Source organism: Streptomyces sp. NBC_00322 (assembly GCF_036147535.1).
Lineage (GTDB): Bacteria > Actinomycetota > Actinomycetes > Streptomycetales > Streptomycetaceae > Streptomyces.
This window is the reverse complement of the sequence record NZ_CP108019.1, coordinates 1,211,104-1,671,103: the sequence shown is the minus strand read 5'-3', so window position 1 is coordinate 1,671,103 and position 460,000 is coordinate 1,211,104. Positions and strand designations below refer to the sequence as shown.

Sequence of the window (460,000 nt, the reverse complement as noted above, 5' to 3'; positions counted from 1 at the left end):
CGGCCGCAGCCTGCTCTACGCACCCGCCCTCGCCCACTGGAGCGACGAGTTCCAGCAAGCCGTCGAGGAGGCCGACTGCATCATCATCGACGGCACCTTCTGGGACGACGACGAGCCAATACGCACCTCAGTCTCGGCCAGGACCGCGACCGGAATGGGCCATCTGCCCATCGCCGGGCCGAACGGCACCGCCCGCCGCCTCAGCGGGCTGCGCGCCCGCTGCCTCTACACGCACCTCAACAACACCAACCCCCTCGCGGACCCGGACGCCCCGCAGCACGCGCTGCTCGGCGACTGGGGACTCGAGGTCGCCGCCGACCGAATGGTGATCGAGCTGTGAGCACAGTCGCTCCGCCCGCAACGGGCGCCGGTGAGCTGTGGAGCCCCGAGGAGTTCACGGCGCGGCTGCGCGCCGTACCCGCCGAGCGCTACCACGACCGCCACCCCTTCAATGTACGCATGCACGAAGGCGCCCTGCGCCCGGACGAGTTGCGCCGCTGGATCCTCAACCGCTTCCACTACCAGCGCCACATCCCCGTCAAGGACGCACTGATCCTCGCCAAGTTCGACGACTCCTCGCTGCGCCGCTCCTGGCTGCGCCGGATCCAGGACCACGACGGACTGGTGGAGGGCGAGGGCGGCATCGAGCGCTGGCTGCGGCTCGGCGAAGCCGCCGGGATCGACCGCGAGCGGCTCCGGTCGGGCGCGGAAGTACTCCCGGGCGTACGGCTCGCGGTCGACGGATACGTCAACTTCTGCCGGCTGCGCTCCCCGCTCGAAGCCGTCGCCGCCTCCCTCACCGAACTCGCCGCGCCGACCATCATGCGCACCCGCATCGACGCCTTCGAACGCCACTACCGCTGGATCGAGGCCGACGGACTCGTCTACTTCCAGAGCCGCATCGGACAGGGCGGCCGCGACAGCGAAGAAGCCCTCGCGCTCGTCCTCGCCTGGGCGGCGACCCGGCAGGAGCAGGAGGCGGCTGTGGCCGCCCTCCGCTTCAAGTGCGATGTGCTCTGGTCGCTGCTCGACGCCGTGGACGGCGCGGGGGAGCGGCCATGAGCGATACCTGGCCAAGCGACACCTGGAAACCCGTGCTCTCACGGTCGGTGGTGTTCCGGCACGACCGGGTGCGCGGCGCCGATCTGCTCGTACTGCCCGAGCGGGTGGTCGTGCTCCAGGGCAACGCCGGATCCATCCTGCGGCTCTGCGACGGCGTGCGTGACGTCGGCGCGATCGTGGCCGAGCTCGCCGAACAGCATCCGGGTGCGCCCGTAGCCGCGGAAGTCCCCGAGTTTCTGGGGCGGTTGCGCAAGGAGGGCTGGCTCAAGTGACATCCGTCGACCCGCCGTGGGCGCTCCTCGCCGAGCTCAGTCACGGCTGTCCGCTGCACTGCGCCTATTGCTCCAACCCCGTCGAACTGGTCGGTCGGTCAGATGAGTTGACCACTGCTCAGTGGGCCGAGGTGTTCCGGCAAGCCGCCGACCTGGGCGTCGTACAGTGCCATCTCTCCGGCGGAGAGCCGCTGCTGCGCCGGGATCTGCCCGAGATCGTGGCCGCGGCAGACGGCGCCGGAATCCATACGCAGCTGGTCACCAGCGGGGTCGGCCTGCACGAGAAGCGACTGGCCGCGCTGACGGGCGCCGGGCTGCGCAGCGTCCAGCTCTCCGTCCAGCACGCCGACCGGGCCGCCTCCGAACTCATCGCCGGAGCCCGCTCCTTCGCGGCCAAGGAGCGAGCCGCCCGGCTCGTACGCGAGGCTGATCTGCCCCTCGGCCTCAATGTCGTACTCCATCGCGGGAATCTCGACGCGCTCGACGACCTCGTCGAACTCGCCCTGGCCTGGGGCGCGGAGCGGATCGAACTCGCCAACGCCCAGTTCTACGGCTGGGCCCTGCGCAACCGGGACGCCCTGCTGCCCGGCCGTGAGCAGATCGCCGCCGCGCGCTCCGCGATCGAACGATGGCGGGCCCGGCTGGCGGGCCGGCTGGACCTCGTCTGGGTCGTTCCCGACTACGTCGACGGCATCGCCAAGCCCTGCATGGGCGGCTGGGGTGCTCTCTCGCTCACCGTGGCACCCGACGGCACGGTCCACCCCTGCCCGGCGGCCGCGTCCCTGCCCGGCCTGGACGCCCCCAACGTCAAGGACCACTCCCTGGAGTGGATCTGGCGCGACTCGAAAGCCTTCAACCTCTACCGCGGCGAGGAGTGGATGCAGGACCCGTGCCGCAGTTGCGAGCTGCGCACCAAGGACTTCGGCGGCTGCCGCTGCCAGGCGTACGCCCTGACCGGCGACGCCACCCGCACCGATCCGGCCTGCCGTCTCTCGCCGGACCACCCCTTCGTACGCGATCTCGTCGACCGCCCGCGCCTCCCCGTGCCGGTGGCCGCACCCGCGTACGCCTATCGCAAGGAAGGACCATGAAGCGATCAACTCCCCTGCTGCTGGCGGCCGCTCTCGCGGGCAGCACCCTGTCCGCCGTGCCCGCGAGCGCGGACCCCGCAGTCCAGGCCGCGGCCGTTCGGTACGAGGCCGAGAGCGCCCTCATCCACCAGGGCGCCGTGGAGAGCAACCACGCCGGATTCACCGGAACCGGATTCGTCAACTACGACAACGCGGCCGGCAGTCATGTCGAGTTCACCGTCGACTCCGCCGAGACCACCAGCGCCACTCTGGCCCTGAGATTCGCCAACGGCACGACGGCGAACCGCCCGCTCGACATCACCGTCAACGGCCAACTGGTCGCCGACGACCTGGTCTTCGGCTCCACCGGCAGCTGGACCGGCTGGCAGACCAAGAACGTCACCGCCGAGCTGAAGGCGGGGACCAATACCGTACGGGCCACCTCCGCCGGTGCGGTCGGCGGCCCCAATCTCGACTCGCTCACCATCGGCGAAGACTCCTCCACCGCCGACTGGTCGGTCGCCATGGTCGAGTCCACGATGGCCCGCTACTCCCCGAGCGACATCGGCGGCTGGTCCTATCCCGTGGGGCTGTATCTCTACGGCCAGTACCTCGTCTATCAGCGCACCCACGATGCCCGCTATATCGGCTACATCAAGAGCTATGTCGACCGCTTCGTCGACAACGGCGGAAACATCGGGCAGAGCTTCAACAATCTCGACAGCATGCAGGCAGGACGGCTGCTGAACATCCTCCACCACGAGACGGGCCAGGCGCGCTACCAGAAAGCCGCCAAGAAGATCCGGGACCGGCTCACCACCTATCCCCGTACCTCCGACGGTGGATTCTGGCATTCGACATCGGATTCCCGGCGCAGCCAGCTGTGGGCCGACGGCGTCTACATGGTGAACCCCTTCCTCGTCGAGTACGGAACGGAATTCAACGACTCGGCGTACACAAGTAATGAGGCCACCAAGCAACTCGCCGTCTACGGCAGCCACTTGCAGGTGGGAGGCGGACTGCTCAAGCACGCCTGGGACGAGTCGCGCGAAGCGAGCTGGTCCGATCCGGAAACCGGACTGGCGCCCGAGCACTGGTGCCGCGCCATCGGCTGGTACTCGATGGCGATCGTCAACGTCCTGGACGCCGTCCCCGTCGGCCATCCCCGCCGGGCCCAGCTGCTGACCGTGCTGCGAAAGCTCGCCGCGGGCATCGAGAAATACCAGGACCCGGCCACCGGCCGCTGGTTCCAGGTCGTCGACAAGGGCTCGCACGGCGACAACTGGACCGAGACCTCCTGCTCCAGCATGTTCACCTTCGCCCTTTCCCGCTCAGTACAGCAGGGATATGTCGACGCGCACTACGCACAGGTGGCACAGCACGGATATCAGGGCGTGCTGGAAAAGATCTCGACCGGCGGCGACGGCCGCACCAATCTCACCGACATCTCCATCGGGACGAACGTCGGGAACTACAGCTACTACATCAACCGCGACCGGAAGACCAATGACTTCCACGGTCTCGGTGCCTTTCTCATCATGAACGAACAACTCAGGGCCAGGTGACAACAAATGACCCCCACCAGAAGGACCGTTCTGGGCGCCGCGCTGGGCGGTGCCGTCGCCGCGGGCATGCCCGCCGTCCCCGCGAGCGCCGCGTCCTGGCAGCTGCGCTGGTCGCCGTCCGCGAGCAGCGACAAGCTCAAGGCCTTCGAGACGATCGAGGACGACCGGGCGCACTCTCACCCGGCCGGCGCGCCGCACATCTTCGCCGAGGGCGACAACTTCCGGTTCACCATGCACACCGTGGACCGGGACACCATGAAGGACCGACAGCGCCACGAGGTCACCGGGTGCCGCAACGGCAGCTCCTACCTCCAGTGGAAGTCCGGCCAGACCTGGCGGGTCACGTACTCGATGTACATCCCCAGCACGCTGAAGGCGACCACCAGCTTCACCCACATCATGCAGATGAAGCAGCCGGGCACCGGCTCGTCACCGATCGTCGTGCAGTCGCTGCGCCGCGTCAACGGCGTACAGACCATCGAGCTCAAGGTCATCGAGGGCGACGTCCTCGTCGGCCGTACGAACCTGGAGCCGCTGCACAACAAGTGGACCGACGTCGACTTCCAGATCAAGATCGGCAACGGTACGTCGGGCTCCGTCCGCTGGATCCTCAAGAGCGGCGGCACCACGGTGATCGACAAGTCGAAGTCGGGCGTCGACACCTTCCTCGCGGACCGGGTGCGCCCCAAGTGGGGCATCTACCGCTCCCTGGGCGACAGTTCGGGCTCGCTGCAGAACTGCCACCTGCTCCTCACCAATATGCGCGGCTACCAGCTCGTCTGAGGAGGACGACCATGAAGACCTTTCGGAGAACCGCCGCCACCGCCTTACTGGGCTTCGCGCTCGCGCTGGGCATCGCCCAGCCGCCGGCGGGGGCCGGCCCCGATACGCCGCGGACCGCGGCCGCGACGGCACCCGCACCCGCCGCGGCCGAGTTCAACGTCCGTGACTACGGAGCGGCCGGCAACGGCTCCACCAATGACACCGCGGCCATCAACAAGGCCATCACCGCCGCCAACACGGCGGGCGGCGGAATCGTGCGCTTCCCCTCGGGGACGTACGAGTCCAAGAACACGATCAGGATGAAGAGCAATGTCACCCTGCAGCTCGACGCGGGATCGACGATCAGCGGCAACGGCGCGGACACCTATGACCCGCCCGAGCCGAACCAGTGGGACGACTACCAGGACTACGGCCACAGTCACTTCCACAACGCCATGATCTACGGCGACAACCTCAGCAATATCGGCTTCACCGGCTCCGGCGTCATCGACGGCGACGGGGCGCTCATCACCGGAAACCCCAAGTCCGGCGAGGCCGACAAGATCATCTCGCTGACCCGCTGCAAGAACCTCACGCTCAGCGGCATCACCCTGCGCGAGGGCGGCCACTTCGCCGCGCTCCTCAACAACTGCGACAACGTCGTCTCCGACCGTCTCACCATCGACACGGCGATGGACCGTGACGGCTGGAACATCATCTCCACCACCAACGTCAAGATCACAGGCGCCCATCTGGAGGCGAACGACGACGCGCTCGCCTTCAAGAGCGACTACGCGCTCGGCGCCAAGCTCAACAACGGGCATGTCACCGTCACCGACTCCTATCTCTCCGCCGGCTGCTGCAACGCGCTGATGTTCGGCTCCGAGACCTGCGGCGACTTCACCGACTACCGCTTCGAGCGGATCACCATCAAGGGCTCGGACAAGTCCGGCCTCGGTCTGGTCTCCATGGACGGCGCCAAGATCTCCGACGTCCACTACAAGGACATCACCATGACCGACGTCCGTTCGCCGATCATGCAGAAGGTCGGTACGAGGAAACGGTGCGGGAACAACCCCGGTGTCGGCTCCATCAGCAACATCACCTACACCAACATCAAGGCGAACGGCACGACCCCGTCCTTCTCGCCGACGCTGTGGGGCGAGTCCGGGAGCGGCCGCATCCACGACATCACCTTCACAGACGTCGACATCACCGTGCCCGGCGGCAACGGCACCATGTCCACCAACCCGCCGAGCAACGACCCAAAGGACTACAACCCCAAGGCGATCGGCACCCGCCCCGCCTACGGCTGGTACATCCGCAACGCCGACAACGTCCGCTTCACCGACAGCGAGGTGCGCTTCGCGGCCAACGACGGCAGGCCCGCCGTCATCGCCAACAACAGCACCGGCATCCGCTTCGACCGCTTCACCGCGCAGCGCGGCAGCAACAGCCCGTCCGACCTGCTCTTCCAGACGGTCAACGGCTACTGCGTCGCCGGCGGCGCCAACACGAACGGGGGCGCGCTGCGGATCAGCCAGACCGGCTCCAGCCAGAACTGCGGCGGCGGCGGACCCTCGCCCAACCGGTACGAGGCCGAGAACGCCACGTACTCCACCGGCTCGACCGTCGACTCCGACCACACCGGCTACTCCGGCACGGGCTTCCTCAACACCCCCAACACCGTGGGCGCGTACGTGGAGTGGACGGTGAACGCCACCGAGGCAGGCAGCGCCGACCTCGTCATCGCCTACGCCAACGGCACCACCACATCCCGCCCGCTGGACATCACCGTCAACGGCGTCACTGTCGCCGCCGCCTCCCCCTTCGCCGGTACCGGCGCCTGGACCAGCTGGCGCACGGTCACCGTGCCCGTCGCCCTCAAGGCCGGAGCCAACACCGTCCGCGCCACCGCCACCACCGCGAACGGCGCACCCAACCTCGACTATCTTGACGGCCCGGCATGACCAGACGCCTCTTGGCGCGGCTGGTGCTGGTGGGCGCGCTGCTCCTCGGCGTGCTCACCCTGCAGAGCCCCGCACGCGCCGATCTGGAACACCCGCGCCAGGACTTCCTGCGCTCCTCGGTCGGCGGTCTCTTCCTGCACTGGGGGCAGCGCACCGCCCCTTCGCACACCAGCTGCAGCCAGTGGGAGTCCGATGTCACGGGCGGCGGCTGGACGCCCGACTACTGGGTCCAGGAAGCGCAGAAGCTGCACACCCAGTACCTCGTACTCGCCACCTTCCACAGCCGCCTCGGCTACGCCCGTCCCTGGCCGTCCAAGATCCCCGGAAGCTGCAGCACGAAGCGCGACTTCCTCGGTGAGCTGATCACCGCCGCCAAGGCCAAGGGCCTCAAGACGATCCTGTACATGACCGACGACCCCCAGTGGCACGACGAGGGCGGCCACGAGTGGCTCGACTCGGCGGCGTACTCGAAGTACAAGGGCCGCACGGTCGATCTCACCGGCCGCGACGGCTTCGGCGAGTTCAGTTACGACAACTTCTTCGAGGTCATGGACCGCTATCCGGACCTCGGCGGCTTCTGGATCGACAACGACAACGCGTACTGGGAGAGCCACAACCTCTACGCGCAGGTGTACCAGAAGCGCCCCAACTACACGATCAGCAACAACAACGAAGACACGCCGATCATGGACATGATCAGCAATGAACAGAAGACGGGGATGAGCCCGTCGTACGACTACCCGCAGGCCGTCTACACGGCGGCGCCCCGGCTGGTCGAGGCCGACTTCAAGCTCCCCTCCACCGGATCGTGGTGGTACACCGGCTCCGATCCGGCCGTCGACCGCAAGCTCACCCTCGGTCGGCTCATCACCAACGTCGGCTCCTCGGTGAAGGCGCTGATGGCCGAGACGGCGATGGTGGGCGGCAGACTCCCGGGTAACCAGGTCGCGTTCAACAACTTCGCCAAGGGCTATCTCGACGCCATCGCCGAGTCGGTGCACGGCACCGAGGGCGGCGGCTACCTGCACGGTGGCCTCGCACCCGGGTTCTGGAACGACGGCTCCCACGGCGTCACCACCGTCAGCAGGACCGACCCGGACAAGCACTACATCCATGTGCTGACCCCGCCCTCCACCTCCACCCTGCGGCTGCGGGACAACGGCTACCGGGTGACGGGCGTGACCAACCTCCGCACCGGCGCGCCCATTGCGTACAGCCAGAGCGGCGGCACGCTCAGCCTCACCGGACTCGGCGGCTGGGACCCGTACGACACCGTCTTCAACGTCACCACGGCCGGACGCGAAGGCATCGTCCCCGCCTCCTCGTACACGATGAGCGCCAGTGCGTCGGCGGGCGGACACGGGGCCGCGGCCGCCGCCGACGGCGACTACCGCACCTACTGGGACAGCAACAAGACCACGCCCGTCTCGCTCCGCTTCGACCTCGGATCCGCGAAGCGGGTGCAGTACATCGGCGTCAACCAGCGGGAGGACTCGGTCAGTTACGCCCGCTCCGGTACCGAGCAGTCCGCCCGGATCAGGGACTACCGGGTGTACGTCAGCAACGACGGCACCACCTGGGGAAGCCCGGTCAAGACCGGCACCCTGCCCAGCCGCCGAGGCGTCGCCTTCATCGACATCCCCGCGACCACCACCCGTCATGTCCGTCTCGAAGTGGTCAACACCCATGCGGAATCGAGCGATTCGACCCGCTACAAGCGGCTGCGGATCGACGAGGCCTGGATCGGCACCGCCTACGCGGCGGGCGGCGGCACCACTCCGACGCCCAACCGGTACGAGGCCGAGAACGGGGCTTACTCGACGGGCTCGACCGTCGACTCCGACCACACCGGCTTCACGGGCACCGGCTTCGTCAACACGCCGAACGCGGTGGGCGCGTATGTGGAGTGGACGGTGCAGTCGGCCACCGCCCGCAGCGCCTCGATCGCGATCCGGTACGCCAACGGCACCACGACCGGCCGCCCGCTGGATGTCTCCGTCAACGGCACGGTCGTCTCCGCGGGCCGGGCGTTCGACGGCACCGGCTCCTGGACCACCTGGGCCGACTCGATCCTGACCGTCCCGCTCACCGCCGGGGCCAACACCGTACGCGTCACCGCCACCAGCGCGAACGGCGCACCCAACCTCGACCACCTCGATGTGGAGGCGTCATGCTGCGTTTGATGGGGGGACGCCCCCCAAACCCCCCGCCCCTGAGAGCCTTGCTGGTGGGGGCGCTCGCGATACCCCTTGCCGCCGCCGGACTGACCGCGGCCCCGCCACCGGCCGCCGCGTCCGACAACGGTCTGTCAGTCCGGCCCGCGATGGGCTGGTCCAGCTGGAGTTTCGTACGCCGCCAACCAACCGAGGCCAAGCTGAAGGACCAGGCGGACGCCCTGGTCAGCAGCGGTCTCAAGGACCACGGCTACATCTACGTCAACCTCGACGACTTCTACCAGAAGTGCGACGCCAACGGCTTCACGGTCGACCAGTACGGGCGCTGGGCCGTCGACTCGGCGAAATTCCCCTCGGGCATCAAGGCGCTCGCCGACTACATCCACTCCAGGGGGCTGAAGTTCGGCTTCTACGTCACACCCGGCATCGCGAAGAACGCCGTCACCAGGAACACGCCGATCGAAGGGACCTCGTACCACGCGAAGGACATCGCCGACACGTCCAAGCTGGAGAAGAACTACAACTGCAAAAACATGTACTACATCGACTACAGCAAGCCCGGCTCCCAGGAGTTCGTGAACTCCTGGGCCCGCCAGTTCGCTTCCTGGGGAGTCGACTACCTCAAGATCGACGGCGTCGGCAGCCACGACATTCCCGACGTGCGGGCCTGGGACAAGGCTCTGCGCGCATCGGGCCGCCCCATCAACTACGCACTCTCCAACAACCTCGCCATCGCCGACGCCCCGACCTGGCGACAGCTCGCCAACAGCTGGCGCACGCAGGGGGATGTCGAGTGCTACTGCGGCCCCGGACCCAACGGCAGCGGCTTCCCGCTCACCGACTGGAACCACATCACCTCCCGGTTCAACTCGGCGGCGAACTGGCAGCAGTACGCCGGACCCGGCGGCTGGAACGACCTCGACTCACTAGAGATCGGCAACGGCGACCAGGTCGGCCTCAACGCCGACCAGCGACGCTCGCACATGACGCTGTGGGCGATGGCCGCCTCCCCGCTGCTGCTCGGCACCGACCTCACCGCACTGAACGCCACCGACAAGGCGATGCTCACCAACGACAGGCTGATCGCGGTCAACCAGGACGGTGTCGCCGCCAGACGAGTCGTCAACTCCGGTCCCCAACAGGTCTGGAGCAAGCGCGAGGCGAGCGGCGCCTACATCGTCGCCCTCTTCAACACCGGCACCACCGGCAACCAGAGCGTCGGTGTGAACTGGTCCCAGGTCGGCTTCTCCGGCGCCGCTGCCGTCACCGATCTCTGGTCCGGTCAGAGCGGCGGCCTGGTCAACGGCTCGTACAGCGTCACCCTGCGACCGGGGGAGACCCGGCTGATCCGGGCCACCCCGCAGTCGGGCACCACCGCCGGTACGAGGCCGAGTACGCCTCCTACAGCGCGGGCTCGACCGTCGACACCGACCACGGCGGCTTCAGCGGCACGGGCTTCGTCAACACGGCCAATGCCGCGGGCGCGTACGTCGAGTGGACGGTCGAATCGGCGACCGCCCGGGATGCCGCACTGACCATCCGCTACGCCAACGGCACCACGGCGGGCCGGCCGATGGACATCTCCGTCAACGGCGCCGTCGTCGCCGCGGGCCGGGCCTTCGACGGCACCGGCGCATGGACCACCTGGGCCGATTCCACCCTCAGCGTCCCGCTCAAGGCGGGTTCGAACACCGTACGCGTCACCGCCACCACGGCGAACGGCGCACCCAACATCGACTACCTCGACAGGGGATAACAGACGTGCGACCCCCCACCACACGGCTCCGAAACTCCGCGATCGGCGCCGCAGTCACCGGACTGCTGGGCTCACTGGCGCTGGCGGCCTTCCCGGCCGCCGCCGGCGCGGCACCCGACACCGCCCCGAAAGCATCGGGCGCGATGGCCGCGGCACCCTACGAATACCTCGGCTGGGGCAGCCCCCAGAAGCCGACCGACGTCATGGCGGCGACCGGCGTGAAGTGGTTCACGCTCGCCTTCATCCTCTCCGACGGCGGCTGCAACCCGAAGTGGGACGGCAGCCGCGCCCTCAAGGGCGGCTCCGACGAGTCGGCCATCAAGTCCATCCGCGCGGCGGGCGGCGACATCGTCGTCTCCGTCGGCGGCTGGAGCGGCGCGAAGCTCGGCGAGAAGTGCTCCAGCGCCACCGCGCTCGCCGGGGCGTACCAGAAGGTGATCGACGCCTACAAGCTCAAGGCCTTCGACATCGACATCGAGGCGAGCGAATTCGGCAACGCCACCGTGCGCCAGCGGGTCGTCGACGCGCTGAAGATCGTCGAGCAGAAGAACCCCGGGATCGTCACCTACCTCACCATGGGCACGACCCCCAGCGGCCCGGACGCCACCGGCAAGGATCTGATCAAGCGCGGCGCCAGGTCGGGTCTGGCCGCGGACGCCTGGGTGATCATGCCCTTCGACTTCGGCGGCCACAGCGGCAGCATGGGCCAGGCCTCGGTCAGCGCCCTCGAAGGCCTCAAGAGCGCGGTCAAGAGCGCGTACGGATACAGCGATTCCGTCGCCTACCAGCACATCGGAGTCTCGTCGATGAACGGCAAGACCGACGTGGCCGGGGAGACCGTCACGCTGAACGACTTCAGGACGATCCTCGCCTACGCGCAGCAGCACCACATCGCGCGCTACGCCTTCTGGTCCGTCAACCGCGACCGCAGCTGCGGCTCGGGCGGCGACGCGGACGCCTGCAGCGGTGTCTCGCAGTCCCCCTATGCCTACACCAAGATCGTGGCCCAGTACGGGGGCTGACACCCCGTCGGCGGACAACCCCCCACCCCCCCCACGGAGGAACACATGCGACGCAGGAACCTATTGAGCACGGCGGCTGTGGCGGGCGCGGCGGCGCTCGTCGCCGGACTCGTCCAGTCGGCGAACGCCGGCGAGCCGCCGGCCGCCGGCGTGAAGGGCACGCCGACCGGCATCACCACCATCTCGACCGGCTGGACGATTCCCTGGGGCACGTCCTGGATGCCCGACGGCTCCACCGCCCTGGTCACCGAGCGCAACTCGTTCAAGGTCTTCAAGTTGACACCGTCCGGCGCGAAGACCCAGGTCGGCTCGGTCCCCAACTCCCAGACCACGGGCGGCGAAGGCGGCCTGATGGGCGTCGCCGTCGACCCGCAGTGGGCGTCGAACCACTACGTGTACTTCATGCACACCTCGTCCGACGGCAACCGCGTCGCCCGCATGACGTACGACGGAAAGACCCTCAGCGGCTACAAGGCGCTGCTCCAGGGGATCAAGAAGGCGAAGTACCACAACGGCGGGCGGCTGGCCTTCGGCGCCGACGGCTATCTGTACGCCTCCACGGGCGATGCCCAGACCGGCTCCGACGCCCAGGACAAGAACTCACTCAACGGCAAGATCCTGCGTATGACGAAGGACGGCAAACCGGCACCGGGCAACCCGTTCGGCAACTACGTCTTCAGCATGGGCCACCGCAATCCCCAGGGCATCGCCTTCGACGCCCAGGGCCGCCTGTGGGAGGCCGAGCTCGGCCAGAGCTCCAAGGACGAGCTCAACCTCATCAAGGCGGGCAAGAACTACGGCTGGCCGACGTGTGAAGGCAACTGTTCCGTCTCCGGGATGACCAACCCGAAGGAGACCTGGGGCGTCGCCGAGGCCTCGCCGAGCGGCATCGCGATCGTCGACGGCGCGGTCTATATGGCGGCGCTGAGGGGCGAACGGCTCTGGCAGATCCCGATCAGCGCCGACAACGAGAACGTGGGCGCGGCGAAGGCGTTCTACGTCGGCACGTACGGGAGGCTGCGCGCCGTCACCAAGGTGCCCGGCTCGAACCAGCTGTGGCTCTCGACGACGAACGCGGACGGGAACGGGGGTGAGCCGGCCGGATCCGACAAGATCTTCCGCGTGACGATCAGCTAGGCCCTGTCCGACCGCTGCCCGGCGCGGAACTCCTGCCCCGCGCCGGGCAGTTCACATCAGTGGTAGAGCGCGTCCACCTCGACCGAGTAAGCCGCCTCGATCGCCTTCCGCTTGAGCTTCAGGGAGGGGGTGAGCAGACCGTGCTCCTCGCTGAAGGGATGCGCCAGGATCCGGAACGTACGGATCGACTCGGCCTTGGACACCAGGGTGTTGGCGGCCACCACGGCGCGGCGGATCTCCATCTCCAGATCCGGGTCACGCACCAGCTCGGCCGGCGGAAGTGGTGCCTTGTTCTGCATGGCGAGCCAGTGGTCGACGGCCTCCTGGTCCACGGTGACCAGCGCCGCGATGTACGGACGGTCGTTGCCGACGACGATGCACTGCGCCACCAGCGGATGGTTGCGCACCCGCTCCTCCAGCCCCACGGGCGAGACACTCTTGCCGCCCGAGGTCACCAGGATCTCCTTCTTGCGCCCGGTGATGGTCAGATAGCCGTCTTCGTCGAGCGCCCCGAGATCGCCCGTGGCCAGCCAGCCGTCGTGCAGTACGGCGTCGGTGGACTTCGGGTCGCCGAGATATCCGTCGAAGATGTGCGCTCCGTGCAGCCACACCTCGCCGTCCTCGGCGATGTGCACCGTGGTGCCGGGGATCGGCTGGCCGACCGTGCCGTAGCGCGTGCGCTCCGGCGGGTTCGCGGTTGCGGCCGCGGTCGACTCGGTGAGTCCGTATCCCTCGAAGACGGTCACGCCCGCGCCCTCGAAGAAGAGCCCGAGCCGCCGGTCCATACCCGAGCCGCCGGACATCGCGTGCCGTACGCGGCCGCCCATCGCGTCGCGGACCTTTCCGTACACGACCTTCTCGAAGAACTGGTGCTGCACGCGCAGCCCCGCCGACGGTCCCGGACCGAGCCCGAACGCCCGGTTCTCCGTGGCTTCCGCGTATCTCACAGCGACCTCGACGGCCTTGTCGAACGGGCCCGACTTCCCCTCGGCCTCCGCCCTGCGGCGCGCGGCGTTGAAGACCTTCTCGAAGATGTACGGCACAGCCAGGATGAACGTCGGCCGGAACGCCGCCAGATCCGGCAGCAGCGCGCTGGCCTGCAGCACGGGCTGATGGCCGAGCTTGACCCGGCCGCGCACCGCCGCGATCTCGACCATCCGCCCGAAGACATGGGCGAGCGGCAGAAACAGCAGGGTCGAGGCCTCGTCGCCGGGTTTGGAGTGGAAGACCGGCTCCCAGCGTTCGATCAGGGTGTCGGTCTCGAACATGAAGTTGGCGTGGGTGATCACGCAGCCCTTGGGGCGGCCGGTGGTGCCGGAGGTGTAGATCACGGTGGCGATCGAGTCGGGAGTCACCGCACGCCGGTGGCGGTGCACCACCTCGTCGTCGATGTGCGCGCCCGCCTCCAGCAGCTCGGCGACCGCCCCGGCGTCCAGCTGCCACAGCCGTTTCAGCTGAGGCAGCCGGTCGATGACCGAGCCGATGGTCATGGCGTGGTCCTCCTGCTCGACCATGCAGGCCGACACCCCGGCGTCGTGCAGCATCCAGAAGACCTGCTCGGCGGAGGAGGTGGGGTAGACGGGCACCGACTGGGCGCCGACGGTCCACAGCGCGAAGTCGAAGAGCGTCCACTCGTAGCGCGTACGGCACATGATCGCGACGCGGTCCCCGAACCGCACACCGTGCGCGAGCAGCCCCTTGGCCAGGGCCAGCACCTCGTCGCGGAACTGCGCGGAGCTCATGTCCTGCCAGTTGCCGGCCGCGTCCTTGCGGCCGAGGGCGACCCGCTCGGGATCGTCCTCGGCATGGTCGAAGACCGCGTCCGCAAGTCCGCCTACCTGAGGCGCCGCGGCCATGGGTGGGACAGTGAACTCGCGCAATGGCCTGCTCCTTGTGGCGCTCCCCGCACAGCGCCGTGACGCTACCCCACGCCGCCGCCGGGCGGGAGAGGCTTCACGAACTGTGGACGAATGGCATCACCACAGGTCAGGCGCAGATGTCCGGCAACATGGTGCAGGCTCGGGTGTGGTTCTGACCCCTCGGTAAGTACGCCGGGCCGGAATCTCCACCGAATCTGTACGGTGCGATCACCGTCGCTCTACGGGTACGGGGCCTTGGTCCGTACCTGCGCCGTCGATGCGGTCAGCGGGCGGTGGCGATCGTACCGAAAACCGCTGTGCCGAAGTCGTCCGCCGCGACACCGCCTCCTCGTGAGGGCGCTGTCACCCACCGCGGTGCAGCCGGTCCCCGCCCGCGAGGATCGACGCCGCCAGAGCGTCCGCCGCACCCCGCGCCTCGCGGTCCGCTCCCGCACGGCGGCCGTGCAGCAGGACGAAGTCCACATCGCCGAGCTCCGGCAGACCCGCACGGGCCGGAACGGGGACGAGTCCCGGCGGAATCAGCCCGCGGGTGTGGGCCATCACGCCGAGCCCGGCCCGCGCCGCCGCGATCAGACCGCTCAGGCTCGTACTCGTACAGGCGATGTGCCAGGCGCGGCCGTCGGCCTCCAGGACCTCCAGGGCGCGGGCGCGCGTGATCCCCGGCGGCGGAAAGACGATCAGCGGGACCGGGTGGTCCGGGTCCAGCCGGAGCTGCGGGGCGCCGATCCAGGTCAGGGTGTCCTGCCAGACCAGCTCGCCATGCGTGTCACCCGCCCGCCGCTTGGCCAGCACCAGATCGAGCCGGCCCGCCTCCAGCCGCTCGTGCAGGGTGCCCGACAGCTCGACCGTGAGCTCCAGATCGACCTCCGGATGATCGCGCCGGAACGCCTGAAGGATCTCCGGGAGCCTCGTCAGTACGAAGTCCTCGGAGACCCCGAAACGCAGCCGCCCGCGCAGCCGCGTCCCCGCGAAGAACGCGGACGCGCGCTCGTGCGCCTGCAGGATCGTCCGGGCGAAACCGAGCATCGCCTCGCCGTCCTCGGTCAGCTCCACGCTGTGCGTGTCCCGCGTGAACAACGGGCGCCCGGTCGCCTCCTCCAGCCGACGCACATGCTGGCTCACCGTCGACTGACGCAGACCGAGCCGACGGGCGGCCTGGGTGAAGCTCAGGGTCTGGGCGACCGCGAGGAAGGTACGCAGCTGAGCCGGGTCGTACATCCTTCGAGGCTATCGGGTCATCGCGATCCGTGATGACAGTCAGAGCGGTATGCGGGATTCCCGATCGCCCCCATCGGGAGCAGCATGGAGACGGCACATCCTGAACCGAGAGCAAGTGGAGCACATGAGCCGCCGCACGTTGCATTTGCCGTCCTGGCTGCCGATCGATCCGTACATCCTGGCGCTGCTCGGGACGGTCGGCCTCGCGGCACTGCTCCCGGCGTCGGGAGCGGCGGCGGACATCGCGGGCGGAGCCTCGACCGGGGCGGTCGCCCTGCTCTTCTTCCTGTACGGCGCGCGACTGTCCACGCGCGAGGCCCTCGACGGGCTGCGGCACTGGCGGCTCCACCTGACCGTCCTGGGCGCGACATTCCTCGCCTTCCCGCTCCTCGGCCTCGCCGCCCGAAGCCTCGAACCGTTGGTGCTCACCCCGCAGCTCTACAGCGGCCTGCTCTTCCTCTGTCTCGTCCCGTCGACGATCCAGTCTTCGATCGCCTTCACCTCCATCGCCCGCGGCAACGTCCCCGCGGCGATCTGCGCGGGCTCCTTCTCCAGCCTCGCGGGCATCGTCATGACCCCGCTCCTCGCGGCTCTGCTGCTCGGCGGCACCGGGGGCGGCTTCTCCGCGAACTCCCTGATGAAGATCGTCCTGCAACTGCTTGTGCCGTTCCTGGCAGGGCAGTTGCTCAGGCGATGGATCGGTGGCTTCCTGCTCCGCCACAAGAAGGCGCTCGGCTATGTCGACCGGGGCTCGATCCTGCTCGTCGTCTACACGGCCTTCAGCGAAGGCATGGTCGCGGGCGTCTGGCACCAGGTCACGCCCCTGCGCCTCGGCGCGCTGCTCCTCGTCGAGGCGCTGCTGCTCGCGGCGATGCTCGCGCTGACCTGGTACGGCGCGAAGCGGCTCGGCTTCGGCCGGGAGGACCGGATCGCGATCCAGTTCGCGGGCTCGAAGAAGAGCCTGGCGGCGGGGCTGCCGATGGCGAGTGTGCTGTTCGGGGCGCAGGCGAGCGTGGCGGTGCTGCCGTTGATGCTTTTCCATCAGATGCAGCTGATGGTGTGCGCGGTGATCGCGAAGCGGCGGGCACGGGACGCGGTGACCGCGGTGCCGTTCCCCCACCCCGCCCCTTCCCGCCCCCGAAAGGATGGCCGTCTCGCTGAACAGCGAACGTGGAGGAGCGTCTGAAGCCTTGAGCGGTCTGAGGGGCATCACGACGCGTGGGTCCACGGGAGCCGAGGCCAGGCTTGATGGTGGAGCTCTGGCCACTCGATAGGGGGATAAATGGTTCATGCATTCACATGTGGGCTATGTCCTGTTGTGCACGCATATGGCAACCTCGGGAAGGTTCTCTGTGACAAGCACTCGCGCAGCACAACAGCGCCACGGCGCGGTCATCCAGCCGCGCTCACGCGCGGACATCCACTTCGGCGACTGGCGCGCCCATGGCCTGGAGGCGGGCAAGTTCTTCCCCGAAACTCAGTCGGGCCTTCGCGACCCGTACGCCCCCGACGACACGACGAGTGCGACGCCGCCTCCGGACGGGAAGATCGCAAGCGCCGGCCAGGAATTCGCCGCCGAGCTCGACGAAGCCCGCACCGACTGGCAGAAGACACCCGTCAAGGCCGGCCAGGAACTGGAGGTCGCCTGGACGTACCACGCCCGGCACCCGACGCGCCGCTGGAACTACTTCATCACTCGCAACGGCTGGGACCCCAACCAGCCGCTGACCCGCGCGCAGTTCGACCCGGAGCCCTTCCACCAGGTGCAGAACGCCTGCCAGCCGTTCTGGTCCTGCGGCGATGAACTCATGCCGTCCGACCCCACGACGCACAACCTCCCACTGCCCCGGCGCAGCGGCTACCACGTCATCCTCGCCGTGTGGGAGGTCGCCGACACCGGCAACGCCTTCTACCAGGTGATCGACACCGACTTCAGCTGACACAGCGTCCTCCCACTCGGCCCGCGCGACGCACCAAGACCGTACCCAGAGGTCGCGCACGCGCGGGCCGAGTCCCGGCGGATTCCGTCCGTTCCCCCCCGAAGTGCCGGCTGCGCGGCGCGGGGTGACCAAGCGGCCACCCGGCAAGGGGGCCGCGGAGCGCGTGGATGTCGGGACGTAGAGCGTGATGTGTGGCGCACGTACCCCCGCACCCCGCGGCAGACCAGAGACGCGCCGTAAATCATGCAGTCCCGGCTCTGCCCCGGAGCGGACCCCAGGCGCCCACCCCGCGGCATCGGGTAACCCCGCGCCCCGTACCCGATCCGCACCGGGTAACCCCGCGCCCCACCCCTCGCCCCGCGACTGGCAAGATCGCCAGGTGACGACGTACGCGACTCGCCCCAACGGCCTCCACCGCCCCCGCCCCTGCACCCTCGTCGTATGCCGCGGGTGCTGCTGCGGCGACCCCCGCAAGAACCCCGGCACCGACCACGAGGGCCAGTTGGCCCGGCTGCGCGAGGCCGCCACGACCTCCGGTGGGCGACTGGCCGTCCGTACGAGCGACTGCCTCGGCCCCTGCGGACAGGCGAACGTGATCGTGGTCCAGCCCTCCACCGAGGCCCGCCGCCGGGGAGCCCGCGCGGCCTGGATCGGCTGGGCGCTCGACGACGACGCGACGGACGACGTGCTGGAGTGGGTCGCCGCCGGCGGTCCCGGCGTGGCCGAACCCCCGGCCACCCTCGCGCTCCAGATGATCCCGCCGCCCTCCGACGCCCGTCGCCGGGCCCGCTGACCCACCGTCACACGCGGGCTCCGCCGCCTCGTTCACCCAGTCTTCGTCCAGACGTCCCCGCTCCGGCCCCGCCGTGCCCGACCCCTTCGCCTAGCGTGCTCACCGTTCACCCCGACGAACGCACCCCGACGAACGCACCGCGGAGACGTCCATGTGCAGTCCCCTCCACCAGCCGTCGCACGTTCCTGCGTGCCACCGGACTCACGGGCGCGGCCACCGCGGCCGCGGCAGCGGGACTCGCCACCGCCACGCCCGCCGCGGCGCTTCCCCGGCAGAAGTCCGCTGACAACGTTGCCAGTTGGCGTCCCGACCCGGACAGCCACGGTCGGCCTGCCCTGGCTGCTGGGCGCCTACGAGTACGGCGGCACCCTCGACCAGCTGATGCACGGCTGGCTCGGCGACATCAGGATCGTCGAACGCGCCCTGCCCGTACGCGACTTCATGAACGCCTGACCTTCCGCACCCTTCCGCAGGCCAAGGAGAAACACCATGCCGAGACCCATCCAGCCCCTGCCGCGCTGGGCGGACCCCGAGATTCCCGCCGACTCCCTCGACCCGCAGGGGCTCTCGCGACGCGGACTGCTGCGCAGCGCGGGCCTGTTCGGGGCCGCCTTCGCCGGCGGCGCCCTGCTCGCGCCGACCGCGGCCGAGGCCCACACCCCGTCGCTGGGCGACCCCGCGCTCTCGTATCTCGTCGGTGACCACCATGTGCACTCGGTCTACAGCCATGACGCGAAGTACACCTTCTCCCAGCTCGCGGGTGCGGCATCCCGCTACGGCCTGGACTGGATGGTCCTCACCGAGCACAGCAACATAGGCCACCACAAGGCGGGCGGCGCCCTCGCCGAGCACGAGGAGATCCTCAAGGCCCGTGCCGAGAACAAGCGCATGCTGCTCTTCCAGGGCCTGGAGTGGTACATCCCCGGCGCCGAGCACGCCACCGTCTTCACCCCGCCCGGCCGCCACTAGGTCGAGCTGCTCACCCGCTTCGAGCAGGCCTACGACGGCAAGCTCCTCGGCTACACCGCCGGCAGCCCCAGCCACCCGGACACCCCGCGCAACGAGGCCCACGCCGTCAAGGCCCTCCAGTGGCTCGACCAGCAGCGCCGCTGCGGCTACGTCGACGACGTCCTCGTCCTCGCCAACCACCCGCTGCGGCTGGGCATCGACTCCCCGCACGAGATGCGCGCCTGGCGCGACGCCGCCCCCGGCATCATGATCGGCATGGAGGGCGCGCCCGGCGCCCAGGCCGCCGCATCGCCCGGCCGCAACGCCCCGAACAGTATCCGCGGCGACTACGAGAACTCTCCCTCCGAGAACTCCTTCGCCGGTTACCCGCGTGAGGCCTACCGGACCTTCGGCGGTTTCGACTGGGCGACCGCGACCGTCGGCGGTCTGTGGGACGCCATGCTTGCCGAGGGCCGGCTCTTCTCGGTCACGTCCAACTCCGACGTACACCGGGTCACCTTCGACACCTGGCGCAACGGGGACTGGCTGCCGGGCCAGAACTTCGACAACATCGGCCGCCTCCCGGACCCGGTCGACACCACCGAGCCGCAGCCCGGCAGCGACTTCTGGCCGGGCCAGTTCAGCCGTACGCACGTGGGCGTGACCCGCTACGGCTACCGCCACGTGATGGCCGGGCTGCGGGCCGGCCGGGTCTGGGTCGACCACGGCCAGTTGCTCGACGGCATCGACGTACGGGTGAACAGGGAGCACGGCATCGGCCGTGGCGTGACTCTGGGCGGCCGGCTGCGCGTACGCCGCGGCGAGAAGATCGTCCTCAATGTCACCGTCACCACCGCCACCCGCCCCAACCACCACGGCGACGTGCCTCGGCTCGCCCACCTCGATGTGATCCGCGGCGCGGTGTGCGGCCCGGCCGCCGACCGCGACGAGTGGCGCGCACCCGACACCAAGGTCGTGCACACGGCCGATGTCGAGGGCCGTACGGGCAGGTACACGCTGCGTATCCCGCTCGGGAAGGCCGAGGAGTCCTTCTACGTGCGGCTGCGCGGCAGCGACGGCAGGCGCAACGGCCCCGGCTTCCTGGGCGCGGGGATCGACCCGCACGGGCCGATACCGCACGAGCCGGGCAACGGCGACGCGTGGGCGGACACCTGGTGCTACACCAACCCGGTCTTCGTGGACGTCGTCCGCTGACGAAGAGCACACGCAGGGAACCGGCCGGCGCAGGGGGCGCTCCCCGCCGGCCGGGTCCTTGTCCCGTGCGGCGGGGGCGCTTCAGACCGCGCTGTCCAGGGCGATGCGCTCGTCGCCCGCGTACACGTTCATATTGGCGCCGCGCAGAAAGCCGACCAGGGTCAGACCCGTTTCGGCGGCCAGGTCGACGGCGAGCGAGGACGGCGCGGAGACCGCGGCCAGCACCGGGATCCCGGCCATGACCGCCTTCTGCGCCAGCTCGAACGACGCGCGCCCCGAGACCAGAAGGATCACCCGGGACAGTGGCAGCCGGCCGTCCTGCAGGGCCCGGCCGACGAGCTTGTCGACGGCGTTGTGGCGGCCGACGTCCTCCCGTATGTCGAGCAGCTCGCCCTCCTCGGAGAAGAGCGCCGCCGCGTGCAGACCTCCGGTCCGGTCGAAGACCCGCTGTGCCGCCCGCAGCCGGTCGGGGAGGGCGGCGAGCAGAGAGGGCTCGACGCGGACCGGGGGTGTGTCCGCGATCGGGAAGCGGGCGGTGGTGCGTACGGCGTCGAGGCTGGCCTTGCCGCACAGCCCGCAGGAGGAGGTGGTGTAGACGTTGCGTTCAAGGGTGATGTCGGGCACGGGCACACCCGGTGCGAGCCGCACGTCCACCACGTTGTAGGTGTTGGTGCCTCCCCCAGCTACCGCTGGGGGTGCCCCCACCGTGGCCCCGGCGCAGTACACGATCGACTGCAGCTCGTCCGCGGATCCGAGCACACCCTCGCTGACCAGGAAGCCCGCCGCGAGCGCGAAGTCGTCGCCGGGGGTGCGCATGGTGATCGCGAGCGGTTTGCCGTTGAGCCGGATCTCCAGGGGCTCCTCGGCCACGAGGGTGTCCGGGCGGGACGAGACGGCGCCGTCCCTGATGCGGATGGTGCGGCGGCGCTCGGTGACCCGTCCCATGGCGATCAATTCCGATTCTGTACGGTCGTGCGGCGAGGTGACCTGGACGATCTCATTCTCCTGCATGTACAGGGTCTGCTGAGGTCGTGGCTTCGGCGCCCGCTGCGACGGAGCGCGGTCCCGACATATGCGCCGATGGCGCCGGCGCCGACAACTGAGACTTTCACGGGCGCTCCGTTCGGTTGAACGACCGAGCGAGGGCGGAAGTGAGGTAGGTTGAGTCGACAGAATATTGTGTACAGTATGCCTTTCGTGCCAGTCAAGCGACTCAGCACCCTTCGGGAAGCTCCAAATTCCGGCCCCCGAATCCTGTGGGATCACATGCCGTCGTACCGGGTGGTAGCCGCCAAGACTGGGTAATTCCACTGTCCGCACCCAGGGGGACCGCTCATGACCGGCTCACGCATCGTCGCGCTCGGCCACTACCAGCCCGCAAAGGTGCTCACCAACGCCGACCTGGCGGAGATGGTCGACACCAGCGACGAGTGGATCCGCAGCCGCGTCGGGATCGAGACCCGGCATGTGGCGGGACCCGATGAGCCGGTCGACGAGCTGGCCGCGCACGCCGCCGCGAAGGCGCTCGCCTCCGCCGGTCTCACGCCGGCCGACATCGATCTCGTACTGGTCGCCACCTCCACCGCGATCGACCGCTCGCCCAACACGGCCGCCCGCGTCGCGGCCCGTCTCGGCATGGGCTCGCCCGCCGTCATGGACCTCAATGTCGTCTGCGCCGGCTTCACGCACGCGCTCGCCACGGCCGACCACGCCGTACGGGCCGGAGCCGCCGCCCGCGCGCTGGTCATCGGCGCCGACAAGATGGCGGACATCGTCGACTGGAGCGACCGCTCCACCTGCGTGCTCGTCGGCGACGGTGCGGGCGCGGCCGTCATCGAGGCGAGCACGGAAGCGGAGATCGGCCCGGTGCTGTGGGGCTCGGTCCCCGAGATGGGCCATGCCGTACGGATCGAGGGCACGCCGCCCCGCTTCGCGCAGGAGGGCCAGTCCGTCTACCGCTGGGCCACCACTCAGCTCCCGCCCATCGCCCGCAAGGTCTGCGAGCGGGCGGGCGTCACCCCCGAGGAACTTGCCGCGGTCGTCCTCCACCAGGCGAACCTGCGGATCATCGAGCCCGTCGCCCACAAGATCGGTGCGGTCAACGCCGTCATCGCCCGCGATGTGGTGGAGTCCGGCAACACCTCGGCCGCCTCGATCCCCATGGCGTTCTCCAAACTCGTCGAGCGCGGCGAGATCCGGTCGGGCGACCCGGTGCTGCTCTTCGGCTTCGGCGGCAACCTCTCGTACGCGGGTCAGGTCATCCGCTGCCCCTGAGCACGGCACACTGAACGGCATGGTGGCGAAACGAAGCGCGGGCCTGCTGCTGTACCGCAGGCGGAGTCCGGACATCGAGGTGCTCCTCGGCCATATGGGAGGGCCGTTCTGGGAGGGGCGGGACGCCGCGGCCTGGTCCGTGCCGAAGGGGGAGTACACCCCGGAGGAGGAGCCGATGGCTGCCGCCCGGCGGGAGTTCGAGGAGGAACTGGGCCTGGCGCCGCCCGAGGGCGACTGGCAGCCACTCGGTGATGCCCGCCAGACCAGCGGGAAGATCGTCACCGCATGGGCGCTGGAGGGCGACCTCGACACCGACCTCGTGGTGCCGGGGACCTTCACCATGGAGTGGCCGCGCGGCTCGGGCCGTATGCAGGAGTTCCCCGAGATCGACCGGGCTCAGTGGTTCGGCCTGGACGAGGCCAGGGAGAAGCTGGTGACGGGGCAGCGGGTCTTCGTCGACCGGCTGGCGGAGCTGCTCGAATCCGGCCGGACGTGACGCGGATCGCGGCACGGGGATTGCGCTCGGTAGACTGTAGACGATAGCCAATTGCCGCTCGACGTCGATGGCCATGAGGGGGACCGCGATGTTGTCCGCAGGACTGCCACAGGGAACCGTGCCCAAGCTGGAACGGCCCGGTCCGCTGCGTGAGCGGGTCTACGAGGCACTGCTCGAACTGATCACGACCCGCGCACTGCGTCCCGGCCAGCACCTGGTCGAGAGCGAACTCGCAGGCCAGCTGGGCGTATCGAGGCAGCCCGTGCGCGAGGCGCTGCAGCGGCTCAACACCGAGGGCTGGGTCGATCTCCGCCCGGCACAGGGCGCGTTCGTCCACGAGCCGACGGAAGAGGAGGCGGACCAGCTGCTCTCGGTCCGTACGCTCCTCGCGGCGGAGGCGGCCCGGCTGGCCGCCGCGAACTCCGGCTCGGCGGGAATCGCGGCGCTCGAAGACCTCTGCACACAGGGCGAACAGGCCGTCGCGGCCGAAGACGTCGACCTCGCGGTGGACACCAACGCACGCTTCTACGCCACGGTGATGGACCTCGCAGGCAACAGCGTCCTCGCCGAACTGGCGGCACAGGTCGACCGGCGGGTCCGCTGGTACTGCACACCGGTGGCGCGCCAGCGCGGCAGTCAGTCCTGGATCGAGCACCGTGACCTGATCGCGGCGATCTCGGACGGGGACGAGGCCCGGGCGACGGAGGTCATGCGCGCGCACACGGAACACGCGCGCAGGACGCACCACCAACGCGAGGAGTAGCAACCGGGGTTCGGCCCCCGGGCCCCGCGCCTCAAACGCCGGCGGAACTTCAGCCCGTCCGGCGTTTGAGGACACGTGCGAAGCGCGTACGGGGGTCTGGGGGCTTGCCCCCAGTTCGGGGTGGGGGTACCTCCCACGGCCGCCAGGCCGTAGGGGGAGGGCGGGTAGGGGCTGTATCGATGTGCGGCTCCGCCGCGTGGGCCCGCCGCAGGCGCCCCTACCCGCACCGCCGAACCACCGCAGCCCCTACCGAAACGCCCCCGCGTTCGCCTCCGCCCACGCCCGGAACGACCTCGGCTCCCGCCCCGTCGCCTCCCGCACCGTCCCCACCACCCGCGACTCGTCCAGCGTCCCCGCCGAGTAGAAGCTGAAGAACGCGTTGACGTACCGCTCCGGCATCCTCGCGCTCATCTCCGCCCGCGCCTCCTTGTCCGACTGCCCCTCGAAGCGCAGCTCACGGCCGAGCACCTCGCCCAGAATCCGCACCCGGTCCGCCGGAACCAGGGATTCGGGCCCGGACAGCGCGTACACGCGGCCCTCGTGGTCGCCGGTCCCCAGTGCCGCCGCCGCGACCGCCGCGATGTCGTACGGGTCGATGTTCGCGATCCGTACGTCCGCCCACGGTGCGCGCACCACATCCCCCGCTCGCAACTGGGGTGCCCACTCAAGCGTGTTGGTCATGAAGGCGCCCGGCCGCAGGAGGGTCCAGGGCAGCCCGGACTCCCGTACCGCAGTCTCGGACTCAACCATGTAGCGGGAGATGGCATTGCCGAGGTCGCTGCTTCCGGCGGAGCTGCCCGACAGCAGCACCACGCGTTCGGCCCCGGCCGCCCGGATCTCGGCGAGTGTGGTGGGCATGTCCGCGTAGCCCGGCATCAGGAAGACCGCTCGTACTCCGGCGAGGGAGGGGAGCAGCGACTTCGGGTCGTTGAGATCGCCCGCCGCGGCCTCCGCGCCGGGCGGGAGCTTCGAGGGGTCGCCGCCGCGGCTGAGGCCGCGCACCGGCTCGCCCGCCTCGGCCAGCTGCCGGACCAGCGCCGATCCCACGTTCCCCGTGGCACCTGTCACCAGGATCATGCGATTCCCCTCTCGAAGACCTCCGATGGTGGCCTCAGTCTCCATCGACGGTCAGATCTTTGTCCCGACTGTGGTGAAAGTTGTACCGGAACTCCGCGCAAGTTCTTCCCAGTTGGGGAAAGCGCTGCTACGTTCCCCTCGAAAGAAGGACGGAAACGGCCGAAAAGGCGGGGAGGGGCACGTGAGACGCATGACCGCTCGACCCGCGAACGCGCACCAGGCGCGACTGCTCCGGCTGTTGCGCGACGGCGGGCCCAACTCCCGTGCCCAGCTGGGCGACCAGGTGGATCTGTCCCGTTCCAAGCTCGCCGTCGAGGTCGACCGGCTGCTCGAGACCGGGCTCGTCGTCGCCGACGGCCTCGCCGCCTCCCGCGGCGGGCGTCGCTCCCACAACATCCGGCTCGCCCCCGCGCTGCGATTCCTCGGTGTCGACATCGGCGCCACCTCCATCGACCTGGCCGTCACCAACGCCGAGCTCGAAGTGCTCGGCCACCTCAATCACCCCATGGATGTCCGCGAGGGCCCGGTCGCCGTCTTCGAGCAGGTGCTGTCGATGGCGGCGAAGCTCCGGGCCTCTGGACTCGCCGAGGGCTTCGACGGGGCGGGCATCGGCGTCCCCGGTCCGGTCCGTTTCCCCGAAGGCGTGCCGGTCGCTCCGCCGATCATGCCCGGCTGGGACGGCTTCCCCGTCCGCGAGGCGCTCAGCCAGGACCTCGGCTGCCCGGTCATGGTCGACAACGATGTGAACCTGATGGCGATGGGGGAGCAGCACGCGGGCGTCGCACGCTCCGTGGGCGACTTCCTCTGCATCAAGATCGGCACGGGCATCGGCTGCGGCATCGTCGTCGGCGGCGAGGTCTACCGCGGTACGACGGGCAGCGCCGGCGACATCGGTCATATCCAGGTCGAACCGGACGGCCGTGCCTGCGCCTGCGGGAACAAGGGCTGCCTGGAGGCCCACTTCAGCGGTGCCGCGCTCGCCCGCGACGCCGAGGACGCGGCCCGCACCGGCCGGTCGGAGGAGCTCGCCGCCAGACTGGAGACGGCTGGCCGGCTCACGGCGATCGATGTCGCGGCAGCCGCGGCCGCGGGCGACGCCACCTCGCTCGAACTCATCCGCGAGGGCGGCAACCGCGTCGGCCAGGTCATCGCCGGACTGGTCAGTTTCTTCAACCCGGGGCTCGTGGTGATCGGCGGCGGGGTGACCGGCCTCGGCCACACGCTGCTGGCGAGCGTACGCACCCAGGTCTACCGCCAGTCCCTGCCGCTGGCGACCGGCAATCTGCCCATCGTGCTGGGCGAGTTGGGCCCGACCGCCGGAGTCATCGGTGCGGCCCGGCTCATCAGCGACCACCTGTTCTCGCCGGCCTGATCCAAAAGGCCGGTACGTACGACCCGCACGTGCACCTGGAACCGCCCTGCCCGCTCACCGGCCGCACCCGCCGAGGGGATTGTCATGGCACCAGAACCGCCCCTGCTCACCATGTCCGGCATCACCAAGTCGTTCCCCGGCGTCCGCGCGCTCGACGGAGTGGACCTGGAGGTCCAGGCCGGCGAGGTCCACTGCCTCCTCGGCCAGAACGGCGCCGGTAAATCCACCCTCATCAAGGTGCTCGCCGGAGCCCATCAGCCCGACGGCGGAGAGATCACCTGGCGCGGCGAGGCGGTCTCCCTCAAGTCGCCCATCGCCGCCATGCGGCTCGGTATCGCCACCATCTACCAGGAGCTCGATCTCGTCGAAGGGCTCTCCGTCGCTGAGAACCTCTTCCTCGGACACGAGCCGACCTCCGCCGGTTTTGTCGTACGAGGCAAAGAGGCCAGGTCCGCAACTTCCGTCATTCTGAGACGACTTGGACACCCCGAGATCGACCCGGGCCGTCAGGTCGGCGAGCTCTCGGCCGCCCAGCAGCAGATCGTCTCGATGGCCCGGGCCCTCTCCCACGACGTACGCCTCATCGTGATGGACGAGCCGTCCGCCGCCCTCGACCCCGACGAGGTCGACAACCTCTTCCGTATCGTCGGCGATCTGACCGCCGACGGGGTCGCCGTCGTCCACATCTCCCACCGCCTCGAAGAGATCCGACGCATCGGCGACCGGGTGACCGTCCTCAAGGACGGCCGGGCCGTCGCCGTCGGACTGCCCGCACGGGACACCCCCACCCGCGACATCGTTGCCAAGATGACCGGCCGGAACGTCGAATACGCCTTCCCCGACCGCCCCCACGCCGCACACGCCGCAGACCGGCAGCCGGTCCTCAAGGTCGAAGGACTCGCCAGGAAAGGCGAGTTCGCGCCCGTCGACCTCGAACTGCGCCCCGGCGAGATCGTCGGGCTCGCCGGACTCGTGGGCTCCGGACGCTCCGAGATCCTGGAGACGATCTACGGCGCCCGCAAACCCAGCGCCGGACGCGTCCTCGTCGACGGCAGCCCGCTGCGCCCCGGCAGCGTACGCGCCGCCGTACGCGCCGGAATCGGCCTCGCCCCCGAGGAGCGCAAGGCGCAGGGCCTGCTGATGCTGGAGTCCGTCACCCGCAATGTCTCCCTCTCCTCCCTCTCCCGCTTCTCCCGCGGCGGCTGGCTCGACCGCCGCGCAGAGCGGGCAGCGGCACAGCAGGCGACCAGGGAGCTCTCCCTGCGCCCCGACAACCCCGACGCCCGGATCCGCACCCTCTCCGGCGGCAACCAGCAAAAGGCCGTGCTCGCCCGCTGGCTGCTGCGCGGCTGCCGGGTGCTGCTGCTCGACGAGCCCACCCGAGGCGTCGACGTCGGCGCGCGCGCCGAACTGTATGCCGTGATCCGCCGACTGGCCGAGGAAGGGCTCGCCGTACTTCTCGTATCCAGCGAGATCCCGGAGGTCCTGGGTCTGGCCGACCGGGTGGTAGTGCTTCGCGAGGGCCGGGTCGTCCATACCGGGCCCTCACGAGGCCTTGACGAGTACCGCGTACTCGACCTTGTGGTGACTCCTCCCTCTCGTGAATGAGAGGGCTTCTCACTCGGCCAAAGGGGCGGCCTCATGACGGCCAAGCCCTGACCGCTGCCGCAAAGCAGGCGTACAACCTACCAGCACATGACGGGAGTTATTCGTGCTGAGCAAACTGCACCCGAGTGGACAAGACGCCAAGCCGTCCGTCAGCGCAAGGGACTTGCCGACCAGAGGTCCCTGGCGTTCGCTGCTGGGCCGCGTAGACGTGCGCAACGTTTCCCTCGCCGGCGTCCTCGCCGTCCTGATCGCCGTCGGCGGCATCACCAAGCCCGACGAATTCCTCGCCACCAGCAATCTTCAGCTCGTCCTCACCCAGGCGTCGATCATCGGCGTCGTCACCGTCGGCATGACCTTTGTGATCACCAGCGGTGGCATCGATCTGTCGGTCGGCGCGATCGTGGCACTCGCGTCCGTGTGGGCGACGACGGTGGCGACGCAGGAGTACGGCTTCGCCGGCATCCTCTTCACCGCCGTGATCGTCGGCCTGGGCTGCGGCCTGGTGAACGGTCTGCTCATCGCGTACGGCGGGATGGTGCCGTTCATCGCGACCCTCGCGATGCTCGCCTCGGCGCGCGGGCTGGCCCTGCAGATCACTGACGGCAAGACGCAGATGGTCACCGTCAACTCCGTGCTGGACCTCGGTATCAAGGACGCGTACATCCTCGGTATCCCGCCGCTCGTGCTCGTCTTCGCGGCCGTCACGGTGGTCGGCTGGCTGTTGCTGAACCGCACCACCTTCGGGCGGCGGACCGTCGCCGTCGGCGGCAACGCGGAGGCCGCCCGCCTCGCCGGTATCGACGTACGCCGCCAGCGGCTCTACCTCTATCTGCTCTCCGGACTGTGCTGCGGCATAGCCGCGTTCATGCTGATCGTCCTGGCCGGTTCGGGACAGAACACCAACGGCAATCTCTACGAACTCGACGCCATCGCCGCGGCGATCATCGGCGGCACGCTGCTCAGCGGCGGCCGGGGCACCATCGTGGGCTCGGTGCTCGGCGTCCTCGTCTTCACCACGATCACCAACATCTTCGCCCTCAACAATCTGGAGAGCGCCGTCCAGCAGATCGCGAAGGGCGCGATCATCGTCGCCGCCGTCCTGGTGCAGCACCGCACCCTGCGCGGCGCCGAACACTGAACCTGGTCACCCCACATCCCTCATCTGTCGCACCGCCCAGCCGAAGGGTTGATCCGTCATGCCAGAAATCCCAGCCACCAGCCGCAGAGGACTGCTCTTCGGCACGGCCGCCGTCTCCGCCGGCGCGCTGCTGACGGCCTGCACCAGCAATGAGCCCAAGAAGTCGGAGGCGGCCACCAACAACGTGCCCGCGGCCGACGACAAGCCGGGCAAGGCCGTCACCATCGGCTTCGCCGGACCGCAGGCCGACCACGGCTGGCTCAACGCGATCAACGAGAACGCCAAGTCGCGTGCCAAGAGGTACTCCGAAGTGACGCTGGAAATCACCGAGGGCTCCAACGACACCGCCGCCCAGATCGGCCAGGTCCAGACGCTGATCAACAAGAAGGTCGACGTCCTCGTCATCCTCCCGGCCGACGGCAAGGCCCTCACCCAGGTCGGCCTGCAGGCGATGAAGGGGGGCATCCCCGTCATCAACCTGGACCGGATCTTTGCTTCCCCGCAGGCGTATCGCTGCTGGATCGGCGGCGACAACTACGGCATGGGCCTCAACGCCGGCAACTACATCGGCGAGCAGCTCAAGGACAAGCCGAACGCCAAGGTCATCGAGCTGGCCGGACTCGACAATCTGGAGCTCACCAAGCAGCGCACCCAGGGCTTCGACGACGCCTTGAAGAACTACCCCAACATCAAGAAGGTGGCCCGCCAGGCGGCCGACTTCACCGTCGAGTCCGGCCAGGCGAAGATGGCACAACTCCTACAGGCCCAGAGCCAGTTCGACGCACTGTGGAATCACGACGACGACCAGGGCGTGGGCGCACTGCGCGCCATCGCGCAGGCGGGCCGCAAGGACTTCCTCATGGTCGGCGGCGCCGGAGCCAAGTCCGCGATGGACGCCATCAAGGCCGACAACAGCGTCCTGAAGGCCACCGTCCTCTATCCGCCGACCATGGCCGCGTCTGCCATCGACCTCGCCCGCGCGCTCGGCCAGGCCAAAGGTGTCAGTGGAATGTCGGAACTGGAGATCCCCGCCTCGATCACCCTGTACTCCGCCGTCGTGACCAAGGAGAACGTCGAGGAGTACCTGCCCACGGGGTTCAGCTGACCGGCCTGCCCGCCCCCACCGAGCAACCGACGAGGAGGAACCCGTATGGAACAGAGGGACAGTGAAGCCGCTGCGACACCGGTCGGTCCGCCGGCCGCCGGTCCGCCGGCACTCGGCGTCGGCATGGTCGGTTACGCGTTCATGGGCGCCGCCCACTCACAGGGGTGGCGCACCGCCGGACGCGTCTTCGACCTGCCGCTGCGGCCGGTCCTCGCCGCGATCGGCGGCCGTGACGCGGCGGCCGTGCGGGCCGCCGCCGACAGACACGGCTGGGCGGCGGCGGAGACCGACTGGCGCGACCTCGTGACCCGCGACGATGTGCAGCTGGTCGACATCTGCACGCCGGGGGACAGCCATGCGGAGATCGCCGTCGCGGCGCTGGAGGCGGGCAAGCACGTCCTGTGCGAGAAGCCGCTGGCTAATTCGGTCGCCGAGGCCGAGGCGATGGTCGCGGCGGCCGAAGCGGCCAGGGAGCGGGGTCAGTTGGCGATGGTCGGCTTCAACTACCGGCGGGTGCCCGCGATCGCGTACGCCCGCCGGCTGATCGCCGACGGCAGGCTCGGCGCCCTGCGGCATGTGCGCTTCACCTATCTCCAGGACTGGCTGGTCGACCCGGAGTTCCCCCTCACCTGGCGGCTCAGGCGCGAGCACGCGGGCTCGGGCGCGCTCGGCGATCTGGGCGCGCACATCGTGGACCTCGCGCAGTATCTGGCGGGGGAGCCGCTGGTGGGTGTCTCGGCGCTCGCGGAGACCTTCGTACGGGAACGCCCGCTGCTCACGGGGGCGGCAGCCGGTCTTTCCGCGTCGGCCGGTCTTTCCGGGGCGGCCGGGGCCGAACGCGGGCCGGTCACCGTGGATGACGCGGCGGTGTTCACCGGGCGTCTCGCTTCGGGGGCCCTCGCCTCCTTCGAGGCCACGCGGATGGCGTCGGGACGCAAGAACGCCCTGCGGCTGGAGATCAACGGCGAGCTCGGCTCGCTCGCCTTCGACCTGGAGCGGCTGAACGAGCTGTTCTTCCACGACCACACCGAGCCCGCCGCGTCATCCGGCTTCAAGCGCATCCTGGTCACCGAGCCGGAGCATCCGTATCTGGCGGCGTGGTGGCCGCCCGGCCACGCGCTCGGCTACGAGCACACCTTCGCCCACCAGGCCCGCGATCTGGTCGAGGCGATCGCGGCGGGCACCGACCCGGCGCCGTCGTTCGCGGACGGGCTGCAGGTGCAGCGGGTGCTCGCGGCGGTGGAGGAGAGTGCCGAGAAGAACGCCGTCTACACCCCCGTACCGACATCCGTGCAGACACAGGCCTAGGAGGTCCGCATGCCCCGCCCGTTCACGCTCTTCACCGGCCAGTGGGCCGATCTGCCGCTGGAGGAGGTCTGCCGGCTCGCCCGCGACTTCGGCTACGACGGCCTCGAACTCGCCTGCTGGGGCGACCACTTCGAGGTCGACAAGGCGCTCGCCGACCCCTCGTATCTCGACGGGCGCCACGCGCTTCTGGAGAAGTACGGCCTCGCCTGCTGTGCGATCTCCAACCACCTGGTCGGTCAGGCGGTCTGCGACAGCATCATCGACGAGCGCCACCAGGCCATCCTGCCGGCCCGTATCTGGGGCGACGGCGAGGCCGAAGGCGTACGGCGGCGGGCGGCGGCCGAGATCAAGGACACCGCACGTGCCGCGGCCGCGTTCGGGGTGCGTACCGTCATCGGTTTCACCGGCTCCTCGATCTGGCATCTGGTGGCGATGTTCCCGCCGGTGCCCGAGCGGATGATCGAGCGAGGGTACGAGGACTTCGCCGAGCGCTGGAACCCGATCCTGGACGTCTTCGACGCGGAGGGCGTCCGTTTCGCGCACGAGGTGCACCCCAGCGAGATCGCGTACGACTACTGGACCACCCAGCGGGCTCTGGAGGCCGTCGGCAACCGGCCCGCCTTCGGGCTCAACTTCGATCCGAGCCACTTCGTCTGGCAGGATCTGGACCCGGTGGGATTTCTGTATGACTTCCGGGACCGGATCTACCACGTCGACTGCAAGGAGGCGCGCAAGCGTCTCGACGGCCGCAACGGCAGGCTCGGCTCCCATCTGCCGTGGGGAGACCCGCGGCGCGGCTGGGACTTCGTCTCGGCCGGGCACGGTGACGTCCCCTGGGAGGACGTCTTCCGGATGCTCCGCTCGATCGGATACGACGGTCCGATCTCGGTGGAGTGGGAAGACGCCGGAATGGACCGCCTGGCGGGTGCTCCACAAGCGCTTGCTGACCTCAAGCGCTTCGATTTCGACCCGCCCACCGCGTCCTTCGATGCGGCATTCGGAGGCAACGACTAACGCTGCAAGGCACATTGCCGCAGCTCCACGCCCGGCGGCGGATCCGCCGCCGGGCCGGTCCCGGCTGCTCGGGTTCGTCTTTGTCCTTCAGTAGGAAGAAGTTGAACTTCCCTACTGCACAAGGGCTTTCCGTCCCGGACGAACCCGACTACCGTCCATGAGGTGTACAGGACAAAGGTGGTCCCGGTGTGACGGCGCACTCCGGTTCCACGGACAGGCCCGCCCCGCGACCGAGGGCAGGGCACAGCCAGCCCGTTCGACCGGCTATCCCGGAGGACATTCGTGCACAGGAAAAGGCACAGAGCCCGCAAGGCACTCGCACTCCTCACCGGCGGCCTTCTCGCCGCCGGCTCGCTCGCCCTCACCGCGCCGCAGGCCGCACCCGCCGCCGACGCCGCCCCGGCCGCCGAGGAATTCCAGCAGGTCACCCTCGCCAAGGGCGGTGAGGAGACCGGCGAACCCATGTCGCTGGCGGTCCTGCCCGACCGCAGCGTGCTGCACACCTCACGCAACGGCGAGCTGAGGATGACCGACAGCGCGGGCAACACCCGCGTCGTCGGCACCGTCCCCGTCTACTCGCACGACGAGGAAGGCCTCCAAGGCATCGGTCTCGACCCCAAGTTCGGCGAGAACCGCTTCGTCTACCTCTACTACGCGCCCCCGCTGAGCACCCCCGCGGGCGATGCCCCCAATGAGGGCACCGCCGAGGACTTCGCGAAGTTCGACGGCGTCAACCGGCTCTCGCGCTTCGTCCTCAAGGCGGACGGAACCCTCGACAACGCCAGCGAGAAGAAGATCATCGACATTCCCGCGACCCGTGGCATCTGCTGCCATGTCGGCGGCGACATCGACTTCGACGCGCAGGGCAACCTCTATCTGTCGACCGGCGACGACTCCAACCCCTTCGCCTCCGACGGATTCACCCCGATCGACGAACGCCCGGGACGCAACCCCGCATACGACGCTCGCCGCACCTCGGGAAACACCAACGATCTGCGCGGCAAGATCCTGCGGATCAAGGTCAACGACGACGCGAGCTACTCCATCCCCGACGGCAACCTCTTCGCGCCCGGCACGGCCAAGACCCGGCCCGAGATCTACGCCATGGGCTTCCGCAACCCCTTCCGGTTCAGCGTCGACAAGAAGACCGGCATCGTCTACGTCGGCGACTACGGCCCCGACGCGGGCGCGGCCGACCCCAAGCGCGGCCCCGGTGGCCAGGTCGAGTTCGCCCGGATCACCAAGCCCGGCAACTTCGGCTGGCCCTTCTGCACCGGCAAGAACGACCCGTACGTCGACTACGACTTCGCGACCAAGACATCCGGAGCCACCTTCGACTGCGCGGCCCCCAAGAACGAGTCGCCGTACAACACCGGCCTGGTCGACCTGCCGCCCGCGCAGCCGGCCTGGATCCCCTACGACGGCGGTTCCGTCCCGGAGTTCGACACCGGCTCCGAGTCCCCGATGGGCGGGCAGGTCTACCGCTACGACGCGGCATCCCCGTCCCCGGTCAAGTTCCCCGAGGCGTACGACGGAGACTTCTTCGCCGGTGAGTTCGGCCGCCGCTGGATCAAGCGGATCGAGCAGGGCGAGGACGGCGCGGTCCAGTCCATCAACCCGGTCCCGTGGACCGGCACCCAGATCATGGACATGGCCTTCGGTCCCGATGGTGCGCTGTACGTACTCGACTACGGCACCGCCTGGTTCGGCGGCGACGAGAACTCCGGCCTCTACCGCATCGAGAACGCGACCGGCGGACGCTCCCCGGTCGCCGAGGCGGCCGCCACCAAGACCTCCGGCCAGGCACCGCTGCGGGTCGGCTTCTCCTCGGCCGGCACCTCGGACGCCGACGGCGACGCGCTCACCTACGCCTGGGACTTCGGCGACGGCGGCACCTCCACCGAGGCCAACCCCACGTACACGTACAAGAAGAACGGCACCTACACCGCGACCGTCACCGCCAAGGACCCCAGCGGCCGCACCGGCTCCGCAAGCGTCCATGTCGTGGTCGGCAACACCGCACCCAAGGTGACCCTGCAACTCCCCGTCGAAGGCCAGCTGTTCAGCTTCGGCGACGAGATCCCCTTCAAGGTCGCGGTCACCGACCCCGAGGACGGGACCATCGACTGCGCCAAGGTCAAGGTGACGTACGTCCTCGGCCATGACAGCCACGGCCACCCCGTCACCTCGGCCCACGGCTGCACCGGCACCATCAAGACCTCCGCCGACGGCGGACATGACCCCAACGCCAATATCTTCGGGGTCTTCGACGCCGAGTACACCGACGGCGGTGGCGGCGGCCAGGCCGCGCTCACCAGCCACGACCAGGCGCAGCTCCAGCCCCGCCACCGGCAGGCCGAGCACTTCACCACCTCCTCGGGCATCAAGCTCTACGACAAGGCCACTGCCCACGGCGGCAAGACGGTCGGCGACATCGACAACGGCGACTGGATCGCCTTCAAGCCGTACAACCTGACCGGCTCCACCAAGCTCACCGCCCGGATCTCCTCGGGCGGAGCGGGCGGCTTCCTGGAGGTGCGCACCGGGTCGGCGAGCGGTCCGCTTCTCGGTTCCGTATCCGTGCCGGTCACCGGCAGCTGGGAGACCTTCCAGGACGTCGACGTTCCGCTGCGGGCCGTACCGAGGAGGACCACCGAACTGTTCCTGGTGTTCAAGGGCGGACAGGGAGCGCTGTACGACGTGGACGACTTCGAGCTCTCCAACACGCCCGTCGACCGGACCGCCAAACGTGTCCTGGTCTTCTCCAAGACCGCCGGCTTCCGTCACGATTCCATCCCGACGGGCATCGCGGCCCTCAGGGACCTCGGCGCGAGCAGCAACATCACGGTCGACGCCACCGACGAGGCGGCCCAGTTCACCACCAGCAACCTCGCCCGCTACGACGCCGTGGTGTTCCTGTCCACCACGGGGGATGTCCTGGGCGCCGACCAGCAGAAGGCGTTCGAGAACTATGTCGCCGCAGGCGGCGGCTACATGGGCGTGGACGCCGCGGCCGACACCGAGTACGACTGGGCCTTCTACGGCGGGCTCGTCGGCGCGTACTTCCAGTCGCACCCGCAGATCCAGCCCGCGACCGTGCGGGTCGAGGACCACACCCATCCCTCGACCAGCCATCTCGACGACGCCTGGGAGCGCACCGACGAGTGGTACAACTACCGCACCAACCCCCGTGCACAGGCACGGATCCTCGCCACCCTCGACGAAACCACCTACCAGGGCGGCACCATGAAGGGCGACCACCCGATCGCCTGGTGCCAGACCTACGAGGGCGGCCGTGCCTTCTACACCGGAGGCGGCCACACCAAGGAGTCGTACGCCGAACCGGCCTTCCGACAGCACCTGCTCGGCGGACTGCGCTACGCCGCGGGGCAGGTCACGGCCGACTGCAGGCCGAAGACCGGACATCGGCCGATCTTCAACGGCAGGACCCTGGACGGCTGGAAGCAGGCGGGGCCCGGAAAGTTCAATGTCGTCGACGGTGAACTGCGCACCGAGGGCGGCATGGGCATGCTCTGGTACCAGGCCAAGGAGCTGAAGTCCTACTCGCTCAAGCTCGACTGGAAGCTGGACGGCGACGACAATTCCGGAGTCTTCGTGGGCTTCCCGGCCTCCGACGACCCCTGGTCGGCAGTGAACAACGGCTACGAGGTGCAGATCGACGCGACAGATGCACCCGACCGCACGACAGGCGCCGTCTACGGCTTCAAGTCGGCCGACCTCGCGGCCCGCGACCGTGTCCTGCGGCCGCCCGGCCAGTGGAACAGCTACGAGATCCGCGTGCAGGGGGAGCGGCTGCAGGTCTTCCTCAACGGCGTGAAGATCAACGACTTCACCAACACCGACCCGGCGCGCAGCCTCAAGGACGGCTATATCGGCCTCCAGAATCATGGCGCCGACGATCAGGTGTCCTTCCGCGGCATCCAACTCAGGGAGCTGCCCTCATAGGCGTCCCCCGAGACGACGGCGGGCGGGGAGGCGCCGTACCCCCCGCCCGCCGTCCCCACCACACCGAGAGGCAGGGAGGCAGCCCGTGACGAACGGGAATGACCGCAAGACACGCAGCGGAGTCTGGTTCGTGGGAGCGCGTGGTTCCGTGGCCACCACGGCCGTCGCGGGGTGCGCGGCGATCGCCGCCGGACTGCATCCTCCGAACGGCATGGTCACGGAAACCGGGCCGTTCGCCGGATCGGGGCTGCCTCCCCTGTCGTCGCTGGTCTTCGGCGGCCACGACATCGCGCACTGTCCCCTGCCCAAGCGGGCCGAGGCGCTTGCGGCCGGGGGAGTGCTGCCGTACGGGCTTGCCGCTGCCGTACGAGGTGAACTGGCCGCCGCGGACGCGGAGATACGTCCCGGTGGGCCGCAGTGCGGCGACGCGCGGACCGACGAGGAACTGATCGCCGGCTTCGCCTCGGACATGGGCGACTTCCGGGACCGGCACAGGCTCGCCCGCGTTGTCGTCGTCAACGTCTCCTCCACCGAGCCGGTGCCCGAGCCTGGCGCCGTACGTCAGCCGCCCAGCTCGCTCTACGCGGCCGCGGCCCTGCGGGCAGGGTGCCCGTTCGTCAACTTCACCCCCTCCACCGGGCTGCGCACCGCGGCCCTCACCCACGCCGCCGCGGCACGTGGACTTCCCCACGCGGGCCGTGACGGCAAGACGGGCCAGACGCTGCTCCGTTCCGTGCTCGCCCCGATGTTCGTGCAGCGCGCCCTGACGGTACGGGCGTGGTCGGGCACCAACCTGCTGGGCGGCGGGGACGGAGCGGCGCTGGCCGACCCGGGCGCGGCGGCCGCGAAGAACGCGGGCAAGGAGCGGGTGCTCAACGACACCCTCGGCATCGTTCCCGAGGGCGAGGTCCATATCGACGACGTCCCGGCGCTCGGTGAGTGGAAGACGGCCTGGGATCACATCGCGTTCGAGGGTTTCCTCGGCTCGCGGATGATCCTCCAGACGATCTGGCAGGGCTGCGACTCCGCGCTCGCGGCCCCCTTGGTTCTGGATCTGGCGCGGCTGGTGGCGCGGGCGCATGAGGTGGGCCTGGCGGGCCCACTGCCTGAGCTGGGCTTCTACTTCAAGGATCCGGACGGCGGTCCGGCGGCGCTGGGGGACCAGTTCGAGGCGCTGCTTTCCTTTGCCGATCGGCTGCGGGAGGCGCGATGACCTGGCGGGCCTGGGCGGAACTGCTGCGGGTGTCGGCGCTGTTCACGGTGCCGGGGGACGCGCTGGCGGGAGCGGCGGCGGTGGGCGTGCGACCGAATGGCCGGACTCTGCTGGCCGTCGGCAGCTCGCTGTGTCTGTACGAGGCGGGGATGGCGCTGAACGACTGGGCAGACCGGGAGGTGGACGCGGTGGAGCGCCCGCATCGGCCGATTCCGTCGGGGCGCCTCAGCGCCGGGGCTGCGCTGGGGGCGGCGGGTGCGCTGACGGGCGCGGGCCTGGTGCTGGCTTCCCGCGCGGGCCGCCCGGCGCTGGCGGTGGCGTCGGCGTTGTCGGCGACGGTCTGGTCGTACGACCTCTACTTCAAACGGACGGCGGGCGGCCCGGCGGCGATGGCGGCGGCGCGGGGGTTGGATCTGGTGCTGGGCGCGGTGGCAACAGGCGGTACGCCGGGGGACCGGCGCTCGGTGCTTGCCTCCGCTGCCGTGCTGGGCGCCCACACATATGCGGTGACATCGGTGTCACGTCATGAGGCGCAGGGCGGATCAACTGCGGTGCCGCTTGCGGCGCTAGCGGCAACCGTCGGGCTGGGCGCCCTCGTGACGAGAGGCGCGCGGGGTGGCGGGGTTGGCGCCGTACCGGAGGTACCGGACCCCGCGCCGCGAAGCGTGCGGGGGCGGGGGCGGGGGCTGCCCCCTCTGTCCCTCCCGCCCCGGGGGTCTGGGGGCTCGCCCCCCACGCGGCGGAGCCGCACATCGACACAGCCCGGAAGGGGCGGGGCAGGGGAGAGGACCCACCCGTCACCGCGACCGCCCGCACCCCCGGTCCCGCTCACCCCGGCCCGCCTCGCCACCACCGCGCTCGCCGCCGCCTACATCCGTACCGCCGCCAAGCCCCTCCTCCACGCCGCCCTCAACCCCTCCCCGCCCCTCACCCAACGGGCCGTCGGCGGTGGCATCCGAGCCATGATCCCGCTCCAGGCGACGCTCGCCGCCCGCACCGGCGCCGGTGCCTCGGCCCTCGCGGTGATGGGACTGGTCCCGCTCGCCCGCAAGCTCGCACGGAAGGTCAGCGTCACATGAGCCCCGCCGCCCCCATCCACCTCGGCTACGGAACCAACGGCCTCACCGATCTCCGCCTCGGCGACGCCCTCGCCCTCCTCGCGGACCTCGGCTACGACGGCGTCGGTCTCACCCTCGACCACATGCACCTGGACCCGCTCGCCCCGAACCTGGCCGCCCGCACCAGCCAAGTGGCCGGCAAATTAGGCCAGTTAGGACTGGGTGTCACCGTCGAGACCGGCGCCCGCTACGTCCTCGACCCCCGCCGCAAACACGGCCCCTCCCTCCTCGACCCGGACCCCGACGGCCGCGCGGCCCGCGCCGCGCTGCTCACCACCGCCGTGCAGGTCGCCGCCGACCTCGGCGCCCACGCCGTGCACTGCTTCAGCGGCATCACCCCCGCGGACACCACGCCCGACACGGCCTGGAAGCGGCTCGAAGAGTCGCTGACTCCCGTCCTGGAGGCGGCCGCCGACGCCGGCGTCCCCCTCGCCGTCGAGCCCGAACCCGGACACCTCCTGGCCACCCTCGCCGACTTCCACCACCTCCGCCGGATCCTCGGCGACCCCGAACTCCTCGGTCTCACCCTCGACATCGGCCACTGCCAGTGCCTGGAACCGGCCCCGCCCGCCGACTGCGTACGCGACGCCGCCCCCTGGCTGCGCCATGTCCAGATCGAGGACATGCGCCGCGGCGTCCATGAACACCTCCCCTTCGGGGACGGGGAGATCGACTTCCCGCCCGTACTCGAAGCCCTCGCCGCCACCGGCTACCAGGGCCTCACCGTCGTCGAACTGCCCCGCCACTCCCACGCGGGACCCGAACTCGCCCGCGCCTCGATCGAATTCCTCCGCTCGCAGGCCCCACTGAAGGGAGCACCGACGTCGTGACGCCGACCCACAAGGAACTCGACGACCAGCTCCCCGACGACGCCCGCGCCTGGCTCGACGAAGCACTTGCCGAGGCCGCCGAGGCCGCCCGCCCCGCCGCCGAGACGCCTCCGCGCGAGCCGTCCCCGGGCGAGATGCCTCCGGCCGAGCCGCCCCCGTACGCCGTACCCCTCTGGGAGCTCCGCTTCGCCTCAGCCGGCCGGGCCTGTGGCCAGCACTACGCCGACTCCGTACGCACCCTGCTCCTCGTCGAGGCCCGCGCCGGCAGCGCCACGCTCACCCGCCTCTACCAGCAGGGCACCGCCGCCGAACGTCGTGCCGTGCTCCTCGCCCTGCACCACCTCCTCGAAGGGCCCGTCGCTCTGCCGCTCGTCGAGGACGCGTTGCGTACCAACGACACGCGGCTGGTCGCCGCCGCCGTGGGGCCGTACGCCGCCGAGCACCTCGACCCGCACGCCTGGCGGCACGCCGTCCTCAAGTGCCTGTTCACCGGTGTGCCCGTCGATGCCGTCGCCGACTTGGACAGCCGGGCCGCCGGCGACGACGAGCTGGCCAGGATGCTCGCCGACTACGCCGCCGAGCGCACCGCCGCCGGCCGCGCCGTGCCCCCCGACCTCAATCGCGTGCTGACCCTGACCGGCGAGCCGTCCGAGGAGTTCTGATGCGTATCTTCGACCCCCATATCCATATGACCTCCCGTACCACCGACGACTATCAGGCGATGTACGACGCGGGTGTGCGGGCGGTGGTCGAACCGTCCTTCTGGCTGGGCCAGCCCCGCACCTCGCCCGCCAGCTTCTTCGACTACTTCGACGCCCTGCTCGGCTGGGAGCCCTTCCGCGCATCCCAGTACGGCATCGCCCACCACTGCACGCTCGCCCTCAACCCCAAGGAAGCGAACGACCCCCGCTGCACCCCCGTCCTCGATGCCCTGCCCCGCTATCTCGTCAAGGACTCCGTCGTCGCCGTCGGCGAGATCGGCTACGACTCCATGACCCCCGCCGAGGACACCGCGCTGGCCGCCCAGCTCCAGCTCGCCGCCGACCACGGCCTGCCCGCCCTCGTCCACACCCCGCACCGCGACAAGCTCGTGGGCCTCCACCGCACGGTCGACGTCATCCGCGAATCCGCGCTGCCCACGGACCGCGTGCTGCTCGACCACCTCAATGAGACGACCGTAAAGCACGCCACTGACAGTGGCTGCTGGCTGGGCTTCTCCATCTACCCCGACACCAAGATGGACGAGGACCGGATGGTCGCGATCCTCAAGGCGTACGGAACCGAGAAGGTGCTGGTCAACTCGGCCGCCGACTGGGGCAAGAGCGACCCGCTCAAGACCCGCAAGGTCGGCGACGCGATGCTCGCCGCAGGCTTCACCGAGGACGACGTGGATCAGGTCCTGTGGCGCAACCCCGTCGCCTTCTACGGCCTCAGCGGCCGCCTCCAGCTCGACATCCCCGAACCGGATTCCCTCCACGAGGGCAACTCCATCCTCCGCGGCGGGGAATGAGGAGGCCGACGCATGCGCTTCCGTCACCCCGACGGCCCCACCGTCCACCTCTCTTACTGCACCAACGTCCACCCCGCGGAGACCCTCGACGGGGTCATCGCCCAACTGCGCGACCACTGCGAGCCGGTACGCAAACGCCTTGGCCGCGATCGCCTCGGGATCGGTTTGTGGCTCGCCAAGGATGCGGCCCACGCCCTGGTCAGCGATCCGGCGGCGCTGCGGGGACTGCGCGCCGAGCTCGACCGCCGCGGCCTGGAGGTCGTCACCCTCAACGGCTTTCCCTATGAAGGGTTCGGCGCCGAGGAGGTCAAGTACCGGGTCTACAAGCCGGACTGGGCCGATGCCGAACGGCTCGCCCACACCAGCGACCTGGCCCGCCTCCTCGCCTCCCTCCTTCCCGACGATGTCACCGAGGGCAGCATCTCCACCCTGCCGCTGGCCTGGCGTACCCGCTTCGGCGACACGGCGGCCGAAGCCGCGCACACCGCATTGGTCACCCTCGCCGAGCGCCTGGACGCTCTGGAGGAGCTGACCGGAAAGTCGATACGCATCGGACTGGAGCCGGAGCCCGGCTGCATCGTCGAGACCACCGGGGACGCGATACGTCCCCTGGCCGCGATCGCGTCCCGCCGCATCGGCATCTGCATCGACACCTGCCATCTCGCAACCTCCTTCGAAGATCCACAGACTGCCCTGGCCGCACTCACCGCGGCGGGCATCACCATCCCCAAGGCGCAGCTGTCCGCCGCACTCCATGCCGAAGAACCCCACCTCCCCGAAGTACGGGCGGCGTTGGCCGCCTTCGCCGAGCCGCGTTTCCTGCATCAGACCCGCACCCGCACCGCCGCAGGCCTGCGCGGCACGGACGACCTGGACGAAGCCCTCGCGGGCCGGACGCTGCCCGAGGCCGCCCCCTGGCGCGCCCACTTCCATGTCCCCCTGCATGCCCGGCCCGCTCCTCCGCTCACCTCCACCCTCCCGGTGCTCCGGGACACACTGACCCGACTGGTCGGCGGCCCGGTCCCGCTGACCCGCCACCTCGAGGTCGAGACCTACACCTGGCAGGCGCTTCCGCCCGAGCTGCGCCCGCGTAACCGCACCCAGCTCGCCGACGGCATCGCCGCCGAACTCGCCCTTGCCCGTGACCTGTTGACCGACCTCGGACTCAAGGAGCTGCCGTGACCGACGCCGAACATCCCGCGCCCACCCCCCTTCTGGTCCTGGACGTCGTCGGTCTCACCCCCCAGCTGCTGACCCACATGCCCCACCTCCAAGCCCTCGCACACAAGGGATCGAGCGCCCCCCTCTCCACCGTGCTGCCCGCCGTCACCTGCGCCGCCCAGTCCACCTTCCTCACCGGCGCACTGCCGGCCGAACACGGCATCGTCGGCAACGGCTGGTACTTCCGCGAGCTCGGCGAGGTGCTGCTGTGGCGCCAGCACAACGGCCTGGTCGGCGGCGACAAGCTCTGGGACGCCGCACGCCGCACCCACCCCGGCTACACCGTCGCCAACATCTGCTGGTGGTACGCCATGGGCGCCGACACCGACATCACCGTCACCCCCCGCCCCGTCTACTACGCCGACGGCCGCAAAGAACCCGACTGCTACACCCGGCCCCCGGCCCTCCACGACGAACTCACCGACACACTCGGCACCTTCCCCCTCTTCCACTTCTGGGGACCGGGCGCCGACCTGGTCTCCAGCCAGTGGATCATCGACGCCACCCGGCACATCATGCGCACCCGCCACCCCGACCTGACCCTGTGCTATCTCCCCCACCTCGACTACGACCTGCAGCGCTTCGGACCGAACGACCCCCGCTCCCACCAGGCCGCCACCGACCTCGATGCCGCCCTCGCCCCGCTCCTCGCCGACGCCAGGCAGGAGGGCCGCACAGTGGTCGCGCTGTCCGAGTACGGCATCACCCCCGTCAGCCGCCCCGTCGACATCAACCGCGCCCTGCGCCTCGCGGGCCTGCTCGAGGTCCACACCCAGGACGGCATGGAATACCTCGACCCGATGACCTCCCGCGCCTTCGCCGTGGCCGATCACCAGCTCGCCCACATCTACGTCCGCCGCCCCGAAGACCTCGACGCCACCCGCCAAGCCCTCGCGGACCTGCCCGGCATCGAGCAACTTCTCGACGACGAGGGCAAGAAGACCCACGGCCTGGACCATCCCCGCTCCGGCGAACTCGTCGCCGTCGCCGAGCCGGATGCGTGGTTCACGTACTACTACTGGCTCGACGACGCTCTGGCACCCGACTTCGCACAGCTCGTCGAGATCCACCGCAAACCCGGCTACGACCCGGCCGAGCTGTTCATGGACCCGCTCGACCCCTACGTACGCGTCAAGGCGGCGAAGGCGATCGCCCGCAAGAAGCTCGGCATGCGCTACCGCCTCGCGGTTGTGCCCCTGGACCCCTCACCTATTCGCGGCAGCCATGGCCGCCTCCCCACGAGCGACGAGGAAGGTCCGCTCATTGTGTGCTCCACCCCCCGCGCTGTGACCGGCCGCGTGAAAGCGACCGAAGTGAAGTCCCTGCTGCTTCACCTCGCTGGATTCCACTGAAGCAGACGCCACTGACAACCAGGCTCGGACATCGAGGAGTTATCCACATGAGCCGCTCCACCACGAACAGCGACCCCGAACTCGCCCACAGGCTGAGCAGACGCGGCATGCTCGGCGTTGCCGCCGGTGCGACCGCCGCAGCCCTCATCGGCGCCGCCGCGGGCCCGGCCGCCGCTGCCCCGACGACGACAACCGCCGCCCCCGGCCGAGGCCGCCCCGTTCTTCCCCCCGGCCGCCTCGGCACCCAGCTCTACTCACTCCGCGACAAGGTCTCCACGCTCGGCTTCGCACCGGTCTTTGCCGAGCTGGAGCGCTACGGCTACGACGAGATCGAGTTCGCCGGGTACACCCAGGGCTCTGCGGGCCCCATCACGCTCGCCCAGTTGAAGCAACTCGCCCGTGACCACGGCCTGAACCCCATCGGCAGCCACGTCGGCTACTACTCAAGCGACCCGAACGCCTACACCTTCGCGCAGAACCTGACCAAGGTCCTCGACGACGCCCAGGCCCTCGGCCTCAAGCACATAGGCACCGCCTCGGGCCCCTTCCGCTACGGCGCCACCGTCGACGCCTGGAAGCGGGCCGCCGAGGAGTTCAACACCTACGGAGCCGCGGCCCGCGCCCGCGGCATGAAGTTCTACCAGCACAACCACGCGGAGGAGTTCTCCTTCGCCGCCGACCAGCCGAACGTCCGCCTCTACGACGTTCTGCTCGCCGAGACCGACCCCGAGCTGGTCCATCTGGAGATGGACATCTACTGGGCCTATGTGGGCCAGTTCCGCTTCAGCAAGCGCGTCGACGGCACGCCCGCGCCCTTCGACCCCCTGCGCTATGTGCTGAAGCAGCCCCACCGCTACCCGCTCTTCCATGTCAAGGACGGCGTCCACGACGAGGCCGCCCGCGACGGCTACCGGATGGTGGACGTCGGCGACGGCGACATCGACTACAAGCGCTTCATCTCCTCGGTGAACAAGACCCAGGGCGGCTACCGCGGGCACCACTGGCAGACCGAACACGACAACCCCGTCGAGTCGTTCGCGTTCGCCCGTAAGTCCAGCGAGCACCTCCACTCGCTCTGTGAGAAGGACTGCTAGAGCGCCGAGCACCAGGGACCGTGGCCGGACTTCGAACAGCCGCCAGTCCCCCTCCGGCATGACGGGAAGCTTCCGGCGTGCTGTGCTTGGTCTGCGGAAGCCGAGACCTCGCCGTCCGTCTCAGGTGGGTGTGAAATGTACGTCTTGATGTACGAGTACGACGTCGATGCGACTCGGCGTTCGGAATTTGAGCGAGTTTACGGCTCTGCCGGCGACTGGGCGGATTTGTTCAGAAAATCGCCCGGTTACGTGGGGACTGATCTGTTTCGTCGCGTCGATGAGACCGGGGATCGATATCTCGTTGTCGACCGGTGGAGCAGTGAGCAGGCCTTTCTCGCCTTCAAGGCGTCATTCGGTGAACAGTACGAGCGCTTCAGCAATCAGGTACGTGGGTTGTATCGCGCTGAGGTGCGGCTGGGGGCTCTCGAGACAGGGCATTCCTGAGGAGGCACCCTTGTCTCGCCGGCGGGCCCCTGCCGTCAGGTGTCCGGAAGGCTCGTGCCGATACGGGCGATGAGCAGGGCGATGTCGTCGTCGGCGGCGGCCGGGGCGAGATGGGTGATCAGCGAGTCGCACAGGTGGTCCAGTGGCTGTCCGGGCTGGTCGAGGAGGCGGGTCAGTTCGTCCAGCCGCTCGTCGATGTCGCGTTTGCGGGCTTCGACCAGGCCGTCGGTGTAGAGAACCAGGAGGCTTCCGGGCTGCGCGGTGATCTCGGTAGTGGTGAACTCTGTGCCGCCGACCCCCAAAGGGGCGCCGGGTGGGACGTCCAGCAGGCGGACGGTGCCGTCGGGCTCTACGAGGGCCGGTGGCGGGTGTCCGGCCCGGGTGATGCTGAAGTGCCCGGTGGCCGGGTCGCAGACGGCATACAGGAACGTGGCGAGCATCGGCTCGGAGAGGTCGGCCAGGACGGATTCCAGCTGCCGCAACACGTCGATGGGGGAAAGATCAAGGCGACCCAGGGCTCGTACGGTGGAAGACAGTCGTCCCATCACCGCAGCGGCGGCGATGCCATGGCCCATCACGTCCCCGATCAGCAGTGCGGCCTTGCCGTCGGGGAGGGGCAGGACGTCGTACCAGTCGCCACCGACCTCGTTGACGTCGCTGGCAGGCAGGTAGCGGTGGGCCACCTCGATGCCGGGCGGCGAGGTGATGTGCTGCGGCAGCATGCTGCGCTGGAGGACCACTGCGGTCTCGTGCTCGCGGTGGTAGAGGCGCGCGTTGTCGACGTTGATCGCCGCCAGGGCGCACAGCTCGTCGGCGAGCGTGATGTCGTCGGGCAGGAAGGGGCCAATGGGGCGGCTGCGGTAGAACGTCGCCACGCCCAGCACCACGCCCCGTGCGACGAGCGGCGCCATCATGAAGGAGTGCACGCCGATCCGGAGCAGCTGTGCGGGCTTGGCGGAGTGGCGGGCTGCGGGGGCGATGGCCCGTTCGTCGAAATGGGCTATCAGAAACGGTTGCCGGCCGGCGAGCGCCTGCGTGTAGGGGGCGGTCGCGGGGAAGGTCAGAGTTCTCCCGAGCGGAGCGAGTATGTCGGCGACCTGTGAGCCGGTCAGCGGTGCCTTGCCCAGGCGCCTCAGGGCGACGCCGCCTGTCAGCCCCATGCCGAGCTCGTCGCTGCCGGCGAGGGAGTCCAGGACATCGACGGTGACGGCGTCCGCGAGGCGGGGGACGGCGAGCTCGGCAAGTTCCTGCGCGGTGCGCTCCAGCTCCAGGCTGGTGCCGATGCGGAGGCTGGCCTCATTGAGCAGGGCGAGCCTGCGGCGGCTCGCTTCGGCTTCTGCGTGATCCCGCTGCTGTTCGGTGATGTCGAGGATCGAGGCGATCACACCGACGGGCTGGCCGGCCGGGTCTTCCACGCGGACGTACGAGCAGGACCACACGCGGTCATGGTGCGGGTCGGCCGGAGTACGGCCGGTGCGGCGCCGGTCCAGAACCGGCTCACCCGTGTCCAGGACCTGGCGCATCGGTTCCTCCATCTCGCCCGCGCCCACCGCCGGGAGCACCTCCATCAGGCGCCGCCCCACGTGAGCGGACTCCGGAAGACCGTTCATGGCCTCAAGCGCTGAATTCACCTGAAGGAAGCGCAACTGCGTGTCGAAGACGGCGATACCGACCGGCGAGCGGGCAAACAGCCCCTCCCACACCGCCGACGACCCACGGATGCGGCGCACCCCATGCGCATCGGCGGCGAAGACCAGCACCGTGGAGGCGCCGCGCTGCCGGCCGGGCACCGGGCACGCCCAGATCTCCAGTTCCAGCGGGTGCCCGTCACGGTGCCAGGCCGTCACCGTGCCCATCACACCCCGGCCGGTGGCCGCGGTCTCCCACAACGAGCGCCCCAGACTACGGTCGGCCCCCGGGTGGAGGAGGTCCGCGATGTGCCGTCCCACCACCTGCGGCGGCTCGTAGCCGAGCAGCTCCTGCGCGGCACGGTTCCAGCGCACGATCGTCCCGTCGGCACCGGTGGCCAACAATGCCACCGGCAGCTCCCCCAGCCACCCCCCGGCGTCCCGGGCGGCCCCGCTGATCAGCTCCTCGATCGGCATCTGCTCGTTCATCACCGGCACCCGCACGGCCCTTGCCCAAACCCGTCCCCTCCATAGGAGCACACGATCATGTACCGGGCACCATATGGGGGGCCCACGTATGTGACGCGGTGATCTTCCAGGCCCACGCCGCGCAGCGCGGCACACGGGTCATCGGCCCCAACTGGCCGGGTCTGATCTGCCCCGGCCAGTCCAACGCCGGCATCATCCCCGCCGACACCACCGCGAAGGCCGCATCGGACTCGTCCTCAGGTCCGGCACGCTCACCTGTCAACTCATGCACGAGCTGCGGAACATAGGTTTCTCGTCCACCGTCGGCATCGGCGGCGACCCGGTCGTCGGCACCACGCACATCGACGGTCTCGCCGCCGTCGAACAGGATCACGACACCGAACTCATCGTGCTCATCGGGGAGATCGGAGCTGACGCCGACGAGTGTGCAGCGGCGTACGCCAAGAAGGAGGCCCTCAAGGCGGCAGGAGAACGCGTCGGAGCGACCCCCACCGAGACCTCGCGACTGGTCATCGACCGCCTCGCGCAGTCCCGCTGACGTCCTACTGACAGGGCCACGCGGTCGCGTTGACGTCCCGCTGACGTCGTGACGCGGCCGCGTTGACGCAGTCCCGCACTCCGTGGTCCCGTTGGCGTCACCGCCCAATGACGCCGAGTGCGTGCCACACACTCATGGCCCACCGTCCGGCCCCTCCCGCCCCCTTTCGAGCGGAGACCACCTTCATGGCACCCACCCTCACCGCAGCATCCACCCTCATCCTCAAGCCCGGAACGGCCTGGTCCGACGCCTGGCAGCGCGCTCTCGCCGTCGCCCCCGAGGCCTTCCGGGACGAGCGCGTGCTCAACCTCTGGTCCGCGCAGTGGCAGGCCGACGGCAGCGCCCTGTCCGCCACCAGCCCCGTCGACGGCAGCCCCATCGCGGGCCCGCCGCGCCTGGACGCCGAGACCGCCCAGCAGGCGGTACGCGCCTCGCTCGACCAGCACCGCGCCTGGCGGCACGTCCCCCTCGAAGAGCGCCGGGCCCGCGTCGGTGCCGCGCTCGACGCACTCACCGAACACCGCGAGCTGCTGGCCCTGTTGCTGGTCTGGGAGATCGGCAAGCCGTGGCGCCTCGCCCAGGCCGACGTCGACCGTGCCATCGACGGAGTGCGCTGGTACGTCGACGGCATCGAGCCGATGCTTCAGGGCCGCACCCCGCTGCCCGGCCCGGTCTCCAACATCGCCAGCTGGAACTACCCGATGTCCGTGCTGGTCCACGCCATGCTGGTGCAGGCACTGGCGGGCAACGCGGTCATCGCCAAGACCCCGACCGACGGCGGCGTCGCCTGCCTCACCCTGGCCTCCGCGCTCGCCGCCCGCGAGGGCATCCCGATCACCCTGGTCAGCGGCAGCGGCGGCCAGCTCTCCGAAGCGCTGGTCCGCTCCCCGGAGATCGGCTGCGTCTCCTTCGTCGGCGGCCGCGACACCGGGGCCCGTATCGCCACCGCGGTCGCCGACCTCGGCAAGCGGCACATCCTGGAGCAGGAGGGCCTGAACACCTGGGGCCTGTGGAACTTCAGCGACTGGGACTCACTCACCGCCGTCATCCCCAAGCTCTTCGACTACGGCAAGCAGCGGTGCACCGCATACCCGCGATTCGTCGTCCAGCGCGAGCTGTTCGCCGACTTCCTGGCGGCCTACCTGCCCGCCGTACGCTCCATTCGTACAGGACACCCCCTGGCCGTAGAGAAAGCCACCGACCCGCTGCCGAACCTCGACTTCGGCCCGCTGATCAACGCGGCGAAGGCCAAGGAACTGGGCGACCAGGTCGCCGAGGCGGTCGACCGCGGGGCTGTGCCGCTGCACCGGGGCACGCTGTCCGAGGGCCCTTTCCTGTCCGGCCAGGACACCTCGGCGTACCTACCGCCGGTGACGCTCCTGGGCCCGCCGCCGTCCTCACCCCTGCACCACGCGGAGCCGTTCGGCCCGGTCGACACGATCGTCCTGGTCGACACGGAGGCCGAACTGCTCGCGGCGATGAACGCCTCCAACGGCGCGCTCGTGGCGACCCTGTCGACGGACGACCCGGAGACGTACGAGCGCCTGGCGCCGCAGATCCGGGCCTTCAAGGTCGGCCAGGGCAAGCCCCGCTCGCGCGGCGACCGCGACGAACTCTTCGGCGGCTTCGGGGCGTCGTGGCGCGGTGCCTTCGTCGGCGGCGAACTGCTCGTGCGGGCCGTGACCGACGGCCCGGCGGGGGAGCGGCTGCCGGGCAACTTCCCCGACTACCACTTGATGCCGTAGTGCCGTGATGCCTCAGCCGATCCCCTGGCGGTCGGGCAGGAGCGCGAACTCCCGCTCGGCCACCTGGGGCACGGCCCGCTCGACTGCCTCAACCAGCAGCGCACGATGCCGGATCAACGGCTCCCTCCGCTCCTCGGGCACGATCAGCTGCAGGTCGTCGATTCCGGCCAGCAACCGCCGGCTGACCTGCGGATTGCCCGCGGCATGCAGCCGTACCTCGACGAGAGCGAGATCCACGAGATCCCTCCACCCGGGCAGGTCCTGCACCAGCCGCACCTCGCCCTTGCTGTCCCGGTGGTGCACCGCCCCCAGGGGTTTCCTCGCCACCACCGTCAGGAACTGCACGATCCGGTCCAGACACTGCACCGCGGTCGTCGGATCGTTCACGGCGGCGGACAGGGCCCGCAGCGCGATGTCCGACAACTGCCGCAGCCCGAACCCGAGATCCTGATGAGAGGTCCGCTCGACCCCCACGGACACGGTGTAACCCAACGCCCGCCGCGAGAGCTCCGCCGTCCCGTGCACGGCCAGCATCGGCGTTCCCGGCACGACGAAGTCCCCGATCCGAGGGATCAGCCGCAGCACGACCCCCTGCCGCCTCGCGATCCGTACGAGCCGCGCGACATTCACATCCCGCAGTACCCCGGCCCGCCCGCTGTACGGAACCCACGCACTCTCCGCCGCGAGCGGCGCCGGTTCCCGCTCCCCGCCCGGCTGTCTCACCACCGCGTGCATGGCCTCCCGGGCGATGTGGTCGACGACGGGACCGACCTGCATCAGCCGCAGCATCGACGTCACAAAGGCGATGAAGAGCAGCAGGCTCAGCCCGACCATCATCATGGTCAGCACCGACTGCACGAACGGCACCGAGGTGACCTTGTGCGGATCCGCCTGGCTCTCGAACGACGCCAGCACCAGGAGCGAGAGCACGAAGGTCGCCAGGAACACCGTGAACGTGGCCTTGGTGATCCGGCTCCGTACGAAGATCCGCACCACGCGGGGGGTGAGCTGCCCGCTCGCCATCTGGACAGCCACCAGCGAGATGCTGAAGACGACACCGATGAAGGTCATCATCGCCGAGCTGATCGTGGCGACGATGGTCTTGGCATCGTCGGCGAATGCGATGAGGTTCTCGACGGCCTCGTACTCCTGCTGGTCCTGCAGAGAGGAGACAATCCATGTGTCCAGCTCCGCGGCCGCCCCCCACAGCACGACGACGAGGACCAGCCCGGCGGTCGGCGCGAACCAGAAGGTGTCCCGCAGATGCTCGCGCAGGGGCGATAGGACGTGGGGTCGTGGATAGCTGCGATCACTCACGCAGCCGACGGTAGCGTCACGGTGCGAAGGTGTACCGATACACGCTGTACGGCTGCGCGGCGTGGGCACGAGCTTGTGGCCGGCAAGCTCTGAGTGGACCGGTCAGCAGCATTTGACCAGCCGTTGCCGGTGCCCCCTGCGGACCGCAGGGGGCACCGGCAACGGGGAGGGCGTCCGAGCGATCGCCCGGCGTGTGCGCGCCGGCGCAGCGCCCGCTCATGCGGAGAGCCGTGCCCGCGTGGCACACCGGCGCACGCCGATGCGCCGCGGACTCGGTCTTTCGCTGGACGGTTCAGCCGTCTTCGGCGTCGGCCGCACGCATAAGCGATTGGACCGTGCCGTCCTCAGTGAATCGGAATCGGAGTGTCCATTCGCAAAACCAGCGGGTCAGTTCGTCGGGGTGCTCGCTCATCGAGTTGAGCAGTTCCTCGCACAGATCCATCCTTCCCTTCTGGCCCTTCTGGCGGTTTTGGGCAGTGAACGTCAGGAGGTAGACCAGGGCCCTGGCCACGGGGAAGAAACGCTGGTCGTGCTTGGTGAGCTCGCCCGTCGCGAGCTCCCTGAGTATGGGAGTGATGCCGTCGCGCACGGTCTTGAGGTTGCTTCGGTCAAGTACACCGAAGCTGGCTCCGAAGCAGTCACCGATGGCGAAGAGCACGGCGTGCATCTCGGTGATCTGCGCGCCGGTGGGGTCGGCCATCAGTTTTTGATGCGCGTCCTTGCACGCTTCGATCAGGGTCTTCGCCACCGCGTGGTCCCGGCGCTGGAGATAGCCGATCGCGAACAGGGCGCGGACCCGGAGCCAGGATTCGTTCTTCTCGTGCTTCAGTACGTGGGCGAGACCCGCGATGACCGCCTCGGTCCAGCCGCCGACCAGGAGCGTGTCCGTGGCCTGCCGGCGCTGCACGCCGGCGTTCTGTAGCAGCATGTGCATGAACAAGACTTTGGTCGGCTGCAGGATGCGGGCGGGAATCTCTCTGGCGTCCAGGGAGTCCGCCGCATCCTGCACCACCTGGAACCAGGGATCTTTCTGCAGGTCGGGCTCCGGCCACGTGTTGCAGACCGGGGTCTTCTCGTCGAGGACGTACTCCAGGGTGGCTGCCACCCAGCGGATCCCCGCTGCGGCGTCCGGTCGGGCGTCGGGAAGCCGGAACTGGGCGACGAGATCACGGAGTTCGGCCTCGACCTCCCGGACACGCTCTCTTTGCACCTCGTCCTCGAGGTGCTCGGGGTTGTTCGTCAAGGTGCGCTGCCACAGCCCCAGCGCCGCGGTGCCGCGTTCTCTCAGCGTGGCCGAGTCGTCCTGCGCCCGCTCGAGCAGGAGCGTGTGGACCCAGTCGCCGTCCGGGCCGTCAGGGTGCGACCACAGGCCGGGGATGGCGATGGCGAGTTCGAGGTCCAGCGAGCGTCCCGGATAGATGCTCGTCTGCCGCAGCTCTTCGGCACGGTGCAGGAGGGTGGTGATCCACCCTTTGAGGTGGGTGTGGGAGGCGGGGTTCTCCGCGCACAGGTGGACCAGCTTGGTGAGCGCCCGCCAGAGTCGAAAGCCCAGGGGTAAGTCCCGCAGCAGGTCGCCGATCAGGACGCCCAGGTCGCGGTCCCAGGCGCACTTGGTCAGGCTCCCGAGGAGGACCAGGGCGTCGATGTTGCGGGAGGTCGGAGGAGCGCCGCCGATCAGCGCCAGGCGTCGGACGAGGGGCTGGATCTTGGTGTGCTTGTACTTTTCCCGCAGTTGCGTCGGCGCGCGGCGGCCCACCTGGCAGATCGGCAGGAATAAGGACAGCAGGGCGGAGGCGTGAACCAGCACCGCGAACTCGGTGTCCGCGGTGTCCTGCAGCATCTCCCAGGTCCAGTTGGCCGGGAGGTGCGCGACCAGGCTGTCCTCCTTGGTCAGACCGCGCAGCCGGATACCGAGCGAGTTCAGTCCGCCCAGTGACTCGGCGTCGAGAGGCGCCTGCCCCACGATGGAACTGTCGAGGCTGCGCAGCCACTCGCCTTCGCGGGTGCCCCGCTCACCCGTCGGCTTACTGCGCGCACCGAGGTCGCGGATGCTCCGGGACAGTTTCGCGGAGGCGCTGTCGGCCCCGAGAGCCACCTCTGTCTGGGATATCCCATACACATCGTCCAGCCGGGCCAACTGGGCAGCCAGCGCGTACCGGATCAGCTGACCGGCGTCGTCGATGTCAGTGATGACCGGGCGTATTCGGTCTTCGCCTGGCACGGCTGTATTTTGCGGGTCTTTTCGGCTTTGTCCCGGGGTCATGGGGTGAAGTAAACAGCGCCGTTGCCGGTCGGCAACGGCGCTTTGGCGAAGTGTGCCCATCCCGTTACGCAATGACATCGACACCGTCTTGACCTGCGCGAACGCATTTCAAAGACGCTTCTACGGCGCTTGTTTGAGGCCGCCGGCGAGTCGATCCTGGACAAGCAAGAGGCCCCAGGACCCGTCAGGGTCCGGGGGCCGATCTCGAAGAAGGGGGCCCGGGGGGATCTGCAGTCACCCCGGTCCCCGGCATAGCAGCCCAAGGAGCGATTATGCCGGACATCTCCACTCCCGAAGGTAGCCCACGACGCCGGTGGGCGCTAGGCATCCCCGGGATCCGCAGCAGCGGTTCCAACGACCGTCTTCAGTTCACCGGCGGTCAGCCGGAGTGGTTCACCACGGGCTTCGGTCTGGGCTACATCGGCGTCGCGCACGCCGTCCAGGCCAAGTGCGGCCTCAACGGCACGCTCGTCAGCCTCGCCCTGTACTCGGTGTGCGTGGTGTTCGCCGGGATCACCGGCCGCTTCGTACGCCGTCTGACGGACCGGCTGCTCCAGCGCGGAGCGAAGGCCGACCGCATCCCCCGGATCTTCGGTGCGGTCATCGTGCTGGGCGGCATGTGCGTGGGCGCACTGCCGGGAACCACCGCCGTGCCCGCGGCAGCTCCGCACTGGACCGCTCAGCTGCTGCCGGTCGCCACCGGGGCGCTGCTGGTCGTACTGGCCATCGTCGGCGAAGCACTCGTCTGCTGGTTCCCCGCCGACCAGCCGGCGCCGACCGTTCCCACAGCGCCCGTGCCCGCCCGGCGGACGCGTTGGTTCAGGCTGCGCCCCGACGCGGCCTGAACCATCCACCCGGCCCCGCGCGTTCGGCAGCGAACGCGTGGGGCCCGAGCCCTTCCCCTCCAAGGAGAACCGGATGACCACAGTGCCCCTCCTCCCCGGAACCCTCGAGCAGCACCCCGACGGCACCTACCTGTGCCTCAAGTGCGACCAGTGCCGCGAGTGGCACTGCGCTCCGGTCGCCGCCGACATGAAGCCGGGGATGGTGACCCACCTCATCGCCCGGTGCACCACAGCCGGCAGCCGGTACCGCGCAACCGGCTACAACGTGAAGATCACCCGCAAGCGCACCCGGCGATCCCGCAGCTGCGCACGCGGTCGCTTCTGGTGGAGCCTGCGGCCCACCCGCACACCGCACACCGCGAAGTACGCCGCAACCACGCCATAAGCGGCCCGCCACACGCACCGCGGGGCCCGGCCGACGAAGCCGGGCCCTTTCGTCTGTCCGGCAGCAGTTGGCTCCCAAGAGAGAGCGACCATGCGCAGCGTCACGCCGAGACCTGGGGCCCGCCGGACGCCGACGGAGGCACGGGAGCCGCAACGCGCGGCCGCGGTGCCGGGGCCTGTTGAGCGGCGGTCCGAGTCGCGGTCGGTGCACAGTCCTCCGCCCTACCGCCAGGACGCCATCCTGCGGGGACCCACGCCATCTGAACATCGAGTTCGACGGCCTTCGCGCCTGGGTTCTGTCTGAGCCGATCGACGGGAGCATGATGAAGGCATGAGCGACCGCGACGACTTCCTGGCGTGGGTCGGGACCTCCCTGTACGAGGCGGAGCTGGCGCTGCACAACGGCAACGCCGCACCCCGGCGGGGGCTCTGGTCGCGCAACGAGCCCGTCAGCGTCCTGGGGGCGTGGCGCAACGCCAATGGCCAGCGGGAGCTCGAAAAGCTCTTTGCGGCCCTAGGGAAGAGCTTCTCCGACTGCACGTCATTCGTACGAACTACAGGCGTACGACATTGTGGGCGACATGGCTTATACGGCCGGCCTCGAGCACATCTCCGCCTGCGTTGACGGACAGCCGCGCAGGTACACGTTGCGGGCCACCCAGGTGTACCGCCGTGAGGACGGCGAGTGGAGGGTGGCCCATCGCCATGGTGACACCGTGACCGAGTGAATAGGACTGCGCACCCTGGAGCGACCCCTGGTCGCTACGGTCCTGAGCATGGGCTGACTCTCACGGAGAGTGTTCAAGTCGATGCCGATCGTGCAGACGATGTGGTGGAGCGTGCCACAAGCGCTCGGCCAGCCCCTCCACACCCCACTGACCACGGGATATACAGGTGAGGGGCACTTCAAACCCCTGGTATTGTTGTCCATGCCGCCGCGGGAGACCGCGGTCACCTTGTCCGGGTGGCGGAATGGCAGACGCGCTAGCTTGAGGTGCTAGTGCCCTTTATCGGGCGTGGGGGTTCAAGTCCCCCCTCGGACACCAGCACCAGCTACTTGTGAGCGCCGGTCGGGATCAGTCCCGACCGGCGCTTTTGCGTTGTGCGTGGCGACGGCGCCGTGGGGCGCACCGTCCAGTGCGGCGCACAACGACGATTGCCCGTCAGCCGGGGCTGACGGGCAATCGAGCGGACGGTGAGGCCGCCGGCCGGCAGGGAGCGGTCCCGCCGGCCGGGGCGTATCAGCGTCAGAAAGCCGCGACGGCCTTCGGGTCCGGGCCGTGCGCGTTCTCGTGCCGCTTGCCCTCGGTCGCCAGGAAGACGATCAGGATGATGAAGCCCACCAGCGGGATCAGCGCGATGAGGATCCACCAGCCCGACCGGTCCGTGTCGTGCAGTCGGCGGATCGTGACGCCGAGGGCCGGAAGGAGCACGCCGACCGCGTAGATCAGCTGGAGGAAGCTCGTGCCGAGCACCTTGTCGAGGACCGCCAGCACGGCGCTGATGATGATGTTGAAAAGAGCGAACATCCAGTATTCCTGCCGACGCGCACGCCCGCTGAATACCGCATACTTCTTGAGTACGTCGACGTACCAGTTCACTGTGTCCCCCCAAAGGACCGCGATGGGGCCTGTCCTCTTGGAGCAAGCCGGTGCGCAGAAAGTAGTGGCTTGAAGTGAGCGGGTCAAACCGTTACCTGTGACGCATGATCAGCAGCGTGAGCGGCGGCTCCTGCGGTGCCGGTGAGCCAACCCTCAGCGCATGTACAGCGCCTCGATGTCCGCCGCGTACGCCCCCGTGATCGCCCGTCTCTTGAGCTTCAGCGTCGGCGTCATCAGGCCGTCGTCCTGACTGAACTCGTTCGGCAGGATCCGGAACGCCCGGATGGACTCCGCCCTCGAGACCCGGGTGTTCGCCCGCGAGATCGCCCGCTGGATCTGGGCCCGGAGCTCCTCGTCGTCCGTCATCGCCGAGACGCCCGCCGGCTGCTTGCCCTTGAGGCTCTGCCAGTGCGCCAGCGCCTCCGGGTCCACCGTGATCAGAGCCGCGACGTAAGGCTGGTCGTCGCCCACGACCAGGCACTGCGAGATCAGCGGGTGGTGGCGCAGCTGTTCCTCCAAGGGGAGTGGGGCCACGCACTTGCCGCCGCTGGTGATGATGATGTCCTTCTTGCGGCCCGTGATGACGAGGTAGCCCCCGTCGTCGAGATGGCCCATGTCGCCGGTGGCGAACCAGCCGTCGCGCAGGACCGCCTCGGTGGCCTTGGGGTTGTTGAGGTATCCGGCGAAGACCGTGTCGCCGCGGACCCATACCTCGCCGTCCTCCGCGATGTGGACCGATGCGCCGGGGATCGGGCGGCCCACCGTGCCGAAGCGGACCGCTCCCGGGGGCTGGGCAGTGATCCCGCCCGAGGTTTCGGTGAGGCCGTAGCCGTCGTAGACCGTGATGCCCGTGCCCGCGAAGAAGAGCCCCAGTTCCCTGCGGAGCGTGGAGCCGCCGGAGACCGCGTTGCGGACCTGGCCGCCCAGTATGGCGCGCAGTTTGCTGTACATCAGGCGGTCGTACACGGAGTGCAGGACCTTCAGCGACGGGCTCGGGCCGTGGCCCGAGCCGATGGCGTGGCGTTCCGCGGCTTCGGCGTAGCGCACCGCGACGGCGGCGGCCTTGTCGAAGAGGCTGACGTGGCCCGCGTCCTCGGCGGCGCGGCGGGCCTTGTGGAAGATCTTCTCGAAGATGTAGGGGACGGCGAACAGGAACGTGGGCCGGAAAGTGGTCAGAGCCGGGAGCAGCGTCTCGGGTGTCAGATCGGGCTGGTGGCCGAGACGGATGCCGCCGCGCAGACAGCAGACGACGACCATCAGCCCGTAAATGTGCGCGACGGGAAGGAAGTTGAGGATCGACGGCTGTACGCCCGGCTCGGCGATGATCCCGCCCCAGCCTCCCAGCAGGATGTCGCACTCCGCGGCCAGATTGGCGTGCGTGATGAGGCAGCCCTTGGGGGTGGCGGTGGTGCCGGAGGTGTAGCTGATCGCGGCGACCTGGTCGGACATCACGGCGGCGCGGTGACGGTGGATCAATTCGTCGTCCACGTCGATGCCCTGGTCGATCAGGGACTCGACACAGCCCAGGTCCATCTGCCAGATCGCGAACAGCGGCGTCTCGGTGTCAGTGGCCGCCGCCACGGTCATCGCATGGTTCTCATGCTCGACCACGATGGCCCGGACCTGGGCGTCGTACAGGATCCAGCGCACCTGCTCGATGGACGACGTGGGGTAGACGGGAACGATCTCGACGCCGACGGACCACAGGGCGTAGGCCAGAACCGTCCACTCGTACCGGGTACGGGACATGAGCGCGACCCGGTCGCCGAAGCGGATGCCGTTGGCCAGGAGTCCTTTGGCCACGGCCATCACGTCGTCGCGGAACTGCTGCGCGCTAACCGGTTCCCAGGCTTCAGGCAGGATGCCGGTCAGTCGGGAGAGCTGCACCAGGGAGGGGTCGCGCTCGGCGGTCTCGTACACCGAGTCGGCGAGGCCGCCTGACCGAAGCGGTTCGGTACGGAGGGGAGGACCGTTTCCTCGCATATCACCCCTTCCTTCCCCGTGTTGGGGCGCCGCGCTACGCAACATAGGGAGCGAAAGGTACATGCAGGGAGCAGTTGCTGCCTAGCTTTCGGACACATCGGAATCAGGCGGCACCACGTGCCGCGCCAATGGAGCTGTGTTGTGTGCAGGGACTCACGGGGAACCGCGGCTGCCGGCAGGGCTGACGTGGCGCAAGCGCCGAAGCCGGCGTCAGCCAGGGCAGCGCCCAACTCGCCCCACCACGCTCCTGGAGCGGATGTCGCAGGTTCGAATCCTGCCGGGGAACCAGCGAAAAGGCCCCGGACCGATCTTGGTCCGGGGCCTTGACATCCGCGTCTGGGGGAGTACCGACGACCGCGCATCAGACCGCGCGGACCGAGGAGATGATGGAGGTCGGTCTTGTGCGCTGCTCTCGCGTACGGGTACAGCCAGTGCGGAGACCAGCTGCGCTCCGCACTGACTACGGCGCGAAGACCTGCTCCAGGCGGTGGATGGCGCCGTCCTTGCCGGTCTCGTACCTGAACACCAGGCCGGAGTCGGGGTGCGCATTGATCCAGTCGATCAGCTCCTGCACGCCGATCCGCTGGTTCTCACTGCTGTCGGTGATGGGGTTGGTGGCGGTGACATAGGCGGCCTGGTCGAGAGCCCAGCGGCTGTGCTCGCCTGTCACTACGAAGGGCGCGCCGTCAGTGTCCTTCCCCGGGCATCCCCAGGCCCCGTGCTCAATGACCAGGTTCACCTTCCCGGTGCTGCCGTCGAGTTCCTCGACTCGGTAGACCGCGATCTCGTCGGGGTCGACCTTGTCCGGGCTCGGCGGCTCGCCGGCGCAGTCGGCGGCGGGCGCGCTGGTCGCGGCTGATCCGGTGTGCTTGGCGCCGGGCTTGCCGGCGGGCGTGCCGCTGCCGCCCGCACCGGGCGACGAGGGGGCCGTGGTGCCCACGCCGGGCGTCGCGTCGGGCTTCCCGGCAGTCGTGCTTGGCGACGGAGTGGCCTTGGCTCCCGCGCTCGGCGTCGCGGCCGCCCCGGCGGCAGACGCGTCCTCCTTGCACCCGGTGAGCACAGCGGTCAGCGCGACGGCCGCGAGCGCGAGGGCAACGGGTCTGAGGCGGTTGGCATTCATCTGGACGTCCCCCTGTTCACGGGCGGCCCAATCGGCCGCTCCCCGAAGCGGGACCGTAGCAACGGCCTCGTCGCACCGCAGCACTGGAAGTCCTGGTGTCACAGAGCCGGGACAAGGCCGTCACGGGGCACGGACGGTGTGACCTGATGACTGCCCGGCCCCCGGCCCCCGGGCGCCCCGCCCCATCAGTGGTCCGAGCCCTTGCTCCGACGATGAGAGACCTGATCCCGTGCCGTGTGCCAACGTGACCGTGTCTGCTCGACCAGGCTGTCCCACTGCTGGCGGACCTCATGGTCGGAAGGGCGCCCGCCCTGGCGGATCCGGCTGAGCTCGTCTCGCACTTCTCGTCCTAGTGCAGCGGATGCGACAAGGACGAGCATGGCCGCGAAGAGGGCCGAGATCATCGCGAAGACGGCACCGAACACCCCGTAGCGTGAGACGGACGCGTTGAAGAGGCGCGGCAGGTAGACGGTTGCGCCCACGGAGTAGACCGCCGTCAGAATGGCTGCGGTGACGCCGAAGGGGATCAGGTCGAGCCAGGTGATCCGCTTCGCTGACAGGATCCAGCCGCTCCAGACAAGGAACACGGCGGTTACCGATGCCTCGCCGACCGCGGTCACCAGACCCAGCGCGCTCCCGTCATGAAATGTGGTGAGCCACCCGGTGACCACTGCGTAGCCACCAAGAGTGAGGATCCACCACAGGCCGTTTCGTGTGTTGCGCACGCTGAGGGGCTTGAGTTCCCATGTCTGTTCGAAGAGCCGCTGCGAGGCTCGTGCGAAGCTCAACGCCGAGATCGTCAGAAACACCACCCCGAAGATGCCCACGCTCGTGCTGGTGCTCTCGGCAGGGGAGAAGAGGGAGTTGACTGCCTCGGCGCCCGCCCCCGTGAGGCTGTAGCGCTTGATGATCCGCTCCGCGGAGTCGTAGTGGACGAAGTCGTCCAGGACGGCGCTGGCGAGGATGGTGAGCGGAACCAGAGCGGTGAGAGCGCTGGACGCCAGGGCCATCGAGCGGTCGAAACCAACGATCTTCTGAAACCGGTTGATGACTCGCAACGCGAAGGCGGGACGCAGCCAGAACGTCAGTGTTCTGACGAGACGCTCGCGATTGATCCTCGCCGTCCTGCCCTCCGTGAAGATCGGAACCTGTGTGGCGGCGCGAGCCTAACGGACGGTCATGGGGTCGATGACGGGCGACACGAATGTTTCGCTCAAAGGGCTGTGCGCGAGGCTCGACCTGGGTCGGTTGACAATTCCTGCTGACGTCGAGGGGAGCAATGTGAACGGCGCCGAGGCCGGGTCGAGGACGGCGCAGCCCAGGCTCCTCTTCACCTTCTCGACTCGTACGCACACTCCCCGTACGAGCTCACCCGCTGGACGGTATGAGTAACCCAACGTGAGCATGGGCTCGTTGTACACGCATAACGAGTGCGACAAGCGCGACAAGGGGGTCGCCACCCATGGCGAACAGCAGTGCACCCGAACAGTCCGACAGCCTCAAGGCGTTCGGAGCCGTCCTCAAGGTCTTCCGTGAGCGGGCCTCGCTCACACAGGAGCAGCTCGCGCCGCTGGTCTGCTACTCGCATGCCTGCGTGGCCTCGATCGAGCAGGGGCGCCGCATGCCGCCCGGCGACTTCGTCGAGCGGGCTGAGGAGGCGCTGGACTCGTTCGGCGTGCTGCGGGCAGTGGCCCAACATGTGTCGCGGCGGCCCGGCCTGGCTGCGTGGTTCCGGCTGTGGGCCCAGTTGGAGTCCGCGGCCGTCAGCCTCTGCACGTACGAATGCCGGGTGATGCCCGGCCTGTTGCAGACCGAGGCGTACGCACGAGCCGTGATGCTGAACGTTCCGCCGCCGCCCACCGAGGCGGAGGTCGAGGAGCGGATCGCCGCGCGGATGGAGCGACAGCAGCTGCTGACCCGTCAGCCACCCATCGCGTTCAGCTTCATCATCGAGGAGTCGGTGCTGCTGCGGCACACGGGCGGCGAGAGCGTCACACGGGAACTCCTCGACCACCTCATCGCCTGCGCCGAGTTGTGGAACGTCGAGCTGCAGATCATGCCGCTGCGACAGCCTCATCATGCCGGTACGGACGGCTCGATGCAGCTCCTCGAGACACCGGACAACAAGTGGCTGGGCTACTCGGAGGGGCAGAAGACGGGTCAGCTGAACTCCGACCCGAAAGCGGTCAGCGTAATGCAGATGCGCTATGCCAAGATGCGCTCACAGGCCCTGTCCCCGGCGGACTCGGCGGACCTGTTGACGCGGATGCGAGGAGCGCTATGAGCACCAACGACGAGCTCAACTGGTTCAAGAGCAGCTACAGCGGTTCTGAGGGCGACAGCTGCGTGGAGGTTGCGTGCCGGCCTGACGTCGTCCACGTCCGTGACTCCAAGGAGAAGGACGGGCCGCGGTTCGCGGTGTCTCAGGCTGCGTGGGTCGCATTCATCGAGTTCGCGGGAGTCTGAAGCGCCTGCGGGCGGTTGGAGGCGGGGGACAGTTCGGGCGACCGGCGGACTTCCGTAGCCGCCTCCCCGTCCCGCACCCGCCACAGCCACCTGATGTCCCGTCCGAACGACCACATCAGCAGCGCCAGCGCGGCGAAGACCGCTCCGAAAGCAGGCAGGACCGGCAGGATCCCCGCGCCCACCACCAGCAGCACGATCCCCTGCAGCGCGGCCACCGTCTTGCGGGCCGTGCTCGGCGGCAGGGCTCCGTTCAGCCACGGCAGCACCCGCGCCGCCGCGACGAACGCGTAGCGCATGGTGCCGATCAGCAGCACCCAGGGGCCCAGGGACGTGGCGACGTAGATGCTGAGCACCAGGATGAGGAACGCGTCGACCTCCATGTCGAAGCGTGCCCCCAGCGGGGACGACGTGCCGGTGTGGCGGGCGACCTTGCCGTCGACCGCGTCGAGGATCAAGGCGACCGTGGTGAGGGCGACCAGGACCGTGACCGGGGGCGGGCTTTCGAAGGAGTCCGCGACCAGCGCGGTCACGCCGCCGACGAGCGTCGCCCGGGCCAGGGTCACGCGATTGGCCGGTCCGAAGGACTCGAGCCAGGAGCGGCGCAGGGCGCGGGTGAGGGCGGCCCAGGTGGCGACCCCGAAGGCCAGGCCCGTCAGCCAGCCCGCCGGCCCCAGGCCGATGGCCGTGCCGAGCAGACCCAGCAGGGCGAGCTGTGCGCCCGCTCCCACGGCCGTCTCGTGCCGCAGCGGCCTCATGTCGTACGCGTTGTTCAAGGCCACCGTGCGCACCCTCCGGGTGAGTGACAGAGTCGATCATTCCCGCGTACCGTGGCCGCGGCTTCAGTGATCAGTACGTTAATCACCGCGCGATCGTTCAGGAGGATGCCGATGCAGCGCGCCGCCCGTGCCTTCTGGCTCCGCTCTCCCGGCCACGGCGAGATCCGGGAGGTCGCCCTGCCGGACCCCGCCGACGGCGAGGTGCTGGTGCGCACGCTCTTTTCCGGGGTGAGCCGCGGCACGGAGACCCTTGTCTTCCGCGGCGGCGTACCGGAGAGCCAGTACGGCGTGATGCGGGCGCCGTTCCAGGAAGGCGACTTCCCCGGGCCCGTCAAATACGGCTATCTCAACGTGGGTCTTGTGGAGGAGGGGCCGCGGGAGCTGGTGGGCCGTACGGTCTTCAGCCTCTATCCGCACCAGACGCGGTTCGTGGTCCCCGCGAGTGCTGTCACTCCAGTGCCGGACAGCGTCCCCGCCGCCCGGGCGGTACTGGCCGGGACGGTGGAGACCGCGGTGAACGCCGCGTGGGACGCGGCACCGATGCTCGGCGACCGCATTGCCGTCGTGGGCGCGGGCATGATCGGCGCCAGTGTCGCCGCCGTACTCGCCCGGTTCCCCGCCGTCCGCGTCCAGCTCGTCGACGCCAATCCCGCGCGGGCGGACATCGCCAGGGCGCTCGGCGTCGACTTCGCGCTCCCCGAGGAGGCCGCCGGCGACTGCGATCTCGTCGTCCACGCCAGCGCCACCGAGGACGGACTGGCGCGCTCACTGGAACTCCTCGCCCCGGAGGGCACGGTCCTCGAACTGAGCTGGTACGGCGACCGGCGCATCAGCCTGCCGCTGGGGGAGGCCTTCCACTCCCGCCGCCTCGTCGTGCGCAGCAGCCAGGTGGGCACGGTGTCCCCGGCCAGGGGTTCGCGCCGGACCTTCGCCGACCGGCTCGCGCTCGCGCTCGACCTGCTCGCCGATCCCGCCTTCGATGCGCTGATCACTGCGGAGTGTGCTTTCGACGAGTTGCCGGATGTGCTGCCGGGGCTTGCCTCCGGCGATCTTCCGGGGTTGTGTCTGCGCGTACGGTACGACCGCTGAACAGCGCGGACCGATCGGCCGTACTACAGGTCAGATGTGCCACCGCACCTGGAGGGTCGTCCTTTGTTCAGCATCACCGTCCGTGATCACATCATGATCGCTCACAGCTTCAGCGGCGAGGTCTTCGGACCCGCGCAGCGCCTGCACGGAGCTACGTTTCTCGTGGACGCCACCTTCCGCCGCCCCGAACTGGACGCCGACAACATCGTCGTCGACATCGGCCTGGCCACCCAGGAACTCGGCACCGTCGTCGGCGCGCTGAACTACCGCAATCTCGACGACGACCCCGACTTCGCCGGCATCAACACCAGTACGGAATTCCTGGCCAAGGTCATCGCGGACCGCCTTGCCGACCGGGTGCAGGCGGGGGCTCTGGGCGAAGGCGCCCGCGGCCTGGCCGGGATCACGGTCACCCTGCATGAGTCGCATGTCGCCTGGGCGAGTTACGAGCGATCGCTATGAGCCGCTCGGTGCACATCGTCATGCCCGGCGGGGTCGACGATCCGGCCGCGCCCAGTGGCGGCAACATCTACGACCGCCGCCTGTGCCGGGACCTGCCCGGCATCGGCTGGCATGTCCACGAGCACACCGTCGCGGGCGCCTGGCCCCAGGCCGGAGCGGACGCCCGCGCCGAGCTGGCCCGCATCCTGGCGAGGGCTGCGGACGGCGACGTCGTCCTCCTCGACGGACTCGTCGCCTGCGCCGTTCCCGACATCGTCGTCCCCGAGACCGGACGGTTGCGTATCGCGGTACTGGTGCACCTGCCGCTGGGCGACGAGACAGGGCTCGCACCGTCGCGGGTGACAGAGCTCGACGCTCTGGAGCGCAGGACCCTGCGCTCCGTGCCCGCGGTCGTGGCGACCAGCGAATGGGCGGCCCGCAGGCTTGTGGCCCACCACGGGCTCGACCCCGGCCGGGTCCATGTCGCCGCCCCCGGCGCCGACATCGAGCCCCCGGCCTCCGGCACCGACGGCGCCTCGCGGCTGATCTGCGTCGCCTCGGTGACCCCGCGCAAGGGGCAGCTCCGGCTGGTGGAGGCCCTGGCCGACGTCGCGGACCTGCCCTGGACGCTCGTGTGCGCCGGGGGCCTCGGCCAGGACCCCGCATACGTCGCCCAACTGCGCGCACTGATCGAAAAGTCCGGCCTCGACGGCCGGGTGCACCTCGTCGGGCCGCAGCGCGGCGCGGAGCTCGACGCGACCTACGCCGATGCCGACCTCCTGGTGCTCACCTCGTACGCGGAGACGTACGGCATGGCCGTGACCGAGGCGCTCGCCCGCGGCATTCCCGTACTGGCAACGGCCGTCGGCGGACTCCCGGAGGCTGTCGGGCACGCGCCCGACGGCACTGTGCCGGGCCTGCTCGTACGGTCGGAAGACGCCGGGGCGCTCGCGACGGCGCTGCGCCGCTGGTTCGGCGACTCCGCCCTGCGCGGGCGGCTGAAGGCGGCCGCGGGTGCCCGGCGCGCCGCGCTGGACGGTTGGGAGACCACGGCCCGCAATCTGGCGGGCGCTCTGGAACACGTCCGACTCGATCCCCGGAGGGCCGCGTGAATACGACCGACGCACCCCGTTACGCCCCCGAGTGGCTCGAGCTGCGGGAGGGCGCCGACGCCGCCGCCCGCGCGACCGAACTCCTCGATCCGCTGCGAGAGTGGCTGGCAGGCCACAAGGCAGGCGCTCTGGTGATCCGCGATCTCGGCTGCGGCACCGGCTCCATGGGGCGCTGGCTCGCACCCAGGCTCCCCGGCCCGCAGCACTGGATCCTGCACGACCACGACCCCGAACTCCTCCGCCTGGCGGCCGCTCACACTCCCCGTACGGCAGCCGACGGCAGCGGCGTCACGGTCACCACGGAACGGGGCGACATCGCCCACCTGACGGCTGACCTCCTGGCCAGTGCCTCGCTGGTGACGGCCTCCGCCCTGCTGGACGTACTCACCCGGGACGAGGTGGAGGCGCTCGCCCGGGCCTGCGCCGGGGCTCGTTGCCCGGCGCTCCTGGCGCTGTCCGTGGTGGGGCGGGTCGAGCTGACACCGGCCGAGCCGCTGGACGACCAGATCGCCGAAGCCTTCAACGAACACCAGCAACGCGACGGTCTGCTGGGGCCCGACGCACTCACCTTCGCCGCCGAAGCGTTCGTACGGCAGGGCGCGACGGTACGGATGCACGCCAGCCCCTGGCAGCTCGGCGCCGACGACGCGCTGCTGACGGCGCAGTGGCTGCGCGGCTGGGTCGGCGCCGCCTGCGAGCAGCGCCCCTCCCTGGCCCCCCGCGCCCAGGCGTATCTGCGCCGCCGCCTGGCGGCGTGCGCGGCGGGCGAGTTGACGGTGGTGGTGCAGCACAGCGATCTGCTGGCACTGCCCAGCGCGACGGGTGGCAATTCATGAGCGGGCGGACGAGAGCCCGCATCGGCACGCTCGCCGGAGCGGGCATCCTCGCGGTGCTGGTGTGGCGTCTTGGCACCGGCGCCTTCCTGGACGGGCTGCGCAGGATCGACGGACCGACCCTTCTGGCCGCCCTCGGGCTGGGCCTGCTCACCACCGTGTTCAGCGCCTGGCGCTGGCGCCTGGTGGCCCGCGGCCTGGACATCCGGCTGCCGCTGGGCAGGGCCGTCGCGGACTACTACCGGGCCCTGTTCCTGAACGCGGCGCTGCCCGGCGGCGTACTCGGCGATGTGCACCGCGCGGTACGGCACGGGCAGAACACCGGTGACATCGGCCGGGGCGTCCGCGCGGTCGTCCTCGAACGGACCGCGGGGCAGGTGGTCCTGATCGCCGTCGGCGGGGTGGTGCTGCTCGCCCAGCCGTCCCCGGCGCTGACGGCGGCCCGCCACCTCGCCACCGTGCCGGTTTTCGCCGCGGCCGTCGCCGTCGCGGGCGCACTGATGATCACGGTCGCCGTCCGGCTGCGCGGGAAGCCCGGCACCTCGCGATGGCACCGGGCGACCCGCACCGCGCTGGCCGAAGCACGCGTCGGACTGCTTGCCCGCGCCAGCTGGCCGGGAGTGGTGATCTCGTCCGTCGCGGTGCTGGCGGGGCATCTGGGAATGTTCCTGCTCGCCGCCCGGGCAGCGGGGTCAACGGCTCCGTTCGCCCAGCTGGCTCCCCTGATGGTGCTCGCCCTGCTCGCGATGGCGCTGCCGCTGAACGTAGGCGGCTGGGGGCCGAGGGAAGGCGTCACCGCCTGGGCGTTCGGCGCCGCCGGACTGGGCGCCGCCCAGGGCCTGACCGTAGCCGTCGTCTACGGAGTCCTCACCTTCGCCGCAAGCCTGCCCGGTATCGGCGTGCTCCTCGGCCCCTGGCTCGCACGTCTACGTCGCCCGCAGGTCGAGCTCGAAGAGCGTGTCCTCGCCGAGGAAGGCGCGTCGCACCGGTGGGCGAAGCGCGTCGCGCATCACCGGCCGGCCGGCGAAGCGCAGCCCGGGGACGCCGTCACCGATCAGGACCGGCGCCACGGTGACGTACAGCCGGTCAAGCGCCTGCTCGTGAAGGAAGCGCGACACGGTGACGCCGCCGCCCTCGATCAGCACCCGGCCAAGGCCGCGCCGCGCGAGCGAGTCCAGCAGGCGCCCCGGGGCGAACGCGTCCTGGTCCGGCAGGGTCAGAACCTCGACACCGTCGGGGACGGACTTGTCGCGGCCACTGTCGGCGCCCACCACCCACAGAGTGGGGGCTGACCCATCGGTGAACACCTGGCGCCCCAGCGGCACCCGGCCGCGCGGATCGAGGACGACGCGCACCGGGTTGGCCCCGGCGCAGGCACGCACGGTCAGCTGAGGATCGTCCGCGACGGCCGTGCCCGCACCGACGACCACCGCGTCGGCCAGCGCTCGCAGGTGGTGCAGATGGCTGCGGTCCTCCTCGCCGGTGACATAGTCGGCATCGCCCGTACGGGTCGCGATGAAACCGTCCAGGCTCTGCCCGAGCTGCGCGAACGCCACGCGCGGACCGGCCAGGCACAGCGGCAGATAGCGCTCCGCGAGCCACTCGGCCTCGGGCGAGGCGTCCTGCGTCCAGCGCCCGCCGCTCTTCGGGTCCAGGACCAGTCCCGCGGCCTCCGCGTCCGCCTCGGACCGTACGGCTCGCAACCGCATCCACGCCTCCGCCGCATCCAGCACACCACCGAGGTCGCTCATCGCGTCCCCCGCCCGGAGAGCAGCGAGACGTACTCACCGAAGGATTCGACAAGGGAGGCCAGCAGTTCCTTTCCCTTATCGGCGGATGCCATTGACGGACGGCCGATGACTCCGGAGTCCGTGTATGCCTCCATACCGAGAGTGAGGAGATGCTTACGGTCGTCGGCCAGGAAATCGGATGTCTCAAAGCCGGGGCGGACGAGTTCGGGATGGGCGTGCAACAGGATGGATGTCTCCACTTCCCCCGCGTGCATATCGCTGTGCGACGGGGTCTGCACACCGGCTCTGGCCCGGGCGGCGTCCCAGTCCGCCGTGCCCGGGAAAAGCGCCATGCGGATACCGTTGCTCTCGGATTCCTGAACCACATTGCGCAGAACGTAATTTCCGCCGTGCCCGTTGAGCAGAATCAGGGCGCCGATACCGGACCGGCTCAGCGAGTCGGCGATGTCCCGTACCACCGCGTTGAGGGTCGTCGCGGAAATGCTGACCGTGCCCGGCCAGGCGGCATGCTCGTGGGAGCAGGAGACGGTCAGCGGAGGAAGGTGGAGTACCGGATGAGCTGCGGCGACCTCGCAGGCGATGGTGCAGGCGACGACCGTGTCCGTCACCAATGGAAGATACGCACCGTGCTGCTCGAAGCTACCGATGGGAAGGATGGCGACATCGGCCCCCTCGGCCCTCACATCCTCCGTGGAGTGCAACGGCAACAGTCCCGCTGCCTGCCGTGGCGTTTCCGAACCGCTCATGTCTTTCCGGCCTTTCGTCGTTCGCTCTGCGCGCCGATGGTCGAACGTGATGAATCGGGCGCCCAGTTGTGCCCTTCGTCATTTTCCCTCACACCACCCGCAGTCTGCCAGATAGGATCGGGCGCATGACAGAAAGTGATGGCGCGTTCCGCGGAAGTGTTCGTCCATCAGGTGTCGAACGAGTGGTGGATGTGCAACTGTCCACCGTGCACGGCGATTTCGTCGCGATCGGCTACCTGGACCGCAATAGCGGCGAGGAACAAATGGTGCTGGTATTCGGCGATGTCCAGCGAGAAGGAGCACTTACCCGCGTGCATTCGGAGTGTCTGACCGGAGATGTCTTCGGCTCCAAACACTGCGAGTGCGGCGACCAACTGTCCGCCGCGCTGGGCGCCATCGTGCAGGAAGGGCACGGCATTCTCGTGTACCTCCAGGGCCATGAGGGGCGCGGAATCGGCCTGCTGGCCAAGCTCCGGGCGATGAAGCTCCAGGCGGAGGGCCTCGACACGGTCGAGGCGAATATCGCCCTCGGACTCCCGGTCGACGCCCGCGACTACCAGGTGGCGGCGGACATCCTGCACGATCTCGGCGTCCAGTCGGTGCGGCTGCTGTCGAACAACCCGCTCAAGCGCGAGGCGCTGCTGCGGCACGGCATCAAGATCGCCGATCTGGTACCCCTGCTGATACCGCCGCGCGCCGAGAACAGGTCCTATCTGTGGACCAAGCGGGATCGCCTGGATCACTACCTGCCGCACCTGGACGGCGTGGCCGACTAGTCTCGAGGCCGTGTGGTCAGCCGCCGACCGTGGTTGGCAAGGTGGCGTGAAACTGCCGATTGCACCGCGACCGGCGGCGGCCGGGCCGCGCAGGAGATCGCTGTATCGCGCGCCATGCGGTACGGGTCTTCCGGGCGCCCGGGCCCGAACAGGCTGAACGTAAGGCTGTGACGGCAGCGCAAGGTGTCCGGGTGGTCGGGGCCCATGGCGCGCTCCCGCGCGTCGAGCGCACTGTGGTGCACATCTGATGTGCCTCGAAGTGGCGGCCCAACTGGCCCAGCGCGTAGGCCATTTCCCGGCGTGCTGCGAGGTGTGCCGGGGTGATCGGCACCTGCTGATGCTCGCGCAAGGCGTCGGCAGGCCGCCCGGTGTGGGGGGCAAGACCCCGCCTTCTCCCGGCGCCGGAGCCTTCTCTGGAAGGCTCCGGCTCGTTTCGTCCACCTCACACTGCGTGCCCACGGGACTGCGAGATGTGTGATTTGCGTCCTTGACATACGCGCAATTCCACCGTCGTCGGGCACCCATACCTTCTGGCCATGGAAAACAACCTCGGGCGTAGAGGCTTCCTCCGCCTCTCTGGAACAGCCGCCCTTACCGCCTCGCTCGGCAGCGCGCTCACCGCGTGTGGATCGGCCGACAAGAAGTCCTCATCAGCCAAGCCCGGCCGTACCGTGCGACTTGGATTCATCGCGTTGACCGACTGCGCGCCCCTGGTGATGGCGGAGGAACTCGGGTACTTCGCCGAGCGTGACCTCAATGTTGAATTGATCAAGCAGGCATCTTGGCCCGCCACCCGGGACAACCTGCTCAACGGGCAGATCGATGCCGCACATGCCCTCTTCAGCCTCCCTCTGTCTGTTGCAACGAAGATCGCGGGCAAGGGTTCCACCGACCTCAAGATCGCCATGGTGCTGAACAACAACGGCCAGGCCATCACCCTCAAGAAGGACTTCGCCGATGCCGGCTACGCGGACCTGAAGGCCGCCAAGGCACTCCTTGAGAAGAAGTCCCCGACCCTGGCCATGACCTTCCCCGGTGGTACGCACGACACCTGGCTGCGCTACTGGCTCAAGGCGACCAAGGCCGATTCCTCGAAGGTCAAGATCGTTCCGATCCCGCCGCCGCAGATGGTCGCCAACATGAAGGTCGGCAACATGGACGGCTACTGCGTCGGTGAGCCCTGGAACGCCGTCGCCGTCAAGCAGGACATCGGCTTCACCCACATCACGACCCAGGACATCTGGCAGCACCACCCGGAGAAGGCCCTGGTCGCGGGCGCCAAGTTCGCCGCGGAGAAGAAGGACGTCCTGGCCGATGTGATGGGGGCCGTCCTCAAGGCGTGCAAGTGGCTCGACGACTTGGACAACCGGGCCAAGGCGGCGACGACGATCGGCGCCCCGCAGTACGTGAAGGCACCGGCCAAGGAGATCGAGGGCCGACTGCTCGGCAGCTACGAGCTGGGGGCGGACCTGGGCAACAAGAAGTTCAGCGGCGACCAGATGATGTTCTTCCGCGACGGACAGACCTGCGCGCCCCGGCGCGGGCACGCGATCTGGTTCATGAGCCAGTACCAGCGCTTCGGGCTCCTCAAGGAGGCGCCTCCGTACACCAAGATCGCTGACGAGATCATCCTGCGCGACCTCTACGAGGAGGTCGCCGCCAAGGAGGGCATCGACGTCCCGGCAGACGATATGAGCCCGTTCCACGTGAAGCTCGACGGCACGATGTTCGACCCCAAGAAGCCGCAGGAGGAGGCGAAGCGGCCATGACGAGCTCGCTGACGCATACGGACCGGGCAGAACCGGCTGAGACGGATGCCCAGCCCGAGCCTCCCGGCCCCCCCGCCGCCTCCCGATCGCCCATCGGCGGCGGTTGGGTGAGTCGGCTTGCCGAGCTGGGCCGCGGCATCGGATGGGCCGTGCTCGGTACCGCAATCGTGGTGCTGCTGTGGCAGCTGGCCGCATCCCGGTCCACCGACGTCCCGGCCCCGCTCGACGGGGCACGGACGCTGGTCGATCTGCTGGGGGATCCGTTCTACGACAACGGCCCGAACGACAAGGGGGTAGGTCTTCAGCTGGCCACCTCGCTGCAGCGGGTGTTCACCGGCTTCGCTCTGGCCGCCGTGGTCGGGGTGCTGGCAGGGCTCCTCCTCGGTGCGAGCCGCCGGGCCTGGCTGGCATTCAACCCGGTGGTGCAGGTGCTGCGTCCCGTGTCGCCGCTGGCCTGGTTTCCGATCTGGCTGGCCGTGTTCAAGGACGCCTCCCAGGCCTCGATATTCGTGATCTTCATTACCGCGCTCTGGCCCACGCTCATCAACACCGCGGCCGGTGCGGCGGAGATCCCTCACGATCACCGCAATGTCGCGCGGGTCTTCCGCTTCGGTCGCATCGCCTACCTGAGGCATGTACTTGTGCCGAACGCCCTGCCGTCGATCATCACCGGTCTGCGGCTGTCGATGGGCATCGCCTGGATGGTCATCGTGGCGGTCGAGATGCTCTCCGGCAATTCCGGGATCGGGTTCTTCGTGTGGGACTCGTACAACGCCGGCAACCTCAGCTCGGTCGTCGCCGCGATCGTCCTCATCGGTCTTGTCGGTCTGATCCTTGACGCGATCCTGGTACGGCTCTCGCGCAAGGTGGCCATCGAGGAGGTTAAGTCGTGACCGTCGAGATCCGCGGGGTGCACAAGTCGTTCCGCCGAAGGGGATCAGCCGCTCAGCATGTTCTACGAGGGGTCGATCTGACAGTCGAGGAGGGGGAATTCGTCTCCTTCATCGGCCACTCGGGCTGCGGCAAGTCGACGCTGCTCAATCTGGTCGGCGGACTTGACCGCCCCAACGCGGGGGAGATCGTCGTGGACGGTCAGGCCGTCACAGGGCCGGGTCCGGAACGGGCGATGGTCTTCCAGAACTACTCACTGCTGCCCAGGCTGAGCCTTCTCGCGAATGTGCGCGAGGCCGTCCGCGCGGCACGGCCGGACTGGTCGCGGACAAAGGCCGACGACATGGTCGAGCGGTATCTGACCGCCGTCGGGCTGTGGGAGCACCGCGACAAGCGCCCGGGCCAGGTGTCGGGCGGCATGGCTCAGCGCGCCGCGGTCGCCAGGGCCTTCGCCGTGGGACCCCGTACTCTGCTGCTGGACGAGCCGTTCGGTGCACTGGACGCGCTCACCCGCTCGCGATTGCAACAACAACTCGTCGAGCTGTGGGGCAACGAGTCGGAGACCGAGAAGGTGCTCATGGTCACGCACGGGCTCGATGAGGCCATTCTGCTCGCCGACCGGATCGTGGTCATGTCCAACCCGCCGCAGCCGTCGGTGCGCACGATCATCCCGGTGCCGATCCCGCGTCCTCGGGACCGCGCGACGATCACCAACCACCCGGCATACGCCGGTACCCAGGAGCAGTTGGCCGACCTGCTGCTCGCCGACAGCACGGCGGCCGCATAGCTCCGGCCGGTCCCAGGGCCGGTGCAGGTCTGCCGAGTCATCTTGGGGGTGAGGTGGCCGCGGGTGGTGGTCTCAGCCTGGTTCGCCTCCAAGCGGGTTGAGACCACCGCCCGCGGCCACCTCACCGAAGAACTCGGCATCGGGCACCGTCGCCGCTCCAGCCCGGTCCCGAACTGCTGTTGAATCACGTCATCTGGCGCCGTACGAGTTCGTGAAGGTGCCCGCCCGCATGGGCGAGCAGATCGGCCGGCCGGCCCTGCTCCACGATCCGGCCGTCCGACATCACGATCACGCGGTCGGCGTCCATCACGGTCGAGAGCCGGTGGGCGATCACGACGCGGCTCGCGCTCAGGCGGCGGGTGGACTCGATCACGATGCGCTGGGCCTCGTTGTCCAGCGCACTCGTGGCCTCGTCGAAGAAGAGGATGCGGGGGCGGCGGATGAGGGCCTGGGCGATCATCAGGCGCTGGCGCTGGCCGCCCGATATCGCGCCGCCGCCCGCGATCATCGTGTGCAGGCCCATCGGCATGCGCTTGATGTCCTCGGCCAGGCCTGCCATCTCGGCCGCCTCCCAGGCCTCTTCCTGGGTGAAGGCCTCGGTGCCGCAGATGCAGTCCAGGATCGATCCGGTCAGCGGCTGTGCGTTCTGCAGGACGACTCCGCACTGGCGGCGTACGGCGGCCTGGTCAAGGGCCGCCAGGTCCTGGCCGTCGTACAGGACACTGCCGGAGGTCGGCCGGTCGAAGCCGATGAGGAGCCGCAGCAGCGTCGACTTCCCGCAGCCGCTGGGGCCGACGATTGCCACGAACTCGCCCGGCCGCACCTGGAGGGACACGTCGTCGAGGACGAGCGGGCCGTCGTCGGCGTAGCGGAAGCTGAGCTTTCTGGTCTCGATCCCGCCGGACAGGGCGCCGGGCTGGGCGCTGGCCCCGCGGACCTCGGGGGCTTCGTCGAAGACCGGCCTGATCTGCTCGAACATGGGCAGTGCGGCGGCGGCCGACACGAGCACCCCCGACAGCTGGGTGACCGAGGTCAGCAGCATGGTCACGGAGGTGTTGAAGGTGAGGAACTCACCCGCCGACATGCTCCCGCGCGCAGGACCGGCCAGCAGCATGAACATGGTGAGCGAACAGAGCGGCAGATAGACCGCGTCGAGGACTGTCGTCAGGTTCTTGATCCGCCCCGCCCGCTGCTGGAGTTCCCGGGAGCGGGCGAACTCCCGCGCCCACGCGGCGTACGCGAAGCTCTCCGCCGCCGCGACCCTCAGCTTGGGCAGTCCGCGCAGGGTCTGGAAGGCCTGGTTGTTGAGTTTGTTGCCGAGCTCGACCAGCTCCCGCTGCCGGCGCAGCTGCCACAGTCCCATCCCGAGGAACACGGCTCCGATGACGACCAGCATGGCGATGGCCGTGAGTGCCAGCGGCACGCTGTAGCAGAGCAGCAGTACGAGATTCATCCCGCCGACCGTGCCGGCCTGCAGGGCCACCGGGCCGATGCCGGACAGCAGCCGCCGGACGGCGCTGACGCCCATCGCCGCGCTGGCCAGCTCGCCGATGGAGCGCTCAGTGAAGAACCGGGTCGGCAGCCGCAACAGCCGGTCCCACACGGCCGGTTGGAGCGCGCTCTCCATACGGCCCTCCATCCGCAGGACCGTGAGGTTCTGCAGCAGCATGAACGCGGCCGACACGATGCCGGCGATCATCACGGCCAGGGCGACCTGGACGATGAGGCTCTTCTCTGCGGTCGGTACGTACACGCCGAGCACCTGGCCGGTCGCGATCGGCACCAGCGCGCCGAGGGCGACGGTCACCAGTCCGCCGATCGCCAGATTGCGTACGTCCGATGCGGCACCGCGCAGACTGAAGCGAAGGAGGCGCCAGGGGGTCATGGGCCGTTCCGGCAACGGGCGGTAGAACATCACGGCGCGCGGCTCGAGTTCCTCCGCCCGGTTCTCGCCGATCCGGATGCGCAGGCCGGAGGCCGGGTTCACCGCCTCGTAGCGGCCGCGGCGCCACAGCAGGGCGACCGGCGCGCCGGACTTGGCCCAATGGCCCACCAGGGGACCGGTGTTCGTACGCGACCAGCGTCCCTCCAGCCGGACCGCGCGGGTACGGATCCGGGAGCCGGTCGCGATCCGCTCGACGGGACTGATGCGGTCGCCTGCCGGGCCGCTCTTCGGCGGCTCGGTGAGCGTGATCCCCGCGGCCTCCGCGACGCGTCGGCAGACGGCGAAGGTGGCGTCGTCGTCGGCTCCGTCCGCTCCGGCGGATGCGCGCCCGGCCCGCTCGGGCCTGCCGATGGAAGCCAGCAGTGCCTGGTCGGCCCGGGCCCGGACGGCCTCGCCCGCCTTGATGCCCGCGGCCGTACGGTCCTCGTGGGCGCGCTCAAGGGTCTCGATCCAGCGGTCCACCGCGGACAGCAGCCGGTACTGCTGGTTGACCATCTGCTGCCACAGCGCGGCGTCCACGAGCAGATCGCCCGCGGCCTCCGCGCTGTACATCGCGCCGTACTGGACACTGCCGGACGGGACCGGCATCCACAGGATGTCGTCGTCGGCCATGGCCTCGTCGGTGGCCCGGCCCTCCAGCGGAGCCTGGAACAGGACGCCGAGGCCACGTCCGGTGCCGAGGGCGAAGGCGTGCTCCAGCGGGGTCGGCGCCTCGTACCCCGTCTCGTAGCCGGTCCCGTGCCCCGTCGGATACTGGGAGCCGTACGCCGGGTACTCGCCGCTGTACTCCGGCCGGTACAGCTCCCGCAGCGGGATGCGGCGCAGCAGACAGTCCTGCGAGGGCCTGCCGAGCAGGGTGTGCCGGGGGCCCTCGACCGGGCCCAGCAGCAGGGTGCCCGCTTCCACGCGGCCGAGGAAGTGCCAGTGCCCCTGCTGGGCGGCGTCGACCGCGAAGAGATCCAGGGTTCCGCCGACGACGAGCCACAGCACGTGCGGCCCCTCCAGCGGCAGACTGCGCAGGCCGGTGCAGTCCACGGGCGCGCCCAGGCCGCCCAGGGCATGGGTCACCGCGTCGCTCTCGCCCGGTCCCACGACCGCGGCCGGGTGAACGGATGCCACGTCAGTGCTCCTTGACCAGCTGGGCGTACGCGCCCCCGGCGGCGACGAGGTCCTCGTGCCGGCCGCGTTCGACGACCGAGCCGTGGTCGAGCACGACGATCTCGTCGCTGTCGCGCACCGTGCTCAGCCGGTGGGCGATGACGACGCAGGCACACCCGCGGCGCCGCAGATTGTCGATGATGACCCGTTCGGTCTCGGCGTCCAGGGCGCTCGTCACCTCGTCGAGCACCAGAATGCTGGGCCGCCGCACCAGTGCCCGGGCGATCTCGAGCCGCTGGCGCTGACCGCCGGAGAAGTTGCGGCCGTCCTGCTCGACCCGGCTGTGGATGCCGTCGGGACGCCGTGCGATCACGTCGTAGAGTGCCGCGTCCTTCAGGGCGGTGACGACGGCGTCGTCCGGTATCGAGGGGTCCCACAGCGCCACGTTGTCCCGGACGGTGCCCTCGAAGAGGAAGACGTCCTGGTCGACGAAGGAGACCGATGCGGCAAGCGAGCTGCGGGAAATGTCCTCAAGTCGCTGCCCGTCGATGCGGATCGTCCCCTCCCACGGGCTGTACAGACCGGAGATCAACCGCGAGACGGTGGACTTGCCGCTGCCCGACCCACCGACGAGCGCGACCTGCCGGCCGGGTCCGACCGTCAGGGAGAAGTCGCTGAGCAGTGGCTTGTCGAGCGGGCTGTAGCCGAAGGTGATGTTCTCCAGGGACACATGGCCCTTGAGCCTGCGCGTACTCGCGTCGGTCTCCCGGCGCGAGTAGAGCGAGTCCACGGGGAAGCTCTCGACGTCCTTGAGGCGGGCCACATCGGCGGCGAAGTCCTGGATTCTGCCCGCGACGCCGTTGAGGCGTGTGATGGGCGCGGTGAAGCGGGTCACCAGCGCCTGGAAGGCGACGAGCAGACCGATCGAGATATGGCCCTCCACGGCCCGCAGACCGCCGATCCACAGGATCAGGGCGCTGTTGAGCGTAGCGAGGGTCGGTGCGACGACGGCCAGGACCGCGCTCGGCACGCCGAGCCGCTGCTGTTCCTCCAGTGTGGTCGCGTGCTGGCCCGCCCAGCGGCGGAAGTATCCGTTCTCGCCGCCGGTGGCCTTCATGGTCTCGATCAGCTGGAGACCGGTGTACGAGGTGTTGGTCAGCCTGGCGCTGTCGGCGCGCAGCTTCTGGGTGTGGGTGGCCCGCAGCCTGATCACGATGCGCATCGCGACCACATTGAGCAGGGCGATCCCTATCCCGATGACGGTGAGTTGAGGGTCGTACGTCCACAGCAGGAGGGCGTAAAGGATCACGACGACGCCGTCCACGCCCGCGGCGGCGAGGTCCCGGGCGAGTGTTTCGGCGACGGCGTCGTTGGACTGGAGGCGCTGGACCAGATCGGCCGGGCTGCGCTGCGCGAAGAAGGTGACCGGCAGCCGCAGCAGATGCCGCAGGAACCGGGCGCTGCTGAGCGTGGACGCGATGATGCGGCCGCGCAGCAGGTTCGCCTGTTGCAGTCCGGTCAGCACCGCGGTCAGCGCCACCATCGCCGCCATCGACGCGAACAGCGGTCCGAGCAGCGAGGTCTGATTGCCGATCAGGAACATGTCGATGTACGTACGGCTCAGCGCGGGCACCGCCGCGCCCACCGCGACCAGCAGCAGGCTCGCGAGCAGCGCCGCGAGCAGGGTGCCTGTCGTGCCGCGCAGCCTCGCGGGCATCGCGCGCATGATCCCGGGCTTGCGGCCGCCGCGGCGGAAGCTGCCGGAAGGCTCGAAGATCAGGGCGACGCCGGTGAAGCTGGTGTCGAAGTCCTCCGTCGCCACGAAGCGGCGGCCCTTGTCCGGGTCGTTGATGTGCACGCCCCGGCGGCCGAACCGCCTGCCCATGCCGTCGTAGACGACATAGTGGTTGAACTCCCAGAACAGGATCGCGGGCACCCGCATCTCGGCGAGTGCCGCGGGCTCCATCTGCATGCCCGTGGCCTGCAGTCCGTAACTGCGCCCGGCCTTCAGGATGTTGCTGGCACGCGAACCGTCGCGCGAGACGCCGCACGCGATTCGCAGCTCCTCCAGCGGTACGTGCCGTCCGTAGTGCGCGAGCACCATGGCGAGCGAGGCGGCGCCGCACTCCAGAGCCTCCATCTGAAGCACGGTCGGAGTGCGAACGGTCTTCTGCTTCGCGGGCTTCCTGGGCTTGGGAGCTCCCCGGCGAGCGCCGCCACGTCGTGGAGCGGGCGCGCTCTCCGGACGGTGCCGGCCGCGGCCCGCCGGCGGCAGTTGCTGCTGCGTGGTCATGGGAGCAGCCAATCGATCGGATGCTGCTGGGCCAGGCGGATGGAACCGGTGGCCAGGGTCATGGAGTCGACGGCGTACGCAGGGCCCTGCGAAGTGGACCAGGAGTAGCCGGACTTGGTGCCCGACGACGTATCGAGCTTCACCAGGACCGCGACGGGCTGGCCCGCCTTGGAGAACTGCTCGCCCAGCTGGCTGCTGCCGAGGAATCCGGTGATCCGCTGCCGGGTCTGGGCCGTCCGGCCGACCGTCTTCACCCGGCCGCGCAGCACTCCGTACTGCTGTGTGGGCACCGACTGGACCGTGAGATCCACCGTCGCACCCACGCGCACGGTGGACGCGCTCTCGGCAGGGACATACAGAACCGCCATCAAGGGGTCGTCGGCCTTCTCGACGCGCTCTACCGCCGCCATGTCCGCTCCGGTGGTGACCACCGAGCCGATCGTGGCGACCAGCGCTGTCAGCCGGCCCGCTGCGATCGTACGGACGACGGTGCTGCCCTGGGCCGTACGGACCTTCACCAGGGGAGCGTTGGCGGGAACCCTTGCGCCCTCCTCGGCCAGCACCTCGGTGACCTGGCCCGAGACGGGGCTCTGCAGAACATAGCTGCCCTGGGCGTGCGTGAGGATTCCGGGCGCGCCGAGCGTCGAGGTCACGGTGCCGGTCACGGCCCACACGGCCGCGGCGATCATGACGACGACCGTGACGGCGAGGACGAGCAGGCCGCGCGGCCGGGCGAAACGCACCGGCAGATCGATTTCCTCGGGCGACTGGAGTTTGGAAAGGGCCTGTTGGCGGAACTGCACGGACACTCCTCGGGGGGCGGCGACCGAATGCCCCGGACCCGTGGGGGATCCGGGGCACATGGCCCGGCCGGTCGACAGGGAGGGGAAGCCGACTGGCCGTAGTCACCGCAACTGCCTGTGCCGCCCAGCGACACAGAACCGGCTCAGAGACCGGCGGCCAGGCCCGTGACGCCGGAGGTGTTCAGGCCGGTGACGCCCTCGGCGGTGCCGACCAGGGAACCGACGGTGCCGGACGCGGCGTCGACGATGCCGGAGACCGGGACGAGCGAGTCGGCGGTGCCGAGGACGGCGCCCGCGGCCTGGCCCACCAGGCCGCCGGACACGTTGTCCAGGTCGGCGTCGGAGATTACCTGGGTCTCAACCTGGGGGGTGGAGTTCATGATGAGCTTCCCTTCGCATGGCTAACTCGAATTTCTGCGACCGGGTCTTTCGACTCTCCCGCAGTGCGAAGGATCAAAGCACGCAGGCGTGTTGCGCAGCTAATCGGACAGCGGCGGATCAGAGTGCTTCCGGTCCGCTGAATTACGCCGCGTGCACGGGCGTCCATGGGTTGGTGTCATCTTCTTCACGTATTCGCCGCGCCTCAATTCCGATGCCCGGGTGCCCTCTTGGCCGATGGGAGGACATTCCGCACCAAACGACGGACCGGCAGGTCAGCGCCGGGATGGGTGCCGGAGACTGTGTGGCGCCTGGGTATTCGGTGTGCAGATTCGCCGAAGAACGCTTGCTCGTGTCAGGTGGTGCATGCGCCGCAGGCGTCCATGTGTAGGGAGTGTTTCCGTGGGGTGTTCAGAGGGTGTTCAGTGCTGCAATCGGCACGGTATTACGGTGGAAATGGTCCGGCCCCCCGGAAGAAGCCGAGATAGTCGCATAACGGAAGTGCGCCCGACGCGAGCGGAATGGTCGATTCCGGCGCATACCTCGGCGTTTGGCGGCACTCGACCGGGCTTGGGCCATTGACAGTCTGACGATGCGTCAGGAACGGTGGTGGGTATGGCGATGATGCGTGCGCGTCTGATCGGTCTGCTCGTCCTCATGACCGCGTCCCTGACCACCGGGGGCGCCACGTCCGCCGCCGCGACCCCGCCCGGCTCGCTCTGGTTCGACGAGCAGGCCGCCGCCGCGTTCACGGTGGACCACGGCCGCTTCACCGACGGACTCGGCCGCGAGGTGGTGCTGCGCGGATACAACGTGTCCGGCGAGACCAAGCTGGAGGAGAACGGCGGACTGCCCTTCGCGTCCGTCGCCGACGCCGAGAAGTCCGCGATCGCGCTGCGCACGCTCGGCGGCGCCAACAGCGTCCGCTTCCTGCTCTCCTGGGCCCACGCCGAACCCGTCCGCGGCCAGGCGGACAGCGCCTATCTCGCCGCCGCCACCGAGCAGATGCGCGCCTTCCTCGCTGCGGGCATCCGCGTCTACCCCGACTTCCACCAGGACCTCTACTCCCGGTATCTGTTCAACCCGGGCAGCTGGTACTCCGGCGACGGAGCCCCCAAGTGGGCGGTCGAGGCCGGCGGCTATCCACGGGAGTCCTGCGGGATCTGCCTCTTCTGGGGCCAGAACATCACCCAGAACGAGGCTGTGAAGCGCGCGGCGTACGACTTCTGGCACAACCGCGGCGGCGTCCAGGACGCCTTCCTGGCGACCGCCCGGACCACCATGGCCTACCTCGCCGACCACCTCACCGACGCGGAGTTCGCGGCGGTCGCGGGCTTCGACCCGTACAACGAACCGCACGCGGGCTCGTACGAGACCGGCCAGACCAGCCGCGCGTGGGAGCGCGACCTGCTCTGGCCCTTCTACGAGAAGTTCCGCGCCCGCATGGACGCCGCCGGATGGCAGTCCAAGCCCGTCTTCGTGGAACCGAACCTCTTCTGGAACTCCAACCTCTCCTTCCAGAAGCAGGAGGGCGGCCTTCTCGACGCGGGCACCATCGGCCCGCGCTATGTCTTCAACACCCACTTCTACGACCAGAAGGCCATCTCCGGCGTCTTCATGTGGGGCAAGGCCGCCGACGGGCAGTACGCGCGCGACTTCGGTGCCGTCCGCGACCGCGCGGCGGGTGCCGGAACGGCGACGGTCGTCAGTGAGTTCGGCCATCCCCTGACCGGCACGGTCTCCGACAAGGCCCCGACCGTCTACAAGGCGATGTACCAGGCCCTGGACTCCCGGCTGCCCGGCGCCACCTGGTGGTCCCGACCAGGGGACTCGGGCCCTGTCCTGTCCGGTACGCAATGGCAGTGGGACATCTACAACGGCCGCCACCACGAGCTGATGAACGGCAACCCCGACAAGGTCCGCACCACCGGCGACGCCTGGAACGACGAGGACCTCTCCGCCGTACGCCTCGACGACTCCGGGACGCCGGTCCTGCGGCAGGACGCCAGACTGCTGGACCGCCTCTACCCCAGCGCCACGGCGGGCCGCGCCCTCGCCTTCACCTACGAGGACCGCTCACGGGACGGATCGGCCACCCTCACCTGGAATCCCGTACCGAAGTCGCTCCCGCACGTCTCCGAGCTCGTCGGCTCCGGGCAGTACGGCCTCCTGCTGTGGCGCTCGGACGGCGGCTCCGCCCCCACCGAACTCCACCTCCCGGCCTCCTTCGAGACCTCCCGGACCACCGTCGTCTCCGACCTCGGCACGGTCAGCGGCCTGCCGCCGTACGGGGCGGATGTGCCGATCGCGGTGGCCCCGGAACCGGGCGGGACGGGCAGCCGCCGCCTGCTGCTCACGGCCGGGAGGGCTGACGCTCCGCACTACGCGCTCGTCACCAACGGGGCGACGGCGCCGTCGTCGGAGCTGCTGAGTGCGGCGCGGGCGGAACTGGCGGGGTGGGCGGCGGGGGACGAGTGAGGCCCCGCCCCGCTCGCCAGTTGCTGCCCTCGGGCCCGACGACATCACGCACAAGTTCCCCGGAGAATACGACGACCACATCCGGAGATGGTGGAGGGCCTGAAGGGTAGTCGCCGTAGTCGGGCTACCGGCCTTCCTCCTTCGCCTTGCGGCTGCGGTAGGTGCGCATGGCGACCTGGGCTCCGCATCGATTCGGGCTGCAGTAGGCCGCGGAGGAGTTGCGTGTCCGGTCGTAGAACCCGAGGTGGCACGGCGGGTTCCGGCATGCCTTGAGTCGCATCCAGGAGCCGCGCAGGGCTACATCGGATGCGGCGGCGAGCATCTTTGCGAGCGCGCCCGGTACGCCGCTCTGGGTGGGCGCGAGGTGTACGCCGGAGGCGGTGATGACAGGAGCCAGGGGATACAGCTCCGCACTGCGGCGCAGATACTCCTCGGCTCCGGCTCGGCCCGCCTCGTCCTGCTCGCCCGTATGGGCGAGCAGGACGAGGACCAAGGCGTCCCTCAGCTCACGGGCGGCGGCGGCATCGGCATCCGTGACCAACGATGGGGAGTCGATCAGGTCCTCCTTCCGCAACCACCGAGAAAAGGCGGCACCGTCGAGGAGTTCCTCACGACTGCCGTCGATCGCACGGGTGTTGACGAAGGTGAGTACGACCTCCGCCGCCGCCGAAGGGCTGAGCGTCGTCCGGCTTGCATCCATGGCCATGAAGACCACAGTACCCGAGGCGAGTGAGGCGTCATTGCTTACAGGCATAGACATAGGGGTGCTGGTTCACTTGCGAGTTAGGAGCTAAGTGCTTATGGTCCTAACCATGACGAACGACAGTGACACCTCGAACACTGCCCGCACCTGGTTCATCACCGGCTCCTCTCAGGGCCTCGGTCGCGCACTGGCGATCACCGCCCTCGACCGCGGCGACCGCGTCGCGGCCACTGCCCGCCGCACGGAGTCGCTCGCCGACCTCGTCGACCGCTACCCCGGCCAGGCCATCGCGCTCGAACTGGACGTCCGAGACGAAAGCGCGGCCCACCGCGCCGTCGAGCAGACCCTCGCCGCCTTCGGTCGCATCGACGTGGTCGCCAATATCGCGGGATACGGACTGTTCGGCGCCGTCGAGGAGGCGACCGACGCACAGGCCAGGGCCATCTTCGACACCAACGTCTTCGGCCCGCTGAATGTGCTGCGCGCGACGCTGCCCGTCCTGCGAGGGCAGCGATCGGGCCACATCCTCCAGGGATCCTCGCTCTACGGGCAGTTGGCGCACCCAGGCGTCGGCCTGCTGGCCGCCGGCAAGTACGCGCTCGAAGGGCTCTCCGACGCCCTGGCTGCCGAGCTCGCCCCCCTGGACATCAAGCTCACCCTGATCGAGCCGGGCTACATGGGGACCGGTTTCCTGTCCCACCTGGTCTTCGCCGAACCCGCCCCCGACTACGACCGGACCGTGCGCGCCGTCCAGAGCTCGCTCGGTGAACTGTCCCCTGAAGCGTTCCTCGATCCCGCCCGAGTCGCCGCGGCCGTCGTCACCGCCGTCGACGCCAAGCAGCCGCCGCTGCGTCTCGCCCTGGGACGCGCGGCGGAGGACGACATTCGCGGCGCCCTCGCCGCACGCGTACGCGAACTGGACGACTGGACCGGTGTCACCCGGGGCGTGGACGCCGCTCTCCAAGAGTCCTGACCAATCGGGCCTGGCTGCGGCCGGGTTGCGGATCCCGGCGGATCGGCTCGACACCAAGGGCGACCGGGATGGCCCGACCGCTACAGCACCCTCGTCCCGCCCGTGTGAGAGACCAGTTCGGCCACCGCGCGTGCGAGCGCCGCGAGGCCGGGGCCGGCGGGGCCGCCGGGCTCCGTCATGTAGAGGTCCCTGCGGATCTCGATCATCAGCGCGCTGACGCGAGGGTCCTTGCCGTAGTACTTCAGAGGCACATACGTACCGGCGAAGGGCGTGTTGACCGCCGTGCCGCCCAACCCGGCGAACGCCTTCTCCGCCAGGGCGACGAGCTCCGGCGGAGTGTGGAAGTCGTCGGCGCCGAGGCAGATCGGCGGCCGCGGGCCCTCGCCGTGCAACTCGTAGGGCAGCGGCTCGGTCGGATAGGAGTGGATGTCGATGACGACGGCGCGTCCGGTGGCCGCCAGCCGCTCGCCGACCGCCGCGGTCATCGCCTTCGCGTACGGACGGAAGTAGCGGTCGATCAGCGGCTGCGGGTTCACATCCGGTGAGCGCAGCCGCTCGCCGTGCGTGGCGTGGGTGTAGACCGCGCCCATGCCGACGGCCAGCATCTCCTCCCGTTCGTCGGGAAACCGCTCAGGATCGATCACCAGTCGCGAAAGACCGTTGACGAAACGCCAGGGGGCGACGGGAGCGGCCTCTGCCGCGGCGGCGGCGATCTCCGCGGTGTGGGCGTCGGTGATGTGGTCGAGCTCCAGCTCCAGCGCCGCGTCGTCCAGCTCGATGCCGCTGCGGACCGGCGCGGGGATGGCCCGTGCGGAATGCGGGACATGCAGAAGGACCGGGGAGTGGTCGGCGCCGGGAAGAAGCCGGAAGGGTGGGGGCTCGTGGGACATCGCTGTCCTTCCTGCCGGGCGAGCGGAGATCGACGAGCATTCTACGAAGCCGGAGCCGGCCGGGCCTGCGAATCTCACCTCCGGGAACAGCGCGACTGCCCCGGGTCGACCCACGCGCCCATCACCCGCATCGAACTGCACGGCGCCAGCGCGACGGACGGCAGCGCCGCAGCCTCCTCCCGAGTCCCGCGTCGTCTACACCGACAACGACCCGATCGTGCTCACCCACGCGGAGGCGCTGCTGCGCAGCACCCCCGAGGGCGTGACCGACTACATCCAGGCCGATGTGCGCGAGCCCGGGCGCATACTTGAACAGGCGAGAAGTGCAGCAGCGCCAGTAGCCCGGCATCGTCCAGCTGACGCGGTGGCACCCCGAGCCGGGAGTGGACGAGGTCACCGAGGGGAACGAGGCGGCTTCGCTCTACGCGGGAGTGGCGCGCAAGGCGTAGCCGTGGCAGCAGCGGTCGTCGGCGGCGTATAGCGGCGGCGTATACCGGCCAAGGGACCGGCCGGGATCCCGGGGTACCCAAATTCTGCTTATGATTCAGGTGTGTTCGATTCCCGGCACATCAGAACTTTCCATGAAGTGGTCAGAGCCGGTTCGTACTCGGCGGCCGCCCGCACCCTGGGCTATACGCAACCGGCGATCACCCAGCAGATGAAGTCTCTCGAACGGGACGTCGGCACACCGCTGTTCATCCGGGTCGGCCGCAGTATGCGCCTCACCGAAGCGGGCGAGGCCCTGTCGCGGCACGCCACGGTCATCCTCGACAACATGTCCGCGGCCCAGCAGCAGATGAGCGCCCTGACCCGGCTGCGCGCGGGAAGGGTCCGCGTCTGCGCGTTCCCCAGCGCCAATGCCACGCTCATCCCCGAGGCGATGGCCCGCCTCGCCGCCGCCCACCCCGGTGTGCGCGTCGACCTGCTGGAGAGCGAACCGCCGGAGTCGCTCCATCGCCTGGTGCGCGGGGAATGCGACATCACACTCGCCTTCACCTATCCCGGCCTGCATGAAGACGTGCCGGACGAGCTGGTGGAGATCCCGCTTCTGGAGGACCAGTTGACGGTGCTGCTGCCGGCCGGGCATCCACTGGCGCGGCGCAGAGCCGTGCAGCTGGCCGATCTGGCGCAGGAGCGGTGGATAGCCGGGTGCCTGCGCTGCCGCGCCAATCTCCTTCACGAATGCGGCGAGCAGGGGTTCGCGCCGGACATCGCGTTCACGACCGACGACAATCTCGTCGTGCAGAGCCTGGTCGCGGAGGGACTCGGTGTCGCGATGATCCCGGCGCTCGTACTGAACTTCCTCTGCCACCGCAAAGTCACCGGACGGCCGCTGCAACCCGCTTCCCGGCGGCAGATCTCGGCGTATGTGCTGAAAGAGCATCTGCGGATACCGGCGACGGCGCTGGTACTCGACGAGCTGAAGACGGTCGCGGCGAACAAGATCGGCTGCTGAGGCAGCGGCGACCCATCCATAAGCGGAGCTTGGGAAGCAGCCAAGAAACCGTCGTTGGACGTGATGGGTCGGGCGGCTCGACGCTGCCCGTATGACCATCTCGACCGGAACGACCGCCTTCACGGCCGCCCGCACGACCGACCGCCTCGACGTGCTGATCGCCGACGTGCGCGAGGCCGTCGGGAGAGGCCTGCCGCCGGACCTGACGGCGTATCTGGTCGGTGAGCGCCTCGCACCGCATCTCGGCGCGGACGATCTGCTCACCTCCGAGCAGTGCGAGAGCGACCCCGCCCGCTATCGCCAGCATCTGCTGCACGCCGAGCATGACGGAAGCTTCTCGATCGTCGCGCTGGTCTGGCTGCCGGGCCAGGGCACGTCCGTGCACGACCATGTGTCGTGGTGCACCACCGGTGTGCACGAGGGTGAGGAGTACGAGCGGCGCTACCGCCTCCTCCCGTCCCAGGCCACCGGGGCGGCCGCGCGCCTCGTCGCCACCGGCGATGTCGTCAACGGGCAGGGCGAGGTCTGCGGATTCGCGCCGCCCGGCGACATCCACCGGGTCTGGAACGCGGGACCCGGCCGGGCGATCTCCCTTCATGTGTACGGGGCGGACATCTCGCGTCTGGGCACCAGCGTCCGGCGGGTCTACGAGCTGCCGGCCGACCGCTGATGGCGCTGCTGAGGGAACGGGCGGCCAAGGCACCCCCTTCCGCGGTCGCGCCCCGCACCCTGCCCGGACTCGCGCTCGCCGCGTCCGCCGTCGCCGTCGCCTGGTCCGTCCACCAACTCCTGCCGGACGTACCGATGCTGACCGCCGCGGTGGTGCTGGGGATCGTGGCGGCGCATCTGCCGGGCGCACGCGTCCTGGTCCGGGGAGCGGCCCGCCCGGGACTCACCTACGCAGCGAAGCGCCTGATGCGCGTCGGCATCGTGCTGCTCGGGCTGAAGCTGAGCCTGGACGACGTGCTCGGCCTCGGCTGGGCGACGGTCACCATGGTGCTCGGCGTCGTCGCCGCGACCTTCCTGGGCACCTGGTGGCTGGGCCGCAGGATGGGGCTCCCGGGCGATCAGCCGCTGCTGATCGCCGCCGGATACTCCATCTGCGGGGCGTCGGCGATCGGCGCGGTGAGCGAGGCGACGGACAGCGACGAACGCGACGCCGCGACCTCCGTGGCGCTGGTGACCCTGTGCGGAACCCTCGCCATCGCCGTACTGCCGCTGCTGCAGCAGCCGTTGGGGCTGAGCGACGCGGAGTTCGGGCGCTGGGTCGGCGCGAGCGTCCACGACGTGGGGCAGGTCGTGGCCACCGCGCAGACCGCGGGCCCCGACGCGCTCGCTGAGGCGGTCCTGGTCAAGCTGATGCGGGTGGCGCTGCTCGCACCGCTCGTCGCGGCGGTGGCGTTGTCCGTTCGACACAGACGGCGCGGCGCTGTGACGGGGAGGAAGCGGCTGCCGCTCGTCCCGCTCTTCGTGGTCGGCTTCCTGGCGATGGTGGCCCTGCGCAGTACGGGCCTGCTGCCGACGTCGGCCATCGACGCGGCGCAGCACGCGCAGGAACTCCTGCTCGCCGCCGCGCTGTTCGGTCTCGGCAGCGCGGTCGACCTGCCGTCCCTCACGCGCACGGGCGCAAGGGTCGCGGCGCTGGGGCTGAGCGCGTGGGTAGTCGTGGCGGGGGTCTCGTACGCGGGGGTGCTGCTGGTCATGGGCTGAAGTCCGCGCGAGTGCCAGGCACTGTCCGATGGGTCGCGTGACCAGCGGCCGACGTCCAGCGGGCGTACATCTTCCACGGCACCGTGACCGTCGCTGCCATTCGCCTCCGGCTCCGCTCATGACCTGTCGGACGGTGCCGGCCGAGCGGGTCCGACATATGCGGGCACGGGGTGTGGCAATGAGTCAGCGACGTGCCGGGGCGAAGGGGATTCCCGAAGCCATGCCGCGGCGGCCGACCATGAGGGACTCGCCGAGGAAGCTCACGCCGATGGAGAGCTGGAGCGGGCGTGCGTTCTCGTGCATGCCCATCTTCACCGCCAGGACACTGAAGCCGGCCGTGACCGCCAGGGTGCCGATCACGGCGAGGAAGGTGCGGCCGGTGTACCGCTGCCACAGCACGCCCCCCTTGTCGACGAGTTGAATGGTGGCGCCGCGGAGTGCGCCGAGTGCCGCGCCGACGGCGGCGCCCGTGATGACCCAGGTGAGGTCGTTGCCGGTCAGATCCGTCATCTTGACGAGGGACAGGACGCCGATCCCGGTCAGGATCGCCGGGGCCGCGAAGAGGTCCCTTGCATTGACCGGTTCACCGATCATCCGTTTGATCACGACCGCGATCACAACCACCGTGATGATCGCGGCGAGTAGCCAGGGGTTCACGCAGATACCACCCATCTTTATGGCACGATTGAGCTAAAAAGATGTTAGCCCAGTCGTGCTATAACAGCAATGTGCCAAAGATCGTCGATCCCGTGGCCCGCCGCAGGGCGGTGGCGCAAGCCGTCCTGTCCGTCGTCGCCCGGCAGGGGCTGGAGCATGCGTCGCTGCGCAACGTCGCCGATGAAGCCGGACTCGCCATCGGATCGGTCCGCCACTACTTCGCCGACCACGACGAGTTGATGACCTTCACGATGAGGGAGCTGAGCCAGCGCATCGGCGACCGCATCCGCACCCACGCCGAGCGGCTCCTGGCTCCCGACGGCCGCACCGACCGCCGGGCCGCCACGGAAGAGCTGCTGGCCGAGTTCCTCCCCCTGGACGAGGCCCGCAGCCAGGAAGCCGCACTCTGGCTCGCCTTCGCCGCCGCAGCACAAACCCGCCCCGAACTACGGCCCTGCGCAGCCGAGATGCAGGCCGACCTGCACACCCTGATCTCGCGCGTGCTGCACGAAGCCCACTGCGCCGGCGGGCTGCCGGCCGGCATGGACATCGAACTGGAAAGCACGCGACTGGCCGCCCTCCTCGACGGACTCACTCTCCAGGCGACGCTGCTGCCGGACCGCTATCCGCCGAAGCTGCTCCGGCAGGTACTGCGGCGGCACCTGGATGCCCTCAAAGCCGACAGCTGACCTCCGGCCAACGCGTTCAGCGCGCACGCCTCGGGGACATCAAGGGCTGCACGCCGGCGCGCCAGCCCTTCACTCTCCTCGCTGAGGCGGGCAGCACGGCCTCAGCGCGCTCGGCGTCGACCATATGTGTCCGAGCTGCTTGGCATGAGGGTCAAGCCCCGGTCGGCCGGTCGCCACTCGCGCGACGGTCTGACCCACCGGACAGGGCCTAGGCGAGCAGCGTGGGCGCCGCCTTCTCCAGTACGGCCGAGACCCGCTCCCAGGTCTCCATGTCCCGTTCCACCGGCGGGAGTTCGACAGCATCGCCGCCGCTCTGCCAACTGCTCGCCAGCGCGACGGGGTCCTCGCCCGTCGCGGCTCCCGCCGCGAGGGCCGCCGCGCCGCGGGCGACAAGCTCGCCGCTCTGAGGGATCAGCAGCGGGCGGCCGGAGAGGCGGCGCACGGTCTCCACCCAGTGGCGTCCCTTGGCTCCGCCGCCCACCAGGCGCAGCGGGCGGGCCGCCACCTCCTCGTCGGCCGGGTCGAGGCCGCAGGCGCGGAGGACTTCGTCCAGCGCGCGCAGCACCGTCACCACCGCGCCCTCGTAAGCCGCGCCGAGGAGCTGCTGGCGGGTGGTGGTGTGGCGAAGGCCGGTGAGCAGACCGGAAGCCGCGGGCAGATCGGGGGTGCGCTCCCCGTCGAGGTAGGGCAGCAGCACGACCTCGCCGCCCGCCTCGGCGGCGTCACGGCCCAGGCCCAGCAGGGTCGCGATCTTGTCGACGGCGAGCGTGCAGTTCAGGGTGCAGGCCAGCGGGAGATACGTACCGTCGGCGGCGGCGAACCCGGCGAGCGCCGGGGAGGCGGGCCGGGTGCGGCTGGCCGCGAAGACGGTGCCCGAGGTGCCGAGGCTGAGGGCCGGGTGGTCGAGGAGCCCCGCGCCCCCGAGCCCGAGGCCGACCGCGGCGGCCATGTTGTCGCCGGTGCCCGCGGCGACGGCGATGCCCGCGGGCAGGCCGAGGTCGGCTGAAGCGGTGTCGGTCAGCGAGCCGATGCGTACGGCTCCGGTCGCGGCGACCGGAGGTAGCAAGTCGCGGTCCAGGCCGATGAGTTGAAGGATCTCCGGATCGTACGAGCCGGTGGCGGTGGAGTACCAGCAGGTGCCCGAGGCGTCACCGGGGTCGGTGGCCGCGGTACCCGCAAGCCGTTCGGTGAGGAAGTCGTGGGGGAGGCGTACGGCGGCGGCCGCCTTGGCAGCCCGTGGTTCGTTCTCCCGCAGCCACTGCCACTTGGCGGCCGTCATGGAGGCGACCGGCACCGATCCGGTACGGGCGGTCCAGGCATCGGGCCCGCCGAGCGCCTCGGTGAGGGCGGCCGCCTGCGGGGCCGAACGGGTGTCGTTCCACAGCAGCGCGGGACGGACCGGACGTCCGGGCCGGTCGAGGACCACGAGGCCGTGCTGCTGGCCCGCGACCGCGATACCGGTGACGGCGGACGCGGGCAGGCCCGACTCCTTGAGCCCGGCGGAAACGGCCTCGCGCAGCGCGTACCACCACCCCTCGGGGTCGCTCTCGCGGGCGCCGCCCTCGCCGCCGACCTGGTGCGGGGCCCGGCCGACGGCGAGCGTGCGGCCGGTTGCCACGTCGATGAACGCGGCCTTGGCGGACTGGGTCGAGCTGTCCACGCCGATGACCACCTGCTGCGCGGGCATGGTCCCCACCTCTCCCTCCCGGCCTATTTGGCCGTTCGCCGAACAAATTACGTCAAGCGGTCCTGCGCGAACAGGTGTTGGGGGCTACTGCGATCGGGAGGGGGTATGCATTATTAGTAAGGTCAGCAAACAAACCAGGGTTCGAAGGCGGTCATGGCCATGGCGCAAGGCTTCACTCCCACCCCCGACGACAAGTTCAGCTTCGGCCTCTGGACGGTCGGCTGGCAGGGCAGAGACCCGTTCGGGGACGCGACCCGCCCGCCACTGGACCCCGTCGAGTCCGTACAGCGGCTCGCCTCACTCGGCGCCTACGGCGTCACCTTCCACGACAACGACCTGATCCCCTTCGGCGCGTCCGAGTCCGAGCGAGAGTCGCACGTCAAACGCTTCAGACAGGCGCTGGACGCCACCGGCCTGGTCGTGCCCATGGCCACCACCAACCTCTTCACCCACCCCGTGTTCAAGGACGGCGGCTTCACAGCCAACGACCGCGACGTACGCCGGTACGCGCTGCGCAAGACCATCCGCACCATCGACCTGGCCGCCGAGCTCGGGGCCCGCACCTATGTCGCCTGGGGCGGCCGCGAAGGCGCGGAGTCGGGCGCCGCGAAGGATGTGCGCACCGCGCTGGACCGGATGAAGGAAGCCTTCGACCTGCTGGGGGAGTACGTCACCGAGCAGGGCTACGAGCTGCGCTTCGCCATCGAGCCCAAGCCGAACGAGCCGCGCGGCGACATCCTGCTGCCGACCGTCGGCCATGCGCTGGCCTTCATCGAACAGCTGGAGCGGCCCGAGCTGTACGGAGTCAACCCCGAGGTCGGCCACGAGCAGATGGCCGGGCTGAACTTCACGCATTCCGTCGCCCAGGCGCTGTGGGCGGGCAAGCTCTTCCACATCGACCTCAACGGGCAGAACGGCATCAAGTACGACCAGGACCTGCGCTTCGGCGCGGGCGATCTGCGGTCCGCCTTCTGGCTGGTCGACCTGCTGGAGACCGGCGGCTACGAGGGCCCGAGGCACTTCGACTTCAAGCCGCCGAGGACGGAGGACGCGGATGGGGTGTGGGCGTCGGCGGCGGGCTGTATGCGCAACTATCTGATTCTGCGGGAACGGGCTGCGGCGTTCCGCGCGGACCCCGCGGTCCGGGAGGCGCTACGGGCGGCGCGTCTCGACGAACTCTGCCGCTTCACGGCTGAGGACGGGCTGTCCGGGCTGCTGGCGGACCGGTCCGCGTTCGAGGAGTTCGACGTGGAGGCGGCGGCGGAGCGGGGGATGGCGTTCGAGGAGCTGGACCAGCTGGCGCTGGACCACTTGCTGGGGGTGCGGGTGTAGGCCGCCTTCGGCGCTTTCCCCTACCCGCCCTCCCCCTACGGCCTGGCGGCCGTGGGAGGTACCCCCATCCCGAATCGGGGCTCCGCCCCGAACCCCTTATGCGACCTTCGGCCGCATGTCCTCAAACGCCGGACGGGCTGACCATGCGGCCCGTACCACAGCCTCGCCGATCAGCCCGCCGCCCGCGCCGCGTACCGCACCGGGTCCCCCAGCACCTCCCGTACCACCAGCGCCGCCGCCCCCCGCGCCGCGTCCGCCGCCGGGGACGCGGCACGCAGGCGGCCCGCGGTCTCGGGCCACAGACGAGAGACCACCCGGGCCGACAGCTCGCCGTCGGCCGGCGGCGCCAGCCACGGCAGCAGTGGCGGATAGATCCCGCCGAGCACCACCGCGTCCGGGTCGAAGAGGTTCACCGCGCCGGACAGCACCCGGCCCAGCATCAGCCCGGCCCGTCCGAGGGCCGACACCGCGCGCTCGTCGCCCGCGCGAGCCCGGCGTTCCAGCTCGGCCACGCCCCGTGCGCCGCTGTGCTCGTCGAGGCCCGCGGCCCGCAGCAGCGCCGACTGGCCGGCGTACTGCTCCAGGCAGCCGCGCGAGCCGCAACGGCATTCGGGGCCGTCCGGGGACACCACGACATGGCCGATCTCACCGGCGAAACCGTGCGCGCCGCGCAGCAGTTCACCGTTCAGGACCAGCGCGCCGCCGACCCCGATCTCGCCCGTCAGATACAGGAAGCTGCGTACGTCGCCGAGGCCCCCGAACCACAGCTCCGCCAGGGCCGCCACATTGGCCTCGTTCTCGGACCGCACCGGCAGGACGGGCTGAGCGGGACGCAGCGCGGCAAGCGCCTCGGCGAAAGGGCCCTCGGCCGCGACGCGTGTCCAGCCGAGGTTGGGCGCGTACCGGACGGTTCCGGCCGAGACGAGGCCCGGCAGCGCCAACTGGGCTCCGACGGGGTGCAGTTCCTGCTCGGCCGCGGACACCAACGCCCGGGCGGCGATCACGGCCGCCCGGTCCAGCACCCGCTCGGGCGGCGCGCCGCTGTTGTCGATGTGCTCGACCAGCCGCACCCGGTCGGTGCCCGCCAGGTCGACCACGCACACCGCGACATAGTCGACGTTGATCTCGACCCCGATGCCCGCGACTCCGGTACGGGCCACCTTCAGCACCGTGCCCGGACGGCCCGCCTGACCGCTGAAGGTCTTGCCCGACTCCGTCAGGAACCCGCTGTCCAGCAGCTGCTCGACCAGGGAGGAGATGGCCGCGCGGGTCAGCCCCACACGCGCCGAGACCCCGGCCCGGGTCACCTCGCCCGCGTCGCGGACCGCCCGCAGCACCAGGCTGAGGTTGTGCCGTCGTACCGTTTCCCGGTCGGCCTTGGGCTCCAGCGGTGGATGGTTCCCGGGGCCGTTCCCACTCACGCGCCCGCCGGATCGGTCTCGAGCTCTGCCACCGGGCGCAGTGCGCTCACGGAGCGCAGCAGCGGGTCACGCGGGCTGCGGCTGAATCCCGGTCGGCAGGCGAACGTGACGGTGGGCGCGGCGCCCGGTATGCAGAAGTCCAGGCCTTCCACGCATCAGCCCTGCGGCTTTCGGTATCCCAGCGACGCCTCGATACGGCCCTCGATGACATCCAGACCGGGCAGGGGACCGTGGGCGGGCGAACTCGTGAGCAGTGAACGGCACTTGGAGCTCAGCAGCAGACCGAAGCTCTCCGCCTCGTTCTCCTCGGCGACGTCGAAGTGCGTACGGGCCGCGACCTTCAGGACGGTGTCCTGCAGGTCGGCTCCGTCGTTCAGCAGTCGTGCCGCGACGGCCGCGCCTTCGACGTGGTGGCTGCAGTGACCGGCCTGCATGTGCCACAACTCGTGGCCGAGGATGACCAGTTGATGGTCGGGGGCGGTGCGCTCCTCGATGACGATGAGGTCCTGGTCCGCCATGTCGAGCCAGAGCCCGCTCGCGGTTCCCGGGGGGAAAGAGGCCATGCGGAACTGGACCGGCCGGCCGCGTCGGCTGCTCATCCTGGCGCACAGGGTGGCGTAGAGGTCCGTCGGTTCCGCGGGGACGGGCAGGTCGATTCCGGCGATCAGTTCGCCGCACAACCGCCGCATCTCTTTGCCTTTGTTCACCGTTCTCCCGTCGGTGCAGGGTTCACTTCAGGACTCCGTCGGCTTGACGCTCTCCAGGAGCATGTCGAGCCATTCGGTGACCTTGTCGCGGTGCTTGTCGGTGGGGAGCTGGGCCGCGCGCCAGGCGATGCCCCGTACCCCATGGTCCTGCAGCAGACGCTCCAGTGGGTCGCTGTCGCCGGCGTAGTCGTGCAGCAGCGTCTGCTCGGTGCGCTGCAGGGCGCCGTCGAGCGCGTCGGCGTCCTCGGCGGTGAGGAATCCGGCGTGGACCTTGAAGAAGCGCTGGATGGCGTCGCAGTGCTCCATGGTCGGTCTGCGGTCGCCGTTGATGAGAGCCCCCGCCTGCTGCCGCGACATGCCCGCGCCGTCGGCGATCTCCTGCTGGGTGTAGCGGCGGCCGTTGGGCTTGAGCCGTGTCCTACGCAGCAGATCGAAGCGCTGCAGAAAGCGCGCCTGGAGATCGGGTTCGCCGGCGGGCCGGCCGTCGAGGAGGTCCCCGACCACATCGGCGGGGACGCCGGAGGCCTCGGAGAGCTGATGTACGTCGAAGACCTCGCTGTAAGGCACACCGAGCTTGCCCGCGAGTTCGGCCAGACGGGAAATCGACGCCGTCAGGGGGCCTGCGATTGTTGGGCCCGGAACCAAGAAGCCGTCTGTCACCAGTAGGTCTCCTAGATCACGCGAGGTCACTCCGCACACAGGGGACTGCCGGGAGAGTAACTGTTCCAGGGAAGTGTAACCATGCCTTGCCACAGCTGTGGCGCGATCTGAGCGCTCAGCGGCGGTCAATGCCACGATAGTTGACATGACTGTGTGCGGGTAGCAGGATCGCCACGCGGTGATGATGATCCAAATGGCCCTGCCGCACCGGGACTTCGAGAGGGTGGCGTTCTCGATGACATATGAGGCAGGCGTGGAACGACCCGCCCATGGGCGGCGAGGCCACTCCGGCACGGCCCGCGGCGCGGTCCGGGCGAGGCGGGTCACCGATGTCATCAGACGGCGCCGGGAAGAGCTCGGGCTGAGCGTGGAGGATGTGGCCGCCCGGCTCGAGATCAGCACCGGCGCGTACGGAAACTGGGAGCGCACCCCCGCCCAGGACTGGACCGACGACAGGCTCTGTGCCCTGGTCAAGGCCCTGGAGATGAGCGACCAGCAGGGCGGCTGGCTCTTCCGTCTCGCCGTCGACCGGGATCCGCCTGCCACGGGCAACAGGCCTGCGGCAGCGTCCCTGTCCGCGCCTCCGCTGGGACCCGCACGCCCCTCGGGTCCGGCCTTCCCGTCCGGGCCCATGCGCCCGTTCGCGCCCGTGACCGCACCCGTGCTGCCCACCCTGCCCGCGGCGCCGGGAGAGCCGGACCCTGGTGAGGCGCCGGACCCCGAAACCCGGGCCTACCTGCACGACTACGCCGCGATGATGGACGCCGTGCCGATGCCTTCGGTGCTGCTCGACCGGCGCTGGGACGTGGCACACGCCAACCACTCCTTCGCGGCACTGTTCCACGGCATCGCGCCGCACCCCACAGCCATGCCCGGCGACAACTTCCTCAGGTTCGTACTGTTCCACCCCGACGCCGGTGCGGTGCTCGGCGACCGTGAGACGAGCTGGTGCCTTCCCTTACTGGCGCAGCTCGACGCGGCCCTGGAGTGTTACCCGGAGGACCGAGTTCTTCAGGCCATTCGTGGCGACATCGCGGGCGACCCGATCATGGACGCCGCCTACCGCTTCGGCCTGCCGCACTGGATGCTTGTCATGGGAGCGGCGGCCGTGCATCACGACGGAGCCGTACGGCCGCTGTATCACCCCGATCCCCGGTGGGGGCGGACCGAGTGCCGGATCGTCGACGAGACCCCGGGGACCCTGCAGGACCGGGGATTCACCCGGCTGACGCTGGTCATGCGCGAGGGACGGTCCGCCGTCTCGCCCGACGTGCGGCGCGGCAAGTCGCACCTGCGAGCGGTCTCCAGCGGCTGAAGCCCTGGCGTCGCCTGCGCGCACCGGAAAGGGGTACGTGCTGGGCGACACGACCCGCCGCACGGCCGCCATCAGCTCATCGCCATCCTCTCCGAGGTCGGGAAAGATCACCGGATCTTCCATCATCGCAACCGTCCGGGCGGCGGACCTGACCTGGGATCAATTTCGTGGCCGAACCGCTGACCGAAGGTGTCGGCGTGACTAGCATGAAACCTGAATTCGCTTGCGCGACAGGGGGAACGCCTGTGCCTGAGATCGATGCGCTGCTCGACCGGCAGCGGCTGCTGGCCAGGGTCCTGAGCCGCGGCGCCGACGCCGACGCCGACCCCGTTCGATCCACCGACACCAGCCTGGCGGACGCGGACGCGGGCGCGGACCGGGACATGCCCGCGGTGCGGCGCGAGGAGTTGGGGATCGCGCTGCGGGAGGCGCTCAGGGACTCCCCAGGCTTTGCCGATGAGCTCTCGGCGCTGCTGCCGGAGCGTCCCGCCGTCCAGGCCGACGGCGAGCGCGGCGTCGCCGTCGCCGGAAACAACTCCGGGATCATTTCCACCGGCGACGGTGCGAAGAACACCCTGCACCAGTGAGCGGCAGGCCCGGTCTGCAGAAGCCGGACCCCGCCGAGCACAAGCCTGACCAGTCGGGCGGCGACCGGTCGGTGAAGGTGGACGGTGACAACCACGGCATCGTGAGCACCGGCGACAACGCGAACAACGTGCTCATCCTTCCCGCAGCGCGCCCCGCCGAGAACTCGCTGGCCGGGAAGGCCAATCTGCTCGCGGACAGGGTCAGCGACGTCTTGAAGCGTGAGGAGGAGCAGCAGCGGTTGTGGGATCCGGCCCCGCTGCCTGTGCGCTGTCGACCGGCACCTTCGATGTTGACCGGCCGCCGGAACAGCATCCTCGACGTCTCGGCCGAGGCGGCGGCCCCTCTCCCGCTGGACCTGACCGGTCCGCTGGAAAAGATCGCGGCTGTCTACGAGGGGACAAAGCCCGGCAGACTGATGGTGCTGGGCCGGGCGGGCTCGGGGAAGACCATCCTGGTTCGGCGTTTCGCAAGGGCCAGGCTGGAAGCTCGCACTCCAACCGGCGAAGCACCGGTACCGGTGATCTTCAGTCTGGGATCGTGGAATCCCACCACCACTCCGCTGCGGGACTGGCTGATCGACCGGCTGGAGCGGGACCACCCCTTTCTGGCCGGGGCCGGCCCCGACGGATCGACGTGGGCCGCCGCGCTGGTCGGTGCCGACCGTGTGCTGGCGATCCTGGACGGGTTCGACGAGATCGCCGACGGCCTGCACGAGGCCGCGCTGCTGGACCTCAGGGCCACCACCGTGCCGCTGCTGATGACGAGTCGCCGCGCCGAACTCGAAGCCGCCGTGGGAACAACCGCGCTCTTCGCCGGTATCGAACTGACCGACCTCACCCTCGACGACTCCGTCAACTACCTGCTGCACGCCACCAATACGCCCGCCCCGGACACGACGGACACCACCACCCCGACCGGGTGGGAGTACGTCCTGAACAAGCTGCGCCGTCACCCCGACAAACCGGCCTGCGCCAATCTGGCCGCTGTGCTGACCACCCCCCTGATGGTCACACTCGCCCACACTGTCTACAAATCCGGCCGCGATCCGGTGAAGCTGCTGGAAATCGAGGAGTTCAGCACCCGAGGAGCCCTTGAAGACCATCTCCTGGACAACTTCGTCCCCACCGCCTACGACCGCTTTCTCAGCACACGCCCCGCCGCGAAACGCCGGCCCTGGCGCGCCGAACGCGCCCGCCACTGGCTTGGCTACCTCGCCACACACCTGAAGAAACTCGACACACACGACATCGAATGGTGGCGACTGGGAACCGCCATGAGCCTCTCTTCGCGCATGCTCGTCTCAGGGGTCACGAGCGGGCTCGTGTCAGGGACCATGCTCGGACTCGTCTTCGGGCTCACGACCGAGCCCAGAGTGGCATCCGTCAGCGTGCTTCTGAACGTGCTGGGGATCGGGCTGACCTTCGGGCTCATGCACGGATTCGGGTCAAAGCTCAAGGTCGGCGGCGCATTTGAACCGTCGCGCATGCACATACAGATCCGCGGCGGGGCGAAGAGAGTGAAGGAGAGTTTCCTCCCCAGAATTCGGGGCGGACTCGCGGGCGGGCTGGTCTTCGGGGTCGTGTTCGGGCTCGGAATGGCGGTCTATGCGGGTCTCCTGGATTTCCCCTGGACCGTGATCGCCTTGGAGTTCGGGAAGTGGCTCGTGTCCGGGCTCGCGCTCGGACTCTCGGTCGGGCTCATACTCGCGCTCGTGGCCGGGCTTGAGGCAGTCATCGAGACGAAATCCTCGGTCAGCCCGTCGGACCTGTTGCACACGAACCGCACGACGGTGCTCGCCCAAGTGCTCGCGGTCGGGCTGGCGCTCGGGCTCGGGTTCGGGATCGTCGTCGCGCTCGTGAACGGGTTCGCACTCGGGGTCACGAGCGGGCTCGCGAGCGGGCTCGTAGTCGGGCTCGGGCTCGGCACGTTGACCGCTTGGGGCCGGTGGGTGGTCCTGGTCCGTGTCTGGCTACCCCTGACAGGGCGGCTCCCGTGGGCGGTGAACGCCTTCCTGGACGACGCCTACCAGCGAGGCGTGCTGCGCCAGGTCGGCGCGGTCTACCAGTTCCGCCACGCGCGGCTGAGGGATCGCCTGGCCGAGGTCTACGAGCAGCACGAACAGTAAGGATCAAGCTCAGCGCATCGACGCCACGGCCCACTCCGACACGACGGCCACCGCGACCCCGACCCCCAGCACCGCCGTGGCCACCCGCGTACGCCCCTGGCGGCTGAGCACCAGCGCGCTGCCCGAGAGGATCAGCGCGATGCCGTAGAAGCCCATGGTCAGCACCGAGTGGGTGCTGCCGAGCCGCAGCACGAGCGTGACACCCACGGCGATCATGATGATCGCGGAGAGAGCTATGCGTACATGACGTGCCTGACGTGGTGTGAGCCCCTGCCGCTCCGGGCTCGAATTGGCTTCTGACATGCATCGAAGCCTATGCGGTCCCGGGGGCGTTCGGGCTGCCGGGGCTGATCTCCCGTGCGCCGCTGCGTCGGCTCAGGCGCTGCGCGCCCCGCCCACACCGGCGGTCCACAGGGGAGCGGTTCCGGTGAGCTGGCAGGCCATCAGATAGAGCGGGATCGGCGGAGTGTAGGGGCTGGTGTCGTCGGGTCGGCGGATCAGCCGGGGATTCACCGCAGGTACGTACGCCCCGCGGGCGTAGTGCGACGGCAGCGGCCAGGTCAGCTCCAGGTCCGAGCCGGCCGGCACGATCCACCACCACCAGTCGGTGTCGGCGAAGACGCAGCCGTAGCGCGGCAGTCCGCCCAGTAGTCGGAAGCCGTGGCGCGCGGGAAAGCCCACGGCGTCACAGCCCAGATGGGCCGAGAGCGTGGGCGGAAGGTCGAGCCGGGTCAACGGGGTCTCGGTGCGGACGGTGCCGCGGCGGGCGCTCCGGGAGAAGCTCCGGAAGAAGAGGAGCGTCGCCAGGCTTTTCAGCATGGCCTCTGCGGATCGTGCGGAATGCCGGACTCGTGGGGAGTGCGGGCGTGCGGAATGCCGCTCTCCCCGGACGTGCGGGCGTGCGGCAGTTCCGCCCAGACGAGACGGCCGGGGCCGTGCTGCGAGTCGTACGCCCCCCAGGCGCTGCTGACGGCCTCGACCAGCAGAAGGCCGCGCCCGCGTTCCTCTTCGAGGGTGTGGCACACGTGCGGGCCATCGGGGGACGACCCCTGGTCCTGCACGGTGATACGCAGGCGCTCGGCGCCGTTGAGAAGTTCGCAGGCCACCAGATGGCCGTCGGTGTGCACGACCGCGTTGGTCACCAGTTCGGACACGACGAGCATCGCCGTGTCGTGAACGTCTCCGCCTATGCCCCAGAAGTGCAGCCGCTCGCGCGCGAGTCTTCGCGCTCTCGCGACGAATTCGACGCGCGCCGGAAGCTCGAAGCTGTATCGGTGGTGGTCGGCCCCCGAGCACTGGTCCAGGAGCGGGGCGGTGAGCGCGTCACGGTTCACCCGACCACTCTCCCGCCGCAATGGTCAGCTTGGCAAGGCCCACTTTGAAAAATTCAGAGTGGGCATATTCATCCTTGCGGGAGCGTGGCACACTGCACGCAACAGCACGTGGGGAGGTCTCGAAGTGAGTGAACCGCGGTCCGCCCCCACGGTGGGCCAGGTCGTTCTCGGCAAGCGCTTGCAGGATCTGCGGGAGCGGGCCGGACTCAGGCGCGAGGAAGCGGCAAAGGTCCTTCGCGTGGCCGCAGGCACCATCCGCCGGATGGAAACCGCCGAGGTCGCGCTGAAGATCCCTTATGTCCAGCTGCTGCTGAACGCCTACGGGATCACTGACGACGAGGCCCGGGGTTTCATCGAGCTCGCCGAGGAGGCCAATAAGCCCGGCTGGTGGCAGCGCTTTCACGACGTTCTGCCCGGCTGGTTCAGCATGTACGTGAGTCTGGAGGGTGCCGCCGCCCTCATCCGGACCTACGAGCCGCACTACGTGCCGGGTCTGCTGCAGACGGAGGACTACGCCCGGGCGATCATGCTCGGCGGAGCCGTCGGGCAGACCGACCCGGCCGACATCGAGCGCCATGTGGCGCTGCGGATGGAACGCCAGGCTCTGCTCACCCGACCCGACGCACCCAAGTTCTGGGTGATCATGGACGAGACGGTCTTCCGCCGGCCCGTCGGTGGCCCCGGCGTCATGCGAGCACAGATCGACAAGCTGCTCGAATGGGCCCGGCTGCCTCATGTCACCCTGCAGATCGCGGAGTTCGCGACCGGACATCACCCCGGCACCTACGGGCCGTTCGTCCTCTTCCGGTTCGCTGTCCCCGAGCTCCCGGACATGGTCTACAGCGAGTACCTCACCGGCGCCGTCTACCTGGACGCGCGCCCCGAGGTCGCCTCGCATCTGGAGGTTCTGGACCGCATGGCGGCTCAGGCCGCGACTGCGCAACGCACGAAGGAGATTCTCAGGGGTCTCCGCAAGGAGTTGTAATGAATCACCACATATACAACGGGATGCCGGCGGCCGAACTGGGCGAAGAGGGCTGGCACAAGCCGTGGAGCGGCGGCAACGGCGGCAACTGCTTCGAGACGATGAAGCTGGCCGACGGCCGGGTCGCGGTGCGTCAGTCCGCCGACCCGGACGGCCCCGCCCTCATCTACACCTCCAACGAAATGGAGGCGTTCATCCAGGGTGCCAAGTCCGGGAAGGCGGACTTCCTGCTCACCTGACGGCTCGGCCGCCGGCGCGGGTGTCGGCTCAGCCCTTCGCGGCCCCCGGCGGGAGCAGCGTCGCGAGGAACGCCTTCGGCGGCGAGACATTGCCTGCCGCGTCGATGGTGCGGTACTCGATCGTGTGGGTCCCGTAGTCGGGTGTGGCGTCGTCCCACGGCACCGCGCGCGTACGGCCGAGCTTGCCGTAGACGAGATTGTCGATGACCGTGCCGCCCGGGGTGAAGCGGTACGGCGCGTCCGCGTCCGTCGGCCAGCCGTAGTAGGTCTGCCAGCCGTCGCCGTCGACCCGGAACTGCGAGACCACCGAGCCCTCCTGGTCGTCGCCGGCTGTCAGCTTCATCGTGAACGGGCCGTCGTAGACGTACTCCACGGGCTCGCCCGGCCGGTGCACGGTGCGCAGCGGCTTGGAGAGTGTGTACGCCCCCGCCGCGGGTGCCGCATCGACCGTCCAGGTCAGCGTGGTCTTCGTACCCGCGATACGAGCCGTGAGGCTGTGGGTGCCGGGGCGCAGTCGCAGCGCACCCAGATCGAGATCGCGGTCGTTGCCCGGATTGGCCACCGTCCGCCCGTCGAGCGTCCAGCGCACGGAGTGGGTCCGGTCGGCGGGGTGCGTGGTGTCCGCGTACACGACCGAGGCCGAACCCACCGGGGCCGCGGTGCCGGTGTGCCCGGTGAAGGCGGCCGCGACCGGCTCCCGCGGGGTCGTGACCTCCGTGTCCACCCTCCAGGAGACCGTGCGGGTCAGCGCGGCGGACGCGCGGATCGCGGGGTCCCGTACGAACGGCGTCGGGTCGTTGACGGTGGCCGTCAAGGAGTGGATGCCGGACGGGAGTTGGAGCCTGCGCAGATCCACCGTCCGGGCCTCGCCGACCGCACGCAGCGCACGCCCGTCCAGCCGCCATACGACATCGAGCTCACCGCCCACCGGATGCAGGGTGTCCAGCCACACCGTCCGGTCGTCGCCGATCGGGGCGCTGTTCGGGGTGTGGTCCTGGACGAGACTGACCTTGGCGGAGATCTTCTGGGTCATCACCTCGCGCCCGACCTGGTCGAAGGCGTACCCGAGGGTCTTCATGATTGAGTGCTTGCTGGGCCGCCAGACGCCCTTGGTGCTGTACATCCCGCCCTCGAACCGGCCGATGACCCCGCCCGATTCGCTCTTCTCGCCCAGCCAGCGCCACCACTTGGCCCGCTGCTGCTTCATCTGCTCCTCGGTGAGCAGGGTGTGGTGGGCGGACGACGGTTCACCGCCTTCGTACGCCGCTCCGGGGACGCCTCGCGCGTAGTAGTCGTACTCGTCCTGGAGATTGCCCAGCGAGTGGCCGATCTCGTGCGGGGTGATCAGCGAGGAGAGCGCGTTGCCGCCGGAGGCGGTGGCGAAGGTGCCGCCCGCGCCGCCGTAGGTCTCGCTGTTGGCGAGCGCCACGATCTGCCGGTTGGCGCTCGCCGACCCCGGGACGAGATCGGCGAGGGCGGACGCCGATGAGTTGTCGACGGTCAGCAGGCGCTGCACGCTGTCGGGGTTGCAGCCGCCCCAGAAGCCCATGCCGAGCGCGGTGTTGCGGCGCGGCGCGTCCAGACCCGGGTCGCAGTCCACGCCGGACTCGGCCGAAGGGACCTCCACGGCCCAGACGTTGACGTAGGAGCGGTACGAGGCGAAGGGCTCGGTGGACCAGAGCACATTGAGGTGCTTGTCGACGTCGGCGCGGAACTTGGGGAGCTCGGCGGCGGTGTAGCCGTCGCCGAGAACGATGATGTTGAAGCGCTTGTCCGCGGGGCCGGTGGTCTGTATGGGCACCACCACCGTGGCGGCTTCGGTGACGGGGCTGTCGGCCGCCGCCGATGGCGTGGCGGCCAGCAGTCCGCCGGCGAGCAGCGCGCCCGCGGTGGCGAGTGCGGCCGCTCTTCGTAAACGTGTACCGGGTGAGGTCATGGGGCCGGAGCGTAGGGCGGTGCCCAACGGGCCGTAAAGACACCAGAGTTGGCCACTGGGCTCATGCCGAACTCCCTTGACCCCGTAGAGCAGGGCGTGGTGGTCTGGTGCTCCGTGGATCTCGGGAAGGAGGTCCACGACGCCGTGCCCCGCTGACCACGGGGCACACGTCAAAGGGGGAAATCTCGTGCGTCTCAACGCAACTCGTACCATCGCAGCACTGGCAACCGCCGTCGCCACATCGGCTCTGGTGATCCCAGCGGCGAGTCCTGCGACCGCCGCGACCTCTTCGCCCGCTGCGACCTCTTCGTCCGCCGAGGTCGTCGCGGACAGCATCGACGCCACGTGCAGGAGTCACAGCCGCACGTACATCGTTCGCACGTACTACCGGGGTCCGGGTAAGTACACACTGCGCTGCGGTACCTCGACGTGGGGCTGGAAGCACATCAAGGCGCGTCATGGCTGGAACAGCACGATGGACAGGAAGATCAGCGCCGCCATCTGGTCCGGGCGTCCCAACGGTCGCGGCGGCTACTCCACCTACACCAACACGTGCCCCAGCATTGAAAAGTTCCGCACCATCATCGGCACCCCGGCCGGTACCAACGATCTCCTCACCGCGTACAAGGTCACCACTCGCGCCGCTGCCAAGTGTTAGCGGCGATGTGCGGGAGCCTGTTCCCCACTGGGTGAGGCGAAAGGGCGGGTGGTGTGCATGCCGGCACAGACTCCGGCTGAGCGTGCTCTGGCGCGCTCATACACCACAGGTGACGGGCAGATCACCTTCCACATCTCCGATCTGTCGGTCGATCATCACGCGGACCGCAGTGTGACGTTGACGTACTGGCTCACCGCGGTGGGCCGAGGTCACCAGGACGAGCGTTGGGTGTTCACGCTGCCGTGGGACGACAAGTCCTTTGCGGATGTGTTCACCTCCACCGCCCCGGATCCGGATCGCCTCAGGCAACTCGTGCATCTGGTCCATGCCCTGCTGGAAGAGTGGTGGGACACCAAGGAGCACGATCGGCGGTCGGCGAAGATGGGGCGCCGGCTGCCCTGAGTCGCCGCTGCTCCTCGACGTGGCCAAGTACCTCAGGCGCCTGTGGTGAGACTGCCGACCTGCCGGTCGTGGCCGCCGCGCGGCGCCGGGCGCCGCTGCCCACGACGGCGCAGTACGTAGCCGGTGAGCACCACACCGGCTGCGACCGCGTACACCCAGGTCCCCATGCTCTGCGGGTCGGCGTCCGACCTCACGGTGACGTACTTGGCCGCGCCCGCGACCGCGACCGCGAGCCACTCCCACCGTCCGTCCAGCGCCACCAGCGCGGCCAGCAGCAGCGCGTACCAGGAGTAGCCCGGAGTCAGCAGCAGGAAGGCCCATCCGGTGACCAGCAGGGCGCCGCTCCACGGGCGTTCGGGATCGCCACGCAGCAGGACGTGGGCGGTGACCGCCAGCATCGCCACGATCACGGCGGGCAGCGCCCAGTCGTCCGGCAGCACAAGCCGCAGCAGGGCGTAGCGGTTGCGGGCCGAGGGATCGTCGTAGCCCTCCTCCTCCGTATAGCCGCTGAGATAGCCGAGCACCGAGCTGTTGGAGGCCAGGACGTACGGCAGATACGTCAGCGCGACCACACTGGCCGCGGGCAGCAGGACCGCAGCCGCGTCCCGGACCCGCCGCACCCCGGACAGGGCGCCCGGCAGCACCACGGCCGGCAGCAGCTTGGTCACGATCGCTGCGCCGAGCAGTGCCCCGCCCGCGATGCGGCGCCGCATCAGTACTCCCAGGCCCACCACGGTCAGCAGCGCCCCGAGCACATCGGCATGCGCGTTGTTCACCGCTTCGATGGGCACGATCGGGCACCACGCCCAGTACGCCGCACTGCGGGGGTCGCCGCGCCTGCGCAGGACGAGCAGCAGCGCCGCCGTGGTGCCCAGCGACAGCGCCACACCGCCGGTCTGCAGTGCCTTGTGCCGTGAACCGTCCGGCGCGAGGGAGTCGACGAGCAGGAAGTACCCCTCCGCCACCGGCGGGTAGATGGTGTGCACCTGCGGCCGGTTGATCCGTGTGCAATGCACCTCGCCTTCCGGCCCGCCGATGCGTACCAGGTCCGGCCCGGCGCACGCGGCCCCGCTCGGGAACAGCCAGTCGTCACGCAGGCCGCCCAGCGCGGGATCGGCCGGGGCGTGGTCGTACGGCGAGATGCCTGCCGCCTGCACCCTGCCGTCCCAGGCATAGCGGTACGAGTCCGTACTGGTGCGCGGGGGAGCCAGCAGCCCGGTCGCGGCGACCGCGACACCGCCGGCGATCACCAGGACCACGGCCTGGCGCACCGGCGCCTTGCGCACCGCGAAGACCGCCGCGGCGAACAGCGCCCAGCAGGCGGCGTACCACCAGGAAAGACCGATGGAGTCGGTGAAATAGCCGTCCTTGAGGACGGTCAGCGCGAGTGCGGCCGTCAGGGCCGCCAGGAGGACGCCGGCGGTGAGCGTACGCGGGTTGATCACAGCCTCAGCCTGACACCGGGAAGGGAGCCGGACGCCGCGCCACCTCCTGATGTCCGCATTCCGTAAGGTGTCACGCCGCCCCACGGGCGCCCTGGTGGGGGTCTCATGGAAGACATGAAGATCAAGCCGCCCCGACTGCCCAGACTGTCCGCGCCCCCCTTGCCGTCCTTCTCGGGCAAGCTGCACGATGCCCGCACGGCAACCTCGATCGGCCGCTGGCTGGGCCTGGCGATCGCCGTGTGCTTTGTGACCGGCGTGATCAGCCACTACCTCCAGCACCCGCCGGACTATCTCGTGAACGTCCTGCCGAGCCGTCCGTCCTGGGGCTACCGGGTGACGCAGGGGCTGCATGTGGCGAGCGGCATCGCGGCGATCCCGCTGCTGTTCGCCAAGCTGTGGGCCGTGTATCCCCGGCTGTTCGTGTGGCCCGCGCTGACGTCGGTGCGCCATGCGCTGGAGCGTCTTTCGGTGGCGGTCCTGGTCGCCGCGGGCGTCTTCGAGCTGTTCACCGGACTGCTCAACACCGTCCAGTGGTACCCGTGGCCGTTCTCCTTCGTCCCGGTCCACTTCGCCGTGGCATGGCTGCTGTTCGGCGCGCTGATCCTGCACATCGCGGTCAAGTACCCGGAGATCAGAGCGCATTGGACCAGCCGCTCACCGGGCACGCTCGAACTGCCGGTGGCGGAGGGGCCCGACCGGCGCTCCCTGCTGAGGGGCATCGCGGCGGCGGTCGGCGCGGTCACGCTGACGACCGTCGGCCAGTCCTTCACTCCTCTGGGGCGCTTCGACCTGCTCGCGCCGAGACATCCCGACCACGGCACGCAGGGGCTGCCCGTCAACCGCCTGGCATCCACCGCGGGGGTGACGGCCCTGACCGTCGCCGACTGGCGGCTGACCGTGGTCGGCAAGCGCAGTTACGAACTCACCCTCGACGAACTCGGGGCGCTGCCCCAGACAACCGTCACTCTTCCGATCGCCTGCGTGGAGGGCTGGAGCAAGTCGGCCGAGTGGACCGGCGTCCGCGTACGGGACCTGCTTGAGCGCGCCGGAGCCCGGCCCGGCACGGCGGTACGGGTCGTGTCGATGGAGCGGCGCGGCGCCTACCGCGTGATGGAGATGGGCGCCGACTACGCCGACGATCCGCTCAGCCTGCTCGCCCTGCGCCTGGGCGGCCAGGTGCTCTCGCTCGACCACGGCTTCCCGGCGCGGATCATCGCCCCGAACCGGCCCGGCGTGCTGCAGACCAAGTGGGTCTCCCGGATGGAGGTCATCTGATGCGGATCGTGACAGGTGCGCTGGGCCTCGCCCTGATGACCGTCGGCGCGGTACTGCTGCTGACGGGCGGACAGCTGAAGGACGTGGCGCTGTGGCTGGCGGGCGCGATCGTCCTGCACGACGGGATCGTCGCCCCGCTGGTCCTCGGCGTGGGCCTGCTCCTCGCGGCGGTCCCGGCGCGCGGAACGGTCCGGGGCGCGCTGATCGTGGCGGGCTGCCTGACGGTGGTCGCCCTGCCGGTCCTGCTGCGGCCGGGAACGCCGAAGAACCCGACCGTGCTGCCGCTGGACTACGTACGCAACTGGCTGCTGGCGCTCGCGGCGGTCGCGGTGCTCACGGGGGTGCTGCTGGCGGCGCGGTGGATCAGGCGGCGGGTGCCGCGGCGTTGAACTCTTGGCGAACGCATCGGCCCGGACGGTCGGTGACCGTGTCCGCCTGGGCATAGTGAAACCGAGTGCCCGTCCGTGGGGTACAAGGGGGACGCGGTCATGGTCAGGTTCGTACACAAACAGTTGGCGTACGCCCTGGTGATAGGGGTCTCGGGGCTGATCGCCGCGACGGTCGGCGTCGCGGTGAACGGCCCCGTCAGACTGCCCGGTTGGTGGTTCGCCGCGGCGATTGCGGCCTGGGGCGTCTTCTGGGGGGTCGTCTCCACGAGCGGTCTGCTGAAGGAGGGCGACCTCCCGCTGTTCCGGGCCGCAGTCCCGATCGCGGACCCGGCCAGGGCGCTGTCCGCCCCGGCACAGGTCCGGTTGTGGCTGATCAGGACCTACGTAATGAGGCTTGCCCTCTGGCTCCCGCTGGGCACGGCACTGGCCGTCTACGAACCGCTGGTCGTGACGTTCAACCTCGTCTGGGCGGTGGACCCGCTGATGCGGGCCGAACGGGCGGCCCGCTGGGAGCGCCGGCACCGAGTGCTGCTGTGGCAGGGGGCCGTGGACCAGCCGGAACAGCCGGTCCCCGCGGGCCAGCCGCCGGTCTTCACGACACCCCGTCTCACATCAATCCGCGTCGGCGTCTGAGGCTTCATCGGCCCAATTGCTCTGCGCGGCGCAGCGCCACGAACGCGCGCCCGGCCACCGTCCAGAGCTCCGCCCGGTCCGCAGCCCAGCCCGCCGATTCCGCGTAGTCGAGGAGCGCCGGTGTGCCCACCCGGGCCCAGGGGAACGCCGAGCCCTGCGCACTGCCGTCATAGACCCGCACCTGCACGCGCTCGTCGACATCGTGCGGCGCGGTCTCGGCCAGCAGCACGCCGTCATGGGCGACCAGATCCGCCACCCGGGAGAGCAGCACCCAGGGGTCTCCGCCGATGCCGATATTGCCGTCCATGAGCAGAGCGGTGCCCCAACTCCCCTCAAGGGGAAGCGGATCGAAGACCGAACGGTGCAGCGCACTTCCGCCGAGCCGCAGCGTGCGGGCCACCGCCTCGGGGCTGACGTCGATGCCGAGCGTCGGCTGCCCCAGCGCGGCCATCGCCGCGACCAGACGGCCGGGCCCGCAGCCGATGTCGAGCACCGGACCCCGGCAGCGCTCCAGCACAGTCAGATCGGCGTCGTCCGGATCGGCGCACCACCGCTCGACCTCCAGGGGGAGCAGCCAGCCGTCGGGGCGGCGCAGAAACAGCGGGCCCCGGCCCGTGCGCAGGGCGTCGGTGTACGGATCGGCCTGCCAGGCGGGCGCGGTCATCGCGCCCCGGCCCTGGCGAGCGCGGCCATCGCCGCGGCGAACCGGCCGTGCGGAGCCTGGGCCGCGACCAGACGGGCATCGTCCGCTGTGTCCACATCCCGCAGCACGGGCAGTTGACGCACCGCGAGACCGGCACGCAGGAGCCGGTGCCGCTGTATCGCGCCGGTCTCCGGCACGGACATCGGCACGCCTCGCAGCAGCGAGGGATCCGGCTCGGCCAGGCCCAGCGCCCAGAATCCGCCGTCGTCGGCCGGACCGAAGGTTGCCTCACCCTCGCTCAACTCCAGTCCGGTGCTGAGGAGTTCGACGGTGAGCTGCGGTGTGTCCATGCCGACGAGCAGCGCGGGCCCCTCGCAGAGCCCGAAGGCGTGCGCCAGCCGTTCGTCGAGTCCGCCCGGACACTGCGGCACGACCTCGAAACCGACGGGCAGCCAGTCGCCGGGTGCTCCGTCGAGCACCAGAACCCGGCGGCGTGCGGGAGTGGCCAGCACGACATCCAGGGTGTCGGCGAGCGAGGCCTCGGCGAGCCGGGCCGCCTCGTCGGGGGAGTACGCGGGACAGAGCCGGGTCTTGACCCGCCCGGGTACGGGGGCCTTGGCGATGACGAGCAGCGTGCCGGGCCGCTCCTCCCGGGCGGGGGACGTGTGGGGCGCGGTCACCGGGCCGTCGGACGGCCCGGGCAGCCCGGTGCCGTGCTGCGCACCCCGGTCACGGTCGCCCGTGGTGTCCGCGGTAACCGTGGTCTCCGCCCACCGTGCGCGCACCGCGACGCCCGTCGCCGTCGGCCTGTCCGGCGACGGTGTGCCGACGTCGGCGCGCTCCTCGGCGCGTTCACCGCTCATCGCACACCACCCATGACGCCGACCCGGCCCGCGGGCCGCTCCGCCAGAACCGCCCGCATGTCCTGGACTGCCTGCCAGGTGCCCCGCCACGTGCCCGTCACCTTCGACCTTCCCGATCTCGGCAGATACGGGACGTCCACCTCCGTCACCCGCCAGCCCGCGTCCGCCGCGCGGACCACCATCTGGAGCGGATAGCCGCTGCGGCGGTCCGTCAGGTCGAGGGCCAGCAGCTCCTCGCGGCGCGCCGCCCGCAGCGGGCCCAGGTCGTGCAGTCGCAGACCGGAGCGTCGGCGCAGCATCCGCGCCAGCGCCAGATTCCCGGCCCGGGCGTGCGGCGGCCAGGCCCCGGGCCCCTGCGGCCGACGCCGCCCCAGTACCAAGTCGGTCTCGCCGTCGGCGACTTGGCGTACGAAATCGACCAGCAGCCCCGGGTCCAGCGAGGCGTCGCAGTCGCAGAAGCACACGTACTCCGCCTCCGCCGCCCGCAGCCCGGCATGGCACGCGGCCCCGAACCCGCGCCGCCCCTCGTGCACGACGGTCGCCCCCAGGTCGCGGGCGATCCGGTCGGAGCCGTCCGTCGAGCCGTTGTCGACCACGATCGCGCGCCATCCGGCCGGGATCCGGCTCAGCACCCAGGGCAGCGCCTCCGCCTCGTCGAGGCAGGGAAGGATCACATCGACCGTCATGACGCCGTACCCCGCAGCCCGCTCGCGGCGAACTCCGCCATGCCCTGGGCGAAGCCGATCCGCGGTTTCCAGCCCAGTTCGGCCCGCAGCCGCCGGGAGTCCGCGGTGATGTGCCGTACGTCGCCGAGCCGGAACTCCCCGGTGACCACCGGCGCGGGACCGCCGTGGGCGGACGCGAGCGCGTCCGCCATCTCGCCGACGCTGTGCGAGGTCCCGCTGCCGGTGTTGTACGCGGTGAGCACACCCGGCTCCCGGCCGCGCAGGGCCTCCAGGGCGATCGCGTTCGCGTCCGCGACGTCCCGTACATGGACGAAGTCCCGCCGCTGCCGCCCGTCCTCGAAGACCTGCGGCGCCTCCCCCCGTTCGAGAGCGGACCGGAAGAAGGAGGCAACGCCCGCGTACGGGGTATCGCGCGGCATCCCCGGCCCGTACACATTGTGGTAGCGCAGGGCGACGGCCCGGCCGCCCGTCGCCCTGGCCCAGGCCGCGGCCAGATGCTCCTGGGCCAGCTTGGTCGTCGCGTACACATTGCGCGGGTCCGTCGGCGCGTCCTCGCCCACCAGGCCCGACGTCAGCTCGGCGCCGCACTCGGGGCACAGAGGCTCGAAGCGCCCGGCCTCGAGATCGCCCGTGGCCCGCGGGCCCGGGCGGACCCGGCCGTGGCGCGGGCAGTCGTAGCGGCCCTCGCCGTAGACCACCATCGAGCCGGCCAGCACCAGTTCGGGCACACCGGCCTCGGCCATCGCCGCAAGGAGCACGGCCGTGCCGAGGTCGTTGCAGCCGACGTACTCCGGTGCGTCCGCGAAGTCCTTGCCGAGGCCGACCATCGCCGCCTGGTGACAGACGGAGTCGACGCCGCGCAGCGCCCGCGCCAGCAGCTCCCGGTCCCGTACGTCCCCGAGAATCCATTCGGCGTCGGGCAGCGGCGGGGGTTCGGGATGGGCCGCCGGGAGCAGGGCGTCGAGCACGACCGGGTCATGGCCGCGGGCGGCGAGAGCCGCGACGACCTGCGAGCCGATGAAGCCCGCGCCTCCTGTGACAAGTACACGCATACTGGCGACGCTACGGCCGACAAGCGCACTGATCGCCTTTGCGCGCCGTGCCGTCACAGGTCCGTAAGGACTTCCCTACGCCGTCAGGGGGAGCTGACCCCGACGTCCGGAACGGCCCGCCGATACGCTGCCCGCCCCGTTTCCGCGCGGCCGTCACCCCAGATCGAAGGCGTTGCGCAGCCCCAGCCGGTAGCGGGTGCGGTCGTGACGCTTCATCAGTTCGATCTCCGGGGCGCGGAAGAGCGGCTTCACCGTGCAGCGGGAGGCCGCCGAACCGGTCCTGTCCAGCAGGGCGTTGACCGCCGCGCGGGCCGAGGCGTTGGCGCCCTCCATCGTCGCCAGGTCGATGTCGACGGCGACATAGTCCCCGGCCAGGAAGAAGTTGGGGATCGCGGTGGCGGCCTTCGGGCGGTTGTGGAAGGTGCCGGCCGGGTGGATCAGGAGCTCGTCCTGATTGGTCGGGTTGGGAGTCCCGAGGCCGTCCACGCCAGGGTCGAGGAACCACGAGTGCAGGGCGCTGTCCTTGAGCACCGTGCGACCCGTGTCATTGACGGCCGCCTTGAGCTGGGCCCATACCTCCCTCGCGACCTCGGTACGGGTGCACTGCTTGGCGGTCTTCCCGTACAGGATGCCGGTCCTGTCCCATTCGGAGATGTCCACCGACAGACAGTCGACCGCGACGCCGTCGCCGTAGTCGGCGGGGAAGTCGCGGGACGGCCAGTGACCGGCCTGCTGAATAGCCGTCAGGGACCAGGGAGAGTCGATGCAGTTGAGGTGGCCCTGCAACAGCGGCGCCTTCTCGGTGAGATAGAACTGGATGCCCGTCATCCAGTCCGTCTCCAGCTTGTCGCACCGGGCCAGCTGGGGGTCGGCCGCGCGCATTTCGACTCCCCAGGTCCGGCGTGCGTGCTCGACCGGCATCGCGGAGACGTAGTGGTCCGCGGTGACCGACTGGCGTAACCCCTGCGGGTCCTCGATCACCGCTGCCGTGACCCGCCCGCCGCCGTATTTCACTTCCCGTACCGTCCAGCCGATCCGGAAGTCCACGCCCAGTCCGGTCAGATGGTCCACCCAGGGGTCGATCCACGCCTCATTGGTGGGGGCGTTGAGGATCCGGTCGAGGGGGCCGTCCGCGCCCCGCCCCAGCGCGTTGAAGACGAAGGCCTCAAGGAGCGTGGCGACGGTACGGGTGCTGGCCTCCTCGGCCTTGGTCGCGACGATGTTCCGGGTCAGTCCGACGGCCAGGATGCGCTGGTAGTCGTAACTCATCCGCTCGGCCCGGATGAACTCCCACCAGGGTGTGCGCTCCCAGGCCTGGTCGCGCCGCTCGTCGCAGCTGGTGAGGAAGACCAGGCCGCGGTTCACGAAGTACGCTGTCTCGTGGGCGGGGATGCCCTTGAGCGTGTCCAGCGCGGCGGTCAGCGCGCGGCGGATCTCGTCGAGCGTGAGCTGGGCCGGCTTGTGTCCCGGCCAGGGCAGTGGGATCCGTAAGTCCTCGCGCCCGGTGCGGGCGAACGACATCTCGGGCGGCGCGACCAGGTTGTCCCAGACGCCGTTGGCGTTTCCGGGGAAGGGGATGCGCCTCATCGTGTCCGGCAGATTGTGGTAGATGCCGGGGATGAAGCGGAAGCCGTGCTCGGCGGGCAGCGGACGGCGTGCGCCCTTGGCGCTGTTCGGGACGTCCATGCTGCGGGCCTTGCCGCCGAGCGCCCTGCGCTCGAAGACGGTGACCCGGAATCCGCGTTCGGCCAGCTCGTGCGCGGCGGTCAGTCCGGCGACGCCGCCGCCGAGTACGGCGACCGAGGGCGCGGCCGCGGTGCCGTCCGCGTTCGTCTGTGCGGCTGCCGTGCCTGTGCCCGCCGCGGCCAGTGCGGCCGTGCCGCCGACCGCGGCCGCCCCCGCCATGAAGGTGCGTCGTGTGCTGCCCACCCGATCCATCCCCATCCCCCTTACCGACGGTAACTGTCCGTCCGGCGCAGGAGCATACGGAGATCCCCCATGACCCGGAAGCCACGCGTGGGCCCATTCGTTCAATGGCGGAAAATGGAGTCATGTCCCGACGCAGCTCCCGCCCCGGGCGCGGTTCCGCCCCCGCCCTCACCGACACCTCGCCCTGCCCCTGCGGGCTGCCCGCCAGCTATGGCGAGTGCTGCGGGCGCTTCCACACGGGCGAGGCCACCGCACCCACCGCCGAGCTGCTGATGCGCTCCCGCTACAGCGCCTTCGTCGCCGGGAACGAGACGTATCTGCGGCGTACGTGGCATCCCTCGACCCGGCCGCGGCACTTCGAGATCGACCCCGGGATGCAGTGGACGGGCCTGGAGATCCTGGACACCGAGGAGGGCAGTCCGTTCCATTCGTCCGGCACGGTCACCTTCCGCGCCCGCTTCCGGCACCACGGAAAGCGCGGAGCGCTGCACGAGCGCAGCCGCTTCGAGCGGCACGGCGGCGCCTGGGTGTACGTGGACGGAGACTTCCTGGACTGAGCCGTGAGCGGGAGTTGCCCGGGCGGGTCATGCCCGATCAGGCCCCTGTGGTGGATCCGGGGCGGACGATCATCAGCACCGTCACCGTCGCCCACAGCAGGTTGAACACCCCGGTCGCCATGGCGAGCCGTGCCGAGGCGCCGGAACCGAGATCCGCCAGGACCGCGCTCTGTCCCGGCAGCACCAGCAGCCCGAGGACCGCGGCAGCCAGCGCGGTGAGCACGATCGAGACGATCAGCCAGGTGTCGCCGAGCACATGCAGGCTGTTGGCGGTCGCGAGACCGAAGACCGGCACGACGACGCCGACGAGCGCGTACACCCGGCAGATGCGGTGGAGATTGCGTACGGCTCCGAGAGCTTGCTCGCTCCCGGGCTCGGCCGCCGCACGGCGAACGGCGGCGGGGAAAGCACTCGCGGCGACGGTCACCGGACCGATCGCGATGATCGCCGCCAGGACATGGACGATGAGCAGGAACTTGGTCACGCCGGCAGGCCTTCGGACACGGGGATGGTGCCGCTGGCCCTCCAGACCGTGCCACGGCGCTCGTGGGAGAAGAGCCTCTCGACCTCGTGCGCGATCCGCGGACCGAGCTCCCGCTCCAGCAGATAGAGCGCGAGATCCAGGCCCGAGGTGACGCCCGCGCCGGTCACCAGATCGCCGTCGTCGACGACCCGTGCCTCGACCGCATGGACCCCGGCCCCGGCCAGCGCGTCCAGACCCATGTGATGGGTGGTGGCACGGCGGTCGGCGATCAGTCCCGCCATCGCGAGCAGCATGGAGCCGCCGCACACCGTGCTCATGACCAGCTCGGGCCGCTCGACGGCGGCCTTGAGCAGGCCGGGCAGGGGAGTGTTCAGGCTCCGGCCGAGGATCGCCGGGACGGTGTCCTCGCCCCCGTCGTCCGAGATACGGCCCGCCGCGCCCGGCACCAGGACCAGGTCCGCGCGCTCGGGGTCCAGCACACCGACGGCGCGCAGCGACAGCATGCCCATCCCGCTGGGCACCTCACGCGCGCCCTCGGCGGAGACGAGCTCGACGGTGAGCTCACCGCCGGCGACCATGCCGCCGGCGGTGAGCACTTCGTACGGAGCGATGACGTCCAACGGGTCGAAGCCGTCGAACAGAACGATCTGGGCGAGCATCCAACACCAGTCCTTGTCTGGGGAGGGCGGCCCCCTCCGGGCCGCCGGACTGACGCTATGGAGCGCCGAAGAGACAGGACAGTGGCGTGAACGCCACCTTTCACCGGATTCTCGCCAGGCCCGTGGGCGGCGGCTGACGGCAGCTGAGTGCCGTCTGACGGCACTTGGCCGGAAACCGGGCAGGGCATACGTTATGGCCATGCACACCGTGGCCGTACTCGCACTCGACGGCGTCATCGCCTTCGACCTGTCCACCCCGCTGGAGGTCTTCACCCGCACCCGGCTGCCCGACGGCCGGGCCGCCTACCGGGTCCGCGTCTGTTCTCCGTCACAGGAGGTCGACGCGGGGGCGTTCACGCTGCGCGCGCCCTGGGGTCTCGACGCTCTCGCCGAGGCCGACACGATCATCCTGCCCGGCTGTGCGGATCCGACCGTGCCGGTCCCGCCCGAGGTACTGGACGCCCTGCGCGCGGCGGCCGCCCGTGGTACCCGTATCGCCTCCATCTGCGTGGGCGCCTTCGTGCTCGCGGCCACCGGCCTGCTGGACGGGCTGCGGGCGACCACGCACTGGCTCGGCGCGGCAGCGCTCGCGGCCCTGCACCCCGAGGTCGACGTGGACCCCGATGTGCTCTATGTCGACAACGGTCAGTTCCTGACCTCGGCGGGCGCCGCCGCCGGACTCGATCTGTGTCTGCACATGATCCGCAGGGACCATGGCTCGGCGGTGGCGGCGGACGCGGCCCGCCTGTCGGTGATGCCGCTCGAACGCGAGGGCGGGCAGGCGCAGTTCATCGTCCACGAGCAGCCGCCGAGCCCGGACGGCATGACGCTGGAGCCCCTGCTGCGCTGGATGGAGGAGAACGCCCGCCGCGAACTCACCCTCGGCGAGATCGCCGCACAGGCGGGCATGAGCACCCGCACCCTCAACCGCCGATTCCGCGAGCAGACGGCAACCACGCCGCTGCAGTGGCTGCACCGCGCGCGTATCCGCCAGGCCCAGTATCTGCTGGAGACGACGGCACACTCGGTGGACCGGATCGCGACGCAGGTCGGCTTCGGCTCACCGACGGCCTTCCGCGACCGCTTCAAGCGCCAGGTCGGCACGAGCCCGCAGGCCTACCGCCGCGCGTTCAACCGGAGCCCGGCGTCGTCCGGGGCGTAGGGGCGGGGCGTAGGGGCGGGGTGCCGGGTCAGATTGCTGCGGTTCGCCCGCGGGGCCACCCGCGAGCAGCAACCGCCAACGCCCCCTGGCCCACGCTCACCACGACCCCGGTGACTTCAGAAGCCGCGTGACGGCTTGATGATCAGCCGCGGGTTGTACGCGGCAAGGATCTTGTTGGCCTGAGCCAGCGTGGACAGCGCGTGCTCGCGGTCCGCCTGGTCCTCGCTGCACAGGGGCATGCGGAACCGGTTGACCTCGCGTACGGCGCACTCGGCGTCGACCTCTGCCTGCAGGATGTCGATCGGCATGCAGGACCCGATCAGCGCGGCGACGCGATCCGGGATCGGTACGGGTACGAGGGGTGACGCGGTCACGTGTAGTCCTTCTCTTCTTCTCTGTCGGGCGCCGGAGGCCGGCGCCCACCCCTTCATACGTACCGGACGGGCTTCCGCGTTCGTCGTCGGGGATGTCACTGTGCGGCAACCGTTTCGGATCACCCGCTGATTGCATCGTCAGGGACGACGGTGTGGTGCCAGAAGCGCGCGACTCGCGCGGCCGGCCGCCTCCGGCAGCGCCGCCGACACACTTTACGCGAACGTCGGCCAGGTACCCCACTCGCTCGTCGCGGGGACGCAACGGCGACGAGCGGCCGGTCACGGCCGACGCCTTCGCGGCCCAAGTGACCCCTGTGGCCAAGGTGTTGATCATTGCGGGCCTCGAGCCCGGTGGCCGAATCGCGATCATGCCCCGGACCAGGTACGAGTGGGCCGGGCCGGACTTCGCGGTCCGGGCGGCGGGCGGCCGGAGCCTGCCCAACGACGCCGGCTCGTCGCCGGATCGGATCGAATGGATCGTGCGGAGCAGTGGTACACGTCACCTGATCGCCACGAGCGCGGAGCACGCCGAGGCGGTCGCGACGGCCACGCGCAGGCTGAGTGAACGACCGCCTCAGGGCGCTGAAAACACCTCGGACAGGTCGTAGCGCACCGGCTCCTCCAACTGCGCGTACGTGCAGTCGGCGGGCTCGCGGTCCGGCCGCCAGCGGCGGAACTGCGCGGTGTGCCGGAACCGGTCGCCCTCCATGTGGTCGTACGCGACCTCGACGACCCGCTCGGGCCGCAGCGCCACCCACGAGAGATCCTTCTTGCCCGTCCAGCGGCTCTGCGCGCCGGGTAGCCGGGCGCTTTCGTGGGCGCTCTCCTCCGCCCACGCCGCCCACGGATGGCCCTCCGGCGGATCCATCCGCAGCGGCTCCAGCTCCTCGATCAGTTCCTCGCGCACTTTCATGGAGAACGCCGCGCAGACGCCGACGTGCTGCAGTGCGCCCGATGCGTCATGGAGGCCGAGGAGCAGCGAGCCGACGATCGGTCCGCTCTTGTGGAAGCGGTAGCCCGCTACGACCACATCCGCCGTCCGCTCGTGCTTGATCTTGAACATCAGCCGGGAGTCCGGCCGGTACGGCAGATCCAGCGGCTTGGCGACGATCCCGTCGAGCCCCGCGCCCTCGTACCGCTCGAACCACTCCTGCGCCAGCGCGACGTCGGTGGTGGCGGGCGCCAGATGCACGGGCGGTACGGCATCGGCCAGAGCGGCGGCCAGCGTGGTGCGCCGCACCGAGAGCGGGGCGTCCAGCAGGGCCTCGTCACCGAGCGCGAGCAGATCGAAGGCGACGAAGCTCGCGGGCGTCTGCTCGGCGAGCATCCGCACCCGCGAATCGGCCGGGTGAATGCGCTCGGTGAGCTTGTCGAAGTCGAGGCGCCCCTCGTGGGCGATGACGATCTCGCCGTCGACGACACAGCGGACCGGAAGGTTGGCCAGCAGCTCGGCGACCAGCTCGGGGAAGTAGCGGGTGAGCGGTTTGCCGGTCCTGGAGCCGATGACCAGCTCGTCGCCGTCCCGGTGGACGATCGCCCGGAAGCCGTCCCATTTGGCCTCGTACTGCATGCCCGGCGGGATCTTCTTGACCGACTTGGCCAGCATCGGCTTCACGGGCGGCATCACAGGCAGATCCATACGGCGATTGTCCGGTATGCGGGGAATCTCGGCACGGCCTACGCTGGCGGGCATGGCCGGAGCTGTCGAACTGGAAGTGGGGGAGCGGACCGTACGCGTGTCCAATCCCGACAAGATCTACTTCCCCGAGCCCGGCTACACCAAGCTGGACATGGTCCGCTACTACCTCGCCGTCGGCGACGGCATCACCCGCGCCCTGCGCAATCGGCCGACCACCCTGGAGCGCTACCCCGACGGGGTGACCGGCGAGTCGTTCTTCCAGAAACGCGCCCCCAAGTATCTGCCCGACTGGATCCCGACCGCCCACATCACCTTCCCCAGCGGCCGGTCCGCGGACGAGATGTGCCCGACGGAACCCGCCGCCGTGCTGTGGGCGGCCAACCTCGGAGCGGTCACCTTCCACCCCTGGCCCGTACGCCGCGAGGACACCGACCACCCCGACGAACTGCGGATCGACCTCGACCCGCAGCCCGGCACCGACTACGCCGACGCCGTGCGCGCCGCCCACGAACTGCGCGCCGTGCTGGACGAGGCCGGCCTGCGCGGCTGGCCCAAGACGTCGGGCGGACGCGGGATCCATGTCTTCGTACCGATCGAGCCGCTGTGGACCTTCACCCAGGTCCGGCGGGCCGCGATCGCCGTGGGCCGGCAGTTGGAGCGCCGTATGCCGGACCGGGTGACCATCAAGTGGTGGAAGGAGGAGCGGGGCGAGCGGATCTTCGTCGACTACAACCAGACAGCCCGGGACCGCACCATCGCCTCCGCCTACTCCGTGCGGCCGCGCCCGCTCGCCCCGGTCTCCGCGCCGCTGCGCTGGGAGGAGATCGACGACGCCGTGCCGCAGGACTTCGACATCAGGACGATGCCCGCGCGGTACATGGAGGTCGGCGATGTGCACGCGGACATGGACGACCACCGGTTCAGTCTGGAGAGTCTGCTGGAGGTGGCCCGAAAGGACGAGGCGGAGCACGGCCTCGGCGATCTGCCTTACCCGCCGGAGTATCCGAAGATGCCGGGCGAGCCCAAGCGCGTACAGCCCAGCAGGGCCCGGCACGACGACGCCTGAGCGCGCCGCGCCGGGCCCCTCGGCGAGGGCGTGTTTGAGAAGTAGCGCCGTCCGCCCGCGGGGCAGGCGGGACTTCTGAAGCACGCCCTACAGCTCCTTGACGCGGATGTTGCGGTAGGAGATCACATCGGTCGTGCCGTGGACCTGGAGCCCGATATAGCCGGAGGCGTACCGCCGTCCGTCCGTGCCCGGGTCGTCCGCCCGCGGCGGGACGAACTCCTGGCCGCCGGCATTGTCGAACTCATTGATCAGCACGCCGTTGCGGTAGACCGAGTAGTGCTGGCCGACCACCCGGATCTCGTAGTCGTTCCAGGTGCCCTTCGGCGTCACACCCGCGCCGCCGAGGCCCACCCGGTCGAAGCCGTAGACCGAGCCGGTCTTGTACATGTCGCCGTCCGGCCGGTCCAGAACCTGCACCTCGTGGCCGTACTTGATGGCGACCCACTCGGGACGCGGCTCCTCCGGATTGTCGTGGACGTACGGGAAGCGCACGAAGACACCGCTGTTGGCGTTGCCGGTGCCCGGCGCGTCGTCGCGCCACTGGAGCTTCAGCGAGAAGTCCCCGTACTGCCGCTGCGGGAACCACAGCATGCCCAGGCCGCCTCTGGTGGTGCCGCTGGTCATCGACCCGTCGGGGTTGAGCCCGAACGAACCGCCGCCCACGTGCTGCCACTTGCCGAACGAGGCCTGTGTGCCGTCGAACAGATCGCGGTATCCGGTGTTCTGGCCAGGCTTTCCGATTCCGGACTGCTTGGCCGCCCGGTAGATCTTCGTGTGCTCGCGCTGGTCGATCACACCGTCGGCGAGCAGCTGGTCGAGGACCTTGTCGACGTGCTTGAGGAACAGCGCGTGCGAGGACCAGTCCTTCTCGTCCTCGATCAGCTCGTTGATGGTGCAGCGGCTGCGGGTGACGCGGTTGGGCACACCCGTGTCGACCGTGCCCACGATCACCGTCAACCGCTCGTCGAACTCTGGGCAGTTGGGCGCCGGGACGCCGCCGCCCTCGGCGATCGTGAACGTCACCTTCTGCGCGGCCGAGGTGTTGCCCGCCTTGTCGGTGGCCCGGTGCAGGAGGGTGTGGAAGCCGACCCGGTCGACGATGACGGGCGTGGAGTACGCGAGATAGGGGCCGCCGTCGAGGGAGTACTCGACCCTGTCGACCCCGGATTCCGCGTCGCTCGCGGTGACGGTCACCTTGGCGCTCGTGATGTACGCGCCGTCGGAGTTCTGCCTGCCACTCGCCGCGGCCGAGGTCTGTGGCGGATTCTTGTCCTCGGCGGGCGGTGTGACGACGGTGAAGTCCACGGACTTCTCCGGGGCCGCATTGCCCGCCTTGTCGGTCGCCTTGTAGCGGACCTTGTGCGTGCCCGCCTCGTGCACCATCACCGGGGCGGTGTACGGCTTCCAGGCCCCGCTCGCGCCGATCGCGTACTCGATGGTGTTGACGCCGGAACCGGTGTCGGACGCGGTCACGGTGACCGTGGCCATGCCCAGATACTGGCCCTGCTCGTTCTTCTCGCCGCTGACCGTCGCCGAAGTCTCGGGCGGGGTCTTGTCGTCGGTCGGCGGGGCGACGACAGCGAAGTCGACCGCCTTCTCGGCGGCGACGTTGCCGGCCTTGTCACGGGCCCGGTAGCGGATCTTGTGCGTGCCGACCTCGTTCACCACCACCGGCGCGGTGTACGGCTGCCAGGGGCCGTCGGCCCCGACCGCGTACTCGGTCCTGTCCACACCCGAACCCGCGTCGGTCGCCGAGACGGTCACGGTGGCCTGGCCGACGTACGCGCCGTCGGCGTTCTTGTCGCCGTCGACCTTCGCGGACGTCTCCGGCGGCGCGGTGTCCTCGCCGCCGCCCTCGGTGACGGTCAGGATGCCCTGCATCGCGCCATGGCCGGGGATGGTGCAGTGGAAGCGGTACCGGCCGGGGGTGAGGGTGACCTCGGCGGTGTGCTTGCCGCCCTGGTCGTCATTGGGGTTGGCGAGGATGTTCAGCGGTACGTCGTTGTTGTACTCGGGATCGGAGACGTCGAAGGTCAGCGTGTGCGGCATTCCCATGGTGTTGCCGGTCGCCGCGCTGTTCTCGAAGACGATGGTCGCCCTGCCCGCCATCGCAGTGGCCGGAAACGACGCGTACTTCTCGATCGAGTCGCCGGCCGTCCAGGTGAGGACCTGGTCGGCGGCCACGTTGTCGCTCTGCCCGTAGGCGACCGCCGACATCAGGCCGAAGACCATCGTCAGCGCGGCCACCACGGCCGTCCAGAAACTCGTCGCTCTGTGTTTCACGGGTCTCACTGCGCCGCCTTCCGTGCCAGCTTGTCGGCGGACGGTGTCGGCTCGCCGCCCTTGTACGTGACGTGCCACAGCGCCGACTTGGAGTCGGAGGTGAAGAATCCGCGGCCGTAGTCCAGGACATAGAGCGAGCCGTCGGGGGCGAACTTCCAGTCCATGAGATTGCGGATGCCGTCCGTCCCGACCGGGATGATCTTCTTCAGGGATTCGGCGTGCACCGGAATCCCGCCCTTGCCGACGGTCTTGGGGTCGGTGAGGACCGCGTGCCGCGGCTGGTCGCCGTCGTAGAAGTCGCCGACGAACCACTTCCCGTCCCAGTACGAGGGCCACTTGTCCTTGCTGGTGCTCGCCGCGTCGTAGCGGTAGACCGGGCCGTTCATGGTCGCCTGGCCGCCGCCCTTGAGCCACGGCATGAGGATCTTCTGCTCCTCCGTCTTGTAGCTGGGGATGCCATTGCCGTCCCGCGGATAGTCCACGCCACCGCCCTGCGGCGAGTACCAGATGGTGTTGGAGGTGACCGGCGGCAGATTCACCAGGCCGTCGTTGTTCGGGGATTCGTTCTTCGGGGCGTCGCAGTTGTACCAGCCGAGCGGCCGGCTCGGATCGGGCAGATTGCGGTCCCGGTAGGGCTGCTTGTTGCCCATGCAGTACGGCCAGCCGTGGTTGCCCGCCTTGGTGATGGCGGAGAAGGTGTCGTACTTGGCCGGGCCCCAGGTCGTGCTCGGTGCGCCCGCGTCCGGACCGACCCAGCCCGCGTACAGAATGTCGGTCGACTTGTCGACGAAGATACGTGCCGGGTTGCGCACGCCCATCACATAGATCTCGCCGCGGGTCTTGCCGCCGCCCTCGTCCTGCTCCGTGCCCGTGAAGAGGTTCCCTGCCGGGAGCGTGTACGTCCCGTCGTCCTCGGGGTGGATCCGCAGGATCTTGCCGTTGAGGTTGTTGGTGTTGCCCGCGGTGCGGCGCGCGTCCGCGAAGGACACGTCCTTGAAGTTGGGCTGCGGGTTGTTGCCGGAGTAACCGCCGCTGAAACCGGAGGAGTTGTTGTCACCGGTGGCAATGTAGAGATTCTCCTTCGAGTCCCACGCCATACCGCCGCCCGCGTGACAGCAACTGTGGATCTGCACGGGCCACTTGAGCAGTACCTTCTCGGAGGCGAGATCCAGCTTGTCGGCAGCCAGGTCGAGCGTGAAGCGCGAGACGCGGCGCTCGGCCATGTGCGTGTCGCGGTTGATCTGCGCATGCGGCGTGTAGTGCAGATACACCCAGCCGTTGGTCATGAAGCCGGGGTCCAGCTCGATACCGAGCAGCCCCTCCTCGACCTTGATCAGCTCATCGCCGCCGCCCTTGTTGCCGAAGACGGTGAGCGCCCCGGCGAGGGTGACCTTCCTGGTCTTGGGGTCGTAGACATGGATCTCGCCCTGGCCCTTGCCGATGTCGGGGTTGTTCCAGTCGGTGACCACGGGCTTGCTGGAGTCGGCGCCGCCGCGGCCGATGTAGAGCACCCGCCCGTCGGGGGCGGTGACCAGGCCGTGCGGCTCGCCGATCCGGTCGTTCTGGCCGGGCTGGTTGGGCCGGGTGACGCGCTCGGCGGTGTAGTTGGCGTTGATGGTGGCCTTGCAGTCGGCGCGCGAGAGGCGGGTGGTCCAGGCGAGGGCACCGCGCAGATGGTCGCGGAAGTCGGTCTCGGCGAAGCTGTCGACCGTACCGCCCATGCCGGTGTAGAAGGAGCGGCCGCCGTCGTAGTCACGGCACCAGGAGACGGGGTGGTCCCAGCCGTTGGCGCCGGCGGCGGGCTTGTACGAACTCTCCTTGACGCGGGCCACGGTGTGCACGCTGCCGGACGGGTTCACCGCCCAGTTGAACCAGGCGTCGGGCCGCTTCCACTGCAGCGGAAGCGACGCGGTGGCCGGATGCCGGCGGTCGCCGACCTCGACGACCGCGCGTTGCACCGGGCTCGGGGCGGCGGCCGGCCGGGCGCCGATCAGCCCGGTGAACCAGTCGGAGTACGGCTCGGTGCGCGCCGCGTCATGAATGCCGACGAAGCCTCCGCCGGCCTCCAGATACGACTCGAGTCCGGCCTCCTGCTCCGGGTCGAGCACATCGCCACCGCCGGTCAGAAAGACGACCGCGTTGTACCTGCCGAGCCTGGTGGCATTGGTGAAGACGGAGGCGTCGTCCGTGGCCTCGGTCGTGAACCGGCCCGCGGCGGGCCCGGTCCGGCCGATGGTCTCGATCGCCGCGATGCCCGCGTCGACGGTCGGCGACTCGGCGGTGGCCGAGGCGTGGAAGACGAGGACTTTCACCTTCTGGCCGCCCGGGGGCGAGGGTAAGGACAACGTTGTCGACGGCGGTTCCGGATAGGTCCTGGCCGAGGCGACATCGCCGCCGCCGAGCAGGGACACGGTCAGTGCGCCGACCCCAAGGGCCGCCGCCAGACTGCCTCTTCGGGATCTCGACCGGTGATGTGGTGTGCGCTGCATGTGGTCACCCACCCCTCTGTGGTCACAACAACAGCCTTGGAAACTAGACCCCTTTTCGTGGTTCGCCAATAGGAAAGACCGCAATGGCACGAACTTTGTCCTGGGCGTGGATAAACGAAGATCATCGGGTTACCGTGGCGCCGTCCCCGGGGTCACCTGCGCCATATTCGTGCCCCGTCAATCTCCGTACAGGACTGGAGAGTTCGGCATGGACAGACGGAGCTTCAACCGGCGGCTGCTGGCGGGGAGCGCGGTGGCGGCGACGGGCGTGACATCGTTATCGCTGGCCTCCGCCCAGAGCGCGACGAGCGCGCCGTCGGCGGCGGACGCACCGAGGACCGCCCCGGCGGGCGGCCAGATACGCCATCTCAAGCTGTATGCCGAGAAGTTGACGGACGGCCAGATGGGCTACGGCCTGGAGAAGGGGAAGGCGTCGATCCCCGGGCCGCTCATCGAGCTGATCGAGGGTGACACGCTGCACATCGAGTTCGAGAACACCATGGACGTTCCGGTCAGCCTGCACGCTCACGGCGTGGACTACGACATCGCCAACGACGGCACCCGGATGAGCAAGAGTCATGTCGAGCCGGGAGCCACGCGCACGTACACCTGGCGCACGCACGCCCCGGGCAGGCGCGCCGACGGCACCTGGCGCCCCGGCAGCGCCGGCTACTGGCACTACCACGACCATGTGGTCGGCACGGACCACGGCACCGGCGGCATCCGCAAGGGTCTCTACGGTCCGGTGGTGGTCCGCAGGAAGGGCGACATCCTCCCGGACATGCAGTTCACGATCGTCTTCAACGACATGACGATCAACAACAAGCCGGCGAGCGCGAGCCCCAACTTCCGGGCCACGGTGGGCGATCGCGTCGAGATCATCATGATCACGCACGGCGAGTACTACCACACCTTCCATATGCACGGCCATCGCTGGGCGGACAACAGGACCGGTCTGCTGGAGGGTCCGGAGGATGTCAGCCGCGTCATCGACAACAAGATCACGGGCCCGGCGGACTCCTTCGGCTTCCAGGTCGTCGCGGGCGAAAGCGTGGGAGCGGGGGCGTGGATGTACCACTGCCACGTCCAGAGCCACTCCGACATGGGTATGGCCGGGCTGTTCCTGGTGGCAAAGCCGGACGGGACGATTCCGGGGTACGAGCCGCACCACCCGGTGGGCGCCGGGCGGGAAGCCGACTCGGACACGAAGACCGGCGGGCACGGCCACTAGTACTGCGCCGTACGGGTGAACGCGGTCGTCGGTGCCTGGGCCGTACGGACCTTCCACGTTCGTCCTGAATGCGACGCCGCGCGGCGTCGCAAAGCCGGAGTTATGCTGCATCCAAGACGAACTGAACCGGGAAAGGCTGATACTCCAGCGACTGTGGCGGCCATCGTGAGAGCTTGGAAAATCTGGGCATTCAGCGTCGGCGTCGTGGCAGCCGGGAGGTTTGCACGACGGGTCGACCGTCCGCCGGGCGCCCCCGAGAGTGGCAGTGCGTCATGGCCGGGATGATCGAGGACTATGCCGTCGTCGGTGATCTGGAGACGGCAGCCCTCATCAGCCGCGACGGGGCGATCGACTGGTTGTGCGTGCCCCGTTTCGATTCTCCGGCCTGCTTCGCCGCGCTTCTCGGGGGCCCCGGCAACGGGTACTGGCGCATCGCGCCCGTCGGCCGGCGTCAGTGCAACCGCCGGGCGTACCGCGGCGACACCCTCGTGCTGGATTCCATCTGGGACTCGGTCGACGGCGCGGTGAGCGTCACCGACTTCATGCCTCCGCGTGCCGATCTGCCCCATGTCGTGCGCATCGTGGAAGGCCTCTCCGGGACCGTGGCCATGCGCGGAGAGCTGAGGCTCCGGTTCAACCACGGCCGTGTCGTTCCCTGGACGCGCACCCGCGGCACCTACGTCGTCTCGGTCGCCGGGCCCGACTCCGCATGGCTCAGCGCCGACCAACGGGTGGATGTGCGCGCCACCGACGACTGCACCTATTTCGACTTCACCGTCCGGGAAGGCGAGTCTCTCGCCTTCATGCTCAGCTGGTCACCCTCGCACATGCCGGTCCCGCCGCTCGTCGACCCGGCGACCGCGCTGCTGGAAACGCTCGATTTCTGGGAGCGCTGGACGGCGAAGTGCCGCTACCAGGGGCCCTGGCGGGACGCTGTGGTGCGCTCCTTGATCACGTTGAAGGCGCTGACCTACGCCCCCACCGGGGGTATCGTCGCCGCGGCCACCACCTCCCTGCCCGAGAGCATCGGCGGAGAGCGGAACTGGGACTACCGGTTCTGCTGGCTCCGCGATTCCACTCTCACCCTCTCCTGCCTGCTGCGCAGCGGTTTCCGGGATGAGGCCGTGTCCTGGAGGGACTGGCTGCTGCGCGCCATTGCGGGGGATCCGGCGGACCTGCAGACGCTCTACGGCGTGGGGGGCCAGCGCCGGCTGCCGGAAGAGTCGTCGGCCTTGTGGCTGCCCGGCTACGAGGGCTCGGAGCCGGTCCGCTTCGGGAACGCGGCCGTGGGGCAGTTCCAGCTCGACGTCTACGGCGAGGTGCTGGACGCCTTGTATCTGGCTCTGCGCTCCGGGGTTCCCATGGAACGCCATGTCTGGAGCCTCGTCCACGCGTTGATGAGCTACCTCGAAGAGCACTGGCGCGAGCCCGACGAGGGACTGTGGGAGGTACGCGGGCCACGGCGGCAGTTCGTCCACTCCAAGATCATGTGCTGGGTGGCCGCCGACCGCGCCCTGCGGATGTGGAAGCTGGCCGGGCGCACCGACCACGTCGAGCGATGGCGGGCCATGCGCAAAGAGGTCCACCGGCAGGTGTGCCGCGACGGCTGGAACGAGGAGAAAGGGTCCTTCGTGCAGTACTACGGGGCCCATGTGCTCGATGCCTCCGCGCTGCTCATCCCCAGACTCGGCTTCCTTCCGGTTCACGATTCCCGGGTGCTCGGCACTGTCGAGGCGGTAAGGGCGCTGGATCACCACGGTTTCCTGCGCCGCTACGCCAGCAACGACAACGCGGTGAACGACGTGGACGGGCTGCGTGGCTCGGAGGGTGCGTTCCTGGCCTGTTCGATGTGGCTGGCCGATGCGCTGGCCGTCACCGGGCGCCAGGACGAGGCCCGCGCGGTGTTCGAGAGGGTGCTCGATGTGCGTAACGATGTCGGGCTGCTCTCCGAGGAGTGGGATCCGGTGACTCGCCGCCAACTCGGCAACACACCACAGGCGTTCAGTCACATCGCGCTGGTCAACACGGCCTTCACCCTGCGGGAGACGGCACAGGGTCACCATCCGGCCGGAGAGTAGCCGGTGAGGGCCCAGGCGTCAGGGCCGCATTTGCAGTTCGAAGCGCTCGACGAACTCCGACAGCGTTTCGTTGAGCCGGTCGATGTCCTCATCGCTGTTCTTGGCGGTGACCTGGATGCGGACTCCCACCCGGTCGCGTTGGACGAGCGGATATGCCGCCAGGGTGACGTAGATCCCGCGGTCCCAGAGGAACTGGGCGGCCGCATCCAGGTCCGAACCGTCGGCGAGGGGAATCTCGATGACGGGCAGCCCGCTGGTGTTGGGTGTGAAGATGCCAAGGGCGTTGACATGGTCCAGGATGCGCATCGTCTTGCGGTGCAGATCGGCGCGGATGGCGTCGCCGCGCCGGTCGTTGACATCCAGGCCGGCGAGCGCACTGGCGAGCGAGGCCGTTGGCGAGGGGCCGGAGTAGAGATACGGTGCGGCGGCGACCTTGAGATGGTCCTTCAGCCATGTCGGAAGGGCCAGGAACGCCAGCAGCGACGAGTACGCCTTGGAGAATCCGCCGACCAGGATGATGTTGTCGTACGTCTCCCCCAGATGTCGGACGATGCTGTTGCCGCGGGAGCCGTACGGGGACGCCTCGTCGGCACGGCGTTCGCCGACGATCCCGAAACCGTACGCGTCGTCGATGTACAGCAATGCGTCCCGCGCCCGGCAGACGCCTGCCAGTTCTGCCAGGTTGGGCAGGTTCCCGGTCATGCCCTCGACCCCGTCCAGGCACACCAGCCGGGAGGAATCGACCGGCGCGGCGCGCAGCAGAGCATCGAGTTCGTCCGGCCGGTCGGCGTGGAACCGCTGCACCGTGGCGCCCTGTCCCCGGGCGACCAGGCATCCGTCGTAGACCGTGCGGTGTGCGCGTGCCTCGATGAAGATGTGGCCCTCGCCGCCGATCACCGGGATCACGGAGGCGTGGATGAGGGTGATGGTCGGGAGCAGCAACGTGTCCGGCGCGTCGAGCAGTTCGGTGAGCCGCTCCTCGATCTCCGGGTAGAGGCTGGGACTGCCGCTCAGCCGCGACCAGCTCGGGTGGGTGCCCCAGCGGTGAATCTGCGGCTCGATCGCGTCCATGATCTCGGGGTCGAGGTCGAAGCCCAGAAAGTTGCATGACGCGAAGTCGATGAGCCAGTGGTCACCGCAGCGTAGGTGCCGGCCGCGGACCTCGTCGACGACCGCATCGCACATCGGGCTGGAACGCCGCAGGTGTTCGAGATCTCCCCAGCGTGGGTCGCGTCGCACGTCGCTGGGTGTCAGTGTCCTGCGGACGGGATCCTCGTCCGCCGCGCCTCCACCACCGGTCGATGACCGCGGGCCCACGTCGGCGGTGCTCTGGCGAATGCGGGCCGTCCGACGCGATGCCGTGCTGCTGATCAGCCGTGGGGCTTGGTGTTCGCCGGCGCTTCTCAGGAGTTGTTCGCCCTGGTCCGCTGTCATCGGGCGGGCGAACAGATAGCCCTGCCCGAACCGGCAGCCCATGGCTGCCAACCGGTCTCGCTGCTCCACCTCTTCGATACCTTCGGCTATGACCTGAAGGCCGAGGGTGTCGGCAATGCGCACAATGCCTTCGACCAGAGCGACTTGCTGTTCGTCGACGCTGATGTCGTCGATGAAGGACTTGTCGACTTTGAGCACGTCGATCGGGAATTCACGGAGATAACTGAGCGACGAGAAGCCGGTGCCGAAGTCGTCGATCGCCATCCCCACGCCGAGTTCCTTCAGCGTCCTCATCACCGAACGTATCTGATCGTCGCGATTCATGAGGACGGTCTCCGTCAACTCCAGCACCAGCGAACCGCTCGCCAGGCCGGACGTGTCGAGGACGCGGCGCACCTGATCGAGGAACCCGGGGTCGCGGAACTGGCGGGCGGAAACGTTGACGTTGATGTTCAGGGGCTCCGGCCGTGGCACCGCCTGCTGCCAGTGGGCCACGTGGGCGGCGGCGTGTTCGAGCACCCAGGCACCGAGCGGCATGATGTGCCCGGTCTCCTCGGCGAGCGCGATGAACTGGTCGGGAGGTACGAGGCCGCGTCTGTCCTGCGGCCAGCGGATCAGCGCTTCGAAGCCGGCGACCTCGCCGGTGGCGATCTCCACAATGGGCTGATAGCGGACATGGAACGCCTCGGCGGCGATGGCGCTTTCGAGGCTCGCCTGGAGTTCGTGCCGCTCCAGCATTCCGGTGTGCAACTGCGCCTGGTAGCTGCGCCATTGCCGCTTCCCGGCCGTTTTCGCCGCGTACAGGGCCAAGTCGGCGTGTTCGAGCAGTTCTTCCGCGTTGGCGCTGTCCTGCGCGGAAGCTATGCCCACGCTGGCCGAGAGGCTGACCATTCCGCTCGAGAGCCGGAACGGCTGGGTGAGACTCTGGATTATCTGTTCGGCGAGAACTTCCGCGGCTGCCGGTTCCTTCGCACCCTCCATGAGCACCGCGAACTCGTCGCCCCCAAGACGCGCTGCCGTGTCACTGACCCGCAGTGATCCGGTCAACCGCCGTGCCACGGCGATGAGGAGTTCGTCCCCGACCGAGTGGCCCCTCGTGTCGTTGACCACCTTGAAGTCGTCGAGGTCCACGAACAGTACGCAGGTGAGGGTGGAAGCCCGGCGTCCGCGCAGCAGTGCGCGCTCGATCCGCTCCAGCAGGAGCACACGGTTGGGGAGGCCGGTGAGCGCGTCGTGGAAGGCGCGGTAGGTGAGTTCCTGCTCCAGTTTGCGCTGCTCGGTCACGTCACGCAGTGTGAGGACCAGTCCGTGGACGGTCTGGTCGTGCCGCAGGTTGCTGCATCGGACCTCCACATCGATGCGTCCGCCGCCCTGCTGCAGGACCTGCCAGTCGTCGCGGCTGTCCAGGTCGTCCTCGGTGCGCATCCGCGCCAGGGACTCCATCGCCCGCTCGCTGTCCTGGTCCGCCACGAGTTCGCTGAGTGCCGCCCCATACAGGGGGGACCGGCCGAACATCCCCTCGGCGGACGGGCTCGCGTACTTGATGGTGTTGTCGTCGTCGAGGATCAGGATCACGTCCGTGGTGTTGTGCACGAGGGTGCGGAAGTACGCCTCGCTGTTACGGCGGTTGACCTCCTGGCCGAGCGCGACGCGTTCCACCGCCAGCGCGACCTGCGAGGCCAGGGTCTCGAACGACCCCCACAATTCCGCCAGGCTCTGCTCCGGCCCCGCCACGACCAGAGCGCCGACCAGCGCGTCACCGGTCGGACGGTCGGGGAAGGACAGCGGACACAGCAGGGCGTTCGGCAGGTCCCCCAACTCGGAGGCTGCGGACTTCCCGAGGTCCTCGACCTTCACGACCTGCGTCTCACGGGCGATGAACGCGGGCAGCCACGCGTCGGCCGTCTCGTCGGTCCAGTCGAGCCGCCAGTCCCAGACGTGCGACGTCGTGCGCACGCTGTTGAGCCTGGACTCGCCGGTGTCGGTGGTCAGCAGGACGGCCTCGTGGGGCGTCCGCGCTCCGAAGAGCAGATCCGCCGCCCCCTGAACCGAATTCGCGATCTCCTTCACGCTGGCCGCCGCCACCAGCGACGCGGCCGCCTCCCGAAGGCCCCGTTCGCGGCTCATGGCCTTCAAGTGGACTGGAACCAGGCCGGAAAGACGGGCCAGTACGAGCAGGAAGAGAACGGCCGAGAACACGGCGATGACAGCCCCGTCGTTCACAGAGCCGCCCAGGGCTTCGTACAGGAGCATCGTGGGAGCGACCAGCGCGGCCAGGGCGAGGATGACGAGCCGCCGGACGCGGATGACGGGCTGCCGCTCGGGCATTCGTGCCGTCAGTTCCACCATGGAGGGATGCAGCGCCGCCAGACCCCAGGCGGTGAAGAAGACCACCCAGCCCAGATCCATCGGGGTGCCGACCTGCCAGGTTCCATTGAGCTGGAGACGTCCGTAGAGAACGTCGGAGGCGAGGATGCCGAGCGTGCCCACGGTGAGGAGCTGGAGCGCAGGGCTGCGCACATAGCCGGGAACGAGCAGCCGCGCGAGCATCGCCAGCATGAGTACGTCACCGAGCGGGTAGGCGATCGAAATCGCTCGCTGAATCCAGGTCATGTCGGCGGCCTGGGCATAAGGCGTGATCAGGTAGACCCAGGAAAGCAGCGCTAGGCCGGACACCAGGATCAACGCGTCCAGCAGATTCGCGAGTTCCCGCCCCGTCGCGCGATACCGGATGAATCCGAACAGCCCGATGGCGAACAGCGGATACGTCGCCAGATAGAAGACGTCGGCCAGCGAGGGAAATGGATTCTGCTGGTTGAAGACGGTGTTGAGGATGTTGTACGTGGTGTCGCCGGCGGTGAAGGTGAAGTTGGCGGCGGCAAGCACCAGCCACGGCCAGCGGTGCGCCGGGCGGTTGAGCCGGATGCCCAGGAGAATGGCGCAAACGCCGAGGAGGCCGATAGCTGCCCAGGTGACGTCGTGGCTGCTCGGCATCGTCAGGTACACGACAGTGAGCGGGATCACGAGTACGAAATAGCCGGCCATCAGGCGCTGGAACCGGGTCAATGCGAACCGCCTCCTACCACCATCGGACACCCGGTACAGCACCGTTGTCTGCTGGGCAACGTCGGCCTGTTCGTTGGCTTTTTCGATGGTATGTCGGCTTTGGATGGGCGGCGACCGGAGGTCCGGAGCTGCCCCGGGTCAGGCGTTGAGGCCTTTCTCCGCCGGTCGGCCTCCGTGGGGGTGTTTTGCCGGTTCTCGGCAGGGCGGTAATTCTTCATCTTCGGCATAAATGGGACGTTTCCATCCCATCGCGTTCGTCCCATTTGAGTGAAATGTAATTCACTATGGCGGACATCACATAAAAGGCGCCGAGTCTCGCCAACTCGGCTTTGTGCCACAAGTCCTGAGGGTCAGTGACCTCGGTGATACGGGTGACAGGACAACGAAGGCGGTTGCGTGCCCGATTCGGCTCGCGCAGAGTCCAAGCCTTCAGCCCGCTTTTGCCCCGCGCAATGGCAGGCCTATTGCCTGATGTGGGGGGCGAAAGGTCATCCATTCATGCCCAGAAATTCCAGACACCGCCGCAAGCTGACCACCCGGACGAAGATTTCCGCCCTCGTGCTTTCCTTCGCGACCCTTGCCATGGGCAGCGCCGCATGGGCGGGCGACTCGCAGCCGTCGACCGGGGTGGTCCTCGACTCGCTGTCCCTCTCGACGGCATCGAATGGCTCGATGACGGCGACCGCGAAGGTCCATTCCGATCGCACGATCCGGGTGCAGGCCCTGACTGTCGCCGTACGGTCGGCGAACGGCTCCCACTTCGACTTCCCCGGGGCGACCGCGCCGACACTGGGCGCCTGGCAGACGACGTTCACCTCCGGCAGCCGCACATTCCCCGCCGGCACGTACAAGGCCTTCGCCGCGTACAAGTACAACAACACCTGGCACAACCTCTCGCCGGTGAAGACGTTCACTTCCGGCTCCACAGTTACGCCGACGCCCAGCCCGACGGCTTCCGCCTCCGCATCACCCAGCCCGAGCTCCAGTCCCAGCCCGAGCTCCACCCCGACCGCGTCGGCCTCGCCGACCCCGTCCCCCAGCCAGACCACGTCGACGAGCGGCGCCGCGCCACTGGGCATCGCGGGCAGCTGGCGTCAGGTCTTCGGGGATGAATTCAACGGCACAAGCCTCGACGGTTCGAAGTGGAACCCCAACTGGCTGGGCTGCCCCACCTGCACCACGAAGCCGGTCAACTCCGCCGAGCTGGGTGCCTACGCCCCGTCCCAGGTGAGCGTCAGCGGAGGCTCCCTGCACCTCAAGGCCGAGAAGCAGCAGACCACCGCAAGCGACGGCAAGACCTACGCCTACCGCTCCGGCCTGGTCGAGAGCAACGGCAAGGCGCAGTTCACCTATGGCGCTTTCGAGGCCAGGATCTACACCCCCGCGGCGTCCCCTGGGGTGATCGCCAACTGGCCCGCCTTCTGGACGGACGGGCAGAACTGGCCGGAAGACGGCGAAATGGACGTCATGGAGGGCCTCGGCGGCGGCAAGGCCTGCTACCACTTCCACTCCCCGTCGGGCGGTCCTGGCGGCTGCGCCCCCGGTGACTTCACCGGATGGCACACCTACGGAGCCGAGTGGAAGCCCGGAGTCGTCACGTACTACTACGACGGCAAGCAGGTGGGCCAGATCACGACCGGTATCACCTCGTCGCCGATGTACCTGATCCTGAACAACGGCGTCAGCACCGAGCACGGCGGTCCGATCGCGACCCCGGCCGACATGATGACCGACTACGTGAGGGTCTGGCAGCACTGACCCGGAGACCCGACGTGCCCGGCCGTGTACCTCGCGGCCGGGCACGGCCGTTCCGGCGTCTCAGCGGTCGCCCGTGTGAGGGCACAGCCCTAGCATGAGACACGGAAGCATTGCCGCCTGTCACTCGTGGTGCACATCCCGGCAATCCCGGGCAGTCGCGCAAGCGCCCCGGGAGGAGTGGTCGAGGTCCTGATGAGCTTCACAGGTACTGAATCCCCGCCCCGGCAGTTGTCTTCGTCACTGTCCGCAGGACAGGCGCCGTCGCCGTGAGCGGTACGGTCCCGTGGCCGACGGTGCCGGACCTGCATGCGAATGTGCGGGAACTGCACAGCCGCCTGCAGGCAGCCGCGGACCGGGGCGACATGCTGGATGCCTTTCTGTGTGCTGCGGGCATCGTTCAGGTGGGTCAGGACTACCTGCACGGGACCAATTGGCTGCCAAGCCGGATGGTGCGGCAGCTGGGCGCGCGCGGGACTGGCGCGACCGCACTGCGCCGGGCCGTGGGCGGTCTGCTCTCGGTCGCCGCAACGTCGCCCGCGGCCCGTGACCTGAGAGCGTGGCTGACATCTGTCGAGGATCTCGCCGATGCGCTCGCAGACGCTGTGATCGCCGAGCTGGTGCCTGCCTCCGGCGATCGTTCCGCCGAATGCGTTACGCGGGCGGAACACCTGCTGCGCCGCCACCCGGCCGGCGTGCCCAGGCGCATCGCCGCGCTCCTGGAGGACAGCCTGCTGCGGCCTCCTTCCTCCTTCCGCAGCTTCGACCAGCACCCGCGCGATGTCGTAGAACTCGTCGCCCGTTTCGCGAAGAGGTATCCCGATCGGGGCCGTCAGCTCGTGGTTCTCGGTCTGCGCACATCGGGCAACTACCTTGCTCCGCTGACCGGAGCGGCCCTGCGCGACGCGGGATACCGGCATGTACGGGTCCAGACCGTCCGGCCGGGGGAACCACCGCTGCGCAGCGACGGGGAGTTTCTCCGCTCCCTCAGACGCAGCCGGGGCCTGGCCCTGCTGTGCGACGACCCTCCGACAACCGGCGGCAGTCTGGCGGCCGTCGCCGGGCAGCTCGCCCGGGCGGGGATTCCCGCCGAACACATCGTGATGGTGCTCGCCGCATTCGGCGAGGGTTCGCTTCCGGACCTGATTGCCGGTCACCCCAGTGTCGTGCTTCCCGGCGCGGACTGGTACGTGCGCACCCGTATGGGCGAGGAGGCGATGCGGCGCACCCTGGAGCATGTGCTGCCCGACCATGAGGTGATCGAGCTGTCGGTGGGCCGGCCGGGCCTTCCGTCCCGTTGGTCGCGGGTGGCGGTGCCTCTCAGCGCACGTGTCCGCACCGGTTCCGGTGAGAAGCGCCTGGAGATGGTCGCGGAAGCGGCGGGGACCGGCTACTTCGGCCAGTACGCCGTCGCGGTCGCCGGCCAACTGGGCAGCCTGGTACCCCGCGTCTACGGGTTCCACGACGGGGTGCTGTTGCGCGAACGCCACGATGCGGAATCGGGGGAGGTGGAGGCTGCCGGGGAGGCCGCTCACGTGCCCCCGCACGCCGTCGTCCAATACGTCACGCAACGTCGACAGCGACTGGCCGTGGCGGCCGACCGCAGCTCGTTCCTCAAGGGGCGTCAGCCCGTGTGGGAGGTCGGAGCCCGGGTCTTCGCCGATAGGTGCGGACTGCTGGCAGCCCCGCTGCGCCCGCTGCTGATCGATCCCCTGCTGCGGGCTCTGCTCCGCTCGCCGTCGCCGTGCCTCGTGGACGGCCGGACCTCTTACGGGCAGTGGCGGGAAGGTGCCGAGGGATGGGTCAAGGTCGACTTCCACGAAGGACTCTTCAGCCACCTCGACCTGGCCGCCTACGACGCGGCGTACGACCTGGCCGGGGCTGTGTTCCCGCTGCGCGGCGAGGAGGACCGGCTGCTGACCCGCTTCGAGAAGCTGACCGGGACCCCCGTCCCACCCTCTCAGTGGTGCCTGTACAAGGTGGCGCACGGCTGGAACGCCGAGAGGCTCGCACACTCGGGTGTTGACGTAGGCATGACCGAGGCCGATGCACGGAGCGCCCAGTCCCGGGCTGTGCAGCAGTACCTGGCAGGTCTCTTCCTCCAGGATGTGGATGCCGTGGCGGACGGGCCGTGGTGCGTTCTGGACGTGGACGGTGTGCTGGAGACGAGCCTGTCGGGTTTCCCGGTCTCCACACCCGCCGGGATGCTCGCCCTCCGTGCGCTTCGCGCCCATGGGTACCGGGTGCTGCTCGCCACCGGACGCTCCCTCCCCGAGGTGAGGGACCGGTGCCGGGCCTACGGCCTGTCCGGAGGGGTCGCGGAGTACGGGGCCGTGGTGTACGACGCGGCATCCGACCGGTCGGTCGGGCTCGTGGCCGAACACGACGGCGCCTTGACGGCGCTGCTGTCCGCTGTGCCGTCCGTGAGTATGGACCAGCAGTACCGGTGGGCCGTGCGGGCGTATCGCGGGAAGGGTGCCGGTCGTAGGGCCGTGGACATGACCACCGTCCGTCGTCTCATGGCACAGCTGCGAGGCGCCGATCGGTTTTCGGTGGTTCAAGGGGACATGCAGACCGATTTCGTGCCGGTGGGCATCGACAAGGCCACCGGTCTGCGCGCTCTGCTGGATCTGCTCGGCGCCCCCGGAGCGCGGCCCGTGCTGGCTGTGGGCGACAGCTTCACCGATATCCCGATGCTGCGATCGGCGGAAACCGGGTGTGCACCGCGCAACGCGGACCGGGCTGTGCGCGCTGCGGGGTTTCCTGTTCTGCGACGGCCCTGCCAGGCCGGGCTCGCCGAGGCCGTCGGGCGGTTGCTGGGCCATCGGCCGGGTCACTGTCCGGCCTGCCGGGCGCCGTGCCTGGCTCCCGAGGACAGAGCCCTGACGGCCCTGCTCGCGGTACCGGAGGCCGGCCGGGCCGGCATGCCTGCCCGGCTGGCCACGCTCGCTCTGGCGAGCGCAGGCCTGGACGGGTCCCTCATGGCGAACCGCTGGTCAGCCGGAGACGGGCAGAGGACGTGAACGGCCACCGCCGCCAACGCGAGGTTCCGCCGTTCGGGTTCGCGGGCTGCATTGCTCGCCTCCGCGTGCCGGGTGTCGCCACCGCACCGGCACAGGCGTCGCGTTGCGTGGCTGCGCAAGTGTTCGGACAATGGATCGTGGCAGCAGGAGACTTGAGCCGACGCTCCGAGTTCTCCTGCTTCGTTCGCCGGAAGACTGGGCCGTGGTGCCCATCCGCCGGGGTGGGGTCGTGAGGAGACCATTCGTGAGCCATCACCAGGCACCCGAACATGAGCCTCAGGAGTGGGACGTCCACACCGGTGACGGCGTGATACGGGCCGTGAGCCCGGTTCCACAGGAGACCTGGGCGCAGGTGCTCGCCGCCGACCCGGCAGCCACGGCATTCCACATGCCGCAATGGCTGGACTGCATCTGCCGCGTCGGTGGCTGGCAGGACGCGAGCCGGCTCTACCGGACCGGCGAAGGCCGGGAGCTCGTCCTGCCGATGGTTCGCCGGCCGGGGTGGTTCCGCGCACTCTCGTTGCAGTCCTCCTTCCCTCCGGGGTGGGGAACGGGCGGCATTCTGGCGCCCGGAGGAGTCCGCCCCCACGAAGTCGACATGATCCTCGCCGACCTGGTGTCGGACGGAGCACTGCGCACCAGCGTCCGCCCTGCCTTCACCGCCGCGCCCGCGTGGCCCGACCAGGCACCGGGGGTCGTCCACATCCCCCGGAAGGTCCATGTACTGGATCTTGAGGGCGGCATGGACGTCCTGTGGACGCAGCGATGGTCCAGGAACACGCGAAGTCGCCTGCGCTCGGCAGAACGCAGGGCCGAGCAGGCCGGCTTGGTCATCGAAAGCGGCCACTCGCCCAAACTGGTTGCCGACTTCTACGGCCTCTACCTGCGCTGGCTCGACCGGCGGGCACGGGAGAGGCACCTGCCCCCGGCTGTCATCCGGGAGCACGGCAAGCGTGCGGAGCCGCTCGCCAAATTCCATGCGGTTGCCGCTTCCCTCCCGGGCACCTGCCGCATCCTGGTCGCCGCCCTCGACGGTGAACCGGTGGCCGCCACGATCGTTTTGCTGCACGGATCGAGTTGCATCTACTGGCGCGGCTTCAGCGACAAGCAGACGGCCGGTCCGCTGCGCGTGAACCAGCTCCTTCAGCTCCGCTCGGTCGAGCAAGCCTGTGATGTCGGCTGCCGCTACTACGAGATGGGCGAATCGGGCGGGGTCGCTTCATTGGAGCGGTTCAAGGCCAACCTCGGTGCCCGCGAAAGACCCCTCGCCGAGTACCGGCTCGAGCGCCTGCCGCTCACTCGGCTCCAGGATCAGCTGCAGCGGATCCGCGGGGCTGTCGAGTCCCGTCTCACTACCGGACGGAGCTGAGCGCGCCTCACGGCGGTCCCACCAGGCCCCCGTCTGCCGGTGATGCCGACCGGTCCCGCGCGGGCAGCCAGAGCGGCTTGCGCCACCACAGCCACGCGGCCACCACCGTTTGGGCGATGAGCCAGCCGGCGCCGACCCCCGCGATGCCCAGTGCCGACAGCAGCACCAAGGACAGCACGGTGGCCAACGAGCAGACGACGGCCAGGATTCCGATCAGCAGGCGCATCCGGCGCTGGGCCCGGCAGGCGCTGACGGCCGTGATGATGACCAGATTGGGAAACGCCGACAGAGCCACCAGGCGGAGCAGACCGGCCCCGTTCTGCGCGTAGTCCGGGCCGAACACCCGCAGTACGAGCGGCGCCGCTACACAGAGGATCAGTGCTCCGGCAAGCAACAGCATCCCGGTGTGTCGCAGCACCCGGCGGCACTGCACGAGCAGTTGGGCCGGGTCGTTCGCCGCCTCCACGATGAGCGACTCGCCCATGCTTGCGTTCAGCTGGTACAGCGAGAACCCGGCGAGCCAGGCGAGCGAGAAGTAGGCGGCCTGGTCGGGGCCGAGGCGGTTGAGAACGATGATCGGGAGCAGGGCAGTCGCGGCGAGCCAGAAAAGCGCGGCCACGTAGTCCGCCATGATGTATCCCGGCGTCGGTCTGCTCCAGTCGGCCCGTTCGTCCGCCCGGTTGCTGGCGTGCCGGGGGAAGGCCCTGGCATACAGGAAGCCGTTGGTGAGGCTGATGGCGAGGATCAGAGCGAGGGCCCAGGACAGCAGGATTCCGGTCGACTTCGCGACGACGGCGAGCACACCGACGAGCACGATCTTCCCCACCGCGAACACGGCGTTCTCCCATACCACCCATTCCGGACGTCGCAGGCCGGTCAGCACGCCGTCCTGGATGACGAAGACCGCATACGCCGCAGTCGCCAGGACGAAGCATCCCCCCAGCAGCGGCTCGCGCAGGAACAGCAGTCCCGGCGAGATCTGGGGCACCAGGAAGAGAAACATCCCTGCAAGGAACGCGGTGAAGACGCAAGCTGCCAGGTAGGCCCTGGAGACCAGCAGCCGGGTGCGTTTCCCCGAGGTGGGCACGAACCGCAGCAGCACATTGGTCAGGTTGAGCTGGCCCACCCCGGCCAGCAGCATCATCGCCGACACGGCCGAGTAGTTGCGGCCCACCGCATCGGTGTCGTACCAGCGGGCGGCCAATGCCCAGTACCCGGCCCCAAGTGCGGCTGTCACCAGCGAGTTGAACGTCAGCACGTGGCCGGTGCGCAGCAAATGGTCCTTGGGCTGCCGCCCCGGGCTCACCGTGCCCGCCAGTTGTCGGGCAGGTGCTCGGCCTCCTGCAGCGCGGCGGACGCACGGCCGGCGGCGGCAGCGCTCGCCCAATCACCCTCAGGGCACCGGGTGGTGCTCAGGTGTCCGCGGTAGCGCTCCTGCCGACGGCGCAAGGTGACTCCCAGTGATGCGCAGCCCGGACAAGGAGGCGCCGCATGATCCGTACGAAGAATCTGCGTTACCGAGGACTCCATCCGGCGGCCACGGATAGCTTGGCTTTCCAACAACTCCTCGTTTCCCCTCAGCCTAGGTCGAGGACGGGCAGTCTGCGACCCGGTCCGCCTCGGGCCGTCCTCGCGCGCGTTTCCGTGTCCCGAGCTAGGCGTCCTCGAAGCGGATCAGGCGCTTGACGACGTCCCGCAGTCCGCGATCGGCGGCCGAGACCGGAAGCCGCTCGCGCAGGAAGGTGGGGGTCGAGTAGCTATCGGCCCCGAAGCCCTCCTTGAAATGGGCGAGCGAGGACCCCGGCCGGGAGTCCCCCAGGTGGTAGTAGGTGCAGCCCGCCTCGCACGCGTCCTCGACGGCGAGGTGGTGGAGCAGGAAGTTCGCCCGGACGGGGTGGGCGAGATCCCGGTTCATCGCACCGCGCCAGTACTTCGCATGAGGCCCGTGACGCAGGACGACAATCGCTGCGGCGGGCTCGCCGGAACACGATGCCATGTAGATAACGCACGATTCACCGAACCGCTCGGCAACGGCCTCCAGCCGCTGTCGTGGGAAGCTCCGGGTCTGCCGCCACCGGGCGAGTGCCAGCGGCTCGTGCTGTTGCCGGGCCCAGCGCATCATCGACTGTTCGTACAGGTGGTAGAAGGCCGGCACGAGCTTGCCCGTGCGATCGACCTCCACCTCGATCGCGGACCGCTCGGCTCGGCGCACGGCACGTCGGACTCGTCCGTGGAAGCGCCGTTCCCAGACGGTGCCGAAGCCGCCGTCCAGGTTCAGCACCTGTGTCATGTGTTCCTCCGCGTGGAAGCTCTGCGGCGCCGCCCGCGCCCAGACCGGGTCGGCGCCCGGCCCGAAACGAATGGCGACCCGGAGCGTCGGGCGCCGCGCGAGGTCGTCGAAGACGACGCGAGCCTCGGTCTCGTCGGGTGCCCCGGGGGGCACCAACGGGCCGCCGATCCCCCAGTCCGACGGCCAGGAGTCCTCGCCGGCCAGCCTCGCCGGCCAGCCTCGCCGACGGGCCAGCGGTACGACGAGCCGGCGCCCTCCGCCGAATTCGTACAGTCGGCTGGCGTCCTCGAACGGTCCCGTCGCACAGATGCAATCGAGCCACGTCGGAGTCTGGCTGACCACGGCGTTCTCGTCGGTGTCTGCCAGCTGCCGCCAGACCTCCCGCGGGGCGGGGCTGGTCACCCGCACGGGGCCCGACGCTGTGGTCGCCGGGAGTACGACGGGTGAGTTCATGGCCTCCTCCTGCTGACGGGGGATGAGAGGGCGGGACGAGAAGTCGGGGACGGGGCGCGCCATGCCCTGCCTGCCTCTTTCCCGAGCCTAGGCCGAGCCCCGTCGCACGGCCTCCCGGCGGCACTCGGCGGCCGGGCAACGGGTGCTGGGCGCTACCGCCCCGCCACCTCTTTGAGCACTGGCACCACATTGCCCGCGACCCACCGATGGCTGCGCCCGTAGCGAGCCGACTTGGCGACATTGCCCGCCACATGCCACAACCAGGTCAGCAGCGGCAGTACGGCTTCGTCCTCGTCCGGTGGCGGGACGTCGGCTTCGGCAAGGAGGCGGCGGTCCTCGGGCAGCAGAGAGCCGCGTCGCACGACATCGGCCACGATTCGCCCCAGCTGCCGCCCACCGCGCTGATGCCGGAGCGTCAGAACGAATATGTAGGAATCGATCACGCACGGGCCGTCGGGGCGGGCGCTCGCCCAGTCGATCACCCCGGTGAGCGTCCCGCGCTCCTCGCTCAGCAGAACGTTTCCGGGATGGAAGTCCCCATGGGTCCACGCCACCGTCAGGGTGCGTCCGTACAGACCACGGACAAGGCGCTCCCGCAGTGCCTCGACGGCGGCCGCGCCGCGGCCCTTGCGGCACCAGTGGATCTCTTCGGACAGGATCGCGAGCTGGGGGTCCACCCAGTCCCCGACACGGTCCGTGACGCGCTCCGGGCGGCCGGTCGCCCGGTGCAGATCGCCGACCGTCCGGAGCGCTGAGGCCGCCACGCGCCGAGCCTGCCGTGGAGAGCGCCGCAGCAGTGTGTCGCCTTCGACGCCCGGCAGCAGGCCTTCCGCGACCAGGGGAAGCCGCTCGTCGAGTCGGCACACCTCCACGCGAGGCAGCAGCCGCCTCCAGTCGTCCAGGCGGTCGTCCCGCGTCAGTTGCCGCACGGCCTCACATCCCACGGCCAGCGACGCGGCAGCTCGGCTGCTGCGGGGATGCTTGACCACCAGAGGGGGCTGCACGGCCTGTCCGTCCAACTGGAACACCAGGAGATCGGAGACTGTTCGCTGCAGCCGATGCAGGTCGCGGAAGCTGACCGTGTCCGTACGCAGCCGGCTCGCCAGCCGACGGGCCATCAGCAGATCTACGGGCCGGGTCAGCAGGCCGCGGGGCTGGATCGGGATGAGGCCGCGCACCCAGGATCCCGACAGCTCGACGTGAGGGAAGGCGACTTCCACGGACCCTCCGTCCACAATTGCGTAAAAATCATGACTCATCACCATAGATATGAGCAGCCGCCAGATGTCGGACGACTCGCTGCGGTTGAGTCGACGGCAACGCGCATTCGGAGAGGTGCCCGGCCGCGCGCGATGTCGGCATCAGGGGCAGGACGCCCTCCGGCGTCCGCCGAGCCGGAGGTTCAGGGAGCAACCGATGCGATGCGCCACGGTGCTTGCCAGCCTGATCGCCTCGGCCGCGGCGGGCAGTGGGTCGTCCCGGGAGAGCCAGGCCCGCTCTGTCCCCCGCCCGTGCAGCAGGGCAGGCGGCAGCTGGTGCTCCTCCCGCAGCCAGGCGGCAACCGATGGCAGATCGAGCTGACCGGCGACGAACATCCGCCCTTCGACCTCCGGGCCGGCCGGCACGTGACGGCCTGTCAGGTCCAGATGCATGGCGCGTACGACGTCGATTCCGTGGACATTCTCGAACAGCCGGAACTGGGCACCCGTTCGCGGGTTGAAATCCACCAGCTTGTAGCGTCCGTCGCGCCGGTCGTAACGCCAGTCGAGGTCCGCCGGCCCGCTGTAGCCGATCCGCTGGCACAGCTCCCCGGCCAGCTTCGCCAAGCAGGGGTTGCGCAGGGCCACGGCCCGGGTGGTCACCCCTGCGTGCGGTGGCCATGAGCGCAGCTTCAGACCGGTGAAGACGACGCGGGGCGCGCCGCCCGCACCGCAATAGAGATGCGTGATCCAGTCCTCGGCCTGCTCCCTGGGGATGTATTCCTGCATCACGAGCGGGGGCAGCGGGCCCGCCGGATACCGGGCCAGCAGAGTTTGCTCGTTGCGGACCATGGTGGTGCTGCCCACGGCCGGGGCGCGCAGTCTGGTCCATGCTTCGCGGTTCTTGAGCACCACCGGATAGCCCAGTTCACGCGCCGCGTCGACCAGTTCATCGCGGTTTGCGGGTGCCCGTGTGCGAGGGGTGGGTACGCCGAGCTTCTCGCAGAGCTTGTGCAGACTTGCCTTGCTGGCCAGCAGCCGCGGCAGACCGGAGGGCGTCGGCGGGAGCAGAAAGCACTCCGCCAGCCGGTCCGAGTTCTCGGCCAGCAGGACGCCGGCTTCGTCGTCGGTCGGTACGGGGATACAGGGCGAGCCGATGGCCCGGCCGATCGACAGCAGGGTTTCGATCAGTAGCCGCGGTTCCTCCAGCCCGGTGGTGGGCCAGACGAACCTGCGGGTGACATGGCGTGACACCGCCACCGGAGTGAATCGGTCCTCGACGACGGCGTGGACCGGGACACCCATGCGGCCGATCGTGCGCACCACGCCGAGGCCGCCATGGTGCTGGGGATAGCTGCCGATCTTGGCGAGCAGCGTGGGCACCTCCCGGTCGAGGGATGATCCGGGATTCATCCGTCGTCCTGTGCGCCGCGGAGATCAGCCATCGCACTCCAGACGTCGACCGGGAGTTGGGCCGGCTCGCTCCTGCGCCCCGGCCCGCCGACCGGGAAGGGCCTCGCGCCCCTCACTCGTGGCCTCACGGTTCTCCCTTCACAGGACGGGGATGCGCCTGCTGTCCTGTTTTGTGCCGTGACGGACCGTTACCCGGATCCTCCTGCTGCCCATCAGCACTCAACAGAGGAAGCTAGGAATTAGTACCATATATACCCTATTCTGGATCATTGATCTCCTGGTGAGTGGCGTTCCTCAAGAAGCGACCCCCGGCAGCGGACAGCGAATCGCCGTCCGTTCGCTGACGGACAGAAGTACCGCCATCTGGACCCATCGGTTCCGCCGATCGCGCGAGGTGCGGGTCGTGCCGGTGGGCGCCCGGCTCCCGAAAGTTTGATCATGAATCATGCTCAGAACTTCGCGACCCCGCCCGAGACGATGACGAGGCTTCCGACCGGGCACTGTGTGGACGCCGTGAAATCGACGGGCCACCGGAGCGGCCATTCGCGGTGGGAGCCCGTGCTCGGGCTGCTGCCGCTCCGCTCCCCACGTGTTCTCGGCGGACTGACCGACGGCCTGAGGGCGCACTGGTTGGTGCGCGGGATGCACCCCTGTGATGTCACCGTGGTTCGACGAAACACCTTCCCTCAGACCAACCTGCTCGTGTTCAGGCTGCAGCGAGGCACGTGGGCCGTCCTGGTCAAGCACCCAAGGAACGAAAGGGCGGCAGACGGACTCGCCCGTGAGTGGGAGGTCCTGCGGCAGCTGGCCGCGGACGACCGGCTCGACCCCTGGCGGCAGCTGCTCCCACAACCCGTCGGCTACCGGCCCGACGGGCCGGCCCGGATGCTGGCCCAGGGCTGGCTCGCGGGCGTACCCGCCGATCACCTGGTCCCGCACAGACCGCAGGACCTGCAACGTACGGTCACTGCCGCACTCTCCTTCCTGGCGGAACTGCGGCTCGCGAGCGGACACCGGCAGCCGGCAGCCGAACGGGCCGACGAGTGGGCAAAACCGCAGCTGCAGATCCTCTCGACGGAGATTGGATGGTGCAGGACAGGTGCCGGAGCGCAGGGACTGGAAGCGCTGCGCCGGCGTCTGGACGAGGGCCTTGCCGGAGCCGTGCTGACGGAGGCCTGGACGCATGGGGACTTTCATCCCGGCAATGTGCTGCTGAACGAGGATCGGACCCGGGTCACCGGTGTGTACGACTGGGGGAACGCGCGAACGGACGGCCCCTCCGAGATCGACGCCTGCGCCTTCGTGCTGACAGTCCGGCAGGCGCTCAGCGGCCGCCCGCTGGGAAGGCTGGTCGCCGAGGCCCTCCGCGCCGACGGGTTGCCGGCCGCGGACCGTGCACTGCTCGCGTCCGCCGCCGTGGATCCGGACGGCGGCGACCCGGCAGTACTGCCGCTGCTGACGTGGCTGTGGCACGTGGCGAGCAACGTGCAGAAGTCGCCGCAGTTCGGCCGCAGCCGCTGGTGGGTGGCCCACACCGTCGCCCCGGTCCTTGAGGAGGCGTCCCGATGGGCGAGCGCCCGACGCTGACAGGCGGCTCGACGTCGCCTCGTACAGGGGCCGACGCGCCGCCCGGCACGTCCACGACCGGCGATTCCCGGCCAGGGCGAGCTGCCACCCGCCGCTGGGCGATCCGGGCGGTGCTGCCGGCCGCGCTCGCCCTGTGGCTGCTGTCGCTGCGCAATGTCGACCTCGACCGGATGCGCGACCTGGGCCTGCTGCAGGTACTGCCGGTGCTCTTCTGGGTCGCACTGGCCCTGCTCACCCTGGGTTTCTGCCTTGCGCTGGGCGACCGGCGGACCGGCAACACCTGGTATGCGGCCTACGTTCTCGGGCTGATCGCCGTCATCCACGCCACGCCCACGCTGCTCTATCCGACCCTGCGCTATTCCTGGGCCTGGAAGCATCTGGCGATCATCGATGCAATGCTGCGACACGGCGGCAATGTGCCGAACTCGGGACCGCTCTCCATCTACAACGAGTGGCCGGGCTTCTTCCAGCTCAACGCGCTGTTCCTGCGGGCAACCGGACTGGAATCCGCCGTCGGGTACGCGGCCTGGGCCCCGGCGTTCACCAACGTCCTGCTGCTCGGTCCACTGCTGCTGATGTACCGGGCGGTGGCCCGTGACAGAAGGCTCATCTGGGGAGCGGCCTGGATCTTCTACTCCTGTTCCTGGGTGGGTCAGGACTACTTCGCGCCGCAGGCCTTCGGCTTCCTGCTGTTCGTGACCGTGATCGCCCTGATCCTGCGGCAGCTGCCGTCCTCCGCGCTCCCACGGCCGGACCGTCGCAGACGAGGAGCCTGGCCGCCGGGACTGCTGCTCGTGGTGCTTGTGATCGTGGCCGCGATCGTGTCGTCACACCCGCTCACCCCGCTGATGCTGCTCAGCGCGCTGGTTTTTCTGTCGCTGCCACGCCGCAACCGGCGGGTGGTGCTGCCGGTTCTGGCCGGGGCGCTCGTGCTCACGGCCGCGTGGGACGCCACCGTGGCGCGGTCGTACATCTCCCCCCACCTGAGCAGCATGCTGGACGCCCTCATCCAGCCCGACGTCAACATCTCCTCCGGGCTGGCCACCCTGGGCACCGCCGCGCCGGGACTGGCCCTGGTGTCCTGGATCGACCGTGGCCTGTCCGCGCTTGTGTTCCTGCTGGCCGCGATCGGCTTCGTACGCCGTCCTTGGACGCGCCGCACCGGACTGCCCCTGCTGGTGATCTCCCCCCTGCTGATCCTCGCCGCGAACGCGTACGGCGGAGAGATGATCTTCCGGGCCTACCTGTTCGCACTGCCCGCCGCAGCCTTCCTGATCGCCGCGCTGCTCGTGTACCGCGGCACGCGGCCACGTCCGCGGATGCTCGTCATCTACCCTCTGCTGCTGGCCCTGCTCGGCGGCCTCGTCTTCGGCTACTACGGCAAGGAGGCCGTGAACCGCTTCACCCTCCAGGAGGTCGCCGCCGCCCGCTATGTGACCTCTCACGCTCCGAAAGGTTCACGGATCGTGACACTGACCTCCGCCGTTCCCGGCCTCTTCATGCACTACGACCAGCACGAGGAGGTGCTACTGGGCCAGCAGGACATCGGGGACAGACGTCGGTTGGTACGAGATCCTGTGGAGGGCGTGAAGGGTTTCGTCTACGGGGCCACCGCGAAGGAGCCCGCGTACATCATCCTCAGCCAGGCGCAGGCCAGAGACCTATACCTCACAGGGGAGCTGCCCGCCGACACCGTGAAACGGCTGGAGTCGGCCCTGTCGGGCGCAGCGGGCTTCGCTCGCGTCTACGACAGCGATGACGCGGTGGTGTACCGGTACGAGACTCCGAGGGAGACGATCCGCCGATGACGTCGCTACGTTGGGGACTCGCCGCGTCCGGCTGGCTGGCGCTCGCGGCTACCGTGGCGTCGGCAGGGACTCCGTTGCGGGTTGTCGTCACCGCCGTCTTTCTGCTCGTGTGTCCGGGACTCGCGGCCGTGGGACCCGTACGTCCGGAGGCGTGGCGAGGCAACGGCCGGGTCGCCGTTCTCGAGGTCGCCGTGCTCAGCGTGGTGCTCAGCCTGTCGCTGTCGGTACTCGTGGCGGAGGCGTTCTTCCTCACCGGCACGTTCAGCGCCAGGCGAGCCCTGCTGGCACTCGCCGTCCTCACCTCCGTCCTCGCACTCATGCCGCGACGAGGTGGCAAGCGGATTGAGGAACGGCAGGCCACCGCGCCGGCCATTGAGCCCGAGTCGAAAGCGTGACAGGGAAGGGCGCTCCGCGGACAGGGTCCGCGAATGGTCGCCTTCGGGCTGCTGGTGCACCCTGGTTGAAGGACCTTTCCTCGGAGGAGGTACGGGAATGCCCCCGAATTTGCGCGTGGCTGCCCGCTACCGGGCAGCGACGAGAGCGACCGGGATCCGCCGGGAAGGGGTTCCGGTCGTGGTCATCGGAGCTGGACCGTACGGGCTCGCCACCGCTGCCCGGCTGAGCGCATCGGGGGTTCGTCTGAGAATTTTCGGCGAGCCGATGCAGGGCTGGCACACTCATATGCCCGAAGGCATGTTCCTCAAGTCCGTCCCGGCGGCGTCGTCGATTTCCGCCCCGGAACCCGGGTACGGCTTCGCGGATTTCCGGGCGGCTCAGGGCAGCGGACCGGTTGGCGACCTCTATCCGATCCCGGTGGAGGAGTTCATCGGCTACGGGCGATGGTTCCAAGAGCGCCGGGTGCCCGAAGTCGAGCGGTCGATGGTGCGCGGTGTGCAGGCCGTCGACGGCGGTTTCGGTATCACGTTGGACTCCGGTGAGGAATTCCTCGCCGCAGCTGTGGTCGTGTCCACCGGGCTGGTCCCGTTCGCCCATGAACCGCGAGAGCTGCGCCATCTCGCCGCGGCGGGTCTGACCTCCCACACGTGCGAGCACCGGAATCTGACCCGCTTCGAGGGTCAGCGGGTGGCGGTCCTGGGGGCGGGGCAGTCGGCGTTGGAGACCGCCGCACTGCTGAACGAGGCAGGGGCCCACCCCACCCTGGTCGCCCGTGCCCCTGCCGTGGTCTTCGGTGACCCTCCGCAGACGGACACGCCCAGCGCCCGCCGCCGTTCCACCCGGCTGTACAAACCCGGCTCCGCCCTCGGCCCAGGCTGGTCACTGCTGGCTGTCAGCAGAGGCGCCGCCGCCTACCGCCATCTGCCCACGCCCGTGCGGGTCCGTCTGCTGCACACCGTGCTGGGGCCGTCCGGTGCCTGGTGGTTGCGGGAGCGCGTCGCAGGCCGCTTCCCGGTGCTGTCCGGGCGCACGGTGCGCTCCGCCGTGCCGGAGGACGGGACGGTACGCCTGGAGTTGACGGACACGGGTGGCGGAACCGAGCTGGTGCGCGCCGAACATCTCCTGATGGCCACGGGGTACCGGGTGGACGTGGACCGGCTCGGGCTCCTGGAGCCCACACTCCGTCAGGCGGTGCAGACGTTCGGCGGTGCACCGCGGCTGTCGGCCGGCTTCGAGTCCTCGGTGCCCGGCCTCTACTTCACCGGGCTGGCCGCGGCACCCAGCTTCGGGCCGGTCCTGCGATTCGTCTGCGGGACGGGTTTCGCCGCCCGGCAGCTCGCCGCCGGGCTCGCCGCCAGGAACCGGTGACAGTGAGACCGGCCAGGCACGCCTGGCAGGCGGTGGCCGCGATCCTGCTGATGCTGGCGACGGCCTGCGGCGGCGACAACTCGGCTCCGGAGCCGCCTGCTGCGGGCGCGTGGCACCTGGTGTTCCACGACGACTTCAACGGCTCGAAACTCGATACCGATCGCTGGGTCACCTGCTACGACTGGAACAAGAACGGGTGCACCAACCGCGGGAACAACGAGGCGCAGTGGTACCTCCCGGGCCAGGTCTCGGTGGGGGGAGGCGCCCTGTCCCTGAACGCCGAGCGCAGAAGCACCCAGGGGAGCGACGGCAGGACCTACCCGTGGACCTCCGGCATGATCTCCACGGGACGTGACCACTGGGACGGCCGTCCCCGGCGGACCTTCACCTACGGCTATTTCGAAGCGGCGATCCGGATTCCCCCGGAGGGGGGCATGTTCCCGGCCTTCTGGATGATGCCCGCGTCCCGCTATACGCCTCCCGAGCTGGACATCATGGAGTTCATCGCAACCACGCAGCGAGTCTTCATGTATGTGCACTGGCGCGACCGCGAGGGTGCCGAGCAGCGGGTGAGAGGAACCTACGGACCAGTCGATTTCCCCGCCGGGTACCACGTGTTCGGGCTCCTCTGGGAGGCCGACGAGCTGACCTGGTACGTGGACGGCATCAAACGGCTCCGGGTGACCGAAGCCGCCAGGATTCCGCACGTCGCCATGGAAGTACTGGTCAACCTGGCCGTGGGCGTTCCCGGTCCCCCGCCCCCCTCGGTCGATTCGGCGCGGATGCGAGTGGATTGGGTACGTGTCTGGCAGCACTGAGCGGCAACGGGCGTCAGCCTTTTCTGCCGACGGGCCCCCCCGCCCGCAGGGCGTAGGGAGACCCCCAGAAGGGCGCCGGTGCCGTGTCGGTGTCCGGCTCGTCCAGGGGCGACGGCGGGCGGTGCGGAGCGGAGCCGGACGACAGCGAGTGGATCCGGCCGACGGCGTAGCCGGCGACCGTGGCGCAGACGCCCGCGGTCAGTGCCGCAAAGGTGCCCAGGGCGCCGGGACGGCCGGGCCGCAGGGTTCGGACGAAGGCCTGGGGGATGGTCGACCTGAGATAGGTGCGCTCGCTGGCGAGCGCGGCTCTGCTGCCGCTGTGCCGGGCGACCAGCGCCTTGGAGAGCCCTTCCGCATAGCAGCGCGAACGGAAGTACGCCCAGGTGGTACGCGTCTCGGGGACATGGTGTCGTACCGCCGCGGCAGGCTCGTACAGCAGTACGGCGTCGGGCCGGCGGGCCGCGATCCGCAGACACAGCTCTGTCTCCTCGCACCCCAGGGGCCGGGTTCCGACCCGTCCGAGGTCGGTGCGGAAGCCGCCGGCCGAGACTACCTCGGCCCTGCGGAAGGACATGTTGGCGCCGATGAAGTTCCGTACCGGGGTGGACTGTTCGGGCAGTCCCCGGTACGAGCAGCCGACCACCCAGTCGAATTCCGGTGGGAACCACGCCGGCCGGTCCGTGCCCCACCACGGCCGGACGAGCCCGCCGACGCCCGCGACCTGCTGGTCGTCGTAGGGCGCCAGCATGCGGTCGGTCCAGTCCGGGTCGGCGGCCGCGTCGTCGTCGAGGAAGGCCACCACCTCGCAACGGGCCGCCGCCACACCGGTGTTGCGGGCACCGGAGAGGCCCTTGCGCTCGCGGTTGGGCATCACACGGATTCCGGGCAGCTCGGCGCAAGCCTTTTCGTGCAGCTCCTGGCAGTGGTCGATGACCAGCACGATCTCGTCCGCCGGGTGGTCCTGGGCGTGCACCGACCCGATCGCGGCCCGCAGGTCGTCCCACCGGTCGACGGTGTAGGCGCAGACGACGACCGACAGAGTGGGCGCGGCATTCATGAGGACCTCCCGGAGGCCTGGCGGCGGAGACCGCGGCTGAGCAGATAGCCGAGCGGACCGTAGAGCAGACCCTTGATCTCCAGGAAGGCCAGCCGCCGGGACCATCTGTCGCCCGGTTCGGTCCGGCCGCGTGCCTTGGTCGCCGCGTACCGGATGCCGCCGGGGAGCCTGCGCAGCAGGGCGGGCAGCATCCTTGGCTCGTGGGCGAGTGCGCCGGTCAGATAGGCCCCGAGCCCGGCGCCGTATCCGAAGGCCTGTGTCTTCAGGGCGTCCTCGGTACGGTGATGGCGGTGCCAGACGATCGCGCCCGGCTGATAGGCGAGGGTGTGGCCGCCGACCAGAACCCGGAAGAAGGCGAGCAGGTCGTCGCCGCCGTGAGCCGGGGTTCCGGTTCCGGTGGCCGGGTCGAAGCCGCCGATGGCGTGCAGCAGATCGGTACGGAAGGCCATGTTGGCGCCGGAGCCGAAGCGTCCGGCGGTGAACGGGAACAGCGGGTCGTCCGGCGGGTTGTGCAGCGACCAGGTGCGAGGGGTGTACCCCTTCGCGAATCCACCGTGCCGCTCCAGGGCGGCCTGGGCTCCGGTCTGGAGTTCGGCGGGCACGATCAGGCCGGTGACACAGCCGATCCGCCGGTCGCTCGCGAAGGCCGCGGCGAGTTCGGTCAGCCACCGGGAGTCGACGAGGGTGTCATCGTCGGTAAAGGCAGCGATCCGGCCGCGTGCTACGGCCAGTCCACGGTTGTGTGCGCGGGCCAGGCCGGCCACGGGTTCGCGGACGTAACGGACGCGCCGGCCGTAGACCTCGTGGACCAGTTGCTCGGCTGCCCCGTCCGCCGGGGCGTTGTCCACCACGATCACCTCGAACCGGGGGTACTCCATCTGCAGGAGCGAGTCCAGGCACTGGCGCAGTTGCTCGGGCCGGTTGTGGGTGGCGACGATCACGCTGATGTCGGTGGCCTCCTGGAGGGCGCGCAGCCTGGCTGCCTGGCAGTGCAGGGCGGCCGGTTCGTCCCACGAGGGGGAATCCCCGTACGCCGTGCGCGGCCCGTCGGCTGCCAGATGCCGGGAGACGGGAGTGGTGAGCTCCCGGTGGGAAGCATTGGCCAAGGACTGCCACAGCTCAACGGGGCCGGTCCCGGTCGTGGAGACCATCCCCAGCGGGTGGCCGTGCAGCCGCACCAGGGCGAGCACCCGGCCCTCCGGGCGAATCCGCTCGAGGCTGCCGGGCGGGCGGAACTCGCCGGGCTCGGCCAAGTCGATGTCGACGATCCTTGCCGGGGTGTACGGCGGGGCGGCGGGCACGGAGGCTGCCGCGCCCGGGGTGGGGAAACGGGGGCCGGCGGCGTTCACCCGGTGCTCCGTCCGGTCGACGCGGACCGTGCGCCGGGGCGCTCGGACAGCAGGGTGCGCAGCACGCGGCGGCCGTCGGAGATGGCGTGCAGATTGGAACGGCCGCTGCGGCGGGGCAGTTCGAGGCTCGGGACCTCAGCGATCCGCAGTCCGGAACGCAGCGCGTGCACGATCATCTCGGCCTCGATCTCGAAGCCGGCGGCGTGCAGGTCCAACTGGTCCAGGAAGCTGCGCCGGAATGCGCAGAATCCGTAGCACAGGTCGGTCAGCGAGGCGTCGTAGAGCCGGTTGACCGCTGCCAGCAGCACGTGGTTGCCCAGTTGCCGGAAGCGGGTGATGTCCAGGGAGCCGCCGCCGGCGACGAACCGTGAGCCTTTGACGAAGTCGTAGCCGTTCTCGAGGAAGTGCACGAAGTGCGGGATCTCTGCGGGCGACATGCTGCCGTCCGCGTCCATCATCACCACGTAGTCGCCGGTCGCCGCGAGGAACCCGGTGCGCAGGGCGTTTCCCTTGCCCGGGCCGTTCTGCTTGACACTGCGGACCGTGGGGAGGCAGTGGGTCGCCATGGGCACCGTGGCGTCTATGGAGTTGCCGTCGACCAGGATGACCTCGTCGACGCAGTCCGGGATCTGCTCGAAGACCCAGGGGATGTTGCGCGCCTCGTTGAGGGCCGGAATGACCAGAGACACGGACGCGCGGGGCGGGAGGTTGTCCTCGGCGCGGCGCATCGGGTGGGCCGGTGTGTCGGTGGCCCGGCGTGCGGGGTGGGGGGTGGGGGACTGCGCCGGGTCGGTGGCCGGGCGATGCGTCTGGTTCGTGGTCATGATGTCTCCGGATTCGAGTCTGTGCACCAGTGGCGCCGTGTGGTGGGGGAGAGCCCCGCTCGCTGTGCGAGTCGGCGGCGAGGGCTCGGCGAGGAATCCGTATCCTCTGTACGTTTACACCGTATACATACATATTAACCATATCGGACATTTGGTCAAGTGCCGGACGTGTAGCCGGTCGGGTTGAACTGCTGGAAGCGCCATGCGTCGCGGCACATCGCGGCAAGATCCCTGGTCGGCTGCCAGCCCCACTCCCGCGCTGCCGCGCTCGCGTCGGCGACGAGTTCGCTCGCATCGCCCGGACGGCGGTCCACGACCTCGTACGGGATGGACCTGCCGCACGCCTCGCCGAACGCCGCCAGGAGTTCGAGGACCGAGGTGCCCGACCCGCCGCCGAGGTTGAAGACGCGCATACCCCTGCGGTCGGCGAAGTGCTCCAGAGCGTTGCGGTGGGCATCGGCGAGGTCCATGACGTGGATGTAGTCCCGGACCACGGTGCCGTCGGCGGTGTCGTAATCGCCGCCGAAGACGCTGAGGCGCACGTGCCTTCCGGCCGCGACGCGGGCCACTCGGGGCATCAGATTGGCGGGCTCGCCGTGCGAGTCCTGGCCGAGCAGTCCGCTGGGATGCGCGCCGACCGGATTGAAGTGGCGCAGCGTGAGAACGGTGAACTCCGGGCGGAGTCGGCACACATCGGCGAGCATCTGCTCGCAGACCCATTTCGACGCGGCGGAAGGCGTCGCCGGATGAGCCGGGGCGTTCTCGGCGAGCGGCACTCTGTCGCCCTCGCCGTAGATGGAGCAGGAGGAGGAGAAGACCAGCTGTTGCACACCGTGCTCCTGCATGACGTTCAGCAGTGAGGTGGTGCCACCGACGTTCACGTCGTAGTACTCGATCGGCATCTGCAGGGATTCATGGACGGACCTTTTTCCGGCGAGGTGCACCACGGCATCCACCTGGTGTTGGTGGAATATGGCCGAGAGCGCGCGCCGGTCACGCAGATCGACCGCGTACACGCCTGTCAGGGGGCGGCCGGCGACCCGTTGGATACGTACGCAGGCCAGGGGTGAGCTGTTGGAATAGTCGTCGACCACGATGACCTCGTAGCCGTGGTCGAGAAGTTCGACGCAGGTGTGGCTGCCGATGAAACCGGCGCCACCAGTGACCAGGACGATTGACGGCTCGGGCATGGACTCTTCTCCTTTGGACGCGATGTGCCGAGGGGGAGGTCTCAGCCGGCCGTCCAAGGGGCGGGCCCGGGACCGGGGGGCGCCTGGATTCTCGCGAAGCGCCAGACGCTATATATTTACGCTGTATACGTACACTTTTGTCCCTTTTGCGTCTACGGTCAAGAGGGAGGCCAAGGCGGCTTGCTCAGGCGACTGGAGGGACGACATGGCGAATAAGGGCAAGGGCGCCGAGCGCGGGGGGAAGGAGGGCGGCCGACGGTCCGGCGATCGCGGCCACTACGGCAGGCTGAGCCGGGAACGCGTACTGGCCACCGCACTGGAGCTGGTCGACCGCGAAGGGCTCTCGGCGCTGAGCATGCGCAGGGTGGGAGCCGAGCTCGGCGTGGAGGCGATGGCCCTGTACCGGTACGCGCCCAGCAAGGACGCACTCCTGGACGGCTTGGTCGAGGCCCTCTTCATCGAGTTGCAGGAATACCTGGCTGACGCCGCCACGGTCGGCGGCCCGGACGAAGCGGTGGCCACGGCCGCGGGCTCCTTGGCCGAGGAGCCGGAATGGCGCGCCGAGCTGCACCGGATCGCCCAGGCGACCTACCAGGTCGCCCTTGCCCATCCGCAGGTGGTCCCCCTCCTGGCCACCCGCATGCTGGCGGTGCCGCTGGCCCGGCGCCCGCTGGCGGTCCTCATGGACCACGAGCGCGTACTGGAGCTGCTCGATCAGGCCGGCCTCGACGAGGAAAAAGCGTCAATGGCCTTCCGGGCGTTCAACAGCTGGGTGCTCGGTTACATCTTCGTGGAGCTGCGAGCCATGGTCGACAACCCCGAAGAGTCCGACCCCGCGTTCCGGCTCGGGCTGCACCGCATGCCGGTCCAGGAACTTCCCAGACTTCGCAAAACCGCGCCTGCTCTCGCCGAGCACGGCGGACCGGAGGGGCTGGCCGCCGGCCTGGCCGCGTTGCTCGACCGCTTCGTGCAGAACGCCGCCTGAGTGCGGGCTCGGGGCATCGGTAGCAGACTCGGCAGGGCAGGGCAGGACAACGGGATCACCTCGAAGGAGCGCACCATGCTCAGCACCCGTTTTGTCACGGGCTCCCCGAACTGGATCGACCTCGGCACCCCCGACCTCGACGCGGCGACCGCCTTCTACGGCGGACTGTTCGGCTGGACCTTCCAGTCCGCGGGTCCCGACGCCGGCGGCTACGGCATGTACCAACTGGACGGCAAGACCGTCACCGGCGCCATGACCGTCACCCCCGAACAGGGCGCGCCGGGCTGGACCCTCTACTTCCAGTCGCCCGACGCCGACGCCACGGCCAAAGCGGTCCAGGCGGGCGGCGGCGCGGTCCTGTTCGAGCCGATGGACGTCTTCGAACTCGGCCGCATGGCGGTCTTCAGCGACCCCGCGGGCGCGGCCTTCGCGACCTGGCAGCCGGGCCAGAACAAGGGCCTGGACGCCGTCAACGACCCCAACACGCTGTGCTGGGCCGAGCTGTACACCGAGGACCCGGGCGCGGGCCTCACCTTCTACCAGGGCGTGTTCGGCTGGGAGACCTCCACGATGCCGCTGCCGGACGGCACGGGCTCGTACACGATGATCAACCCGGCGAGCGTGGGCGCCGAAGCGATGTTCGGCGGCATCGTCCCGCTGGCCGCGGACCCGGTCGAGACGGAGGGCCCCTACTGGCTGCCCTACTTCGAGGTGACGGACTGCGACGCGGCGGTGGCCACGGCGGAACGAGTGGGCGGCACGGTCCGGATGGCTCCCGTCGACATGGAAGGCGTCGGCCGCTTCGCGAAACTGGCGGACCCGGCGGGGGCGAGGTTCGCGGTGATGCAGGGCGTGCAGCAGGACGACTGAGCCGGCCGTCTTCGTGGTGGCGTGCGCGGACGGGCCCGTCGCCGGGGTGGTGCCCGTGGGGACGTTGATGCTTCGTTGATGCGGCGTTTATCCCGGCGGGGGAATGTGTGCGGCATGCCGATCAACACCACCACGGACCAGGAACTCTCCTGGCAGGAGACCGCGCTGTGCGCCCAGGCGGGCCCGGAATTCTTCTTCCCGGCGCCGGGCTCGTCGACGCGGGAGGCGAAGCAGTTGTGCGGTGCGTGCGAGGGGCGGGTGCCGTGTCTGGAGTACGCGCTGGCGCATGACGAGAGGTTTGGGGTGTGGGGCGGGCTGTCGGAGAAGGAGCGGTACCGCCTCAAGCGAAGCCAGGGCTGACCCCTTACGGCGGGGGCGGCCGGGGTGCCTCTACGTCGTGTGCACCCTGCCGCCCTTGGCGAGCCCTGCCCGCTGTGCGAGCGCGTCGTCCTCGGCAGTGCCTTCGGGGACGGCGCGTCCCCGCCGACTCGATTACCTCAGTGAGCTGAAGCCGCGCATGCGGGAAATCGCCGTGGCGGCCGTGGCGGGCAGGTTCGCCGTACGCACCAAGACGTCCGGCCATCCCCACACCAACATGGCGAAAGCCGCGCTCAACATGCTCACCCGCACGAGCGCGGCCGGGCTCGCCGCCCAGGGGGTCCATATGTGCAGTGTCGACACCGGCTGGATCACAGACGAGAATCCCGCGCCGCGCAAGGCACGCATCGCTGCCGCCGGGATCCGGACGCCGCTCGACATCGTGGACGGAGCGGCCCGCGTCTGTGACCCGATCGTGCGCGGTGAGGCGGGCGCACCGGTCGCCGGTGTCTTTCTCAAGGACTACGACGAGGCCGACTGGTGAGCCGGCCGCCCGAACGCGGCGGGACTCAGCCCGCCGCGCGCGCCGCCATCCGCGCCTTGCGGGCCGCGAGCTTCTCGTCGAACTTCGTCGCCTCGGAGTTCAGCCCGCCCATGTAGAGGCCGAGCTCCTCCTGCGCCTGCAAACCCTCCGGGCCCAGACCGTCTATGTCGAGCACCTTGAGGAAGCGCAGCACCGGCTGCAGCACGTCGTCGTGGTGGATGCGCATGTTGTAGATCTCGCCGATCGCCATCTGCGCGGCGGCCCGCTCGAAGCCGGGCATTCCGTGTCCGGGCATCCGGAAGTTGACGACGACGTCGCGCACGGCCTGCATGGTCAGATCGGGCGCGAGCTCGAAGGCCGCGCCCAGCAGGTTGCGGTAGAAGACCATGTGCAGGTTCTCGTCGGTCGCGATCCGCGCCAGCATCCGGTCGCAGACCGGGTCGCCGGACTGATGGCCGGTGTTGCGGTGCGAGACGCGGGTGGCGAGTTCCTGGAAGGCGACGTACGCCACGGAGTGCAGCATCGAGTGGCGGTTGTCGGACTCGAAGCCCTCCGCCATGTGCGCCATCCGGAACTCTTCCAGCTTGTCCGGGTCGACGGCACGCGAGGTGAGCAGGTAGTCGCGCATCACGATGCCGTGCCGGCCCTCCTCCGCGGTCCAGCGGTGCACCCAGGTGCCCCAGGCGCCGTCGCGGCCGAAGAGGGAGGCGATCTCGTGGTGGTAGCTGGGGAGGTTGTCCTCGGTCAGCAGGTTCACCACCAGCGCGATCTTGCCGATGTCGGTGACCTTGGACTGCTCGGGCTCCCAGGCCTGGCCGTCCTCGAAGTAGCCGGGGAAGTTGCGGCCGTCGCTGAACGGGACGTACTCGTGCGGCATCCAGTCCTTGGCGACCTTGAGATGGCGGTTGAGTTCCTTCTCCACCACCTCTTCCAGCGCGAACAGCAGTCGGGCGTCGCTCCACGCTTCCGAACTGCCGAGGTGGGGAGAGGTGATCGTCACGGGTGCTCCAGGGGGACGGGAGAGTTACCTACGTATTCGTAGGTTACGAGACCGTAGGTTAAAGCCGCAGTAAGCCCCTGGCCAAGCCCGGATGAGGGATGTCCGGTTACGTTCCGTTATGCGTACAGGTCACGGAGGCGCACGGAGAGGCAGGTCACGCAGCCTTCGAGCTTCTCGAACTCGCTGATGTCCACCATCACGGGCTGGTAGCCGAGATCCGTGAACAGCTCGGCCGTCTTGGGCGCGCTCGCCGCCATCAGCAGCTTCCCTTCTCCGAGCAGCACCACATGCGCCCCCGACTCCTCCGGCACGGGCAGATGCCGCGGGAAGACGGTCGGGGTGTCCACCAGCGACGGGTAGCCGATGACGGTCGAGTCCGGCAGCGCGGTCACCGCCGACTTCAGATGCAGCACCTTGGTCACCGGCACCGCCACGACCCGGGCGCCCAGCGGCTCGAAGGCGGCGCGCAGCTGCTGCACGCCCGCCGCGTTCGTACGGCCGCCGCGGCCCACGTAGATCGTGTCGCCGACCTTGAGCACATCGCCGCCGTCGAGCGTGCCCGGCTCCCACACCCAGTTCACCGAGCAGCCGAGGCGGGCGACGGTCTCCTCGACCGCCGCCGTCTCCGGCCTGCGCGACTCCGCCCCCGGGCGGGCGATCAGCGCGACATTGCGGAAGATCACCACCGTGTCCTCGACGAACACACCGTCCGGGCAGTCGTCGGCCGGTTCCGTCTCGACGGTCTCCCAGCCGTGCTCGCGCAGGGTCTCGGCGTACGTCTCCCACTGCTCCAGCGCCAGCGCGACGTCGACCGGGGAGCGCTCGATATGGGTGACCAGGCCCTCGGCGAGACGCGGGCTGGGGCGGCGGATCAGGGCTTTCCTGCTGGGCACGAGGGGTTCTCCAGGGGTTCGGGTCTGGTGCGCCCATCATGTCCCGGCATGCTCGGGCGATGGAATCCCTCGCGGCCCCCGTGCCGCCCCTTACCGTGCCCCGCTAGCGAGCCGGCACCCCCTCCAATACCTCGTCCGCCGTGATCTCGCGCAGTTCGCCGTCCAGCAGCAGTCGGCGTGTGATGCCGATCGACTCCAGGAACGGCACATCGTGACTCGCCACGATCAGCGCGCCCTCGTACGACTCAAGAGCCGCGGTGAGCTTCCGGACGCTCGCCATGTCCAGATTGTTCGTCGGCTCGTCGAGCATCAGCAGCTGCGGCGCCGGTTCGGCGAGCAGCAGCGCGGCGAGCGCGGCGCGGAACCGCTCCCCGCCCGAGAGCGTCCCGGCCGGCTGGTCGGCCCGCGCGCCCCGGAAGAGAAAGCGGGCCAGCCGCGCCCTGATCCGGTTGTTGGTGGCCTCGGGCGCGAACCGCGCCACGTTCTCCACCACGCTCAGCTCGTCGTCCAGCACATCGAGCCGCTGCGGCAGAAAACGCAGCGGGACCTCCGCCACGGCCTCACCCGTGAGCGGCTCCAGCTCGCCGGCGATCGTACGCAGCAGTGTCGTCTTGCCCGCTCCGTTGCGTCCGACCAGCGCGATCCGCTCGGGGCCGCGGATCTCGAACTCTCCCTTCACCTCGGCTCCGTAGCGCAGCCGCAGCTCGCTCAGGCGCAGAACACCCTGGCCCGGATGGACCTTGGTGAACGGCAGCTCGATGCGGATCTCGTCGTCGTCGCGCACCGCGTCCACGGCCTCGTCGAGCCGTTCTCTGGCCTCGGCGAGCTTCTCCTCGTGCAGGATGCGGTGCTTGCCCGCCGAGACCTGGGCCTCGGCCTTGCGGGCATTGGCGATGATCTTGGGTACGCGCTGGTTGTCGTAACTCTTCTGTCCGAACCGCTTGCGGCGCGCCAACTTCATGTGCGCTTCGGCCAGTTCGCGCTTCTGCTTGCGCAGATCCGACTCGGCGACGCGCACCATCCGCCCCGCGGCCTCCTGTTCGACGGCGAGCGCATCCTCGTACGCGGAGAAGTTGCCGCCGTACCACCTGACCTCCCCGTCGCGCAGATCGGCGATCTGGTCGACCAGCTCCAGTAGTTCACGGTCGTGGCTGACCACGACCATTACGCCGGACCAGGAGGCGACCGCCTCGTACAGCCGTCGGCGCGCGTACAGATCGAGGTTGTTGGTCGGCTCGTCGAGCAGCAGCACGCCGGGCTTGGCCAGCAGGAGAGCCGCCAGCCGCAGCAGGACGCCCTCGCCGCCCGACACTTCGCCGATGGTGCGCTCCAGCCCGATGTGGCCGAGCCCGAGCTGGTCGAGGGTGGCGCGTGCCCGCTCCTCCACGTCCCAGTCGTCGCCGACCGCCGTGAAGTGCTCCTCGCTCGCGTCACCCGCCTCGATGGCGTGCAGGGCGGCGCGCGTGCGGGCGATGCCCAGCACCTCGTCCACCCGCAGCGCCGTGTCGAGGACGAGGTTCTGTGCCAGATGGCCGACCTCGCCCGTGGTGCGGACCGATCCCTCCGTCGGCGCCAGTTCGGCGGCGATCAGCTTCAACAGCGTTGACTTTCCTGACCCGTTGAGGCCGATCAGCCCGGTTCTGCCCGGGCCGACCGCCAGATGGAAGTCGTCGAAGACGCCGGTGCCGTCCGGCCAGGCGAAGGTGAGCGAGGAGCAGGTGATGTGCGCGGGGGCAGTAGACATACGGGTCTCCCGGTTGCGTGAAGAAGGGGTTGGGGCAACGGGTGGAGACACCGCGGCGCGGGCGACGGCCGCCGGGGGGACACAACGGGATGGAACAGGTCCCGGCCGGGGGAGGACGGCTCGAATGCCGAGGTCGCACACGAAGCGCGCAGCTTGACCTGCAGCTGTGACGCACGGTGTCTCAAGACCTCAGACGAGCAACGTCCTTCTCCTTTTCGCGGCAACAGAACCGCTGTACACCGTACGAAGGTGCCCGGTGGCCGTCAACGGAAATATGAAGACGTCAGCAGGCGTCGCGCAGCAACTCGGCCAGATTGTGGTCGAGATCGAGATAGAGGTGCTCACGGCCGGTGGGGACCATGCCCTGGACGCGCTTGAGGAAACGGCGCACCTCGCTGGTGCGGATGTGCACCATCGCCACGCCCTCCGGGGCGTGGAACTCCAGGACCGTACGGTCGTAGCCGAAGGGCCTGACGCGTACGTCGCCGACGCCGGCCGGTCCGTCGACGCCCGCCGCGAGCAGCTCGCGCGAGAACGCCCACGACACTTCGTTGCCCTCCAGCGTCGCGGGGGGCGGGAAGGCCATACGTACGGCGAAGGGATCCTCGCGGTCGTAGCGCAGCGTGGCGGGAACAGACTCCATCTGGGGCGCAGAGGCGACCAGGCGGGCCTGCACGGCCTGCTCGATGACGGTGGACAAGGCCTGCTCCTTCGTGCGCGGCTCGCTGACGTCTCGCTGACACCGTCAGAGACGTCGGAATGACGGAATCCGTGCATCGGAAGGCAGAGTGACCTGTGTCACCGCGAGGCAGACGGGACTTTGACGACCTAAGAGCCGCCTGGCGGCACCCTGGACGGGCTCGGGCCCGTGGGTTAGCTTCCAGCGCCATGACGTCCAAGGGGAAGACGAGACGAATGGTGTCCGTGGGGCTGTGCGCGGCGGCGGTCGCCGCCGCGCTGGCCGCACCGGCACAGGCGGCCCAGCACACCGGCGGCGGGGCCGGGGAGAAAGTGGCGGGGAAGAGTGGTCCTGCCTGGAGCCTGAAGAACACCGGCACTGACTTACGGTTCCGGGGCCTCGCGGCCGTCAGCCGCCGGACCGCCTGGGTGGCGGGCTCCAAGGGCACGGTCCTGCGCACCGCGGACGGCGGGCGGAGCTGGCTGAACGTCTCCCCGCCGGGGGCGGGCGGGCTGGAGTTCCGCGACATCGAGGCCTTCGACGCCAGGCGGGCCGTGGTGCTGGCCATCGGCGAGGGCGAGGCCTCCCGGGTCTTCCGAACCGACGACGGCGGCGCGAGCTGGACCGAGTCCTTCCGTAACACCGACCCGAAGGCCTTCTACGACTGCATCACCTTTTTCGACAGCCGCCACGGCGTCGCGATGAGCGATCCGGTGGACGGCAAGTACCGCATCCTGTCGACCGGCGACGGCGGAAAGTCGTGGAAGGTGCTGCCGAGCGCCGGGATGCCGGATGCGCTGCCGGGCGAGGCGGCCTTCGCGGCGAGCGGCCAGTGTCTGGTCAGCTCAGGACCCAAGGACGTCTGGCTGGCGACCGGCGGCGGCGCGACCGCGCGCGTGCTGCACTCCGCCGACCGCGGCCTGAACTGGACCGTCGCCGATGGGACCATCCCGGCGGGGGACCCGGCCCGCGGAGTCTTCGCGCTCGCCTTCCGCGACCGCGCCCACGGCATCGCCGTCGGCGGTGACTACCGCCCCGACCAGGCATCCCCGAGCGCCGGAGCGGTCAGCGGGGACGGCGGCCGCAGCTGGCAGCAGGCGAAGACACCGCCACCCGCCTACCGCTCGGGCGTGACCTGGCTCCCGCACAGCCGCGCGGCGGCGCTCGCCGTCGGCCCGACCGGGACCGATCTGACCCTGGACGGCGGCCGCAGCTGGCGCACCGTCGACACCGGTTCGTACGACACCGTCGACTGCACTGCCGACTTCGGCTGCTGGGCCTCGGGCGAGAAGGGCCGCGTGGCACGGCTGGAGTTCTGAGCCGCGCACGGCGATCGCGTCAGGAGGGCAACTGCCGGCGGTACGGGGCGAGTCCGGGCGCGGTCTTGGTCGCGATGAACTCCGTGATCCGGTACTCGCACACGCCGCCCACCGTGAAGGGGTCGGCCGCCGCGATCTTCTCGATCGTCGCGCGGTCGTCCCCCACGGCCAGGATCACCCCACCGTCGCGGGGATTCTTGCGTCCCGACGCGATGAACACGCCCTCCTCGTACAGCGCGTCCAGCCAGGCCACATGCGCGTCGAGGAGCTCGTCGACGCGCTTGAGGGGTGCGGTGTAGGTCAATTCCAGTACGAACATGATCGCCAGGCTACGCGACACGGTGCGACGGCCACCGGCAGGCGAAGACTCCTGCTGCTGAGCCGTCCGGGTCGTAGGCTGGGCGTCACCATGAAGATCATCGAGACGCCCCCGCACTGGCCCGCCGACGAGGCCGCGGCCCTGGCCGTTCAGGACGAACTGCGCACGCGCGTCGTCCTGGACGAGCCGGGGCCGCCGCCCGCCACCGGCCTGGTGACGGGCGTCGATGTCGCCTACGACGACGACCGCGACGTCGTGGCCGCGGCGGCTGTCGTCCTGGACGCGGCGACGCTCACCGTCGTCGAGGAGGCCACGGCGGTCGGGCGGGTGGCCTTCCCGTACGTCCCCGGGCTGCTGGCCTTCCGGGAGATCCCGACCGTGCTCGCCGTCCTGGAATCCCTCACCTCGGATCCCGGTCTTGTCGTCTGCGACGGCTACGGCCGGGCGCATCCCCGCCGTTTCGGGCTCGCCTCGCATCTCGGAGTGCTGACCGGGCTCCCCGTGATCGGCGTCGCCAAGAACCCCTTCGTCTTCAGCTACGGCGAACTGGGACCGCGGCGCGGCGACTTCGCCGCGCTGCGGGCCGACGACGGCGAGGAGGTCGGCCGGGCGCTGCGCACCCAGGACGACGTCAAGCCGGTCTTCGTCTCCGTCGGCCACCGCACGACGCTCGACAACGCCTGCGCGCACACCCGCCACCTCGCGTCCCGCTACCGGCTCCCCGAATCGACGCGGCTGGCCGACCGCCTGTGCAGGCGCGCACTCGCCGAGATCACCTCCGGGGTACCTCGTACCCAGGTACCCGGGGCCGGGATCTGAGTATCCGAGCGGATGCGAGGAGCGAGCCCTGATCGGCAAGCTCCCACGCATGACTTCACACACGACGCACAGCGCGACCGAGACCGGCCACCCCGTGGAGCGCACCGTGACGGCGGTGCTGATCCTGGCCGCGTTGGCGGGCTTCGCATGGGTGGGATCGATGGTCTACACGGTGCTGACCGGCTGATCAGCTGACCAACCGGACCGCTGACGGTGTCAGCGCGTGGCGGCCACCCGGAAGCGGATGCCCGCCGCCTGAAGCCGCTCCAGCAGCGCATCACCCATCGCCACCGCCGTGGTCACCTGCCCCGAGGTGTCGGGCAGTTGGTCGTGGGCCAGGCACAGCATGGACTCGGCGAGCATCTTCGCCGTCTCGCCGTAACCCGGATCGCCGCCCGACACCTCCGTGAACACCGTGCGGCCGCCGCCCTCGCCCACGAAGCGTACCGAGAACCAGCTCTTGGCCCGGCGCTGCTCGTCCGGACCCTCGCCCGGCTTGATCCGTTCCGACAACCAGCGCCGTGCGGGGGGCAGTTGGGCCAGCGCGAAGAGCGTGCCGACGGCCGCAGCACCGCCCGCCGCCATCGGCAGGGTGCGGACCGCCGCGTAGTGCCGGTAGCGGAAGTCCGGGCCGTACCGCTTCAGCGACCGCGCCGAGCGCGCGATGATCTGCGCGTCGACCGTCGGCAGTGGCAGCGCCCAGGCCCCCGTCTCGCGGCTGAACCGCGGCGAGCCGAGCGGGGCCCGTGCCCGCCGTCCCACCAGCCGCGGCTCGTGCAGCCGCCGCTCGTGCGCGGCCTGCAGCATCTGCCGCCCACGGGCCATGGCGTTCAGCGCGGAGGCGAGAGTCCCGCCGGAGAAGGTGGCGTTGGAGCGTACGAACCCGTCGACGCGCAGTGGCACGCCCTCGGGGAGCTGCTGGACGGTGAAGTACGCGCCGAGGTCGTGCGGGACCGAGTCGAAGCCGCAGGCATGGATCAGCCGGGCCCCGGTCTCCCTGGCCCGCGCGTCATGGCGTACGTACATCAGGTCCACGAACTCGGGCTCGCCGGTCAGGTCGACGTAGTCGGTCCCGGCTTCCGCGCACGCGGCCACCAGCGCCTCGCCGTACAGCAGGTAGGGGCCGACCGTCGTGGCCACCACACGGGCGGACTCGGCGAGTTGGCGAAGTGCCTCGGGATCATTCACGTCCGCCTCGATCAGCGGCAGCCCGGCACAGCCGGGATGCCTGGCGGCAAGACGCTCACGCAGCTGCTCCAGCTTCTGCCGGCTGCGGCCCGCGACGGCCCAGCGGCAGTCTTCGGGCGCGTGCGCCGCGAGGTACTCCGCGGTGAGCGCGCCGACGAAGCCCGTCGCCCCGAAGAGCACTATGTCGTACGGGCGCTGTGCGCGATCGGTCCCGTTCTGCCTGTTCAATGGCCCCTCCGCCGTTGCCCCCGCGGTCATGTCGGTGGCTGAGGCTAGCGTGCGAACGGGCCCGGGAAAAAGATGCGTTTCCCATCGGTAACATGCCGGGCCCGGGGGCCGGATCTAGCGTGAAGACATGCGTACATGGCGTCCCCACCGCCTGGTGCGGTGGTTCGACACCGCGCTCGCGGTGTGCGGGCTCGCCGCCGGCGCTGCACTGATGGCGCTCGCCGCGACCGCCGACGAGTGGGCGGGCCAGCTGTACGGCATGGCGGGGGTGGTGATCGTCTGCTCCGCCTGTCTGCTGCTGCTCGCCTTCAACCGCCGGGTGTCCCTGACCGACAGCGAGGTCGTGGTCCGCAATCTGGCCACCGACCGGCACATTCCGCTGGCGGAGGTCGCTTCCGCCGCGCCGGGGCACGGCGCGGTGGAGATCCGGCTGACGGACGGCTCACGGACCAGAGTCATGGCGGTCGGCACCTACCACTGGCTGGCCCCCGGACTCTCGCGCGCCGACGAGGTGTCGACGGCGGTCAGAGCGGCGGCGGGCCAGGTGAGGGCGAGAGGCGCCCCGGCGCGCTGAACGACCCGCCTACCCCGACGACATCGGCCGGAAAGCCATGATTTCGGTCGGAATCCGCGTGTAGGCTGCGGCCGGTTCTAAGCGCTTGCTCGGCCCAGACCCTTGTGCCGGGTGGAACGCGTTCTTACCATCACTGGTGTTACATCAGTTGTGTCACAGGCAGGGCTGGGGGCTCGATGGCAGCGACGGGGAACGGCCCGCTCGCCGGGGTGCGTGTGGTCGAACTGGCGGGCATCGGGCCCGGTCCGTTCGCCGCCATGCTCCTGGCCGATCTGGGCGCCGATGTCGTACGGGTCGACCGGCCCGGCGGCTCGGGGCTCGCGATCGATCCGGAGTACGACCTCACCAACCGCAACAAGCGCTCCGTACTCGTCGATCTCAAGGCCGATGACGGCCCCGCCGTGGTCCTCGACCTGGTCGAGCGGGCCGACGTACTGATCGAGGGCTACCGGCCCGGCGTCGCCGAGCGGCTCGGTGTCGGACCCCAGGAGTGCCTGGAGCGCAATCCGCGGCTGGTCTACGGGCGGATGACCGGCTGGGGCCAGGAGGGACCGCTCGCCCAGCGGGCCGGGCACGACATCGCGTACATCGCCGTCACCGGCACCCTCGGCATGATCGGCAAGCCCGACGAGCCGCCCACCGTCCCGGCCAATCTCGTCGGCGACTACGCGGGCGGCTCGCTCTATCTCGTCGTCGGAGTCCTCGCGGCCCTGCACCACGCACGGACGGAAGGCGGCTTGGGCCAGGTCGTGGACGCGGCCATCGTCGACGGGGCCGCCCATCTCGCCACGATGATCCACGGCATGATGGCGGGCGGCGGCTGGCAGGACCGGCGCGGGGCGAACCTCCTCGACGGCGGCTGCCCGTTCTACGGGAGCTACGAGACCGCGGACGGCCAGTACATGGCCGTCGGGGCGCTGGAGCAGCAGTTCTACAACGAGTTCATCGAGCTGCTCGGCATCAAGGACGAGGCACCGGCCCGTAAGGACTTCGCCCGCTGGGGCGAACTGCGCGCCGCCGTCGCCGCCCGCTTCAAGACCAGGACCCGCGAGGAGTGGACGGCCGTCTTCGAGGGCTCGGACGCCTGCGTCGCACCGGTGCTCTCCCTGCGCGAAGCTCCCTCGCACCCTCACCTCGCGGCCCGCGGAACCTTCGTCGACCACGGCGGAATCACCCAGCCCGCGCCCGCGCCCCGCTTCTCCGCCACGCCCGGCTCCGTGTACCGGGGGCCCGCCCAGCCGGGAGCCGACACCGCCGAGGTGGCCCGCGACTGGGACCTGCCCGGGCTCACCAAGGAGGACCGTTGAAGCGCCAGATCTTCGCCGCCGAGCACGACGCCTTCCGCGAAACCGTGCGCACCTTCCTCGCCAAGGAGGTCCTTCCGCACTACGAGCAGTGGGAGAAGGACGGCATCGTCAGCCGCGAGGCCTGGCTGGCGGCGGGGAGGCAGGGGCTGCTCGGTCTGGCCGTGCCCGAGGAGTACGGAGGCGGCGGGAACGCAGACTTCCGCTACAGCGCCGTCCTGGCCGAGGAGTTCACCCGCGCGGGCGCGGCCGGACTCGCGCTCGGGCTGCACAACGACATCATCGGCCCGTACCTCACCGGGCTCGCCACCGAGGAGCAGAAGCGGCGCTGGCTGCCCGGCTTCTGCAGCGGCGAGATCATCACCGCCATCGCGATGACCGAACCGGGCGCGGGCTCCGACCTCCAGGGCATCCGCACCAGCGCCGAGGACCACGGAGACCACTGGATCCTCAACGGCTCCAAGACCTTCATCTCCAACGGAATCCTCGCGGACCTGGTGATCGTCGTCGCGAAGACCACCCCGGAGGGCGGGGCCAAGGGCCTCTCGCTGCTGGTCGTCGAGCGCGGCGCGGAAGGCTTCGAGCGCGGCCGGAATCTCGACAAGATCGGCCAGAAGTCCCAGGACACGGCAGAGCTGTTCTTCAACGACGTACGCGTCCCCAAAGAGAATCTGCTCGGGGAGCTCAACGGCGCGTTCATCCATCTGATGACCAATCTCGCGCAGGAGCGGATGGGTATCGCGGTGGCCGGAATCGCCGCCGCCGAATATCTCCTGGAGATCACCACGCAGTACGTCAAGGAGCGCGAAGCCTTCGGGAGGCCGCTCTCCAAGCTTCAGCACATTCGCTTCGAGATCGCCGAAATGGCCACGGAATGCGCCGTGACCCGTGCCTTCCTCGACCGCTGCATCGTGGATCACTCGAACGGGGAACTCGACGCGGTCCATGCCTCAATGGCCAAGTGGTGGGCCACCGAGCTCCAGAAGCGGGTCGCCGACCGCTGTCTCCAACTGCACGGCGGGTACGGCTATATGACCGAATACCGCGTCGCCAGGGCATTCACGGACGGCCGCATCCAGACGATCTACGGCGGCACGACCGAGATCATGAAGGAAATCATCGGCCGTTCTCTTCTCGGCTGACACTTATGGAAAGGCTGCTGTCTTGAGTACCGAAGCGTATGTGTACGACGCCATCCGCACCCCGCGCGGGCGTGGCAAGGCCAATGGCGCCCTGCACGGCACCAAGCCGATCGACCTCGTCGTCGGCCTGATCCATGAACTGCGCAGCCGCTTCCCCGGCCTCGACCCGGCTGCCGTCGACGACATCGTGCTCGGCGTCGTCGGACCGGTCGGCGACCAGGGCTCCGACATCGCCCGTATCGCGGCCATCGCCGCCGGACTGCCCGACACCGTCGCCGGCGTACAGGAGAACCGCTTCTGTGCCTCGGGTCTCGAAGCCGTCAACATGGCGGCGATGAAGGTCCGTTCGGGCTGGGAGGACCTGGTGCTCGCCGGTGGCGTCGAGTCGATGTCGCGGGTGCCGATGGCCTCCGACGGCGGCGCCTGGTTCGCCGACCCGATGACCAACTACGACACCGGATTCGTCCCGCAGGGCATCGGCGCCGACCTCATCGCCACCATCGAGGGCTTCTCCCGGCGCGATGTCGACGAGTACGCCGCACTCTCGCAGGAGCGTGCCGCCGCGGCCTGGAAGGACGGCCGCTTCGACCGGTCCGTCGTGCCGGTACGCGACCGCAACGGCCTCGTCGTCCTCGACCACGACGAGCACATGCGCCCCGGCACCACCGCCGACAGCCTCGCCGCGCTCAAGCCCTCCTTCGCGGGCATCGGCGACATGGGCGGATTCGACGCCGTGGCGCTGCAGAAGTACCACTGGGTGGAGAAGATCGACCACGTCCACCACGCGGGCAACTCCTCCGGCATCGTCGACGGAGCGGCGCTCGTCGCGATCGGTACGAAGGAGGTCGGCGAGCGCTACGGCCTGACCCCGCGCGCCCGCATCGTCTCGGCCGCGGTCTCCGGCTCCGAGCCGACCATCATGCTCACCGGGCCCGCGCCCGCCACCCGCAAGGCGCTCGCCAAGGCCGGACTGACGATCGACGACATCGATCTCGTCGAGATCAACGAGGCGTTCGCCGGTGTCGTGCTTCGCTTCGCCCGCGATCTGGACCTCCCGCTGGACAAGATCAACGTCAACGGTGGCGCGATCGCTCTGGGCCACCCGCTCGGTGCGACGGGCGCGATGATCCTCGGCACCGTCATCGACGAACTGGAGCGCCAGGACAAGCGGTACGGCCTCGTCACGCTCTGCGTGGGCGGCGGAATGGGCATCGCCACGATCGTCGAGCGCATCTGACCCCGTCCGTCCCACCACCCTTACGGAGAAGCAGCAATGACCCAGAGCACCACCATCCGCTGGGAGCAGGACGAGACGGGGATCGTCACCCTCGTCCTCGACGATCCCAACCAGTCCGCGAACACCATGAACCAGGCCTTCAAGGACTCGATCGCGGTCATCGCCGACCGGGCCGAGGCCGAGAAGGACTCGATCCGCGGCATCATCTACACCTCCGCCAAGAAGACCTTCTTCGCGGGCGGCGACCTCAAGGACATGATCAAGGTCGGCCCCGAGCAGGCTCAGCAGGCCTTCGACACCGGCACGGCCATCAAGAACTCGCTGCGCCGTATCGAGACCCTGGGCAAGCCCGTCGTCGCGGCCATCAACGGCGCGGCACTGGGCGGCGGTTACGAGATCGCGCTCGCCAGCCACCACCGCGTCGCGCTCGACGCACCCGGCTCCAAGATCGGCCTGCCCGAGGTCACGCTCGGACTGCTCCCGGCGGGCGGCGGAGTCACCCGTACCGTACGGCTGATGGGCATCGCCGACGCGCTGCTGAAGGTGCTCCTGCAGGGCACGCAGTACTCGCCGCAGCGCGCCCTGGAGAACGGGCTCGTCCACGAAGTCGCCGCCACGCCCGAGGAGATGCTGGCCAAGGCGCGCGCCTTCATCGACGCCAACCCCGTCTCCCAGCAGCCCTGGGACGTCAAGGGCTACAAGATCCCCGGCGGCACCCCGTCCAACCCGCGTTTCGCGGCGAACCTCCCGGCCTTCCCGGCCAACCTCAAGAAGCAGACCGCTGGCGCCCCGTACCCCGCGCCGCGCAACATCCTGGCCGCGGCCGTCGAGGGCTCCCAGGTCGACTTCGAGACCGCGCTGACCATCGAGGCCCGGTACTTCACCGAACTGGTCACCGGGCAGATCTCCAAGAACATGATCCAGGCGTTCTTCTTCGACCTCCAGGCCGTCAACTCCGGCGCCAACCGGCCCAAGGGCATCGAGCCGCGGCCGGTCCGCAAGGTCGCCGTCCTCGGCGCCGGGATGATGGGCGCGGGCATCGCGTACTCCTGCGCCCGCGCGGGTATCGACGTGGTCCTCAAGGACGTGACGGCCGAGGCGGCCCAGAAGGGCAAGGCGTACTCCGAGAAGCTGCTCGACAAGGCGCTCTCCCGGGGCCGTACCACCGAGGCCAAGCGCGACGCCCTGCTCGCCCGGATCACGCCGACCGCCGACCCCGCCGATCTCGCGGGCTGCGACGCCGTGATCGAGGCGGTCTTCGAGGACACCGCACTCAAGCACAAGGTGTTCCAGGAGATCCAGGACGTCATCGAGCCGGACGCACTGCTCTGCTCCAACACCTCGACCCTGCCAATCACTCTGCTCGCCGAAGGCGTCTCGCGCCCCGCCGACTTCGTCGGTCTGCACTTCTTCTCGCCGGTCGACAAGATGCCGCTGGTCGAGATCATCAAGGGCGGGCGCACCGGCGACGAGGCGCTCGCCCGCGCCTTCGACCTGGTCCGCCAGATCAACAAGACCCCGATCGTGGTCAACGACTCGCGCGGCTTCTTCACCTCGCGTGTCATCGGGCAGTTCATCAACGAGGGCATGGCGATGGTCGGCGAGGGCGTCAACCCCGTGTCGATCGAGCAGGCCGCGGCGCAGGCCGGATACCCCGCCAAGGTGCTCTCGCTGATGGACGAGCTGACGCTGACCCTGCCGCGCAAGATTCGCAACGAGACCAGGCGCGCGGTCGAGGAGGCGGGCGGCACCTGGGCCGGCCACCCGGCGGACGCGGTGATCGACCGGATGGTCGACGAGTTCGCGCGTACGGGCCGCAGCGGCGGGGCGGGCTTCTACGAGTACGGCGAGGACGGCAAGCGGGCCGGACTCTGGCCGGGCCTGCGCGAGCACTTCGCGAAGCCGGACGTGGACGTCCCCTTCGCCGACCTGAAGGAGCGGATGCTCTTCTCCGAGGCGCTGGACTCCGTCCGCTGCCTGGAGGAGAACGTGCTGACGTCGGTCGCCGACGCCAACATCGGCTCCATCATGGGTATTGGCTTTCCCGCCTGGACGGGCGGTGTGCTGCAGTACATCAACGGCTACGAGGGCGGGCTGCCCGGCTTCGTGGCGCGCGCCCGTGAGCTCGCCGAGCGCTACGGCGAGCGCTTCGAGCCGTCGGCGCTGCTCGTCGAGAAGGCGGAGCGCGGCGAGGTCTTCACCGACGCGTGACGCGTGACGCCCGATGCCCGGGCCGCGTTCAGCCCTCCTGGCCGAACGCGGCCCGCAGCTCTTCCTTCAACGACCGCTGAAACGCGGTGACCAGCGCCTGCACGACCATCGGCTGCATATGGGCGGACAGCGACTTCATCGCGGCCACATGCTCGGGGTCCGACTCCCGCTCCCGGTACGGGTTCCACACCTCGTCGCGGAACAGCCGGGTGAGCTCGTGCGCGGCCGAGCGGGTGTGCTCCAGCAGGACGGTACGGGCGGCGAGGATCGTCTCGTGCGCGATGGGCACGTCGAGCAACTGCACACCGAGCCGCAGCAGCCCCGGGTCGAGCCGGTAGCCACCCCCGGCGGCCTCGCGCTCCAGGACGCCCATCGCCGCCAGCCGGTCGATGTCCTCCTCGCCGAGCGGCCGTCCCGCGCGGCGCTCCAGCTCGGCACGGGTCGCCTCCTCGGCCGAGTCCGGCGCCCAGGAGGCCACCAGCGCACGGTGGATGGCGAGATCGTGCGCGCTCAGATCCGGCGGCAACTGCTCGACATAGCGCTCGATCGCGGCGAGTGTCATGCCCTGGTGCTGAAGCTCCTCGATGAGGGCGAGCCGGGACAGATGCCCCGGCCCGTAGTGCCCGACGCGACGCGGTCCGATGACCGGGGGCGGCAGCAGCCCGCGCGTGCTGTAGAAGCGAATGGTCCGCACCGTCACCCCGGCACGCGCGGCCAGCTCGTCGACGGTGAGCGTCGGCTCCTCGGTCTCGGTCGCCATGGTCTGCCTCGCCTCTCCTGGGCATCGATCCGGTGCAACAGTATTGCTGTCTCACCATTGTTGTGAAAGGCGCTGTACAGCGAAGGCCCAGGAGTCCCGCGTCGAGCCGTTGACAGCTCAGCGGCTGACGGGTCGGGGAATACCGGTCACCGTGTACGACCATCAGGGGTGACCGGATGCCGTCCCGGGCGCAGGGCTCCCAGGTACACCCCCGTCAGGATCAGCGGCGCGCCCAGCAGGAGTTCTGCGGTCAGGGGTTCGTCGTCGAGCCATGCCGACAGGACGATCGTGATCACCGGGATGATCACGAACACATACGCGGCACGCGACGCGCTCCAGTGCTGGATCACAACCAGGTAGAGCACGAAGGTCAGCACTGAGCCCCCGACCACCAGATAGCCCAGCGCCCACCAGGTCGTGGCGCGCTCCGGCAGGGTCCAGTGGTCGTCGGCGACGAGGGACCCGGCGAACAGCACCACCGCGGCCGCCGTCATGCCCAGGGCGTTCATGGTCACCGGGTGCACCGCCGGGAGGCGGCGTACCAGGACCGCTGCCTGGGCGAGGCAGAGCACACTGCCGACCAGCGCGAGCAGATAGCCCGGCGGTACCGAGCTCTGCAGGGGCGCGCGGGAGGCCAGTGCGACTCCCGCGAGAGCGAACAGGGTGCCCACCACGGCCGACGTCCGAAACCGCTCCTGGCGCTGGGCCACGGCCAGCAGCAGTGTCGCGAGCGGGACCAGGGCCAGGATCGTCTGGCCGAGACCGGCATGGATACGCACCAGCGCGTAGTAGGCCAGTCCGAAGGTCACCCCGAAGTTCAGTACGCCGAAGAGCAGCGAGCCGGCCAGTGCCCGGCCCCGCGGCAGGGGCAGCCGGCGCACGGCCATGATCGCCAGCAGCACCACCGCGGCGGCGCCGAAGCGCACCGCCGCTCCCCACAGCGGGTCCAGCTCCCGGTTGCTGAACCTGACGCCGACGGCGTTGCCGCCCGCGAGGAGGGAGCAGCCGGCGAAGGAGGCGAGGGCCACACGGTCCTGGGGGCGCTGCATCGCCCCACCGTAGGTCGGCGTGGCGCGCCCGCCCCGGTGGCACGACGGGCGTGCCCACCCCGGTGGGCACGCCCTCATCGCAGGTCGTGCGTCAGTACACGTTCACGCCGTACACGCTCAGCGCTTCCCGTACCGGCTGGAAGATCGCCGAGCCGTTGGTGCCGGAGCAGCCGGAGCTGCCCGAGTGGATGCCCAGGGCCACGGAACCGGCGAAGTGCGCGCCGCCACTGTCACCGGCGGCCGAGCACGCGGTGGTGCGGACCATTTGGTAGACGGGCCCCTCGGGGTAGTTCACCGTGACGTTCACCGCGGTGACCCTCCCGGTGGTCACATGGGTGGTCGAGCCACTCTTCTTGATGACCTGGCCGACGATGGCATCGGCCGAGGTCATGATGTCCTGGTACGAGCCGTTGTACAGGTTGACCCTCCCGGCGGGCTGGGGGCTGGGGGACAAGTAGCGGACGATGCCGTAGTCGTTGGTCGGGAAGCTCGTGCCCGTGCGGACGCCGATGGGACTTCCGCCGGACGTCGCCGACCAGCTGTAGGCCAGATTGGTGCAGTGGCCTGCTGTCAAGAAGTAGCGGGCCGTGCCCCTCGCGACGTTGAAGGCGGCCGAGCAGCGGTAGCCCCCGCCGTAGATCGCGTCGCCGCCCGACACCTCCTTCTTGAAGACGCCCGGCACGCGCTTGATCCGTACGGCCTCGCCGAGTCCTGCGCCCACCTTCCGCAGCTGGGTCATGGCGCTCACGGAGACCGACGCGTCGGCCTCGACGGCGACCTGGTTGGTGGAGGGGTCGATGCCCCACGAGGTGCCGGTGATCTGCGCCTGGGATTCGAGGGTGTCCATGGCGGCCTGGAGCTCCGCGGTGCTGCGCTCGACGAGCTTGGCGCGCGCGCCGGCGGCTTTCACCGCTTCGGCCGCGGCCGTATCGGTGACGGTGACGACCAGTTCGCCCGTCGCGGGGTCGAGATACGACCCGGCGCTGTTGTCGTCGCCGAGTGCGCGTTCGAGGCTGCTGTCGATGGCGTACTGGGTGGCGGAGGCGGTGACGCCCGGTGTGGGTTCCTCGGCGGCACCGGCGGTGCCCGAGCCGAGGCCGACGGCGGGCAGGGAGATGAGGATGGAAAGGCAGATGCGCGCGCGGAGCGTGCGTCTCATGGGGGGCTTCTCCTTCGTACGAGTGCGCTGTGGGGGAGTGCCGAGAAGTGATGCGGAATGGAGCAGTCCGGAGTTGGATGTGACATGGCCCTGTCATGCACACAGGAGTGTGGGAATACCGGAGCACCCTCCCGGCAAGGGGGGGTCAGGGATGGATCTGCACGGTGGCCGTGCTCAGCCGCCGGACCCCGTGCATCAGGGCGTGCTCGGCGGCCAACGCCACTCTATGTGCCTGCATCACCGTCAGCGCGGGGTCGACCACGATCGAGGTCTCCGCCCGCAGCCCGTGCCCGAGCCGGCGCATGCGCACGTCCCGCACGGCCCGTACGCCCTCGACATGGGACAACGCGTGCTCGGCCTCGTCGATCAGCGCCGGGTCGACCGCGTCCATCAGCCGGTGCCGGACCTCACGGGCCGCACCGCGCAGTACCAGGGCGATTGCCCCGGTGATCGCGAGCCCGGTCACCGGATCGGCCCACCGCCATCCGAGTGCAGCTCCGCCCGCGCCCAGCAGTACGGCCAGAGAGGTGAACCCGTCGCCGCGGGCGTGCAGTCCGTCGGCCACGTGCGCGGCCGAACCGATCCTGCGGCCGGTCCGGATGCGGGCCCGGGCCACCCACTCATTGCCGGCGAAGCCCACCAGCGCGCCCCCGGCCACCGCGGCCAGATGACTGACCTCCTGCGGCTCGAACAGCCGTCGCAGCGACTCGTACCCGGCGAAGAGCGCGGACGCGGCGATCATCAGCACCACGAAGACGCCCGCCAGATCCTCGGCACTCCGAAGCCATAGGTGTAGCGGCGGGTGCCGCCCGCCTGCCGAGAAGAAAGGCAAGGCCCAGCGGCAGCGCGGTGAGCGCGTCGGCCGCGCTGTGGACGGTGTCGCCCAGCAGCGCCACCGAGCCCGAGGCGGCCGCGATCACCGCCTGGACGGCGGTCGTCGCGGCCAGCACACCGAAGGAGAACCACAGCGTGCGCAGCCCCTGCGACGACCCTTCGAGGGCCGCGTCGATGCGGTCGTGCGCAGCGTGATGGTGGTGACCATGGACGTGTCCGAACCCCGTCATGGTCACCACCGTGACACATCAACTACCTTGCGGCCACGGCCGAAAAGCGGCCTCTGACCAGCCGCGAACGGCTCGCGACTACTGCCCGGACGCGATCACGGGGTAGTGGTCGCTGAGATTGGTGTACGTGTACGTCGTGCCCCAGCTGGAGACCGACCAGGGTGCGCTCTGCTCCTTGATCACCTCATTGGTCCAGCCGGCCGGCTTCACGTGCCCGGCGCGGTGCAGGACGTAGTCGAGGTCCTCGCGCGGGTCGTCCGGGTAGCGGTAGTTCGCGATCGAGTTCTGCTCCGTGTCGAAGGAGTACGGGTGCCCGGTGCGGGCGTCCGCCCCCGTGAGCCCGGCGTCGGCGAGCATCGTGTTGTACTCCGGCGTCCGCGAGTCGACATTGAAGTCGCCCGCTACCAGGACCTGTTCGGAGGCGGGAATGTTCTTGCCGTCGAGGAAGGCGTCGATCGCCCTGAACTGGAGGCTGCGCATCTGCGCCGCCTCGCCCGCGTCGCAGCCGGGGTCGGTGGACTGCGCGTGCGTGCCCACGACATGGACCTTCGTGCCGTTCACATTCAGCACGACGTACACGAAGCCCTTGTTGGACCACCAGTCGGCACCGCAGGCGTCCTTGTAGACGTACTGCTCCTTGCGCACGATGGGCCACTTGCTGAGGATCGCGACGCCGCCGTCCTCGGGCGTGGTGGCCGAGTACGAACCGCCCGTCGCGTCCCAGCCGTCCTTGCTCCGCCCCATCACGGGGGTCTGGTACGGGTACTGGGCGGCGGCCTTCTGCTTGAGCGCGTCCGACGAGGAGTTGTCGAAGGCCTCCTGGACCACGACGACGTCCTTGCCCTGGAAGAACGAGGTCGCCGGTATCGCGGCGGCCCGGTGGTCCTGGCCCCAGTTGGGGTACAGCGTCTTGCTGAAGAGGAAGGTGTTGTACGTCAGCACCTTCAGGGGCGGGGTCGCCGCCTCGGCGGCGGAAGCCGCCGGAGCCGTCCCGGTCAGGACGGCGGCGGCGAGCGCGGTGGACAGAGCTGCGCCAGGGATACGGCGGAGCACGGAGTGCGGCACAGGAACTCCCTATTCAGGTGGGGGGTACGACCGGCGCGGCACATCAAATCAGCCAGAGTTACCTCCTGGTAATGACCAGGTGCCCATTTTCTTTCCACAACCGCACGATCACACCAACTCCCCGGCGCCCGGATCGCGACACTACGATGGTGAACATGACCGGGGCCGCGAAAGATCCCCTGCCGCCACCGCCCGGCGGAGTGCTGTGGTCCGTCGTCGGCGACATCCGCGAGCTGCTCATGCTGCCCGCGGCCCTCGCTCTCCAGGTCGCCCACCCGGCCGTCGCCGCGGGCGTCGACGAGTACTCCGTCTTCCGTACCGACCCCTGGGGCCGCGGCGAGCGCTCCCTGCGCTCGCTCCAGCTGTGGGTGTACGGCGGCGAGGCGGCGGCCGAAGAGGGGCGCAGGCTCCGCGAGCTCCACCAGCCGATCCGGGGCACCGACTCCCACGGCCGCCGGTACCAGGCGCTGGATCCCAAGTGCTACTCCTGGGTCCACGCCACCGGCTTCCCCGTCTTCCAGTACGCGCTGCGCTATCTGGCGCGCCCGCTCACCGGGGCGCAGGAGCAGCAGCTGTACGCCGAGTGGCTCCAAGTCGGCCGGATCCTCGGCATCGACCAGCGGGACATGCCGCAGACGGTCGAGGAGTTCTGGCCGTACTTCCGCAAGAGGCTCGCCGAGGAGGTGGAGGAGACGGCCGTCGTACGCGAACTGGTCGCCCTCGACGTGACCTTGCCGCCGCCCGACCGCGGGCCGCTGCCCGTCAGAGCGCTGCTCGCGATGCTGTGGCCGATGCTGCTTCCCTCGTTCGTCCGCTTCCGCCGCTTCGTCACCATCGGGCTGATGCCGCCCGAGGCACGCGACGCGATCGGTCTGCAGTGGACCGCGGAGCAGGAGCGCGCACTGCGCAGATTCGCCCGGGTCGTACGGGCCGTCGTTCCCGTACTCCCCGAGCGACTGCGCTACCTCCCGATCGCGCGCGAGGCGCGGCGTGCCGCCGGACTCAGCCGGTCAGTCCGCCGCGTGTGATGACATCCGCGTACCAGCGGGCGCTGTCCTTGAACGTACGGCGCTGGGTCGCGAAGTCGACATGCACGATGCCGAACCGCTTGCTGTAGCCGTACGCCCACTCGAAGTTGTCGAGCAGCGACCACAGGAAATAGCCGCGCACATCCGCGCCGTCGGCGATCGCCCGGTGCACGGCGGCGAGATGGGTGCGCACATACTCCACCCGCTCCGGGTCGTGGACCTCGCCGGACGGGTCGGCGTAGTCGTCGTACGCGGCCCCGTTCTCGGTGATCACCAGCGGCACACCCGGCAGATCGTCCCGCAGCCGGATCAGCAGCTCGTACAGACCCTCCGCGTCGACCGGCCAGTCCATGGCCGTGCGCGGGCCGGGCGCCGGGAGGAAGCGCACATGCTCCTCGGCACCGGCCCACGGCGACGGCGCCTCGGAGGTACCGGCGCCCACCACAGTGGGGGAGTAGTAGTTGATGCCCAGTGAGTCGATCGGCGTGGAGACGGCCTTTAGATCGCCGTCCCGGACGAAGGACCAGTCGGTCACCCCGGCCGTGTCGCGGACCAGGTCCTGTGGAAGGCGGCCGTGGAAGACCGGGTCGAGGAAGATCCGGTTTCCGACGGCGTCGATGCGGCGGGCGGCGTCCTGGTCGGCCTCCGAGTCGGTGAGCGCACGCACCACGTGCAGATTGAGCGTCAGCGAGATCTCGGTTCTCGACGGCAGGGCCGCGTGCAGTGTCTGCGCCGCCCAGCCGTGCGCCAGATTGAAGTGGTGGGCGGCACGGAGCGAGGCGCTCGCGCTGGTGCGCCCCGGTGCGTGGACCCCGGAGCCATAGCCGAGAAAAGCCGCGCACCACGGCTCGTTCAGCGTGGTCCAGGTCGCGACGCGGTCGCCGAGCGCATCGGCCATGATCCCGGCGTAGTCGCCGAACCGCTGCGCGGTCTCGCGCTGCGGCCAGCCTCCGGCGTCCTCCAGCTCCTGCGGCAGATCCCAGTGGTAGAGCGTGGCGACGGGCCGGATGCCCGCATCCCGCAGCTCGTCGGTGAGCCGCCGGTAGAAATCCAGGCCCTTCTGCACGGCGGGACCGCGCCCGGTCGGCTGGACGCGCGGCCAGGCGACGGAGAACCGGTAGTCGGTGACGCCGAGTTGTTTCATCAGCGCGACGTCCTCGCGCATGCGGTGGTAGTGGTCGGCGGCGACGTCACCGGTGTCACCGTTGCGCACATTGCCGGGCGTGCGGCTGAAGGTGTCCCAGATGGAGGCAGTACGGCCGTCCTCCGCGGCGGCGCCCTCGATCTGGTAGGCGGCGGTGGCGGTGCCCCAGCGGAAACCGGCCGGGAAGCGGAGCTCCGTCGTCGTGCCGGGGCGTGCGTCGAGTGCGGTCATGAGGAAAGAACTCCCAGAAAGTGAGATGGCGGTGGGGGGAGACCGGTCAGCCCTTGACGGCGCCCTGCATGATGCCGCCGACGATCTGCCGGCCGAGCAGACCGAAGACGAGCAGCACGGGGAGCGTGCCCAGCAGGGTGCCGGCCATGATCACGGACTGGTCGTGGACATAGCCGCCGCCGAGCTGGCGCAGTGCGACCTGGACGGTCGGTTCCTGCGAGGAGAGCGCGACGATCGGCCAGAAGAAGTCGTTCCACGCGGCCATGAACGTCAGCATCCCGAGCACCGCCATACCGGGCCGGGCGATGGGAACCACGATCGACCAGAAGATCCGGGCGGTCGACGCGCCGTCGACCCGGGCCGCCTCGATCAGCTCGTCCGGCAGCGACTGCACCAGGTACTGCCGCATGAAGAACACCCCGAAGGCGGAGACAAGGCCGGGCAGGATCACGGCCTGCAGCTGGTTCACCCACTGCAGCTTGGCGATCAGCATGAACAGCGGGATCACACCGAGCTGCGGCGGAATCATCATCGTGCCGACCGTGACCGCCAGCAGTGCGCCGCGGCCGCGAAAGCGCAGCTTGGCGAAGGCGAAACCGGCGAGCGTGCAGCACAGCACCGTGCCCACGGTGATCGAGCCGGAGACGATGAAGGAGTTGAGCAGCGCCTTGCCGATATCGGCTTCCTCCATCACCGCCTCGAAGTTGCGGAACAGATTCGACCCGGGCAGCAGCGTCGGCGGGACCTTCGCCAGATCGGCGTTGGAACGGCTGGCGGCGACGATCGTCCAGTAGAACGGGAACGCCGAGATCAGCACGGCGAGGATCAGCATCGCGTACGCGAGCCTGCCGCCGTTCATCGTGCGCCCGGCCCGGTTCCTCCTGCGGTGCGGGGACCGCGCGGGTCGGGCGCCCGTGGCGGGCGGCTTTGTCGGCGGGGCGGCGAGCGCGGTCATCGGCCGGCCTCCTTGCTCGAACGGCAGCGCGCGATCAGGGCGTTGACCCCGACGAGCACCAGGATCAGCAGGAACATCACCCAGGCGATGGCGGCGGCGCGGCCCAGATGGAAGAAGCCCCAGCCCTGCTCGTACATATACAGACCGAGCGTCTGGTACTGGTGCGAGATGCCGCCGGAGATGGAGCCCTCGAACAGCAGTGGCTCACCGAACAGCTGGGTCGCGCCGATCGTCGAGACGACGACGGTGAACAGGATCGTGGGACGCAGCCCCGGCAGAGTCACATGGATGAACTGCCGCCAGCGCGAGGCGCCGTCCATCTCGGCGGCCTCGTACAGCTCGCTCGGGATGGACTGCATGCCCGCCAGATAGATCAGCGCGTTGTAGCCGGTCCAGCGCCAGATGACGATGGTGGAGACGGCGATCTGCGAGGAGACCGTGCCCGCCTGCCAGTCCACGGGGTCGAAGCCGACCAGACCGAGGACGTAGTTGATGAGTCCGAAGTCGCGGCCGAAGAGCTGCGCGAAGACCAGGGTCGCGGCGGCGACGCTGGTCGCGTACGGCAGCAGCATCGCCGTACGCAGAAACGTCCGGCCGCGCAGGCGGTAGTTGAGCAGATGCGCCAGACCCAGTGCCATCACCAGCTGCGGGACGGTGGAGAGCACTCCGATGGTGAAGGTGTTGCGCAGCGCGGTCCAGAAGATCTCGTCGCCGAAGAGGGCGGTGTAGTTGCCCAGTCCCCGCCACTCCATCTCGCCGGGTGTCTGCAGCTCGACCCGGTAGAGCGAGACGAAGGCCGTGTAGATCAGCGGGAAGAGACCGAAGGCGGCGAAGAGGGTGAAGAACGGGGCGATATAGGCGTACGGCGAGAGCGTGCGCCAGGTCCTGCTGGCGGCCGACGGCCGGGCCCCCGGCTTCGGGGACACCGGCTTCGCGGTGGCGGTGAGGGTCACGGTGCGGCCCTTCGAGGAGTTGGTACGGGGCTGTGGAACCGGAGGCCGGTCCGGCCGGGTGTCGAGGACCGGCCTCCGGAGTCGGGGGTCAGCCGGTCGCGTTCTCCACGTTCTTCTTCGCGGTCGACCAGGCCTTGTCGGGCGAGGTGCCCTTGCGCTCGACCTCGCTCAGCGCGTTGGTGATCTGGTCGGCGACGTTCTTGTCGTGGACCCCGAGGACCTGGACCGGCGCGGCCTTGGCGGCGTCGCCGAAGATCTGGCCGATCGGAGCGTCGGAGAAGTACGGGTCCTTGGCGGCCGCGACCTTGGCGATGGCGCCGGTCGACGAGGGGAAGTTGCCCTGCTTGGTGAAGAGCTTGGCCTGCTGCTCGGGGGCGGTGAGCCACTGGATCAGCTCGTACGCCTCCTTCTTGTGCTCGGCCGCGCGCGGGATCGAGAGATACGAGCCGCCCCAGTTCCCGGCGCCTTCGGGCAGCTTGGCGACGTCCCACTTGCCCTGGCCGGCGTCACCGGCCTGGCCCTTGATGTAGCCGAGCATCCAGGCGGGGCAGGGCATGGTGGCGAAGGAGCCGGCCGAGAACGCCTGGTTCCACTGCGGCGACCACTGGTCGAGCTTGGCGCTCAGGCCTGCCTGCGCGGCATCGGTGGAGGCGTCCCAGGCGGCCTTGATCGCCGGGTTGTTCTCATAGATCAGCTTTCCGGAGGCGTCGTAGTACCGCTCCTTCTGCTGGCCGACCATGATCGCGTACAGGCTGCCGACGCTGTCCACCCAGGCGCTCTTGGCCGGGGCCTTCTTCTTGTACTCCTTGCCGAGCGCCAGATAGCCGTCCCAGGTGGACCACTTGGCCGCCAGCTGGGTGCGGTCGGTGGGCAGACCGGCCTGCTTGAAGAGGTCGGTGCGGTAGCACATGGCCTCCGGGCCGACGTCGGTTCCCAGACCCAGGATCTGGCCGTCCTTGCCGGTCGCCGCGGACCACTTGGCCTCGGCGAACTGGTCCTTGAGCTTGTCGGCGCCGTACTTCTTCAGATCCTCGAACTTGTCGGCCTGCTGCTGGGTGACGGCGGCGATCCGGCCCACCTCGATGCCCTGCACATCGGCGAGGCCGCCACCGCCCGCGAGCCGGGTCTGCAGCGACTTCCAGTAGTCCTGCTCGTCCTCGGTGTCGCTCTGCTTGATCTTGATGTTCGGGTGGAGCTTCTCGTACTCGGCGTACAGCCCGGCCTCCTTGTAACCGAAGGATCCGAACAGGTCGACGGTGAGCGTGACCTTGCCGCCCGCGCTGTCGGAGGATCCGCCGGACGAGCCGGATCCACAGGCGGCGAGCAGTGCCCCGGCGAGCGCGACCGCACTCAGGCGGACGGTGGCCCTTTTGGCGGCTCGGGCGATGGGCATGGGAAGCCTCCCTTGGCTTCGGTGGAGCGAGCGCGCCGTTGAGAGCGCTCTCAGATCTGCGACTGGAGAGTGCCCTGGAGGCGATCGCCCCGTCAAGTCCCGAACGCATAACAGGTTGGACGGTCCGCCAACTACCGCCTGTGTCCCACCTATTGACACTTCTGTTTCAGGAGTTTTACGTTCCATGGCATCTGAGAGCGCTCTCGGACGCCCTTACCCGTGATGACTTCGAGGTGCCGTCCATGCCAGCCACCCGCACAGGACCAGCTGCCGCGCTGGTCCTGGTCACCGCCCTGGCCGCCTTCGGCCTGGGCCCGGCCGCCACCCCGGCGGCGGCCGCAACCGTCCCCGTAGGCTCTGGCAGCTACTCCGACACCCGCCCCGCCGGTACGTCAGGACCGACCACCAACACCGGAGCGCCGGTCAGCCCCAAACTCACCCCCGCAGCCAAGGACAAGCCGGTTCCCACCAACGACTGGTGGTCCTCGCTCGCCTTCCAGCGCTACGGCGACAACCCGTACTCCACCCCCATGTACGGCCACCCGCTCACCTACCAGGCCACCGCCGGCGGACTCGACATCGGCTATCCGACAGCCCCGGCGATCGTCGGGGAGGGCCGCCAGTACGAGTACGCGCACAAGCGTGACCTCACCCTCGGCCTCAGCGGCCTCAACTCGCCCGACACCAAGGCCGACGACTGGTCCGACTGGACCGTGACCCCCTACTGGTCGGACGGCACCCGCACCCTGCGCACGACCATCGGCCACGGCATGCCGTTCGTATACGCCAAGGGCACCGGCGGCAACGCACAGATCACCACCGCCGCCGCGCCCGCGGTCTTCGCCGACCAGGGCAATGTCCTCGGCATCACCGTCGCGGGCCACCACTACGCGCTGTTCGCCCCCACCGGCAGCGACTGGACCGTCTCCGGCTCCACCATTACGGCGGGCCTCGGCGCCAAGGACTACTTCTCGCTCGCCGTGCTGCCCTCCACCGACGCGCTCGCGACCTACAAGAAGTACGCCTACAGCTTCGTCACCGGATCCAAGGCCACTTGGAGCTACACCGGCGGCACCGTCCAGGCCACCTACAGCCTGACCACCGAGGCCAAGGAGGGCACCGAGCGCGGAACGCTTCAGGCTCTCTACCGCCACCAGTGGCTGCACACCGCCGACCCGCTCACCGCGTACACCTACGTCTCGCCCCGCGGCACCATGAAGGTCCGCGAGGCGGCCTCGTTCACCACCAGCCAGAAGGCGTCGGCGGTCCTGCCCGGGCTGCCGAAGACCAACGCCGTCGACCAGGCCCGGCTCAAGGGCTATCTGGACCAGGTCGCGAACGACCCCAACCCGTTCAAGGACTACACCGACACCTACTGGACCGGGAAGGTGCTCGGGCAGCTCGCCCAACTCGTGCCGCTCGCCGACCAGATCGGTGAAACCGCCACCCGCGACAGGCTCATCGGCCTGATGAAGGGCAAACTCCAGGACTGGTTCACCACCGGCGGTGCGAACGAGTTCTCGTACGACAAGGACTGGAAGACGCTCACCGGCTACCCGGCCTCGTACGGCAGCGACACCGAGCTCAACGACCACCACTTCCACTACAGCTACTACGTCTACGCGGCTGCCGTTGTCGCCCAGTCCGACCAGGCATGGGCTGCCGACTCCGCCTGGGGCGGCATGGTGAAGACCCTGGTGCGGGACGCGGCCAACCCCAGCCGCACCGACACCGCCTTCCCCTTCTTGCGCGGCTTCGACGTGTACGCGGGCCACAGCTGGGCCTCCGGGCACCAGGGCTTCGCCGCGGGCAACAACCAGGAGTCGTCCTCGGAGTCCACCAACCTCAGCGCGGGCCTTGTGCTGTGGGGATCGGCCACCGGCGACAACACGCTGCGCGATCTCGGTACGTATCTGCTCACCACCGAGTCCGAGGCGATCGCCCAGTACTGGTTCGACGCCGACGAGCAGGTCTTCCCGTCCTCCTTCGGTCATGACACGGCCGGCATGGTGTGGGGCAGCGGCGCGGCGTACGCCACCTGGTGGACCGCCAACCCCGAGGAGATCCACGGCATCAACGCCCTTCCGGTGACGGGCGGTTCACTCCACCTGGGCGGCGACAAAGCCGCGATCCGCCGCAATATCGCCGAGATGGAACGGGAGAACGGCGGCCCCGCCGTCGAATGGCGCGACATCCTGTGGGAGTTCCAGTCCTTCGCCGACCCGGCGGCAGCGAAGGCCAAATGGGACGCGGGCAACGCCGCTTACACCCCCGAGCAGGGCGAGTCCAAGGCGCACACCTACCACTGGATCACGACACTGGACACTCTCGGCGCCCCCGACGCGACGGTGACCGGGGACATCCCGACCTCCGCCGTGTTCACCAAGGGCACCGTACGGACCTACGCCGCGCACAACTACGGCGCCACGGCGCGCACGGTGACCTTCTCCGACGGCAAGACGCTCTTGGTCCCGGCGCGCTCGACGGCGACGGGCACGGGCACCTCAGGAGGCGACCCGGACCCGGATCCCGACCCCGAGCCGCCGACGGGCAACACCTTCCAGCTCCGCACGGGAGGAGTGCTCACGACCGCGACGGACGGCACGGCGGGCAGTGACACGATCGCCTCGGCGGGCGGTGCCAACTACGACGGCACCCCGCACCAGCCGCTCGTCTACGAGATCAGAAACGTCAACGGCACCCTCACCCCGGGTGCGGCGACCGCGTTCCGCCTCCAGCTGGACGCGGGCACCACGGTCGGCCTCGGCCAGCAGGCCCGCATCAGCTACGACTTCACGGGCGACGGCACCTTCGACCGGGCCGAGACCTACCAGTACTTCGCGACCGATCCGGTCACCGGCTGGGAGGAGTACGCGCAGTCACGAGGGCTGAAGGCGGCGACCGGAAGCCTCGGCAACCTGAGCGGCGGCACCGTACGGCTGGAGGTGTGGAACGCCATCGGCAACGGCGCCAGCAAGCTCCAGACCGGTACGGACAAGTCGGTGCTGGTGATCCCCTACAGCTGACCGCGGGGTGCGGCAGGCCTCGGTCGCTCAGGCAGAGGCCCGCCGCACCAGTGTGGTCGGGGTGATCACGGAGGCGGGGGCGCCGGAGCCCGGTTCGCCGTCGTTCAGCACGCGCATCAGCAGCCGGACCATCAACCGGCCCATGCCCTCGATGTCCTGACGGATCGTCGTCAGCGGTGGATCGGTCGACTCGACCACCGAGGCCATGTCGTCGAAACCGACCAGCGCCACATCCTCCGGCACCCGCCGTCCCCGCTCCCGCAGCGTCCGCAGGGCACCCGAGGCCATCAGATCGTTCGCGGCGAAGACGGCGTCCAGCTCCGGGCGGCGGTCCAGGAGCTCGGCCATCGCCCGGGCGCCGCTCTCGGCGGTGAAGTCGCCCTGGCAGACAAGACCGGGATCGGCGTCCAGCAGAACGTCGCGGTAGCCGTCGATCCGGTCCGTCGCGGAGGTCTGGTCGCGTGGGCCCGCGATGTGCGCGATCTGCTCGCGGCCGAGAGAGACGAGATGCCGCACGGCCTCGCGTGCGCCCCCGCGGTTGTCGCAGTCGACATAGGGGACGGCGGACTCGGCGGCGGCGCCGGGCCAGCCGGGGCGGCCGCCGAACACGGTCGGGACCTTCACCCGGCGGATGATGGCGGGCAGTTCGTCGTCGTTGTGCAGCGAGAAGGCCAGCGCGCCGTCGACATGGCCGCCGCCGAGATAGCGGGCGATCCTTTCGTAGTCCCCGGGACCCTCCACCCACAGCAGTACCAGCTGGGAGTCGTACGCCGTCAGCTCACGGCTGATGCCCCGCACCTGCTGCTCGAAGAAGGGGTCCGAGAAGATCCGGAACTCGGGCTCGGCGATGATCACTGCGACCGCGCCGTTGCGCCGGGTGACCAGGGTGCGGGCCGCGTGATTCGGTACGTAACCGAGCTCCTCGACCGCCTGGCGCACCTTGTCGACCAGCGGCGGTCTGACCCCCGCGCCGCCGTTGACGACCCGCGATGCCGTGGCCCGGGAGACACCGGCGCGGGCGGCGACGGCTTCCAGAGTGGGGCGGGAGCCAGTGGTCTGCTCGGGCAAGGCGGGTGCTCCTCGTCTGCGTCATTCAGCCGCGTGGGACGTACAGGATATCCGGTCACGGCGAACTGCTGAGAGCGCTCCCACCCGTGGTGTCCCGAGGTGAGCAGCGCCGCCGTCCCGGCCCGGGACGGCGGCGCTGCTCACCCTCACCTCAGTGCTGGTCGTGATCGTGGATCGAGTTCGTCGCGGCGATCTTCTTCCACGACGCGGGCTGTGCCGGCTTCACGTCGGCCCGCGCGATCCGCGCCCCGGCCGCGGCCGGCGCGCCCGGCTTCGACGGCTGGTAGAGCCAGGCGTCGAAGAGCCCGGCCAGCGGCTTGCCGGAGATCTTCTCGGCGAACTTCACGAAGTCTCCGACCTTGGCGTTGCCGTAGGCGTGCTCGGTCGGCCAGCCCTTGAGGATCGCGAAGAAGTCCTTGTCGCCGAGCTCGTTGCGCAGCGCCTGCAGCGCCAGCGCACCCCGGTCGTACACGGCGATGTCGAACTGCTTGTCAGCGCCCGGGTCGCCCGGCTTGACCGTCCAGAAGGCGTCGTCGGCGGGGTGCTGTGCATAGACCCAGTCCGCCAGCTGCTGCGCCGTTCCCTCGCCCTCCTTCTCCGACCACAGCCACTGGCTGTACCGGGCGAAGCCCTCGTTGACCCAGATGTCCTTCCAGCCGTCGACGGACACACTGTCGCCGTACCACTGGTGGGCCAGCTCGTGGACGACCACGGAGACATTCGCGCCGTTCGCGAACTGGCGCGGGCTGTAGAACGGGCGGGTCTGCGTCTCCAGCGCGTAGCCACTCTTCACATTGGGGACATAGCCGCCGAGCGCGTTGAAGGGGTACGGGCCGAAGACCTCGGTCAGCCACTCGGCGACCTCACCGGTCCGCTCGACGCTCGCCCGCGCCGCCCCCGCGTTGTCGCCTAGATCCTGGCTGTACGCATTGAGGATCGGCAGCCCATCGGCCGTCTTGTCCGTCGTGATGTCGAACTTCCCGACGGCGAGCGTGGCCAGATATGACGCCTGCGGCTTGTTGGAGCGCCAGTTGTAGCGGGTCCAGCCGAGCTTCGAACTCTGCGACTGCAGTGCGCCGTTGCTGATGGCCTGGGTGCCGTCCGGAACCGAGACGGAGATGTCGTACGTCGCCTTGTCCAGCGGGTGGTCATTGCTGGGGAACCACCACACCGCGGAGTCCGGCTCCTGGGCCGCGACGCCGCCGTCCGGAGTGCGGTGCCAGGCGGTGTATCCGCCGATGTTCAGCTCGGACGGCTTGCCCGCGTAACGGACCACCACCGAGACGGACCTGCCCTTCTCCAGCGGTGCGACGGGAGTGATGACCAGCTCCTGGTCGCCCTCCTTGGCGAATGTCGCCTTCTTGCCGTTGACCCGGACCTCATTGACCTTCAGCCCGAAGTCGAGGTTGAAGCGGCTGAGATTCTGCTGGGTGGTGGCGAGGATCGTCGCCGTGCCCTCCAGCAGGTCGGTCTTGGGCTGGTAGGTGAGTCTCAGGTCGTAGTGGGATACGTCGTATCCGCCGTTTCCGCTGGCCGGGTAGTAGGGGTCGCCGATGCCCGGGGCGCCCGGCGAGGAGTCTGCGGCCGATGCCGGGATCGCCAGCACAAGAGAGGCCGCGAGCGCGCTCGGGACGATGAGTCTGCGGTGCACGGATGCTCCAAGTCGTGGGGAGTGGTGATCACTTGGACCCTATGCAGACCCCGGGCCGTCAGTCAGGAGCGAAGCTCGGCCTTTCATGGGATCGCCATTCGGCCGACATGAACCCGGGTGTCCCAGTCGTCACTTTGATGCCCTGATGGCCCTCTGTCGCAAGGGAGTTGGCCGGAGTACCTTCCGCCCATGCCGATACGCGCGCGGGGCACCCGCTTGACGTGCAGATCGCTGGTGGTGGCGGCTTCGGCCGCCCTGATGGCCATGACCCTGGCCCCGACGGGCGCCCAGAGCACGCCCTTGCGGGAGAGCAGGCCGGTCTACTCGTACGAGAACGCGATACGCGAGTCCGTGTGGGTGGACACCCGTCTCGACGGTGACGGAGACGGCCGGACCGACCGTGTCGCCGTGGACATCGTCCGGCCGCGGGAGCCCGCCCGGCAGGGCCGGAAAATCCCCGTGATCATGGACGCGAGTCCGTACTACTCCTGCTGCGGACGCGGCAACGAGAGCCAGAAGAAGACCTACGACGCGAACGGCAACGTCGTACAGATGCCGCTCTACTACGACAACTTCTTCGTCCCGCGCGGCTACGCCTTCGTCGGCGTCGACCTGGCAGGAACCAACCGTTCCGACGGCTGCGTCGATGTCGGCGGGCGCTCCGACGTCCAGTCCGCGAAGGCCGTCGTCGACTGGCTGAACGGCCGCGGTCGCGGCTACACCACCCGCACCGGCAGTGAACGCGCCCGGGCCGGCTGGACCAACGGCGACACCGGGATGATCGGCAAGAGCTACGACGGCACCATCGCCAACGGCGTCGCGGCAACGGGAGTCGAGGGGCTGAAGACGATCGTCCCGATCGCCGCCATCTCCTCCTGGTACGACTACTACTTCGCCAAGGGCGCCCCGCTCTACGACTCCGGACCCGAATGGCTCTCCGACTATGTCGAGAGCCCCGAGGCCCGCGCCCGCTGCCAAGCAGTCCAGAAGCGGCTGGTCGACGAGGCCCCGCGCACCGGTGACCTGACCGGGCTGTGGAGCGAGCGCGACTACGTCCGCACCGCGGACAACGTCCGCGCCAGCGTCTTCGCGGTGCAGGGCATGCAGGACCTCAATGTCCGCACCAAGCACTTCGGCCAGTGGTGGGCCGCCCTCGCCGACCGGGGCGTGGAGCGCAAGGTCTGGCTCTCGCAGACCGGGCACGTCGACCCGTTCGACTTCCGCCGGGCCGAGTGGACCAAGACCCTGCACCGCTGGTTCGACCACTATCTCCTCGGCTACGACAACGGCATCGACCGCGAGCCGATGGCCGACATCGAGCGTGCCCCCGACCAGTGGTCCACCGACCGCGTCTGGCCGCCCCGGGCCACCGGCACCACCAGCCTCCGGCCGGGCAAGGGCACTGCGGCGGGCGTCGGCACCCTCGCGCTGACCCGCGCACGTCAGGGCGCGACCGAGACGTTCACCGACGACCGGACGCTGGACGAGACCGACTGGGCCGCGGCGATCGACACGTCGACACCCGCCAAGGCCGGATTCCTCACCAAGCCGCTCGGCCGCGATCTGCGGATCTCCGGCTCCTCCAAGGTGACGATCACCGCGACCCCGTCCACCACCAGTGCCCATCTCTCCGCGGTCCTCGTCGACCTGGGTCCCGACACCATCCGCGACTACGCGGCGGCGGGCGAGGGGATCACCACTCTCACCGACCGCACCTGCTGGGGAGCGAGCACGCCGGGCGACAGCCCCTGCTTCAAGGAGACCAAGGCACGCACGGCCGCCGTCGACTACACGGTCTTCAGCCGCGGCTGGGCCGATCTGGGCAACTACGCCTCCGACGCCAAGGGCCGCCCGCTGGCCCCCGGCACGGCGTACACCATCACCCTCGACCTGCACGCCAGTGACCATGTCGTCCCGGCCGGGCACCGGCTCGCGCTGATCGTCGGCGGCACGGACAGGGATCTGATCGACCCGCCCGCGAGCACTCCGACGCTCACCCTCGATCTGGCCCGCACCACGGCGAAGCTGCCGATCGTCGGCGGTGCCCCCGCCTTCGTACGAGCGACCGCAGGCTCCGCGGCATCCCCCGCCCCGAGCGAGTCGCGCCTGAGCGGTGTGGCCGAGCCGCGCATGATCCGCCCGATCCCGGGAGGCAGCGGGCGATGATCTCCCGTGTCCGCACTCTGGCCCTCACGGTCACGGCCGCCGCACTCGCGCTGCCGTTCGTCTCCGCGCCGGCGCAGGCGGCGCACAGTGTGCCGCGCACCGGCTTCGAGACCAGCAAGGGCGCGCGCTGGACCGGTCAGCCCGAGGAACAGACCTTCCTCGCCGCCGTCGACCGGGGCGGCGACCGGGTCTCGGTCGGCCGGATCGGTACGACGAAGCAGGGCCGGCCGCTCCAGCTCGTACGGATCGGCTCCCGGCACGCGCCGAACACCGTGCTGCTGATCTGCACGCAGCACGGAGACGAGCCTTCGGGCCGGGAGGCCTGTCTGACCACGATCCGCGATCTCGCGTACGCAAGGGACGCCGACACCCGCAGAATGCTGTCCCGTACGAGGATCCTCGTCGTCCCCACCGCCAACCCGGACGGACGGGCCGCAGACACCCGCGAGAACTCCGACGGCCTGGACATCAACCGCGACCACATCGCCCTGAAGACAGCCGAGGCGCGGGCGATGGCTGCGGTCATCCGGGACCAACGCCCGGACGTGGTCTACGACTTGCACGAGTACGGCGCGACCCCTCCGTACTACGACAAGGACCTGTTCGACCTTTGGCCGCGCAATCTGAACACCGACGCCAAGGTCCACGAGGAGTCGCAGGCGCTCTCGCGGGACTATGTCCGCCCGGCCGCGCACGAGGGCGGCTTCAGTACGGGCACCTACGGCATCTGGACCGACCCGGTCACCGGCGACCCCGTCAAACAGACCGCGGGAGACGGCCAGGAGCGCATCCTGCGCAATGCCTCGGGCGTCAAGAACGCGCTGGGACTGCTCATCGAGAGCCGCGTCGACCCCATGACACCCGAGGAGAAGGCCGATCCCGCGCTGAACAACCGCCGCCGTGTCAACAGCCAACTGGACGCGCTTGGCGGGCTGTTGGCCTTCGCCGACGAACGACACGGCCGGATCGGGGCGGTGACCGCCGGGGCCCGGCTGGCCGGATTCAAGGACCGCGGCCCGGTCTATCTGGGCGGCGCCGACAACGATCCGGCAACCCCCGAAGAGACGCTCCTTGACCCGCCCTGCGGCTACCGCCTCGACGGCGCGCAGTACGCGGACGTCAAGGACGAACTGGCCCTGCACGGCGTGGTGTCGAGACCGGACGGCGACGGGGCGTTCGTACCGCTGCGGCAGTCCCAGCGCGAGCTGATCCCGCTGTTGCTCGATTCCCGTGCGACATATCACCTCACATCGGGGCAGGCGGTGGCCACTTGCTGAGGCCGGTTGATCAAGTCGGCTAAAGTTACCGACTGGTACTGACCGACCATCCCCCTCAACGGGGGCGCACCACCATGCACTTGGAGTTTGAGATGCGCCGTATCACCACTCTCGCCGTGACCGCCGCGATGGCCGGTGGGCTGCTGTTCGCCGCCGCGCCCGCGCAGGCCGCGTCCGCCGCCCAGTCGGGCGCGCGGGCCGGACACGTCATCATTTGCGACTACAACAAGATGCGTGCCGAGGTGGCCGAGCTCAAGACGAAGGCGGCCAAGCTCGACCGGCTCGGCGCCCACGCCGAGGCCAAGAAGGCCCGCGCGCAGGCCGACGCGATCCAGCGCAAGATCAAGTCGTGCCAGGACGCGGAGAACAACGCCTGAGCGGCTGACGCCCAGCAGTTCACATCGACATCGCCCGCCCCGGACACATCGGGGCGGGCGTTGCGGCCTCTGCGACCCGTTCCTGTCACCGTGCGGCCAGCGCCGCCGCAGACTCCGCGCAGCCCCAGGCCACCGTCACTCCGGCGCCGCCGTGGCCGTAGTTGTGGACCAGCAGCCCGCCGCCCGGCAGTTCCTCGGCCTCGATGCGCACGCCGCTCGTCCGCACCGGGCGCAGCCCCGCCCGGTGTCCCAGGATGCGCGCCCCCGCGATCTGCGGGCGGATGCGCGCACACCGCTCCACGATCTCCTCGGCCGTCTCCGGATCCGGCGTGAGCCGCCAGTCGTCCTCCTCCGCCGTGCCGCCGAGAATCAGCCGGCCCGGCTGAGGGAAGAAATACGTCGTCTTCGCGGACGCGTGGTCGGCCGCGGTGAACCACTCCTCGATGCCCGGATTCTCCACCAGCACCAACTGTCCGCGTACGGGCCTCAGCCGGGCGTCCCCGGCCAGCTCGCCCGCGCCGAGACCCGTGCAGTTGACCACGACCCGTGCCCGGTCCGAGGCCTCGGCCAGAGTCTTCACCGTACGTGTCACTACCGTGCCGCCGGCGGCCTCCAACCGCCGCCGCAGCCAGCCCAGATGAACCGGCATGTCGATCAGCGGAAGCCTGGCCCACAGCCCGTTCCCGTAGCCCTCGGGCAGCTCGTCGGCGCGCGCCTCGCGCAGATCCGCCACCTCGGCGGCCCACGGTCCCAGACCCGACAACCGCTCATGGGCGTGCACACCCGCGACCAGGCGCACGCCCGTCAGTTCCGGGTGGGCCGCCAGCTGCTCGTACACCCGCAGCGAGGCGAGCGACCATGCGCCGACGAACTCCAGTGGCTCGACGCGGTACGGCCACCACAGCGCGCCCGCCATCGCCGATGTCGTCTCCTGCGGCGCGTCCCGCGTCCACACCTGTACGCGGCGGCCACTCTCCGCAAGCACGATCGCCGTTGTCAGCCCTATGACCCCGCCACCCACCACCACCACGTCGCCGCTCATGACGGGACCGTAGCCCAAAGGCGGGCGGCGTGCTCAGAACGGGTCATAGGTGGGGATACTCAGGACATGTCTGCCGTTTACGCGACCTTCGAGCTGTCGCCGGCGACGCGGGTCGGGGGAGTCCTCTCGGATGGTGGCCACCAAGTGCACCGGGACTTCATGGACTTCATCGTCGACGGGCGGCCGCTGCTGTTCCAGCTCAGCGACCTCGACGCCGTCTCTCCACTGGCCTCCGACGTGCCCCCGGCGATATTCACAGCCCAGCTGCGCACCCTCCTGCTCGAAGCGCCGGCGCCGCTGGCGGACGGGCGCTGTGTGATCTACGGCTGCCCCGAGTGCGAGAGCATCGGGTGCGGCGCGGTGACCGCAGTGATCGAGCGCGACGGTGACGACGTCGTATGGCGGGACTTCGCCTGGCAGACGTCCGAGACGGTGGACCTGGAACTCAACGGCTACCGCGGGATAGGGCCGTTCCGCTTCCGCGGCGAGGCGTACCGCGCCGAGCTCGAACGCCTGCTGCCGGACGGCGACGCCGCGCCGCCCCCGCGCCGCCGGGTCCTGCTCATCGGCGCGCGCGTCGACGTACTGGCCAAGCTGGCCGCCGCCCTGCGGACCATCGGCATCGGCGCGGACATCACCCAGGACGCGACCGAGATCCACGCGGACGAGCTGCTCGGTTACGGCGCGGTCGCCTTCGGCCGCGCGGTCGGCGAACCCGAACGCGCGGCGGTACGGGCGGCGTTCGAGGCGGCGGACGCGGACGTGGCGTACGTGGACGGACTCGCCCCCATCATTCCGCTGCTGGTCGCCCAGATAGAACACGCTCTGGACCGCAGCCCGCCGGAACGCCGGAGGCTGATCAGCCTGACGGCGTCGGCGGGGGTGGCGCACGTGGAGGTGACCTCGACGTGCCGGGTACAGCTGGTGGCGTACCGCCTGGACCGGCTGTACCGCACGCACACGAGGGAGGTGTTCGACGGGATGCTGGAACCGGGCGAGCACCGGATTCCGTTGGAGGGGCGGGCGGTGAGGGGGCGGTCGTTCCTGGTGGGGCGGACGATGGGGGGCGTGCTGGTGGCGCCGGTGGTGGGGTGAGGTTGTTCTTCCCCACCCCGGGGGCGGGCCGCCCCCAGACCCGGGGAGGGTTACGGGGGGCTGCGCCCTCGGCCCCCGGGCGCCCGCTCGCGCGGCGCGATGGGCGGCCCGGTCGCCGCGCCCCTGCGCCCCTGCGCCGCTGTCGGCGCCCGCGGCGTGTGGGTGACCACCCGATGCCGCGTACCGGCGCCGCCGGGTGTGGAGCGCCGGCCCTTAATGCCGCAGGGCTGGTCCGCGCCGCGAAGCCGGCGCCCGGGGGCGCCAGCCCCCGCGTACACCTCCCCGGGGGGGCTGGGGGCTTGCCCCAGTTCGGGACGGGGCGGGGTTGGGGACCCAGCCCCGCGCAGCGGCCCACCCTCCGTCACCGCCCCGCACCGACAACCCGCCCCAAGCCCTGCCGCAGCGGCCCACCCCCCACCGCCCCCACAACCACCCCCACCCCCCGCCGCTAGGATCAGCCCCCTGATGACCGCAACCCTCGTCGCCAAAGAACTCGCCGCCGGGCACGGCGACCGCTCGCTCTTCTCCGGGCTCGACCTCGTCGTCGCGCCCGGCGACGTGATCGGTCTCGTCGGAGTCAACGGCGCAGGCAAGTCGACCCTGCTGCGTCTGCTCGCCGGGCTCGACCGGCCCGAGCAGGGCGAGCTGAGGCTGTCGCCGCCCACGGCCACCGTCGGGCACCTCCCGCAGGAGCCCGAGCGGCGGCCCGGGGAGAGCGTGCGGGACTTCCTCGCTCGCCGGACGGGAGTCGCCGCCGCCCAGCGCGCCATGGACGAGGCGACCCAGGCGCTCGTGGACGGCGCGCCCGGCGCGGACGACGCGTACGCCGACAGCCTGGAGCGCTGGCTGGCGCTCGGCGGCGCGGATCTTGACGAGCGCGCCGAGGAGGTCGCCGACACCCTCGGCCTCACCGTCGGACTCGACCTGCCGATGACCGCGCTCTCCGGCGGCCAGGCGGCCCGCGCTGGTCTCGCCTCCCTGCTGCTGTCGCGCTACGACATCTTTCTGCTCGACGAGCCGACCAACGATCTCGACCTGGACGGACTGGACCGTCTGGAGACCTTCGTGCAGGGGCTGCGCGCCGGGACGGTCGTCGTCAGCCATGACCGCGAGTTCCTGACCCGTACCGTCACCAAGGTCCTGGAACTCGATCTCGTACAGCAGCAGATCACCCTGTACGGCGGCGGATACGCGGCGTATCTGGAGGAGCGGGAGACCGCCCGCCGCCACGCCCGCGAGGACTTCGAGGAGTACGCCGACAAGAAAGCCGCGCTCGAAGGGCGCGCCCAGATGCAGCGGTCCTGGATGGACAAGGGCGTCAAGAACGCCCGCCGCAAGGCGACCGACAGCGACAAGCTCGGCCGTAAGTTCCGCAGCGAGGCGAGCGAGAAGCAGGCGGCGAAGGCGCGCCAGACGCAGCGCATGATCGAGCGCCTCGACGCTGTGGACGAGCCCCGAAAGGAGTGGGAGCTGCGGATGGAGATCGCTTCTGCCCCGCGCTCCGGCTCCGTCGTGGCGACCCTGCGCGACGCCGAGGTCCGCCGTGGCGACTTCACCTTCGGCCCGGCCTCGCTCCAGATCGACTGGGCCGACCGGGTCGCCATCACGGGAGCCAATGGCGCGGGCAAGTCGACGCTGCTCGCCGCCCTGCTGGGCCGCATCGAGCTGGACGCGGGGCATGCCTCGCTCGGCTCGGGCGTCGTGGTCGGCGAGGTCGACCAGGCCCGCGGTCTCTTCTACGGCACCGAGACCCTGCTCGACGCGTTCTGCGCCGCCGTCCCCGACACCGAACCGGCCGAAGTGCGCACCCTGCTGGCCAAGTTCGGGCTCAAGGCCGAGCATGTGCTGCGCCCGGCGACGACGCTCTCGCCGGGTGAACGCACCCGCGCCGCGCTGGCGCTGCTCCAGGGCCGCGGTGTCAATCTCCTCGTACTCGACGAGCCGACCAACCATCTCGATCTTGTGGCGATCGAGCAGCTGGAGTCCGCGCTCGACTCGTACACCGGCACGCTGTTGCTGGTCACACACGACCGCCGGATGCTCGACTCGGTCCGCACCACGCGGCGTATCGACGTGTCGGCCGGCAAGGTCACGGAGGGCTGACGTCTCGTCACTTCCGCGGAGCTGAACCACGCTCGGAACGGACGCGAAGGGCCCCGCCACCGGACGGTGACGGGGCCCGATGCGTTGTCAGCGACGCCGGTCGGGATCCGCGAGACCCGCGCGCCGCAGCGCGTCCGCCATCGCGCTGTTCGCCGGCGGCGGAGCCTGGCGGTCGCCGCCGCGCTCACCGCGGCCGCCCTGCCGGCCGCGCTGCTGCGGCGGACGGCCGCCGCGCTCACCGCGCTCACCGCGCTCACGCTGCTTCGGACCGCCGCCGCCCGCCTCCTTCGGCGCGGCCTCGTCATCGAGGCGCAGCGTGAGCGAGACCCGCTTGCGCGGAATGTCGACGTCCAGGACCTTCACCTTCACCACGTCGCCCGGCTTCACCACGTCCCGCGGGTCCTTGACGAAGGTCTTCGACATGGCCGACACATGCACCAGGCCGTCCTGGTGGACGCCGATGTCCACGAAAGCCCCGAAGGCGGCCACATTGGTGACCACGCCCTCCAGGATCATCCCGGAGGCCAGGTCGCCGAGCTTCTCCACGCCCTCCTTGAAGGTGGCCGTCTTGAACGCGGGCCGCGGGTCGCGCCCCGGCTTCTCCAGCTCCCGCAGAATGTCGGTCACCGTCGGGAGACCGAAGGTCTCGTCCACGTAGTCGGCCGGCTTCAGCGAGCGCAGCACCGGCGCGTTGCCGATCAGCGAGGCGACCTGCTCGCCCGCCGTCTTCACCATGCGCCGCACCACCGGATACGCCTCCGGGTGCACGCTGGAGGCGTCCAGCGGGTCGTCGCCGCCGCGGATCCGGAGGAAGCCCGCGCACTGCTCGTACGCCTTGGGGCCGAGCCTCGCCACATCCTTCAGGGCCTTGCGGGAGCGGAAGGGGCCGTTGGAGTCGCGGTGCGCCACGATGTTCTCGGCGAGTCCGGTGCCGATGCCCGACACCCGTGAAAGCAGCGGCGTGGACGCGGTGTTGACGTCGACTCCGACGCCGTTCACACAGTCCTCGACGACCGCGTCCAGCGAGCGGGAGAGCTTCACCTCGGACAGGTCGTGCTGGTACTGCCCGACGCCGATCGACTTGGGGTCGATCTTGACGAGCTCGGCCAGCGGGTCCTGGAGGCGGCGGGCGATGGAGACGGCGCCGCGGAGCGAGACATCGAGGTCGGGCAGCTCTTGCGAGGCGAACGCGGACGCGGAGTACACCGAGGCGCCCGCCTCCGAGACCATCACCTTGGTGAGGCCCAATTCCGGATGTTTGGCGCACAGTTCACCGGCGAGCTTGTCGGTCTCGCGGGAGGCCGTGCCGTTGCCGATCGCGATCAGATCGACCGAGTGCTCCTTGGCGAGCCGCGCCAGTTTCGCCAGCGACTCGTCCCACTTGTTCGCGGGGACGTGCGGATAGATCGTGTCGGTCGCGACGACCTTGCCCGTCGCGTCGACGACGGCGACCTTCACGCCCGTACGGAAGCCGGGGTCCAGCCCGAGCGTGGACCGGGTGCCCGCCGGCGCGGCCAGCAGCAGATCCCGCAGGTTCGCGGCGAAGACGCGTACCGCCTCGTCCTCGGCGGCCGTGCGCAGCCGCAGCCGCAGATCGATGCCCAGGTGCACCAGGATCCGGGTCCGCCAGGCCCAGCGCACCGTGTCGGCGAGCCACTTGTCGCCGGGACGGCCGCGGTCGGCGACATTGAAGCGCCGGGCGATCATCGACTCGTAGAGGGAGGGACCCGGCTGCTCCGACGGCTCCTCGGGCTCCAGGACCAGGTCGAGGACTTCCTCCTTCTCGCCCCGGAACATGGCGAGCACCCGGTGCGAAGGCAGTTCCTTGAAGGGCTCGGCGAAGTCGAAGTAGTCGGCGAACTTGGCGCCCGCCTCCTCCTTGCCCGCGCGCACCTTCGCCGCCAGCCGCCCGCGCGTCCACATCCGCTCACGCAGCTCGCCGATCAGGTCGGCGTCCTCGGAGAATCGCTCCGTCAGAATCGACCGCGCGCCGTCCAGCGCCGCGGCGGCGTCCGCGACGCCCTTGCCGTCGTCGACGAAGGCGGCGGCGACCGCGAGCGGCTCCACCGACGGATCGCCGAGCAGCCCCTCGGCGAGCGGTTCGAGACCGGCCTCGCGCGCGATCTGTGCCTTGGTGCGCCGCTTGGGCTTGAAGGGCAGGTAGATGTCCTCGAGGCGCGCCTTGGTGTCGGCCGCCCGGATCTGCGCCTCGACCTCGCCGGTGAGCTTGTCCTGCTCGCGTACGGACTGAAGAATCGCGGCCCGCCGCTCCTCCAGCTCCCGCAGATAGCGCAGCCGCTCCTCCAACGTGCGCAGCTGCGCATCGTCGAGCATCTCGGTCGCTTCCTTGCGGTAGCGCGCGATGAACGGCACGGTCGACCCGCCGTCGAGCAGCTCGACGGCCGCCTTCACCTGTCGCTCGCGTACGCCGAGCTCCTCGGCGATCCTGCCTTCGATGGACGTCGTCACGGTTCCCCGACTCGCCTTCTCATGCTGGTCGTGCTGGCTGTGCTTGAGAGTGCATTGTGCCGGGTGGCCGGGGCCCGTGTCGCGCGCCGCCTCGGACCCGATCCGGCCATCGTGCCGCGCCGATGGGCGTCAGTCCTTGCTGCTGAGGTCCTCGGGGAAGGCGCCGGCGGCCACCGCGAGGCTCAGGAAGCCGCGCGCCAGCTCGGTCAGCCGCTCGACGCCCTCGGCGCCCAGATGCTCGTACGGAGCCTTGTCGATGCGGTCCGTATGGTCTTCGAGCCCGGCCCGCAGTTCTGCGCCGGCCTCGGTCAACTCGCCCTCGGCGTCCAGCAGTCCGCGCTCGCGCAGCCGGTCCTGGGCGGCCTCCCAGTCGGTGCGCCGCCAGCCTCGCGTGGCCAGGATCCAGCGCGGCGCCGCGCCCTTTCCGGTCGCCGTGTGGCTCACCATCGCTTCGAGGGGGTCGAGCCCGGCCGAGAGCAGGGCGGCGAGATGGCCGTCGCCGCGGTGCTCGCGCAGCAGGGTCGCGGCGTGCCAGTACGCGAGATGGGGCTCGGCGGGCACGGGCAGATCGGCGTGCGCTGCATACAGCGGCCGGGCGTGCCGGGTGCAGGCCTCGGTGGCCCGCAGCGCCAGCTCGGCCGCCTCCGCCAGCTCCTTGGAGGCGATCACCTCGTCGCCGAGCAGCCGCCGCAGCGTGCGGTCGACGATGCGCAGCCGGGCGTCGAGCACCGCCTCGGGCGAGGCGGTGTCCCACACGGCGGGCAGATGCTGTGCGATCAGTTCGTGGTTGAAGTTGTAGAAGGTGGCCGCCACCGCGCCCGGGCCGACGGCCCCCATCGCGGCCGCGCGCGCGGCGAAGTAGGCGGCGCGCTCGTCCTCGATGCCGAGCCGCGCGTACTGGGCCGCGAAGTCCGGCGAGAAGTAGAGCGTCGAGTGCATCGGGTTGAGGGCGTGGTGACAGCGGCGGCCGGAGCGCGCGGGCAGAGTGCTCATACGAGAGAGGTTACCGACTGGTCGGTACGTCGTGAAGCCCGGGTGCGGCATGACAGGAACGTACGTCACGGCCGGGGGGTCTCGTCCGGCATCGACATAGCCCTGCAGCTGCTCGGCAAGATCCGAAAGACACCCCGTGGGCCGAGAAGGTCACACAGCCCAGGTGAAACGGGGCGCCCTGCGCTCCAGGAAGGCGGCGACCCCCTCGGCGGTGTCGCCGCCGGCGCGCGCCTGCTCCTCCCAGTGCGCGTCCCGGTCGGTGCGGCCGGTCGTGAACTCCTTCGCCGCGGCCTGGGTCAGCTGCGAGCGTGACGCGATGATCCGCGTGAACTCCGCGACCCGCTTGCCCAGTTCGCCCTTCGGCAGCACCTCGTCCACCAGCCCGGTGCGCAGTGCCCGCTCCGTGTCGATCAACTCGCCCGAGAAGAGCAGGTACTTGGCCGTCGCCGGGCCCACCAGCGAGACCAGCCGCCGGGTGGTCGAGGCCGGATAGACGATCCCGAGCTTCGCGGGGGTCACCCCGAACAGCGCGTCGTCCTCCGCGAACCGCAGATCGCAGGCCGCGGCGAGCTGGCAGCCGCCACCCACGCAGTAACCGCGTACCGCGGCGAGCGTCGGCTTGGGGAACGCGGCCAGCGCATCCTCGGCCCGTACGGCGAGGGTCTGGGGCGCCTCTCCGGGCTCCCGCAGCGAGGAGATGTCGGCGCCGGCGCAGAAGGTCGGGCCCTCGCCGGTCAGCACCAGGGCTCGTACCGAAGCGTCCGTGGCCAGCTCCGCGAGCAGCCCGGGCAGCGCGCGCCACATGCCCGCGGTCATGGCGTTGCGTTTGGCGGGATTGCTGATGACGACGGTGGCGACCCCGTCCGCGACGGCGAGTTCCAGCTGCGGCTCCATGCGCCGGATGCTATCCGCTGCCCCCGAGCCCACCAATCGGCCAGAAGAAGATCAGGAACGGTCGCACGGCTGACTGTGTCATGCGCACTCGGTCAAAAAGCGTCGATAGACGCTGACTTGTGTTCAGCTGCCGGGTCCGGACCAACGGACACCAACACTTATTACTCGATGGTCAGTGGCAGTCGAGCCGAGGGTGGGTGCCGGACTATGGAGAGCCGCGGGAGCGTCCCGGCCCGGCCCCTGTCGTACGAGGGCGTCTGGCGATTCACCGCTCCAGCGGTCGACGTGTCCGTACCGCAGGCCCGGCACGCCGTACGGGACCTGCTGAACCGTCAAGGCGTCCCCGCCCGGGACGACCTCGTCCAGGGACTGCTGCTGATCGTCTCCGAGCTGGTCACCAATGCCGTACGGCACGCGGCCCTGCTGTCGCCCGAGATCGCCGTCGAGGTCGCCATCGGAACGGAGTGGATCCGGGTGTCGGTGGAGGACAACCATCCCTACCGGCCCAAGGCGCTGGAGAGGGACTACGGACAGACCGGCGGCCGCGGTCTGCTTCTCGTACGCGAGATCACCCTGGAAGCCGGCGGATCCTGCGACGTCGAGCACACCGCGGGCGGCGGGAAGATCATCTGGGCAGCGCTGCCGCTGAGACCGGGCGGCTCCGCGGTCTTTTAGGTCGCCGTGCCCGTCCGGTAGGTCGCGGTGCCCGTCCGGTCACCAGCCGCCGGACGGACCGGTCAGCTCCCTGATCGCCGGGCGTGCCGCGTCGAGCACGGTCATGAACCAGGCCGAGAACGTACTCTCGGCATGCCGCGCCTGAAGTTCCTTCGGCGTCACGAAGGCCGTCTCGCCGACCTCGTCCGGGTCCGGCCGCGGCGGAGTCTGCACAAGGCCCACGAAGAGGTGGTTGTACTCCTGCTCCACCAAGCCGGAGTCGGGGTCGGGGTGGTTGTAGCGGACCGTGCCCGCCTCGGCGAGCAGCGAGGGCGAGATCCCCAGCTCCTCGTGCGTACGCCGCGCGGCCGCCGCGAAAGGGGCCTCGCCGGGGTTCGGGTGCCCGCAGCAGGTGTTCGACCAGACACCGGGGGAGTGGTACTTGCCCAGGGCGCGGCGCTGCAGCAGCAGCCGCCCGTGCTCGTCGAAGAGGAAGACGGAGAACGCCCGGTGCAACATCCCGGGCGCCTGATGGGCGGCGAGCTTCTCCGCGGTGCCGATGGTGTTGCCGTGCTCGTCGACCAGTTCGAGCAGGATCGCTTGGGTGGTTTCCTTCGACGAGCTGTTCGTCGCGGTGGCTGGTGAGGTCGGCATAACCATCCTTCGCATCGGTCCCCGGCGGCCCTGGGTGGCCTGCCCAGTCTGCCGTACAAAAGCGGCTTGTCCGCACTTCGGCAGTCCGGGCATGTCCGTCTCCGCCGCGCCGTGACGGTGCGGGGGCGACGTTGTTCGTCACATGCCGAAAGCTCCGGGGCATTCGGCCGTGCCCCGCGGCACGCCCCCCGGAATCGTTGAGCACAAGGGCCATCATGGCCTCGTCGGGCACCTCGGAAACCGGCCTGATCCCACGGCGCGGAGTCCGCTCGAAGCCGAACCTCGGGCAGTAGACCGGATGGCGCAGGACCAGCCTCGCAAACCCCTCAGTGACAGAGCCTGGCCTCGTGCTCGGCATGGCCGACAGGCTCGAGCTGGAAGGTGCAGTGCTCGACATCGAAGTGGTCCCCGATGCACCCCTGCAGATCGTGCAGCATCTTCTCGTGCCCGACCGCGTCCAGGACGTCCTGGTGCGCCACCACATGCGCCGAGAGCACCGGCATCCCCGAAGTGATCGTCCAGGCATGCAGATCGTGTACGTCCTCGACCCCGGGCAGGGCGAGTATGTGAGCGCGCACCTCACTCATGTCCACGCCCTTCGGGGCCGCCTCCAGCAGCACATTGAGCGTCTCGCGCAGCAGCTTCAAGGTGCGCGGCACGATCATCAGGCCGATGATCAGGGACGCGATGGGGTCGGCCTGCTGCCAGCCGGTGGCGAGGATGATGCCCGCCGAGACCAGCACGGTGCAGGACCCGAGCGCGTCCGCGAGGACTTCCAGGTACGCCCCGCGGACGTTCAGGCTCTCCTGCCGGCCCCGTACGAGCAGCGAGAGCGAGACCATGTTGGCGACCAGACCGACCACGGCGAACGCGATCGTCAGTCCGCCCTTGGTGTCGGCCGGAGTGATGAAGCGCTGCACCGCCTCGACGACCAGATAGCCGCCCACGCCGAGCAGCAGCAGACAGTTGGCGAGCGCGGCCAGGATCTCGGCCCGCGCGAAGCCGAAGGTGCGGTTCCCTTCCGCGGGCAAGTTGGCGAAGTGGATCGCCAGCAGAGCCAGGGCGAGCCCGACCCCGTCCGTCGCCATATGTGCGGCATCGGCGATCAGCGCGAGCGAGTCGGACAGGATGCCGCCGACGATCTCCAGGACCATCACGCCCAGCGTGATCGACAGGGCGATGCGCAGACGTCCCTTGTAGGCCGATGCCGCGGTGCCGGTCGGCGGCGGTCCGCCGTGCGAATGCCCGTGGTCGTGCCCAGCCCCCATGTAAGACGCCTCCTGGTCGCCGGAAGTGACTGCCGAGACCTCAGTGAACTACGGGTGGGGGGTATCGGGCAACACGGCACTGAACACCGTTGTCATATCGCCTGACCTGCGGAAACGACCTACATGACGATCCGCAGGTCAGGCGCTCACAAGATCAGTTGGCCCGTGCCTCGGGGCGCCGGAGACACCAGCCGTCCCAGGCCGACTCGACCATCTCGCGAACCCCGCGCGAGGCCTTCCAGCCGAGCTCCTTGGTGATCAGATCGACCGAGGCAACGGCCCTGGCCGCGTCGCCGGGGCGGCGCGGCTCGATCACCGGCTCCGCGTCGTAGCCCGTGACCTCGGCCACCAGATCGGCGAGCTCACGCACCGAGACCCCGGTGCCGCGGCCGATGTTGACCGTGAGATCCCCCGCGCCGTTCTGCTCCGCGAGCCTGCGGGCCACGGCGAGGTGGGCGTCGGCCAGATCCGCGACATGGATGTAGTCCCGGATACAGGTGCGGTCCGGCGTCGGATAGTCGGCGCCGAAGATCCGCGGAGCCTCGCCGCGCGTGATCCGGTCGAAGAACATCGGGATGATGTTGAACACCCCGGTGTCCGCCAGCTCGGGCCGCGCCGATCCGGCCACATTGAAGTAGCGCAGACAGGCCGTGGAGATGGAGTGCGCGTTGCCGGTCGCCCGGACCAGCCACTCGCCCGCGAGCTTCGTCTCGCCGTACGGATTGATGGGCTCGCAGGGAGAGGACTCGGGGATCAGTTCCACCTCGGGCACCCCGTACACGGCGGCCGACGACGAGAAGAGGAACCGCTTCACACCGGCCTCGACGACCGCGTCGAGCAGGACCGTCAGGCCGTGCACATTCTCCCGGTAGTAGAGCAGCGGCTGCTCGACGGACTGTCCGACCTGCTTCTTCGCCGCGAGATGTACCACGCCGGTGACGGCGTGCTCGGCGAGCGTGCGGTCGAGCAGCTCGCGGTCCAGGACCGCCCCCCGCACCAGCGGAATCTCCCGCGGCAGCCGCTCGGCGACGCCGGACGAGACGTCGTCGAGGACGACGACCCGCTCACCCGCCGCCGTCATGGCCCGCGCGACGTGCGCTCCTATGTACCCCGCTCCACCTGTGATCAGCCAAGTCATGACCGCCACCTTAGGGGTGTCCTGCGGATCATGCCGGGCCCGCGGTTTGTTGAGGAAGCCTCCGATCGACGATGATGATCTCGGCGGGACCCAGCAAGCCATGTCCATGGCGAGCGGGCCGTGAACGGCCCGTGAACTCCCGCTTCCGCACATCCGATAGCCTCTGCCGACGAGCCGCCGCCCGTATACGGGCCGCGCCGCCGCGCACCCGCACCCTCAGCTCCAAGGAGTGAGTTCGTCTGTCGACCGCCATCCTCACCGGTCCGCCGGTACCCGGATCGTCGCTCGAGGGCGATCTGCGGTCGCTGGGTTTTGACGTACGGATCGCCTCCGGCGCTGAAGACACCGCGGCGCTGATCGCCGCTGTCCCGGGCGCCGACCGCGTCGCCGTCGTCGACCCCCGCTTCGTCGGGCACGTCCACTCGCTGCGGCTGGCGCTCACGGACCCCCGCTTCCCGGCGGCCGCGGTGCACGGTGCGCTGACTGCGCAGCCCGAGGCGCGCACCGCGCTGACCAGGGCCCTGTCGGCCGCCGGCACAAGCACACCCTCCGGCGCGGCAGACGACAGCGACACCCTGTCGGCGGTGCGGGCCGTGGTGCTGCCCGACGTGCTCGCCGACGCGCTGGATGCCGGAGGCACCGCCGTGCACCGGCCCGAGCTGGGATCGCTCGTCGCGACCGTGCCCGGTGACCCCCAGGCCCGTAACGAGGCACGGCAGGCCGTCTCCGCGGTCGACGACGAGGACGTACGGCTGCGCTCGGCCGTGAAGGCCCGCGACGGCTTCTTCACCACCTTCTGCATCAGCCCGTACTCCCGCTACCTCGCCCGCTGGTGCGCACGCCGGGGACTGACCCCCAACCAGGTCACCACCGCCTCGCTGCTGACCGCGCTGATCGCGGCCGCCGCCGCAGCCACCGGAACCCGCGGCGGCTACATCGCGGCCGGCCTGCTGCTGATCTTCTCCTTCGTCCTGGACTGCACCGACGGGCAGCTCGCCCGCTACTCGCTGCAGTACTCCACGATGGGCGCCTGGCTGGACGCGACCTTCGACCGCGCCAAGGAGTACGCGTACTACGCGGGCCTCGCCCTCGGCGCTGCCCGGGGCGGTGACGACGTATGGGCGCTGGCGCTCGGCGCGATGGTGCTGCAGACCTGCCGCCATGTCGTGGACTTCTCCTTCAACGAGGCGAACCACGACGCCGTGTCCAACACGAGCCCCACCGCCGCGCTCTCCGACAAGCTCGACAGCGTCGGCTGGACCGTCTGGGTGCGCAGGATGATCGTCCTGCCCATCGGCGAGCGCTGGGCGATGATCGCCGTGCTGACCGCCGTGACCACGCCCCGGATCGTCTTCTACGCACTGCTCATCGGCTGCGCCTTCGCCGCCTCCTACACCACCGCCGGGCGCGTCCTGCGCTCGCTGACCCGTAAGGCTGGGGGCACCTCCCAGGCGAAGCTCTGGGGGAGGACCGACCGCGCAGCTCAGGCGCTCGCCGACCTGACCGACTCCGGCCCGCTCGCCGAAGCGATCGCGGGCGGCTTCGCCAAGCGCGCGCTGAGCCTCCCCGCGTTCGCTCCCTTCGTGATCGCCCTGGCGGGCGGTGCCGCCGTGGTGGCGACGGCCGCGTTCACCGACTACGGCTCGCCCTGGCCCGCCGTCGCCGCTGTGGCGTATGTCATCACCTCGGGCATCGCCGTCGCCCGCCCCCTCAAGGGCGCCCTCGACTGGCTCGTCCCGCCGGTGTTCCGGGCCGCCGAGTACGGAACCGTCCTGGCGCTCGCCGCCCGCGCTGAGGTGAACGGAGCCTTGCCCGCGGCCTTCGGCCTGGTGGCGGCCGTCGCCTACCATCACTACGACACGGTGTACCGCATCCGCGGCGGTACGGGCGCGCCCCCGAACTGGCTGGTGCGGGTCATCGGCGGGCATGAGGGGCGGACCCTGGCAGTCGCGGTGCTGGCCGCCCTGGTCACCAACGCACACTTCACGATCGCGCTGACGGTCCTCGCTGTGGCCGTCGCACTCGTGGTGCTGGTGGAGAGCATCCGCTTCTGGGTGTCCTCCGGAGCACCCGCCGTACATGACGAAGGAGAACCCGCATGATCGGCCTCGTACTGGCAGCCGGTGCCGGACGGCGTCTTCGCCCCTACACCGACACGCTTCCGAAGGCCCTCGTGCCCGTCGACGGCGACACCACCGTCCTCGATCTCACCCTGGGGAACTTCGCAGAGATCGGCCTCACCGAGGCCGCCATCGTGGTCGGCTACCGCAAGGAGGCCGTCTACGAGCGCAAGGCAGCGCTGGAGGCGAAGTACGGCCTGAAGCTCATCCTCGTCGACAACGACAAGGCCGAGGAGTGGAACAACGCCTACTCCCTGTGGTGCGCGCGTGACGTCCTCAAGCAGGGCGTGATCCTCGCCAACGGCGACACCGTCCACCCCGTCTCCGTCGAGCGCACCCTGCTCGACGCCCGCGGCAACGGCCAGAAGATCATCCTCGCCCTCGACACGGTGAAGCACCTCGCCGACGAGGAGATGAAGGTCATCACCGAGGGCGACAAGGGTGTGCGGCGCATCACCAAGCTGATGGACCCGGCCACCGCCACCGGCGAGTACATCGGCGTCACGCTCATCGAGCCCGAGGCCGCCGACGAGCTCGCCGACGCACTGAAGACCACCTTCGAGCGCGACCCCGACCTCTACTACGAGGACGGCTACCAGGAGCTCGTGAACCGAGGCTTCACCGTGGACGTGGCCCCCATCGGCGACGTCAAGTGGGTCGAGATCGACAACCACGACGACCTCGCGAAGGGCCGTGAGATCGCGTGCCTGTACTGACCCGACTGATCCCGTCGCCGGTCGTCGTCGACATCAGTGCCGGTGCCCTGGACGATCTGGCCGGCCTCCTCGCCGACCAGCGGATCTCCGGTTCCGGAAAGCTGGCCATCGCGATCAGCGGCGGCTCCGGCCAGGCGCTGCGCGAGCGACTTGCGCCGGTACTCCCGGGTGCCGCCTGGTACGAGATCGCCGACGGAAACATCGACTCCGCGGTCAAACTCGCCGACCACATCAAGGGCAAGCGGTACGACGCCGTGGTCGGCCTCGGCGGCGGCAAGATCATCGACGTTGCGAAGTACGCCGCGGCGCGAGTCGGCCTGCCCATGGTTTCCGTCGCAACGAACCTCTCGCACGACGGCCTCTGCTCCCCGGTCGCGACGCTGGACAACGACAACGGCCGTGGCTCCTACGGTGTCCCCGGTCCGATCGCGATCGTCATCGACCTCGACGTCATCCGCGACGCCCCGGTTCGTTTCGTACGCTCCGGCATCGGCGAGGCGATCTCCAACCTCTCGTCGATCGCGGACTGGGAGCTGTCCCACCAGGTCAACCAGGAACCGGTGGACGGCCTCGCCGCCGCGATGGCCCGTACCGCAGGCGAAGCCGTACTGCGCCACCCCGGAGGTGTCGGCGACGACGATTTCCTCACCGTGCTCGCCGAGTCCCTGGTGCTGACCGGCATCGCGATCTCGATCAGCGGGGACACCCGGCCCGCATCCGGCGCCTGTCACGAGATCAGCCACGCCTTCGATCTGCTCTACCCCAAGCGGGCCGCCAGCCACGGCGAGCAGGTCGGCATCGGAGCCGCCTTCGCGATGCACCTGCGTGGTGCGCACGAGCAGTCCGGACTCTTCGCCCAGGTGCTGCGCAGGCACGGCCTGCCTGTGCTGCCCGAGGAAATCGGGTTCTCCACGGACGAGTTCGTCAAGGCCGTGGAGTATGCACCACAGACCCGTCCGGGCCGCTTCACCATCCTCGAGCACCTTGACCTCACCACCGATCAGATCAGGGACGCGTACGCCGACTATGCCAAGACCATCAGTAGCTGAACTCCGTCCGGTCGTTCACCCGGAGGGAGTGAAGGACCGGCGAAGCGGCGAGCACTGGGGCGGCCGCCTGTACATGCGCGAGATCTCCCTGCGCATCACCCGCCGTCTGGTCACCACCAACGTCACGCCGAACCAGCTGACGTACCTGATGACCATCTGCGGTGTCCTCGCGGCTCCGGCCCTGCTCGTGCCGGGCATCTGGGGCGCCGTCCTCGGCGTCGTGGCGGTCCAGCTCTATCTGCTGCTTGACTGCGTCGACGGCGAGGTGGCCCGCTGGAAGAAGCAGTTCTCGCTCTCCGGCGTGTACCTGGACCGCGTGGGTGCCTACCTGTGCGACGCGGCGGTCCTGGTCGGCTTCGGCCTGCGGGCCGCCGACCTGTGGGGCCCGGGGCCGATCGACTGGCTGTGGGCCTTCCTCGGCACCCTCGCCGCGCTCGGCGCGATCCTGATCAAGGCCGAGACCGACCTGGTCGGGGTCGCCCGCCATCAGGGCGGGCTGCCGCCGGTCAAGGAGGCGGCGGCCGAGCCGCGCTCGTCCGGCATGGCACTGGCCCGCCGGGCCGCCGCCGCGCTGAAGTTCCACCGGCTCGTCCTCGGCATCGAGGCGTCCCTGCTCATCCTGGTGCTCGCCGTCCTGGACGCGATCCAGGGCGACCTGTTCTTCACGCGTCTCGGCGTCGCCGTGCTCGCCGGCATCGCGCTGCTCCAGACGCTGCTGCACCTGGTGTCCATCCTGGCTTCGAGCAGGCTCAAATGACTGTGTTCTCCCGCGGGACGACCCCCGAACCCCCGAGGCCGATGAAGCTCGGCGCGGTCATCATCACGATGGGCAACCGCCCCGACGATCTGCGCGCCCTCCTCGATTCGGTCGCCAAGCAGGACGGCGACCCGATCGAGGTGGTCGTGGTCGGCAACGGCGCCCCGGTGATCGACGTCCCCGAGGGCGTACGGACCGTGGACCTACCGGACAATCTGGGCATCCCGGGCGGCCGAAATGTCGGCATCGAGGCCTTCGGCCCCTCCGGTTCCCACGTCGACGCGCTGCTCTTCCTGGACGACGACGGTCTGCTGCCCAACAGCGACACCGGCGAGCTGGTGCGCAAGGCCTTCGAGGCCGATCCGAAGCTGGGCATCGTCAGCTTCCGTATCGCCGACCCGGAAACCGGGCTCACCCAGCGCCGCCACGTCCCGCGGCTGCGCGCCTCCGACCCGATGCGCTCCTCGCGGGTGACAACGTTTCTCGGCGGCGCCAACGCCGTCCGTACGAAGGTCCTCGCCGAGGTCGGCTCGCTGCCGGACGAGTTCTTCTACGCACATGAGGAGACGGACCTGGCCTGGCGGGCGCTGGACGCGGGCTGGGCGATCGACTACCGCTCGGACATGGTGCTGTTCCATCCGACGATGCCGCCGTCCCGGCACGCGGTCTACCACCGCATGGTGGCCCGCAACCGGGTCTGGCTGGCCCGCCGCAACCTTCCCGCACCCCTGATCCCCGTCTACCTCGGTGTCTGGGTGCTGCTCACCCTGCTGCGGCGGCCCTCGCTGCCCGCCCTGAAGGCCTGGTTCGGCGGTTTCAAGGAAGGCTGGCAGACTCCTTGTGGTCCCCGTCGGCCCATCAGGTGGCGTACGGTGTGGCGCCTGACTCGTCTGGGCCGCCCTCCTGTCATCTGACATGCTCGGTCCTGAGAGCATCGGGCGTACTCCCGGGACCTGGACGTCTGAGCCTGCGCCCGACCGGCTGCGCATCTTGAACACGAAAGTTTCAACTTGTGAGTGACACAACCCATGAGGGTGCGATCGTGACGAGCGCCCCGCCATCCGCCGACGAAGGCCTGACCGCGGCGCAGCTCGCCGATAAGTACGGCCTGTCGGTGAGCGGTGCCCGACCGGGGCTCGTCGAATACATCCGGCAGCTCTGGGGCCGGCGCCACTTCATCGTGGCCTTCGCCTCGGCGAAGCTGACCGCCCAGTACAGCCAGGCCAAGCTCGGCCAGCTCTGGCAGGTGGCGACGCCGCTGCTGAACGCCGCCGTGTACTACTTGATCTTCGGCCTCATCCTGGGGACCAGGAAGGGCATCGCCAACGATGTCTTCATCCCCTTCCTGGTGACGGGCGTCTTCGTCTTCACCTTCACCCAGACGTCCGTGATGGCCGGTGTCCGCGCCATCTCGGGCAATCTCGGGCTGGTACGGGCACTCCACTTCCCCCGGGCGGCACTGCCGATCTCCTTCGCGCTGCAGCAGCTTCAGCAGCTGATGTTCTCGATGGTCGTGCTCTTCGTCATCGCCGCGGCCTTCGGCAGCTATCCCTCGCTCAGCTGGCTGCTGATCGTGCCCGCGCTGGCCCTGCAGTTCGTCTTCAACATCGGTATCGCGCTGATGATGGCGCGGCTGGGCAGCAAGACGCCCGACCTGGCTCAGCTGATGCCGTTCATCATGCGTACCTGGATGTACGCCTCGGGCGTCATGTACTCGATCCCGGTCATGCTGAAGGACAAGCCGGCCTGGATCGCCGAAGTGCTCGGCTACAACCCGGCGGCCGTCTACATGGACTTGGTCCGCTTCGCGCTGATCGACGGATACGGCGCGTCCAATCTGCCGTCGCACGTCTGGTTCGCGGCCGTCCTGTGGGCCGTTCTCTTCGGCGTCGCCGGGTTTGTGTACTTCTGGAAGGCGGAGGAGCGGTATGGCCGTGGCTGAGGACATCACAGCGCAGGACATCGCGCGGGAGCGCATCCCCACCGTCATTGCCGACGACGTCCACATCGTGTACCGAGTGCACGGCGGCAGCGGCGGCAAGGGCAGCGCCACCGCGGCCCTGAGCCGGATACTCCGCCGAGACAAGGGCGAAGCCCGCGGTATCCGCAAGGTCCACGCGGTGCGAGGCGTCTCCTTCACCGCGTACCGCGGCGAGGCGATCGGACTGATCGGAACCAACGGCTCCGGCAAGTCGACTCTCCTGCGTGCCATCGCCGGCCTGCTGCCGACCGAGAGCGGCAAGGTGTACACCGACGGCCAGCCCTCCCTGCTCGGCGTCAACGCCGCGCTCATGGGTGATCTCACCGGCGAGCGGAACGTCATCCTCGGCGGCCTGGCGATGGGCATGTCGCGCGAGGAGGTCCGCGACCGTTATGAGGGGATCGTCGAGTTCTCGGGCATCAACGAGAAGGGCGACTTCATCACCCTGCCGATGCGCACCTACTCCTCCGGTATGGGTGCCAGGCTCCGCTTCTCCATCGCCGCCGCCAAGAACCACGACGTCCTCATGATCGACGAGGCCCTGGCGACGGGTGACCGCAAGTTCCAGATCCGCTCCGAGGAGCGCATTCGCGAGCTCCGCAAGGAGGCGGGCACGGTCTTCCTGGTCAGCCATGGCGCCAAGGTGATCAGGGACACCTGCGACCGTGTCCTGTGGCTGGAGCGCGGCGAGCTCCTGATGGACGGCCCGACCGACGAGGTTCTGCGGGCGTACGAGAAGGAGACCGGCAAGTAGCCGGACCACGAAGATCGCGGGAAAAGACCCCCCGTCGGCGCATCCCGGCGGGGGTCTTCTGCGTCCCTAAGGAGTGTCTTCAAAGTAGCGTCGTCCGCCCGACAGGCAGACGGGACTTTGACGACACGACCTCGGGGACACGGACCGCGCCGCGCGCCGACAAGTGGGCAAGGATCGTCAAGCCAAGGTCAATTCCCGAGCCGCCGGGGAAGGTTGGCCAGGATTGGAGTGTTCTTGTAATGCGCGCAACACCCGGACGTATCACCGCGCGTTGTACAACGTAAGCTGTACCGGTGCTGAATCGCGGCAATCGGGGCGATACGGCCGGACCGGACCTGTGGCGCGCCGTCCGCCGGGCGGTCTCCGCTGAGTGGGGAGGACCGGCGGCGTGTCCGAAATAGGATGGATTGGATCGGCAGTGTAGAACGGGAGATGTGACGGCTATGACGGAAAATCTCCAGCTCCGCGAGGCTCTCGCCGTCCCCGCACCGGGCAGTTCCGAATGACGGGCACCCGGCAGGCGCGCGCCGAGGCTTCCGCGCGCGCCACACTCGACAAGGCCGCGGACGAGAACTTTCCCGTGGCCCCCTTCTTCCTGCCGCGCGCCTGGCGCGATGACCTGATGGCGGTGTACGGCTACGCCCGCCTTGTCGACGACATCGGCGACGGCGACCTCGCGCCCGGCGGCGCGGACGCCCGCCACCTCGGCGTCGACCCCGCGAAGGCGGATGACCGGCTGGTGATGCTGGACGCCTTCGAGACGGATCTGCGCCGCGTTTTCGCCGGAGCCGACGCCGACCCGCACCACCCGCTGCTGAGCGCCCTGCAGCCGCTCGTACGCCGCCGCTCGCTCACCCCGGAGCCTTTCCTCGGGCTGATCGAGGCCAACCGCCAGGACCAGCTGGTGGGGCGCTACAAGACGTACGACGAGCTCGTCGCGTACTGCGAGCTGTCCGCCAACCCCGTCGGCCGGCTCGTACTTCAGATCACCGGCACGGCCAGCCCCGAGCGCGTCCGGCTCTCCGACTCGATCTGCACCGGGCTCCAGATCGTCGAGCACCTCCAGGACGTGGGCGAGGACCTCGGACGCGACCGGATCTATCTGCCCGCCGAGGACATGCAGCGGTTCCAGGTCACGGAGGACGATCTCGCCGCACCGACCGCGGGCGTCTCGGTGCGCGCGCTGATCGCATACGAAGCGGATCGCGCCCGGCGACTGCTGGATGACGGCACACCTCTGGTAGGCAGCGTCCACGGCAGGCTGCGGCTGCTGCTCGCCGGGTTCGTGGCCGGAGGGCGTGCCGCCCTCACCGCGATCGCTGCCGCCGGACACGACGTCCTGCCCGGACCGCCCAAGGCGACCAAGGCCAATCTGCTGCGTGAGGTGGGAGCAGTCTTGCGAAGAGCGCGTAGAGAGGGGTGAGCCGGACGATGGAGGGATCGACGGAGGTGTCGGCGCCGGTGCAGGCCGCGTACAGCTACTGCGAGGCCGTCACCGGCAGGCAGGCGCGGAACTTCGCCTACGGCATCAGGCTGCTGCCCACCGACAAGCGACAGGCCATGTCGGCGCTGTACGCGTTCTCGCGGCGCGTCGACGACATCGGCGACGGCGAGCTCGCCCCCGAGGCCAAGCGGAACCGGCTGGAGGGCCCGCGGGACGTGCTGGAGCGGATCCGCCGCGGCGCGGTCCAGCAGGACGACACCGACCCGGTCGCGGTAGCCCTCGCGGACGCGGCACGCCGCTTCCCTCTCCCACTCGCGGGCCTCGACGAGCTCATCGACGGCGTGCTGATGGACGTACGCGGCGAGACCTACGAGACCTGGGACGACCTCAAGGTCTACTGCCGGTGTGTCGCGGGCGCGATCGGGCGGCTCTCCCTCGGCGTGTTCGGCACTCAGCCCGGAGCGCGCGGCGTCGAGCGCGCCGCCGAGTACGCCGACACGCTGGGGCTCGCCCTTCAACTCACCAACATCCTCAGGGACGTTCGCGAGGACGCGGCCAACGGACGCACCTATCTGCCCGCCGACGACCTCGCCAAGTTCGGCTGCTCCGCGGGCTTCCACACCGCGACCCCGCCGCCCGGCTCCGACTTCGCGGGCCTGGTGCACTTCGAAGTACGGCGCGCCCGCACCCTGTTCGCCGAGGGCTACCGCCTGCTGCCCATGCTCGACCGGCGCAGCGGCGCCTGTGTCGCCGCGATGGCCGGGATCTACCGCCGGCTTCTCGACCGCATCGAACGCGACCCCGAGGCGGTGCTGCGCGGCCGCGTCTCGCTGCCCGGGCGCGAGAAGGCGTACGTCGCCGTGCGCGGACTGTCCGGACTCGACGCCCGCCACATCACGCGGCAGACCCTGAGGGGGCGTGTGTGATGCGGGCGCACAACCGGCGGGCAACCGTCCGCTCCGGCGCGGCGTCCCTGACTGCATCGGACCGGGACCGGGACCGGGGGGAGGTCGCGTGACGGACGACGACATGCGGTCCCCGCACGCGGTGGTGGTCGGCGGAGGGCTCGCCGGCATCACCGCGGCGCTGCAACTCGCCGAGGCGGGAATGAGCGTCACCCTGGTCGAAAGCCGCACCCGGCTGGGCGGCCTCGCCTTCTCCTTCCGGCGGGGCGGCCTGACCGTCGACAACGGCCAGCATGTGTATCTGCGCTGCTGTACCGCGTACAGCTGGTTCCTCGACCGGATCGACGGCGCTCATCTCGCCCCGCTCCAGGACCGTTTGGACGTACCGGTGCTGGATGTGGCGCACAAGCGCGGACCGCGCCTCGGCCGGCTGCGCCGCAACGCGCTGCCCGTGCCGCTGCACCTCGCCGTCGGCCTGGCCACCTATCCGCACCTCTCGCTCGCCGAGCGCGCCGCCGTCGGGCGCGCCGCGCTCGCGCTGCAGAAGCTCGACCCCGCCGACCCGGCGCTGGACGGCATCGACTTCGCGACCTGGCTGGGCCGCCACGGCCAGTCGGGGCGCGCCATCGAGGCCCTGTGGGACCTCGTCGGCGTGGCGACCCTGAACGCCACCGCGCCCCACGCATCCATGGGGCTCGCCGCGATGGTCTTCAAGACCGGACTGCTTTCCGAGCCGGGCGCCGCCGACATCGGCTGGGCCCGCGTGCCGCTCGGGGAACTGCACGACACGCTGGCCCGCAAGGCCCTCGACTCGGCGGGGGTACGCACCGAGCTGTCGACCCGCGTCCGGGGCATCTCCCATGCGGATCTCGGGCGTTGGCAGGTCGAGGTGGAGGGCGAACTGCTGGAGGCGGACACCGTCGTGCTCGCCGTACCGCAGCGCGAGGCCCACGCGCTGCTGCCCGAGGGGGCTCTGGAGGACCCCGACAGGCTGCTCGACATCAGCACCGCGCCGATCCTCAACATCCATGTGCTGTACGACCGCAAGGTTCTGCGCCGCCCGTTCTTCGCCGCGCTCGGCACGCCGGTCCAGTGGGTCTTCGATCGCACGGAGGCTTCGGGGCTTGCCGAGGGCCAGTATCTGGCCCTGTCCCAGTCGGCCGCCGAGGACGAGATCGACACGCCCGTCGCCGCACTGCGCGAGCGGTATCTGCCCGAGCTGGAGCGGCTGTTGCCCGCCACGCGCGGAGCCGAAGTCCGCGACTTCTTCGTCACCCGGGAGCGTACGGCGACCTTCGCCCCGAGCCCGGGCGTCGGCCGGCTGCGACCCGGTGCGCGTACCAGAGCGCCGGGCCTGTACCTTGCGGGCGCGTGGACCGCCACCGGCTGGCCCGCGACCATGGAGGGTGCCGTACGCAGCGGCTTCAGCGCCGCCGGCGCCGCACTCTCCGCTCTCGGCCGTCACCATGAACATCCGCTCAAGGAGGCGGCGTGAGCACCAGTACTGGAACAAGAGGAGAGACCGTGCCGACTGTGCCCTCGGCGAACCCGGCTGAAGACACCGCAGCCGGAGGAGAGAGCCTGGACATCATCGCGCTGCTGGAGCGCGGGCGGACCATGTCCACCCCGGTGCTGCGTGCGGCCGTCAACCGGCTCGCGCCGCCCATGGACACCGTTGCCGCCTACCACTTCGGCTGGATCGACGCGCAGGGGCGGCCCGCCGACGGCGACGGCGGCAAGGCCGTACGCCCGGCGCTCGCGCTGCTGTCCGCCGAGGCCGCCGGTGCCGCACCCGAGGTCGGCATCCCCGGAGCTGTCGCCGTGGAGCTGGTGCACAACTTCTCGCTGCTGCACGACGACCTGATGGACGGCGACGAGCAGCGCCGCCACCGCGACACGGTGTGGAAGGTGCACGGACCGGCCCAGGCGATCCTCGTCGGCGACGCGCTGTTCGCGCTCGCGGGCGAGGTGCTGCTGGAGCCCGGCACCGTCGAGGCGGGCCGCGCCACCCGCCGCCTGACCACCGCCACCCGCAAGCTGATCGACGGCCAGGCCCAGGACATCTCCTTCGAGCACCGCGAGCGGGTCACCGTCGAGGAGTGCCTGGAGATGGAGGGCAACAAGACCGGCGCGCTGCTGGCCTGCGCCTGCTCCATCGGCGCGGTGCTCGGCGGGGCCGACGACAAGATGGCCGACACGCTGGAGGCATACGGCTACCACCTCGGTCTCGCCTTCCAGGCCGTCGACGATCTGCTGGGCATCTGGGGCGACCCGGAGGCCACCGGCAAGCAGACCTGGAGCGATCTGCGTCAGCGCAAGAAGTCCCTGCCGGTCGTCGCCGCTCTCGCCGCCGGCGGCCCGGCATCGCAGCGCTTGGGGGAGCTGCTCGCGGCCGATGCCAAGAGCAATGACTTCGACAGCTTCTCCGAGGAGGAATTCGCCACCAGGGCGGCCCTGATCGAGGAGGCGGGCGGTCGCGAGTGGACCTCGCACGAGGCCCGCAGGCAGCACGCGATCGCGATCGAGGCCCTGAGCGGTGTCGACATGCCGGAGCAGGTCAGGGCGCAGCTCGTCGCGCTCGCGGACTTCGTCGTCGTACGAAAGAGATGATCGCCATCGCCTGCAGCATATGCGTGTCTTCTGGGGGCTAGCCCCCAGACCCCCATGCAGTCGCCGGCCGGCGCTCGGGAGACCGGGCACCGGCCGACGGAGACCCCAGCACAGCAGAGAGCCACTGCAACGAAGGGGAAGCCATGACAGCGACGACCGACGGAAGCAGCGGGCCCGCGGGGCCCGTGGCAGCCGCGGCCACGAGAACTACCGACATCACGCGCGAGGCCGGCGATGTCGCCCGGGCCGCGGCCCGGGCCGCGGAACGATCGATCGAGCATCTGCTGGGCCGGCAGGACGCCGAGGGCTGGTGGAAGGGCGACCTCGAAACCAATGTGACGATGGACGCCGAGGATCTGCTGCTGCGTCAGTTCCTCGGCATCCAGGACACGCGCATCACCGAGGCGACAGGCCGCTTCATCCGGGGCGAGCAGCGCGACGACGGCGCCTGGGCCACCTTCTACGGCGGGCCCGGCGAGCTCTCCACCACCGTCGAGGCGTACGTCGCGCTGCGGCTGGCCGGTGACCGGCCCGACGATCCGCACATGGCGCGTGCATCCGCCTGGATCAGGGACCGGGGAGGCATCGCCGCGAGCCGGGTCTTCACCCGGATCTGGCTGGCGCTCTTCGGCTGGTGGAAGTGGGACGACCTCCCCGAGCTGCCGCCCGAGCTGATCTTCTTTCCCAAGTGGCTCCCGCTCAACATCTACGACTTCGGCTGCTGGGCCCGGCAGACGATAGTGCCGCTCACGGTCGTCTCGGCGAAGCGTCCGGTGCGGCCCGCGCCGTTCGCGCTCGACGAGCTGCACACCGACGCGCGCACGCCGAACCCGGTCAAGCCCCTTGCTCCCGCCGCGAGTTGGGACGGATTCTTCCAGCGTGCCGACAAGGTGCTGCACGCCTATCACAAGGTCGCACCGCGTCGGCTGCGCCGGATCGCGATGAACGCGGCCGCGCGCTGGATCATCGAGCGCCAGGAGAACGACGGCTGCTGGGGCGGTATCCAGCCGCCCGCCGTGTACTCCGTCATCGCCCTGCATCTGCTCGGCTACGACCTTCAGCACCCCGTCATGAGGGCGGGCCTGGAGTCGCTGGACCGTTTCGCCGTCTGGCGCGAGGACGGCGCACGCATGATCGAGGCGTGTCAGTCGCCCGTATGGGACACCTGCCTGGCCACCATCGCGCTGGCCGACGCGGGACTGGCACCCGACCACCCGGCACTCGTCAAGGCCGCCGACTGGATGCTGGCCGAGGAGATCGTACGGCCCGGCGACTGGGCCGTACGCAAGCCCCGGCTCGCCCCGGGCGGCTGGGCGTTCGAGTTCCACAACGACAACTACCCGGACATCGACGACACGGCCGAGGTCATCCTCGCGCTGCGGCGCGTCAGGCACCCCGATCCGAAGCAGGTGGACGCGGCGATCGGCCGGGGCGCGCGCTGGACCATGGGCATGCAGTCCAGGAACGGTGCCTGGGCCGCCTTCGACGCCGACAACACCAGCGCGTTTCCCAACCGGCTGCCGTTCTGCGACTTCGGCGAGGTGATCGACCCGCCGTCGGCGGACGTCACCGCGCATGTCGTCGAGATGCTGGCTCACGAGGGCAGGGCCCACCACCCCCGTACGCGGCGCGGCATCGAGTGGCTGCTCGCCGAACAGGAGCCCAGCGGCGCCTGGTTCGGCCGCTGGGGCGTCAACTACGTCTACGGAACAGGCTCGGTGGTCCCGGCGCTCACCGCGGCCGGTATGCCCCTCTCGCATCCCGCGATCCGGCGTGCCGTGCGTTGGCTCGAATCCGTCCAGAACGACGACGGAGGCTGGGGCGAGGACCTGCGCTCCTACCGCGAGCAGAACTGGATCGGCCACGGCGAGTCCACCGCCTCCCAGACCGCCTGGGCGCTGCTCGCGCTGCTCGCGGCGGGGGAACGCGAGAGCAAGACGGTCGAGCGGGGCGTGGCCTGGCTCGCCGAGACCCAGCAGGCGGACGGATCCTGGGACGAGCCGTACTTCACCGGCACCGGCTTCCCCTGGGACTTCTCGATCAACTACCACCTCTACCGGCAGGTCTTCCCGCTCACGGCGCTCGGCCGCTATGTGCACGGCGAGCCCTTCACCGACCCTGCGGGCAGCGCCCCGGACAACCGAGAGGGGGGCTGATGGACCGGTCCCCGGAGCCGTCCGGTTCCGCAGCGCCGCTGCTGATCGCCTGTGCGCTCGGCATCGAGAAACTTGCCCTGCGCACCGGCGACCGCAGTGGCGCACGCGGTCCGGTGACCGTGCTCCGCAGCGGCATGGGCCCGCACAGCGCGGAGCGTGCCGTGCTGGAGGCGCTGGGCGAAGAGCCACTGCGGGACGCGGCGGTCGTCGCCTCGGGCTTCTGCGCCGGGCTCGCCCCGGGGATGCACCCCGGGGATCTGGTGGTCGCCGAAGAGACCCGTCACGCCGACGGCTCCACGATCTGTACGGATACGGAACTGCTGGTCAAGGCGGTGACCCGGGCAGTGCCCGGACACAGGGTGCACACCGGCCCGCTGACCGGCTCCGACCATGTCGTCCGCGGACACGAACGGGCCGAGCTGCACGCCGGCGGGGCGATCGCCGTGGACATGGAGTCCGCGGCCACACTCCGTAGCGCTCTGAGCGCCGGGCCCCGCCCGGTTGCGGCCGTCCGGGTGGTCGTGGACGCTCCTGAGCATGAGCTGGTCCGTATTGGCACGGTGCGCGGTGGAATATCAGCCTTCCGTGTTCTTCGTGCCGTCCTTCCTGCTTTTTTCGAATGGCACCGTTCTTTGCTGCTCCCCAGGAGGTGAGCTAGATGGCCATGCCGCTCCGTCAGACCATCAGGGTCGGGACATACCTCATTGAACAGAAGCTCCGCAAGCGTGAGAAGTTCCCGCTCATCGTCGAGCTGGAACCGCTTTTCGCCTGCAATCTGAAGTGCGAGGGGTGCGGGAAGATCCAGCATCCGGCCGGGGTTCTGAAGCAGCGCATGCCGGTCGCGCAGGCGGTGGGGGCGGTCCTGGAGTCCGGGGCGCCAATGGTCTCCATTGCGGGCGGCGAGCCTCTGATGCACCCTCAGATCGATGAGATCGTGCGCCAGTTGGTGGCGAGGAAGAAGTACGTCTTCCTCTGCACCAATGCCATGCTGCTACGGAAGAAGATCGAGAACTTCACCCCTTCTCCGTACTTCGCCTTCGCCGTGCACATCGACGGGCTGCGCGAGCGGCACGACGAATCGGTGGCCAAGGAAGGCGTCTTCGACGAGGCGGTGGAGGCGATCAAGGAGGCCAAGAAGCGCGGCTTCCGGGTCACCACCAATTCGACCTTCTTCAACACCGACACCCCGCAGACCGTCATCGAGGTGCTCAATTACCTCAATGACGACCTGAAGGTGGACGAGATGATGATCTCGCCCGCGTACGCGTACGAGAAGGCACCCGACCAGGAGCACTTCCTCGGTGTCGAGCAGACCCGCGAGCTGTTCAAGAAGTCCTTCGCGGGCGGCAACCGGCGGCGCTGGCGGCTCAACCACTCGCCGCTCTTCCTCGACTTCCTGGAGGGCAAGGCCGACTTCCCCTGCACGGCATGGGCGATCCCCAACTACTCGCTCTTCGGCTGGCAGCGCCCCTGCTATCTGATGGCCGACGGTTACGTCCCCACCTACCGGGAGCTCATCGAGGAGACCGACTGGAGCAAGTACGGCCGCGGCAAGGACCCGCGCTGCGCCAACTGCATGGCGCACTGCGGCTACGAGCCCACCGCCGTCCTCGCCACCATGGGCTCCCTCAAGGAGTCCCTGAGGGCGGCACGCGACACCGTCTCGGGAAACCGCGGGTGACGTGATGTCCCAAGGAGAGCCAGTAGCACTGGGGCTCCCGGAGCTGCCGGCCCGGCCGATCGCGATGCGCCGCACCTCGCGGCGCATCCAGGTCGGACCGGTCGCCGTCGGCGGGGACGCGCCCGTATCGGTGCAGTCGATGACGACCACGCGGACTTCGGACATCGGGGCGACGCTGCAGCAGATCGCCGAGCTGACCGCGTCGGGCTGCCAGATCGTACGAGTCGCGTGCCCCACCCAGGACGACGCGGACGCGCTCGCCACCATCGCGAGGAAGTCCCAGATCCCCGTGATCGCGGACATCCACTTCCAGCCGAAGTACGTCTTCGCCGCGATCGACGCCGGGTGTGCGGCGGTCCGCGTGAACCCGGGCAACATCAAGCAGTTCGACGACAAGGTCAAGGAGATCGCCCGAGCCGCGTCGGATGCGAGGATTCCGATCCGGATCGGGGTGAACGCCGGATCGCTGGACCGGCGACTGCTCGCCAAGTACGGCAAGGCCACGCCGGAGGCGCTGGTCGAGTCCGCGCTGTGGGAGGCGTCCCTCTTCGAGGAGCACGGCTTCCGCGACATCAAGATCTCGGTCAAGCACAACGACCCGGTCGTCATGGTCAACGCCTACCGGCAGCTCGCCGCGGCCTGCGACTATCCGCTGCACCTGGGGGTGACGGAGGCGGGGCCCGCGTTCCAGGGGACGATCAAGTCGGCCGTCGCCTTCGGGGCGCTGCTCAGCGAGGGCATCGGCGACACCATCCGGGTCTCGCTCTCCGCACCGCCCGCCGAAGAGGTCAAGGTCGGAATCCAGATCCTGGAGTCGCTCAATCTGCGCCAACGCCGCCTGGAGATCGTCTCCTGCCCGTCCTGCGGACGGGCCCAGGTCGATGTGTACAAGCTCGCCGACCAGGTCACGGCAGGCCTTGAGGGCATGGAGGTGCCGCTGCGCGTCGCCGTCATGGGGTGTGTCGTCAACGGTCCCGGCGAGGCGAGGGAAGCGGACCTCGGCGTGGCGTCGGGCAATGGGAAGGGTCAGATCTTCGTGAAGGGCGAGGTCATCAAGACCGTCCCCGAGTCGAAGATCGTCGAGACCCTCATCGAAGAGGCGATGAAGATCGCCGAATCCATGGAGGACGCAGGGACGGCCTCGGGGCCGCCCGCCGTCACCGTGAGCTGAACCAGCAAGTGAAGGGGGTCCGACCGTGACGATTCTTGAGAACATCCGGGGGCCGCGCGATCTGAAGGCGCTGACCGATGCGGAACTCGAAGAACTCTCCGCGGAGATCAGAGAGTTCCTGGTGCAGGCGGTGGCGAGAACGGGCGGCCACCTGGGACCGAACCTCGGCGTGGTGGAGCTGACCGTCGCCCTCCACCGGGTCTTCGACTCGCCCGTCGACCGCATCCTGTGGGACACCGGTCACCAGAGCTACGTACACAAGCTGCTCACCGGCCGCCAGGACTTCTCCAAGCTGCGCGGCAAGGGCGGGCTCTCCGGCTATCCCTCGCGCGAGGAGTCCGAGCACGACGTCATCGAGAACTCCCACGCCTCCACCGTGCTCGGCTGGGCCGACGGCCTTGCCAAGGCCCATCAGGTGCTCGGCAGCAGCGGCCATGTCGTCGCGGTCATCGGGGACGGCGCGCTCACCGGAGGCATGGCCTGGGAGGCTCTCAACAACATCGCCGCGGCCAAGGACCGGCCGCTGATCATCGTCGTCAACGACAACGAACGCTCCTACGCGCCGACGATCGGTGGCCTCGCCAACCACCTCGCCACACTGCGTACCACCGACGGCTACGAGCGGGTGCTGGCCTGGGGCAAGGATGTCCTCCAGCACACGCCCGTCGTCGGCAAACCGCTGTACGAATCGCTGCACGGCGCGAAGAAGGGCTTCAAGGACGCCTTCGCGCCACAGGGGATGTTCGAGGATCTGGGCCTGAAGTACGTCGGCCCGATCGACGGGCACGACATCGCCGCCGTCCAGTCGGCGCTGCGCCGGGCGAAACGCTTCCACGGCCCCGTTCTGGTGCACTGTCTGACCGAGAAGGGCCGCGGCTACCAGCCCGCCCTGGAAGACGAGGCCGACCGCTTCCACACCGTCGGCATCATGGACCCGCTGACCTGCGAGCCGCTCGCACCGTCCAACGGCCCTTCCTGGACGTCGGTGTTCGGGGACGAGATCGCCGAGATCGGGGCACAGCGGCCGGACGTCGTGGCGATAACGGCCGCGATGCTGCACCCCGTGGGTCTGACGAAGTTCGCCGAGCGCTTCCCCGAGCGGGTGTGGGACGTCGGGATCGCCGAGCAGCACGCCGCCGTCTCCGCGGCCGGGCTCGCCACCGGAGGCCTGCACCCGGTCGTCGCCGTGTACGCCACCTTCCTCAACCGGGCGTTCGACCAGCTGCTGATGGATGTGGCCCTGCACAAGTGCGGAGTGACCTTCGTGCTCGACCGCGCCGGCGTCACCGGCGTCGACGGGCCCTCCCACAACGGCATGTGGGACATGTCGATCCTCCAGGTCGTACCCGGACTGCGGATCGCCGCGCCGCGCGACGCCGACCGGCTGCGCCAGGAGTTGCGCGAGGCCGTCGACGTCAGTGACGCGCCAACCGTGCTGCGCTTCCCGAAGGAGTCCGTGGGCGAACCGGTCGAGGCGATCGGCCGGATCGGCGGGATGGACGTACTGCACCGGGACATCGAACCCGAGGTGCTTGTGGTATCCGTCGGAGCCCTGGCGTCCGTCTGTCTGCAGGCCGTGGAACTGCTCCGGGGGCGCGGCATCGCGTGCACCGTCGTGGACCCGCGCTGGGTCAAGCCCGTCGACGAACAGCTCGCGCCGCTCGCCGCCCAGCACCGCCTGGTGGCCGTGGTCGAGGACAACAGCCGCAACGGCGGCGTCGGTTCGGCCGTCGGGCAGTCGCTGCGGGACGCGGACGTCGATGTGCCGCTGCGTACCTTCGGCATCCCCGAGCAGTTCCTCGCGCACGCCAAGCGCGGCGAAGTGCTCGCCGACATAGGGCTCACACCGGTGGAGATCGCGGGACGGATCAGCGCTGCCATGGCAGTCAAGGAGAACGGTCAATGAGCAAGGAGTTCGACCTGGCCCAGCTGCTCGCCGAGCGCGGAGGCGAGCGCTACGAGCTGCACGCCAGACATCTCAACCACCAGCTGCCGCGCATGCTGCACACCATCGGCTTCGACAAGGTCTACGAACGGGCCGAGGGCGCGTACTTCTGGGACTCCGAGGGCAACGACTATCTCGACATGCTCGCGGGCTTCGGAGTGATGGGGCTCGGCCGGCACCACCCCGTCGTACGCAAGGCGCTGCACGACGTCCTGGACGCCTCGCTCGCCGACCTCACCCGCTTCGACTGCCAGCCGCTGCCGGGGCTGCTTGCCGAGAAGCTGCTGGCGCACAGCCCGCACCTGGACCGGGTGTTCTTCGGCAACAGCGGTACGGAAGCGGTCGAGACCGCCCTCAAGTTCGCCCGGTACGCGACCGGGAAGCCGAGGATCATCTACTGCTCCCACGCCTTCCACGGGCTGACCACCGGGTCCCTGTCGGTCAACGGCGAGGCGGGCTTCCGGGACGGATTCGCCCCACTGCTGCCCGACACCGCGATCGCGATGGGCGATCTGGCCGCGCTGGAGCGGGAGTTGAAGCGCGGCGATGTGGCGGGGTTCGTCGTGGAGCCCGTCCAGGGCAAGGGGGTGCACGCAACTCCGGCCGGATTCCTGTACGCGGCCCAGGAGTTGCTGCACAAGCACAAGGCCCTGCTGATCGCCGACGAGGTGCAGACCGGCCTCGGCAGGACCGGCGACTTCTACGCCTACCAGCACGAGGAAGGGGTCGAGCCGGATCTGGTCTGTGTCGCGAAGGCGCTCTCGGGCGGTTACGTACCGGTCGGAGCCACCCTCGGCAAGGACTGGATCTTCAAGAAGGTCTACTCCTCGATGGACCGGGTCCTTGTGCACTCGGCGAGCTTCGGATCCAACGCCCAGGCGATGGCTGCCGGGCTGGCGGTGCTCTCGGTGATCGAGGACGAGCAGATCGTCGCCAACGCCAGGGCGACCGGAGAGCTGCTGCGCTCCCGACTTGCCGCGCTGGTCGACCGCTATGAGCTGCTGCACGAGGTGCGCGGGCGGGGCCTGATGATCGGCATCGAGTTCGGCCGGCCGGACTCGATCAAGCTGCGCAGCCGCTGGACCATGCTGCAGGCGGCCCGCAAGGGTCTGTTCGCTCAGATGGTCGTGGTGCCGCTGCTGCAGAAGCACAGGATCCTCACCCAGGTCTCCGGCGACCATCTGGAAGTGATCAAGCTGATTCCGCCGCTGACCATCGGCGAGCGGGAGGTGGACCGGTTCGTGGAGGCCTTCACGGCCGTGATGGACGATGCCCACGGCGGTGGCGGACTGATGTGGGACTTCGGCAAGACCCTGGTCAAGCAGGCCGTCGCGAATCGCTGACCTTTTGCCTCTGGGGCAAGAAATTTGCCTCAGAGGCAGCCTCCTGGCGCAATGGACGCATGACCATTCCTGCCGGAGAGGCGGCTGACGAGCTGCCCGATGTCGCACCGCGACTGCGCGATCTGCGCCGCCGCCGCGGTCTCACCCTGGAGGCCGCCGCCGAGCGCGCGGGGCTTTCCCCCGCCCATCTGTCCCGGCTCGAGACGGGCCGCCGCCAGCCCTCGCTGCCGATGCTGCTCGGCCTCGCCCGCATCTACGGTACGACGGTCGCCGAGCTCCTCGGCGAGTCGGCACCCGAGCGCGAGCCGATCATCCGCGCCGGGCGCAAGGAGCCCTCGTCGGCCGACGGCTGGACCTACCACCGAGCCGGGGGCCCCGGCCGGGCCATGCAGGCCCTGCGGCTGGTCGTGCCGTACGGATCCCAGGGCGATCTGGTGCGGGTGCACCCGGGCGAGGAGTGGCTGTACGTCCTCGACGGGCGGCTCCGGCTGGCGCTCGGGGACGCCGTGCACGAGCTGAGCCCCGGGGACAGCGCGCACTTCGACTCACAGACCCCGCACCGCATCGCTGCGGCCACACGCGAAGGGGCCCAGCTCCTGTTCGTACACACGCTGCTGCAGAGCCCCGACATCCATCCGCATGCCTGACACACGCGAAAGGCCCGCCATGTCCCAGCACAACGAAGAGGGGAAGTTCCCCCGAGGGCTCGTGATCCGGCTCTTCGCCTATCTGGTGGCGGGCCATCTGTTCGCCGCGTTCCTGTATCTGCTGTTCACGCTCGGCGACAAGGGCTGAGCCGCTGCGGTCACGCCTCGTCGAGGAGACGCTCTCGCAGCCGCTCCCGGGTCTCGGCGCTCACCTTCAGGCCCTCGCCGAGGTAGCGCTCGGTGTCGCCCCAGGTCTGTTGGATCGTGTCGAAGGCCGCGCTCAGATACTCGGCGCGCGCGTCGAAGAGCGGGGCGAGCAGTTCCATCACTTCGGGGGACATCGCGGCCGGAGAGGTGTCGCCGCGGCGGACCAGATAACGGCGGTGCGGGTCATTGGACTTGAGGTAGTCCGCCTCGATGGCCTCCCGCTCGACACCGACCGCGAGCAGCGAGACCGCTATGGACAGACCGGCGCGGTCCTTGCCCGCCGCGCAGTGCATCAGCGCCGGGACGCTGTCCTCGGCCAGCGCGTGCAGGACCCTGCTGTGCTCGGCGGTGCGCTCCTTGATGATCCTCCGGTACGACGCCGACATCCGGCCGGCCGCCTTCCCGTCCGCGAGGATCGAGCGCAGCTGGTCGAGATCGCCGTCCCGGACCATCTTCCAGAACTCCGCGCCGTCGGCCGGGTCGGTGAGCGGCAGATTCACATTGCGTACGCCGGGCAGCTCGACGTCCGGGCCCTCAAGACGCATGTCGGCCGCATTGCGGAAGTCGAAGATCGTGTGCAGACCGAGCGTGGCGAGGAACGAGGCGTCCGACTCGGTGGCGTGGGCCAGATGACCGCTGCGGAAGAGCCGGCCGTGCCGCACCCGCTTGCCGTCCACGGTCGGCAGGCCGCCCACATCACGGAAATTGCGCACTCCGGTCAGCTCGGGCTCTGACGAGGGGGCCTGCGGCAGCTGCTGCGTCACGTGGGCTCCTGAGGTGACTGCCGTCGGCGCTCCTCGCCGACGATGGCGCGTTGCCGACGATACGACATCGCTTTAGCAGGCAATCATTTCGGTCTGTCGCCTCAAGGGCGTTGCGGGGGCGGCGACCCCCGTCGGATGATGTTCGGGCCTGTGCGGACCTGTGAGTATCTGAGGGGTCGGGATGATTGAGAGCGTTGGCAACGGACGTACGTGGGTTCTCTCCGGACCGACGAGCAGTTACGCACTTCACCTCACGGACGACGACGAGCTGCTGCATCTGCACTGGGGGCCACGGATCCCGGGCGCCGACGCCGAGGCGCTCGCGGCACAGGGCCTGCCGCCGTACTGGCCGTTCGAGTCCCAGCTCGACGGGCACGAGGAGTATCCGGTCGAGGGCGGCCCGCGTTTCGTACGCCCGGCGCTGTCCGTCCGCACGGCCGAGGTGCGCGGCACCGAGTGGACCTTCGCCCGGGCCGCGGTGGACGGCGACGAGCTGCGGCTGCGCTTCACGGACGCCGTGCACGGACTCGGTCTCACCCTGCACCACCGGATGCGCGACGACGCCGATGTCATCGAGCGCTGGGTCACCGTCGCCCATGAGGGCGAGGGACCCGATCTGGAGCTGCTGAGGGCCGATGCGGCCGCCTGGACGCTGCCGCAGCGCGACGGCTGGCGGCTCAGTCGGCTGCACGGCCGGTGGGCCGCCGAATCCCTGCTCGTACGGTCGGAACTGACATACGGGGAGAAGGTGATCGGCAGCCGCCGCGGCCACACCGGGCATCAGCATCTGCCCTGGGTGGCGCTGGACGCCGAGGAGGCTACCGAGGAGCACGGCGAGGTGTACGGCGTGGCGCTCGGCTGGTCCGGATCGTGGCGGATCTGCGTACAGCGACTGCCCGACGGCCTGGTGCAGATCACCGGCGGGGCGGGCTACGACGACTCAGGGCTGCTGCGGCTCGCGCCCGGGCAGTCCTACACCTCGCCCGTCTTCGCCGGGCTGTGGAGCGACGGCGGCTTCGGCGGTGCCAGCCGGGCCTGGCACGCCTGGCAGTTGGCGCACGTCATTCCGGACGCCGCGGCCGAACGGCCGGTCCTCTACAACTCCTGGGAGGCCACCGGCTTCGACATCTCCGAGGAGCAGCAGCGGGCGCTCGCGCATCGGGCCGCGGCCATGGGTGTCGAGCTGTTCGTCGTCGACGACGCCTGGTTCGGGCAGCGCACCAGTGACCGCGCCGGCCTTGGCGACTGGACCCCGAGCGCCGAGCGCTTCCCGAAGGGCCTGGGGCCGCTCGCCGGCGAAGTGCACGCGCTGGGCATGCAGTTCGGGATCTGGGTCGAGCCGGAAATGGTCAACGCCGACAGCGATCTCTACCGGGCGCACCCCGACTGGGTGCAGCACCATCCGGGCCGCGCCAGGACCGAATTCCGCAATCAGCTGGTGCTGAATCTCGCCCGCGGGGACGTACAGGACTATCTGTGGGAGCAATTGGACGCCCTGCTGACCAATGCCCCCATCGACTATGTGAAATGGGATTTCAACCGCTGTTTCACGGACGCGGGCTGGCCCGGCGAGGAGTACCCGCAGAAGCTGTGGGTCGAGCATGTCCACGCGCTGTACGCACTGCTGGACCGGCTGCGGGCCGCGCATCCCTCCGTCGCCTTCGAGTCCTGCTCGGGCGGCGGCGGCCGGATCGACCTCGGCATCCTCGCGCGTACCGACCAGGTGTGGACCTCCGACAACACCGACCCGCTGGACCGGCTCGCCATCCAGCAGGGTTTCACCCAGCTGCACCCTGCTCGGGTCATGGCCGCCTGGGTCACCGACAGTCCCAATGTCCAGCTCAACGGCCGCGTCAGTACGCTGCGTTTCCGCTTCGTCAGCGCGATGGCCGGGGTCCTCGGGGTCGGCGGAGACCTCACCGAGTGGACCGACGAGGAGCTCGCCGAGGCGCGCGGCTGGGTGGGGCTCTACAAGAAGATCAGGCCGCTGGTGCAGCACGGCGAGCTGTACCGGCTGCGCGCGCCCGAGGGCGGGCTCAGCGCCGTCCAGTACCTACGCGGCGAGGAGACCGTCGTCCTCGCCTGGCTGCAGGCGCAGCACTACGGCGAACAGCCGCCGCGGCTCCGGCTGCGCGGTCTCGATCCGGCGGCGGTCTACGAGTGCCTGGACACCGGAGCCGTGCACCGTGGGTCGGTACTGCTGCACCACGGTCTGCACACGGGACTCAAGGGTGACCTGGACGCCATGGTGATCAGGCTGCGGCGGCTCGGGCAGTGGCAACCGTGACTGAGAGGTCCGGAGGATACGCCTGAAAAGGGACAATAGTCGTCTCGGAATTTCTCGGAATGGCAGATCTGAGGGAAAAGTGCGCCCGATCGGTCGATAGTCACCAAATGGTGCTTCTGTCCGAATTGGGCGGTTCGGCATAACCTGCCCCGTCTGCAATGGGGATGGGGCATGCCTCGTGAGCAGGATCATATTTGTCACGGTGTGTGGCGGCGTGACGGATACGAAATCCGTTGCCTGGCGGGGCGGGGAAGATCATTGATTGACGGAGCGTAACGGGAATTCTCCGGCGATATCGCGCCAGCTCGTGATCCGTAATTGCGGTGGCTTGTTCCGGTCGGCCCGGCTCGTTTACGTTCACGGCAATCCGGACGGATCGCCAAATCCTGCCGCCGCCCGGAATTCGAACCCACCCACGTGTGGCAGGAGCGGGGGACCCAGGTAGTACGCCGATTCCGCACTTCCGGAACGGCTCGGGGTTAAGCAGCGCAACCGCGCGGCCGGGCATCTCCAGCCCGAACCCGACAGCTCACCTCGCCGGCGCCGGAGAGGAAAGCGCCATGCCCGCAAAGGGTAAGCACCGCCGTCCCAAGACCAGCCCGATCACCCGCGGTTTCGTCGCAGCGGGCACAAGTGGCGCCGCCATCGCGATCCCGCTCATGGGTGCCACCGGGGCGCACGCCGCGGGCAAAACCGCCCCCGTCGCGGCCTCGTCGCACGCGGCAGTGACCGCCGCCGCAGTACCGGCCGCGTACAAGGCCCCGCACAAGCCGGCCGCCGCACCCACGACGTACTCCGTCGTCGTCGGCGACTATCTCTCCAAGATCGCGGACGAGCACAATGTCCGCGGTGGCTGGAAGAAGCTGTACGAGGACAACCGCGAGCGGGTCGGTGACAACCCCTCGCTGATCCACCCGGGCCTCAAGCTCACCCTCGGCGCCGCCTCGAAGGCGAAGGCTCCCGAGAAGTCGCAGCACCGCGAGAAGAGCCAGGACCGGTCCGCCACCAAGACCGCCACCAAGACCGCGGCCAAGGCCTCCACGGACTCCGGCTCGGCGAAGAGCGCCCCGCAGACCGGCAGCTCCGGGTTCACGACCCCCCTCGACGCGGCGACCGTCATCACGCCGTACCACCTCGCCGGCTCGATGTGGGCCAGCGGCTACCACACCGGTGTCGACTTCGCAGCGTCCACCGGCACCACGGTCAAGGCTGTCGGTCCGGGCACCGTCGTCTCCGCCGGGTGGGGCGGCGCGTACGGCAACGAGGTCGTCATCCAGCACAGCGACGGCAGCTACTCGCAGTACGCCCACCTCTCCTCCCTGGCCGTCTCCGCCGGCCAGAGCGTGAGCGGCGGCCAGCAGATCGGCCTCTCCGGCACCACCGGCAACTCCACGGGCCCGCACCTGCACTTCGAGATCCGCACCGGCCCGAGCTACGGTTCGGACATCGACCCGCTGGCGTACCTGCGTCAGCACGGCGTCACCGTCTGACGCCCGTCCGACGCGGTGATCACGCCCTCGTCCCCTCGTGCCGCAGTCCGCGGCGCGGGGGGATCCGGCGTATTCCGCCTTGGACGAATCTTGACCGGTGGCAAAGATCACCCCTCGTCAACCCCTCCTTACGGTCGCGTAGGTCACATCCGTAAGGGGAGGATCAGTTCTTGTGGCAGACGATTCGAGAACAGTGAACAGCGGCGGATTCGGGTCGTACGCGGCGATCGGTGACAGCTTCACCGAAGGCGTCGGCGACCCGGGCCCCGACGGGATGTACGTCGGCTGGGCGGACCGGTTCGCGGTCCTGCTCGACGACCGGATGCCGGAGCACACCTTCAGGTACGCCAACCTCGCCGTGCGTGGGCGCCTCCTCGACCAGATCGTCGAGGAACAGGTGCCAAGGGCCAAGGAACTGGCCCCGGACCTGGTGACGTTCTGCGCCGGCGGCAATGACATCATCCGGCCCGGCACCGACCCGGACGACGTGGCCGAGCGATTCGAGCGCGCGGTCGCCGACCTCACCGGCGCCGTCGGGACGGTCATGGTGACCACCGGCTTCGACACCCGCGACGTCCCGGTGCTGCGCCATCTCCGCGGCAAGATCGCCACGTACACCGCGCATGTACGGGCCATTGCCGACCGTTACGACTGTCCCGTACTCGATCTGTGGTCGCTCAGGTCCGTCCAGGACCGGCGCGCCTGGGACGCCGACCGGCTCCATCTGTCGCCGGAGGGGCACACCCGGGTCGCGCTGCGCGCAGCCCAGGTCCTCGGCATCGAGGTGCCCGCCGACCCCGACCAGCCGTGGCCGCCGCTGCCGCCCCGTGGCACGCTCGAAGTGCGCCGCGACGACATCCAGTGGGCGCGGGAGCATCTGGTGCCGTGGATCGGCCGCCGGCTGCGCGGCGAGAGCTCCGGCGACCACGTGGAGGCCAAGCGGCCGAATCTGCTGCCCCTGTGACAGCGGCGGGGTGAAGCGCCCCACGGGCGCACGGGGTCGGTCCGGCGGCCCCGCGGCCGACTGTCAGATCTGTGCCGCCAGGAGTTCCGCCGCGCCGATCAGCGCCGTACTGCCCTCGCCCGTACAGGCGTGCGCGCCCGCCAGCGCGCCGAGCCGGGCGCTCTGCTCCAGATCACGGCCCGCCAGCCGCCCGTAGAGAAAGCCGCAGACATACGCGTCGCCCGCGCCGTTGGAGTCCACCACCCGGGCGGGCGGCACCACGGCGGGGACCGGCCGCGGGGTGCTGCTGCCCTCGCGGGTCAGGAGATACGAGCCTCCCGCACCGGCCGTCGCGATCACGGCCTCGGCCCGTCCGTCGCGCAGGATTTCCCGCATCACCGACGCGATCCGCTCGCCGGCGCCCGCCGCGCTGAGGAACACCAGGTCCGAGCGGAGCGCGAACTCCCGCTGGTGGTCGGCCAGTCCGTCCCAGTCGTGCAGATCGGTGGAGACCGGGACGCCCAGCTTCTCGATGTCGTCGTACAGGAACCGGGCGAAGTTCACGATCGAGAGATGGACATGGCGGGCCCGCCGCAGTTGGGGAAGGTAGACCTCGCGCGGCATGCGCAACTCCCCGGGATCGCGGGCGTCGTAGAACGACATCCGGCGGCCCGAGGGATCGACGAGATTGACCGCGCGCCGGGTACCGGCGGGGGAGATGAGCGGCTCGAAGTCCACCCCGCCGGCGGCGAGCCGGTCCTGGACCTGGCGTCCGGGCCAGTCGTCGCCGATGTAGTCGAGGAGCGTGACCTTCAGTCCCAGTGCCCGGCAGCCCAGTGCCACATTGCCGCCGGTGTGGCCGGGCCATTCGCGGATCGGGCCGACGCCGACGGAGTCGGCGAGCGGAACCGGCAGGGAGTCCACGCGGACGACCGTGTCGACGCCGCTTCCGCCGACGACCAGCACATCCTGTGTGTTGTAGGGGAGTTGATCGGTCTGCTGATGCTGCGACAGGTGAGACACAGTCGCCCAGTATGACTGCCCAGCCGGTTCGGCGTACCGGTGGGCGGGGTCAGCGTGCGGCGGCTGTCAGCGCCTCGCGTTCCACGCCGAGCTCACGGGCGAGCGCCTCGTCGGTCCACTCCAGCATCGCGGCACGCGAGAGCGACCCCGCGTACGAGGTCATCTGCACGGCGAGCCCGTCCAGAAACGCCGTCAGCCGCCAGGCCGTTGCCGCCGGGTCCTCGCACGGGAACTCGCCCGCCGCCGCGCCCTCCGCGATGACCTCGGTCAGCGCGGCCTTCCACTGCTGGTCGAGATCGCGGGCCACCTCGCGCAGGGCAGGCTCACGCAGTGCGGCCGCCCAGCCCTCGATCCACAGGCGCCAGCCCTTGGCCGTCCCCGTCGGCGCGTACCAGCGGACCGCGGCGCGCAGCCTGCGCAGCGCCGTGGTGCGGCGGCCCAGCAGTTTGCGCAGATGGGCGAGATCGCCGTCGGCGGCATACGTGAAGGCCGCGGCGACGAGCTTCTCCTTGGTCGAGAAGTGGTAGAGGACCAGGGCGTTGCTCACCCCCAGCGCGGAGGCGACATCGGCGATCCGTACGGCCGCCACGCCGTGTTCCTCGATCTGCTCGACGGCGGCGCCGAGCAGTTCCTCACGCCTCTCCGCCACATTCAACCGGACTCTGGCCACGTCCTCACCCTACACAGCCGATCTTGGACGCGCCCGTACACCGTGTGCGTCGAGCGCGACGGCCCCGCCGGGGTGCACGAGCAGGGGATTCACCTCCAGCTCGGACAGCTCGGGATGTTCGGCGGCGGCCCGGGCGAGGACGCACAGGGCGGCCGCCGCAGCGTCCAGGTCTACGGGCGGAGCACCGCGCCAGCCGGTCAGCAGCGGCGCGTGCCGCAGCGAGAGCAGCAAGGCACGGGCCCGTTGGGGCGTGAGCGGGGCAAGGGCGACGGCTGTGTCCGCCAGGAGTTCGGCTGTGACTCCGCCGATACCTGCCATGGCGACGGGGCCGAAGGCGGGGTCGTGCCGTACGCCGACGATGAGTTCGACGGCGTACGCAGGTGCCGCCATCGCCTCCACGGCGTACCGCTCGGCACCGGTGGCGGCCCGCATCCGCGCGAACGCGGCCCGCAGCGTGCCCTCGTCGGCGATGTTCAGGGCGACTGCGCCCGCCTCGGTCTTGTGGGCCGGCCCCATCGCCTTGAGGACGAGCGGATACCCGGTGCGATGTGCGGCTTCGGCGGCCTCGTCGGCGCTGCGGACGAACTCCGCGGCGGGGAAGGCGAGTTTGTACGAGGCGAGCAGCTCGCGCACGGTCTCGTACCCCCCGTCGGGCACGGTGTGGCGGGCCGCGGGCGGGAGCGCCGGTGGGGGTGTCGGCACCAGATGCCTGCGCCGGGCCACGGCGGCGAGGGCGGTCGCCGCCTGCTCGATGCGCTCGTAGACGGGTACCCGCCCCTCCCGCAGGAGGGTCAGGGCGGGGGTGTCCCGGGCCATGGTGTGGACGAGGAGGGTCCGGCCCGAATCCCTTGCCGCGTCGACGAGTTCACGGGCCACGGCGCACTCGCGGTCGGTCTGTGCGGGGTTGGCGGTGGCGTAGTCGCCGAAGTATCCGGTGAGGACGACGGCGTCGGCGTCCCCGCTGTTGAGGAGCGTGCGCGCGATGCGGGCGTAACTTCCGAGGTCGGCCTCACCGGCGCCCGCGAGATCGACGGGGTTGCCCGGGATGCCGCACGCCGCGCGGGCGGGGAGATGCCGGGCGACCGCGGCGGCGGTGTCGGCGGAGAGCGTCGGTAGATCGACCCCGCGAAGGGTGAACGTATCGGCGGCAAGGGCGCCTTGCCCGCCGCTGTCACCGGCGACGGCGACGCGAAAGGGGGCCCGGTGGGGCGAGGCGACAGAGCGGGGCATCCCGGTCGGGGCGACGTCCGCGGGTGTCGCGTGTGGTGTCCCGCCGGGGCCGGCTACCGGCTCCGCCACAGGATCTGGCCCATCGGGTGCGGGCACGCCGGACAGCAGCAGCACCGCCGTGTCCACCAGTTCTCCCGCCGTGTTCAGCAGGAGCGCGCCCGCGTCGTCGCAGACCGCCTCCACCGTCGCGCGGGCGCTCACCAGTGCGCCCGTGTGCGAGGCCGCCGCGCGGCCCGAAGCCGCGCTCGCGCCAACCGTCAGCAGCAGCACCGGCTTGCCCGCCTCGCTCGCCGACGCAAGGACGCCGGCCAGCCGGCGGCCGTCGCGGAAGTCCTCCACGTACGCGGCGATCACCCGCGTCGGCTCGTGCGCGATAAGTGCCTCCAGAGCGTCCGCCGCGTCGATGTCCCGCTGGTTGCCGAGCGAGACGAAGCGCGAGAAGCCCTGACCGGCGCGGGCGAGCAGGCGGCCGATCTCCAGGGCGAGGTTGCCGCTCTGCGAGACCAGGCCGACCTCGCCCGCCGGGAACTCGCCCCAGCTGAGCCGCAGTTCGCTGGTGGTGTCGACGATGCCCATGCAGTTGGGGCCCAGCAGTCGCGCCCCGCGCGCCCGGACCAGCTCGGCCAGTTCATGTTCCTCGGCGGCGCTCGTACCGCCCGAGGTGATCACCGTGAAGCAGCGCGCTCCCGCCGTGAGCCCCTCGGTCACCACGGGCCGCACCTGCTGCGGTGGGACGGCGATGACCACATGGTCCGCGGGCCCGGGGAGCGCGGCCAGGCCGGGGAGGAAGGGCACCCCGTTCAGTGCGCCGCCGCGCCGGTTGACGAGGTGGACCGTGCGGCGGGCCCGCCCTGCGAGCGCCCCGGCCGCGAGCCAGTATCCCCACTTCTCCGGATTGTCCGAGGCGCCGACGACGGCGACCGACCCCGGGTCGAAGAGGGCGTCGAGCGACGTCGTCATCCGTACCAGCCGAAGCGCTCGGCGACGACCGGCAGCCGGTCGGCGACGATGGCGTGGGCGGCGGCGCGCGGGGTCGTCCCGTCCGCCTCGGCGCGCGCCAGCATCTGGCCGATCAGCGCCCGCATCGAGCGGCGGGTGTAGGCGAACGCCTCGTCCGCGTCGGCGCCGATGTCCCCGAACAGCGTCCACCACCACCACGCGTTGGTACCGGAGTTGACGACGACATCGGGCAGCACGGTGATCCCGCGCCGCGCGAGCATCTCCTCCGCGTCCGGCAGCACCGGCATGTTCGCCGCCTCGACGACCAGGCGGGCCGTGATCTGCGCCTGGTTGGCCGTGTCGACGGCGTACGAGACGGCCGCGGGGACCAGCACCTCCGCGTCGACGGACAGCCAGGCGTCGCCCGGCAGTTCCAGATCACCGGGCCGCAGGGCCGTACGGTCGACGGTGCCGTACGAGTCCCGCGCGGCCAGCAGCGCGTCCACGTCCAAGCCGTCCGGGTTGGCCACCGTGCCCTTGATGTCGGCGACGGCGACGATCCTCAGCCCGGCGCGGGCGAGGAAGCGGGCGGTCGCGCCGCCCATGGTGCCGAGTCCCTGGACGGAGACGCGCGTTCCCTCGTACGGCACCCCCGCCCGGTCGAGCGCGACAAGGACCGACTCGGCGACGCCGCAGCCACCGACCAACTCGTCGAGGCCGATGCCGTCGACCTCGACGGCGAAGGCGTCCGCGAGCCGCTTGCGTGCGGAGGCCTCGTCGTCGAGGAGGTGGTAGACGGCCTGGATGGAGGAGACGAGACCGGCCTCCTCGGCGGCGCGGTCGACGATGTCCTGAGTGAGGCCGAGGTCCTCGCCGGTGGTCCACATCGTCTCGATGTACGGCCGCACGGCGCGCAGATAGCGTACGAGGATTCCGTACGCCCGGGGGTCCTGCGGGTCGCAGTCGATGCCGCCCTTCGCACCGCCGAGCGGGATGTACCGCCCATCCGGGTTGTAGTGCAGGGCCTCCTTCATCGTCATCCCGCGGGCCAGCCCGGTCACCTCTTCCAGCGTGCAGCCCTCGCGCATACGCAGTCCGCCGCTGGACACCCCGCGCACGAGCCGGTCGACGACCAGATGGCCCTGGCGCCCGGTGACATGGTCGGTCCAGGTGAGCGACAGCAGGGGAGTGGTGGTCATCCGGGGGTCTCCTCGGGAACGGTGATCACGGTGGGGCCTGGGGTGGCCAGGGCCCGGGTGAGGGCGGAGGCGAGCGCGCCGGGGGTGGGGGCGTGCACACCGTGCCCGCCGTAGGCGCGGGCGAGGGCGGACAGATCGACGGGCGCGAGGTCGACGGCGGCGGGTTCGTCACCGCGCGCGGCCATCTCGTCGCGGATCTCCCCGTACCCGCCGTTGTCGAACACCACGACGGGAAGGGGCAGTTGGAGCTGGACGGCGGTGGCGAGCTCCTGCACGGAGAACTGCAGCCCGCCGTCCCCGCTGAGCGCGATCACCTGGCGGTCCGGGTGCGCGGTCTTGGCGCCGATGGCGGCGGGCAGGGCGTAGCCGAGGGTGCCGAATCCGGTGGGGTGCAGATAGCGCGCGCCGGGGCCGATGGGCAGATGCGGCAGGGCCCCGTAGTAGCAGCACTGGGCGCTGTCGGAGGTGATGACGGCGTCGGCGTCGAGGACGCTGCGGATCGCCTGGAGGTACGGCAGCCAGCGCGCGTCCCGCTCCCGGGTCTCGTCGTCCCGCGCGAGACGCAGAGCGGCGACCTCCCCGGAGGTACCGGGCGTGCCGTCCCCCGCGTCGTCGGCTCCGCTCCCCTTGTCCAGTACGCGGCGCAGATCCACGGCACGCGGCACCGCATCCCGCCCCGGACGCAGCGCGGTGACGTTTCCCCCTTGGCCCCGGCCGGCTCCGGCGTCCCTGCACGCGGCCAGCAGCGCGCCGAGCACCTGCTGCGCGTCGCCCACCAGCGCGACGTCCGCCGGGAGTGCCGCGTACATCTGCGCCGGGTCCACGTCGACACGCACCAGCGTTCCGCCCAGGGGCGGCGGTTCCGACCACAGGTCGGACTCGGCCAGTTCGGTCCCCACCGCCAGCACCACATCACGCTCGGTCAGCCACTTCTGAACGGCCGGGCTGTGCAGCGAGACGCCCAGTGACAGCGGATGGGACTCGTCCACGATCCCCTTGCCGTTGGCGGTGGTGACGACGGGTGCGCTCAACTCCTCTGCCAGGGCGAGCAGTTCACCCGCCGCGCCGCGCGCCCCGCCACCCAGCACGAGCGCGGGCCGGCTCGCCGTGCGCAGGGCGTCGGCGGCCTCCCGCAGCCCGGTCGCAGGGGGGATCAAGGTCCCGGCCGCCGGGGCGCCGCGTACCTCGCCCGCCTTCTCCGCGGTCTCCAGCAGATCGAGCGGAATCTCGATGTGCGCGGGCCGCGGCCGCCCGGTGGCGAAGAGCGTGAACGCCCGCGCGACCGCGGCGCCGATCTCGTCGGCCGTCGACACCCGGTGGCTGAACGCCGCGACGCCCCGCAGCGCCTCGGTCTGGCTGCGCATCTCGTGCAGCAGACCGGTCGACTGGCGCGGGTGGCGCAGCGGCATGCCGGGCGAGACCACGAGCAGCGGCACGCTGTCGGAGTACGCCTGGCCGACCGCCGCCGCGATATTCAGCAGCGCGGGCCCCGTGGTGGTGATCGCGACCCCGGGCTGCCCGCTGACCCGGGCGTACGCGTCGGCCGCGTATCCCGCGCCCTGCTCATGACGTGGCGTCACATGGGCGATTCCGTATGCGGCGAGATGCCGGTAGATCTCCAGGTTGTGCGTGCCCGGAATGCCGAAGGCCTGGGTGACGCCGTGCGCAGTCAGTGCCCGGACGACGGCCTCGCCGCCGGTCACAGCCGTCGACGCCATGTCACATGCTCCTGGAGATGATCAGCCGCATGATGTCCGAGGTGCCTTCCTCGATCTCCTCCAGCTTGGCGTCCCGCATCCACTGCTCCACGGGGAACTCTCGGGAGTACCCCCATCCGCCCAGCGTCTGGACCGCCGCCCAGGTGCAGTACGCGGCCGTCTCGGAGGCCGTCACCTTCGCCATCGCCGCCTCGGTCGTCGCGTCGAGCCCGGCGTCGAGCCGCTTGGCGGCCCGCCAGGTCATCAGCCGGGCCTGCTCGATCCGGGTGCGCATGTCGGCGAGCCGGAAGGCCACGGCCTGGTGCTCGATGATGGGCTTGCCGAACTGCAGCCGGGTCTTGGCGTAGTCGCGTGCGTACTCGTACGCCGCGCGGGCCACGCCCGTCGCCGCCGCGCCGAGCACCGCGCGCGAGATGTCGAACGTCCGCATGAGGCCGTGGAAGCCCTCGCCCTCGCCGCCGAGCCGGTCGGCCTCGGGCACGAAGGCGCCGGAGAAGAAGATCTCCCGGCAGACGATGGCGCGCTGGCCCATCTTGCGCATCGGCTCGCCGAAGCTGACCCCTTCCGTGCCCTTGCGGAAGAGGAAGGCGCTGACCCCGCGCGAGCGCTGCGAGGGGTCGGTCTTGGCGAAGACGACGTACTGCTCGGCCTCACCGGCGTTGGAGATCCACGCCTTCTGGCCGCTCAGCAGATAGCCGCCGTCGGTCCTGGTCGCCGTCGTCACGATGGAGGCGGCGTCCGAGCCCGAGCCCGGCTCGGTGGTAGCCAGGGCGGTCATCGGGGTGTCCGGGCCCGCGAGCGGCGTGAGCCAGGTCCGCTTCTGCTCCGCGCTGCCGAGGGCGAGCAGCGGGTCGGCGAAGAAGCCGTTGGAGCAGAGCAGATTACCGACGCCGAGATCGCCGACGCAGAGCTCCTCCTGGACGAGGCACTGTGTGAACACGTCGGTGTAGCCGCCGCCTCCGTACTCCTCGGGGAGCATGAAACCCGTGATGCCGACCTTGGCGGCCTTGCGCCACAGATCCCATGGCGTCTCGGTGTCCGCCTCGTCCACCGCGCGCGCCCGCGGCCGGATCTCCTCGCGGGCGAACGCGCGGCTGAGGTCGACGATGTCGCGCTGTTCGGTCGTGAGCGGGACCAGCTCGGTGGGGAGCTCGGACATGGTGCCTCCAGGCACGACGAGGACGGAGTAACTGAACCGTCGGTCAGTATCTGGAGGCGTGCGCTCCCGTGTCAACATGATCGTCAACATGCCCCGCCCGGTGCCCCGCCCGGCGGACCGGGCGGCAGACCGGGCGGATGTCCGGGCGGCGAGCGGGCGTCAGACGGAGGCGGACCCGGGCACGGCCCCGGGGGCCGGAATCTCGCAGTGGTCCTTGAACCCCTGGCTCGTCAGACCGAGCGCCGAATTCATCCGCGAGCGCAGGTTCTCCACCGCCACGATCGCCGTGAGCTCGACGAACGCGGCCTCCCCCAGCGCCGTGAGCAGCCGCTGGGCCTGCTCGTCCTCGACCGCGGGCGGATTGGCGGTCATCGCCTCCGCGTACTCCATGACATCGCGCTCCAGCGCGGTGTACGCGTCGCTGTCGCGCCACACCGGCACATCGTGCAGCTTGCGTACGTCCATGCCGCGCTCCCGGCTCACCCAGTGGCCGAAGTCCATGCACCAGCTGCAGCCGATCGACGCGGCCGTCGCCATCTCGGCCAGTGCCTTCAGATCGGCGTCGAGGTGCTTCCACTTGGCCACCGACTGCTCGAAACGCAGATCGCTCCAGAGCACCCGTGGGTTGTGGGCCAGCGCCCGGGCGGGGTCGAGCACCTTTCCGTACACGCGCCCGGAGTACCACTCGGTGAAGCGGAAGAGCAGCGATCGGCGCGGGGTGAGGGAGATACGGGCCATGACGGGCCTCCTGAGATGTGGACGGTGTCCTTTCACGCCTACGACGGACGGGGCGTGGCCGGATGTGACATCACGACCTGCGGCCGGGAAAAGATCTTCAGGAACACCCGCACCGGGACGGGCGTTGCCTGGTCATGACGGAAAGCGCGCAGCAGGACGCCTTGCTCAGGCTGGTCGCCGAATGCAAAGGCGGGGTGCTGGTCACCCTCAAGCGGGACGGCAGGCCCCAGCTCTCCAATGTGAACCACTTCTACTATCCGCAGGAGCGGACCATCCGGGTGTCGATCACGGACGGCCGGGCCAAGACCGCGAACCTGCGCCGCGACTCCCGCGCCTCGTACCACGTCACGAGCGACGACCGCTGGGCCTGGACCGTCGCCGAGGGCACCGCCGAGCTCTCTGCGGTCGCGGCCGATCCGTACGACGAAACGGTCGAGGAACTGATCACCCTCTACCGCGACGTCAGCGGCGAGCACCCGGACTGGGACGACTACCGCCGTGCCATGGTCCGCGACAAACGCATCGTGCTCAGGCTCCGGGTGGAGCGGGCCTACGGCCAGCCCCGCGGCTGACCTCTGTCGGACCCCACGCACATAATGAAGACACCACACCGACCTCAGGAGGTGCCGTGACTGGCACTGGTCCCCACAACCCGCTGAGTTCCCGGCTGCGCGCGCTGCGGCCGGCCGCTTTCGGCGCCGACCCGTCCGGCGAGCGGTGGGAGCGGATCAAGCGCTCACCGAACTTCTCCGACGGCGTCTTCCAGAACCCCGTGGGAGCCAGGACCAGGCCGTCCGGCGGTTCCATGATCGAGTTCGCCAAGATCTACTTCCGCAAGGAGGCGCGGGCCCGCCGCTCCCCGGTCGGGCGCGTGCCCCTCCATGCCACCCCCCTCGCCGACCTGGCCAAACCGCCCGCCTCCGGGCTGCGGCTCACCTGGATGGGACACTCCAGCGTCCTCGCGGAGATCGACGGGCGGCGGGTGCTCTTCGACCCGGTCTGGGGCGAGCGCTGCTCCCCCTTCCCCTTCGCCGGTCCCAAGCGGCTGCACCCCGTGCCCGTCCCGCTCGCGGCCCTCGGCCCGGTCGATGTCGTCGTGATCTCCCACGACCACTACGACCACCTCGATCTGCCCACCATCCGGGCGCTGGCCTCCACCGACACGATCTTCGCGGTGCCGCTGGGCGTCGGCGCACACCTGGAGCACTGGGGCGTGCCCACCGACCGGCTGCACGAGCTGGACTGGAACGAATCGGCGGAGGTGTCGGGCCTCCGGCTGACCGCGACCCCGGCCCGGCACTTCTGCGGCCGCGGAATCCGCAATCAGCAGCACACACTCTGGGCGTCCTGGGCCGTCGCGGGCCCCGAGCACCGCGTCTACCACAGCGGTGACACCGGATACTTCCCCGGATTCAAGGACATCGGCGCCGAGCACGGCCCCTTCGACGCCACCATGATCCAGATCGGCGCGTACAGCGAATACTGGCCGGACATCCATATGACGCCCGCCGAGGGCATGCGCGCCCATCTCGATCTCCAGGGCGGCGAGCCGTCCGGCGCGATGCTGCCGATCCACTGGGGCACGTTCAATCTCGCGCCGCACCCGTGGGCCGAGCCCGGGGAGGGCACGGTCGCCGCGGCCGCGGCGGAAGGCGCCCGTATCGCGCTGCCGCGGCCCGGCGAGCCCTTCGAGCCGACGGCCGAGAGTATTCCGTCCGAGCTGTGGTGGCGCGCGGCGGCGACCGCGCCCGCCCAGGGCTGGGCCACCTCCGGCGACAAGGGCAGCAGCCCCGAGGTGGCGCCCACCGCCTGACCCCGACGCGTCCCTGGGCTCCCGTCGGCCCGCGCCCCCGCCGACACACCCGGCGGGGGCGCGTTTTCGGCCTGCCGTGCGAAGGGTCATACCGGAGCGGGAATGAATCGGGAATGAATAGCGGGCAAGTTTGTCAACTGCCCCCCGCACGTGCCCCCTTGGCCACTACCGTGTGTGCCCGGTGATCCACGATGGGCTTTTCATGCGTACGCCGAGCCTATCGTCGAGCCGAAGCTGACCACTTGCAGTACGCCGATTCCTGGGGCCCCACGTACCAAGGACACTGATGTCTCAATTACGCGCACCCGCCGCGCGGCCGGACCGTCGGGAGGGCGGGCGCCATGGCCGGCCAGGCGCCCGCTCCCTGTCGTCAGCCGGAAGGTCGCAACCCGTGCCGTCGTCGCCGGAAGCCCGTATACGCCCTCAACTCCAACGCGCCGCAGTGCTGCCGGCAGTCATCGCCGCCCTCAGCGGAGCGACTGCCGTGCTCTTCACGATCCGCGCCGCCGCGCTGCGGCCCACCGTCGGACTCTGGGCCGTACTGGCCGGTGCCGCCGTACTCGCCATCGCCGCGGTCGCCGCGGCGGCCATCGGCGCGGACCGCACGGCCAAGTCCGTACTGGACCGCTGTGCGGCCCTGCGCCGCTCCTCCGCACGCGGGCAGGCCGATCTGCAGACGGTCGTCGAGCAGCTCAGACGGGGAGAGGGACCGCCCGCGCGCCGTTCCCCCCTGCCCGCGCCACTCAACGGCGACGAATTCGACCTGCTGACGCAGGAGCTGAGCCGCTCGCACGACGCCGCCGTGGCGGCCGTGGTGCAGGCTTCCCGGCTCTCCAGCAGCGTCGGCAACGAACAGAAGGTCGAGGTCTTCGTCAATCTGGCCCGGCGGCTCCAGTCGCTGGTCCACCGGGAGATCCAGCTCCTCGACGAGCTGGAGAACGAGGTCGAGGACCCGGAGCTGCTCAAGGGCCTCTTCCATGTCGACCACCTCGCCACCCGCATCCGCAGGCACGCGGAGAACCTCGCCGTCCTCGGCGGTGCGATCTCCAGGCGGCAGTGGTCCAACCCGGTCACGATGACGGAGGTGCTGCGTTCCGCGATCGCGGAGGTGGAGCAGTATCCCCGGGTCAAGCTGGTGCCGCCGATCGACGGCACACTGCGCGGCCACGCCGTCGCCGACGTGATCCACCTGCTCGCCGAACTGGTCGAGAACGCCACCCTGTTCTCCGCCCCGCACACCCAGGTGCTGCTGCGAGCCCAGCACGTCACGGCCGGACTCGCCGTCGAGGTCGAGGACCGCGGCCTCGGTATGCCGGTGGACGAGCAGAACAAGATGAACGCCCTGCTCGCCGACCCCGACCAGGTGAACGTCGCCCATCTGCTGCAGGACGGGCGGATCGGCCTCTTCGTCGTCTCGGCGCTGGCCCGCAGGCACGGCATCGCGGTACGCCTGCAGACCAACATCTACGGCGGCGTCCAAGCCATCCTCGTACTCCCGCAGGGGCTCCTCGGCGCCGAGCCCGACGCACTCCAGCAGAACGGTGCGGCCGCCGTGTCCGAAGCCGCGGTGCGCCCGAGGGGAGAGACGAGCGTCACCCGGGCGACCGCGGTACGCCCGCCGATTCCGCAGCAGCCCCACTCCCCGCCGCAGTTGCCACAGCAGCAACAGAGGCAACCGCAGCGGGAGCCGACGCACGCCACCACGTTCGGCTCGGGCCCCCTGCCCGTACGGCGAGAGCACGCGGACCGCCCCAACCCGGCGGCAGCCACCCCCGGTGTCAGTCAATCCGACATCAGCCATGCGGGCGTCAACCACGCGGCACCCCCGCCGAGCTCACCCGCCGAGGCCCCCGACGTGGTGCGCGGCACCATGGGCCGCCCCCAACTGCCCAAGCGCCGCAGCCAGGAGCACCTCGTCCCCCAGCTTCGGGACGCCCCGGCGCCCCGCAAGGGCGACGATCACGCCCTCCACGACCCGGGCCTGATGGCGGCCTTCCAGCGAGGCATCGGACTGGCAGAGTCCCAGCCCCTCGCGGACAGCGCGACGCTGCCTGACCCGCAGCGCCACGACAACACCTCCAAGGAGTAGATCACCATGGTGAGCGATGTGCCGAACGGCCATGCCTCGGACCTCGACTGGCTCCTCAGCGGCCTGGTCCAGCGCGTGCCGTACACCCGAAACGCGGTACTGCTCTCCTCCGACGGGCTGGTGAAATCCGTGCACGGCCTGGACCCCGACAGCGCCGACCACATGGCGGCGCTCGCCTCCGGCCTCTACTCCCTGGGCCGCAGCGCCGGAGCGCGCTTCGGTGACGGGGGAGAGGTGCGCCAGGTGGTGGTGGAACTGGACTCGACTCTGCTGTTCGTCTCCACAGCGGGTTCCGGCACCTGTCTCGCCGTGCTCGCCGGGCGGGAGGCGGACGCCGCGGTCCTCGGATACGAGATGGCGATGCTGGTCAAGAGCGTACGGCCGTATCTGACCACGCCCGCCAGACATTCGGCCGGGGCGCCGAGTGTCGCGGGGCAATGAAAGTGCCGTCCCCCACGGACGGGCCACTGCTCGACGACGCGGCCGGCCGGCTCATCCGCCCGTACACGGTGAGCGGTGGCCGCACCCGTCCGACGGCCGCGCTGGACCTGCTCTCCCTCGTGATGGCGACCGGGACCGCGCCGCAGACGCACTTGGGCCCCGAGCACGCCACGGCGCTCGACCTGTGCGACGGGCCGACGTCGGTAGCCGAGATCTCCGCGCATCTCAGGCTCCCGGCGGTCGTCACCAAGGTGCTGCTCTCCGATCTGGTGGACTGCGGCGCGGTCACCGCGCGGGCGCCGCGCTGCAACGACTCACTCACGGACCGTTCATTGCTGGAGGCGGTGCTCGATGGCCTACGACGACGGCTCTGAAGTCGACGACCTCTTCCCGACTGCTCTGAAGATCCTGGTCGCGGGCGGATTCGGAGTGGGCAAGACGACCTTTGTGGGGGCGGTCAGCGAGATCGAACCCCTCAGTACGGAAGAACTGCTGACCCAGGTCAGCGTGGCGACCGACAGACTCGACGGCATCGAGTCCAAGACCACCACGACGGTCGCCATGGACTTCGGCCGGATCACGCTGGACCGGAGCCATGTGCTCTATCTGTTCGGCACACCCGGCCAGGAGCGCTTCTGGTTCATGTGGGACGAGCTCTCCGAGGGTGCTCTCGGAGCGGTTGTTCTCGCCGACACGCGCCGGCTCGAGGACTCCTTCTCGGCCGTGGACTTCTTCGAGCGGCGCGGCATCGGATTCGTCGTCGCCGTCAACGAGTTCGACGGCGCCTACCGCTATGAACCGGAAGAGGTACGGGCCGCGATCGACCTCAAGCCGGAGGTGCCGGTCGTCCTGTGCGACGCACGTATCGCCAGCTCGGGGATAGGAACACTGGTCACCCTCGTCCAGCATCTCCTCACCACCACCCCGGCGCCGGCCGCGCCGGCCCCGAGCTACGGAGCACAGATATGACGTACGACCCGACCGGCCATCTGCTGCTGACCCCCGTCGACCGCGAGGCGCCCGAACGCGTGCGGCGGCTGCGCCAGCTCGGCTTCGGGGACCGGCCGGACCCCGCCTTCGACGAATTCGCGCACAAGCTCGCGGAGGTGACCGGGGCGCCGTTCTCCATGGTCAACTTCATTGACGAGCACCGGCAGTTCTTCGCGGGGCTGCACACACCCTCCGGTATGCACACCGGCAGCGATCTGGGCGCGGCGGCCGTGGCGGGGGACGGCGGGGTCAGCCGTTTCATGGCGCGCGACCACGGCTACTGCCCTCATGTGGTCGTTCGGCGCAAGGCGCTCGTCCTGGAGGATGTCTGCGACTATCCGAGGTTCGCGGGCAACCCGGTCGTCGACGAGATCGGCATCCGCTCCTATCTCGGGGCGCCGCTCATCGACCGTACGGGGATCGCACTGGGCACGATCTGTGTCGTGGACACGGAGCCGCGGCCGTGGGGGCGCGCGGGCCTGGAGACGATCAAGTCGCTGGCGGCGGAGCTGATCGAACAGATCCACCGCCGCGAGGATGGCCGGATCTAGGGCCTGTGTGACGTCGTGATCAATCAGTTGCCTTCAGCAGGTCGTTGATCCAGATCATGGAGGCGCGGAGGTGGAGGCCGGCGAGGTAGCTCTCGGGTGTCTTGTCGTATCGAGTTGCGATGCCCCGCCAGGCTTTCAGCTTGTTGATCAGGCGCTCGACGGTGTTCCGCCCCTTGTAGAGTTCGGCGTCGTGGCGTGTGGGCCGGCCGCCCCGGCTGCCTTTCTTCTTTCGGTTGGCGGCCTGGTCCTTCTTCTCCGGGATGACTGCCTTGATGTTGCGTTTCCGCAGGTAAGCGCGGTTGGCGCGGGATGAGTAGGCCTTGTCCGCGGCGACAGCGTCAGGCCGGGTCCGGGGACGGCCGACCGGTAGACGGACCCGCACCTTCTGCAGCACGGGGACGAACTGCGGGCTGTCGGCGGCCTGTCCTGCGGTCAGGACGAACGACAACGGACGGCACTTGGGGTCAGCGGCGAGATGAACCTTGCTGGTCAACCCGCCACGGGACCTGCCGAGCAGGGCTTCCTTCAAGCGGAGCTTGCGCCGTCGCCTGATGTGCCGCCGCTCGTCCTGGCCGGGGGCGTCCCTTCCGTCCTGTCCGTTCTGTTCCGGCGGGCCGCCCCCTTTTGCCGGGGCCGTTCCTGGTCAGCGGCGGCTTCCTCGAGGGCCTCCATGACCTCCTTGCCGATGCACATCCCGGCGGCGTCGTGGTGGGCGCGGGCGGTGGTGGAGTCCACGCTGACCAGGGACAAGTCCGTCTGCCCCTGGCGGGCGGCTTCAGCGATCACGCCTTCCAGCAGCGCGGTGAAGACGCCGGCGTCCCTCCAGACCCGGAAGCGGCCGTAGACCGTCGGCCACGGGCCGAACTCGCCCGGCATCTCCCGCCACTGACTGCTGGTGCGGAACCGCCAGATCACCCCCTCGAACTGCTCACGCAGCCGCTCGGGGTACGGGCCGTACTCGCCTATCGGCAGGAACGGCTCGATCAACTTCCACTGCTCGTCGGTGAGTTGCCTGCGCGTCACGATCGTCTTCCTACCGGATCCGGCTTCCAAACGAATCCGGATCGGCAAGATTGATCACGACGTCACACACGCCCTAGCGGGGTTGCCCCGAGGCCCCGGGTACGCCTCTCGGAGGCGTACCCGGGGCCTCGGGCGGAGCTCAGGGTCGGTCAGACCGCCGGTTGCAGCCTCACCGCGTCGGACAGCCGGTCCGACCACTCGCCCTTCGACGTGCCCAGCGCCACCTCCGCCAGGCGCAGCAGCTGGATGTCGGAGGTGCCTGCGGGGGCGAACATGTGGAGCGCGTCCCGCAGATACCGTTCGATGGGGCGGTCGGTGAAGAGCCCGGCCGCGGCATGCACCTCCATGGCGTTGCGCGCGGTGTCGATCGCCGACTCGACATTGACCAGCTTCGCGTTCATGAGCTCCGCGTCGCACGGCAGGCCCCGGTCGAGCAGATGCACCGCGTGATACGCGGCGAGCCGTGCGGTCATCAGCCGCGACTGCATCTTCCCCAACTTCAGCTTGATCGACTGCAGATGGTGCAGGGGGTTGCCGTAGCGGTGGCGCTCGGCGCAGAAACGCGCGGTTTCCTCAAGGATCGCCTGATGGATGCCGAGCGACACGGCGGTGAGGTTGGCCCGTCCGTAGAGCACGCTGGAGGAGTACGCCACGGCCAGTCCGTCGCCCTCCTCGCCGAGCCGGTTCGGCGCGGGGACACGGCAGTTGTTGAAGTGCAGTTCGCCGAAGCTGAAGCCGTGCAGCCCCATGGCGGGCCGCTGCTCGCCGACGGCGCAGCCGGGGCGGTCCGATTCCACCAGGAAGGCCGTCAGCCCCTTGGAACCCGGAGCGGTCCGCACCACGACGCCGTGCAGATCGCCGACATGGCTGTTGCCCACATACACTTTTCGGCCGTTGAGAACGTAGTCGTCGCCGTCCCGTACGGCGGTGGCGCTCATGCCCAGCACATGGCCGCCGGACTCGGGTTCGGTGACGGCGATCGTCGGCAGACAGTCGCCGGCGGCGATGGCGGGGAGCCACGTCTTCTTCTGCTCGTCGCTGCCGAAATGGATGATCTTGGCGACGCCGAGCTGCGAGGCCTGCACCATCGCGCCCATCGCCCCGCTGACCCTGGACAGTTCCTCGATGATGATGGTCTTGGCGAGATGCCCGACCCCCATGCCTCCGTGTTCCTTGCTGATAGTCGCGCCCAGCCAGCCCTGCCGGGCTATCAGCCGGGACAGTTCGCGGTGGACCGAGCGGGCGGTCTCCATCGCCGGGATCCGTGGACGTACCTCGGTCTCGGCGAACTCGCGGACATGGTCGCGTAATTGGTGATGCAGTCGACTGGCGAAGTAGCCGTCCATCGCGAGTCCTCCTCTGCGAAACGCCTGCCCGGGCAGTTGTTCGAGCAGGTGGTGCATCGGCAGTGATCTCGTCCCGAACAGGCCGACCACCTCATGGTGTTGATCGCTTTTCGGTGGCACAAGATCGATACCAACTTTGGCCGGAACGCAGGCCGTTGACGTTTGATTGAGGATGTGTTTCGTGTGGTACGGGCCTGTCCGGTCCTGCCGTACGGCATTCCCCCTGTGCCTCTTTCTGCCACATGCCAACGGCAAAGGTTTGGTGGGCATGTGGCACTGAGGGACAGGCGCGAGTCTCAGACGTGCATATTTGCGACATCCGGGAACACCGGAAGAACCGATACGGCACACACCCACACCGAAAAGAACGCATGCGAGCGCGACCGACAGGCGCGGAGGGCCGCAGTGCGGGCGTACGGAGGCGCTACCCGGCGCGCGAAGTGTTTGCCAGGGGCGCAGGGGGCGCACGCCCCTGTGTCTTTGTGGCCTCGGGGCGCTGCTACGCGGACGGGACTTTGAAGACACTCGCGGGCAGGTGGGAAGCGCTTTCTCGCCACGTCGCACACCGTGAGTGGTGCCTCGCAAGGGGTCAATGGGTCGGGAGCGCCCTCTGTGGCAGCGCCCAGGTGGGCGCCCGGTGGGTGCCCGCTGAGTGTCAGTGCCGCGCCGTACGGTCTTCGTATGGCCACTGCCGACGACGTACGCAGACTTGCGCTCTCGCTGCCCGGGGCGATGGAGAAGCTCGCCTGGGGCATGCCGACGTTCCGCCTGGAGAGCGGGGGAAGGATCTTCGCCTCGCTCGACGACGACGACAAGGCGATGGGGGTGAAGTGCCCGAAGGAGGACCGGGAGGAGCTGATCGCCGCCGAGCCGGAGAAGTTCTTCATGCGGGCGGGGCACGACGACAACTTCGCGTGGCTGCGCGTGCGGTTGGCTGCGCTGGAGGACGAGGAGGAGCTGTACGCGATACTGGTGGACTCGTGGCGGCAGGCGGCTCCGCGGAAAATGCTGGACGCGCACCCGGAGTTGGCCGGGCGGGGGTGAGGGTGCGGGCTGCCTGCGGCGCGATCCCCTACCCGCCCTCCTCCGTCTGGGGGGACCCCAACCTCCTCGCGCCTCGAACACCGTGATCCGGTCGCGCAAGCCGCCCGCGTCCAGGCCGGGCGCCGCTACGTGCTCGCCCAGCCGGCGGTAGCGGCGTAGCTCCCGGCGGGAGACGCCCAGGCCCAGGACCGGTCACCTCCAGCCCCTCCGTCGCCGCAAGGACGTTGCCCAGCATCGGTCCGACCATGACATATGGGTGAAACCGCCCGCTGGCCAGTCGTACAACGCTCCCGCGCTGACCAATACGCCGCCCACCCCCTGGTGGCCGAGGTCCAGCTTCACCTGCTCGAAGGGTCGCTCGACCAAGAAACTGGCGAAGGTGTGCATGATCGGCCGCATCCCGGCCAGTGCCGGGTGCAGTCGTTCCGGGCGGTCGAATCCGTCCCTGCTGATCTCGGCCGGCATGAGGGCGAGCCTCGGGTCCTCGTCCCCGCCCGGGGGAAAGCGGTTCGTGACCACCAGTCGAAGTGCGGTATTGTTCTCATGCGCGTTCGGCCGGGGGAAACCCCAGGTCAGACGGGCACCGGGACGTGGCGCAGCTTGGTAGCGCACTTGACTGGGGGTCAAGGGGTCGCAGGTTCAAATCCTGTCGTCCCGACCAGCGTTTATGCAGGTCAGAGGTCGTATCGGAGTCTTCCGATACGACCTCGCCGGTTTTCCGGGGGCATGACACCGGCTCCTGGCATGGACATCATCAGCGGGGAACCGGCCGCGCTCGCCGTTGGAGGTGCTGTCCAAGGGGTTCGGCAAGCGGCCCACCGTCGTCTCCACGGACGGTCCGGCGTATCAGCGCCACCGCGCCCCGCTGAACCGCGGGCTGTCCGCCGGGCGGATCGCCTCACTCGTCCCGTACGCCGCCGAGCGAGCCGGGGCGCTCGTCGACGGCTTCGCCGCAGGACCTGACGGCCGGGTCGAGCTGATGGAGGCGTACGCGCGCAAAGTGGTTCGCCCGCAGGCTCCCCGGCCTGCGGACAGATCACCTCCGCGCTGACGTACGCGATCTCTGGGCGAAGCAGCGCCCGGCGACGGGATCTGTCAGCCGCGCCGCAGCAGATACGTGTCCATGATCCAGCCCTTGCGGGCACGCGCCTCGGCACGCAGCCCCTCGATCCGCCCGGACACCTCCGCGAGCCGGCCCGAGACCAGGATCTCGTCCTCGGTGCCCACGTAGGCGCCCCAGTAGATGAAGAGATCCTGGTCGAGATGGCGGGTGAACGCCTGTCGTGCGTCGAGCATCACCACCACGTCGTCCACGCCCTCGGGCCAGCCCTCGGCGAGCCGGCGGCCCGTGGTGATCTGCACCGGGCGGCCCACCCGGTTCAGACCGGTGCGGTGCCTGGCCAGCAGCGACGAGACGCTGCTGATGCCCGGCACCACCTCATGCTCGAAGGCGACCGTGCCCCGCTCCAGGATCTCCTCAAGGATGGCGAGCGTGGAGTCGTACAGCGCGGGATCGCCCCAGACCAGGAACGCACCGCACGCGTCCTCACTCAGTTCCTCGGCGATGAACCGCTCGTACAGATCGGCACGGCGGCGGCGCCAGTCGTCGACAGCGGGGGAGTAGTCCGATGTTTCCCGGTCCCGCTCCGGATCGCGCGCCTCGACCAGACGGTAGGCGCGGTCCTCGACATGGGCGTCGAGAAGGTCCCGCCGCAGCCTGGTCAGATCCGACTTCTCCTCGCCCTTGTCGAGGATGAAAAACGCATCCGCCTTGTTCAGCGCCTTGACGGCCTGCAAGGTCAGCTGGTCGGGGTCGCCCGCCCCGATGCCGATCACATAGATCTTTCTCACCCCACCGATTATGCGGGGCATCCCTCATCCGGCTGTATGCGGGACTTACCGGGGCTGCCGGTGGCGGCATATCCTCCGACCATGCGTGTCGCACTCTTCGTCACCTGCGTCAACGACGCGGTGTATCCGGCCACGGGCATCGCGACCGTCAGACTCCTGGAACGGCTGGGGGTCGAGGTGGACTTCCCGGCGGCGCAGACCTGTTGCGGACAGCCGCAGTACAACACCGGCTACCGGCGAGAGACCGAGCCTCTGGTACGGCGGACGGCGCAGGCATTCGAGGGCTACGAATACGTCGTGACGCCGTCGGGGTCGTGCGCGGCGATGGTGCGGGAGCACTATCCCAAGTTCGGGGAGAGCGCACTCCCGGCCCGTACGTACGAACTCACCGAGTTCCTGATCGACGTCCTTGGTGTCACCGATGTCGGCGCCTGCTTCCCGCACACCGTCACCTACCACCCCTCCTGCCACGGGCTGCGGGCCCTGGGCCTGGGGGAGCGGCCACGCAGGCTCCTCGAAGCGGTCAAGGGCCTGGAGCTGAGGGAGCTGCCCGGTGCCGAGGAGTGCTGCGGCTTCGGCGGCACCTTCGCCGTCAAGAACCCCGACGTCTCCGCCGCCATGGGCCAGGACAAGGTCCGCAGCGCCCTGTCCACCGGCGCCGAGGTGCTGTGCGGCGCCGACAACTCCTGTCTGATGCACATCGGCGGCATCCTGCGCCGCCAGGACGCCCCCCAGCGCGCGCTGCACATCGCCGACATCCTCGCCAGCACCGAAGAGGAGCCCCTGCTGTGAGCGGTACGTATCTCGGCATGCCGTCCTTCCCCAAGGCCGCCAGGGACGCCGTCCACGATGTGACGCTGCGTGCCAATCTGCGCCACGCCACCCACACCATCCGCGACAAGCGGGCCAAAGCCGTGGCGGAGCTGGAGGACTGGGCGCTGCTGCGTGAAGCGGGCAAGCAGATCAAGAACCACACGCTCCGCCATCTCGACCGCTATCTGGAGCAGTTGGAGTCGGCAGTCGTCGCGGCCGGGGGCACCGTCCACTGGGCCGCCGACGCCGCAGAGGCCAATCGCATCGTCGCCGATCTGGTGAAGGCGACGGGCGAGAGCGAGGTCGTCAAGGTCAAGTCGATGGCCACCCAGGAGATCGGCCTCAACGAAGCGCTGGAGGCCGAGGGCATCGCGGCGTACGAAACCGACCTCGCCGAACTCATCGTGCAGCTCGGCCACGACCGCCCGTCCCACATCCTCGTCCCGGCCATCCACCGCAATCGCGGCGAGATCCGCGACATCTTCCGCAAGGAGATGGGCAGTTGGGGCAGAGCGGCCCCGGAAGGACTGACCGACACCCCCGCCGAACTCGCCGAAGCCGCGCGCCTGCATCTGCGTGAGAAGTTCCTGCGCGCCAAGGTCGGTATCTCCGGTGCCAACTTCATGGTCGCCGAGACCGGCACCCTCGTCGTCTTCGAGTCCGAGGGCAACGGGCGGATGTGTCTGACCCTCCCCGAGACCCTGATCTCCGTCGTCGGCATCGAGAAGGTGGTCCCCACCTGGCGCGACCTTGAGGTCTTCCTGCAGACCCTGCCGCGCTCCTCGACCGCCGAGCGCATGAACCCGTACACCTCGATGTGGACGGGAACGGCCGACGCGGACGGACCGCGGACCTTCCATCTGGTCCTGCTCGACAACGGCAGGACCGAGACGCTCGCCGACGAGGTCGGCCGCCAGGCGCTGCGCTGCATCCGCTGCTCGGCCTGCCTGAACGTCTGCCCGGTGTACGAGCGGGCCGGCGGCCATGCCTACGGCTCCGTCTACCCCGGCCCGATCGGTGCCATCCTCAGTCCCCAACTGCGGGGGATCCAGAGCGAGATCGACGCCTCGCTGCCGTTCGCGTCCTCGCTGTGCGGCGCCTGCTACGAGGTGTGCCCGGTCGCCATCGACATCCCCGAAGTCCTCGTCCACCTCCGGGAGAAGGTCGCGGACCAGGGCGGCAAGGGGCACCGCGTCGAAAAGGCGGCGATCAAGGCGGCGGGGTGGATCCTCGGCCATCCGGCCGCGCTCGCCGCCGGGGAGAAGGCCGCCGCCAGGACCCGCAAACTGCATCCTAGGAAACTCCCGGGCACGGGGGCCTGGACCGCGGACCGCGAACTGCCCGAACTGCCCGCCCAATCCTTCCGTGACTGGTGGAAGAAGAACCGCACATGAGCGCCTCACGCGAGCGCATCCTCGCCCGTGTCCGTGCGGCTGTGGCCGACGCCCCCGAGGCGCCCGAGCCTGCCCGCGACTATCTGGAGAGCCATACCTCCGGCGATCCGGCCGAGATCCTCGAGCTGCTGCACGAGAACCTCGCCGACTACCGGGCGATCGTGCACCGCGCCACCGAAGGCGAACTGCCCGCCCTCATCGCCGAGTTGCTCGACACGCACCGTGCGCGGTCGGTCGTCGTACCGGACGGGCTGCCCGAAGCCTGGCTCGCCGACACGACCGCCGAACAGCGCACGGACGACGGTCCGCTCACTCCGTACGAGCTCGACGCCATCGACGCCGTGGTGACCGGCTGCTCCCTCGCGATCGCCGAGACCGGCACGATCGTCCTGGACGCGGGCCCCGGGCAGGGGCGCCGGGCGCTCACGCTCGTTCCCGATCTGCACATCTGCGTCGTCAGGGCCCCCGGGCAGATCGTCGCCTCCGTACCGCAGGCGATGCCGCGCATCGACCCGACCCGCCCGCTGACCTGGATCTCCGGTCCCTCGGCCACCAGCGACATCGAGCTCGACCGGGTCGAGGGCGTCCACGGCCCCCGCACCCTTGAGGTCGTACTGCTACGGGACTGAGCCTGTTACTCGACCGAGGTCAGCCGCGGCGCCTCGGCGCCCGCGTCCACCGGTCCGTCGAGCCGGGCCGCGAGCTGCCGTGCCCAGGCCGTCAGACCGGCCACATCGATCGCGTACGGGTCGCGGTAGCCGGAGATCCGGTCCGCGCCGCGCAGCAGCAGCCGCGCGCCGCCCGCCGTATTGCCGCGGGCGGCGTGCGTGAGCCCCACCGCCAGCTGTGCGAGTCCGCGCCAGAGCTCGCGCTCCGCCTCGGGCCCGGTCTTCCAGGCATCCTCGAAGACCTCGTGGGCGTGGAAGGGCATGCCCACGTCGAGCAGCCGCTGGGCATCGGCAAGTGTCTGGCCGGGGGTGCGGACGACGCCCTCGGGCTGCCGTTCCACTCCCCGCGTCCCGTACGGGAGAGGGCGCCCCAGCCCGTCGCGCGGCCGCGCGTTGCGTGCGCGCCCTTCGGTGTCGCGGTCCCTGCCTGCCTTGTCCACGCATCGATTGTCCCCCGTGCCCCGGACGCGCTGCCCGGACGGGTCGTCGGCAGACGGCAGGGAGTGAGTTGGATGTGGCAACCTAGTGGCATGAAGGCACGCACCACCGAGGACCACAAGCTCCCCGCACTCGCCCTCGACTCGCGTGGCCGGCCCTGCTCGATCGCCGCATCGCTCCAGGCCGTCGGCGAGAAGTGGTCACTGCTGGCGGTGCGGGAGATCAGCTTCGGCAACAGCCGCTTCGCCGCGATCGCGCGTAACACCGGCGCTCCCCGCGATGTCCTCACCGCGCGCCTGCGTCATCTGGAGTCCGTCGGCGTCCTGACCCGGCGGCAGTACAGCGAGCACCCTCCGCGCTTCGAGTACCACCTCACCGAGGCCGGGCGGGACCTGCTGGTGGTGCTGACCACGCTGCGCGCGTGGGGCGACCGGTGGCTCGTCGACGAGCCGCCCGCCGTCTTCGGCCACTCGTGCGGCGAAGAGCTGGACATGGTCCACAGCTGCCGTCACTGCGGTCAGGAGGTCGTGCCCGAGGATCTGCGGCTCGACGTGCGTACGCCCGGCTGGAATTCGTCCGGACCGGTCGAGTCCACGGCCGCCGACTCGGCGGCCGGGAGCGAATGACCGCAGGCCGTGCGTCCGGTGGCCCGGCGCGGTGAGGTAGTGTTCTCCTGCGCGCTCGGCCGGGAAACCGGGAGGATTCGCGCAACGGGACGTGGCGCAGCTTGGTAGCGCACTTGACTGGGGGTCAAGGGGTCGCAGGTTCAAATCCTGTCGTCCCGACTTTTCGAAGTCGTAGAAGAATTCGCGGAAGAAGAGGCCGTGCCGGAGTTTCCGGCACGGCCTCTCGCGTTTGGTTCAGGGGATCAAGGCGTACTCCATCGCAGCACCGCCCCCAGCCCGCCCGCCGGACCGCGCATGCCCTCAGGTACGAGCAGTACCTCGGCGTCGGCCGCCGCGGCCGCCCGCAGCAGCGCGTCGTCCGCGCGTGCCTGGACGGGCTTGGCGACGCCCATCGCCTGGGCCTGGCCGCGCTGTACGGCGACGTCGTCCACGCCGGGTCCGATCCATACGTCGCGTGCCGCGTCCGACGCGTCCTGCGCGAGCAGGAGCGTGGCCACCTGGTGGCTGCGGGCCGCGTCCACGACCGCCGGAACCCCTTCCGCGGCATCCCCGCGGCCGGTGTCGACGGAGGCCTTGCGGTGCTCGCCGGGGCGGCCGCGTCCGATACGGAAGCGCTCCAGGGCGCTCTGGAGCCGGTCGCGCGCGTACGCCTCGCGAGCCTCGGCGATCTGGCGGTCGAGCACGCTCTTGGAGGCGCCCGGCGATCTGCTGCCGCTGTCGGCCTCGACGGCGGAGGCCCGGATACGTTCGGGCAGCCGGGTGTGCACCGCCTTGCGCTCGCGGGAGTCTCCGGTCAGGACCAGCAGCCGGGCGCCGCTGTCGGGCCACTGCTTCGCGATCTCGCCCGCGATGATGTCGGCGGTTTCGTTCCAGCTGTTCTCGACCTTGTTCCGGTAGTGCCACTCGTAACGGTCGGTGGGGATGCTGCGATGCCCGCGGCCCCGCCACTCCTTGCCGTTGGCCTGGCCCAGGGTCTCGCGGTGGTGTGCGTCGCGCAGTTCCAGATCGGCGCCGGTCCGGTCGATGTATGCCACCAGGCAGGGAGGTTCGTCGCCCCGCAGGCGGGCGAGCGGGGCGACGTGGGGCAGGATCGACCACGTCGCCTCGGTGTTGAGGGGAGAGACGGCGAGCGGCAGGTCGAGCACGACCTCGGCGCCGGCGGCGAAGATCGCCCGGCCGGGAGGTGCCCCGGAGACCGGCTCATGGGCGAGCGTGTCGATCACCGCCCTGACGGTGTAGGCGTCGGCACTCGCGTCGATGAGCTGCGCCGCGACAAAGCGCTCACGGAGCTTCTGGACCTTCGTGGCTTCCTCGGTCGCGCGCGAGGTGTCGATGTATACGGAGGCCCAGGGGCCTGGACGATCGAAGAGCGGCTTGAGAAAAGCAAGTTCCATGATCTCCCCCAGGCTTGGGAGGGTGGTTACTACCAGATTACGACGACCTGCCCAAAGTGCCCTGCGGAATCGAGCAAGTTGAGGCGCACCCGAGCAACGACCGGTTCGTGGACCCGGCCCGCGAACGGGCACCGTCCGTGGCGCGGTCCGGCGGTGGTTGCAGCGCGTAACGGTTCACATTGCGAGCGTGTCGGCGCGCTGCTTCGCTGAGGGAGTCCGCTCTACCCGACGTCCAAGGAGTGACGATGAGCGTTGCAGGTGAATCCGGTGGCCGAGTCCGGCAGATGCGCGAGAAGGCCAAGCAGATGCAGGAGGCCGCGGAGCGCACGACCGACCCGAAGGAGCGTCAGCGGCTCCAGGAGAAGGCCCGGAAGCTGCAGGAGCAGAGCGAGCAGGAAAGCAGCATGGGCAGCGGGGACGCCCGCCCCCTGTAGGTGCCCGCACCACGTGCACGGCTGACGGCCTGTCCTTGGGGCAGGTCGTCAGCCGTCGCTTTTGTGCCCCGTCGGCTCGGGCGACGGGTCGGCAGGTGTCCCTGCGGGGCGTGGCTCGCCGCCCAGTTGCGGCTGATCGACCCCGAACTCGTAAGGGGGGATACTCCGCCGCGCCATGGGAACTCGGCGACCGACAGCGGCATGAGCAAGGCGCGCGAAAGGACGTGAGCCCCATGAGAGTGGCGTTCCTCATGGCCCCCCAGGGGGTCGAACAGATCGAGCTGACCGAGCCGTGGCAGGCCGTCGCCGACGCCGGTGGAGAGCCGGAGCTGCTGTCGACGAAGCCCGGCCGTGTGCAGGCCTTCCGTCACCTCGACAAGGCCGACACCTTCGCCGTCGACCGGACGGTCGCCGAAAGTGACGCCGCGGACTACGACGGGCTGGTGCTCCCGGGAGGCGTCGCCAATCCGGACGCACTGCGTATGGACGAAGCGGCCGTCGCGTTCGTCAAACGCTTCTTCGGCCTCGCCAAGCCGGTGGCCGCGATCTGTCATGCCCCCTGGACGCTGGTGGAGGCGGACGTGGTCCGCCATCGGACCCTGACCTCGTGGCCCAGCCTGCGGACCGATATCCGCAACGCAGGCGGGACCTGGGTCGACGAGGAGGTCGCGGTCTGCCGCGCCGCCCCGGCAACGCTGATCACGAGCCGTAGACCGGCCGATCTGAAGGCGTTCTGCTCCACGTTCCTGCCGGAGTTCGGCGGCTGAGCCCTTGGCGTACGTCGCGGGCCGAGCAAGATCCACCAAATTGTCACGATAAGTGTTCAGTTGCGTACTTTGAGCGATGGGCGCACTGTGGTTACGGCGTTCCACCCCACACCCGAAACACCCGAAAGGACACGTCATGGGTAAGGCAAAGGCCAAGGGTAAGCAGGCCAAGGGTCAGATGAAGGAATCCGCGGGCAAGGCCATGGGCGCCCGAGGCATGCAGGCGGAGGGCCGGGGCGAGCAGATCGCCGGCGCGACCCAGGAGGCCATGCAGAAGGCCGCCGACCAGGTGAGGAAGCCGGGCGGACGGTAAGTCTCCGGCCAGGTGGACGGGCTGCCCCGGGGCTACGGTCCCGGGGCGGCCCGCTGTCCGGCCGCAACTCGCCCGACCACGTCGTATGGCGGCGGGGAGTACGCCGGAAGGCGGATAGTTTTCAGTTCAACTGACTCGACCCGGAGGTCACCATGGACCGCCGACGGGCCCGGATGCGTCTCCGTCGAGGGACGGCGGACGGCGAAGAGAGCCCCCTGAACCGGCGCCCGGCGCTCAGGAAACCCGCCTGTCCTCGCGCAGCGCGGGTTGGAGCCTGGACACCAGACGGAAGAACTCGGCCTCGTTGCCCGCCATGCCGAGAGTGCGCAGCGCCTCGTCCGCCTCGGCGATCGGGGCGGTGAGCAGCGGCAGGGGGAGCAGCGGCTGTTCCGTTTCGGAGAGGACGGCCCGGGTGGTCTGCAGCAGTCGTACGTACGCCTGTGCCGCGGCGAGCTCGGAGTCGGTCATGTCGGTTGCCCCCTTGGGAAGGTGTCGGACCGTCAAGCATCTCGCGAGGCACTGACAATGCCCGCCGAGCAGCGGGTTCGCCCCGCCATGCTGTGGGGCGCGGGCAGTTCACGGCATGAGTTCCAGGGGGTCGTACTCATGGGGCCGGTCGCCCACCCACTCGATCCAGGTCGGGTCGTCGAGCAGATTGTCCGCGTCGGGCAGCCCGGCCCGGCGGAGGAATTCCAGCAACTGGTCGTCGGAGTGGGCGAGCCCCATGATCTGATCCCGCACGGTGACCCGGCGGCCACCCGAGGGGGAGATCCGGTGTACAACGATCGGTGGGTGTACAGCCATGTCTCCAGCGTCCGTCCATCATGGCCCGGCGGCATCCGGACACCCTGCATCCTCGCGCACCGCGGGGGCGGCCGGAATGCGCGCCCGGTGATCAGCGGTGCGTTCGCCGTCGAGTTGTAGGCGTCGTCGGTGCCGTGGACGGCGAGTGTCCTGCCCGCCGCGATCTCGGCGGGCAGGCGCGTCCGGCGATGAACCGCGCCGCGCGACGGACCTGTTCGGGCTCGGAGGGCGACTTCTGGGTGGCCGCGCGCCGCACATCTCCACGTCGAACGCCATGTCCGATTTCCGCCAGCCCCCGCCCCCGGGCGGTGCCCATACTGGCCGTATGGCGATCGAGGACAGCAGGTACGAGGCGGTGAGCAGCCGGGACGCCCGGTTCGACGGGATGTTCTTCTTCGCCGTGTCCACCACCGGGATCTACTGCCGCCCCAGCTGTCCCGCGATCACGCCCAAGCGCCGGAACGTGACTTTCTACCGGACGGCCGCCGCCGCCCAGGGCGCGGGATTCCGGGCCTGCCGCCGCTGTCGCCCCGACGCGGTGCCGGGCTCCGCCGAGTGGAACGCCCGCGCCGATGTCGTCGGCCGGGCCATGCGGCTGATCGGCGACGGCATCGTGGACCGCGAAGGCGTCGCCGGCCTCGCCGACCGGCTGGGTTACAGCGCCCGCCAGGTGCAGCGGCAGCTGAACGCCGAGCTCGGCGCGGGCCCCATTGCCCTCGCCCGCGCCCAGCGCGGACACACCGCACGCGTACTGCTGCAGACGACCACCCTGCAGGCGGCGGAGATCGCTTTCGCCTCGGGATTCGCGAGCGTGCGGCAGTTCAACGACACCATCCGCGAGATCTACGCGGCCACCCCCAGCGAACTGCGCTCGGCCCGGCCCGGCCGCGGCTCGCGCTTCGGCCCGGTCGCCCCGGCCAACGGCGCCGCCGGAGTGCCACTGCGGCTCGCCTACCGCGGCCCGTACGCCTCGGCGGAGGTCCTCGACTACCTCGCCGCGCGTGCCGTCACCGGCATCGAGGAGATCGTCGGCGAGCGCGGCTCCCGGACCTACCGCCGCACTCTGCGGCTGCCCGGCGGATCCGGCGTGGCCGAGGTCGCTGAACAGCCGGGCGCGGGCGGCTGGTTGGAGTGCCGACTGCACCTCACGGAGCTGCGGGACCTGACGACGGCCACCCAGCGGATGCGCCGCCTCTTCGACCTCGACGCCGACCCCTGCGCTGTCGCCGAACGCCTCGGCACTGACCCGGCACTGGCTCCCCTGGTCGCGGCCCGCCCCGGCCTGCGCGCGCCGGGCACGGCCGATCCCCACGAGCTCGCGGTACGGGCCGTGCTGGGCCGGCGGGAAGAATGCGACGATCTCGTCGCGGCGCACGGGCAGAAGCTGCCCGAGCCGAGCGGCGGGCTGACACATCTCTTCCCGCGCGCCGAGGACTTGGCGGCTGCGGAGCCCCGCGCGCTGCGCACCCTGGCGACCGCGCTCGCGGACGGCTCGCTGATCCTCGACCCGGGGGCGGACCGGGACGAGGCAGTACGGCAGCTGCTCACGCTGCCGGGCATCGACCGCCGGACGGCGGGCTACATCCGGATGCGGGCTCTCGGCGACCCGGATGTGCTGCTGGGGGACGACGTGACGGTGCAGGCGCAGACGGGGGACGGGGAGCGGTGGCGGCCGTGGAGGTCGTACGCGATGCACCACCTGTGGGTCATGGCGTCCGGAAGCTGACCCATAAACGGCCGACGGTGCGGGTCACCGGGGAACGAAGGCGACCCGGAACATCTTGGGCCACCACTTGCCGGTGAGCAGGAACTGGCGGGTCCCGGGAAGGGCCGCGATACCGTTCAGGACATCCGCTCGGGCAGCCTCCTGTGGCGTGAGCAGCCCCGCGGCGTCGATTTCCCCGGTGACCGTGCCGGTATTCCCGTCGATGCGCACGATCCGGTCCGACGGCCAGACGTTGGCGTACACGAGGTCACCGACGCATTCGAGCTCATTCAGCCGGCTCACGGGGCGCCCACCGGCGGTGACGGCAACCTCCCCCGTTTTCGCGAGAGTCCGGGGGACCCGAAAGGTGAGCCGGGAGGAACCGTTGCTCGTCACCAGCCGGTCGCGATGCCGCTGGTGGCACAGGCCCCAGCCTTCGTCCCCGTAAGGGACCCGGCGCAGCTCGGCCAGCGTCCTCGCGTCCCGTTCGACGGCCAGGCCGTTCCGCCAGGTGATCTGCCACAGAGTGGGTCCCATGACGGTGATCCCCTCGCCGAACAGCGGCCGTGCCAACTCGGTGCGGACTGCCGGAAATCCGTCGAGCGGGCCCGCCCGGACCGAGGACTGTCCGACCACGCCCGTGCTCTCGTACAGCGTGCCGCCTTCGGTCATCTCCAGGCCCTGGGTGAAGGCCTTCGGGTCATGGGGCAGGGTTCCGACGACCTCGGCCCGCAATTGCTCGATCCCTGTCGCGGCCCGCCCGGCTGGGTCGCGGCCGATCTCCCCGGCGCCGCCCCCCGTCCCACACGACGCGGCGAGCATTCCACCGACCAGGGCCACGACCACGACGGGGACCGTCCGTGCAGCACGCATGACCTCGCGCTGCCCGGTTCTACGATCGTGTCTTGGACGGCACCCGCGCTCCGTGCTGCTTGTCGGCCGGCCGTCGGCCGGGGACCACTGCCGCCAAGCGCGACGACACGAGCGCGGTGAGCCGGGCCGTCGTGTCCTGCTTCGGCCGGTAGGTGTACGCATAGGCGTGGGCGTCGCCCTCTCCGCGTACCGGAGCCGCGTTCAAGACGGCTCCCAGCACAGGGACGTTGACGCGTTCGAGGATGCGCAGAGCGTCGATGACCTGGCTCCTGCTCGTCCGCCCGGCGCGCGCCACGAGCAGGTAGCCGTCGATGGCGGGTGCCATCGCTGTGGTGTCGGCGAAGGGGAGTACCGGGGCCGTGTCCACCACGACATGGTCGAACTGCTCGGCAAGAGTGCGCAGCAGGGAGGCGAAATAGGTGCTGCCGAGGAGCTGCGTCGGGTTGGGAGGGATCCTCCCGCTGGCGAGCACCGAGAAGGTACCGGCCGACTGGAGTACCTCATGCAGTTCGGCCTGGCCCACCAGAGCTGTGGTGAGCCCGGCGTCCCTGACCAGGCCGAGGGCCGGAGCAATCGAAGGCCGGCGCAGGTCGCAGTCGATCAGACATACCTTTGCCCCTTCTTCGGCCAGTGTGGCGGCCAGGTTGACCGACACACTGCTCTTACCCTCACGTGGCAGCGGGCTGGTGACGGCGATCACCTTCGGCCGCTGGTCCACCTCCGCGAACTGCAAGTTGACACGAAGCTTCCGGAAGCCCTCGGCACGCGGACTGTGCATGTCGTCGCGCAGGGAGACCGGTTGCCGTGCGGCTCGCGGGTCCTGAACGATGCTGGAGAGTACGGCGGGCCCACCGGCGGCTGCCAGGCACTCGGCAAGGGCTTTGGAGTCACGCATCGACGTGTCCACTGTCTCCAGTGCGACACCCAGCCCCAGCCCGAGCAGCAGGCCCACCGCCAGACCCAGGGCAACATTGACGGCGGTGTTCGGGGACGAGGGCGCGGTCGGCGTGGCGGCAGGGTACGTCACGGTGAGCCGTACCGGGGAAGGGAGCTTGCTTGCCTCGGGACGCTCCAGCTTCCTGATCACGTCGGCAAAGCGCCGAGCGACTGAGTTGCTGATCAGGGCGGCTCGTGCCGCATCGGTGTCGGTGACGGTCAGGCGGACCAGAACGGTGTTGAGCGGCGCTTCGGCCTCGATCCGGTCAGCCAGCTGAGCCGACGTCATCGTGAGCCCGAGGGATTTCACGACCGGTCCGGTCACTGCGGGGCTCTCCGCCACGTCGGCGTAGGACTGGACTCTGGCCTGGGCGAACGAGTTGCCCTCGTTGAGCTGGGATGTGTTGGTGTCGGCCTGGAGGGACACGAAGAGCGTGGTCGTCGCCCGGTACTCCGGAGTGACGAGGACACTCGCCAGGACGCCCGCCACCGTCCCCAGCACAGTCACGAGGGCAATGACGTGCCAACGACGGGAAAGGACACGTAGGTAGTCGCGCAGATCCAAGGCCATTCCCCAGTCGGAGCAAGTGAGTGAGCAGTCAGCCTAGGAGCAGGCTCACGAATTTGGGGCGCAAGGCATGTGCACTCGACTTTTCGTACCCCAATGGAGTGCACCGGCGTCCCCTCAGAGACGCTCAACCGTTTCCACGCGGCACCGATTGCATGCGTCGAATACGTAGTCGGCGACACGCTCCACCATCGCGTAGTCGAAGGAGTCGTGGTCGGTGGCAATGACCACGGCATCGGCAGCCGCGACTTGTTCCTCCGTGAGGTCGACGCACAGAATGTCGTCGGGCAGCTGACGAGGGTCGACATGCGGTTCCACGGCGAGGACGTGAGCGCCCATGTGCTGGAGTCCGAGCGCCACCGCGACGGAAGGGGACTCCCGGATGTCGCCGGTGTTCCTCTTGTAAGCGAGCCCGAGGACCAGAACCTGGCTGCCGTTGACCGGCTTGCGTCGGGCGTTGAGCCCTCTGGCCACGCGCAGCACCACATGGTCCGGCATATGGCTGTTGATGTCGTTGGCCAATGATACGAAGCGGAAGTCGTGCCGCAGCCTCTGCTTGACCTGCCACGAGAGGTAGGAGGGATCAATGGGCAGGCAATGTCCGCCGACGCCGGGCCCGGGCAGAAAACGCATGAAGCCGAATGGCTTGGTCGACGCCGCGTCGATCACTTCCCAGATGTCGATGCCGAGCGGTTTGCAGAACATCGCCAGCTCGTTGACGAGGGCGATGTTGACATGGCGGAACGTGTTCTCCAGGAGCTTGGTCAGCTCGGCCGTGCGTGGTGAGCTGACCGGGACGGTACGGTCCACGATGTCTTCGTAGAAGAGCTCCACATGCCGCAGGGAGTCCTCGTCCATACCGGACACGACCTTGGGGGTGTTCTCCAGCCGCCAGGTCGGGTTTCCCGGGTCGATTCTTTCGGGGCTGTATCCGAGGAAGAAGTCCTTGCCCGCCTGAAGCCCGCTGCCCGCCTCCAGGATCGGGCACACCACGTGCTCCGTCGTGCAGGGATACGTGGTCGACTCCAGGATCACCGTGGCGTTCGGCCGGAGGTGCAGGGCGATTTCCCGCGCGGCGCTCTCCACGAAACTCAGGTCGGGGGCCCCCTCCTTCAGAGGCGTGGGCACCGTGATGACACAGACATCGAAGTCCGCCGCATCCGCGTAGTCGGTACTCAGGGCATAGCGGCCCGAGTTGAGGGCAGCCAGCAGGCGGGGCGACGTCACGTCCTCGGCGAACGACTCGCCGCCGGCCAGGCGCTTGACGCGCATCTCGTCCACATCGAGACCAACGACGTTGCGCCCGGCCTCCACTGCGCGAACGGCAAGTGGAAGCCCCACGTACCCCTGGCCGACCACCACTACCTTCTTTGCTGCCTCCGACATGATCGGACTCCTCTCTGCTGGCCATGCAGAATGTTTCGATGGGATATGCCCGGTGCTAGCCCGACGCGGCTTTCCGTCCGTCTCCCGAGTGAACACTCGCCCGGCGAATGGGGGCATGCCGGCAGCCAAGGAGTGCGAATGGGCTAAGGGCGGGATTCAATTCATTCTTTTTGCGTCATCCCTGGCTATGGTTTCCGTGCGTTGCCGGGCACTTGCCCCAGGCAACGCCCACCCGCAGACATGGAGTGACGGCGTGATGGAACGTCCGAAATACCTGGTCACCGGAGGAGCCGGCTTCATCGGCTCCCATCTCGTCGATGCACTTCTGGCGCGTGGTGAGCCGGTCGTTGCACTCGACGACATCAGTACGGGAAGCCTGGTGAACCTTGCACGAGCGCGCGAGCAGGGTCACTTCCAATTCGTCCACGGTTCCGTGCTGGATTCATCGCTCGTCGACAAGCTGGTCAGTGAATGCGATGTCGTGGTGCATCTGGCGGCGGCCGTAGGTGTGAAACTCATCGTGGAACAGCCACTGAATTCCTTCACCATCAACACCAAGGGCACTGAAACCGTCCTCAGTTCCGCTCACCGCCATGGCCGCAGAGTCATCATTGCCAGCACGTCGGAGATCTACGGCAAGAACTCGTCCGGACCGCTGAGCGAGACATCCGACCGCGTCCTCGGCAGCACTTCCGTCCCGCGATGGTCCTACAGCACCGCCAAGGCGGTCGATGAGATCCTTGCCGAGCTCTACCGGCGGGAGTACGGACTGCGGTCCACCATCGTGCGGTTCTTCAACACGGTCGGCCCACGGCAGAGCCCCGCCTACGGCATGGTCATCCCGAGATTCGCCCGTCAGGCAGTCCGGGGAGAACCCCTCACCGTCTACGGCACCGGACAGCAGAGCCGCTGCTTCCTCCATGTCGCAGATGTGGTCCAAGCGCTCTTGTCGCTGATCGACCGTCCGGAGGCGGTGGGCCAGACCTTCAACATCGGGAGCGACGAGGAGATCAGCGTTCTGGATCTGGCGCGGCGGATCATCGCGTGCGCCAAGAGCAGTTCGACGGTGCACCGTCTCTCCTACAGCGAGGTCTACGGACCGGAGTTCGAGGACATGGAGCGCCGGGTCCCCGACACCACGAAACTCAGGAACTTCACCGGCTGGGAGCCGCAACGGAACCTCGACGACGTCTTGGAGGACGCCGTCGAAGACGCCCGGAGCGACGTGAGGAGGCAGGCACTCGGGGCTGCCGCCGACAGCTCGGCGAAGGGAGGAACAGGCGACCCCAAGAGCCGGACGGCGCTGGTGGGTCCATGTCCGGTCTGAGTCCGTGGCTCGTGTCGGCAGGCGCAGGCGTGGGGGCACTCTTCATCGCTGCCCTGCTGACCGAGCCCCTGCGACGGCTGGCCCTGCGGCGCGGCTACACCGACCAGCCGAGCGCACGCAAAGCCCATGTCCACCCCACTCCCTATCTCGGCGGCATCGCGGTCGCGATCGCCACGGTCGGCTCGGCGTGTGCGGCGACAGTCGCCGTGACGGGGACCGACGCCACAGTCGTCGTCCTGCTCGCAAGCGCCTCGCTCATCGCCGTGTTGGGCCTCGGCGACGACCTGCGTCCGCTCAGCATTCGTCTGCGTCTGTGTGTCGAGGCGGCGGCAGCCCTGGCGGTGGTGCTCTGGTGCGGCCATCCCGTTCTCTTCGGTTCATGGTTCGACGTGGTGGTCGCGGTCGGGTGGATCCTCTTCACCACCAACGCGTTCAACCTGCTGGACAACATGGACGGGGTGGTGTCCACCGTGACCGCCGTCACCGCGGGATTCCTGTGCTGCGCAGCCCTCTCCGTCGGACTGGCCGGCATTGCCCCGGTCATGGCTGCCCTCGCCGGAGCCAGCGCGGGCTTCCTCTTCCACAACTGGCATCCCGCGCGGATCTTCCTCGGTGACGCGGGCTCGCTCTTCGTGGGCTTTCTGGTGTCGTCCGCCACGGTGACCCTGCACCGGGACACCGCCGCCCTTTCCGGGTACACCAGCCTGTTGCTCATCACGCTGGTCGTCACCGCGGACACCGGCCTGGTCATGGTCGCCCGGCGCAGGGAGGGCAGGCCTCTGCTCCAGGGCGGCAGGGATCACATCGCCCACCGGCTGCGCAGCCTCGGGCTGACCGTCCGCCAAGTGACCGTTGTCATCGGCGGTTTCGCGGCCATGTCGTGTCTAACGGCGGTGCTCGTCATGTTCAGGGTGTTCCCGCAGAGCGCCGTGCTGGCCGCGGTTGTCGTGGTGACCGCGCTGGCGTGGGGTCTGCTGCTGAGAGTCCCTGTGTACACTTGAAGTGCTCTCCCGCATGAATTGAATGCGGGAGATTCCTGCCTACCTTGCGGTGGCGGGCTTGACGCGACTAGCGCGCCTGACGACTGCCCTCCCGGCAGCCGGAATGAGCGCGAGGCCCATCCGGTACAGGTGCAAGACGTTCTGGGCCGCGTTGTGGTCGGCGTTGCCGGACCATCCGCAGTCCGGGTTCTTGCATACGAACACGGCCTGGGACTCCCGGCTGCCTGGTGTGGTGAAGCCGCAGGCTGAGCAGCGCTGGGAGGTGCCGGGGGCGGGGACCTTGTGCAGGGTGCCACCGTTTCGGGCGGTCTTGTACGTCAGCAGCTCGACCGTGCGGCCCCATGCCTCCTCGCTGATGGAGCGGTTGAGGCCGGACTTCTGCGCAACGTTGTTCCCGGGGCTCTCCACGGTTCCCTTGGCACTCTTGACCATGTTTGTGATGGCCAGATCTTCTACCACGATCACGCTGTACTTCGCGGCGATCTCGGTGGTGGTCCGGTGCTGCCAGTCCAGGTGCCTGCGCTTGGCTCTCGCACGAAGCCCTTGGATCTGGTCATAGGCCGCCTGCAGACGGTTCGAGGTGCGCTCGCCTGGCTTGCGGAAGGTCTTGCGGTGCGCGGCCCGCTGTTCCAGCCGGAGCAGCTTGGCCCGTTCCTTGGCGGTAAGCCACGCGCCGTGCGCCTTGGTGTCCCCGTCCGACAGGGCCAGGGGCAGGCTCACGCCGACATCGATGCCGACCTCCGGGCCGGCGTGCGGCTCGGGCTTGGGCTCGAGGGCCTGGACGCGGAAGGCGATGTGCCAGCCGAGTGCGTCTTTGACCAGCCGGGACCCGGTGATGCGGTTGTGGGTGTTGGCATGCTTGCCGACGGGGAGGTTCCTCGTCCAGCGGAAGCGGACGCGTCCGATCTTGGGGATGTTGACCATGCCCCATCGGCGGTGCACGCGAGTGATGTTCAGGTCTCGGCCCTGCGGGATGTCCACAGACATCGCCGACCGGAAGCGGGCCTTGAAGTTCGGGGCGTCGGCGCGGCCGTCCCAGCAGTTCTTCCATGCCTGGAAATACGTCTTGAGTACCGCCTGCGCGGCTTGGGCGGGTAGCGCGGCAAGCCAGTCGATCTCCTTGCGGGCCTGGCGTATCGCGGCGTCCGCGGCGCCCAGCGAACGCTTCTCCTTGGGGAGCATCGTCCACCAGTCGTGCAGGCAGTTCCATATCGTGCGGGCCGCGTGCGCCTGGTCGTCCATGAGCCGGATCTGTCCAGGCGTCAGGGCCAGCCGGGCACGGTGCCCGAACTGCCGCTTCTCCCCTACGAGTTCGCTGCTCACGCGATCACGGTATCATTTGGTTTATGTCGCCACGATGGAACCCGAATCCCGATGTACGCACGGGACGACACGTCGTGCACAACCTGCACGTCCATTTGGTGTTCGTCACCAAGTACCGTCGCCGGGCATTCACTGACGCCATGCTGACCAGGTGCGAAGAGATCATGCGGGAGGTCTGCGCCGACTTCGAGGCCGAACTGAAGCAGTTCAACGGCGAGGAGGACCACGTGCACCTGCTGGTGCACTACCCGCCCAAGGTCCAGCTCTCCAAGCTGGTCAACTCCCTCAAGGGCGTCTCCTCGCGCTACCTGCGCAAGGAGTACGACGCACACGTAGGCCGCTACCTGTGGGGCGGGCACTTCTGGTCCGGCTCGTACTTCGCCGGATCCTGCGGCGGGGCACCGCTGACCGTCGTACGCCAGTACATCGAGAACCAGCAGCGCCCCATGTGAGCGGCTTTCCTGCTTCGGCAGTGATACCCAGCGCTTCGCACCGGGAGGTCAAGGATGCGCTTCACCTCCCCCGTAAGCGGGGGAGCACTGCGCAAGATCAGAGGTGAAGGAGCGTGAACGGAGTCGAGGGGAGCTCCGGCGCATCGCCGGGGCTCCCTTCAGTGCTGTGGTCAGCCCACTTCCACCGTGAGGCGCTCTGCGGGTACCGCCGCTTCGTACTCGGGCAGGGTACGGAACCAGCGCACCGTCTCGGCCAGCCCCTGCTCCAGCGGCACTTGGGCGACATCCGGGAAGAGTTCGCGCAGGAGGCCGCCCGAGGCCTGGGAGTGGCGGACGTCTCCCGGCCTCGCCGCCTCGTGCCGGATGTCGGCCGGAGACCCGATGATGTCCGCGAGCTGCCGGGTCAGGTCGATGATCGGCACCCGCGTACCGAAGGCCAGGTTGACCGGACCGGGGCACGTGACCTTGCGCAGGACAGCGTCGGCCAGCACCCTGACGACGGTTCCGATGTAGGTGAAGTCCCGCGTCTGCAGTCCGTCGCCGAAGATTCTCACCGGCGTGCCGCGCAGCAGGGCATCGATGAAGGCCGGTACGACGGCGGCATAGGCGTGACCCGCCGACTGCAACGGCCCGTAGACATTGAAGAACCGGAACGCCAGGACCGGGAGGCCGAACGAGGCCCCGTAGGCAAGGACGTACGACTCGGTGGCGAGCTTGCTCGCGGCGTAGGGGCTCATGGGCCGCGTGGGCAGGTCCTCGTGCTTGGGAAGCACGGGGACGGCTCCGTAGACCGAGGAGGACGAGGCGGCGACCACGGGGACGCGATGGCGTCGGCAGGCCTCGAGGACGTACACCGTCCCGTTCGCGTTGACGTTGTGACTGGCGACGGGGTCCGCCAGAGACCGCGGTACGGACGGGCGGGCCGCGAGGTGGACGACAGCATCCACTCCCGACACGATGTCGTCGAGGAGTTCGGGGTCGAGAATGCTGCCCTCAATCAGCTCCGCGTCGACTCCCGCCAGGTTGGCTGCGAATCCTGTGCTCAGGTCATCCAGAGCGATGACCTTGCCCACGGTCGGACGTGATGCGAGCTCTCGGCAGAGGTTGGCACCGATGAATCCGGCACCTCCGGTGACTAGGACGTTCACAGTGCTGACCTTTCGAACGGGGATGCGGTCCACCAGTTGCGGGCGACCGCGATGGAGGTGTAGAGAGCCTGCGTGTCGGCCACCAGACGTTCCGCGCCGAAGTGCTGGGTGGTGAACGTACGGGCCTGTGCCCCCATCTGACGGCGCAGTTCACCGTCGCGCAGAAGCGTCACCGTGTGGCGAGCGAGCTCACCTGACGACAGTCCTGCCAGGAGCCCTGTCGTTCCGTCTTGTACGACCTCCGCAACGCTGCCGACGTTCGTGGCCACCACGGGCAGTCCCGCCAGCCCGGCCTCGATCAGGCTGACGGGCATGCCTTCGTTGTCCGAGGTGAGCAACACCAGGTCGGCGGCCGCGTAGACGGTCTCCACATCGGCGCGCCAGCCCAGCCGGTGGAGCGAGTCCCCGAGGTCGGCTACCGCCTCCGGATCCGGCTCGAAGTCGCCTTCTCCGCACACCACGAAATGCGCTGCGGGAACAGCGCGGCGTACTTCGCGGGCCACGGCCAGAAAGCGATCAGGCCGCTTGATTCCGGTAATTCGCCCCACGTAGGCGACCACGGGGCAGTCCTGCGGGAGACCGAGCAACCGCCGGGCTTCGGCTGGCTCTGGTGCGGTTGCAAGCCTGGTGCCGGGCGGCGTGACCGTGTATTGGCTCGCCTTTCCAATGCCGGCGGCGACGAGGTCGTCCCGCACCCGACTGCCCACGGCAACCAACCGATCAGTGAGGGCTGCCAGACCGCGCTCGGTCTGCACCAGGACCCGAGTCTTTGCCGGAGAGAAATAGCCATGCAGGAGATGGCCGTGAAAGGTGTGCACCCTTGAGGGGACACGCGCCAGCACGGCAGCTGCCCGCCCGAGTGCGCCCGCTTTCGCTGTGTGCGTGTGGACGATATGGGGCCGGAATCGGCGCATGGCTGCCGTAAGTTCGAGAAGGCAGCGCGCATCGTCCGTGGGCCGCACAGTCCGTCCCAGGCCATTGAGCCGATGGACCGGCAGGTCGGGTGCCCGCTGCTCCAGATAGTCCGCCTCATTCGGACCCACATGTCCGGTGATCAGGTGATGGTCGAATCGCTCGGGATTCAGCCCCCGCATGATGGCCGACATCTGGACAGCCGGTCCACCGATATTCATTCTGGCAATGACGCTCAGCACGCGTAGGCGTGGAATGCCGGAACCCGGGGTTCGGTACGTGGCGGTCGACATGCGCAGATATTAGGCCGAGCACACTCCAGGATCTGTCAAGGGCGCGACGTATGTTGTCTGCCAGGTTCGTGCCGCGTGGCGCCCAGCTGTACGTGGTCGGGCCGGATATAAACAGCTTCGTACCCAGTCGAGCCTCTGTGGTCAGGCAGTGGACGGCAAATGCGCTGCCGTGTTTTGGAAGCGGGAGTCAATGCCAACGACGGTGCAGGGAATGTTCAGGCTGATCTCGAACCACCCGGCCAACCGGGGCCGCCGCGTGAGGGCCTTCGCAGATATGGCGCTGTGGCAGGGATACAAGCATCTCGTGGGCAAGGCCTTCAATCTCAAAGTCTACGGTGACATGCGCTTCCGGGCCTACCCGGACAGCACCCAGGTGGGACGCTTCATCTATTTCGGCGGCCTGCCCGACTACGAGGCCATGACCTTCATGAAGAGGTATCTCCGTCCCGGTGACGGATTCATCGACGGCGGTGCCAATGAGGGAATCTTCACTCTGCTGGCTGCCCAACTCGTTTCTCCCCAGGGCGAGGTGCACGCCTTCGAGGCCCACCCCGTTTATGTAGCCAGGCTGCGCGAGAATGTCGCAGGAAACGGGCTGCGTTGTGTATCGGTACACGACGCGGCGGTTGGGGAGGACCCTGGCATGCTTCCGTTTGTGCTGCGCGGGACTGGTTCCCGAATCCAGACTGCGCAGGACGTAGGCGAGACCCACTCCGCGCAAGTCGTGCGACTCGATGAGGTGCTGCCGGACCGCTCCTGGGCAATGGGCAAGCTCGACATCGAGGGCGCGGAGCACTGTGCACTGCGCGGCGCGGAAAAGCTCATGTGCCGTGCCGAGCCGGCGGTGTGGTTCCTCGAACTCGTCGATCCCTTCCTGGCCCGATTCGGATCATCGGTCGCCGAGGTCCGTCAATGGATGGGGGACCACGGATATGACCTTATGCAATACGAACCCGAGTCGAACCGGTTCATTCCCGCCCTGCGCGACCATGGGACGGACGTCTTCGCGGTCTCCCGGGCACGGGCTGCGGAGATTGAGACGCGACTGCGGGATGCCGCCCTCACCTGAGCCAAAAAAGCACGTGAGAAGTGGGCCTCTCGCCGGTATTCGAGTGACTTCCGCTAAAACGCCGGCCCAGGCTGAGTCAAACACCGCCACGTATAGCAGTATGCCTGTTCTGCGAAAGCGCGAGCGAGTACGTGGCTGCTCAACGTATCCGTCGGTCGGCATGGGAGGCGGCACGATGGCCAAGGCACGGATCTGCGAAGTGATCAAAACCCTCGACGTCGGTGGCGCCGAGGTTCTTCTGGTGGAACGGCTACGTCGCGCGCCCCGAACCGACCGCGACTACACCGTAGTCTTTCTCCGCGCCGCCACCGAGGAACTGGCCGACGCACTCAGCGCCTGTGGAGTGACGGTCATCGATCTGCGGGCACACCCGCGGTGGTTGCGCTACGTCAGGCTGGTGGGGGTGGTGCGAAGACTGTCCCCCGACGTCGTCAATGTCCACTCCCCGTTGCCGGCAGCGGCGCTGCGCCCCGCTCTGCGCCTGATGCGCCGTCGCCCATTGCTTGTCTCCACGGTGCATCAGGTGCGGTTACGCCCGCTCACCATGCTGCTCGACCGGTCGACCCGGTGGCTGGACGACATCACGGTAGCCGTTTCACCGCAAGTGGCGAACGCCGGTACCGTGCGGGGCGCGCGCCAGGTCCGTACGCGGATCCACGGCGTGGATGTCGCCACCCAACGTTCCTGGGCCCAGCGGGCCGACCAGGTACGGGAGGAATTCGGGATCCCCACAGATGCCTTTGTGTTCGCCTGCGTGGCCAACTTCCGTAAGGTGAAGAATCACCCTGGGCTGATCGAGGCGGCTGCGCAGGTGCTTGCCCGGCGTACCGACGCTCTGTTCGTCCTGGCCGGGGATGGCCCTCTGCGCGAGCAGGTGCTCACGGATATCGACCGGCGTGGCTTGCGGGACCGGGTTCGCTATCTCGGTGCGGTTGCAGGGGCCAACCGCTTGGTGGCGGCCGCGGATGCACTGGTGCTGTCCTCCACGCACGAAGGGCTGCCCGTGGTGGTCATGGAGGCGATTGCCGCCGGAGTACCAGTGGTGTCCACGGCGGTCGGCGGCGTCCCTGACCTGGTACGCGATGGCGACAACGGCATTCTCGTTCCACCCGGTTCGCCGCAGCAGCTGGCCGAAGGCATGTTGCGTGTTATGCGTCCCGAGGTCCATTCGGCGCTCGCCGCCGGAGCACGTGCCGACGCTGGGGCAGTGGACGTCGCAGTCACGGTGGCGTGGTTCGACGACGTGTACAGCGCCGTGAACGGCGTCCGGGCGTAGCCGGTCTTGCTATCCGGAAGGACGTACTGACGTCATGCCCGATTGTGGCTCATCCTCCGGCACCTCTTGCCAGCCCCGATTTCGGGTACTCATGGTGTGTACCGGCAATCTCTATCGGTCGCCCCTCGCGGAGTGTCTGCTGAGAGAGCGGCTGGCCGCGGTGCGGGCGACGATCCACGTGAGCAGCGCGGGCACAGAGGCCGTGCCGGGCATGCCAATGGCGGCGACGGCTGCTTCCCTTGTCGCCGGACGGGGCGGGGATCCGTCCGGGATGCTCGCCCGTCGGCTGACCGCCGGGCTGGTGGAGAGCTCGGATCTGGTGCTGGGGGCGGCGACGGAGCATCGCGAGGCGGCCGTACGGCTGTCCCCCGTGCGGGCGCTGTACCGGGCCTTCAGCCTGCGCGAGTTCGCCCGGCTGGTGAGGGCCGAGGACGCCGCCGGGGTGGTGGATCCGGCTGCCAGGTTCGCCGCGCTCGTCGAGGGTGCGGCGGCTCGGCGCGGTTCGGCCCCGGCGGACGCGGCTGACGACGACGTGTCCGATCCGCTCGGTGCGAGTCCGGGGGAGGTACGGGAGTGCATGACGCGGATCGAGGAGTCGGTGGAACGGATCGCCACCGCGGTGTTGGCCAACCACCGGGCACGACCGTGCGTTGCTGAATCAGGGTGATGCCGGACAGACACGGGCTCGGAGATCGTGGGCTGAGCGGACAGGCATGTGTCAATGTGGCCTGGTATATGCATATGTACCGGGGGTGCTGAAGGTGTGTCAAAGCACATGCAAGGTCCTGTGAACGAGTCGCAGCGGCGAGTGAGCGGCACGCCGTCTTCGCCCCCGAACCAGCCCACGTCCACAAGGGATTTCACGGACCGAGACTGCTCCACGCCTGACGGAAAGCGCCGGCCCTGGCAACGTCATTTGAGGACCTTCGCCTCACTCACCGCCGCGGGCCAGGTGGAGGCGGCACTCTCGTTCGCCACCAGCGTCGCGCTGGTCCGGCTGGTGGGCGTCACCGAGGCGGGACAGGTGTTCTTCGTCCAGTCCATGGCATCGGTCTGGTTCCTGCTGTGGGATCCGCGCTTCGAGGACGCGCAACAGCGCTTCGTCCCGGTCGAGCAGCTGCACGGCCCTGGCCGTGGCACCCGGCTGTACCACCGGCTTCTCCGGCTGGACATCGTGGCGGGACTGCTGGCGACGATCGTGGGCGTGGTAGTGGCGGTGGCTGCCGCTGCCATCGGATGGATCTCCACCGAACTGCTCACGTTGCTCGTGCCCGCCGTGCTGGGCGCGGGAGCGGCCACTGTTTCGGGCAGCGCCTCGGCCGGCTTCGCGCTCGCCGACCAGCTGTGCCGGCTCGGCTGGATGCGTTTGGCCCTCGCCGCCGTCAGCTGCCTGGTGACGCTGACGGCTCTGCTGACCGCCGGCCCGGCCGGCTACCTGGCGGCGACCGTGGTCACGGGTCTGCTCTCGACTGTCGTGCTCACCGCCGGTGCCTGCCGACGACTGCGCGAGGCATACGGTCCGCCCACCGCAGTCCCCATTGCGATGCCACCGGGCCTGTTGCGCTTCTTGGTGAAGACCTCGGCAACCGGATCGGTCTCCGTTGCCTCGGACAGCGGCGTCTCACTGCTTGCCGGACTCTTCGGCGGACCCGTGCTGGTGACGTACCTGAAGGTGGTCACGTCGATGGGTCGTCTCTTCCTGAGCTTCGTCAGCCCGGTGGCGGCACAGCTCTATCCGCGCCTGGCGCGTGCGGGAGCTCATGGGCGCCGTACGGCGGTGATGAGCGATGCCCTCCGCTCCAGTGCGCTGACCGGAGCGATCGGAGCGCTGGCGGTGGTGGTCGCAGCTCCCCTCACAGGTCTGCTCCTGGGCCTGGTGTACGGCGCCGAGTACACGGTGCTGTCGACGGCGGCGGTGGTGCTTCTGGCCGGTGCCGCGCTGCGCGGCGCGGTGATCTGGGGCAAGGTGCTGCCGTCGGCACTGGGATTCCCGGGCGTCCGGCTGGCCTTCCTGACCGCCGAGGGCGTCTGCCAACTGGGGATGCTGGTTGGTGTGACTCAGCTCTGGGCGGGCCCGGAGCGCATGGCGCTGGCCTTCGCGTGGGGTTCCCTGTGCCTGCTGGCGCTGAGCACGGCCTGCTGGTTCCTCGTACTGCGGATCCTCGTCGCAACCATGCCCCGCGTGAGCGTGCCGACGGCGCAGGTCCTGTCCCGTAAGTGATCCTCGAACTCGTTAGGGCAGGCTCACCGGCCGTCTGGTAGTGCGTCTGTCCGGCGAGGGTGAGGTTGTACAGGCGGGCGCGATCGGTTGTGCTGCTCCTTAAGACGATGACGATTGCCGACGGCGGCTATCAGAGCACGGGCCTGGTCATCCCGCACCGCCGGTGCACAGGCGTAGAACTCCCCTCTTGGAACCCACGGCGGCTTTGGCGCCGGACTCCTCCCACCCGCGAGAATTGTGCCGGTTGCCTGGCAGGGGACGGCCGACTATGACGATCCGGCGGGAGTCGGCATCGGTGACGACCTGATGGGCCGTGGAATAACGGTAGTTCTTCGACTGCTCGGCCCGAGTGGTCGCGGGTGGGCACCAGGGTGCCGTCGACGATGAGCACGGTGTCGTTGCGGAACAGCTTCCGCTGCCGGAGTGCGAGCATCGCGCCGACGTGGTCGATGATGCGGTCTGCGGCCGACGTGGAAATCCCGAACAACGGGGCAAGTTGTCGCAGCGTCAAGTTCGTTCGCCAGTACGCCGTGACCAGCAGGTTGCGGTCCTCCAGCGACAGGCCCCAGGGGCGGCCGCGCTGCGGATCAGTGGCCCGCTCGCGTCGTACCGTGACTACCAGCTTGCCGAAGCAGTGCGGGGCTCAGACCAGTGAAGGGCCCATCCAGGACGGCACCGACGCCGTGATCACACCAGCCGCTACGTGATCGTTTCACCCTGGGAGAAGTAGCTGAGCGATGAGCCTTGGTTCCTGGATCAGCGACCAACGTCTCCCTACCTGTTGGACGTTGACCGGTCCAGAATGCCGACATGGCAGAAGAGGACCACAACGAGGCAGAAGCGCGCTCATTCCAGTCATGCGCCGCCGAGGTGGCTCGGGTGCTAAGCCTCGAGAACGTGGCAAGCGTGCCGGAGGACCGACGAGCGCGGCACCTGGCCCATGCAGTGCGTAAACCACTACTCGAACGCGGCAGCCTGCCCGAAGAGTTCTTCGCCCCGTTGATGGCCACAGCCGTAGACGACCCGGACCCCAGCTTCTGCCGCTGGTTCGTTGAGCCGGCGCTCTACGCATTCGGACGGCGCCGGGTCATGACAGCACTGCTCGACTATCTGCGGACGGGCACGGACGCGGAGCGAGCGGGCGCCAAACGGGCCTGGTACTGCGCTCACTTGCCGCTGCGCGCGGACAGGTCACCGGCCTATGCACCCGGTGGGAGTCGCGATCCCGCCCTAGACGAGTCTCTCGACGTGGTGGACGAGTGGCTGGAGGTTTCCAGCGATCGGCTGCGTGATCAGGCCGACTCACCGATCCACAACGAAGCCTGAGACAGCTCCCGAGGCTGGCCCCGTTGCCACCGGGCTTTCGCTTCCCCCTCGGAAGTTACGGGAAAAGCCCTTAGGTGAAGAGCGGCAGCGTCGGCATCGACCCGGCTACAGCGTCATGTCCGTGCATGTTGGCGACGATTTTCTGCCGACGGTGGTAGACGCTGAACGTGATGGGAAAGGGGCGTCGGAACTGTGGACTTTCCCCGTCCAAGGCCTGGGATCCGGCACGTCGAGGCCGCGACCGCCAGACCGAGAACCCCCCATCCTGCGCAGGGAAAGGCGCCAGTGGTGTTGAACCATACGACCGTCGCGACAAGAACTGCGCGTGTTACCAGGTCCCGTGGACGCCACGTGTGCCACAGCAGCATGAGGAACATGCCCGATCCGATGATGCCCAGGTAGACAGCGATATCCAGGTACACGTTGTGTAGACCTTCTAGATGTGTGTACCGGTACGTGTCCACGAGTGCCGTGGGGTCCACCTGTGACCAACCACCGCCCACGAGCGGGTTCGTCGCCTCGAAGGCACCCCAGAAGGAATCAGCCTGCAGCTTGTGGATCTGGAGAGTCAGATGCATGTCCGGGCGAATCACCGGGATGAGCAGAAAAGCAGATGCCACCGCACAGGCGAAGACCAGAAGATTGACGCCTCGCCTTGCGCCCACATTCTGCACTCGCTTGCTCCGGCCAAGAGAAAGCACGGCCAGCCCGGCCAAAGCACCCACCGAGGCCCCAATTCCGCGTGCCCCGAACAGCCCGACCAGGCCACTCGCGATGAACAGCGTCTTGGCGATCTTGTTCGACTCCGCCGCACCGATAATCACCAAGACGGTGGCTACCAATCCCACCTCGTTGGAACCACCGGGCAATCCGTACCAGCGGTCGATGGTGTTGCCGAAGAGGGGCACTGCGGCCAGTGCTCCGAGCAATCCCCAACGGGCCCAGCGCCACAGGTCGAACTCTCGGGGCAATGACAGGCTCACCACGGCGCCCGCGATGACCGGCTCCATAACTCGAAGGAAACTCAGCGTATTCTCGAGACCATGCGCCGTGGCACTTCGTGCCACTCCGAAGAGGAGAAACGCGGTCAAGACCTTCAACACAGGTGCACGAGGCGCAGACGTGCACCGAAGCAGTGCGGCAAAACAGACCACCACGAACGCCGCATCCCCGTAGTGGAACGTGCCTCCCCATAGCTTGCCCAACTCCGGCCACGCAGTCGGATGGATCACAGCCACAATCGTCGTGGCCAGGACGATCAGTCCAGGCCCAGCAGTGATGACGAAGACCGCTGCTCCTGCGAGGAGGAGGATCACGAGAGCGTGGCCGGGGCTGGCAGCAGCCAGAGCGGTCAGAGGTACCGAAGCCACTACACCGGCGATGGTCAGGGGGGTCTTCCAAGACGGGATCGGCATCAATTGGTTGCCTCCGCGGTGCGAAATGACCGCATCGTGGGCCGTCTGGTGTCAGTGGCTACTTGATCGGCCGACAGTCTTCCATCCCCGCTGACGGGTTCGGACACCGCCTTAATACTCGCGCAGTTTGAGCCCATGTCACGGCCGTTTGACCCGCTTACCGGTTTCGTGCTCGGGCACCTCATCCACCAACCGGTCGCAGTAGTGCCAGGTATGTCGGGGAGAGAAGGTTGGGCCAGCGGTGCACGGCGGAGCGAATAAGTTCCACCCTGGAGCCGACCAGTGCTCGCTCGTCCGCCACCTTCCAACCATTCTTGTGGCTGACCTCACCGACAAAGGTGCGCGCTTCGTCCAGCGAGAAGAACCAGCGGTGCCGGTCGTTCGGCCGTTGGATGGGAAGCCCGTACTTTCCCGAGATGGGCTTGCCGCGCAGGTGTCGTACGCGGATACGCACTTCGTAGCAATTAGGGAGGGTGATAACGATGTGCCCCCGTGCAACTCTGCAGAGCTCCGAGAAGGCGTGGTGAATGTCATCCGTGTGTTCCAGAACATCGAGGGCTGTGATGACATCAACGGACTTGTCCTCAAAAGGGAGCCGCTTACCGAGATCGGCCACTACCTCAGCCTGAGGGTCTACGTCCACTCCGATGTAACGCGCCTTGTACCCTTCGAGCGCCAGTGCCTTCTCGAGATCTCGTGTCCTGCAGCCGATGTCGATCACGGTCCCGCGCCAGATAGACGGGTAAGCCCGGACAACACCGCATACCTTCGGCGTAACCGCCTCGCGGTCGAGCACCATGACGTCCATGTTCAGTCCGCCTTCGCAAGAATTACTGAGTGGCTCGTCCATGACGAGGCGACTTCAACCTGCTTGTCGGCGCTCACTTGGTGCACATTGCCGACGTCAGCGTTTCAAAGCCGAATTCCTCATCCATATGTATCGTTTGCGAAAGTTCATGCCGTGGAGACACGCCGCGTCGGGTGAGCTCCGATCCGAAATTTCCTGCCCATCGGAATATCTTAGGTTCACCCTTTATGGCCTGGTTCGAGTGTGGGCGTGAAGGTGCCGGTTTCAGCGGCAGCGGTTCGGCGGGTCCTTCACTCCGCCGTACAGGCTGTCCGCCATCGGAGTGCACAGGCCGCCTGCAGCGGCTCGTCGGTGCCGTAGTCGGGCTTCGCCATGCAACGCTGAGGCCAATGCCGCGATTTCGGGGCCTTCGGATGCACGTTTGGGAGGCTGCCGTCTCCTGCCTGCCCAGCAGTTGCGTCGCCCTGCCGATGTTGGACGAAATGCCTGCCCCGCTTGCCGATCCGGAGCGGCAAGCGCACCTGTGGTCTGCGTAACCAGCCAGCACTCGCTCTGTGCGAACGAGTGGGTTTCGCATCACCGGCACCGCGCCGGACGGCAATACGTCCCTCGTGACCGACGCCGCTCCCTGTCCGACGGCGTTCCCCGAGAGGAAGACGTGATGCTCTGCAGCAATCCGATGTTCGAGCGCAGCGTGTTGGTGCGCGCTCATCCCGCAGACTCCACCTACCGGCTCAGTGCCTCATGACCACCCGGCAGGCGCCCGCAGCCGCTGGGACGAAGCCGACCCAGCTCACGGTCGTCACCCTCTCGGGGTCCCGGCAGGCGAACGTCGACGACTCCGCGGACTTCCGCACTTGGGCCGCTCTGGCCGGCCGTCTGGGCAGTGCCTATTGCATCTGGGCGGGACCGCACCTGGAGCGCAGACGAGGATCGCTGCACGTCCTCAGGCGTCCTCGGCGGCCCGGCATTCTGCGGTCGCTTGTCTGGGCAGTCGGATCGGCTCTTATCGGTGTTCGCGTCGCGCGCGCCGCTGTGCGCAGGGGTGAGACCGTCGTGGTCAACGGAGCGGAACCATGGGGGTGGCCGTCCGCCTGGCTCATCGCCCGCGTCGTGAGGCGTCCGTGGCTGATGGACATTCATGGCGACCTCCTTGCCCTGCCGGTCGCCGCTTTCGGCCGCTGGCGCCGAGCCGTGCTGCGGCGGGCCGTTGTCATGTTCGCCCGACGTGCCGACGGCTGCAGAGTCGTCGCCCAGTCGATGCTGGACGGCCTGGAGCGGCGCGGCATCCCTTCCGTGCTGGTCCCTCCACGGCTGCTCCCTGTCTGGGAACAGCCGCTGAAGCGCTGTCGGCCGCCGCTCGCCGCCCCGGCCGCCCCTCAGCTCCTGACGGTCGGCCGACTCCACCCGTCCAAGGGCTACGACCTGCTGCTGACGGCGATGGCCGAGCTCGTAGGGGCACTCCCCGGGGCCCGGCTGAGGATCGTGGGGGACGGGCCGCTGAGGGCGGGCCTCCGCGAACAGGCCGAGAGGCTCGGTCTGTCGGATCGTGTGGAGTTCCTAGGCGCACGCGGCGTCGACGAGATCCGCTCGGAGCTGTCCCGCGCAGACCTCTTCGTCATCTCCTCACGGGACGAAGGGCTACCGAGAACTCTTCTGGAAGCCGCGGCCGCGGCTGTGCCGGTCGTCGCCACCTCGGTCGGCGGAATTCCGGCGGTCGCGGCGCGATGGGACAGTGTGACGGTGGTGACGCCCGTCCCCGCGGCGATCGCGAACGGGGTACGGCACGTCCTGGCGTCCCCGCCCAGCGCCGAGCAACTGGCCTCCGTACGCAGCGATGTTCTCGCGACCTACAGCTTCGAGACGAACATCGACGCGCTCTCCGCCCTCTTCCGGTCAGTCGGCACGGAGTGAGCCGAACGCCCAGGGCGGTTCCAACAGACGAGAAGAGCGAGGAGATTGCTGTGGGCCGAGTGTCGGCGGCTGGTCAACGGGGGAGGTGCACACCGGTCCCCGAGGAGCCGGGGTCGCGCCCGCGACTGGTCTATGTCGTCCCCCATCTCTCCGAGACCGAGTCAGAACACTTCGCGCACATTCCGGCGCTGCTCGCGGCCCTGGGGACACGGGTCGACGTCGCGGCCGCCGTCGAGCGGGGGGATCCGCCGGCGCGCCTCCCCGGGGTGCGACTGCTGCTTCGTGTGCCCGGCCGGAGCCGCCCCGGCCGTGTGCTGGGCGCCTTGCTCACTGTCCACCGCTGCGCCCGTGCCGGATACCGGACCTATTTCCTGCGCTACTCCACCTTGTTTGTGACCGTGCTGATCCTCACCTATCCCGTGTACCGCCACCGCATCTTCCTGTGGCGCAGCGGCACGGCCAACATGCGGCTACCGGGCGAGCGCAGGTCGTTGCGCCACAGGGTCCGTCACCTCGTCAACAAGGTGACGGCACGGTCGGTGCACTGTCTGGTCACCGGACCGGAGACCATGGTCCCCGTCATGGCCGGGCAGTGTGGAGTGCCGCTGCACAAGATGAGGCTGCTCTACAACGACGTCGACGCCGAACGGTTCGCCCCGTTGAGCGCAGATGCGCGGCGCGCGACGCGGGTGAGGCTCGGGTGGGCCGAGGGCGAGTTCGTCATGTTGTACGTCCACCGGTTGTCGTACCGGAGAGGAGTCCGTCTCCTGGTGCCGCTGCTCAACGCGGTTCTCCCGGCGGTGAAGGATCCTGCCCGGGATGTCCGGCTCGTCGTCGTGGGAGACGGCCCGGAGCGGTCCCGCCTGCAGCATGAGGCGGCCGATCCCGCGCTGGGCGGCCGGATGCAGGTACTGGGCGCCGTGCCCAACCGCGACCTGCCCGAGCTGTATGCCGCGGCGGACTGCCTCGTCATGCCGAGCTACGAAGAGGGGTTTCCGCGGGTGCTGCTGGAGGCCATGGCCTCGGGCACACCTGTTGTGACGACGGACGCGGGCGGGTCCGCAGACGTGGTGGGAACCGACTACCCCTATGTGGCTCGCGTCGGTGACCTCGAGGCGCTGGTCACCCACGCGCGCTCCGTCATGCTGATGCCACACGAAGACCGGCGCGCGCTCGGGCAGCGGCTGCGGCAGCGCGCGCGAAGTGAGTTCTCACCGCAGCGAGCGGCGGCAATGCTTGAAGCGCTCCTCTGACACCGTCACCGCCGCCAGCCGTGGCGGTGACGGCCAGGTGCCGCACAACCGGCGCGCCCCGCGGGGTGGGCGGTCTCACCCGCGGGGTTGGAGCAGCGCCAGATAAGTCGAGCACAGGAGGTTGGGCCAGCGGCACATGGCCCGTTGGGCATTGCTCGACGGTGCCCGGAGAGCACCCAGGGCTTCGGTAAAGTAGCGCGGTGTCCGGTTCGTGATGGTCTCATGGTCGGGCGTCCTGGAAGCGAGACCGGTACGAGCTTCCAAGACCATGGAGTTCTCGACTCCCCGTGATCTCAGTGGAAGACCGTGCCTGCCGACGCATCAATTGCCGATCCCGCCTGTGCTTGACCAACTCCGCGATCAGCCGGAGGCCGGAGGCCGTTTCAGTACAGTGCGATACCACTCCTCGACTCGCCCTGCGACCATGGACCAGTCGAGCTCCGCGGCTGAACGCCTACCGAGCTCACTTATCCTGCTCCGGCCCGACTCGTCGTCGAGCAAGGTTCGCAGAGTGGTCACCAGTTCCGCCTTCACCCCGGACCGGAAGACTCGGTAGGCCTCGGGGACCGTGACCACCGGATCGAGCGAAGCATCTGACGACACCACGACAGGGGTGCCAAGAGCCAATGCCTCCAGGGCGGCTGTGGGTACGCCCTCACCCTTCCCAGGCAGTCGGCAGGACGCGAGTACGAACACCTCCGCGCGGCGCACCAGCCGGTAGACCTCCTGCCGGGGCAGCGCACCAGCCAACTCCACTCCCGGTCCGGCGGCCGCGAGCTGAGTGAGCCGGTCCCGCTCCGGGCCCTCGCCCGCGATGACGAGGCGCAGCCCCGGCCGGCTGCGGGCCAGTTCGTGGAAGGCTTCGATGACCAGGCAGTGGTTTTTCACCGGGTCCAAGCTGCCGACGCTGACGATCAGGCCGCGTTCACGATCGCGGGCACCAGCGGCGGGTGGCATGCGGGACAACTCGAGACCGCTGGACATCGTGAGGATGCGTCGTTCGCGCACCCCGCACGTCACGAGGTCAGCCGCGGTCCCCGATCCCAGCGCGATGAATGCGTCCACGTGCTGGAACGAGTGCCGGGCCAGTCGTTGCCGCCGGACCGAGAGTCTTCCGTGGACGGTGAGGCACAGCGGGATGCCGAGGCGTCGGCACGCGGGGCCCAGCCACATGGCCTCGACATGGTCACCATGCAGATGCACCAGGTCCACGCTGGGCGAACGTGAACCACCGTACAGTTGCCGGACGCTCGCGGCGGCCTCCGCAGCGAACGCGGTCCTGTCGGACCGGGGGGCCAGCGCCCGTGACAGGGCGGTTTTGCGCAGTGGCAACTGCGCAGCCCCCGGCGCCGCCGATCCGTGCCGGAACGCCATGGTTACCCGGTGCCCGCGGCTCAACTGCTCGCGCGTCAGGCAGTCCACATGGCGTTCCATTCCGCCCGGCATCGGCGGGACTCGGTAGCTCAGACGCACAATATGCATCGCAGTGTCTGCTCCATCCCGTGTGCCACCTCGGCTGCCGGCCCGCACGGGCGCTAAGGGCGGCCGTCCCGGCACGGCACATGAACCGGATAGCAACGCAGCATCGCGGCACATCACGCCGTCCGCGGTCCGCCCCGCCGTGTCTCACTGGAAAGGACGAGCCGCACCACGTGCGCGTGACCGTGTGAGGACCTACGAGATCTTCGATGCGCGTCCGTGACCGGTCGCCGCGGACCGGCCGTGATGCAGGGCCGTCCTCCTGCGCGTCACCACGTACCCGCAAGGCGCGCCTCTACCTCATGTCGGCGTTGGCGGCTCACGGCGAGAACGTCGGGAGCCGGACGGAACGGGTCCGGTGCCGGTACCAGTTTGTTGCTGTCCGGGTCGTAGAGCACCATGTCGTAGCCGTTGTCGTTGAGCCATTCCCGGGTCTGACGGACAGAGGACCCGAAGCGGTGAAGGAACTTGTCGACGAGCTCCAGCATCCACACTGCCGGCTGGCCGCGGGCGATCAACTGTGCGGCGCCGGTGAGAGCATGTTGTTCCGAGCCCTCGACATCGAGTTTGCCCATCGCGAAAGTCCGCTCCGGCAGGGTGTCGTCAAGGCGGCCGAGCCTCACCTTCATGCTGGTGTCCTGGTCCGCCGTCGTCTGGATACGGGAGCCCTCGCCTCTGAGGACGAACGACACCCTGCCCGGTTCAGACCCGATTGCCATATTGTGGACGGTCACGCATTCCAGCGAATTGGCGTCGACGTTTTCCCGCAGTCGGTTCGCGAACTCGGGCACAGCCTCGAACGCGTGCACAGCCCCGCTCGGCCCCACGAGCTGGGCCGCGAGCAGAGTGAACATTCCCTCGTTGGCGCCGCCGTCGATGAAGCCGTCCCCTGGTCGCAGAAAGCGCTTCATGAACGTCATCTCTTCGTAGTCCGGGAGCCCGCCGAAGTAGATGAAACGGCCCGGCTGCGTACTGTTGCGGTAGGCCCGGAACGACATGTTTCCGTACACCGACAGGTCGAGTGGACGTCCGACCAGTCGCTTCCAGATCTGCCACCCGGCCATGGAAGCCAGAGCCTGAGCGCGGCGCCCGCGGTTGGCAGGGTGTTCCCAGGCCATCTTGACCATGCCATGGACTGTCGTCGGCAATTGTCTGCTCCATTCCGGGTAGCGGCGCCTCGGGCGGCTGGGGTACCGAATGGCAGGTTCCGGACCATCCCTCAGCTCGTTGCGGCGGTTGATTGTTTGTCGTGCGGCAAACGGCGTTCGGACTGATGGCCTTGGCCCCTGTGAGCGCCACACGGCCGGATACTCCGCATGCACGTCATCACCCGAAAAGTGATATTGCCCTAGCGCGGCTCAAGACCATTCCTCGACTCGCTGGGCGAGCAGAGCCGGTCATCGGCTCTGCTCGCCCACGATCGGGACCGGAGGAATCTCAGTGGCACTCGAAGGGCGGGTGAACCGTCGCCTGCAGCGGGCGCGGGAGTCGCTGGTTCAGGACGGTGGGTGCGTGGTCGGAGGGAGGCTCCAGCAGGTGGAGCATCACCGTGCGGCTGCTGCCTGCGGGTAGCTCAACGTCGAGCGTGTACACCGGATGTCCGCGCTCGATGCCCGGTGACATGAGTGCCGTGCGCCCGTCGACGGTCGCCTTGATCAGATTCGCACCGGCGGTCGCGTAGTAGGACACGAGCAGGCGATTGTCACCCTGGTGCGTTGCATACGGCGGCTTGTCCAGGCGGTCGGTGACGTATGTGGGAAGTCCTTGGGACGGTGCACGGTTGGCGAGGACCGCCTTGACGGTGACCTCGCGGCCGTTGGCGGTGCAGCGGCCGGTGTGCCAGTCCAGGGTGCGGTCGAGGTAGTAGTCCAGCTTGGTGCCGGCGGCGTTGTTGACGACCAGCCCGGCATACGGCTCCGGACTCTGCGGCAAGGAACCGCCGACCGGGCGTGATTCCAGCTCCCGCTGCTCATTGGGGTGGGCGCTCCAGGCTGTCATCTGCCCGTTGCTCAGCACCTCGTACAGGCCGAGGAGAAGCGCAGGCCGCCGCTCGGGATCTTCGGCGGCGGTCATCAACTGCCCGGCAGCGGCGCGGGCCACGTCCAGCAGGAAAGCTTTGCGTTCGTGCGGGTCCGGGTGCGTCATGTAGTTGGTGCGCTCGCTGAGATCCACCACGTTGTCCGCGGCGACGACGGTGCCGGCGGTCGTGCGCGTCGGCCCGGACGCGGCGAGCAGCCGGGCCAGGGCGCCCGGATCCAGGGAGAGTACGCCGTCAACACGCTCACGGCTCTTGTCGAGCCAGGTGGCCGACCAGATACGCGCAGCGTAGGGGAAGTGCGGGCTCATATTGGAGTTGGGCCACGTGTCCACCACGTCGTAGCCTGCGTACATGGCGGCGAACTCGGCACCGAGGTCCACCTTGGGGCGAGGGTCCAGCATTTCGGTGTCGTTTCCGAACCGCGTCAACGCGAACTTGCCCCGGTCGGCTGTCAGGGTGGCATGAGCACCGGGCATTCCCCCGGTTCCGCGCGACTCCGCGGGGTTCTGGAACACTACGAAGTAACGCCGCGGACCGTCCGCCCCAAGCATCGCCGGCAGAAGGCGGGCGCCGGTGGCGGCGTCCTCCACAGCGGGTGCCATCCGGTCCAGCCGGCCGAGGAGTTCGTCCCGGACCCGGTCCAGGGCGGGCAGCCAGGTGTGGTTGGGCAGCTTGCGGGTCTCCGCACGGGTCACGGCCACCTGGCGTGAGACGTTCGCGAGAGCCGGGGCGGCCCTGCGCAATTCGGAGAGGTCCAGGTGGCCGCCGTCGGAGCCTGCATCGTCGGCGAGGTTGCCGGCGGTCTGTACCACGGCAGGCAGAACCTCGCCGGTCAGCCGGTCGACGGCCTTGGCGGTACCGCGGACTGTCTCGACAGTGCCTCCGAGGCCCGGCAGATACACGGCCATGGACCATGCGGGTCCGGTGGTGAGTCGATGCGCCCGGTCCGCGTGCGCCGCAGCGGACCGGGCCGCGGCTTCGCCGCGCTCCCGGCGGCCCGCGGCGTCCTTCGTCGTTGAGACCGACGAGGCGGACGCTGTCACAGAGTTCCGCAGCGTTTCCAGGTCGCCGCGGGCCGCGAGGAGCTCGCTACGGGCGTACAGGCCCGTGACGACCAGCCAGCACGAACCGGTGAGGAGAGTGGCTGCCGTTGCCCACATCAGCGGCCTGGCGCGGCGGTGATTCCGTCGCACCAGGCCGGTGAAGTGGGACACAACCGCGCTGCCTTGGAGTTTGCGGGTCGTCCACGGCATCCGCTGGCCTCTCAGCCGCGTTCAGTGTGACTGCGCCGCCGCCTGACGATCACGAGTGACCCGCCGCCGAGAAGTACCAGAGCGCCTGCCGCGCTGAGCAGCGCCGCCGTTGCATCCGAGGAACCTGTCTTCGCAAGCTGCGAGGGGTCGTGGTGATGGCCTGGGTCGCCGGGGCGTCCGTGGTGGTCCCAGGGACCGTCCCCGTCGCGGGTAACTGTCAGCGCCGCCGAGAGCCACTCTCCGGATGACCGGCCCTTGAGCGCGAAGCGGTAGTCACCGGGGCGAACGTCCTCGGGGATGGTGACCGTTCCGCTCACAGCTCCGTCGGAGTCGGCGGTGAAGGTGCCCAGGTACACGGAGTCCCCGTGTCCGCCCCCGTGCCCGCCACCGTCTCCGCCCTCCACTGTGGGCGACACGATGGGCAGCACGGACGACGGCGACGTCCTGAGTGCGGCCGTGGACGCGCCGCTGCGGGTGGTGGCGGCACCGCCGGGGACCAGGAGGGCGACTACCTCTTCATCCGGCTCGAAGCACGTCGCGGAGAAGGTGAGCTCATCACCGGGGGCCACGGTGTCATCGCTCAGCTCAGGGGGAGGACATGGTGGGTACTGTGCGTAGGCCGGCTCGGCAAGCACCATCGGAGCGGCGGCAATCAGGGCTGCGGTGGCGGCGGCCATGGCGACACGCCGTCTTGATCGTCTGAGCATCGTGTTCGGCTCCTTCAGAAGGCCTTGGGCAGTGATCGTTTGTTGCTCTCGGCGCGGGGTGGACGACTTCTGGGGCCATGACTCGGACAGCAAGGCATCGACCGAATAAGCAACACAATCCATAGACGTGGGCGGTTCAGGACAAACAGGCTCGCCAGGGTGTTCCACGGGTCGGCGCACCGGTTGCACCCGACTGGCTCCCCAGCACTCGCGCCTGCGGCCCGCTTCTGGTGAGGCTCGACGCTCACGGACACCCAGTCCTCCGCATCTCCCTTACGCAGCGTCGGGCGCCCCGCGCATGCAGCACCCGGCCCCCTCTCGATACGGGGGCCGACCACGACGAGGCTTCTTGGCGAGCCGCCCCCGGGCGATCAGGGCCTTGCGGTCGGCGGGAAGGGCCCGGGCGTCGTCGCTTCGTGTCGGTCCCGGCGGACGGCGACCGCGCAGAAGGTCGACCGGGTGCTGTGGTTCGGTGGCAGGGTGAGGGTGCGCGCAACTGGTTGCGCGCCACTGGAAAAGCGTGCCGCTTTCGAGGAGTAATGATGGAAGCCAACGGCATCACAGCGAATCTGCGCGTCCCGGACATCGCAGCCGCACGCGACTTCTACACCGGCTATCTCGGCCTGAGCGTCGAAGTTTTCAATATGGGCTGGGTCGCCCGCTACTCGTCGCCCGATGGACGTGCGGAGCTCCAGCTCCTTACGCGCGACGCTACAGCGCCCCAGGATCCCGTCGTCTCGGTCAGGGTCGGTGCGGCTGTCGACGATGCATACGCCGAGGCACGACGGCGCGGATACGAGATTGTGCACCCGCTCACCGAAGAACCCTGGGGCTTGCGCCGGTTCTTCGTCCGCGCACCCGATGGCAACATCCTGAACATCGCCGGCCACCCGGACGCCTGAGCAGCGACGGGTGACCCGCGTCGGCATCGACGAAGGCCGGGCCCGGGCGTGCCGTGGTGCGGGTGATGTGGAGGAGGTGTGTGCGGCGGACGACGTTTGATCTTCGTATATGCAGTGCGTGTTAGCCTGCCTGCGGCCACGATCGAATGCATACGGGGGAGGCACGGTGGGCTCGGGCGGCTACCAGGTCAAGAAGGCAGGCATGACCGGGCAGGCCCTGCAACTCGACGATGCCGGCACGGACATGGACGGCGTCAGCTCGGCCGTCAAGTCCCGCACGAGTTACTCGTACGGCGATGTCGGCGGCAACGACGCCGCGTCGGCGCTGAACGCGTTCGTCAAGGCCTGGGAGGCGGAGGCCAAGACACTGGCGTCGGCGTTGCACGAGCTCGGTGGCAAGGTGCAGTTGGCCAAGAAGACCTACCACGGCACCGACGGCCTGGTGAAGACGCAGGCGGACAGCGTCTCCGTCGGCGGCACGAGCAGCCTCACCGACACGTCGACGCAGGGCGGGCGCACCTCGGTCCTGTCGAGCTACTGAGGAACGGGCCGGTGTCGTTCTTCTCCTCTCCCCTCGACTCCCCTTCCTTCCGCCTTGCGTGGCTCGCCGGGCTGTCCAAAAAAATGCTCAGTGCCGGGAGCAAGAACGAGCTCCTCGACCTGATCGACGACGCCCTCTCGGTGCCCGAACCGGGGGGCGACCAGGCCGTGCTGGAGGGCCTGGCAAGGCTCTACCGCGGCCAGGTCGGCCAGGTCAGCAGCGTCTTCGACCAGGTCGACCGGGTGGGCCGCAAGGGTCTTCCGGAGGTGTGGGTCGGCGACACGAGCGTCCTCGCCTCCGACGTGGTGAACGCCGCCGGGCGGTCCGTGACCCAGATGAGCGAGGCGTTCCAGGGTTGCGCGACGGCGCTGCTGACGCTGGCCGACGCGATCGGCGCCGCGCAGCGCAAGGACGAGCAGGGCCGCGGACAGCTGCTGGAGCAGAAGAAGACGCTCGGCGGCAAGGACGGTTTCTTCGACGACCTGCACGAGAACGACGAGGAGGAGTGGGACCGCAAGAACGCCGCCCACTTCGGCTCCTACGCGGTCGACCTGATGCACGCCGCCGTCTCCGACGCGCAGGAGGCCACCCGCGTCGCGGCCCGGGACCTGAACAAGTGGGCCGCCGAGGCACGGGCCGGGAAGATGGAGACCAGCGAACTCACCGCCGTCGACAAGCTGATGCTCGCCGACACCGGCGTCGCGGGCGCCGACACCGAGCTGAACGAGATCCTCACAGCCGGCGACCTGGCGCGCGCGTCGACGCGTATGGACCTGCTGAGTCTCGACGACGAGACGGCCATGGAGCGGATGCTGGCGAAGTCGGACACCCCGCAGGAGCGCGCCTACCTGATGAAGGCCCTGGCCGCCGGCCACAGCGTCGCCGAGATCGAGACGTTCCAGAACAAGATCCACGGCAAGGACCCCGACTGGATGCGCCGGCACCTCACTCCGGTGGTCACCGCCACGGACAGCATGGACGACGAGGGCCTGGCGTCGGACGGGTCGAACAACAACAAGGACTACGCCACGTTCGACGGCCAGCGGTGGGTCCAGGGCGGCGACGGCTCCGAGGGCACCTGCGTGGCCTCGTCCACCGTCACCTCCCGCGCCATGGTCGACCCGATGTACGCGCTCGACCTCACCGGCGGCCCCGACGGGCAGCAGGACGACCCCGAGGCCTTCAAGCAGCGCCTGGTGGCCGAACAGCACCGGCTGCACACCGAAGGCGACGGCGGCAAGAACTGGGGCGGCATGGGGTCCGAGGGGCAGGAACGGATCAACGACACCGCCGTCGGCAGTGCCACCGGCAGTGACTACCAGCGCCAAGACCTGAACAGCGCCGACGACCGCAGGGCGGTCCTCACCGAAGTCGAGAAGTCGGTGGCGGAGGGGCGGCCGGTGCCTGTCGACGTCTCGGGCAAGGACGGCGCCCACGCGATGACCATCATCGCCCAGGAGGGTGACATGCTCCAGGTGTACAACCCCTGGGGCTCGACCACCTGGGTCAGCGAGGACGACTTCATCAACGGTCACATGGGCAAGGCTTCCAAAGGTGAACTCCCCGATGCGTACAGCGTCTATCTTCCGCGGTAGCAGGGGCGGTGCCGCGATCGCGGCGGCCGCGCTCCTCGCTCTCGCCACGGGCTGCGGCTCGGGCACCGACGAACCGGCCGGCGGCTCCACGAGCACCGTGGGCCGCCCGACGAGCCACCCGGTGAAGGACACCAGCATCACTGCCGAGCCGGGCGAGCGCTTCACGCTCACCGTCGACCAGAACGCCTCCACCCGCGAGTACTGGTACCTGGTCGACCCCGAGCCCGACAGCTCGGTGCTGGTCAGCCGCGGCCAGGACTACGCGTCGGACTCCGGCGACACGCCGGTTCCCGGTGCCGGCGGCCGGCTCACCTTCACCTTCGAGGCCAAGGGCAAGGGGACCACGCGGTTCACGCTGCTGCACTGCACGTTCACCACCTGCCAGGGCAACACCTCCAGCCGGCCCCCCGAGACGACCGGACCCTCCGCCACCCCGACCACGGAGGCGGCCACCCCCTCCCAGGCCCCCGAGCGCATCACCTACACCGTCACCGTCAACTGAGCCGCAGCGGACCAGTCAGATGAGACGAGACACCCGAGGCCCCGCCATGAACTCCGACGCCCCGTACCCGCCGGACCGCACGGACGACGAGCTGGCCCGGCTCGACATCACCGTCCTGCTGCGGTACGGCCTCACCGCCGAGCCCGGCTCCCGGCGCACCGCCCTGTTCGGCGACGGCGCCGCGGCCGCAGCCGTCATCCTCGACCGCCTCGGCACCGAGCCGCGTTCGGTCGCCTTCCTCGCCGACACCGTGCGCGCCGGCGGACTCGCCCGCGCCGCGGAGCTGCCCGAGCCCCTGCCCCGCCGGGAGGCGGCCGTCCTCGTACGGGAGTGGCTGCGGGCCGGCACCGAACTCGTGGGCGGGATCGCCGCCGACGACACCGCGGCCACCTGGCTGCGTGCCGTCGCGACCATCATCGAACTGAAGCAGCTGACCCGGGCGCGGGGCCGGAGTACGTGATCTGAGTAGCCGATCCGAGTACGGCGGCGGGTGTGGGGCCACCGGGCGGCTGCCCACCGTGGGCTTTACGGAGAAGACCCGTCCCGCCCCCGAACCCGCCGCCGGCCACGAGCGCACCCCCGCCGAGTGGGTGGGGCCGGCCGCCCTCGCGGTCCTGCTCCTGCTCACCGGCGCTTTCGCGAAGCGGTCTGTGACACGTGTGTGTCAGTGACTGGCGCGGCGTCAGAAAGGCCGGCAACGGGTCAGTGTGAGCCCTGAGACACCTGAGGGCAGCTGACCGAACACGCGAGCCGTTGTACGCTCCGGAGACCGCCCTTGACCTGCAATAAGTGGGCAGGGAGCAGACAAACTGGGAGCTTCTTCATGCTGCGCACCATGTTCAAGTCCAAGATCCACCGGGCCACCGTGACCCAGGCCGACCTGCACTACGTCGGATCCGTCACCGTGGACGCGGCGCTGATGGAGGCCGCCGATCTGCTCCCCGGCGAGCTCGTCCACATCGTCGACATCACCAATGGCGCCCGGCTGGAGACGTACGTCATCGAGGGCGAGCGCGGCTCCGGCGTCATCGGCATCAACGGTGCGGCCGCTCATCTGGTCCACCCCGGCGACCTGGTGATCCTGATCAGCTATGCCCAGGTCGACAACGACGAGGCGCGCACACTGGTGCCGAGTGTGGTTCATGTCGACGCGCAGAACAGGATCGTCGCGCTCGGCGCGGACGCCTCCGCGCCCGTACCCGGCAGCGATACGGAGCGCAGTCCGCACGCCGTCGTGTGACCACCCGCCCAGCGTCAGAAAGAGCGAGCCGCCATGGCAGAACGCGACATCCGTGACAACAGGCCGAAGGGACTCCTGGAGGCGTACGAGGACGGTCGCGTGACGGGCCGCATCGTCTACTTCCCGCTCGACGCGGATCCCGCGGCCCTGGTCGCCGTGCACACCGTGGTGGAGCCGGAACACGAGGGCAAGGGCATCGCGAGCGCCCTGGTGCGGGAGTTCTACGCGATGGCGGCACGCGAGGGCGTACCCGTCGTGCCCCTGTGTCCCTACGCCGCAAAATGGGCCGCCAAGCACCCCGACGAGGCGCCCGCAGCACCGGCCGAACTGGTGCAGGAGGCCAAGGCGCAGCTCGAGGCCGACCACGCGGACCTCTGGTAGTGCCCGCCGGCTCATCGGGGACGCTGGCGCTGCTGCACACCTCGCCGGTCCATGTTCCGGTCTTCGAGGCGCTGCGGGACGCGGACCATTCCGGCCTCGGGCTGCGTCATCTCGTCCGTGAGGACCTGCTCGCCCGGGCCCGGGAAGAAGGGCCCGAGGCCGTCGCCCCCGCCGTCGCGGACGCGCTGGCACAGGCGGTCGACGAGGGGGCGAGCGCCGTCCTGTGCACCTGTTCCACGATCGGCGGCGTTGCCGAGGCATGCGCCGCCGACCTCGGCGTCCCGGTGCTGCGGGTCGACCGCCCGATGGCCGCGGTGGCGGCCGCGGCCGACCGGATCGTCGTGGTCGCCTCCGTGCACAGCACCCTGGAGCCGACCCTCGCGCTGATCCGTGAAGAGGCCGCGGGCCGGGGCGTCGACCTGCGCACACTGCTCGTCGAGGGCGCCTGGGAGCTGTTCGAGGCGGGCGACCGCGACGGCTATCTGGACGCGGTTGCCACCGCCGTCGACGGGGTGCGGGAGGTCGATGTCATCGTGCTGGCCCAGGCATCGATGGCGGACGCGGCAGTCCGTACGACGACCGCCGTCCCCGTCCTGTCCAGCCCGAGGCTCGGACTGCGGGCCGCGGCCGGGGCCATCGCGTCCGGAGCATGACGCGTGGACCCGGCGCGCGTGGGCACGCGCAACGGGAGACATTGGGAACGCACGACTCCGTACCTCAGGAGGTCCGGCATGACCCAGCCGCCCGTACCGCCTTCGCCGCCCCTCCCGGGACCTGATCCGGGGCCCCTGCCCAGCCCGGTGCCGCCTCCGGCACCGACCCCGGGACCCCCGCCGGACCCCATTCCGCAGCCGCCGGGCCCCGGCCCCGAGCCCGTACCACCGCCGGAGCCGGAGCCCCAGCCGGGGCCTTCGAGCTGATCGCCTCAGCGCGAGCGTGCGCAGACTCAGTCGGTGCCCACCTCCGAGCGGTCGCCGCCCCAGAGGGTGTGGAACGAGCCCGCCCGGTCGGTCCGCCGGTAGGTGTGCGCACCGAAGAAGTCGCGCTGCCCCTGGGTGAGCGCCGCGGGCAGCCGCTCCGCGCGCAGGGCGTCGTAGTACGCGAGGGCCGCCGAGAAGCCCGGCGTCGGGACGCCCTGCCGGGCGGCCGTCGCGACCACCTCGCGCCAGTCGTCCTGGGCCGCGCCGATCTCCTCCGCGAACTGCTTGTCGGAGAGCAGACTGGGCAGGTCGCGCTGCGCGTCGTACGCGCCGCGGATGCGGTCCAGGAACGCGGCCCTGATGATGCAGCCGGCCCGCCAGATCGCGGCCACCGAACCGAGATCGATGTCCCAGTCGTACGCCTCGCTGCCCGCCTGGATCTGATGGAAGCCCTGGGTGTACGACACGATCTTGGACGCGTACAGCGCCTGCTCGACACGGTCGGCGAAGCGCCCGGCCTCGGCCGGGCTCAGCGGCTGCGCCGTCGGCCCGGGCAGCGCGCGTGAGGCCTCCCGCAGCTCCGCATGGCCCGACAGAGAGCGGGCGAACACGGCCTCCGCGATGCCGGAGACCGGCACACCCAGATCGAGCGCGATCTGCACGGTCCAGCGGCCCGTGCCCTTCTGCTCCGCCTGGTCGGTGACGATGTCGACAAAGGGCTTTCCGGTCGCGGCGTCCGTATGGGCCAGCACCTCCGCCGTGATCTCGATCAGATACGAGTCGAGGCGCCCGGTGTTCCAGGTGCGGAAGGTCTCGGCGATCTGCGCGGGGGAGTAGCCCGCGACCGCGCGCAGCAGGTGGTACGCCTCGGCGATCAGCTGCATATCGGCGTACTCGATGCCGTTGTGGACCATTTTCACGAAGTGCCCGGCGCCGTCCGGGCCGATGTGCGCGACGGTCGGGGTGCCGTCGGGAGCCTTCGCGGCGATCTTCTCGAGCAGCGGTCCGAGCGAGGCGTACGACTCGGTGGAGCCGCCCGGCATGATGCTCGGCCCGTGCAGCGCGCCCTCCTCGCCGCCCGAGATGCCCGTGCCCACGAAGTGGATGCCGCGCTCCCGCAGCTCCTTCTCCCGGCGGACGGTGTCGGCGAAGTGGGCGTTGCCGCCGTCGATGATGACGTCGCCCTCTTCGAGCAGCGGCGCGAACTCCTCGATCACGGCGTCCGTCGGGTCGCCGGCCTTGACCATGATGATCAGGCGGCGCGGGCGCTCCAGAGCCGCGACGAACTCCTCGGGCGACTCGGCGGGCACAAAGGTGCCCTCGTCGCCGAACTCCTCGACCAGCGCGCGCGTCCTGGCCGCCGTGCGGTTGTGCACGGCGACGGTGAGGCCGTTGCGGGCGAAGTTACGGGCGAGATTGCGGCCCATCACCGCGAGCCCCGTGACGCCGATCTGGGCTGTTCCACTCATACGTGCGCTCCTGGATGTCCGTCGGAAAATCCGGCCTCTACGCATACGTACGCGCGCAGCCGGCCATTCATTGATCCTCAAGCCCTGCCCATGCTTCCGTATTTCCGTCGCAGCCGAATCCCGTCGCGGCTCCAGTGTCCGCCCACGGGCAGGCTTCGGACGCCATGACGGCGGGAAGCGGGCACCGCCGCACGGCTTGGAACCTGTGACGAGCGGTGCGACCAGGGCCGACGCCCCGGCGAAACGGGCACGATCGGGCGCAGCGGATCCTGTGAAGAGCCTGGTCGAGCGGCCTTGACTGCTTGTACAAACGACGCATGGGCCCGAACGGACGCCGGGCCCGCAGCACCGAACACAAGCAGAAGCAGGGAAGTGTGCCGTGGACACCGAGGAACGCCGACGGGGAATTCTCGAGTCGGCCCGCCGGGACGGGTCGGTCGACGTCAACCGGCTCGCCGCACACTTCCAGGTGGCCAAGGAGACCATCAGGCGGGATCTGCACGCCCTGGAGGAACACGGCCTGGTGCGGCGTACGCACGGCGGCGCCTACCCCGTCGAGTCCGCCGGCTTCGAGACCACGCTCGCGGTACGGACCACCCGTCACGTCCCGCAGAAGTCCCGGATCGCCGCGGCCGCAGCCGATCTCCTCGGTGACGCCGAGACGGTCTTCGTCGACGAGGGCTTCACCCCGCAGCTCGTCGCCGAGGCCCTGCCGCGGGACCGGCCGCTGACCGTCGTCACCGCGTCCCTGGCGGTGGCGACCGTCCTGGCGGACGCCGAGAAGATCTCCGTACTGCTGCTCGGCGGACGCGTCCGTGGCGCCACCATGGCCACGGTCGACCGCTGGGCCACCCGGATGCTCGCCGACTTCGTCATCGATCTGGCGTACGTCGGCGCGAACGGAATCTCCCGTGAGTACGGACTGACCACACCCGACCCCGCGGTCAGCGAGGTCAAGGCGCAGGCCATGCGCAGCGCACGCCGACGGATCTTCGCCGGAATCCATACCAAGTTCGGCGCGGTGAGCTTCTGCCGCTTCGCCGACGTCGGCGACTTCGAGGCCATCGTGACCGACGTGGGCCTGCCCTCGGCCGAGGCGCAGCGCTACTCCCTGCTCGGCCCGCAGATCATCCGCGTCTGACCCGGCGCGCCCCCGACGGCCGACTCCCATATCCCATAAGCGCGTTGATCCCCGGCCACCGGCCGGGGGCAGCGCCTCCACGCCCTAACACCGATCACCGAGCCGCTACGAATCATCAGGAGACCTCATGTCCCTCCAGCGCCGACGACGTGGAATCCATCTGAGTGTGGGGGCGGGCACGGCCGCCATGGCCCTGCTCGCGGGGTGCAGCGGAGCAGGAGCATCGTCCTCGGGAGGGGGCGAGGCCGTGAACGTACTCATGGTGAACAACCCGCAGATGGTCGAGCTGCAGAAGCTGACCGCGGAGAACTTCACCAAGGAGACCGGTATCAAGGTCAACTTCACCGTGCTCCCGGAGAACGACGTCCGCGACAAGATCAGTCAGGACTTCTCCAACCAGGCGGGCCAGTACGACGTGGCCACCATCAGTAACTTCGAGGTGCCGTCCTACGCCAAGAACGGCTGGCTGCACGGGCTCGACGAGTACGCGACGAAGGACACCGCTTTCGACCAGAACGACATACTCAAGCCTCTGCGGGACTCGCTCACCGCGAAGGACGGAAAGCTCTACGCCGAGCCCTTCTACGGCGAGTCGTCCTTCCTGATGTACCGCAAGGACGTCCTGGCCAAGAAGGGGCTGACGATGCCCGCGAAGCCCACCTGGCAGCAGGTGGCCGATCTCGCGGCCAAGGCGGACGGCGCGGAGAGCGGGATGAAGGGCATCTGCCTGCGCGGGCTGCCCGGCTGGGGCGAGGTCATCGCCCCGCTCACCACCGTCGTCAACACCATGGGCGGCACCTGGTTCACCCAGGACTGGCAGGCGCAGCTGACATCCCCGGAGTTCAAGAAGGCCACCCAGTTCTATGTCGACCTCGTGCGGGGGCACGGAGAGGCGGGCGCGGCCCAGTCCGGGTACGCCGAGTGCCTCAACAACATGACCCAGGGCAAGACGGCGATGTGGTACGACGCCACGGCGGGAGCCGGGTCCCTGGAAGCGGCCGGATCCCCGGTGAAGGGCAAGATCGGATACGTACCGGCGCCGGTGGAGAAGACGCAGAGCTCCGGCTGGCTCTACACCTGGGCCTGGGGCATGCAGAAGGCGTCCAAGAAGGCGGACAACGCCTGGAAGTTCATCTCGTGGGCGTCGAGCAAGAAGTACGAGGCTCTGGTCGGCGCGAAGAGCGGCTGGGCCAATGTGCCGGCCGGTAAGCGGGCCTCCACCTACGCCAACCCCGAGTACCGCAAGGCAGCGGGTGCCTTCGCGGACATCACCCAGCAGGCCATCGCGAGCGCCAACCCGCAGAACCCTGGCGTCCAGCCGCGCCCCGCGGCCGGAATCCAGTTCGTCGGCATCCCCGAGTTCACCGACCTCGGCACCAAGGTCTCGCAGGAGATCAGCGCCGCCATCGCCGGCCGCCAGTCGGTCGACCAGGCCCTCGCCGACTCGCAGAAGCTGGCCGAGAAGGTCGGCAAGGAGCAGCAGTGAGTGCCTCCGTCACCACCCAGCCGCTGAACCCACAGGTCCGCTCGAAGCAGGCGCGGCAGCCGAAGGAGCGCAAGGAGGGCGTACGGGCCTGGGCCACCCGGGCCCCGCTCCTTCCCGCCCTCATCTTCCTGATCGCCGTCACCCAACTGCCCTTCGTGGCAACGCTGGTGATCTCGCTCTTCGACTGGAACTCCCTCAGCCCCGACGAGCGCAGCTTCGCCGGGCTCGCCAACTACAGCACCGTGGTCACCGACCCGGAGCTGCGGGACTCGGTCTTCACCACGGTCCTGCTCACGGCGAGCGTCGTCATCGCCACCGTGCTGCTCGGACTGCTGCTCGCCCTGCTCCTCGACCGCACGTTCTTCGGCCGCGGCATGGTGCGCACCCTGCTCATCACGCCCTTCCTGATCGTCCCCGTCTCGGCCGCGCTGCTGTGGAAGCACGCGCTCTACAACCCGGAGTACGGACTGCTCAACGGGGCCTGGAACTGGGTCGCCGGACTCTTCGGCGACGACACTCCCGCCCAGCCGGACTGGATATCCGCCATGCCGCTGATCGCGGTCGAGGCCGCGCTGGTGTGGCAGTGGACGCCGTTCATGATGCTGATCCTGCTGGCGGGGCTGCAGAGCAGGCCCGCCGACATGATGGAGGCCGCACGCCTCGACGGCGCCAGCGCCTGGCAGTCCTTCCGCTATCTCACGCTGCCGCATCTGCGCCGCTATCTCGAACTGGGCGTGCTGCTCGGCTCCGTGTACATCGTGCAGAACTTCGACGCGGTGTTCACGATCACCTCCGGAGGGCTCGGCACCGCCAACCTCCCGTACACGATCTACCAGACCTTCTACCAGGCCCACGAGTACGGACTGGCGTCCGCCGCGGGAGTCGTCGTCGTGATCGGCACGATGATCATCGCGACGTTCGCGCTCCGGGTGGTCTCGTCCCTCTTCCGTGAGGAGGCGAACCGCGCATGACCGCTCATACCGCTCCCGCTCCCGCAGCCGCACCGGCTCAGTCGAAGAAGCCGCCCGAGCTTCTGCCGCCCGCGGCGCGCCGGGCAAGGCGCCGGTCCGCCGTGCTGGGCCTGCTGGCCTGGGTGGCGGGCATCGGATTCTGTCTGCCCGCCGCATTTATGCTGCTGACGTCACTGCACTCCGAGCCGGACGCGGCGACCAATCCGCCCTCCTTCGCCGCGCCGCTCACTCTGGACAGCTACCGGGAGTTCTTCGGCTCGGGCGGCGGGCCGAGCCCCTGGCCTTCGCTGATCAACTCCCTGACCGCGTCCGCCTTCTCGACGCTGCTGGTGCTCGTCCTCGCCCTCCCGGCGGCATACGCGCTCTCCATCCGGCGCGTACGCAAGTGGACGGACGTGATGTTCTTCTTCCTGTCCACCAAGATGCTCCCGGTCGTCGCGGGGCTGCTGCCCATCTACCTCTTCGCGAAGAACGCCGGGATGCTGGACAACATCTGGCTCCTGGTCATCCTCTACACCTCGATGAATCTGCCGATCGCGGTGTGGATGATGCAGTCCTTCCTCGCGGACGTACCGGTCTCGATCATCGAAGCCGCGCAGGTGGACGGTGCGCGCCTGCCCACGGTCCTGGCCCGGGTGGTCGCTCCGGTGGCCGCTCCCGGGATCGCGGCCACGGCCCTGATCTGCTTCATCTTCAGCTGGAACGAGCTGCTGTTCGCCCGCGTACTCACGGGTGTCGTCGCCCAGACCGCGCCCGTGTATCTGACCGGATTCGTCACCAGCCAGGGCCTGTTCCTCGCCCAGCTGTGCGCCGCGTCCGTCGTTGTGTCCCTGCCGGTGCTCGCCGCCGGATACGCCGCCCAGGACAAGCTCGTCCAGGGCCTTTCCCTTGGAGCTGTTAAATGAGGGCAGCGATCGTCGAAGCCCCCGGCAAGGTCTCCGTCACGACGGTTCCCGACCCCACCCCGGGACCTCGGGAGGTCGTCGTCTCGGTGGCCTCGTGCGGTCTGTGCGGCACCGATCTGCACATTCTGCAGGGCGAGTTCGCGCCCACCCTGCCGATCCTGCCCGGGCATGAGTTCGCCGGTGAGATCGTCGGGATCGGCAGGGACGTCACCGAACTCGCCGTCGGGGACAAGGTCGCCGTCGACCCCTCCCTGCACTGTCACGAATGCCGCTACTGCCGGGCAGGGCGCGGCAATCTCTGCGACCGGTGGGCCGCCATCGGCGTCACCGAGCCCGGCGGCGCGGCCGAGTTCGCCGTCGCGCCCGTCGCCAACTGCGTGCGGCTGCCCGACCACATCGACGTGAGGGACGCGGCACTGATCGAGCCGCTGTCCTGCGCGGTGCGCGGATACGACGTACTGAACAGCAGCACCCTCGGCGCGAATGTGCTGATCTACGGCTCGGGGACCATGGGCCTGATGATGCTGGAGCTCGCCAAGCGCACCGGCGCCGCGAGCGTTGACATACTCGACATCAACCCGGACCGCCTCGCGACGGCGTCGGTTCTCGGCTGCTCCCGCTCGGCAGCCGGCGCCGAGGAACTGGAGCAGCCGGGCGGCTGGGACTTCGTCATCGACGCGACCGGCAATGCGGGGGCCATCCAGGACGGCCTGGGACGGGTCGCGAAGGGGGGCACCTTCCTGCAGTTCGGGGTCGCCGACTATGCGACGACCGCCGTGATCGAGCCGTACCGCATCTACAACCAGGAGATCACCATCACCGGCTCCATGGCGGTGCTGCACAGCTATGAGCGGGCCGCGGCGCTCTTCGCGAGCGGCGTACTCGACCCGTCCGTCTTCATCAGCGACCGGCTGCCGCTGGACCAGTACCCCGAGGCCATCGACCGGTTCAAGGCGGGGCAGGGCCGCAAGATCGTGGTGGAGCCGTGAGCGGCGGGCCCGGCCCGGTGGGCGGACTCGACTCCGTGGGTGGGCCCGGCTCGGCAGGCGGGCTCGACTCGGTAGGCAAGCCCGGCTCGGTGCTGGTGCTGGGTGAGGCGCTCATCGACCTTGTCCCCGTGCCGGGCGAGCCGGAAATCCTGCGCGCCCAGCCCGGCGGCGCCCCCGCCAATGTCGCGGCGGGTCTGGCCCGCCTCGGCAGGCCCGTCGCGTTCGCCGGAGCCCTCGGCACCGACGGCTTCGCGCGGGCGATCGAACGGCGGCTCACGGACGCGGGTGTCGACCTCGCCCTCTGCGCCCGCCCCGACCTCCCCACGGCGCTGGCGGTCGCCGACCCGGGGGAGTCGGGGAACGGCTACCACTTCCACCTTCAGGACACGGCGACCTTTCGCTTCCCCGACCGGGCGGCCGACGTGGGCCGCTTCGGCGCGGTGTACGCAGGAGGCCTGGCGGCCGTCGTCGACCCGGCGGCCGAGGCCGTCGCGTCCACGGCACGGGCCGCCGCCCGGCACTCCCTGCTCGTGGTGGACCCCAACGTCCGCGAGGACCGCACGATCGCCCCCGGCCGGAGCCTGGACCTGCTGCGTGACCTGTGCGAACTCGCGCATGTGGTCAAGGCCAGCGACGAGGACCTGCTGCGGCTGTGGCCGGACACGGACCCGGACCAGACCTGCCGTCGGCTGGCCGCGGGCGGCCGCCTGGTGATCCTCACCCGCGGCGCCCGGGGCTCCACCGCCCACACCCCCTCCGGCCCGCCCGTCTCGGTCCCGGCCGTCCCGGTCGAGGTGGTCAACACCATCGGCGCCGGTGACGCCTTCACGGCGGGCGTCCTGGCCTGGCTTGCCACGATCGGCGGCTGGGAGCGCGCTCTGAGCCCGGACGGTGCGGTGAGCATGCTGGAGTTCGCGGCACAGGTGGCGGCGTCGGTGGTCACCCAGCCGGGCACGGAGCCCTCGGCACCGGCCTCCGTATGAACCCTCGCCCCGCCGGACCACCCCTCCGGCGGGGCGAGCCCGGTGGTTCCCTTGCGGGGTCGCACCGCTCACGATGGAGGCCGGACAGCGGCCTCCCCGGCGACGGGGAAGCCGAACCCGGGGCCGGTGTGGGAGGAATGCATGCTTGAGGTGTTTGTGCGGCGTCTCACCCGGTGGCAGGCCGAACAGCAGCGGGAGAGCGTGGCGGATGTGTACGTAGAGACCTACCGCGCCTTCTCCGGGGCGGAGTTCCACGACCGGCAGGAGTTCCTGCGGCGCTTCGCCGAGGATGTGCAGCGCCCCGGCTTCGACATGGTGGTGACCGGCGTGGCGCGGCTCGCGGGGTGCGCCTACGGGTTCCGGCTCGACCGTGAGGGCGGCTGGTGGCAGGGCTTCCGGGGAGAGCTGCCGCACGAGGTGGAGGAACTCACCGCCTCGGGGCAGGGCTTCGCACTGGCCGAGCTGATGGTGGTTCCGGCGCAACGCCGCCGCGGCGTCGCAACAGCGCTCGTGCGACGGCTCCTCGAGCGCTCCGACACGGCGCTGGTGACCGTACTCCTCGAACCGACGGACGTCCCGGCGCGCAGCGCGTTCCAGAGCTGGGGATGGACGCGGATCGGCGATATCGGAGCCGAGTCCGGCAGCGGCCCTGTTCTTGGGGTGTGGAGCCGCACGCGCACTGAATGAAGGCACTTGGTGACGGCACGTGATGGCGTGTGGTGGCCGCTTCCCGTAGAGTCGGCGCCCGTTTCTCCTCTGACCGGCCTGGGGCCACTTGCTTCCCGACGCGGCAGCATCTAGCCTCACGAGCGACGTACCGACCAGTTGGTACGTGACAGCCGCCCTGGCACTCAGTAGCGACCGAGGAGCCGCCGAGATGAGCCGCACCAACCATCAACTGCGCCTGGCCGCCCGTCCCGTGGGGGAGCCCCGGCCCACCGACTGGGAGCACGTCGAGGAGCCGGTCGCCGAGCCGGGCGACGGCGAGTTCCTGGTGCAGGTGCTCTACCTGTCGATCGACCCGGCGATGCGCGGCTGGATGAACGCGGGCAAGTCATACATACGCCCCGTCGAAATCGGCGAGGTGATGCGAGCCGGTGCGGTGGGCCGGGTCATCGCCTCCCGGCACCCCGACTTCGCGGTCGGGGAGAACGTCTCGGGCTCGTTCGGTGTCCAGGAGTACTGCGTCTCGGACGGGCGCGGTGTCACCAAGGTCGACCCGGTGCTGGCGCCGCTGCCCGTGTATCTCGGCACCCTCGGCATGTCGGGCATGACGGCCTACTTCGGCCTGCTCGACATCGGGCGTCCGCTGGCAGGGCAGACCGTTGTCGTCTCCGGGGCGGCCGGTGCGGTCGGCAGTGTGGTCGGGCAGATCGCGAAGATCCTGGGCTGCCGGGTCATCGGCATCGCAGGCGGTGAGCGCAAGTGCCGTGCGGTGGTTGAAGAGTTCGGGTTCGATGCCGCCATCGACTACCAGACCGAGGACGTGCGCAAGGCACTGCGCGAGCACGCCCCTGATGGTGTCGACGTCTACTTCGACAACGTCGGCGGCGACATCCTGGACGCTGTGCTGACCAGGCTGGCGCGCGGCGCCCGGATCGTCATCTGCGGCGCGATCTCCCAGTACAACAACACCGAGCCGGTCAAGGGACCGAGCAACTACATGTCGCTGCTGGTCAACCGCGCCTCCATGACGGGCATGGTGGTCTTCGACTACGCCGACCGTTACGGCGAGGGCGTCGCGCAGCTCGCCGAGTGGCTGGCGGCGGGACAGCTGCTGTCGAAGGAGGACGTGGTGTCCGGCGGGGTCGAGGCGTTCCCCGAGACGCTTCTGAGGCTGTTCCGCGGCGAGAACCTCGGCAAGCTCGTTCTCCAGATCGCGGACGCGTGAGACAGATGGCAGCGATGAATCTCAAGGACGCGGGTGTGGTCGTCACGGGCGCCGGTTCGGGCATCGGAGCGGCGCTCGCCCGCCGCTTCGCCGCCGAGGGCGCCCGGCTCGTGATCAACGACCTGGACGGCGCGGCGGCCGCCCGGGTCGCCGCCGAGGTCGGCGGGCTCGCCGTGCCGGGCGACGCCGGCGCTGAGGAGAGCGTGGCCGCCATGGTCGCGGCGGCCCGCGCCCACCTCGGCGAGATCGACCTGTTCTGCGCGAACGCGGGCATCGAGCCCGGCGGCGGGGAGCACGCCCCGGAGGACGTGTGGGACCAGGTCTGGCAGGTGAACGTCATGGGCCACGTGCGGGTGGCCCGTCACCTCGTCGGGCCATGGCTCGAACGGGGACGCGGCCACTTCCTGGCCACGGTCTCCGCGGCGGGCCTGCTGACCCACCTCGAATCGGCGCCGTACTCGGTGTCCAAGCACGGCGCGCTGGCCTTCGCGGAGTGGCTCTCGGCCACGTACGGCGACCGGGGCCTGACGGTCCAGGTCGTATGCCCGCTGGGCGTCCGCACCGAGATGTACGAGAAGACGGACGCGGCGGCCAAGGCGGTGCTCGGCGGCTCGGTCCTCGAACCCGAGCAGGTTGCCGACGAGGTCATGGAAGGACTCGCGGACGGGCGGTTCCTGATCCTGCCGCACGCGGAAGTACGGGAGCACTACGCGTTCCGGGCGACCGACACGGACAGGTGGCTGCGGGGGATGCGTCGCCTGCGGCGGCGGATCGACGAGGTCGACAAGGGCTGAGCGGGGCCCCGGAGGCCTCCCTCTGAGCGGCCCCCGGATCAAGCCTCCCGAAGACCGCAGACAATTCACCGACAAATAACAATCGACTTGTTAAACTCTCGATATGGCCACTCATCCCACGCCCGGCGAAGGCCCTGTCCGGCCGGTATCCGTATCCCTCCATGAAGGAACGATCGCAGCGCTCAGGGAGCGCACCGGCAAGCGCGGCATGTCCGCGTACGTCGAAGCTCTCATCCAGCGGCAACTGGAGCGCGAACGGCTGCGCGAACTCATCGAGGACGCTGAGGCCGAGCACGGACCGGTCGAACAGGCGGCGGTCGAAGCCAAGCGGGCAGTCCTACGCGGCGACACGGCCAGCTCGGCGGACGCCGCGTGAGCGGGACTCTTGTCCTGGACTGCGAAGGGCTGTCCAAACTCGTGCGGCACTCTACCGAGCTCACCGAGTGGCTGACCGCTGCCGAAGCCGAAGACATCCGCGTGGTGACCAGCTCCGTCACGCTGGTCGAAGCGCGCGACCCCAAGGTCAACCAGGCCAGGTTCGACTACGCCGTCTCGCGGGTGAACATCATCCCGCCGACGGAAGCCATCGCCCGCCACGCGAGCAAACTGCTTGCCGCGGCAGGTCTGCACGGCCACAAGTGCGCCCTGGATGCAATCGTGGCGGCCACTGCTCTGGCCTCGCCCGCCCCGGCAACCATCCTGACCTCGGACCCCGAGGATCTCCTCATACTGTGCAGCTCCGGCGGCGTCCACGTGATCAAGATCTGATGATCGCCGCCGTCATACTGCAGGCGGGCGCGACTCAGTCCGCTCCCGCTCTCGTTCTTCGACCCTGGTGTGTGGAGGACGTTACCGCACTGGTTGAGGTCTGCCGAGATCCCGCTCTGCGCCACTGGACCAGCACTTCCGTGGAGAACGATGCTGACGGGGCGCGATGGGTCGAGGCTCAGCAACAGGGTTGGGCAGCAGGAGACCGGTTCGGCTTCGCAGTCCTTGAAGCACAACCCCATTCAGCTCACCGACAGTTGATCGGCAACGTAGTCCTCAGCGACTTCACGACGGGCGCACCGTCGGCGGAGGTGGGCTATTGGACAGCGGCGCACGCTCGCGGGCGGGGCGTGGCCCCCCGCGCTCTGGAGGTTCTCAGCAACTGGGCCTTCGACACCTTCGGGGCCGATGGCCTGGAACGTCTCGAACTCCTTCATCAGGTGGACAACCTGGCATCGTGCCGGGTTGCGCAGAAGAGCCGGTACGAGTTCGACAGAGTCCTGCCTGCAGCGCCGCCCTCGTACCCTCTCGATGGCCATCTGCACATACGGCGCACGGATGCCTGAGATCCGCTCGTCGTGGCGGCAGCGATTCTGACGACACCAACTCTTTGGGCACCGGCGCGTCGGCGCAGGTGGCCACGGAGACGGCCTGAGTCACCAACTGCGTCCCATGAACAGACTATCCGGCGCACGATCAACAACCCCTTCGCGGCATCTGACCTTCCATGTGGAAGCGCCGAATCGAACTCTGACCTTGCTCAGCCGACCGGGGGCGTGTCCCGCCGCGTGGCGCAGCCCGTGGGCATCTTGCGGGGGGTCCGGTACAGCACACACTGGCGAAGCGGCCCCTCGGGCACGCTCGGATCCTCGAAGTCGTCGGCCGGGTCGCGGGTCATGCCGATCCGGCGCATCACTGCCTGGGAACGAAGGTTGTTGACGGTCGTCGACGCAACGACCTCCGGCAGCCCGAGGGCCTCGAAGCCGAAGGCCAGGCAGGCCAGGGCGGCTTCGGTGGCGTAACCGTGCCCCCACGCCGAACGCGTCAACCGCCACCCGATATCAACCCCCGCGAACGGCATGTCCTCGTCCACCTGATCCAAGCCGGCGCGGCCGATGAACTCACCGGTCTCCCGTGCTTCGAGCGCCCACCACCCAAAACCTCGCTCGTCGAACTCGGCCTGCATGAGTGCCACCGCGGCATCGCTTTGCTCCCGCGTCAGCAGTTCCCCCAAATGTTCTCGGACTTCGGGATCGGCGTTCATCGCCGCCCACGGTTCGAGGTCGGACTCCCGCCACCGGCGGAGCAGGAGACGATCGGTACGCAGTTCAGGCATGCGGGCCAGCTAACGCCATCACGATCAGGGTGTCGATCGGTTATGACGTATGGGCGGGGCGTCGCTCAGGCCGCTGCGGCCACGAGCTCCTTGGTCGTCACCACCGTCGCGAAGCCTCCGCCGTGCAGTGACACAGCCGACGTCTGCGCCAGTTCGTCCGCGGACCGCCGCCAGCCGAACGGCCCCTCGAGATCGAACGTGTACGTCGCGTCCAGCGCGAAGAGCACCTCGTACCCGAGGTTCCCGCCCATCCGTGCTGTCGTCTCCGCGCACATATTGGTCTGGATCCCGGCCACCACGAACTGCGAAATTCCCTCCGTCTTGAACCATGCATTCAGGTCTGGCGTGCCGTAGAAGGCTGAATTCACGGTCTTCGTCAAGAACAGCTCAGCCCCAGCCCCCTTCCCTCGCCGCTGCTCGACGTACTCCTTGAAGTCGTTCCCCTCCTGCCCCTGTCGCAGCGGCGACTCCGGCATCGACGAGTCGTGCCGCACGAAGACGATCGGTCGCCCTGTGGCCTGCCATGCGTCGATGAGCGAGGCGATGTTCGCGTCAGCCTCCGGATTGTTCCGCCGACCCCAGAAGTCCAGCTCGTCGAAGCCCTTCTGTACGTCCACCACGACCAGTGCTGCGCTCTGTGTGATCTCCATGCCCACGATGCTGCCGCCCCGGTCGACCTGGCCCCAGAGGGGTGCAAGTCAGCGATCGATGGTTTACTGCCACGGTGGCCACCGAACCCGTCCCGTACCGTGTCGCCCTCGTCAGCTTTCCGGGCATCCGGGCCTTTGACGTCTCCGTCATCACCGAGGTCTGGGGCACGGATCGCACCGAGCGCGGTGTCCCCGCCTTCGACCTGCGCCGCGTCGCTGCCGACACCACGCCCGTCCCCATGCGTGGGGGTCTCAGCCTCAGCCCCGACCGCACCCTCGCCTGGCTGGCCCGCGCAGACCTGATCCTGGTCCCCGGCCTGGACGACCATCTCACCCGCGCGCCGGAACCGGTACTCGAGGCCCTGCGCCGCGCCCACGTCCGCGGCACCACCATCGCCGCCCTCTGCGGAGGCGCCTTCACGCTCGCCCAGGCCGGCCTCCTCGACGGCCGCCGCGCCGTCACACACTGGGACCTCGTCAATCTGCTCCGCGCCCATTACCCCCACGTCACCGTCGAACCCGACGCCCTCTTCATCGAGGACGGCAACATCTGGACCGCCGCCGGTACGGCCGCCGGCATCGACCTGTGCCTGCACCTGGTCCGCACGGCTCACGGCGCCGAGGCGGCCGCGACGATCGCCCGCTCCATGGTCACCGCCCCCTTCCGCACAGGAACCCAGGCTCAGTTCATCGAACACCCCACTCCACGCACCGACCGCGACGCCGACGCCCTCGCATCGGTGCGCGCATACGCCCTCCAGCACCTCCACGAACCGCTCGCCGTCGCTGATCTCGCCGCCCACGCGGGAATGTCTTCACGTTCCTTCGCCCGCCACTTCGCGGCGGCCACGGGCGCGACACCCCTTCGCTGGCTCCTGGACCAGCGCATCGCGGCCGCCCAGAAGCTCCTCGAACACACCGACCTACCCATGCCCGAAGTCGCCCGTCGGACAGGCTTTGGCAGCGAAATCACGATGCGCCAGCATTTCGCCTCACGCCTCGCCACCAGCCCCCGCGCCTATCGCACTTCCTTCGCCGCCCAGGCAGGGGCCCGCTTCGACCTCGGCAACTGAGGCCAGGCAGGACGAAGACCCGCCGGGCAGACTGGGTTCGGAGCGAACCGACACCGCTCACCAACCGTACGGGCGGCCCCCTTCAGGTCTTCTCGAGGTCGACAACGGCTGATCCGGTGGGCGGAGCAGCGTCAGCCTGCGCCGACAGGCGCCCCTCGCGGCGAGGAGCCGGGCGGAAACGAGTAGCGGTCATACGGCAGGGATGGGGGAGCCGGGGTGGCGCGGCCCCCAGCTCACGCCGCCCTGCGTCGCCTGCGCGACGCCCCGCGGATGATGTCCGCGTACCGGTGCCCGCTCCCCTTGATCGTGCGGCGTTGGGTCGCGTAGTCCACGTGCACCAGGCCGAAGCGCTTGTCGTAGCCGTACGCCCACTCGAAGTTGTCCATCAGCGACCACGCGAAGTACCCGGCCACCGGGGCACCTTGGCGCGCCGCCCGGGCGCATGCCGCCAAGTGCTCCTCCAAGTACCGCACCCGTTCCGGGTCGTCGATCGTGCCGTCCGCGCGGACCACGTCCGGGTAGGCCGAGCCGTTCTCGGTGACGTGGATGCGTTCCGCGCCGTACTCCTCGGTCAGGCGCAGCAGGAGTTGTTCCAGGCCGTCCGCGTGGACCTCCCAGTCCATGGCGGTGTGGCGGGCGCCCGGCAGGTAGATCTGTTTGGCGTGGGGCACCGGGCCGGTGGGGTCGGCGGTGACGATCTGGCGGAAGTAGTAGTTCAGGCCCAGCCAGTCCAGCGGCGCCGCGATGGTCTCCAAGTCGCCCGCCCGCTCGGGGAGTTCGACGCCGTACAGGTCGAGCATGTCCTGCGGATATCCGCGGCCGTGGATCGGGTCCAGCCACCAGCGGTTGGTGTGGCCGTCCGCCCGGGCCGCGGCGGCGTGGTCCTCCGGGCGGTCGGTGGCCGGTTCGATCGGGCTGAGGTTGTTGACGATGCCGACGCGGGCGTCGGGCGAGGCCGCGCGGATCGCCTGGACGGCCAGGCCGTGGCCGAGGTGCAGATGGTACGAGGCGTGCACGGCGGCCGCGATATCCGTGAGGCCCGGCGCCATCCGGCCCTCCAGGTGGCCGATCCAGGCCGAACACAGCGGTTCGTTGAGGGTCGCCCAGTCCTTGACGCGGTCGCCGAGGCGCTCGGTGACGGCGGAGGCGTACGCCGCGAAGTGTTCGGCGGTTTCCCGCGATGGCCAGCCGCCGCGGTCCTGGAGCGCCTGCGGCAGGTCCCAGTGGTAGAGCGTCGCGAAGGGCGTGATGCCCGCGTCCAGGAGCCCGTCCACCAGCCGGTCGTAGAAGTCCAGGCCCGCCTTGTTCACCGGACCGTCGCCGCCCGGCACGACCCGGGGCCAGGCGATCGAGAACCGGTAGGCGCCGAGGCCGAGTTGCTTCATCAGCGCGATGTCCTCGGGCCAGCGGTGGTAGTGGTCGCAGGCCACGTCGCCGGTGTCGCCGCCCGCCACCGCTCCCGGGGTGTGGGAGAAGGTGTCCCAGATCGACGGGGAGCGGCCGTCCTCGGCCACGGCACCCTCGATCTGGTACGCGGCGGTGGCCGCGCCCCAAGTGAAGTCGGCCGGAAGGGCGTTGAGGTCGTTCACGGACTGCCTTTCTGCTGGGGTCGGGGGACGGTTCACTTGACGGCGCCCGCGGTGAGGCCGGCGACGAGATAGCGCTGGAGCAGCAGGAACCCGGCGACGACGGGCACGCTGACGACGAGCGACGCGGCCATGACCTGGTTCCAGTAGACGTCGTTCTGGGTGGCGTAGCCCTTGAGCCCTACGGAGAGCGTGCGGGTGGTGTCGTTCGTCATGACGGAGGCGAAGAGGACTTCGCCCCAGGCCGTCATGAACGCGTAGACGGCCACGGCGACGATGCCGGGGACCGCGGCCGGAACGACGACCCGGAAGAGCGCGCCGAGCGCCCCGCAGCCGTCCACCATCGCGGCTTCGTCGAGATCCCGGGGTATCGAGTCGAAGTACCCGATCAGCATCCAGATGGAGAAGGGCAGCGAGAACGTCAGATAGGTGAGGATCAGTCCGCCGCGCGAGCCGTACAGGGCGATGCCGGTGCTGTTCCCGACATTGACGAAGATCAGGAACAGCGGGAGGAGGAAGAGGATGCCGGGGAACATCTGCGTGGAGAGCACCGTGACGGTGAAGACCCGCTTCCCGCGGAAGCGGTAGCGGCTCACCGCGTACGCGGCGAACACCGCGATCACCACGGACAGCACGGTCGCCGCGCCCGCCACGATCAGTGAGTTGAGGAAGTAGCGGGCGAGCGGCACGGTGTGCCAGATGTCGATGTACGGGCGGACCGTGAGCCCGGAGGGGATCCACCGGAACTTGCCCGACACGTCCTGCAGCGGCTTGAGCGAGCTGCTGAGCATCACATAGACGGGCAGCAGCGCGAACGCCGTCAGGAAGCTCAGGACGATGCGGCGCGTCCAGACGAAAGACCGCGGCGGTGCACTGGGAGAGACGGCCGTCCTAGGCATCGGCGCTCCTCCTTCCCCGTGAGGTTCGCGAGGTCAGCAGCAGATAGACGGCCGTGACCACCAGCAGGAAGAGCAGCAGGAGTACGGACATCGCCGAGCCCGAACCGAAGTTCCAGGTGACGAACGACGACTGGTAGATATGGATCGAGATCAGGTCGGCGGCCTCCGGTGCCGCCCTCCCGAACAGCACATACGGCGTGTTGAAGTCGTTGAACGTCCACAGGAACAGCACGAGCACCAGCACCTGGTTGACCGGGCGCAGCGACGGCAGGGTGATCCTGCGGATCTGCTGCCAGATGCCCGCGCCGTCGATCGCCGCCGCCTCGTACAGCTCGCGCGGGATGTTCTGCAGTCCCGCCATGAGGATGAGGAAGGCGAACGGCCAGGACTTCCAGACGGCCACCACCACCAGCGCGAGGAAGCTGTTGTCGCCGATCAGCCAGAAGGACGGCTCGTCGGTGAGGCCGAGCTGGTCGTGCAGGACGTGATTGATCAGGCCGTTGTCGCGCTGGAACATGAAGGCCCAGGTGATGACGGCCGCGTACACGGGCAGGGCGTACGGAGTGAGGAAGACGGCCCGCAGTAGGCCCCGGCCGCGGAAGTTCTCCTGCATCATGATCGCCGCGGCCACGCCGAACAGCCAGGACAGGCCGACCGCGATGAGGGTGAACACGCAGGTGACGTAGAAGGAGTGGAGCAGGGCCTCGCCGATCGGGGCGTCGAAGTCGACGGCGACCTTGTAGTTGTCGAACGCCGCCCACGGGGCCTCGCCCCAGTTGCGTACGTAGAACTGGGTGAGCTGACGGAAGCTCATCACGATGCCCATGACCATCGGGATGAGATGGACGAGCAGTTCGAGCACGACGGCGGGCAGCAGCAGAAGATAGGGCAGGCCGCCGCGGCGGATCCGGTCGGGGATGCGCGGCAGTCCCCTGCGCGCTTCCCCCTTGCCCACGCTCTCACCGCTGCCCGCCCGGTCCGTGCGGCCTTCGGTCACGGTGGCGGTCATCGCAAGGGCCTCACTGCTGCATCAGCTGCTCGGCCTTGGCCAGGCGCGCTTTGACGGACTCGGTGGTCACCGGCCGTCCGGCCGCGGCATCGGCCCACAGATCCTTGACGGCCGTGCCGACGGTCGTCTCGAACTGCGACTCGGCGGGCACCTGCGGCAGCGGCGCGGCGCTGGTGGCCAGCGTGTCGCGCAGCACCTTCAGGTCGGGGGCCGAGAACGCCGGATCCTGCTGCGCGGCCTTGACCGGCGGGATGGATCCGTACGTCTTGTTGAGCAGCTTCTGCTCGGCGTCGCTCGTCATGAACTTCACGAATTTCTTGGCGCCGTCGATGTTCTTGGTGTTCTTGAAGACGGCCATGTTGATCCCGGCGACCATGGAGTTGGTGTTTTGGCCGGTGCCGGGAGCACCAGCGGGGACGGGTACGGGAGCGACTCCCCAGTCGGCGGGCTTCATGCCCTGGGCGGCGAAGGTGGATGCCGCCGCCTGCCACAGCACCATGGCCGTCCTGCCGCGGGCGAAGTCCTGGAGCGACTGGTTCTGGGCGTACTCCGCGTTGCCCGGGGCGACGATCTTGTCCTTGGCCATGAAGTCGACGTACTGCTTCACAGCCGCGACCGCGCCGTCCGAGGTGAAGGTCGGCTTGGCCGAGGAGTCGAAGAAGTCCGCGCCGTGCTGCTTGCCGAGGACGAAGACCTGGTGGATGTTGTTGGCGAGGTTTCCGCCCTCGGCGCCCAGCGCCCATTTCCCGTTCTTCGAGATCTTCTTGCCGTCCGCGACCAGTTGGTCCCAGGTGGCCGGCGGTTGCGAGATCCCGGCCTCGGCGAACATCTTCTTGTTGTAGTAGAGCGCGTACGCGAGGGAGTACAGGGGCACGGCCGCCGGGTCCTTGCCCTCGGCCCCGGCCGATGCGACCGCCGAATCGACGAACCGGTCCCGTCCGCCGATCGCGTCGAAGTTCTTCTGGTCCCAGGGCAGCAGCGCGCCGGTCGCCTGGAGGGAGGCCGACCAGGTGTTGCCGATGTTGAGGACGTCGGGACCCTGCCCGGAGGCGGTGGCGGCGAGGATCCGGTTGAGAAGATCGGACCAGGGGATCACTTCGAGCTTGACCTTGATACCCGTCTGCTTCTCGAACTTCTCCAGCTCGGGTGTGAGGATCTTCTTGTCGGCCTCGATGTTGGGGCCCTGATTGGAGGCCCAGTAGGTGAGCGTCTTCGGCGAATCGTTGCTGCCGGCTCCGTCGGTGGAGGTGCCACCGCCGCAGCCGGTGGTGGCGGCGAGCGCGGTCACGACGGCGAGGCTTGCTGCGGCTCTGAAGGTTGCTGCGGCTCTGAACGTGCGCATGAGAGGTGGCCCCTTCCCGGGGGTGGCTGCGTTCGGTTCCCGAACGGCCTCCATGACTTAATTTATGCCGTGATTTAAGAGGTGAGAGAAGGTCGCGTCAAGGTCTGTGACCGGGGTATGTTCCCTCCAGGGAAGGAGCACCATGGCGGAGCGCAACAGACGGACAGTGCGTGACCTGCGGCGGGGCAACCGCGCGCGGGTTCTGCAACGGTTGTATTTCGACGGCCCGTTGAGCCGCCAGGAGCTCGGACCGGCCACGGGGCTGAGTTCAGGTTCCATCAGCAACGTCGTCGCGGAGCTCGTCGCCGAAGGAGTGCTCGAAGAAGCCGGGGTGGTCGACTCCGACGGAGGCCGCCCGCGCACCCTGCTCCGCGTCACCCCCACCAGCGGCCTGCTGATCGGCATCGACATCGGCGAGACCCGCGTGCGCGTCGAGCTCTTCGACCTCTCGCTCACCGAACTCGCCCGCACCGAACGCCTGCTGGCCCAGCACGGCTACGACGTCGAGCGCATCGTCGCCCATGTCCGTACCGGCATCTCCGATGTCCTGGACGAGGCGGGCGTCGGTGCCGAGAGGCTGCTCGGCATCGGGATCGGCGTCCCGGGCATCATCGAGCAGGACACCGGTGACGGAGCGACCGGCGCGATCGTGCACGGCCAGACCATCGGCTGGAGCGCCGTGCCGCTCGAGAAACTGCTCCGGGACGCCGTCGAACTGCCCGCGGAAGTCCCGGTGTTCATCGACAACGGCGCCAAGACGCTGGGCCAGGCCGAGATGTGGTTCGGCGGCGGGCGCGGCTCCCGCGAGGCCGCCGTCGCCCTCATCGGCTCAGGAGTCGGCGCCTGTGTCGTGCATGCCGCCACCCCCGACGAGAACGCCCGCAGCAGCGCCCTCGAATGGGGCCATACGACCGTACAGATCCGGGGACGGCGCTGCCGCTGCGGCTCCCTGGGCTGCCTGGAGGCGTACGCGGGGGCCGAAGCGCTGCGCGAACGATGGCAGGAGGCCGGCGGACCGCTGCCCGCCGACGCCGACGACGAGACCGCGCTCGCCGCCCTGCTGGCCGCGGCCTTCCCCGCCGAGGAGGGACCGAAGCCCGACCCGGTGGCGCTCTCCCTCCTCGACGACACCGCCGAGTACCTGGGCGCGGCCGTGGCCGACCTGATCAATCTCTTCCGGCCCGAGCGGATCCTCATCGGCGGCTGGGCGGGACTGCTCATCGGCCCGCATCTGCTTCCCGAAGTGCGCCGGTACGCAGGGGAGTACGCCCTGCGGCATGCGGCCGACCGCACCACCATCGAGCTGGGACGGCTCGGCCCGGACGCGGTCACGGTCGGCGCGGCGACGCTTCCGCTGGCCGACTTCCTGGCGCGCGGTGGCAGTCGGCCGACACCGGTGCGCCGGGTCTGAACCCTTGTCATGGTCCGGGCCAAGCACCTAAGTTGACCGCTTGCGACATGACTGCATGCGTGACCTACATGGCAGTGGGGGAGTCTCACCATGGGCGCAACCGGTCGGCACCGCCGATACCAGCCGAGCCGTATCAACCGTGCTTCCCTCACCGTCACCGCGGGCGGTGCGGGCATGGCCCTGCCGCTCATCGGCGCGGGCACGACGCATGCGGCCTCCGTGGATGTCTGGGAGAAGGTCGCGGCCTGCGAGTCCACCAACAACTGGAAGATCAACACCGGCAACGGCTACTACGGCGGGCTGCAGTTCACCCAGTCCACCTGGGAGGCGTACGGCGGCAGGCACTATGCCCCGCGCGCGGATCTGGCCAGCAAGGACCAGCAGATAGCCATCGCCGAGAAGGTACTCAAGGGCCAGGGCCCGAGGGCCTGGCCCGCCTGCTCTGCCCGCTCCGGTCTCACCCGTGGCGGCGACGCCCCCGACATCGCACCGGCCAGGGGCTTACAGACGCACAGCGAGCGGAGGACCGCACCCCGCAAGGCCACGCCGACCACCGTGCCCACGCATCGTGAGGGCTACACCGTGGCCCGCGGCGACTCGCTCTCCAAGATCGCGGACTCCGAGGACGTCGTCGGCGGCTGGCAGCGCCTGTACGCGCAGAACCGCACCGTCATCGGCAGCGACCCCGACCTGATCCTCCCCGGCCAGAAGCTGATCGTCCGCGTCGAGGTGCCCGGCAAGCAGAAGCCGACGGCCCAGCCGAAGCAGCAGGCACCCAAGCAGCAGGCGCCGAAGCCCAAGGCCCAGCCGAAACAGCAGGCGCCCAAGCAAGCGCACGCGACCAAGCCCGCGCACAAGAGCGGATTCAGCGCGCCCGTCGCGGCGAGCGTCGGCACGCCCTACGGCAAGCCGGGCTCCGCCTGGGCCAGCGGCTACCACACCGGCGTCGACTTCCCCGTCCCCACCGGCACCTCGGTGAAAGCCGTCGCCTCCGGCCGCGTCGTCTCGGCCGGCTGGGGCGGCGCGTACGGCTACCAGGTCGTCATCCGGCACGCGGACGGCAGGTACAGCCAGTACGCGCATCTGTCGGCGCTCAATGTGCGATCGGGCCAGCAGGTCAGCAGCGGTCAGCGGATCGCGCGCTCGGGCTCGACCGGCAACGCCTCAGGGCCGCATCTGCATTTCGAAGTGCGTACAGGGCCCGGATACGGGTCCGACATCGACCCCCTCGCCTACCTCAGGTCGGGCGGAGCCAGCGTCTGAGGACGGCACCCGCCGGTCCGAGGCCCGCGGCGTACCGTCCCCGTGGAGCACCCGCCGCTCCGAGTGGCGCACCGTCTGTCGCGAGGGCGCCGATTCCGACGCGCGTATCTGTGCCACCGGCTCTGCCTGAGCCGGGGCTTCCGCTTCCGTGCTCGTCGCCTTGATCCGTTCCGTCGTCAGCAGGATCAGCCCGCCCGCCGCCACAGCCCCGAAGGCCAGCGCGAACGCCGTTCCCAGCACGCCGTACCGGAAGGTCTCGCCGAACATCGTGAGGCCGACGGCTGCCGCGACCACCGGATTGACGACCGTGACCGTGGCCAGCGGGGCCGCGAGGCCCGCGCCGTGGTACGAGGACTGAGACAGCAGCAGCCCACCGCAGGCCAGGACGGCGATCGCCACCAGGCTCGGCCACTGGTCGAGCGGTGCCGACCACGTCCAGTCCACCGCGACGGTCTTGGTGAACACCGAGGCGATACCGAAGGCCACACCCGCCGCGGCGGCGAGCAGCACACTGCGGATGATCGGCCGGTTCACGGTCTGGGCGATCAGGAAGAGCAGCGCCACCCCGCCGAAGGTCGCACCGGCGAGCAGTCCGCGCTGCCCGCCGTCCAGCGATTGGGATGCGGATGTTCCGGTCAGCGCCAGCAGTCCGGCGAGCCCGGCCGTGGTGATGATCGCGCCGCGCCAGGCGGCCGCGCCCGCCCTGCGCCGTACGAACAGCGCGGCCATCGGCAGGGCGAAGACGATCGTCAGCGCTCCGAGCGGCTGGACCAGGCTCAGCGGCCCGTACGCCAGCGCCGCGACGTGCAGTACGGCGCCGAAGCCGTTGAGGGCGACGGCGACCCACCACGCGGCGTGGTGCAGCGGGGCGTACGGCCGGGCCGAGGTGGAGGCGGCGACATGCTCCTGCATGATCGCCCCGGCCGCATATGCGACCGCGGAGACCAGTGACAGCACCACGGCCAGCGCGAGGGAACTCATAGAGACCACGATCTCCCTCTTCAGCGTTCGCGTCGTCGTCCTTGAGCAGGCACTTGGACGTACTGCCGACGTAGTACGAGCCTAGGTCAAAAGTCCCCCTTGCGACGGGTGGGCAGGTCAGCGCGCGTGGGGACAGCCGACGCTATCGCTACCGTGACGCAGGCGGCCAGACGCCGCGGCAGGGCTGACAACAGGCTGACACCAGGGACGGAAGCGTGGGTGTGGATCTCGACGAGGTGGGGTCCGTGGGCGGTTTCTTCGCCCTGCGGACCGGCGAGCCGGGCGATGGGCATATGCCGTTGGCCCGGCTGTACGCGGGTGACACGGCCCCCCTCACGGCCCGGGTCGACACCGTCGCCGCACGGCTGCGCACCCCCGAGCGGCGGGTCGCCGCCTCCGTCGCGCACCTCGGGCTCGCCGCCCGCCTGTGGTCGGTGGCGCTCGGCTGTGCCGCGCTGCACGGCGAGCTCCCCGATCTCGACCCTGCCCGGCTGCACTGGGACCCGCGGCGCAGCGCACCCGACGATCTCTGTCTGACCGAGACCCGGACCGTGCCCGCAACCGTGGCCACGGTTCGCGAGGTGGTCCAGTACGGCCACCTCGTACCGCTCGCCGACGCGCTCACCGGCGACACCCGCATCTCAGCGCAGCTGCTGTGGGGCAACGCAGGCTCCACGCTCGCCGGAGCCGTGCGCGAACTGCGTGCCTGGGCCGGGCGCGGTGGCCGGACGGAGGTCGCCGAGCGGGCCTTTGCCCTCGCCGCCGGGCTCTTCGCCCACCCCGATCTGTCCGGCACGGTCGAAGGTCCCGCCATGCGGCGGCGGACCTGCTGCCTCTACTACCGCTGCCCCGGCGGCGGGCTCTGCGGCGACTGCGTCTTCGACCGCCCGCCCGGCCGCCGCTCGGCGCAGTGACGGCGAGAGAAGCGGAGTGATCCTGGCCGTGGTCTTCCGCGCACGCCGCATGTGAGTGACCATCATGAGGTGCTGTGTCTTCCCGGGGGACAACCCCCGGACCCCCGGCAGAAAGACAGGCCATTGGGGCTGAACCGACCGCCTTCGCGAGGTGAATCTCCGTGAAGGTGGGACTGCTCACGCGCGAGTATCCGCCGGACGTCTACGGGGGCGCCGGGGTCCATGTGGAGTTCCTGGCCCGGGAGTTGAGAGCCCTGGCCGATCTGGAAGTGCACTGCTGGGGCGAGGGTGAGGCCGAAGGTGTCCTGCGCCACCAGGCACTCGCGGGACTCGAGGGCGCCAACGATGCCCTGCGCACCTTCTCCGTCGACCTGGCGATGGCCGCCGAGCTGCAGGGCCGCGAACTGGTCCACTCCCACACCTGGTACGCCAACCTCGCCGGCCATCTCGCCAAGCTGCTCTACGGCGTCCCGCATGTGATGACCGCCCACTCCCTGGAGCTGCTGCGCCCCTGGAAGGCCGAGCAACTCGGCGGCGGCTACGCACTGTCCAGCTGGGCCGAGCGCACCGCGATCGAGGCCGCCGACGCCGTGATCGCCGTCTCCCACGGCATGCGCGCCGACATCCTCGCCTGCTATCCGGCCCTCGACCCGGACCGCGTGCGCGTCGTCCACAACGGCATCGACACCCGTATGTACCGCCCCGACGACGACACGGACGCCCTGGAGCGCATCGGCCTCGACCCGGACCGGCCCTTCGCCCTCTTCGTGGGGCGGATCACCCGCCAGAAGGGCGTTCCGCATCTGCTGCGCGCCGCCCGCTCGTTCGATCCCGAAACCCAGCTGGTGCTCTGCGCCGGCGCACCGGACACGCCGGAGATCGGCAGTGAATTCCGGCAGCTCGTCGACGAGTTGGAGCAGGTACGCGACGGCGTGCACTGGATTCCCGAGATGCTGCCGCGGCCCCAGGTCATCCAACTCCTCAGCCACGCGACCGTGTTCATCTGCCCGTCCGTGTACGAGCCGCTCGGCATCGTCAATCTGGAGGCCATGGCCTGCGGCACGGCCGTCGTCGCCTCCGCGGTCGGCGGCATCCCCGAGGTGGTGGAGGACGGAAGCACCGGACTGCTCGTGCCCTACGACGCCGATCATCCCGAAGCCTTCGAGTCGGGTCTCACCCAGTCGGTGAACCGGATACTCGACGACGCCGCAGGGGCCGCCAGGATGGGCGCCGCCGGACGTGAGCGCGCGGTGCGGGAGTTCGGCTGGGACCAGGTGGCCCGGCGCACGTACGAGGTGTACGAGGAGTTGCTCAAGCAGGCGTAGCAGGCACGGCATGCAGAGAGGGGCGGCGATGCGCGGTGGACCTTCGGTGCTCGGGATCGTACTGGCCGGAGGGGAGGGCAAACGGCTGATGCCGCTGACCGCCGACCGCGCGAAACCGGCGGTGACCTTCGGCGGCATGTACCGGCTCGTCGACTTCGTGCTCTCCAGCCTGGTCAACGGCGACATCCTGCGGATCTGTGTGCTCACGCAGTACAAATCCCATTCCCTGGACCGCCATGTGACCACCACCTGGCGGATGTCGAGCCTGCTCGGCAACTACGTCACGCCGGTCCCGGCACAGCAGCGGCTCGGACGGCGCTGGTACCTCGGCAGCGCGGACGCGATTCTGCAGTCCCTCAACCTCGTCAACGACGAACGGCCGGACTACATAGCGGTGTTCGGCGCGGACCATGTGTACCGGATGGACCCGCGGCAGATGCTGAAGCAGCACATCGAGGGCGGCGCGGGCGTCACCGTCGCCGGGATCAAGGTGCCGCGCTCCGAAGCCTCCTCGTTCGGGATCATCACCCCCGCATCCGACGGCGCCCGCCTCGAGAGGTTCCTGGAGAAGCCCACCGACCCGCCCGGGCTGCCCGGCGACCCCGGCCGGGTCTTCGCCTCCATGGGCAACTATCTCTTCACCACCAAGGTCCTCGTCGACGCGCTCCACCGGGACGCGGAGGACCAGCACTCCGTCCATGACATGGGCGGCTCGATCCTGCCGATGCTCACCGAGCGGGGTGTGGCGCAGCTCTACGACTTCAATGAGAACCATGTGCCCGGCGAGAGCGCCCGTGAGCACGGCTACTGGCGCGATGTGGGCACGCTCGACACGTACTACGAAGCCCATATGGATCTGATCCCGGACCGCCCGGCCTTCGACCTCGACAACCGCCGCTGGCCCATCTACACCCACCCCGGGCAGCTGCCGCCGGCCCGGTTCATCGGCGCTGGCATCGCGAGCGAGTCCGTCGTCAGCCCGGGCTGCATCGTCCGCGGACAGGTCACCCGCTCCGTCCTCTCACCGGGTGTGACGGTGGGGGAGGGAGCGGTGGTACAGGGTTCGGTCCTCCACGACAACGTGCGTATCGGTCGGGGAGCGGTGGTGCGCGGCTCGATTCTCGACAAGAACGTCGACGTCCCGCCCGGAGCCACGATCGGTGTCAATCCCGAGCGTGACCAGGAGCTTTACACCGTCTCCAAGAACGGGGTCATCGCCCTGGGCAAGGGGCAGCCGGTGCTCTGATGTCTCATCGCGGCACGGTGGCCGATTGCCGATCACCCCCCGCGGGAATCACAGGGGTGAGGGGCCTGTCGTTGCGCTTCGACCGCGGACGAAAGCCCCACATGGCCTTCCTGGCTGGTTCCCATCGGAAACGGAGTGATGACATGCGTGCGCACAGACGCCCTCGTCGGCGCGCCGCATGCGCGACGTATCTCCTGCCCCAGGCGGAGAACTCCGCCCGATGGGCGCGTCACCTGACGACGGCCTTCCTCACCCGGGGCTGCGGCGAGAAGCTGTCCGGCGACCAGGTGGAGGACGCGACCCTGGTCGTGTCCGAGCTGGTCACCAATGCCACGCGGCACGGCAGGAGCAGCTGCCGGCTGCGGCTGCACGTCGACCCGGGGCTGGTCACCGTCGAGGTGGAGGACGCCAGTCCGGTACACCCGCGGCTGTGCTCGCCGCTGGACCTGGACGAGGGCGGACGGGGCATCGTGATGGTGCGCGAGCTGTCGCAGCACTTCGCGGTACGGGGCGGACCGGGGGGCGGCAAGACCGTACAGGCGGTGCTCGCCGCGTCCTGAAGACCGGACCTCTCAGCACGGCTGTCGCCGTCCTGAGGGCGCCGTCTCAGCACGGCTGACGCCACACCCCCAGGTCGAGTTTTTGCACATGGAGCTGAGCCCCAGTTGGCGGGCGCGCTTGCAGAACTTGTCGACCGGCAGCGCGTACTCGACATGGAAGACCGCCTTCCCGGCCTTCACGCAGGGCGTCAGCGCCGCACAGTCGTCGTACTGTGCGCACTCCTCGTTCACCGCGAAGTCGAAGTCCCCTACCAGTTGGGCGACTTGGAGCTGATGGACCGGCGTGAGCGGAAACCCGGTGTCGTTGAGATGCGCGTCGAGCAGACCCACGGCGCTCGGGAGGGAGACCCGAGCGGGGTGCTCACCGACAATGAAATGAGTCTGGACAAAAAAAGTTTTCGGTGAGAAGGTGAAGCCATGTTGGACGTGACTGTGATCGAGGACTCGGCGGCTGCCGCCGTCTCGCTGGACCCCATGCGCTCCCGGCTGCTCGCCGAGCTCGCCGCCGGTCCGGCGTCGGCGGCCATGCTGGCCGCCCGGGTCGGGCTGCCCCGCCAGAAGGTGAACTACCACCTCAAGGCACTGGAGCGGCACGGCTTGGTCGAGCTCGCCGGCGAGCGCAGGAAGGGCAATGTCACTGAGCGGCTGATGCGGGCCACCGCGGCCTCGTACGTCATCTCGCCGCTCGCCCTGGCCGCCGTGCAGCCCGACCCGGGCCGCTTCCGCGACCAGCTCTCCGCCCGCTGGATGCTCGCGGTCGCCGCGCGGCTCGTGCGCGATGTCGGCACGCTGATCACGGGCGCCGCCAAGGCTCGTAAGCGGCTCGCCACCTACGCCCTCGACGGCGAGGTGCGCTTCGCCTCGGCAGCCGACCGGGCCGCGTTCGTTGAGGAGCTGACGCAGGGCGTCGGCGCGCTGATCGCCAAGTACCACGACCAGGACGCGCCGGGCGGCCGAGAGCACCGCATCGTCGTCGCCCTCCACCCCACGGTGAAAGCACCGCCCGCCGTCCCCGCCATTGAGAACGCGCCCGAGGGCGCCTGAGTACCGGGAGTCACCATGTCCAAGGAGTTCGAGATCGTCCGCGAGTTCGAGGTCGACGCAAGCCCCGAAGAGGTCTGGGAGGCGATCACCTCCGGCACGGGAGGCTGGCTGTGGCCGTTGGAGTACGAGCCCAAGAAGGGCGGCGCCGGGCCCTTCGGCAGCACCCTCACCGAATGGGATCCGCCGCGCCGGCTGACCGGGCGCACCGAGAACGTGGAGGGCATTGCTCAGCAGACCTACAACCAGCTCGACCATGTCATCGAGCCGCGTGAGGGCGGTGGCTCCTGGGTGCGCTATGTGCACAGCGGCATCTTCGTCGACGACTGGGACAACCAGTACGACGGTGCGAGCAAGCACACGGACTTCTATCTGCACACCCTGCGGCAGTACCTGAAGCACTTCACCGGCCGGGCGGTCACCTTCACGACGCTGGACGCTCCCGCCGCGTCGAACACCCCGGGCGCCCTGGAGGTCGTCAGTCGCGGACTCGGGCTGCCGGACGACGCCGCCGAGGGCGCGACCGTACGGGTCGAGGTGCCGGGCGCCGGGCAGGTCGACGCGGTCCTCGACTACCGCAATCCGTACTTCATCGGGCTGCGCACGGACGAGGCGATGTACCGCGTCTTCGGCCGCAACCACTTCGGTGCGCCGGTCGGTGTCAGCGTGCACGACTTCGCGAGTGGCGCGGACGCGGGGAAGAACGAGGACGCCTGGCGGACGTGGCTGACCGGCCTGTTCGCGTGACCCGGTGGGGAACTCGCAGGGGCTTCGCCCGCGGACCTGGGTCTGCGGGCGAGGTCCTGTCCGAAGCCGCCGGTCACGAGATTTTGTCGTCACCCTTTTGCTCAGTAAAGTTGCGCTTTTGAAAACCACTGCGCACGAGTGACTGAGGAACGGCAAAGGCAATGACGGTGACAGAGGACAGCCCGGCGTTCGGCCCGGGCATCGACCCGGAGCGCCTGGCCGTCTGCCTCGGCGTGCTCGACGAGCTCGACAAGCTGGACGTCGACCACCCCGACGCGATCATGGTGCGCCGCGCCACCGCGGGCATCTACCGAACCGTGAAGCAGCGCCGCCGCCAGGAGCGCCGGGCCGCCAAGACCGCCAACGACAAGGCGGTCACCGAGGCCACCGCGACCGGTTCCGCCGAGCGCATCGACGACGAGACCGAAGGTCTGCTGCCGTCCTCCTCGGTCAGCGGCGAGATCGCGGGGATACTCCAGCGCCCCCGGTCCTGCTACATCTGCAAGACCCGCTATGTCGAGGTCGACGCCTTCTACCACCAGCTGTGCCAGAAGTGCGCGGCCGAGAACCGCGCGCGCCGTGACGCCCGCACCGATCTGACCGGCAAGCGCGCCCTCCTCACCGGCGGCCGGGCCAAGATCGGTATGTACATCGCGCTGCGACTGCTGCGTGACGGTGCCCACACCACCATCACCACCCGCTTCCCCAACGACGCGATCCGCCGCTTCAAGGCGATGCCGGACAGCGACGAGTGGATCCACCGTCTCAAGATCGTCGGCATCGATCTGCGTGACCCCGCCCAGGTCGTCGCTCTCGCCGACTCGGTGGCCGCCGAGGGCCCGCTGGACATCCTGATCAACAACGCCGCCCAGACGGTACGCCGCTCCCCGGGGGCCTACAGCGAACTGGTCGCCGCCGAGTCCGCGCCGCTGCCCGCCGGCGAGCTGCCGCCCGCCCAGGTCATCGGCACCTTCGGCAGCGGCGCCGTGGATTCCGTGGCCGCACTGCCCTCCGGCGCGGGCGAGGGCCTGAGCGCCCAGGACGTCACAGAGCTCGCACTTGTCAGCGGCTCGGCCTCACTGGAGCGCATCGCCGCGGGCACCGCCATCGACGCCGGCGGTCTCGTCCCCGATCTGCACGACACCAACAGCTGGATCCAGACGGTCTCCGAGGTGGACCCCGTCGAGCTGCTCGAAGTGCAGCTGTGCAACTCCACCGCGCCCTTCATCCTGATCAGCCGGCTCCGCCCGGTCATGGCCGCGTCGAAGGGCAAGCGCACCTATGTGGTGAACGTCTCCGCGATGGAGGGCGTCTTCAGCCGCGGCTACAAGGGCGCCGGCCATCCGCACACCAACATGGCCAAGGCCGCGCTGAACATGCTCACCCGCACCAGCGCCCAGGAGATGTTCGAGACCGACGGCATCCTGATGACCGCCGTGGACACCGGCTGGATCACCGACGAGCGCCCGCATCCGGACAAGATGCGCCTGGCCGACGAGGGCTTCCACGCCCCGCTCGACCTGGTCGACGGCGCGGCCCGCGTCTACGACCCGATCGTGCGCGGCGAGGACGGCGAGGACCTCTACGGCTGCTTCCTCAAGGACTACGCTCCGGCGAACTGGTAGATCTCAGGCCATGTCCGGTCAATCAGGCCGGACATGGCCCAGCTGATCGTGGACGGCGTACGGGCCGGTGCCCGCAGCCGCGCGCACCCTCGTACCGCCGTCCACCAGCAGATCCGCGCCGGTCACCCACGCCGCCTCGTCCGAGACCAGCCACAGCACCGCCCGTGCCACGTCGTCCGGCTCGCCGATCCGGCCCAGCGGCAGTCCCTCGGCAATGCGCCGCTCGGCTCCCTCCCAGACGAAACGGGCCATTTCGGTGCGGACCAGCCCGGGTGAGACGGCGTTCACACGTACACTCGGGGCGAGTTCGCCAGCGAGCTGCTGTGTGAGGTGCAGCAGCGCCGCCTTGCTGGTGCCGTACGCGCCGACATTCGGGCCCACCCCGTGGGTGCCCTCGGTGCATACGTTGACCACCGCGCCGCCGTGCTCGCGCATCCAGGCCCGCCAGGCGAGCTGCGCCAGCCGCAGCGCCGCCTCCACGTTCACCGTGAACGCGTGGCGCCATTCACCGGGATCGGCTTCCATCAGCGGGCCGTAGGGGGCGTTGGTCGCGGCGTTGTTGACAAGAATGTCGAGCCGCCCGAACTCCCGCATCGCGAGTCCGGTGCACCGGCCGAGATGCTCCGGGTCCCCGACGCTGCCCGCGCAGCAGGCGGCGTGGGCGCCCGACTTGCGCAGCCCGGCCACGGCCTCCGTTACTCCATCCGTGTCCCGTGCGGTGATCACCACGTTCGCCCCGGCCGCACCCAGTGCGCCGGCGACGGCGCGGCCGATACCTCGTGAAGCCCCCGTCACCAGGGCCGTTCTGCCTTCGAGGCAGCGCTCTGCCCGCCCGGAAATCATCCGCGTACGATCCCACGAAGCCCCGGACAGAGATAGATCGTTGGCCGGAATTGGGTCGGTTTACAGGAGATTTACAGGCCCCATCGAGCAGGGGGCTGCTCATATGGTTACCCTGGGGTGAACGGACGCCACCAAGGGACCCACGAAACTCCCTTGGCCGTCCTGGGACAAGTCTGCAACCAGGCTGCGGTCCCGCCCGAGTAACGGCGCCACCGCGACCCGAACTGCCCTGTCCCAGTTACGCGACACAGAGGAGTGCGCGGTGACATCAGAAGTGAAGAAGCACGAAAAACGCCCGCAAGAACGCAGCGGCGAACGGACCACTCGGTCCGAAGAACTCGGCAGTCTCGAAGTGTGGGCCCGATCGGCCCCGATCCGGCTGGCCGGCTACGAGGAAGACCTCGCCGAGCCGCATATCCTGCCCAGCATCGACTGAGCGGACCGTTTCGCCCCCGTGCCCCCTGCCTCCACAGGCAGGGGGCACGGACGGTCGGGGAGCCGCTGCGAGCAGTCGAGCGGCCGCCGGTACGTATCGCCGCTCAAGGTCAACGGCGAGGCGAGCGCCTGGCTGTTCACAGCAGCCTGGTCGGCCTGAAGAATTCGCGCACGTAGGTCCGGTGCCACCAGGCGCCCGTGGCCCGCAGTTCGCGCCAGGTCGTGTAGCGGTAGTGGTACAGCCTGGCACGGACGTACGCGGGCGGGGCGTCCGGGAACGGATTGCGGCTCAGCAGCCGCAGGGTGTCCCGGTCCCCGTCGAGGAGCCGCTCCACGAAGGGGCCGAACCAGGGGTGCGCATAGGCGGGGGAGAGCGCGGCGAACCACATCATCCAGTCGAGCCGCAGATGGTACGGGGCGTACTGGCGAGGGAGCCGACGCACATCACCGGGCTTGCCCTTGAACTCGTACTCGTGCCAGACCGTGCCCGGGTGGAGTGTCCTCTCGTCCGTGCCTTCGACCACCAGCTCGAAGCGCACCCGCCCCACCGTGCCGAACGCGCCGTAGGCGTTGACCAGGTGGAAGGGGTCGTAGGAGCGGTTCATCGACTGCCGCCGGGAGAGCAGATTGCGCGCCGGGCGGTAACTCAGGCCGAGCAGCAGCGCGCTGACGGCGATGACCACGACTTCGTACCAGAGCGGGGAGCCGGGCAACTTGTGCGGATCGGCGATCAGAGAGCCGTCCACGGCGGACAGGGCGAGGACGATCGTGATCCAGTTCAGCCAGGAGAAGTTGCCCGAGAGCACCAGCCACAGCTGGGTCAGCACAATGATCGCGGCCGCCCCGCTCGCGATCGGCTGAGGGGTGAACAGCAGGACGGGCACGAGGAGTTGTGTCACATGGTTGGCGGCCACCTCCACCCGGTGGAAGGGTCTGGGCAGATGGTGGAAGAACCAGCTCAGCGGGCCCGGCATCGGCTGGGTCTCATGGTGGTAGTAGAGACAGGTCAGATCGCGCCAGCACTGGTCGCCGCGGATTTTGATCAGCCCCGCCCCGAACTCCACCCGGAACAACACCCAGCGCAGCAGCCACAGCACGAGCACCGGGGGGCCCGTGCGCTCATTGCCGAGGAAGACGGCGAGGAACCCCACCTCCAGCAGCAGCGACTCCCAGCCGAAGCCGTACCAGGTCTGACCGACGTTCACGATCGACAGGTACAGCACCCACAGCGCCGCCCACCACAGCATCGCGACCGGGAGCGGGATGTCGTCGGCGGCGCCCGCGACCAGGGCCGCCGAGAGCAGCGCGCCGGACCAGGCGCAGAGCGCGAAGAGCCGGTCGGAGTAGCGCAGTTGGAACAGGCTCGGCGCGTGCCGCATCGCCACCCGGCGCACGTACGCGGGCACCGGCAGCATGCCCCGCTCGCCGATCAGCGCCCGGAACTGCAGCGCGGCAGTAAGAAAGGCGACCAGATACACGGCGGCCAGGGCACGCTGGAAGACCAGCCGGCTGAGCCAGTAGTCGCTGTCCGTGAACCACTCCATCACCTCCAGTATCGGTCCGCGGCAAGCCGCCGCACGGTGTGACCCAGCCGCTCGGCGTACCACTTCTGCAGTACGGGCACGAGCGGGCCGGCGAGCCGGGCGTACCAGCGGGCGGGGCGGCTGAACGCCATGACGGTGAACCACACCGAACCGTCGTCCCGGATGTCGACGACGAAGGACTCCTCACCGCGCTCGGGATGCCCGGCCAGCGTGCCGTACGCGAAGCCCGTGCGGTTTGACTCGTACGCCGTCCAGATCACCTCGCACGGCGCGGTGAACCGCAGCGGTCCCACGCCGACCGAGACCTGGAGCCGGGCGCCGGGCTCGGCGCGAACCGCCGCGCTGCGCACCCGTGCCCCCGATGTGCGGTGCATCCGCCAGGTGGTGACCGCCTCGCCCGCCGCGTCGAAGACGGCGCGGCCGCGCCCGATGCGGGTGGTGTGGTGGAGATGGTGGTAGCCGTCGGGCAGCGGGCCGAGCCGGGTGGCGCCCACCTCGGGGTAGCTGAGGCCGCGGCCGGTGGTGGGGCGGACGCTGTTCATGCCGTCGTCCTTCATACGGTCGTCTCCTTGAGTCGTCGCCAGGCGAGCACCGAGCAGAGCGCGAAGCCGAGGGCGTTGCCGAGGCCGTGGGTGGCGGCCATCCAGGTGAGATTCGGGTGGGGCAGGCCGGTGGCCTCGCCGAGCGCCCAGCTCAGGGCGAGCAGCATCGTCGCCACCAGGACGGCGGCCGAGACGGCCAGCAGGGTGCGGGTGAACCCGTCGCGTCCACCGGCCCGGACATCGCGCCAGGTCAGCAGGGCTACGGTCCACATGCCCGCGGTCAGTACGAGTGCCCCGAGCAGTTCGGCCCAGTCGTCGAGGAAGTACCCGGCCAGGACGAGCACGGTGCCCAGCGGCACGCTCAGCGCGGCGAAGCGCCCGGCGGCTCCGGCCGTCGTGCGGCAGACCAGGCCCGCCACCAGGGCAGCGGTGAATCCGGCGAAGTGGAAGTGCGGCACGGTCAGCGCGAGGACCGTCAGGTCGAAACCGAAGAGCTCGTGCCCGGCGCGTTCCGCGACGAGCGCGAGCCCGGCGACGGACGGGGTCACCAGCGCGGTGAGCTGTGCGACCTCGGCGGGCGCGAGCGAACGGGTGCGCGCTGGGGCGTGCACGGCGAGGGCGAGCGTGCCGAGTGCGTAGAGGCCCGCGAGGACGGCGGCGGTCGACGAGCGCGGCAGCCAGAGCGCGACCGCTCCCGGGACGGCGAACACCGGCCAGATCCGCCGAATGGGCGCGAGCTCGACGGCGTCCATGAGGCGCAGTCCGGCGGGCACGACCACCAGCATGCCGAGCATCACGATCACGTTGACCAGTACGGACATCACGCACCCCACCCCAGGCTTGAACGTGTTCAACTCCCTGCGGCCGAGACTAGGGCCAAACTTGAACGCGTTCAAGTCGCGAGGGCGGCGGCAGTCCGGCAGAACTTGAGAAACCACATCGGCCTGAAGGAACACGTCGGGTGAAGAGGCGGGAGATCTTCGTGCGTCCACCCAAACGTCATCGGTACGCCGCGGTTGCAGCCGCGCTCTTCGTCACGCTCCTGGCCGCCGGCTGCGGCGGCGCCAGCAGCGCGGCGACGGACGGGCAGGGGGAGGTCTACCTCCAGCCGGCCGCGGCCCAGGGCCCGGACCCGTACACCGATACCACGGCTCTCTCCGGGGGCGCGCCCCCGCCTCCGCCGCCCGTACCGTCGAGCGAGCCGAGCCCCACCAGGGGCCTGACGCTGCGCACGCTGTCCGGCGCGACGCCCGGTCTCTACGGCGGCACTCAGTCGATCGGCAGCTGCGACGTCGAGCAGCAGGTGATGTTCCTGGGCGGCGACCAGGCGAAGGCGCGTGCCTTCGCCCGGGGCGCGGGCATCTCCCAGGCCGACATCCCGGACTATCTGCGAGGGCTCACCCCGGTCGTCCTGCGCGCCGACACGCGTGTCACCGACCACCGCTATCGCGCCGGCACCGGCGTCAGCTTCCAGGCCGTGCTGCAGGCCGGGACCGCGGTCCTCGTCGACGGACACGGAGCACCGAAGGTCAGATGCGCCTGCGGAAACCCGCTGAAGCCCCCGGTCGCCGTCAAGGGCGCCGTGGTCCACACGGGTCAGTCCTGGGACGGCTACCGGCCTGACAAGGTGGTCGTCATCAAGCCCACGGTCCAGACCATCAACAGCCTGGTGATCGTCAACGTCATCAACAACACCTGGATCGAGCGGAACGCCGGGACCGACGGCGAAGAGGACAAGCGGCCCGATGTGCTCCCGCCCGTGACCCCGGACGACATCTTCACCTACCCGCCGCTCATGGAGCCGCCCGGAGCCGGTGACTCGACACAGCCGGGCGACCCGACCGGGCCGAGCAACGGCACGAGCAGCCCCGCCCCGCCCGAGCAGCCGGTGAACCCGCCCGTGGAACCGGTGCCGGACGTGCCGAATGAGCAGCTGCCCCCGCCCGTCGAGCCCGATGTGCCCTCCGAGGAGGGCGTCACTCCTTCCCAGCCGGACCTGCTCCTGCCCTCCGAGGAACCGGCGGAGCCGGACACCTTCCAGGGCTGAGCGGATCGGTCCGAATCGGTCGAAGAATCCGACAAATGATGGCAGAGTGGCGACATGGTTGATCGGGCAGCGGGTGCCCTGTCGCTTCCCGACGACTGGCCGGCCGACTCGGATCTGAGCCTGACGCTCAATCGGATGGGCAGCTTCGACTGGGACCTGGTCAGCGGGCTGATGCATATGGACAGGCCCGCTCTTGAGGTGTTCGATCTGCGACCCGAGGAGTACGACGGCCGCCCGGAAAGTCTCTCGAGCCGGGTGCCGGCGGACGAGGCCGCCCGGCTGGACTCGATGGTGACTCAGGCGCTCAAAAAGGGCAGCGATCGCTACGGCGCGTACTTCCGCATCCGCCGCCGCGACGGAAAGCTGCGCTGGACCCACACCCAGGCATCGGTCCGCCGGGACGAGAGCGGACGTCCGCTGCGCATCATCGGCATCATCCGCGACGCCACCGAAGAACTCGCGCAGTACACCGCGCGGGTGGCGGCAGACAGCGACCGGCGCAGACAGACGAGCGTCGTGGAGAGCACCACCGCCGCCCTCGCCCACGCGAGGACCGTCCAGGACGTCATCGACGTACTGAAGGACTCGCACGGCCTGGAGCGCTTCGGAGCCACCAGCCTGGTCATGGGGCTGCTCGAGGCGGGCCGGATCCATCTCGTCGCCGAAGGTCCCGAAAGCTCCTTCGTGCCCGGCACGCGCTACACGCGCGTCGACGAGGGGTACCCGATGAGCGAGGTGATCCGCACCCTCGCGCCCCGTTTCATCGAGTCCAAACAGGACTTCGCCGAGTCCTACCCGCGGCTGTGGCCGCACATCAAAGGGCTCGACATCAGCGCGGCCGCCTATCTGCCGCTGATCGCCCAGGCCCGCCCCATCGGGGCCCTCGGCCTGCTGTACAGCGACAAGACCGGTTTCACGCCCGACGAGCGCAATCTGCTGGTCGCGCTCGGCAGCAGCATCGCGCAGAGCCTGCAGCGCGCCGTCCTTTACGAACAGGAGCACGATCTCGCCGAGGGGCTGCAGCAGGCGATGCTGCCGCGCCGGATCCCCGACGTGCCCGGGGCGCAGATCGCCGTGCGCTACCGCTCCGCGCGGCTGGGCCGGGACATCGGCGGCGACTGGTACGACATCATCGCGCTGCCCGGCGGACGGGTCGGCGCGGTCATCGGCGACGTACAGGGGCACGACACCGACGCGGCCGCGGTGATGGGGCAACTGCGGATCGTCCTGCGGGCGTACGCGGCCGAGGGACACACCCCGGCCACCGTGATGGCGCGTGCCTCGGTCTTCCTCCATGAACTGGACACCGAACGCTTCGCGACCTGCATGTACGCGGAGGCCGACCTCACGACCGGCGTGGTGCAGCTGGTGCGCGCCGGGCATATCGACCCGCTGATCCGGGACACGGACGGCGACTGCCGCAGGCTGCCCGTGGAAGGCGGGCTGCCGCTGGGGCTCTCGGCGGAGTTCGGCAGTCTCGAATACCCCGTCAGCACCGTCGAACTGGATCCCGGACAGACCCTGGTGCTCTGCACCGACGGGCTGGTCGAGCAGCCCGGCGCCGATCTCGACGACGGCATGCAGCTGCTGACCTCGCTGGTGCGCTCCGGTCCGCGGGATCTGCAGCTGCTCGCCGACCGCCTGTGCGAGGTGGTGGACGAGCGGGGCGGCGACGACGACGTGGCGCTCCTGCTGCTGCGCCGCAGGGGCGTGTTCACGCAACAGCCGGGCGGTCGGCTCCAGCAGCATGTGGGGCAGAACGACCCGGAGGCGCTGCGCTCGGCCCGGCACATGATCCGGGCGGCGGTACGGGCGTGGGGCGCGCGCGAGCGGTCCGACGAGATCGAGCTCGCTGCGGACGAGATGATCACCAACGCACTGGTGCACACGGACGGAGGCGCGATCGTGACGCTTCGCGCGCTGGCGGGCCCCGAGCGGCGGCTGCGGGTGGAGGTCGAGGACCGTTCCAGCGCGCTGCCGCGCCGCCGCGAGGCGGGGGAGTCGGGAGTCTCGGGCCGCGGGCTGATGCTGGTGGACCGGCTGACCGAGGCCTGGGGCGTCGAGTCGAGAGGCAGCGGCAAGTGTGTCTGGTGCGAATTCATCGTTCCGGACGTGCGGGTCCGCTGATGATTACCCGTTGTTAACTGTCCGTGAACTGATCGTACTTGACCGTAACCGACCGCAGGCGGTTGACTTCGCATTCCGTGGCCTTCCGGGACACTTCTAGGACAAGAGGACCCCTTTGAGCAGCGAGCTTCTTGCCCCCCTCGATCTGGCGTTCTGGCATCTCGAGTCCGCCGGACATCCGATGCATCTCGGCGCCCTCGCCTGCTTCGCCCCGGCTCCGGGCGGACAGAGCAGCGAGGGTGTCCTCGAACTGCTCGCCACCCGCGCCGCGGCGATCCGACGGCTGCGGATGCACGTACGGGACGTCCTGCTGCCCGTCGGCGGTGCGGCCTGGTCCGTGGCCAAGGACTTCGACGTACGGCGTCATGTGCATCAGATCCGCGTCCCCGACGGCGACTTCGCCGCCGGGGCCGTCTCGATCGCCGGTGAGCTGATGGAGCGGCCACTCGAACGGGGCCTGCCGCCCTGGGAGATGTACCTGCTGACCGGGGAGGCGGGCGGCCCGTTCGCGGTGCTGGTCAAGCTCCACCACGCGCTGGCCGACGGCATGCGCGCGGTCGCCATCGGGGCCGGGATCTTCGACGAGATCGCCGACGCCCGCACCATCGGTGCCCGTCGGGCGCGGGCCGTGCAGCCCACGTCCTGGCTCGCGGGCCCCCGGCAGGTTGCCGGTTTCGCCCGGGGCCGTATCGAGGAGCTGGGCCGGGCCGTCGGCGTCGGCGCCTCGGTCGTACGGGCCAGCAGGCTCGACCCCCGCGGCGTGCCCGCACTCTCCGCCGGCTCCAGCGGCACCCGGCGGCTCAGCACCGCCGTGCTCGACCTCGACGACGTCCAGCGCGTCCGCAAGGCGGCGGGCGGGACCGCCAACGATGTGCTGCTCGCCGTCGTCGCGGGTGGGTTGCGGCGCTGGCTGGAGGCCCGCGGCGAGCCGCTGCCGGCCGTCGGCCCGCGTGCCCTGGTGCCCGTCTCCCGGCGCCGGCCGGGCAGCCCGCCCGGATCGGGCAACAAATTCTCCGCGTATCTGCTCGAACTGCCGGTCGGCGACCCGGATCCGCGCTCGCGGCTGGACTGCGTACGCACCGCCATGGACCGCAACAAGGCGGCCGGGCCCTCCCGCGGGGCCGGGGCGCTCACCGTACTGGCCGATCAACTGCCGCCGCTGGCACACCGGTTCGGCGCGCCCCTGGCCGGAGGGGCCGCCCGGATGCTGTTCGACGTCCTGGTGACCAGCGTGCCGCTGCCACGCTCGGCCCTGTCGCTGGGCGGCTGCCCGCTGCGGGAGATCTATCCGATGGCGCCGCTCGCCCGCGGGCAGTCCCTGGCGATCGCGCTGTCGACATACGGCGGGCGGGTGCACGTCGGCCTGGTCGCCGACGGCAAGGCCGTTCCGGACCTCGACCGGCTGGCACGGAGTCTGGGGGAGGAGCTCGACGAACTCCTCACGCTCAGCCGATAGATCGGACAGCTCGGGCCCCCACCGCAAGAGATCGCCCTGCCGAGGGTGTTGACGCCCTCAAGTGATCCGATGAATATTCGTCGTGATCGGCGAACGCCACGGCGGGAGGGCAGCAGCGGATGCGATGGAGCACGCTCGGACACAGCGCGGTCGAGATCACCGAGCTGTCCTTCGGCGCCGCCGCCATCAGCAATCTCTTCACCCCGGTGGAGCCCGAGGCAGCGGCATCCGCGGTCGACGCCGCCTGGGAAGTGGGCATCCGCACCTTCGACACCGCACCCCACTACGGCCTCGGCCTGTCCGAACGCCGACTGGGCGAGGCGCTGCGCACCCGCCCCCGCGACGCGTACACCCTCTCCACCAAGGTCGGGCGGCTGCTCGAACCCTGCCCCGCCGACGGCGACGACCTCGATCACGGCTTCGCCGTAGCCGCGGACCACCGCCGTGTATGGGACTTCAGCGCGGACGGAGTGCGCCGCAGCATCGAGGAGAGCCTTGAGCGGCTCGGCCTCGACCGGATCGACATCGTCTATCTGCACGACCCGGACGAGCATGAGGAAGCCGCCTTCCGTCATGGCTATCCGGCCCTGGAACGGCTGCGCGCCGAAGGCGTGATCGGCGCGATCGGCGCCGGAATGAACCAGGCGCCCATGCTCAGCCGCTTTCTGCGCGACACCGACGTCGACGCCGTCCTGTGCGCCGGCCGCTTCACGCTCCTCAACCAGAGCGCGCTCGCCGAACTGCTGCCCGAGGCAGCGGCCCGGGGCAAGAGCGTCGTCGTCGGCGGGGTCTTCAACTCCGGACTGCTCGCCGATCCACGCCCCGGCGCCACCTACGACTACACCGCCGCACCCGACGAGATCCTCGGCCGTGCCCTGAGGCTCAAGGCCGTCGCCGAACGTCACGGCGTCCCGCTGCGAGCCGCCGCCCTGCACTACCCCTTCTCCCACCCGGCCGTCGCGGGTGTCCTGGTCGGCACCCGCTCGGCCGGTGAAGTACGGGACGCCGCAAGGATGCTGGCCCTCACCGTCCCGCCCGCGCTCTGGGACGACCTGCGCGGCGAAGGACTGCTGCCGAGGAACGGGGAACCCCGATGAGAGTCGCCCTGCACACCAAGGTCCGCGCCGACCGCATCGCCGAGTACGAGGCGGCGCACCGCGAGGTCCCCGGCGAGCTGACCGCCGCGATCAGCGCCGCCGGTGTCACCTCCTGGACCATCTGGCGCAGCGGCACGGACCTCTTCCATCTCATCGACTGCGCCGACTACGGCCATCTCCTCGCCGAACTCGAAAACCTCCCCGTCAACATCGCCTGGCAGGCCCGGATGGCCGAACTCCTCGACGTGGTGCACGACTACTCCGCGGACGGCGCGGATGCCGGACTGCCCGTCGTCTGGGAGCTGTGACAGCCGATGACGATCATCGACGCGCACCACCATGTGTGGGACCTCTCCGCACGGGACCAGGACTGGATCACCGGCCCGGACCTGGCGCCCATCCGCCGCGACTTCTCCCTCGACGACCTCGCACCCGAGGCGCGCGCCGAAGGCGTACGCGCCACCGTTCTCGTCCAGACGGTCACCGTCGCCGGGGAGACCCCCGAATTCCTCGCGCTCGCCGACGGCAGCGATCTCGTCGCGGGTGTCGTCGGCTGGACCGACCTCACGGCGCCCGGTGTCGCCGACACCCTCGCGGGCCTGCGTGAACTCCCCGGCGGGGAACGGCTCGTCGGCATCCGCCACCAGGTCCAGGGTGAGCCCGACTCCCGCTGGCTGCTGCGCCCCGACGTACAGCGCGGCCTCGCCGCCGTCGCGGCCGCCGGACTCGTCTACGACCTCGTGGTGTGGCCACACCAACTGCCCGCCGCGGCCGAAGCGGCCGCCCGGCTCCCCGGCCTCACCTTCGTACTCGACCATCTCGGCAAGCCCCCCATCGCGGCCAGGGAGCTGGAGCCCTGGGCAAGCGATGTGCGCGCCCTGGCCGCCCACCCGAACGGCGTCTGCAAACTCTCCGGCATGGTCACCGAGGCGGCCTGGTCCACCTGGACCACGCCCGATCTGCTCCCCTACGCCGATACCGTCCTCGACGCCTTCGGCCCCGACCGGCTGATGTTCGGATCCGACTGGCCGGTCTGCCGGCTCGCCGCGAGCTATGCCGAGGTGGTGGCCGCGGCCCGCGCTCTGACCCAGCGGCTGAGCGAGGGCGAGCGCACCGCCGTCTTCGAAGGGACCGCGCGCCGCGTCTACGGACTGCGCGAGCCGTGAACCTGCGGCCCCCTGATGCCTTTGGCACTCTGGATGCATGCCGGAGCTGCCCGAAGTCGAAGCGCTGAGAGAGTTCCTCGACGATCACCTCGTGGGACAGCGGATCGTCCGCGTCCTGCCGCTGGCGATCAGCGTCCTCAAGACGTACGACCCGCCCCTGACCGCCGTCGAGGGCGCCGAGGTCACCGCCGTCGACCGGCACGGGAAGTGGCTCGACATCAGCGCGGGCGGGCTCCATCTCGTAGCCCATCTCGCCCGGGCGGGCTGGCTCCAGTGGAAGGACGAGTTCCCGGCTGCTCCGCCGCGCCCCGGCAAGGGTCCGCTCGCCCTGCGTACCGTCCTCGAGTCCGGCGGCGGCTTCGACCTGACCGAGGCGGGCACCACCAAACGCCTCGCCGTCCACCTCGTGCGCGACCCCGCCGAAGTGCCGGGCATCGCCCGCCTGGGCCCCGACCCGCTCGCCGACGGCTTCGGCCGCGACGCCTTCGCCGCCCTCCTCGCCGGGGAACGGCGGCAGGTCAAGGGCGCCCTGCGCGACCAGAGCCTGATCGCGGGCATCGGCAACGCCTACAGCGACGAGATCCTGCACGCCGCGAAGATGTCCCCGTTCAAACCGGCGCAGAACCTCGACGAGGCCGGGATCACCGCCCTGTACGAGGCGCTGCGCGCCACGCTGAGCGAGGCCGTCGAGCGCTCCCGCGGAGTGGCCGCGGGCCGGCTGAAGGCCGAGAAGAAGAGCGGCCTGCGCGTCCACGGCCGCACCGGTCAGCCGTGTCCCGTCTGCGGCGACACCATCCGCGAGGTCTCCTTCAGCGACTCCTCGCTGCAGTACTGCCCCACCTGCCAGACCGGCGGCAAACCGCTCGCCGACCGCAGGCTCTCCCGCCTCCTCAAGTAGGCGATCTCAATTCGGCGCCGGGCAGCGGAAAGACACCCCCTACCCCCCGAGGGAGACCAGCGGCTGCCCGTCGGCCGCCCGGACCTCCCAGCGGGCGATCTCGCCGCTCGGCACATCCGTACCGCCCTCGATGTCCAGCGGCTCCTCGTGTCCGCGTGACCCCGCGATCCCGTAGCCGCCCTCCGGCACCGCCCAGCTGAGGACCGGGTGTTCGATGCCGTTCTTGCCGACGGCGACCAGCCAGCAGGTGCGCGGCCCTTTGACATCGGACAGATGCAGCGAGACCGCAGTGCCCCACTGCCGGTCCTGCAGTGTCGCGGACGCGGTGACGCCCGTCTTGGCGTCCCTCGCCTCGACCTGCTGACCGGCCGGTCCTGAGCCGCCGCCCCGGAGGGCGACCGCCGCCACCGGCAGGGCCACGATCAGCGCGGCTGCCGCCGCCACCAGCTGAAGCCGGCGCCTGCGGCTCTGCCGCCGTTCCGCCGCGACCTCGCCGGTCAGCCGGTCGAGCAGGCGCGGGCTCACAGAGGCCTCGACCCGCTCGGGTCCCCCGAGTTCGGCCAGTGACGCGGCGACCGAGGTGAAGTCCGAGAGCTGTACGGTGCACATCACGCACTCGGCGAGGTGCTCCTCGAAGCGGAAGGCGTCCGCGGGTTCGAGGACGCCCAGCGCATAGGCGGCGACGTCCTGGTGTCGCTGCTTGATGCTCATGGCGTCCTCGATTCGTCTCTTGCGGTGCTGACTTCGTTGCGGTCTGTCGCCATGGAGTACGCATCAGGCGCCCGCTCTGCTCAACCCATGTGTCACAAGCGCAACGCGACGGGCGCTTCGGCCGTGCGGGAAGGTGAGGGGGCTTGCTTGCCGGACTCCCTTGAGGGCCGGGGACCGGTGCCAGCAGAATGGGTGCGTGACAGGTGGAGAAACGGGGACCAGCATGACCGTGCCGCACCCCGACAGCGCCCATGTGGAACTGCTGCTCGGCGCATACGTCCTCGGCGCGCTCGGCCCGGACGAGGACGCCCGGGTCTCCGGCCACCTGCAGCTCTGCGACCCGTGCCGGATCGCCTATCTCGACATGGCCGACGCGCCCGCGCTGCTGGCCCTGTTCTCCGAGGACGACCTGCTCGACGGTCTCGGCGACGACATCCCGTAGTCCCGCCGTCCGGGCGCGCCGAGGTCCTGTCCGGCCGATCCGGCGGCAGAGCCGCAGGCGCCGGCTTCAGCTGGTGGCGGCGGCAGCCGCGCTGACGGCCTGATCGACCGGACAGGACCTACACTCCGCAGCATGCTGCGCGTACTGGCTGTCGACGACGAGAAACCGGCACTTGAGGAACTGCTCTACCTGCTGCGTTCCGACTCCCGGGTCCGGAGCGCGGAGGGAGCCACGGACGCCACCGAGGCACTGCGCCGCATCAGCCGCGCGGTGGACGCGGGCCCGGACGGCGAGGAAGGCATCGATGTCGTCTTCCTGGACATCCATATGGCAGGACTGACGGGCCTGGATGTCGCCCGGCTGCTCGCAGGGTTCGCGCGCCCGCCGCTGATCGTGTTCGTCACGGCCCACGAGGGCTTCGCCGTCCAGGCATTCGACCTCAAGGCCGTCGACTATGTCCTCAAGCCCGTGCGCAGGGAGCGGCTGGCCGAAGCCGTACGGCGGGTCCGTGACCTGGTCGTCTCGGCGCGCGAGCCCCGGCGGCCCGCGCCGGAGGACCATGCCGCGCGCACGCCCGTACCGAACACGCCCGTACCGCACACCGCACCGGCCGCTCCGCAGCACACCGCTGTCGGGAGTACCGCCGGTCCCGAGCAGATACCGGTCGAACTGGGCGGTATCACACGGTTCGTACCGATCGACGACATCGCCTATGTCGAGGCCCAGGGCGACTACGCCCGCCTCCACACCAAGGACGGCAGCCATCTGGTGCGCATCCCGCTGTCCACACTGGAGGAGCGCTGGGCCTCCCGTGGGTTCGTACGCATACACCGCAGCCATCTCGTCGCCCTCGCCCGCATCGACGAACTGCGCCTGGACGCCGGGACGACCACGGTCCGGGTGGGCGACGCGGAGCTCGCCGTCAGCCGCCGTCACGCCCGCCAGCTGCGCGATCTGCTGATGCGGCACGCCAGGGGCTGACACGCAGACGTGTGACCGTTCGGCGGCCGTGGGCAGCCGCTCGTCGACCCGTCACAGCCGTACGGCGACGCGCGCCGTCCGCTGACCGACCGGTCTCCCATTCGGCCGCAGCCGCCCCCGGCCGCCGCCTAACCTTGATCCGGCAAGCGGGGAAGGGGCCTGATGTCCGACATCGAAGCACTGCTGGAGGAGCTCCGGAGCCTGCCCGCGACCCGGGTGGCCGGCGCTCATGACCTCGAAGCCCTGCTCGCCACGGTCAAGAGCGCCGCCGGACGCTGGGCGGATGTGCTGTACGAGATCCAGGAGTCGGCCCAGGGGCTTGTCGGCCCGCGCGCCGAAGCCGCCCTCGAAGTCGCCTTCCGCAGGGCCGAGGAGTCCTATGTCGAGCTGGAGATCGCGCTGAGCGACTGCGCCCAGCGCACCGGCCACTGAGCCGGTCAGGCCTACCGCAGGTAATCGCGCCTGCGTAGACTCCACAGCTCCCGAGAGTTCGCCTACCGACGCTGGAGCGGACGACGATGTCTGCAGAGCAACAACCCCGCCGCGAGGTGGTCACCGGCGTGCCGCGCGGCGCCCGGCGTGCACCGGGGCACGCGCCCGCCCGGTCCGAGATCAGCGAGCAGACGACACTCGGTGCCACCTATGTGCGCTCCCTGATGCGCAGCCAGCTGCGGGCCGCCCTCTACGCACTGGGGGCACTCGCCCTGCTCGTCGGCTCACTGCCGCTGCTGTTCGCGCTCCCGGCCGCCTTCGGCGGCACCCTCTCCTCACCCGAGCCGTTCGTCTGGGTGGCGCTCGGCGTGGCCGTCTACCCGGTGATGTGGCTGACGGCCCGCTGGTACGTACGCCGTGCCGAGCGCAACGAGCAGGACTTCAGCAGACTTGTCGAAGGCCGCTGACCGTGCTCGTCGGTGACCGGACATGAACCAGACCTACGCGGTGACCGCCGTCACCGTCGTGGTGCTGGCCACCGTGCTCATCGGCGCGCTCGGCCTGCGCATATCCCGCACCACCTCCGACTTCTACGTCGCATCGCGCACCGTGAAGCCCGGTCTCAACGCCGCCGCCATCAGCGGCGAGTACCTCTCCGCCGCCTCCTTCCTCGGCATAGCCGGACTGGTGCTCCTCCAGGGCCCCGACATGCTCTGGTACCCCGTCGGGTACACCGCCGGCTATCTCGTCCTGCTGGTGCTCGTGGCCGCCCCGCTGCGCCGCTCGGGCGCGTACACCCTCTCCGACTTCGCCGAGGCCCGGCTGGAGTCCGCGGCCGTACGCAGACTGGCCAGCCTCTTCGTCGTCGGCATCGGCTGGCTCTATCTGCTGCCCCAACTCCAGGGCGCGGGACTGACCCTGGAGATCCTTACCGGCGCACCCGACTGGGTGGGTGGCGTGGTCGTCGCCTTCGTCGTCACGGTGGCCGTCGCGGCCGGGGGCATGCGCAGCATCACCTTTGTGCAGGCCTTCCAGTACTGGCTCAAGCTCACCGCTCTGCTGGTGCCCGCCCTCTTCCTCGTGGCGGCCTGGGCCGGTGACGACACACCGCGGGCCCGCTTCGACGCACCGGCCCTGTTCCGCGAACACACCACCGTGCGCATCGACGACACCGTCCGCGTCGACTTCGACAAACCGCTGACGCTCACCGTCACCGGAGACATCGACAACACCCCGTACGAGAACGGCAAGGTCACCCTCGACCGGGGCACCCACCGCATCGGGGCGGGGACCAGCCTGGGCTTCCCGCAGGGCGCCGAGGTGCCCCAGCGGGCCTCCTCCGGCTCCGATCCGGCCAGCTGGTCCCAGCCGCTGTCCGGCGGCAGGGACGGCTACCACCTGTACGCGACGTACGGACTCATCCTCGCCACCTTCCTCGGCACGATGGGGCTCCCGCATGTCGCCGTCCGCTTCTACACCAGCCCCAACGGCCGCGCCGCCCGGCGCACCACACTCGTCGTCCTCGGGCTGATCGGCGCCTTCTATCTGCTGCCGCCCGTCTACGGCGCCCTCGGACGGATCTACGCCCCCGAACTCTCGCTCACCGGTGAGGCGGACGCGGCCGTGCTGGTGCTGCCCGCGCGGATGGTGGGCGGCATCGCCGGGGACCTGCTCGGGGCGCTGCTCGCGGGCGGGGCGTTCGCGGCGTTCCTGTCCACCGCATCAGGACTGACCATGTCCGTCGCGGGTGTCATCACCCAGGACGTGCTGCCCTCGCGCGGCGTACGGCACTTCCGCCTCGCGACCCTGCTCGCCATGGCGGTGCCGCTGGCCCTGAGCGTGATGGCGACCAATGTGCCGGTCGCCGACGCGGTGGGGCTCGCCTTCGCCGTCTCGGCATCCTCCTTCTGCCCGCTGCTCGTGCTCGGCATCTGGTGGCGCAGACTCACCCCGCCCGGCGCCGCCGCCGGGCTCGTCGCCGGCGGCGGCTCGGCCCTCACAGCGGTGATGGCCACCCGCGCGGGCCTCGCCCCGGCCGGCTGGGTGCACACCCTGATGGCGTGGCCCGCCGTGTGGTCGGTACCCGTCGGCTTTCTGACCATGGTGCTGGTGTCCCTCGCCACCCAGCGCCACATACCTCCCGGTGCCGCCGCCATCCTCGCGCGGCTGCATCTGCCGGAAGACCTCGTCGGCAGGCCGCAGCCCGAAGGAGCGGAACGATGACCGGGACTGCAATGGCCGCACTGGCCGCTGCCGGAGCGCTCCTGCTCGCCGCCGGTGTCGCACTCGGCAGACTGACCGCACGGCGCGGCACCAAGCCCGACCTCGACCTGGGCACACCCGTCGAGCGCGCCACCTTCCACACCCTGCACACCGCATCGCTCGCCGCGCCCCCGCTGCGCGCGGGCCTCACCGAGGACACCGCACGCAAGGCCGCCCGTCGGCTGCGCTCCCTGCTCGGCACCGAGGCGCTGTGCCTCACCGACCGCGAAACGGTGCTCGCCTGGGACGGTCCGGGCGCCGACCACCACGAGCAACGGGTGATGGTGCGCGTCGCCGACATGCTGGACTCCGGGCGCAGCCAGAGCGTCCACACCGAGTGCGAGGACCTGGAGTGCCCCCTGCGCTGGGCCGTGATCGCCCCGCTCACCGGCGAGGAGGGTGTGCTCGGGGCGCTCGTCGCCTACGGTTCGCGGGAGTCGGCCGTCCTGGTGCGGGCCGCGACGGAGGTGGCCCGCTGGGTCTCCGTACAACTGGAACTCGCCGAGCTCGACCGCTCCCGCACCCGGCTGATCGAGGCCGAGATCCGCGCGCTGCGGGCCCAGATATCGCCGCACTTCATCTTCAACTCGCTCGCCGCGATCGCCTCCTTCGTCCGCACCGATCCCGAGCGGGCCCGTGAACTGCTCCTGGAATTCGCCGACTTCACCCGCTACTCCTTCCGCAGGCACGGTGACTTCACCAATCTCGCCGACGAACTGCGCTCCATCGAGCAGTACTTGGCGCTCGCCGGTGCCCGCTTCGGAGACCGCCTCAAGGTGACGCTCCAGGTGGCACCCGAAGTCCTCCCGGTGACCCTGCCGTTCCTGTGTCTGCAGCCGCTCGTCGAGAACGCCGTCAAACACGGTCTGGAGGACTCCAGGAACGACTGCCGCGTCACCATCGCGGCACAGGACGCCGGATCCGAGGCCATGGTGACCATCGAGGACGACGGCGTGGGCATGGACCCGGCCGTGCTGCGGAGGATCCTCGCGGGGGAGCGGACGGCGTCGTCGGGCATCGGCCTGTCCAATGTCGACGAGCGGCTGCGCCAGGTGTACGGCGACGATCACGGACTGGTCATCGAGACGGGCGTCGGCGCGGGCATGAAGATCACGATCCGGCTCCCCAAGTACCACTCGGGCGTGCACTCCTCGGCGGGCCGCCGGTCCACGGGCTGAGACTTCGCCGATTTCCTTGCCGGCATTGAGTCGCCTTGCCACTCGTTTCGTATCAAGCGGTGACGATGAGCGACGACAACGGGGAGTACGAAAGATGTGCACGCAATCCGCGGCGGCACCCGCCCATGACGACCTGCGCAGCCTGCTCGGCGCGCTCGAACCGTGCGATCGCGCGGTGGTCCATCAGCTCCACGTGCTGCGCAGCACCCCGGGCGAGGCCGCGGCCGCGCTCGGACTGCCGGTCGCCGAGGTGCACCGGCGGGCCACCCGTGCCGTCCGCCAACTCAGCCGCGGGGCAAGGCGGCTGCACGCGGTCTAGACCGTCGGCAGGAGAGCCGTCGCCGGACCTTCAGCAGAAGAGATGGATGGCCAGGTGGCTCAGCGGCAGACCCAGCTGCCAGGCCGGAGTCCATATCTCCGCGTACTCGTCCACGGCGCCGGACTGCGGACCGGCCGGGTGCCAGGGCTCGCCGTCCCCGAGATCGGCGGCGAGCAGCTCCGTCTGCCGCAGCCAGCGCCAGGCGTCCAGCGCGAGTGCCAGATCCGGATCGGCTCCCTCGTCGAGGTCCCGTTCCCGCTCCTGCCGGGCGGTCAGCCGCTCCTGCACCCACTCCTGCCAGGGATGGCCGTACGAGGTCAGTGACAGCCACTCGTCGATCCGGGACACCACCCGCACGCCCGCCAGCTCGTCCGCGCTGTCGCACAGATAGATGGTGAGCGCCAGCGTCTGTCTGCCCGCGCGGTATTCGAGCGAACCGCCCTGCACGAGCGCGCCCGCTCGCAGCATCTCGTCGGCGATGTACTCGGCGCAGAGCCACGCCATGGGGACTGCCAGCCCGCCGCCGCTGGTTCCGTTCGTACTCTCGGGCTGCACCCTTCCCACCTTCCTTCCGGACGACTTCGTGCCGACACGACGACGAGCCTCCACCGTCAGACACGGCCAGGAGCCCGTCTTTACTCAACTTGCGCGTGAGGTTTCGCATACTGTCGCTCCTTGGACGTGGCCCGAGGGGGACAAGGACACCGCAGAGACATCCGGGGCGCGCGGGACTGAGCCTCGGACGGATCGACGGCCCGACGGACTGAAGCCGAACGGCGGACCGACAGACGGACGGACAGACGGACGGCGGACCCGGGCCATGGCGTCAGGCCGCCACCGGGACCGGCCGGTGCCGCCAGCTGCCGTCGTGGAGCTGAATGCGCAACAGCCCCGCCCGGCATCTGCGCCACGCGGGACTGCCCGCGTCCGCCGCGCTGAGCGCGAGCAGAGCCAGCGCCGTGGCGGGCGGCTCGTCCTCGATGCGCGCCTCGTCGCGTCGCGAGGCCGCGATATGGGCCACCGCCTCGCGTACGAGCAGGCGGCCCGCTGTCGGATGCTCGACCAGAAGCCGGGCCGCGAGCAGGGCGGGGGAGCCGGGCCGGCCGGTGAAGGGGCACGGCGTACCGGCCGCGATGTCACGGGCCAGCAGTCCGCCCAGCCTGCCGATCGGGGCGCCGCCGACGACGGCCAGATCGACGTGGACGGCGACCGCGTGGACGATCCGGGTGAGGGCGGCGCAGCCGGGTGCGCAGAGCAAGGGGTGGCCGAGATCGACCGGCTCGCCTTCGCGCAGAGCGAGCGTCCGCAGCGCTGTTTCGATCAACCCGGCCGTGGAGTACGCCGGTTGGGGCGAGGCGCCGCGCAGCCAGCGGCGCGCACGACGGGCCGCCCGGGCGGCAGCCGCGTCGGGGCAGCGGCTGAGCGCCAGAGCGGCGAGCGCCGTCTCGGCGATCGCCGGCCGCCGGGATGAGGGCGTCTCGGTCACAGGAACCGTCCTCGGATGGTCGAAGCATGCGATGGTCACTTCGGGCATTACGCACGGCGCGCGCCCCGGGTTCAGCCGCCACCCGTGCGTCCGCTCGTGCCGCCGCGCGTGGCCCCGCTCGCCGCCCGCGCCCCGCCGCCGCGCCACGCCCGACCGTGACCTGTGGACTGCCGGTCCGCCGCGCACGGATAATGCGGGTCGGTACGCGCCGCGAGGCCGGGCGAGAGAATCCGCCCCCGCGCCGCGTCACGGCGACGGGGTGGGGGGTGGCCGCCGTGTGGATCGGTCGGGAAGGGCACATCGGCACGTTGCGCGCACTGCTCGACGAGGCCATAGCGGGACGCGGGGGCTCGGCGCTCGTCGAGGGCGAGCCGGGAGCGGGCAGGACGCGCCTGCTGAAGGAAGCACTCCCGACGGCGGACGAGCCCGGCTGTCGCATAAGGCACGGCAGCGGCGACGAGCTGTGGCAGGGCTACCCGCTCCGCGCCGTTCTCGACTGCCTTTACGGCGACGACTTTCTGTACGGCGACGGCTTCGCCGCGGACACCGGGCGCAGCGAGATCGTCGCGCTGCTGAACGGTGAACGCGCCGAAGCCACCACGGCCGAGGCATCACTGATGGCGGCCATGGACCGGCTGCTGGCCGTCGTCGACGAGCTCTGCGCCGAGCGACCGCTCGTCCTCGTACTGGACGATCTGCAGTGGGCCGATGACGCGAGCCTGCTCATGTGGCAGCGACTGAGCAAGGCGGCCCCCCGGCTGCCGCTGCTCCTGGTGGCGTCCTGCCGGCCCGTGCCCCGGCGCCGTGAACTCGACCGGCTGCGGGCCGGGTTGGTCGAGCGCGGCACCCTGCCGCTGTTTCTGGGGCCGCTCACGCCCGAGGAGACGGATCGCTTCGCCGAGAGCCTCGTCGGCGCGCCGCTCGGCCCCCGGCTGCGTGGCAGGGTCGCTCTCGCGGGCGGAAACCCGCGCTACATCGCGGACCTGGTGACCGGCCTGCTGGCCAAGGGTGCTGTCGACCGTGATGGTGGCCGCGCCGAACTCACCGTGCCCCCAGGGGAATCCGGGCATCTGAGCGCACTCGCGGAGAGGATCGGATTCCTCTCGCCCACCTCGTACGAAACGCTCCGCCAAGCCGCCCTCCTCGGCACGGAGTTCGACATCGGACAGCTCGCCCTCGTGCTCGGCCGCACCACGCGGCAGCTCCTCGAGGACCTGGACGAACCCCTCGCCGCGGGTCTGCTGAGCGACACCGGTGACCGGCTGCGCTTCCGCCATGAAGTGGTTCACGAAGCGCTGTACGCCGGGGTCCCGGCATCGGTGCGTTCGGCGCTGCATCTGGACGCCGCGCGGGCGCTGCTCGACGCGGGTGCGCCACCGCCCGTCGTCGCCGGTCAGCTGCGCGCAGTGCCGGGGCCCATGACCGGGTGGGCGGTGCACTGGCTGGTCGAGCACGCGGGCGCCCTCAACTCCCAGTCCCCGGTGCTGGCAGCCGAGTTGATCGAGCGAGCCATCGAGCAGGGCGAGCCCAGCGACGCCGACCGTCCCGTCCTGGAGGAGCGGCTCGCCGAGGCGGCGACGCTGTTGCGCCGCCCCGAGTCGGCCGGTCTGGTGCGCATCCTGCGCGACCGTGCGCAGGACCCCGCGCGCCGTGTGGTGCTCGGCTTCATGCTGACCTCGGCTCTGATGGTCCAGGGGGACATGGCACAGGCTCTCAAGGCGACCGAGGAGGCACTGGCGGAGCCCGGTCTCTGTGCCGTCTGGCACATCCGACTGGTGGCCTGCCGGGTGCTCTGCCACACGGACCTGGACCGGCTGGAGGCGGCACGCACCGAGGGGGAGGCGACGGTCGCTGCGGCGCAGCGGCTCGGCGACCCCCTCGCCGAGGCCGAGGCACGCCACGCGATGTCGTACGTGTACTACCGGCTCGGCCGGGAACGCGAGGCTCTCGACCAGGTCGCACAGGGCATCGCACGGGCCCGCCAGGCCCCGGCGGCCGGCGACATCCGGCTGCTGATGCTCGCCAATCTCGCCGAGGGACACGTCAAGTTCCACCGGACCGAGGACGCGGAGAAGACCCTGGAGGAGGCGCGCACGCTGGCCCGGCTCACGGGCTCCACCGGCCGCCTCGTCGGCATCGAGGCGCGCTGTGCCGATCTAAAGTTCCGGACCGGACGCTGGGACCGGGCGGCCGAACATCTGGAGCAGGCCGCTGCGCTCAAGGTCTCGGACGCGTGGGTGCCGGTACTCGTCCACGGAATGCACGCGCTGATCCTCGGCCACCAGGATCAGCGAGCGGCCGCGGTCGCCCATCTGGAGCTGGTGGAGCCGGACGCTCTGGGCGTCGGCACGGCGGCCCGCCGCGAAGCCGTCCCTCTGCTGCTGGCGCGTGCCCTGCTGGCCGAGCGCGACGGCCGCCCGCACGACGCGCTGCGGGTGCTGCTCCCCATACTGTCCGAGGAGTACGCCGCCGACATGGTCCATGAGCGCCACCGGCTGTTTCCCGACCTGGTCCGCCTCGGCCTGGAGTCGGGGGACATCGCGAGCGCCGAGGCGGCGCTGGCGGCCTGCGAGGCGGAGGCGGCGCGGTCGCACGAAGCTCCCGGCCCGGCGACCGCGGCGATCCGGTGCCGGGGACTGTTCGCCCAGGATCCGGCACTGCTGTCACAGGCGGTCGCGAACTACGAACGCGGCTCGCGGCCCCTGCTGCTGGGGCTGACCCTGGAGGATCTCGCGGTGGCGCTGGCCTGGCACGGGGACCTCGCGGCAGCGCGCGCCGGTCTCGACCGCGCCGTGGAGGCGTACGAAGCTCTCGGCGCCCGGTGGGACATCGCCAGGGCCGAGGCCCGGCTGCGCACGCTGGGGGTTCGCAGAGGCAGCCGCACGACGCGCCGCAGGGCCACCAGCGGGTGGGAGTCGCTCACACCGGCGGAACTGAAGGTCGCGCTGCTGGTCGCCGAGGGGCGCTCCAACCCGGAGATCGCCACCGAGCTGTTCCTGTCCCGGCGGACCGTCCAGACTCATGTGTCACACATCCTCGGCAAGCTGCAGCTGCGGTCGCGCACCGAGGTGGCGAGGAAGGCCGCACTGCGGGCCGCGGGGGAGTGAGCCGGCCGGCGAGCTTCAGACGGCCAGTGCGCCGTAGCCGGGCAGCACCTTGCGCAGAGCGCGCAGGGCGTAATACGTACGGGACTTGACGGTGCCCGCGGGGATGCCGAGGGCTTCGGAGGCCTCGGTGACGGACAGCCCGCGGAAGTAGATGTGCACCAGCACCTCACGGTGCTCGCGGCTGAGCGTCCTGACGGCCTGGCGCACGTCGAGCGCGGTGGACGAGATCTCGGTGTGGTCCTCGGTCATGGGGGACTGCTCCAGGCTGTCCGCGGCCACCTCGGTGGGGCGGGCCTGCCGGGCCCTGCGCGCGTCGATCGCGAGGCGGCGGCCCACGGTGAACAGCCAGGGGCGCATCGAATCATGGTCAGTCTCGAGTGCTTCCGGATGTTTCCATACGCGCACCAGGGTTTCCTGGACGAGATCCTCGGCCCGCTGCCGGTCTCCGTAGGTCAGTCCGAGGAGGAAACGGAACAGGGCCCTGCCGTGCTCGCGCTGCAGCTCGGCGAGCGCCTGCTCGTCGGTGCGCGGCTCGGTGCGTGCCTCGGTACGTGCCTCGGTGTGCGGCGCGGTCGCGGTGGCGCCTGTGTGCTGGTCCAGGGTGGTGGTCACCGTAACTCTCCTTCTGAGGCGGAATGCTGACCGCGTCGGCCGACTGAACCGACTCACAGAAGGGTGGCGGGAGGCGCCCGCGGAGTTATCCGCCACCTGGCGGATCCCGGCCTGCTCGGCGCTCAGCGGCCGCACCGGACGGCGAGGGCCGCGACGAACGGTCGGCCAGGCGCGACGAGCGGCGCGAAAGCCGGGCCGGTTGTCAGCGGCGGCGCGCGTACCCCGGCAGACAGCGGGCCAGCGCACGCAGTGCGTAGTACGAACGCGACTTGACCGTTCCGGCCGGTATGCCGAGCTCCTCGGCGGCCTCGTTCACGCTCAGCCCGTGGAAGTAGATGTGCACCAGCACCGCGCGGTGCTCGGGGCTCAGCGACTCGACCGCGGCCCGCACATCCATCGCGGCAACGGCCATCTCCGTGACGTCCGCCGGGTCCGGCGTGGTGGCCAGGACGCCGTCGCCGATCTCGGTCGGCCGGGCCATCCGGGAGCGCCTGGCGTCGATCGCGAGCCGCCTGCCGACCGTGAAGAGCCAGGGCCGCATCGACTCGTAGGGCCCGTCGAAGGCTTCGGGGTGCTGCCAGGCACGTACGAGCGTCTCCTGCAGCAGGTCCTCGGCGCGTTGCTGGTCCCCGTAGGTCAGACCGAGCAGAAAGCTGAGCAGTGCGGGCCCGTGCTCACGCTGCAGCTCCGCCATGGCCCGCTCGTCGGTCGTCTCGGTCGCCGTCGCCATTGCCAACACCCTTTCGTGCGGAGGTCGCTGCCACGTGGCGTATACGAACGCATCAGGGCGCCGAGGGACAGATGACGTGCAGCGGTCGTCGGCGAGCGGTCGCACGGAGCGGCGAATGGTGCGGTGAGCGGGCGGCCGGGAGCCATTCGAACGGCCGGACAGCGCCCAGGGGGTGTCCGGACACCCCCTACCTCCGTCTCAGTGACATGTCGGCTTTGTCGCTTGACTCGACCATCCCCCGACGGGCAACCCTGACCGATGACTCAGCGCACGCGTCAGGGAACGGCGGCCGCCACCCTCCTACTCCTCACCACCGCGGCAGGCTGCGTGGGACAGACGAGCGCCGCCCACACCCCGCCGAACCGGGGGACCGTGCACCCCGCCCCCTCCGCCGCAGGCGGTGCCGGCGCGACCCGCGGCTTCACGCTCGTCGCCAGCGGTGACATGCTCGCGCACGACTCGGTCGTCCGCCGGGCCAGGGCCGACGCGGGCGGCGACGGCTACGACTTCCGGCCCCTCCTCGCGGGCATCAGGTCCGTCGTCTCGCGGGCCGATCTGGCGATCTGCCACTACCCCGAAACCACCTCCCTGCCGCAGCTGGCGAAGGCGCTCGGCTCCACCGGGTACGACTCCTGCTCCACCACCTCGAACCAGAGCCTCGACGCGCTCGACACGGCGGGCGTCAGACACGCAGGATCGGCCCGTACTGCCGCCGAGGCCCGCCGCCCGGCCTGGCTGAAGGCCGGCGGCGCCAAGGTCGCCCAGCTGGCCTACACCTCCGCCACCAACGGCTTGACGCTCGCCGACAGGCAGCCCTGGGCGGTCAGTCTCATCGACGAGAAGAAGATCGTCGCCGACGCGCGCGCCGCCCGCAGGGCCGGAGCGGATGTGGTCGTCGTCAGTCTGGACTGGGGTACGCGGTGGCAGACCGAGCCAGACGAGCATCAGCTGAACCTCGGCCGGCGGCTCACGGAGTCCACCAGCGACGGTCGCCCCGACATCGACCTCGTCCTCGGCACACAGGCCCGAGTGCCACAGCCGTACGAGAAGGTCAATGGCACCTGGATCGTCTACGGCATGGGCGGCAACCACGGGTCCATCGGCCGCTTCACCTTCGTACCGCCCGCCGAGCCCGGTCGGCGCTGGGTGGTGAAGAAGGCGGAGTTCGTCCCGACGTGGATGGACACCGACGCCGGACGCGTCATCAATCTCCCGGACGCGCTGCGACGCGGGGCGGACCGGGACGAGCTTCGCGAGGCACAGCAGGCGATCAGCGCGGCGGTGCTCAGCCGCGGCGCCGCCGGTGACGGCCTCACCCTCGGCCGCTGACGTCGCCCCGGCTTTACGGAACGACCGTCACCGGCCAGCGGCCAGCCTTGACCAGCCTGACCGCCACCGAGCCGATGATCCGGTGGCCCGCCGACTCCGAAGCACCCACCACCACGGCGTCCGCCTTCAGGTTGTCGGCCGCGGCGACCAGTCCGCTGTACGGGTCACCGCGGACGGTGTGGAACTCCCAGCGGACGTTCCAGATCCCCTTGACCCGTTCGGCCGCCGAGCGGATCTCGTCCACCAACTCCGCGGCGACGTCCCCGGTCGCGTCCCCGACCAGGGCGCCGAACGCCGCACCGGTCGGCATCACCGGCTGGACGTACACGATCGCGAGCAGGGCGTTCTGCCGCCGGGCGAGCCCTCCGGCGTACGCCGCCGCCCGCATCGAGGAATCGGATCCGTCCAGGCCGACGACGATCACCTTCGGGCCGTCGGTACCGCGCTCGAAGCGCTGAGGCTGCTGCTGGGGCCGCTGCTCTGTCACAGCATCGAGGTTAGGCCCTGTCCGGCCGGTCTTGGCGGCCTGATCAACCGGACAGGACCTCATCCCTTCCAACAGGCGGCCCGCCGGTGGTCTCCTTAAAGTGCAGATCATGAGTGTCACCGTGGAGCAGCCCACTTCCGCCCGTGGCGGCTTGCTCAGCAGGGTGCCCGGCGCTTTCGCGATGTTCTTCGCCGCTCTCGGTGTCTTCTGAGTGATCCTCTCGCTCATCCCTCCGCTGCGGCGCCTGCTGCGCCCCGTCGCCGTCTTCCTGGACCGCGTCGCGATCCCTGTCAGCGCGAACCTCGCCTACGCGGTCTTCGTGCTGCTGCTCGCCGCGGCGATCGGCGCGCGGAAGAAGGCCGCGTGGTGGCTGGTCGTCAGCTATCTGGCCCTGCTGCTGATCGCGGACGTACTGGTCCTGGCCGTCGACCACGAGTGGACGTGGATCCCCAATCTGGTGCTGTGCACCGCCGCCGTCGCGGTGCTCGTCGCGGCACGCGGAGAGTTCTACGCCGCGTCCCGGCGCGCGTCGCTGCGTCACGCGCTTCTCGTCCTGGTCCTCGGGCTGGCCGCGGGCGTGCTCGTCGGCTGGGGCCTTGTCGAGCTGTTCCCCGGCGGTCTGCCGCAGGACCAGCGCCTGCTGTGGGCCGCCAACCGGGTGCTCGGCGGACTGGCCTCAGGTGACCAGTTCGACGGCCACCCGCCCCGCTTCCTCTTCTTCCTGCTGGGTCTCTTCGGCGCGATCGCCCTGCTCAGCGCCGCCGCCACGCTCTTTCGCTCACAGCGCATGGAAGCCGCCCTGCACGGCGACGAGGAGCCCCGGATCCGGGCCCTGCTCGGTGCGTACGGCTCCCAGGACTCACTCGGCTACTTCGCCACCCGCCGCGACAAGGCCGTCGTCTTCTCGCCCAGCGGAAGGGGGGCCGTCACCTACCGCGTCGAGGCCGGAGTCGCTCTGGCCAGCGGCGATCCGATCGGCGACCGGGCGTCCTGGGCCCCGGCCATCCAGGCCTGGCTGGACCTCGCCAAGCGCTATGCCTGGGCCCCCGCAGTGATGGGAGCCTCGGAGGAGGGCGCCAGGGCCTTCGCACGCTCCGGACTCGGCGCGATCCAGCTCGGCGACGAGGCGATCCTGAACGTCGCCCGCTTCGACCTGGACGGCCGCGACATGCGCGTCACCCGGCAGGCCGTGAACCGGGTCAAGCGCACCGGGGCCACCGTCCGGATCCGCCGCCACTCCGCCCTGACCGACGAGGAGATGCGGGGCATCGTCGACAAGGCCGACGCATGGCGGGACACCGAGACCGAACGCGGCTTCTCCATGGCACTGGACCGCCTCGGCGACCCGGCCGACGGGGACTGCCTGCTCGTCGAGGCCTTCGACGACGACGGCCATCTGATCGCCCTGCTCTCTTTCGTCCCCTGGGGCAAGGACGGCATCTCGCTCGACCTGATGCGCCGTGACCGCACCGCCCCCAACGGCGTCATGGAGTTCATGGTCGCCGAACTCTGCGCCCAGGCACCCAGACTCGGCGTCCGCCGGATCTCCCTCAACTTCGCGGTCTTCCGCTCGGCCTTCGAGGAGGGCGCCCGCATCGGCGCGGGCCCGGTCCTGCGGATGTGGCGCAGGCTGCTCCTCTTCTTCTCCAAGTGGTGGCAGCTGGAAGCCCTCTACCGCTCCAACGTGAAGTACCAGCCCGAGTGGTATCCGCGCTTCCTCTGCTACGGAGACGCCGGCTCCCTCGCCCGGGTCGGCATGGCCTCGGGGATCGCGGAGGGTTTCGTCTCCGTACCGAGCCTGCGCAAGCTCTGGGGCAAGGGGAAGGCACGGCACCGGGGCGTCGTCAGCCCCGTCACGACCGCGGGGCTGCCGTCCATCGACTCCCTCGGCCTGGTGGGTCCGGCCTCGGCGGAGGCGGCGGGGGAACAGCGGCTGCCCGAGCAGGTGCGCATCCGTCACCGCAAGCTGGAGCGGCTGCGGGCGGACGGCATCGATCCGTACCCCGTCGGCATCGCCCAGCGCACGGACACGCTCGCCGAGATCCGAAGCCTCAACCCCGCGCCCGCGGCCGGTACCCGCACCGGCCGGAAGGCCACCGTCGCCGGGCGCGTGATGGTCGTACGCGACCTCGGCGGTGTCGTCTTCGCGGTGCTGCGCGACTGGTCCGGCGACCTCCAGCTCGCCTTCACCCGTGACACCTGCGGCGCAGACGTACTGAACGGGTTCACCTCCGACGTCGACTTCGGCGACCACATCACCGCCACCGGCGAGATCGGCGCCAGCGACAGGGGCGAGCTGTCGCTCTTCGTCAGCGCGTGGCAGCTGACCGGCAAGTGCCTGCGCCCCCTGCCCGACAAACGGCGCGGCCTCGCCGACCCCGAGGCGCGCGTCCGCCGCCGCTATCTCGACCTGGTGTCCAGCCCCGGCGCCCGCGATGTCGTACGCCACCGCTCCACCGCCGTCCAGGCGCTGCGCCAGGGCCTGCTGGAGCGCGGCTATCTCGAGGTCGAAACGCCGATGCTGCAGCAGATCCACGGCGGCGCCAACGCCCGCCCCTTCACCACCCACATCAACGCCTACGACCTCGATCTCTATCTGCGGATCGCCCCCGAGCTCTATCTCAAGCGACTGTGTGTGGGCGGTCTGGAGAAGGTCTTCGAGATGGGCCGCACCTTCCGCAACGAAGGCGTCTCCTACAAGCACAACCCCGAGTTCACGATGCTGGAGGCCTATCAGGCCTTCGCCGACTACGACGTGATGCTCGATCTGACCCGCGAGCTGATCCAGGGCGCGGCCACCGCCGCCTTCGGCGCCCCGATCGCGCACAAGGCGGGCCCGGACGGCAAGCTGGTGGAGCATGACATCTCCGGTCCCTGGCCGGTCAAGACGCTGTACGGGGCGGTGTCCGACGCGCTCGGCGAGGAGGTCGACGCCGACACCGACGAGGCCGTGCTGCGAAGACTGTGCGACCGGGTGGGTGTGCCGCACACCCCGGACGACACCCGCGGCGACGTGGTCCTCGAGATGTACGAGCGTCTGGTCGAGGAGCGGACGAAGCTGCCCACCTTCTACAAGGACTTCCCGACCGACGTCTCCCCGCTCACCCGCCAGCACCGCCGTGACCCGCGCCTGGCCGAACGCTGGGACCTGGTCGCCTTCGGTACCGAACTGGGCACCGCCTACTCGGAGTTGACCGACCCCGTCGAGCAGCGGCGCCGGCTTACCGCGCAGTCCCTGCTGGCCGCGGGCGGTGACCAGGAGGCCATGGAGATCGACGAGGACTTCCTGGACGCGCTGGAGTACGCGATGCCGCCGACCGGCGGTCTCGGCATCGGGGTCGACCGGCTCGTCATGTTCCTCACCGGGCTGACCATCCGCGAGACACTGCCCTTCCCGCTCGTCCGCCGCAACTGACGCGCCCGCGCGCGGCCCCGGGCTGCTCCCATCGGGTGCTTTCACCCGCCCTAACGGTGTTGGTGAGGTGTCAGGGGCCCCGGTCGTGCGAGCAGTTAGTCATGAAATCTGATCAGATGCTCCCGAGTCGCCGAACGGTACTCCGTATCGCGGCCTGCCTCGGCGCGGCCGCCACCACCGGGACGCTCTTCACCGAGCTGGGCCGGAGCCCCGGCAGGGCAGCAGCACCGGGCGCGGCAGCGGGCGCCAGGGGCGCCGCCGCGGGCCCGCCGGTGAGGGAGTCGGCGTACCGGCTGCAGCCCATGACGGCGGACGTCCCACCGCGATTCCGCCGTGCGCTGCCGCCGGTGCGGACCAGACCCTTCGAGCGGTTTCGGGCGCCGGGCCGCGGTCTGGTGCTCACCTTCGACGACGGGCCTGATCCCCACTACACGCCCGGCATTCTGAGCACCCTGCGCCAGTACCACGTAAGCGCGATGTTCTTCGTCTGCGGCTCGATGGTCGCCGACAACCCCGAACTGCTGCGCGAGATTGCCCACGACGGACACATCGTGGGCAACCACACCTGGTCCCACCCGCTGATCCCCGGGCTCCCGCCCTCGAAGATCCGCAGCGAACTGGGCCGCACCAGCGAGCTTGTCGAGCAGACCCTGGGTGCCGCGCCGCTGTGGTACCGCGCCCCGTACGGAGCTTGGAACAAGCTCTCTTTCGAAATCGGCGCGGAACTCGGTATGGAGCCCTTGGGCTGGACTCTCGACTCGCGCGACTGGACCGTGCCCGGCACCACGACCATCGTCCGCAGGGTGCTCGACGGCGCGGCGCCCGGCGTCGTGATCCTCTCGCACGACGCGGGCGGCAACCGCTCGGAGAGCGTCGCTGCTCTGCGCCGCTATCTGCCCGAACTGCTGGAGGCGGGATACACCATCACCGTGCCGCATCGCTGATCAGCAGCAGCAGCAGCAGCGGCGGCGGACTGGCGGCGGACCGGCTCATCCGGGCCCGGATCAGCGGACCTTGACCATCCGGGCGAAGACGACGACGTTACCGTCGTAGCCGTGGCCCTTCGAATAGCCGCCGCCGCAGGTGATCACGCGCAGTTCGGCATAGCCCGTGTCGCCGTACACATGGGCACCGGGGAAGTTCGCCTTGGAGAACACCTCGACTCCGTACACCTCGAAGACCGCGGTCTTCCCGTCGAAGCGGGAGACCTCGATGTGCTCGCCCCTCTGGATGGAGCCGAGTCCGTAGAAGACCGCGGGCCCCGACAGATTGTCGACATGGCCGACGACGACCGCGGTGCCGCGCTGGCCGGGGGCGATGCCGTTCTGGTACCAGCCCGCGATATTGGGGTCCTGGGGCGGCGGTGCCTCGATCCAGCCGTCGGAGTCCAGGCCCACGTTCATGACCGGTGCGTCGACCTTGATCGCGGGGATACGCACGCGTTCCGCGGGGGCGTACGGCAGTGTCCGAGCGGCGACCAGAGGGGCGAAGGTCTCGCCGGGGCGGCTCAGCGATGCGGCGGCCGCCGGCTGGGGTGGGCCCAGGCCCACATCGACGCCATTCCTCATCATCGCCAACCCGGTGAGCATGACAAGGGCCAGTACGCCCCAGGGCGAGCGTTTCCTCGACTCCGAGCCGCTGTACAACTCGCCCATGACTCTCCCTTTTCGTAGGCGCCTGTACGCACGCTAAGTGAGCGCAGGGGGACCGGCGAGGAGGGAGGGGCGAACGGGTGGCGGGCCGGGTGGCGCTGGCCCATCCGACGTATTTGTCGGATAAAAATTCTGACGGTCCGTGACCTGGGACTCCGTCAGATCTCCCGGCGTGTCGTCGGCGTGTCGCTCACCGGAAGGGACCAATTCCGAAATGCGGGGGTTGTCCGGCCCGGTGAGGGTTCGTCGTGGAAGACGTACTCGTCGAATCTCCCGGAGCGCCGCTTTGGGGCGTCTTCCAACAGGAGGTTCTACGATGCGTGCATCACGCGCTCTCGCAGTGGCCGCGGCCGCCATCGCGGCCGTCGGGCTCTCTGCCCCGATGGCCGCCGCGGGCGGCGACGTCGGCCAAGGGGGTCAGAGTGGAAGAGGGCAGGGGGGCGACGGCGGAGTCCAGGTCCTCTCCGTCAGTCCTGAGGCTGTCCATCAGGGCGGCACTCTGACCATCACCGTCCGGGGTTGCAACCGCGGCGGCACGGTCACGTCCAACGCCTTCCCGCAGACCAATCTCTCCCAGCCCCGCAACGGCATCTCGACCGCCAGCGCACGGGTCAACGACAACGCAGCACCGGGACAGTACAACCTGGCCGTCAGGTGCAACGACAGTCAGAACGTGGCGACCGCGCAGTTCACCGTGCTGGCGGCCCGCGGCGCGATGGGCGGCCTCGGCGGCTCGGTCGGCCCGAGCGGCACCGAAATGGCGATCGGCGGCGGACTCGTCGCCACGGCGGCCGTCGGCGGCTCGCTCTTCATCGTCCGGCGCCGCCGCATGATCAGCGGAAAGGTCTGACCGGCCGAACCTCCCGGTCGACCCGTAACCGCCCGTCGCCCCGAGTCCTGGCCAGGACTCGGGGCGACGGGCGGTTAGGCGGAGGAGGGAGCCATGCCGACCGACGACAACGCCGGAGACGGAGTCGCAGGGCGTCGAGAGCCCAGCCTGATCCGCCGCACACCCCCCAGGGGTGATCAGCGGTCAGGAGGCGGGCGGGTCAGTGCCGGCGGCTCTCCGCTCGCCTGCGTACGACGAAGATGGTGCCGGTGGCCGCGGCCACGACCAGTGCGGTGCCCGCGGCGAGTTCCCCGGCGTTCAGCCCGCCGATGCTGCCGCCGAGCCCGCCCCTGACGCCCGCGGGCGCGGTCGAGGTCGACGTGGTCCTGATGGTCGGCGTGGACCGGCCGCCGCTGATGGTGAGGTTGAACGAGCCCGTGCCCTGCCCCGGGCAGTTGAACTGGACCGAGTACTGGGCGCCCGGCCTGGCGTCGAGGTCGACCGTGACCGTGGCCGATGAGCCCGGGCTGATGCTGACGGTGTCGAAGACCCCGGAAGAGGCGGTGGAGGTCGTGTTGCACCCGGTGGCGGACAGGGTGACGCGGCCGCCCGGCGAGACGGTCGAGGGGGCGACGCTGAAGACGGGCGACGACACCTGACTGTCGGCGGCCAGGGCGATGGGGGCGGTCAGAGCGAGTGAGGCCACTCCCAGCAGAGCGGCGGATGCGGCACGTTTCGCGCGCATGGTCAGTCCTCCGGGTCTCCGAGGAGCAGCTGCGGAACCTGTTTCCACAAAATGCGGGGAATGCACCTCGATGCCCGAAACGCTAGAAGCGGCTGTTATACCCCGCGATCGCTGTAGCGCGAATGGGGCATCCGTGTCCCCCGTGCGGCGGACGGCCAGGGGGTGTCGGGGCGTTGTCCGGGTCGGCGGATGAGAAAGGAGGGGCGGACGTGCCCCGGCCGGGGTGTACTGGGCGGCTCAGGGGGTGTCTTTTGGATCAGGCCGAACCCGGCAAGATCCGAAAGACACCCCCTGAGCCGTCCGTACAGACAGGGAGCGCAGGGTATGTCCGAGCTTTATCCGCCGATCGAGCCGTACGAGCAGGGGATGCTCGATGTCGGCGAGGGGCACTTCGTCCACTGGGAGGTCTGCGGCAACCCCGAGGGCAAGCCCGCACTCGTCGTCCACGGCGGTCCGGGATCCGGATGCTCCACCGGCGTACGCAGTTACTTCGACCCGGACCGCTATCGCGTCGTCCTGTTCGACCAGCGAGGCTGCGGACGCAGCACACCGCACGCCGCCGACCCCGCGTCCGATCTGACCCACAACACCACCGGCCATCTCCTCGCCGACATGGAGCGCCTGCGCGAGCACCTCGGGATCGAGCGCTGGCTGCTCTTCGGCGGCTCGTGGGGTTCGACGCTGCTTCTCGCCTACGCCGAGCGGCATCCGGAGAGGGTCTCCCAGATCGTCGTCAACGGGGTCACCACGACCCGGCGGTCCGAGATCGACTGGCTCTACCGCGGCGTCGGACGGTTCTTCCCCGAGGCATGGGACCGCTTCCGCTCCTTCACCCCCCTCGCCGGCGACGAGGTCAATCCGGTGGCCGCCTACGCGCGTCTGATGGCGGACCCCGACACCGGCGTACGGGAGAGGGCCGCCGCCGAGTGGTGCCGCTGGGAGGACACCGTGCTGTCCATGGAACCCGAGGGCGCTCCCAGCCCCTACGGCGGCCGCCCGCCGGCCGCCCGGCTGGCGCTCGTACGGATCGCCTCCCACTACTTCGCGCACGGCGCCTGGCTGGAGGAGGGCGCCCTGCTGCGCGACGCCGGCCGGCTGAAGGGAATCCCGGGCGTGCTCTTCCACGGCCGGCTCGATCTGAGCAGCCCGCTCGACACCCCCTGGGCACTTGAGCGCGCCTGGCCCGATGCGGAACTCGTGGTCGTCGACGACTCCGGGCATCAGGGCAGCCGGTCGATGCGGGCGCAGGTGCGCGGAGCACTGGACCGGTTCGGCTCCCTGAGTGACTGAAGGAACCTGTGGGGCAGTTGAGATCAAGCCATTCCGTTGTGGGGTGAATTCCCCTGATGGAAGCGGGATTTCGACGATTCGCGTTCGCGACCTCGGATATTTTTCTCGACGCGTTGAACACATCCCGCCCCGTTGTCCGTACCTAGGGCCATGAACACGGCGCACCCAGGCGTCGCAACAGGTTCGATGGATTAACGGGAGTGGACATGAACACCTGGCGTAACGCCTCGCTCGCGGTGACTGCGGCGGCCGTACTCGCGCTGACGACGGCGTGCGGTCAGGACAAGGGCACCGAGACCCCCAACGGCCAGGCTGTCGGCGCCGTCAATCCGGCCCAGCCCGGCAGCGGCGGCTACGGCTCCGACTACGGTGCCGATTCCGGCACCGCGGCCCAGGCGGCGGCCAAGCCCGCCGGCCAGCTGGCCGTGTGGGACAGCAAGGAGCTCGGCAAGGTCGTCACCGACAGCGCGGGCTTCACCCTCTACCGTTTTGACAAGGACACCGCCAGCCCGCCGAAGTCGAATTGCGAAGGCGAGTGCGCGAAGACCTGGCCCATCGTGGCCGCCGGCGGTGCCTCGGCCGCTCCCGGCGTCGACCCCTCCCTGGTCGGCGAGGTCACCCGGTCCGACGGCACCAAGCAGCTCACCATCGGCGGCTGGGCGATGTACCGCTACGCCAAGGACGCCAAGCCCGGTGACGCCAAGGGCCAGGGCGTGGGCGGCACGTGGTTCGCCTCCGCCCCCGACGGCAAGAAGGCCGCGGGCGGCGCCGGCGGTGGCTCGGACTCCGGCGAGGGCGGCTATGGCGACGGCGGCGAGGAAGCGGGCGGCGAGCAGGCGGATCTCGCGGGCCTTTCGGTCCGTAAGGACCCCAAGCTCGGCGAGATCATCGTCGACAAGAACGGAATGACGGTCTACCGCTTCAAGAAAGACTCCGCCTGGCCCATGAAGTCGGCCTGCACTGGAGATTGCCTCAAGAAGTGGCCGGTTGTCGCCCCTGTCGACAAGAACGACACCGAGGGAATCATCAAGAAGGGCTTCGTGACCTTCAACCGTCCCGACGGAATCAAGCAGCAGAGCATCGACTGCTGGCCGATCTACACCTTCGCGGGCGACGCCAAGCCCGGTGACACCAACGGTCAGGGCGTTGGCGGCACCTGGTACGCGGTTTCTCCCCAGGGCAAGCTGGTCGGAGCGCCCAAATAGTCCCCACGCTGCGCGTCCGGCCCGGCCGGCCCGTCTCACGCCCCCCGCGTGCAGGCGGGCCGGTCGTCATGTCAACACCCGTGCGGAGCAACACGTGTGACCAAGAACGGACCGCTAATTTCCGTTTGGGCTCGCTCTCCAGGCGGGCGATCAGTAGCCTCGGCTCGAACACTGGCCATGGACATGGCCGAACTCCCCCGTGGCGACTTGTTGGAGACATCGATGGAGCGTCCCGCCTGGGCCCCGCAGGGCATCGACATATCGGTGCCGAGCGTGTCCCGCATTTACGACTACTACCTGGGCGGCTCACACAATTTCGAGGTCGACAGGGAAGCCGCCCGCAAGGCGATGGAGTTCATGCCGGGCCTCCCCAAGATCATGCAGGCGAACCGGGCGTTCATGCGCCGGGCCGTGAATTACGCGGTGAGCGAGGGCGTCACCCAGTTCCTCGACATCGGCTCCGGCATTCCGACCTTCGGCAATGTCCATGAGGTGGCGCAGCAGGCCAGCGCCGAGGCCAGGGTCGTCTACGTCGACCACGATCCGGTCGCCGTCGCGCACAGCCGGGCAGTCCTGGACGGCGACGAGCGCTCGGCCGTCGTCTCCGCCGATCTGCGCAAGCCGCAGCAGATACTCGACCGCCCCGAGGTCGTCGGACTGCTCGACCTGGAGCGGCCGGTGGCGCTGCTCCTCGTCGCCGTACTGCACTTCATCGAGGACGAGGACGACCCGTACAACGCCGTGGCCCTGCTGCGGGACGCGCTCGCGCCCGGCAGTCTCGTCGTCGTCACCCACGCCTCGTACGAAGGAATCCCGCTCTCCGAGGAGCAGGCGGGCGGCGCCGTCGGCGTCTACCGGAACATACGCAACCCGCTGATCATGCGCTCGCGCGAGCAGATCACGCGGTTCTTCGAGGGGTACGAGATGGTCGAGCCCGGCCTGGTGTCCATGCCGCGCTGGCGGCCCGACACCCCCACCGAGCAGGAAGACCCATATGCCTTCTCGGGCTTCGCCGGGGTGGGGCGCAAGGCGTGATGGCGCCGGCGCAGGCGGCGGGTTCCCCGGCGGACCCGGACGGCCTGGAGGACAGACTCCGCCGGTTCGCGACGATCTGGAGCCGTGCCGTGTTCCCGGTGACGGCCACGTCGCTGACCCGGCCCGAGGTCGAGGAGCATCTGCTGCCGCTGGCACGGAAGTTGAGCCAGTCGCTGCACACGCGCCCCTTCGACCCGCAGAGCGCCCAGCGGATCGGGGCAGCCCTCATCGATGTCCACTGCACGCACCCGGAGGCGCTCAGCCGCACGCTCGGCGTCGTCGACGCCTATCTGGTGCTCTACTGCGGCAGCGGTGATCCCGAGCAGTCGGCCGAGGAGAGCCGGGCCCGCTGCGCGAAGCTGCAGCACGCGCTGGCCGCCGGCTTCGCCCAGGGGCTGCGCGAGCGCACCCTGGCCGAGCAGGAGGCCATCGCCCGCTCCTCGCTGCTGGCGCGCAGCGACGCCGTACAGGCGCTGCACGCGACCGAGGCCCGCTTCCGGGCGGTGTTCGAGGGAGCCGCGATCGGCATCGGGATCGCCGACCTCGACGGCAATATCCTCGAGGTCAACGAGACCCTGACGCGGATGTTCGGCGGCCTCGAACACCATGTGCGCGGCCGGAAGGTGACCGAGTGGTCCCATCCCGAGGACAGGCCCCATGTCTGGGAGCTGTACCGGGAGTTGGTGCGCGGCGAACGCGACGACTACCGCGTCGAGAAGCCGTTCTTCCGCAATGACGGCACCGTGCTCTGGACCAATCTGACGGTCTCTCTGCTGCGGGACGCCGACGGCAAGCCGCAGTACCAGCTCGCGCTGATGGAGGACACCACGGAGCGCCGGCTGCTCAATCTGCGGCTGCGCTACGAGGCCACGCACGACGCCCTGACCGGGCTGCCCAACCGGACGCTCTTCTTCGAACGGCTGGAGAAGGCCCTGTCCGGTGGCGAGGGCTCACGCTTCGGGCTCTGCTACCTCGATCTCGACGGATTCAAGGCGATCAACGACAGCCTGGGACACGCGGCGGGCGACCGGCTCCTTGTGGAGGTCGCCGACCGGCTGCAGAGCTGCGCCACCGCGCAGGGCGAGATGGTGGCCCGCCTCGGCGGCGACGAGTTCGTGGCGCTGACCACCGGACCCGATACGCAAATCGGTGTCGACGAGCTCGCGGGCCGTATCCTCGGCGCGCTCGCATCCCCGATCCGGGTCGACGGACGGGAGTTCACGGTCCGCGGAAGCATCGGCATCGTCGAGGGCCCCGCGGGCGAGCGCACCCCCGCCGAGGTGCTGCGCAGCGCCGACATCACGATGTACCGGGCCAAGTCCGCGGGCGGCAACCGCTTCGAGCTCGCCGACCCGGAGGCGGACGCCCGCGCGATCACCCGGCACGGTCTGACCACCGCGCTGCCCGCGGCTCTGGAGCGCGGTGAGTTCTTCATCGAGTACCAGCCGCTGGTGCACCTCGGCGACGGAAGCGTGCACGGCGCGGAGGCACTCGTACGCTGGTGCCATCCGCAGCACGGAGTGCTGGGACCGGACCAGTTCATTCCGCTCGCCGAGCACACCGGACTGATCGTGCCGCTGGGCCGGTGGGTGCTCCAAGAGGCCGTACGCCAGGCCAGATACTGGCAGGAGCGCCACTCCGACGGTGGTCCACTGCGGATCAACGTGAACCTCTCGCCCGCGCAGCTGCACCACCCGGGCCTGGTCGCCGACACCGTCGACGTCCTCGAACGCTCCGGCCTCGAACCGGGTGCGCTCTGCCTGGAAGTGACCGAGTCCGCGCTGATCGGCGCGGACGAGGACCTGCTGAAGCCGCTGCGCCAACTCGCCGAGATGGGCGTGGACATAGCGCTCGACGACTTCGGTACGGGGTACTCGAATCTGGCGAACCTGCGTCGGCTGCCGGTGAGCGTCCTCAAGCTCGACCGCTCCTTCACCCAGGGAATGCAGCGCCATCCGGCCGACCCCGTCGATCTGAAGATCGTCGAGGGGATCGTCTCGCTGGCGCACAGCCTGGAACTCGCGGTCACGGTCGAGGGGGTGGAGACGGGCGCGCAGGCAGAGCAGCTGCGGGAGCTCGGCTGCGACACGGCTCAGGGCTGGTACTACGCGCGCCCGGGCCCGCCGGACAAGCTGCACGCGCTGTCTCTGGCGGACGCGGTGTAGTTTCCCCCCGGGGCTCCGCCCCGGACCTAGGGCCTGTCGTTTGGATCTTGCCGGGTTCGCGTGCCCTGGCACGCTCCCCCACAGCCTTCGGCGTGGGAGGGGCCCCCACCCCCGTAGCCCTTCGGGCACGGGAGGTGCCCCCATGCTGCGTTGCGTCAGTCGCCGACGCTCCGCGTGGGCTCTCCCCCTGCCTTCGGCGGGGGGACCCCCATCCTCCGGCCTGCGATCGCACGCACCAGACCCCGCTCACTGATCCGGCCTGATCCGAACGACAGGCCCTACGGCGCCGCCGCCCGCGAGCCGAGAAGCATCCGCTGCAGCTCGCGGGCCGCCCGCGGTGGCGCCACGTCGCTGCGGTGCGCGAGCGCGATCGTACGGCGCAGTCCCGGCCGGGCGAGCGGTGTGACCCGCAGGTCGGAGCCGGCCCGGTCGGCGACCATGCTCGGCACCACCGCGATGCCGAGCCCCGCCCGTACGAAACCGAGCACCGCGTCCATCTCGCCGCCCTCCACGGTGAAGCCCGGCTCGAAGCCCTCCGCGCGGCACGCGGCGACCGTCAGTTCGCGCAGGTCGTAGCCGTGCCGGAACATCACCAGCGGCTGATCGCGCAGATCGGCGATCCGTACCGGCCGCCGCGGTCCGGATGCCGATGGGGACGACACCACCACCAGGTCCTCGCGCAGCAGCTCGACCGTGGTCAGCGCGGGTGAAGCGGGCGGCAGCGGCAGCACGATCAGGGCCAGATCGAGGAAGCCGCGTGCCAGCTCCCGTACGAGATCGTGCGAACCGCTCTCCTCGATGAGCAGCTCGATGCCCGGATGCAGATCGTGGAAGGCGCGCAGCACATCGGGGAGCAGCCCGGTGCAGAGGCTGGGTGTCGCGCCGAGCCTGACCCGGCCGCGGCGCAGCTGCACCAGCTCCTGCACCTCGTGCCGGGCGGTGTCGGCGTCGGCGAGGATCCGGCGGGCCAGCGGCAACAGAGCCTCGCCCGCCTCCGTGAGCGCGATATTGCCGCGGGCCCGGCTGAACAGCTCGGCGCCCAGCTCTTTCTCCAGTGCCCTGATCTGCTGGGAGAGCGACGGCTGGGAGACATGGACGCGCTCGGCGGCATGGGTGAAGTGCCGGGCCTCGGCGACCGCCACGAAATAGAGAAGCTGCTGGAACTGCATATCCACCACGATAGGACAGGGCTATGGAGATGAGCCGGATCATGTCTTGGACCTCTGGAGCATCCCGGCCCTAGCGTTCCTCGTATGGCTCTGGCAACGCGGACGGATCGAAAGCCGTCGCCCACGCGCACCTTCTGGGGATCGACGGTCGGCAAGAAGACGGTGATGGCCGTGAGCGGCCTGATCATGCTCGGCTATCTGGTCGCGCATGTGATGGGCAACCTCAAGGTCTTCTTCGGGGCGGGGGAGTTCAACGCCTACGGCCACTGGCTGCGCACCATGGGCGAGCCCGTACTGCACTACTCGTGGGGTCTGTGGATCGTCCGCGTCGTGCTGCTGGCTGCCGTCGTGGGGCACGCGGTCTCGGCGTACCAGCTCAGCAGGCGGGACCTCCGGGCCCGGCCGGTCCAGTACGCACACAAGCGGCGCCGGGCCAGTTACGCCACCCGCACCATGCGCTGGGGCGGGATCATCGTGGCGCTGTTCATCGTCTGGCACCTGCTCGACCTGACGACGCTGACGGTGAACGAGAACGCCGAGCCGGGCCATCCCTACGAGAACGTCGTCGCGACCTTCTCCACCTGGTACGGCAATGTCATCTACATCGTCGCGATGCTCGCCGTCGGACTGCACATCCGCCACGGCTTCTGGAGCGCCGCCCAGACCCTCGGTGTCGGCAGCGCCACCCGCGACCGCGCACTCAAGACCGCCGCCAATGTCCTCGCGCTGGTGCTCACCGCGGGGTTCATCTCCGTACCCGTGGCCGTCATGACAGGAGTGGTGGGCTGACATGAGCTGTCTCAACTACAAGGTCGGTGCTCCCCTAGCCGACACCAAGGCGCCCGAAGGGCCCGTCGCCGAGCGCTGGGACCGGAGGCGCTTCGAGGCCAGGCTGGTCAACCCGGCCAACCGCCGCAAGCACACCGTCATCGTCGTCGGCACTGGCCTCGCGGGCGGCGCCGCGGGCGCGACACTGGCCGAACAGGGTTACCACGTCGAGCAGTTCTGCTACCAGGACTCCCCGCGAAGGGCCCACTCCATCGCAGCCCAGGGCGGCATCAACGCGGCCAAGAACTACCGCAACGACGGCGACTCGATCCACCGTCTCTTCTACGACACCGTCAAGGGCGGAGACTTCCGCGCCCGAGAGTCCAATGTCCACCGGCTCGCCCAGATCTCGGTCGAGATCATCGACCAGTGCGTGGCCCAGGGCGTGCCCTTCGCCCGGGAGTACGGCGGACTGCTCGACACCCGCTCCTTCGGCGGCGTCCAGGTCTCCCGTACCTTCTACGCCCGCGGCCAGACGGGTCAGCAACTCCTGCTCGGCGCCTACCAGGCCCTGTCGCGGCAGATCGCCGCAGGTACGGTGACCATGCACGCCCGTACCGAAATGCTCGATCTCATCGTCGTCGACGGGCGGGCCCGCGGCATCGTCGCCCGCGATCTGATCACCGGGAAGATCTCCAGCCACTTCGCCGACGCGGTGGTCCTGGCCTCCGGCGGCTACGGCAACGTCTTCTATCTGTCGACCAACGCCATGAACTCCAACGCCACCGCCATCTGGCGCGCCCACCGGCGCGGCGCGTACTTCGCCAACCCCTGCTTCACCCAGATCCATCCCACCTGCATCCCGCGCACCGGCGACCACCAGTCCAAGCTGACGCTGATGAGCGAGTCGCTGCGCAACGACGGCCGCATCTGGGTGCCCGCGGCGAAGGGCGACGACCGGCCGCCGAACGAGATTCCCGAGGACGAGCGCGACTACTACCTGGAGCGGATCTACCCGTCCTTCGGCAATCTCGTCCCCCGCGACATCGCCTCGCGCGCCGCGAAGAACGTCTGCGACGAGGGCCGCGGCGTGGGACCCGGCGGGCAGGGCGTCTATCTGGACTTCGCGGACGCGATCTCGCGGATGGGCCGCAAGGCGGTGGAGGACAAGTACGGCAACCTCTTCGACATGTACGAGCGGATCACCGCCGAGAATCCGTACGAGGTGCCCATGCGGATCTATCCCGCCGTGCACTACACGATGGGCGGGCTCTGGGTCGACTACGACCTGCAGACCACCGTCCCGGGGCTCTTCGCGATCGGCGAGGCCAACTTCTCCGACCACGGCGCGAACCGGCTGGGAGCGTCCGCGCTGATGCAGGGCCTGGCGGACGGGTACTTCGTCCTGCCGTCCACCATCAACGACTATCTCGCCCGCAACCCGCACACCGAGAGCGTCGACGCCTCGCACCCGGCGGTGGCCGAGGTGCTCGCGGAGACAGAGGACCGGCTGAGTCTGCTGCTGGCGGTCGACGGCGACCGCACGCCCGACTCCTTCCACCGCGAACTGGGCGAACTCATGTGGGAGTTCTGCGGAATGGCGCGTACGGGCGCCGGCCTGCGCAAGGCCCTGGAACGCATCCCGCAGATCCGCGAGGAGTTCTGGCGCCGCATCAAGGTGCCCGGGAGGGGCGAGGAGTTCAACCAGTCGCTGGAGAAGGCCAACCGCGTCGTCGACTATCTGGAGCTCGCCGAACTGATGTGCCTCGACGCACTGCACCGCTCCGAGTCCTGCGGCGGCCACTTCCGCGAGGAGTCCCAGACGAAGGACGGCGAAGCCGCCCGGCGCGACAAGGAGTTCTCGTACGTGGCTGCCTGGGAATTCCGGGGGGCGGAGGGTCGTGCCCCGGGAGAGCACGGCAGCGGTGACGCCCCCGTTCTGCACAAGGAAGACCTGGTCTTCGAGTACGTCCACCCCACCCAGCGGAGCTACGCATGAAGCTCAACCTGCGCGTCTGGCGACAGCGGAACGCCGAAGCGCCCGGCGCCATGGCCACGTACGAGGTCGACGGGATCTCCAAGGAGATGTCCTTCCTGGAGATGCTCGACACCCTCAACGAGGAACTCATCCTGCGCGGAGAGGACCCCGTCGCCTTCGACCACGACTGCCGCGAGGGCATCTGCGGCGCGTGCAGCCTGGTCATCAACGGCGATGCGCACGGCCCCGAACGCACCACCACCTGCCAGCTCCATATGCGGTCCTTCCAGGACGGCGACACCATCGACGTCGAGCCGTGGCGTGCCTCCGCCTTCCCGGTGGTCAAGGACCTGGTGGTGGACCGCAGCGCCTTCGACCGGATCATCCAGGCCGGCGGCTACATCACCGCCCCCACCGGCGCGGCACCCGAGGCCCATGCCACGCCCGTCCCCAAGCCGGACGCCGACTTCGCCTTCGAGCACGCCGAGTGCATCGGCTGCGGCGCGTGCGTGGCGGCCTGCCCCAACGGCTCGGCGATGCTCTTCACTTCGGCGAAGATCAACCATCTCAATGTGCTGCCACAGGGCGCGCCCGAACGCGAGACGCGGGTGCTCGACATGGTCGCGACGATGGACGAGGAGGGCTTCGGTGGCTGCACCCTGACCGGCGAATGCGCAACGGCCTGTCCGAAGGGGATCCCCTTGCCGTCCATCGCCGCGATGAACAAGGAGTGGCTGCGGGCGAGCCGGAAGGTCCGCCGCTGAGTCATGAGATTCCGGACAGCTTCCCGGTGTGAGGCCGCGCACGTTTTCCCGCTGTGAGCAACAAACTCTTCACGTAACTGTCACATCAGCCGCAGAATTTACGTCTCTGGCGGCAACGGGACGCGCGGACAGCAAGATCAACCTTGTTCAACGCTGCACTGCGTATCGCGACATGTCCGCATAGTAGCGAACCAATTCCCTGAGATTTCCCCGGAGTTCGGGTGAACCGGTAGGCATGGAGCCGGGTCACGGGCGCCGACCACGCCCGTGACCGACCGAACCACCGAAACATCTGGGGGTATTTGCCATGCCTGAACTCACCCGCCGACGCGCCCTGGGCGCCGTCGCAGGAGCGGCCGCCGCGGTGGCCGTAGCGGGCACAACGGCCGCTGCCGCGCGGACCGAGCGGACCGTCTCCGGCCCCTCGGCCGAACCCGCTTCGTTCGATGAGGTCTTCCAAGGCCGCCGTATACAGGGCGCGCCCTCCCAGGCGGGCGGGCATCACGGAGGCGGACACCACGGGGGCGGACACGGGGGCGGCTTCGCCGTGCACATCGACGGCGAGGAACTGCATGTGATGCGCAACGCCGACGGCACGTGGATCAGCGTCGTCAACCACTACGAGACGTTCGCCACGCCCCGCGCGGTGGCCCGCGCCGCAGTCGCCGAACTCCAGGGCGCCGCCCTCGTTCCGCTCGTCACCACCTGATCCAGGAGCCCGCACCGTCATGACCGTACGCAAGAACCAGGCGCAGCTCACCGCCACCGAGAAGCGCCGCTTCGTCGACGCGCTGCTCGAACTCAAGCGCAATGGGCAGTACGACGCCTTCGTCGCCACCCACAACGCCTTCATCATGGGCGACACCGACAACGGCGAGCGGGTCGGCCACCGCTCGCCCTCCTTCCTGCCCTGGCACCGCAGGTTCCTCATACAGTTCGAGCAGCAGCTCCAGGCCGTGGACCCCTCCGTGGCGCTCCCGTACTGGGACTGGACCGCCGACCGAACCGCCGCATCCTCGCTCTGGGCGGCCGACTTCCTCGGCGGCACCGGGCGCAGCAGGGACGGCCAGGTGACGGACGGCCCGTTCGCGTTCGCGGCCGGCAAATGGCTGGTGAGCATACGCGTGGACGGCCGCGGCTATCTGCGCCGGGACCTCGGCGCCGGGGGCCGTCAGCTGCCGACCCGGGCCGAGGTGGACTCCGTACTCGCCATGGCCACCTATGACGCTCCGCCGTGGAACAGCGCGTCGGACGGCTTCCGTAATCACCTGGAAGGCTGGCGCGGCGTCAATCTGCACAACCGGGTCCATGTCTGGGTCGGCGGCCAGATGGGCACCGGAGTCTCGCCCAACGACCCGGTGTTCTGGATGCACCACGCCTTCATCGACAAGCTCTGGGCCGAGTGGCAGGCACGCCACCCCGGCTCGACCTACCTCCCGGCCGCCGGCACGCGCAATGTCGTCGATCTACGGGAGACCATGCGCCCCTGGAACGACGTGACCCCGGCCGACATGCTGGATCACACCCGCCACTACACCTTCGACACGGCGGCCTAGGCGCACAAACGGGTCGTGGGGGCTGTGCGCAGCGCACGATTCTAGGCGTTCGCGCTGGTCAGCCCCGCGATCCGGGCGAGCCTGCGGAAGGAGTCCAGCAGGGCCTCACGGTCGTACGTACTCGTCGTGACCAGCACTTCGTCGGCGCCGCTTTCCTTGACGACCGCCTCCAGCGCGTCCGTGACCTGCTCCTCGGTGCCCGCGATGTGGCCGCCGAGCCCGGACTCGTAGAACTGGCGCTCCCGGGCCGTCATCGCCAGCGCGTCGATCCGCTCCGGCGGGGCGAGCGGCGGGAAAACCCCGTGCGTCCGGGAGTACGCCAGCGACCAGGCCTCCGGCATCAGCAGCCGGTGCGCCTCCTGCTCCGTGGCGGCGACGACGACCGTGCCGGAGACGACCACGTACGGCCGCTCGGACCAGGAGGACGGCCGGAAGTCCCGGCGGTAGCGGTCGATGGCCGCGAGCATCCGGTCGCGGCCCCGTATGTCGCCGATGACCAGCGGCAGCCCGGCGGCGGCCGCGATCTGTGCTCCTTCGCCGGTGGCCAGGAGGTACGGCGGGACCCGCAGGCCCTCCGCGGGGCGGGCATGCACCTGCGGATGCGCCGTCTGCCGGCCGTCGAACCAGCCCAGCAGCTCTTCCAGCTGCCCGGCGAAATCCTCGGCGGCCTTCTTGTCCCGGCCCAGGGCCTTGCGTATGCCGTCCGTGAAGCCCACCGAGCGGCCGAGCCCCATGCCGATCCGGCCGGGGAAGAGCGCTTCGAGGACCCCGAACTGCTCGGCAACGACCAGCGGTTGATGGTTCGGGAGCATCACTCCGCCCGTGCCGACGCGAATCGTCGAGGTCGCGGCGGCGACCGCGGCCGCGAGAACAGTCGGCGCGGAGCCCGCCACTCCGGGCACGCTGTGGTGCTCGGAGACCCAGAAGCGGTGGTATCCCAGCGCTTCCAGCTCCTGGGCGAGACGCACCGTGTCGCGCAGGGCCGCGGGCCCCTCGTGCCCCTCGCGGGTGCGTGAACGGTCCAGTACGGAGAAGCGGGTCGACTCGATCAATGCGCTCACACAGGGTTCAACGTCCGCGCCGCGCGAGGATTCCCCAGGTGCATTGATCACGAGCGACGAGGGCCGCACCTGAGGGTCCGTACGGGTGAGCCCTCAGGCGCCTGCGTGTCCGTGCGGTCGGCCTGTCAGCTGCCGTCATCGAGCCGGAATCCGACCTTGAGCCCGACCTGCCAGTGCTGGATCTGCCCGTCGACGATCTGGCCGCGGACCTCGGTCATCTCGAACCAGTCGAGGCCCCGGAGGGTCTGGGACGCCCGGTGGATGCCGTTGCGGATGGCCTGGTCGATGCCGTCGGGCGAGGTGCCGACGATCTCGGTGACCCGGTAGGTGTGATTCGACATGTGTGTCGCACTCCTCTCGATGCGTTCACTCCACGGTGCCCCACCGGGAGGCGGCGCGCGAGGCGTCGGAACCTGGAAGGTCGTCCGAGGCCGGGCCGAGCGCCGTCCGGGCGCGGCGGGGGAGCGACCGGTCGGCGCCGAGTCCGGTGCTGAGGGTGCGCCGGGAGGGGATCGCGTCACCGGGCCGCCGGACCGCCGGTTCTCGACGAGGGCGAGGCGTCGAGGATGGTTTCCGCCCGCCGGGTTCTCTTCTTCGCAGGTCAGAGCGTCTTCAAGGTGATGCACCGTCAGGTAAAGACGCGATTGCTGCGGCTGAAACATCACCTCGGCGTGTTGTGCAGTCCAACGAGTGATATTCCGGCAATCGCCACTCGAAGGGCCCAGGGTGCCCCTCGAATGCGGTGGTGTCGACTGGTGCTGAGCCGTGATCGGGCTGACGGTGGATCATGTCGCACTGCGATCCGATGAGCCGACGAAGTGTCAGCCTTCGCAGCGCGGCGAAAGGAAAGTGTCACATGCGCTCTGCCCGCACACTGTTCGCCTCGGCCGCCGTGACGGCGGTCCTCGCTCTCACCGCGCCCGCCGCGAATGCCATCACGATGGACGAGGACTACGGGCAAGACAGCTCCTCCTCCAGCAGCGGCTACGGCAAGACCAGCAAGCAGGACTCCACCGCGCAGGACTCCACCAAGGAGGACTCCTCCACCGCGTCCGACCCGTCGTCGAAGAAGGAGTCCTGGAAGAAGGAGGACTCGGCGACGACCGGGGACTCGGCGGCGACTGGAGACTCGGCCACGACTGGAGAGTCGTCGAAGAAGGGGTCCTGGAAGAAGGAGGAGTCGGCGACGACCGGAGAGTCGGCGACCACTGAGGAGTCGGCGACGACTGAGGAGTCGTCGAAGAAGGAGTCCTGGAAGAAGGACAAGCCCTGGGGCGGTGTCCACACCGGTGGTGGCGCCCTGGCCAAGGTCGTGGCCGAGGACTGGGGACAGGACAGCGGCTCCTCCTCGGAGAGCGGCGGCTCCTGGAAGAAGGAGAAGCCGTCGGGCGGCGTCCACGCCGGTGGCGGCGGTCTGGCCGAGTCCGGCGGCGGCCTGGCCGCAGGTTCCCTCCTGCTGCTCGGCGGCATCGGCTTCGGTGCGTACACGCTGCGCCGCCGCAACGCGTCGAGTGGCGCGGTGGCTTGATAGCCCGGGCCACCCGTAGTCACTTCCCGCCGCGGCCGCCGTCCTTCCCGGACGGTGGCCGCGGTGGCTGGTTCTTCCAGAGCATGCCCTGGCAACCCCCGCGCGGCCCTCCGCTCGCGACCCACCGGCCCACGTCCACGAAAGGCACGCCCCCATGGCCGCCCTGCAGTCCCCCGGCCCGAACCCGCCCGCCTCCGCATCCCGCTCCGTCGGCCGCTCGATGCTGTGGGCCATCGCCTCGATCGGGCTGGGCGTCGTCGTCATCCTCAACTCCTCCGGATCCTCCGCGGACGGCATTCCCCAGGTCCCTCCGGTGGTCGCCGCCCCGCCCACGTACGGCCCGGTCGCGCCGCCCGTCAGCGATCTGGTGCTGCCCCGTTCCGCGCCGAAGCGGCTCTCGATCCCACAGATCGCCGTCAACGCCCCCTTTACGACCTTGTCCATCGGCAAGTCCGGGCGGCTCGACGCACCCCCCGCCAACGACAACAACCTGGTCGGCTGGTTCGAGGGAGGCGTCTCGCCCGGGGAGCGCGGCGCGGCGATTGTCGCGGGCCATGTCGACACCAAGACCGGCCCGGCCGTGTTCGTGCAGCTGCGTCTGCTCAAGCCCGGGGGCAAGGTCGACATCACCCGCGAGGACGGCACGGTCGCCTCGTTCGTGGTCGACTCCGTCGAAAGCTTCAGCAAGGCGCGCTTCCCCAATGAGCGGGTCTACGCCGACACCCCGAACCCGCAGCTGCGTCTCATCACCTGTGGGGGCTCGTACGACCGAAAGGCGAAGGACTACACCCAGAATGTGGTGGTGTTCGCCCATCTCGACTCCGCCTAGGTCGTGTCTTCAAAGTCCCGTCTGCCTGGCGACGCCTGGCACGCACGCTCGCTGCGTTGTCGTCAGTCGCCGACGCTCCGCGTGGGCTCTTTCCTCCGCCTTGCGATCGCACGCACCAGACGCCGTCAGGCCCGCCCTTCGGGCGGACGACGCTACTTTGAAGACACTCCCTAGCGCGCAGGGGCTGGTCCGCCTGATTTCTCCTGGGCGCCGCCCAGGATCTCTGGGGTGTCCGGGTTCGTTCATGACGGCCGTTCTGCGGGGAGAGAACCCGCAGCGGGCGGCGCGCAAGGCCTCCGAGGCATCACCGACGCCTCGCCCCTCACTGAACCGACGGCTCTCCTTACCCTGCGTGGCAGGTCCCCGGCACGCCATTCCCCGGCATTCAGCCGTCGCACATCCACTCTCCGCCGGGCGGTCATGTCGAATCCAGCCAGCCACGGAAGAAGTAAGGAGCCGGGCCGCCGCACCCGCGGTCCGTCCCCTTCCGTCCGGCACAGGAGACCGTCATGCCCGCATCGCCAGCTGTCGTCCCCGCCCCACTCGCCGTCCCTGCGCAGCTCCCCACGCAGCTCGCCGCGCACCTGCCCTCGCCCGCCCCCGGACCCCTGCGTGAGGGGGACGAGCAGCGCTACGTCGTCTCGCTCGCCCGGGACCAGGAGGACGTACGGGCCGCGCAGCGCCTGCGGCACCAGGTGTTCGCCGGTGAGATGGGCGCCCGGCTGGAGGGGTCCGAGCCGGGTCTGGACATCGACGCCTTCGACGCGTACTGCGACCACCTCCTCGTACGCGAGGCCGAGACCGGAGAGGTCGTCGGCACCTACCGCCTGCTGCCGCCGGACCGCGCCCGGGTCGCGGGCCGGCTCTACTCCGAGACCGAGTTCGACCTGGCCAGGCTCGCCCCCATCCGCGACGACCTCGTCGAGGTCGGCCGCTCCTGCGTCCACCCCCTGCACCGCAACGGCGCCGTCATCGCCCTCATCTGGGCCGGGCTCGCCCGCTACATGACCCGCACCGGCCACAACTGGCTGGCCGGCTGCTGCTCCATCCCGCTCGCGGACGGCGGCACCCTCGCCGCGGCCACCTGGGACACCGTGAAGGCCAAGAACCTCGCCCCCGAGGAGTACTGGGTCACCCCGCACAAGCTGTGGAACCCCGACTCCGTCGCCCGCCCCGAGGGCCGCACCGAGCTGCCCGCACTGCTCCGCGGCTATCTGCGGCTCGGCGCCTGGGTCTGCGGAGCGCCCGCCCACGACCCTGACTTCGGTGTCGCGGACCTCTATGTGCTGCTCTCGCTGCGCCGCACCAACCCGCGCTACCTGCGCCACTTCCTCTCCCTCGCCCCGGTGCGATGAGCGTCTGGCTGCCCAGCGCGCCCTGCACCCCGCGGGGGTGCGCGACCCACCACGGCCCGGCGGCCGGCTCGCTGAGGGCCGCCGCCCGGCTGCTCGCCGGAATCGCGACGGTCCTCGCCGGTCTTCTGCTCGGGCCGGTGGTCGCGCTGCTCGCGGTGATACTCGGAACCCGGTTCCGCCATCTGGCGACCCGCTGCTGGGCGCGTGCGGTGGTACGCGCCTTCGGCGTACGCGTCCGGATCGTCGGCGCCGGCCGGACGCCGAGCACCGGGGGATCCCTTGTCGTCGCCAACCACATCTCGTGGCTGGACATACCGCTGATCGCGGCGGCCCTGCCCGGACGGATGCTGGCCAAGAGCGAGGTCCGGCGCTGGCCGGTGCTCGGACCGCTGGCCGCTCGCGGCGGCACGTTCTTCCTGGAGCGCGACCGGCTGCGTACGCTGCCCGGCACGGTCCGCGAGATGGCGTCCGCGATGAACGGCGGCGCGCGCGTCATAGCTTTCCCCGAAGGCTCCACCTGGTGCGGCCGGGCCCAGGGCCGCTTCAGGCCCGCCGTCTTCCAGGCCGCGCTGGACGCCGGCGCGGACGTTCAGCCCGTACGCATCAGCTATCTGCCCACCGGCGCCGCCGCCTTCGTCGGGGAGGACTCGCTGACCGCGTCCCTGTGGCGGGTCGTGGCGGCCGGCGGGCTCACCGCGGAGATCCGGCTGCTGCCGGCCATCCCCGCGGGGAGCTGCCCCGACCGCCGCTCACTGGCCCGCGCGGCTCAGCTGGCCGTCGCCAGAGAGAGTGCGAACCTGCCTTCCGTGTCCGTCCACCAGTTCGTCAGCTTGAGCTCCGCCGCAGCCAGTTCGGTCCGTACACCCTCCTGACGGAACTTCGCCGACACCTCCGTACGCATCTCCTCGCCTGCTTCGAACGGCACCACGAGATCCAGCTCGGGGATCTTCACGGTCAGTGCGGAGCGCGCCCGCAGCCGCATCTCGACCCATTCCTGCTCGCGGTCCCACAGCGCCACATGCTCGAAGTCGTCGGGGTCGACGTCCGCATCCAGCTCACGCGCGATGACGGACAGCACGTTCTTGTTGAACGCGGCCGTCACCCCGGCCGCGTCGTCGTACGCCCGCACCAGCACGTTCTCGTCCTTCACCAGATCCGTGCCGAGCAGCAGCGCGTCGCCGGGGTCCATCATCGAGCGCACGGAGCGTAGGAACACCGCGCGCTCCTCCGGCAGCAGATTGCCGATGGTTCCCCCGAGGAAGGCGATGAGTCGCGGTCCCGGAGTGTCGGGCAGGGTCAGACCGCGGGTGAAGTCGGCGATCAGGGCATGGACATTGAGCGAGGGCCGCTCGGCGAGCAGCGCCTCGGCCGCGCCGGTCAGCGCGCTCTCGCTCACGTCGACCGGCACATAGGTGTGCAGCTGGGGCAGCTCGTCCAGCAGATGCCGGGTCTTCTCCGAGGAGCCCGAGCCCAGCTCCACGAGGGTGCGCGCCCCGGTCGCCGCGGCGATCTCGGTCGAGCGGGCGAGCAGGATCTCGCGCTCGGCGCGGGTCGGGTAGTACTCGGGGAGCCGGGTGATCTCCTCGAAGAGCTCGCTGCCGCGGGCGTCGTAGAACCACTTGGGCGGCAGCGTCTTGGGCGTACGGGTCAGACCGTGCAGCACGTCCGCGCGCAGGGCGGCGTCGGTGGCGTCCTCGGGCAGGGTTCGGGTCAGCAGGAACGGGCTCACGCGGGTGGCTCCTTGAGCGGGGTCAGAAGGACATCGGTGCGGGTCGCCGCCAGCAGGGTGCGGTCGGGGACCTCGCGCCAGTGCGGATCGTCGTCGTACGGCTCCGAGGCGACGACCGTGCGGCGCCCGGGCTCGGCCAGATACCAGAGCGTGTCGCCCCACGCCGTCGCCGCGACGGTCTCTCCGTCGGTGAGAAGCAGATTGAGCCGGGAGCCCGGCGCTGCCTCGCCGACCTCGCGGACCGTGTCGGCCAGCGCCTGGCCGAGCTCGTCGCCGTCGCGCAGCCGGTGCAGCACCAACGCCCACACCAGCGCGGAGTCGCACCGTGCCTCCAGCGACAGCAGCTCGGCCGCGGGCAGGGTCAGGGCGAGCGGGGCCAGCGAGCCGGGCCAGCCCTTGACCGCGCCGTTGTGGCTGAACAGCCAGGGCCCGGCGGTGAACGGCGCGGCCGCCGCCTCACCGTCCGCGCCCGCCTCGGTGGCGTCGCGGACGGCAGCGAGCAGGGCGCCGCTGCGGACCACGCGGGCGAGATCGGCGAAGGAGAGGTCGGCCCAGATGGGTCCCGGGCGCCGGTACCGGGCAGGCACCGGATCGCCCTCGGCGTACCAGCCCACGCCGAAGCCGTCGGCGTTGACGGTTCCGTGCCGCTGGTGACGCGGCGCCCAGGACTGCCTGAACAGCCCGTGCGCGGGCTCGACGAGCAGCTGCCGAAGCGGCAGCGGCGGGCCGAGAAAGGCGATATGGCGGCACATCAGGCCGACTCCTCCCGCACGTGCGCGTCCCGTGCCGTACGGAAGCCGGAGAAGATCTGCCGGCGCACCGGGAGGTCCCAGTTGCGGAAGGTGCCGCGGCAGGCCACCGCGTCGACGGCGAACGACCCGCCGCGCAGCACCTTGTGCGCGCTGCCGAAGAACACCTCGGAGTACTCGCGGTACGGGAAGGCCGCGAAGCCCGGGTAGGGCAGGAAGTCGCTCGCCGTCCACTCCCACACATCGCCGATCAACTGCCGTATCCCGAGCGGCGATTCTCCCTCCGGATAGCTGCCGACCGGAGCGGGCCGCAGATGGCGCTGGCCGAGGTTGGCGTACGAGGGCTTCGGATCCTCGTCGCCCCACGGGAAGCGGCGCGAGCGGCCCGAGTGGGGATCGTGGCGGGCGGCCTTCTCCCACTCCTCCTCGGTGGGCAGCCGCCGCCCCGCCCAGCGGGCGTACGCATCGGCTTCGTACCAGCTGACGTGCAGCACCGGCTCGTCCGCGGGCACCGGCTCGGTCACCCCGAAGCGGCGGCGCAGCCACTGGCCGCCCTCGCGGCGCCAGAACAGCGGGGCGCCGATGTCGTGCTGACGGATCTGCTCCCAGCCCTCGGCAGCCCACCAGCGGGGTTCGGCATAGCCGCCGTCCTCGATGAAGGCCTCGTAGGCGCCGCAGGTCACGGGCACGGTGTCGATGAAGAATCCCGGAACGACGCGCTGGTGCGCGGGCCGTTCATTGTCGAGCGCCCACGGCTCGGTCGATGTACCCATCGTGAACGGGCCGCCCGGGACCAGGACTTCGGCGGGCAGGCCCTGCGTGCTGCCGGCCGGCGGCTCGGGCGCGCTGAGGGCCGCGGGCCCCTTGCGCAGCTGATGCGTGATGAGCATCGTCTCGTCGTGCTGCTGCTCGTGCTGGGCGATCATCCCGAAGGCGAAGGCGGCGTCGAGAAGTGGCCGGCCCTCCAGCGGGGTGCTCTCCAGGACGTCCAGGACCCTGCCGCGCACATCGGAGGCGTACGCGCGCGCCTCGGCCGGGGCGAGCAGCGGCAGCGTGGGCCTCAGGGCCCGCGGATGCTCGAAGGCGTCGTAGACGGAGTCGATCTCGGGGCGCAGCGCCTCACGTCCGGCGACGGTGCGCAGCAGCCACTGCTCCTCCTGGTTGCCGATATGAGCCAGGTCCCACACCAGCGGGGACATCAACGGCGAATGCTGGGCGGTCAGTTCACGGTCGTCGACGCACGAGGTGAGCGTGGCCGTACGGGCTCGGGCTGCGGTCAGCGCGTCCAGGGCGCGGAGCCGGAGGTCTTCGGTCATCTGATCGGTTCCTTCCCGAGGGAGGGGATGCGCAGCTCGTCGGCAGGACATCGACCCCGCAGGACGTGGTGCTCGTTGAATGCGGCGACGGCGTCCTGTACGGCGTGGGACGCGCCGATGCGGGGGAGCGCCTCCAGGGCGACGGCGAAGCAGGTTACGGCGGCGGCGTGCAGTTCGGGATCGGCCAGTCCGTGCCGTGCGGCGTTGGTCCACAGCGGATTGCGCGGCGCGGGCAGCGAACCTGCGTACTCCGCCAGTGGTTTCACGACGCGGTAGACCGTCTCGGCCGCCTCGGGGTCGTCGAACAGGGCCGTGGTGACCGCGAGCGGCACCATCCAGCCGTCGTCGCCCGGCTGCGCGTCGATCATGCGCAGTTCGAGATGGCCCCGTGGCCGCACCGGCGGGAAGAGGGTGGTGAGGTGGTAGTCGAGATCCTGCCGGGTCGGCGGGCGCACGACGCCGGAGCGTATCCACTGACGGAAGGTGAGCCCGTCGGGCAGCTCCCACCGGTCGCCGTCCCCCCGTATGCACATCACCGGTGCGTCCAGCGCGTGCGCGGTCCAGGCGGAGCGCGGTTCCTCGCCGAGGGGGGGCGCGAGCGGCCGTACGGCATCGAGCGAGGACCACACGGCCTGCCGGGTCGAGCGCCAGCCGGTGTACCGCCCGCCCTGTACCGGCGAGTTGGCGAACGACGCCATCAACACCGCGCCGAGCAGGTGCGCGAGCTGCCAGCGACGACCGTGCCCGAGCGGGCCCGGCTCCTCGGCACCGGCGTCCAGGCACACCTGGACCGAGGCGGAACTGCACATCATGGCGCGGCCGGACGCACCTGTCCGGTCGAAGTACGCCTCCATGGCGTCATAGCGGGGTTCGTGGAGCAGCCTGCGCGGGGGATTGAAGGGATCGAGCCCGATTCCGGTGAGAGTGAGGCCTGCCGGGCGGAGCGCGGCGCGTACGGCGTCCAGATCGGCGGCGACGGAGTCGATGCACTCCATCAGGGAAGCGGCGGGGGGCGAGCTGAGCTCCAGCTGGCCGCCTGGCTCGAAGGTGAGAGCCGAATTCAGTTGTAGAGCACGTATCTGGTCGTGGGCCGCGATGAGACGGCCGGCGGGGACGGGGCGATCGGGCCTCTCCAGCTCATGGATGAGCCATTCGACCTCCACGCCCACGAAGCGGGGCGGGCCGTTCTTGAAGCAGATACATCGGAGCAGATCCTCTGCCTCTGTTTCCTCGACAGGGGGGCCGAAGCCGCCTGTATTGGGTGGGTGCATGTCCGGTTCCTCTTTCGAAGGCACTCTGCCAACCTAAAGCCAAGGCCGCCGCTTCGCACAAGAGTGCCCGTGGATGTTCGTGGGACGTAAGAAATCCGATTGCCGCGCCCGCGGCAGGTCGCCCACCATGTCGCCATGAGTGCACGACTGCGGGGGATCGCACGGCAGACAGAAGAAATCGTCGAGACCGGCCACTACCCGGCCTCCGACGGCCGGACGGTGGACATCGGTCGGGAGCTGGCCGCCGCACTGGCAGGGACCCGGATGTACGGACCCGAGGCCGTGGAGGTCGTGCCGGACACCGACCGCACGACATCCTTCGAGGTCACGGGCGAGAGCAGCACCGAGGCGGCCCGGCGTCTCACCGCGACCGACAGCGGCCCCGTCGCCGTCCTGAACTTCGCCTCGGCACGCAATCCCGGCGGCGGCTATCTGAATGGCGCACAGGCCCAGGAAGAGGCGCTCTGCCGGGCCTCGGCACTGTATGCCACGCTCCTGCGCGCCCCCGAGTTCTACGAGCACCACCGCGCCGAGCGCAGCCCCTTCTACACCGACCGGGTCATCCACTCACCGGGCGTCCCGGTCTTCCGGGACGACCGCGGACGGCTCCTCGACGAGCCCTGCACCGTGGGATTTCTGACGTCGCCCGCGCCGAACGCCGGGGTGATCACGAGCCGGACCCCCGAGCAGGCGCACCGCATCCCGGCCGCGGTCGCCGCGCGCGCCGAGCGGGTGCTGGAGACAGCGGCCGGGCAGGGCTACCGGCGCCTGGTGCTGGGGGCCTGGGGCTGCGGGGTCTTCCGCAACGACCCCGCGGTGGTCGCGGCCGCGTTCCACGCCCTGCTCACCGAGGACGGCCGCTTCGCGGGCCATTTCGAGCAGATCGTCTTCGCCGTACTGGACCGTAGCTCCGACGGGCCGACGCTCGGGGCCTTCCGCCGGACCTTCGCCGGTCAGCTCCAGCCGTAGCGCTCCCGCAGCCGGTGCACGACCCGGTCGAAACGCGGCCGGTCCAGCGCGCACGCCTCACGGCGCATGCCCCCCTCGTGCACCCGCAGCACCCGGTCCAGATCCACCCAGGACTCGCGTCCCGCCCGGTCCCACGGCCCGACGCCGATCGCCACCCACTCACGGTCCCGGTCGTGGCGCTTGCTGGACAGCTGCACGGCGAGCAGCGTTCCGGCCTCCTCACGGGCCACCACCAGGACCGGACGGTCCTTGCCGCGTCCGTCCATCTCCTCGAACGGCACCCAGGTCCAGACGATCTCGCCGGGGTCGGGATCGCCGTCGCGGTCGGGGGCGTACGAGGTGCGGACCGGGCCGACCTCGGCGGCATCGGCCTCGGTGGTGGCCGCGGGGCCGGACTGGCCGGGCAGGTCGAACGGGCTGTCGGATGCGTCAGGGGAGATCGTCACCCGCCACACGGTAGGACCTGCCCGGTCCGTCCCGCAGGGCGGGTGCCGCCCTCATTCCTCCGGCTCGTCCGTCACCGGGATCCGCTCCGTGCGCGGGGCGGGCGGAACCGCGCCGTTCACCGAGGTGGCTATGCCGTTCCCGTTCCCGTCCGCGGGCACCGGGCCGTTCATGGTCGCCAGCAGCTGCCGGGCCAGACCCAGTCCCGTTCCGCCCATGGTCAGCGCCTTGGCGAACATGTCCGACATCCCGTCGGCGCCGTTCAGCAGAATCATGTGATCGACATTGCTGAACGCCCCAGCGCCGGCCTCGACGATCTCCGGCCACTTCTCGGCCAGTTGCTGTGCGACCACGGCCTCCTGGTTCTCGGCGAGCGCTGCCGCACGCGCCTTGATCGCCTCGGCCTCCGCCAGGCCCCTCGCCTTCACCGCGGCGGCCACCGCGAGCCCGCGCGCCTGGTTCGCCGCGGCCTCCGCCTCACCGGTGACGCGGGTCGCCGTGGCCCTCGCGGCGCTCGCCAGCTCGGTCTCCTTCGCCTCGGCCTGCGCGGCCGAGATACGGGCGTCCCGCTCGCCCTCCGCCAGCGTCCGCTTCTCGTACGCCGCCGCGTCCGCGGGCTTGCGCACATCCGCCTGCAGCTGCTGCTCGCGGCGGTGCGCCTCCAGCTCGGCGACCCGAGTCATCTGGACCACGACCTCCTGGCGGGCCGCCGCGTCGGCGAGCGGACCGGCCTGCTCGGCCTTCGCCGAAGCCTTGTCCCGCTCCGCCTGGTAGCCGGCCTGGAGGATCTCGCTGTCCCGCGTCGCCTCCGACATCCGGGCGGCGGCCTGCTGCTCGGCCTCCGTGGCCCTGCGGTTCGCCTCGGCCTGCGCGATACGGGCGTCCCGCTGGACCGCCGCGGCATGCGGCGCGGCGAGATTCTTGATGTACCCGGTCGGATCCTCGATCTCGTGGATCTGCAGCGAGTCCACGATCAGACCCAGCTTCTCCATCTCGGTTCCGCAGGCCGCCCGGGTCTGACCGGTCAGCTTCTCCCGGTCACGGATCATGTCCTCGACGGTCAGCCCGCCGACGATGGACCGCAGATGGCCCGCGAAGACATTGTGGACGCGCTCCGCCATCAGCTTCTGCTGATCGAGGAAGCGGCGTCCGGCGTTGGCGATCGACACGAAGTCGTCGCCGACCTTGAAGATGACCACCCCGCGCACCTTGAGGGGAATGCCCTGATGCGTCACGCAGTCCACTGACAGTTCGGTCTCGTTCAGGTCCAGCGACAGTTTGCGCACCACCTGGATGCCGGGCAGGACGAGCGTTCCGCGTCCGGTGACGACACGGAACCCCATGCCTTCGCCGAGACCTTCGGTCCGGTGGGTGGAGCCGGAGATGATCAGTGCTTCGTTCGGCTCGGCAACCCGCCACATGAGCTTGAAGATTCCGACCAGAATGATGATGGCGGCGAGAACGAGTCCCGCCGCGACGCCGACGACCATCGGCATACGCCCCCTTCGTCCGGTGCCGTCCGGCACCGGCTGATCGGGAGTGTCCTCCTCATCGGGCCCGGGCTCAACTGCCGTACACCGCCGAGACATAGACGGTGCGTGGCGGCAGATGTTCCACCACCGTCACCACCGTCCCCGTCTCGATCCGGTCCTTCGCGGACGCCGGATAGGCGAGGAAATGCTCGGCCCCGCCCCGGATACGGACGATGACCTCGCCGACGAGCCCGGGCCCCACCGTGCCGGTCACCCGCCCGAGCAGCCCCACCATCGACTCGTCGTCCATGGCGGGGAGCCTACCCACGCGGGAGGCCTTCGGATCCAGCCCGCCAGGGACGTCATGGTCCACGCCGATGCTGTGCGGCACTCGTTTCCGGCCATCTGCCAGACCCCGTGCGCAGCCGCTCTGGAAGGATGCCGAGAGCGATGAGCCAGTCACCCAAGCAGTCCGCAGAACGCCCCGTTCCGACCAGTGCCGACGTCGCCCGGCTGGCCGGTGTTTCCCGGGCCACCGTCTCCTACGTGCTCAACAACACCTCCGCCGTACGGATCAGCGAGCCCACCCGTCGCCGCGTCCGCGAGGCCGCCGAAGAGCTCGGCTATGTGCCGCACGCGGCCGCCCGCAGCCTGCGCGCCGGGCACACCCGGATGGTGCTCCTCCCCACCGCGCACTTCCCCGTGGGGCCGCTCTACAGCCGCTTCTTCAACGAGCTCCAGTGGGCGCTGCGCCGCCTCGACTACACCGTCGTGCAGTACGGCAGCCTCGGCCTCGCCGGCGACGAGGCCGCCAGGGCCTGGGCCGAACTGCGTCCCGTCGCCGTCGTCTCGCTCGGCGAGGTCGCGCTCACCCCGCACGGCGTCGACGTCCTCAAACGCTCCGGCGCGAAGGCCGTCATCACCCTCGGACCGCAGCGCGTCGAGGGCGCGCACTCCCTCGTCATGGACCAGAGCGAGATCGGCGACTGCGCCGTGGGCCATCTGGTCGGGCGCGGCCGGCGGGCCATCGGCGTCGTCATGCCGCAGGAGAGGGGCCTGGAGCTGTTCTCCGAGCCCCGCCTGGAAGGTGCCCGGCGGGCCGCGGCGGGCACGGGCGCCCGGATCGAGCCGCTGCCCCTGCCGTACGACGAGGAGTCGGCCGCCGCCCTCGCCGCCCGCTGGCGCGGACTCGGTCTCGACGCCGTCTACGCGTACAACGACGAGTACGCCATGCTGCTGATGCGGGCCCTGCAGGACGCGGACGTCGATGTCCCCGCCGGGACCGCGGTGATCGGTGCGGACGATCTGCTGCTCGGAAGGCTGCTGCGGCCGCGGTTGAGCACGGTGCAGATCGACATGGTGACCGGTCGGCGGCTCGCTGAACTCGTCGACCGTGTGGTGCGTGCCCCCGGCGTCGAGCCGGAGCGGCACGATCTGATGGGGGCGCGGGCACTGCTGCGCGAGTCCAGCTGACCCGCGCGCCTCACTCCCCAGGCCCGACGACATGCGGGCCGGGCGGTGCGTGTCTAGCGTCGCTTGCATGAGCACAGATCCGCAGCGCTTCGAGATCCTGCTGGTGCCCGAGCATGTCGAGGGCAGCGATGCGGCCCATCTTGCCGCGAGCGCCATCCGCTCGGCCGTCGTGGTGGCCACCGGTCAGTACGGGTCATCCGGATATCCGCATTTCTCGGGCGACGGCCTGGAGGCGGACATCGACCCGGTGACACGTACGGTCGAGGCACTGCTGGTCGACGGATCGGAACTGGACTACGGGCTTTCGGCGCGAGTCGTCGGCCCGGCAGAACGCTGAAACCCCGCTGTTGCCATCAAGTCCCCATGGTTTCAGCACCATTGGCCAATGATGTGCGAGCTGCTGCCACATCCCCACCACAAGGGACGGCCGGCCGGCACAGATCTGGGACCACGACGGCTTGAATCTCGACGTCCCGGCCGAACCGGCGGGATCGTCCACGCCCTGACGCCCGGGCTCACAAGAGCCCGGCTCCTGGTCGTCCCGCACACCGGAACGACCAGGAGCCGCGGCGCCGGTCAGGCTTCCGAAGCGGTCTCCGCCCCCGCGCTGCCGCTCTGGGCCTCGTCGATCGACTTGCGGACCTCGTCCATGTCCAGCGCCCGGGCCTGACCGATCACGTCCTCCAGGGCGGCCTCGGGCAGCGCGCCGGGCTGGGCGAACACCGCGACGTTGTCACGGACGATCATCAGTGTCGGGATGGAGCGGATCTCGAACGCGGCCGCGAGCTCCTGCTGAGCCTCCGTGTCGACCTTCGCGAACACCAGGTCGGGATGGCGCTCGGCGGCACCCTCGTAGACCGGGGCGAACTGACGGCAAGGACCGCACCAGGAAGCCCAGAAATCGATCAGGATGAAGTCGTTGTCTGTTACAACCTGATCGAAGTTTTCCTTGGTGAGCTCAACAGTGCTCATGACGTGCTACCTCTTCCTGATGTCCGTGGACTCGCCCGCGACAACGGTGCCCGGGGCCGTGCTATTCCTGCCCCTGCCCATGTGGCCAGGACGCACACCCGGGACCAGACTGTCCCTATGACGGAAGCCGTGGAGTACGACGTTGTGGTGCTGGGCGCAGGACCTGTCGGGGAGAACGTGGTGGACCGCACCAGGGCGGCGGGCCTGAGCACCGCGGTCGTGGAGAGTGAGCTGATCGGGGGCGAGTGTTCGTACTGGGCGTGTATTCCGAGCAAGGCGCTGCTCCGATCCGCGCTCGCCCGCGCCGACGCCCGCCGCGTTCCCGGCCTCCGCCACGCGGTGCAGGGACCGCTCGACGCCGAGGCCGTGCTGGCCCACCGTGACGAATACGTCTCCCACTGGAAGGACGACGGCCAGGTCCGCTGGCTGGACTCGATCGGCGCCCGCATCTATCGCGGTACGGGCAGACTGCACGGCCCCAAGAAGGTCCTGGTCGACGGTCCCGAGGGCGAGCACCATGTGCTGACCGCGCGGCACGCCGTGGTCGTGTCCACCGGCAGCCGTGCCGTACTGCCCGACATCCCGGGTCTGGTCGGCGCGAAGGCGTGGACAAGCCGCGAGGCCACCAGCGCCCAGCGGGTGCCCGGGCGGCTCGCGGTCGTCGGCGGCGGCGTGGTCGGCGTGGAGATGGCCACCGCCTGGCAGGCGCTCGGCTCGCAGGTCACCCTGCTCGTACGGGGCGGGGGAGTGCTGCCCCGGATGGAAACCTTCGTCGGCGAGCATGTCGTCGAGGCGCTGACCGAGGCCGGTGCCAAGGTCCGTACGCACACGTCGGTCACCTCCGTGGAACGCATGGGCGGCACCGGTCCCGTCACGCTTGTCCTCGACGACGGCGGGCGGATCGAGGCCGACGAGGTCCTCTTCGCCACCGGCCGCTCCCCGCGCACCGAGAGCATCGGCCTGGAGACCGTGGGGCTGGCGCCGGGCTCGTGGCTGCCCGTCGACGACAGCTGCCGGGTCGAGGGCAGCGACTGGCTGTACGCGGTGGGCGATGTGAACCACCGTGCGCTCCTCACCCACCAGGGCAAGTACCAGGCCCGGATCGCGGGCGCGGCCATCGCGGCCAGGGCACAGCATGTTCCGCTTCTGGAGAGCGACCGCTGGGGCGCGCACTGTGCCACGGCCGACCACGCCGCCGTCCCGCAGGTCGTCTTCACCGACCCGGAGGCCACCGCCGTCGGTCTCTCGCTCGCCGAGGCCGAGGAGGCGGGACACCGGGTCCGGGCCGTCGACTACGACCTGGCGTCGGTCTCGGGCGCCGGCCTGTACGGCGACGGCTACCGCGGCCACGCCCGGATGGTCGTCGACCTGGACCGCGAGATTCTGCTGGGGGTCACCTTCGTGGGTCCGGGCGTGGGCGAGTTGCTGCATTCGGCGACCGTGGCGGTCGCGGGCGAGGTGCCGATCGAGCGGCTGTGGCATGCCGTGCCCGCGTTCCCGACGATCAGCGAGGTGTGGCTGCGGCTGCTGGAGGCGTACCGCGGCTGAGTGCCGCAACTGAATGCCTCGATCGCCTCAGCGGTAGTCGGGATTGGGGAAGTCGAAGCGGCAGCCCGCATCCCATTCCGAGCGCTGGTTGCCGTGGGCCGGGATGCCGCCGGCCCGCTTCAGCATCGCTCCGAGGTGCATCAGGTTCCAGGTCATGAAGGCCGTGTTGCGGTTGGTGAAGTCGTTCTCGGGACCTCCCGAGCCCGGGTCCAGATACGAGGGCCCCGGCCCGGCCTCGCCGATCCAGCCCGCGTCGGCCTGCGGCGGGATCGTGTAGCCGAGGTGCTGGAGGCTGTAGAGGACATTCATGGCGCAGTGTTTGACGCCGTCCTCGTTGCCGGTGATGAGGCAGCCGCCGGCACGGCCGTAATAGGCGTACTGACCACGGTCGTTGAGGATGCTGGAGCAGGCGTAGAGACGCTCGATGACCTGTTTCATCACGGAGCTGTTGTCGCCGAGCCAGATCGGTCCGCACAGGACGAGGATGTCGGCGGCCATGACCTTCTCGTGCAGCTGCGGCCAGGCGTCGGACTCCCAGCCGTGCTCGGTCATGTCGGGCCAGACGCCGGTCGCGATGTCGTGGTCGACCGCGCGGATCACCTCGGTCGTGACGCCGCTCGTCTCCATGAGTGCGCGGCTCTTGTCGATCAGACCCTCGGTGTTGCTGGTCTCCGGTGACCGCTTGAGCGTGCAGTTGATGAAGACGGCGCGCAGGTCGTCGTTGTGGTACGTCGTCGAGGTCATCGGCCGTCTCCTCGTGCCGGGCGGGAGCAGAGCGGGTGCTGAGCGTGAGTACGCCACCAGCCTGATCCCGACCGGCATCGCGGTCCACAGCGGTGGCCCGAACGGGAAGGGTCACACCGGGCGGGTCACCTGAACGCCGCGATATTGCGCTGCGCCCAGTGCGCGAAGGTGCGGGCGGGCCGGCCGAGGATCTGCTCGACGGCCGGGCTCACCCGCTGTTCGGCGGCGAACGGCTCGCCCAGGATGGCGAGAGTGCCGTCCACGACCGGCTCGGGCATGAACCGCAGCAGCTGCGCCCGCGCCTCGTCACGGCTCTGCTCGACGAACCGTACGGGTGTCCCCAGCGCTTGACCGATCGCCTCGGCCTGCTCGCGAGGAGAGAGCGGCGAGGGCCCGGTGAGCTCGTAGGTGTGGCCGCCATGCCCCGCCTCGCGCAGGACCGCGGCGGCGACCTCCCCGATGTCGGCAGGGTCGATGACCGGCAGCCCGACACCGGGGAACGGCGCGGCGACCGTTCGCCGTTCGCGGACGCTCGCGGCCCACAGGAACGCGTTGGACGCGAAGCCGCTCGGCCGCAGGACCGTCCATTGCAGACCCGATTGCCGCAGGTCGTCCTCGAACGCCCGCAGGGGTGCGTGTGACGGGGACTGCGGCCGTGTCCCGGCGCCCTGGGAGGACAACAGGACGACGCGCCGGACCCCGGCCGCCCCGGCCACATCGAGGATGCCGCTCGCGCTGACGCCCTCGCCGCCTCCGGCGACGAGGAGGAAGAGCGCGTCGGCGCCGTCGAGCGCGGGCTTGAGGCTCTCGGGCTCGGTCAGATCGGCCTGCCGGTGCCTGACTCCCGTCTGCGGCTCCGTATCCGAAGGCCGCCGTGAGACCGCCGTGACCGTCTCTCCGGCCGAGGCGAGCGCCTGCACAAGTGGCCGTCCGACATTGCCGGTTGCTCCTGTTACCACGATCATGATCAGCTCCCATTCCGGTCGTCCGGCCCGTCTCCCGGCCGGTGCACAACGCCATCCTGGGGGCCAAACTGGCCATCTTCTGGCCAGTTTCCGGGAGAGACTGATCGGCATGAGGGCTGATCGTCTGGTCGCGACGCTGTTGTTCCTTCAGGCGCGCGGGCGCGTGACCGTGGCGGAAGTGGCAGCGGAGCTCGAAGTGTCCGAGCGCACGGCGCGACGCGACCTGGAGGCGCTGGCGAGCGCCGGAATCCCCGTCTACTCGCAGCGGGGCCGGGGCGGCGGCTGGTCGCTGGTCGGGGGAGCCCGGACCGATCTGACCGGACTGACCGCGGGCGAGATCCGGGCGCTGTTTCTGGTGGCGGGACCGTCGTCGGCCACGCCCGAGCTGCGGACCGCGCTGCGCAAGCTGGTCCGGGCCCTTCCGGCGACGCTGAGGTCCGGCGCCGAGGCCGCGTCGAGAGCGGGTGTCACCGACGACACCGACTGGTCCCGCTCAGCGGTCGGGGCCGCCGCGCCCCACCTCGATGCCCTCCGGCGTGCGGTGGTGGACGGGACGCAGATCAGGCTCGGTTACGCCGCTCCCGGCAGGCCGAACGGTGAGCGGACCGTCCATCCGCTCGGTATCGCGTCCAAAGCGGGCGTCGACTACCTCGTCGCCGGTACGGACCGCGGCCTGCGGGCCTACCGGCTCAGCCGGGTCACCTCCGTCGAGGCGACCGGCGATCCCGTCGTACGGCCGGACGGCTTCGATCTCACCACCGCCTGGCGTTCCCTCGCCGGGCGGATGGAGGACCGCATGCTCGCGGCGACCGTGCGGGGGCGGGCCGAACGGAGCGCAGAGCCGGTCCTGCAGGGGCTGTTCGGCGGGCGGTTGACGGTGGGTCGGCCGCTCGGCGGCGGATGGGTGGAGATCACGGTCGACGGGCCGTCACCGGAGATCCTGGCGGCGCAGTTGGCCGGGCTCGGAGCGCGCGTGGAGATCCTCGAACCGGCCGCGGCCCGGAAGCGGCTCGCGCGTCTGGCGGCCGAACTCGCCGCCACCTACGGGTCACCGACGACCGGGGGTGCGGTGGCCGAGCCGCGCGACGCCGCCGATCGCCCGGACCGATAACTGCCGCCGGGACCGGGTGAGTTCACCGAGCTTTGTCGAGGTGCTTGACGCTCCTGCTGTGGGAGATGACTCTGAGAGCGCTCTCAGAATGACCCCCACAGCTCCACCCGACTGGGAGGATGAGCGTGCTCGCCAAACGAAACGTCCTGGCGTTACTGGTCACCGCGGTGCTGCTCGCCGCGGGAATCACGGCAGCCGGACCCACACCCCCCGCCGAGGCCGCGGTCCCCGCGACCATTCCCCTCACCTTCACCAACAACTCCGGGCGCGGCGACCAGATCTACATCTACAACCTGGGGACGCTGCTCACCACGGGCCAACAGGGCTGGGCCGACGCGAACGGCACCTTCCACGCCTGGCCCGCCGGCGGCAACCCGCCCACGCCCGCGCCCGACGCCTCCATCGCCGGACCGGCGGGCGGCCGGTCCACAACGATCCGCATACCCAAGTTCTCCGGGAGGATCTACTTCTCCTACGGGCAGAAACTCGTCTTCAAGCTCACCACCGGCGGCCTCGTGCAGCCCGCGGTACAGAATCCGACCGACCCGAACCGGAACATCCTCTTCAACTGGTCCGAGTACACGCTCAACGACGCCGGTCTGTGGATCAACAGCACCCAGGTCGACATGTTCTCGGCCCCGTACGCCGTCGGCGTCCGGCCGGCGAGCGGAGCCACCAAGAGCACCGGACATCTCAAGCCCGGTGGATACAACGGCTTCTACAACGCCCTCAGGGGACAGCCCGGCGGCTGGGGCAACCTGATCCAGTCACGCTCCGACGGCACCGTCCTGCGCGCCCTCGCGCCGGGCCACGGCATCGAGACCGGCGCCCTGCCGGCGGGCGTCATGGACGACTACGTCAACCGGGTATGGAGCAAGTACTCCGCCTCGACGCTGACCGTCACGCCGTTCGCCAACCAGCCGGGCACCAAATACTACGGCAGGGTCTCGGGCGGCATCATGAACTTCACCAACGGCTCCGGAGCGGTCGTCACCTCGTTCCAGAAGCCCGACTCCGACAGCATCTTCGGCTGCTACAAGCGGCTTGACGCGCCGAACGACCTGGTGCGCGGCCCCATCTCGCGCACGCTGTGCGCCGGATTCAACCGCTCCACCCTCCTCACCAACCCCAACCAGCCCGACACCGGTTCGGCGAACTTCTACCAGGACGTGGTGACCAATCACTACGCCCGGAAGATCCACGCGCAGATGGCGGACGGCAAGGCGTACGCCTTCGCCTTCGACGACGTCGGCGCCCATGAGTCGCTGGTGCACGACGGCAACCCGCAGCAGGCGTACATCACGCTGGACCCGTTCAGTTAGTAGGCCCGAACGGACCGTTCGCGGGGGCCCCGTGCCGCCGGAGACGTACCGTGGACGGTCCGTTCGCAGAGAGGAAGCGCCGATGTCCGTACGCCGGGTCGTGCCCGACATCCGAACCAAGGCCATGGAGGAGAGCCGGGATTTCTACGGCCTCATCGGTCTCGAGGAGGTCATGAACCACGGCTGGGTCATGACGCTCGCATCCCCGTCCAACCCCACCGCCCAGCTCACCCTCGCCACCCATGACGCGACCGCGCCGGTCCCGGCCGACCTGAGCATCGAGGTGGACGCCGTGGACGCCGTGTACGCGGCGATGCTGGAGCGGGGCGCGGAGATCGTGCACTCGCTGCGGGACGAGGAGTGGGGCGTACGCCGCTTCTTCGTACGCGATCCCAACGGCCGGGTCGTCAACGTCGTCAGCCACCTGCGCTGACGGTGTTGCCGGGTGCGTTGCCCGCGAACCGGCGCAGCCGCTCGGTGTCACAGGTCCGCGGGCAGGTGCCGCAGGCCTCGGCGGGGCGGATCGAGTAGTAGAGGCAGCAGCCCAGCCGGGTCCGCGTGAGATACGACTGCCCTGCCCGGCCCGTCAGCCGACGGAAGTCGGCGCCGCCCGGGAAGGGCACCACAGGCCCCGGAAGCAGTTCACCGGCCGCCCGCACGGCATGCTCCTCCAGGTCCAGCATGCGGCCGAGGTACCAGATGCCGGAGACCAGGTCGTCGCCGACCATGCCCCACAGCGCCCGCGGCCCGCGCCGCATCTGCGGACCGATCGCGGCGAGCAGGGGACGTACGTGGTCGGCGACCGCAGCCCGCAACTCGGCCCGTAGCGCCTCCTCGTGAGCCAGCACGCGGGCACCGGGAAGGCCGGCCGCCGGATCGTCGGGGAGACAGGCGAAACCGCCCGGGACGATCCCGAACGCTCCGGTGGTGAGGCTGATCCGGACGTCGCGCGGACGGATCCGCGGCACGCGCCGCTCCAGATACCAGGGGCCGCTCATCAGCAGGCAGACGGACCAGAGGTAGGCGTGCAGCGCACGGGACGCGGCGACGTCCCGCCGGGCCGTGTGGGCGTGCTCTTCCCGGATGCGCCGGGCCTCGGCATCGAGGAAGGCTTCGAGGAATTCCGGACGCTCCGCCAGCTCGGCGCCGTCGGCCCACCCCTGGGCCGCCGGCGAGCCGGGAGCCATGACGTCCACGTCCAAGGACTCGCAGAGGCCGGCGAGCCCTTGGTACGTCGTGGCGAGCAGGGCGGAGCAGCTCACGGCGGGTCCGGCCGGGGCGAGCGCCGGGGCCAGGGTCACGGGTACTCCTCAACACCAAGAGCGAACACAGGGGAGGTCACACAACAGGCCTTACGAGGGTAAGGCAAGGCTCACCTTAACCACATGGAGGGGCTTTCCTGCGAACCGGGGCCGCGCGGCGACGAATTGACAGTGTTAGGTATACCTAACTTAGGCTTTCCGCTCGTGTCCCAGAAGAATTTGGGTCGCCTCGGACGGTCCGACCTCGCGCGCGGAAGTGATCCCTTCATGCAGCTGTACCTGCTTGCCCTCAACCCGACCGACTCGGTCACCGAAGGGTTCCTCCCCGCAGCCCGTCGGCTCGGCCTCGACATCACCCTGCTCACCGACCAGTCCGAGGCGCACCGCGCCGTCTGCCCGGACATCGAGATCCTCGCCTGCGACGTACGCGACTTCCGCGCGGTCATCACCCGCATTTCCACCCACCGCCCGCCGGACGCCGTCTTCACCAACAGCGACCATCTCCAGACCCAGACCGCCCTGGCCGCCGACTACTTCGGCCTCCCCGCCAAGAGCTGGCAGACCGCGCTGCGCACCAAGGACAAGGCGCAGATGCGCCGCCACCTCTCCGCCACCGGCATCGACACGGTCCGCTCGGTGGAACTCGCCGCCGGACAGGACCCCGCATCCGCGCTCGCCGGTCTCGGCATGCCGTATCCGTGCGTCGTCAAACCGCGCGAGGGAGTCGCCAGCGAGGACGTCGTCCTCGTCGAGGGGGCCGGGGACCTTGCTCTGCGCTGCAGGGAGATACGCGCGCGCCGGCCGGGAGCCGCCCTGGTCGTCGAGGAGTATCTGCCCGGCGAGCTGCACACCCTGGAGACGCTCGGCGACGGCCGTGTCCTTCATGTGCTCGGCGGCTTTCGCACCGAGCTGTGCCCGCCCCCGTACTTCGTCGAGGAGCGCCTGACCTACGTCCCGGCCCACCCGGAACCCGTGGTCGAGCAGATCCTGGCCCAGTTGGACGCCCTCGGCGTCGGATTCGGCGCCTGCCACACCGAGTTCGTCGTGCACGAAGGACGCGCGCGCATCATCGAGGTCAACTACCGGGCGATCGGGGACCAGTGCGATCTTCTCCTCGCCCGGCTGCTCGGCATCCCGCTCTTCGAGCACATTCTCCGTACGCATCTGGGCGAGCCACTGCCGACGGACCTGGGGGCCCGGACCGGCGGCGCGGCCCGGCTCGACTACCCGTGCGCCGAGCGTGCCGGAACCCTGACGACCGCGCCTGAGGAGGCCGAACTGACCATCGACGACGTCGAGTTGACCTACCGACCCCTGCGGCGGATCGGTGAGCGGCACGAGGTGTACCGCACCAACCGCGACCTCCTGGGCGTCGTCCGGGCCATCGGCACCGATCAGGAGAGCGTGGACGGGGCCGTCACCGACTTCCTCGCCGCCCAGCGCTGGGAGATCACTCCTTGACTCCTCCCCTCCCTAAGGGGAGGGGATTCCTGGCTCACGTTGGCTGCGGACCGGCGGTCCGTCAGCTCTTACACGATCAGCACCAGCCGGGTTGAGACCAGCCCGGACGAGCATCACGCGGGCGGAGTTCTTGTCCCTGGGGGATACGGCTCCGCATGCGGTGCAGGCATAGGTTCGTTCGGAAAGAGGTAGTGCGTGCTTGGTTCTCGCTCCACACTGCGCGCAGTCCATCGTGGTGTGCGCAGGATGTACCAGGTGCACAGCACGTCCGTGCTTGCGGCCTATTTCGATCAGGGCCGCTTTGGTGGCACCGATCGCGGCGTCCGCGGCCTTCTTGGCCATGGTGGATCTGGCGAGGAACTTCGGCCGGAAGTCCTCGACGGCGACGGCATCATGGTCGCGGACCACGTGCTTGGCCCACTTGCGGGCGGTGTCCTGCCGCTGCCGTGCGACCTTCCGGTACAGCTTTGCCCGCAGCCGCCTGGCCTCACGGTAGCCCTTCGATCCGGGCTGCCCCTTCTTCGGCTTGCGTCGGGCCATCATCCGGTCGTACCGGGTCAGCTTCGCCCGGGCTTTCTTCCCATGCCCCGCATGGGGCAGGTCGTGCAGGTCGGACGTGGTGGTGGCGGTCTCCCTCACCCCCCAGTCCACACCAATCACACGGCCCGTGGCAGGCAGGGCCTCAGTCGTGGCGGGGACAACGAACGAGCAATACCAATGCCCCATGCCGTCGCGGTACACGCGCACGCTGGACGGGGGTTTGGGCAGATCCCGCGACCACACCACGGCCAGGACGATGCCCCCAGCCAGGTGCAGGCGACCGTCCTTCAACCGGAAGCCACGCTGCGTGTAGTTCAGCGTCGGCTCTGCCACACGCTTCTTCTTGCACTTCGGCATCCCCGCCCGCTGCCGTATCGGCAGCCGCGCCTTGATGTCCTTCAAGGCTTTGGCGCGGGACTTGGCGAAGTCCCGGATGATCTGCTGCTGCGGGACCGAACTGCCCCCGCGCAGCCACGCGTTCGCAACGCGGGCTTGGGTCAGCATCTTGTCCAGCCGGGCCGGGCCGCACTTCTCGTCCCCGGCGTGCGCCCTCTTCGACCGGGCGCAGCACTCGTTCCAGATCCACCGGCACCGCGCCCACTCAACCTCCAGCGCGGCGAGCGCGGTGGACGACACGCGAAGCCTGTAGGTGTACCGGGCATGCCCAGCATCTTCGGCCATCTGTGGTGTCGTCATGCCACCAACCTACTACTACGATTGGCCGAATGGACCATGAAGTACGCATCACACTCAGACTCCCCGCAGACCTCCACGCATGGCTCACCACACAAGCAAAGTCCGCTCGGCGGTCCCTCAACTCCGAAATCCTGCACCGGCTTGAGGCCGAGCGCGGCACCCCCTTCGCAGACGACGAATCGCTCTGACCGCGATTCGTCTTCCCCTGCCCTTCACCGCAGCGGTCCGATTCCTCCCCGGCCCAAAGACCGAGGCACCCTCGGAGGTAGTCGGTGAACGAGACGACCACGGCCGCCTGCCCGGCCGAGACGGACCTCGTCCTCCGACTGCTCAGCGCGCTCCTGCGCGAGGACGTCGCCGGTCTGCGCACCCGCTCCACCGCGATCAAGCGCCCGGACGGGACCTGGCTGCGTGTGGATGCCGCGGACGAGGACGCGCTGGAGTTGCCCGTACGCGAGGACGGGTTCCAGTACGAGAAAGGCGCCCGCCTGCCCCTGCTGCGCCGGGAGTCCGACCGCAGGGAACTGACAACCGCCGACGACATCCTGGCCGCGCTCGGCGCGCTCGCGGACCCGCAGGACCGCGGCGGCTTCGACGCCCTCGCCGAGGAATGCCGTCAGACGCTCGCCACGCTGCGGCTGCACGCCGCAACCCACGACGAGGTCGGCGCGATGCTCGCCGCCCGGTACGGAACCGATCCCGCGCAGTGGACCGGCCTCGCCGGCGGGCTCGCGCACGACACGCTCGCCGCCCGCCTCGACCACCCCGTCTACCCCACCGCGCGCGGCCGCCTGGGACTCACCACGGACCAACTGCGTGCGTACGCACCGGAGTTCCATCCCCGGTTCCGGCTGCGCTGGCTCGCGCTGCCGAGGGACGCGCTCACGATGCGGGGCACCGTCGGTTCATCGGACCCGGCCTGGCCGACTCCGTCGGCGCTCGGCCTGCCGGAGCTCGACGACAGCCACGTCGCGCTGCCCGTGCATCCGCTCACCGTGGGCGAACCGCTGCGCGACGCACTGCGCACCTCGGGGCTCGACAGCCGGGCGGTGCTGTCCGACCGTCCCCACCTGGAGGTCGTGCCGACCTTGTCGATGCGGACAGTGGCCCTCGCCCCGTATCCGCGCATCCATCTCAAACTGCCTCTGTCCACCGCCACGCTGGGCCTGCGCAACCGGCGCACGATCAAGCCCGGCACACTCGTCGACGGCGCTGCGGTCCAGCGTCTGCTCGGGACCGTGATCGCCCGCGAGCCCCGCTTCCGGGACAGCGTCCTGCACCCCGACGAGACGAGCTTCGCCCATGCCGGGCATGAACTTCTCGCCGTGCTGCTCCGTCGACATCCGGCCGGTCTGGACGATGCCGTCGTCGTCCCGATGGCTGCCCTGCTGAGCGACACCCCCGGCGGGCGGCTGCTGATCGACCACCTCGCCGACCGCTTCCACGGCGGCGATCCCCTCGCCCTCCTCGACGCCGTACTCGCCCTGCTCTTCGACTGGCAGACGACGCTCTTCGGGTACGGGATCGCCCTGGAGTCCCATCAGCAGAACATCTCGCTGGTGCTGGACACGCACGCGAACCGCACCCGGATCAGACTGCTGCTCAAGGACAACGACGGACCGCGCATCAATGCTGTCCGGATGCGTTCGGCCCTCGGCGCACAAGCGCCTGACGCATCCGAGTTCGACGATGCCCGGATCCTCGGTGACACCGACGCTCCGGTCGTCGATCTGTTCACCACCATCACGGTCCATCTCTGCGCGGCTGCGTACGCCTTCGGTCTCGCCCGCCACGGCCGCGCCCCGCTCCACCGGCTGCTGAGTCTCGTACGGGACCGTCTCACCGAAGCCGTGGAGCGGCTCGGGACCGGTCCGGGGCAGCCTGGCGCCGTGCTGCGCGAACACGTCCTGGACGCCGCGCGCCTCCCCATCAAGGCGATGGTGTCCGCGGGCACCCTGCTCAGCAAGGAGCGCTCGGGCGCGTCCGACATCAACAAGCACTACACCACCGGTCCCAACTACCTGTCGCGGGAGGTGTGAGCGCCGGTGCCCGGCACACAACCCGCCTGCCGCCCGCCGTATCCGCCGGAGCCACTGGTGTCGGCCCCCGGCCGTTCCGCGGTCCCGGCCGGGCTTCCCACCGCGGACGAGGCCGTCGCCCACACCCTCCTCAACTGTCTGCTCCGCGAGGTCTCCGGTCCCGAGCACGAGACCGCCGTCATCGACGGCCATCTGCTGCTGCGTCTGCCACAGCTCGGGGTGCTGCTGAGGGTCGCCCTGCGCCGCACGTCCCTCATCGGAGCGCACCGCTTCAGCGGCCCGGTCGCCGAACAGACCGGCAGCGGCTGGTCCGAGTTCGGCTGGCGCCGCCTCGCCCAGTACACCGATGCCGAGCTCTCGATCAGGACCGGCGCGCGCAACGACGAATTCCTGGCCCAGGTCGACGCGAGCCACCAGGGAGTCGGCGCCGCCCTGGCCGCGCCGCGTCCGCGGCTGGACGGGAGTCCGCTGTCGGCCTATCTGGCATCCGAGCAGTCCCTCACGCTTGGCCACCGCTTCCACCCCACCCCCAAGGCCCGCAGCGGCGATCCCGCCCTCTGGTCCGCGTACGCCCCCGAGGCCGCGGCAGCCTTCCCGCTCCGGCTGCTCGCCGTGCGGGAGGAGCTGACCGTCCAGGAGTGGGCCGAGCCCGGTGCGACCGACCCGCTGGACCGGCTGCACACGGTCCCCGCGGGCTACCGGCTGCTGCCCGCGCACCCCTGGCAGTACGAACTGCTCCACGAACACCCGTCGTTGCGGGCCGCCCTGGCCCGGGGCGACGTGCTCGACCTGGGCTCGTCCCGGACCCTGTTCGCCGCGACAGCGTCCGTCCGCACGCTCTACGACGGCGACACCTTCCTGAAGTTCAGCCTCAATGTGCGCATCACCAACTGCGTGCGCAAGAACGCCAGTTACGAGCTGGCGGGCGCAGTCGCCCTCACCGGCCTGCTCGGACCGGTCCTCGCCGACCTGGCGGCTCGTTTCCCCGGCAGCGGCATCCTCCGCGAACCCGCCTATCGCAGCCTCGCACTCCCCGGCCCGGACGGGCGGGCCGATCTCGCACTCCTCGAAGGCTTCGGCGTCATCGTGCGCGAGGGCCTCGCCTGCCATCTGCGGCCCGGCACCACCCCGCTCCTTGCCGCCGCCGTCGCAGACGAGTACCCCACGGGGCCCGCCCACATCTCCCGGCTGCTGGCCGGCTCGGACCCCGCAAGCGCCCTGAGCTGGTGGCGGACGTACCTCGCGCTGCTCGTTCCGCCCGTCCTCGCCGCCTACTTCGACCACGGCCTGGTCCTCGAACCACATCTGCAGAACGTCATCGTCTGCGTCGACGCCGACGGCAGACCCGCCCGCGTCCTGTTCCGGGACCTGGAAGGCACCAAGCTGATCGCCGGGCACCACGCCGAGGGCCTGGCCGGGCTGCCGCCGGAGGTCGCGAGCCCGCTGACGTACGACGCCGAACGCGGCTGGGACCGGGTGGTCTACTGCCTCGTCGTGAACCATGTGTCCGACATGCTCGCCGCGCTCGCCGATCTCCACCCGGAGACCGAGGCGGCGCTGTGGTCCCTGGTCCGGCGGGCGCTTGAGGAGTACGCGGACGAGCACGGCCGCCCGCCCCGGCTCGCCGCCCTGCTGGCCGGAGCGCCGCTGCCGGCCAAGGCCAACCTGCTCACCCGCTGGGAGCGCACGGCCGACCGTGACGCGGGCTATGTGCGCCTGCCGTCCCCCTTCAGCGACGACGCGCTTCCCCGGGACGTGCTCTCCGGGGTGACCCGCACCAATGATGTCTGGAGCGCCCGATGACCGTCCTCACACCGCCGGTGCGCGAGCGTGCCCTGTCGCTCCCGGCCCAGTCCCTGCCCGCCTATCTGTACGACCTCCGCGCGCTGCGCAGGCACGCCGCGTCCGTCCGCTCGGTGCTGCCCGACCGCGTCGAGCTATACTACGCCGCCAAGGCCAACCCGGAACCGGAGATCCTGGCCGCGCTCGCCCCGTACGTGGACGGCTACGAGGTCTCGTCGGGCGGCGAACTCGGCCACGTCGCAAAAATTGTCCCGGAGCGTCCGCTGGCCTTCGGCGGCCCCGGCAAGACCCCCGCCGAGATCACCGCGGCGCTGGACCTCGGCGTGGAGCGCTTCCATGTCGAGAGCCTCCACGAGCTCAGGATGCTGGCGGATCTGGCCCTGCTGCGGGCTTGTGCCGCGCCCGTCGGCGTACTGCTGCGCTTCAACCTTCCGCTGGCCGACGGATCACTGGAGGCCAGCGCCCTGTCCATGGGAGGCCGCCCGACGCCGTTCGGCCTCGACCCCGCCCAGGCGGACGCCGCCGTCCGCCTCCTGACCGACGGCACCTACCCGCACCTTCAACTCCTCGGCATCCACGCCCACCTGGCCAGCGGACTCGACGCCGCCCGCCAGCTAGCCGCCGCCGAGTCCATCGTGACCTGGGCGGCGAGCCTCGCCGCCCGCCACACCATCGACCTGCACGAGGTGAACGTCGGTGGCGGCATGACCGTCGACTACGCCGCCCCCGCAGCCCGCTTCGACTGGCCCGCCTACGGCGCCGGCCTCGCCCGCATCACCGCCGCTCACCCCGGTCTGACACTGCGCATCGAGCCGGGCCGCTCGCTGACCGCCTACTGCGGCTGGTACGCCACCGAGGTCCTGGACGTGAAGCCCAGCCACGGCGAGGAGTTCGCCGTCGTCCGCGGCGGCACGCACCATCTGCGCACCCCGGCCACCAAGGGCCACGACCAGCCCTGCGTGGTCCTTCCGGTCGACGAGTGGCCGCACTCATGGCCGCGGCCCGTGGCCCGGCAGCGCCTGGTCACCCTGGCAGGCCAGCTGTGCACACCCAAGGACGTCCTGGCCCGCCGGGTCCCGGCGACGGGTCTACGGGCGGGGGACCGTGTGGTGTTCGCGCTGGCCGGGGCGTACGCGTGGAACATCTCGCACCATGACTTCCTGATGCACCCCCGGCCGGGCTTCCACTTCCTGGGCGCCCGACGGTGAACACCCGGCCCAACTCCCGCTGCCCCGGGGCGTGTACCTAGGGGGTGTCGTTTGGATCTTGCCGGGTTCGCGTGTCCTGGCACGCTCCCCCACAGCCTTCGGCGTGGGAGGGGCCCCCACCCCCGTAGCCCTTCGGGCACGGGAGGTGCCCCCATGCTGCGTTGCGTCAGTCGCCGACGCTCCGCGTCGGCTCTCCCCCTGCCTTCGGCGGGGGGACCCCCATCCTCCGGCCTGCGATCGCACGCACCAGACCCCGCTCACTGATCCGGCCTGATCCAAACGACACCCCCTCGCGCCCTCGGGGGCGGCCGCGGCGCGATGATCGCCGTCATGCATGCTGGCCGGGTGACCGTGCTCTCCGGCTTCCTGCCCATATGGGCGATCACCGCCGTCGGTTGGGCGGCGGGCAGGTTCAATGTGCTCGGCACTCAGGCGCAGAGCGTGCTGGGACGGTTCGCCTTCGCGTTCGCCATGCCCGCGCTGCTCTTCCTCACGCTGTCCAGGTCACGGGTGGCGAAGCTGGCCAGTCCCGGCGTCGCGGTGTTCGCGGCCAGCCTCGTCATCGTGTTCGTGGTGGGACTGCTGCTGGGGCGGTGGGTCTTCCGCCGCCGTCAGGCCGACCGGGCGATAGGCGCCATGGCCGGGGCCTACGTCAACTCCGCCAATCTGGGCATCCCCATAGCCGTCCATGTCCTCGACGACGCCTCGTTCGTGATCGCGGCCGCGCTGTTCCAGACGCTGTTCATCACGCCCCTGATCCTGGTCCTCATAGATCTGGACGTACGGCGCGGAGCGCGCGACCGCTGGGGCCGGATCCTGAAGCTTCCGCTGCGCAACCCCATCATCGCGGCGTCAGCCGCCGGGGTGACGGTCGCAGCCGCGGGCTGGCGGCTGCCCGCCGAGCTGACCGCTCCGGTCCAGATGCTCGGCGGCGCGGCCGTGCCCGCGGCGCTCTTCGCCCTCGGTATGTCGCTGAACGCGCGTGCGGAGCGTCCCGACGCCGCGGGCCGCGCGGAGCGCCGGGTGCTGGTGGCCCTCAAGATCGCCGTCCAGCCGCTGCTCGCCTACGCGCTCGCACGCTGGGGCTTCGGTCTCGGCGGGCACGAACTGTTCGCCGTGGTGCTCTGCGCCGGCCTGCCGACGGCGCAGAACGCCTTCATCTTCGCCTCCGAATACCGGCTGAACACGGATCTGGCCAGGGACACCGTCCTGCTGTCCACGCTGCTGTCGATGGGCTCACTCTCGCTCATCACCTGGCTGCTGGCCTGACCTCTGCCGGTGGGACCGACGGCGAAGGCTCAGAGGACATCGCCGCGGCCATCCGCAGATGCGGCGCGGCGTCCTCGGGCCGCCCCTGGCGCTCCAGCGTGCGGCCGAGCATGAGGCGCGCGTAGTGCTCCACGGGGCTGAGCTCCAGGACGGCGCGCAGCTCGGCCTCGGCCAGGCGCAGCCGCGCCGAGTGGTAGTAGGCACGGGCGAGCAGCAGCCGCGGCCCGATCAGCTCCGGCGCCTCGGTGACCAGACCACCGAGAATGCGGGCGGCCGTGACGTACTGCTTGGCGTCGAAGAACAGCTGCGCCCGGTCCCACCGCTCGGCGGCGGTGCCGAACTCGCAGTACGTCTCGTTCATGTGCTCTCCTCCTCGGAGTCCCGGTCTGCTGCTTGCATGGAGCTCAACACGGAGAGATGGTTGAACATTCCACTATCAGGTGGGCGTGGGGACTGACGGCTCGCGCCCGAACAGGAATAGGTTGAGCCCCATGAGCAATCTCGATCGTCAGGCCGCCCTCTCCGTCTGCGGCGGTCGTGGCTTTGTCGTCGCCGAGCCCGTCCGTGAACTCCTCAGCCCCCGCCGGGTCCAGCTCGGCGAGTCCACCGTGGTCCGCCGGCTCCTGCCCAACCTGGGGCGCCGGATGGTCGGCGCCTGGGCCTTCGTCGACCACTACGGGCCCGACGACATCGCCGACGAGCCCGGCATGCAGGTCCCGCCCCACCCGCACATGGGCCTCCAGACCGTCAGCTGGCTCCACGACGGGGAGGTGCTGCACCGCGACAGCACCGGCAGCCTCGCCACCATCCGGCCGCGCGAACTCGGCCTGATGACCTCGGGCCGCGCGATCAGCCACTCCGAGGAGAGCCCCAAGCCGCACGCCCGCTTCCTGCACGGAGCCCAGCTCTGGGTCGCGCTGCCCGACGGGCAGCGGAACGTCGAGCCGCACTTCCAGCACCACACCGACCTGCCGACGGTCACCGCGCCCGGCCTGAGCGCCACGGTCATCCTCGGCGAACTGGCGGGCGCCGCCTCGCCCGGCACCACGTACACCCCGCTCGTCGGCGCCGACCTGGCGCTCACGCGCGGCGCGGAACTGAACCTGCCGCTGGTGCCCGACTTCGAGTACGCCGTACTCGCCATGTCGGGCGAGGCCCATGTCGACGGCGTACCCGTACTGCCCGGCTCGATGCTCTACCTGGGCTGCGGCCGCACCGAACTCCCGCTGCGTGCCGAATCCGACGCCGGTCTGATGCTCCTCGGCGGCGAGCCGTTCGAGGAAGAGATCGTCATGTGGTGGAATTTCGTGGGCCGTTCGCACGAGGAGATCGAGCAGGCCCGCTCGGACTGGATGACCGGCTCCCGCTTCGGCGAGGTGAAGGGCTACGACGGCGGTCCGCTGGCCGCTCCCGAACTGCCGCCGGTGGCCCTGAAACCGCGGGGACGGGTGCGCTGACCTGGTCGATGCATCCAGCGCGCACTGCTCGGCGAGCAGCCGCCAGGCTGTCGCGATGTGCACAACAGTCTCCAGGCAGTTGTGGCCCAAATAGCCTGAGCGATAGATGTATTGACTCGATGCCGAGCCGCACTGACGGACGGGACACCCATGCCGGAGGATGCCCGGGGTGGCGTCTGCACGGTGCTGCTCATGCCGCTGGTCCGACGGACCGATGGGTTTCGCGGGGCCTACTTGGAGTCGACCCGGCCGAGTGAGTTGTCGCCGGCGGCCAGCGCGTCACACGCTGCATGCCAGGCGGAATCCGCGGGACAGAGCTGGGTGCGCAGGTAGGCCCAGGTCAGCTGCTGGATCGCGGTCACCCGCTCGGGGTTCTCGTCCGTGGTCTCGGCGGCGTCATATCCGGAGATTCCGCCGAGCATGTGCCCGGCGTCGAACAGGGTGAGCAGGGACTTGGGGCCGGGAGCGAGGTGATGAGGGTCAGCGTGCCATTCCCAGCCTTGAACCGTCAGGTGAGGCGAGACGTCCTTGTCGCCGGCGACCACGAGCGCAGGTGCGGCCATCGTGGAGAAGTCCATGGTCGAGAAGAACGGAAAGTTCTTGGCCGCGGCCTCGCTGAGGGCATCGCCGCCTCGGCCGGGCGCGGCGAGCAGCACACCCGCCTTGATCCGGGGATCGGCCAGGTTCACTTCCGTTCCGTCATGGGGATCGGTCAGCCGCGCACCCAGCAGCATGCTCGCGGTCTGCCCGCCCAACGAGTGCCCGACCACGGCGACTTTGCCGCGGTCCAGGCGCCCTTGCAGTTGCGGGACGGTGGCTTCGATCACGTCGAGCTGGTCGAGGATCCGTGTCATGTCCTGAGCCCGCGTGCGCCAGAACAGCGGCGCCTCGGGATCGCCGGGATCAACGCTGCGGGTCAGCGTCTTCGAACTCAGATGGGTGGGCTGGATCACGACGAAGCCGTGCGCTGCCCAGAAGTCGGCGAGCGGGGCGTAACCGTTCAGCGAGGAGAGGTGGTTCGAGCTGCCATGGCCGTGCGAGAGCAAGATGATCGGCAGTTCGGTTCCGGTCGCGGGCGCGGAAACCTTGACCTGCAGGTCCACGGCTCGGCCGGGAGCTGACAGCACCACCGGACTGAACGAGAGGTAAGGAGTGGGTGCGTTGACGACGTCATCGGGAGTCGACTCGCTCATGATGTTGATCCTCTTCAGGGGCATGCCGTCGGCTCACAGGGGCCGACGGCGGGGATGCGGGCGGGAACACCCGGTTTCGGCCTGGCCGACCGGAGTGTTCCTCCGGAGCGGTGCGGAATGTTGCCCCGGGCGCCGAAGCGTTGGCCGGGACGGCCGCCACGGTCGATGAACCTGTTCGAGACGCTCGGGCGAAGCCGCCTCACCCGGCGGGGGACGACCGCCGGGCGCACATCACCAGGGCACTACGCCGGCGTCCGCGAAGAACTGGCCGGTCGGGCCGTCGTCGGGCAAGGTCGCGAGTTTGATGGCGATCGCCGCGCCCTGTCCGGGGGTGCGCACGCCGCGGAAGCCGTTGAGGTCGGTCGCGACGTATCCGGGGCAGCCGGCGTTGATCAGGATGTTCGTGCCGCTCAACTCCCGGGCGTACTGAAGGGTGACGGCGTTCAGGAACGTCTTCGACGGCGCGTACGCCACGGCCACCGGACCCGTCGTCTGCTCAGCAGCGGTTCCTGACTGCCGGGTGAGGGAGCCGACACTGCTGGACATGTTCACTATCCGCGGCGAGGCCGAGTGGCGCAGCAGCGGCATCATCGCGTTGGTGACGCGGATGACGCCGATGACGTTGGTCTCCACGACCGTCCGGATGGTGGCGGGGTCGACCCGGGTGGGCTCCTGCGGCATGCCACCGGTGATGGCGGCGTTGTTGACGAGCACGTCGAGGCGCCCGGCCTGCTCCTCGATCAGCCGGGCGGCGGCGGTCGCGCTCGCGTCGTCGGTCACGTCCAGCGGTACACCGAACGCGTCGACGCCGGCTGCGCGCAGCTTCTCTACCGCGGCCGTACGGCGCTGATCGTCGCGAGCGCCGACGCCGACGCTCCAGCCGAGGGCGCCCAGGCCCGCCGCGATCTCGTACCCGATTCCCTTGTTCGCGCCGGTGACCAGCGCAATCGTTCGTTCACTCATAGGGACAATGCTGGCTGGGACCCTGGCGAGGGGTCCAACACCGATCAGGTGGGCAGCGATACCTCCCAGGTATCGATCCGGGGATACGATGGCTGCGTGGAGACCCGGGAACTGCGATACTTCGTCGCCGTCGCTGAGGAACTGCACTTCGGGCGCGCCGCGCAGCGGCTCGGGATCGCACAGCCGCCTTTGTCCCGGGCGATCCAGCAGCTCGAACGTCGGCTCGGGGCAGCGCTGCTGGACCGGAGCAGCCGCACCGTCACGCTGACCGAGGCCGGCTCCGTGCTGTTGGCCGAGGGCCGGGCGGCCCTGGACGCGGTCGACGCGGCCGACCGCCGTACCCGCCGTGCCGCCCTCGCCGCGACCGGCCGTCCCGGCCTGGTCCTGGTCACGAAAGCCGGCGCGTCCAGCGAACTGCTGGCGAAACTGCTCGACGCCTACGCCGCCGAACCCGGCGCGGTCCCCGTCGACGTCACCCTGTGCGGACCGGGCGAGCAGGAACGACACCTGCGCGAGGGCCGGGCCGATGTGGCGCTGCTGCACCGGCCGTTCGACTCGACGGCCGGGTTCGACACCGAAGAGCTCAGCACGGAGAGCCAGGTTGTGATTCTGCCGGCCGGGCATCCGCTCGCCGGCCGGGCCCACGTGCACATGGCCGACATCACCGCGCTGCCAGGCCTGCCCCTGCCACGCTGGCCCGACCGCGGCGGCACCTACCCGCCCGGCCCCGGCCCGCAGGTCCGCGACCACACGCAGTTGCTACAGCTGATCGCGCTCGGCCGGGCTTGCGCGATCTCACCGGAGTCGAGCCGAGCCCAACTGCACGGTGACCTCGCCGCCGTGTCCGTGCTGGACGCGCCGACAGTCACCACCGTGATCGCCTGGCCACCGCACAGCCGGTCCAGAGCCGTCGCCGACCTCATCCGGACCGCGACACGTCTCTAGCTCCCCGCGGTGATGACCAACAGGCCGTCGACGACCGCGACCAACTCGACGACCACGGGCCTGAGTCGAGCGGGCGGAGTTCGGACCTGACGTGTCCGAGCCGCTCGTCACCGGTCACGAAACCCCGCCCAGATATGCCTCGGCGACGCGGGGGTCGGCGGACAGTTCGGCCGCCGTCCCCTCCAGTACCGTTTCACCGTTCTCGATCACATAGGCACGGTGCGCGATTTTCAGCGCCCCGTTGGCGTTCTGTTCGACGAGGAGCACGGCGGTGCCTCCACGGTTGATGTCCTTGATCACCTCCATCACGGCGGCGACCATGAGCGGGGCCAGGCCCATCGACGGTTCGTCGAGCATCAGCAGGCGGGGGCGGGCGACGAGGGCCCTGCCCATGGCGAGCATCTGCTGCTCGCCGCCGGACAGCGTCCCGCCGTGCTGGGTCCGCCGTTCGGCCAGCCGGGGCAGCAGTTCGTACACCTCGTCGACCCGTCGGGCCAGTTCTGCGCCGTCGCGCACCAGATAACCGCCGATCAGCAGGTTCTCGTGCACCGTCAGCGTGCTGAAGATCCGCCGCCCCTCGGGGACGTGCACCACCCCGCGTGCGACGATCTTCGGCGGAGCCGTCCTGGTGATGTCCTCGCCCTCGTGCACGATCCGGCCCGCAGCGGGTTTGACCAGTCCTGACACGGCGGACAGCGTCGTGGTCTTGCCGGCGCCGTTGTTGCCGAGCAGGGCGACGGTCTCCCCTTCGCCGACGGTGAGGTCGAGCCCGCGCAGCGCCTGCACTCCTCCGTAGCTGACTTCGAGGCCGCTGATCTCAAGCATGCTGCGCTCCGTCCCCCACGAGTTCCGTGCGAGCGGCGTGGACCTCGTCGTCGTCGGCATCCCGGCCGAGGTAGGCCTCGATGACTGCCGGGTTGCGTCGCACGTCGTCCGGACGGCCGTCCGCGATCTCCTTGCCGAAGTTCAGGACAACCACCCGCTCGGACACCTCCATGACCAGGCCCATGTCGTGTTCGATCAGCGCAATCGCCATGCCCAGTTCCTGGATCCGGCGGATCAGGGTGAGCAGTTCGGCCTTCTCGCCGTGGTTGAGCCCCGCGGCCGGCTCGTCGAGCAGCAGCAGCTTCGGCCGCCGGGCGAGGGCGCGGGCGATCTCCACGCGGCGCTGCTCGCCGTACGGCAGGTTACGGACGAGACCGGCACGGTCGCCGCGCAGCTCGACGAAGTCGAGCCACTTGTGGGCCTCGTCGGTGGCCTCGCTCTCGCTGCGACGGTAGCGGGGGGTGTGCAACAACGCGTCGACGGCTCTCTGCTTCAGCCAGAGATGGGTGCCCGCCCGTACGTTGTCCAGCACCGACAGCTCGCCGAACAGCCTCAGGTTCTGGAAGGTACGAGCGAGGCCACAGGCGGCGATCGCCGACGGGCGCCGGCCCGTCACATCCTGACCGGCCAGCCGGACGGTGCCCCCGGTCGGCTTGTAGAACCCGCTGACGCAGTTGAACGCGGACGTCTTCCCCGCACCATTGGGGCCGATGACCGAGACGATCTCGTTCTCGCCGACCGAGAAGGTGAGGCCGTCGACAGCGCGGACCCCTCCGAAGGCCAGCCGCAAATCATAGACTTCGAGCATCATTTGTCTTCCTTCGCGGACAGGGCGGTCGCGGGTACGCCGGGTGTGCTGCGGGCCGCCGTCTCGTCCGGGTCGCGTGCGCGGTGCGGCCACAGGCCCTGGGGGCGGAGCAGCATGACGACGATGAGGAGCATGCCGAACACGAAGAACCGGTAGTCCGCCAAGTCCCGCAGCAGTTCGGGGAGCAGGCTGATGACGACGGCGCCGACCACGACACCGCGGGTGGAGCCCATGCCACCGAGCACGACCGCCATCAGGACGAGGGCGGACTGCAGGAAGGTGAAGCTGGCCGGGGAGACCGCCGACAGCTGGGCGGAGAACAGGACGCCCGAGAGACCTCCCCAGACCGCGCCCGCGACATAGGCCGCCAGCTTGACCCGGTACGTATTGACTCCGCTGGCTTCGGCGGCGTCCTCGTCCTCCCGGACGAACCGCCAGGCACGGCCGATACGGGAGCGGCCGAGCCGCGCGGCGAACAGCACCGCGACCGAGACGATCACCACGGTCGTGTAGTAGAAGACGACCGGATCAAAGAGCGTGTCGCCGAGCAGCCCTGGTATGCCGTAGATCCCCGAAGGGCCGCCGGTGATGTCCAGGTTGTTCGCGACGATCCGGATGATCTCCCCGAAGCCGAGGGTGACGATCGCCAGATAGTCGCTGCGCAGCCGTAGCGTCGGGCCTCCGATCACCACTCCGGCCACCACCGTCACCACAACGACGACCGGCACGGTGGCCAGCAGCGGGACGTTCAGCCGCGTCGCGAGGATGCCGCCGGTGTACGCGCCGACGGCGAGGAAGGCGGCGAAACCGAGGTCGAGCAGGCCGCAGTAGCCGACGACGATGTTCAGACCGACGGCGAGCATCACGAAGATCGCCGCGCTGGTCATCACGTTCAGGGCGTAGGGGGTGGCGGTCAAGAACGGGGCCAGCAGGCCGATCGCGAGCCCGGCCCAGCCGAGCCTGCGGCTTTCGAGCAGCCGCGTGATGACCGAGGGGCCGCGGTGGCCCCTCAGCTTGACCGGTGGGGACTGGTTCTGTACGGCTGTCACTAAACTCGCTCCGTCACACGCGCGCCGAGCAGGCCGGTGGGCCGCACGGTCAGGAAGAGGATGAGGAACCCGAAGGCGAACACGTCGCGCCATTCGCCTCCGAACCAGTCGGTGCTGAAGGACTCCAGCAGACCGAGGACGAGGCCGCCGAGCATCGTGCCCTTCAGGTTGCCGATGCCGCCGATGACAGCCGCGGTGAACGCCTTGAGCCCGATGATGAAGCCCATCAGGAAGTCGATCTTCCCGTAGTAGGCGCCCGCCATGACTCCGGCCGCTCCGGCAAGGGCCGAACCGATGAAGAACGTACGGGAGATGACCGCATCGACGTCGATGCCCATCATCAGACAGCCTTTCGGGTCCAGCGCGATGGCGCGCATCGCCCGGCCCTGGCGACTGCGCATGACGAGCGCGTTGAGCGTCACCATGAGAGCGACGGCGACCACCATGAGGACGAGCTGCTGAACAGTGATCTTGGCGCCGAGCACCGACACGGCGGTGCCGTCGAGGCGTACGGGATACACCCGCGGGTTGGGCCCCGCGATGATGCGGACCCCGTACTCCAGCGCGAACGACGCACCCACCGCGGTGATGAGCAGCGACAGCCGCGGTGCGCCGCGCAGCGGCCGGTAGGCCACTCGCTCGAGCGCGACGCCGCTCAGGCCGGTCACCAGCATCGTCAGCACGAGCACCACGAACAGGGCGGCCAGCGAACCGCCGGGGATGGCGCCGAGCGTGCCGAGCAGCGCGAATCCCGAGAACGCTCCGAGCATGTAGAGGTCGCCGTGGGCGAAATTGAGCAGTTTGATGATCCCGTAGACCATGCTGTAGCCGAGGGCGACCAGGGCGTAGAACGAGCCGACGAACAACCCGTTCCAGATGAGCTGTGCCATGCGAACCCCTCCGGTTACTTGAGGGAGTCCTGCAGGACGAACTTGCCGTTCCTGACGCCCAGGATCACGAATCCGCCGTTGCTCAGCGTGTGTTCATCGGTGAACTTCAGCGGGCCGGAGAAGATGTCGAAGCCGTTCAGGCCCTCGAGCGCCTTGATGATCTTGTCACCGTCGGTGCTGCCGGCCTTCTTGATGGCCTCGGCCGCGACCCGCACGGCGTCGTAGGACTGGGTCGAGTACGGGCCGGGTTCGGAGCCGAACTTCTTCTTGTAGGAGGCGATCCAGCTCTCGGCGCCCGGAGTGGTTTCGGGGGTCTGAGTCATGGTCGCGTAGACGTCCTTGCCGTTCGCGGCGCCCGCGATCTCGACGAGCTTCGCGTCGACCGAGCCGTCGCCGACGAGGAACTTGCCCTTGTAGCCGGCCTGGCGGAACTGACGGATCAGCAGGCCGCCCTCCTGGTAGTAGCCGGTCCAGTAGATGTAGTCGGGGTTCGACTTCAGCACGCTGGTGACATTCGGGCTGTAGTCGCTCTCACCGGGGTTGACCGAATCCTCACCGGCCTTGGCCGGAGCGCCGCCCACGCCCAGCTTGACCGAGGTGAGGTCGGCGATGTCCTTGGAGTAACTGGTGTTGTCGTCCATGACGGCGACCTTCTTGGCCCCCTCCTTGGTGAGCCACTCGACCGCCGCGACCGCCTGCTGGCTGCCGGTGCCGTTGATGAGGAAGACATGGTCGAGTTGCTGCGCGACCAGCTCGGTGGAGTTGGCCGCCGGAATGATCATGGGGATGCTCTGCTTGCCGAAGACCGGCAGGGTGGGCAGCGTGGCGCCCGAGCAATAGCCGCCGACCGAGACGACCGTGCCTGCCGCGACCAGCTTGTTGGCCGCCGCGACCGCGGTCTTCGGGTCGCAGGCGTCATCCTCGACCTGCAGCTTCAGCTTCCGGCCGAGCACGCCGCCTTTGGCGTTGATCTCGTCGATCGCAAGCTGCGCGCCGTTCTTCATGTACGGGCCGATGTCCGCGCTGCTGCCGGACATCGGGATGTCCATCCCGAGCACGATGGCGCCCTTGTTGTCCCCCTCGGAGCTGCCGCCGACCAGTCCGTTGCAGCCCGTGGTGGACAGCGCGGCCACCGTGAGGAGCGAGGTCAGCGCCACGACGCGGGACGTGGTGCGGGCGGTTGAGGGCAGGGCGGGGATGGTGGGTCTCTTCACGGGGGGACGCTCCTCTGCGAGGCAATGCGGACGGTCGGGTGGGAGGACCTGGGGTGGATCGGTCACGGGTGTGAGGACCTGGGGGATGGGTCGGCGGGCGACACGGTGGTGGCAGCCGCCTCAGGAAGCGGCTCATCCCTGTTCTGGGTATGAGCCCCTGCGCCATGTGGCGTGTGACATTTCACATCGCACCAGGGTGATCGGTCAATGGCTTGAACCCGACCGTTGTCGTCCGGCCGGCCATGGCGTCATCGGCAGCGCATGCCGAAGGCGGCGCCATCGAACCGGGCGGCTCCCGTCCGGAGTGCCGTGGGACGCGAAGGGGCGGGAGTTCCAGCACCGAACAGCCGAAGCCAGTGATCCGTCCGACGATGGCGGAGGCCTCAGGATCATGCAGGGAGAAGACGAACGGCCCGGGTATCAGCAGCACGTTGTAGACGCCGCAAGCCACCTGGTCCATAAGCCTTTCCAGGCGCGGCAACGGCCCTCGGGAGCGAAGGCCGTTGTCCAGGTAGATCGAGGGCTCAGGCAGTCCGAGTTCTCCGGCACAGCTGCGAAGTGCGATCCGATGCGTTTCCATTCCCCAGGCATCGAAGGGAAAACACCGAAGGTATCCAGCGATCCTGAGCGTGCCGGACTCAGTAATGCCGAGGCGCGCGAATTTCTCCTCCGCCATCAGATCTCCAGTCAAAACGGGATTTCCCCGGATGTATGTGGCCGGTGATTCCAGGAGACGGAGAGAAGGCGGCCAAGTCCATGGCCGGACGAACACGGTCCGGTCACCGATGGCGGCCCGTAGCGCGGATCGCTGGGTATGGGGTACCGCCCGCGGAGTGGAACGCTACGTAGTAGAGATCCCAGGTGTGCCTATTGCGCGCCGGCCGTACCGGTCGGAGCCAGGGGTGGGGGCCCGGTGGCACCCGCATCAGCCATTTCGCGGCGACCTATGGGTTGTTGGTGGTCAGCGCGTCGCGGACGGCGTGGCGACTGGTGACGCCGAGTTTCTTGAGGACGCTGGCCACGTGGTGTTCCGCGGTGCGGGGGGAGAGGAAGAGGGCATGGGCGATGTCGCGGTTGGTGGCGCCGGTGGCGAGAAGGCCGGCGACTTCCTGCTCGCGGGGGGAGAGCTGCTCGCCGTAGCCGCGGCGTCCGACCGGGGGGCGGGCTTCGCCGAGGTCGCGCAGAGTGCGCTGGCAGCGGGCGGCGTCGAAGGTGGCTCCCAGGTGCCTGTAGATCTCGTCGATCTCTGTCAGGTCCTGCGCGGCCCGGTGGGGCGTGGTGGGGATCAAGGTGCGGGCGGCGTGTTCGGCGGCCTGGGCTGCGGGGTAGGGGCGGCCGATGCCCCGGAAGGTGGCGCGAGCACGGTCGAAGTGATCGCGAGCCCGGGCCGGGTCGTCGTCGCGCAGAAGCAGTCCGAGGCAGAGGTGAAGGTGGGCGATCGCGGCCGGCGCGTCCTGGCCTTCGATTGCCTGCTCGAACTCCCTGGTCAGCTCCGTGGCCGACTCGGGCCGCCCGGTGGCCAGGGCGGCCTCGACGGCGACCGGAATCACGGCTGAGGCTCTGAGCCAGGGCCCGTTGTGTCGCAGGCTGTCCGTTGCCGGGGCGCTGATCGCCCACGCTGTCTCGGGCTCACCCTGGGCAAGCCTCACCCGGCCGATACCGGCGGCCGCATCGGCGCCCCAGACTGCGTAGTCACTCGCCTCTCTCGCGGTGGTGTACCTCTTGAGTGCCTGGCTCCACTGTCCGCGGGCCTCGGCGAGCGCCCCCAGAACAAGCGATCCCTCGATCTCCAGCATCTGGATGTCCGGGATCTGAGCGAACAAGGACGCATAGGCGGCCTCCAGGTAGCTCCAGGCGCCCGAGTACCAGCTGAGTTCCTGGCGCAGAATGCGGCACGTGGCGTCAAGATGCGGCACACCGGTGCGGAGGGCGAGGTCCTGGCTCTGTTCGAGCAGGGCGCCCACCCGATCGTCGTAGCCGAGATCCAGCGCGGCGTCGGCCGCGTTGTACAGCGCCCTGGCGGTCTGCCTCAGAATGGCCAGGTCTCTGCCTTCCCGGGGCAGGCGATCGACCAGCTCCCACACCTCCGGATGCCCGATCTGAGCCAGCACCGCGACCTTGTCGGCGTGCACTGTGGCCCGCGCCGCCTCATCGGGGCTGGCCTGCACAGTGCGCTCGGCGCGCTCGATCCAGGCCAGCGCATCCGCGGCGGGCTGCCCTCTGAACGTCGCGAACAGGGCTATATGACTCATGGCGTGCGCGGCCGTCTCGGGCCGATGCTCGCCGAGTTCCTCGATGGCGTTTTCGAGTTCCCGAATGCCTGCCGGGTCGCCGGCCTGACTGGTGAGGATGAGACCGAGTCCGACGCGGATCTCACCGCGGGTGGTGGCGGGCAGCTGGGGGTCGGACAGGATTCGTTGCAGGACCGCCACCGACGCCGTGTACTCGACGCTGTAGGTGGCGGTGCGGCTGAGGGCCAGCGCTACGCGGGTACGTACATCCTCATCCAGCCCGGGTTCGGCGAGGATGGCGTGCAGAAGGGCGGCGGCGGTGCCCTGGTCACCCAGCCCGAGCGCCTGAGCGGCGGCTGCCTCGGCCTGTGTGAGCCAGCCCTCCTGGTCGCCCAGGGCACGGAAGTGATGGGCGATCTGCACCAGCGGGGGACTGTCCAATGTGCGCAGGGCCGCGATCGCCTGCTCATGCAGGCGGCGACGCTGCGGACCCGGGATGGTCTGGTAGGCGGCCTGCTGGGCGAGAGCGTGGCGGAATCCGTACTGCATCGGCAGACTCTCGCGCAGCACCGCGGCGCCCAGCACCTCCATCAAGGCATCCATGCCCTGTTCGGCGTCGAGACCGGCGACCTGAGTCAGCACGGGTTCGGCGGTGGGCACCGCCAGCACGGCGGCGGCCTCCACCACTGCTACGGCCGGCGCCGCCAGGCCTCGCACCCGTGTGGTGACCGCCTCCCGCAGTCCTCGAGGCACCACCGCCTGGCCGAGCCTGGTCACCGGATCGACCACCTCAACGCTCAGGTGTCCCCGATATCCCTGTTCACCCAAGGTGATCAGGTCCTCCTCGACCACCAGAGGCAAGCCCGCGCTGCGCTCGAACAGGATGTGGCCCAGTGCGTGAGTGGCGCGCGGGCCCAGGGCGGCAGCTGTCAGGTCATGGATGTCGGATTCGGTCAGCGGAGCCAGGTGGATCTCCGCGCCGCTGGTGCCCGGCGGGCGGCGATAGGCCGCGCCCAGAACGGGTGCGCGCGGCGGCAGCTCTTCCTGCCGGTAGGTGAGCACCAGGCCCAGGTGCGGTGGCAGGTCGCGGGCGAGAAGCAGCAGCAGCTCGCGGGTGGCTTCGTCCACCCAGTGCAGATCCTCGATGACCAGGACCGCAGTGCCGCACGCCTCCAGGACCGCGCGCACCGCCCGAACCAGCTGGTAGCGCTCGGCCCCGGTCTCCTGCACGTCGGCGGGCGCGGGAGGCAAGTGGTCGGTCAGTTCCGGCAGCAGCGGCGCCAGGACGCCGGCCAGCGGGGACATCTCGGGGGCCGGTGGCAGGTAGGGGCCGGCCTGACGCAGGGCGTCGATGACCGGCCCATAGGGAAAAGGTTCGCGCAGCGGGTGGCAGCATCCGTACAGGACCCGCCCGCCCTGGCCGAGCAGGTCCGCGGTCACCTCGCTGACCAGGCGGGACTTGCCGACCCCAGCCTCTCCCTCGATCAGCACCACTGCGGGTGGATGCCGCAGGGCGCCCCGCAGCAGGCCGGACTCCCGTCGACGGCCCACAAAGGCGAAACCTCCGCCGCCTGCGGCGCGGGGGCTGGGATCGGGACCGACCATCATGACGCACCCTGCCGTTCACCACGGCCACGGGCCGGGTGGCTGCCCGTTACATCCCGAGTCACACCCGCAACCTCGTACACCCCACGCTAGTCCCGCTCCGGCGAAGCGCGAAAGGACGACGTCGGATGATCGCGGCCTCGTTGACCAAGAAGACTGTCGCATTCGGCCCGGGCGCAGTGTCCTCGCGCTCGCACCGGGCGTCTGCATGAATTACATGTGACATTTCACATAGGATTGAGGGTTTCCCTCCCCTGTTCGGGAGCTCCCGCCGGTCTCTAGCATCCGCGCCATGGATCTCGAGGTACGGCATTTGCGAGTGATCTGCTCGATTGCGGAGGCCGGTAGTCTCACCCGCGCCGCTGCATCGCTGGGCATGACCCAGCCAGGGCTCAGCGCCCAGCTACGGCGCATCGAGATCATGCTGGGCGGGACGATCTTCGACCGTGGACAAGCCGGTGCCGTCCCCACAGCGTTCGGCGAGCTGGTGCTCACGCGCGCACGTGCCATCCTGCCGGGCATCGACGGCCTGCTGGCCGACACGGCCCGCGCCGCACGCTGCCGAACCACGCCCGACCGCGTCCGCCTCGGATCGGTGGGCGCCCCGGTGCTTGCCGATCTCGTCGTGGCGGTAAGGGAGTTGTCGCCCCGGTCGGAGGTGACGGTCCGCTGCCAGTACTCCCCGTCACCACTGCTCGACGACCTCGCCGCGGGACGCCTGGAGGCGGCGGTCCTCGGTGACAACCCTGGCCAGGAGCTCTCGCCACGCGATGAAGTCGTACTGCGCCCACTGGCCACCGAGCCCGTCTTCGCCCTGCTTCCGTCCGGCCACCCGCTGGCAGAGCAGGAAGAGGTGAGCTTGAACCAGCTCATCGAGGAGGACTGGGCAGTGCCCCACCCGGACACCGACCGCACCCGGGAATACTGGGCGTCCGTCTTCGCCCTGGCGGACCGCCAACCGAAAACGCCCTACGAGGCGGAGGGCCGGCAGCTGATCGAGCTCGTACGGGCGGGTCTGGCCGTCAGCCTCTGCCAGGCCACCTTCATCGCGGTGCCCGGCGTCGCGGTCCGCCCCCTCGCCGGGAATCCGATCTGGTACCGCCATGTGCTTGCCTGGCGCCGCGACGGCCCGCTCGCCGCACATGGCGATGAGATCTTCCGCAGGGTCGGCAAGGGCTATCTGGCCACCTGCGCCGCCACTGAGGCGTACGCACGGTGGCGCGAGCGCCATCCGCGCTCGGTGCGGCTGCTGGACTGAGCCACTGCCCGGACGCCGACCCTGGGGCGGCTCGACCCTGGCCGCGGCGGATGGCGACCGAGGACGATACGGTCGCCATCCGCCGCAGCGGCCTACTGCTTGGTGATCGATATGTCGTCGTGGAGCGGACTGCTGTTCTCGACGTCGATCCGGACGCCGGTGGTGGGATCGGTGAAGGACTGTCCGGGTCGGAACGCGGCCATGTCCAGCGGCTGGCAGCCCGGCGGCGGTGTGGCCTCGGGGTTGCCATTGACGACCTGCATCGGACCGTAGCCCGTCTGGGCGGACGAGTCGACCTTGTAGATGAGCACTCCGGTCGAACACGCCTTGGCATCCCCGCCAATTGCCCTGCGGGACTCGGCGACATACGCGGTGGTCTCGCCGGTGCGGATCACCGCGATCTTGGTTCCGCCGGGGCTCTCGACGGCCTTGAGATGGACGGTGCGGCTGCCGGCCGCGGGCAGGCAGGCGACCTGGTTGTCGCCGATCCAGCCGAACTTCCAGCGATGCCAGCCGACGTGCTCCGGGGCGGGCCCGGCGATATTGCCCATGAGGTCCCAGCCGCGGACGTAGCGGTGGAAGTCGGTTCCGGTGAATGCGTACAGGTCGGGCAGCCCGAAGATGTGGCTGGTCTCGTGGTTGACGACCTTGTAGCCCCAGCGCCACATGTCCTGGCCGAACGTCACCCCCCACTTGACGCGCTTGCCGTCGGCGACGATGCCGGCAGTGGCGGGGTCGTACAGGTACGTCGGGGAGAACTTGATCGCCTTCGCGGCCTTGGGCGGCACGATGTAGACCATGTCGTACTGGGAGAAGTCGACATCCGGATCAGCGGCCCGGACCGCCTGACGCACGTACAACTCGTGCTCTTCGAAGGTGATCCCGCGGTCGAACCCGTAGGTGGTGGAATCCTGCGGCATTCGCAGCCAGTGGTCCATCGGGGTGATGTCGAGCTTGAGCCGCCCGTAGGAGTCCTTCTGCATCCAGTCCGCCGCCGGGGCGAGTTCGTTGTAGTAGCCGTTGGTGGAATCGGTGGCTTGGGCGTCGGGGAAGTCGACGAACAGCATGAGCACGTGCTTGGTGCCGATGGGCTGCTGGAACTGGTTGTAGTCGGTGTCATGACCCTCGTCCGTCCAGCCGGTCCTGCCGGGGAGAGCGCAGTCGGCGGCGGGGGTGGTGGTGGCCGGGTCCTCCGAGACAGCACTCGCCACTGGAGTGGCCGCCGCCAGAGGGATGAGCACGGTCAGCGCGACGGCGAGCCGCCGGACCTTGCGGGCGTGTCTGTGCATTTCCTCAATTCCTTTCTTGCGGTGGCTGCCGGACGTCAGATGCGTCCGGCAGCCATGTCCATCAGGCGGGCCAAGACGCGGTCACCGGATGCGGTGACCCCGTCGTGTTCCCACTCGTTGGTGACCCAGGCGCGCAACGCGCCGACCGAGCGCGCGGTCTGCAGCGACAGGTTTGCGTCCACGTACATGTCGTCGTGGTAGATCACCGCGGCCACGGGTACCTGGTTGGCCGCCAGCCGCGGCAGGTTGTAGAGCTCGGGCCAGTCGGACCGCTCGGCGAACAGATCGACCGCCTCCGCGAAGGGGCGCAGTCCGGCGATCTCCCCGAACATCCAGGGGTAGAACATCTCGCCGGTGAACAGCAGCGGATCGGCGTCCTCGTCGAACTCCGGGAAGGCGGCCATGAGGCGGGCGGCCGCCCAGTCGGCAGGCTTGCCTCCCTGGCCGTAAATGGATTCCTGCAATACGGCGAAGAGCGGATTGTCGGCGAAGGCGGTCAGGTTCATCACCTGGTACAGGAATGTCGCCGACAGTTCGCCGTCCGGGCCGAACGCCTCGTCCAGCAGCCAGTGCAGGCGTTCGGGGCCCTCACCCATCCCCAGCACCTGGCCGAGGGTGCGCAGCCGTCGCACGGTGAGCTGGTCGCCGTCGGGGAGTTGGACGGTCACGCGGTCCAGGAGATCCGCGATCCGCCGGATCAGCTCACGATCACCGGGATAGCGGTCGTAGTAGGCGGTCACCTTGTCCCTGACGCGCGGATAGGTCGCTGCGTAGACGTCGTCGGCGGTGACGTCCAGTCCGGGCAGTCCGCCGGTGACGTAGCAGGCGCGCAGCCCGTCGGGGGCCTGCGAGAGGTAGGTGAGGGTGATGAAGCCGCCGTAACTCTGGCCGAGCGTCTCCCACGGCTCGCCGCCGCACAACTGATGCCTGATCAGTTCCGCGTCCGCGACAATCGAGTCGGCGCGGAAAAAGGCGAGGTGGTCGGCGAGCGCCCGGCTGGAGGGGAACCGCTCGGCCGATCGGGCAGTCACCGGGGTGCTGCGTCCGGTACCTCGCTGGTCCATCAGCAGCACCCGGTGACTCTTGAGCGCATGGCTGAGCCAGCCGGCCGTGGCGTTCAGCGGCCGCGGCGACTTGCCTCCCGGACCGCCCTGCAGATAGAGCAGCCATGGCAGCTTCTTCCCGGCCAGAGCCGGGTCGGCCAACTCCCGGACGAACACCTCGATCGAGGAGCCTGTGGGGTCGGCGTGATGAAGTGGAACCGTGACGACGTGATCGGTCACCGCGAGCCCGGGCAGGCGATAGGTGTGGTTCATGGGGCCTTCCCTGCGGAGAGCGGCTCGGGGCCGCGCCCCCTTTGCCATGTGACATTTCATAGAGTGGGGACAAGGTTGAACGCGACCAGTCCTTACGGATAGCTCCCACATCTCCATAACTTCGCGTTATGGAGCCTGGTCCCGGCGCTGCCGGGCCTACTGCCGAGAGCGCTTGAAGGCACGCCGGGGCGGTGTGGCGGCGCATGCCGCGCCGACCACACCGCCCGTTGACCAGAAGCAACCCGCGCTATGCGGTCACCACTTGTAGGTCCATACGGTGTCGTTGAACGAGTCGGAGCTGTTCACGTAGATCCGGATGCGGGCGGTGTCGTCCTGGAACGACTGGCCCGGCTTCCAGGTCTGCATGTCCAGCGTGGTGCAGTTCCCGGTGGGTGCGGCGGCGTTGGGGTTGCTCACCACGCGGACCGGTCCACTGCCGCTGGCGACCGAGGTGTCGACCTTGTAGATCAGTACGCCGGTGGCGCAGGCGTCGGAGTCGTTGTTGGCGGCCTTGCGGGACTCGGCGACGTAGGCCGTGGTGGCGCTGGTCTTGATCACCGCCAGCTTGTAGCCGCTGCCCCCGTACTCCACCCCGTTCAGGGTGGTGGAGTACGTGCCGTTCGTTGACAGACAGGAGACCTGGCTGTCGGTGATCCAACCGAACTTCCATGCGTGCCAGCCGAGGAACTGCGGGGCCGCGCCGCTCACGTTGCCCATGACGTCCCAGCCGCCGACGTACTGGTGCTGATCGCCGTTGAAGGCGTAGAGGTCGGGCAGGCCGAAGGTGTGGCCGGTCTCGTGGTCGGCGACCTTGTAGCCCCAATGCCACATGTCCTGTCCGAAGGTCACCGCCCACTTGATCGTCACCCAGGCGTTCGTCGACTTGTTCCAGACCCAGGTCGGATTGGCGGGGTCCTGGACCCAGGTGGGGGTGTGAGTGATCGCGGCCGCGGTGCTGGTCGGCACGATGTAGAACATGTCGTAGTTGGCGAGGTTGACGCCTGCGTCGGCGGCACCGGCGAGCGCGTCCTTCACATATATCCGGTGCGTGTCCCAGGAGAACCCGCGCGCCCAGTTGTAGTCGGTGGAGTTCTTCGGCATGCGCACCCAATTGCCGTGTGGGGCTTGCATGTCCAGCCAGGTCTTGCCGTTGGAGGCATTCCACAGCCAGTTGGCTGCGCCGGAAATCTGGTTGTAGTACGGGGTGAGGGGCAGGGTGGTGCCGACGGCGTCGGGGAAGTCCACGTAGATCACGCCTACGCGCTTGGTGCCGATCGGGTTCTGGAACCGGGTGTAATCGGTTTGCTGGCCCTCATCGGTGTAGCCGGTCGTGCCCTGGAGCGCACACGTGGAGGCGCTCCCGTTGTATGCATGGGCGGGGTTGGCGGGGACGGTGACCAGGGCAAGCAGAGCGAGCAGGGCGGACAGGACGATCAGGAGCGCCGCGGGGATTGGGCGCCACGTCCTGGTCGAAGAGCGCAAGATATGCCTCCGGGGGGAGTGGTCCGGGCTCGGGCCCGGCAGCTGCGACCCTTCGGCAGGCGACGTGGCGGCTGCCGATGACAGGTGGGCGGGCAGACTCGGCTCGCCGTCTCTTCGCAGCTGTTGCGATGTGGCGGAGGGCAGGTCGGCAGCTCGTTCAGGGGAGCCCTCACCTGCCCCGGGGATCGCGCCGGCGTCGGAGGTTCACCCTCCGGATCCTCTGGGCGATCGCGGGGCGTACCTGCCCGTCCAGGCTGGGTCCGCCTGGAATTGCCGCTGAGCAGGATCCGCTTGAATGTCGGTTCGGGGACATAGTGCGGGCCGGTCTGCGCCTCGGGCAGCTCTCACCTGTTCATCACATGGCGTTATGAACCTGGAAATCCGCCGCCTGTGGCACACCGTACGTGCATGCCCGGTCACTGCTTGAGAGCCCCCGTATGACTACCGCAATGCGCTACCCATCGTTTCCTCCACTTAATGGGTGCGCTTACGCGTTGATCTCTTTGTGGCTGCCGGCGTTCTGTGGAGACAGATGTTCAAGGCATCCGGAATGCGAAAGGGCGGCAGGATCATGACGATCGATGAAGTGGACGGCCCGCTGATCAGCCGCCCGGCCTACGGCCTGGCCCACCCCACCCGCCTGGTTCCCAGGCCGTACCGAGGTGAGACCAGATCTCAATGGTTCGATCGCCATCCGGCCTCCGTGGCCGCCGCTCGGAGTTTCACCCGCGACACCCTGGTCGAACAGCCCCTTGAGGAATCGGAAACCGTCGAGCTGCTCGTGAGCGAACTGGTGACCAATGCTGTGCGCCACGGAGCCGGCCCGATCCTGCTCAGTGTGACTGTCCGCGGCACGTCACTGCGGTGCGAAGTCACCGATGCGCATCCGGCTTTCCCCTGCCTCAAAGCAGCCGGCGCCGACGACGAATCCGGTCGAGGCATGCGGTTGCTCCATGCGCTGTCCCACCGCTGTGGCGTCCGTACGGCTCACCAAGGAAAGACGGTCTGGTTCGAACTGCAGGCTCCTGGCCTGGCCGAAGCCTCCGTCCCGGCTTCCGTCCCCGCCCTCGGCTGCTTCGCCCAGGCGTAACGGCGCGGCCCCGCCGCTGACGTGCCGGTCGGCAATCGCATAACTCCGGGTTATGGGCTTTCGGGATCTCCCCGACGGCGCACAAGTGGCCACATGCTGAGCGAGCCACGCCGCTCGGACGCTGTGCCTCCTTCCCGCTCTCACCCACGAGCCGAGGGCACGTCGACGCCCACGGACAGTACCCCTTCCGCATGAGGGAGAACGGCTGCCTGGCAGTCCCTGAAGCCACGGCCTCCATGGTCGGCCGGGACGCTCGTACCACCTCATGATCGGAGCACCGATGAGCATTGCCTGCGATCCCCCAGAGACGGCCACGACCGGACCTGGCGCCGGCGGGCAGCGGCCGTTGACGGACGTTCGGAACACAGCCGCTGCACCCCGATCCCCGGACACGCATGACTCCGCATGTCATTGCGGGCAGTCGTTGGTCTGCTGCGACGGTTGCGGGGCCCTGCGTTGCCTTGATTGCGACCCCTACCGTTCCGATGACTGCAGCTTCGGCCTCTGAGCCTTCCCGCGGCGGCGCCGCTACCGAGGAGGACCCGGTCGGTGGCTCACTCCCGACGGGAGGTGGACCGGGATGCTTCATCGTCGTCGGGAGCGACGTGGCGCGCAGGGTCTGCGGCTCGTTGAAGTCGGCCGGTCACCAGGTGTGCCACCTGGCTCAGCCGACGGACGAGGATCTGCGCCGGGCGCTGGATCGGGAGGTGGCAGGCGTCGCGATCCTGCTCGATGACGATGTCGAGTCCCTGCGCTATGCCCTTGCGGTGGAGCACATTCGTCCAAACGTCCCGCTGGTGGTGACGATCTTCGACCGGACGGTTGCCGAGCAACTGGTACGTGTGGTCCCGAACTGCCGGGTCACCTCCCCGGCGGATGTCGTCGCGCCGACCTTCCTGGCCGCATGCGTCGAGTCCGGCCTACTGGCCCTCACCCGGACCTCTTCCGGCCACGTCGCCGCCCGCCTGGAGGGGGACAGCGTCCGCCTCGAGCCCTACAGGCCACCGCGCTCCCTGAGGTATCGGGCACGGCTGGGGAGGATGCGGGGGCAGCTTCGGCCGCACGACAGCAGCTCGCGGATCACGCTGACGGGCCTCGCCGGGCTTCTCGCGGTGCTGTTCCTGGACTGGCTCTGGTCCGTGGCCCTCGACCACCGACCGCCGGTCGAGGCCCTGTTCGAGGCGGCGCGAACGGTGTCGACTGTCGGCCCCGTGTCCGCGCACGGCTCGGACACGTACCTGGTGTTCTCCAGTGTCGCCATGCTCCTCTCCATAGGGTTCACCGCCGTGTTCACCGCAGGCCTGATCGATCGTCTGCTGGCTCCGCGTTCGGTCGGCATCGTGGGTCCCCGGGCCCTTCCTCGGGCGGGCCATGTGGTGGTCGTCGGGCTGGGACAGGTGGGTCTGCGGCTCTGTACGCAGGTGCAGGACCTGGGCATCGGGGTGGTCGCCGTGGAGCGGGACCCGGCAGCTCCCAACCTCCGGCTGGCCAGGGCGCTTGGAGTGCCCGTCGTCGTCGCCGACGCGACGGACAGGTTCGTGCTGCGCGAACTCGGCCTCCACAAGGCGCAGGCGATGGCCGCCGTCGCCTCGGACGACTTGGACAACATCGCGGTCTCCGTGGCCGCCCTGGCGGTCGCGCCTGATCTGCGCGTGGTCATCCGCGCGGGCGACCACGAGGCCATCGCAGAGACCCGTTCGTTGTTCAGAATCGGCCTCGTCCACGACCTCAACAGCCTGTGCGCCGCGTACACGAGCGCAAGCCTGTGCGGACTGCAGCCGCGCGGCGTGGTGGCACACGGAAAACGGCTCCTGGTGGAACGTGCGGACGGAGACTTCGTGCCCTGGCCACAGGCGGACCGGTGCGGCCACGAGTAGTTCTAAGATTCCAGGACGTCGCATGCGAGCACGGCGTCGGCTCGCGCGTTTCGGGCGTGCGTCGTACCAGGACGCCCGACGCCGACGAGGTCGTCGAAGCCGGGATGGGCGCATTGCGCGACTTGGCGGCCTGAAGGACAAACCCGGCCGGGACGGCGGCCGGCTCAGCAGATCCGCGGGAGCAGTTCGCCCAGCGGAATGTCCACCACCCGGCGGGCACCGACCAGGGCCCGGATGACCACTCGGCCGGGCCACCCCTCGCGCGGTACCTGCCCGATGCGTACCGCTCCCGAGCCCTCCGACGACCTCGCGGTCGGGGAGTTCGGCGGCCAGGCGTACGGCGCCCATGGGCGTGTAGACGACCCGGACGTCCGCGCCCCTGGCGCGCAGCGAGAGGAGATCGGTGCTGCTGCCGGGGACGCGCAGCATGTCCCCGAAGCTGGTGAGGATCACTCCGGGGCGGGCTGCGACGGCAATGGCCCGGTCCAGTGTCTCCAGCGGGGTGACGCACACGGGGCAGCCGGGCCCGTGCACCATCCGGATGCCGGCGGGCAGCAGTTCGTCGACGCCCTGGCGGACGAGGCTGTGGGTCTGCCCGCCGCACACCTCCATGATCTGCCAGGGCGCGGTCGCGGTCCGGTGCAGCTCGTCCAGCAGCTGCCGGGCGAGAGCCGGATCGCGGTACTCGTCGAGCTACTTCATGACGGGGCCTGTGCGCCCTCGGCGGCGTCGGGGTGCCGGTGCGGACTCGTCAGGTCGAACTCGACATCCACCACGCCCTCGACGGCCTGCACCAGGCGGGCTGCGACGGGCACGAGAGCGGTGTCGCGGATGCGTCCCGTGAGGGTCACCACACCTTCCTCCACCTTTACCCGGACGGGTTCCGGCTGCGTGGGGAAGAGGAGGGCCACCACGTCCTTGCGGACTTCTTCGGCGATGTCCTTGTCGTCCCGCAGGAAGACCTTCAACAGGTCGGCGCGGCTGACGATGCCCTCGAGCATGCCTATGTCGTTGACGACGGGCAGTCGCTTGACCTTGCGCTGCGCCATGACCCGCGCAGCCTGCGGGAGGGTCGCGGCCGGGTGGGTGGTGACGGCAGGGGCGGACATGAGCTCCTCGGCCGTCACCGCTCCGGCCTTGGCGAGATCGGGCAGCCGCCGCAGCTGGGTGTAGCGGCCCGCGTCGCTCTCCCGGAACTCCTCCTTGGGCAGTAGATCGGCCTCGGACACGACGCCGATCACTCGGCCCTCGCCTTCCAGGACCGGAAGGGCGCTGACCTTCCACCGCGCCATGGTCGTCACGATCTCCTTGAACGTCGCCTCGCGGCTGACGGCCACGACAGCGTGGGTCATCACATCACTCACGATGTGCGGGGTGCCGTGCATGGTGCCCTCCTGGTCGGATCGGTCAGCTGCGATGGATGGTCAGGTCGAGGAAGTGGGTCGTGAGCGCCGGATCGAAGCCCGCTTCGGCTGCGGGCCCGGAGCCCATGGAGGCGCAGAAGCAAGTGGCCCCGGGTTCCGTGCATTCGGCGGCGATCAGCAGCGCGCCTGTCCGCCGCCCCGCGTACCCGTCGTCGCGGAAGCCGGCCGCCGGCCAGCACCCGGTCCTGGATCGCGATGGCCCGCAGATCGCAGGGCCGTACGCCCAGAAATGCATACGAGGTGGCAGGCGCTTCCGTGGCCCGTATCGCCGGCTCACCGTCGGGTCCACGGTCCCCGCTCCACAGCTTCTCCCGCTGCGGGTGCAGGAACGTCTTCCACGACTGGGGCCCCGCACTGTGCGCCAAGGCTGCCCCGTCCTCGCGCGGGCGCAGCCGGTAGTGACCGGCCTCCAGCTCGACGCCCCACCCGAAGGGCAGTTCGTCGGCGGAGGCCGGCTCGGCGAGGAAGACCGCTCCGTCCCGGACCGTGGGTCCGACGACAGTGCGCCCCTGCGTGACGAGCAGCCTGATGAGCGCGTCGAGCCCGCTTCTGTCGAGAACAGCTGCCGGAGTGTCATCCATGTCGTCCCCCTGGACGTACGTATGAGGCTGACACCCTCAGCGTCCAGCAAGCGCCGCACCGCCACTACGGGTCGCCCGGCCCTTGGCCTGGGTCGTTCGGCCCTCAAAAGGGAAGCTCGGCACCCTGTGTCCCGCCCTGCGCCGCTATGTGATGGAAGGGAGATACGAGGCCCACAGCCGAGCGGGACAGGGCCCGCACATCGGTCGGGTCGTCCACGCGGTGATGCACCATGCCGGATGCCCGTGGCGATCGTCTCTCATGAGTGAGGCTCTCTGAGCGAGTCCCAGGACCCTGCGCCGACCGGCCATGAAGAGAGGTGGCCCGGGTGACCCACGTCGCGGGCCATGTGGCCCTCGCGCCCGGAGCCCTACCCGGTCCCACATGGGAAGTACCGGCTCTGGGAGGTACTCATGAACGCCGACGCGACCATCGACATGGGCCCGGCACGCACTGACTGCCCCGATCCGGAGTCCCCGGCGCGCTTCGCCCGTTGCTGGACGCTCGTCTCGCCAGGCGTCGGCGTGGTCCTGCGCGCAACGCTTCAGGCGGTCAAGAAGGCGGCAGAGGGAGAGACGGCACGGTCCGCATCCGCGGACGCCCGAGGTTCTGGAGGAGATGAGACGTGATGCGTGTCGTGATCGTGTACGAGAGTCTGTTCGGCAATACCCGCCAGGTCGCCGAGGCGATCTCGGATGGTGTGCGCGAGTCCCGGCCGGACGCCGAGATCGACTGTTTGACAGTGGAGGAGGCGAACGCGGAGCGAGTCGGGGCGGCCGACCTGCTCGTGGTGGGAGGCCCGACCCATATGCGGGGCATGACGTCCGGTCTCACCCGGAAGATGGGGCTGCAGGCCGAGCAGAAGGAGAGCGAGGGTGACCAGGAGAAACCCCGGCACGAGCCGGAGGAGGGCGCGGAGGGCCCGGGGGTTCGGGATTGGTTCCACGGGCTGTCCAAGACCCGCAACGGTGCCCGAGCCGCAGCCTTCGACACCCGTGCGGACTTCCGTCTGGCCGGCGGCGCCGCACACGCCATAGCGCGCAAGCTGCGCAGTCACGGCTACCAACTGACGGCCGAACCCGAAGGCTTCATCATCGAGGACACCGAAGGCCCGCTGCGGGAAGGGGAACTCGACCGGGCCAAGGCTTGGGGCGCGGCACTGGACTGATTCATCCCGCCCGATCCGTGGGCCGCGCCGAAGCCGGTGCCACCCTTGTCACCGGATGAGCGCGCGCTGCCTTGGACGGCGTGCCGTGCGGCCCACACCGCGCCGCGAGGGGGCGACGCCGCTCAGTACAGCGAGGCCGGCCACTGGCCGAAGACGGCGGCGAGGACCCCGGCGTCCAGCAGCACACCCACCAGGAGCCAGGGGTGGAACCAAACCGCCTTGAGGACCAGGCCGGACGCGGCCGCGGCGACGGCGGCAGCCGGCCAGCCGCCGCTGTGCGCGGCCGCCGCCGCGCCGGCGATGACGTACAGCAGCGCGGTGACGGCGGCGAGGGACACGGCCGAGACATTGACCGCCGACCGCGGCATACCGGATTCCGCAAGGACCCAAGAATGCGTCGGCGAGAACGACATGGGGCGCTCGGGGCCGGCCGGTCCGGCCCACACCACGAGATGGACAAGGCCGTGGGCAATCAGGAAGACGGCGACGAGTGCGGTGATCACCGTTGCGGCTCCTGTTCCTCGCCGCCCAGGCCGAGGCGGAACGGCGGGTGGACATCGGTCATGGTGTGATCTCCTTCGGCTTGTGCGGACATGCCGGCTGTCCCGGAAGCGCCGGGAGTCGCGCGGGGAACAACTCTGAGCCGAGCGGGGATGGCTGGCGGCGTCCGCAAGAAGGACGCGGACGGCGAGCGGGGGCGTAAGCCGGGGCGTCTCATGTCGGCGGCGCCGGCCCCGCCCCTTCGCCGATTTCCTTTGCAATGCTGCGGGCCCAGGCTCGTATCCGCTCCATGTCGCGGAAGTCACCGCCTCGCCCCTGCTTGACGATCATCCGGGCGACGAAGCCCCGGGCTCCCTCCTCGAGTCGGCCGCCGAAGGTGACGTGCTCCCGGGCGTCGAGCAGGGTCGCCGCGCGGGCAGCGCTCCGCACCGCAGGGATGTCGCGTTCGCCCGCCGAGGCGTCCAGAGGACCGCTGCTGAACAGCCACACCGGGCGCTCGGCCAGGGCGTGCTCATGGCGGCGGGCGAAGCGTACGGCCTCGCGGTGCCAGCGGCCTGCGTACAGCGCGCCGCCGAGCACCACCGCGTCGTACCGCGAGACATCGCGGACCTCCGCCGCGGGGCGCGCCTCGGAGCGCATCCCCTCCTCGGTCAGGGCGTCGGCGATGACGCCGGCGATCTCGGCGGTCGAGCCGTTCTTCGTTCCGTACGCGACAAGCACTCTCGCGTTCATTCCGGACACCTCCTCAGTGCCTGCGCAGCCACTCCTCGCCGACGCCATAGACGCCCGGCTCGTCGGGCCGCAGATGCGAGTCGTCGATGCGGTACGTCAACTTGTCGACCACGGCCACGACTCCGTCCACATGGCTGACCATCCGCAGCGCAATCGGTACGTCGCTGCGCCGCTCCAACTGGCCGCTGAGCGTGACGACGCCTTCGCTCACGTCGACCGTCACGGTCTCCGGGTCGAGCCAGAGGGCGTTGACGATCACTTCGTCCACTACCGCGCGGCGGATCTCCTCGTCCGGCCGCAGGAAGACCTGGAGCAGATCCCGGCGGGTGACGATGCCGACCAGCCGGTCCTCCTCATCGACCACGGGCAGCCGCTTGATCCGGCGCTGCGCCATGGTCCTGGCGGCCTCCGCGATGGTCGACTCGGCCCGCACGGTGATGGCAGGCGCGGACATCAGGGTTCCCGCAGTACGCGCATGGGCCTTGTCCGCATCATGTCCCTTGGAGATGTGCAGCCGGCTGAGCCAGTGCGGCCGTCCCTGCTCGTCCAGCGCCGGTTCCTCGGCCTGCCGGGCCATCAGGTCGCTCTCCGAGATCACTCCGATGACCTTTTCGTCCTCGTCGACCACCGGCAGTCCGCTGATGCGGTGCTCGCCGAGCAGCCGGGCCACTTCCTTGAACGGAGTGTCGTACGTGACCTTGACGACGTCATCGATCATCAGCGCACCGATCTTCATGTGCTTCATGTCCATTGCTCCTCTCAGCGCAGCCGGCGCAGATACGGGTCGCGGGCTCGCCGCGGCACCAGCCGGACGCGGACATCCAGGGCCGTGATGCCGCCCGGGCGGGCGATCACGGGATTTGAGATCGGCCTCGGCGAGTTGCGGAAGATCGCAGGCCATCCGGGACAGCCGCAGCAGCAGCTGCTCCAGTCCTTCGAGGTCGACGGCGCCGCCGCCGCGGTAGCCGAAGAGCAGCGGCGCGCAGCGCGGGGAGGTATTGAGGTCGTGCACGTCGTGGTCGGTCAGCGGGGCGAGCCGGGCCGCGTGATCGGCCAGGAGCTCGGTCGCCGTACCGCCCAGGCCGAACAGGACCAGCGGGCCGAAGACTTCGTCCTGAACGACGCCGGCGAAGAGCTCGATGCCGCGTTCGGCGAGCGGCTGGACGACCACTCCGGTCATCAGGTCTCCGAAACGGGTGACCAGATCGCGGTGTGCAGCCCGCACCTGCGAGGCATTCTGAAGATCGAGGTGGACAGCGCGCTGTTCGCTCTTGTGGACCAGGCCCGGCCAGTGGGCTTTCATCACGACCCGCCCTCCCCCGGAGCTTCGCCCGGGAGGTACCCCCAGCCCCGCCAGCCGTGCCGGAGCGGCGACGGCGGCCTCTTCGTCCTCGGTCCACGCCCAGGCAATCTGCGGGATGCCGTAGTGGCCAAGGAGTTCGGCCGTCGCACGGAGGTCGAGCCAGCCGTCGTCGGGGTGTTCGGCGAGGAAGGCGTCGGCCATTGCTTTCGCCGCGGCGTGGTCCACGTCCGCGAGCTCGGGGACCGTGCCCTCCGGGCCGGCGCGCCAGCGTGCGTACGTCACGGCGTGCGCCAGGGCGCGGGCCGGGGCGTGCCCAGAGTCTCCGCGCCGTACAGGTAGCCCAGTGCCATCCGGGGCGGGTGGCGCACCGCCGCCTCGGCGCCCGGCAGGGGTGCGGTGGCGAACCGGCCGACGCGCCGGTAGCCGGCCAGGTCCGCGACCGCTTTCCGCCCAGGCCACCCCGTCGTCGTGGCGGAACTCGTTGCCGACCCCGATGATGGCGATACGGGCGGAATGCGTGGAGCCGGACATGATTCCTCTCCCTTTCCTCTCCCCTCGCTGCGTTCGCCTCCAGCCTGCGTGCGGACCTGCCGGGGAGCGTTGGGCCGAAGGGCCCCAGGAAGGGTCTGAGTGGCCCCTGCGCACCCGACCGCGCACACGCCAGGCTCAACGGGCAAGGCACGAAGCCGAGCCCTGCACAGGAGGTGCGGATCATGCATCGACACGTCGTCGCCGGAATCGACGGATCCCCCGAGAGCCTCGCAGCCGCCCACTGGGCGGCCCGTGAGGCGCTGCGCCGCGGCCTGTCGCTGCGGCTGGTGCACGCCTGGCAGTGGCAGCCGCGTCCGCCCGTCTACGTACCCGCCGGCACGACCCAGCGGTACTGGGCGCACCGGACCCTCAGCCAGGCGAGCGACAGCGTGCGTGCCGCGCACCCCACGCTGCACCTCACCGACGAGTCGGTGGCCGAATCGCCGGTCACCGCCCTGCTCACGGCGGCCGAGCAGGCCGAGATGCTGGTACTCGGGTCCCGAGGACTCAGCGGCGTCGCGGGGTTCCTTGTCGGCTCGGTGTCCCAGGCGGTCGTCGCGCGGGCGGCTCGCCCCGTGGTCCTCGTACGCGCCGGTGAGGAAGCGGCCGACGAACAGTTCCCGGCCCCGGAGGGAGCCTCCCCGGACGGGGACTCGGTCAATACCTCGTACCGGAACATTGTCCTCGGCCTCGACACCAGCAGCCCGTGCGACGAACTGATCGAGTTCGCCTTCGACGTCGCACAGCACCGTCGTGCCGCGCTGCGCGTGATCCACACCTTCAGCGCCCCGCCGCCGTATGCCGCCATCGACCAACTCGTCCCGACGCCCGGCCCGGAACTGCTCGCAGAGCACGAACACGCCGTGAGCGCGGCGCTGCACCCGTGGCGGGAAAAGTTCCCCGAGGTCACTGTCACCGGGACCGTCACCGAAGGCCGGGCGGCCTCCGAGCTGACGCGCGCCTCGACCGGGGCGGGCCTGGTCGTCGTCGGGCGCCGGATCCGGAGCGGGCACGTCGGCATCCACATCGGCCCCGTCGCCCATGCGGTGCTGCACCACGTCGGCTGCCCCGTGGCCGTCGTCCCGCACGTCTGACCCACCTCGGCAGGAGATCGAGACCCATGAGGCAGTACGTGTACGGATTCGGCGAGGGCAGCCGTGAGATGGCGGACCTGCTGGGCGGCAAGGGCGCCAACCTGGCCGAGATGACCCGGCTGGGGTTGCCCGTGCCTCCTGGGTTCACCGTCACCACGCAGGCCTGCCGTGAGTACTTGGCCGCCGGCGAGGAACCGGTGGAGCTCGGGGTGCAGGTCGCGCGGGCACTCGCGGATCTGGAGCGGCGAGTCGGCCGGCGGCTGGGCGAGAGCGACAACCCGTTGCTGCTGTCAGTGCGTTCGGGCAGCAGGTTCTCGATGCCCGGCATGATGGAGACGATCCTCGACATCGGCCTGAGCAACGCATCCGTACGCGGACTCGCCAAGGCCACCGGACAGGAGCGGTTCGCCTGGGACTCGTACCGCCGGCTGCTGCAGATGTTCGGCCGCACGGTGCTGGGCATCGGCCCGGAGCTGTTCGAGGACGCCCTGTCCCGGCACAGGGCCGACCGCGGCGTGGCGAGCGACACCGGGCTCGACGCGCATGATCTCGCCGTGCTGGCCGACGAGTTCAAGACGCTGATCCGGGAGGCGACCGGTGAGGAGTTCCCACAGGACCCGGTCGAGCAGCTGTACCAGGCGATCCGTGCCGTCTTCCGTTCCTGGAACGGCGAGCGGGCCCGCCTCTACCGCAGGCGCGAGCACATTTCCGACGACCTGGGCACCGCCGTCAACATCCAGGTGAGGGGTGACCCGGACTCCATCCACTTCTTCCACGACGCCGGACTCGATTACGTGTCCTGCTCCCCGTTCCGAGTCCCGGTCGCCCGGCTCGAAGCGGGACGCGCCGCCATCGACGGCCGGTCGGCCTGAGCAGCCCGTGCCATCAGGCTTGTCTGCGGAACGGGCGGGGCGTGAACTCGTCGGAGAGCAAGCGTTCGCGGGCGCAGCCCGCCGGGCGGTCACTCGGCCTGGTCGTTCCCCTGGGCGCGGCTCCACTGCCGGTATGCGGCCACGGCGGTCGGCAGCGTGGGGAAGATCCGGCCGGGGCCGACCGATTCGGTCAGCCCGTACGCGTCCAGATCTTCTCGAAGCTCCTGTTTCACGCGGGCGAGTGCGAAGACGGTGCCGCGACCGGTCAGTTCGTGGCGCAGCGATTCGACCGCGTCCAGCGCGGTGATGTCCACCTCCACATTGGCCTCGGTGTTGAGGACGAACCACGAGACGTGACCTTCCTGCTCGTCCACGGAGGCCAGGGCGCGGCGTCTGAAGTCCTCGGCGTTGGCGAAGAACAGCGGCGAGTCGTAGCGGTAGACGAGCAGCCCGGGGATGGTGCGGGCCTGCGGATAGTCGTCCACGTCGTGCATCCCGGCCACACCGGGCACCAGGCCCTCGACGGCGTCGTGCGGTCGGGCCACCCGCGCCAGCAGCTCGGCCACCGAGAGGCCGACCGCCACCAGCACGCCGTACAGGATGTCCAGGGCCAGCACGCCGGCCAGGCAGCCGAGCGCCAGCAGCAGTTCCCGGCGGCGGAAGGAGGCCAGCCGCCGGAACCCCGCCAGGTCGATCATGCGGACGGCGGCGTAGACGACCAGTGCGCCGAGCACGGGCACGGGCGTGTCCGCCAGAAGTGGGCTGAGGAAGAGCAGCACCGCCAGCACGGCCGCGCACGCGACGAGTGAGTACGCCTGGCTGCGGCCGCCCGCCGAATCGGCGAGCGCGGTACGGCTGGCGCTGCTGCTCACCGGGAAGCCGTGCAGGACGCCGGCGCCGAGGTTCGCCGCGCCCAGGGCCAGCAGTTCCTGGTTGGCGTCGAGCCGTTGGCCCCCGTCGCGTCCTGCGAAGGCCCGTGCCGTGAGGATCACATCGGTGTAGGCGACGAGGAGGACTCCGAGTGCGGGCAGCAGCAGGTGTGGCAGCTCGCCCAAGTCCGGTACCTCGGGCCGGGGGAGTCCCGCAGGGATCTCGCCGATCACCGCGATGCCGTGGTCCTCGAGGCCGAATGCCGCCACGGCGGCGGTTGAGAGGACGAGAGCCAGCAGCGGGGCGGGCACGGCGTGGGCGTACCGCGAGAGGGCGAAGAGAAAGATCAGCGTGGCCGCGGCGAAGAGGGTTGTCGCCGCGTGGATCTGAGGAAGATGCCGTACGAAGGAGGCGAGCTGGGGGAAGAATCCGGACCCCTCGGTTCGTACCCCGGTGAGCTTGGGCAGCTGGTCCACGATCAGGATGAGCGCCACGCCGGCCAGATAGCCGATCAGGACCGGCCGCGACAGCAGATCGGCGACGAAACCCAGCCGTACCGCCCACGCCACCAGGCACAGCAGCCCGACCGCGACGGCGAGCGTAGCCGCCAGCACGGCATACCTGCCTGGATCTCCGGCGGCGAGCGGCCCGACCACCGCGGCGGTCATCAGCGCGGTCGTCGACTCGGGGCCGACCGAAAGCAGCCGTGACGAGCCCAGCAGGGCGTACAGCACCAGTGCGGGAAGGATCGCCCACAGCCCGGCGACCGGCGGCAGCCCGGCCACGCCCGCGTACGCCATGACCTGTGGCACGAGATACGCCGCCACCGTCACCCCGGCCAGCAGGTCCCCGCGCAGCCAGGAGCGCTCGTATCCCACGAGTACGGCCATCCCGGGCACCAGGCGCCACCTCGGGCCGCCCGTACCGGTCCGCTGGGACATGGGACTCCTTTCGTCGCGGCCCCTCAGCATCCCGCCGCCCCCGCGCAGTCGCGAGGGCCGACCGGCCCCATGATCCGCTTCCGTACCCCAACGAGCCCCGGAACCAGGGCCGTTCAGCCCCCGCAGTACCGCCCTTCGGCCTCCGGCGTCCCGGGCGCCGGGCCACGACAGTGAGCGATGTCAGGACCGACCCGGCATCCTCCGAAGGGAACACCACCATGGCTGTGCACGAGCACCCCCACAAGCGCCCCGTCTTCCACTTTCCCTCGTGGCGCAGGACCAGGACCGCCTCCGCGACGGCCGCCGGAACACGGACCCCGCCGGCCTACGCCATCGCGGCCTTGCGCCTCCTGACCGGCTTCGCCTTCCTGTGGGCGTTTCTCGACAAGACCTTCGGCTGGGGCTATGCCACCCCGTCCGGCAAGGGCTGGACCGACGGCGGTTCGCCGACCAAGGGTTTCCTGAGCTCCGTCGCAGCCGGGCCGATGGAGTCCACGTTCCACGACTGGGCAGGTGCCGCCTGGGCGGACTGGCTGTTCATGCTCGGCCTGCTCGGCATCGGTGCCGCCCTGCTGACCGGTACCGCGCTGCGCCTGGCGGCACTCGCCGGCACGGCGATGATGGCGCTGATGTGGCTCGCGGAGTGGCCGCCTGCCCAGCACCTGTCCGACGGCTCGCCGAGCATGTCCACCAACCCCGTCGTGGAGTACCACGTCATCTATGCGGCCGCCCTTGTCGCCCTCGCCCTGACGTCCGCGGGCGAGACCTGGGGGCTCGGCCGGATCTGGGCGCGACTGCCGTTCGTACGCCGCAACGGCTGGCTGCGCTGACCCCTGTGCCACCTTCCGAGGAGGGGGCTGCCGGTCCCCGGTCGCCGGTCGCCCAGGTATGGGCCGACCGGCCCGGGCCGGGGACCTGCGGCCCCTCCAGGACACCCGCCGAGTCAACGACGCTGGAAGCGGTCGTCCGACAGATCCGCCCGCCATCCAGGAGGTACGCATCATGTCCCGCACCGTCACCGTCGGCCTGGACGGCTCGAACGAGAGCCTGGCCGCCGCCGAATGGGCCGCCCGCGAAGCGCGGCTGCGCGGTCTGCCGCTTCGGCTCGTCAACGTCTGGGAACCGCAGTCCTACATTCAGGCTCCGCTCCTGGGCGGCGAGACGCTGCAGCACTGGGCGGAGCGTATTCCCCGCGAGACGGCCGACGAGCTGCGGCTCCGTCACCCCGATATGGAGATCACCGCGGATCAGGTCGCCGGCCGGCCCGGTGCCGTCCTGCCCGACGAGGCCCGGGGCGCCGAGCTGCTGGTCCTGGGCTCCCGCGGCCTGAGCGGCGTCGCCGGATTCATGGTCGGGTCCGTCGGCATGGCAACCGTGGCCCACACGGAGCGGCCCGTCGTCCTCGTACGGGCAGAGAAGAAGGCCGAGGACGAGCGCGCGCCCGGTCCCACCTCGAACCGGCCCGTTGTGCTGGGCCTCGATACCGAGCGCCCGGACGACTCGGTCATCGAATTCGCCTTCGATGCTGCTGCGCGCCGTGCCACGGCCCTGCAGGTCGTCCACTGCTGGAGCCTGCCGCCCTACTTCGCGTACGGGCTTCCTGCCGACCCGAGGATGAACGCCCAACTGGCTGCCCACGAGGCGGACTCCCTGGCCGAGACACTGCGCCCGTGGCGGCAGAAGTTCCCGGCCGTCGAGGTCGTCGAGCGGTCGAGGTCAGGCAGACCCGCCAACCACCTGGTGGACGCCTCCGGAGACGCGTCCCTGGTCGTCGTCGGCCGCCGTAGTCGCCGTTCGCCGCTCGGCGCCCACATCGGGCCCGTCACACATGCCGTGCTCCACCACGCCACCTCACCCGTTGCGGTGGTCCCCCACGACTGAGCCCAAGAAGTCCGCACTCCGAATGAGAAGGAAGAAGGTGGGGACAATGGAGCTGCCCCTCGTTGTTGGCGTGGACGGATCCGAGCCCAGCCTGCGGGCCGTTGACTGGGCGGCCGACGAAGCAGCCCTGCAGGGTGTACCGCTGCGCCTGGTGAACGCGTCGATGTGGGAGCGGTACGAAGGGGCCGCGCTCGCCCAGGAGTTGGGACGTCCCTCGGAGCGGGTCATGGCCGAGAACATCGTCGGTACCGCCGCGGAACGCGCCCGCCGTCGCGACCCCGACCTCAAGATTCAGACGGACATCCTGCCCGAGGACACGGTGAGCGCCCTGCTGAGCGAGGGCCGCAACGCCTCCGCCCTCGTCACCGGCTCGCGCGGCCGCAGCGGACTCGCCGAGATGCTGCTCGGCTCGGTCAGCCTGGCAGTCGCCGCCCGCGCCGACTGCCCGGTGTTCGTCATTCGCGGCAACCACGACCCGCAGAACGGCACGCACCGGCGGATCGTCCTCGGCGTCGACGAACCCCCGGAGGGCTCGGCCGCTGTGGGTTTCGCGTTCCGCGAGGCGGAGAGGCGCCGGGCTGCCCTGCACGCCATCCGGGCGTGGCGCTGCCCCGCGCACGAGTCGGCCGACCATCCTCTGGTCGCCAAAGACGCCGCCCGTTACCACGAGCACCAGGCCGCGGAGATCCTCGAAGCGGCGCTACGCGAAGCCGTGGCGGACCACCCCACCGTGGAGCTGCACCGGGCAACGGCCGAGGGTCCCGCCCGCACGGTGCTCATGAACGCCTCGGCCGCGGCAGATCTGCTGGTTGTCGGCGCCCAGCGGCGGCACGGGCACTTTGGCCTCCAACTCGGCCGGGTCGCCCACGCGGTGCTGCACCACTCCGTGTGCCCCGTGGCCGTCGTACCGCAAAGGGCGTGACGACATGAGCGCCCTGGGCATCATTCCGACCAGCACCGGCGCCGCCCGCGTCGTCATCGGGGATCCCGCCTCGTGCGTCTTCGACCCCGCCCTGACCCAGCCGACCGGCGGGAAGGTGAAGGTCTTCGCCTGGTACGACAATGAATGGGGCTGCAGCAACCGGCTCCTCGAACTCCCCGCCCTGGTGGCCGACGACTCATGAATCCGACACAGCCCGAGACCGCCATGCCCCGCGCGCTGCGGGGTATGGCGGCCGTGGTCCTCGACACCGACGGAGTGATCACTGACTCCGCGCGGTTGCACGCCGCCGCCTGGAAGACCGCCTTCGACGCTTACCTGCGCCATCACCCGCCCGCCGATCCCGCCCAGCGGCGCCCCTTCGACGTGCGGGAGGACTATCTGCGGTACGTCGACGGCAAGTCACGGATGGACGGTGCCGCGGCCTTCCTGGAGTCCCGCGGGCTGCGGCTGCCCGCCGCGGAGGTGCAGGCCGTCGCCGGGAGCAAGGAGCGGTTGTTCACCGCGCGGTTGCGGGAACACGGCGTCGACGCCTATCCGGGCACGGTCCGGCTGCTGCGTGCCCTGCGCTCCGCCGGTGTACCACTGGCCGCCGCCTCCGCCTCCCGGCACGCCCGCGAACTGCTCGAACACGCGGGAGTGCTGGACCTCTTCGATGCCCTGGTGGACGGCGGTGAGGCGGCGCGCCTGCACTTGCCCGGGAAACCCGACCCCGCGCTGTTCCTGGAGGCGGCCGGCCGCCTTGGTGTCCCCGCCTCCCGTACCGCTGTCGTCGAGGACGCTCTGGCCGGAGTCGAGGCCGGGCGCCGCGGCGGCTTCGGCCTGGTCGTCGGCGTGGACCGGGCGCGTACGCCACAGACGCGTGCTGAACTGCTCGAGCACGGCGCGGATGTGGTGGTCCGCGACCTCGCGGAACTCCTCACCGACAGCGACTGCCCAAAGGGTTGACGATGCGTGACTGGACCTGGGAGTACGAAGGCTACGACCCGGCACACGAGCGCCTGCGCGAGTCGCTGTGCACCCTCGGCAACGGCTACTTCGCGACCCGTGGCGCGGCCCCCGAGTGCACGGCGGACTCCGTCCACTACCCGGGCACGTATGCGGCGGGTTGCTACAACCGGCTGATCTCGGAAGTGGCGGGACGGCACGTCGAGAACGAGGACATGGCCAATCTGCCCAACTGGCTGCTGCTGCGATTCCGTACGGGCTCCGGGAGTTGGCTCTCCCCGGACACCCACAGGCTCCTCGACCATCACCAGGCGCTGGACATGCGTGCGGGCACGCTGGTGCGCACGCTGCGGTACGAGGACGAGGGCGGCCGGCGCCTCCGGGTGCGACAGCTGCGCCTGGTCCACATGGGTCAGCCCCATCTGGCGTTGCTGCGCACCGAGTTCACCGCGGAGGGATGGTCCGGGGAGCTTGAGGTCGAGTCGGCCCTCGACGGCGCTGTTGCCAACACCGGCGTCGAGCGTTACGGACAGCTTGCGGGCCGTCATCTCACCCACGTTCACACGGGGACCTCCGCGTCGGACACCACGTGGCTCCGCTGCCGCACCAGCACCTCTGACATCCGGGTCGGCATGGCCGCACGCACCGTGGCCGACGTCCCGGCCGAGCCCACCAACCGCCACGAAGACTTGCGGGTTGCCCACGTCCTGCGCCTTCCCCTGGCCGCGGGCCGGACCGTCACCGTCGACAAGACGGTCGCCCTGCACACCTCCCAGGACCGGGCGATCAGCGACCCGCTGCACGCCGCCGTCGACCGGGTGAGCCGCGCCCCGGACTTCGACACCCTGCTGGCCTCGCACCGCACGGCCTGGCGCCAGCTGTGGCGCACCGCCGAACTCGACGTGCCGAACAGTGCGGGCCCCATCCTGCGGCTCCACCTCTTCCACGTCCTGCAGACGCTCTCCCCGCACACCGCGGACCTCGACGTCGGAGTCCCGGCCCGGGGACTGCACGGCGAGGCGTACCGCGGCCATGTCTTCTGGGACGAACTGTTTGTCCTGCCCTATCTGAACCTCCACTTCCCCGAGGTCTCCCGGGCCCTGCTCAGCTATCGCCACCGGCGCCTGGAACGAGCGTGCTTCGCAGCCCGCGACGCGGGACGAGCCGGGGCCATGTACCCCTGGCAGAGCGGCAGCAACGGCCGCGAGGAGACCCAGCAGCTGCATCTCAATCCGCGCTCGGGGCGCTGGTTGCCCGACCACTCCAGGCTCCAGCACCACGTCGGATCGGCGATCGCGTACAACGTGTGGCAGTACTGCGAGGCGAGCGGCGACACGGAGTTCCTGCACACCAAGGGCGCCGAGATACTGCTGCAGATCGCCCGGTTCTGGGCGTCGTCCGCCGCCTACGACGAGGTGCTCGGCCGCTACCGGATCCGCGGAGTCGTAGGCCCCGACGAGTACCACGACGCCTATCCCGAGGCGAAGGAACCAGGCCTTGTCGACAACACGTACACCAATGTCACCGCGGCCTGGGTGCTTGCCCGCGCCCTCGACGTGCTGCGCTCTCTCCCGGAACCGCGCCGCCGGGACTTGGCCGAGCGCATCGGGCTCGACGACGGCGAACCCGCAAGGTGGGAGGAGGTCTCCCGCAAGCTGCACGTCCCCTTCCATGCCGGGGTGATCAGTCAGTTCGACGGCTATGGCGAGCTCGCTGAACTCGACTGGGACCGCTACCGGGACCGCTACGGCGACATCCGGCGCCTCGACCGGATCCTGGAGGCCGAGGGCGACACGGTCAACCGCTACCAGGCATCGAAACAGGCCGACGTGCTGATGCTCGGCTATCTCTTCTCACCGGGCGAGCTCCAGGGGCTCTTCCGTCGGCTCGGCCACGAGGTGGACGACACCATCTGGCAGCGCAGCGTCGACTACTACCTGCGTCGCACGAGCCACGGGTCGACGCTCAGCAGCCTCGTGCACGGCTGGGTGCTGGCGAGAGTGCGGCGCGCGGAAGCATGGACGTTCTGCCAGGAGGCACTGGCAGGAGACATCGCCGATCTGCAGGGTGGCACCACCGGCGAGGGCATCCATCTCGGCGCCATGGCCGGCACCCTCGATCTCGTGCAACGAGGACTGACCGGCCTCGAGACCCGGGGCGGCGCGCTGTGGCTCAACCCGGTGCCGCTGCCGGAGCTGTCGGAGTACGGCTTCGCGATCCGCTACCAGGGCCACTGGGGCGTCCGGCTCCGGCTGCGCCCGGGGGAGCTGCAGATCACCGTGCCCGAGTCCGACCGCTCACCGATCGACATCGCCCTGCCTGACCGCACGGTCTCGGTGGCGCCCGGGGAGTCCTGCACACTCAGCCTGCCCGGGGAGCGGTAGGGATGTTCGGCGCCGGCGGCCACGTCCCGCCGAGTGAGGCCGCGGCCACGTGCCGCCGGCTCACCGACGGCACCTGAACCGACGTCGGCGAGTCCGCTGCCCCGATCGATGACTTCAATGGCGCTGGGTGTATCCGACGACACTGTCGGGGTTGGCCGCCCCAAACTCGTCGTCGCCGGGTGAGTCGAGAACCCCGTGCACGGTGACGACGCCGTCGACGGCCTGGCACAGCCGCATCACGATCGGGATGAGGCTGTGCTGGCTGACCCTGCCGGTCAGCGTCACCACACCGTCGACCACACTGACTTGGACTTCTTCGGAAGAGAGGGACAGCGTGTCCCTCAGGACCTCTCGGGTGATCTCCTCGCGGATCGCGCTGTCCTGCCTCAGAAAGACCCGAAGGAGATCGCTTCGGCTGATGATCCCGACGAGGTGTCCGGCCTCGTTGACCACGGGCAGCCGCTTGACCTGGCGGCGGGTCATTTCCCGGGCCGCCTCGACGATGCTCCACTGGGCGCGGGCGGTCACGGCGGGCGAGGTCATCAGCCCTTCGGCGGTCTCTGCCGCGGCGCGGTCGCGGTCGCGGGGGCGCAACCCCAGCGACGCCGCACGGCCCCCCGGATCTGGCTGGGCTGCCTCGTGCCGGAGCAGGTCCGCCTCCGAGACCACGCCGACGGGGTTGTCCTGCTCGTTGACCACGGGCACTGCGGTGACGCCGTACTCGGCGAGCAGCCGTGCGACGTCCTTGAAGGGCGTGTCGGGGCGGGTCCGGATCACTTCGCGGGTCATCAGGTCTTCGACGGTGCGGTGCTTCATGGCTTCCTCATCCCTCTGCTGCGCCCCTCCGCGAGAGGCGCTGTTCAATAAGGGAGCGGGCGTCCGGAGGGCGTGTGCCGGTCCAGGGGCGGGCGTCGCTCGCTGGGTGTCGGCCGGACGATGGCCCTGATGCGGATCACCTTGGCCACCTCTCGACGGACCGGAAGGATCCGACGGTCCGGGTTTTCACCCTCGTTCTGCGCCGGGCTGAACGGAAGGGGACAAAGGTCCTCGGCCAAGGGGCCGGTCGGCCGTGCCGGAGACCTCTGCGGGCTGTGCGGGGCCCGCGGCTCTTCAGGCCGGGCCGCTGTCGCGGGTACACGGACACCCGCGTGTACGGCTCTCCTCCCGGAGGGGGACGTTCGGCCAGCACGTTGGGCCTGTGCGGCCCTCCTGGCCTCGCGGGCACCGTGGCAGCGTGAGCAGATGTCACCCCCGGCGATCGCGACAGCGGGAGGAGGACACGGTGGTTGGGTCTTCACGGCCCGATCGTCAATGGCCCGCCCACCGTTCGCGGGAACAGGCTCGGAGTGTCACCGTCGTCCCCGCTCACCAGGGGGTGTGGAGTCAAGATGAGGAGCAACGGGCGTACGAGTACGAGGTTCTGGCGATGGCGGCGCAGCCCGCTCAGGCGCCGCAGCGACGTGGTCGAGGCGTGGATCGTGCTGGCCGTATGGGTGCTGGCGGTGGTCGGCGGAGCAGCCGTCACCCTCGCAGCGGGCTTGGCCGTCGTGCACATCCAGGAGCGGCATCGGGCGGAACGCCACGCCGTCCAGGCCGTGCTCACCGAGGCCGTGCCAGAGGCGATTCCCACGGCAGACGGTGTGAAGGCGCAAGTCCGGGCACCGGTGCGCTGGAGGGACCGATACGGCGTGCTCCGTACAGCGACGGTGAGTGTCGAGGCGAGCGGCCGTGCCGGGTCGAAGGTCGTGTTCTGGACGGACCGCTGGGGGACTGCGACCACGCCCCCGGTCGCCGGTGCGGAGGTGGCGGCCCAGGCGGTTGCCGCCGGAGCACTGGCCCTCGGCGCCTGGGGTGGCCTGGTGGTGGCCGCCGGCTGTGCCGCACGCGGGCGTCTTGACCGCATCCGCATGGACCAGTGGGCGAAGGAGTGGGGGGAGGTCGGTCCGGGGTGGCGGCGCAGGATCACCTGATCCGGACCGGCCGGTCCCCGACGGGGGCCGGCCGGCCCTGGCATGCGGACCGGGAGCGGCCCAGGACGACGGCCCGTGCCGCACACCTCGCACCCGCACGCCTTGGGTACCGAAGCGCGCGGGCGCTTCTATCCGTGAACATTGCTGCTCACACCGCCCGGCACGGGCCGTTCGCCCCGCTTGCCAGGGACTCTCGGCCCCTTCCCAAGCACCGGCCGACACCGGAGCGTTGGGAGCGTACAACCGCAGTTCCGGACAAAGGGAGGTATCGGCGAGGCCTTGCGTGCCCTACCTCGATCCGGGCGGACCGCCCTAAGGATGGACGCCATGCACCACCACGACGGCTTCCGAGAGCTCGACCGGCAGGTGTGCCTGCGTCTGCTGGGGCAGGTGTCGATCGGCCGCATCGTCTACACCGACCGGGCCCTGCCCGCCGTCCTGCCGGTGAACTTCTCCCTGGACCACGACTTCTCGGTGGTGCTGTGCACGTCGGCGGCCTCCCGTGTGGCCCGCGCGGTGGGCCAGGCGGTGGTGGCGTTCGAGGTGGACCGGTTCGACGAGGCGGCCGGCACCGGGTGGAGTGTCGTCGTCATGGGCCCGGCGATCCTGGTCACTGACCCGGGGGAGCGGGAACGGATGCTGCGGACCGGACCGCGCTCGTGGGTGCCGGTACCGGACGCCGTATTCATCCGGATCCGTCCCGAGCTGGTGACCGGACGCGTTGTGGACCGCAGTGAATTCCGTTCGGACGGGCGCGTGTCGCACGAACGGCAGTCCGCCCCGTGATCCCGGTGGAACCTGGGAATGGGATTCAGGTGATCTGTACTGGGACGCGCCAGACCAGCGAGGTTCCGCCACCGGACGGGCAGGTCAACTCCAGCTCGCCGCCCAGCTGCTGGGCCCGCTCCGAGATGTTGGCCAGGCCGCTGCGGCGCCCGTCGGGAGGGAGCCCCACTCCATTGTCGGAGACCGTCAGTACCACTTCCCGTCCGTCCGTCTGAAGGGCCACGTCGGTCCGGGTGGCGTGCGCATGGCGGCAGACATTGGTCAGCGCCTCCGAGAGAACCGCCACCAGGTGATCGGCAGTCTCCCGCGGCACGTCGGTGTCCAGCAGCCCCTCCATCCGGAGGCTCGGCGCGAAGCCCAGCACCGGAGCCGCTTCTCCGACCGCCCGCACAGCGCGTGCCCGCAGGCCCTGGCCAGCCCCCGCCTCGCGTGAGCGCAGCCCGAAGATGGTCGAGCGGATGATCTTGATGGTCTCGTCCAGGTCGTCGACCGCGCGCAGTACACGCTCCGAAGCTGGGGAGTGCTCGATCAGACGCCCTGCGCTCTGGAGTGTCATGCCGGTGGCGAAGAGCCGTTGGATCGCGAGGTCGTGCAGGTCACGGGCGATCCGGTCGCGGTCCTCCAGCAAGGCGATCTGCTCCGCGTCGCTGCGTCGCTCCGCCAGCTCCATCGCCACCGCCGCCTGACCGGCGAAAATCCGCAGGGGGTCGATCTCCTCGCCCGCGAAGACCGTCGCCCCCGCCTCGCGGGCCAGCAGCAGCACTCCTCGTACCCCGTCCGCGGTGCCAATGGGCACGGCCACCGCGGGCCCCAGCCCGGCGAACCGCGGCGGCCCGGCCGAAACGCGCTCGTCGTGGGCGACATCCGCGCTCGTTACCGGCACGCCCGCGGAGAACGCGGCGCCGCTCAGGCTTCCCTCCACCGGCAGCACCAGCCCACGGTGGGCGTCCGCGTTCGACCCGATCGCCAGCTCGATCGCCAGCGTGCCGGTGTCAGGCATCGGCAGCGCCACCACCGCCAGTTCGGCGCCCGCGATCTCCCTGGCCCTTTCGGCGATGAGAGTGAGAACCTCGCTGCGGGGACTGCCCGACATAAGGCTGTGCGTGATGTCCGCGTTCGCGTGCAGCCAGCGCTCGCGCTGCTTGGCCTCCTCGTACAGCCGGGCATTGTCGATCGCCACCCCGGCCGCGACAGCCAAGGTGGACAGGACGGACTCGTCCTCTTCGTCGAACTGGCCCCCGCCCCGCTTCTCGGTCAGATAGAGATTGCCGAAGACGTGGTCGCGCACCCGGATCGGGACGCCGAGAAAGGTGTTCATCGGCGGGTGATGTGGCGGGAAACCGTACGACGAAGGGTGCTCGGAGATCTTCGGCAGCCGTAGTGGCAGGGGGTTAGTGATCAGCTCGCCGAGGATGCCGTGCCCGGACGGGTACGGGCCGATCGCGGCGATCTCCTCGTCGCTGACCCCGACCGTAAGGAACTGCGAGTGAGACGTCCCGCTCGGCGCGATCACACCCAGCGCAGCGTATTCCGCGTCGACCAGCACGGCCGCCGCCTCGGTGATGCTGTGCAGCACCTGCTCCAGGTCCAGCTCCCGCCCGACCGACAGCACGGCCTCCAGCAGGCTGTGCACCCGGTCCCGGGTGCCACGCGCCGCGTCCAGGCGGGCCTGCAGCTCCTCCAGCAGCTCGTCCAGCCTCAGCTGCGGCAGCCGTACGCGGCCGTCCTCCGAGCTTCCCACCGCTGCTCCCTCCGGGTGTGCCTCGACGGGCCGACGGCTGACTCTGGCGGTCATGGCTACCGTACCGGGCCTGATGGCGCGGCGGCACGGGAGCTGTGGCTTGGTGGCTGTGACCGGTCGGGTGTCTCGTCGGGCAGCGACCGCGGGCGCGCTGAAAGTGTGCCGGAGGGCAGGGTGGTCAGGGTGCGGCCGACGAGCGATCCGCCGCCGAGCCGGTCCGCGCGTCCGAACCGGTCAGAATCAGCGGACCGTGACCCCCGCGGCCGGCTCGTAACCCACTCCGGACACGATGTGCATGACGCCCCGTCCCAGACTTGGACGACGGTCATCTCCGCCTGCGTCAGTGTCCCGGTCGTGTCCGTGACACCACCGTGTTGAGCCCAGCGCCTCGACGGCGAGCAGCTGCTTCACCATCGCATGACGGCGTGCCATGTGCCGGACGGGGGCTGCCAAATTGCCGCCGCACGGCGGGGTGCCATCTCTTCCCGCACTTCGGGGTGGAGCGCTTCACGCCCCTCGGCGTCGTGCACCAGGTTCAGCACGGACTTCACGTGCCACGCGTCGGGAACGTACAGCCGGGCGTCTTCGAGCAGGGCGGCGCCGCGCAGCCCGTCCAGGATGTCGTCCGGGATTTCCTCGTCGGTGAAGGCCTGGCGGCTGGTGTGCCGTTGGCGGACAGCGGGGTGGAGCACGGCGAGATCGTGCCCACGGTCCAGGGGCCGCCCCGCGGCGGCTATGACACAGCGGGCCGCCTTGGAGGCGACCGCCGTCTGATGGCACAGCTGAGTGAGCAGGTAGGTCTCGACGAGCCGGGCCTGCGGCAAAGGCGCGGTCACTTCCACAGCGGCTCTCCGGCGAACACGAGCCGCCCCTCGGGGACCGCACGGACCTCGCCGTCGAATCCCAGGCCGAGCAGCGGCTCAAGGTCCGGGGCCGGCCGGTGGAGGGCCTCGGCGAATTCCTCCAGCATGGCGGGCCTCCCGGACGCCGGTCACAGGGTCATGCCGCTGCCGTGAGGCGCGTACAGATCGAGCAGCCGGATACGGGCGGCATGCAGCCGGTGAGCGAGCACCCTGCCGACCCAGTTTCCGATCGCGGAGCCCAAGGCAGGGTCGGCATCCATCATCATTCGCACCGTTGACGCGTCGAACTCCTGGGCGCGTACGGGTGTCATGGCCTCGGCGCCGAACTGCCACACATACGGTGGGAACAGCCAGGACCAGCCCACGAGTTCACCGAAGCCCAGGTTCTCGATCACCGCCGGGCGCCGTCCCGGAACTTGGATGTCGAGAGTGACAGTGCCGGACTGGATGATCCAGAACCGGTCGGCGCGGCGGCCTTCTTCGAAGATGCGGGTCCCTTCAGGGAATTTGACGTCCCGGGTGATGCCCAGCAGCCGGGCACGGTGCTCGGGGGAGAGAACGGCGGTCATACGGGTGGGGGAGGGGGTGGTCATTGCTGGGCCTCCGTTTCGAGCGCGCGACTTCTTCGGTGATGACCGGTGAGCCTTCCGGGCCTCACTCGCCGGTTGTCCTGTGGGGCCGCTGTCTGTGCTCAGCGTCAGTCACGCGATCGGCGCCGGGGAAGGGCCGGGCGGCCCTTTCTGCGGCCCGACAGGCCCTGTTCCGCCCCGCGTTGGTATCGCGTGCCGTGCATCCCGGTGCCGCCCATGCGGAGCGCGCCTCCGAGTACGACGGCCTGGTACGAGCGCATGTCACGCACCTCGGCCGCCCGCCTGGCATCGGCCTCTCCTCCGTCGCGCAGGATGGAGGCGATGAACTGGGCGATCTCTGCCGTCGAGCCCTTCTTGCTGCCGTAGGCGACGAGCACGGTGCGAGTCATCGTGATCACTTCTCCTTACAGTGTGCGCCTCCGGCCGCCGTCGCCGTAGAACTCTTCCTCGGACATCCCACTTCGCGAGTCGGTGACGCTGAAGGTCAGCTCGTCGACGACCGCGATCACACCGTCGATCTGGCGGGCCATCCGCAGCGCGACGGGTACGTCGCTGCGCCGTGGCAGCTGCCCGGTCAGGGTCACGACGCCGTCACGCACGTCGACGCGGACTGCCTCGGGCGGGAGCCAGAGCGCCCGCACCAGAACCTCGTCGATCACCTCACGGCGGATCTCGGCGTCGGGCCGCAGGAAGACCTGGAGCAGGTCGCGTCGCGTGACGATGCCCACGAGTCGGTCGTCGTCGTCCACGACGGGTAGTCGTTCGATGCGGTGCTCGGCCATGATGCGGGCAGCCGCGGCGATCGACTGGTCGGCAGGGACGGTGACGGCCGGGTGGGTCATCAGCTGCCCGGCGTTGCGAGCCTGTGCCTTGGACTCACGGACCCGTGCCCTGGAGGTGAGCATGGACCAGTTGAAACCGCGATGAATGTCTTCCTCTCCGGACCGGTGGACCATGAGATCGGTCGTGGAGATCACCCCGATGACCTTCTCGTCGTCGTCGACAACGGGAAGGCCGCTGATCTGGTGCCGCGACAGCAGCCGGGCGATCTCCTCGAAGGGGGTGTCGTAGGCGGCCCTGACGACGTCACTCGTCATCGTGGATTCGACGTTGTCGTGCTTCATCGTCCAGTCCTCCTTCAGCGGAGAGGGCGGCGGCGAATTACCTGCGCGGGACGAGGGGTCCGGAGTCCGGCGACCGCACGAACGATCACAAGGCTGCAAGGGGTAGGAAGCGAGGCCGGAGCCTGCACCTCGTCCCCGCCGCGGCGCTCCTGCGAGGCGTTGCTGTACCCCCAACGTGCCACGCGCGGTGTCCTGGCGCATGGGTCGAGAAGCCCGAGTCCGGGGGCCGTACGGGCCGGTCTCGGCCCGATCGGCCCCAAATGGGGACCGGACGGCTCATCCGATGACGCCGGGCCCCCTGACAGGCTTGATCTGTGACCGTGACTGGTTGTCACGACGCCGAAGGGAGGGCGGATGCACCACCGAACAGTCGGAGAGCTCATGACCCGGAATGTTGTCCGGGTGCGGCGCGACGCGCCGTTCAAGGAGATCGTCAGGCTGCTTGCCGAGAACGATGTCACCGCCGTACCCGTCGTGGACGAACTGGACCGCCCGATGGGTGTGGTGTCCGAGGCCGATCTGCTGCGCAAGTCGTCCGGCCAGTCCGACCCGTCGGGTCGGGTGCCGATGCCGCATCTGGAGGCGTGGGAGCGGGCCAAGGCCGAGGGAGCCTGCGCCGAGGAGCTGATGTCGGCTCCGGCCGTTTGCGCGCGTCCGGAGTGGACCGTTGTCGAGGCGGCCCGCCTCATGGCAGTTCAGAACGTCAAGCGGCTGCCCGTGGTGGACGCGGCGGACAGGCTGCAAGGCATCCTCAGCCGCAGCGACTTGCTGCGCGTCTTCTTGCGTCGCGACGACGCCATCCGCGATGAGATCAATCGGGATGTGCTGCAGTCGACGATGCGCCTCGGCCCTTCGGAGGTGACCGCAGAAGTGCGCGAAGGGCAGGTCACGCTCGGTGGCTCCGTCGATGTCAGGAGTCTCATCCCGATCATTGTGCGGCTGTGCCGGAGTGTGGACGGCGTGGTTTCGGTCTCGGAAAACATCGCGTACAGGACCGACGACACCGCGAGTTCCACCAGCGGCACATAGGCCCTCCGAACGTGGCTCCGCACGCCGTGGTCGACCAGATGTTGTTCGCGACCACCGCAGGGAGGATGACGATGTCCATGCTGCGAACCGACGCATCCGTGCTCCGTGCAGGCACCGGCATCGATGCGCCGCCGCTCCCGCGAGCAGAGGTGCGCGAAACCCGCATCGATGAGGATGACCAGCGCGAACTCACCACCCTCGCCGATGCCTCGGAGTTCCTGGTCGCTCGAACGGTCCACGCGTCAGCGTTGAGGTCAGCCGCACGCTCTTGAAGATCAGTGCCACGCCGCGCCCTGGCACAACAGAGAGGCGAAGCCATGAACGTTCTGGTGGGATACGCCACCGCCCACGGCTCCACACGGGAGATCGCGGAGCGCATCGGGGCACGCCTCGGCGAGGCGGGCCTGAAGGCCGATGTGCGGCCCATGAGCGAGGTCGAGGTCGAGGACGTCTACGAGGCGTTCGTGCTCGGCAGCGCGGTCCATGGGCAGGCCTGGCTGGAGGCGGCGAAAGACTTTGTGCACCGCAACAGCGATCTGTTCCAGGTCCGCCCCGTGTGGATTTTCAGCGTGGGGATGCCCGGCGCGATGCGCGGGCCGTGGAGGCGCTTGGCCGGCAAGGAGGAAAGGGTCATCATCGACGACATCCCCGATCACATCCCCTACCGGACCCATCGGCTTCTGTCGGGTGTCATCAAGCCCGGCCAGCTGCCCATCACCGGGCGAGTGATCTTCCGGCTGATGGGCCTCAGGTACGGCGACCACCGTGACTGGTCGGCCATTGACACCTGGGCGGATGGGATTGCCAGGGAGCTTTGCACCCCGTGACGGGGAGGGGCCCTTCCGGTCGGTCGGGTGCTGCGAGCATCACTGGCGTCTTCTCCGCGGGGCTGCTCGGCTGCGCCTTCGCCCTCTGCCTGACCGGGTTTGCGCTCGCCGGCTCGGCAGTGGGTCGAAGGAGAGGTCAGGTGGTCGGGGCGACAATAGCCGTCGGATCCGTGGGATTCGCCGTCAACTTCGTTGCGCTGGCCTGGTCCAGGGCGGCGCCATTGCGCTTCGTCAGCCCGTTCCACTACTACACACCGGGTGATGCGCTGGCCGGCGGCACGGTCCCCTGGGTCTCGTTCGGCGTACTGGCAGGTGTCGGTCTGGCCGGGCTGACCGCGGCGTTCGTGCTGCTCGCGCGTCGGGACCTCGCACCGTAGCGCGAGGCTTGAGAGCGCCCGGCCCCGGCGAGTGCCCCCACGCATCGTCAGTGATGGGCGACGACCGCGACGGGTGCGTCGGCGTGGTGCATCACTGCATGGGCTACGTGGCCGATGTGCGCACCGACGGGACTGCGCCGGATACGGCGGCCGACGACCACCAAGTCCGCGGAGGCGGCCGCATCCAGCACGTGCTGCGCGACAGGTCCGACGACGGCCTTCTCGACGACGTTCACCGACGGGAACTTCTCTCGCCATGGGAGCAGCAGGTCGCTGAGTGTCTTGGCCACCCCCCGTTCCACGTCCGATGGGATCCCCGGATCGAGGGCCGGCGTGTAGGTGAAGCCGAGAGGCAGGCTCCAGGCGTGGACGACCCGCAGCGTGCACCCGCGCTGTGCGGCCTCGTCGAAGGCGAAGGCCAGGAGTCCGTCGCAGGATTGATCGATGTCCACGCCGACCAGCACTTCCCGGTACGGGCCCGTGCCCTCGACCGGTTCGTCGCCTGTACCCGGACCGGTCTCCCCCTTGCCCTTCGAAGTGGCGGCCCTGACGAGTACCACGGGCCGTTCCGTGGCACTGATCGTTGCCATGGCGACGGAACCGATGAGAGAGCCCGGCACCCCCGTCAGCCGGAGCGAACCGATCACCAGCATCTCCGCCTTCGAAGCCTCGGCGGGCAGGGAGGCCGCGGGCCGCCCGGACAGCCGGCTCGTGGTGATCTCCAGGCCCGGATGGCGCTTTCGCAGTTCGTCGGAGGTGCGGCTCAGGAGGGTGTCGGCCCATCGGCGTTGCTCATCCGGGCTGACCAGGCGGACCAACGCCGTCGTGGGCCAATCGTCCGCATGGACGAGGTGCAGGCGGTCTTGGCGCAACTCGGCCTCACGTGCCGCCCAATGGGCCGCGGCGATACTTTGCGGCGAGCCGTCCAGGCCCGCGGTGACGGTTCCAGTCATGGTCGGGACCTCCTTCGGCCGGCCCGCGCGGACCCGCACAGGTCCGCTCGGCGCTCGGTGCACCGGCCTATCCACTCTCAGGCACACCGCAGCGGTCCGCGATTCCTTGTCATGAGCGTCCGTCACGAGCCGTACGACGGATAGGGCCGACCGGGAACGACCAGAGGGCCGTTCGGACCTCGGCCCGCCCGATCGGCCCCTGCCAAGCGGGCTGCGGCCTGCGGGTCAAGGCTTGGTGGGTGGACCGGAGGCGTGCAGTGTGGCGCGGCGCCGGCGGTACTCCTCCTCGTCGATCTCGCCACGGGCGAACCGCTCGGCAAGCACCTGCTCCGGTGACGGCACGTTCGGGCTGTGGGTGTGCTCGGGAGTCTGACTCAGTGTGCGGAAGAGCAGAACGGCAACGGTGATGATCAGCACCCAGAAAAGGATCATGCTGGCCGACATTGCGAACCAGCCCCAGCCGCTGACGCCGTGGTCGAACCAGAACATCATCGTGATCACATCCCCGGTCGCCCGGACGGCGGATGCGGACCCGCCGTCCGGCTTGGCTCATGCGTCACTGCCATCGTCGCTGGATGTTGGTCGGTGGGCGCAGAGTCCACTGGTCCCGGGCTGTTGGGCCGGTCAGCCCCTACCGTGCGGGGACGGAGGCCGACGAGCGGCGGAAGCGTGGCGTGACCCGAGCGCAGGCTGCCAGCGCCTTCAAGCGACCGACCCTGACGCCGGGAACGAGTCGCAGCTGTTCATGCCTCGTTGCGCTGGCAGCCCAAGGTCGGGTTGCGCTTGACGAGTTCTGTGGGTAGCGACGCCCACCACGGGCATGACGTACGGGAACAGCCCGCCGGTGCTCCGGCGGACTGTTCCCATTCACGGCGGTCAGTGCCGGGTCTTGGTGTGCCAGACGGGGTCGCCCGTGCTGGTGTAGATCACCACGTTGCCGTCGGCCTGGACCGCGAGCTTCGCGCCCGGGTTGCCGGCGGTCGCCGAGGCCCACACAGGCTGGTTGTCCGGCGTGTAGATCACCAGGTTGCCGTCCTCCTGGAAGACGGCGCGAGCGCCCGGCGTGGCCGGGTTGTTGGAGGCCCAGCGGGGGTCCTCCCTCTCGTCGAAGACCACGAGCTTGCCGTCGTCCTGGAGTGTCAGCTTCGCCTTGCCCGCGTCGACCTCGTCACCGATGTCCAAGATGGAGACGGCGGAGATCTCGTGGTTGCCTTCCTCCGTGACCCGGACCTTGATCTTCGGGGCTTCGTCCGACAGTTTGCCGTCGGCCAGGCGGTCGAGGGTCGACAGTGACGGCGTGAACGCGTACACCGCTCCTTCGGTCCGTACGAACTGCTCGAACCGCACCTGCTTGTCGGCGAAGGTGACATCGGTCGTCGGGCCGATCATCGGGTCCGCGCCGACCTTTGGATCACGCTTCGGGAAGCCGGTGTCGACGACCCAGTCCTTCTGGATGAACTCGAACTGCCTTACCAGGTCGGCCTGGTAGCTGACGAAGACCAGACCGCGAGCGGCGTCAGGACCGTGGCCGCCCGCTCCCGCCGGGTCGAAGGGCAGGCCGTAGGGGATGCCGCGGCGCATGATGCGCCGGCCGTCGAGGTTGCCCTTCTCCGGTACGGGTGTCTGGCCCTGCTGGAACAGGAGCCCGTCACGGGGGTTGGTCTTGCGGAGGTGGGAGAACAGCGGCGTGATCTCCCCCTCCAGGTCGTTCGCAAAGCTGATGTCGTTGTCGTTCGCCGCTTCCGGGTCGGAGGGCATGTCGGCATGCGGACACTTCGCCACGGGCGTGCCCGAACGCCAGCGCCCGACCATCCGGGCCGCCAGCCACTCCGTGGTGGCCTCCGGGGGCACGGCCTTCGCGTTCTTCAGCTCCTTCAGCCGTGTCCCGATCTGTGCCCACCAGCCTGGAACGTCCTGGCCGAGCCTGCGAACCACGTGGAACGAGCCGTTCCGTGCCCACTCCGGCAGACCGGAGGGCTTGCCGCTGACGGACTCCTCACCGACGACGAACTCACCGGCCGGGATGATCCGGGTGCCCGGGTGTCCCTTCTTCCACTCCGGGCGCATGGGGTCGGGCTCGTCGAATCCCTCGACGGCCGGCTCGCTGACGCCGTCCTTGAAGCCGAAGTGCTCCTTGCCCCTCCGGTCCCCGAGCAGGGTCCCACCGTCCTGCTCGAAGATGATCACCACCTTGTGGACGGAGGCTTCCTGCCGCTCCTGGGCGAGGGCCGCCCGGAGGTCCGCGACCCTGTCGGCCGCGATGGTGAGCACCGCATGGACGGGCTGCGCGTTGCTGTCGCCGAAGAGCCAGTTCTCCGGGGAGTTCTCCCCGGTGTCCCCGAGCATTCCGGCGCGTACGGCGGAGCCCTGCTTGAACGCGTGCTGTGTCGTGCCTTCCGCCGTACCGGGGAAAGGGTCCTTGCCCGTCAGTGTCTGCATGCCGCCATGGGTGAAGCTGACGCTGCGCCATACGGCGGTGAGAGCCTTGGGGTCGTCACCGCCGGTGTTGCCGCGTGCCTTGCTGAAGGCCGCGTTGAACGCGGCGACCTGCCGGGTCGTGGCAATGCGCGGCTTCAGGCGACGCAGCCAGGTGCGTGCCCGTGTCGCATCGTCGAACTTCAGGAACAGCAGCTGTACGTGGTCCTTCTTGAAGCCGGCGATCACATCGCCCTGGATTTCCGTGCTTTCCCGCAGTGTCAGGTCTGTCATCGTGTCTCCAGTTCCTCGGGTTCTTGGGGATGGGATTCCTGCGAAGGGCAGCGGGCGGCGTCAGCCTGTGTTCGGCGGGCCGAAGGACACGAACTTGGCGACGCTCGGTACGCCGTCCTCGTTGAGGAGGAAGAGCATGTAGTAGCCCGGTGGCGCGGCTTCCGCCGTGGGCGGCGCCTGCAGTTCGAGGGAGCCGTCGCTCCGGCTCTTGATGCGGACGTCGAGATGGCGCTGGCTGAAGTTCACCGAGTGGGTCGCGGTCGTCGGGGCCAGCAGGACGGCCCGCTTGACGTCCTCGGCGTCCGAGGTCGTGACCGTGAACCGGTCGTCGTAGCCGACCGTGCGCCGGGGCACCGCGGAGAGGTCGGGACGCTCGCCGTTGTGCAGATAGGCCGGCTCGTAGATCTCGATGGAGCCGTCCATGTCGTCTTTGATGTCGGGGTCGTTGGCGATCTGCTGCGCCTCGTCGCCGGTGACCATGATGCGTCCGTCGGGCAGGACCACGGCGTTGGAGTGGTAGCCGCGCGGCAGCCGCTGGGCGGGCCCGAGCTTCCAGTTGCCGTCGGTGTCGCGCATCTCGGTCTGCCGGTACTTCAGGTCGGCGTTGGGGTTGTAGAGCCCGTTCCCGTAGTCGCGGATGTCGTAGGAGCCGTTGACGGTGAACAGCGTGCCGTCGGGCAGGATCAGGGTGTCGTCCTGCGTACGGCCGAAGGCACGGGCGTCCTTCGTCTTCCACTGGCCGCCGACGAGCTGGTACGTGTTCGGGTCGTCCCGGTCGCCGCCGAGGACGAGGACGGAGTCGGGGCCCTTGAAACCGGCGGGCAGCGGCACCGCGGAACCGTAGTTGCGCAGGAGGACGCCGGGCCGGTCGGCCAGGCTCGTGCGGGTCTCGGTGACCGGGTTGAAGAGCCACTGCTGGTCGCGATCGCGGCCGAGGCCGTAGATCTTGCCGTCACGCAACGAGAACAGATGCGGATAGTCGTGCTTGTACGGGGCTTCCGCCTTGAAGACGTCCACGGGCACGTTCTCGGGGACGTCGGTCTTCGTGGTCGGGACCGGGAGGCCGAGTGCCGGGAAGCGCTCCACGATGGGCGTGGGCGTGCCCCAGCCGAGCTCCGACTGCCCGGACATGATGAGGATCCGCCCGTCGGCGCCGGTCACGGCACTCGGATACCAGCGGCCCACGGACATCTGCTCGTTGATCGACCAGGTTTCCGTCCAGGGGTCGAAGACGAGGGACAGCTTGGCGCCGGAGCCGTGGTTGCCGCCGAGATTGCCGCCGAATACGCCGAGCATCCCGTTGGGCAGGAAGGCGTGACCGGCGCAGAAGAACGGCGCGGGACGAGCTTCGTTCTTGCCGTCCGGCATCATCACGGTGGGTGGTGTGACCTCCTTGAACGCGTCCGGGCCGCGGCCCTTGGCCGGGTCCCACAGATGCGCCCGGCCCGCGTTCGCCTTGCCGATGATCTGGGTGGGGGCGGTCTCCTTCGTGGGGTTGGTCTCGATCCTCTCGAAGGAGAACATCAGGACCTTGCCGGTGGGCAGTTGAGCGACGTGGACGGCGAAGTCGGGTGAGGGGAAATACTCCTTGAAGACGCCGTACTCCTGCGCGCTGAACGCGGCGTTGTGCTTCGCCTGGGACTTGGTGAGCGACTCCAGGCGTGCCGTACGCATCGGCTGCGAGTAGTCACCGAGGTCCTCGGCGCCCTTGCGGGCCCTGGCGTGCGTCTCGGCGTGCTCCTGCCCCAGGACGGCGGCCTCGGCCTGGTCAACGGCGACTTTGCCGCCGGTGTCGCCTTCCGTCTCCCGGGAGAGGGAACGCGGGTCCGACGCGCCGTCGTGAGCGGCGGCAGGGAGGACAGTGACGAGGGGGGTGGTCAGGGCGGAGATGACGGCGCAGGCGGAGATCAGCCTGGACAGTCGTGGTCGTGACATGGGACTCCTCGTGGCGTGTCGGCCTCCGTGTGCATGACCGTTGCCCCTGGGGGCGGGTGGTGAATATGCGAACGGAATAGGCCGAATGTGACTGACGGTGACATGTGAACACAGAGGGTAATCATGTGCAAACGCAGGAAGTGAGCGTGTCGACCGGGCGGGCGTGGGCTGCCGGGCCTGTCAGGGGGTGGGGCGACCCGCAACGTGGAGGCGGGGGACTGCCCGCCGGGCCACGCTCGGACTTGATGACAGGCTCACGCTTCGGCGAGGTGAAGGGCTACGACGGGGCCGGCTGTCCGCTCAGGGCAGCGTCCAGATCTGGGTCGTAACGAGGTAGAAGACAACGCTCCAGAACACGGTCACCGCGGCGACGATGCCGAGGCCCACGAGGTTGGTCCTCGTCGCCGGTTCGTCCGGTGACGGCCTCAGCCACCGCTTGAGCAGCCGGTTCACGTAGTAGGGCATCGTGAGGAAGCTCATGATGAAGCTCGAAAACAGGTTGCCCACCAGCAGTCCGAGCCAGAGCGGCATCCCCAGCGGCGACAGGGCGAGCGTCAGCAGCACAACGGTCGGATACAAGCCGACCCAGACCGCGATGGCGGTTTTGGTTTCCGAGGGCGGTGGCGCTTCCTTGCCGTCCTCTTCGAAGGCGAACCAGCTGCCGAACGAGTTGTCGATCGTGCGCAGTTTGAAGTCGTTGAACTTCTCGCCCTCAGTGAGAACTTCCTGCCGCTTCGACGACGTCAGCCAGGCATCGAGGTGCTCGGCGTTGTCGAATCGGTACAGCGTCGTCCATTCGTCCTGAAGCCCCTCGATCGGGCGGAAAAGCTCGGTGCCGCGAAAGCCTTCGAATTTGCTCTCCTCGTGGCTCATGTGGCGCTGCCAATCGAGAAAGTCGTCGACGTGGTTCGGGTGCACGCGGTGGGTAACCACAACGGTCACGAGCGGATCCGTTGGTTGCGTGCCGCCGCTGACAACCTGCTGGGTTGCGGGACCGTCGAAATATTTGCTGCCGATGTCGAGAAGCCGCTGCCTGGTTTCGCTGTTGATCCACGCATGCAGATGGGCTATCGAGTCGAATCGGTATACGACAACCCAGTCGGGTTGCCGGGGTGTCGGCGGGAAGATCTCGGCGCCGAGGTACCCGGCGTAGTCGGCGGCAGCGGCGTTGACGTCCTCCTGCCACGCTTCGTACTCCCGCTCCAGTCCGGGCAGAACCTTCAGACCGATGATTCCCGTCGCCGCGACCTCTTCGAGCTTTTCGGTGTTCATTGGACCAGGCCCGTCGGTATCGACTGGTTTTCGTTGAGCCGGCTGTAAATTCGTTCCGGCGTCAGGGGCAGCGCGCGGTAGCGGACGCCCGTGGCGTCGTGGAGCGCATTCGCCAACGCGGGAGCCACCGGGTTGATACAGCACTCTGCCATCCCCTTCGACCGCATGGGCCCGACGGAATCCGCCGAGTCCGCCAGGAGCACGTCGGTGCGGGGGATATCGGCGTAGGTGGGGATGCGGTAGTTGCGAAAATTCGGGTTGACCATGACACCGTTCGCGTCGACCTGGTAATTCTCGGTCAGCGCGAAGCCGATTCCCTGGGCGACACCGCCTTCTATCTGTCCCCGGACTTGCGCGGGGTTGATGACCGCGCCTGCGTCGGTCGCCTGGACGCTGTAAAGGATACGGATCTCACCCGTCACCCGATGGACTGCGATGCGGAACCCCTGCGTATTGGAGACGACGCTTCGGGGTGAGCCGTAGGCCTTGCGGGCGGCCGTGAATCGAATTCCGCGCGCCCGGGCCCATGCGACGAGCTCGGCCAACGACACGCGCTGGTCGCCGCAGACGACACCCGCGTCGTCCATCGAGCACATCACGACATGGACACCCGTGTGCGCGGCGGCAAATTCCAGGATGCGGTCGCGCACGGCATTGGCCGCTCGAAGTACCGCGTTGCCCGACACAAAAAGACCCGCACTGGCAAACGCACCGGTGTCGAATCCCGTGCGGTCGGTGTCGGACTGCACCAGGCGAATTCGTGACGGCGTCGTGCCCAGCTGGTTGGCCGCGATCTGGACATGCGCGGTCGACGTACCCTCGCCGAATTCGACTGTTCCGACGGCCAACTCGTACATGAGGTCGTCGCCGAGCGTGACCCAGGCCTCTGAGATGTGTTCGGTCGGGGGCGCGGTCTCGTGCAATGAACTCGCGACGCCGGACCCGACGAGCCACTCGGGGCCGGGGGGCGGCTCATCGGCGGTACGGGCCAAGGCGTCATCCACCAGATCGATGCACTTCGCGAGTCCGTCCTCGGTGAACAGCACATCGTCGGGGCCGTCATGCATGGCGACGAGCGGATCGCCCGGTCGCACGATATTGCGACGCCTCAGTTCGAGCGGATCGATGTGCAAGGCGCGTGCCAGTTCGTGCATCGCCGATTCCACGGCGAACGCCGGTTGCGTCATCCCGTAACCGCGCAGTGCCCCGCTCGGAATGGTGTTCGTATAGACGGAGAGCGCGTCGTACTTCTTGTTGGGGCATCGGTAGGTCATGACGGCGGAGCCGCCTGCATACAGCGTTTCGCCGCCGTGGTTGCCGTAGGCGCCCGTGTTCGACACATTGCGGACTTGGAACGCCGTGAGCGTACCGTCTGCCTTCGCGCCGAGCTTGACCGTCAACGTCATCGGATGCCGTGGCGAAGCCGTTGTGAACTCCTCCTCGCGGGTGTACTCGAAGCAGACAGGTCGCCCGGTGTCCAGGGTGGCGAGCGCGACCAGATCCTCCGAGATCACTTCCTGTTTGCCGCCGAAGCCGCCGCCGACGCGTTTGCAGAACACGCGGAGCTGGTCCGGACGCAGCGCGAAGAGAGATGCGAGTTTGACTTTCGCGATCGACGGTGACTGCGAACTGGTGCGGACGTTCAGGCGACCGTTCTCCATCCAGGCAATCGAGCCGTGGGTCTCGAGATGCGCGTGTTGCACTCGCGGTGACGAGTACGTGCCTTCGTGGATCACGTCGGCTTCGGCGAACCCTGCGTCGACATCTCCGATGTGCGAATGGATCTCGAGCAGGATGTTGTGTGCGGGATCGCGGACGAATGGATCGTCCGCGCCGTGCAGTTGTGGCGCCCCCTCGGCCATTGCCTCTTCGGGGTCGAATACCGCCGGCATTACCTCGTATTCGACGACGACCCTGCGGCAGCCCTCTTCTGCCGCCCCGACCGTGTCGGCCAGGACCGCAACGACGCGTTGGCCGACGAAGCGGACCGTGTTGTCGAGGATGAAGGTGTCGTCCGGATCGACAAGATGGTCGGTGTGGATCGCCGTAGTAAAACGCCGGCGCGGCACATCTTCCCAGGTGTAGACCCGATGCACGCCGGGAACCGCGAGTGCGGCGGTCTTGTCGATCGAGACGATCCGGGCGTGCGCGTGTGGTGAGTGCAGCACCTTGAGGTGCAGCATGCCTTCGATGAGGGTGTCCATCGTGAACTCGGCGCGACCGGTGACCACGTCGTTGGCTGCAGGCGCAGCGACGCTCGTCCCGACGGCCTTTCCCGGCGCGGCTGTCTCTACCCCGACGACGCCCTTCACGGCATCCTCGATCCCTCGATAGCCGGTGCAGCGGCAGAGGTTGCCCTTCAGCGCCCGTGGCAAATCCTCTTTCTGGGCCTCGGTGAACGTTGCCGACGTCATGATCATCCCTGCGGTGCAGAAACCGCACTGGAACCCCGGGGCGTCGCGGAACTGTCGCTGCATTGGATGCAGGTTGCCCGGTGATCCGAGACCCTCGATGGTCGTCACCTCACGACCGTCTGCGCGGAAAGCAGGGGTGATGCAGCTGTGTACCGGAGTGCCGTCCAACCACACCGTGCATGCGCCGCAATCGCCTGCGTCGCACCCCTTTTTGACGCCGTACTGGCCGAGTGAGCGCAGGAAAGTGCGCAGGCACTGGCCGGGGTCCGGGTCCTCGTCGAAGCTCGTGCCGTTCACGACGTATGTCATGCCAGGCCCCCAGCCATGAGCTCGCGACGAATCTCCTCGGCGAAGTGCTTGGTCAGGTGGCGACGGTGGCCGCGGGTTCCGTTGGGATCGGCGAACCAGACGTCGGCGGGAACAACGTCGATGCTCTGCTGCAGAGTTCGGGCATCGGGCATGGTGTCGAAAGCATCGCGCACAGGCCGTGTAGTGCCGGCTGTGACGGTGAGCAGCAGGTCGCTCATTCCCGGAGTTTGAGTACCGATGAGGAATACCGTTGAACGGCCGAGGTGGGTCAGCGTGAAGCGGCGGTGCGCTGTGCGTTTCCTCAGGGCGCGAGCCGGAATGTCGATGCGCCGCAGGATTTCCCCGGGAGCAAGAACGTTCTCATTGTTGCCCGTCACGAAGTCGAGGGCATCGACGATGCGCACGGACCCGTCAGGAGCCCACAGCTCGTACTGTGCTTCGAGTGCGACCGTCAGCGTGATCATGGGGCCGGCAGGCAGGGACATACAGATGTTGCCCCCGACGGTCGCAGAGCTCCAGACTTTGAACGAGGACAAGAACGCATCGCAGCTTTTCGCGAAAAGGCTGCCCGCGATCCAATCACCCAGCGGCTTAAAGGAATACAGGTCGCGGATGGTGCACGTTGCGCCGATTTCGAGGCCCGCGTCGCTCGGGACGAGGGGCTTCCAACCCAACGCTGTCAGGTCGATCAGGCGGCGCAGCCTTGGCTGCTCCGTGGAAAACAGCCACGTTCCGCCTGCGAGCCAGGCGTCGCCTTCGCGCCAGTCCACACCTGGCCGATCGGAGGGTCGCCGGATGACTTCGGAGACGGTGTTGAGGTCCATGGGAACCGAGCTCCCTCACGACGATTATCGTGCGGCGACCGCCTACCGGACTCGATCAACCTGCGCGTGGCGCTGTGCGCGTTCATTTTTCGATTGCGGACATTCGGCTCGACACTCGTCGAAATGTCGACGGGTCACGATGCGCGCCGGGAGAGGCGAAACCGGAGCGACACAATCGAATTGTGGCCGCTGCGGCCGAACTGCTGGAGAAAGAACCGGCGGGCGCAGAGATTCCTGTCAAGCGTATCGCAGAAGTGGCCTGCCCTGCCAAGTCGGGGCTTGGGCGCAAAGTCGTGCTGCCCGGTTGGTGGTCATGTGCTCGCGATGCCGAGCAGACTCCGCGAGATCCTTCGGGCTGAGGACGTCCAGGCCGGCCCGCGCGGGCCGGCCTGGACGTCATGATCAGGCGGGATCAGACGCGGTCGAACCGGTCGAGGTTCATCACCTTGTCCCACGCCGCGACGAAGTCGTTCACGAACTTCGCCTTCGCGTCATCGCTCGCGTAGACCTCCGCGAGCGCGCGCAGCTCGGAGTTCGAGCCGAAGACGAGGTCGGCACGGGTGCCGGTCCACTTGACCTCGCCCGTGGCGGCGTCGCGCCCCTCGAACGTGTTCTGGTCCCCGGACGTCGCCTTCCACGTCGTGCCCAGGTCGAGCAGGTTGACGAAGAAGTCATTGGTCAGGGACCCGGGGGTCGTGGTGAGGACGCCGAGCGACGACTGCTGGTGGTTCGCGCCCAGGACGCGCAGGCCGCCGATGAGAACCGTCAGTTCGGGGGCGCTCAGCGTCAGCAGGTTCGCCTTGTCGATCAGCAGGTACTCGGCCGGCAGGCGGTTGCCCTTGCCGAGGTAGTTGCGGAACCCGTCGGCGGTCGGCTCGAGCGCGGCGAACGACTCGACGTCGGTCTGCTCCTGCGACGCGTCCACGCGGCCCGGCGTGAAGGGGACCTCGATGTCGAAACCGGCGTCCTTGGCGGCCTTCTCGACGCCCGCACCGCCGGCGAGCACGATCAGGTCGGCGATCGAGACCTGCTTGCCGCCGGACTGGGCCGCGTTGAAGGACTCCTGAATGCCCTCCAGGCTGCGCAGAACCGTCGCCAGCTCGTCGGGCTCGTTGACCTCCCACCCGCTCTGCGGCTGGAGGCGGATGCGCGCACCGTTGGCGCCGCCGCGCTTGTCACTTCCGCGGAAGGACGAGGCCGACGCCCACGCGGCGGACACGAGCTGGGACACCGACAGGCCCGAGGCGAGGACCTGAGCCTTGAGGGACGCGATGTCCGCGGCGTCGACAAGCTCGTGCGTCACGGCGGGCAGGGGGTCCTGCCACACCAGCGTCTCGGACGGGACCTCCGGGCCGAGGTAGCGCACGACCGGGCCCATGTCGCGGTGGGTCAGCTTGAACCACGCGCGGGCGAAGGCGTCCGCGAACTCGTCGGGGTTCTCCAGGAAGCGCCGCGAGATCTGCTCGTAGGCCGGGTCGAACCGGAGCGAGAGGTCGGTCGTCAGCATCGTCGGGGCCAGGCTCTTCGACGCGTCGTGGGCGTGGGGGATGGTGCCCGCACCGGCACCGTCCTTCGCCACCCACTGGTGTGCGCCGGCGGGGCTTGCCGTCAGCTCCCACTCGTAGCCGAACAGGTTCTGGAAGAAGCTGTTGCTCCACTGGGTCGGCGTGCTGGTCCAGGTGACCTCGAGGCCACTGGTGATCGCGTCGGCGCCCTTGCCGGTGCCGTAGGTGCTCTTCCAGCCGAGGCCCTGCTCCTCGATGGAGGCGGCCTCGGGGTCGGCGCCCACGTGATCCGCCGGGCCCGCGCCGTGGGTCTTGCCGAAGGTGTGACCGCCCGCGATCAGGGCGACCGTCTCCTCGTCGTTCATCGCCATCCGGCGGAACGTCTCGCGGATGTCGCGGGCCGCGGCGATCGGGTCCGGGTTGCCGTTCGGGCCCTCCGGGTTGACGTAGATGAGCCCCATCTGCACCGCGCCGAGGGGGTTCTCCAGCTCCCGGTCGCCGGTGTAGCGCTCGTCGTCGAGCCAGACCTTCTCGGGACCCCAGTACACGTCCTCGTCGGGCTCCCAGACGTCCGCGCGGCCGCCGCCGAAGCCGAAGGTCTCGAAGCCCATCGACTCCAGGGCGACGTTGCCGGCGAGGATCATGAGGTCGGCCCAGGAGAGGCTCTGGCCGTACTTCTTCTTGACCGGCCACAGCAGGCGGCGGGCCTTGTCCAGGTTCCCGTTGTCCGGCCAGCTGTTGAGGGGGGCGAAGCGCTGCTGGCCGGCCCCGGCGCCGCCGCGGCCGTCGCTGATCCGGTAGGTGCCCGCGCTGTGCCACGCCATACGGATCATGAACGGGCCGTAGTGCCCGAAATCGGCGGGCCACCAGTCCTGCGAGGTCGTCAGCACCTCCGCGATGTCGCGCTTCACCGCGGGGAGGTCCAGGGTCTTGAACGCCTCGGCGTAGTCGAACTCTTCGCCGAGGGGGTTGGCCACGGCGGGGTTCTTGGCGAGGATCTTCAGGTTGAGCCGCTCCGGCCACCACTGGCGGTTTCCGCCGCCCTGGGTCGGGTGCGGGGCGCGCCCGTGCGCGACCGGGCAGCCACCCCCATCCTCCGTTTTCGCGTCTGTGACGATTGCATCGTGGTTCTCAGACATGGGAATCCTTCCGGACCAGGCGGATCATGGTGCTCAGGAACTGCGGGCGGTGGAACAGTCGGGGCACGGGCCCCAGTAGGTGACCTCGGCCTCGTGGATCGAGAAGCCGGGGTCGTCGGACTGGGTCAGGCAGGCGTCTCGCCGACCGCGCAGTCGACGTCGGCGACGACACGACACGTCCCTCGCACCGGGCCTGGCGGCCGGCCGTCACGTCTCTGTCTCCTGCCGTACTGGAGTCTTCCTGTCCCTTGGCTATCGCCGGAACCGATCCTACAATGGACAGAATCCAAGTCAATAAGGGCGCCAAACCCGTACCCCATCGGAACCCGGATGTCCACCGGTAAACTTCGGGTATCCCACCGAACCTGAATAGGTGAACCGATATGAGTGACCTGCTGGAGCGACTGCGGGGGCGTGGCTGGCGGATGACGTCCCAGCGGCGCGTCGTTGCGGAGGTCCTCGACGGCGACCATGTGCATCTCACGGCCGACGAGGTGCATGCCCACGCGGCACAACGGTTGCCCGAGATCTCCCGG

General features: G+C 69.7%; 408 protein-coding genes, 3 tRNA genes, 19 pseudogenes and 1 riboswitch (2 of these 431 running past the window's edge). Of the genes and pseudogenes, 254 read left to right on the top strand and 176 right to left on the bottom strand.

All coding sequences use genetic code 11. From position 1 onward, the window contains the following. The 12 genes and pseudogenes from pqqB to OG905_RS07510 all read left to right on the top strand — a co-directional run. Nucleotides 1–340: the end of a pyrroloquinoline quinone biosynthesis protein PqqB gene (pqqB, locus tag OG905_RS07565; RefSeq protein ID WP_328666905.1), read on the top strand. 557 nt of this gene lie to the left of the window's left edge; the window shows 340 of its 897 coding nt (coding positions 558–897); its start codon lies beyond the left edge, outside the window; the stop codon is at nt 338–340. Beyond that, nucleotides 337–1,062: a pyrroloquinoline-quinone synthase PqqC gene (pqqC, locus tag OG905_RS07560; RefSeq protein ID WP_328666904.1), complete on the top strand. Its 726-nt coding sequence runs from the start codon at nt 337–339 to the stop codon at nt 1,060–1,062. Before pqqB ends, pqqC begins: the two co-directional genes overlap by 4 nt. Next, nucleotides 1,059–1,334 (top strand): pyrroloquinoline quinone biosynthesis peptide chaperone PqqD, encoded by a 276-nt coding sequence (gene pqqD, locus OG905_RS07555; protein WP_328666903.1) that lies wholly within the window; start codon nt 1,059–1,061, stop codon nt 1,332–1,334. Before pqqC ends, pqqD begins: the two co-directional genes overlap by 4 nt. After that, a complete protein-coding gene (pqqE, locus tag OG905_RS07550) occupies nt 1,331–2,425 on the top strand; it encodes a pyrroloquinoline quinone biosynthesis protein PqqE (RefSeq protein ID WP_328666902.1) in 1,095 nt (364 codons plus the stop codon). The genes pqqD and pqqE overlap by 4 nt, the downstream gene beginning before the upstream one ends. Next, complete coding sequence (locus OG905_RS07545; RefSeq protein ID WP_328666901.1) at nt 2,422–3,969, top strand: glycoside hydrolase family 88 protein; 1,548 nt, start codon at nt 2,422–2,424, stop codon at nt 3,967–3,969. The genes pqqE and OG905_RS07545 overlap by 4 nt, the downstream gene beginning before the upstream one ends. A gap of 6 nt (nt 3,970–3,975) precedes the next feature. Next, entirely contained in the window at nt 3,976–4,752 is a 777-nt protein-coding gene (locus OG905_RS07540; RefSeq protein ID WP_328666899.1) for a heparin lyase I family protein, read from the top strand. An 11-nt stretch (nt 4,753–4,763) separates the two neighbouring features. Further along, nucleotides 4,764–6,701 carry a glycosyl hydrolase family 28 protein gene (locus tag OG905_RS07535; RefSeq protein WP_328666898.1) on the top strand — a complete coding sequence of 646 codons (1,938 nt, stop codon included), beginning with the start codon at nt 4,764–4,766 and terminating at the stop codon, nt 6,699–6,701. Next, nucleotides 6,698–8,884 carry a discoidin domain-containing protein gene (locus OG905_RS07530; RefSeq protein WP_328666895.1) on the top strand — a complete coding sequence of 729 codons (2,187 nt, stop codon included), beginning with the start codon at nt 6,698–6,700 and terminating at the stop codon, nt 8,882–8,884. Before OG905_RS07535 ends, OG905_RS07530 begins: the two co-directional genes overlap by 4 nt. A gap of 44 nt (nt 8,885–8,928) precedes the next feature. Next, complete coding sequence (locus tag OG905_RS07525; protein WP_328666894.1) at nt 8,929–10,410, top strand: glycoside hydrolase family 27 protein; 1,482 nt, start codon at nt 8,929–8,931, stop codon at nt 10,408–10,410. Next, nucleotides 10,314–10,631 (top strand): annotated as a pseudogene (locus OG905_RS07520) (carbohydrate-binding protein); the annotation flags it as partial. The gene OG905_RS07525 and the pseudogene OG905_RS07520, both read left to right, overlap by 97 nt. Nucleotides 10,632–10,636: 5 nt before the next feature. Further along, nucleotides 10,637–11,653: a chitinase gene (locus tag OG905_RS07515; protein WP_328666893.1), complete on the top strand. Its 1,017-nt coding sequence runs from the start codon at nt 10,637–10,639 to the stop codon at nt 11,651–11,653. 45 nt (nt 11,654–11,698) lie between these two features. Beyond that, nucleotides 11,699–12,790, top strand: coding sequence for a PQQ-dependent sugar dehydrogenase (locus OG905_RS07510; RefSeq protein ID WP_328666891.1), 1,092 nt, complete (start codon nt 11,699–11,701; stop codon nt 12,788–12,790). 56 nt (nt 12,791–12,846) lie between these two features. Here OG905_RS07510 and OG905_RS07505 read toward each other — a convergent pair whose 3' ends face one another. Together OG905_RS07505 and OG905_RS07500 are read right to left on the bottom strand one after the other, a co-directional pair. Continuing rightward, nucleotides 12,847–14,646: an AMP-dependent synthetase/ligase gene (locus OG905_RS07505; protein WP_328666890.1), complete on the bottom strand. Its 1,800-nt coding sequence runs from the start codon at nt 14,644–14,646 to the stop codon at nt 12,847–12,849. Nucleotides 14,647–15,012: 366 nt separating this feature from the next. Next, a complete protein-coding gene (locus OG905_RS07500) occupies nt 15,013–15,888 on the bottom strand; it encodes a LysR substrate-binding domain-containing protein (protein ID WP_328666888.1) in 876 nt (291 codons plus the stop codon). Nucleotides 15,889–16,012: 124 nt separating this feature from the next. Here OG905_RS07500 and OG905_RS07495 point away from each other — a divergent pair, with 124 nt between their 5' ends. The 5 genes and pseudogenes from OG905_RS07495 to OG905_RS07475 all read left to right on the top strand — a co-directional run bounded on the left by OG905_RS07495 (nt 16,013) and on the right by OG905_RS07475 (nt 20,784). Next, nucleotides 16,013–17,074: a bile acid:sodium symporter family protein gene (locus OG905_RS07495; RefSeq protein ID WP_328666886.1), complete on the top strand. Its 1,062-nt coding sequence runs from the start codon at nt 16,013–16,015 to the stop codon at nt 17,072–17,074. Between the two features lie 166 nt (nt 17,075–17,240). Next, nucleotides 17,241–17,828 carry a lytic polysaccharide monooxygenase auxiliary activity family 9 protein gene (locus tag OG905_RS07490; protein WP_328666884.1) on the top strand — a complete coding sequence of 196 codons (588 nt, stop codon included), beginning with the start codon at nt 17,241–17,243 and terminating at the stop codon, nt 17,826–17,828. A 379-nt stretch (nt 17,829–18,207) separates the two neighbouring features. Continuing rightward, nucleotides 18,208–18,621: a (2Fe-2S) ferredoxin domain-containing protein gene (locus tag OG905_RS07485; RefSeq protein ID WP_328666882.1), complete on the top strand. Its 414-nt coding sequence runs from the start codon at nt 18,208–18,210 to the stop codon at nt 18,619–18,621. A gap of 291 nt (nt 18,622–18,912) precedes the next feature. Next, nucleotides 18,913–19,074, top strand: coding sequence for a hypothetical protein (locus OG905_RS07480; RefSeq protein ID WP_328682844.1), 162 nt, complete (start codon nt 18,913–18,915; stop codon nt 19,072–19,074). A gap of 36 nt (nt 19,075–19,110) precedes the next feature. Beyond that, nucleotides 19,111–20,784, top strand: a pseudogene (locus OG905_RS07475) (PHP domain-containing protein). Nucleotides 20,785–20,865: 81 nt separating this feature from the next. Here OG905_RS07475 and fdhD read toward each other — a convergent pair. Beyond that, nucleotides 20,866–21,729: a formate dehydrogenase accessory sulfurtransferase FdhD gene (gene fdhD, locus OG905_RS07470; RefSeq protein WP_328682095.1), complete on the bottom strand. Its 864-nt coding sequence runs from the start codon at nt 21,727–21,729 to the stop codon at nt 20,866–20,868. Nucleotides 21,730–22,119: 390 nt separating this feature from the next. Between fdhD and OG905_RS07465 the strand changes: the two genes are divergently transcribed. The 3 genes from OG905_RS07465 (at nt 22,120) to OG905_RS07455 (ending at nt 24,317) form a co-directional block, all read left to right on the top strand. Beyond that, entirely contained in the window at nt 22,120–23,058 is a 939-nt protein-coding gene (locus OG905_RS07465) for a beta-ketoacyl-ACP synthase III (protein WP_328666880.1), read from the top strand. A gap of 19 nt (nt 23,059–23,077) precedes the next feature. After that, the gene (locus OG905_RS07460) at nt 23,078–23,554 is read left to right on the top strand and encodes an NUDIX domain-containing protein (RefSeq protein WP_328666879.1); all 477 of its coding nucleotides are present in this window, start codon (nt 23,078–23,080) and stop codon (nt 23,552–23,554) included. An 88-nt stretch (nt 23,555–23,642) separates the two neighbouring features. After that, entirely contained in the window at nt 23,643–24,317 is a 675-nt protein-coding gene (locus OG905_RS07455) for a GntR family transcriptional regulator (protein ID WP_328666878.1), read from the top strand. A gap of 246 nt (nt 24,318–24,563) precedes the next feature. Here the strand turns inward: OG905_RS07455 and OG905_RS07450 are convergent, their stop codons facing one another. Continuing rightward, the gene (locus tag OG905_RS07450; protein ID WP_328666877.1) at nt 24,564–25,394 is read right to left on the bottom strand and encodes an NAD(P)H-binding protein; all 831 of its coding nucleotides are present in this window, start codon (nt 25,392–25,394) and stop codon (nt 24,564–24,566) included. 190 nt (nt 25,395–25,584) lie between these two features. On the opposite strand from OG905_RS07450, the gene OG905_RS07445 reads away from it, so the two are divergent. The 16 genes from OG905_RS07445 to OG905_RS07370 all read left to right on the top strand — a co-directional run bounded on the left by OG905_RS07445 (nt 25,585) and on the right by OG905_RS07370 (nt 45,687). After that, complete coding sequence (locus OG905_RS07445) at nt 25,585–26,766, top strand: ROK family transcriptional regulator (RefSeq protein ID WP_328666876.1); 1,182 nt, start codon at nt 25,585–25,587, stop codon at nt 26,764–26,766. Between the two features lie 84 nt (nt 26,767–26,850). Continuing rightward, nucleotides 26,851–28,374, top strand: a complete 1,524-nt coding sequence (locus OG905_RS07440; RefSeq protein WP_328666875.1) for a sugar ABC transporter ATP-binding protein — start codon at nt 26,851–26,853, stop codon at nt 28,372–28,374. A gap of 163 nt (nt 28,375–28,537) precedes the next feature. Next, nucleotides 28,538–29,512, top strand: a complete 975-nt coding sequence (locus tag OG905_RS07435) for an ABC transporter permease (RefSeq protein WP_328682093.1) — start codon at nt 28,538–28,540, stop codon at nt 29,510–29,512. Nucleotides 29,513–29,570: 58 nt separating this feature from the next. After that, nucleotides 29,571–30,617 (top strand): substrate-binding domain-containing protein, encoded by a 1,047-nt coding sequence (locus OG905_RS07430; protein ID WP_328666874.1) that lies wholly within the window; start codon nt 29,571–29,573, stop codon nt 30,615–30,617. 45 nt (nt 30,618–30,662) lie between these two features. Continuing rightward, nucleotides 30,663–31,925: a Gfo/Idh/MocA family protein gene (locus OG905_RS07425; RefSeq protein ID WP_328666873.1), complete on the top strand. Its 1,263-nt coding sequence runs from the start codon at nt 30,663–30,665 to the stop codon at nt 31,923–31,925. A 9-nt stretch (nt 31,926–31,934) separates the two neighbouring features. After that, nucleotides 31,935–32,939 carry a sugar phosphate isomerase/epimerase family protein gene (locus tag OG905_RS07420; RefSeq protein ID WP_328666872.1) on the top strand — a complete coding sequence of 335 codons (1,005 nt, stop codon included), beginning with the start codon at nt 31,935–31,937 and terminating at the stop codon, nt 32,937–32,939. Nucleotides 32,940–33,221: 282 nt separating this feature from the next. Then, nucleotides 33,222–36,905: a ThuA domain-containing protein gene (locus tag OG905_RS07415; RefSeq protein ID WP_328666871.1), complete on the top strand. Its 3,684-nt coding sequence runs from the start codon at nt 33,222–33,224 to the stop codon at nt 36,903–36,905. An 85-nt stretch (nt 36,906–36,990) separates the two neighbouring features. After that, the gene (locus OG905_RS07410) at nt 36,991–38,118 is read left to right on the top strand and encodes an inositol-3-phosphate synthase (protein WP_328666870.1); all 1,128 of its coding nucleotides are present in this window, start codon (nt 36,991–36,993) and stop codon (nt 38,116–38,118) included. Further along, nucleotides 38,115–39,197, top strand: coding sequence for an SCO3242 family prenyltransferase (locus OG905_RS07405; RefSeq protein WP_328666869.1), 1,083 nt, complete (start codon nt 38,115–38,117; stop codon nt 39,195–39,197). The genes OG905_RS07410 and OG905_RS07405 overlap by 4 nt, the downstream gene beginning before the upstream one ends. Continuing rightward, nucleotides 39,194–40,066 (top strand): sugar phosphate isomerase/epimerase family protein, encoded by an 873-nt coding sequence (locus tag OG905_RS07400; RefSeq protein ID WP_328666868.1) that lies wholly within the window; start codon nt 39,194–39,196, stop codon nt 40,064–40,066. The genes OG905_RS07405 and OG905_RS07400 overlap by 4 nt, the downstream gene beginning before the upstream one ends. Beyond that, a complete protein-coding gene (locus tag OG905_RS07395) occupies nt 40,063–40,728 on the top strand; it encodes an EboA domain-containing protein (RefSeq protein WP_328666867.1) in 666 nt (221 codons plus the stop codon). The genes OG905_RS07400 and OG905_RS07395 overlap by 4 nt, the downstream gene beginning before the upstream one ends. Beyond that, nucleotides 40,728–41,576 carry a TatD family hydrolase gene (locus tag OG905_RS07390; RefSeq protein WP_328666866.1) on the top strand — a complete coding sequence of 283 codons (849 nt, stop codon included), beginning with the start codon at nt 40,728–40,730 and terminating at the stop codon, nt 41,574–41,576. The genes OG905_RS07395 and OG905_RS07390 overlap by 1 nt, the downstream gene beginning before the upstream one ends. Nucleotides 41,577–41,588: 12 nt before the next feature. Continuing rightward, on the top strand, nt 41,589–42,758 hold the full coding sequence (gene eboE, locus OG905_RS07385; RefSeq protein WP_328666865.1) for a metabolite traffic protein EboE: 1,170 nt from the start codon (nt 41,589–41,591) through the stop codon (nt 42,756–42,758). After that, nucleotides 42,755–44,149: a nucleotide pyrophosphatase/phosphodiesterase family protein gene (locus tag OG905_RS07380; RefSeq protein ID WP_328666864.1), complete on the top strand. Its 1,395-nt coding sequence runs from the start codon at nt 42,755–42,757 to the stop codon at nt 44,147–44,149. The genes eboE and OG905_RS07380 overlap by 4 nt, the downstream gene beginning before the upstream one ends. Nucleotides 44,150–44,196: 47 nt before the next feature. Continuing rightward, the gene (locus OG905_RS07375) at nt 44,197–45,243 is read left to right on the top strand and encodes a sugar phosphate isomerase/epimerase family protein (protein ID WP_328666863.1); all 1,047 of its coding nucleotides are present in this window, start codon (nt 44,197–44,199) and stop codon (nt 45,241–45,243) included. Between the two features lie 147 nt (nt 45,244–45,390). After that, nucleotides 45,391–45,687 (top strand): antibiotic biosynthesis monooxygenase family protein, encoded by a 297-nt coding sequence (locus tag OG905_RS07370; RefSeq protein ID WP_328666862.1) that lies wholly within the window; start codon nt 45,391–45,393, stop codon nt 45,685–45,687. A 35-nt stretch (nt 45,688–45,722) separates the two neighbouring features. Here the strand turns inward: OG905_RS07370 and OG905_RS07365 are convergent, their stop codons facing one another. Next, nucleotides 45,723–47,804: a SpoIIE family protein phosphatase gene (locus tag OG905_RS07365; RefSeq protein ID WP_328666860.1), complete on the bottom strand. Its 2,082-nt coding sequence runs from the start codon at nt 47,802–47,804 to the stop codon at nt 45,723–45,725. Nucleotides 47,805–47,881: 77 nt separating this feature from the next. Between OG905_RS07365 and OG905_RS07360 the strand changes: the two are divergent. Both OG905_RS07360 and OG905_RS07355 read left to right on the top strand, forming a co-directional pair. Continuing rightward, a pseudogene (locus OG905_RS07360) lies at nt 47,882–48,342 on the top strand (succinate--CoA ligase subunit alpha); the annotation flags it as partial. Between the two features lie 185 nt (nt 48,343–48,527). After that, nucleotides 48,528–50,087 (top strand): aldehyde dehydrogenase family protein, encoded by a 1,560-nt coding sequence (locus OG905_RS07355; protein ID WP_328666859.1) that lies wholly within the window; start codon nt 48,528–48,530, stop codon nt 50,085–50,087. 12 nt (nt 50,088–50,099) lie between these two features. Here OG905_RS07355 and OG905_RS07350 read toward each other — a convergent pair whose 3' ends face one another. Together OG905_RS07350 and OG905_RS07345 are read right to left on the bottom strand one after the other, a co-directional pair. Further along, entirely contained in the window at nt 50,100–51,404 is a 1,305-nt protein-coding gene (locus OG905_RS07350; protein WP_328666857.1) for a DUF2254 domain-containing protein, read from the bottom strand. Between the two features lie 292 nt (nt 51,405–51,696). Next, complete coding sequence (locus tag OG905_RS07345) at nt 51,697–53,625, bottom strand: hypothetical protein (RefSeq protein ID WP_328666854.1); 1,929 nt, start codon at nt 53,623–53,625, stop codon at nt 51,697–51,699. Nucleotides 53,626–53,939: 314 nt separating this feature from the next. Between OG905_RS07345 and OG905_RS07340 the strand changes: the two genes are divergently transcribed. From OG905_RS07340 to OG905_RS07325, 4 genes are all read left to right on the top strand, one after another. Continuing rightward, a complete protein-coding gene (locus tag OG905_RS07340; protein ID WP_328666852.1) occupies nt 53,940–54,512 on the top strand; it encodes a hypothetical protein in 573 nt (190 codons plus the stop codon). 73 nt (nt 54,513–54,585) lie between these two features. Next, nucleotides 54,586–54,897: a hypothetical protein gene (locus tag OG905_RS07335; RefSeq protein WP_328666850.1), complete on the top strand. Its 312-nt coding sequence runs from the start codon at nt 54,586–54,588 to the stop codon at nt 54,895–54,897. Nucleotides 54,898–55,477: 580 nt separating this feature from the next. Further along, complete coding sequence (locus tag OG905_RS07330) at nt 55,478–55,624, top strand: nuclear transport factor 2 family protein (protein WP_328666849.1); 147 nt, start codon at nt 55,478–55,480, stop codon at nt 55,622–55,624. A 230-nt stretch (nt 55,625–55,854) separates the two neighbouring features. After that, nucleotides 55,855–55,942 (top strand) — tRNA-Leu (locus OG905_RS07325). Between the two features lie 201 nt (nt 55,943–56,143). Here OG905_RS07325 and OG905_RS07320 read toward each other — a convergent pair. From OG905_RS07320 to OG905_RS07305, 4 genes are all read right to left on the bottom strand, one after another. Further along, the gene (locus OG905_RS07320; protein WP_328666847.1) at nt 56,144–56,497 is read right to left on the bottom strand and encodes a DUF805 domain-containing protein; all 354 of its coding nucleotides are present in this window, start codon (nt 56,495–56,497) and stop codon (nt 56,144–56,146) included. Between the two features lie 153 nt (nt 56,498–56,650). Further along, complete coding sequence (locus OG905_RS07315; RefSeq protein ID WP_328666844.1) at nt 56,651–58,480, bottom strand: AMP-dependent synthetase/ligase; 1,830 nt, start codon at nt 58,478–58,480, stop codon at nt 56,651–56,653. Nucleotides 58,481–58,940: 460 nt separating this feature from the next. Then, complete coding sequence (locus tag OG905_RS07310) at nt 58,941–59,600, bottom strand: hypothetical protein (RefSeq protein WP_328666843.1); 660 nt, start codon at nt 59,598–59,600, stop codon at nt 58,941–58,943. Nucleotides 59,601–59,785: 185 nt separating this feature from the next. Continuing rightward, nucleotides 59,786–60,610: a hypothetical protein gene (locus OG905_RS07305; protein WP_328666841.1), complete on the bottom strand. Its 825-nt coding sequence runs from the start codon at nt 60,608–60,610 to the stop codon at nt 59,786–59,788. 452 nt (nt 60,611–61,062) lie between these two features. Here OG905_RS07305 and OG905_RS07300 point away from each other — a divergent pair, with 452 nt between their 5' ends. Together OG905_RS07300 and OG905_RS07295 are read left to right on the top strand one after the other, a co-directional pair. After that, on the top strand, nt 61,063–61,884 hold the full coding sequence (locus tag OG905_RS07300) for a helix-turn-helix domain-containing protein (RefSeq protein WP_328666839.1): 822 nt from the start codon (nt 61,063–61,065) through the stop codon (nt 61,882–61,884). After that, complete coding sequence (locus OG905_RS07295; RefSeq protein WP_328666837.1) at nt 61,881–62,066, top strand: DUF397 domain-containing protein; 186 nt, start codon at nt 61,881–61,883, stop codon at nt 62,064–62,066. Before OG905_RS07300 ends, OG905_RS07295 begins: the two co-directional genes overlap by 4 nt. Here the strand turns inward: OG905_RS07295 and OG905_RS07290 are convergent. Beyond that, the gene (locus OG905_RS07290; RefSeq protein WP_328666835.1) at nt 62,024–62,845 is read right to left on the bottom strand and encodes a CDP-alcohol phosphatidyltransferase family protein; all 822 of its coding nucleotides are present in this window, start codon (nt 62,843–62,845) and stop codon (nt 62,024–62,026) included. The two genes, OG905_RS07295 and OG905_RS07290, sit on opposite strands and share 43 nt — an antisense overlap. Nucleotides 62,846–62,953: 108 nt before the next feature. On the opposite strand from OG905_RS07290, the gene OG905_RS07285 reads away from it, so the two are divergent. From OG905_RS07285 to OG905_RS07265, 5 genes and pseudogenes are all read left to right on the top strand, one after another. Beyond that, entirely contained in the window at nt 62,954–63,931 is a 978-nt protein-coding gene (locus OG905_RS07285; protein ID WP_328666833.1) for a 3-hydroxyacyl-CoA dehydrogenase NAD-binding domain-containing protein, read from the top strand. A 63-nt stretch (nt 63,932–63,994) separates the two neighbouring features. Further along, on the top strand, nt 63,995–64,393 hold the full coding sequence (locus OG905_RS07280) for a 6-pyruvoyl trahydropterin synthase family protein (RefSeq protein ID WP_328666831.1): 399 nt from the start codon (nt 63,995–63,997) through the stop codon (nt 64,391–64,393). Further along, on the top strand, nt 64,390–65,484 hold the full coding sequence (locus OG905_RS07275) for a glycosyltransferase family 4 protein (RefSeq protein WP_328666829.1): 1,095 nt from the start codon (nt 64,390–64,392) through the stop codon (nt 65,482–65,484). Before OG905_RS07280 ends, OG905_RS07275 begins: the two co-directional genes overlap by 4 nt. Next, the gene (locus tag OG905_RS07270) at nt 65,412–66,320 is read left to right on the top strand and encodes a class I SAM-dependent methyltransferase (RefSeq protein ID WP_443043903.1); all 909 of its coding nucleotides are present in this window, start codon (nt 65,412–65,414) and stop codon (nt 66,318–66,320) included. Before OG905_RS07275 ends, OG905_RS07270 begins: the two co-directional genes overlap by 73 nt. Further along, nucleotides 66,317–67,249: pseudogene (locus OG905_RS07265) on the top strand (lysylphosphatidylglycerol synthase transmembrane domain-containing protein); the annotation flags it as partial. The gene OG905_RS07270 and the pseudogene OG905_RS07265, both read left to right, overlap by 4 nt. On the opposite strand, the gene OG905_RS07260 reads toward OG905_RS07265, so the two are convergent. Both OG905_RS07260 and OG905_RS07255 read right to left on the bottom strand, forming a co-directional pair. After that, a complete protein-coding gene (locus OG905_RS07260) occupies nt 67,244–68,026 on the bottom strand; it encodes a RibD family protein (protein ID WP_328682092.1) in 783 nt (260 codons plus the stop codon). The pseudogene OG905_RS07265 and the gene OG905_RS07260 overlap by 6 nt on opposite strands. 38 nt (nt 68,027–68,064) lie before the next feature. Continuing rightward, nucleotides 68,065–68,814: a creatininase family protein gene (locus tag OG905_RS07255; protein WP_328666825.1), complete on the bottom strand. Its 750-nt coding sequence runs from the start codon at nt 68,812–68,814 to the stop codon at nt 68,065–68,067. Nucleotides 68,815–68,939: 125 nt separating this feature from the next. Between OG905_RS07255 and ribA the strand changes: the two genes are divergently transcribed. Beyond that, the gene (gene ribA / locus OG905_RS07250) at nt 68,940–69,590 is read left to right on the top strand and encodes a GTP cyclohydrolase II (protein WP_328666823.1); all 651 of its coding nucleotides are present in this window, start codon (nt 68,940–68,942) and stop codon (nt 69,588–69,590) included. A 98-nt stretch (nt 69,591–69,688) separates the two neighbouring features. Here the strand turns inward: ribA and OG905_RS07245 are convergent. Beyond that, nucleotides 69,689–69,960 (bottom strand): annotated as a pseudogene (locus OG905_RS07245) (tetratricopeptide repeat protein); the annotation flags it as partial. A 166-nt stretch (nt 69,961–70,126) separates the two neighbouring features. Here OG905_RS07245 and OG905_RS07240 point away from each other — a divergent pair. The 3 genes from OG905_RS07240 to OG905_RS07230 are packed head-to-tail and all read left to right on the top strand — an operon-like array spanning nt 70,127 to nt 73,037. After that, complete coding sequence (locus OG905_RS07240) at nt 70,127–71,359, top strand: CmpA/NrtA family ABC transporter substrate-binding protein (RefSeq protein WP_328666821.1); 1,233 nt, start codon at nt 70,127–70,129, stop codon at nt 71,357–71,359. Then, nucleotides 71,356–72,252: a nitrate ABC transporter permease gene (gene ntrB, locus OG905_RS07235; protein ID WP_328666820.1), complete on the top strand. Its 897-nt coding sequence runs from the start codon at nt 71,356–71,358 to the stop codon at nt 72,250–72,252. The genes OG905_RS07240 and ntrB overlap by 4 nt, the downstream gene beginning before the upstream one ends. Beyond that, complete coding sequence (locus OG905_RS07230) at nt 72,249–73,037, top strand: ABC transporter ATP-binding protein (protein WP_328666819.1); 789 nt, start codon at nt 72,249–72,251, stop codon at nt 73,035–73,037. The genes ntrB and OG905_RS07230 overlap by 4 nt, the downstream gene beginning before the upstream one ends. Nucleotides 73,038–73,221: 184 nt before the next feature. On the opposite strand, the gene OG905_RS07225 is transcribed toward OG905_RS07230, so the two are convergent. The 4 genes from OG905_RS07225 to OG905_RS07210 form a co-directional block, all read right to left on the bottom strand. After that, nucleotides 73,222–76,101, bottom strand: a complete 2,880-nt coding sequence (locus OG905_RS07225; RefSeq protein WP_328666818.1) for an NHLP bacteriocin export ABC transporter permease/ATPase subunit — start codon at nt 76,099–76,101, stop codon at nt 73,222–73,224. 1 nt (nt 76,102) lies between these two features. Further along, a complete protein-coding gene (locus OG905_RS07220; RefSeq protein ID WP_328666817.1) occupies nt 76,103–78,373 on the bottom strand; it encodes an NHLP family bacteriocin export ABC transporter peptidase/permease/ATPase subunit in 2,271 nt (756 codons plus the stop codon). After that, the gene (locus OG905_RS07215) at nt 78,370–79,176 is read right to left on the bottom strand and encodes an HlyD family efflux transporter periplasmic adaptor subunit (RefSeq protein WP_328666816.1); all 807 of its coding nucleotides are present in this window, start codon (nt 79,174–79,176) and stop codon (nt 78,370–78,372) included. The genes OG905_RS07220 and OG905_RS07215 overlap by 4 nt, the downstream gene beginning before the upstream one ends. Before the next feature lie 143 nt (nt 79,177–79,319). Beyond that, nucleotides 79,320–79,556, bottom strand: coding sequence for a type A2 lantipeptide (locus OG905_RS07210; protein WP_328666815.1), 237 nt, complete (start codon nt 79,554–79,556; stop codon nt 79,320–79,322). A 613-nt stretch (nt 79,557–80,169) separates the two neighbouring features. Between OG905_RS07210 and OG905_RS07205 the strand changes: the two genes are divergently transcribed. After that, nucleotides 80,170–82,032 (top strand): cellulase family glycosylhydrolase, encoded by a 1,863-nt coding sequence (locus tag OG905_RS07205; RefSeq protein ID WP_328666814.1) that lies wholly within the window; start codon nt 80,170–80,172, stop codon nt 82,030–82,032. Nucleotides 82,033–82,156: 124 nt separating this feature from the next. Here the strand turns inward: OG905_RS07205 and OG905_RS07200 are convergent, their stop codons facing one another. Further along, nucleotides 82,157–82,738, bottom strand: a complete 582-nt coding sequence (locus tag OG905_RS07200) for a CGNR zinc finger domain-containing protein (protein WP_328666813.1) — start codon at nt 82,736–82,738, stop codon at nt 82,157–82,159. Nucleotides 82,739–82,844: 106 nt separating this feature from the next. Between OG905_RS07200 and OG905_RS07195 the strand changes: the two genes are divergently transcribed. Continuing rightward, nucleotides 82,845–83,708 carry an SDR family NAD(P)-dependent oxidoreductase gene (locus OG905_RS07195; RefSeq protein WP_328666812.1) on the top strand — a complete coding sequence of 288 codons (864 nt, stop codon included), beginning with the start codon at nt 82,845–82,847 and terminating at the stop codon, nt 83,706–83,708. Nucleotides 83,709–83,788: 80 nt separating this feature from the next. Here OG905_RS07195 and OG905_RS07190 read toward each other — a convergent pair whose 3' ends face one another. Continuing rightward, on the bottom strand, nt 83,789–84,598 hold the full coding sequence (locus OG905_RS07190; protein ID WP_328666809.1) for an N-formylglutamate amidohydrolase: 810 nt from the start codon (nt 84,596–84,598) through the stop codon (nt 83,789–83,791). A 172-nt stretch (nt 84,599–84,770) separates the two neighbouring features. On the opposite strand from OG905_RS07190, the pseudogene OG905_RS07185 reads away from it, so the two are divergent. From OG905_RS07185 to OG905_RS07170, 4 genes and pseudogenes are all read left to right on the top strand, one after another. Next, nucleotides 84,771–84,920, top strand: a pseudogene (locus OG905_RS07185) (SAM-dependent methyltransferase); the annotation flags it as partial. A 228-nt stretch (nt 84,921–85,148) separates the two neighbouring features. Continuing rightward, the gene (locus OG905_RS07180) at nt 85,149–86,054 is read left to right on the top strand and encodes a LysR family transcriptional regulator (protein ID WP_328666807.1); all 906 of its coding nucleotides are present in this window, start codon (nt 85,149–85,151) and stop codon (nt 86,052–86,054) included. A 91-nt stretch (nt 86,055–86,145) separates the two neighbouring features. After that, nucleotides 86,146–86,724 (top strand): cysteine dioxygenase family protein, encoded by a 579-nt coding sequence (locus OG905_RS07175; RefSeq protein WP_328666804.1) that lies wholly within the window; start codon nt 86,146–86,148, stop codon nt 86,722–86,724. Then, entirely contained in the window at nt 86,724–87,764 is a 1,041-nt protein-coding gene (locus OG905_RS07170; protein WP_328666802.1) for a YeiH family protein, read from the top strand. Before OG905_RS07175 ends, OG905_RS07170 begins: the two co-directional genes overlap by 1 nt. A 183-nt stretch (nt 87,765–87,947) precedes the next feature. On the opposite strand, the gene OG905_RS07165 is transcribed toward OG905_RS07170, so the two are convergent. After that, the gene (locus OG905_RS07165) at nt 87,948–88,421 is read right to left on the bottom strand and encodes a DUF1453 domain-containing protein (protein ID WP_328666800.1); all 474 of its coding nucleotides are present in this window, start codon (nt 88,419–88,421) and stop codon (nt 87,948–87,950) included. A 71-nt stretch (nt 88,422–88,492) separates the two neighbouring features. Here OG905_RS07165 and OG905_RS07160 point away from each other — a divergent pair, with 71 nt between their 5' ends. Continuing rightward, on the top strand, nt 88,493–89,110 hold the full coding sequence (locus tag OG905_RS07160; protein WP_328666798.1) for a TetR/AcrR family transcriptional regulator: 618 nt from the start codon (nt 88,493–88,495) through the stop codon (nt 89,108–89,110). A 208-nt stretch (nt 89,111–89,318) separates the two neighbouring features. Here the strand turns inward: OG905_RS07160 and xylB are convergent, their stop codons facing one another. Further along, a complete protein-coding gene (gene xylB / locus OG905_RS07155; protein ID WP_328666796.1) occupies nt 89,319–90,797 on the bottom strand; it encodes a xylulokinase in 1,479 nt (492 codons plus the stop codon). Between the two features lie 159 nt (nt 90,798–90,956). On the opposite strand from xylB, the gene xylA reads away from it, so the two are divergent. Further along, nucleotides 90,957–92,129, top strand: a complete 1,173-nt coding sequence (xylA, locus tag OG905_RS07150; protein ID WP_328682090.1) for a xylose isomerase — start codon at nt 90,957–90,959, stop codon at nt 92,127–92,129. Nucleotides 92,130–92,299: 170 nt separating this feature from the next. Here xylA and OG905_RS07145 read toward each other — a convergent pair whose 3' ends face one another. The 4 genes from OG905_RS07145 to OG905_RS07130 are packed head-to-tail and all read right to left on the bottom strand — an operon-like array spanning nt 92,300 to nt 94,917. After that, nucleotides 92,300–93,550 (bottom strand): ROK family protein, encoded by a 1,251-nt coding sequence (locus OG905_RS07145; RefSeq protein WP_328666794.1) that lies wholly within the window; start codon nt 93,548–93,550, stop codon nt 92,300–92,302. Further along, a complete protein-coding gene (locus OG905_RS07140; protein WP_328666792.1) occupies nt 93,547–93,702 on the bottom strand; it encodes a hypothetical protein in 156 nt (51 codons plus the stop codon). Before OG905_RS07140 ends, OG905_RS07145 begins: the two co-directional genes overlap by 4 nt. A 3-nt stretch (nt 93,703–93,705) precedes the next feature. Then, a complete protein-coding gene (locus OG905_RS07135) occupies nt 93,706–94,239 on the bottom strand; it encodes a toxin-antitoxin system, toxin component (RefSeq protein ID WP_266484453.1) in 534 nt (177 codons plus the stop codon). A gap of 45 nt (nt 94,240–94,284) precedes the next feature. Further along, a complete protein-coding gene (locus OG905_RS07130; RefSeq protein ID WP_328666790.1) occupies nt 94,285–94,917 on the bottom strand; it encodes a helix-turn-helix transcriptional regulator in 633 nt (210 codons plus the stop codon). A gap of 193 nt (nt 94,918–95,110) precedes the next feature. Here OG905_RS07130 and OG905_RS07125 point away from each other — a divergent pair, with 193 nt between their 5' ends. From OG905_RS07125 to OG905_RS07115, 3 genes are all read left to right on the top strand, one after another. Next, on the top strand, nt 95,111–96,232 hold the full coding sequence (locus OG905_RS07125; protein ID WP_328666788.1) for a helix-turn-helix domain-containing protein: 1,122 nt from the start codon (nt 95,111–95,113) through the stop codon (nt 96,230–96,232). A 245-nt stretch (nt 96,233–96,477) separates the two neighbouring features. After that, nucleotides 96,478–96,819 (top strand): hypothetical protein, encoded by a 342-nt coding sequence (locus OG905_RS07120; RefSeq protein WP_328666786.1) that lies wholly within the window; start codon nt 96,478–96,480, stop codon nt 96,817–96,819. Beyond that, nucleotides 96,816–98,945, top strand: a complete 2,130-nt coding sequence (locus OG905_RS07115) for an NACHT domain-containing protein (protein WP_328666785.1) — start codon at nt 96,816–96,818, stop codon at nt 98,943–98,945. Before OG905_RS07120 ends, OG905_RS07115 begins: the two co-directional genes overlap by 4 nt. A 9-nt stretch (nt 98,946–98,954) precedes the next feature. On the opposite strand, the gene OG905_RS07110 is transcribed toward OG905_RS07115, so the two are convergent. From OG905_RS07110 to OG905_RS07100, 3 genes are all read right to left on the bottom strand, one after another. Continuing rightward, complete coding sequence (locus tag OG905_RS07110; RefSeq protein ID WP_328666783.1) at nt 98,955–99,248, bottom strand: hypothetical protein; 294 nt, start codon at nt 99,246–99,248, stop codon at nt 98,955–98,957. 72 nt (nt 99,249–99,320) lie between these two features. Continuing rightward, nucleotides 99,321–99,764 (bottom strand): hypothetical protein, encoded by a 444-nt coding sequence (locus OG905_RS07105; protein ID WP_328666781.1) that lies wholly within the window; start codon nt 99,762–99,764, stop codon nt 99,321–99,323. After that, on the bottom strand, nt 99,758–100,279 hold the full coding sequence (locus tag OG905_RS07100) for an ATP-binding protein (RefSeq protein WP_328666779.1): 522 nt from the start codon (nt 100,277–100,279) through the stop codon (nt 99,758–99,760). Before OG905_RS07100 ends, OG905_RS07105 begins: the two co-directional genes overlap by 7 nt. A 124-nt stretch (nt 100,280–100,403) precedes the next feature. On the opposite strand from OG905_RS07100, the gene OG905_RS07095 reads away from it, so the two are divergent. Together OG905_RS07095 and OG905_RS07090 are read left to right on the top strand one after the other, a co-directional pair. Further along, nucleotides 100,404–101,264: a helix-turn-helix domain-containing protein gene (locus OG905_RS07095; protein WP_328666778.1), complete on the top strand. Its 861-nt coding sequence runs from the start codon at nt 100,404–100,406 to the stop codon at nt 101,262–101,264. Then, entirely contained in the window at nt 101,264–101,503 is a 240-nt protein-coding gene (locus OG905_RS07090; protein WP_266483335.1) for a DUF397 domain-containing protein, read from the top strand. Before OG905_RS07095 ends, OG905_RS07090 begins: the two co-directional genes overlap by 1 nt. 28 nt (nt 101,504–101,531) lie before the next feature. On the opposite strand, the gene OG905_RS07085 is transcribed toward OG905_RS07090, so the two are convergent. Next, complete coding sequence (locus OG905_RS07085) at nt 101,532–103,439, bottom strand: M64 family metallopeptidase (RefSeq protein ID WP_328666777.1); 1,908 nt, start codon at nt 103,437–103,439, stop codon at nt 101,532–101,534. 187 nt (nt 103,440–103,626) lie between these two features. Between OG905_RS07085 and OG905_RS07080 the strand changes: the two genes are divergently transcribed. Together OG905_RS07080 and OG905_RS07075 are read left to right on the top strand one after the other, a co-directional pair. Beyond that, nucleotides 103,627–104,097: a hypothetical protein gene (locus tag OG905_RS07080; protein ID WP_328666776.1), complete on the top strand. Its 471-nt coding sequence runs from the start codon at nt 103,627–103,629 to the stop codon at nt 104,095–104,097. Nucleotides 104,098–104,154: 57 nt separating this feature from the next. Beyond that, nucleotides 104,155–104,499 carry a hypothetical protein gene (locus OG905_RS07075; RefSeq protein WP_328666775.1) on the top strand — a complete coding sequence of 115 codons (345 nt, stop codon included), beginning with the start codon at nt 104,155–104,157 and terminating at the stop codon, nt 104,497–104,499. A 32-nt stretch (nt 104,500–104,531) separates the two neighbouring features. Here the strand turns inward: OG905_RS07075 and OG905_RS07070 are convergent, their stop codons facing one another. After that, a complete protein-coding gene (locus tag OG905_RS07070) occupies nt 104,532–105,944 on the bottom strand; it encodes a glycosyltransferase family 87 protein (RefSeq protein WP_328666774.1) in 1,413 nt (470 codons plus the stop codon). Nucleotides 105,945–106,058: 114 nt separating this feature from the next. Between OG905_RS07070 and OG905_RS07065 the strand changes: the two genes are divergently transcribed. The 3 genes from OG905_RS07065 to OG905_RS07055 all read left to right on the top strand — a co-directional run bounded on the left by OG905_RS07065 (nt 106,059) and on the right by OG905_RS07055 (nt 108,241). Further along, nucleotides 106,059–107,219, top strand: a complete 1,161-nt coding sequence (locus OG905_RS07065; RefSeq protein ID WP_328666773.1) for a molybdopterin-dependent oxidoreductase — start codon at nt 106,059–106,061, stop codon at nt 107,217–107,219. Further along, nucleotides 107,219–107,608 carry a hypothetical protein gene (locus OG905_RS07060; protein ID WP_266483345.1) on the top strand — a complete coding sequence of 130 codons (390 nt, stop codon included), beginning with the start codon at nt 107,219–107,221 and terminating at the stop codon, nt 107,606–107,608. The genes OG905_RS07065 and OG905_RS07060 overlap by 1 nt, the downstream gene beginning before the upstream one ends. A gap of 99 nt (nt 107,609–107,707) precedes the next feature. Further along, nucleotides 107,708–108,241: a hypothetical protein gene (locus tag OG905_RS07055; protein WP_328666771.1), complete on the top strand. Its 534-nt coding sequence runs from the start codon at nt 107,708–107,710 to the stop codon at nt 108,239–108,241. 4 nt (nt 108,242–108,245) lie between these two features. On the opposite strand, the gene OG905_RS07050 is transcribed toward OG905_RS07055, so the two are convergent. The 5 genes from OG905_RS07050 to OG905_RS07030 form a co-directional block, all read right to left on the bottom strand. Further along, nucleotides 108,246–108,905, bottom strand: coding sequence for a class I SAM-dependent methyltransferase (locus OG905_RS07050; protein WP_328666769.1), 660 nt, complete (start codon nt 108,903–108,905; stop codon nt 108,246–108,248). Next, a complete protein-coding gene (locus OG905_RS07045) occupies nt 108,902–109,564 on the bottom strand; it encodes a TIGR04282 family arsenosugar biosynthesis glycosyltransferase (protein ID WP_328682088.1) in 663 nt (220 codons plus the stop codon). The genes OG905_RS07050 and OG905_RS07045 overlap by 4 nt, the downstream gene beginning before the upstream one ends. Nucleotides 109,565–109,743: 179 nt before the next feature. After that, nucleotides 109,744–110,433: a glycosyltransferase family 2 protein gene (locus OG905_RS07040; RefSeq protein WP_328666768.1), complete on the bottom strand. Its 690-nt coding sequence runs from the start codon at nt 110,431–110,433 to the stop codon at nt 109,744–109,746. Further along, complete coding sequence (locus OG905_RS07035) at nt 110,430–111,485, bottom strand: NAD-dependent epimerase/dehydratase family protein (protein ID WP_328666766.1); 1,056 nt, start codon at nt 111,483–111,485, stop codon at nt 110,430–110,432. The genes OG905_RS07040 and OG905_RS07035 overlap by 4 nt, the downstream gene beginning before the upstream one ends. Nucleotides 111,486–111,638: 153 nt before the next feature. Continuing rightward, nucleotides 111,639–113,423 carry a hydroxysqualene dehydroxylase gene (locus tag OG905_RS07030; protein ID WP_328666764.1) on the bottom strand — a complete coding sequence of 595 codons (1,785 nt, stop codon included), beginning with the start codon at nt 113,421–113,423 and terminating at the stop codon, nt 111,639–111,641. A gap of 113 nt (nt 113,424–113,536) precedes the next feature. Between OG905_RS07030 and OG905_RS07025 the strand changes: the two genes are divergently transcribed. Continuing rightward, on the top strand, nt 113,537–113,971 hold the full coding sequence (locus tag OG905_RS07025; RefSeq protein WP_328666763.1) for a YchJ family protein: 435 nt from the start codon (nt 113,537–113,539) through the stop codon (nt 113,969–113,971). A 37-nt stretch (nt 113,972–114,008) separates the two neighbouring features. Here the strand turns inward: OG905_RS07025 and OG905_RS07020 are convergent, their stop codons facing one another. Beyond that, on the bottom strand, nt 114,009–114,455 hold the full coding sequence (locus OG905_RS07020; protein ID WP_328666762.1) for a hypothetical protein: 447 nt from the start codon (nt 114,453–114,455) through the stop codon (nt 114,009–114,011). Beyond that, nucleotides 114,452–115,114 (bottom strand): DJ-1/PfpI family protein, encoded by a 663-nt coding sequence (locus tag OG905_RS07015; RefSeq protein ID WP_328666761.1) that lies wholly within the window; start codon nt 115,112–115,114, stop codon nt 114,452–114,454. Before OG905_RS07015 ends, OG905_RS07020 begins: the two co-directional genes overlap by 4 nt. 199 nt (nt 115,115–115,313) lie before the next feature. On the opposite strand from OG905_RS07015, the gene OG905_RS07010 reads away from it, so the two are divergent. Then, nucleotides 115,314–116,276, top strand: a complete 963-nt coding sequence (locus OG905_RS07010) for a GlxA family transcriptional regulator (RefSeq protein WP_328666760.1) — start codon at nt 115,314–115,316, stop codon at nt 116,274–116,276. Nucleotides 116,277–116,392: 116 nt separating this feature from the next. Here the strand turns inward: OG905_RS07010 and OG905_RS07005 are convergent, their stop codons facing one another. After that, entirely contained in the window at nt 116,393–116,650 is a 258-nt protein-coding gene (locus tag OG905_RS07005) for a hypothetical protein (protein ID WP_328666759.1), read from the bottom strand. 92 nt (nt 116,651–116,742) lie between these two features. Here OG905_RS07005 and OG905_RS07000 point away from each other — a divergent pair, with 92 nt between their 5' ends. After that, a complete protein-coding gene (locus OG905_RS07000) occupies nt 116,743–117,258 on the top strand; it encodes an AMP-binding protein (protein ID WP_328666758.1) in 516 nt (171 codons plus the stop codon). On the opposite strand, the gene OG905_RS06995 is transcribed toward OG905_RS07000, so the two are convergent. Then, nucleotides 117,225–118,289, bottom strand: a complete 1,065-nt coding sequence (locus OG905_RS06995; RefSeq protein WP_328666756.1) for an ATP-dependent DNA ligase — start codon at nt 118,287–118,289, stop codon at nt 117,225–117,227. The two genes, OG905_RS07000 and OG905_RS06995, sit on opposite strands and share 34 nt — an antisense overlap. Nucleotides 118,290–118,341: 52 nt before the next feature. Here OG905_RS06995 and ligD point away from each other — a divergent pair, with 52 nt between their 5' ends. Then, the gene (gene ligD / locus OG905_RS06990) at nt 118,342–119,355 is read left to right on the top strand and encodes a non-homologous end-joining DNA ligase (RefSeq protein ID WP_328666753.1); all 1,014 of its coding nucleotides are present in this window, start codon (nt 118,342–118,344) and stop codon (nt 119,353–119,355) included. An 87-nt stretch (nt 119,356–119,442) separates the two neighbouring features. Here ligD and OG905_RS06985 read toward each other — a convergent pair whose 3' ends face one another. Next, nucleotides 119,443–121,587, bottom strand: a complete 2,145-nt coding sequence (locus OG905_RS06985) for an OmpL47-type beta-barrel domain-containing protein (RefSeq protein ID WP_328682086.1) — start codon at nt 121,585–121,587, stop codon at nt 119,443–119,445. A 56-nt stretch (nt 121,588–121,643) separates the two neighbouring features. Then, on the bottom strand, nt 121,644–124,127 hold the full coding sequence (locus tag OG905_RS06980) for a ThuA domain-containing protein (RefSeq protein WP_328666750.1): 2,484 nt from the start codon (nt 124,125–124,127) through the stop codon (nt 121,644–121,646). A gap of 208 nt (nt 124,128–124,335) precedes the next feature. Between OG905_RS06980 and OG905_RS06975 the strand changes: the two genes are divergently transcribed. Continuing rightward, a complete protein-coding gene (locus OG905_RS06975) occupies nt 124,336–125,358 on the top strand; it encodes a multicopper oxidase domain-containing protein (protein ID WP_328666748.1) in 1,023 nt (340 codons plus the stop codon). Between the two features lie 272 nt (nt 125,359–125,630). Further along, the gene (locus OG905_RS06970) at nt 125,631–127,436 is read left to right on the top strand and encodes a glycoside hydrolase family 15 protein (RefSeq protein WP_328666746.1); all 1,806 of its coding nucleotides are present in this window, start codon (nt 125,631–125,633) and stop codon (nt 127,434–127,436) included. A gap of 18 nt (nt 127,437–127,454) precedes the next feature. Here the strand turns inward: OG905_RS06970 and OG905_RS06965 are convergent, their stop codons facing one another. After that, nucleotides 127,455–131,915: an aminotransferase class I/II-fold pyridoxal phosphate-dependent enzyme gene (locus OG905_RS06965; RefSeq protein ID WP_443044061.1), complete on the bottom strand. Its 4,461-nt coding sequence runs from the start codon at nt 131,913–131,915 to the stop codon at nt 127,455–127,457. A gap of 519 nt (nt 131,916–132,434) precedes the next feature. Here OG905_RS06965 and OG905_RS06960 point away from each other — a divergent pair. From OG905_RS06960 to OG905_RS06950, 3 genes are all read left to right on the top strand, one after another. After that, a complete protein-coding gene (locus OG905_RS06960) occupies nt 132,435–133,694 on the top strand; it encodes a glycoside hydrolase family 16 protein (RefSeq protein ID WP_328666741.1) in 1,260 nt (419 codons plus the stop codon). A gap of 266 nt (nt 133,695–133,960) precedes the next feature. After that, the gene (locus tag OG905_RS06955; protein ID WP_328666739.1) at nt 133,961–136,714 is read left to right on the top strand and encodes an HAD family hydrolase; all 2,754 of its coding nucleotides are present in this window, start codon (nt 133,961–133,963) and stop codon (nt 136,712–136,714) included. Between the two features lie 244 nt (nt 136,715–136,958). Then, entirely contained in the window at nt 136,959–138,083 is a 1,125-nt protein-coding gene (locus OG905_RS06950) for a GNAT family N-acetyltransferase (protein ID WP_328666737.1), read from the top strand. A 7-nt stretch (nt 138,084–138,090) separates the two neighbouring features. On the opposite strand, the gene OG905_RS06945 is transcribed toward OG905_RS06950, so the two are convergent. The 4 genes from OG905_RS06945 to OG905_RS06930 all read right to left on the bottom strand — a co-directional run bounded on the left by OG905_RS06945 (nt 138,091) and on the right by OG905_RS06930 (nt 143,438). Further along, nucleotides 138,091–139,389, bottom strand: a complete 1,299-nt coding sequence (locus OG905_RS06945; protein ID WP_328666735.1) for a lipopolysaccharide biosynthesis protein — start codon at nt 139,387–139,389, stop codon at nt 138,091–138,093. Between the two features lie 348 nt (nt 139,390–139,737). Continuing rightward, on the bottom strand, nt 139,738–140,826 hold the full coding sequence (locus OG905_RS06940) for a GNAT family N-acetyltransferase (protein WP_328666734.1): 1,089 nt from the start codon (nt 140,824–140,826) through the stop codon (nt 139,738–139,740). A 152-nt stretch (nt 140,827–140,978) separates the two neighbouring features. Continuing rightward, nucleotides 140,979–142,046 carry an aminoglycoside phosphotransferase family protein gene (locus tag OG905_RS06935; protein ID WP_328666733.1) on the bottom strand — a complete coding sequence of 356 codons (1,068 nt, stop codon included), beginning with the start codon at nt 142,044–142,046 and terminating at the stop codon, nt 140,979–140,981. 141 nt (nt 142,047–142,187) lie between these two features. After that, the gene (locus OG905_RS06930) at nt 142,188–143,438 is read right to left on the bottom strand and encodes a carboxylate--amine ligase (RefSeq protein WP_328666731.1); all 1,251 of its coding nucleotides are present in this window, start codon (nt 143,436–143,438) and stop codon (nt 142,188–142,190) included. 438 nt (nt 143,439–143,876) lie between these two features. On the opposite strand from OG905_RS06930, the gene OG905_RS06925 reads away from it, so the two are divergent. The 5 genes from OG905_RS06925 (at nt 143,877) to OG905_RS06905 (ending at nt 149,415) form a co-directional block, all read left to right on the top strand. Then, on the top strand, nt 143,877–145,025 hold the full coding sequence (locus tag OG905_RS06925) for a phosphotransferase family protein (protein ID WP_328666729.1): 1,149 nt from the start codon (nt 143,877–143,879) through the stop codon (nt 145,023–145,025). Further along, nucleotides 145,004–146,833, top strand: coding sequence for a glycosyltransferase (locus OG905_RS06920; protein ID WP_328666727.1), 1,830 nt, complete (start codon nt 145,004–145,006; stop codon nt 146,831–146,833). Before OG905_RS06925 ends, OG905_RS06920 begins: the two co-directional genes overlap by 22 nt. Beyond that, nucleotides 146,830–147,228 carry a hypothetical protein gene (locus OG905_RS06915; protein WP_328666725.1) on the top strand — a complete coding sequence of 133 codons (399 nt, stop codon included), beginning with the start codon at nt 146,830–146,832 and terminating at the stop codon, nt 147,226–147,228. Before OG905_RS06920 ends, OG905_RS06915 begins: the two co-directional genes overlap by 4 nt. A 97-nt stretch (nt 147,229–147,325) precedes the next feature. Further along, a complete protein-coding gene (locus OG905_RS06910) occupies nt 147,326–148,597 on the top strand; it encodes an FAD-dependent oxidoreductase (protein WP_328666723.1) in 1,272 nt (423 codons plus the stop codon). Beyond that, a complete protein-coding gene (locus tag OG905_RS06905) occupies nt 148,594–149,415 on the top strand; it encodes a glycoside hydrolase family 16 protein (protein WP_328666721.1) in 822 nt (273 codons plus the stop codon). Before OG905_RS06910 ends, OG905_RS06905 begins: the two co-directional genes overlap by 4 nt. A 13-nt stretch (nt 149,416–149,428) precedes the next feature. On the opposite strand, the gene OG905_RS06900 is transcribed toward OG905_RS06905, so the two are convergent. The 4 genes from OG905_RS06900 to galE (OG905_RS06885) all read right to left on the bottom strand — a co-directional run bounded on the left by OG905_RS06900 (nt 149,429) and on the right by galE (OG905_RS06885) (nt 153,835). After that, nucleotides 149,429–150,472, bottom strand: coding sequence for a glycosyltransferase family 2 protein (locus OG905_RS06900; RefSeq protein WP_328666719.1), 1,044 nt, complete (start codon nt 150,470–150,472; stop codon nt 149,429–149,431). Beyond that, nucleotides 150,469–151,821, bottom strand: coding sequence for a glycosyltransferase family 2 protein (locus OG905_RS06895; RefSeq protein WP_328666717.1), 1,353 nt, complete (start codon nt 151,819–151,821; stop codon nt 150,469–150,471). The genes OG905_RS06900 and OG905_RS06895 overlap by 4 nt, the downstream gene beginning before the upstream one ends. Beyond that, the gene (locus tag OG905_RS06890) at nt 151,818–152,645 is read right to left on the bottom strand and encodes a glycosyltransferase family 2 protein (RefSeq protein WP_328666715.1); all 828 of its coding nucleotides are present in this window, start codon (nt 152,643–152,645) and stop codon (nt 151,818–151,820) included. Before OG905_RS06890 ends, OG905_RS06895 begins: the two co-directional genes overlap by 4 nt. Nucleotides 152,646–152,800: 155 nt before the next feature. Further along, nucleotides 152,801–153,835, bottom strand: a complete 1,035-nt coding sequence (galE, locus tag OG905_RS06885; RefSeq protein WP_328666713.1) for a UDP-glucose 4-epimerase GalE — start codon at nt 153,833–153,835, stop codon at nt 152,801–152,803. A gap of 205 nt (nt 153,836–154,040) precedes the next feature. On the opposite strand from galE (OG905_RS06885), the gene OG905_RS06880 reads away from it, so the two are divergent. The 4 genes and pseudogenes from OG905_RS06880 to OG905_RS06865 all read left to right on the top strand — a co-directional run. After that, the gene (locus OG905_RS06880) at nt 154,041–154,820 is read left to right on the top strand and encodes a TetR/AcrR family transcriptional regulator (protein WP_328666711.1); all 780 of its coding nucleotides are present in this window, start codon (nt 154,041–154,043) and stop codon (nt 154,818–154,820) included. 75 nt (nt 154,821–154,895) lie between these two features. Beyond that, nucleotides 154,896–155,690, top strand: a complete 795-nt coding sequence (locus OG905_RS06875; protein ID WP_328666709.1) for a VOC family protein — start codon at nt 154,896–154,898, stop codon at nt 155,688–155,690. 114 nt (nt 155,691–155,804) lie between these two features. Continuing rightward, complete coding sequence (locus OG905_RS06870; protein WP_324983804.1) at nt 155,805–156,050, top strand: WhiB family transcriptional regulator; 246 nt, start codon at nt 155,805–155,807, stop codon at nt 156,048–156,050. 172 nt (nt 156,051–156,222) lie between these two features. Beyond that, a pseudogene (locus tag OG905_RS06865) lies at nt 156,223–156,552 on the top strand (short-chain dehydrogenase); the annotation flags it as partial. A gap of 25 nt (nt 156,553–156,577) precedes the next feature. Here the strand turns inward: OG905_RS06865 and OG905_RS06860 are convergent. The 4 genes from OG905_RS06860 to OG905_RS06845 all read right to left on the bottom strand — a co-directional run bounded on the left by OG905_RS06860 (nt 156,578) and on the right by OG905_RS06845 (nt 160,889). After that, nucleotides 156,578–157,552: an acyl-ACP desaturase gene (locus OG905_RS06860; RefSeq protein ID WP_328666705.1), complete on the bottom strand. Its 975-nt coding sequence runs from the start codon at nt 157,550–157,552 to the stop codon at nt 156,578–156,580. 116 nt (nt 157,553–157,668) lie between these two features. Further along, entirely contained in the window at nt 157,669–158,445 is a 777-nt protein-coding gene (ddaH, locus tag OG905_RS06855; protein WP_328666703.1) for a dimethylargininase, read from the bottom strand. A gap of 103 nt (nt 158,446–158,548) precedes the next feature. After that, entirely contained in the window at nt 158,549–160,189 is a 1,641-nt protein-coding gene (locus OG905_RS06850) for an ABC-F family ATP-binding cassette domain-containing protein (protein ID WP_328666701.1), read from the bottom strand. Nucleotides 160,190–160,472: 283 nt separating this feature from the next. Further along, nucleotides 160,473–160,889, bottom strand: a complete 417-nt coding sequence (locus OG905_RS06845) for an SsgA family sporulation/cell division regulator (protein ID WP_328666700.1) — start codon at nt 160,887–160,889, stop codon at nt 160,473–160,475. Between the two features lie 188 nt (nt 160,890–161,077). Between OG905_RS06845 and OG905_RS06840 the strand changes: the two genes are divergently transcribed. Then, entirely contained in the window at nt 161,078–162,187 is a 1,110-nt protein-coding gene (locus OG905_RS06840) for a WD40/YVTN/BNR-like repeat-containing protein (RefSeq protein ID WP_328666699.1), read from the top strand. A 19-nt stretch (nt 162,188–162,206) separates the two neighbouring features. On the opposite strand, the gene OG905_RS06835 is transcribed toward OG905_RS06840, so the two are convergent. After that, nucleotides 162,207–162,506 carry a YciI family protein gene (locus tag OG905_RS06835; RefSeq protein WP_328666698.1) on the bottom strand — a complete coding sequence of 100 codons (300 nt, stop codon included), beginning with the start codon at nt 162,504–162,506 and terminating at the stop codon, nt 162,207–162,209. Between the two features lie 90 nt (nt 162,507–162,596). Here OG905_RS06835 and OG905_RS06830 point away from each other — a divergent pair, with 90 nt between their 5' ends. Both OG905_RS06830 and mmpA read left to right on the top strand, forming a co-directional pair. Beyond that, entirely contained in the window at nt 162,597–163,325 is a 729-nt protein-coding gene (locus OG905_RS06830; protein WP_328666697.1) for an endonuclease V, read from the top strand. A gap of 49 nt (nt 163,326–163,374) precedes the next feature. Further along, the gene (gene mmpA, locus OG905_RS06825) at nt 163,375–163,512 is read left to right on the top strand and encodes a morphogenic membrane protein MmpA (protein ID WP_328666696.1); all 138 of its coding nucleotides are present in this window, start codon (nt 163,375–163,377) and stop codon (nt 163,510–163,512) included. A gap of 29 nt (nt 163,513–163,541) precedes the next feature. Here mmpA and OG905_RS06820 read toward each other — a convergent pair whose 3' ends face one another. Next, nucleotides 163,542–164,741, bottom strand: a complete 1,200-nt coding sequence (locus tag OG905_RS06820) for a saccharopine dehydrogenase family protein (RefSeq protein ID WP_328666695.1) — start codon at nt 164,739–164,741, stop codon at nt 163,542–163,544. Nucleotides 164,742–164,868: 127 nt separating this feature from the next. Here OG905_RS06820 and OG905_RS06815 point away from each other — a divergent pair, with 127 nt between their 5' ends. From OG905_RS06815 to OG905_RS06795, 5 genes are all read left to right on the top strand, one after another. Further along, nucleotides 164,869–165,315, top strand: coding sequence for a hypothetical protein (locus OG905_RS06815; protein WP_328666694.1), 447 nt, complete (start codon nt 164,869–164,871; stop codon nt 165,313–165,315). Nucleotides 165,316–165,491: 176 nt separating this feature from the next. Then, complete coding sequence (locus OG905_RS06810) at nt 165,492–166,622, top strand: CaiB/BaiF CoA transferase family protein (RefSeq protein ID WP_328666693.1); 1,131 nt, start codon at nt 165,492–165,494, stop codon at nt 166,620–166,622. Then, nucleotides 166,619–167,761, top strand: a complete 1,143-nt coding sequence (locus tag OG905_RS06805) for an acyl-CoA dehydrogenase family protein (protein ID WP_328666692.1) — start codon at nt 166,619–166,621, stop codon at nt 167,759–167,761. Before OG905_RS06810 ends, OG905_RS06805 begins: the two co-directional genes overlap by 4 nt. A gap of 22 nt (nt 167,762–167,783) precedes the next feature. Then, nucleotides 167,784–168,998 carry an acetyl-CoA C-acetyltransferase gene (locus OG905_RS06800; RefSeq protein WP_328666691.1) on the top strand — a complete coding sequence of 405 codons (1,215 nt, stop codon included), beginning with the start codon at nt 167,784–167,786 and terminating at the stop codon, nt 168,996–168,998. A gap of 36 nt (nt 168,999–169,034) precedes the next feature. Next, a complete protein-coding gene (locus OG905_RS06795; protein WP_328666690.1) occupies nt 169,035–171,209 on the top strand; it encodes a 3-hydroxyacyl-CoA dehydrogenase NAD-binding domain-containing protein in 2,175 nt (724 codons plus the stop codon). Between the two features lie 28 nt (nt 171,210–171,237). Here OG905_RS06795 and OG905_RS06790 read toward each other — a convergent pair whose 3' ends face one another. The 5 genes and pseudogenes from OG905_RS06790 to sph form a co-directional block, all read right to left on the bottom strand. After that, complete coding sequence (locus OG905_RS06790; RefSeq protein ID WP_328666689.1) at nt 171,238–171,969, bottom strand: MerR family transcriptional regulator; 732 nt, start codon at nt 171,967–171,969, stop codon at nt 171,238–171,240. A 146-nt stretch (nt 171,970–172,115) separates the two neighbouring features. Further along, nucleotides 172,116–173,018 carry a DMT family transporter gene (locus OG905_RS06785; RefSeq protein ID WP_328666688.1) on the bottom strand — a complete coding sequence of 301 codons (903 nt, stop codon included), beginning with the start codon at nt 173,016–173,018 and terminating at the stop codon, nt 172,116–172,118. A 91-nt stretch (nt 173,019–173,109) separates the two neighbouring features. Beyond that, entirely contained in the window at nt 173,110–174,177 is a 1,068-nt protein-coding gene (locus OG905_RS06780; RefSeq protein ID WP_328666687.1) for a S1 family peptidase, read from the bottom strand. A 145-nt stretch (nt 174,178–174,322) separates the two neighbouring features. Then, nucleotides 174,323–175,241, bottom strand: a pseudogene (locus tag OG905_RS06775) (cation diffusion facilitator family transporter). A gap of 78 nt (nt 175,242–175,319) precedes the next feature. Next, nucleotides 175,320–176,306, bottom strand: coding sequence for a sphingomyelin phosphodiesterase (gene sph, locus OG905_RS06770; RefSeq protein WP_328666686.1), 987 nt, complete (start codon nt 176,304–176,306; stop codon nt 175,320–175,322). A 155-nt stretch (nt 176,307–176,461) separates the two neighbouring features. Here sph and OG905_RS06765 point away from each other — a divergent pair, with 155 nt between their 5' ends. Further along, nucleotides 176,462–177,334 carry an oxygenase MpaB family protein gene (locus tag OG905_RS06765; protein ID WP_328666685.1) on the top strand — a complete coding sequence of 291 codons (873 nt, stop codon included), beginning with the start codon at nt 176,462–176,464 and terminating at the stop codon, nt 177,332–177,334. Here OG905_RS06765 and OG905_RS06760 read toward each other — a convergent pair. The 4 genes from OG905_RS06760 to OG905_RS06745 all read right to left on the bottom strand — a co-directional run bounded on the left by OG905_RS06760 (nt 177,309) and on the right by OG905_RS06745 (nt 182,010). Further along, the gene (locus OG905_RS06760) at nt 177,309–178,709 is read right to left on the bottom strand and encodes a GH1 family beta-glucosidase (RefSeq protein ID WP_328666684.1); all 1,401 of its coding nucleotides are present in this window, start codon (nt 178,707–178,709) and stop codon (nt 177,309–177,311) included. The two genes, OG905_RS06765 and OG905_RS06760, sit on opposite strands and share 26 nt — an antisense overlap. Nucleotides 178,710–178,755: 46 nt before the next feature. Continuing rightward, on the bottom strand, nt 178,756–179,664 hold the full coding sequence (locus OG905_RS06755) for a carbohydrate ABC transporter permease (protein ID WP_328666683.1): 909 nt from the start codon (nt 179,662–179,664) through the stop codon (nt 178,756–178,758). Next, on the bottom strand, nt 179,661–180,617 hold the full coding sequence (locus OG905_RS06750; protein WP_443043902.1) for a carbohydrate ABC transporter permease: 957 nt from the start codon (nt 180,615–180,617) through the stop codon (nt 179,661–179,663). Before OG905_RS06750 ends, OG905_RS06755 begins: the two co-directional genes overlap by 4 nt. An 88-nt stretch (nt 180,618–180,705) precedes the next feature. After that, the gene (locus OG905_RS06745) at nt 180,706–182,010 is read right to left on the bottom strand and encodes an extracellular solute-binding protein (protein WP_328666682.1); all 1,305 of its coding nucleotides are present in this window, start codon (nt 182,008–182,010) and stop codon (nt 180,706–180,708) included. A gap of 242 nt (nt 182,011–182,252) precedes the next feature. On the opposite strand from OG905_RS06745, the gene OG905_RS06740 reads away from it, so the two are divergent. Beyond that, nucleotides 182,253–185,036 carry a glycosyl hydrolase gene (locus OG905_RS06740; protein ID WP_328666681.1) on the top strand — a complete coding sequence of 928 codons (2,784 nt, stop codon included), beginning with the start codon at nt 182,253–182,255 and terminating at the stop codon, nt 185,034–185,036. A gap of 27 nt (nt 185,037–185,063) precedes the next feature. On the opposite strand, the gene OG905_RS06735 is transcribed toward OG905_RS06740, so the two are convergent. Next, on the bottom strand, nt 185,064–186,104 hold the full coding sequence (locus tag OG905_RS06735) for a LacI family DNA-binding transcriptional regulator (protein WP_328666680.1): 1,041 nt from the start codon (nt 186,102–186,104) through the stop codon (nt 185,064–185,066). Between the two features lie 151 nt (nt 186,105–186,255). Then, nucleotides 186,256–187,755, bottom strand: coding sequence for a M1 family metallopeptidase (locus OG905_RS06730; protein ID WP_328666679.1), 1,500 nt, complete (start codon nt 187,753–187,755; stop codon nt 186,256–186,258). A gap of 189 nt (nt 187,756–187,944) precedes the next feature. Here OG905_RS06730 and OG905_RS06725 point away from each other — a divergent pair, with 189 nt between their 5' ends. From OG905_RS06725 to OG905_RS06715, 3 genes are all read left to right on the top strand, one after another. Next, the gene (locus OG905_RS06725; RefSeq protein WP_328666678.1) at nt 187,945–189,921 is read left to right on the top strand and encodes a Xaa-Pro dipeptidyl-peptidase; all 1,977 of its coding nucleotides are present in this window, start codon (nt 187,945–187,947) and stop codon (nt 189,919–189,921) included. Continuing rightward, nucleotides 189,918–191,198: a M14 family metallopeptidase gene (locus OG905_RS06720; protein WP_328666677.1), complete on the top strand. Its 1,281-nt coding sequence runs from the start codon at nt 189,918–189,920 to the stop codon at nt 191,196–191,198. The genes OG905_RS06725 and OG905_RS06720 overlap by 4 nt, the downstream gene beginning before the upstream one ends. 74 nt (nt 191,199–191,272) lie before the next feature. Next, entirely contained in the window at nt 191,273–191,575 is a 303-nt protein-coding gene (locus OG905_RS06715; RefSeq protein WP_328666676.1) for a hypothetical protein, read from the top strand. Between the two features lie 85 nt (nt 191,576–191,660). Here OG905_RS06715 and OG905_RS06710 read toward each other — a convergent pair whose 3' ends face one another. Continuing rightward, on the bottom strand, nt 191,661–192,617 hold the full coding sequence (locus tag OG905_RS06710) for an FAD-dependent oxidoreductase (RefSeq protein WP_328666675.1): 957 nt from the start codon (nt 192,615–192,617) through the stop codon (nt 191,661–191,663). Nucleotides 192,618–192,683: 66 nt separating this feature from the next. Here OG905_RS06710 and OG905_RS06705 point away from each other — a divergent pair, with 66 nt between their 5' ends. Both OG905_RS06705 and OG905_RS06700 read left to right on the top strand, forming a co-directional pair. Beyond that, on the top strand, nt 192,684–193,712 hold the full coding sequence (locus tag OG905_RS06705) for an oxidoreductase (RefSeq protein WP_328666674.1): 1,029 nt from the start codon (nt 192,684–192,686) through the stop codon (nt 193,710–193,712). A gap of 465 nt (nt 193,713–194,177) precedes the next feature. After that, the gene (locus tag OG905_RS06700) at nt 194,178–195,815 is read left to right on the top strand and encodes an ABC-F family ATP-binding cassette domain-containing protein (protein ID WP_328666673.1); all 1,638 of its coding nucleotides are present in this window, start codon (nt 194,178–194,180) and stop codon (nt 195,813–195,815) included. 87 nt (nt 195,816–195,902) lie between these two features. Here the strand turns inward: OG905_RS06700 and OG905_RS06695 are convergent, their stop codons facing one another. The 3 genes from OG905_RS06695 to OG905_RS06685 all read right to left on the bottom strand — a co-directional run bounded on the left by OG905_RS06695 (nt 195,903) and on the right by OG905_RS06685 (nt 200,171). Beyond that, the gene (locus OG905_RS06695) at nt 195,903–198,284 is read right to left on the bottom strand and encodes a Tex family protein (RefSeq protein ID WP_328666672.1); all 2,382 of its coding nucleotides are present in this window, start codon (nt 198,282–198,284) and stop codon (nt 195,903–195,905) included. 129 nt (nt 198,285–198,413) lie between these two features. Then, a complete protein-coding gene (locus tag OG905_RS06690) occupies nt 198,414–199,277 on the bottom strand; it encodes an SCO6745 family protein (protein ID WP_328666671.1) in 864 nt (287 codons plus the stop codon). A gap of 150 nt (nt 199,278–199,427) precedes the next feature. Next, nucleotides 199,428–200,171, bottom strand: coding sequence for an enoyl-CoA hydratase/isomerase family protein (locus OG905_RS06685; RefSeq protein ID WP_328666670.1), 744 nt, complete (start codon nt 200,169–200,171; stop codon nt 199,428–199,430). Nucleotides 200,172–200,378: 207 nt separating this feature from the next. On the opposite strand from OG905_RS06685, the gene OG905_RS06680 reads away from it, so the two are divergent. Next, a complete protein-coding gene (locus OG905_RS06680; RefSeq protein ID WP_328666669.1) occupies nt 200,379–200,846 on the top strand; it encodes an ATP-binding protein in 468 nt (155 codons plus the stop codon). Nucleotides 200,847–200,885: 39 nt separating this feature from the next. Here OG905_RS06680 and idi read toward each other — a convergent pair whose 3' ends face one another. The 3 genes from idi to galE (OG905_RS06665) all read right to left on the bottom strand — a co-directional run bounded on the left by idi (nt 200,886) and on the right by galE (OG905_RS06665) (nt 203,885). Next, a complete protein-coding gene (gene idi, locus OG905_RS06675) occupies nt 200,886–201,479 on the bottom strand; it encodes an isopentenyl-diphosphate Delta-isomerase (protein WP_328666668.1) in 594 nt (197 codons plus the stop codon). Between the two features lie 326 nt (nt 201,480–201,805). Then, nucleotides 201,806–202,747: a cation diffusion facilitator family transporter gene (locus tag OG905_RS06670; protein WP_328666667.1), complete on the bottom strand. Its 942-nt coding sequence runs from the start codon at nt 202,745–202,747 to the stop codon at nt 201,806–201,808. 154 nt (nt 202,748–202,901) lie between these two features. Then, nucleotides 202,902–203,885, bottom strand: coding sequence for a UDP-glucose 4-epimerase GalE (gene galE, locus OG905_RS06665; protein WP_328666666.1), 984 nt, complete (start codon nt 203,883–203,885; stop codon nt 202,902–202,904). Nucleotides 203,886–204,124: 239 nt separating this feature from the next. Here galE (OG905_RS06665) and OG905_RS06660 point away from each other — a divergent pair, with 239 nt between their 5' ends. The 19 genes from OG905_RS06660 to OG905_RS06570 all read left to right on the top strand — a co-directional run bounded on the left by OG905_RS06660 (nt 204,125) and on the right by OG905_RS06570 (nt 225,312). After that, complete coding sequence (locus tag OG905_RS06660; protein ID WP_328682083.1) at nt 204,125–205,987, top strand: DUF5941 domain-containing protein; 1,863 nt, start codon at nt 204,125–204,127, stop codon at nt 205,985–205,987. Continuing rightward, nucleotides 205,984–206,721 (top strand): phosphocholine cytidylyltransferase family protein, encoded by a 738-nt coding sequence (locus OG905_RS06655; RefSeq protein ID WP_266483553.1) that lies wholly within the window; start codon nt 205,984–205,986, stop codon nt 206,719–206,721. Before OG905_RS06660 ends, OG905_RS06655 begins: the two co-directional genes overlap by 4 nt. After that, nucleotides 206,709–207,770 (top strand): iron-containing alcohol dehydrogenase family protein, encoded by a 1,062-nt coding sequence (locus tag OG905_RS06650; RefSeq protein ID WP_328666665.1) that lies wholly within the window; start codon nt 206,709–206,711, stop codon nt 207,768–207,770. The genes OG905_RS06655 and OG905_RS06650 overlap by 13 nt, the downstream gene beginning before the upstream one ends. Then, nucleotides 207,748–208,527: a CDP-alcohol phosphatidyltransferase family protein gene (locus tag OG905_RS06645; protein ID WP_328666664.1), complete on the top strand. Its 780-nt coding sequence runs from the start codon at nt 207,748–207,750 to the stop codon at nt 208,525–208,527. The genes OG905_RS06650 and OG905_RS06645 overlap by 23 nt, the downstream gene beginning before the upstream one ends. A gap of 41 nt (nt 208,528–208,568) precedes the next feature. Then, nucleotides 208,569–209,441, top strand: a complete 873-nt coding sequence (locus OG905_RS06640) for a glycosyltransferase family 2 protein (RefSeq protein ID WP_328682081.1) — start codon at nt 208,569–208,571, stop codon at nt 209,439–209,441. A 98-nt stretch (nt 209,442–209,539) separates the two neighbouring features. Then, nucleotides 209,540–210,469, top strand: coding sequence for an ABC transporter permease (locus tag OG905_RS06635; protein ID WP_328666663.1), 930 nt, complete (start codon nt 209,540–209,542; stop codon nt 210,467–210,469). After that, a complete protein-coding gene (locus tag OG905_RS06630; RefSeq protein WP_443043901.1) occupies nt 210,456–211,262 on the top strand; it encodes an ABC transporter ATP-binding protein in 807 nt (268 codons plus the stop codon). Before OG905_RS06635 ends, OG905_RS06630 begins: the two co-directional genes overlap by 14 nt. Nucleotides 211,263–211,764: 502 nt before the next feature. Continuing rightward, the gene (gene hpnC, locus OG905_RS06625) at nt 211,765–212,685 is read left to right on the top strand and encodes a squalene synthase HpnC (protein ID WP_328666661.1); all 921 of its coding nucleotides are present in this window, start codon (nt 211,765–211,767) and stop codon (nt 212,683–212,685) included. 8 nt (nt 212,686–212,693) lie between these two features. Next, a complete protein-coding gene (hpnD, locus tag OG905_RS06620; RefSeq protein WP_328666660.1) occupies nt 212,694–213,632 on the top strand; it encodes a presqualene diphosphate synthase HpnD in 939 nt (312 codons plus the stop codon). A gap of 103 nt (nt 213,633–213,735) precedes the next feature. After that, nucleotides 213,736–215,106, top strand: a complete 1,371-nt coding sequence (gene hpnE / locus OG905_RS06615) for a hydroxysqualene dehydroxylase HpnE (protein ID WP_328682080.1) — start codon at nt 213,736–213,738, stop codon at nt 215,104–215,106. Between the two features lie 38 nt (nt 215,107–215,144). Further along, entirely contained in the window at nt 215,145–216,221 is a 1,077-nt protein-coding gene (locus tag OG905_RS06610) for a polyprenyl synthetase family protein (RefSeq protein ID WP_328682079.1), read from the top strand. A 143-nt stretch (nt 216,222–216,364) separates the two neighbouring features. Next, on the top strand, nt 216,365–218,377 hold the full coding sequence (gene shc / locus OG905_RS06605; RefSeq protein ID WP_328666659.1) for a squalene--hopene cyclase: 2,013 nt from the start codon (nt 216,365–216,367) through the stop codon (nt 218,375–218,377). Next, entirely contained in the window at nt 218,377–219,030 is a 654-nt protein-coding gene (locus OG905_RS06600; RefSeq protein WP_328666658.1) for a phosphorylase family protein, read from the top strand. Before shc ends, OG905_RS06600 begins: the two co-directional genes overlap by 1 nt. A gap of 5 nt (nt 219,031–219,035) precedes the next feature. After that, entirely contained in the window at nt 219,036–220,058 is a 1,023-nt protein-coding gene (gene hpnH / locus OG905_RS06595) for an adenosyl-hopene transferase HpnH (RefSeq protein WP_328666657.1), read from the top strand. A gap of 4 nt (nt 220,059–220,062) precedes the next feature. Then, complete coding sequence (ispG, locus tag OG905_RS06590; RefSeq protein WP_328666656.1) at nt 220,063–221,229, top strand: flavodoxin-dependent (E)-4-hydroxy-3-methylbut-2-enyl-diphosphate synthase; 1,167 nt, start codon at nt 220,063–220,065, stop codon at nt 221,227–221,229. Nucleotides 221,230–221,254: 25 nt separating this feature from the next. After that, on the top strand, nt 221,255–223,135 hold the full coding sequence (gene dxs, locus OG905_RS06585) for a 1-deoxy-D-xylulose-5-phosphate synthase (RefSeq protein WP_328666655.1): 1,881 nt from the start codon (nt 221,255–221,257) through the stop codon (nt 223,133–223,135). Continuing rightward, a complete protein-coding gene (locus tag OG905_RS06580; RefSeq protein ID WP_328666654.1) occupies nt 223,132–224,517 on the top strand; it encodes an aspartate aminotransferase family protein in 1,386 nt (461 codons plus the stop codon). Before dxs ends, OG905_RS06580 begins: the two co-directional genes overlap by 4 nt. Nucleotides 224,518–224,576: 59 nt before the next feature. Next, complete coding sequence (locus tag OG905_RS06575; RefSeq protein WP_328666653.1) at nt 224,577–225,164, top strand: XRE family transcriptional regulator; 588 nt, start codon at nt 224,577–224,579, stop codon at nt 225,162–225,164. Nucleotides 225,165–225,183: 19 nt separating this feature from the next. Then, entirely contained in the window at nt 225,184–225,312 is a 129-nt protein-coding gene (locus tag OG905_RS06570; RefSeq protein ID WP_443043900.1) for a DUF6126 family protein, read from the top strand. Between the two features lie 10 nt (nt 225,313–225,322). Here the strand turns inward: OG905_RS06570 and OG905_RS06565 are convergent, their stop codons facing one another. Continuing rightward, a complete protein-coding gene (locus tag OG905_RS06565) occupies nt 225,323–226,135 on the bottom strand; it encodes a tyrosine-protein phosphatase (protein ID WP_328666651.1) in 813 nt (270 codons plus the stop codon). A gap of 181 nt (nt 226,136–226,316) precedes the next feature. Between OG905_RS06565 and OG905_RS06560 the strand changes: the two genes are divergently transcribed. From OG905_RS06560 to OG905_RS06550, 3 genes are all read left to right on the top strand, one after another. Then, nucleotides 226,317–228,422 (top strand): alpha-galactosidase, encoded by a 2,106-nt coding sequence (locus OG905_RS06560; RefSeq protein ID WP_328666650.1) that lies wholly within the window; start codon nt 226,317–226,319, stop codon nt 228,420–228,422. Between the two features lie 400 nt (nt 228,423–228,822). Next, nucleotides 228,823–228,980: riboswitch (cyclic di-AMP (ydaO/yuaA leader) on the top strand. A gap of 2 nt (nt 228,981–228,982) precedes the next feature. Further along, nucleotides 228,983–229,912, top strand: a complete 930-nt coding sequence (locus OG905_RS06555) for a M23 family metallopeptidase (RefSeq protein WP_328666649.1) — start codon at nt 228,983–228,985, stop codon at nt 229,910–229,912. 172 nt (nt 229,913–230,084) lie between these two features. Then, a complete protein-coding gene (locus OG905_RS06550) occupies nt 230,085–230,876 on the top strand; it encodes an SGNH/GDSL hydrolase family protein (RefSeq protein WP_328666648.1) in 792 nt (263 codons plus the stop codon). Nucleotides 230,877–230,939: 63 nt separating this feature from the next. Here OG905_RS06550 and OG905_RS06545 read toward each other — a convergent pair whose 3' ends face one another. From OG905_RS06545 to OG905_RS06515, 7 genes are all read right to left on the bottom strand, one after another. Further along, entirely contained in the window at nt 230,940–231,818 is an 879-nt protein-coding gene (locus tag OG905_RS06545; protein ID WP_328682078.1) for a carbohydrate kinase family protein, read from the bottom strand. Between the two features lie 109 nt (nt 231,819–231,927). After that, the gene (locus OG905_RS06540; RefSeq protein WP_328666647.1) at nt 231,928–232,548 is read right to left on the bottom strand and encodes a TetR/AcrR family transcriptional regulator; all 621 of its coding nucleotides are present in this window, start codon (nt 232,546–232,548) and stop codon (nt 231,928–231,930) included. Between the two features lie 9 nt (nt 232,549–232,557). Beyond that, nucleotides 232,558–234,738: an acetate--CoA ligase family protein gene (locus OG905_RS06535; protein WP_328666646.1), complete on the bottom strand. Its 2,181-nt coding sequence runs from the start codon at nt 234,736–234,738 to the stop codon at nt 232,558–232,560. Next, nucleotides 234,735–235,916, bottom strand: coding sequence for a glutamate dehydrogenase (locus tag OG905_RS06530; protein WP_328666645.1), 1,182 nt, complete (start codon nt 235,914–235,916; stop codon nt 234,735–234,737). Before OG905_RS06530 ends, OG905_RS06535 begins: the two co-directional genes overlap by 4 nt. After that, nucleotides 235,913–237,634 (bottom strand): thiamine pyrophosphate-dependent enzyme, encoded by a 1,722-nt coding sequence (locus OG905_RS06525; protein WP_328666644.1) that lies wholly within the window; start codon nt 237,632–237,634, stop codon nt 235,913–235,915. Before OG905_RS06525 ends, OG905_RS06530 begins: the two co-directional genes overlap by 4 nt. 1 nt (nt 237,635) lies before the next feature. After that, the gene (locus tag OG905_RS06520; RefSeq protein ID WP_328666643.1) at nt 237,636–238,793 is read right to left on the bottom strand and encodes an acyl-CoA dehydrogenase family protein; all 1,158 of its coding nucleotides are present in this window, start codon (nt 238,791–238,793) and stop codon (nt 237,636–237,638) included. A 159-nt stretch (nt 238,794–238,952) separates the two neighbouring features. Next, entirely contained in the window at nt 238,953–239,531 is a 579-nt protein-coding gene (locus OG905_RS06515) for a carboxymuconolactone decarboxylase family protein (protein WP_328666642.1), read from the bottom strand. A 134-nt stretch (nt 239,532–239,665) separates the two neighbouring features. Between OG905_RS06515 and OG905_RS06510 the strand changes: the two genes are divergently transcribed. The 7 genes from OG905_RS06510 to OG905_RS06480 all read left to right on the top strand — a co-directional run bounded on the left by OG905_RS06510 (nt 239,666) and on the right by OG905_RS06480 (nt 245,415). Continuing rightward, nucleotides 239,666–240,103 carry a PPOX class F420-dependent oxidoreductase gene (locus OG905_RS06510; protein WP_328666641.1) on the top strand — a complete coding sequence of 146 codons (438 nt, stop codon included), beginning with the start codon at nt 239,666–239,668 and terminating at the stop codon, nt 240,101–240,103. Between the two features lie 56 nt (nt 240,104–240,159). Continuing rightward, the gene (locus OG905_RS06505) at nt 240,160–241,344 is read left to right on the top strand and encodes an MBL fold metallo-hydrolase (RefSeq protein ID WP_328666640.1); all 1,185 of its coding nucleotides are present in this window, start codon (nt 240,160–240,162) and stop codon (nt 241,342–241,344) included. 286 nt (nt 241,345–241,630) lie between these two features. Further along, entirely contained in the window at nt 241,631–243,433 is a 1,803-nt protein-coding gene (locus tag OG905_RS06500) for a sensor histidine kinase (protein ID WP_328666639.1), read from the top strand. 6 nt (nt 243,434–243,439) lie between these two features. Beyond that, nucleotides 243,440–243,874, top strand: a complete 435-nt coding sequence (locus tag OG905_RS06495) for a roadblock/LC7 domain-containing protein (RefSeq protein WP_328666638.1) — start codon at nt 243,440–243,442, stop codon at nt 243,872–243,874. Continuing rightward, complete coding sequence (locus OG905_RS06490; protein WP_328666637.1) at nt 243,871–244,248, top strand: DUF742 domain-containing protein; 378 nt, start codon at nt 243,871–243,873, stop codon at nt 244,246–244,248. Before OG905_RS06495 ends, OG905_RS06490 begins: the two co-directional genes overlap by 4 nt. Then, entirely contained in the window at nt 244,226–244,843 is a 618-nt protein-coding gene (locus tag OG905_RS06485; RefSeq protein WP_266483631.1) for a GTP-binding protein, read from the top strand. Before OG905_RS06490 ends, OG905_RS06485 begins: the two co-directional genes overlap by 23 nt. Further along, nucleotides 244,840–245,415, top strand: coding sequence for a GAF domain-containing protein (locus OG905_RS06480; RefSeq protein WP_328666636.1), 576 nt, complete (start codon nt 244,840–244,842; stop codon nt 245,413–245,415). The genes OG905_RS06485 and OG905_RS06480 overlap by 4 nt, the downstream gene beginning before the upstream one ends. Before the next feature lie 19 nt (nt 245,416–245,434). Here the strand turns inward: OG905_RS06480 and OG905_RS06475 are convergent. Then, a pseudogene (locus OG905_RS06475) lies at nt 245,435–246,438 on the bottom strand (IS5 family transposase). Nucleotides 246,439–246,587: 149 nt separating this feature from the next. Then, nucleotides 246,588–247,784: an acyl-CoA dehydrogenase family protein gene (locus tag OG905_RS06470; RefSeq protein ID WP_328682076.1), complete on the bottom strand. Its 1,197-nt coding sequence runs from the start codon at nt 247,782–247,784 to the stop codon at nt 246,588–246,590. A 681-nt stretch (nt 247,785–248,465) separates the two neighbouring features. Between OG905_RS06470 and OG905_RS06465 the strand changes: the two genes are divergently transcribed. Continuing rightward, entirely contained in the window at nt 248,466–248,828 is a 363-nt protein-coding gene (locus tag OG905_RS06465) for an MmcQ/YjbR family DNA-binding protein (RefSeq protein WP_328666635.1), read from the top strand. 75 nt (nt 248,829–248,903) lie between these two features. Here OG905_RS06465 and OG905_RS06460 read toward each other — a convergent pair. Further along, nucleotides 248,904–249,350 (bottom strand): annotated as a pseudogene (locus OG905_RS06460) (hypothetical protein); the annotation flags it as partial. A gap of 62 nt (nt 249,351–249,412) precedes the next feature. Here OG905_RS06460 and OG905_RS06455 point away from each other — a divergent pair. Together OG905_RS06455 and OG905_RS06450 are read left to right on the top strand one after the other, a co-directional pair. After that, a tRNA-Pro gene (locus tag OG905_RS06455) sits at nt 249,413–249,489 on the top strand. Nucleotides 249,490–249,615: 126 nt separating this feature from the next. Then, nucleotides 249,616–249,879, top strand: a complete 264-nt coding sequence (locus OG905_RS06450) for a hypothetical protein (protein ID WP_328666634.1) — start codon at nt 249,616–249,618, stop codon at nt 249,877–249,879. 44 nt (nt 249,880–249,923) lie between these two features. Here the strand turns inward: OG905_RS06450 and cobF are convergent, their stop codons facing one another. Further along, nucleotides 249,924–250,679: a precorrin-6A synthase (deacetylating) gene (gene cobF, locus OG905_RS06445; protein WP_328666633.1), complete on the bottom strand. Its 756-nt coding sequence runs from the start codon at nt 250,677–250,679 to the stop codon at nt 249,924–249,926. An 81-nt stretch (nt 250,680–250,760) separates the two neighbouring features. On the opposite strand from cobF, the gene OG905_RS06440 reads away from it, so the two are divergent. The 3 genes from OG905_RS06440 to OG905_RS06430 are packed head-to-tail and all read left to right on the top strand — an operon-like array spanning nt 250,761 to nt 253,515. Next, entirely contained in the window at nt 250,761–251,471 is a 711-nt protein-coding gene (locus OG905_RS06440) for a (Fe-S)-binding protein (protein WP_328666632.1), read from the top strand. Further along, the gene (locus OG905_RS06435; protein ID WP_328666631.1) at nt 251,468–252,886 is read left to right on the top strand and encodes a LutB/LldF family L-lactate oxidation iron-sulfur protein; all 1,419 of its coding nucleotides are present in this window, start codon (nt 251,468–251,470) and stop codon (nt 252,884–252,886) included. Before OG905_RS06440 ends, OG905_RS06435 begins: the two co-directional genes overlap by 4 nt. Next, nucleotides 252,883–253,515 (top strand): LutC/YkgG family protein, encoded by a 633-nt coding sequence (locus OG905_RS06430; protein WP_328666630.1) that lies wholly within the window; start codon nt 252,883–252,885, stop codon nt 253,513–253,515. Before OG905_RS06435 ends, OG905_RS06430 begins: the two co-directional genes overlap by 4 nt. A 5-nt stretch (nt 253,516–253,520) precedes the next feature. Here the strand turns inward: OG905_RS06430 and OG905_RS06425 are convergent, their stop codons facing one another. Further along, nucleotides 253,521–253,994 carry a DUF309 domain-containing protein gene (locus tag OG905_RS06425; protein ID WP_328666629.1) on the bottom strand — a complete coding sequence of 158 codons (474 nt, stop codon included), beginning with the start codon at nt 253,992–253,994 and terminating at the stop codon, nt 253,521–253,523. Between the two features lie 90 nt (nt 253,995–254,084). Here OG905_RS06425 and OG905_RS06420 point away from each other — a divergent pair, with 90 nt between their 5' ends. Then, entirely contained in the window at nt 254,085–254,618 is a 534-nt protein-coding gene (locus OG905_RS06420) for a winged helix-turn-helix transcriptional regulator (protein WP_328666628.1), read from the top strand. An 85-nt stretch (nt 254,619–254,703) separates the two neighbouring features. After that, nucleotides 254,704–254,777: transfer RNA gene (locus OG905_RS06415), tRNA-Pro, on the top strand. 83 nt (nt 254,778–254,860) lie between these two features. Here OG905_RS06415 and OG905_RS06410 read toward each other — a convergent pair. Continuing rightward, on the bottom strand, nt 254,861–256,012 hold the full coding sequence (locus tag OG905_RS06410) for a baeRF2 domain-containing protein (protein ID WP_328666627.1): 1,152 nt from the start codon (nt 256,010–256,012) through the stop codon (nt 254,861–254,863). A 245-nt stretch (nt 256,013–256,257) separates the two neighbouring features. Here OG905_RS06410 and OG905_RS06405 point away from each other — a divergent pair, with 245 nt between their 5' ends. From OG905_RS06405 to OG905_RS06395, 3 genes are all read left to right on the top strand, one after another. Further along, nucleotides 256,258–256,446, top strand: coding sequence for a DUF6381 family protein (locus tag OG905_RS06405; protein WP_328666626.1), 189 nt, complete (start codon nt 256,258–256,260; stop codon nt 256,444–256,446). Nucleotides 256,447–256,679: 233 nt separating this feature from the next. After that, the gene (locus tag OG905_RS06400; protein WP_328666625.1) at nt 256,680–257,213 is read left to right on the top strand and encodes a type 1 glutamine amidotransferase domain-containing protein; all 534 of its coding nucleotides are present in this window, start codon (nt 256,680–256,682) and stop codon (nt 257,211–257,213) included. Nucleotides 257,214–257,349: 136 nt separating this feature from the next. Further along, complete coding sequence (locus tag OG905_RS06395; RefSeq protein ID WP_328666624.1) at nt 257,350–257,526, top strand: CsbD family protein; 177 nt, start codon at nt 257,350–257,352, stop codon at nt 257,524–257,526. A gap of 234 nt (nt 257,527–257,760) precedes the next feature. Here OG905_RS06395 and OG905_RS06390 read toward each other — a convergent pair whose 3' ends face one another. Further along, complete coding sequence (locus OG905_RS06390; protein WP_328666623.1) at nt 257,761–257,994, bottom strand: hypothetical protein; 234 nt, start codon at nt 257,992–257,994, stop codon at nt 257,761–257,763. A 108-nt stretch (nt 257,995–258,102) separates the two neighbouring features. Beyond that, a complete protein-coding gene (locus OG905_RS06385) occupies nt 258,103–258,330 on the bottom strand; it encodes a hypothetical protein (protein WP_266483695.1) in 228 nt (75 codons plus the stop codon). Nucleotides 258,331–258,655: 325 nt separating this feature from the next. Between OG905_RS06385 and OG905_RS06380 the strand changes: the two genes are divergently transcribed. After that, entirely contained in the window at nt 258,656–260,056 is a 1,401-nt protein-coding gene (locus OG905_RS06380; RefSeq protein ID WP_328666622.1) for a DNA-3-methyladenine glycosylase 2 family protein, read from the top strand. Nucleotides 260,057–260,080: 24 nt separating this feature from the next. On the opposite strand, the gene OG905_RS06375 is transcribed toward OG905_RS06380, so the two are convergent. The 3 genes from OG905_RS06375 to OG905_RS06365 all read right to left on the bottom strand — a co-directional run bounded on the left by OG905_RS06375 (nt 260,081) and on the right by OG905_RS06365 (nt 263,798). Further along, nucleotides 260,081–260,908 (bottom strand): glutaminyl-peptide cyclotransferase, encoded by an 828-nt coding sequence (locus OG905_RS06375; protein WP_328666621.1) that lies wholly within the window; start codon nt 260,906–260,908, stop codon nt 260,081–260,083. Between the two features lie 19 nt (nt 260,909–260,927). Continuing rightward, nucleotides 260,928–262,415 carry a polysaccharide biosynthesis tyrosine autokinase gene (locus OG905_RS06370; protein WP_328666620.1) on the bottom strand — a complete coding sequence of 496 codons (1,488 nt, stop codon included), beginning with the start codon at nt 262,413–262,415 and terminating at the stop codon, nt 260,928–260,930. 114 nt (nt 262,416–262,529) lie between these two features. Beyond that, nucleotides 262,530–263,798, bottom strand: coding sequence for a nucleotide sugar dehydrogenase (locus OG905_RS06365; RefSeq protein WP_328666619.1), 1,269 nt, complete (start codon nt 263,796–263,798; stop codon nt 262,530–262,532). A 115-nt stretch (nt 263,799–263,913) separates the two neighbouring features. Here OG905_RS06365 and OG905_RS06360 point away from each other — a divergent pair, with 115 nt between their 5' ends. Together OG905_RS06360 and OG905_RS06355 are read left to right on the top strand one after the other, a co-directional pair. Then, the gene (locus OG905_RS06360) at nt 263,914–265,125 is read left to right on the top strand and encodes an NAD-dependent epimerase/dehydratase family protein (RefSeq protein WP_328666618.1); all 1,212 of its coding nucleotides are present in this window, start codon (nt 263,914–263,916) and stop codon (nt 265,123–265,125) included. Continuing rightward, entirely contained in the window at nt 265,113–266,126 is a 1,014-nt protein-coding gene (locus OG905_RS06355) for an MraY family glycosyltransferase (protein WP_328666617.1), read from the top strand. The genes OG905_RS06360 and OG905_RS06355 overlap by 13 nt, the downstream gene beginning before the upstream one ends. A 39-nt stretch (nt 266,127–266,165) precedes the next feature. Here the strand turns inward: OG905_RS06355 and OG905_RS06350 are convergent, their stop codons facing one another. Continuing rightward, complete coding sequence (locus OG905_RS06350; protein ID WP_328682073.1) at nt 266,166–267,368, bottom strand: RNA-guided endonuclease InsQ/TnpB family protein; 1,203 nt, start codon at nt 267,366–267,368, stop codon at nt 266,166–266,168. A 104-nt stretch (nt 267,369–267,472) separates the two neighbouring features. Here OG905_RS06350 and tnpA point away from each other — a divergent pair, with 104 nt between their 5' ends. After that, the gene (gene tnpA / locus OG905_RS06345) at nt 267,473–267,901 is read left to right on the top strand and encodes an IS200/IS605 family transposase (protein WP_328666616.1); all 429 of its coding nucleotides are present in this window, start codon (nt 267,473–267,475) and stop codon (nt 267,899–267,901) included. Between the two features lie 170 nt (nt 267,902–268,071). On the opposite strand, the gene OG905_RS06340 is transcribed toward tnpA, so the two are convergent. Further along, nucleotides 268,072–269,049: an NAD-dependent epimerase/dehydratase family protein gene (locus OG905_RS06340; protein ID WP_328666615.1), complete on the bottom strand. Its 978-nt coding sequence runs from the start codon at nt 269,047–269,049 to the stop codon at nt 268,072–268,074. Next, nucleotides 269,046–270,254 carry a glycosyltransferase gene (locus OG905_RS06335; RefSeq protein ID WP_328666614.1) on the bottom strand — a complete coding sequence of 403 codons (1,209 nt, stop codon included), beginning with the start codon at nt 270,252–270,254 and terminating at the stop codon, nt 269,046–269,048. The genes OG905_RS06340 and OG905_RS06335 overlap by 4 nt, the downstream gene beginning before the upstream one ends. 211 nt (nt 270,255–270,465) lie before the next feature. Between OG905_RS06335 and OG905_RS06330 the strand changes: the two genes are divergently transcribed. The 4 genes from OG905_RS06330 (at nt 270,466) to OG905_RS06315 (ending at nt 274,820) form a co-directional block, all read left to right on the top strand. Then, entirely contained in the window at nt 270,466–271,323 is an 858-nt protein-coding gene (locus OG905_RS06330; RefSeq protein WP_328666613.1) for an FkbM family methyltransferase, read from the top strand. A gap of 175 nt (nt 271,324–271,498) precedes the next feature. Continuing rightward, nucleotides 271,499–272,599 carry a glycosyltransferase gene (locus OG905_RS06325; protein WP_328666612.1) on the top strand — a complete coding sequence of 367 codons (1,101 nt, stop codon included), beginning with the start codon at nt 271,499–271,501 and terminating at the stop codon, nt 272,597–272,599. Between the two features lie 91 nt (nt 272,600–272,690). After that, nucleotides 272,691–273,266, top strand: a complete 576-nt coding sequence (locus tag OG905_RS06320) for an arsenate reductase/protein-tyrosine-phosphatase family protein (RefSeq protein ID WP_328666611.1) — start codon at nt 272,691–272,693, stop codon at nt 273,264–273,266. A 249-nt stretch (nt 273,267–273,515) separates the two neighbouring features. After that, nucleotides 273,516–274,820 carry a hypothetical protein gene (locus OG905_RS06315; protein ID WP_328666610.1) on the top strand — a complete coding sequence of 435 codons (1,305 nt, stop codon included), beginning with the start codon at nt 273,516–273,518 and terminating at the stop codon, nt 274,818–274,820. 156 nt (nt 274,821–274,976) lie between these two features. On the opposite strand, the pseudogene OG905_RS06305 reads toward OG905_RS06315, so the two are convergent. Beyond that, a pseudogene (locus OG905_RS06305) lies at nt 274,977–275,484 on the bottom strand (transposase family protein); the annotation flags it as partial. A gap of 146 nt (nt 275,485–275,630) precedes the next feature. Between OG905_RS06305 and OG905_RS06300 the strand changes: the two are divergent. After that, the gene (locus OG905_RS06300) at nt 275,631–276,146 is read left to right on the top strand and encodes a hypothetical protein (RefSeq protein WP_328666609.1); all 516 of its coding nucleotides are present in this window, start codon (nt 275,631–275,633) and stop codon (nt 276,144–276,146) included. Between the two features lie 113 nt (nt 276,147–276,259). Here the strand turns inward: OG905_RS06300 and OG905_RS06295 are convergent, their stop codons facing one another. Then, nucleotides 276,260–277,561 carry a hypothetical protein gene (locus OG905_RS06295; RefSeq protein WP_328666608.1) on the bottom strand — a complete coding sequence of 434 codons (1,302 nt, stop codon included), beginning with the start codon at nt 277,559–277,561 and terminating at the stop codon, nt 276,260–276,262. Between the two features lie 181 nt (nt 277,562–277,742). After that, the gene (locus OG905_RS06290) at nt 277,743–278,369 is read right to left on the bottom strand and encodes a class I SAM-dependent methyltransferase (RefSeq protein ID WP_328666607.1); all 627 of its coding nucleotides are present in this window, start codon (nt 278,367–278,369) and stop codon (nt 277,743–277,745) included. Between the two features lie 744 nt (nt 278,370–279,113). On the opposite strand from OG905_RS06290, the gene OG905_RS06285 reads away from it, so the two are divergent. Beyond that, nucleotides 279,114–280,283: a glycosyltransferase gene (locus OG905_RS06285; protein WP_328666606.1), complete on the top strand. Its 1,170-nt coding sequence runs from the start codon at nt 279,114–279,116 to the stop codon at nt 280,281–280,283. Nucleotides 280,284–280,333: 50 nt separating this feature from the next. Further along, nucleotides 280,334–281,536 (top strand): glycosyltransferase family 4 protein, encoded by a 1,203-nt coding sequence (locus tag OG905_RS06280; RefSeq protein WP_328666605.1) that lies wholly within the window; start codon nt 280,334–280,336, stop codon nt 281,534–281,536. Nucleotides 281,537–281,896: 360 nt separating this feature from the next. Here the strand turns inward: OG905_RS06280 and OG905_RS06275 are convergent, their stop codons facing one another. The 4 genes from OG905_RS06275 to OG905_RS06260 form a co-directional block, all read right to left on the bottom strand. Further along, entirely contained in the window at nt 281,897–283,018 is a 1,122-nt protein-coding gene (locus OG905_RS06275) for a glycosyltransferase family 4 protein (protein WP_328666604.1), read from the bottom strand. Nucleotides 283,019–283,284: 266 nt separating this feature from the next. Continuing rightward, on the bottom strand, nt 283,285–284,337 hold the full coding sequence (locus OG905_RS06270) for an FkbM family methyltransferase (protein ID WP_328666603.1): 1,053 nt from the start codon (nt 284,335–284,337) through the stop codon (nt 283,285–283,287). Between the two features lie 115 nt (nt 284,338–284,452). Continuing rightward, nucleotides 284,453–286,306, bottom strand: coding sequence for a DUF4012 domain-containing protein (locus OG905_RS06265; protein WP_328666602.1), 1,854 nt, complete (start codon nt 286,304–286,306; stop codon nt 284,453–284,455). A gap of 11 nt (nt 286,307–286,317) precedes the next feature. Next, entirely contained in the window at nt 286,318–287,013 is a 696-nt protein-coding gene (locus OG905_RS06260; protein WP_328666601.1) for an LPXTG cell wall anchor domain-containing protein, read from the bottom strand. Nucleotides 287,014–287,552: 539 nt separating this feature from the next. Between OG905_RS06260 and OG905_RS06255 the strand changes: the two genes are divergently transcribed. The 8 genes from OG905_RS06255 to OG905_RS06220 all read left to right on the top strand — a co-directional run bounded on the left by OG905_RS06255 (nt 287,553) and on the right by OG905_RS06220 (nt 292,827). Next, nucleotides 287,553–287,915, top strand: a complete 363-nt coding sequence (locus OG905_RS06255) for a VOC family protein (RefSeq protein WP_328666600.1) — start codon at nt 287,553–287,555, stop codon at nt 287,913–287,915. A gap of 202 nt (nt 287,916–288,117) precedes the next feature. After that, entirely contained in the window at nt 288,118–288,456 is a 339-nt protein-coding gene (locus OG905_RS06250) for a hypothetical protein (protein WP_328666599.1), read from the top strand. Nucleotides 288,457–288,467: 11 nt separating this feature from the next. Beyond that, nucleotides 288,468–290,051, top strand: a complete 1,584-nt coding sequence (locus OG905_RS06245; RefSeq protein ID WP_328666598.1) for a peptidoglycan-binding protein — start codon at nt 288,468–288,470, stop codon at nt 290,049–290,051. Further along, a complete protein-coding gene (locus OG905_RS06240) occupies nt 290,023–290,553 on the top strand; it encodes a protease inhibitor I42 family protein (protein WP_328666597.1) in 531 nt (176 codons plus the stop codon). The genes OG905_RS06245 and OG905_RS06240 overlap by 29 nt, the downstream gene beginning before the upstream one ends. Before the next feature lie 46 nt (nt 290,554–290,599). Then, nucleotides 290,600–291,013: a hypothetical protein gene (locus OG905_RS06235; protein WP_328666596.1), complete on the top strand. Its 414-nt coding sequence runs from the start codon at nt 290,600–290,602 to the stop codon at nt 291,011–291,013. A gap of 363 nt (nt 291,014–291,376) precedes the next feature. Continuing rightward, nucleotides 291,377–291,793, top strand: coding sequence for an aspartate 1-decarboxylase (gene panD, locus OG905_RS06230; protein ID WP_328666595.1), 417 nt, complete (start codon nt 291,377–291,379; stop codon nt 291,791–291,793). A 33-nt stretch (nt 291,794–291,826) separates the two neighbouring features. Next, on the top strand, nt 291,827–292,174 hold the full coding sequence (locus OG905_RS06225) for a GNAT family N-acetyltransferase (protein ID WP_328666594.1): 348 nt from the start codon (nt 291,827–291,829) through the stop codon (nt 292,172–292,174). Then, entirely contained in the window at nt 292,174–292,827 is a 654-nt protein-coding gene (locus OG905_RS06220; protein ID WP_328666593.1) for an aspartate/glutamate racemase family protein, read from the top strand. The genes OG905_RS06225 and OG905_RS06220 overlap by 1 nt, the downstream gene beginning before the upstream one ends. Nucleotides 292,828–293,120: 293 nt before the next feature. Here the strand turns inward: OG905_RS06220 and gndA are convergent, their stop codons facing one another. After that, on the bottom strand, nt 293,121–294,563 hold the full coding sequence (gndA, locus tag OG905_RS06215; RefSeq protein ID WP_328666592.1) for an NADP-dependent phosphogluconate dehydrogenase: 1,443 nt from the start codon (nt 294,561–294,563) through the stop codon (nt 293,121–293,123). A 379-nt stretch (nt 294,564–294,942) separates the two neighbouring features. On the opposite strand from gndA, the gene OG905_RS06210 reads away from it, so the two are divergent. The 12 genes from OG905_RS06210 to OG905_RS06155 all read left to right on the top strand — a co-directional run bounded on the left by OG905_RS06210 (nt 294,943) and on the right by OG905_RS06155 (nt 305,057). Continuing rightward, nucleotides 294,943–295,704 carry a DeoR/GlpR family DNA-binding transcription regulator gene (locus tag OG905_RS06210; protein ID WP_328666591.1) on the top strand — a complete coding sequence of 254 codons (762 nt, stop codon included), beginning with the start codon at nt 294,943–294,945 and terminating at the stop codon, nt 295,702–295,704. A gap of 127 nt (nt 295,705–295,831) precedes the next feature. Then, nucleotides 295,832–297,190, top strand: a complete 1,359-nt coding sequence (locus tag OG905_RS06205; RefSeq protein ID WP_328666590.1) for an ABC transporter substrate-binding protein — start codon at nt 295,832–295,834, stop codon at nt 297,188–297,190. A 23-nt stretch (nt 297,191–297,213) separates the two neighbouring features. Next, nucleotides 297,214–298,161: a carbohydrate ABC transporter permease gene (locus OG905_RS06200; protein WP_328682071.1), complete on the top strand. Its 948-nt coding sequence runs from the start codon at nt 297,214–297,216 to the stop codon at nt 298,159–298,161. Beyond that, nucleotides 298,158–299,066, top strand: a complete 909-nt coding sequence (locus OG905_RS06195; protein ID WP_328666589.1) for a carbohydrate ABC transporter permease — start codon at nt 298,158–298,160, stop codon at nt 299,064–299,066. The genes OG905_RS06200 and OG905_RS06195 overlap by 4 nt, the downstream gene beginning before the upstream one ends. Beyond that, complete coding sequence (locus OG905_RS06190) at nt 299,063–300,055, top strand: zinc-dependent alcohol dehydrogenase family protein (protein ID WP_328666588.1); 993 nt, start codon at nt 299,063–299,065, stop codon at nt 300,053–300,055. Before OG905_RS06195 ends, OG905_RS06190 begins: the two co-directional genes overlap by 4 nt. A 35-nt stretch (nt 300,056–300,090) precedes the next feature. Next, nucleotides 300,091–301,038, top strand: a complete 948-nt coding sequence (locus OG905_RS06185) for a PfkB family carbohydrate kinase (RefSeq protein WP_328682068.1) — start codon at nt 300,091–300,093, stop codon at nt 301,036–301,038. A 141-nt stretch (nt 301,039–301,179) separates the two neighbouring features. After that, entirely contained in the window at nt 301,180–301,725 is a 546-nt protein-coding gene (locus OG905_RS06180) for a GNAT family N-acetyltransferase (protein WP_328666587.1), read from the top strand. A gap of 190 nt (nt 301,726–301,915) precedes the next feature. Continuing rightward, nucleotides 301,916–302,929: an NADP-dependent oxidoreductase gene (locus tag OG905_RS06175; protein ID WP_328666586.1), complete on the top strand. Its 1,014-nt coding sequence runs from the start codon at nt 301,916–301,918 to the stop codon at nt 302,927–302,929. A gap of 5 nt (nt 302,930–302,934) precedes the next feature. Beyond that, complete coding sequence (locus OG905_RS06170) at nt 302,935–303,723, top strand: SDR family NAD(P)-dependent oxidoreductase (protein WP_328682066.1); 789 nt, start codon at nt 302,935–302,937, stop codon at nt 303,721–303,723. Nucleotides 303,724–303,826: 103 nt separating this feature from the next. After that, entirely contained in the window at nt 303,827–304,099 is a 273-nt protein-coding gene (locus OG905_RS06165; RefSeq protein WP_328666585.1) for a hypothetical protein, read from the top strand. Then, entirely contained in the window at nt 304,096–304,491 is a 396-nt protein-coding gene (locus OG905_RS06160; protein WP_328666584.1) for a type II toxin-antitoxin system VapC family toxin, read from the top strand. The genes OG905_RS06165 and OG905_RS06160 overlap by 4 nt, the downstream gene beginning before the upstream one ends. Continuing rightward, on the top strand, nt 304,491–305,057 hold the full coding sequence (locus tag OG905_RS06155) for a GNAT family N-acetyltransferase (RefSeq protein ID WP_328666583.1): 567 nt from the start codon (nt 304,491–304,493) through the stop codon (nt 305,055–305,057). Before OG905_RS06160 ends, OG905_RS06155 begins: the two co-directional genes overlap by 1 nt. Before the next feature lie 194 nt (nt 305,058–305,251). Here the strand turns inward: OG905_RS06155 and OG905_RS06150 are convergent, their stop codons facing one another. Together OG905_RS06150 and OG905_RS06145 are read right to left on the bottom strand one after the other, a co-directional pair. After that, a complete protein-coding gene (locus OG905_RS06150) occupies nt 305,252–305,827 on the bottom strand; it encodes a GNAT family N-acetyltransferase (RefSeq protein ID WP_328666582.1) in 576 nt (191 codons plus the stop codon). 65 nt (nt 305,828–305,892) lie between these two features. Next, nucleotides 305,893–306,477, bottom strand: a complete 585-nt coding sequence (locus tag OG905_RS06145) for a cysteine hydrolase family protein (protein ID WP_328666581.1) — start codon at nt 306,475–306,477, stop codon at nt 305,893–305,895. Nucleotides 306,478–306,551: 74 nt separating this feature from the next. Between OG905_RS06145 and OG905_RS06140 the strand changes: the two genes are divergently transcribed. After that, nucleotides 306,552–307,550, top strand: coding sequence for a GlxA family transcriptional regulator (locus OG905_RS06140; RefSeq protein WP_328666580.1), 999 nt, complete (start codon nt 306,552–306,554; stop codon nt 307,548–307,550). 233 nt (nt 307,551–307,783) lie between these two features. Here the strand turns inward: OG905_RS06140 and OG905_RS06135 are convergent, their stop codons facing one another. Genes OG905_RS06135 through OG905_RS06120 form a run of 4 tightly spaced genes read right to left on the bottom strand, consistent with a single transcriptional unit; the run spans nt 307,784 to nt 312,386 of the window. Beyond that, entirely contained in the window at nt 307,784–309,139 is a 1,356-nt protein-coding gene (locus OG905_RS06135) for a GH1 family beta-glucosidase (protein WP_328666579.1), read from the bottom strand. Between the two features lie 32 nt (nt 309,140–309,171). Continuing rightward, nucleotides 309,172–310,035 (bottom strand): carbohydrate ABC transporter permease, encoded by an 864-nt coding sequence (locus tag OG905_RS06130; RefSeq protein ID WP_328666578.1) that lies wholly within the window; start codon nt 310,033–310,035, stop codon nt 309,172–309,174. After that, nucleotides 310,028–311,044 carry a carbohydrate ABC transporter permease gene (locus OG905_RS06125; RefSeq protein WP_328666577.1) on the bottom strand — a complete coding sequence of 339 codons (1,017 nt, stop codon included), beginning with the start codon at nt 311,042–311,044 and terminating at the stop codon, nt 310,028–310,030. The genes OG905_RS06130 and OG905_RS06125 overlap by 8 nt, the downstream gene beginning before the upstream one ends. 10 nt (nt 311,045–311,054) lie before the next feature. Beyond that, the gene (locus OG905_RS06120) at nt 311,055–312,386 is read right to left on the bottom strand and encodes an extracellular solute-binding protein (RefSeq protein WP_328666576.1); all 1,332 of its coding nucleotides are present in this window, start codon (nt 312,384–312,386) and stop codon (nt 311,055–311,057) included. Between the two features lie 142 nt (nt 312,387–312,528). Here OG905_RS06120 and OG905_RS06115 point away from each other — a divergent pair, with 142 nt between their 5' ends. Together OG905_RS06115 and OG905_RS06110 are read left to right on the top strand one after the other, a co-directional pair. Then, entirely contained in the window at nt 312,529–313,797 is a 1,269-nt protein-coding gene (locus OG905_RS06115; RefSeq protein ID WP_328666575.1) for an ROK family transcriptional regulator, read from the top strand. A 90-nt stretch (nt 313,798–313,887) separates the two neighbouring features. Beyond that, a complete protein-coding gene (locus OG905_RS06110) occupies nt 313,888–315,060 on the top strand; it encodes a transglycosylase family protein (RefSeq protein ID WP_328666574.1) in 1,173 nt (390 codons plus the stop codon). On the opposite strand, the gene OG905_RS06105 is transcribed toward OG905_RS06110, so the two are convergent. Next, nucleotides 314,962–316,041, bottom strand: a complete 1,080-nt coding sequence (locus tag OG905_RS06105) for a DMT family transporter (RefSeq protein ID WP_328666573.1) — start codon at nt 316,039–316,041, stop codon at nt 314,962–314,964. The genes OG905_RS06110 and OG905_RS06105 overlap by 99 nt on opposite strands. Before the next feature lie 221 nt (nt 316,042–316,262). On the opposite strand from OG905_RS06105, the gene OG905_RS06100 reads away from it, so the two are divergent. From OG905_RS06100 to OG905_RS06085, 4 genes are all read left to right on the top strand, one after another. Beyond that, nucleotides 316,263–316,955 carry a (2Fe-2S)-binding protein gene (locus tag OG905_RS06100; protein WP_328682064.1) on the top strand — a complete coding sequence of 231 codons (693 nt, stop codon included), beginning with the start codon at nt 316,263–316,265 and terminating at the stop codon, nt 316,953–316,955. A 161-nt stretch (nt 316,956–317,116) separates the two neighbouring features. Further along, entirely contained in the window at nt 317,117–318,280 is a 1,164-nt protein-coding gene (gene glgA / locus OG905_RS06095) for a glycogen synthase (protein ID WP_328666572.1), read from the top strand. Between the two features lie 28 nt (nt 318,281–318,308). Continuing rightward, nucleotides 318,309–319,526, top strand: coding sequence for a glucose-1-phosphate adenylyltransferase (glgC, locus tag OG905_RS06090; protein ID WP_328666571.1), 1,218 nt, complete (start codon nt 318,309–318,311; stop codon nt 319,524–319,526). 143 nt (nt 319,527–319,669) lie between these two features. Beyond that, a complete protein-coding gene (locus tag OG905_RS06085; RefSeq protein WP_328666570.1) occupies nt 319,670–320,086 on the top strand; it encodes an ATP-binding protein in 417 nt (138 codons plus the stop codon). Nucleotides 320,087–320,132: 46 nt separating this feature from the next. Here the strand turns inward: OG905_RS06085 and OG905_RS06080 are convergent. Continuing rightward, nucleotides 320,133–320,407: pseudogene (locus tag OG905_RS06080) on the bottom strand (endo alpha-1,4 polygalactosaminidase); the annotation flags it as partial. Between the two features lie 96 nt (nt 320,408–320,503). Here OG905_RS06080 and OG905_RS06075 point away from each other — a divergent pair. From OG905_RS06075 to OG905_RS06065, 3 genes are all read left to right on the top strand, one after another. Next, nucleotides 320,504–321,130 (top strand): ArsR/SmtB family transcription factor, encoded by a 627-nt coding sequence (locus tag OG905_RS06075; RefSeq protein WP_328666569.1) that lies wholly within the window; start codon nt 320,504–320,506, stop codon nt 321,128–321,130. Between the two features lie 15 nt (nt 321,131–321,145). After that, nucleotides 321,146–321,874, top strand: coding sequence for an SRPBCC family protein (locus OG905_RS06070; RefSeq protein WP_328666568.1), 729 nt, complete (start codon nt 321,146–321,148; stop codon nt 321,872–321,874). A gap of 161 nt (nt 321,875–322,035) precedes the next feature. Beyond that, the gene (locus OG905_RS06065; protein WP_328666567.1) at nt 322,036–323,499 is read left to right on the top strand and encodes an SDR family NAD(P)-dependent oxidoreductase; all 1,464 of its coding nucleotides are present in this window, start codon (nt 322,036–322,038) and stop codon (nt 323,497–323,499) included. Between the two features lie 18 nt (nt 323,500–323,517). Here OG905_RS06065 and OG905_RS06060 read toward each other — a convergent pair whose 3' ends face one another. Beyond that, the gene (locus OG905_RS06060) at nt 323,518–324,342 is read right to left on the bottom strand and encodes an SDR family oxidoreductase (RefSeq protein ID WP_328666566.1); all 825 of its coding nucleotides are present in this window, start codon (nt 324,340–324,342) and stop codon (nt 323,518–323,520) included. A 262-nt stretch (nt 324,343–324,604) separates the two neighbouring features. On the opposite strand from OG905_RS06060, the gene OG905_RS06055 reads away from it, so the two are divergent. Further along, nucleotides 324,605–324,778: a hypothetical protein gene (locus OG905_RS06055; RefSeq protein WP_186356859.1), complete on the top strand. Its 174-nt coding sequence runs from the start codon at nt 324,605–324,607 to the stop codon at nt 324,776–324,778. Nucleotides 324,779–324,914: 136 nt separating this feature from the next. Here OG905_RS06055 and OG905_RS06050 read toward each other — a convergent pair whose 3' ends face one another. The 3 genes from OG905_RS06050 to OG905_RS06040 are packed head-to-tail and all read right to left on the bottom strand — an operon-like array spanning nt 324,915 to nt 327,684. Further along, complete coding sequence (locus tag OG905_RS06050; protein ID WP_328666565.1) at nt 324,915–326,321, bottom strand: lipase maturation factor family protein; 1,407 nt, start codon at nt 326,319–326,321, stop codon at nt 324,915–324,917. Beyond that, nucleotides 326,321–326,878, bottom strand: a complete 558-nt coding sequence (locus tag OG905_RS06045; RefSeq protein ID WP_328666564.1) for a DUF1990 family protein — start codon at nt 326,876–326,878, stop codon at nt 326,321–326,323. The genes OG905_RS06050 and OG905_RS06045 overlap by 1 nt, the downstream gene beginning before the upstream one ends. Further along, the gene (locus OG905_RS06040; RefSeq protein WP_328666563.1) at nt 326,875–327,684 is read right to left on the bottom strand and encodes a YndJ family protein; all 810 of its coding nucleotides are present in this window, start codon (nt 327,682–327,684) and stop codon (nt 326,875–326,877) included. Before OG905_RS06040 ends, OG905_RS06045 begins: the two co-directional genes overlap by 4 nt. Before the next feature lie 161 nt (nt 327,685–327,845). Between OG905_RS06040 and OG905_RS06035 the strand changes: the two genes are divergently transcribed. The 7 genes from OG905_RS06035 (at nt 327,846) to OG905_RS06005 (ending at nt 335,654) form a co-directional block, all read left to right on the top strand. Continuing rightward, complete coding sequence (locus tag OG905_RS06035; RefSeq protein WP_328666562.1) at nt 327,846–328,910, top strand: DUF6777 domain-containing protein; 1,065 nt, start codon at nt 327,846–327,848, stop codon at nt 328,908–328,910. Nucleotides 328,911–328,964: 54 nt separating this feature from the next. Then, nucleotides 328,965–331,037 (top strand): SpoIIE family protein phosphatase, encoded by a 2,073-nt coding sequence (locus tag OG905_RS06030; protein WP_328666561.1) that lies wholly within the window; start codon nt 328,965–328,967, stop codon nt 331,035–331,037. Nucleotides 331,038–331,152: 115 nt separating this feature from the next. Continuing rightward, the gene (locus OG905_RS06025) at nt 331,153–332,493 is read left to right on the top strand and encodes a wax ester/triacylglycerol synthase family O-acyltransferase (RefSeq protein WP_328666560.1); all 1,341 of its coding nucleotides are present in this window, start codon (nt 331,153–331,155) and stop codon (nt 332,491–332,493) included. 119 nt (nt 332,494–332,612) lie between these two features. Continuing rightward, nucleotides 332,613–333,590, top strand: coding sequence for an aldo/keto reductase (locus OG905_RS06020; protein ID WP_328666559.1), 978 nt, complete (start codon nt 332,613–332,615; stop codon nt 333,588–333,590). Continuing rightward, a complete protein-coding gene (locus tag OG905_RS06015; protein WP_328666558.1) occupies nt 333,587–333,898 on the top strand; it encodes an L-rhamnose mutarotase in 312 nt (103 codons plus the stop codon). The genes OG905_RS06020 and OG905_RS06015 overlap by 4 nt, the downstream gene beginning before the upstream one ends. A 6-nt stretch (nt 333,899–333,904) precedes the next feature. Beyond that, the gene (locus OG905_RS06010) at nt 333,905–334,756 is read left to right on the top strand and encodes an amidohydrolase family protein (protein ID WP_328666557.1); all 852 of its coding nucleotides are present in this window, start codon (nt 333,905–333,907) and stop codon (nt 334,754–334,756) included. Between the two features lie 37 nt (nt 334,757–334,793). Next, a complete protein-coding gene (locus OG905_RS06005; RefSeq protein ID WP_328666556.1) occupies nt 334,794–335,654 on the top strand; it encodes an Fpg/Nei family DNA glycosylase in 861 nt (286 codons plus the stop codon). A gap of 39 nt (nt 335,655–335,693) precedes the next feature. Here OG905_RS06005 and OG905_RS06000 read toward each other — a convergent pair whose 3' ends face one another. Then, complete coding sequence (locus OG905_RS06000) at nt 335,694–336,365, bottom strand: zf-HC2 domain-containing protein (RefSeq protein WP_328666555.1); 672 nt, start codon at nt 336,363–336,365, stop codon at nt 335,694–335,696. Between the two features lie 196 nt (nt 336,366–336,561). Between OG905_RS06000 and OG905_RS05995 the strand changes: the two genes are divergently transcribed. From OG905_RS05995 to OG905_RS05965, 7 genes are all read left to right on the top strand, one after another. Further along, entirely contained in the window at nt 336,562–336,807 is a 246-nt protein-coding gene (locus tag OG905_RS05995; protein ID WP_443043899.1) for a zf-HC2 domain-containing protein, read from the top strand. 132 nt (nt 336,808–336,939) lie between these two features. Next, nucleotides 336,940–337,788 carry a LytR/AlgR family response regulator transcription factor gene (locus tag OG905_RS05990; RefSeq protein WP_328666554.1) on the top strand — a complete coding sequence of 283 codons (849 nt, stop codon included), beginning with the start codon at nt 336,940–336,942 and terminating at the stop codon, nt 337,786–337,788. A 162-nt stretch (nt 337,789–337,950) separates the two neighbouring features. Next, on the top strand, nt 337,951–338,220 hold the full coding sequence (locus OG905_RS05985) for a hypothetical protein (RefSeq protein ID WP_328666553.1): 270 nt from the start codon (nt 337,951–337,953) through the stop codon (nt 338,218–338,220). 86 nt (nt 338,221–338,306) lie between these two features. Beyond that, nucleotides 338,307–338,687 (top strand): hypothetical protein, encoded by a 381-nt coding sequence (locus OG905_RS05980; RefSeq protein WP_328666552.1) that lies wholly within the window; start codon nt 338,307–338,309, stop codon nt 338,685–338,687. A 22-nt stretch (nt 338,688–338,709) separates the two neighbouring features. Further along, on the top strand, nt 338,710–340,443 hold the full coding sequence (locus OG905_RS05975) for a sodium/solute symporter (RefSeq protein ID WP_328666551.1): 1,734 nt from the start codon (nt 338,710–338,712) through the stop codon (nt 340,441–340,443). Further along, nucleotides 340,440–341,660, top strand: a complete 1,221-nt coding sequence (locus OG905_RS05970) for a sensor histidine kinase (protein WP_328666550.1) — start codon at nt 340,440–340,442, stop codon at nt 341,658–341,660. The genes OG905_RS05975 and OG905_RS05970 overlap by 4 nt, the downstream gene beginning before the upstream one ends. Before the next feature lie 94 nt (nt 341,661–341,754). Further along, nucleotides 341,755–341,979 carry a hypothetical protein gene (locus tag OG905_RS05965; RefSeq protein ID WP_328666549.1) on the top strand — a complete coding sequence of 75 codons (225 nt, stop codon included), beginning with the start codon at nt 341,755–341,757 and terminating at the stop codon, nt 341,977–341,979. Between the two features lie 30 nt (nt 341,980–342,009). On the opposite strand, the gene OG905_RS05960 is transcribed toward OG905_RS05965, so the two are convergent. After that, on the bottom strand, nt 342,010–342,534 hold the full coding sequence (locus OG905_RS05960; protein ID WP_328666548.1) for a hypothetical protein: 525 nt from the start codon (nt 342,532–342,534) through the stop codon (nt 342,010–342,012). A gap of 271 nt (nt 342,535–342,805) precedes the next feature. Further along, nucleotides 342,806–343,465, bottom strand: a complete 660-nt coding sequence (locus OG905_RS05955; RefSeq protein WP_328666547.1) for a hypothetical protein — start codon at nt 343,463–343,465, stop codon at nt 342,806–342,808. Nucleotides 343,466–343,740: 275 nt separating this feature from the next. Between OG905_RS05955 and OG905_RS05950 the strand changes: the two genes are divergently transcribed. Next, nucleotides 343,741–346,572, top strand: coding sequence for an ATP-binding protein (locus OG905_RS05950; RefSeq protein WP_328666546.1), 2,832 nt, complete (start codon nt 343,741–343,743; stop codon nt 346,570–346,572). Between the two features lie 15 nt (nt 346,573–346,587). Here the strand turns inward: OG905_RS05950 and OG905_RS05945 are convergent, their stop codons facing one another. Both OG905_RS05945 and OG905_RS05940 read right to left on the bottom strand, forming a co-directional pair. After that, nucleotides 346,588–347,073 carry a sigma-70 family RNA polymerase sigma factor gene (locus OG905_RS05945; RefSeq protein WP_443044060.1) on the bottom strand — a complete coding sequence of 162 codons (486 nt, stop codon included), beginning with the start codon at nt 347,071–347,073 and terminating at the stop codon, nt 346,588–346,590. Nucleotides 347,074–347,386: 313 nt separating this feature from the next. Continuing rightward, the gene (locus OG905_RS05940) at nt 347,387–347,914 is read right to left on the bottom strand and encodes a sigma-70 family RNA polymerase sigma factor (protein ID WP_328666544.1); all 528 of its coding nucleotides are present in this window, start codon (nt 347,912–347,914) and stop codon (nt 347,387–347,389) included. Nucleotides 347,915–348,172: 258 nt separating this feature from the next. Here OG905_RS05940 and OG905_RS05935 point away from each other — a divergent pair, with 258 nt between their 5' ends. Next, nucleotides 348,173–349,243: a CapA family protein gene (locus tag OG905_RS05935; RefSeq protein WP_328666543.1), complete on the top strand. Its 1,071-nt coding sequence runs from the start codon at nt 348,173–348,175 to the stop codon at nt 349,241–349,243. Nucleotides 349,244–349,256: 13 nt separating this feature from the next. Here OG905_RS05935 and OG905_RS05930 read toward each other — a convergent pair whose 3' ends face one another. Next, nucleotides 349,257–349,730, bottom strand: coding sequence for a universal stress protein (locus OG905_RS05930; protein ID WP_328666542.1), 474 nt, complete (start codon nt 349,728–349,730; stop codon nt 349,257–349,259). Nucleotides 349,731–349,839: 109 nt separating this feature from the next. Between OG905_RS05930 and lysX the strand changes: the two are divergent. Both lysX and OG905_RS05920 read left to right on the top strand, forming a co-directional pair. Continuing rightward, a pseudogene (gene lysX, locus OG905_RS05925) lies at nt 349,840–353,145 on the top strand (bifunctional lysylphosphatidylglycerol synthetase/lysine--tRNA ligase LysX). A gap of 101 nt (nt 353,146–353,246) precedes the next feature. Then, the gene (locus OG905_RS05920) at nt 353,247–354,089 is read left to right on the top strand and encodes a polysaccharide deacetylase family protein (protein ID WP_328666541.1); all 843 of its coding nucleotides are present in this window, start codon (nt 353,247–353,249) and stop codon (nt 354,087–354,089) included. Nucleotides 354,090–354,149: 60 nt separating this feature from the next. Here OG905_RS05920 and OG905_RS05915 read toward each other — a convergent pair whose 3' ends face one another. Then, complete coding sequence (locus OG905_RS05915; RefSeq protein ID WP_328666540.1) at nt 354,150–354,800, bottom strand: class F sortase; 651 nt, start codon at nt 354,798–354,800, stop codon at nt 354,150–354,152. A gap of 313 nt (nt 354,801–355,113) precedes the next feature. On the opposite strand from OG905_RS05915, the gene OG905_RS05910 reads away from it, so the two are divergent. After that, complete coding sequence (locus tag OG905_RS05910) at nt 355,114–355,647, top strand: hypothetical protein (protein ID WP_328666539.1); 534 nt, start codon at nt 355,114–355,116, stop codon at nt 355,645–355,647. A gap of 199 nt (nt 355,648–355,846) precedes the next feature. On the opposite strand, the gene OG905_RS05905 is transcribed toward OG905_RS05910, so the two are convergent. Beyond that, on the bottom strand, nt 355,847–356,371 hold the full coding sequence (locus tag OG905_RS05905; protein ID WP_328666538.1) for a hypothetical protein: 525 nt from the start codon (nt 356,369–356,371) through the stop codon (nt 355,847–355,849). A 324-nt stretch (nt 356,372–356,695) separates the two neighbouring features. Here OG905_RS05905 and pip point away from each other — a divergent pair, with 324 nt between their 5' ends. The 4 genes from pip to OG905_RS05885 all read left to right on the top strand — a co-directional run bounded on the left by pip (nt 356,696) and on the right by OG905_RS05885 (nt 362,066). Then, entirely contained in the window at nt 356,696–357,661 is a 966-nt protein-coding gene (gene pip, locus OG905_RS05900) for a prolyl aminopeptidase (RefSeq protein WP_328666537.1), read from the top strand. Between the two features lie 206 nt (nt 357,662–357,867). Further along, on the top strand, nt 357,868–358,866 hold the full coding sequence (locus tag OG905_RS05895) for an SCO0930 family lipoprotein (protein WP_328666536.1): 999 nt from the start codon (nt 357,868–357,870) through the stop codon (nt 358,864–358,866). Between the two features lie 222 nt (nt 358,867–359,088). Further along, nucleotides 359,089–359,901, top strand: coding sequence for an SAM-dependent methyltransferase (locus OG905_RS05890; RefSeq protein ID WP_328666535.1), 813 nt, complete (start codon nt 359,089–359,091; stop codon nt 359,899–359,901). Then, entirely contained in the window at nt 359,898–362,066 is a 2,169-nt protein-coding gene (locus OG905_RS05885) for a putative bifunctional diguanylate cyclase/phosphodiesterase (protein ID WP_328666534.1), read from the top strand. Before OG905_RS05890 ends, OG905_RS05885 begins: the two co-directional genes overlap by 4 nt. Nucleotides 362,067–362,344: 278 nt before the next feature. Here OG905_RS05885 and OG905_RS05880 read toward each other — a convergent pair whose 3' ends face one another. Next, nucleotides 362,345–363,235 (bottom strand): LysR family transcriptional regulator, encoded by an 891-nt coding sequence (locus OG905_RS05880; protein ID WP_328666533.1) that lies wholly within the window; start codon nt 363,233–363,235, stop codon nt 362,345–362,347. Between the two features lie 84 nt (nt 363,236–363,319). Here OG905_RS05880 and OG905_RS05875 point away from each other — a divergent pair, with 84 nt between their 5' ends. The 5 genes from OG905_RS05875 (at nt 363,320) to melC2 (ending at nt 368,301) form a co-directional block, all read left to right on the top strand. Further along, nucleotides 363,320–364,024, top strand: a complete 705-nt coding sequence (locus OG905_RS05875) for a succinate dehydrogenase (protein WP_328666532.1) — start codon at nt 363,320–363,322, stop codon at nt 364,022–364,024. A 1-nt stretch (nt 364,025) separates the two neighbouring features. Beyond that, the gene (locus OG905_RS05870; RefSeq protein WP_328666531.1) at nt 364,026–366,002 is read left to right on the top strand and encodes a fumarate reductase/succinate dehydrogenase flavoprotein subunit; all 1,977 of its coding nucleotides are present in this window, start codon (nt 364,026–364,028) and stop codon (nt 366,000–366,002) included. Beyond that, nucleotides 365,999–366,745 (top strand): succinate dehydrogenase/fumarate reductase iron-sulfur subunit, encoded by a 747-nt coding sequence (locus tag OG905_RS05865; RefSeq protein WP_328666530.1) that lies wholly within the window; start codon nt 365,999–366,001, stop codon nt 366,743–366,745. The genes OG905_RS05870 and OG905_RS05865 overlap by 4 nt, the downstream gene beginning before the upstream one ends. Nucleotides 366,746–367,052: 307 nt before the next feature. Next, nucleotides 367,053–367,454, top strand: a complete 402-nt coding sequence (gene melC1, locus OG905_RS05860) for an apotyrosinase chaperone MelC1 (RefSeq protein ID WP_328666529.1) — start codon at nt 367,053–367,055, stop codon at nt 367,452–367,454. A gap of 19 nt (nt 367,455–367,473) precedes the next feature. Then, nucleotides 367,474–368,301 (top strand): tyrosinase MelC2, encoded by an 828-nt coding sequence (gene melC2 / locus OG905_RS05855; RefSeq protein ID WP_328666528.1) that lies wholly within the window; start codon nt 367,474–367,476, stop codon nt 368,299–368,301. A gap of 41 nt (nt 368,302–368,342) precedes the next feature. Here melC2 and OG905_RS05850 read toward each other — a convergent pair whose 3' ends face one another. Together OG905_RS05850 and OG905_RS05845 are read right to left on the bottom strand one after the other, a co-directional pair. Then, nucleotides 368,343–369,362 (bottom strand): MsnO8 family LLM class oxidoreductase, encoded by a 1,020-nt coding sequence (locus tag OG905_RS05850; RefSeq protein WP_328666527.1) that lies wholly within the window; start codon nt 369,360–369,362, stop codon nt 368,343–368,345. A 125-nt stretch (nt 369,363–369,487) separates the two neighbouring features. Then, the gene (locus OG905_RS05845; RefSeq protein WP_328666526.1) at nt 369,488–369,703 is read right to left on the bottom strand and encodes a dodecin; all 216 of its coding nucleotides are present in this window, start codon (nt 369,701–369,703) and stop codon (nt 369,488–369,490) included. Nucleotides 369,704–370,218: 515 nt separating this feature from the next. Between OG905_RS05845 and OG905_RS05840 the strand changes: the two genes are divergently transcribed. The 4 genes from OG905_RS05840 to OG905_RS05825 all read left to right on the top strand — a co-directional run bounded on the left by OG905_RS05840 (nt 370,219) and on the right by OG905_RS05825 (nt 373,946). Beyond that, nucleotides 370,219–370,890, top strand: a complete 672-nt coding sequence (locus OG905_RS05840; protein ID WP_328666525.1) for a hypothetical protein — start codon at nt 370,219–370,221, stop codon at nt 370,888–370,890. A gap of 154 nt (nt 370,891–371,044) precedes the next feature. After that, nucleotides 371,045–371,719 (top strand): class F sortase, encoded by a 675-nt coding sequence (locus tag OG905_RS05835; protein WP_328666524.1) that lies wholly within the window; start codon nt 371,045–371,047, stop codon nt 371,717–371,719. Nucleotides 371,720–372,228: 509 nt separating this feature from the next. Next, on the top strand, nt 372,229–373,074 hold the full coding sequence (locus OG905_RS05830) for a GNAT family N-acyltransferase (protein ID WP_328666523.1): 846 nt from the start codon (nt 372,229–372,231) through the stop codon (nt 373,072–373,074). Beyond that, the gene (locus OG905_RS05825; RefSeq protein WP_328666522.1) at nt 373,071–373,946 is read left to right on the top strand and encodes a lysophospholipid acyltransferase family protein; all 876 of its coding nucleotides are present in this window, start codon (nt 373,071–373,073) and stop codon (nt 373,944–373,946) included. Before OG905_RS05830 ends, OG905_RS05825 begins: the two co-directional genes overlap by 4 nt. On the opposite strand, the gene egtD is transcribed toward OG905_RS05825, so the two are convergent. From egtD to egtA, 4 genes are read right to left on the bottom strand one after another with little or no spacing between them, the layout of a single operon-like run. Beyond that, a complete protein-coding gene (egtD, locus tag OG905_RS05820) occupies nt 373,841–374,803 on the bottom strand; it encodes an L-histidine N(alpha)-methyltransferase (RefSeq protein ID WP_328666521.1) in 963 nt (320 codons plus the stop codon). The two genes, OG905_RS05825 and egtD, sit on opposite strands and share 106 nt — an antisense overlap. Next, a complete protein-coding gene (gene egtC, locus OG905_RS05815; RefSeq protein WP_328666520.1) occupies nt 374,800–375,555 on the bottom strand; it encodes an ergothioneine biosynthesis protein EgtC in 756 nt (251 codons plus the stop codon). The genes egtD and egtC overlap by 4 nt, the downstream gene beginning before the upstream one ends. Further along, a complete protein-coding gene (gene egtB / locus OG905_RS05810) occupies nt 375,555–376,868 on the bottom strand; it encodes an ergothioneine biosynthesis protein EgtB (protein WP_328666519.1) in 1,314 nt (437 codons plus the stop codon). The genes egtC and egtB overlap by 1 nt, the downstream gene beginning before the upstream one ends. Further along, complete coding sequence (gene egtA / locus OG905_RS05805; protein WP_328666518.1) at nt 376,865–378,139, bottom strand: ergothioneine biosynthesis glutamate--cysteine ligase EgtA; 1,275 nt, start codon at nt 378,137–378,139, stop codon at nt 376,865–376,867. The genes egtB and egtA overlap by 4 nt, the downstream gene beginning before the upstream one ends. Before the next feature lie 135 nt (nt 378,140–378,274). Between egtA and OG905_RS05800 the strand changes: the two genes are divergently transcribed. After that, complete coding sequence (locus OG905_RS05800; RefSeq protein WP_328666517.1) at nt 378,275–379,108, top strand: TIGR02452 family protein; 834 nt, start codon at nt 378,275–378,277, stop codon at nt 379,106–379,108. Here the strand turns inward: OG905_RS05800 and OG905_RS05795 are convergent. The 3 genes from OG905_RS05795 to OG905_RS05785 form a co-directional block, all read right to left on the bottom strand. Then, nucleotides 379,093–379,554: a type II toxin-antitoxin system PemK/MazF family toxin gene (locus OG905_RS05795; RefSeq protein ID WP_328666516.1), complete on the bottom strand. Its 462-nt coding sequence runs from the start codon at nt 379,552–379,554 to the stop codon at nt 379,093–379,095. The genes OG905_RS05800 and OG905_RS05795 overlap by 16 nt on opposite strands. A 51-nt stretch (nt 379,555–379,605) precedes the next feature. Further along, nucleotides 379,606–381,042: a flotillin family protein gene (locus OG905_RS05790; RefSeq protein ID WP_328682061.1), complete on the bottom strand. Its 1,437-nt coding sequence runs from the start codon at nt 381,040–381,042 to the stop codon at nt 379,606–379,608. Between the two features lie 73 nt (nt 381,043–381,115). Then, nucleotides 381,116–381,334, bottom strand: coding sequence for a hypothetical protein (locus OG905_RS05785; protein WP_328666515.1), 219 nt, complete (start codon nt 381,332–381,334; stop codon nt 381,116–381,118). A 140-nt stretch (nt 381,335–381,474) separates the two neighbouring features. Here OG905_RS05785 and OG905_RS05780 point away from each other — a divergent pair, with 140 nt between their 5' ends. Further along, nucleotides 381,475–382,497, top strand: a complete 1,023-nt coding sequence (locus tag OG905_RS05780) for a LacI family DNA-binding transcriptional regulator (protein WP_328666514.1) — start codon at nt 381,475–381,477, stop codon at nt 382,495–382,497. A gap of 67 nt (nt 382,498–382,564) precedes the next feature. Further along, the gene (locus tag OG905_RS05775) at nt 382,565–382,834 is read left to right on the top strand and encodes a hypothetical protein (protein ID WP_328666513.1); all 270 of its coding nucleotides are present in this window, start codon (nt 382,565–382,567) and stop codon (nt 382,832–382,834) included. A 239-nt stretch (nt 382,835–383,073) separates the two neighbouring features. Here OG905_RS05775 and trxA read toward each other — a convergent pair whose 3' ends face one another. Beyond that, nucleotides 383,074–383,469, bottom strand: a complete 396-nt coding sequence (trxA, locus tag OG905_RS05770; protein ID WP_266484006.1) for a thioredoxin — start codon at nt 383,467–383,469, stop codon at nt 383,074–383,076. Nucleotides 383,470–383,586: 117 nt separating this feature from the next. Here trxA and OG905_RS05765 point away from each other — a divergent pair, with 117 nt between their 5' ends. Next, a complete protein-coding gene (locus OG905_RS05765; protein WP_328666512.1) occupies nt 383,587–385,017 on the top strand; it encodes a dihydrolipoyl dehydrogenase family protein in 1,431 nt (476 codons plus the stop codon). Nucleotides 385,018–385,044: 27 nt separating this feature from the next. Here OG905_RS05765 and OG905_RS05760 read toward each other — a convergent pair whose 3' ends face one another. Continuing rightward, complete coding sequence (locus OG905_RS05760) at nt 385,045–385,761, bottom strand: flavodoxin family protein (protein WP_328666511.1); 717 nt, start codon at nt 385,759–385,761, stop codon at nt 385,045–385,047. Nucleotides 385,762–385,886: 125 nt separating this feature from the next. Then, complete coding sequence (locus OG905_RS05755) at nt 385,887–386,726, bottom strand: SDR family oxidoreductase (protein ID WP_328666510.1); 840 nt, start codon at nt 386,724–386,726, stop codon at nt 385,887–385,889. Between the two features lie 109 nt (nt 386,727–386,835). Here OG905_RS05755 and OG905_RS05750 point away from each other — a divergent pair, with 109 nt between their 5' ends. The 3 genes from OG905_RS05750 (at nt 386,836) to OG905_RS05740 (ending at nt 389,592) form a co-directional block, all read left to right on the top strand. Next, nucleotides 386,836–387,837, top strand: a complete 1,002-nt coding sequence (locus tag OG905_RS05750) for a helix-turn-helix transcriptional regulator (RefSeq protein WP_328666509.1) — start codon at nt 386,836–386,838, stop codon at nt 387,835–387,837. Nucleotides 387,838–387,992: 155 nt separating this feature from the next. Then, on the top strand, nt 387,993–389,159 hold the full coding sequence (locus OG905_RS05745; protein WP_443044059.1) for a glycoside hydrolase family 64 protein: 1,167 nt from the start codon (nt 387,993–387,995) through the stop codon (nt 389,157–389,159). An 82-nt stretch (nt 389,160–389,241) separates the two neighbouring features. Continuing rightward, entirely contained in the window at nt 389,242–389,592 is a 351-nt protein-coding gene (locus OG905_RS05740; RefSeq protein ID WP_328666507.1) for a VOC family protein, read from the top strand. On the opposite strand, the gene OG905_RS05735 is transcribed toward OG905_RS05740, so the two are convergent. Then, a complete protein-coding gene (locus tag OG905_RS05735; protein ID WP_328666506.1) occupies nt 389,576–390,460 on the bottom strand; it encodes a (2Fe-2S)-binding protein in 885 nt (294 codons plus the stop codon). The genes OG905_RS05740 and OG905_RS05735 overlap by 17 nt on opposite strands. Before the next feature lie 228 nt (nt 390,461–390,688). On the opposite strand from OG905_RS05735, the gene OG905_RS05730 reads away from it, so the two are divergent. Beyond that, a complete protein-coding gene (locus OG905_RS05730) occupies nt 390,689–391,882 on the top strand; it encodes an ATP-grasp domain-containing protein (RefSeq protein ID WP_328666505.1) in 1,194 nt (397 codons plus the stop codon). A gap of 12 nt (nt 391,883–391,894) precedes the next feature. Here the strand turns inward: OG905_RS05730 and OG905_RS05725 are convergent, their stop codons facing one another. Then, complete coding sequence (locus OG905_RS05725) at nt 391,895–393,118, bottom strand: RNA-guided endonuclease InsQ/TnpB family protein (RefSeq protein ID WP_328666504.1); 1,224 nt, start codon at nt 393,116–393,118, stop codon at nt 391,895–391,897. Between the two features lie 29 nt (nt 393,119–393,147). Between OG905_RS05725 and OG905_RS05720 the strand changes: the two genes are divergently transcribed. The 5 genes from OG905_RS05720 (at nt 393,148) to OG905_RS05700 (ending at nt 399,437) form a co-directional block, all read left to right on the top strand. After that, nucleotides 393,148–393,306, top strand: coding sequence for an Arc family DNA-binding protein (locus OG905_RS05720; protein WP_328666503.1), 159 nt, complete (start codon nt 393,148–393,150; stop codon nt 393,304–393,306). A gap of 84 nt (nt 393,307–393,390) precedes the next feature. Next, complete coding sequence (locus OG905_RS05715) at nt 393,391–395,157, top strand: IucA/IucC family protein (protein ID WP_328666502.1); 1,767 nt, start codon at nt 393,391–393,393, stop codon at nt 395,155–395,157. 57 nt (nt 395,158–395,214) lie between these two features. Next, the gene (locus OG905_RS05710) at nt 395,215–396,960 is read left to right on the top strand and encodes an IucA/IucC family protein (RefSeq protein WP_328682059.1); all 1,746 of its coding nucleotides are present in this window, start codon (nt 395,215–395,217) and stop codon (nt 396,958–396,960) included. Continuing rightward, nucleotides 396,957–398,168, top strand: coding sequence for a type III PLP-dependent enzyme (locus OG905_RS05705; RefSeq protein ID WP_328666501.1), 1,212 nt, complete (start codon nt 396,957–396,959; stop codon nt 398,166–398,168). Before OG905_RS05710 ends, OG905_RS05705 begins: the two co-directional genes overlap by 4 nt. A gap of 330 nt (nt 398,169–398,498) precedes the next feature. Then, nucleotides 398,499–399,437, top strand: coding sequence for an AEC family transporter (locus tag OG905_RS05700; protein ID WP_328666500.1), 939 nt, complete (start codon nt 398,499–398,501; stop codon nt 399,435–399,437). Here OG905_RS05700 and OG905_RS05695 read toward each other — a convergent pair. Beyond that, complete coding sequence (locus OG905_RS05695) at nt 399,418–399,798, bottom strand: tetratricopeptide repeat protein (RefSeq protein WP_328666499.1); 381 nt, start codon at nt 399,796–399,798, stop codon at nt 399,418–399,420. The two genes, OG905_RS05700 and OG905_RS05695, sit on opposite strands and share 20 nt — an antisense overlap. Before the next feature lie 130 nt (nt 399,799–399,928). Here OG905_RS05695 and OG905_RS05690 point away from each other — a divergent pair, with 130 nt between their 5' ends. Continuing rightward, the gene (locus OG905_RS05690) at nt 399,929–400,894 is read left to right on the top strand and encodes a pirin family protein (protein WP_328666498.1); all 966 of its coding nucleotides are present in this window, start codon (nt 399,929–399,931) and stop codon (nt 400,892–400,894) included. Nucleotides 400,895–401,124: 230 nt separating this feature from the next. Here OG905_RS05690 and OG905_RS05685 read toward each other — a convergent pair whose 3' ends face one another. Together OG905_RS05685 and OG905_RS05680 are read right to left on the bottom strand one after the other, a co-directional pair. Beyond that, nucleotides 401,125–402,087, bottom strand: a complete 963-nt coding sequence (locus OG905_RS05685; protein WP_328666497.1) for an alpha/beta hydrolase family protein — start codon at nt 402,085–402,087, stop codon at nt 401,125–401,127. A gap of 231 nt (nt 402,088–402,318) precedes the next feature. After that, nucleotides 402,319–403,050 (bottom strand): SDR family NAD(P)-dependent oxidoreductase, encoded by a 732-nt coding sequence (locus OG905_RS05680; RefSeq protein ID WP_328666496.1) that lies wholly within the window; start codon nt 403,048–403,050, stop codon nt 402,319–402,321. 96 nt (nt 403,051–403,146) lie between these two features. Between OG905_RS05680 and OG905_RS05675 the strand changes: the two genes are divergently transcribed. Beyond that, nucleotides 403,147–403,995, top strand: a complete 849-nt coding sequence (locus OG905_RS05675; protein ID WP_328666495.1) for a LysR family transcriptional regulator — start codon at nt 403,147–403,149, stop codon at nt 403,993–403,995. Between the two features lie 114 nt (nt 403,996–404,109). On the opposite strand, the gene OG905_RS05670 is transcribed toward OG905_RS05675, so the two are convergent. The 7 genes from OG905_RS05670 to OG905_RS05640 form a co-directional block, all read right to left on the bottom strand. Beyond that, nucleotides 404,110–404,820, bottom strand: a complete 711-nt coding sequence (locus OG905_RS05670) for an ABC transporter ATP-binding protein (RefSeq protein WP_328666494.1) — start codon at nt 404,818–404,820, stop codon at nt 404,110–404,112. Then, nucleotides 404,813–405,631 carry an ABC transporter ATP-binding protein gene (locus OG905_RS05665; protein ID WP_328666493.1) on the bottom strand — a complete coding sequence of 273 codons (819 nt, stop codon included), beginning with the start codon at nt 405,629–405,631 and terminating at the stop codon, nt 404,813–404,815. Before OG905_RS05665 ends, OG905_RS05670 begins: the two co-directional genes overlap by 8 nt. Beyond that, nucleotides 405,628–406,677, bottom strand: coding sequence for a branched-chain amino acid ABC transporter permease (locus OG905_RS05660; RefSeq protein WP_328666492.1), 1,050 nt, complete (start codon nt 406,675–406,677; stop codon nt 405,628–405,630). The genes OG905_RS05665 and OG905_RS05660 overlap by 4 nt, the downstream gene beginning before the upstream one ends. Next, nucleotides 406,677–407,567, bottom strand: a complete 891-nt coding sequence (locus tag OG905_RS05655; RefSeq protein ID WP_328666491.1) for a branched-chain amino acid ABC transporter permease — start codon at nt 407,565–407,567, stop codon at nt 406,677–406,679. Before OG905_RS05655 ends, OG905_RS05660 begins: the two co-directional genes overlap by 1 nt. Before the next feature lie 14 nt (nt 407,568–407,581). Continuing rightward, the gene (locus tag OG905_RS05650) at nt 407,582–408,781 is read right to left on the bottom strand and encodes a branched-chain amino acid ABC transporter substrate-binding protein (RefSeq protein WP_328666490.1); all 1,200 of its coding nucleotides are present in this window, start codon (nt 408,779–408,781) and stop codon (nt 407,582–407,584) included. Between the two features lie 181 nt (nt 408,782–408,962). After that, entirely contained in the window at nt 408,963–409,457 is a 495-nt protein-coding gene (locus tag OG905_RS05645; protein ID WP_328666489.1) for a hypothetical protein, read from the bottom strand. Nucleotides 409,458–409,725: 268 nt separating this feature from the next. Then, nucleotides 409,726–412,620 carry an ATP-binding protein gene (locus OG905_RS05640; protein ID WP_328666488.1) on the bottom strand — a complete coding sequence of 965 codons (2,895 nt, stop codon included), beginning with the start codon at nt 412,618–412,620 and terminating at the stop codon, nt 409,726–409,728. 289 nt (nt 412,621–412,909) lie between these two features. On the opposite strand from OG905_RS05640, the gene OG905_RS05635 reads away from it, so the two are divergent. Further along, a complete protein-coding gene (locus OG905_RS05635; RefSeq protein WP_328666487.1) occupies nt 412,910–413,875 on the top strand; it encodes a LysR family transcriptional regulator in 966 nt (321 codons plus the stop codon). Between the two features lie 92 nt (nt 413,876–413,967). Here the strand turns inward: OG905_RS05635 and OG905_RS05630 are convergent, their stop codons facing one another. The 3 genes from OG905_RS05630 to OG905_RS05620 form a co-directional block, all read right to left on the bottom strand. Continuing rightward, complete coding sequence (locus OG905_RS05630; protein ID WP_328666486.1) at nt 413,968–415,164, bottom strand: M6 family metalloprotease domain-containing protein; 1,197 nt, start codon at nt 415,162–415,164, stop codon at nt 413,968–413,970. Nucleotides 415,165–415,199: 35 nt separating this feature from the next. Next, complete coding sequence (locus OG905_RS05625; protein ID WP_328666485.1) at nt 415,200–416,480, bottom strand: alpha/beta fold hydrolase; 1,281 nt, start codon at nt 416,478–416,480, stop codon at nt 415,200–415,202. Between the two features lie 255 nt (nt 416,481–416,735). Next, nucleotides 416,736–417,962: a peptidase M6 gene (locus OG905_RS05620; RefSeq protein ID WP_328666484.1), complete on the bottom strand. Its 1,227-nt coding sequence runs from the start codon at nt 417,960–417,962 to the stop codon at nt 416,736–416,738. A 571-nt stretch (nt 417,963–418,533) separates the two neighbouring features. Here OG905_RS05620 and OG905_RS05615 point away from each other — a divergent pair. After that, nucleotides 418,534–419,052 carry an ATP-binding protein gene (locus tag OG905_RS05615; protein WP_328666483.1) on the top strand — a complete coding sequence of 173 codons (519 nt, stop codon included), beginning with the start codon at nt 418,534–418,536 and terminating at the stop codon, nt 419,050–419,052. A gap of 485 nt (nt 419,053–419,537) precedes the next feature. Beyond that, a complete protein-coding gene (locus OG905_RS05610) occupies nt 419,538–420,929 on the top strand; it encodes an NAD-binding protein (protein ID WP_328666482.1) in 1,392 nt (463 codons plus the stop codon). Between the two features lie 300 nt (nt 420,930–421,229). Here the strand turns inward: OG905_RS05610 and OG905_RS05605 are convergent. From OG905_RS05605 to OG905_RS05595, 3 genes and pseudogenes are all read right to left on the bottom strand, one after another. Further along, nucleotides 421,230–421,586: pseudogene (locus OG905_RS05605) on the bottom strand (hydrogenase formation protein HypD); the annotation flags it as partial. A 41-nt stretch (nt 421,587–421,627) separates the two neighbouring features. After that, complete coding sequence (locus OG905_RS05600; RefSeq protein WP_328666481.1) at nt 421,628–422,314, bottom strand: CBS domain-containing protein; 687 nt, start codon at nt 422,312–422,314, stop codon at nt 421,628–421,630. A 58-nt stretch (nt 422,315–422,372) separates the two neighbouring features. Further along, nucleotides 422,373–422,934 (bottom strand): annotated as a pseudogene (locus OG905_RS05595) (4Fe-4S dicluster domain-containing protein); the annotation flags it as partial. Between the two features lie 411 nt (nt 422,935–423,345). Here OG905_RS05595 and OG905_RS05590 point away from each other — a divergent pair. Both OG905_RS05590 and OG905_RS05585 read left to right on the top strand, forming a co-directional pair. Then, nucleotides 423,346–423,561: a hypothetical protein gene (locus OG905_RS05590; RefSeq protein WP_328666480.1), complete on the top strand. Its 216-nt coding sequence runs from the start codon at nt 423,346–423,348 to the stop codon at nt 423,559–423,561. Next, nucleotides 423,561–424,100, top strand: coding sequence for a flavodoxin family protein (locus tag OG905_RS05585; protein WP_328666479.1), 540 nt, complete (start codon nt 423,561–423,563; stop codon nt 424,098–424,100). The genes OG905_RS05590 and OG905_RS05585 overlap by 1 nt, the downstream gene beginning before the upstream one ends. 122 nt (nt 424,101–424,222) lie before the next feature. On the opposite strand, the gene OG905_RS05580 is transcribed toward OG905_RS05585, so the two are convergent. The 4 genes and pseudogenes from OG905_RS05580 to OG905_RS05565 all read right to left on the bottom strand — a co-directional run. Beyond that, complete coding sequence (locus tag OG905_RS05580; protein ID WP_328666478.1) at nt 424,223–424,603, bottom strand: hypothetical protein; 381 nt, start codon at nt 424,601–424,603, stop codon at nt 424,223–424,225. A gap of 211 nt (nt 424,604–424,814) precedes the next feature. Beyond that, nucleotides 424,815–425,333, bottom strand: coding sequence for a flavodoxin domain-containing protein (locus OG905_RS05575; protein ID WP_328666477.1), 519 nt, complete (start codon nt 425,331–425,333; stop codon nt 424,815–424,817). Nucleotides 425,334–425,346: 13 nt separating this feature from the next. Then, complete coding sequence (locus OG905_RS05570) at nt 425,347–426,078, bottom strand: CBS domain-containing protein (protein WP_443043898.1); 732 nt, start codon at nt 426,076–426,078, stop codon at nt 425,347–425,349. A 14-nt stretch (nt 426,079–426,092) separates the two neighbouring features. Continuing rightward, nucleotides 426,093–426,996 (bottom strand): annotated as a pseudogene (locus OG905_RS05565) (acetate--CoA ligase family protein); the annotation flags it as partial. Nucleotides 426,997–427,349: 353 nt separating this feature from the next. On the opposite strand from OG905_RS05565, the gene OG905_RS05560 reads away from it, so the two are divergent. Together OG905_RS05560 and OG905_RS05555 are read left to right on the top strand one after the other, a co-directional pair. Next, entirely contained in the window at nt 427,350–428,261 is a 912-nt protein-coding gene (locus OG905_RS05560) for a universal stress protein (RefSeq protein ID WP_328666476.1), read from the top strand. 26 nt (nt 428,262–428,287) lie between these two features. Next, nucleotides 428,288–429,001: pseudogene (locus tag OG905_RS05555) on the top strand (PEP/pyruvate-binding domain-containing protein); the annotation flags it as partial. A gap of 221 nt (nt 429,002–429,222) precedes the next feature. Here the strand turns inward: OG905_RS05555 and OG905_RS05550 are convergent. Then, entirely contained in the window at nt 429,223–430,944 is a 1,722-nt protein-coding gene (locus OG905_RS05550) for a SulP family inorganic anion transporter (protein ID WP_328666475.1), read from the bottom strand. Between the two features lie 218 nt (nt 430,945–431,162). Here OG905_RS05550 and OG905_RS05545 point away from each other — a divergent pair, with 218 nt between their 5' ends. The 6 genes and pseudogenes from OG905_RS05545 (at nt 431,163) to OG905_RS05520 (ending at nt 437,097) form a co-directional block, all read left to right on the top strand. Continuing rightward, complete coding sequence (locus OG905_RS05545) at nt 431,163–431,774, top strand: hypothetical protein (RefSeq protein ID WP_328666474.1); 612 nt, start codon at nt 431,163–431,165, stop codon at nt 431,772–431,774. A gap of 172 nt (nt 431,775–431,946) precedes the next feature. Further along, a complete protein-coding gene (locus OG905_RS05540) occupies nt 431,947–432,825 on the top strand; it encodes a universal stress protein (protein ID WP_328666473.1) in 879 nt (292 codons plus the stop codon). Nucleotides 432,826–432,871: 46 nt separating this feature from the next. Next, nucleotides 432,872–433,747 carry a universal stress protein gene (locus OG905_RS05535; RefSeq protein ID WP_328666472.1) on the top strand — a complete coding sequence of 292 codons (876 nt, stop codon included), beginning with the start codon at nt 432,872–432,874 and terminating at the stop codon, nt 433,745–433,747. 43 nt (nt 433,748–433,790) lie between these two features. Further along, nucleotides 433,791–433,949: pseudogene (locus OG905_RS05530) on the top strand (type I glyceraldehyde-3-phosphate dehydrogenase); the annotation flags it as partial. Continuing rightward, the gene (locus tag OG905_RS05525) at nt 433,946–434,713 is read left to right on the top strand and encodes an HAD family hydrolase (RefSeq protein WP_328666471.1); all 768 of its coding nucleotides are present in this window, start codon (nt 433,946–433,948) and stop codon (nt 434,711–434,713) included. The pseudogene OG905_RS05530 and the gene OG905_RS05525, both read left to right, overlap by 4 nt. A gap of 2 nt (nt 434,714–434,715) precedes the next feature. Beyond that, nucleotides 434,716–437,097, top strand: coding sequence for a glycoside hydrolase family 65 protein (locus tag OG905_RS05520; protein ID WP_328666470.1), 2,382 nt, complete (start codon nt 434,716–434,718; stop codon nt 437,095–437,097). Between the two features lie 114 nt (nt 437,098–437,211). Here OG905_RS05520 and OG905_RS05515 read toward each other — a convergent pair whose 3' ends face one another. Next, nucleotides 437,212–437,913, bottom strand: coding sequence for a CBS domain-containing protein (locus tag OG905_RS05515; RefSeq protein WP_328666469.1), 702 nt, complete (start codon nt 437,911–437,913; stop codon nt 437,212–437,214). A gap of 572 nt (nt 437,914–438,485) precedes the next feature. On the opposite strand from OG905_RS05515, the gene OG905_RS05510 reads away from it, so the two are divergent. Together OG905_RS05510 and OG905_RS05505 are read left to right on the top strand one after the other, a co-directional pair. Continuing rightward, entirely contained in the window at nt 438,486–439,067 is a 582-nt protein-coding gene (locus OG905_RS05510) for an Rv1733c family protein (protein WP_328666468.1), read from the top strand. A 327-nt stretch (nt 439,068–439,394) separates the two neighbouring features. Beyond that, on the top strand, nt 439,395–439,853 hold the full coding sequence (locus tag OG905_RS05505) for a pyridoxamine 5'-phosphate oxidase family protein (RefSeq protein WP_328666467.1): 459 nt from the start codon (nt 439,395–439,397) through the stop codon (nt 439,851–439,853). Nucleotides 439,854–439,878: 25 nt separating this feature from the next. Here the strand turns inward: OG905_RS05505 and OG905_RS05500 are convergent, their stop codons facing one another. The 5 genes and pseudogenes from OG905_RS05500 to OG905_RS05480 form a co-directional block, all read right to left on the bottom strand. Next, the gene (locus OG905_RS05500; RefSeq protein WP_443043897.1) at nt 439,879–441,648 is read right to left on the bottom strand and encodes a GAF domain-containing protein; all 1,770 of its coding nucleotides are present in this window, start codon (nt 441,646–441,648) and stop codon (nt 439,879–439,881) included. A gap of 659 nt (nt 441,649–442,307) precedes the next feature. Continuing rightward, a pseudogene (locus tag OG905_RS05495) lies at nt 442,308–442,561 on the bottom strand (nicotinate phosphoribosyltransferase); the annotation flags it as partial. Nucleotides 442,562–442,585: 24 nt separating this feature from the next. Then, nucleotides 442,586–443,050, bottom strand: a complete 465-nt coding sequence (locus OG905_RS05490; protein WP_328666466.1) for a Crp/Fnr family transcriptional regulator — start codon at nt 443,048–443,050, stop codon at nt 442,586–442,588. A 104-nt stretch (nt 443,051–443,154) separates the two neighbouring features. Continuing rightward, nucleotides 443,155–443,436 (bottom strand): flavodoxin domain-containing protein, encoded by a 282-nt coding sequence (locus OG905_RS05485; protein ID WP_328666465.1) that lies wholly within the window; start codon nt 443,434–443,436, stop codon nt 443,155–443,157. 15 nt (nt 443,437–443,451) lie between these two features. Further along, complete coding sequence (locus tag OG905_RS05480) at nt 443,452–444,171, bottom strand: CBS domain-containing protein (protein WP_328666464.1); 720 nt, start codon at nt 444,169–444,171, stop codon at nt 443,452–443,454. 354 nt (nt 444,172–444,525) lie between these two features. On the opposite strand from OG905_RS05480, the gene OG905_RS05475 reads away from it, so the two are divergent. The 4 genes from OG905_RS05475 (at nt 444,526) to OG905_RS05460 (ending at nt 446,404) form a co-directional block, all read left to right on the top strand. Further along, nucleotides 444,526–445,200: a CBS domain-containing protein gene (locus OG905_RS05475; protein WP_328666463.1), complete on the top strand. Its 675-nt coding sequence runs from the start codon at nt 444,526–444,528 to the stop codon at nt 445,198–445,200. 26 nt (nt 445,201–445,226) lie between these two features. Then, the gene (locus OG905_RS05470; protein ID WP_328666462.1) at nt 445,227–445,472 is read left to right on the top strand and encodes a hypothetical protein; all 246 of its coding nucleotides are present in this window, start codon (nt 445,227–445,229) and stop codon (nt 445,470–445,472) included. Between the two features lie 45 nt (nt 445,473–445,517). Beyond that, complete coding sequence (locus OG905_RS05465; RefSeq protein ID WP_328666461.1) at nt 445,518–446,027, top strand: flavodoxin domain-containing protein; 510 nt, start codon at nt 445,518–445,520, stop codon at nt 446,025–446,027. A 140-nt stretch (nt 446,028–446,167) separates the two neighbouring features. Then, entirely contained in the window at nt 446,168–446,404 is a 237-nt protein-coding gene (locus OG905_RS05460; RefSeq protein WP_328666460.1) for a hypothetical protein, read from the top strand. 47 nt (nt 446,405–446,451) lie between these two features. On the opposite strand, the gene OG905_RS05455 is transcribed toward OG905_RS05460, so the two are convergent. The 8 genes from OG905_RS05455 to katG form a co-directional block, all read right to left on the bottom strand. After that, on the bottom strand, nt 446,452–447,357 hold the full coding sequence (locus OG905_RS05455; protein ID WP_328666459.1) for a universal stress protein: 906 nt from the start codon (nt 447,355–447,357) through the stop codon (nt 446,452–446,454). Between the two features lie 225 nt (nt 447,358–447,582). Then, nucleotides 447,583–447,849: an SHOCT domain-containing protein gene (locus OG905_RS05450; RefSeq protein ID WP_328666458.1), complete on the bottom strand. Its 267-nt coding sequence runs from the start codon at nt 447,847–447,849 to the stop codon at nt 447,583–447,585. Between the two features lie 384 nt (nt 447,850–448,233). After that, on the bottom strand, nt 448,234–450,066 hold the full coding sequence (locus tag OG905_RS05445; protein WP_328666457.1) for a Dyp-type peroxidase: 1,833 nt from the start codon (nt 450,064–450,066) through the stop codon (nt 448,234–448,236). A 60-nt stretch (nt 450,067–450,126) separates the two neighbouring features. Then, a complete protein-coding gene (locus tag OG905_RS05440) occupies nt 450,127–452,001 on the bottom strand; it encodes a galactose oxidase-like domain-containing protein (protein WP_328666456.1) in 1,875 nt (624 codons plus the stop codon). Between the two features lie 300 nt (nt 452,002–452,301). After that, the gene (locus tag OG905_RS05435; RefSeq protein WP_328666455.1) at nt 452,302–453,273 is read right to left on the bottom strand and encodes an antibiotic biosynthesis monooxygenase; all 972 of its coding nucleotides are present in this window, start codon (nt 453,271–453,273) and stop codon (nt 452,302–452,304) included. Beyond that, nucleotides 453,270–455,996: a molybdopterin-dependent oxidoreductase gene (locus OG905_RS05430; RefSeq protein ID WP_328666454.1), complete on the bottom strand. Its 2,727-nt coding sequence runs from the start codon at nt 455,994–455,996 to the stop codon at nt 453,270–453,272. Before OG905_RS05430 ends, OG905_RS05435 begins: the two co-directional genes overlap by 4 nt. Then, nucleotides 455,993–456,820, bottom strand: coding sequence for an FAD binding domain-containing protein (locus OG905_RS05425; protein ID WP_328666453.1), 828 nt, complete (start codon nt 456,818–456,820; stop codon nt 455,993–455,995). Before OG905_RS05425 ends, OG905_RS05430 begins: the two co-directional genes overlap by 4 nt. Nucleotides 456,821–457,232: 412 nt before the next feature. Further along, nucleotides 457,233–459,464 carry a catalase/peroxidase HPI gene (gene katG, locus OG905_RS05420; RefSeq protein ID WP_328666452.1) on the bottom strand — a complete coding sequence of 744 codons (2,232 nt, stop codon included), beginning with the start codon at nt 459,462–459,464 and terminating at the stop codon, nt 457,233–457,235. 383 nt (nt 459,465–459,847) lie between these two features. On the opposite strand from katG, the gene OG905_RS05410 reads away from it, so the two are divergent. Then, nucleotides 459,848–460,000 carry the beginning of a Fur family transcriptional regulator gene (locus OG905_RS05410; protein WP_328666451.1) on the top strand. It continues 258 nt past the right edge of the window, so 153 of the gene's 411 nt are visible here — the first part of the coding sequence; it begins with the start codon at nt 459,848–459,850; its stop codon lies off the right edge, out of view.

Coding starts and splice junctions, on each gene's coding strand:
- pqqD (WP_328666903.1), top strand. CDS start 1,059: ATGAGCGATACCTGGCCAAGCGACACCTGGAAACCCGTGCTCTCACGG.
- OG905_RS07545 (WP_328666901.1), top strand. CDS start 2,422: ATGAAGCGATCAACTCCCCTGCTGCTGGCGGCCGCTCTCGCGGGCAGC.
- OG905_RS07540 (WP_328666899.1), top strand. CDS start 3,976: ATGACCCCCACCAGAAGGACCGTTCTGGGCGCCGCGCTGGGCGGTGCC.
- OG905_RS07535 (WP_328666898.1), top strand. CDS start 4,764: ATGAAGACCTTTCGGAGAACCGCCGCCACCGCCTTACTGGGCTTCGCG.
- OG905_RS07530 (WP_328666895.1), top strand. CDS start 6,698: ATGACCAGACGCCTCTTGGCGCGGCTGGTGCTGGTGGGCGCGCTGCTC.
- OG905_RS07510 (WP_328666891.1), top strand. CDS start 11,699: ATGCGACGCAGGAACCTATTGAGCACGGCGGCTGTGGCGGGCGCGGCG.
- OG905_RS07505 (WP_328666890.1), bottom strand. CDS start 14,646: ATGGCCGCGGCGCCTCAGGTAGGCGGACTTGCGGACGCGGTCTTCGAC.
- OG905_RS07500 (WP_328666888.1), bottom strand. CDS start 15,888: ATGTACGACCCGGCTCAGCTGCGTACCTTCCTCGCGGTCGCCCAGACC.
- OG905_RS07495 (WP_328666886.1), top strand. CDS start 16,013: ATGAGCCGCCGCACGTTGCATTTGCCGTCCTGGCTGCCGATCGATCCG.
- fdhD (WP_328682095.1), bottom strand. CDS start 21,729: ATGGGACGGGTCACCGAGCGCCGCCGCACCATCCGCATCAGGGACGGC.
- OG905_RS07465 (WP_328666880.1), top strand. CDS start 22,120: ATGACCGGCTCACGCATCGTCGCGCTCGGCCACTACCAGCCCGCAAAG.
- OG905_RS07460 (WP_328666879.1), top strand. CDS start 23,078: ATGGTGGCGAAACGAAGCGCGGGCCTGCTGCTGTACCGCAGGCGGAGT.
- OG905_RS07455 (WP_328666878.1), top strand. CDS start 23,643: ATGTTGTCCGCAGGACTGCCACAGGGAACCGTGCCCAAGCTGGAACGG.
- OG905_RS07450 (WP_328666877.1), bottom strand. CDS start 25,394: ATGATCCTGGTGACAGGTGCCACGGGGAACGTGGGATCGGCGCTGGTC.
- OG905_RS07445 (WP_328666876.1), top strand. CDS start 25,585: ATGACCGCTCGACCCGCGAACGCGCACCAGGCGCGACTGCTCCGGCTG.
- OG905_RS07440 (WP_328666875.1), top strand. CDS start 26,851: ATGGCACCAGAACCGCCCCTGCTCACCATGTCCGGCATCACCAAGTCG.
- OG905_RS07430 (WP_328666874.1), top strand. CDS start 29,571: ATGCCAGAAATCCCAGCCACCAGCCGCAGAGGACTGCTCTTCGGCACG.
- OG905_RS07425 (WP_328666873.1), top strand. CDS start 30,663: ATGGAACAGAGGGACAGTGAAGCCGCTGCGACACCGGTCGGTCCGCCG.
- OG905_RS07420 (WP_328666872.1), top strand. CDS start 31,935: ATGCCCCGCCCGTTCACGCTCTTCACCGGCCAGTGGGCCGATCTGCCG.
- OG905_RS07405 (WP_328666869.1), top strand. CDS start 38,115: ATGACCTGGCGGGCCTGGGCGGAACTGCTGCGGGTGTCGGCGCTGTTC.
- OG905_RS07400 (WP_328666868.1), top strand. CDS start 39,194: ATGAGCCCCGCCGCCCCCATCCACCTCGGCTACGGAACCAACGGCCTC.
- OG905_RS07390 (WP_328666866.1), top strand. CDS start 40,728: ATGCGTATCTTCGACCCCCATATCCATATGACCTCCCGTACCACCGAC.
- eboE (WP_328666865.1), top strand. CDS start 41,589: ATGCGCTTCCGTCACCCCGACGGCCCCACCGTCCACCTCTCTTACTGC.
- OG905_RS07375 (WP_328666863.1), top strand. CDS start 44,197: ATGAGCCGCTCCACCACGAACAGCGACCCCGAACTCGCCCACAGGCTG.
- OG905_RS07370 (WP_328666862.1), top strand. CDS start 45,391: ATGTACGAGTACGACGTCGATGCGACTCGGCGTTCGGAATTTGAGCGA.
- OG905_RS07365 (WP_328666860.1), bottom strand. CDS start 47,804: ATGAACGAGCAGATGCCGATCGAGGAGCTGATCAGCGGGGCCGCCCGG.
- OG905_RS07355 (WP_328666859.1), top strand. CDS start 48,528: ATGGCACCCACCCTCACCGCAGCATCCACCCTCATCCTCAAGCCCGGA.
- OG905_RS07340 (WP_328666852.1), top strand. CDS start 53,940: ATGCCGGACATCTCCACTCCCGAAGGTAGCCCACGACGCCGGTGGGCG.
- OG905_RS07335 (WP_328666850.1), top strand. CDS start 54,586: ATGACCACAGTGCCCCTCCTCCCCGGAACCCTCGAGCAGCACCCCGAC.
- OG905_RS07330 (WP_328666849.1), top strand. CDS start 55,478: ATGGCTTATACGGCCGGCCTCGAGCACATCTCCGCCTGCGTTGACGGA.
- OG905_RS07315 (WP_328666844.1), bottom strand. CDS start 58,480: ATGCGAGGAAACGGTCCTCCCCTCCGTACCGAACCGCTTCGGTCAGGC.
- OG905_RS07310 (WP_328666843.1), bottom strand. CDS start 59,600: ATGAATGCCAACCGCCTCAGACCCGTTGCCCTCGCGCTCGCGGCCGTC.
- OG905_RS07305 (WP_328666841.1), bottom strand. CDS start 60,610: ATGGCCCTGGCGTCCAGCGCTCTCACCGCTCTGGTTCCGCTCACCATC.
- OG905_RS07300 (WP_328666839.1), top strand. CDS start 61,063: ATGGCGAACAGCAGTGCACCCGAACAGTCCGACAGCCTCAAGGCGTTC.
- OG905_RS07295 (WP_328666837.1), top strand. CDS start 61,881: ATGAGCACCAACGACGAGCTCAACTGGTTCAAGAGCAGCTACAGCGGT.
- OG905_RS07285 (WP_328666833.1), top strand. CDS start 62,954: ATGCAGCGCGCCGCCCGTGCCTTCTGGCTCCGCTCTCCCGGCCACGGC.
- OG905_RS07275 (WP_328666829.1), top strand. CDS start 64,390: ATGAGCCGCTCGGTGCACATCGTCATGCCCGGCGGGGTCGACGATCCG.
- OG905_RS07260 (WP_328682092.1), bottom strand. CDS start 68,026: ATGCGGTTGCGAGCCGTACGGTCCGAGGCGGACGCGGAGGCCGCGGGA.
- OG905_RS07255 (WP_328666825.1), bottom strand. CDS start 68,814: ATGAGCGGTTCGGAAACGCCACGGCAGGCAGCGGGACTGTTGCCGTTG.
- ribA (WP_328666823.1), top strand. CDS start 68,940: ATGACAGAAAGTGATGGCGCGTTCCGCGGAAGTGTTCGTCCATCAGGT.
- OG905_RS07240 (WP_328666821.1), top strand. CDS start 70,127: ATGGAAAACAACCTCGGGCGTAGAGGCTTCCTCCGCCTCTCTGGAACA.
- ntrB (WP_328666820.1), top strand. CDS start 71,356: ATGACGAGCTCGCTGACGCATACGGACCGGGCAGAACCGGCTGAGACG.
- OG905_RS07220 (WP_328666817.1), bottom strand. CDS start 78,373: ATGACCACGCAGCAGCAACTGCCGCCGGCGGGCCGCGGCCGGCACCGT.
- OG905_RS07210 (WP_328666815.1), bottom strand. CDS start 79,556: ATGAACTCCACCCCCCAGGTTGAGACCCAGGTAATCTCCGACGCCGAC.
- OG905_RS07205 (WP_328666814.1), top strand. CDS start 80,170: ATGGCGATGATGCGTGCGCGTCTGATCGGTCTGCTCGTCCTCATGACC.
- OG905_RS07200 (WP_328666813.1), bottom strand. CDS start 82,738: ATGGCCATGGATGCAAGCCGGACGACGCTCAGCCCTTCGGCGGCGGCG.
- OG905_RS07195 (WP_328666812.1), top strand. CDS start 82,845: ATGACGAACGACAGTGACACCTCGAACACTGCCCGCACCTGGTTCATC.
- OG905_RS07190 (WP_328666809.1), bottom strand. CDS start 84,598: ATGTCCCACGAGCCCCCACCCTTCCGGCTTCTTCCCGGCGCCGACCAC.
- OG905_RS07175 (WP_328666804.1), top strand. CDS start 86,146: ATGACCATCTCGACCGGAACGACCGCCTTCACGGCCGCCCGCACGACC.
- OG905_RS07170 (WP_328666802.1), top strand. CDS start 86,724: ATGGCGCTGCTGAGGGAACGGGCGGCCAAGGCACCCCCTTCCGCGGTC.
- xylB (WP_328666796.1), bottom strand. CDS start 90,797: ATGCCCGCGCAGCAGGTGGTCATCGGCGTGGACAGCTCGACCCAGTCC.
- xylA (WP_328682090.1), top strand. CDS start 90,957: ATGGCGCAAGGCTTCACTCCCACCCCCGACGACAAGTTCAGCTTCGGC.
- OG905_RS07135 (WP_266484453.1), bottom strand. CDS start 94,239: ATGCGGCGGTTGTGCGGCGAACTGATCGCCGGAATCGACCTGCCCGTC.
- OG905_RS07125 (WP_328666788.1), top strand. CDS start 95,111: ATGGCCCTGCCGCACCGGGACTTCGAGAGGGTGGCGTTCTCGATGACA.
- OG905_RS07110 (WP_328666783.1), bottom strand. CDS start 99,248: ATGTCAGAAGCCAATTCGAGCCCGGAGCGGCAGGGGCTCACACCACGT.
- OG905_RS07105 (WP_328666781.1), bottom strand. CDS start 99,764: ATGCTGAAAAGCCTGGCGACGCTCCTCTTCTTCCGGAGCTTCTCCCGG.
- OG905_RS07090 (WP_266483335.1), top strand. CDS start 101,264: ATGAATCACCACATATACAACGGGATGCCGGCGGCCGAACTGGGCGAA.
- OG905_RS07085 (WP_328666777.1), bottom strand. CDS start 103,439: ATGACCTCACCCGGTACACGTTTACGAAGAGCGGCCGCACTCGCCACC.
- OG905_RS07075 (WP_328666775.1), top strand. CDS start 104,155: ATGCCGGCACAGACTCCGGCTGAGCGTGCTCTGGCGCGCTCATACACC.
- OG905_RS07065 (WP_328666773.1), top strand. CDS start 106,059: ATGAAGATCAAGCCGCCCCGACTGCCCAGACTGTCCGCGCCCCCCTTG.
- OG905_RS07060 (WP_266483345.1), top strand. CDS start 107,219: ATGCGGATCGTGACAGGTGCGCTGGGCCTCGCCCTGATGACCGTCGGC.
- OG905_RS07055 (WP_328666771.1), top strand. CDS start 107,708: ATGGTCAGGTTCGTACACAAACAGTTGGCGTACGCCCTGGTGATAGGG.
- OG905_RS07050 (WP_328666769.1), bottom strand. CDS start 108,905: ATGACCGCGCCCGCCTGGCAGGCCGATCCGTACACCGACGCCCTGCGC.
- OG905_RS07040 (WP_328666768.1), bottom strand. CDS start 110,433: ATGACGGTCGATGTGATCCTTCCCTGCCTCGACGAGGCGGAGGCGCTG.
- OG905_RS07035 (WP_328666766.1), bottom strand. CDS start 111,485: ATGCGTGTACTTGTCACAGGAGGCGCGGGCTTCATCGGCTCGCAGGTC.
- OG905_RS07030 (WP_328666764.1), bottom strand. CDS start 113,423: ATGGATCGGGTGGGCAGCACACGACGCACCTTCATGGCGGGGGCGGCC.
- OG905_RS07025 (WP_328666763.1), top strand. CDS start 113,537: ATGTCCCGACGCAGCTCCCGCCCCGGGCGCGGTTCCGCCCCCGCCCTC.
- OG905_RS07015 (WP_328666761.1), bottom strand. CDS start 115,114: ATGCTCGCCCAGATCGTTCTGTTCGACGGCTTCGACCCGTTGGACGTC.
- OG905_RS07010 (WP_328666760.1), top strand. CDS start 115,314: ATGCACACCGTGGCCGTACTCGCACTCGACGGCGTCATCGCCTTCGAC.
- OG905_RS07000 (WP_328666758.1), top strand. CDS start 116,743: ATGTCACTGTGCGGCAACCGTTTCGGATCACCCGCTGATTGCATCGTC.
- OG905_RS06995 (WP_328666756.1), bottom strand. CDS start 118,289: ATGGATCTGCCTGTGATGCCGCCCGTGAAGCCGATGCTGGCCAAGTCG.
- ligD (WP_328666753.1), top strand. CDS start 118,342: ATGGCCGGAGCTGTCGAACTGGAAGTGGGGGAGCGGACCGTACGCGTG.
- OG905_RS06985 (WP_328682086.1), bottom strand. CDS start 121,587: ATGGTCTTCGGCCTGATGTCGGCGGTCGCCTACGGGCAGAGCGACAAC.
- OG905_RS06980 (WP_328666750.1), bottom strand. CDS start 124,127: ATGCAGCGCACACCACATCACCGGTCGAGATCCCGAAGAGGCAGTCTG.
- OG905_RS06975 (WP_328666748.1), top strand. CDS start 124,336: ATGGACAGACGGAGCTTCAACCGGCGGCTGCTGGCGGGGAGCGCGGTG.
- OG905_RS06970 (WP_328666746.1), top strand. CDS start 125,631: ATGGCCGGGATGATCGAGGACTATGCCGTCGTCGGTGATCTGGAGACG.
- OG905_RS06965 (WP_443044061.1), bottom strand. CDS start 131,915: ATGGCCGGCTATTTCGTACTCGTGATCCCGCTCACTGTCGTGTACCTG.
- OG905_RS06960 (WP_328666741.1), top strand. CDS start 132,435: ATGCCCAGAAATTCCAGACACCGCCGCAAGCTGACCACCCGGACGAAG.
- OG905_RS06940 (WP_328666734.1), bottom strand. CDS start 140,826: ATGAACTCACCCGTCGTACTCCCGGCGACCACAGCGTCGGGCCCCGTG.
- OG905_RS06930 (WP_328666731.1), bottom strand. CDS start 143,438: ATGAATCCCGGATCATCCCTCGACCGGGAGGTGCCCACGCTGCTCGCC.
- OG905_RS06925 (WP_328666729.1), top strand. CDS start 143,877: ATGAATCATGCTCAGAACTTCGCGACCCCGCCCGAGACGATGACGAGG.
- OG905_RS06920 (WP_328666727.1), top strand. CDS start 145,004: ATGGGCGAGCGCCCGACGCTGACAGGCGGCTCGACGTCGCCTCGTACA.
- OG905_RS06915 (WP_328666725.1), top strand. CDS start 146,830: ATGACGTCGCTACGTTGGGGACTCGCCGCGTCCGGCTGGCTGGCGCTC.
- OG905_RS06910 (WP_328666723.1), top strand. CDS start 147,326: ATGCCCCCGAATTTGCGCGTGGCTGCCCGCTACCGGGCAGCGACGAGA.
- OG905_RS06900 (WP_328666719.1), bottom strand. CDS start 150,472: ATGAATGCCGCGCCCACTCTGTCGGTCGTCGTCTGCGCCTACACCGTC.
- OG905_RS06890 (WP_328666715.1), bottom strand. CDS start 152,645: ATGACCACGAACCAGACGCATCGCCCGGCCACCGACCCGGCGCAGTCC.
- galE (WP_328666713.1), bottom strand. CDS start 153,835: ATGCCCGAGCCGTCAATCGTCCTGGTCACTGGTGGCGCCGGTTTCATC.
- OG905_RS06880 (WP_328666711.1), top strand. CDS start 154,041: ATGGCGAATAAGGGCAAGGGCGCCGAGCGCGGGGGGAAGGAGGGCGGC.
- OG905_RS06875 (WP_328666709.1), top strand. CDS start 154,896: ATGCTCAGCACCCGTTTTGTCACGGGCTCCCCGAACTGGATCGACCTC.
- OG905_RS06870 (WP_324983804.1), top strand. CDS start 155,805: ATGCCGATCAACACCACCACGGACCAGGAACTCTCCTGGCAGGAGACC.
- OG905_RS06850 (WP_328666701.1), bottom strand. CDS start 160,189: ATGTCTACTGCCCCCGCGCACATCACCTGCTCCTCGCTCACCTTCGCC.
- OG905_RS06840 (WP_328666699.1), top strand. CDS start 161,078: ATGACGTCCAAGGGGAAGACGAGACGAATGGTGTCCGTGGGGCTGTGC.
- OG905_RS06835 (WP_328666698.1), bottom strand. CDS start 162,506: ATGTTCGTACTGGAATTGACCTACACCGCACCCCTCAAGCGCGTCGAC.
- OG905_RS06830 (WP_328666697.1), top strand. CDS start 162,597: ATGAAGATCATCGAGACGCCCCCGCACTGGCCCGCCGACGAGGCCGCG.
- mmpA (WP_328666696.1), top strand. CDS start 163,375: ATGACTTCACACACGACGCACAGCGCGACCGAGACCGGCCACCCCGTG.
- OG905_RS06815 (WP_328666694.1), top strand. CDS start 164,869: ATGCGTACATGGCGTCCCCACCGCCTGGTGCGGTGGTTCGACACCGCG.
- OG905_RS06810 (WP_328666693.1), top strand. CDS start 165,492: ATGGCAGCGACGGGGAACGGCCCGCTCGCCGGGGTGCGTGTGGTCGAA.
- OG905_RS06795 (WP_328666690.1), top strand. CDS start 169,035: ATGACCCAGAGCACCACCATCCGCTGGGAGCAGGACGAGACGGGGATC.
- OG905_RS06790 (WP_328666689.1), bottom strand. CDS start 171,969: ATGGCGACCGAGACCGAGGAGCCGACGCTCACCGTCGACGAGCTGGCC.
- OG905_RS06785 (WP_328666688.1), bottom strand. CDS start 173,018: ATGCAGCGCCCCCAGGACCGTGTGGCCCTCGCCTCCTTCGCCGGCTGC.
- OG905_RS06780 (WP_328666687.1), bottom strand. CDS start 174,177: ATGAGACGCACGCTCCGCGCGCGCATCTGCCTTTCCATCCTCATCTCC.
- OG905_RS06765 (WP_328666685.1), top strand. CDS start 176,462: ATGACCGGGGCCGCGAAAGATCCCCTGCCGCCACCGCCCGGCGGAGTG.
- OG905_RS06760 (WP_328666684.1), bottom strand. CDS start 178,709: ATGACCGCACTCGACGCACGCCCCGGCACGACGACGGAGCTCCGCTTC.
- OG905_RS06755 (WP_328666683.1), bottom strand. CDS start 179,664: ATGACCGCGCTCGCCGCCCCGCCGACAAAGCCGCCCGCCACGGGCGCC.
- OG905_RS06745 (WP_328666682.1), bottom strand. CDS start 182,010: ATGCCCATCGCCCGAGCCGCCAAAAGGGCCACCGTCCGCCTGAGTGCG.
- OG905_RS06740 (WP_328666681.1), top strand. CDS start 182,253: ATGCCAGCCACCCGCACAGGACCAGCTGCCGCGCTGGTCCTGGTCACC.
- OG905_RS06725 (WP_328666678.1), top strand. CDS start 187,945: ATGCCGATACGCGCGCGGGGCACCCGCTTGACGTGCAGATCGCTGGTG.
- OG905_RS06720 (WP_328666677.1), top strand. CDS start 189,918: ATGATCTCCCGTGTCCGCACTCTGGCCCTCACGGTCACGGCCGCCGCA.
- OG905_RS06715 (WP_328666676.1), top strand. CDS start 191,273: ATGCACTTGGAGTTTGAGATGCGCCGTATCACCACTCTCGCCGTGACC.
- OG905_RS06710 (WP_328666675.1), bottom strand. CDS start 192,617: ATGAGCGGCGACGTGGTGGTGGTGGGTGGCGGGGTCATAGGGCTGACA.
- OG905_RS06705 (WP_328666674.1), top strand. CDS start 192,684: ATGTCTGCCGTTTACGCGACCTTCGAGCTGTCGCCGGCGACGCGGGTC.
- OG905_RS06700 (WP_328666673.1), top strand. CDS start 194,178: ATGACCGCAACCCTCGTCGCCAAAGAACTCGCCGCCGGGCACGGCGAC.
- OG905_RS06690 (WP_328666671.1), bottom strand. CDS start 199,277: ATGAGCACTCTGCCCGCGCGCTCCGGCCGCCGCTGTCACCACGCCCTC.
- OG905_RS06685 (WP_328666670.1), bottom strand. CDS start 200,171: ATGGAGCCGCAGCTGGAACTCGCCGTCGCGGACGGGGTCGCCACCGTC.
- OG905_RS06680 (WP_328666669.1), top strand. CDS start 200,379: ATGGAGAGCCGCGGGAGCGTCCCGGCCCGGCCCCTGTCGTACGAGGGC.
- idi (WP_328666668.1), bottom strand. CDS start 201,479: ATGCCGACCTCACCAGCCACCGCGACGAACAGCTCGTCGAAGGAAACC.
- OG905_RS06670 (WP_328666667.1), bottom strand. CDS start 202,747: ATGGGGGCTGGGCACGACCACGGGCATTCGCACGGCGGACCGCCGCCG.
- galE (WP_328666666.1), bottom strand. CDS start 203,885: ATGACTTGGCTGATCACAGGTGGAGCGGGGTACATAGGAGCGCACGTC.
- OG905_RS06655 (WP_266483553.1), top strand. CDS start 205,984: ATGATCGGCCTCGTACTGGCAGCCGGTGCCGGACGGCGTCTTCGCCCC.
- OG905_RS06645 (WP_328666664.1), top strand. CDS start 207,748: ATGCCAAGACCATCAGTAGCTGAACTCCGTCCGGTCGTTCACCCGGAG.
- OG905_RS06640 (WP_328682081.1), top strand. CDS start 208,569: ATGAAGCTCGGCGCGGTCATCATCACGATGGGCAACCGCCCCGACGAT.
- OG905_RS06630 (WP_443043901.1), top strand. CDS start 210,456: ATGGCCGTGGCTGAGGACATCACAGCGCAGGACATCGCGCGGGAGCGC.
- hpnC (WP_328666661.1), top strand. CDS start 211,765: ATGACGGGCACCCGGCAGGCGCGCGCCGAGGCTTCCGCGCGCGCCACA.
- hpnD (WP_328666660.1), top strand. CDS start 212,694: ATGGAGGGATCGACGGAGGTGTCGGCGCCGGTGCAGGCCGCGTACAGC.
- hpnE (WP_328682080.1), top strand. CDS start 213,736: ATGCGGTCCCCGCACGCGGTGGTGGTCGGCGGAGGGCTCGCCGGCATC.
- shc (WP_328666659.1), top strand. CDS start 216,365: ATGACAGCGACGACCGACGGAAGCAGCGGGCCCGCGGGGCCCGTGGCA.
- OG905_RS06600 (WP_328666658.1), top strand. CDS start 218,377: ATGGACCGGTCCCCGGAGCCGTCCGGTTCCGCAGCGCCGCTGCTGATC.
- hpnH (WP_328666657.1), top strand. CDS start 219,036: ATGGCCATGCCGCTCCGTCAGACCATCAGGGTCGGGACATACCTCATT.
- ispG (WP_328666656.1), top strand. CDS start 220,063: ATGTCCCAAGGAGAGCCAGTAGCACTGGGGCTCCCGGAGCTGCCGGCC.
- OG905_RS06580 (WP_328666654.1), top strand. CDS start 223,132: ATGAGCAAGGAGTTCGACCTGGCCCAGCTGCTCGCCGAGCGCGGAGGC.
- OG905_RS06575 (WP_328666653.1), top strand. CDS start 224,577: ATGACCATTCCTGCCGGAGAGGCGGCTGACGAGCTGCCCGATGTCGCA.
- OG905_RS06570 (WP_443043900.1), top strand. CDS start 225,184: ATGTCCCAGCACAACGAAGAGGGGAAGTTCCCCCGAGGGCTCGTGATC.
- OG905_RS06560 (WP_328666650.1), top strand. CDS start 226,317: ATGATTGAGAGCGTTGGCAACGGACGTACGTGGGTTCTCTCCGGACCG.
- OG905_RS06555 (WP_328666649.1), top strand. CDS start 228,983: ATGCCCGCAAAGGGTAAGCACCGCCGTCCCAAGACCAGCCCGATCACC.
- OG905_RS06535 (WP_328666646.1), bottom strand. CDS start 234,738: ATGACGACGTCGCTCGACGCCCTCTTCGACCCGGGGTCGGTCGCCGTC.
- OG905_RS06530 (WP_328666645.1), bottom strand. CDS start 235,916: ATGACCACCACTCCCCTGCTGTCGCTCACCTGGACCGACCATGTCACC.
- OG905_RS06525 (WP_328666644.1), bottom strand. CDS start 237,634: ATGGCGTCGACGGCTGTGACCGGCGGCGAGGCCGTCGTCCGGGCACTG.
- OG905_RS06520 (WP_328666643.1), bottom strand. CDS start 238,793: ATGTCCGAGCTCCCCACCGAGCTGGTCCCGCTCACGACCGAACAGCGC.
- OG905_RS06515 (WP_328666642.1), bottom strand. CDS start 239,531: ATGGCCCGTATCTCCCTCACCCCGCGCCGATCGCTGCTCTTCCGCTTC.
- OG905_RS06510 (WP_328666641.1), top strand. CDS start 239,666: ATGACGGAAAGCGCGCAGCAGGACGCCTTGCTCAGGCTGGTCGCCGAA.
- OG905_RS06500 (WP_328666639.1), top strand. CDS start 241,631: ATGTCTCAATTACGCGCACCCGCCGCGCGGCCGGACCGTCGGGAGGGC.
- OG905_RS06495 (WP_328666638.1), top strand. CDS start 243,440: ATGGTGAGCGATGTGCCGAACGGCCATGCCTCGGACCTCGACTGGCTC.
- OG905_RS06490 (WP_328666637.1), top strand. CDS start 243,871: ATGAAAGTGCCGTCCCCCACGGACGGGCCACTGCTCGACGACGCGGCC.
- OG905_RS06485 (WP_266483631.1), top strand. CDS start 244,226: ATGGCCTACGACGACGGCTCTGAAGTCGACGACCTCTTCCCGACTGCT.
- OG905_RS06480 (WP_328666636.1), top strand. CDS start 244,840: ATGACGTACGACCCGACCGGCCATCTGCTGCTGACCCCCGTCGACCGC.
- OG905_RS06470 (WP_328682076.1), bottom strand. CDS start 247,784: ATGGACGGCTACTTCGCCAGTCGACTGCATCACCAATTACGCGACCAT.
- OG905_RS06465 (WP_328666635.1), top strand. CDS start 248,466: ATGGCCACTGCCGACGACGTACGCAGACTTGCGCTCTCGCTGCCCGGG.
- OG905_RS06440 (WP_328666632.1), top strand. CDS start 250,761: ATGCGTGTCGCACTCTTCGTCACCTGCGTCAACGACGCGGTGTATCCG.
- OG905_RS06430 (WP_328666630.1), top strand. CDS start 252,883: ATGAGCGCCTCACGCGAGCGCATCCTCGCCCGTGTCCGTGCGGCTGTG.
- OG905_RS06420 (WP_328666628.1), top strand. CDS start 254,085: ATGAAGGCACGCACCACCGAGGACCACAAGCTCCCCGCACTCGCCCTC.
- OG905_RS06410 (WP_328666627.1), bottom strand. CDS start 256,012: ATGGAACTTGCTTTTCTCAAGCCGCTCTTCGATCGTCCAGGCCCCTGG.
- OG905_RS06405 (WP_328666626.1), top strand. CDS start 256,258: ATGAGCGTTGCAGGTGAATCCGGTGGCCGAGTCCGGCAGATGCGCGAG.
- OG905_RS06400 (WP_328666625.1), top strand. CDS start 256,680: ATGAGAGTGGCGTTCCTCATGGCCCCCCAGGGGGTCGAACAGATCGAG.
- OG905_RS06395 (WP_328666624.1), top strand. CDS start 257,350: ATGGGTAAGGCAAAGGCCAAGGGTAAGCAGGCCAAGGGTCAGATGAAG.
- OG905_RS06390 (WP_328666623.1), bottom strand. CDS start 257,994: ATGACCGACTCCGAGCTCGCCGCGGCACAGGCGTACGTACGACTGCTG.
- OG905_RS06385 (WP_266483695.1), bottom strand. CDS start 258,330: ATGGCTGTACACCCACCGATCGTTGTACACCGGATCTCCCCCTCGGGT.
- OG905_RS06380 (WP_328666622.1), top strand. CDS start 258,656: ATGGCGATCGAGGACAGCAGGTACGAGGCGGTGAGCAGCCGGGACGCC.
- OG905_RS06375 (WP_328666621.1), bottom strand. CDS start 260,908: ATGCGTGCTGCACGGACGGTCCCCGTCGTGGTCGTGGCCCTGGTCGGT.
- OG905_RS06370 (WP_328666620.1), bottom strand. CDS start 262,415: ATGGCCTTGGATCTGCGCGACTACCTACGTGTCCTTTCCCGTCGTTGG.
- OG905_RS06365 (WP_328666619.1), bottom strand. CDS start 263,798: ATGTCGGAGGCAGCAAAGAAGGTAGTGGTGGTCGGCCAGGGGTACGTG.
- OG905_RS06360 (WP_328666618.1), top strand. CDS start 263,914: ATGCCGGCAGCCAAGGAGTGCGAATGGGCTAAGGGCGGGATTCAATTC.
- OG905_RS06355 (WP_328666617.1), top strand. CDS start 265,113: ATGTCCGGTCTGAGTCCGTGGCTCGTGTCGGCAGGCGCAGGCGTGGGG.
- OG905_RS06350 (WP_328682073.1), bottom strand. CDS start 267,368: ATGGACGACCAGGCGCACGCGGCCCGCACGATATGGAACTGCCTGCAC.
- tnpA (WP_328666616.1), top strand. CDS start 267,473: ATGTCGCCACGATGGAACCCGAATCCCGATGTACGCACGGGACGACAC.
- OG905_RS06335 (WP_328666614.1), bottom strand. CDS start 270,254: ATGTCGACCGCCACGTACCGAACCCCGGGTTCCGGCATTCCACGCCTA.
- OG905_RS06330 (WP_328666613.1), top strand. CDS start 270,466: ATGTTCAGGCTGATCTCGAACCACCCGGCCAACCGGGGCCGCCGCGTG.
- OG905_RS06325 (WP_328666612.1), top strand. CDS start 271,499: ATGGCCAAGGCACGGATCTGCGAAGTGATCAAAACCCTCGACGTCGGT.
- OG905_RS06320 (WP_328666611.1), top strand. CDS start 272,691: ATGGTGTGTACCGGCAATCTCTATCGGTCGCCCCTCGCGGAGTGTCTG.
- OG905_RS06300 (WP_328666609.1), top strand. CDS start 275,631: ATGGCAGAAGAGGACCACAACGAGGCAGAAGCGCGCTCATTCCAGTCA.
- OG905_RS06295 (WP_328666608.1), bottom strand. CDS start 277,561: ATGCCGATCCCGTCTTGGAAGACCCCCCTGACCATCGCCGGTGTAGTG.
- OG905_RS06290 (WP_328666607.1), bottom strand. CDS start 278,369: ATGGACGTCATGGTGCTCGACCGCGAGGCGGTTACGCCGAAGGTATGC.
- OG905_RS06285 (WP_328666606.1), top strand. CDS start 279,114: ATGACCACCCGGCAGGCGCCCGCAGCCGCTGGGACGAAGCCGACCCAG.
- OG905_RS06275 (WP_328666604.1), bottom strand. CDS start 283,018: ATGCATATTGTGCGTCTGAGCTACCGAGTCCCGCCGATGCCGGGCGGA.
- OG905_RS06265 (WP_328666602.1), bottom strand. CDS start 286,306: ATGCCGTGGACGACCCGCAAACTCCAAGGCAGCGCGGTTGTGTCCCAC.
- OG905_RS06260 (WP_328666601.1), bottom strand. CDS start 287,013: ATGCTCAGACGATCAAGACGGCGTGTCGCCATGGCCGCCGCCACCGCA.
- OG905_RS06255 (WP_328666600.1), top strand. CDS start 287,553: ATGATGGAAGCCAACGGCATCACAGCGAATCTGCGCGTCCCGGACATC.
- OG905_RS06250 (WP_328666599.1), top strand. CDS start 288,118: ATGACCGGGCAGGCCCTGCAACTCGACGATGCCGGCACGGACATGGAC.
- OG905_RS06240 (WP_328666597.1), top strand. CDS start 290,023: ATGCGTACAGCGTCTATCTTCCGCGGTAGCAGGGGCGGTGCCGCGATC.
- OG905_RS06235 (WP_328666596.1), top strand. CDS start 290,600: ATGAACTCCGACGCCCCGTACCCGCCGGACCGCACGGACGACGAGCTG.
- panD (WP_328666595.1), top strand. CDS start 291,377: ATGCTGCGCACCATGTTCAAGTCCAAGATCCACCGGGCCACCGTGACC.
- OG905_RS06225 (WP_328666594.1), top strand. CDS start 291,827: ATGGCAGAACGCGACATCCGTGACAACAGGCCGAAGGGACTCCTGGAG.
- gndA (WP_328666592.1), bottom strand. CDS start 294,563: ATGAGTGGAACAGCCCAGATCGGCGTCACGGGGCTCGCGGTGATGGGC.
- OG905_RS06205 (WP_328666590.1), top strand. CDS start 295,832: ATGTCCCTCCAGCGCCGACGACGTGGAATCCATCTGAGTGTGGGGGCG.
- OG905_RS06195 (WP_328666589.1), top strand. CDS start 298,158: ATGACCGCTCATACCGCTCCCGCTCCCGCAGCCGCACCGGCTCAGTCG.
- OG905_RS06190 (WP_328666588.1), top strand. CDS start 299,063: ATGAGGGCAGCGATCGTCGAAGCCCCCGGCAAGGTCTCCGTCACGACG.
- OG905_RS06180 (WP_328666587.1), top strand. CDS start 301,180: ATGCTTGAGGTGTTTGTGCGGCGTCTCACCCGGTGGCAGGCCGAACAG.
- OG905_RS06175 (WP_328666586.1), top strand. CDS start 301,916: ATGAGCCGCACCAACCATCAACTGCGCCTGGCCGCCCGTCCCGTGGGG.
- OG905_RS06170 (WP_328682066.1), top strand. CDS start 302,935: ATGGCAGCGATGAATCTCAAGGACGCGGGTGTGGTCGTCACGGGCGCC.
- OG905_RS06165 (WP_328666585.1), top strand. CDS start 303,827: ATGGCCACTCATCCCACGCCCGGCGAAGGCCCTGTCCGGCCGGTATCC.
- OG905_RS06155 (WP_328666583.1), top strand. CDS start 304,491: ATGATCGCCGCCGTCATACTGCAGGCGGGCGCGACTCAGTCCGCTCCC.
- OG905_RS06150 (WP_328666582.1), bottom strand. CDS start 305,827: ATGCCTGAACTGCGTACCGATCGTCTCCTGCTCCGCCGGTGGCGGGAG.
- OG905_RS06145 (WP_328666581.1), bottom strand. CDS start 306,477: ATGGAGATCACACAGAGCGCAGCACTGGTCGTGGTGGACGTACAGAAG.
- OG905_RS06130 (WP_328666578.1), bottom strand. CDS start 310,035: ATGCCTAGGACGGCCGTCTCTCCCAGTGCACCGCCGCGGTCTTTCGTC.
- OG905_RS06125 (WP_328666577.1), bottom strand. CDS start 311,044: ATGACCGCCACCGTGACCGAAGGCCGCACGGACCGGGCGGGCAGCGGT.
- OG905_RS06120 (WP_328666576.1), bottom strand. CDS start 312,386: ATGCGCACGTTCAGAGCCGCAGCAACCTTCAGAGCCGCAGCAAGCCTC.
- OG905_RS06115 (WP_328666575.1), top strand. CDS start 312,529: ATGGCGGAGCGCAACAGACGGACAGTGCGTGACCTGCGGCGGGGCAAC.
- OG905_RS06110 (WP_328666574.1), top strand. CDS start 313,888: ATGGGCGCAACCGGTCGGCACCGCCGATACCAGCCGAGCCGTATCAAC.
- OG905_RS06105 (WP_328666573.1), bottom strand. CDS start 316,041: ATGAGTTCCCTCGCGCTGGCCGTGGTGCTGTCACTGGTCTCCGCGGTC.
- glgC (WP_328666571.1), top strand. CDS start 318,309: ATGCGCGGTGGACCTTCGGTGCTCGGGATCGTACTGGCCGGAGGGGAG.
- OG905_RS06085 (WP_328666570.1), top strand. CDS start 319,670: ATGCGTGCGCACAGACGCCCTCGTCGGCGCGCCGCATGCGCGACGTAT.
- OG905_RS06075 (WP_328666569.1), top strand. CDS start 320,504: ATGTTGGACGTGACTGTGATCGAGGACTCGGCGGCTGCCGCCGTCTCG.
- OG905_RS06070 (WP_328666568.1), top strand. CDS start 321,146: ATGTCCAAGGAGTTCGAGATCGTCCGCGAGTTCGAGGTCGACGCAAGC.
- OG905_RS06065 (WP_328666567.1), top strand. CDS start 322,036: ATGACGGTGACAGAGGACAGCCCGGCGTTCGGCCCGGGCATCGACCCG.
- OG905_RS06060 (WP_328666566.1), bottom strand. CDS start 324,342: ATGATTTCCGGGCGGGCAGAGCGCTGCCTCGAAGGCAGAACGGCCCTG.
- OG905_RS06050 (WP_328666565.1), bottom strand. CDS start 326,321: ATGGAGTGGTTCACGGACAGCGACTACTGGCTCAGCCGGCTGGTCTTC.
- OG905_RS06045 (WP_328666564.1), bottom strand. CDS start 326,878: ATGAAGGACGACGGCATGAACAGCGTCCGCCCCACCACCGGCCGCGGC.
- OG905_RS06040 (WP_328666563.1), bottom strand. CDS start 327,684: ATGTCCGTACTGGTCAACGTGATCGTGATGCTCGGCATGCTGGTGGTC.
- OG905_RS06030 (WP_328666561.1), top strand. CDS start 328,965: ATGGTTGATCGGGCAGCGGGTGCCCTGTCGCTTCCCGACGACTGGCCG.
- OG905_RS06020 (WP_328666559.1), top strand. CDS start 332,613: ATGCGATGGAGCACGCTCGGACACAGCGCGGTCGAGATCACCGAGCTG.
- OG905_RS06015 (WP_328666558.1), top strand. CDS start 333,587: ATGAGAGTCGCCCTGCACACCAAGGTCCGCGCCGACCGCATCGCCGAG.
- OG905_RS06010 (WP_328666557.1), top strand. CDS start 333,905: ATGACGATCATCGACGCGCACCACCATGTGTGGGACCTCTCCGCACGG.
- OG905_RS06005 (WP_328666556.1), top strand. CDS start 334,794: ATGCCGGAGCTGCCCGAAGTCGAAGCGCTGAGAGAGTTCCTCGACGAT.
- OG905_RS06000 (WP_328666555.1), bottom strand. CDS start 336,365: ATGAGCATCAAGCAGCGACACCAGGACGTCGCCGCCTATGCGCTGGGC.
- OG905_RS05990 (WP_328666554.1), top strand. CDS start 336,940: ATGCTGCGCGTACTGGCTGTCGACGACGAGAAACCGGCACTTGAGGAA.
- OG905_RS05985 (WP_328666553.1), top strand. CDS start 337,951: ATGTCCGACATCGAAGCACTGCTGGAGGAGCTCCGGAGCCTGCCCGCG.
- OG905_RS05980 (WP_328666552.1), top strand. CDS start 338,307: ATGTCTGCAGAGCAACAACCCCGCCGCGAGGTGGTCACCGGCGTGCCG.
- OG905_RS05975 (WP_328666551.1), top strand. CDS start 338,710: ATGAACCAGACCTACGCGGTGACCGCCGTCACCGTCGTGGTGCTGGCC.
- OG905_RS05970 (WP_328666550.1), top strand. CDS start 340,440: ATGACCGGGACTGCAATGGCCGCACTGGCCGCTGCCGGAGCGCTCCTG.
- OG905_RS05965 (WP_328666549.1), top strand. CDS start 341,755: ATGTGCACGCAATCCGCGGCGGCACCCGCCCATGACGACCTGCGCAGC.
- OG905_RS05940 (WP_328666544.1), bottom strand. CDS start 347,914: ATGGCGACGGCGACCGAGACGACCGACGAGCGGGCCATGGCGGAGCTG.
- OG905_RS05935 (WP_328666543.1), top strand. CDS start 348,173: ATGACTCAGCGCACGCGTCAGGGAACGGCGGCCGCCACCCTCCTACTC.
- OG905_RS05920 (WP_328666541.1), top strand. CDS start 353,247: ATGAAATCTGATCAGATGCTCCCGAGTCGCCGAACGGTACTCCGTATC.
- OG905_RS05915 (WP_328666540.1), bottom strand. CDS start 354,800: ATGGGCGAGTTGTACAGCGGCTCGGAGTCGAGGAAACGCTCGCCCTGG.
- OG905_RS05910 (WP_328666539.1), top strand. CDS start 355,114: ATGCGTGCATCACGCGCTCTCGCAGTGGCCGCGGCCGCCATCGCGGCC.
- OG905_RS05905 (WP_328666538.1), bottom strand. CDS start 356,371: ATGCGCGCGAAACGTGCCGCATCCGCCGCTCTGCTGGGAGTGGCCTCA.
- pip (WP_328666537.1), top strand. CDS start 356,696: ATGTCCGAGCTTTATCCGCCGATCGAGCCGTACGAGCAGGGGATGCTC.
- OG905_RS05895 (WP_328666536.1), top strand. CDS start 357,868: ATGAACACCTGGCGTAACGCCTCGCTCGCGGTGACTGCGGCGGCCGTA.
- OG905_RS05890 (WP_328666535.1), top strand. CDS start 359,089: ATGGAGCGTCCCGCCTGGGCCCCGCAGGGCATCGACATATCGGTGCCG.
- OG905_RS05880 (WP_328666533.1), bottom strand. CDS start 363,235: ATGCAGTTCCAGCAGCTTCTCTATTTCGTGGCGGTCGCCGAGGCCCGG.
- OG905_RS05875 (WP_328666532.1), top strand. CDS start 363,320: ATGGCTCTGGCAACGCGGACGGATCGAAAGCCGTCGCCCACGCGCACC.
- OG905_RS05870 (WP_328666531.1), top strand. CDS start 364,026: ATGAGCTGTCTCAACTACAAGGTCGGTGCTCCCCTAGCCGACACCAAG.
- OG905_RS05865 (WP_328666530.1), top strand. CDS start 365,999: ATGAAGCTCAACCTGCGCGTCTGGCGACAGCGGAACGCCGAAGCGCCC.
- melC1 (WP_328666529.1), top strand. CDS start 367,053: ATGCCTGAACTCACCCGCCGACGCGCCCTGGGCGCCGTCGCAGGAGCG.
- melC2 (WP_328666528.1), top strand. CDS start 367,474: ATGACCGTACGCAAGAACCAGGCGCAGCTCACCGCCACCGAGAAGCGC.
- OG905_RS05845 (WP_328666526.1), bottom strand. CDS start 369,703: ATGTCGAATCACACCTACCGGGTCACCGAGATCGTCGGCACCTCGCCC.
- OG905_RS05840 (WP_328666525.1), top strand. CDS start 370,219: ATGCGCTCTGCCCGCACACTGTTCGCCTCGGCCGCCGTGACGGCGGTC.
- OG905_RS05835 (WP_328666524.1), top strand. CDS start 371,045: ATGGCCGCCCTGCAGTCCCCCGGCCCGAACCCGCCCGCCTCCGCATCC.
- OG905_RS05830 (WP_328666523.1), top strand. CDS start 372,229: ATGCCCGCATCGCCAGCTGTCGTCCCCGCCCCACTCGCCGTCCCTGCG.
- OG905_RS05825 (WP_328666522.1), top strand. CDS start 373,071: ATGAGCGTCTGGCTGCCCAGCGCGCCCTGCACCCCGCGGGGGTGCGCG.
- egtC (WP_328666520.1), bottom strand. CDS start 375,555: ATGTGCCGCCATATCGCCTTTCTCGGCCCGCCGCTGCCGCTTCGGCAG.
- egtB (WP_328666519.1), bottom strand. CDS start 376,868: ATGACCGAAGACCTCCGGCTCCGCGCCCTGGACGCGCTGACCGCAGCC.
- egtA (WP_328666518.1), bottom strand. CDS start 378,139: ATGCACCCACCCAATACAGGCGGCTTCGGCCCCCCTGTCGAGGAAACA.
- OG905_RS05800 (WP_328666517.1), top strand. CDS start 378,275: ATGAGTGCACGACTGCGGGGGATCGCACGGCAGACAGAAGAAATCGTC.
- OG905_RS05790 (WP_328682061.1), bottom strand. CDS start 381,042: ATGGTCGTCGGCGTCGCGGCGGGACTCGTTCTCGCCGCCATCATCATT.
- OG905_RS05785 (WP_328666515.1), bottom strand. CDS start 381,334: ATGGACGACGAGTCGATGGTGGGGCTGCTCGGGCGGGTGACCGGCACG.
- OG905_RS05780 (WP_328666514.1), top strand. CDS start 381,475: ATGAGCCAGTCACCCAAGCAGTCCGCAGAACGCCCCGTTCCGACCAGT.
- OG905_RS05775 (WP_328666513.1), top strand. CDS start 382,565: ATGAGCACAGATCCGCAGCGCTTCGAGATCCTGCTGGTGCCCGAGCAT.
- trxA (WP_266484006.1), bottom strand. CDS start 383,469: ATGAGCACTGTTGAGCTCACCAAGGAAAACTTCGATCAGGTTGTAACA.
- OG905_RS05765 (WP_328666512.1), top strand. CDS start 383,587: ATGACGGAAGCCGTGGAGTACGACGTTGTGGTGCTGGGCGCAGGACCT.
- OG905_RS05760 (WP_328666511.1), bottom strand. CDS start 385,761: ATGACCTCGACGACGTACCACAACGACGACCTGCGCGCCGTCTTCATC.
- OG905_RS05755 (WP_328666510.1), bottom strand. CDS start 386,726: ATGATCGTGGTAACAGGAGCAACCGGCAATGTCGGACGGCCACTTGTG.
- OG905_RS05750 (WP_328666509.1), top strand. CDS start 386,836: ATGAGGGCTGATCGTCTGGTCGCGACGCTGTTGTTCCTTCAGGCGCGC.
- OG905_RS05740 (WP_328666507.1), top strand. CDS start 389,242: ATGTCCGTACGCCGGGTCGTGCCCGACATCCGAACCAAGGCCATGGAG.
- OG905_RS05730 (WP_328666505.1), top strand. CDS start 390,689: ATGCAGCTGTACCTGCTTGCCCTCAACCCGACCGACTCGGTCACCGAA.
- OG905_RS05725 (WP_328666504.1), bottom strand. CDS start 393,118: ATGACGACACCACAGATGGCCGAAGATGCTGGGCATGCCCGGTACACC.
- OG905_RS05720 (WP_328666503.1), top strand. CDS start 393,148: ATGGACCATGAAGTACGCATCACACTCAGACTCCCCGCAGACCTCCAC.
- OG905_RS05705 (WP_328666501.1), top strand. CDS start 396,957: ATGACCGTCCTCACACCGCCGGTGCGCGAGCGTGCCCTGTCGCTCCCG.
- OG905_RS05700 (WP_328666500.1), top strand. CDS start 398,499: ATGCATGCTGGCCGGGTGACCGTGCTCTCCGGCTTCCTGCCCATATGG.
- OG905_RS05695 (WP_328666499.1), bottom strand. CDS start 399,798: ATGAACGAGACGTACTGCGAGTTCGGCACCGCCGCCGAGCGGTGGGAC.
- OG905_RS05690 (WP_328666498.1), top strand. CDS start 399,929: ATGAGCAATCTCGATCGTCAGGCCGCCCTCTCCGTCTGCGGCGGTCGT.
- OG905_RS05685 (WP_328666497.1), bottom strand. CDS start 402,087: ATGAGCGAGTCGACTCCCGATGACGTCGTCAACGCACCCACTCCTTAC.
- OG905_RS05680 (WP_328666496.1), bottom strand. CDS start 403,050: ATGAGTGAACGAACGATTGCGCTGGTCACCGGCGCGAACAAGGGAATC.
- OG905_RS05670 (WP_328666494.1), bottom strand. CDS start 404,820: ATGCTTGAGATCAGCGGCCTCGAAGTCAGCTACGGAGGAGTGCAGGCG.
- OG905_RS05665 (WP_328666493.1), bottom strand. CDS start 405,631: ATGATGCTCGAAGTCTATGATTTGCGGCTGGCCTTCGGAGGGGTCCGC.
- OG905_RS05655 (WP_328666491.1), bottom strand. CDS start 407,567: ATGGCACAGCTCATCTGGAACGGGTTGTTCGTCGGCTCGTTCTACGCC.
- OG905_RS05645 (WP_328666489.1), bottom strand. CDS start 409,457: ATGGCGGAGGAGAAATTCGCGCGCCTCGGCATTACTGAGTCCGGCACG.
- OG905_RS05640 (WP_328666488.1), bottom strand. CDS start 412,620: ATGATGGTCGGTCCCGATCCCAGCCCCCGCGCCGCAGGCGGCGGAGGT.
- OG905_RS05635 (WP_328666487.1), top strand. CDS start 412,910: ATGGATCTCGAGGTACGGCATTTGCGAGTGATCTGCTCGATTGCGGAG.
- OG905_RS05630 (WP_328666486.1), bottom strand. CDS start 415,164: ATGCACAGACACGCCCGCAAGGTCCGGCGGCTCGCCGTCGCGCTGACC.
- OG905_RS05625 (WP_328666485.1), bottom strand. CDS start 416,480: ATGAACCACACCTATCGCCTGCCCGGGCTCGCGGTGACCGATCACGTC.
- OG905_RS05615 (WP_328666483.1), top strand. CDS start 418,534: ATGACGATCGATGAAGTGGACGGCCCGCTGATCAGCCGCCCGGCCTAC.
- OG905_RS05610 (WP_328666482.1), top strand. CDS start 419,538: ATGACTGCAGCTTCGGCCTCTGAGCCTTCCCGCGGCGGCGCCGCTACC.
- OG905_RS05600 (WP_328666481.1), bottom strand. CDS start 422,314: ATGCACGGCACCCCGCACATCGTGAGTGATGTGATGACCCACGCTGTC.
- OG905_RS05590 (WP_328666480.1), top strand. CDS start 423,346: ATGAACGCCGACGCGACCATCGACATGGGCCCGGCACGCACTGACTGC.
- OG905_RS05585 (WP_328666479.1), top strand. CDS start 423,561: ATGCGTGTCGTGATCGTGTACGAGAGTCTGTTCGGCAATACCCGCCAG.
- OG905_RS05575 (WP_328666477.1), bottom strand. CDS start 425,333: ATGAACGCGAGAGTGCTTGTCGCGTACGGAACGAAGAACGGCTCGACC.
- OG905_RS05570 (WP_443043898.1), bottom strand. CDS start 426,078: ATGAAGCACATGAAGATCGGTGCGCTGATGATCGATGACGTCGTCAAG.
- OG905_RS05560 (WP_328666476.1), top strand. CDS start 427,350: ATGCATCGACACGTCGTCGCCGGAATCGACGGATCCCCCGAGAGCCTC.
- OG905_RS05550 (WP_328666475.1), bottom strand. CDS start 430,944: ATGTCCCAGCGGACCGGTACGGGCGGCCCGAGGTGGCGCCTGGTGCCC.
- OG905_RS05545 (WP_328666474.1), top strand. CDS start 431,163: ATGGCTGTGCACGAGCACCCCCACAAGCGCCCCGTCTTCCACTTTCCC.
- OG905_RS05540 (WP_328666473.1), top strand. CDS start 431,947: ATGTCCCGCACCGTCACCGTCGGCCTGGACGGCTCGAACGAGAGCCTG.
- OG905_RS05535 (WP_328666472.1), top strand. CDS start 432,872: ATGGAGCTGCCCCTCGTTGTTGGCGTGGACGGATCCGAGCCCAGCCTG.
- OG905_RS05525 (WP_328666471.1), top strand. CDS start 433,946: ATGAATCCGACACAGCCCGAGACCGCCATGCCCCGCGCGCTGCGGGGT.
- OG905_RS05520 (WP_328666470.1), top strand. CDS start 434,716: ATGCGTGACTGGACCTGGGAGTACGAAGGCTACGACCCGGCACACGAG.
- OG905_RS05515 (WP_328666469.1), bottom strand. CDS start 437,913: ATGAAGCACCGCACCGTCGAAGACCTGATGACCCGCGAAGTGATCCGG.
- OG905_RS05510 (WP_328666468.1), top strand. CDS start 438,486: ATGAGGAGCAACGGGCGTACGAGTACGAGGTTCTGGCGATGGCGGCGC.
- OG905_RS05505 (WP_328666467.1), top strand. CDS start 439,395: ATGCACCACCACGACGGCTTCCGAGAGCTCGACCGGCAGGTGTGCCTG.
- OG905_RS05500 (WP_443043897.1), bottom strand. CDS start 441,648: ATGACCGCCAGAGTCAGCCGTCGGCCCGTCGAGGCACACCCGGAGGGA.
- OG905_RS05490 (WP_328666466.1), bottom strand. CDS start 443,050: ATGACCACCCCCTCCCCCACCCGTATGACCGCCGTTCTCTCCCCCGAG.
- OG905_RS05485 (WP_328666465.1), bottom strand. CDS start 443,436: ATGACTCGCACCGTGCTCGTCGCCTACGGCAGCAAGAAGGGCTCGACG.
- OG905_RS05480 (WP_328666464.1), bottom strand. CDS start 444,171: ATGAAGCACGACAACGTCGAATCCACGATGACGAGTGACGTCGTCAGG.
- OG905_RS05475 (WP_328666463.1), top strand. CDS start 444,526: ATGCACCACCGAACAGTCGGAGAGCTCATGACCCGGAATGTTGTCCGG.
- OG905_RS05465 (WP_328666461.1), top strand. CDS start 445,518: ATGAACGTTCTGGTGGGATACGCCACCGCCCACGGCTCCACACGGGAG.
- OG905_RS05455 (WP_328666459.1), bottom strand. CDS start 447,357: ATGACTGGAACCGTCACCGCGGGCCTGGACGGCTCGCCGCAAAGTATC.
- OG905_RS05450 (WP_328666458.1), bottom strand. CDS start 447,849: ATGATGTTCTGGTTCGACCACGGCGTCAGCGGCTGGGGCTGGTTCGCA.
- OG905_RS05445 (WP_328666457.1), bottom strand. CDS start 450,066: ATGACAGACCTGACACTGCGGGAAAGCACGGAAATCCAGGGCGATGTG.
- OG905_RS05440 (WP_328666456.1), bottom strand. CDS start 452,001: ATGTCACGACCACGACTGTCCAGGCTGATCTCCGCCTGCGCCGTCATC.
- OG905_RS05435 (WP_328666455.1), bottom strand. CDS start 453,273: ATGAACACCGAAAAGCTCGAAGAGGTCGCGGCGACGGGAATCATCGGT.
- OG905_RS05430 (WP_328666454.1), bottom strand. CDS start 455,996: ATGACATACGTCGTGAACGGCACGAGCTTCGACGAGGACCCGGACCCC.
- OG905_RS05425 (WP_328666453.1), bottom strand. CDS start 456,820: ATGGACCTCAACACCGTCTCCGAAGTCATCCGGCGACCCTCCGATCGG.
- katG (WP_328666452.1), bottom strand. CDS start 459,464: ATGTCTGAGAACCACGATGCAATCGTCACAGACGCGAAAACGGAGGAT.